The sequence below is a fragment of the Aeromicrobium sp. SORGH_AS_0981 genome (assembly GCF_031453195.1).
Classification (GTDB): domain Bacteria; phylum Actinomycetota; class Actinomycetes; order Propionibacteriales; family Nocardioidaceae; genus Aeromicrobium.
Map to the genome: position 1 here is coordinate 1,849,289 of NZ_JAVIZD010000001.1, position 457,847 is coordinate 2,307,135.

Here is a 457,847-nt window from a genome sequence, read left to right on the forward strand (position 1 = left end):
CCCGTTTCCGTCCCGCAGAGGCTAGAGTCCCGAGAGGCTCTGACCTACCTCAGAGGACCCTGGACGAACCAAGGACGGTCATCACCGTGGATCTGATGGAATACCAGGCGAAGGAGCTCTTCGCCAAGCACGGCGTCGCGACGACGCTCGGCAAGGTCGTCACGACCGCCGACGAGGCCAAGGCTGCTGCCGAGGAGCTCGGCGGCGTCACCGTGATCAAGGCGCAGGTCAAGGCCGGCGGCCGCGGCAAGGCCGGCGGCGTCAAGATCGCCAAGACCGCCGACGAGGCCTACGAGCACGCGTCGAACATCCTCGGCATGGAGATCAAGGGCCTGACGGTCAACCGCGTGCTCGTCACGCCGGCCACGCCCCCGGTCGAGGAGTACTACTTCTCCTTCCTGCTGGACCGCTCGAACCGCAGCTACCTGTGCATCGCGAGCGTCGAGGGTGGTGTGGAGATCGAGGAGGTCGCCAAGACCAACCCCGAGGCCGTCCGCCAGATCCCGATCGACGCCGGTGCCGGCGTCGACGAGGCCAAGGCCCGCGCGATCGTCGAGGAGGCGAAGTTCCCCGCCGAGCTCGCCGACCAGGCCGTCGCCATGGTCCAGTCGCTGTGGAAGGTCTTCGTCGAGGAGGACGCCACCCTCGTCGAGGTCAACCCGCTCGCCCGTCTCGAGGGCGACAAGCTCGAGGCCCTCGACGGCAAGGTGTCGCTCGACGACAACGCCTCCGAGGTGCGCCACGCCGAGCACGAGGAGTTCGTCATCCACGAGGAGGCGGACCCGCTCGAGGCGAAGGCCAAGGAGAAGGGCCTCAACTACGTCAAGCTCGACGGCGAGGTCGGCATCATCGGCAACGGCGCGGGCCTGGTCATGAGCACCCTCGACGTCGTCGCCTACGCCGGCGAGAAGCACGGCTCGGTCAAGCCGGCCAACTTCCTCGACATCGGCGGCGGCGCCTCCGCGCAGGTCATGGCCGACGGTCTCGACGTCATCCTCGGCGACCCGCAGGTCAAGAGCGTGTTCGTCAACGTCTTCGGCGGCATCACGTCGTGCGACGCGGTCGCGAACGGCATCAAGGGCGCGCTCGAGCTGCTGGGCGACAACGCCACCAAGCCGCTCGTGGTCCGTCTCGACGGCAACAACGTCGACGAGGGTCGCGCCATCCTGAACGAGCTGGACCACCCGCTCGTCACCCAGGTGGACACGATGGACGGAGCGGCCGACAAGGCCGCCGAGCTGGCGAACGGCTGAAGGGGCTGACATGTCGATCTTCCTGACCAAGGACTCCAAGGTCATCGTCCAGGGCATCACCGGCGGCGAGGGCTCGAAGCACACCGCCCGCATGCTGGCGGCCGGCACGAACGTCGTCGGCGGCGTCAACGCCCGCAAGGCCGGCACGACCGTCACCCACACCGACGCCTCCGGCGCCGAGGTGGAGCTGCCGGTCTTCGGCTCGGTCTCCGAGGCCATCGAGAAGACGGGCGCCGACGTCTCCGTCGCGTTCGTCCCGCCGGCGTTCACCAAGGACGCCGTCATCGAGGCCATCGACGCCGAGATCGGTCTGCTCGTCATCATCACCGAGGGCGTGCCGGTGCAGGACTCCGCCGAGTTCTGGGCCTACGCCCAGAAGAAGGCGGCAGAGGGCACGAAGACGCGCATCATCGGCCCGAACTGCCCCGGCATCATCACGCCGGGCGAGGCGCTGGCCGGCATCACGCCCGCCAACATCGCCGGCAAGGGTCCGATCGGCCTCGTGTCGAAGTCGGGCACGCTGACCTACCAGATGATGTTCGAGCTGCGCGACTTCGGCTTCTCGACCGCCATCGGCATCGGCGGCGACCCGATCATCGGCACCACGCACATCGACGCGCTCGAGGCCTTCGAGAACGACCCCGAGACGAAGGCGATCGTCATGATCGGCGAGATCGGTGGCGACGCGGAGGAGAAGGCGGCCGCCTACATCCAGGCGAACGTCACCAAGCCGGTCGTCGGCTACGTGGCCGGCTTCACCGCACCCGAGGGCAAGACGATGGGCCACGCCGGCGCCATCGTGTCCGACGGTGCGGGCACGGCGCAGGGCAAGAAGGAGGCCCTCGAGGCCGCCGGCGTCAAGGTCGGCAAGACGCCGTCCGAGACCGCCGCCCTGATGCGCGAGATCCTCAACGGCTGACGTCCGCGTCCGCCCCGCCCGGGCCCCGACCTCCTCGTGAGGTCGGGGCCCGTGCACGTTGCAGGCAGAGCCAGGGCCAGGGCCAGGGCCGCGGTCGCGGTCGCGACGCCGTACCAGCGGGGCGGGAGCGGGTCAGCGGTCCTCGGCGTAGGCGAGGCGCTCGCCCGCGCGGCGCACCAGGGACTCCCACGCCCGCTGGCTGACGTCGTAGTCGCCGACCGGCGTCATCGTCACCTGCGCGACGGCCTTGCCGCGCCGGACGACGCCGGTGCGGATCACCTGGCGCTTGCCGTCGGAGACCTCGAGGCTGATCCGCCAGGAGCGGCCCGAGAACCCGTCGCCCTTGATCGTGCTGCGCTGCCCGACCTTGGCCGAGAGGTTCTCGTCGGGGCAGTCGTCGATGTCCTTCGCGATGTCGTCGGCGAGGCTGCGGGCCTGGCCGTCCTCGTCGTAGGTGCCGACCGTCTCGGTCACGCCGAACTCGGCGGGGACGCCGACGGCGTCGGGGATGACGAACACGCGCGACGCGGTGCTGTCGAGCCCGTCGCGCCGGAAGCTGGCGTCGCCGCACTGCGTGGCCGCCGGGTTGTTGCGGGTCTGCAGCGGCTTGGTGCCCGACCAGACCTTGTCGATGTCGGCGACCGGCGGCAGGTCGACGGTGTCGAGGAAGCCGGGAGCGCCCGACGTCTTCGGTGGCAGGGCGTCGACGACCTCGATGTCGTCGCTGCACCGGCCGCCGCTGTCGCGGCAGACCCGCTGGATCGACGCGTTGAGGGTGGTCGCGAACGCGTCGATGTCGGGGCCCGCGTCGCCGGTCCGCTCGTGCACGAGCGTGCTCGTGACGCGGCCGGAGTGCGCGAGCCCGACGGTGAAGACCTTCTGCGGCGACCGGTGCGAGCGCAGCCGCAGGATCTGGAAGTCGCCGAACGGGCGCTTGACGACGAACGACCCGACGAGCTGGACGCGCGGGTGGCTGCAGCCGGCGTACCAGCCGAGCGTCGTCTCGTACGCCTTCGCGGCGGCCGCGTCGTTGCGGGAGACCTCGATCGACTCCGCGACGCGGTCGTCGTCGCCGCCGCTGGCCGTGAAGGTGCGGACGAAGACGCGCAGCGGGTCGGGGTCGGCGTAGCGCTGCGGCGGGCACGTCGCGTAGGGCGTGGTGTTGGTGGGGTCCTCGTCGGTGCCCTCGGAGGCCCAACGTCGGGTCACGTCGATACCGGCCACCTGACGGGTCGTCAGGAGGTTGTCGGCGGTGATCTCCCGAGCCTCGAGGACGAGGTCGGGCCGCTCGGCGCCGAGCTTCTCGCGGTACGGCAGCCCCGCCTGGGTGGCGAGCGCGTCGCCGTCGGTCGCGACGAGGCCGCCGGCGAGGACCGCGAGCACGGCCGCGGCCACCAGCAGCACCGTGTTGCGCTGGCCGCCGCGACGCGCGGTCGTGCGCACCTCGTCGGCCGCGGGCATGCTGAGCTGGCCGGTCACCGAGCCCAGCGCCTTCAGCCGGGTCTCGAGCTCCTCCAGCGAGAGGCCGAGCCGTCGCTCGAGGCCGTCGAGCGCGGTCGTGACGACCTCGATGCCCTCCTCGGCCCCGACGCCCACCTCGCGCGAGGCCTGGTCGAGGTCGGTGTCGCCGAGGGTCAGCAGCACGATCAGTCGACGGTCGTCGACGGGGAGGTCGTGCAGCGCGTCGAGCAGTGCGGTGTCGGCGTCCTCCTCGTGGCGGCGGCGCAGCGGGTGGGTGCCGCGGCTGACGGCGGTGAGCTTCCACGCCTCCGTCCGCACGTAGGCGAGCGGGTCGCGCTGACGGATCTTCGTCCAGTTCCGCCAGGCCCGCCGGTAGGCGTCGACCGTGGCCTCCTGGGCCACCTGGCGGTCGCCGGACATGGCGTACACGGCACGCAGGCAGGTGGCGGAGGTGGCCTCGTAGAAGCTCGTGAACTCGTCGGCGCGGGTCATCGAGCTGCCTCCTCGGGGATGTCGGCGTGGCTGGTCGGAACGTCACGACCTTACCGGGAGGATGGTCGGGTGAACTCGACCGTCACGACCCCACCCCTGCGTCCGGGTGTGCTCACCGCCGGGGTCTCGGCGATCGTCGCGCTCGTCGTCGGGTCCGGCGTGGCCCTGCTGGCCGGGGTCGGGCTGGTGTCGGCGCTGCGCACCGGCGCCCGGTCCTGGCTCGTGCTGCAGGGTGCGGGCATCGAGCTGCAGGGCACGACCCTCGGCCTCGTGCCGCTCGGCGGCGTGCTGCTCTGCGGTGCCCTCACGGCGCGCGTGGCGCGGGCGATGACCCCGGCGCCCGTCGAGTCGCCGGGTGCCTTCGCGGCCACCGTCGCGGGGACCAGCGGCGTGGTGGCCGCGGTGCTCGCGAGCGTCTCGAGCACGCCCGAGATCGTCGTCAACCCGGCCCGCGCCGCGGCCGCGGTCTTCGTCGTGACCGGGGTGTCGGCGGCGCTGGGTGCGACGATGCACCACGGACGGGCCGGCGACCTCTGGCCCGCGCCGTGGCGGCGGCCCGAGGTGCGTGGCGCGGTCTCCGCCGGCGCGCGGGGTGCGGCCGTCCTGCTCGCCGCGGCAGGCGTCGTCGTGGTGACGTTGCTGGTCCGCCACGTCGAGCGCGCCGGGCAGCTGTGGGCCCTGCTCGACCCAGGGGCCTCCGGCACCCCCGCCCTGGCCGCGATCTGCCTGCTCGCGGTGCCGACGATGGTCGCCTGGACCGCCTCGGTGCTGCTCGGACCCGGCTTCGTGCTGGGGACGCAGACGTCGGTCGACCTCGCGGGCGCCCAGCTCGGTCCTGTCCCGGGTCTGCCGGTCCTGGCCGCGCTGCCGTCTCCCGGCACCTTCGACGACTGGGTCGTCGTGCTCGGTCTCGTCCCGGTGCTCGCCGGTCTCGTGGCCGGCTGGACCGTGCGTGCCGGTGCCGAGGCTCCCTTCGGGCTGTCCGACCGGCCGGTGCTGGGTCGCAGCCTGCTCGGTCTCGCCGCGGGTGCGGCCGGTGGTGTCGTCGTCGGCGTGCTGGTCGGCGCCTCCGGCGGCGCCGTGGGCCCCGGGCGACTCGCCGACGCCGGGCCGCCCGCCCTGACACCGCTGCTGGTCGCCGTGCCCCTGATGGCCGTGGGCGGTGCGCTCGGCGCGCTCGCGGCGCACTATCGTGACGCCCGTGCCCTCCGCCCCGAGCCCGACGCCGACGCGCGCCCGTCTCGTCGTCCTCGTCTCCGGCTCCGGCACCAACCTCCAGGCGCTGATCGACGCGACGGCTGACCCGGCCTACGGCGCCGAGGTCGTCGCCGTCGGTGCCGACCGTGACGGCATCGAGGGCCTGGCGCGGGCGGAGCGCGCCGCGATCCCGACGTTCGTCGAGAAGCTCGGGGACCACCCGGACCGCGAGGCCTGGGACGCCGCCCTCACCGCCCAGGTGGCGGCGCACGAGCCCGACCTGGTCGTCCTCGCCGGCTTCATGAAGCTGGCCGGCCCGCACTTCCTCGGACGCTTCGGCGGGCGGACGCTGAACACCCACCCCGCGCTGTCGCCGTCGTTCCCCGGGATGCACGGCCCCCGCGACGCCCTGGAGTACGGCGTCAAGATCACCGGCGCGACCCTGTTCGTCGTCGACGCGGGTGTCGACACCGGCCCGATCGTCGCGCAGGTGGCGGTGCCGGTGCTGCCCGACGACGACGTCGCCTCGCTCCACGAACGCATCAAGACCAGCGAGCGCCGCATGCTCGTCGACTCCGTCGGCGAGCTGGCCCGGCGCGGCTTCACCCTGACCGACCGCACCCTCACGCTCGGAGACCCCGCATGAGCACTCGACCGATCCAGCGCGCCCTCGTCTCGGTGTACGACAAGACCGGACTGGAGGACCTCGCCCGTGCGCTGCACGCGGCCGGCGTGTCCCTCGTCTCGACGGGCTCGACGGCCCGGACGATCGAGGCGGCCAGCGTGCCGGTGACGCCCGTGGAGGAGGTGACCGGCTTCCCCGAGTGCCTCGACGGCCGGGTGAAGACCCTCCACCCGCGGGTGCACGCGGGCATCCTCGCCGACACGCGGCTCGAGGCCCACGTGGCTCAGCTCGCCGAGCTCGGCGTCGAGCCGTTCGACCTCGTCGTCGTCAACCTCTACCCGTTCCGCGAGACGGTCGCCTCCGGCGCGACGCCCGACGAGTGCGTCGAGCAGATCGACATCGGCGGTCCGTCGATGGTGCGGGCGGCGGCCAAGAACCACCCGAGCGTGGCCATCGTGACGTCGCCCGACGCGTACGACGACGTCGAGGCCGCGCTGGCTGCCGGCGGCTTCACGCTGGAGCAGCGTCGCCGGCTCGCCGCGCAGGCGTTCGCGCACACGGCTGCCTACGACGTCGCCGTCGCCGAGTGGTTCGCCGCCGGGGGAGCGGGCGAGGGGTCGGCCGACGGCGACTGGCCCGCCTTCGCGGGCACGGCGCTGCAGCGTCAGGCGGTCCTGCGCTACGGCGAGAACCCGCACCAGGGCGCGGCGCTGTACAGCGACGGCACCGGCGGCCTGGCTGCGGCCGAGCAGCTGCACGGCAAGGAGATGAGCTACAACAACTACGTCGACACCGACGCGGCGCGACGCGCCGCCTACGACCACGACGCACCCGCGGTCGCGATCATCAAGCACGCCAACCCGTGCGGGATCGCCGTCGGCGCCGACGTGGCCGAGGCCCACGCCCGCGCGCACGCCTGCGACCCGGTCTCGGCGTTCGGCGGCGTGATCGCCACCAACCGGCCCGTCTCGGTCGCGATGGCCGAGCAGGTCGCCGAGGTCTTCACCGAGGTCGTCGTCGCGCCCGACTACGAGCCGGGTGCCGTCGAGGTGCTGCAGGGCAAGAAGAACATCCGCATCCTGCGTGCCGAGGGTGCCGACCGCGCCACGCACGAGGTGCGCGAGATCTCCGGCGGCGCGCTCGCCCAGCAGCGCGACCTCGTCGACGCGCCGGGCGACGACGTGTCGGGCTGGACGCTCGTGGCGGGGGAGCCGGCCGACGAGGCCACGCTCGCCGACCTCGCCTTCGCCTGGACCGCGGTGCGCGCGGTCAAGTCGAACGCCATCCTGCTGGCCCACGACGGAGCCTCCGTCGGCATCGGCATGGGTCAGGTCAACCGGGTCGACTCCTGCCGCCTGGCCGTGGAGCGGGCCGGTGAGGACCGGGCCCGCGGCTCCGTGGCGGCGTCGGACGCCTTCTTCCCGTTCGCCGACGGCCCGCAGATCCTCATCGACGCCGGCGTGCGCGCGATCGTCCAGCCGGGTGGGTCGATGCGTGACGACGAGACCATCGCGGCGGCGCAGGCCGCGGGCGTCACGATGTACGTCACGGGCACCCGGCACTTCTTCCACTGAGCCTCGGCGCCTCGTGCGGGAACGTGCGAGGCTCGCGCCCGAGCGCTGCGCGCGGCTGTGGCAGGGTCGGGGCATGGACGACGTGAGCGTGCGGAACGCCACCGCGGCCGACGTGGACGCCCTCCTCGAGCTCTGGTCGCGAGCAGGTGAGAACGGGTCGCGGCCGGACGACCGCGCCGACCTGGTGCACGCCCTGATCGAGCACGACCCCGAGGCCGTCCTGCTCGCCGAGCTGGACGGCCGTGTCGTCGCCACGATCATCGGCGGCTGGGACGGCTGGCGGGCCAACCTCTACCGCCTCGCCGTCGACCCGGCGTGCCGTGGTCGGGGGCTGGGTCGTCGCATGCTCGAGCTCGCGGAGGAGCGCCTGCGCGGTCTGGGGGCCGAGCGCTTCTGCGCGATGGTCCTCGACGACAACGAGGACGGCCGTGGCCTGTGGCGCGCGTGCGGCTACGCACCGCAGGACGACTGGAGCCGGTGGGTCAAGCAGGCCCGCTGACCCGTCCGGGCCACGGCGGGGCGGCGCCGTGGCCCGCTCGGACGCAGACTCCTCCGTCGAGCGGGCCACGACCCGAGAAGCCGTCCCGGCACAGCCGCAGGACGACCCCGCGAGCGGCTCAGTCCTGCGGCGGCAGCGCGCGCCGGACCAGCTCGACCACGTGGCCGTGCAGGAGCGCGAGGACGCCGTCGAGACCGATCTCACGGTCGGCGGCAGCCACGAGCGCGCCGGAGTAGAGCAGGCTGGCGCCCCGGGTGACCTCGACCGGGTCCGCCACGCCGGTGGCGGCGAGGATCGCGACCTGGCTGCCGAAGCACGAGTCGCGCATGGCGTGGACGGCCTCCAGCAGGTGCGGTCGGCCGAGCGCCGCCAGGTAGACGTTCAGGAAGTGCGACGGTCGGTCGGGGGAGAGCGCGCGCATCGGTGCGGTGAACCGGTCCGCGGCCTCCTCGGCCGAGAGGTCCGTCCCCGCCTCGGGCACGAGCGCGGCCCACTCGTCGGTCCAGTGGGTCAGCGCCTCGCCGAACATCACGTCGACCAGCTGGTCGATCGACGCGAAGTAGTACGAGACCGTCGCGAGCGGCACCTGCGCGGCCTCGCTGACGGAACGGTGGGTGACGGCCTTCGTGCCGCCCTCCTCGAAGAGCTTCGCGGCGGCGGCGACGAGCTGCTCGCGTCGCACTCGGCTCCGCTCCTGGCTCAGACGTGCGCGGCCTCCGGATACTGCCTCAGGCATGATGGTCTGTCTTTCGCGTTCGGGGCCCCCTGGTGAACCCGCCCAGCGTAGTCAAAGGTTCAACTTCTCGCTGACGATCCGGCCAACCTCGTCGGGTCCGGCGAGCTCGGCCGCCACGAGTGCGCGGATCGCCCAGTCGAGCTGCGCCGCCTCCTCGGCCTCCGTGTAGAGCCGCGCCTGGCGTCGCATGGCCGTACCGACGATCAGGGTGAGCACGGTCGGCGCCACCCGCGACGTGTCGGTGAGGCCCAGGATGGAGAGCCAGAGGGCGATCAGGCCCTCCAGGTCGCTCAGCGCCTCGCCGGCCTCCTCGCGCAGGGCGGGGTCGTGCGTGGACGCCAGGTAGATCGACAGCTCGACCGCGACAGCCTCCGGACCACGGGCCGCGAACACGGCCTCGAACGTCGGGGCGACGGAGTCGAGGTCGACGTTCTCGGGCGGTGTCTCGAGGCCTGCGAGGGCGGCCAGCGTGCTGCGCCAGCGCGCGATGTGCTCGCGGAGGGCGTCGCGCAGGAGCTCCTCGATGGAGGCGAAGTAGTAGGTGGTCGTGGCCGGCGGCAGTCCGGCCCGACGAGCCACGGCGCGGTGCGTCACCGCCCGGGCGCCGCCCTCGGCGAAGAGCGAGATGGCTGCGGTCAGCAGCTCCTCCCGCCGCAGTCGACTGCGCTCCTGCGTCAGCTGCGCACGCGTCGTCATGTCCACCTCTCCACGTCGCGTCCCGTGACGCGAGTCCGATCACCGCGACGTCGTCCGTCGTCGGAGCCTCCCGTGGCCGAGTGTAGGGGGACGGCGGGCGTCGGGCCTCCCGCCGACGAGACACGCGCCCAGGCGCCCGCGCGCCGCCCACGGCGTGCCCGCCCGCCCCGGTGACCGGACGCCGCAGGCCTCACAGCAGGGCCACAGGCGACGCACCGGGGCCTGCCGGTCTCCGCCCCCATGATCGAGGACGCCACCACCCGTCACCTTCCTCGAGGAGCGCACCATGACCAACAGTCCAGAGCCCCATCGCGGGCCGGGCCTTCCCACCTACGAGGGCCGCACGCTGGCCCGACCCGACGACGACGTCGTCGACCAGGGAGCCGGGTTCGACGCCGTCACACTGGTGACGCGTCGACGGGTGCTGGCGTTCCTGGGCGCCGGCCTCGGCGCCGCGACCCTGGCCGCGTGCGGAGCCGGCTCCGACCAGTCCGGGTCGGCGTCGGCGGGTTCGGCCTCCACGACGAGCGACGGCGAGATCCCGCAGGAGACCAACGGTCCCTATCCCGCCGACGGCACCGCGGACCTCAACATCCTCGAGGACTCCGGCATCGTCCGCAGCGACATCACCTCCAGCCTGGACGGCGGCGAGACCGTCGCGGGCGTGCCGCTGGCCCTCACGTTCAAGGTCGTCGACATGGCCGACGACGACGCGGCGTTCGAGGGAGCCGCGGTCTACGCCTGGCAGTGCGACGCCCAGGGTCGGTACTCCATGTACACCTCGGGCGTGGAGGACCAGACTTGGCTGCGCGGCGTCCAGGTCGCCGACGCGGACGGCGAGCTCACGTTCACGACCATCGTGCCCGGCTGCTACCAGGGACGATGGACCCACGTGCACTTCGAGGTCTACCCCGACGTGGACTCCGCGACCGACGTCGCCAACGCGATCGCGACCTCGCAGCTGGCCTTCCCGCCGGACATGCTCGCCGACGTCTACGCCCTCGACACCTACGCCGGCTCGGCGGAGAACCTGGCCGGGGTGGGCACCTCGATCTCCGACGACAACATCTTCGCCGACGGCAGCGACCTGCAGGTCCCGACCGTCAGCGGCGACGTCTCGTCGGGCTACACCGCGTCCCTGACCGTCAACGTGGACACCACCACCCAGCCGTCCGCCGGAGGCATGGGTGGTGGCCCTCAGGGAGGCGGCGCCCCGCCGTCGTCCCGGTGACCCGGCAGGGTCCGGGTGGTCGTCGTCGACGCGCGTCCCGAGGCCGTCCAGGAGAGGCCCTGCGTAGACTCGGCGTCGTGACGGCGCAGATCCTGGACGGCAAGGCGGTGGCCGCGGCCATCAAGACGGAGCTCACCGGTCGCGTCGCGGCCCTGCGGGAGCAGGGGCTGGTCCCCGGCCTCGGCACCATCCTCGTCGGTGACGACCCGGGCAGCCGCTGGTACGTCGACGCGAAGCACCGCGACTGCGCGGAGATCGGCATCGAGTCGATCCGGGTCGACCTCCCGGCGACGGCGTCGCAGGCCGAGGTCGAGGCGGCCGTCGACCAGCTCAACGCCGACCCTGCCTGCACCCTCTACATCGTCCAGCTGCCGCTGCCCCGTGGCATCGACGAGAACGCCGTGATCGGGCGCATCGATCCCGCCAAGGACGCCGACGGGCTGCACCCGACCAACCTCGGCTGGCTCGTGCTCGGCGAGCCGGCCCCGTTGCCGTGCACCCCGCGCGGCATCGTCGAGCTGCTGCGCCGCCACGACGTCGAGATCGCGGGCGCGCACGTCGTGGTCGTCGGACGAGGCATCACCGTGGGCCGGCCCATGGGGCTGCTGCTCACCCGCCGCAGCGAGAACGCGACGGTCACCCTCTGCCACACCGGCACGCGCGACCTCGCGGCCGAGGTGCGCCGGGCCGACATCGTCATCGCGGCTGCAGGCGTCCCGGGCATCATCACGCCCGACATGGTCAAGCCCGGTGCGGCGCTGCTCGACGTCGGCGTGAGCCGCGACGACGCCGGCAAGATCGTCGGCGACCTCCACCCGGGCGTGCACGACGTCGCCGGCTGGGTCGCCCCGAACCCCGGTGGTGTCGGTCCGATGACCCGCGCGATGCTGCTCAGCAACGTGGTCGACGAGGCCGAGAAGCGCGTCGCGGACGTCTCGTGAGCCCGGTCGTCCCGCGCAGCCGTGGGTCGCAGATCTACCTCTGCCTGCTGGTCGGCGTCGGCGTCGGGCTGGCTCTGGTGGGCGTCGGGCACTGGCGTGCCGGTCTGCTCGTCGTCGGCGTGACCTTCGGCCTCGGGGGCCTGGCCCGCGTGGTGGTCCCGCAGGACCACGTCGGCATGCTGCGCGTCCGCGGGCGCACGTTCGACATCGTCTGGCTGACGCTGCTCGGCGTGAGCCTGGCGGTGCTGGCCCTCGTCGTCCCGCCGGGTCCGCCGGCCTGACCTGGCCTCGACGCGTCTCCGTGCGTCGACGCGCGTGTCGGTCCGTCGGGGCCTACCGTGGGGCGATGAAGCACGTCGTCGGGCGCGGCCCGGTCCGGTCCCTGGTCCTCGTGACCGTCCTGTCGCTCGGCGGCACCGCACTCGCGACGTCAGCGGCGTCCGCCCTCGGGCGCGACGTGCCGGACCCGTCCGAGCCGGCGGTCGAGGCGACGTCGACGACGAGCCCGACGCCCAGCCCCAGCCCGACAGCCTCGCCGACGCCGACCGCGAGCCCCACCCCAGGCCCGACGGCCTCGCCGACGCCCACCGCGTCGCCCACGCCGAGGCCGACCGCCACGCCCAAGCCGACGCCGAAGCCCAAGCCGACCCCGAAGCTCGTCACGCGCAGCGCCGTCCTCGGGACGACCGTGCAGGGGCGCAGGATCATGGGGTACTACCGCGGCTGGTCGCACACGACGCAGAAGCGCACGCTCGTCGTGCTCGGGCAGATGCACGGCGACGAGAAGGCCGGCCTGCAGACCGCCGACTGGGTCCGGCGCAACGTGAAGCCCACACGGGGCAGCGAGATCTGGGTCATCCCGACCATGAACCCCGACGGCAACGCCCGCGGCACGCGCACGAACGCCCGCGGCGTCGACCTCAACCGCAACTGGGGCACGAGCGGCTACCGGTCGAGCGGCAAGGGCACCCGCACCTGGGGCGGCCCGCGTGCGGCGAGCGAGCGCGAGACGAAGGCCGTCGCGGCGTTCCTGCGCCGCAAGCGCCCCGACTACATCGCCTCGGTCCACCAGCCGTTCGGCGTCGTCGTGCGCACCGACAAGGACCGCGGATGGGAGCGACGCCTCGCCGACGCGCTCGGCCTGCCCATCCGCGAGGTCGGCGTCGGGACGCCGTCGGGCCTGACGAGCCCTACCCTCACCGGCTGGTACAACCGCTACTACGGCCGCCACGGCACCGCGACGACGCTGGAGTATCGCGCGTCGGTCAGCAGCGCCTACGCCGGGCGCCGGGCCGGTCTGGCCATCACCGGCGCCGCCCGGGTCCGGGCCCGGCTGGGCTGACGGGCAGGGTTGACGGGCTGGGCTGACGGGCTGGGCCGAGCGGCGCGCCCGGCCGCGCGGACGCGCGCGGTGAGGATCGCTCAGACGAGCCCGAGCGCGGTCACCGCGTCGCGCTCCTCGACGAGCTCGGCGGCGGTCGCGTCCATCCGGGACCGGCTGAAGTCGTCGATCTCGAGGTCCTGCACGATCGACCAGTCGCCGTCGCGCGTGGTGACCGGGTAGGAGTACACGAGACCCTCGGGGATCCCGTAGGAGCCGTCCGAGCGCACCGCCATCGAGACCCAGTCGCCGTCGGGGGAGCCCTGCAGCCAGTCGCGGGCCGCATCGATCGTCGCCGACGCGGCACTCGCCGCCGACGACGCGCCACGTGCCTCGATGATCGCCGCGCCGCGCTTGGCGACCGTCGGGATGAAGTCGTCCTCGATCCAGGCCTGGTCGTCGACGACCTCGGCCGCGTTGCGTCCGCCGATCTCGGCGTGGAACAGGTCGGGGTACTGGGTGGCGGAGTGGTTGCCCCAGATCGTCATGCGGCGGATGTCGGCCACGGCGCTGCCGGTCCGGGCGGCCAGCTGGCTGATGGCCCGGTTGTGGTCGAGCCGGGTGAGGGCGCTGAACCGCTCCGCCGGGATGTCGGGTGCGTTGCTCAGCGCGATCAGCGCGTTCGTGTTGGCCGGGTTGCCGGTGACCCCGATCCGCACGTCGTCGGCCGCGACGTCGTTGAGGGCCTTGCCCTGCGCCGTGAAGATCGCGCCGTTGGCCTCCAGCAGGTCGCCGCGCTCCATTCCCTTCGTCCGGGGGCGGGCCCCGACGAGCAGGGCCAGGTTCACGCCGTCGAACACCTCACGCGGGTCGTCGCCGATCTCGACCGAGTGCAGCGTCGGGAACGCGCAGTCGTCCAGCTCCATCACCACGCCCTCGAGCGCCTTCAGCGCGGGCGTGATCTCGAGCAGCCGCAGCTGCACGGGGGTGTCGGGGCCGAGCAGGTCGCCCGAGGCGAGACGGAAGAGCAGGCTGTAGCCGATCTGGCCGGCGGCGCCGGTGACGGCGACCTTGACGGGGTGGGTCACGTCGGGGTGCTCCTTGTGGGAGAGGGGTGCGGCGGGGTCTGTGACGAACGTAACGCAGCGGCCCACCCGCGCGCACGCGGGCGGGCCGCTGCCGGCCGACGGTCCTCGCTCAGCCGGCGTGCGTGCGCGTCTCCACGAGCGCGTTGGCCACGAGGTCCTTCGCCTGGTCGTCCTCGCCGCCCGGGTTGTCGCCACCCAGGCCCGCGCGCACGAGCTCCTCGATCTGCTTCGCCGTCGCCTCGTCCACGTGACGCCAGTAGTCGAGCGCCCGCTCCAGCACCTCACCGGTCACGCCGCCCAGCAGGTGGCCGGCGACCGTCTCGACGAAGCGCTCGCGCTGCGCGTCGTCCCAGACCTCGCGCACCAGCGCACCGGCCTGGCTGAAGTCGTCGTCGTCCGGGCGCAGCGTGTACGCCTGACGGATCATCGGGCCGTCGGCCTCCCACCCGTCCTCGACGACGCCCACCTCGTCGCTGTATCCACGACCCTCGCTGTTCGGGGCGTACACCGGCTGGTCGCCGCTGTGGTCGTAGGCCATCGGACCGTCGAACGTGTACGTGTTGTGGTGCTGCACGTTCTTCGGCCGGTTCACCGGCAGCTGGTGGTAGTTCGGGCCGATCCGGTAGCGCTGCGTGTCGGAGTAGGAGAACACCCGGCCGAGCAGCATCTTGTCCGGGCTGAACCCGATGCCCGGCACCACCGCCGACGGCTCGAATGCCGCCTGCTCGATCTCGGCGAAGAAGTTCTGCGGGTTCCGGTCCAGCGTCATCGTGCCCACCTCGACGAGGGGGTAGTCCTCGTGCGGCCACACCTTCGTGAGGTCGAACGGGTTGAGCCGGTAGGTCTTCGCGTCCTCGTACGGCATCAGCTGGACCGACAGCCGCCACGACGGGAAGTCGCCGGCCTCGATCGCCTCGAACAGGTCCCGACGGTGGAAGTCGGCGTCGTGCCCCGCGATGCGGTCGGCGTCCTCACCCGTGAGTCCCTGCACGCCCTGCTGGCTGTGGAAGTGGTACTTCACCCAGTGCTTGTCGCCGGCGGCGTTGATCCACAGGAACGTGTGCGAGCCGTAGCCGTTCATGTGCCGGTACGAGCGCGGGATGCCGCGGTCGCCCATCAGGTACGTCACCTGGTGCGCCGACTCCGGGTTCAGCGACCAGAAGTCCCACTGCATGTGGTTGTCGCGCAGGCCGTTCGCGCCGCGCCGCTTCTGGCTGCGGATGAAGTGCTGGAACTTCATCGTGTCGCGCACGAAGAAGACCGGCGTGTTGTTGCCGACGAGGTTGTAGTTCCCCTCCGTCGTGTAGAACTTCAACGCGAACCCGCGCGGGTCGCGCCACGTGTCCGGCGAGCCGTGCTCGCCCGCGACGGTCGAGAACCGCGCCAGCATCTCCGTCTCGACGCCCGGCTGGAACAGGGCCGCCTTCGTGTAGGCCGACACGTCCTCCGTGGTCACGAACCTGCCGAACGCGCCGGAGCCCTTCGCGTGCACGTTGCGCTCCGGCACCCGCTCACGGTTGAAGTGCGCCATCTGCTCCAGCAGGTGACGGTCGTGCAGCAGGATCGGGCCGTCCGCGCCCAGCGTCAGGCTGTTGCGGTCCGAGACCGCGGGCGCGCCGGTCTCCGTCGTCGAGCCCTGCTGCGCCTCGGGCGTCGGTGCGGTCGCGATGGCGGTGCCGTCGTCGGGCTGGGGGATCTCGTGCGTCATGGTCACTCCTCGGGCGTCGGTGTCACTCCACCGTCCCCCGAGAACGCCGACTCCGCGACCGGAGCGCCGCCTCCCGCCCGCCGTCGGTCCGGCCTCACCCCCGGGCGCTGCGCCGCGCCGTGCCAGGGGTGGGGCCCGGCACCCCCGCCGGGCCGATGTGGTGACGCGGCTCGCACGGGATATCTTGAGGTCGAGAGACTTTCGGTCGACCCTGAGGAGTGGCCCGCGATGGCCAAGATCATCTACACGCACACCGACGAGGCCCCGCTGCTGGCGACCTACTCGTTCCTCCCCGTCATCGAGGCCTTCGCCTCGACGGCCGGCGTCGAGGTCGAGACCCGCGACATCTCGCTGTCCGGTCGCATCCTGGCCGCGTTCGCCGACGTGCTCCCCGCCGACCAGAAGGTCGACGACGCGCTCGCCGAGCTCGGCGCGCTGGCCAAGACCCCCGAGGCCAACATCATCAAGCTGCCCAACATCAGCGCCTCGATCCCGCAGCTCAAGGCCGCGGTCAAGGAGCTGCAGGAGCAGGGCTTCGACCTCCCCGCCTACCCGGACAACCCGACCAGCGACGCCGAGAAGGACACCAAGGCGCGCTACGACAAGGTCAAGGGCAGCGCCGTCAACCCGGTGCTCCGCGAGGGCAACTCCGACCGCCGCGCGCCCGCGTCGGTGAAGGCCTACGCCCGCAAGAACCCGCACTCGATGGGTGCGTGGAGCAGCGACTCCAAGACCGAGGTCGCCACCATGGGCGCCGACGACTTCCGCTCCAACGAGAAGTCCGTCGTTCTCGACGCCGACGACACCCTCACCATCCAGCACGTGGCCGCCGACGGCACCACCACCGTCCTCAAGGACGGTCTGAAGGTCCTCGCCGGCGAGGTCGTCGACGCCACCGTCATGCGGGCCGCCGCGCTCGACACCTTCCTCGCCGAGCAGGTCCAGCGCGCCCAGGACCTCGACGTCCTGTTCTCCGTGCACCTCAAGGCCACCATGATGAAGGTCTCCGACCCGATCATCTTCGGCCACGTTGTGCGCGCCTACTTCGCCGACGTCTTCGCGCAGTACGGCGACGACCTCGCGGCCGCCGGCCTCAGCGCCAACGACGGCCTCGGTGGCATCCTCTCCGGTCTCGACGCCCTCCCCAACGGCGCCGAGATCAAGGCCGCGTTCGAGCAGCGCCTCGCCGAGGGACCGCGTCTGGCCTACGTCGACTCCGACAAGGGCATCACCAACCTGCACGTGCCGAGCGACGTCATCGTCGACGCGTCGATGCCCGCCATGATCCGCACGTCGGGCCACATGTGGGGCGCGGACGGCCAGGAGCACGACACCCTCGCCGTCATCCCCGACTCCAGCTACGCCGGCGTCTACCAGGCCGTCGTCGAGGACTGCAAGGCGCACGGCGGCTACGACCCGACCACGATGGGCTCGGTGCCGAACGTCGGCCTGATGGCGCAGGCGGCCGAGGAGTACGGCAGCCACGACAAGACCTTCGAGATCGAGACGGCCGGCACCGTGCAGGTCGTCGCATCCTCCGGCGACGTGCTCCTCGAGCACGACGTCGAGCCGCACGACATCTGGCGCGCCTGCCAGACCAAGGACGTGCCGATCCGCAACTGGATCGAGCTCGCCGTCACGCGGGCCCGCGCCACCGGCGCCCCCGCGATCTTCTGGCTCGACGAGACCCGCGCCCACGACGCGAACCTCATCGCCAAGGTCGAGGCCTACCTGCCCGAGCTCGACACCGACGGCCTCACGATCGAGATCATGGCGCCGGCCGAGGCGACCACCTACTCGGTGGAGCGCATCCGTCGCGGCGAGGACACGATCAGCGTCACCGGCAACGTGCTGCGCGACTACAACACCGACCTGTTCCCGATCCTGGAGCTGGGCACGAGCGCGAAGATGCTCTCCGTCGTCCCGCTGATCAACGGCGGCGGACTGTTCGAGACCGGTGCAGGCGGCTCCGCGCCGAAGCACGTGCAGCAGCTCGTGAAGGAGAACTACCTGCGCTGGGACAGCCTCGGCGAGTTCTTCGCGCTGGCGGCGAGCTTCGAGCACCTGGCCACCACGGCCGGCAACGCGCGCGCCCAGGTGCTCGCCGACACGCTCGACCGCGCCACCGGCACCTTCCTCGACGAGAACCGTTCGCCGGGACGCAAGCTCGGCACGATCGACAACCGCGGCAGCCACTTCTACCTCGCCCTCTACTGGGCCGAGGAGCTGGCGAAGCAGACCGAGGACGCCGAGCTGGCGTCCGCGTTCGCCGACGTCGCGGGTGCGCTGCGCGGCAACGAGCAGACGATCGTCGACGAGCTGCTCGCCGTCCAGGGCTCGCCCGCCGACATCGGCGGCTACTACCGCCCGTCGGACGAGAAGGCCGAGCGGGTCATGCGTCCCTCGAGCACCCTCAACGAGGTCCTCGGCTCGCTCAGCGTCTGACCAGACTCACCGACGCCCCCGCGACCCCGTGGTCGCGGGGGCGTCGTGCGTCCGGCCCGCGCTGGGCTGGTGCCGGGTGGTCTCGATACGTCGCGGCTACGCCCTTGGTGCGACGGCTCCATCGCAGGGACTTCGCAAGCTCGTCCCTGCTACTCGACCAGCGAAGCGTTCCGCTGGTCGAGTAGGCCGGAGCCGCGACGAAGGAGCGTGCTTCGGGCGTATCGAGACCACTCCAAGCCGACGCTGGGGGTCGGTTCGCGCTGGGCCGTTCCCGGGTGGTCTCGATACGCGTCCACGACGCTCGTTCCTCGCGCGTGGCCGCTACTCGACCAGCGGTACCGCTGGTCGAGTGCCTGCACGAGCGCCAGCGAGGGGAGGTGCTGGAGCCGTCGCAGGAGGGGCGTAGCTGCGACGGAGCGAGACCACTCCAAGCAGACGCTGGGGGTCGGCTCGCGCTGGGCTGTCGCCGTGCAACCTCGCTCCGCCTCCTCGACCAGCAGGACTCTGCGCATGACCTCGCCCACACCGGGAACAACACGCCGAGGGTCGGTGCTTGGCTCTTCACGTGACTTCTTCCGTGGACCTGGCAGCGCCCGAGACGAGCACCCCGCGCGCCGCGCACGTGGGGCTGGCCATCATCTCCCTCGCGCTCGGCGGCTTCGCGATCGGCACGACCGAGTTCGTCACGATGGGTCTGCTCAAGGAGATCGCCGCCGGCATCGACGAGTCGATCCCCACCACCGGCCACGTGATCACCGCGTACGCGTTCGGCGTCGTGGTCGGCGCGCCCGTCATCGTGGCCCTCGGGGCGCGGCTCCCGCGCCGTGAGCTGGCGGTCGGCCTGATCCTCGCGCTGGGCGTCGGCAACGCGGTCACCGCGCTCGCGAGCGGCTACGTGCCCGTGCTCGCCGCGCGCTTCCTCGCCGGTCTGCCGCACGGCGCGTACTTCGGCGTCGCCTCGCTCCTCGCCGCCTCGCTGGTGCCGCCGCACCGTCGCGGTCGGGCGGTCAGCCGCGTCATGCTCGGCCTGTCCGTCGCCACCGTGGCCGGCGTGCCGGCCGCCACCTGGCTGGGCCAGGAGCTCGGCTGGCGGGCCGCCTACTGGGCCGTGGTCGTGCTGGCGGTGCTGGCCGCGGCGATGATGCTGCTCTTCGTGCCGCACCAGACGGCCGACCGCACGGCGAGCATCCGGGGCGAGCTGTCGGCGCTCACGCGCCCTCAGGTGCTGTTCGCCGTGTCCGCCGGCATGGTCGGCTTCGGTGGCCTGTTCGCCATGTACAGCTACGTGGCGCCGATCGTCACCGACGTCACCGGCCTCGCGGACTCCTCGATCCCGTGGTTCCTCCTGGCCTTCGGCATCGGCTCGGTGCTCGGCTCCTGGCTGGCCGGACCGCTCGCCGACTGGGACGTCCCGCGGCTCGTGATCTGGGGCTTCGTGGCGACCATCGCCGTGCTCGTCGTGTTCCACCAGACGGCGGGGCTCGTGGTGCCGGCCGCTCTCGGCGTCTTCGCGATCGGTGCCCTCGGCAGCCTCGTGGCCATCGGCCTGCAGATCCGGCTCATGGACGCCGCGGGCGACGCGCAGATGCTGGGCGCGGCGCTCAACCACTCGGCGCTGAACATCGCCAACGGGCTGGGAGCCTGGCTGGGCGGCGTCGTCATCGCCGCCGGCTACGGGTACCGCGCGCCGAGCCTGGTCGGTGCTGCGCTGGCGGTCGCCGGGCTCCTGATCTTCCTGGTGGGCCTGGCGGCCCAGCGCCGCAGCGCCTGACGGGTGGGCGGGGCCGCCGTCGATCAGGTCGCGCGCACGAGGGTGGTGGCGACCGTACGGGCGACGTCGGTGCTCCGTCCGGGGGTGCGCAGGCGCATCGCGAGGTCGCCGGTGACCACGAGGAGGAGCTGTTCCCCGAGCTGCCTCCCGCGCTTGGGCGCGACCTCCTCGGCGAGCTCGACCAGCCGGTCGCGCAGGTGCTCGGTCTCGAGCCGTAGCGCGGCCGCGAGCTCCGGCGGTGGCGACGCGTGCTCCGCCGCCGTCCCGAGGAAGGCGCACCACCGGGAGCCGAGCGGCCCGTCGCGGAACGCCTCGAGCGCGTCGAAGACGGCGAGGAGCCGGGCCTGCGGCGTGGTCTGTCGCGCGACCGCGTCGTCCCAGGTCCGGGTCCAGGCCCGGTGGCGACGTTCGAGGGCCGCCGCGAGCAGGGCCTCCTTGCTCGCGAAGCCACGGTAGAGCGTGGCGGCGGAGACGCCGGCCCGGGCGAGGACCGCGTCGACCGGCGTCGCCGCCACGCCGCCGGTGAAGAACAGCTCGTCGGCGGCGTCGAGCAGCCGGGTTTCCGTCGAGGTGCGCAGGGCCATGGAGCCAGCCTAGACTCACGAAAGTGAAACGTACGTTTTCGTTATCGGCCCTGCTCGTGCCGGGCGGGCTCGCCCTCGTGGCCGCGACCTACGGCCTCGTCCGGCTCGCGACCGGCCTCTACCTGCCCGACGTCCAGGACGACCTCGGGCTCGGTACAGCGGCGGCAGGGCTGGTGTCGAGCGGTGCCTCGCTGGCCTACTGCCTCGGCGCGCTCCTGGGGCTGGTGCTCGCCACGCGACGGGCGCGCACGCTCGTCGGCGTCGCCGCGCTGACGGCCGGGGGAGGGGCGCTCGGGCTCTCGGTCGCCCCGGACCGCGCGACGTTCGCCGTCCTCGCGGTCCTCGCGTCGGTGGGTGCCGGCGTGGTCTCGCCGGCGCTCGTGGAGATCCTGCGACGCGACCCGGTCGTCGCGGGCGACCCCTCCGCGCAGTCCACGGTCAACGCCGGGACCGGGCCAGGGCTCGTCGTGGCGGGCGCGCTGGCCCTCACGCTGCTCCCGGACTGGCGGGCGGCCTGGGCGTGGTCGGGTCTGCTCACGCTCGCCGTGGCGGCACTCGTGCTCCTGGCCGCGCGGGGCGGCGAGACCGGGAGGCGGGCCCCGGGCGCGACGCTGCCGCGCTCCTGGTGGTCGGCGCACCGGCGCGTGGTGGCCGCCAGCCTGCTCCTCGGCTCCGGTTCCGCCGCGGTGTGGAGCTACGGCCGCGTGGTGGTCCTCCAGTCGGGCGGAGGGACGACGGCGTCGGTCGTCGCCTGGATCGCGCTGGGCCTCGGCGGGACCGCCGTCGTCGCCACGGCGGCCCCACTCGGCCGTCGGGCCCCGCGGACCGCCTGGACGCTCACCGCCGGCGTCACCGCGCTCGCGACGCTCGCGCTCGGGCTGGGGTCCGGCTCGGCGGTCGTCGCCGTCGCCGCGTGCGCGGTGTTCGGGTGGGGCTTCGTCGCCGCGACGGGCGCACTCATCGCGTGGACGCTCGACGTCGACCCCGGTCGCGGGGGGCCGGGGACGGCGCTGCTGTTCGTCGTGCTCGTGCTCGGTCAGGCCCTCGGCTCGGCGCTCTCGGGCGCGCTCATGCACGGCGGCGGGCACGGGGCGGCGTTCGCCGCCTCCGCCTTCCTCACCGCGGTCGGCGCGGTCGTGGCCGCACCGGTGCGGGTCAGGAGGCTCCGGGTCGCAGACGCAGCCACACGCGGTCACCCTCGTGCAGCCCGAGGGCCGTCGCGTCCGTCCGGGTGAGGCTGACGAGCACCGGCCCCGGCTGGCGGGCGTCCTCGGGCGTGACCTCCAGGCGCACCTCGAACCCGATCCGCGTCCAGCGGGTGATCGTGCCGACCGTGACCGCCGCCTGCTCGTAGCGCGAGATCTCGATGTCGTGCGGGCGCACCAGGTGGTCGCCGAGCGTGGTCACGGGACCGAGGAAGGACAGCACGAAGTCGCTCGCCGGCTTGTCGTAGAGGTCGTCGGGCGTGCCGACCTGCTCGATGCGGCCGTCGTTGATCACCACGATCGAGTCGGCCACCTCCAGCGCCTCCTCCTGGTCGTGCGTGACGAACACCGTGGTCACGTGCATCTCGTCGTGCAGGCGGCGCAGCCAGTCCCGCAGCTCCTTGCGGACCTTCGCGTCGAGCGCGCCGAACGGCTCGTCGAGCAGCAGCACCGACGGCTCGATGGCGAGCGCGCGGGCCAGTGCCATGCGCTGACGCTGACCACCGGACAGCTGCGTCGGTCGACGGTCCGCGAACTGCTCGAGGTGCACGAGCCGCAGCAGCTCGTCGACCTTGGCCTCGACCTCGGCCTTCGGGCGCTTGCGGATCTCCAGGCCGAACGACACGTTGCGTCGCACGCTGAGGTGCTTGAACGCCGCGTAGTGCTGGAACACGAACCCGACGTTGCGCTTCTGCACAGGCACGCCGGTCGTGTCGACGCCCTCGATCACGACCGAGCCGGAGTCGGCGGTCTCCAGACCGGCGATGATCCGCAGCAGCGTGGTCTTGCCGCCGCCGCTCGGGCCGAGCAGGGCGGTGAGCTGGCCGGTGGGGATCGACAGGTCGACGTCGTCGAGCGCGACGAAGTCGCCGAACCGCTTGCTGACGCCTGCGACCTCGATGCTCATGGGGCCTTCCCTCTCAGTGGCGGTCCGCGCGGGAGCGCAGGACCTGGACGACGACGATGCAGACGACGGAGACGCTGGCGAGCAGGAACGCGATCGCGTAGGCGCCCTCGACGTCGAAGTTGAGGTACTTCTCCTCCACGGCCAGCGTGGCGGTCCGGGTCTCGCCGAGCACGTTGCCCGACACGACCTTGACGGCGCCGAACTCACCGAGCGAGCGGGCGAGGGTCAGCACGACGCCGTAGACGACCGCCCAGCGGATGCCCGGCAGCGTGATCCGCCAGAAGGTCTGCCAGGCGTTGGCGCCGAGGCTGCGGGCGGCCTGCTCCTGCTCGGTGCCGATCTCGCGCAGCACGGGCACGACCTCACGGATGACGAGCGGCAGGGAGACGAACGCCGTCGCCATGACGATGCCGGGGGTGGAGAAGATGATCTGGAAGCCCCAGCCCTCGAGCGTGGGGCCGAACCATCCGCCGCGCCCGCCGTAGACGAGCACGAGGGCCAGGCCGATGACGATCGGCGAGACCGAGAGCGGCAGGTCGAGCGCGGCGCTGAGCAGACGCTTGCCGGGGAACTCGGTGCGCACCAGCAGGAGCGACATGCTGACGCCGAACACGAGGTTGATGGCCGTCGCGCAGAGGGCGGCGACGGCGGTGAGCTGCAGGGCCGCCACCATGTCGGGGTCCTCGAACAGGCCGCGCAACGACGTCAGGCCGTCGGCGAACGTGTTGGTCACGACGAGGGCGACCGGCCAGACCACGAGCAGCGCGAGGTACACGACCGCGACGACGCGCAGCAGGTAGGTGACCGGGCCACGGGGGTGGCGGGTCGTCCGAGCGTCAGCCACGGTCGCTGATCCTCCTCTGGAGCAGGTCGAGCACGACGATGGTCGCCAGCGAGACGAGCAGCAGCAGGGTCGCGATGGACGCCGCGGCCTCGGGGTTGTCGTTCTCGATCGCGCTCAGGATGCGCACGGACGCCACCTCGGAGGAGAAGGGCAGGTTGCCCGACAGCAGCACGAGCGACCCGTACTCGCCCACGGCCCGCGCGAACGACAGCGCCGCCCCTGCGGTGATGGCCGGCGCGAGGCTGGGCAGGATCACGCGGCGGAACGTCGTGAAGCGGCTCGCGCCGAGCGACGCGGCGGCCTCCTCGACCTCGAGGTCGAGCTCCTCCAGCACGGGCTGGACCATGCGGACGACGAACGGCAGCGTCACGAACAGGAACGCCAGGTACACCGACGCCCCGGAGTTCGCGACGTTGATGCCGAGCGGGCTGTCGTCCTTGCCGTAGAGCGACAGGAGCACGAGCCCGGCCACGATCGTCGGCAGCGCGAACGGGATGTCGATGACCACCTCGAGCACGCCCTTGCCGGGGAACCGGTCGCGCACGAGCACCCAGGCGATGATGGTCCCGACGACCACGTTGACCGCGGTCACGGCGACGGCGGCCTCGAGCGTCAGCACGATCGCCGAGCGGGTCTGCGCGTTGGTGATCGCCCGCCAGAAGTTCGCCCAGCCGCCCTCGGACGCCGTGATCACGACGGCGCAGAGCGGGATGAGGACGAGGAGGCTGAACCAGAGCATCGAGATGCCGAGGCCGAGCCCCGAGGTGCGGGTGAGGGTGCTCGGCAGCGCCGGCCGGAAGCGTGCCGGCCGGCGCTGTGCCGGGGAGGTGGAGGTCATGCCGTCCTGGGGGTCGTCGAAGCGGTCGGGGTGGTGCCCTACTGGGAGGCCTTGCCGGACTTCGCGATGGCCTCGGTGACGATGCCGACGGGGGCGCCGTCCTTGCCGTCGCCGAAGAGCTTGTCCTTCACGCCGCTCCAGTCGTGACCGCCGAAGTCGTCGGCGAGGGTCAGGAGGTTCTTGACCTTCGGGAACGGGTCCGAGGCGTCGGCGGCACCCTTGATGTCGGACGCCTTCAGGCCCACCGCGGACAGGTCGGCGACGCCGGGCTGCTTCTCGTTGAGCGGACGGAAGCCCTTGAGCGCGAACTCGCGCTGACCCGTCGTGCCGAGCACGAAGTCGAGCCACGGCTCGGTCGCCGGCACGTGCTTCTTCAGGACTGCGCCCGGGTTCTCGATGAGCACGGTGGTGTCGGGGATGACGTAGTCGAAGCCCTCGCCGTTCTGGTTCGCCAGGATGGCCTCGTTCTCGTAGGCCAGCAGCACGTCGCCCGTGCCGCCGAGGAAGCTCTGGGTGGCGTCGCGGCCGCTGTTGGTCAGGGAGACCACGTTCTTGAAGAGCTTGTCGACGTAGGCCGTGGCCTCGGCGTCGCTGCCGCCCTGGCTGGTCACGCTGCCCCACGCGGCGAGCGCGTTCCACCGGGCCGCGCCGGAGGAGGCGGGGTTCGCCGTGACGATCTTGACGCCGGGCTTGACCAGGTCGTCCCAGCCCTGGATGTTCTTGGGGTTGCCCTTGCGGACGCCGAGCACGACCACCGACGTCGACACGATGCCCTGGTTCGGGCCGTCGTCCCAGGTCTTGTCGACCAGGCCCGCATCGACCAGACGGTCGACGTCGGTCGCGACGGACAGGTGGACGTAGTCGGCCGGCAGGCCGTCGGCCACCGCGCGGCTCTGGTCGCCGGACGCGCCGTAGGAGGTCTTGAACGAGACGCCCTTGCCCTCGGGCGTCTCCTCGAACTTCTCGGCGATCGCCTTGTTGGCCGCCTCGGGGACCGCGAAGCCGACGATCTTGATCGTGTCGGCGTCGCTGGAGCCGCCCGACCCGCAGGCGCTGAGCACCAGGGCGGAGGCGGCCGCGAGCGCGGCGGCGGTCGTCAGTCGGCGGCGGAGCGTCGTCATGGAGTCGTCCTCGGTGTCGGGCGCACCCTCGGGGGTGGTGCGTCGAGGTACGACGGTAGGCGTCCGGCGACGCGCCGCACGCAGGTCTCACCATGTGGACCTCTGGGTCGCGGAGTGAGACGGGACACCTGACCCGCTGCCGGGCGCCCCTCGACCCCGGCAGCGGGTCAGGCGAAGACGACGGTGCGTGGCCCGTTCATCAGCACGCGCGACTCGGCGTGCAAGCGCACCGCGCGCGAGAGCGTCTGGGCCTCGACGTCGCGGCCCACGCGCGCCAGGTCGGCCGGGGCCATGCGGTGGTCGACGCGCTGGACGCCCTGCTCGATGATCGGGCCCTCGTCGAGGTCGGCGGTGACGTAGTGGGCCGTCGCGCCGATCAGCTTGACGCCCCGGGCGTGCGCCTGGTGGTAGGGGCGCGCGCCCTTGAAGCTGGGCAGGAAGCTGTGGTGGATGTTGATGGCCCGCCCCGCCAGCGAGCGGCAGAGGTCGTCGCTGAGGATCTGCATGTACCGCGCGAGCACCACGAGGTCGACCTCCAGCTCCTCGACGAGGTGGAGCACCTGGGCCTCCACGTCGGCCTTCGTCTCCCGGGTGACCGGCAGGTGGTGGAACGGCACGTCGTAGGCGTCGGCGAGCCGCTCCAGGTCGCGGTGGTTCGACACGATCGCCGGCACCTCGATGTTGAGGGTGCCGGAGCTCTGCCGGTACAGCAGGTCGTTCAGGCAGTGACCCTCCTTGGAGACCATCACGAGGGTGCGCGCGGGCCGCTCGGCCTCGACGAGACGGAACTGCATGTCCAGCTCCGCGGCGACCGGTCCGAAGCCGTCCGCGAGGTCCCCGGTCTGCGCGTCGGCGCCGAAGTCGACGTGCAGACGCAGGAAGAACTCGCCCGACCCGTCGTCGGCCGGCTGCTCCGTGTACTGCTGGGAGTCGAGGATGTTGCCGCCGGCCTCGTGGATCCACCGGGTCACGGCGTACACGAGCCCCGGCCGGTCCGGGCAGGACAGCGTCAGGACGTGGGTGCTGGTCACCCGCCGCAGTCTAGGCAGCGGGTGCGGCCTGCGCGGGGGCGGTGGCCGGGGCGGTGCCCTGGTGGCGCGGGCGTTCGAACAGCAGCACGACGACCAGGCCGACGACGAACGCGGCCGCCGGCAGCCAGAAGGCCTCCGACATGGCCCGGGAGAAGGCCTCGGCCACCGGCGCGGGCATGCTCCCGGAGCTGCCGGTCGCGGACTGGAACGCGCTCGCGTCGCCCTGCAGGCCGTTGGCGGCCAGGCGCGACCCGATGAGTGCGGCGACGGCGGCGCTGCCGAGGGCCGCGGCCACCTGGCGCGTCGTGTTGTAGACGCCGGCGCCGGCGCCGGCCGACGACATCGGCAGGTTCCGCGTGGCCGTGGCGCTCAGCGGGGCCCAGAGGAACGCGTTGGACACGCCGAACAGTGCCATCGGCAGGAGCAGCTGCCACGCGGGCGTGGTCGGGTCGACGAGGCTGCCGAGCCAGCGCATGGCCACGGCGGCGGTGCCGAAGCCCACGAGCGTCAGGAGGCGCGGGTGCACGCGGTCGGACAGCTTGCCCACCACGGGCGAGAGGAGCAGCAGCACCACCGCCATGGGCGTCATGAAGAGGGCCGACTCGGTCGGGCTCCACCCGCGGGCACCCTGCGCGTAGAACATGAACGGCAGGCTCATGGCGGTGATGGCGAGCGAGACCATCGCGATGGCGACGTTGCCGACCGAGAAGTTGCGGTCGCGGAAGAGGCCGAGGGGCACGAGCGGCTCGCGGCGCACGCGCGCCTGCCAGGCGACGAACAGGCCGAGCACGACGACCCCGAGCGCGATGAGCAGCGGGACGCTGATCGGTCCGGTGATGGTGCCCCAGTCGTACCGCTCGCCCTCCTGGATGCCGAAGACGAGCAGGAACATGCCGGCGGCACTGAGCGCGACGCCGAGCCAGTCGATGGTGTGGGCGTGCGTCTCGAGCACGGGCACCAGGCGGACGGCGAGGACGAACCCGATGAGGCCGACCGGGATGTTGACGAAGAAGATCCACTCCCAGCCGGCCGCGTCGACCAGCACGCCACCGAGGATCGGGCCGACCAGCGTCGCGACGCCCGCGGTGGCGCCCCAGAGGGCCATGGCGCTGCCGCGCTTGGCGGCCGGGAACGTGCGGGTGATGACCGCCATCGTCTGCGGCGTGAGGAGCGACGCGCCGATCCCCTGCACCACCCGGGCGGCGATGAGCCCGCCGATCGAGCCCGTCAGCCCGCACCACAGGGAGGCCAGGGTGAAGATCGTCAGGCCGAGCAGGTAGACGTTCTTCGGCCCGAAACGGTCGCCGAGACGTCCCGTGACCAGCAGCGGCACGGCGTAGGCGAGCAGGTAGGCGCTCGTGACCCAGATGCCGCTGTTGTAGTCGGTGCGCAGGTCCTCGATGATCGCCGGCGTCGCCACCGACACGATGGTGTTGTCGACGAGGATCATGAAGAACCCGATGACCATCGCCCAGAGGGCGGGCCAGGGGGACGGCGTCGTCGAGGAGGTGGCGCCGGGCTGCTGCGGCTCGCTCAGTTGGGTCACGCAACCAGTGTGCCGTCGTGGGCCGACAGAAGCAGCGCCAGTGGTCGATGTCTCACCGTCGCCGTCCTCACGGTTCGGGGACGCTCCGGTCGGCCCGGACCCGGCCGGAAGCACGGGCTCCGGCCGCTGCCGGTGGGCTACGGCTCGTCGGTGGCCAGCAGGTCGTAGGAGACGAGGTCGTCGAGCGTGTCGTCGCCCAGCATCTCGGCCTGGCGCTCGACGCCGACCCGGCGGAACCCGGACCGCTCGGCCACGCGGTTGCTGGCGACGTTGCCCGCCGCGGCCAACAGGCTGAGTCGGTGGAGCCCGGGGCCGTCGGGTGAGAACGCCCAGCGCGTCACCGCCCGCACGGCCTCGCCCACGAGTCCGCGACCCCGCGCGTCGGGGTGCGCCCAGTAGCCCACCTCGGCCGTGCCGGGGTTGACGCCGCCGAGGTGCATGAGCGTCACGAGCGCGAGGAGCTCGTCGGAGACCGGGTCGACCACGGACCAGGTGATCTTCTCCCCGGTCGCGGAGCGCCACGTGCAGTCGGCCACGAAGGCGCGGGCCACCTCGGGCGTGTAGGGGTGGGGCAGCGTCCGCAGCCAGTGCCGGGTGGTCGGGTCGGAGCACGCCTGCGCGACGCGGTCCGCGTCGTCCTCCACGAGCGGTCGCAGCTGCACGCGGTCGGTCCTGAGCCTCGGCGCGTCCTGCCACGGCCGACGGGCGTAGGGCGCGTCGCCGAAGCGCAGCACGGCCGTCCAGGCGTCGAGGGTGCGGCCGCGCTCGTGCAGCAGGGCGGGTGCGGCGCCGACCAGCTCGAAGCCGCAGGCGTGCGCGACCCGCAGCGACGCCTCGTTGCCCACGTGGGCCCGCCAGTGCACCGCCTCGATCCCGGCCTCGGTGAAGCCGTGGCCGACGGCGAGCCGCACGGCTGCGGTCATGATGCCCCGACCCCGTGCCCAGGGGTGGAGCGTGAAGCCGATGTCGGCGACGGGGCGACCGCGCAGGTCGACGTTCCCGGCGTAGCGCGGACGACCGTCGTCGTCCTCGGCCTCGACGACCCACATGCAGGCGGTGCCGTCGTCCCAGGCGCGGGCCGCGACCTGCAGGGCGAACTGCTCGCTCATCTCGCGCGTGTTGGGGATCGGCACGGCGGTCCACCGCTGCATGCCGGGGTCCTGCGTCATCTCCCACATGGGCTCGACGTCGGGCCGGGGTCGCTGCGCGCAGGGTGACGACGCCGTCGGTCAGCACCGGGACCGACAGCGGGAACGGCAGGCCGCTCACCGGGCGCGCAGGATGTCGAGGATCGCGTCGAGCTTCACGGTGTGCTCGTCGAGGGTGCGCCCGTGCTCGCCGAGGATGCGGGTGTGCTCGTCGAGGGTGCGCCCGTGCTCGCCGAGGATGCGGGTGTGGTCGGCGAGGGTCCGGGTGTGCTCGGCGAGGGTGCCCGTGTGGCCGTCGACCGTCGAACGGATCTCCGAGACGATCTCGTACAGGTCGTCGACGTCGTTGCGCAGCTGGCTCACACGGTCCGGCGGGGTCATGCGGCCACGCTACTGCGCGTGCGCGCCCGCGACCAAGGGCTGCGTGGTCGACCTGTGGACGGCCGCGACCTCAGCGCTGCTGGGCGCGGAACGGGTCGGCCGGGTACACCCCGAGGACCCGGGTCTCGGTGGTGAAGAACCCGAGCTCCTCCAGGGCCCGTGCCACGTGCGGGTCGTCAGGGTGTCCGTCGACCTCGGCGAGGAACTGGGTGGCGGTGAACTCCCCGCCGACCATGTAGCTCTCGAGCTTCGTCATGTTGACGCCGTTCGTGGCGAACCCGCCGAGCGCCTTGTAGAGGGCGGCGGGGAGGTTGCGGACGTTGAAGATGAAGGTGGTGACGACGGGGCCCGCCCCCTGGGGTGCCCGCACCGGCTCGCGCGAGAGCTCCACGAAGCGCGTGGTGTTGTGGTCCTCGTCCTCGACGTCGGCCGCGAGGATGTCGAGACCGTAGATCTCGGCCGCGAGCGGTGGCGCGATGGCGGCGGACGTGACGTCGGCGGCCTCGGCGATCTCGCGCGCGGCGCCGGCGGTGTCGCCGGAGACGATCGGGGTCCACCTGTGCTGGCCGATGATCTTGCGGCACTGCCCGAGCGCGTGCACGTGGCTGTGCACGGTGCGGACGGTCTCCAGCGTCGTGCCAGGGACGCCCATCACCATGAACTGGATGCGCAGGAAGTGCTCGCCGACGATGTGCAGCCCCGAGGTCGGCAGGAAGTGGTGGATGTCGGCGACCCGGCCGGCGATCGAGTTGTCGATCGGGATCATGGCGAGGTCGGCGTCGCCACCCGTGACCGCCGCGAACACGTCCTCGAACGACGCGCAGGCCACGGCCTCGGCGTCAGGGTGGTGCTGCTGGCAGACGATGTGGGAGTTCGCGCCGGGCTCTCCCTGGTACGCGATGCGGCGGGCGGTCACGCGCCCAGTGTGGCACCGCCGCGTCAGGCGGTGCGGTGGGCTCCCGCCGCGGGCCGGACGGCGAAGACCTCCGGCGCCCTCCACCCGAGCGCGTCGTAGCGCTGCTCGACGAGCTCGCGCAGGGCGCGCGCCTTGGTCTGTGGCACGAGCGCGATGGCCGACCCGCCGAACCCGCCCCCGGTCATGCGGGCCCCGAGGGCCCCGCCCTCGACGGCCGCCTCGACCGCGACGTCGAGCTCGGCGCAGCTGACCTCGAAGTCGTCGCGCAGCGACACGTGCGAGGCGGTGAGGATGGTGCCGAGCTGCTCGAAGTCGCTCTCGCCGAGCGTCCGCAGCGCCGCCTTGACCCGTGCGGTCTCGGTGAACACGTGCTGGGTGCGGCGGCGCAGCACCGGGTCCTGCAGGCGGACGAGGGCGTCGAGCCCGGCCTTCGCGAGGTGCTCCAGGCCGAGCTCGGCCGCGGCGCGCTCGCACTCCGCGCGACGCTCGCCGTACCCGCCGCCGACGTTCGAGTGGTCGACGCCGGTCGCGACGACGAGGAGCGCGAGGTCGGCGGCGGCGAGGTCGAACGGCACACGCGTCGGGTCGTCCTCGGACAGCGGGTCGGTCACCACCGCCTCGCCCGCCCGCCCGAACGTGACGGCGAGCTGGTCCATCAGTCCGGTGGGCGCTCCCACGAAGTCGTTCTCGGCGCGCTGCGCGAGGCGCGCCACCTCCAGCGGTGCGACGTCGAGGCCGGCGACGTCGGCCAGCGCCGAGACGACGCCGACGGTGAGTGCCGCCGACGAGGAGAGTCCGGAGCCCAGCGGGAGCGTCGACTCGAGCACCAGGTCGACGCCCGGCAGCGGGCCCACTGTCCCCACGGCCCAGACAGCGCCGGCCGGGTAGGCGGACCAGTCGTCGGCCGACACCGTCCCGTCGTCGGGTGCGACGCCGGTGCCGAAGGTCGCCCGTTCGCGGGTGCCGTCGGGCAGCGTGCTCCAGACGTTGACCGCGTCGTCGTCGCGGCGACGCACCTTCACCGTGAGGAAGCGGTCGATCGCGAACGGCACCGAGGGGCCGCCGTTGTAGTCGAGGTGCTCCCCGACGAGGTTGACCCGACCCGGAACCTGCCACGTGCGTACGTCGTCCACGGCCCCGAGCCTAGGACCTGTCCCGCGAGGAGCCACTGGCACAATGCACAGCATGTCCAGCAGCACCCGTCCCCGCTCGCTGTCCGGCATCCAGCCGACGGCCGAGTCGTTCCACCTCGGGAACTACCTGGGAGCGGTGCGCCAGTGGGTCGGCCTGCAGGAGGACCACGACGCCTTCTACTTCATCGCCGACCTGCACGCCCTGACGGTCCAGCCCGACCCGGCCCAGCTGCGCACGCGGGTGCACCGCTCGGCCGCCCAGCTGCTGGCCGCCGGCGTCGATCCCGAGCGGTCGGCCCTGTTCTGCCAGAGCCACGTGCCGGAGCACACGCAGCTGGCGTGGGTCTTCAACTGCCTCACGGGCTTCGGCGAGGCCGGCCGCATGACGCAGTTCAAGGACAAGAGCGCGAAGGCGGGCGCCGACAAGGCGAGCGTCGGGCTGTTCACGTACCCGATCCTGCAGGCCGCCGACATCCTGCTCTACAACCCGCACCACGTGCCCGTGGGCGAGGACCAGCGCCAGCACCTCGAGCTGTCGCGCAACCTCGCGCAGCGCTTCAACCACCACTACGGCGAGACGTTCCGCCAGCCCGAGGCCTACATCGTCAAGGGCACCGCCAAGATCGCCGACCTGCAGGACCCGACCGCGAAGATGAGCAAGTCGGCGTCGTCGCCGAACGGCATCGTCGACCTGCTGGACGACCCGAAGAAGGCTGCCAAGAAGATCCGCTCGGCGGTCACCGACTCCGGCGACACGATCCGCTACGACCCGGAGGGCCAGCCGGGGATCGCGAACCTGCTCACGCTGTTCGCGACGGTGGCCGGCACGACGGTCGACGACGTGGTCGCGCAGTTCGAGGGCCAGCAGTACGGCCACCTGAAGGTCGCCCTCGCCGACCTGGTGGCCGACCTGGTGAGTGGCTTCGGCGAGCGCACCCGCGGCTACCTCGACGACCCCGCCGAGCTCGACCGCGTGCTCGCCGCGGGGGCGGCTCGGGCCCGCGAGGTCGCGGCGCCGGTGGTGGTGGACGTGTACGACAAGGTCGGGCTCGTCCGCGGTGTCTGACCCCTGCCTGGAGGGCATGACGTCGCAGGACGGCGCGCTGACCTTCGGCGTCGCGATCGCCGTCCCGGAGCCGTTCGGCGAGCAGCTGCGCGCCCACCGGGCGTCGTTCGGCGACCCCGCGGCCGCACAGATCCCCAGCCACATCACCCTGCTGCCCCCCGACCAGGTCACCGAGGACGGGCTCGACGACCTCGCGGCTCGGCTCGAGCACGTGGCCGCCCGGACGGCCCCGTTCGAGGTGACGCTGAAGGGCACCGGCACCTTCCGGCCCGTGTCGCCCGTGGTCTTCGTGACGGTCAGCCGCGGGATCGCCGAGGCGGGGGTCCTGGCGGCCGACCTGCGGGCCGCGCTCGACGCGCCGGAGCCGCTGTTCCCCTTCCATCCGCACGTGACGGTGGCGCACCACCTCGACGACGCGGCCCTCGACCACGCCTACGCGACGCTCGAGGACTTCGGCTGCGACTTCGACGTCACCGAGGTCGCGCTCTACCTGCACCGTGAGGGCGAGGGGTGGTCGACCCACCGCACGTTCGCGCTCGAGGGAACGCGCCCCGACTGAGCCCGACGGTCCGTCACCTCAGCGCAGGATCCGGTCGACCAGCTCCTCGATCGCGGTCTCGAGCGACACGCCGGTGTCGAGCGGCACGGTCAGCCGGTCCAGCACCAGGCCGTCGACGGCGTGGTGGAGCAGGGCGAGCTCCGTGCGTCCGCCGGGCAGCCCGGCCTCGGCGTTGAAGGCGACGTCGTCCTCGAAGGCGCGCTGTCGCCAGGCGCCGAGGGTCGCGGCGACGTGGGGGCGACGCGTGGCCTTTAGGCGCAGCTCGAAGAGCGCCAGCGCCACGTGCGGGTCGGCGCGGAGTCGTCGTACGACGTCGCGCACGTAGGCGGTGAACAGGGCGCGATCGGCCGGGGCGTCTCCCCGCACGGCCTCGGGGTCGGGCGTGAGGCGCTCGCCGATGCGCTCGACCAAGGCCGCGACGAGGTCGTCACGACGGGGGAAGTAGTTCGACGCCGTCCCGACCGGTGTGCCGGCGGCCTTGTCGACGGCACGGTGCGTGAGGCCTCGCGCACCCTCCTCCGCCAGCACGCGGATCCCTGCGTCGGCGAGGGCGGCGCGGCGGTGGTCGTTGCGAGGCACGGGACCACCCTAGCGTCACCACGACAGATGTCGTAGTCTGACCACGACAGATGTCGTGAAAAGGGGATGCGTGCGCGAGCTCGTCTACTACGTGGCCGTCAGCATCGACGGCTTCATCGTCGACGCCGACGGCGGCTTCGAGGCGTTCATGGCCGAGGGCGACCACGAGTCGGTCGTGCTGCAGGAGTACGCCGACGCCCTCCCTGCCCATGCGCACGCCGCCCTGGGCACCGAGCCGCCGGGGACGCGGTTCGACACCGTCGTCATGGGGTGGAACACCCTGCTGCCCGCACTCGACGCGGGGATCGCGAGCCCCTACCCGCACCTGCGCCAGGTCGTGGCGAGCCGCGGGGGACGGACGGTCGACCCGACGCTCTCGCTCGTGCGCGACCCCCTCGCCGCCGTGCGTGAGCTCAAGGCCGGCGACGGGCTCGACGTCTGGCTGTGCGGTGGGGGTCGGTTGGCGGGCGCGTTGCTCCCCGAGGTCGATCGCCTCGTCCTGAAGCGTCATCCCGTGGTGCTCGGAGCCGGGGTCCCGTTGTTCGGCGGGATCCCCGCCGGCGCCGCGCGCTTCACGCCGACGCGGCTGCGCCCGTTCGAGTCGGGCGTCGTGGTGGAGGAGTACGTACGCCGCCGCGGCCCGTGAGCCCGGTCAGGGCAGCACGCCCTCCTGCAGCGAGAGCAGCAGCTCGTCGTGGAAGGCGAGGGCCGCGAGCTGCAGGGTGTCGCGGCGGTGGGCCAGGGCGATGTGCCGGTCGAGCGATGGGTTGCGCAGGGCCACCGGGCGCAGCGCCGGCCGGTTCGCCAGCACCATCTCCGGCACCACCGCGTACCCGAGCCCGGCCTCGACGAAGCGGAGCACGGACAGCATCTCCCCGCCCTCGACCGACACCTGGGGGGTGAACCCGGCGGCGGCGCAGGCGGCGAGCGTCGTCTCGCGCAGGTCGTAGCCGGTGCGGAACATCACGAGCGGCAGGTCGCGCAGGGCGCCGACGTCGACGGCGTCCGGCAGGGCGTCGTCGACGGGCGCCGCGAGCACGAGCCGGTCGCGCCGCAGCAGCACGGTCTCGAGGTCGGGCCGCTCCTCCGACAGGGGCGTGATGAGCAGGGCGACGTCGAGGCGGCCCTGGGCGAGCTCGTGGGTGAGCACCCGCGACCCGCTCTCGTGCACCTCCAGCTCGATGAGGGGGTGCGACTCGTGGAACCGGGTCAGGACCTCGGGGAGCAGGCCGTCGCAGATCGACGGGGTGGCGCCGAGGCGCACCCGTCCGCGCCGCAGGCCGGCCACCTCGTGGACGGCCCGCTGGGCCGACTCGACGTCGATGAGGATGCGCTCGGCGTGGGGGAGGAGTGCCTCGCCGGCGCTCGTCAGCTCGATGCCCCCGGGCTGCCGCACGAACAGCGGGGTGCCGAGCGAGTTCTCCAGCACGCGGACCTGCTTGGACAGGCTGGGCTGGGCGACGCCGACCTCGGCGGCCGCGCGGGTGAAGTTGCGCGTGCGCGCGACCGCGACGAAGTACGAGAGCTGCTGGAACTGCACGGTTCCCAGCCTACTCTCTCATAGCCACAGGCTATGAAGGTTGGCCTCATGATGACTTAGCGCCTAGGTAAGAATCGCGTTAACGTCGGATCGTGGCCACTACTCTGACTCGCGCGTCGGCGCGCAGGTCGACCGTCGTGCTCAAGTACACGATGGCCGTGTCCGGGCTGATCATGCTCGGCTACCTGCTCGTCCACATGTACGGCAACCTCAAGTTCTTCGAGGGCAAGGAGTTCTTCGACTCCTACCTGGAGGGCCTGGAGGACATCTTCTACCCCTACCTGCCGCACGGCGGGGCGCTGTGGATCCTCCGCGTGGTCCTGCTCGCGTCGCTCGTCGCGCACGTCTACTGCGCGGTCACGCTCTGGCGGCGCAACAAGGTGGCGGCGGGCTACACCGGTGGCAAGCGCTACCACTCCAAGCAGAACCGCACGGGCATCCAGCGCTCCTACGCCTCGTTCACGATGCGCTGGGGCGGCGTCATCCTGCTGCTCTTCATCATCGGCCACCTCGCCCAGATGCTGCCGAACTGGCTCGCCCCCGGCGGAGCGTCGGACAGCAAGTACGAGCGCGTCGTCAACGGGTTCGAGATCTGGTGGGTCGTGCTGCTGTACACGATCGGCCTCGTCGCGGTCGGCTTCCACCTGTGGCACGGCTTCTGGAGCGCCCTCACGACGCTCGGCCAGAACCGCAGCAGCACCCGCAAGGACTCCGCCATCACCATCGCGTCGTGGGTGCTCTCGGTGGTCATCGCCGGTGGCTTCCTGATCGTCCCCTTCGCCGTCTTCTTCTTCGGAGCTGGTTCCTGATGAGTGACACCTACACCCCGACCGGGGCAGCCGAGCAGTTCATCGAGCACGGCGAGGACATCCACGACACCAAGGCGCCCTCGGGCCCGATCGAGCGACGCTGGGAGCAGCGCCAGTTCGACGCCAAGCTGGTCAACGCGGCCAACCGTCGCAAGATCAAGGTCATCGTCGTCGGCACCGGCCTGGCGGGCGCGTCGGCCGCGGCCACCCTCGGCGAGGCCGGCTACCACGTCACCAGCTTCTGCTACCAGGACAGCCCGCGTCGGGCGCACTCGATCGCGGCGCAGGGCGGCATCAACGCGGCCAAGAACTACCGCAACGACGGCGACTCGGTCTACCGGCTCTTCTACGACACGGTCAAGGGCGGCGACTTCCGCTCCCGCGAGTCCAACTCCTACCGCCTCGCGCAGGTCTCGGTGAACATCATCGACCAGTGCGTCGCGCAGGGCGTCCCGTTCGCCCGCGAGTACGGCGGCCTGCTCGACAACCGCTCGTTCGGCGGCGTGCAGGTCTCCCGCACGTTCTACGCGCGCGGCCAGACCGGTCAGCAGCTGCTCATCGGCGCCTACCAGGCGCTCGAGCGCCAGGTCGCCGCCGGCACCGTCGAGGTGCACACCCGGCACGAGATGCTCGACCTGGTCATGGTCGACGGCAAGGCGCGCGGCGTCATCGTCCGCGACATGGTCACCGGCGAGATCGAGTCGCACACCGCCGACGCGGTCGTGCTCGCGAGCGGCGGCTACGGCAACGTCTACTTCCTCTCTACCAACGCCATGGGCTGCAACGTCACGGCCACCTGGCGCGCGCACCGCCGCGGCGCCTACTTCGGCAACCCCTGCTACACGCAGATCCACCCGACCTGCATCCCCGTCTCCGGCGACTACCAGTCGAAGCTGACGCTCATGAGCGAGTCGCTGCGCAACGACGGCCGCATCTGGGTGCCGAAGAAGGCCGGTGACGACCGCCACCCGCGCGACATCCCCGAGGACGAGCGCGACTACTACCTCGAGCGGATCTACCCCTCGTTCGGCAACCTGGTGCCCCGCGACATCGCCTCGCGTGCCGCGAAGTACCAGTGCGACGACGGCAAGGGCGTGGGCCCCGGCGGCCTGGGCGTCTACCTCGACTTCGCCGACGCCATCGAGCGCATGGGTCGCCCCGCGGTCGAGGCGAAGTACGGCAACCTCTTCGACATGTACGCCCGGATCACCGGCGAGGACCCGTACACCGAGCCGATGCGCATCTACCCGGCCGTGCACTACGTCATGGGTGGTCTGTGGGTCGACTACGACCTGCAGAGCAACCTCGAGGGCCTCTTCGTCACGGGCGAGGCGAACTTCTCCGACCAGGGCGCGAACCGCCTCGGCGCCTCGGCGCTGATGCAGGGTCTGGCCGACGGCTACTTCGTGCTGCCGACGACGATCGCGAACTACCTGGCCGCAGGTCCGTTCGAGCCGGTCGCCGAGGACCACCCGGCCGTCCTGGAGGCTCGTCAGTCCGTCGAGGAGCGCATCCAGAAGCTGCTCGCCGTCGACGGCAATCGCACGGTCGACAGCTACCACAAGGAGCTCGGCCACATCATGTGGGAGTACTGCGGCATGGAGCGGACCGAGGAGGGCCTGACCAAGGCCATCGGCCTGATCCGTGAGCTGCGGGACGACTTCTGGAAGAACGTGAAGGTCACCGGTGAGGCCGAGGAGCTGAACCAGACCCTGGAGCGCGCGGGCCGCGTCGTCGACTTCTTCGAGCTGGGCGAGCTGATGTGCATCGACGCGCTCAACCGCGAGGAGTCGTGCGGCGGTCACTTCCGCGCCGAGAGCCAGACCGAGGACGGCGAGGCGCTGCGCCACGACGACCGCTTCGCCTACGTGGCGGCGTGGGAGTTCGGCGGCGAGAAGCCGATCCTCCACAAGGAGCCGCTCGAGTACGAGTACGTCGAGATGAAGGCCCGGTCGTACAAGTGAACAGGAGCTGCAAGTGAAGATCACCGTCAACGTCTGGCGCCAGAAGAACGCCGACGCGAAGGGCGAGATGGTCGGGTACCACCTCGACGACGTCTCCGAGGACATGTCGTTCCTGGAGATGCTCGACGTGCTCAACGAGCAGCTCACGCTCGCCGGCGAGGAGCCGGTCGCGTTCGACCACGACTGCCGTGAGGGCATCTGCGGGTCGTGCGGTGTCGTCATCAACGGCATCGCCCACGGCCCCGAGGTCACGACCACGTGCCAGCTGCACATGCGCTCGTTCAAGGACGGCGACGTCATCGACATCGAGCCGTGGCGCGCGGGTGCGTTCCCGATCGTCAAGGACCTCGTCGTCGACCGCGGCGCGTTCGACCGCATCATCCAGGCCGGCGGCTACATCAGCGTCAACACCGGCTCGGCCCCGGAGGCCAACAACCTCCCGGTGCCGAAGGAGGACGCCGACCACGCGTTCGCGGCGGCCACCTGCATCGGCTGCGGCGCCTGCGTCGCGGCGTGCCCGAACGGCTCGGCGATGCTGTTCACCGCGGCCAAGGTGACCCACCTGGGTCTGCTGCCGCAGGGTCAGCCGGAGCGCGAGTCGCGCGTGGCCAGCATGGTCGCGCAGCACGACGCGGAGGGCTTCGGCTCCTGCACCAACATCGGCGAGTGCACGGCGGCCTGCCCCAAGGGCATCCCGCTCGACGTCATCTCGCGGCTCAACCGCGACCTGCTCGGGGCGCTGGCCGCCGGCCAGGCCTGACGCACCACCCCTCGACCGCCCGTCACCTCCCCGGAGGTGGCGGGCGGTCGTGTCGTCCGGGCCCCGGGTGCGCCGTGCCCCTCGAGCGGTGACTCCTCCACCGATCGCCTGGATGCCGCCATGGGCGGTGGGTTCTCCACCGTCCCAGCGCTGAGACGGTGGAGGACCCACCACTCGGGGGCTCACCGTGGAGAACTCACCGCCCGACGCGCCGACGCGCCCTGCTCGAGCCCTCCATCGGTGGATCCCCAACCGCAGCGCCGGGCGCTGCGTTGATCGGTGGATCCTCAACCGCAGACCGCCTCCTGAGGTTGCTGACCCACCGATAAGGCGCCCCGGCGCGCTCGGCCACCCCAGGCCCGCTGCCCCGTCGAGGCCGCCCGAGACGCACGCCCACGACTCGCCGCGCCGACGCAGCCCCGACCCCTCCATCGGTGGGTCCTCGACCGCAGACCGCCTCCTCAGGTTGCTGACCCAACGACGAGGGGACCGGCGTGCGGCAGCCCGAGCCCGGCGCGGATGGTTGCAGATTTGAATTAGCATTGTTAATGACCTACGCTAAGGACATGCCCACCGACTCCCAGAACCTCGCGCTGGCGGTGGCCCGACTCAACCGCAGGCTCCGGCAGGAGCGGCACTCCGACCTGACCCCGTCGCAGCTGTCCGTGCTGGGCACGCTGCGCCAGCTGGGCCCGACGTCGCCGTCGTCGATCGCCGCCCGTGAGCGCGTGAGCGCCCCCAGCGTGACCCGCACCCTGAACTGCCTCGCCGAGGACGGCCTCGTCGAGCGGTCCCCGCACCCCCAGGACGGCCGCCAGGTCGTCGTCAGCCTCTCCGACCTCGGCGAGAAGACGCTCGCCGAGGAGCGCCGGCGTCGCGACGCCTGGCTGCACCAGCGACTCGCCGAGCTCGACGCCCGCGAGCGGGCCCTGCTGCGGGAGGCGTCGGCGATCCTGACCCGGATCACCGAGTCGTGAGCCCGACGTTCCGCGCGCTGCACGTCCGCAACTACCGCGTCTACGCCGCGGGGGCCCTCGTCTCGAACGTGGGCACCTGGATGCAGCGCGTCGCCCAGGACTGGCTCGTCCTCCAGCTGACCTCGAGCGGCACCGCCCTCGGCATCACGACCGGCCTGCAGTTCCTGCCCGCACTGCTGCTGTCGCCGGTCGCCGGCGTGGTCGCCGACCGCTACCCCAAGCGGACCGTGCTGCGCTGCACCCAGGTCGCCATGGCCGTGCCGGCCGCGATCCTCGGTGTCCTCGCCGTCACAGGAGCCGCCCAGGCGTGGCACGTCTACGTGCTGGCGTTCGTGTTCGGCGTCGGCACGGCCTTCGACGCGCCCGCCCGCCAGTCGTTCGTCGTCGAGATGGTCGGACCCGACGACCTCTCCAACGCCGTGGGCCTCAACTCGGCGTCCTTCAACTCCGCCCGCATGATCGGTCCCGCGCTCGCGGGCCTGCTCATCGCCGCCGGCGGGTCGGGCGTCGAGGCGACGGGCTGGGTCATCCTGGCCAACGCCGTCAGCTACCTGGCCGTCATCGCCTCGCTCCAGCGGCTCGACCCCGCCCGACTCTCGCCGGCGCCCGTCATGGGCAGCAGGAAGGGAGCGGTGCGCGAGGGCGTCCGGTACGTCCGTGCCCGGCCCGACCTCGTGCTGGTGCTGTCCATCGTGTTCGCGGTCGGCACCTTCGGCCTGAACTTCCAGATGACCAGCGCCCTCATGGCGACCGACGTCTTCGACAAGGGCGCGGGGGAGTACGGCATCCTCGGCTCGGTCATGGCGATCGGCTCGCTGGCCGGCGCGCTCCTGGCCGCCCGGCGCGAGCGTCCGCGACTGCGCTTCGTCGTGGGTGCGGCCATCGCGTTCGGCGTCGTCGAGATCGTCGCGGGCCTCATGCCCGACTACCTCACCTACGCGCTCGTGCTCCCGCTGCTGGGCCTCTGCGCACTCACCATGATCACGGCGGCGAACGCCACGATCCAGCTCACGACCGAGCCGGTCATGCGCGGACGCGTCGCGGCGCTGTACCTCATGATCTTCATGGGCGGCACGCCGCTCGGCTCGCCGTTCATCGGGTGGGTGGGGGAGACGTTCGGTGCCCGCTGGACGCTGATCGGCGGCGGGTCGCTGTCGCTGCTCGGGGTGGCCGTCGCCCTGGCGCTCTACGCGCGGGGACGTGAGATCAAGCGCCGCGACGTCGCCGAGATCGTGGCTCGCCTACGCTCGCAGCATGGACGTCGAGCGCACCTTCACCCTGCCCCGGCCGGTCGAGGAGGTCTTCGCCTTCCTCAGCGACTTCGAGAACACCGAGCACTGGGACCCCGGCACGATCGAGACGACGCGCCTGTCGGGTGACGGCGGCATGGGCACCCGCTACGCCAACCGCTCGCGGTTCATGGGGCGCACCGTCACGCTCGAGTACGAGACGGTCGGCTTCGACCCGCCGGCCTTCTTCGCCTGCAAGGGCGTGAACGGCCGCACGACCGCCACCGACGTCATGTCGTTCACGCCCGTCGACGACACCGCCACGCAGGTCCACTACCGGGCGCAGTTCGACTTCCCGTTCCCGCTGCACCAGCTCGCGCCGCTCGTGCTGCGTCGCCGGCTCGACGGGCTCGCCGACGAGACGGTCGAGTCGATCCGCCGCGCCCTGGCCTGACCGAGGCCGGCCCCGGCTCCCGCTGCGCGCCTGCCCGCACGAGGACGCCCCCTCGGCGGACACCTCCCGCGGGACGTGCCGGGCGGGACTATCCTGGCCGAATGTCCGTCGAAGCCATCGCCCGCTCGATCGAGGTCGTCACACCCGACCTGATCGAGCTGCGCCGCGACCTGCACGCCAGCCCCGAGCTGTCGTGGCACGAGGAGCGGACCACCGACGTGGTGGCCGGCTGGATGGACAAGCTGGGTCTCGTCCACGAGCGGTTCGAGGGCACCGGGCTGGTCGCCGAGGTCGGGCCCGAGGAGGGTCCCATCGTGGCGCTGCGCGCCGACCTCGACGCGCTGCCCATCGACGACACGACGTCCGACCCCTGGCGTTCCACCGTGCCGGGCGTCGCCCACGCCTGCGGCCACGACGTCCACGTCTCGGCCCTGGTGGGTGCCGCGGTCGCGCTGCAGGAGCTGCACCAGGCCGGTGGTCTGCCCCGCCGCGTGCGGCTGATCTTCCAGCCGGCGGAGGAGGTCATGCCCGGCGGCGCCCTGCGGCTCCTGTCCGCAGGGGTGCTGCGCGGTGTCTCCCGCATCGTCGCGCTGCACTGCGACCCCTCGCTCGACGTCGGCCAGGTCGGCCTGCGGGAGGGTCCGATCACCGGCGCGTCCGACCGGATCCAGGTGACCCTCTCCGGTCGCGGCGGGCACACGTCGCGACCCCACCTCACCGAGGACCTCACCTACGCGCTCGCGAGCCTGGTCACCCAGCTGCCGGCCGTGCTCTCGCGCCGCTTCGACCCGCGGTCCGGCGCGAGCCTCGTGTGGGGATCCGTACGCGCCGGCAACGCGCCCAACGTCATCCCCTCCACGGGTGAGCTGAGCGGCACGCTGCGCATGCTCGACTCCGCCGCCTGGCACCAGGCGGAGCACCTCGTCCGCGGCCTCATCGCCGACATCATCGAGCCGTTCGGCGTCAGCGCCGACGTCACGTACGTGCGCGGCGTCCCGCCGGTGGTCAACGACTTCGGGGTCACCGAGGTCCTGCGCCGCGCCGTCTCCGACGCCATCGGACCCGCCGCCGTCGCCACGACGAGCCAGAGCCTCGGTGGCGAGGACTTCGCCTGGTACGTCGAGGCGGTGCCGGGAGCCATGGGCCGGCTCGGCACCCGCACGCCGGACGGCCCGACGTACGACCTCCACCAGGGCAACCTGCGCATCGACGAGCGCGCGATCGCCGTCGGCGCGAAGGTCCTGGCCTGCTCGACGCTGCACTAGCGCGCCACCACCGACCCGGCAAGGTGACGATCCGGTTACGGCCCGGAGCAATCGACCCGAGGCCCTCCCGCGGGACCCTGCGCGCGGTTAGGGTGCAGGCGTGCCGGGCTCGCCGGCGAAGTCTGAGGAGGAACATTGCGTCGTCTCACGAAGGTCACCGCCGTCGCCGGTGTGACCGCGCTCGTGCTCGCTGGTGCGGGCTGTGCCAAGAAGAGCACCGACAGCGAGGACAGCAGCGCCAGCGGCAAGGACTGCGTCGCCAAGGTCGACACCAAGGTCGGCATGGCCTTCGACGTGGGCGGTCGCGGTGACCAGTCGTTCAACGACTCCGCCGCCAAGGGCCTCGACAAGGCCGAGTGCGAGCTGGGCTTCGAGGTGCAGACCGCCGAGGCGCAGGACGGCGAGGCCGAGTCGGCGCGCGAGGGCCGCCTCCAGCAGCTGGTCGACGCCGGCTACAACCCCGTCATCGCCGTGGGCTTCGCCTACTCCTCCGCGGTCGGCAAGATCGCCAAGGAGAACCCCGAGGTCAACTTCGCGATCGTCGACGACGCGGTCGAGGGCGACAACATCGCGAACCTGCTGTTCGCCGAGGAGCAGGGCTCCTTCCTCGTCGGTGCCGCCGCGGCGCTGAAGACCGAGTCCGACAACATCGGCTTCGTCGGTGGCGTCGAGACGCCGCTCATCAAGAAGTTCGAGGTCGGCTACGAGGCGGGCGCCAAGGCCGTCAACCCCGACATCGAGATCCAGAGCCGCTACCTGACCCAGCCGCCGGACTTCAGCGGCTTCGGCGACCCGGCGAAGGGCAAGACCGCCGCCGAGGGCATGTTCGACAAGGGCGCCGACATCGTCTACCACGCGGCCGGCGGTTCGGGCGCGGGCGTGTTCGAGGCCGCCAAGGACGCCGACGCCAAGGCGATCGGTGTCGACTCCGACCAGGCCCTCACGGCCGACCCGTCGGTGCGCGACGTCATCCTGACCTCGATGCTCAAGAACATCGACGTCGCCGTCTTCTCCTACCTGCAGGGTGTCGCCGACGGCGAGGCGCCGACCGGCCCGACCGTCTACGACCTCAAGGTCGACGGCGTCGGCTACTCCAAGACCGGTGGCCAGGTCGACGACATCGCCAGCAAGCTGGACGAGTACAAGAAGCAGATCGTGGACGGCTCCATCACCGTCCCCAGCGAGTGACGAGGATCCCTGCGATCCTGACGGCTTGACGCGGTCCGGCCCTGCGCGCGAGCGTGGGGCCGGACCGTGACCCGTTCGTCCGACCTGCTCGACCCCGCTGACACCCGCCCGGCCGACGGTCGGGCCCTCCGCAGAGGAGTGCTGCGTGACCACGTCCGTCCCCGACGGCACCACGAACCCCGACACCGGCGACGTCGTCGTCCGGCTGCGGGGCATCGGCAAGACGTTCCCGGGCGTCATCGCCAACCACGACATCGACATCGACGTCCGCCGCGGCACCGTGCACGCCATCGTCGGCGAGAACGGTGCCGGCAAGTCGACGCTCATGAAGATCCTCTACGGCGTCCAGAAGCCGGACTCCGGGACGATCGAGATCCAGGGCCGCCCCGTCGACCTCGGCTCCCCGTCCGACGCGATCGGCGCCGGCGTCGGCATGGTCTTCCAGCACTTCATGCTGGCCGACAACTTCACGGTCCTCGAGAACGTCGTGCTGGGTGCCGAGAAGCTGCACGGCATCGGCGACGCGGCCCGTGCGGAGATCCGGCGCCTGTCGGAGGCGTACGGCCTCGACATCGACCCCGACGTCCTCGTCGAGGACCTCGGCGTCGGTGCCCGCCAGCGCATCGAGATCCTCAAGGTGCTCTACCGCGGGGCGTCGGTGATCATCCTCGACGAGCCGACGGCCGTGCTCGTCCCCCAGGAGGTCGACGAGCTCTTCGACAACCTGCGCGAGCTGAAGGCCGAGGGCCTCGCGGTCATCTTCATCTCCCACAAGCTCGACGAGGTCCTGTCGGTCGCCGACACCGTCACGGTGGTGCGGCGCGGCACGACCGTCGACACCCGTCCCGCTGCCGGCGTCACCTCGCGCCAGCTGGCCGAGCTCATGGTCGGTTCGGAGCTGCCGAGCCCCAGCACGGAGACGTCCACGGTGACGGACCAGCCGGTGCTCGAGGTCCGCGACCTGACGCTGCCGGCACCCACGGCGGGGCTCGCCGGCACCGGCGGCCGTCCGCTGCTGTCCGACGTCGACCTGACGATCCACCGCGGCGAGATCCTCGGCGTGGCCGGGGTCGAGGGCAACGGCCAGGCCGAGCTCGTCGAGGCGATCATGGGCATGCGCCCCGGGGCCACCGGCTCCGTGCGCCTGTCCGGTACCGACCTCGCCGGGCTGTCGACGCGGCGGCGCCGCGAGGCCGGCATCGGGTACATCCCCGAGGACCGGCACCGTCACGCGCTGCTGCTCGACGCACCGCTGTGGGAGAACCGCGTGCTGGGCCACCAGACCCGCGAGCCCAACGTCTCGGGCCCCTTCATCGACCGCAGGGGCGCCCGCGCCGACACCCAGCGCATCGTCGAGGAGTACGACGTCCGCACGCCGGGCATCGACGTGCTGGCCCGGGCGCTGTCGGGCGGGAACCAGCAGAAGCTCATCATCGGTCGCGAGATGACCGGGGAGCCGAGCCTGCTCGTCGCCGCCCACCCGACGCGCGGCGTCGACGTCGGAGCCCAGGCCGCCATCTGGGACCACATCAAGCGGGCCCGCCGCGACGGCCTGGCGGTGCTGCTCATCTCCGCCGACCTCGACGAGCTCATCGGCCTGTCCGACACGATCCGCGTCATCCTGCGCGGCCGTCTCGTCCCCGACGTGTTCGACCCGGCGACCGTCACCCCCCAGCAGCTCGGCTCGGCCATGACCGGCGCCGGCGACGACGCAGCAGGAGACGTCGCATGACCGACCAGCGACTCAAGCGCATCGGCCTCGCGGTCGCGGCGCCCGCGCTCGCCCTCGTGGCGGCCTTCCTCATCACGAGCCTCGTGCTCGTGGTGGCGGGCGACTCCGTGGGCGGGGTGTGGGGGCAGATCCTCAGCATCCCGGAGGCGCGCGGCCTGACGAACATCGTCAACAGCGCCACCGTCTACTACCTCTCCGGCGTCGCCGTGGCCATCGGCTTCCGGATGAACCTCTTCAACATCGGCGTCGACGGCCAGTACCGCGTCGCGTCGTTCGCCGCCGCGGTCGTGGCCGGCGAGGCATGGCTGCCCGGCTGGCTCAACACCGCCGCCGCCATCCTGGCCGCGATGCTCGTGGGTGCCGCCTGGGCCGGCATCGCAGGCCTGCTGCGGGTGACGAGAGGCGTCTCGGAGGTGATCTCGACGATCATGCTCAACGCCATCGCGACGGCGCTCGTGGCCTTCCTGCTGCGCAAGGCGGCCGTGAACGACCCCGGCTCGAACATCACCGCGACGAAGGAGATCCCCGAGGGCAGCCGCATCCCCGGGTTCACGCTCTTCCCCGGGTCGCCGAACGAGGTGTACGGCTTCGTCCTCATCGCGATCGTCGTCGGCGTCGTGTACTGGCTCGTGATCAACAAGACCCGCTTCGGCTTCGACCTGCGGGCGACGGGACTCTCGGAGACCGCGGCCGTCGCGTCCGGCATCGACGTGAAGAAGATGATCCTCGTCTCGATGCTGCTCTCCGGTGCCGCCGCCGGCCTGGTGGGCCTGCCCATCCTGTTCGGCGAGGCGTTCGCGTACGGCTCGACCTTCCAGTCCGGGCTGGGCTTCGCGGGCATCGCGATCGCGCTGCTCGGTCGCAACCACCCCGTCGGCATCGCCCTCGGCGCGCTGCTCTTCGCCTTCCTCGACGAGCAGTCGAACCCGCTGCAGATCCTGCAGGACGTCTCGCCCGACATCGTCAAGATCACGCAGGGCGTCATCGTCCTGACCGTCGTCATCGCCTACGAGGTGGTGCGCCGCTACGGCGTGCGCCTCGAGCAGCGCCAGGTCGCCGCCGCGCTCGACGCCGAACGACGCACCGGCGCCACCCCGGAGGGAGCAGACCGATGAACGAGCGCCAGCGAGGGAACCACGAACACCTCATCGCGGCACCTCCGTACCGTGCTTTCCTCACGGAGGTGCGGCGATGAGCGTGGCCACCCCTCCCGTCGGCGGCACGCCGACCGCCCCCGCGGGCCGCTCCCGCGTCTCGTTCGCCAAGGTGCTGCTCGGCCTGGCCGGGCTGCTCGTCCTCCTGGCGGTCCTGCGCGTCGTCACCGGCGCCGACGACCTCGCGTCGTCGGGCACCCTACGCGCGACGCTGGTCGCCGCCGTGCCCATCGGCCTGGCCGGTCTGGGCGGCCTCTGGGCCGAGCGCGCGGGCGTCGTCAACATCGGCCTCGAGGGCATGATGATCCTCGGCACGTTCGGTGCCGGCTACTTCGGCTACTTCTACGGACCGTGGCAGGGCGTGCTCGGCGCGATCCTGCTGGGTGCCGCGGGCGGCCTGCTGCACGCGATCGCGACCGTCCTCTTCGGCGTCGACCACATCGTCTCCGGCGTCGCGATCAACATCATCTCCCTCGGCGCCGTCCAGTACCTGGCCGTGCTGGCGTTCACGGGCGTCCCCGGAGGTGGGCAGACGCAGTCGCCGCGGGTCGACGACCTGCCGGCGATCACGATCAGCGCGCTCGCCGACCCGCTCGGCGACCTCGAGGCGAGGAACTGGTTCCTCGTCTCCGACGCGGCCGCGCTCCTGCGTGCGCTCGTCTCGAACCTCAGCGTCCTGACGCTGATCTCGCTGGCCCTGTTCGCGCTCACCTGGTACGTCCTGTGGCGCACCCGGTTCGGCCTGCGCCTGCGGTCGGTCGGTGAGAGCCCGGCGGCCGCCGAGTCGCTCGGCATCGACGTGATCCGCTACAAGTTCGTCGCCGTCGTCACGTCCGGCGCCTTCGCCGGCCTCGCCGGCGGGTTCCTGGCGCTGGTCGCGGCCAACGGGTTCCGCGACGGGCAGACCGGCGGGCGAGGCTACATCGGCCTGGCCGCCATGATCTTCGGCAACTGGCGCCCCGGCGGGCTGCTGGCCGGTGCCGGCCTGTTCGGCTACACCGACACGCTGCGCCTGCGTGGCGGTGGCGACACGATCCACGGCCTGCTGCTGCTCGTGGCCGTCGGGCTCGTCGCCCTCGCGATCTGGCAGTGGCGTCAGCACGGCCGCCGCTCGGCGCTCGTCGCCGCGCTGCTGGGCGTCGTCGTCGCGCTCTGGTACTTCCTCACCAGCTCGGTGCCGGAGGACCTCACCGGCATGACGCCCTACCTGACCACGCTGCTGGTGCTCGCGCTGTTCTCGCAGCGCCTGCGGATGCCGGCCGCGGACGGCAAGCCGTACCGGAAGGGGAGTGCGGGCTAGTGGCCGGCTCGTTCGGACTCGGCATCAGCACCGCCGACGACCCCGTCGACTGGGACGCGCTCACCCGGTACGCCACCGAGGTGATGCAGCGCGCCTACGCGCCGTACTCGCAGTACAAGGTCGGCGTGGCGGGGCTGGTCGACGACGGTCGCGTCGTGCTCGGCTGCAACGTCGAGAACGCGGCGTACGGCGTCGCGCTCTGCGCGGAGTGCGGCATGGTCTCGGCCCTGCACGCCACCGGCGGCGGACGTCTGCGTGCCGTCGCGTGCGTCGACGGCGAGGGCCGTCCGCTCATGCCGTGCGGCCGGTGCCGGCAGCTCCTCTGGGAGAACGGCGGGCCGACCATGGAGCTGCTCACCGCCCGTGGCGTCGTCACGATGGACCAGGTGCTGCCGGACGCCTTCGACAGCAGCGACCTCGACGCCGCCGCCGACACCACCGGTCCCGCCGCACCCGACCAGGAGAACCCCGCGTGAGCGCAGCGCTCGACCTGCCCGCACCCGACCTGACCGACCCGGCGCTCCTCGACGACCCGTACCCGCTGCTGGCGCAGTGGCGGGCCGCCGGGCCGATGCTGCGCAGCGGCGAGGGACGCTGGGTGGCCACCACCCACGCCGCCGTCAGCGCCGTGCTGCGCAACCGCGCCCTCGGTCGGCTGTGGACCGACTGGGAGCCGGCGGAGCAGATGGAGCCGTTCAACACGCTGCACCGCAACCAGCTCATGGAGAACGAGCCGCCGGAGCACACGCGCATGCGACGGCTGCTGGCCGGTGCCTTCGCGCGCGGCCACGTCGAGCGGATGGCGCCGCGCATCGAGACCCTCGCCGACGCCATGCTCGACGACCTCGAGCCCGACCTGCGGGCGGGTCGTCCCGTCGACCTGCTCGCCCGCTACGCCGAGCCGATGCCGGTGTTCGTCATCGCCGACCTGCTCGGCGTGCCGCGCGAGGACCACGTCCGTCTGCGCGACTGGTCGCAGGCCATCGTGCACATGTACGAGCAGGGCGTCGGCGACGACGTCCGCGCGGCAGCGGTGCAGGCGAGCGACGAGTTCGCGGCGTACGTGCGCGACGTGGTCGCGCTGCGGCGGACGGAGCCGGGGGAGGACCTCGTCAGCGACCTGATCGCCGAGCGCGAGGAGGGCTCCGGCGCCGCGGCCCGGGGCTTCAGCGACGACGAGCTCGTGGCCACCGTCGTGCTGCTGCTCAACGCGGGCCACGAGGCGTCGGTGAACGTCTTCGGCAACGGCATGCACGCCCTCCTCACGCACCCGGACCAGCAGGCCCGGGTGACGAGCGGCGAGGTCAGCGCGGCCACCGCGCTCGAGGAGCTCATCCGCTTCGACGCGCCGCTGCAGATGTTCGAGCGCACGGCGACGAAGGACGTCGACGTCGCCGGCGTCACCGTGCGCGCGGGCGAGACCGTCGCCTGCCTGATGGGCTCGGCCAACCGCGACCCCGCAGCGTTCGATGCGGCCGACACCTTCGACGTCGGCCGCGACCCGAACCCGCACGTCGGCTTCGGCATGGGCCTGCACTTCTGCCTGGGCGCACCGCTCGCCCGCGTGGAGCTCGAGATCACCGTGCGCCGGCTGCTCGACCGCTTCCCGACCATCGCGCTGCACGGCGCCGCCCCGCGCCGCCCCACGTGGGTGCTGCGCGGCTACGAGTCCCTCGAGGTGACCCTGTGACCACGCACGAACCCTTCGACGCGCCCGCGGTGATCGCCGCCAAGCGCGACCGCCACCGGCTCACCGACGCCCAGATCGACTGGGTCGTCGACGCCTACACGCGCGGCGTCGTCGCGCCGGAGCAGATGTCGGCGCTCGCCATGGCGATCCTGCTCAACGGGATGGACCGCGACGAGATCTCCCGCTGGACCGGCGCGATGATCGCGAGCGGCGAGCGGATGGACTTCTCCTCCCTCAGCCGCCCCACGGCCGACAAGCACTCGACGGGCGGCGTCGGCGACAAGATCACGCTGCCCCTCGCGCCCCTCGTCGCGGCCTGCGGCGTCGCAGTGCCGCAGCTGTCGGGCCGCGGGCTCGGGCACACGGGCGGGACGCTCGACAAGCTCGAGTCGATCCCCGGCTGGCGCGCGGCCCTCAGCAAAGAGGAGATGCTGGCCCAGCTCGACGACGTCGGCGCCGTCATCTGCGCGGCCGGCTCGGGTCTCGCGCCCGCCGACAAGAAGCTCTACGCCTTGCGCGACGTCACGGGAACCGTGGAGGCGATCCCGCTCATCGCCAGCTCGATCATGAGCAAGAAGATCGCCGAGGGCACGGGTGCGCTCGTGCTCGACGTGAAGGTCGGGTCGGGCGCGTTCATGAAGGACGAGCCGCGCGCCCGCGAGCTGGCCGAGACCATGGTCGCGCTCGGAACCGACGCAGGCGTCACGACCGTCGCGCTGCTGACCGACATGTCGACCCCCCTCGGCCTGACCGCCGGCAACGCCCTCGAGGTGCGCGAGTCGGTCGAGGTGCTGGCCGGTGGCGGACCGTCGGACGTCGTCGAGCTGACGCTGGCGCTCGCCCGCGAGATGCTCTCCGCAGCCGGTCGGGGCGACGTCGACCCCGCCGACGCGCTGGCCGACGGTCGCGCGATGGACGCCTGGCGGCGGATGATCACCGCGCAGGACGGCGACCCGGACGCACCGCTGCCGACCGCCCGCGAGACGCACGTCGTGACGGCGCACGCCGACGGCGTGCTCACGTCGTTGGACGCCTTCGCCGTCGGCATCGCCGCCTGGCGCCTCGGCGCCGGCCGGTCGCGCCCCGGTGAGGACGTGCAGGCGGGCGCAGGCGTCGAGCTGCACGCGAAGCCGGGCGACGAGGTGCGCGCCGGCGCACCGCTGATGACGCTGCACACCGACACGCCGGAGCGTTTCGAGCGCGCGCTGGAGGCCCTCGACGGTGCCGCCGGGATCGGCTCGGGTCCGTTCGTCCCGCGCGACGTCGTGCTGGGTCGTGTCGAGTGACGATGGCCTAGGGTCGAGGGCATGCGTGTGCTGAACGACCGGCAGGAGGTCGCCGAATCGGTGGGGACCGAGCTCGGGGTGAGCGAGTGGGTGCAGGTGTCCCAGGAGCGGATCGACCTCTTCGCCGACGCGACCGGTGACCGCCAGTGGATCCACGTCGACCCCGAGCGCGCGGCGGAGGGACCCTTCGGCGCGACCATCGCCCACGGCTACCTCACCCTGTCGATGCTCCCGTTCCTCGGCGCCCAGGTGTACGCCTTCGCGGGGGACGTGGCACGGGTCAACTACGGGCTCAACAAGGTGCGGTTCATGACCCCGGTGACCGTCGGCTCGAAGATCCGCAACCGCGTGAGCGTCGTCGACGTGCACGACACCGACCGCGGCCAGCAGGTCACCCTCCGCCACCAGATCGAGATCAAGGGCCAGGACAAGCCCGCCTGCGTCGCCGAGACCGTCACCGTCCTCATCGCCGCCGGCGCCTGACGATCTGCGGTTTACCACGGGACCGTGGTGAACGTCGTCCTCCCGAGGAGAACTTCCCGCGGGAGGACGACGTTCTCCTCGGGAGGTGTGGGTCGTGGTTCAGGCGGCACTGCGACTGCCGCCCGGCCGGGGTCTGAGCTCCTCGGTCGCATCGAGGCTGCAGTGCGTCGCGGACGGCAGGAACTTCCCTGTGCAGACGTCGTCCTCCCCAGGCAACCTTGCCTCGGGAGGACGACGTTTACCACGGGACCGTGGTAAACCGCTGGACGGTCAGTAGGCGGAGCCGCTGGCGAGGGAGACGGCGCCGACGGGGTGCCAGACGGTCTTGGTCTCGAGGAAGGCGCGGAGGCGGGCGGTGCCGGGGGCGGCGGTGAAGTCGGGCTCGCGACGAGGCGCGTGGACGCGCTTCACCGTGTCGGCGGCCGCACGCTCCAGGGCGACGCGCTGGTCGGCGGGGACGCCGGTGAGGTCGAGGCCGTTGACGTCGCCGTGGCTGGCGAGCCACGGCATGATCTCGGCCTGGTCGCCGGTGAGCAGGTTGACGACGCCGGCGGGCAGGTCGCTCGTCGCCAGCACCTCCGCGAACGTCACCGCCACCGTCGGGTCGGCCTGCGACGCGACGACGACCGCCGTGTTGCCGCCGGCCAGCACCGGCAGCACGGCGCTCACCAGGGGCAGCAGCGGCGACGCCGACGACGCAGCCACCGCGACGACGCCCGTCGGCTCCGGGGCGGAGTAGCTGAAGTAGGGGCCCGAGACGGCGTTCGCGCCACCGAAGACGGCCGACAGCTTGTCGGTCCAGCCGGCGTAGTGCACGACCCGGTCCACGGCGGCGTCGACCTCGGCGCGCGCCTCGGCGACCTTCACGCCACGGCTCTGCACGACGAGCTCGACGACGTCGGCCCGGCGGGCCTCGAGCATCTCGGCCACGCGGTACAGCACCTGCCCGCGGTTGTAGGGGGTGGCGCCGGCCCACTTCGCCAGGCCCGACCGGGCGGCGACGACGGCGTTGCGAGCGTCCTTGCGGGAGGCGAGCGCGGCGTTGGCCATGAGCGAACCCTTCGTGTCGTGCACCTGGTAGGTGCGACCTGACTCCGAGCGCGGGAAGGCGCCGCCGAGGTAGAGCTTGTAGGTCTTCGCGACCGTCAGACGTGCCATCAGAGCGCTCCCTCGTCGTCGGTGTCGAGGTAGGCGGCCATGCCGGCCGTCCCGCCCTCGCGGCCGAAGCCGGACTCGCCGTAGCCGCCGAAGGAGGCGGTCGGGTCGAACTTGTTGAAGGTGTTGTCCCAGACGACGCCGGCCTTCAGGCCCGCCGCCATGCCCATCGCGCGCGACCCCTTCTCGGTCCACACGCCGGCCGACAGGCCGTAGGGCGTGTTGTTGGCCTTCGCGAGCGCCTCCTCGGGCGTCCGGAAGGTCAGGGTGGTGAGCACGGGGCCGAAGATCTCCTCGCGGGCCACCCGCATCGACGCGGTCGCGTCGGTGAACACCGTGGGCGCGACGAACCAGCCCTTCTCCGGGAGCGTGCAGCTGCTCGTCCAGACGCCGGCGCCCTCCTCGGCCCCGACCTCGACGAGCCCGGTGATCTTGTCGTACTGCATCTGGGAGTTGACGGCGCCGACGTCGGTGTTCTTGTCGAGCGGCTCGCCGACGCGCAGCGTCTCCACGCGTCGCTTCAGCCTCTCGAGGAACTCCTCGGCGACCGACTCCTGCACGAGCAGGCGTGAACCGGCGCAGCAGACCTGGCCCTGGTTGAAGAAGATGCCCGACACGACGCCCTCGACGGCCTGGTCGATCGCCGCGTCGGCGAACACGATGTTCGCGCCCTTGCCGCCGAGCTCGAGGGTCAGCTTCTTGCCGGTGCCCGCGAGCTCGGACTGGATGCGCTTGCCCACCGGCGTGGAGCCGGTGAACGCGACCTTGTCGACGCCGGCGTGGTTGACGATGGCGCTGCCGACGTCGCCGGCTCCCGGGAGGATGTTGACCACACCGGGCGGCAGGTCGGCGTCGGCGAGGATCTCGGCGAGGATCAGCGCGGTGACCGGCGTGGTCTCCGCGGGCTTGAGCACGACGGTGTTTGCCGGCGGCCAGCGCGGGGGCGATCTTCCAGGCGGCCATGAGCAGCGGGAAGTTCCACGGGATGACCTGACCGGCCACGCCGAGCGGGCGCGGTGCGGGACCGAGGCCGAGGTGGCCGAGCTTGTCGGCCCAGCCGGCGTGGTGGAAGAAGTGCTGCGCCGCGGTGGGCACGTCGAAGTCGCGGGTCTCGCGGATCGGCTTGCCGTTGTCGAGGGTCTCGGCGACGGCCAGCTCACGGGAGCGCTCCGCGATCGCGCGGGCGATGCGGAACAGGTACTTGCCGCGCTCGGCGCCGCCCATCCGGGACCAGGGCCCGTCGTAGGCGCGGCGGGCTGCGGCGACCGCCCGGTCGACGTCGGCCGCGGACGCGGTGCTGACGGTGGTGAGGGTCTCGCCGGTGGCCGGGTTGACGGAGGTCAGGTCGTCGCCGCCGCCGTCGACGAACGCACCGTCGAGGAACAGCTGGTACCGGGGCTTGATCGCGGCGATCGCCGCCGACTCCAGGGCCGGCGCGTAGGTGAGGTCCATGGGTGGGTCCTTCGGTGGTGTCGGTCGACGGGGTCAGTCGACGCTGACGTAGCGGGGGCCGCTGTAGTGGCCCTGGGTCTGGGTGCGGCGCTGCAGCAGCAGGTCGTTGACGACGCCCGAGGCGCCGAAGCGGAACCAGTGCGGGTCGAGCCACTGCGGCCCGGCGACCTCGTGCACGGCGACGAGGTAGGCGATGGCGTCCTTCGTGGTGCGGATGCCGCCGGCGGGCTTCACCGCGCGCTGCACGCCGGTGAGGTCGAAGAGGTCGCGCACGGCCTGCAGCATCACGTGGGTGACGGGCAGCGTGGCAGCCGGCGCGATCTTGCCGGTGGAGGTCTTGATGAAGTCGCCTCCGGCCAGCAGCGCGAGCCACGACGCGCGGCGCACGTGGTCGTAGGTGGCGAGCTCGCCGGTCTCCAGGATCACCTTGAGCCGGGCGTCCCCGCAGGCCGCCTTCACGGCCTCGACCTGTCCGAACACGGTGGCGTAGTCGCCGGCGAGGAACGCGCCGCGGTCGATCACCATGTCGACCTCGTCGGCACCGGCGTCGACGGCGAGGCGCGTGTCGGCGAGCTTGACCTCGAGCGACGAGCGACCCGCGGGGAACGCGGTGGCCACCGACGCGACCTTGACGCCGGTGCCGGCCAGGGCCTCGGCGGCGACGGCCACCATGTCGGGGTAGACGCAGACGGCCGCGGTCGACGGCGTGCCCGCCACCTCCCGGTCGGGCTGGACCGCCTTGCGGCAGAGGTTGCGCACCTTGCCGGGGGTGTCGGCGCCCTCGAGCGTCGTCAGGTCGACCATCGAGATCGCCAGGTCGATGAGGGCGCGCTTGCTGTCCTTCTTGATCGAGCGGGTCGCGAGCTGGGCCGCGCGGGCCTCGACGCCGACGGGGTCGACGGCCGGCAGCCCCTCGAGGAAGGCGCGGAGCGCGGTGTTGTCGGTGCCGCCGAGGCCCACGGCGGCGCGGATCGCGGCAGCGTCGACTGCGGCGTCGGCAACGGGGGCGGTGGCGGGGGACGACGGAGTCATGGTTGTCCTTCGGACGGTGGAGCGGGTGGAACGGTGGGTCGTGGTGCTGCCGGAGCAGCAGGGCGGCGGGGCCGCGTCGGTGCCGACGCGGACCCGCCGCCCCGGGTCAGCCGGTCAGCTGATGCCCTTGCAGGTGTCGGTGTCGCCCTCGTCGGTGAGGAACTCACAGAAGTCTGCCACCTGGTCCTTGGTGACGAGTCGGCCCTGCAGGACGGTGTTCTTCTCGACCTTCTCGCCCTCGGCGACCTTGAGGCTGATGCCGAGCACCTCCTTGCCGAGCACGAACGGCGACTCGGCGTGCGTGGAGTACATCGTGCCCGCCTCGATCGCCTTCAGGGCGTCGCCGATGCCGTCGTTGCCGACGACCTTGACCTGGCCCGCGAGGTTGCGTGCCTTGAGCGCCGCGACGACGCCGAGCGCCATCTCGTCGTTCGCGGCGTAGACGCCGTCGATGTCGCTGTTGCCCTGCAGGACGTTGGTCATGACGTCGAGCGCCTTGCCGCGGTCGAAGTCGGCGGCCTGCTGGGCGACGACCTCGATGTCCGGGTAGGCCTTGATGCCCTCGTTGAAGCCCTTGCTGCGGTCCTGCGCGACGTTCGTGCCGAGGATGCCCTGGATCTCGACGACCTTGCCCTTCTCGCCGATCGACTCGGCGAGCGACTTCGCGGCCTCCTTGCCGGCCTGGACGGCGTCGTAGCCGATGAAGCTGTCGAGGTCGCCGCTGTCGGGCGCACGGTCGAAGGCGACGACGGGGACGCCGGCCTTGTTGGCGGCCTTCGTCATCGTGCCGCCGGACTCGCTGCCGACCGGGTCGATGATGAGCACCGACGGCTTCTTGGTCAGGGCGGTCGTCGTCGCGTTCAGCGCCGTCTGGTCGCTGTTGTTGGCGTTCTGCACGTCGAGGTCGACGCCGGAGTCCTTCGCGGCCTCCTTGGCGCCGTCGACGACGGAGACGAAGAACGGGTTGTTGAGCGTGCTGATGACGAGGGTCGCCTTGACGTCCTTCTCGCCGCCGGCGTCGCCGCCGCGTCCGCAGGCGCCGAGCGTCGTGGTCATCGCCAGGGCCGCGGTGAGGGCGGCCGTCTTCTTCCAGGTGTTCACGGGGTTCCTCCAGTGGTGGTGGGTGAGGCGGTGTCCGCGTCGGCGCCCGAGCCAGGCCGTCGAGGACGGACCAGGCGCGTCAGCGCCCGGACACGATCGGAGTTGCGATCCAGGAAGATCGCCACGAGGATCACGAGACCCTTGACGACGCCCTGCAGGAACGGCGAGACATCGAGCAGGTTGAGACCGTTGTCGATGACGCCGAGCAGCAGCGCGCCGATGAGGGTGCCGGCGAGCGCACCGCGGCCGCCCGCGAGGCTGGTGCCGCCGATGATGACGGCGGCGATGGCGGCGAGCTCCAGGCCGGTGCCGGCCGTGGGCTGCGCGGTGCCGAGGCGTGCGGCCAGGATGAACCCGGCCGTCGAGGCCAGGAGGCCGCTGATGACGAACGCGAGGATCTTCACGCGGTGCACCTCGATGCCGGCGAGGCGCGCCGCGTCCTCGTTGTCGCCGACGGCGTACACGTGGCGGCCGTAGCGCGACCTGGCCAGGACGAGGCCGAAGACGACGAACGCCGCGAGCATGATCCACACCGGGTTCGGCACGCCCAGCGGGCTCGCCTGGCCGATCGCGAGGAACGCGTCGTCGTCGATCGAGACCGGGTTGCCCTGGCTCAGCTGCAGCGTGAGGCCCGAGAGCACCGACATCATCGCGAGCGTCGCGATGAACGACGGCATGCGCAGCTTCGTCACCAGCAGGCCGTTGACGAGGCCGGCGAGGGCGCCCACGCCCCAGCCGGCGAGCAGGCCGACGACGAGCGGCTGGTCCTGCAGCGTGAAGGCGGTGACGATGCCCGAGATGCCGAGGATCGCGCCGACCGACAGGTCGATCTCGGCGAGGATGATGACGTACGTCTGCCCGGCTGCCAGCAGCGCCGTGACCGACGCGGCGAGCAGCACGTTCAGCAGGTTGTCCCCGGTGAGGAACAACGGCGTGGCGATGAACAGCACGAGGCCGACGAAGAGCAGCATCCACACCGCCCGCAGCTCGCGGTTCAGGGACGTCAGCCCGGTGATGATCGGCTTCATGCGGCACTCTCCAATGCGTGCTCGAGCAGCTTCTGCTCGGTGAGGTCGTCGTCGGTGAGCTCGGCCACGACGTGGCCCTGACGCATCACCAGGAGCCGGTCGGACATGGCGACCAGCTCGGGGAGGTCGGAGGAGACGAGCACGACGGCGACGCCGGCGGCGGCCTGCTCGTTGATGATCCGGTAGATCTCGGCCTTGGCGCCGACGTCGACGCCGCGGGTCGGCTCCTCCATCATCAGCACCTTCGGGTGGGTCAGGACCCAGCCGCCGAAGAGCGCCTTCTGCTGGTTGCCGCCGGACAGGCTGCCGACCGGCGCCGAGGGCGAGGCCGTGCGGATCGAGAGCTGCTCGATGATCCGGGTCGTCTCGGCGCGCTCGCGACCGCGGTGCACGTACGGCCCGGTGCTGTAGCGCGAGAGGCTGGCCATCGAGATGTTGTCCGACACCGACTGCTGCAGGCACAGGCCCTCGGCCTGGCGGTCCGGCGGCACGTAGCCGATCCCGGCGTCGATGGCCGCCTGCGGCGCCGACGGACGGTACGTCGTGCCGTCGACGGCCACCGAGGCCGTCGTGGTCGGCACCAGCCCGAACAGGGCCCGCAGGACGCTGCCCTTGCCGCAGCCGAACACGCCGCCGATGCCGACCACCTCGCCGGCGCGGACGTCGAACGAGACGTCGGCGAAGTCCGGTCCTGTGAGGCCGCGCACCGAGAGGACGACGTCGTCGCGGGTGTGGGTCTCCTTGGGGTAGAAGTCCTCGATGGTGCGTCCGACCATGGCCGTCACCACCTCGCGCTCGTCGAGCTCGGCGGTCGGTCGCTCGAGCGCGACGGAGCCGTTGCGCAGCACGACCACGCGCTGGGAGAGCCGGAAGACCTCCTCCAGCCGGTGGCTGATGTAGACGATCGCGACGCCGGAGGCCCGCAGCCGCTCGATCTGCTCGAACAGCCGCTCGGACTCCTGCTCGTCGAGCGCCGCCGTGGGCTCGTCGAGGATGAGCAGCCGCGCGTCGTGCCCGGCGGTCTTGGCCATCTCGAGCATCTGCATCTGCGCGACCGAGAGCCGGTGGACCGGGGTGGCGGGGTCGACGTCGAGCCCGATGAGGTCGAGCAGCTCGCGGGCCTTGGCGCGCATGCGGCGCTTGCTGACGAGGACGCGACCGAACTCGGCCTGCTCGTCGAGCGTGAAGAGGTTCTCGGCAACCGTGAGGTTCGGGAAGATGTTCTGCCTGAACTCCTGGTAGATCACCTGGATGCCGTGGCCCATCGCGTCCTGCGGGCCGGTGAAGGCGACGTCCTGGCCGTCGACCACGATGCGGCCGGCGTCGGGGCGGTACGCGCCGGAGACGATGCGGGTCAGCGTCGACTTGCCGGCGCCGTTCTCGCCGACGAGCGCGAGGACCTCGCCGCCCTCGACCGTCAGGTCGATGCCGCGCAGCACCTCGGTCTCGCCGAAGCGCTTGTGGATGTCGTGCAGCTCGATGCGCATGGCGGCCTCAGTACGCCACGCCGGCGTGCAGCACGACGTTGGCGTACGGGGTGAACTCGCCCGAGCGCACCGCCGCCCGCGCGCCGTGGCTGAGCGCCTTCAGCTCGACGTGCGGGACGAGCGTGATCGGCACGTCGAGCGCGGCGAAGCGCTCCTCCAGCGCGGCGAGCATGTCGGGGGAGTGCTCGCGGATCTCCTCGGAGATCGTCGCGCCCTCGACGACCAGCTCGTCGAGCACGGTGTCGAGCACGTCGAGGAACGCGGGCAGCCCCGGGCGGACCGCGAGGTCGACGCGCTCGACGCCGAGCGGGATCGGCAGGCCGGCGTCGGTGACGACGACGAGGTCGGTGTGCCCGGTCTCGGAGACGACCCGCGACAGCTGGCCGTTCAGGGTGGCGGTGTTCTTGCGCATGGGTGGTTCAGCTCCCGGTGGTGGCGGTGGGGGTGGAGGTTCCGGCAGCGCGGACGGCGAGGAAGGCGTCGACGTCCGTGCCCGCGGGCAGGCTCGGCGACGCGCCCCGTCGGGTGACGGCCAGCGCGCCGGCGGCCATGGCCCGGGGGAGGGCGGCGTCGAGGGTGAGCCCTGACGCGAGGCCCGCCCCGAGGTAGCCGGCGAACGCGTCGCCCGCGGCCGTCGTGTCGACGGCCTCGACGGCGGGGGCCGCGAAGTGTCGGGGGCCGTCGGCGTCGACGACCACCACGCCCTTGGCGGCGAGGGTGACGACGGCGTGCGCGACGCCGCGCTCGACGAACCAGCGCCCGGCCTGCTCGGCGGAGGCGACGTCGACCACGGGGATGCCGGTGAGCGTCGTGGCCTCGGTCTCGTTGGGGGTGACGACGTCGAGCTCGGCCCACACGGCGTCGTCGAGGGGAGCGGCGGGTGCCGGGTCGAGGATCGCGACCATGCCGGCGGCACGGGCCGCGCGGGTGGCCCGGACCATGACGTCCACGGGGGTCTCGAGCTGCGTGAGCAGCACGGACGCACGGCCCACCGCGCCGGCCACGCCGGCGTCGACGTCGGCAAGCCCGAGATGGTCGTTGGCGAGCGGGACCATGACGATGTCGTTCTCGCCCGAGGCGTCCACGCGGATGTGGGCCACGCCGGTGGGGCCGTCGACCGTGCGCACGGACGTCACGTCGACGCCGGAGGCGGCGAGCCCGCCGCGCGTGAGCTCGGCGAAGGCGTCGGTGCCGACGCAGCCGACCATCTGGGTGTCCACACCCGCGAGCGCGGCCGCGACGGCCTGGTTCGCGCCCTTGCCGCCGAGGACGAGGGTAAGGTCGTCGCCCAGGATCGTCTCGCCCGGACGGGGCAGACGCTGGGAGAAGGTCGTGACGTCGGCGGTGATGCTGCCGATCACCAGGACGCCGGAGGGGGTGGTCATGCGGGGCTGCCTTTCGGGACGGGCCCCGTCGACCCGCGGACGACCAGCTCGACCGGGAGGGTGACGTGGGCGGTGGGGGCGTGCTCGTCGGCGTGCAGGCGCTCGACGAGCAGGCGGGCCGCCGCGGCGCCCTCCTCGACGTCGGGACGCGACACGACCGTGAGCGGTGGGTCGAGCAGGGTGGCGAGCGGCAGGTCGTCGAAGCCGACGACGGACAGGTCGTCCGGCACCCGCACGCCGAGCGCACCGAGCGTCACGAGGGCGCCGGCCGTCATGAGGTTGTTCGCGACGACGACGGCCGTGGGCCGCTGCGGCAGCCGCCAGAGGTCGGCCATGTGCAGCCGGCCGCTGTCCTCGCGGAAGTCGCCGCGCCGCACGAGCGCCTCGTCGACGTCGATGCCGTGGCCCGCCATGGCGGCGAGGAACGCCTCGTGGCGCATGCGGCCGGGGGTGGAGTCGACGCGACCGCTGATGGTCGCGATCCGGGTGTGCCCGAGCCCGACCAGGTGGTCGACGGCCTGCTGGATGCCCGCGGTGTTGTCGACGAGGACGCGGTCGACGTCGGGGCCCGAGGAGGTCTCGCGGTCGACGAACACGAGCGGGTGGCCGGCCTGCGCCAGCAGGTCGGGGATCTCGTCGTTCTCCGACAGCGGCGCCATGATGAGCCCGTCGGTGCGCTGGGCCAGCTCGCGGACGAGGGCCTCCTCCCGCTCGGCGTCCTCGTCGCTGTTGCCCAGGATCACCTGCAGGCCGTGCGGGCGGACCTCGCGCTCGATGCCCTTCACGAGGGCGGCGAAGAACGGGTTGGAGATGTCGGGGACGATCACGCCGATCGACTGGTGGCGTCCCGACTTCAGGCTGCGGGCGACGAGGCTGGGCCGGTAGCCGAGCTCCTCGATGGCGCGGCGGACGGCCTCCTCGCTGCGGATGCGCTGGCCGGCGAGGTAGCGCGTCACGGACGCCGTGGACACGCCGGCCGCCCTCGCCACGTCCTGGATGTTCGCCATGCCTGCTGCCCTTCGTGCCGCCGTCGGCGGCCTTGTCGAGTGAAGTGTTATCGATAACACTGTTATCGATGACAGTGACCGTAGTCACAGGTGGGGCGGCTGTCAAGCGACATCGTGTGCCCGCCGCCGCCGGGCGCTCCCGGTGGCGTGCCACGATGTGCGCGTGAGCCTGACCGCCGACCAGATCCGCCGCGCCCCGAAGGTGGCGCTCCACGAGCACCTCGACGGCGGCGTCCGCCCGTCGACCGTCGCCGAGATCGCGCAGGAGGTCGGGCACCCGCTGCCCGCCCCGCCGGACCGGCTCGGGATGTGGTTCGCCGACGCCGCCAGCTCCGGCTCGCTGCCGCGCTACCTGGAGACCTTCGAGCACACGGTCGCGGTCATGCAGCGTCCGCAGGACCTCGCCCGCGTGGCCCGCGAGTCGGTGCTCGACCTCGCCGCCGACGGTGTCGTCTACGCGGAGCTGCGCTGGGCGCCCGAGCAGCACCTGCAGGGCGGCCTGCCCCTCGCCGAGACGGTCGAGGCCGTGCAGGCGGGCATCGACGAGGGGCGCGCCGAGGCGGCCGCCGAGGGCACGCCGATCGTCGTCGGCCAGCTGCTCACGGCGATGCGGCACGCGCAGCACGGTCTGGAGATCGCCGAGCTCGTCGTCGAGTACCGGGACCGGGGCGTCTGCGGCTTCGACATCGCGGGTGCCGAGGACGGCTTCCCGCCGATCCTGCACCTCGAGGCGTTCGAGTACCTGCGCCGCGAGAACGCGCACTTCACCATCCACGCAGGCGAGGCATTCGGCCTGCCGTCCATCTGGCAGGCCATCCAGCGCTGCGGCGCCGACCGGCTGGGCCACGGCGTCCGGATCATCGACGACATCGACCTCGCGGCCGAGGGCGGGCCCCGACTGGGCCTGCTCGCCGCCTACGTGCGGGACCGGCGCATCCCCCTGGAGATGTGCCCCTCCTCGAACCTCCAGACCTCGGCGGTCCCCGGCATGCGCTCCATCGCGGACCACCCGATCGGCCTGCTCAAGGAGCTCGGGTTCCGCGTGACCATCAACTGCGACAACCGGCTGATGAGCGGCACGTCGATGAGCCGGGAGATGCAGCTGCTCGTCGACGCCTTCGACTACGGCGCCGACGACCTGCGCTGGTTCACGGTCAACGCCATGAAGAGCGCCTTCCTGCCGTTCGACGAGCGCCTCGCGCTGATCGACGACGTCATCAAGCCGCGCTACGCAGCGCTCTAGTCCCCACGTTTCGGAGCGTCATCGCCCTTTCTTCGCGAGAAAAGGGGTGATGACGTTCCGAAACGTGGGGTGGACGAGCGACGCAGCACCCGCCGCGCCTGGCGCGGGGTCATCGGGGTGCAGCCGGCGGCCACCGCCGCGGCGACGACCCGGTCGTCGTCGTTCTTCAGCCGCCAGCCGCGCCGCACCAGCACCCACGGGCTCTTGCGCCCCTCCCGCAGGTCGCGCGCGAGGCGCAGCCCGAACGTGACGAACCGGTGCCGGCGCAGGCAGATCGCCGCGTCCAGCAGTCCGGCGTCGCGGCACGCGGCCACGACGACCGGCGCGAACAGGCCCTCGGCGATGAACCGGTCGCCGACCTCCAGGTGCTGCGTGCCGGTCCGACGGCTCGCGGCGATGTCGTACACCGGCACGTCGGCCTCGCCGGCGGCGCAGAGCTCCGCGATCGACCCGACCGCGGCCACCGCGTCCCAGGAGCCGGCGTCGTCCCAGTCGGGGATGCCCAGGCTCGAACGAGGCAGGTCGGGGTCGTCGCCGTCGCGGTAGAAGTCGTCGAGGCGCAGCACCGACCACCCCAGGACCTGGGCCAGGTGGGACTTCCCGACGCCCGACGGTCCGGCCACGATGACGACTCCCACGGCGTGCCACCCTACGAGATGCACGCTCTTCCAGGTTCCCGGACTTCACCCATTCGTCACGCGCGGAGCGTTGACGACGCGCACCGGACCGGGGTGGAATCGAGGTCGATCCAGAGCGGTCCGGGCGTCGTCGCGCCACCGGGGGGCCGACTCGACGACCCGAAGGACCGCTCCCACGTGAAGACACGTCTGCGCCGAGCCGCGCTCGCACTTTCCCTCGTCCTGGCCCTCGGGGCCGGCGTCCTCGCCGCGACCCCCGCCCAGGCTGCGGACGACGTCACCATCAGGCTGCTCGACGTCAACGACTTCCACGGCCGCATCGACGCGAACACCGTCAAGGTGGCCGGCACGATCGAGCAGCTGCGGGCCGAGGCGGGGGAGGCCAACACCCTGTTCCTCTCGGCGGGCGACAACATCGGCGCCTCGCTGTTCGCCTCCTCGGTGCAGCAGGACGAGCCGACCATCGACGTGCTGAACGCCCTGGGCCTGCGCGTCTCGACGATCGGCAACCACGAGCTCGACCGCGGCTTCGCCGACCTCGCCGGGCGCGTGAGCGACCGGGCCGACTTCACCTACCTCGGTGCCAACGTCGTGTCCAAGGCGACCGGCGAGCCGGCGCTCCCGGCGTACGAGACCTTCGAGGTCGGCGGCCTCGACGTCGCCGTCGTCGGCGCCGTCACCGAGGAGACGCCGTCGCTGGTCTCGCCCGCGGGCATCGCCGACCTGGAGTTCACGGACCCGGTCGAGGCGGTCAACCGCACGGTCGACGAGCTCGAGGCGTCGCCCACGCCGCCCGACGTCGTCGTCGCCGCCTACCACGAGGGCGCTGGTGCGGGCACGCCCGACGGCGCCACGCTCGAGCAGGAGGTGGCCGCCGGCGGCGCCTTCGCCGACATCGTCACCAAGACCGACCCGCAGGTCGACGCGATCTTCACGGGCCACACCCACAAGCAGTACGCCTGGCAGGCGCCCGTCCCCGGCGAGGCTGGCAGGACCCGACCGGTGCTGCAGACCGGCAGCTACGGCGAGGCCATCGGCAGCATCGACCTGACGGTCGACGGTGACACCGGTGCCGTCACGAGCACCGCCACCAACGTCAAGCGCACCACCACCGACGACGCGACGCTCGTGAGCCGCTTCCCGCGCGTCGCCCAGGTCAAGACCATCGTCGACGCCGCGCTGGCCAAGGCCAAGCAGGTCGGCGAGCAGCCGGTGGCGCAGGTCAGCGCCGACATCACCACCGCCTACGCGGGCGGCAACCGCGACGACCGGGCGAGCGAGTCGACGCTCGGCAACCTCGTCGCCGACGCCCAGCTGGCCGGCGTCGAGGACACGCCCGCCGGTGCCGACCTCGCGGTCGTCAACCCCGGTGGCCTGCGCAACGAGCTGCTCTTCAAGGGCACCGGCGGCACGAACGCCGACGGCGTCGTCACCTTCGCCGAGGCCAACGCCGTGCTGCCCTTCACCAACAACCTCAGCTCGGTGAGCCTCACGGGCGCCCAGCTGAAGAAGGTCTTCGAGCAGCAGTGGCAGCGCGACGCGGCCGGTGCCGTGCCGTCGCGCCCCTACCTGCAGCTCGGCACCTCGAGCAACGTCGCGTACACGTTCGACCCGACCCGCGCCGAGGGCGACCGGATCACGTCGCTGCGCGTGGACGGCAAGGCCGTCGACCCGGCCGCCACCTACAAGGTCGCCGTGCCGTCGTTCCTCGCGTCCGGCGGCGACAACTTCCGGGCCTTCGCGGAGGGCACGTCGGTCGACACCGGCCTGCTCGACTACGAGGTCTGGATCGACCACCTCAAGGCCGAGAGCCCCGTCGCGCCCGACTTCGCGCGGCACGCGGTGCAGGTCGAGGGCCTGCAGCAGGACTACACCGAGGGCGACGCGCTGGCGGTCACGCTGCCGAAGCTCGACCTGACGTCGCTCGGCAGCCCGGCCAACACCTCCGTCGCCGTGACGCTCGTGTCCGGTGGCACGCGTCGCGACCTCGGCGAGGTGCCTGTCAGCGGTGGCGTCGCGCGTCTCACGCAGACCCTGCCGAAGGGCGTGACGGGCACGGCCCACCTCGAGGTGAAGGCCAGCCCGAGCGGCACCACGGCCGTGCTGCCCTCGTTCACGATCGCGAAGGCGCTGGTCGACGCGAGACTCGACGTCGTCACCGTGCCGTTCGTGAAGCAGGGCTCGTTCTCCCTGCTCGTCGCCCGGGTCAGGGGTGCCGAGGGTCGACCCACCGGCACGGTCAGCGTCACGGCGGGCGAGACCCGGCTCGGCTCGGCGCGGCTGTCGCGCGGTGCTGCGGTGCTGCTGCTCGACACCCGTCGCCTCGCGGTCGGCCGCCAGGTGCTCACCACGGCCTACAGCGGCGACGCGACCTACAAGCCGGCGCAGCGCGACACCACCGTGACCGTGCTCGCGAAGCGGGGTCGCTGATGCGCGCCCGACGCAGCACGGCCGCACTCGCGGCCGGCGCCGCGCTCGTCGCGGGCCTGCTCGCCGCGGCTCCCTCGCAGGCCGCGCCCGACGGTGACGACCTCGTCATCGGCGAGGCGTACCTGAACGGCGGGAGCAGTGGCGCGACCTACCTGAACAAGTTCGTCGAGATCCAGAACCCGACGGACCGTCCGATCGACGTGTCCGGCTGGTCCGTGCAGTACCGCTCGTACTCCTCGACCGCCGCGTTCACGGGGGTCGTGCCGCTCGGCGACCACCACGTCGAGCCCGGTGGCACGCTGCTGGTCTCGGGGAACAGCAACGCGGCCAACGGCCAGGCGCTGCCGACTCCCGACGTGACGTCGTCGATCGCGTTCTCGGGCAACGCCAACGGCGGCACGCTCGCACTCGTGCGGTCCACCACCGCGCTCTCGGGCGACCGGGCGACGGTGCTCGCCTCCGACGCGCTCGTCGACCTCGTCGGCTACGGCGCCTCGGCCACCTACGAGGGCACCGGCCCGGCGGCGAGCGGCTACTCGGTGACGTCGTCGCTGCAACGCAGTGCGAGCCGCGACACCGACGACAACGCCGCCGACCTGCGCGGTGGCACGCCCACGCCGCAGGCCTGCGGCACCGCCTGCGACGGGGCGGGCACGCCCGTCGAGCCGCCCGCAGCCGCCACGATCGCCGAGATCCAGGGCACGGGCACCGCCAGCCCGCTCGTGGGACGCTCCGTCACCACGACGGGCGTCGTCACGGCCGCCTACCCGACCGGCGGCTTCGACGGCGTCTACCTGCAGACCGAGGGAACCGGCGGCGACGCCTCCGCGCGCACCGCCTCCGACGGCGTGTTCGTGCACTCCGCCGCCCTCGCGGGCGACGTGCGCGTCGGCGACCACCTGAAGGTCACGGGCACGGTCGAGGAGAGCTTCGGCCTCACCCAGCTCGACGTGGCAGCCGGCGGCTGGACCCGCCTCGACACGGCCGCGCAGGCGGTGAAGCCCACCGAGGTCACGTTCCCGATGGACGACGCCCAGCGCGAGGCGCTCGAGGGCATGCTCGTCGCACCGCAGGGCCGGTTCACCCTGACCGACAACTTCGGGACGAACACGTTCGGCGAGATCGGCCTCGCCTCCGGCGACACCGGTCTGCCGCAGCCCACCGACGTCGCGCGTCCGGGAACCGACGAGTACCGCGCGGTGGTGGCCGAGAACGCCCGTCGTCTGGTCACCGTCGACGACGGCGCGGGCGTGAACTACACGGCCGGTGCGAAGAACACGCCGGTGCCGTGGCTGCGTCCCGACAACGAGGTCCGCACCGGCGCTCCAGTCACCTTCGACGGCGACCCGCTCGTCCTCGACTACCGGTTCAGCAAGTGGCGCCTGCAGCCCACCCAGCAGCTGACGGCGGGCGGCGACGAGCCGATCACGATCGGCAGCACCCGCCAGGCGGCGCCGAAGGACGTGGGCGGCGACGTGAAGATCGCCTCGTTCAACGTGCTCAACTACTTCACGCTGACGGGCGAGGCGTACGAGCGCTCCGGCCTCGGCACGTGCACGTACTACACCGACCGCAACGGCAACCGGGTCACCGTGAACCGCTGCAGCGGCACCGGTCCCCGCGGTGCGGCCGACGACGCGAACCTGCAGCGTCAGCAGGCCAAGATCGTGAACGCGATCGACGGTCTCGGCGCCGACGTCGTGTCGCTCGAGGAGATCGAGAACTCCGCGGCGTTCGGCTTGGACCGCGACACCGCGCTGCGCACGCTCGTCGCCGCCCTCAACGAGAAGGCCGGCCGCGAGGAGTGGGCGGCCGTGGCCTCGCCGACGCGCGTGCCCGCGCAGGAGGACGTGATCCGCACGGCCTTCATCCACAAGGTCGGCGTGGTCGAGCCGGTCGGGGAGTCGGTCATCGACGACGACCCCGCCTTCGACAACGCGCGCGACCCGCTGGCCCAGGAGTTCCGTCCGGTGGGCGGCAAGGCGGCCGACGACTTCGTCGTGGTGGTGAACCACTTCAAGTCCAAGGGCTCGGGCGACGGCGAGGACGCCGACACCGGTGACGGTCAGGGCGCGTCGAACGCCTCGCGCGTCAAGCAGGCGCAGGCGCTGGTGACCTTCGCCGACGAGCAGAAGCAGGCCGCCGGCACCGACACCGTCTTCCTGACCGGCGACTTCAACAGCTACAGCAAGGAGGATCCGGTCACGGTCCTCGAGGACGCCGGCTACGTCAACGTGCCCGCGCGGTACACCGACAAGACGACCTACCAGTTCGGCGGTCTGCTCGGCTCGCTCGACCACGTCTTCGCCTCGCCGGCCGCGGCCGCCAAGGTCACGGGTGCCGACGTGTGGGACATCAACGCCGACGAGTCGCTGGCCCGCGAGTACAGCCGCTACGACAACAACGTCACGCGCCTGTACGACACCAGCCCGTACCGCGCCAGCGACCACGACCCCGCGGTCGTCGGCTTCACCGCCAAGGCCAAGGAGCCGCAGGTCGGGCCGACGCGCATCGCCGTCACGGGGTACACCGCCCCGCCGCGCGTCACCCTGACCGCCACGGTCACGGGTGGCGACGTGAAGGCGGACGGGGGCCTGCTGGTCGTGCTCGACGGCTGGCGACCCGTGGGTGCCGCGACGGTCCGCGACGGCCAGGCCACGGTGCGGCTCGCCGGCGTCGGCAAGGGTCGGCGCGTGCTGACCCTCGCCTACACCGGCGACCGCCGGCTCCGACCTGCGGTCACGCTCTACCGGACCCGCTGAGCCCGGGGCGAGGATGGCCCGAGCGCGTCCGGCAGCCGCCGGTGTCGTGCTCGGGCCATCACGCGTTCCGCGCGGGCGGTGGTCCTCCTCGGGAGCGGCCGACGGCTCGCCGTGCGGCGGTCGCGACGATCGTGTCGGCCAGCTGCTCGGGTGCGTCGACGGGGACGAGGTGGCCGCTGTCCGGGAGCAGGACCTCCACGAGGTCCGGCGCGACGCGTTCGAGCTGGCGTGCGGGAGCGTCCTGGACGGTCGACGCGCCGACCGCCGTGACCGGCATCGTCAGGGTGCCGCTCTCGGACCACGCCCGGTTCGCCGCGGCGTTGCTCGGCATCGCCCGGTAGTGCTCGAAGGCCGCTCGCAGCCGGCCGGGCCCCGTGTACGCGGCCACGAGCGTGTCGGCGAGGTCGTCGGGGACGCCCGTGCGTGACCCGATGCCGAGGAAGAAGCGCACGTAGCGGTCCTCGGCGCCGGCGACGACGTCCTCGGCGAGGCCACCGGGCGCCTGGTGGAAGCCGAACCACCAGGGTCCGCCGCCGGCGACGAACGTCTCGGCGCCGGGCAGACCGCCCACGACCGCCTCGACGACGGTGAGGCTGGAGACGCGGTCGGGACGGCTCGTCGCCAGGGCGAAGGCCACCGCGGCTCCGAGGTCGAGGCCGACGACGTGCGCGGCCGGCAGGCCCAGCGCGTCGAGCAGGGCGGCCTGGTCCGCGGCGAGGGTGGCGGCGTCGTACCCGTCGACGAGGACCTCGCTCGAGCCGAGGCCGCGCAGGTCGGGGGCGACCACCTGGTGGCCCGCTGCGACGAGGAGCGGCGTGACGGTCCTCCAGATGGCGTTCGTGTGGGGGAAGCCGTGGAGCAGCAGGATCGGTGGGCCGCTGCCCGTCGTCGTGACGGCGACCTGGAGGTCGCGCAGCTGCACGACCTCGACCTCGCTGGTCTCGTGAGTGGTGCTGCCCATCGCTCCGCCCTTCGTGGTTACCATCGGTGACCTGATGACGTGAGGAGACCGCTCGCGATGGGACAAGAAGGCACCTCGGGGGAACCTGGTCACCTCCCGGTGACCGTGGACGGCCAGGGGGACCTCTTCGACGCCGGGTGCCCGACCCGGCACCTGCTCGACCGCGTCGGGTCGAAGTGGACCGTGATGGTCGTGCTGCTCCTGGCCGAGGCGGACTCCGTCCGGTTCTCGGCGCTGCGCCGGCAGATGGCGGGGGTCTCGCAGAAGATGCTGTCGCAGACGTTGCGCCAGCTCGGGAGCGACGGCCTGGTGAGCCGACGGGTCGACGGGACCGTGAGCCCGCCGGCGGTGCACTACGCGCTGACGCCGCTGGGCTCGACGCTGGTCCCGGTGCTCGGGGCACTCAAGCAGTGGGCCGAGGACCACATGGGCGAGGTCGACGCGTCGCTCAGGGGACCAGGTAGCGGTACCGGTGGTGCGTGACGAAGCCGTACGGGGCGTAGAGCGCGAGCGCCGCGTGGTTGTCGGGCATGGTCTGCAGGTACACGCGGGTCGCGCCGCGCTCGTGCGCCCACGCGAGGCTGGTCCGCACGACGGCGTCGGCGAGACCGCGTCGGCGGTGCTCCGGGAGCGTCTCGACGGCGGCCACGCCGGCCCACTCGCCGGTCACCACGACCCGTCCGACGGCCGCCGCAGGCACGCCGTCGTCGGCGACCTCGACGAAGCCGACGGTGCGCGGTCCCTCCAGCACCCGTCGCGCGGCCTCCACGTCGTCGACCCGGCCGTAGCGCGACAGCCAGGCGTCCGACGCCCGCGCCGTCACGGTGGCCCGGTCATCGGGCTGCGGGGCGTCGTGCAGGTCGGCCACCTGCACGACGGCACCGCCCAGGTAGTCGGTGCGCGCCGTCCAGCCCGCCGCGAGGAAGCGGCGCTCCCACGCGGAGTCGACGACCACCTGCGCCTGCGGCTCCAGGCCCCGTGACGTGTAGAAGTCGAGCACCGCGGCGAACGCCTCGGCGTCGGGCCGTCCCGGGTCGCCCACGACGGCGACGGAGTTCGCGCGTCCCGTGAACGCCCCGGCGGCGCGCAGCTCCCACTCACCGAGCGACACCGACTCGGGGGCGGGCCACCCGCGCGAGGTGATCCGGACGAGCTCCTCGACGTCGACGTCGAGGGCGCGACGGCTGCGGGCGGGACGGTCCGGGACCACCTTGAGCGCGACGACGCGGTCGGCGGCCACGGACGTCTCGGACCCGTCGCGACGCTGCACGACGAGCCCGGTCGGGTCGGCCGCGACGACGCGACCGACGACGTCGGTCGCGCTCCCGTCGGCGAGCCGGTGCCGCACGGTGACCCGTCGGCCGAGGAGCTCCTGGAGGTCTGCCACGACGCCACCGTCTCATGAGGCATACCTCAGTACGGCGCCCCGTCGAGCAGGCGGGATACTGGGACGGTCCGCCACCGACCAGGGCGGACCAGCGTTGCCGTCGAAGGAGCCGTCGTGACCTACGTGATCGCCCAGCCGTGTGTGGACGTCAAGGACCGCGCGTGCGTGGACGAGTGTCCCGTCGACTGCATCTACGAGGGCAAGCGGATGCTCTACATCCACCCCGACGAGTGCGTCGACTGCGGTGCCTGCGAGCCGGTGTGCCCGGTCGAGGCCATCTTCTACGAGGACGACACCCCGTCGGAGTGGAAGGAGTACTACGACGCGAACGTGAACTTCTTCGACGACCTCGGCTCGCCCGGTGGTGCCGCGAAGATGGGCGTGATCGACAAGGACCACGCCTTCATCGCCGCGCTGCCCCCGCAGAACCAGGAGTGACGACGGGGCCCTCCAGCGGGGCCCGACCCCTGGGCCCTGCCCACCGCGTCACCCCCGAGGCCACCTGCGAAGGAGCGTCCTGATGGACCGACCCCGTCTCTCCTCCCGCTTCCCCGACTTCCCGTGGGACACCCTGGCCGACGCCAAGCAACGCGCGCACGCGCACCCCGACGGCATCGTCGACCTCTCCATCGGGACGCCGGTCGACCCCACGCCGTCGGTCGCGCGTGAGGCGCTCGCCGCAGCCTCGGACGCGCCGGGCTACCCGACGGTCGCGGCGCCCGAGGCCGTGCGCCAGGCGGCCGTCGACTGGCTCGAGCGTCGACTCGGGGTCACCGGGCTCTCGACCGACCAGGTGCTGCTGACGGTCGGCTCGAAGGAGCTCATCGCCAACCTGCCGTCGCAGCTCGCGCTCGGACCGGCCGACACCGTCGTGCTGCCGTCGCTCGCGTACCCCACCTACGAGGTCGGTGCCCGCTTCGCCGGTGCCCGCGTCGTGCTCGGCGACCCGGTCGCGGACGGCCTCACCGACGTGCCGGCGCTCGTGTACGTGAACTCCCCGGCGAACCCGCACGGCGAGGTGCTGTCGGCCGAGCACCTGCGCGCGGTCGTCCGCTGGTGCCGCGAGCGGGGCGCGCTGCTGGTCTCCGACGAGTGCTACGCCGACTTCGGCTGGGAGCGCGAGCCGGTCTCCGTGCTGCACCCCGACGTCTGCGAGGGCAGCCACGACGGCCTGCTCGCCGTGCACTCGACGTCGAAGCGCTCGAACCTCGCGGGCTACCGCGCCGGCTTCGTCGCCGGTGACGCGACGGTCGTCGCCGAGCTGCTGGCCGTCCGCAAGCACCTCGGCTTCATGCTGCCGACCCCGGTGCAGCAGGCCTTCGCCGCCGCGATCGCCGACGACGAGCACGTCGTCCTGCAGCGTCGTCGCTACGCCGAGCGTCGCGACGCGCTCCGCAGGGCGCTGGAGTCGGCCGGCTTCACCATCACCCACTCCGAGGGCTCCCTGTACCTGTGGGCCACGCGGGGGGAGGGCTGCCGCGACACCGTCGCCTGGCTCGCGGAGCGCGGCATCCTCGTCGCCCCCGGCGACTTCTACGGCGAGCGCGGCGCCCAGCACGTGCGCGTGGCCTTCACCGCCACCGACGAGCGCGTCGCCGCCGCCGTCGCCCGCCTCACCGAGTCCTGACGGTTTACCACGGTCCCGTGGTAAACGTCGTCCTCCCTCGGGAAGCTTGCCGCGGGAGGAGGAGGTCTACCACGGGACCGTGGTAAACCGCTGAGAACGGCTGGGCGTCAAGATCGCGTCAAGACGCGTCAGGGGGTCGTCAGGAGCAGCTTTGCGGGGCGGGGACGGGTGTGGGGTGGGGGCATGTCCCTCGTCACCGCACTCCAGCTGCTCGGCGTCGCCGCCCTGCTGGTCTACCTCGTCGTGGCCCTCGTGCGGCCCGACCGGTTCTGAGCCGCCCATGTCCGACACCGTCTCCGGCCTGCTGACCATCGCGGCGCTGCTGACCCTGCTCGCCGTGGTCTACGTCCCGCTCGGCGACTACATGGCGCGCGTGTTCACCTCGACCCGGCACCTGCGCGTCGAGCGCGCGCTCTACCGGGTCGGCGGCATCGACCCCGACGCCGAGCAGAGCGCCCGCGGGTACGTGCTGAGCCTGGTCGCGTTCTCCGTCGTCGGCATCGTCCTCCTCCTGGCGATCCTCCTCGGGCAGGCCGCGCTCCCGTGGGACCGCGGCCTGCCCGGGATGCCCTGGGACATGGCCCTCAACACCGCGGTCTCCTTCGTCACCAACACCAACTGGCAGTCCTACGCCGGCGAGTCGACCCTCGGCTTCGCGGCCCAGGCGCTCGGTCTGACGGTGCAGAACGTCGTCTCGGCCGCCGTCGGCCTCGCCGTCGCGGTCGCGCTGGTCCGCGGCTTCACGCGGGCGGAGTCGAGCACCCTCGGCAGCTTCTGGGTCGACCTCGTCCGGGGCACCGTCCGCGTCCTGCTCCCGCTGGCGCTGGTCGCGGCGGTGCTGCTCCTGCTCGGCGGCGTCGTGCAGAACCTCTCCGACGTCACGGTGCGCGCCCTCGGCGGCGGCACGCAGGTCGTGCCCGGCGGGCTCGTCGCCAGCCAGGAGGCGGTCAAGCAGCTCGGCACGAACGGCGGCGGCTTCTTCAACGCGAACTCCGCGCACCCGTTCGAGAACCCGACGGCGCTGACCAACCTGCTGCAGGTCTTCCTCCTGCTGGTGGTGCCCGTCTGCCTGACCCGCACCTTCGGGACGCTGGTCGGCTCGCGGCGCCAGGGCCTGGTGCTGCTCGGCGCGATGGGCGTGCTGTGGGCCGGCGCTCTCGCCGTGACGACGTGGGCCGAGGTCAGCGGCCAGGGCCAGGCCGCTCAGGCTGCCGGCGCCGCGATGGAGGGCAAGGAGACCCGCTTCGGGGAGTGGGCGTCGGCGCTGTTCGCCGTGTCGACGACCGGCACGTCGACCGGGGCCGTCAACGCGTCCCACGACTCGATGTCGCCGCTCGGCGGCGGCACCGTGATGGCGCACATGATGCTCGGCGAGGTCTCGCCCGGCGGCGTCGGCTCCGGCCTCTACGGCATCCTCGTCGCAGCGATCCTCGCCGTCTTCGTGGCCGGCCTGATGGTCGGGCGGACCCCCGAGCTGCTCGGCAAGAAGATCGGCTCGCGGGAGATGACGTACGTCGCGCTCTACACGCTCGTCGTCCCCGCCCTCGTGCTCGTCGGGATCGGCACCGCCATCGCGCTGCCGTCGACGGCCGACGCCATGGGCAACCCGGGAGGCCACGGCTTCTCCGAGGTCGTCTACGCGTTCACGTCGGCCGCGAACAACAACGGCAGCGCGTTCGGCGGCATCACGGTCACGTCGACGTTCTTCCAGCTGACGCTGGCCGCGGCGATGCTGCTCGGCCGGTTCGTGCCGATCGTGCTCGTCGTCCTGCTCGCCGGCTCGCTGGCCCGCCAGCGCCGGGTGCCGACGACGGCGGGCACCCTGCCCACCGCGACCCTCCTCTTCGGCGGTCTCGTGGTCGGCGTCGTGCTGCTCGTCTCGGCCCTCACGTTCTTCCCGACCCTCGCCCTCGGTCCCGTGGCCGAGGCCCTGACAGGAGCCTCGCGATGACCCGCACCTCGGCTGCCACGCCGTTGTCGCAGCAGCTCGTCCAGCAGCTCCCCGCGGCGCTGCGCAAGCTCGACCCGCGCCACCTGTGGCGCAGCCCGGTGATGTTCGTCGTGTGGATCGGCTCCCTCGTCACGACGGTGTCGGCGGTCGTCGACCCCAGCGTCTTCGCGGTCGCCATCGCGGTCTGGCTCTGGCTCACGGTCGTGTTCGGCAACCTCGCCGAGGCCGTCGCCGAGGGCCGCGGCAAGGCGCAGGCCGACTCGCTGCGCGCGGCACGCACCGACGTCACCGCCCGCCGGGTGGCCGCCGACGGCAGCGAGTCGGTCGTGGCGGGCACGGAGCTGACGGTGGGTGACCTCGTGCGGGTCAGCGCCGGCGAGGTGATCCCGGGCGACGGCGACGTCGTGGAGGGCGTCGCGACCGTGGACGAGTCGGCCATCACCGGGGAGTCCGCGCCGGTCGTCCGCGAGGCCGGCGGGGACCGGTCGGCCGTCACGGGTGGCACGCGGGTCCTGTCCGACGAGATCGTCGTGCGGATCACGGCCGCGCCCGGCGAGACCTTCCTCGACCGGATGATCTCCCTGGTCGAGGGCGCCGAGCGTCGCAAGACGCCCAACGAGATCGCGTTGTCGATCCTGCTCGTGAGCCTCACGATCATCTTCCTGCTCGCCGTCGTCACCATCTCCCCGATGGCCGACTACGCGGGCGCGCCCCAGCCCACGGTGGTGCTGGTCGCGCTGCTCGTGTGCCTGATCCCCACCACCATCGGGGCGCTGCTGTCGGCCATCGGCATCGCCGGCATGGACCGTCTGGTGCGGGTGAACGTGCTCGCGATGTCGGGCCGTGCGGTCGAGGCGGCCGGCGACGTCAGCACGTTGCTGCTCGACAAGACCGGCACGATCACCTACGGCAACCGCCGGGCGTCGCGCTTCGTGCCCGCCGAGGGGGTCACCCTGGCGGAGCTGACGGAGGCCGCGCGCATCGCGTCACTGGCCGACCTGACGCCGGAGGGTCGCTCCATCGTCGACCTCGCCGTCGCCGACACCGGTGCCAGAGGCACGGGCGCCCCGCTGCCCGCCGGCGCCGAGCCGGTCGAGTTCACCGCCCAGACCCGCATGTCGGGCGTCGACCTGCCCGACGGACGCGAGCTGCGCAAGGGTGCCGGGAGCGCCGTCGAGGCATGGACCGGCGTCGGGCTCCCCGCGGAGGTCGGGGCGGCCGGGTACGAGATCTCGATGTCCGGCGGCACGCCCCTGCTCGTGGCCGAGCGTCGCGCCGGGGCCACCCGCGTGCTCGGCGTCGTCCACCTCAAGGACGTCGTCAAGGAGGGCATGGTCGAGCGGTTCACCGAGCTGCGACGCATGGGGATCCGCACGGTGATGGTCACCGGCGACAACGCCCTGACGGCGCGGGCGATCGCCGCCGAGGCCGGCGTCGACGACGTGCTCGCGGAGGCGACCCCCGAGGACAAGATGCGGCTCATCCGCGAGGAGCAGTCCGGCGGCCGCCTCGTGGCCATGACCGGCGACGGCACCAACGACGCGCCCGCGCTCGCGGCGGCCGACGTCGGCGTCGCGATGGCGTCGGGCACGTCGGCGGCGAAGGAGGCCGGCAACATGGTCGACCTCGACTCCGACCCGACGAAGCTCATCGACGTGGTGCGCATCGGCAAGCAGCTGCTCATCACGCGCGGCGCACTCACGACGTTCTCGATCGCCAACGACCTCGCCAAGTACTTCGCGATCGTGCCGGCCATGTTCGTGACGGCGTACCCGTCGCTCGACGCGCTCAACGTCATGCGGCTGGCCACGCCGGAGTCGGCGATCCTCTCGGCCGTCATCTTCAACGCGCTCGTCATCGTGGGGCTCATCCCGGTGGCCCTCAAGGGCGTGCGCAGCCGGGCCGCCGACGCCGCGAGCGTCCTGCGGCGCAACCTGCTCGTGTTCGGCGCGGGCGGCGTCGTCGTCCCGTTCGTCGGCATCAAGCTCATCGACCTGCTCGTCTCCCAGATCCCAGGAATCAGGTGACCGTCGTGATCCGCGACCTCCTGCGCCAGTCCCTCGCCGCCGTCCGCGTGCTGCTCGTGCTCACGGTGCTGCTCGGCGTCCTCTACCCGGCCGCCGTGTGGGCCGTGGGCCGGGCGGTGCCCGACCGGGCCGACGGCAGCCTGCTGCGGGTCGACGGCGTCGCCGTCGGCTCCCGGCTCCTCGGCCAGACCTTCGAGGGCGCGCAGTGGTTCCACCCGCGCCCGTCGGCCAACGACGACGACGGCCTCGCGTCGGCACCGTCGAACCTCGGGCCCTCGAACCCCGACCTTCTCGCGGCGATCCGCGAGCGACGAGCCGCCGTGGCGCGCGAGGACGGCGTGCCGCCGTCGGCCGTGCCCGCCGACGCCCTGACCGCGTCGGGGTCCGGGCTCGACCCCGACATCAGCCCCGCCTACGCGGCGCTGCAGGTGCCGCGGGTCGCCCGGGAGCGCGGACTCGACGAGGAGACCGTGCGTCGCCTCGTGGCCGAGGCCACCTCCGGACGCCAGCTCGGCTTCCTCGGCGAGCCCACGGTGAACGTCCTCGAGCTGAACGCGAGCCTGTCGGGTGCAGACTGAGGCTGTGCAGACGGTCCAGACGCGGGGCGACGCCACGCCCGAGCACGGGCGCGGGTGCCTGCGGGTCTACCTCGGCGCCGCACCCGGCGTCGGCAAGACCTACAGGATGCTCGACGAGGGGTGTCGGCGGGCGGCGCGCGGCACCGACGTCGTCGTCGGGATCGTCGAGACGCACGGCAGGGCGTTGACGCAGGAGCGGATCGGCGGGCTCGAGGTGGTGCCCCGGCGCACCGTCGTCCACGGTGCGACGACCCTGACCGAGCTCGACGTCGACGCGGTGCTGGCCCGGGCGCCTCAGGTGTGCCTCGTCGACGAGCTGGCGCACACCAACGCGCCGGGGTCGGGGCACGTGAAGCGTTGGCAGGACGTCGACCAGCTGCTCGCAGCGGGCATCGACGTCGTCACGACCGTGAACGTGCAGCACCTCGAGTCGCTCAACGACGTCACCGAGGCGATCACCGGCGTCCGCCAGCGCGAGACCGTGCCTGATGCGTTCGTGCGCTCGGCGGAGGCGATCGAGCTGGTCGACATGAGCCCGTCGGCGCTGCGCCGCCGCCTGGCCCACGGGAACGTCTACCCGGCCGAGCGCGTTGACGCGGCGCTGTCGCAGTTCTTCCGCGAGGGCAACCTCGCCGCGCTGCGCGAGCTGGCCCTGCTCTGGCTCGCCGAGCGGGTCGACGAGGGCCTCGAGCGCTACCGGGCGCGCCACGAGATCGAGGCCACGTGGGCGACGCGCGAGCGGATCGTCGTGGGCGTCACGGGTGGTCCGGAGTCGGAGCCGCTGATGCGCCGAGCGGCGCGGATCGCGTCGCGCGGGTCGGGTCCGTCGGGCGACGGCGGGGCGCCCTGGACGGCGCTCTACGTGTCGCGCGGCGACGGCCTGCGCCAGACCGGCCCGGACCGGCTCGAGGAGCTGCGCACGACGGCGCAGGAGCTGGGCGGCGGCTTCCACACGGTGGTCGGCGACGACGCCGCAGGCGCCATCCTCGACTTCGCGCGGGCCCGCAACGCGACCCAGGTGCTCATCGGGGCCAGCCGGCGCGGGCGGCTGTCGACGCTGCTGCGCCCGGGCATCGGCGAGACGATCGTGTCCGAGTCCGGCGACATCGACGTGCACATCGTCACGCACGACGAGGCCCGTCGGCGCCAGGCCCGGGTGCGCGAGGATTCGGCGCTCGGCCGACGCCGGACGTGGGCAGGCTTCGCCGTGGCGCTGCTCGGCCCGTTCGTGCTGGCAGGCCTGCTGCTCGCCACGCGTGACCTCCACGGGCTGCCCACCGAGGCCATGCTGTTCATGGTCCTGGTCATCGGCACCGCCCTCGTGGGTGGTCTGCGACCGGCCGTCGTGGCGGCGTTCGTCAGCGGCGGCGTGCTGAACTACTTCTTCACCCCGCCCGTGCAGACGCTGCGCATCGCCACGGGCGAGAACGCGGTGGCGGTCGTCCTCTTCGTCGTGGTCGGCATGTCGGTCGCGCTCGTCGTCGACCGGGCGGCCCGGCTCGCCGGTCTCGCCGGCAGGGCCCGGGCGGAGGCCGACAGCCTGAGCGTGCTCGCGCACCAGCTCGTGCACGCGGGGAACGACCTGCGCCGCCTCCTGCGCACCACCGTCGAGCTGTTCGGCGTCGACGGCGCCCAGCTGTGCACGACCGACGGCCGCGTGCTGGGGGAGCACGGCGTGACGTCCGGTCCGGAGCGGACGGTGCCGGTGGGCGACGAGCACGTGCTCGTGCTGTGGGGGTCGGCGGGCGACGCCGTGGAGGAGTCGTTGCTGGCCGCCGTCGTCGCCCACGCGACGGTGCTGGTGGAGCGTCGCGCGGCCGTGGCGCTCAAGGCCGAGCGACGGGTGCTGGCCGAGACCGCGCGCACGCGCACCGCCCTCCTCGCCGCCGTGTCCCACGACCTGCGCACGCCGCTGGCGGCGGTCAAGGCGGCGGTGAGCAGCCTGCGCGACCCGGGCGTCGACTGGTCCGACCAGGACCGTGCCGACCTGCTCGAGACCATCGAGGACGGCGCCGACCGGCTCGACGCGCTCGTGGTCGACCTGCTCGACATGAGCCGGCTGCAGACCGGGGCCGTCGTGGCCCGCTCCGAGGCCGTCGACGTGCTGTCGGTGGCCCAGCGGGCCGCCGCAGGGACGCCCACGGTGCTCGAGGTGCCCGACGACCTCCCGGAGGCGCGCGCCGACACCGCGCTGCTCGAGCGGGTGCTCGCCAACGTCGTCGAGAACGCCCACAAGCACGCTGCGGGCTCGACGGTGCGGGTCGACGCGACCGCCACGCGCGAGCACGTCGTGGTGCGCGTGGTCGACGGAGGACCCGGTGTGCCGGAGCACCGCCGGGCGCAGATGTTCGAGCCGTTCCAGCGTCTCGGCGACGTCCCGCGCGGCGCCGGTGTCGGGCTGGGTCTTGCCGTCGCCCGCGGTCTCACGGAGGCGATGGGTGGACGTCTCACCGCCGAGGACACCCCAGGCGGCGGGCTCACGCTCGTGGTCGAGCTGCCCCGGGAGGGCTCCATGACGCTGACGACGGGAGGTGACGACGCATGACGGTGGTGCTGGCGGTCGACGACGACGCGGCGATCCTGCGGACCTTGGGCATCGCGATGCGCGCGCGGGGCTACGAGGTCGAGACGGTGGCGGACGGCCGGTCCGCGCTGCAGTCGCTCACCGAGCGGGTGCCGGACGTCGTCCTGCTCGACCTGGGCCTGCCCGACCTCGACGGCACGGAGGTGCTGCGCAGGATCCGCGAGACCTCGCAGGTGCCCGTGGTCGTCCTGTCGGCGCGTCACGAGTCCGACGACAAGGTGGAGGCACTCGACCTCGGGGCCGACGACTACGTGACGAAGCCGTTCGGCATGGAGGAGCTCCTGGCGCGCGTCCGGGCGGCGCTGCGCCGCGCTGCGCCCTCGCGGGCTCCCGTCGTGACGGTGGGCGACCTGGTCCTCGACGTCGAGGACCGGCGGGCCACCCGGGCCGGCGAGCCGGTGCACCTCACGCCGACGGAGTGGAAGATCGTCGAGGTCCTGGCGCGGGCGGAGGGACGCCTCGTGCGCCAGACGACTCTCCTGACGGAGGTGTGGGGGCCGACCTACGAGCGGGAGACGCACTACCTTCGGGTCTACCTCGCGCAGCTGCGTCGCAAGCTCGAGGACGACCCCGCGCACCCGCGCATGCTGATCACCGACCCTGGCCTCGGCTACCGGCTGCTGTCCGACCTGTCCTGACGCGATCCTGACGCGGCGCCTCCTGGATCCTTGACGTGTCCCGGGCGCAGGCTCTGAGCATGACCACCGCACCCGACCACCGTCCCGTCCCCGCCGCACCCGCCGACGAGCCGCGACCTCCGCACACGCTGCAGGAGAGCCTGGAGCGGTTCGGCGGCGCGTGGCTGGCGGCCGGCGTGACGACCGTGGTCGGGGCGGTGGCCGTGACGGCGCGTGTCGTCGTCGGGTGACGTCTCAGTCGAGGTCGTCGCTGCGCACGAGCCGACGCCGCACCGACAGCAGGTCGACGTCGGGCCGTGAGGCGAGGAGCCGTTCGGCACGGTCGAGCAGCGCGTCGGCGTGGGCGTGGTCGCCCGACGTCAGGGCCACGCCCACGACCGTGCGTCGGTAGAGGTCGGTGTGCCCGACCTCGGCCACCGACACGTCGAGCGCCCGTCGCAGCTCGGCCACGACGGGTCGCACGACCGCGCGCTTCTGCTTCAGTGTGTGCACGTCGCCGAGGAGCAGCTCGGCCTCGAGCCACCCGACCCACATGGCTGCCACGGCGCTCAGGCGCGGGCGGCCCGCAGCTCCTCGAGGAGCGTCGGCCGCGTCGGCTGCCAGCCCAGCGAGCGCGCCTTGGCGCCGCTCGCCTGCTGGTCGAGCAGCAGCGCGTCGCCGAAGGCCTCGCCGAGCCGCTCGTGCACGGTCTCGACCGAGGTGCCCGCGACGGCGTCGGCGAGCGCGAGCCCGAGGTCGCGGACGCTGGGGGAGTGACCGCTGACGCCGAGCAGGCGTCCGTGGCCGGAGCCGCTCGCGACGACCAGCGCATAGAGGTCGGCCAGGTCGTCGACGTGGATCGTGGTCCAGTGCTGCTCGCCCGAGCCGATCAACTCGAGTGCGCCCTCACCGGTGCGGGGCGCAGCCACGAGCTGCTGGGGGATGCCCTGGCCCGGAGCGTGCACGATGCCGGGCTGCACGACGGTGGCCCGGACCGAGGAGTCGAGCAGCCGGTCCTCGCGCGCCTGGCGCCAGGCGGTGATGGCGGGCGCGTCGTACGGCGTCTCCTCGTCGAGGTCGGCGCCGGAGCCGTAGGTCCAGACCCCTCCGGTGTGCACGAACGGCTTGTCGGTGCCGCCGAACGCCTCGACCGCGGCGCCGACGACGGCGTCGTCCATGGTCGCGGACGTCGCGTCGCCCGGGGCGGCGGTGTGCACGCCGGCGTCGTGCTCGCGCAGCTGGGCCGCCAGCCAGGCGCTGTCGAACAGGTCGCCCCGGAGCGGCGTGGCGCCCGCGGCGGCGACGGTCTCCCCGGAGCTCTCGCTCCGGACGACGGCGGTGACGGCGTGGCCGTCGTCGACGAGGCGGCGCAGCACGGCTGCACCCACGAACCCGGTTCCCCCGGTGAGCAGGATCTTCATGGGGTCGTCAACCGTGACGCTCCGCGGGGTGTTCCGGCGTGTCCGCTCCGTGGACGGTCAGCCCAGGATCTCCATGAGCCAGTGCTCCTTCTTCTTCGGCTTGCGGTAGCGGTCGTCGCGGTACCGGTCGTCGGGGCGGTACCGGTCGTCGCGGTCGCGGTCGGGGCGACGCTCGTCGCGCGGCGCGGGGGCTGCGGGGGCGTCGGCCGTGGCGCGGTCGAGGATCTTGTCGAGCTCGCCGCGGTCGAGCCAGACGCCCCGGCACTCGGGGCAGTAGTCGATCTCGACGCCGGCGCGCTCGCTCATGGTCAGGGTGGAACCGTCGGTGGGACACTTCATGGTGGGACCTCCTGCGTCGACAACGTGCCGCGCGTCGCGTCGGTTCCCCTGGCTCGCGGCCGGTCCCGCAGGACGCGAAGAAGGCCCCGACCGTGGTGGTCGAGGCCTTCTGTCTGCTGTCTGGTACACCCCCGCGGACTCGAACCGTGGACCCGCTGATGAGGAGTCGGCTGGTGTGTCGAGGGGGTCTTGGGGCTCTGGGGGCTGGGGGGCGTTCGGTCCTGCTGGACGTGGAGAAGGCCCCGACCGTGGTGGTCGAGGCCTTCTGTCTGCTTCCTGTCTGGTACACCCCCACGGACTCGAACCGTGAACCCGCTGATGAGGAGTCGGCTGGTGTGTCGAGGGGGTCTTGGGGCTCTGGGGGCTGGGGGGCGTTCGGTCCTGCTGGACGTGGAGAAGGCCCCGACCGTGGTGGTCGAGGCCTTCTGTCTGCTTCCTGTCTGGTACACCCCCACGGACTCGAACCGTGAACCCGCTGATTAAGAGTCAGCTGCTCTGCCAATTGAGCTAGGGGTGCTCGCGCTCAGAGAACATTACCAGCAGGGGTCCGGGAGCCGAAATCGGGGTCAGTGGCCGAGCAGCTCGAGGAGAGCGTGGGCGGCGTTGTGGCCGGCGATGCCGCTCACGGCGCCGCCGCGTCGGGCGCCGCTGCCGCACAGCAGGATCCGGTCGTGGGCAGTCGCGACGCCCCACCGCTGCGCGGGGGTCTCGGCGGGCTCGTCGTCCTCGAGCCAGGGCCACGCGAGGTCGCCGTGGAAGATGTGTCCGCCGGGCATGGCGAGGGCCTGCTCGACGTCGGCGGGCGTCTTGACCTCCACGCCGATCACGAGCGGCTCCAGGGGCTCGGCGAGGTGCGCGTCGATCGCGGTGAGGAACCGCCGGTACTCGCGCTCGGCGGCCCCCTCGTCGAGCAGGTTCTCGTAGGGGGTGTGCAGGCCGAACCAGGTGAGGGTCTGGGCGTCGGTCGCCGCCAGCTCGGGTCCGAGGATCGACCGGTCGGTGAGCGTGTGGCAGTACAGCTCGCCGGACGCGAACGGCTGCTCCCCACGCTCGGCCGCGGCGTGCAGGGCCTCGACCTGGCTCATGGCCTCGTCGACGTGGAACGTGCCGGCGAACGCGACCGCCGGGTCGTCGCCCGACCGGAGCCGGGGCAGGCGCGAGACGAGCAGGTTGATCTTGAGCTGGGAGCCGGACGGCCGGGGCACGCCGGCCTGGTCGCCGGGCCACAGCAGCGCGTCGAGGGCGTGCGGCGCGATGCCGCTGAGCGCGTAGGCGGCGCTGGCGTGCAGGTCGCCGTCGCCGTCGACGGCGTCGATGACGACACCGGCCTCCTCGCCAGGGTCGCCGCAGTCGCACGCCGCGCGCTCGTCGAGCTGCTTGACGCGGGTCACCGTGACCCCCGTGAGGACGCGGACCCCCGCCTCCCGCGCCACGCGCTCCAGCTCGCCGGTCACCGCGCCCATCCCGCCGACCGGCACCCGCCACTCGCCCGTCCCGTTGCCCACGAGGTGGTACAGGAAGCAGCGGTTCTGCACCAGGGACGGGTCGTGCAGCGACGCGAAGGTGCCGATGAGCCCGTCGGTGCCGACCACGCCACGCACGACGTCGTCGGCGAAGCGACGCTCCAGCGCCTCGCCCAGGGGTCGCTCGACCACGTCCGTCCAGACGGGCTGGCCGGTGGCGGGCCCGAGGTCGCCGGCCCGGGGGAGCGGCTGCAGCAGCGTGGGCGCGACGGCAGCGGCCAGTCCGCCGACCTCGCCGTAGAACGCCTGCCAGGCCTCGAACGCGTCGTCGTCGCCGGTGAGGGCACGGAAGGACGCCCGCGTGGGGTCGCCCTCGTCGGTCTCGACGAGCAGCCCGCGCGGCTCGCCGTCGCGCTCGTAGGGCGTGTAGGAGGCGGTGGCGCGCGAGCGCAGCTCCAGGTCGAGCCCGAGCTCCTTCACGAGGGCCTCGGGCATGAGGCTGACGAGGTAGGAGTAGCGCGAGAGCCGCGCGTCGTGCTCGGGGAACGTCCGGGCGCTGACGGCCGCGCCACCGACGTGGTCGAGCCGCTCGAGCAGCACGACGTCGAGGCCCGCCCGGGCCAGGTAGGTGGCGGCGACGAGCGCGTTGTGGCCTCCGCCGAGCACCACGACGTCGGCCGTCTCCTCCCGCGACTCCCTGACCTCGCTCGAGGGCGCCGCGTACCAGCCCGAACCCTCGGGCTGCGTGAACCACCTGCTCGTCATGGCGCCACTCTGGCAGAACGGGAGCCGTGCCCGCGCAGGGTCGGTGTCAGCCCTGGCAGAACAGCTGCCCGTACGGCCCGGCCGACGAGCGCCGCTCCGTGACCCTGCCGTCGACCGTGATCGTGCACGTGATCGTCGCGCCGCTCGGGCCGGCCTGCATGAACATCTGCGCGTAGTCGGGCCGGCCGTACACGAGCGTGCTCATCGACCACGACGTCCCGACGCCGGTGGCCGTGCCGCTGGGTCGGTCGCGGCTGGTCGGCACGAGGTAGCCGACGACGCCGATCGGCTCGCTCGACGTCGCACTCAGGGTGATGCGCCGGGCGCGGACGCTGAAGGTGCCGCCACTGCCGGGGAGCCCGGCAGGCTCCTGCAACCCGGTCACCGAGCGGGGAGCGAGCCCCGCGGGTTCCTCCTCGGGGTCGGAGGCCGCGGCCGACATCGACGGCGACGGCGTGGCACGGCTCAGCCCAGGACGCTCGACGCCCTGGTCGTCGGCGGCTGCAGCGTCGCGACCGCTCGCGCCGGACCCGCCCATCGGCACGAGCAGGGCGGCCAGCAGCGCCAGCCCTGCCAGGATCCCCACCGCCACGAAGGGGTGCCGTCGTATCGCCTCCACGGCTGCACAACGAGGGAGGCGGCGCCGGGTTAGGCCGCGCGCACTGGCGCAGCACCTCCCAGGGCGCACCGTGGAGGGGTCTCTGTTTGACTGGAGGCATGCGCCCCGTCCCTCTCTCGCCCCACGCCCGCCAGGCCGCCCTCGACGCGATGGAGGCCGCCCCGCTCGACGTCCTGGTGATCGGGGGAGGTGTGGTCGGCGCCGGCGCCGCCCTGGACGCCGCCACGCGTGGTCTCTCGGTCGGTCTGGTCGAGGCCCGCGACTTCGCGTCGGGCACGTCGAGCCGGTCCAGCAAGCTGATGCACGGTGGCCTGCGCTACCTGGAGATGCTCGACTTCCGGCTCGTCGCCGAGGCGTTGAAGGAGCGGGGACTGAACCTGCAGAAGCTCGCCCCCCACCTCGTGCAGGAGGTGGCGTTCCTCTACCCGCTGCAGCACCGCGGGTGGGAGCGCTTCTACGCCGGGTCCGGCGTCGCGCTCTACGACGCGATGAGCAAGGCGTCCGGCTACGGCAAGGGCGTCCCGCTGCACCGCCACCACACCCGCCGCGGGGCGCGCAAGATCTTCCCCGGTCTGCGCAAGGACGCGCTCGTCGGCGCGCTGCGCTACTACGACGCCCAGGTCGACGACGCCCGTCACACGATGTTCCTCGCCCGCACGTCCGCCGCCTACGGCGCGCACGTCGCCAGCCGGACCCGCGTCGTGGACCTGCTCCGCGAGGGCGGCCGCGTGGTCGGTGCCCGCCTCAAGGACCTCGAGTCCGGTCGCGAGCTCGACGTCCGGGCGTCCGTGGTGCTGAACGCCACCGGCGTCTGGACCGACGAGACGCAGGGGATGGCCGCCGAGCGCGGCCAGTTCCACGTGCGCGCCTCCAAGGGCATCCACCTCGTCGTGCCGCGCGACCGCATCCGGGGCGAGGGAGGGCTCATCCTGCGCACGGAGAAGTCCGTCCTGTTCGTGATCCCGTGGGGACGGCACTGGATCATCGGCACCACCGACACCGACTGGGACCTCTCGAAGGACCACCCGGCGGCCAGCCGTGACGACATCGACTACCTGCTCGAGCACGTCAACCGGGTGCTCGTCGAGCCGCTGACCCACGCCGACGTCGAGGGCGTCTACGCCGGGCTGCGACCGCTCCTGGCGGGCGAGGACGAGGCCACCAGCAAGCTCTCGCGCGAGCACGCCGTCTCCACCAGCGTCAAGGGCCTCGTGGTCATCGCCGGCGGCAAGTACACGACCTACCGCGTGATGGCCAAGGACGCCGTCGACGCGGCCGTCCACAGCATGACCCGCCAGCTCGACCGCGTCGTCCCGGCGTCGTGCACCGAGGACGTGCCGCTGCTCGGTGCCGACGGCTTCGAGGCGCTCTGGAACCAGCGGCACCGCCTGGCCGCCGACAGCGGACTCTCCGTCGCCCGCATCGAGCACCTGCTGCGACGCTACGGGTCCCTCGTCGTCGAGGTGCTCGACCTCGTCACGACCGATCCCTCGCTCGGCGAGCCGCTCGGTGGCGCCGACGACTACTTGCGCGCCGAGGTCGTCTACGGCACGACCCACGAGGGCGCGCGTCACCTCGACGACGTCATCGCCCGCCGCACCCGGATCTCCATCGAGACCTTCGACCGCGGCACCGAGGTGGCCCGCGAGGTCGCCGACCTCATGGGCGACGCGCTGGGGTGGACGGGCGAGCAGCGCGACGTCGAGGTCGAGCACTACCTCAAGCGGGTCGCCGCCGAGCGCGAGTCGCAGACCATGCCCGACGACGAGACCGCCGACGCCGCCCGCATGGGAGCTCCCGACGTCGTGCCGGTCGCCACCGCCGACACGCCGTGATGCACGACCCGCCGCCGGGCGCCCTCGACGACCTGGATGACGACCCGGGACCCTCGCCGCTCGTGCGGACGCTGCGTCCCGTGCTCATCACGGCCGTGCTCGCCGTCCTCGTCCTCGGCGGGTTCGCCCTCGCGTCGCACCTCTTCGGCGACACCCGCACGGAGACCGGCGAGCTCGACCTGGAGGGCTCCGGGCTCCTGAGACTGCAGGCCGGGCCGAGCGACGTGCGGATCGTCCAGGGCGACGTCACGGTCCCTCGCTACGTCGCCCGCGTCAGGAGCGGGCTGTTCGACACCCACTTCGAGGTCGAGCGCGTGGGCGGGGCGACCCGGCTCGAGGCCGCGTGCCGTCCGCTCCTGAGCCCCGGCTGCGGCGTCGACGTGACCATCACCGTCCCCGAGGGCACGGCCGTCGTTCTCCTCACCGGGGCCGGCGACGTCGACCTCTCGGGCCTCCAGGGCGCGGTGGCCGTGCGGACCGGCTCGGGCGACGTGGAGGCCGAGGGCCTGCGTACGCAGGACCTCACCGTCCGCACCGGGTCGGGCGACGTCGAGGCGACGTTCGACCGCGCACCCTTCGCCGTCAAGGCCGCCACCGGCAGCGGCGACGTCGACCTGGGCCTCCCACAGGCCCGCACGCCCTACGCCGTCGACGCGCGCAGCGAGTCCGGCGAGGTCGACGACACCATCCCCGCCACCGACGCGCAGGACGCCCGCGTCGTGCGGGTCAGGACGCAGTCCGGTGACGTCGAGGTCGAGCTCGACGGGTCGTAGGGGGCTGCGGGCTCAGCTCCTCGTCCGACCTGCTGGTGCGCTGCCCGCGGGGGTCTCGTCGTGCTGGTGCGCTGCCTCGGCGCTGGTCTGGGATCTCGGGCTGCGGCTCCTGCTGGGGGCGCAAGGATCGGCGTTCGTGCGTGAGACTCCGAGGCTTCTGCGTTTGCCACGGGATCCCGTCACCAACGCAGACGTGTTCGACCTCAGGCGCGCGAATGAAGAATCTTGGGTGCACTTTGGGGTGGGGTGGGCAGTGCTTCTTCCTTCTCGTGGAACGGTCCACGAGAAGGAAGCATCGTTGCCACGTCTGGCCCGCTCGGCGGTGGATCTGCAACCGCACAAGCGCTCCTGCGGTTGCAGATCCACCGATGGCACGCGCAAACGCAGATTCTTGCCTCCTATGCGAGCCACAGCCCGAGAACCCGAGCCGCCGCCGGTCCCAGCCGCCCGGTCGAGGCCCTTGCGGATCGCAGGACGAGTCGAAGCCGCGCCGACGCAGCCCCACCCGAGCGACAAGCCACACCGACGCAGCCGCAGGTCGAGCGAGAACCGCCCCCGAACGCGACGACGCCCCCACCGCATGCGGTGGGGGCGTCGTGTGACTCGTCAGGGTGACGAGCTGAGATCAGATCGGGCGGATGTTGGCCGCCTGCAGGCCCTTCTGGCCCTGCTCGACGTCGAACTCGACCTTCTGGTTCTCCTCGAGCGAGCGGTAGCCGCTCGCCTGGATGGCGCTGAAGTGGGCGAAGACGTCCTCGCCGCCCTGGTCGGGGGCGATGAAGCCGAAGCCCTTGTCAGCGTTGAACCACTTCACAGTTCCGGTAGCCATGTGTCTCTCCTTCGGTGGTGCGCATGCGCGTGTCGCATGCGACGGGTGTCGCGACGCGCATCAACCGGGAGAAGCTGGAGCGACCGGGGGGACCCGGCGCGCTCGATCTTTCTGGCACAACTAACGCCTACAACTGACACCCACCCTACACGTCCGGACGAGGAGGACGCACCCCGTGCCAGGCGGGTCGGGTCGATCGCTGCGAGGGGGTGCGGAAGGGGCGGGGAGCGGCCGTCGCGCCGCCCCTGACGCGGACGAGGCGCGAGCCGCGCCGAGGTGGACACCTCGGGCGGCTCGCGCCTCGGTCACATGGGGTGGACGACGGGACTTGAACCCGCGGCCACCGGCACCACAAGCCGGTGCTCTACCAACTGAGCTACGCCCACCATGCGTGGCGGCAGGCCGTCACGACGCGGACGATCATAGCCCACGTCGCACGCAGCCCCGCCGGTGCCCCGTCACGACTCCGTGGAGACCTCCAGCCGGCCGAGCGTCGAGCTGGCCGCGACCTCGGCGGCGATCGCACGGGCCGCCTCCGTCTCAGGGCCGGGATCGCCCACGAACACGGCGCGGCGGTAGTAGCGCAGCTCGTCGATGCTCTCGGCGATGTCGGCCAGCGCGCGGTGGTGCCCGGCCTTCGCGGGAGCCGCGAAGTAGGCACGGGGGAACCACTGGCGGGCGAGCTCCTTGATCGACGACACGTCGATGACGCGGTAGTGCAGGAAGCCCTCCAGCTCCTTCATGTCGCGCGCGAGGAACGTCCGGTCGGTGCCGACCGTGTTGCCCGCGAGCGGCGCCTTGCGCGGCTCCTTCACGTGCTCGCGGACGTAGGCGAGCACCTGCTCCTCGGCCTCGCGCAGCGTCGTACCGGCCTCGAGCTCGGTGATGAGCCCGGAGGCGGTGTGCATGCGCGTCACCACCTCGTTCATCTGCTCCAGCGCCTGCGCCGGAGGCTTGATCACGAGGTCGACGCCCTGGCCCAGCACGTTGAGCTCGTAGTCGGTGACGAGCGCCGCCACCTCCACCAACGCGTCGGTCTCGAGGGAGAGCCCGGTCATCTCGCAGTCGATCCACACCAGTCTGTCGTTCACGCGACCGACCCTAGGCCACCGTGACAGCCCCAGCCGCCCAGCCCGGGTAGCCTTCCAGGGAACCGACGGGGCGCGGTCTTCGTTGTGCCCCTCGAACGACGGGCGCATGCCTCCCGTCATGTCCCAGACGCCGCACAGGAGCCAGACCACGTGAGCAACGACCGCAAGCAGCGAGCCGAGCAGATGCGCAAGGAGCGCGAGAAGGCCGACAAGCGCCAGCGCAACGTCATCACGATCGCGATCGTCGCCGTCGTCATCGCCCTCGTCGGCGTCGGCGGCTACGCCGTGAAGTCGACGGCCGACAAGAACGCCAAGAGCACCGACCTCGTCGCGCCGAAGAACACGAAGGACTACGGCATCCTGTACGACCAGGCCGACGCCGAGGCCGCCGACGGCGGGTCCTCCGACGGTGACGCCGCGTCCGGCGACGCGAAGCCGGTCAGCGTCGAGGTGTACGAGGACTTCCAGTGCCCCGTGTGCCAGCAGTTCGAGCAGGTCGCCGGCCCCATGCTGAAGCAGCAGGTGGCGGCGGGCGAGATCGCGCTCACCTACAAGCCGTTCTCCTTCCTCGACGAGAACGGCGGCAGCACCAACGACTACTCCAAGCGCGCCACCAACGCGGCGCTCTGCGCCCTCGACGCCGGCGGCGTCGACGACTACGTCAAGGTCCACGACTTCCTGTACGCCAACCAGCCGCAGGAGGGCACGGCCGGACCCGAGAACGCGAAGCTCGTGGAGGACCTCAAGAGCCTCGGCATCACCGGCGCGGGCATCGACTCGTGCGTGAAGTCCGAGAAGTTCGTCCCGTGGGTCGTCAAGGCCAAGGAGGTCGCGCAGGACAGCGACCGCGAGATCAGCGGCACGCCGACGGTCTTCGTGGACGGCAAGAAGCTCGACGACTTCAGCCCCGCCACGATCCAGAAGGCGGTCGAGGAGGCCAAGGCCTGACCCCGGCTCCTCCCCGCACACGGCCCCCGCACCCTCGGTGCGGGGGCCGTGTCACGTCAGCAGCAGGCCCAGCCACGCCGCCGCGACGCACACGACGGCGGTGCCCGCCGCGTGGGCGACGGCCCTGCCGCCCCGGCCGCGGAGCGCGAGGCGGGCGGAGTCGAGGCTCGCGGTGCTGAACGTCGTGTAGCCGCCGAGGAACCCGGTGGCCACGACCGTCAGGGCGACGCCGTCGTCGAGCAGTCCGACGGCCAGCCCGATGAGGAACGACCCGGTGACGTTCACGGCGACGATGCCCCACGGGAACCGCCCGGAGGAGCGCTGACCCACCCAGGTGTCGACGAGCAGCCGCAGCACCGAGCCTCCCCCGCCCGCGACCGCCACCGCACCCGCCAGCAGCACACCGTTCATCCCGCACCCCGGGTCCGCAGGGCGCGGCCGACGGCGAGCCCGCCGACCGAGGCGGCGAAGCCACCCGCGACGGTCGCGAGGAGGTAGACGAGGGCGTCGGCGGGTCGTGCGTCGGCGAGCAGGCCCTGGGTGTCGAGGGCGAAGGCGCTGTAGGTCGTGAAGCCGCCCATGAGACCGGTGCCGAGCAGCAGGCGGGCACGCGACGACGCGACGGTGGCGGTCAGGACGCCGAGCAGGAACGCGCCGAGGAGGTTGACGCCGAGGATGCCGACGGGCAGCCCGTCGACCGGGTCGACGGACACTGCCACGCCGTAGCGGGCCAGCGTGCCGACCGCGCCGCCGGCGGCCACGAGCGCCACCGCGTCCGGACGCGGCCAGGTCGTCGCCATGGTCGGACTCTACGACCCGCGGATAGGTTCGTCGCATGGACGTCTCACGGCTCGTGCTCGGCACCATGTACCTCGGCACCCGGACGGACGAGGCGACGTCGCGGGCGCTGCTCGACCGGTTCCTCGCCGCCGGCGGACGGACCCTCGACACCGCCAACTGCTACGCCTTCTGGGTCGACCCGAGCGGGCACGGGGGAGCGAGCGAGCGCCTCATCGGCCGCTGGCTGGCGGCGGAGCCGTCGCGTCGCGAGCGGGTCGAGCTGGCCACGAAGGTCGGCGTCGAGCCCCTCGACGAGCCCCGCGCGGACGGCCATCCCGTCGAGGGCCTCTCGGCCGAGGTCGTGCGAGCCGGCTGCGAGGCGAGCCTGCGTCGCCTCGGCGTCGACGTGATCGACCTGTACTGGGCGCACGGGGAGGACCGGGGGACGCCGCTGGAGGAGACGGTGGAGGCGTTCGGTTCTCTCGTCGCCGACGGCGCGGTGCGACGGCTGGGCGTCTCCAACCACCCGACCTGGCGGGTCGAGCGTGGCCGGGCGCTCGCCGAGGCGCGCGGGCTCGAGGCGTGGACCGCCCTGCAGCTCACGACGTCGTACGTGCACCCGCGGCCCGGCGCGGCGGTGGAGGGCAAGGACCACCGGTTCGGCTTCGTCACCGACGAGACCGTCGACTACGTCAGCGAGCACCCCGACCTCGAGCTGTGGGCCTACTCTCCGCTCGTGCAGGGCTCCTACGACCGTCCTGACCGCCCGTTCCCGCAGGCCTACCGCCACCCGGGCACGGAGCGACGTCTGGCGGTGCTGGACGACGTCGCGCAGGCGCACGGCGTGCCGCGGTCGGTGGTCGTGCTGGCCTGGCTGATGGCGTCGCGGCCCGAGGTGCGGCCGATCCTCGGCGTCAGCTCGGTGGAGCAGCTCGAGTCGGCCCTGCGTGTCGCCGACGTGGACCTCGCCCCTGACGAGCTCGCCGCCCTCGACGCCCCGACCTGAGGAGGGGTTCTGCTCCTCGATCTGAGGGCCCCGGAAGGAATCTCGGATGTGAGCGCCCCCGGCAGGAATCGAACCTGCGACCCGAAGATTAGAAGGCTTCTGCTCTATCCATCTGAGCTACGGGGGCCCGCCCCCACCCTAGTCGCACCCGACCGGCCCCGGATCGGAACCTCATGGCCCGTCCGCGGTGCCGAGAAGGGCGATGACGTCCCACATGTGGGGGCGGTCGTCGCGTGCCGTGGGGCGCGGGGCACCGCGTTCCCCTAGGCTCCGGGGGGTGAGCCAGCCACACGCGCAGGAGGCCGCGCCGGAGGTGGCGGGCCGCGGGACGATCCCCCGACGGATGCCCCGCTACGTCGAGCGTCCGCGGCAGCGGGGACGCACCGTGCTGATCGTGCTCACCGGGATCGGCGTGGCGCTGGGCCTGGTCGAGATCGTGGTGGTCGCTGCCGGCGCGGAGGCGCTCGAGGGCGCGCGCCTGGCGATCATCTACGCACTGGTGCCGCTGCCGGTGCTGTGGTTCGTGTACTGGTGGCTCGACCGCTACGAGCCGGAGCCACGTCGCTACAAGGTGGCCGCGTTCGTGTGGGGTGGTGTCGGCGCGGTCGGCATCGCGCTCGCCGTGCAGGTGCTGCTGGGGGAGACGACCGACCTGACGCAGAAGGAGCTGGCGACGTTCGTCGCCCCTGCGAGCGAGGAGCCTGCCAAGGGGCTGTTCCTGCTGCTGACGTTCCTGCGCTGGCGTCGCATCATCGACGGTTTCCTGGACGGCCTGATCGTGGCCGGCCTCGTGGGGCTGGGCTTCGCGTTCGTCGAGAACATCGGCTACTACGCCCTCAGCTACGCCGGCGGGCCCGACGTGCCGATCGCCGGCGCCGAGGGCGCGGCCGGGACGTTCGTCGTCCGCGGGATCGCCAGCCCGTTCGCGCACCCGCTCTTCCTGTCGGCGTTCGGCATCGCGCTGGGGCTGGCCGTCGGCATCCGCTCGAAGGTCCTGAAGGTGCTGGTGGGCACGCTCGGCCTCGCGATCAGCATGGTCCTGCACGGGCTCTGGAACGGGTCCGCGTCGTACTTCGGTGGCGTGGGCTTCGCGCTCACCTACTTCGCGCTGTTCGTCCTGTTCGTCACGCTCGCCGTCGTGGCCATCGTGGCGCGCTCGCGCCAGGTCCGGACCCTCGAGCACTCGTTGTCCTACGTCGCCGAGCGCGGCTGGATCCATCCCGCGGAGATCCCGTACCTCTCGCGCTTCGGCTACCGCAAGCAGGCACGCCGGCACGCCCGCCGTCACCACGGCCGGGTGGCCGGACGGATCGTGCGCCGCTACCAGCGCCTCGCCACGGAGATGGCCTTCCTGCACGACGCGATCATGCGCGGCCAGACGAAGCCGCACGGCGTCGAACGCACCTACGCGCTGCTCGACGCGATGTACGAGCTGCGACCCGCGCTCCGCTTCCCGCCGCCCCTGCCCGTCGCGCACCGACGGTGACGCGACGCGGACGCACCGTGGTCACGCAGAGTCCACTACCGTGTCCCTTGACCCCGCGGAACAGCCGCAACGACACGTCGAGACGGGAGGAGCACCGGTGCCCAGCGAACACGCCTCGGCCGAGCTGCTGGGAGCGCTGAGCAAGCTCCTCACCGACGTCACGGCGGCCCCCCTCGCGCTCGAGGTCCCGGGTGTCGACGAGGTGCGCTCCACCCGCGCCGAGATGGTCGACCAGCTGTCCGACTACGTCATCCCGCGGCTCGTGCAGCTCGAGGCTCCGCTGCTCACGGTCGTGGGCGGGTCCACCGGCGCGGGCAAGTCGACGCTGGTCAACTCGCTCGTGGGGGAGCAGGTCACCCAGTCCGGCGTGCTGCGCCCGACCACGCGCTCGCCGGTGCTGGTGCACCACCCCGACGACGCGGAGTGGTTCCAGCCCGACCGCATCCTGCCCGAGCTGCCCCGCACCAAGGCGGTCACGAACGACGTCTACGCCCTGCGCCTGGCGCCCTCTACGGGTGTCCCGCGCGGCCTGGCGATCCTCGACGCGCCCGACATCGACTCGATCGACGCAGCCAACCGCGAGCTGGCGACGCAGCTGCTCGCGGCCGCCGACCTCTGGCTCTTCGTCACCTCGGCCGCGCGCTACGCCGACCAGGTGCCGTGGGACTACCTCGGACGCGCCGCGGAGCGCAGCACGTCGGTGGCCGTGGTCCTCGACCGCACGCACGCCGACGCGGTCGTGGAGGTGCGAGGCCACCTCGCGCGCATGATGACGTCGCGCGGGCTGTCGGACTCCCCGCTCTTCACGGTGCCGGAGTCGCCGGTCGGCGAGGACGGTCTGCTGCCGCGCGAGGCCGTCGAGCCGATCCGCGGCTGGCTGCGCGACCTCGCGGCCGACCCCGAGGGTCGCTCGGCCGTCGTCTTCGGCACGCTCGACGGCGCCGTGCGCCACAACGTGCTGCGCTCGCACGTCGTCGCCGACGGGCTCGACGAGCAGCTCGCGGCCGCACGTCAGCTGCACGACGACGCCACCCGCACCTACGCCGAGGCGGTCGACCTGCTGCGTCGGGCCACCGCCGACGGCACGGTCATGCGCGGCGAGGTGCTGACCCGCTGGCAGGAGTTCGTCGGCAACGGCGAGCTGCTGCGCTCGGTCGAGGAGCGCGTGAGCCGCATCCGCGACCGGCTCGTCGACCAGGTCACCGGCAAGCGCACCCGCTCCGCGGAGGTCAGCGAGGCGGTGGAGTCCGGGCTGCAGACCCTGCTGGTGGAGCAGCTCGAGGCTGCCGCGGAGGCGGTGTACCGCTCCTGGTCCTCGGTCGGCGCCGGTCGGGCGCTGATCGCCTCCGAGCGCGGCCTCGACCGCGCGTCGCGCGACGTCCGCGTCAAGGCCGAGCGGCTCGTTCGCGACTGGCAGGCCGAGGTGCTCGAGCTCGTCCGCGCCGAGGGCTCCGACAAGCGCCTCACGGCCAAGTTCCTCGCCTTCGGCGTCAACGGCATCGGCGTCGCGCTGATGGTGCTGGTGTTCGTCAGCGGCTCCGCGGGTCTCACCGGCGCCGAGGTCGGCGTCGCCGGCGGCACCGCGGTCGTCGCGCAGAAGCTGCTCGAGGCGATCTTCGGCGACCAGGCGGTCCGCCGGCTCGCCGAGCGCGCCCACACGTCGCTCGTCACCGCGGTCGAGGCGCTCGCGACGGCGGAGAGCCGGCGCTACCTCGACCTCGTCAGCGACCCGGCCGTGATCGAGGCCTCCCAGTCCCGGCTGCGCGACGCCGCGCGCCGGGCCGAGTACGCACGACACATCGACTTCCTGGACGGAGAGACCGCCTCATGAGCGAGCGCCCCGGACCCGTCGCGCGCGCGACCTCGGCGCTGTTCGGCGGCGAGCGCAACGACGTCGCCGCCCGCCTCGACGGCCTCGGCGAGGCGGTCGAGGCCGCCCGCGGGCGCCTCGACGACAGCCTGTTGGACCCTGCCGCAGCACTTGCCGAGCGGGCCTCGGAGCGGCTGCGGCTCTCCGGCGAGCACACGATCGTGGCGCTGGCGGGCGCCACGGGCTCGGGCAAGTCCTCGCTCTTCAACTGCCTGACCGACCTCGAGCTCGCCGGTGTCGGCGTGCGCCGTCCGACCACGTCGTGGGCCCTCGCGTGCTCGTGGGGACCCGACGGCGCCCAGGAGCTGCTCGAGTGGATGGGCATCCCCGCGCGCCACCAGGTGTCGCGCATGAGCATGCTCGACCGCTCGTCGGCCGACACGAAGCTCGACGGGCTCGTCCTGCTCGACCTGCCCGACCACGACTCCACCGAGGTCTCGCACCACCTCGAGATGGACCGGCTCGTCCAGTACGCCGACCTCCTCATCTGGGTCCTCGACCCGCAGAAGTACGCCGACGCCGCCATCCACGACCGCTACATCCGGCCGATGGCGGCCTACCGCGACGTCACGCTCGTGGTGCTCAACCAGATCGACCGCATCCACTTCTCCGAGCGGGAGCGGGCGCTGGGCGACGTGCGCGCCATCCTCGACCGCGAGGGTCTGCCGGGCGTGCCGGTCCTCGGCGTCTCCGCGCACCGCGGCGACGGGGTCGACGACCTCAAGCGCGAGCTCGCGCGGCGCATCCGCGCGAAGGCCTCCGCCAAGGAGCGCCTGGCGCAGGACATCGCGGCGTCGGCAGCGGGCATCGTCACCGTCGGCGGCCGCAGCGACATCCCGGGCATCACCGACATCGACCGCCAGGCGCTCGACCTCGCCCTGCTCGACAGCGTCGGTGCGCCGCAGCTCGTCGAGGCCGTCGAGGCCTCGACGCTGCGCACCGCGCGCCGGCACACCGGCTGGCCGCCGCTGCGCTGGGTCGGTCGCCTGCGCAAGGACCCGCTCCGCGAGCTCGGCATCGACCCCGACGGCTCCCTCGCGTCGCTCTCGCGTGCCGTGCGGCCGTCCGTCGGGCACGTCCAGCGGGCGCAGGCGGAGTCGGCCGTGCGCGAGATCTCCGAGAAGGCGGCCGTCGGCCTCGAGCGACCCTGGCGCGACGCCGTGCGCGAGGCGTCGGTCAGCACCAGCGCCGACGTGGTGCGCGAGCTCGACGAGACGGTCGACCGCATCGACCTCGGCCTGTCCCGCACGCCCTTCTGGTGGCGTGCCGTCGACGTGCTGCAGTGGCTCGCGTTCGCGGCGCTCGTCGTCGGCGTCGGCTGGGGAGCCGTCGAGCTGCTGAGCGGCCTCGTGGGCTGGCAGGTGGGTGACGCGCCGGTCGTGGCGGGCACGTCGCTGCCGCTGCTGCTCCTCCTCGGGGGGCTGGTCGGTGGCGTGGTGCTGGCCGCGTTGTCCCGCGCGGCGGTGCGGGCGAGCGCGCGGCGGCGGGCGCAGCAGGCCGACGCGACGCTGCGTCGCGCCGTCGCCGAGGTGTCCGAGCAGAAGGTCGTCGCGCCGCTGCAGGCCGAGCTCGACCGCTACGAGCGCTACCGCTCGGGCATCCTGCGCGCCCTGGGCTGAGCCCACCGACGCCGCGGACCACCGCGAGGCGCGGCACGTCGGCCGCCGTCGGTAGGCTGGGTGCCCTATGGCTGACTACGTTCTCTCCCTGCGCAACGTCCGCAAGGCCCACGGCGACAAGGTCGTCCTCGACGACGTGACCCTCTCGTTCCTGCACGGCGCCAAGATCGGCGTCGTGGGGCCGAACGGCATGGGCAAGTCCTCGCTCCTCAAGCTCATGGCCGGCCTCGACCAGCCGAACAACGGCGACATCGTCCGTGACCCCGAGGCCACCGTCGGCATGCTCCAGCAGGAGCCGCCCCTCACCGAGGGCAAGACCGTCCTGGAGAACGTCGAGGAGGCGGTTTCGGAGGTCAAGGACAAGATGAAGCGCCTCGAGGAGGCGTACGCCGAGATGGGCGAGCCCGACGCCGACTACGACGCCCTCATGGCCGAGACCGGCGACCTGCAGACGTTCCTCGACAGCGTCAACGCGTGGGACCTCGACTCCCGCCTCGACCAGGCCATGGACGCGCTGCGCTGTCCGCCGCCGGACGAGCTCGTCGACCACCTCTCCGGTGGTGAGCGCCGCCGCGTGGCGCTGTGCAAGCTCCTGCTCCAGCAGCCCGACCTCCTGCTCCTCGACGAGCCCACCAACCACCTCGACGCCGAGTCGGTGCAGTGGCTCGAGGGTCACCTCAAGACCTACCCGGGCGCCGTCCTGGCCGTCACCCACGACCGCTACTTCCTCGACAACGTCGCCGAGTGGATCGCCGAGGTCGACCGCGGCCGCATCCACGGCTACGAGGGCAACTACTCCACCTACCTGGAGACGAAGAAGGAGCGCCTCAAGATCGAGGGCGCGAAGGACGCCAAGCGCGCCAAGATGCTCGAGAAGGAGCTCGACTGGGTCCGCTCCAACGCCAAGGGCCGTCAGGCGAAGAGCAAGGCGCGTCTGGCCCGTTACGAGGAGCTCGCGGCCGAGGCCGAGCGCGCCCGCAAGATCGACACGAGCGAGATCAACATCCCCGCCGGCCCGCGCCTCGGCGACGTCGTGCTCGACGCGAAGAGCCTCAGCAAGGGCTTCGAGGGCCGCACCCTGTGGGACGACATCAGCTTCTCGCTGCCGCGCGCCGGCATCGTCGGCGTCGTGGGCCCGAACGGCGTCGGCAAGACCACCCTCTTCCGCATGATCACCGGCAACGAGGAGCCCGACGCAGGGATCCTCGAGGTCGGCCAGACGGTCAAGATCTCCTACGCCGACCAGAGCCGGGGCAGCATCGCCGCGGACAAGAACGTCTGGGAGGTCGTCTCGGACGGGCTCGACTTCATCAAGGTCGCGAACTTCGAGATGAACAGCCGCGCGTACGTGGCCTCGTTCGGCTTCAAGGGCGCCGACCAGCAGAAGAAGGCCGGCGTGCTGTCCGGCGGTGAGCGCAACCGCCTCAACCTCGCGCTGACGCTCAAGCAGGGCGGCAACCTGCTGCTGCTCGACGAGCCCACCAACGACCTCGACGTCGAGACCCTGTCCTCGCTCGAGGACGCGCTGCTCGACTTCCCGGGCTGCGCCGTGGTCACGTCGCACGACCGCTGGTTCCTCGACCGCATCGCCACGCACATCCTCGCGTGGGAGGGCACCGAGGACGAGCCGGGTCGCTGGTTCTGGTTCGAGGGCAACTTCGCCTCCTACGAGGAGAACAAGATCGAGCGCCTCGGCGAGGAGGCGGCTCGTCCGCACCGCGTCACCCACCGTCGCCTCACCCGCGACTGAGCACGTCGCACGATGCAGAGAACCATCGCCCCTTCCTGGTCCAGGAAGGGGCGATGGTGTGTCGGGGCGGGGGCTCCCCGTCAGAAGCCGCGACCCTCGAGGCCGGTGCGGACGGCCTCCAGGACCCGCCCGACGGCGGCGAGGTCCTCGCGGCTGCAGCGTGCGACGAGGTAGTCGTGGACGCCGCGCACGTGGGTGTGGGCGGCCTGGGCCAGCACGTCGTGGCCGTGGTCGGTGAGCACGGCGCTCACCCCGCGTCCGTCGGTGCAGCTCGCGGCGCGGCGCACGATGCCGTCACGCTCGAGTCGGGCGATGGTGTGGGTGATGCGGCTGCGCGAGTGCGAGACGGCGGCCGCGAGCTCGGCCATGCGGATCGAGCGGTCCTGCGCCTCGGACAGGCGGACGAGGATCTCGTACTCGGCCATGGAGAGGTCGTGCGCCGCGCGCAGGTCGCGGTCGAGCTGGTCGAGGAGCACGGTCGACCCGCCGAGGTAGGAGCGCCACCACCGCTGCTGCTCGGTGTCGAGCCACGGCGTCGTGTCCGAGTTCTCGTCGATGGGGGCGCTGGTCATGGGCACATCCTAGGTTCGTGGCGAGGCAGTCCAGGAGAGGGTGTTGATTGAGGCTTCAACTACATGGTAGCGTCTCTCTCGTTGACGGCTCAACCACGAGCTGCGCCCCGACTTCAGGAGACACCCCATGAGCATCACCACCGGCACCTGGAACCTCGACCCCACGCACACCGAGATCGGCTTCGCCGTGCGTCACATCATGAGCAAGGTCCGCGGCACGTTCGAGACCTTCGAGGGCTCGATCGTCAGCGCCGACCCGATCAGCGACTCCACGGTCAACGTCGAGGTCGACCTGTCCTCGATCAACACCGGCACCGCCGACCGCGACAACCACCTGCGCTCGAGCGACTTCTTCGACACCGAGACGCACCCGAAGATGACCTTCACCAGCACCGGCGTCGTCCAGAAGTCCGACGAGTCCTTCGTCGTCAACGGCGACCTCACGATCAAGGGCGTCACCAAGCCCCTCCAGCTCGACGTCGACTTCCTCGGCGAGGGCAAGGACCCGTGGGGCGGCACGCGCGTCGGCGTCGAGGCCACCGGCGAGATCAGCCGCAAGGAGTTCGGCATCGACTTCAACATCCCGCTCGAGGGTGACAAGGTCATGATCGGCGACAAGATCACCATCACGATCAACGCGGAGGCCGTGCTCGAGGCCTGAGCCCCCAGCACCGCTGCGCAGCACGACTGCGGCAGCACCTCAGACGGCGTCCACCCCTCGCGGGTGGGCGCCGTCAGTCGTCGTGGGCCAGGACCATCCGCAGCGCGAGCCGGGCGTGCAGCTCGGCGACGTCCTCGGGCGTCTGCGGGCCGGTGGGGGAGAACCAGCGCACGAGGTCGATGCTGAGCGACAGGATCGCCCGGGTGGTGCCGACCACGTCGTCGACGGCGAAGTCGCCCGACGTCACGCCCGCCTCGAGCACCCGCTGCATGACGCGCTCGATGGCGCGACGCAGTGCGGCGACCTCGGAGCGGTGCTCCGGGGTCAGCGCGTCGAACTCGTACTGCACGATGCGGCCGACGCGGCTGTGCGACGCGTGCCAGGCGCTGAAGTCGTGCACGAAGCGCCTCAGGCGCTCCGGGGGAGCGGCGGCCGGGTCGTCGGCGGACTCCACGACCTGCAGGGCCGAGCGGTGCCCGTCGATGCTGACCGTGAAGAGCAGCGACTCCTTGGTGTCGTGGTGGACGTAGACCGCTGCCGGGCTCATGCCGGCGCGCGCCGCGATGTCGCGGGTCGTCGTCGCCGTGAAGCCCTTCTCGGCGAACGCCTCCACGGCGGCCTCGAGGAGCCGCTCGCGCGCTGTGGCGGTCATGACATCGTCCCTTTCGTCGGTTGACAGCATGGCCCATGCCGGGCACGCTAAGCAAGCGCTTACCTACTGGCGCGTCACTTCACGTCCGAGCACGAGACACACCAGAGCACGAGGGACCCGATGGACCGCACCGTCTACACCGCCGACCACGAGGACTTCCGCGACACCTGCGCGACGTTCCTGGCCAAGAAGGTCGCCCCGCACATCGAGCAGTACATCGAGGACAAGGCGCTCCCGCGCGACTTCTGGCTCGCCGCCGGCGAGCTCGGCCTCCTCGGCCTGGAGATCCCCGAGGAGTTCGGCGGCGCCGGGGCCGAGGACTTCCGCTTCAACGCCGTCTGGGCCGAGGAGCTCAGCAAGGTCAGCGCCGCCCTCGCCTCCTGCGTCGGCATCCACTCCGACATCACCGCGCCCTACATCGTCGAGCTCGGCACGCAGGAGCAGAAGGAGCGCTGGCTGCCGAAGATCGCGTCGGGCGAGTGCCTGCTGGCCATCGGCATGACCGAGCCCGGCGGCGGCTCCGACCTCGCCGCGCTGAAGACCACCGCCGTCCGCGACGGCGACGAGTGGGTCATCAACGGCTCCAAGACCTTCATCACCAACGGCTACAGCGCCGACCTGGTGGTCACCGCCGTCCGCACCTCGCCGGAGAAGGGCGCCAAGGGCATCACCCTCTTCGCCATCGAGGCCGGCGACGAGGGCTTCAGTCGCGGCCGCAAGCTCGACAAGGTCGGCCAGACCGAGTCCGACACCGCCGAGCTGTTCTTCGAGAACGTCCGCGTCGGCGACGACCGCATCATCGGCGAGCTCGACCGCGGCTTCATCCACATGATGCAGAAGCTCCCGCAGGAGCGGCTGAGCTGTGCGATCTCCAACATCGCCCACGCCAAGCAGATCCTCGTCGAGACCATCCAGTACGCCAAGGACCGCAAGGCGTTCGGCCAGGCCATCGGCAACTTCCAGTGGAACAAGTTCCTCATCGCCGAGCTCGTCACCAAGATCGAGGTCGCCGAGGCCTACCTCGACAACGCCGTCGCCGCCCACGCCGAGAAGAAGTTCAGCGCCGTCGACGCCGCCAAGGCCAAGTGGTACACCTCCGACGTCCAGAACCAGGTGCTCGACCACTGCGGTCCAGATCCACGGCGGCTACGGCTTCATGAACGAGTACCGCGTGGCCCGCGCCTGGCGCGACGCCCGCGTGACCCGCATCTGGGCCGGCTCCAACGAGATCATGAAGGAGCTCATCGGCCGCGACCTCGGCCTCTGAGCGCTGTTCCCCCGCCGTCCAGCGCCCGACACCCCGCGGGGGCACGGGCCCCGCACCTGCACGACGCCGCACGACCCCACCACCGGAAGGCAGCACCATGACCGAAGCCGTCATCGTCTCGACCGCCCGCTCGCCCATCGGCCGCGCCGTCAAGGGCTCGCTGAAGGACATGCGTCCTGACGACCTCACCGTGCAGATGGTGCAGGCCGCCCTCGAGAAGGTCCCCGGGCTCGACCCGAAGGACATCACCGACCTGCACCTCGGTGTCGGCCAGCCGGCCGGCGAGGCGGGTCACAACCTGGCCCGCGCCGTGGCCGTGCTCTCCGGCATGGACCACCTGCCGGGCGTCACCGTGAACCGCTACTGCTCGTCGTCGCTGCAGACGACCCGCATGGCGTTCCACGCCATCAAGGCCGGCGAGGGCGACGCCTACATCTCGGCCGGTGTCGAGACGGTGAGCCGCTTCCAGAACGGCTTCTCCGACCTGCCCGGCTCGGAGAACCCGCTGTTCGCGGACGCGATCGCCCGCACCGCGAAGCGCGCCGAGGGGGGCGCCGACACCTGGACGGACCCGCGCGAGAGCGGCGAGCTGCCCGACCTCTACATCGCGATGGGCCAGACGGCCGAGAACGTCGCCCAGCACCTCGGCATGAGCCGCGAGGAGCAGGACGAGTTCGGCGTCCGCAGCCAGAACCTCGCGGAGGCGGCCATCGAGTCCGGCTTCTGGGCCAAGGACATCACCCCGGTGACGCTGCCCGACGGCACCGTCGTCTCCAAGGACGACGGACCTCGCGCCGGCGTGACGCTGGAGGCTGTGAGCCAGCTCAAGCCGGTGTTCCGTCCCGACGGCACCGTGACGGCCGGCAACGCGTGTCCGCTCAACGACGGCGCCGCCGCCGTGGTCATCATGAGCGACGAGAAGGCCAAGGCGCTCGGCCTGACGCCGCTCGCGCGCATCGTCTCGACGGCCGTCACCGGTCTCTCGCCGGAGATCATGGGCCTCGGCCCCGTCGAGGCCATCCCGGCCGCGCTGCGCAACGCCGGCATGGGCATCGACGACATCGACCTCTACGAGATCAACGAGGCCTTCGCGGTCCAGTCGTGGGGCTCGGCGAAGGTGCTCGGCATCCCGCTGGAGAAGCTCAACGTCAACGGCGGCGCGATCGCCGTCGGGCACCCGTTCGGCATGACCGGCGCGCGCATCACCAGCACGCTCATCAACTCCCTGCAGTGGCACGACAAGCAGTTCGGCGTCGAGTCGATGTGCGTCGGCGGCGGCATGGGCATGGCGATGGTCATCGAGCGGCTGTCCTGATGGCCGCCGGGGAGGGTCGCTTCGCCGGGAAGGTCGCGGTCGTCACCGGCGCGAGCCGGGGGATCGGCCTGGGCATCGCGCAGCGCCTCGTCGACGACGGGGCGCGGGTGCTGGTCACGGCGCGCAAGGCGGACGCGCTCGAGGAGGCCGTGGCGTCGCTCGGGGCCGACCGGGCCGCGTTCGTCGCCGGCTCGGGCGACGACGCCGCGCACCAGGAGGAGGCGGTCCGCACCGCGATCGAGCGGTTCGGTCGGCTCGACTTCCTGGTGAACAACACTGGCATCAACCCGGTGTACGGGCGCATGATCGACATCGACCTCGAGGCTGCGGCGAAGATCTTCGCGGTCAACGTGCTGTCGGCCGTCGCGTGGGCGCAGCAGGCCTACCGGCAGTGGATGGCCGAGCACGGCGGCGCCATCGTCAACGTGTCGTCGGTGGCCGGGCTGAAGCCGGCCCCGAACATCGGCATGTACGGCGCGTCGAAGTCGGCGCTCATCCACGTGACCGAGGAGCTGGCGGTCGAGCTCGGCCCGGACATCCGGGTCAACGGGTGTCGCGCCGGCCGTCGTGAAGACGAAGTTCGCGAAGGCGCTGTACGAGGGCCGCGAGGACGAGGTGTCGGCGCCGTACCCGCTCAAGCGGCTCGGCCTGCCCGAGGACATCGCCGGCGTCGTCGGCTTCCTGCTGTCCGACGACGCGGCCTGGCTCACCGGTCAGACGATCACCGCCGACGGCGGCCTGCTGCTGACCGGCGGCGTCTGACGACGCTGGAGTCCTGGACGACCCCGCGGCCACCTGGTGGCTGCGGGGTCGTCCTGCGTCGTCCTGCGTCGTCCTGCGGCTGCGCTGCTGCGGCTGGGTCCCGGGTCGGTCTCCGAGAGGCCTCGACCGAACGGTGCGTGGGGCCTGGCCGGGTCTGCGGGGCTCCCCGGGTCGTGGGTGGCTGAGCAACCACAGCGGGCGTCCTGTCGTTGCTCACCCACCGATGGGGGCGCCGGGCCGGGCCGTCGGTGGCTCAGCAACCGCAGGGACGCTGCTGATGTTGCCGATCCACCGATGGCGCGCCCGCAGGCTCGGCCGACCGGCGCGCACCGGCGGGTCGAAGCCCTTTCGGAGGGCAGGTCGACGCCGAGCCGAGGCAGCGCAGCCGCAGGTCACGAGCAGCCCGGGCGCGCGCACCCTGATGTGACACGAAGAACATGAGGAAACCCTCGGAATAAACTTGAGGTTCTTCTCACGTTTTGCGACGATGGCATCTCCGCCCATCTGTCGCAGCGAGGTATCACGACGTGACCACCACCCCCACGAGCCCGACGAGCACCACCACCGCCACGGGAGGCCGCCGCGAGGCGCTGGTCGACCGGCTCCGAGGGGGCCAGCGGTACGCCGTGGTCGCCGGCGGGCAGGGGGAGCCGTGGCTCGAGCCGCTCGCCGCGCTCGTGCGCGACTTCGCCCTCGAGTCCGACGTCGCCGGTCTCGTCGCGCGCGCCGAGCAGCGTCTCGCGCCGGTCGCCACCGAGCTGCTGCGCACGGGCGTCGACGTCGCGCCGCTCGCCTGGCTCGACGCGCTCGCCGTCGGCGAGTCGGCCGAGGACGACGACGCGCCGGAGGTCCCCGACGCGGCGGCGCTGCAGGCGCCCGCCGTGTCCGTGCCCGGCATCCTGCTGACCCAGCTGGCCGGCCTCGCCGCGCTCGAGCGCCAGGGCCTCGACGTCGTCGCGACGCCGCCGGTCGCCTCCGCGGGGCACTCCCAGGGCGCCTACGTGGTGGAGGCCCTGGCGGGGGCCGACCCGGCCGACCTCTACGCCCACGCCCGGCTGGCGGGCGCCGCCGCGCAGGTCGTCGGTCGTCGCCGTGACCTGCTCGGCGCGACCATGCTCAGCGTGTCGGGGGAGAGCCCCGAGCGGGTCGCCGCAGCCCTGGCGTCGCTGCCCGCCTCGGCTGGTGTCGTCACCCGCCTGCGCAACGGTCGCCGTGCCGTCGTGCTGTCCGGGCCGCAGGAGGGTCTGCGGCGCGCCGTGGCGCTGCTCGACGAGCTCGCGGCGGCGGAGAAGGACGAGCGGGCCCGCAAGGTGACCGGCGGCGCCCCGTTCGCGCCCGTCGTGGAGCCGGTCGCCGCGCAGCTCGCCTTCCACCACCCCGACCTCGACGCCGCCGCCGACCTCGCCGCGACGTGGGCCGACGCCTGCGGTCTCGACGCCGAGCAGGCCCGCCGGCTCACGCGTCGGGCGATCGTCGACCCGGTCGACTGGGTCGCGGAGGTCGAGCGCGTCCTCGACGCCGGCGCCGAGTGGCTGCTCGACGTCGGTCCCGGCGACCTCGCGGCGCGCCTCAGCGCCGGCGAGGCCAAGGTCCGGGGAGTGGGCGTCGTTTCCGTGGCGACCCGACGCGGGCACCGTGAGCTCACCGTCCCTGGCGCCGCGCCGCGCCGCAGCCGCCCCTGGAGCTCCTACGCCCCCACGGCCGCCACGCTGCCCGACGGCTCGCTGCGCGTCGAGACCGCCTTCACGCGCCTCACCGGCCTCTCACCCGTCCTCCTCGCAGGCATGACGCCCACGACGGTCGACGCGAAGATCGTCGCCGCTGCCGCCAACGCCGGGTTCTGGGCCGAGCTGGCCGGCGGCGGGCAGGTGAGCGAGCCGATCTTCGCCGACCGCATGGTCGAGCTGCGCGAGCTGCTCGACGAGGGCCGCACGTTCCAGTTCAACTCGCTCTTCCTCGACCCGTACCTCTGGAAGCTGCAGCTCGGTGGCCAGCGCCTGGTGCAGAAGGCGCGCGCGGCCGGTGCCCCGGTCGACGGCGTCGTCGTCACCGCGGGCGTCCCCGAGCTCGACGAGGCCGTCGCGCTCGTCGAGGAGCTCTCGGAGGCGGGCGTCCAGCACGTCGCGTTCAAGCCGGGCACCGTCGCGCAGATCCGTCAGGTGCTCGCCATCGCGGAGCAGGTCGCACCGCGTCCGGTGATGATCCAGATCGAGGGCGGGAAGGCCGGCGGTCACCACTCCTGGGAGGACCTCGACGACCTGCTCGTCGCCACCTACGCCCAGCTGCGCGCGCACGACAACGTCGTGGTGTGCGTCGGCGGCGGCATCGGCACGCCCGAGGTCGCCGCGGCCTACCTGACCGGCGAGTGGGCGCGCGCCCACGGCCACCCGGTCATGCCGCTCGACGGCGTGCTCGTCGGCACGGCCGCCATGGCGACGCTCGAGGCCACGACCGCGCCCGACGTCAAGCAGCTGCTCGTCGACACCCCCGGCACCACCGGCTGGGTGGGTGCGGGCCACGCGTCGGGCGGCATGGCGTCGGGTCGCAGCCAGCTCGGCGCCGACATCCACGAGATCGACAACACCGCCTCGCGCACCGGCCGCCTGCTCGACGAGGTGGCCGGCGACGCCGACGCCGTCGCGGCCCGACGCGACGAGATCGTCGAGGCGCTCGACCGCACCGCCAAGCCGTACTTCGGCGACGTCGCGGCCATGACCTACGGCGCCTGGCTCGAGCGTTTCGCCGGGCTGACGACCGACCGTGTCGCGCCGACCGGCGCCGATGCGGGTGGGCGGCTCGACCTGGCTGGACGTGACCCTGCGCGACCGCTTCCACGCGATGCTCCAGCGCGCCGAGGCGCGTCTGGCGCCCGAGGACCACGGCGACGTCGCCACGCTCTTCGCGGCGCCGGCCGACGTCGAGGACGCGGCGGCGGCCCTTGCGGCCCTGCGGGAGACCTACCCGGCCGCCGACGACGTCGTGCTGCACCCGGCCGACGTGCCGTTCTTCGTGCAGGTGTGCCGTCGTCCGGGCAAGCCCGTGCCGTTCGTGCCCGTGGTCGATGCCGACGTGCGCCGCTGGTGGCGCTCGGACTCGCTGTGGCAGGCGCACGACCCGCGCTTCGGCGCCGACCAGGTCTGCGTCATCCCCGGCACCGTCTCGGTCGCCGGCATCACGCGTGTCGACGAGCCGGTGGGCGACCTGCTGCGCCGCTTCGAGGACGCGACGGTCGACGCGGTGCTCGCCGCAGGTGCTGCGCCGCGCGAGGTCGTCGGCCTGCGGCGCGCGGAGGGTGCCGACGGCGCCGTCTCGCTCGTGCTGGCGGCGCCGGACGCCGTCTGGGCCGGCCGCATGGTCCGCAACCCCGTCCACCGACTCGGGTCCCCGTCCTCGACGTCGAGCGGGTGGGTCATCGTGGCGCCCGAGCGCGCGGAGCACCCCGAGACCGGTGCGGTGCTGACCGGCGCGGGCAGCGCGGCCGAGCTGACGGTCCCGCTCGACCGTGCCGGTCGGGTCCTGACCCTGACCTTCGACGTGACCGACGCCGTCGCCACCGGCGCTGCGCCCGTCGTGCCGACCGCGACCGCCGCGTCGGCCATGCTCGACCTCCTGACTGCTGCAGCGGGCGGCTCCCTGCCGACCGTGACGGACGGCGCCGCCGAGCTCGTCGCCCCCTGGAGCGACGAGGTCGTGGCCGACCACGCGGGCGTCACGTCCGGCACCACCACCGACGTCGTCCCCGACGCTCTCGTCGGGCTGGCCTGGCCCGCGGTCTTCGCCGTCATCGGCGCGGCCCGCGCGGCGTCGGGCGAGCCGGTCGTGGAGGGCATGCTCGACCTCGTCCACCTCGACCACGCCGTCGCCCTCGCGACGACGCCTCTCGACGGTGCCGACCTCGTCGTCCGCGCCTCGCTGCGCTCGGTGGAGGCCACCGACCTCGGACGCGTCGTCACGGTCGACGTCGAGGTCCGCCAGGACGACGCCACGGTCGCGACGCTCGTCGAGCGCTTCTGCGTCCGCGGCCGCCCGGGCGACGCCGACGCCGGGGAGCCCGTGCGCGCCGGCGGACGGCTCGAGGACGTCGAGGTGCACCCGACCCCGCGTCGTACGCGCGCCGAGGGCACGGTCACCGCTCCCGCCGACCTGCGGGCGTTCGCCGCGGTCTCGGGCGACCACAACCCCATCCACACCAGCACGGCCGCCGCACGCCTCGCGGGTCTCGGCGAGCCGATCGCCCACGGCATGTGGCTCTCGGCCGCGGCGCAGCGCGTCGTCGTCGAGCAGACCGGGCGCACCCTGCTCGGCTGGACCACCCGCTGGCTCAGCCCACTGGCTCCGGGGGCCGAGGTGTCGGTCAAGGCCGAGCGCACCGCCCTCGTCGAGGGCGACGAGGTCGTCGAGGTCACCTGCCGGGCGGGCGGTGAGCTCGTCATGGCCGCCACCGCGCGGCTGCGTGCACCGCGCACCGCGTACGCGTTCCCGGGCCAGGGCATCCAGCACGCGGGCATGGGCATGGCGGGCTACCAGCGGTCGAAGGCGGCTCGGGCCGTGTGGGACCGCGCCGACGCGCACACCCGCAGCGCCCTCGGGTTCTCGATCCTCACCGTCGTGCGCGACAACCCGACGGTCCTCGTCGCCCACGGCACCACCCACAAGCACCCCGACGGCGTGCTGTTCCTGACCCAGTTCACGCAGGTGGCCATGGCGGTGCTCGGCGCCGCGCAGATGGCCGAGCTGCGCGAGTCGGGCGCGTTCGTCGAGGGCTCCGTGCTGGCGGGCCACTCCGTCGGCGAGTACAACGCGCTCGCCGCGGTCTCCGGCGTGATCCCGCTCGAGGCGGTCGTCGAGGTCGTGTTCCAGCGCGGCTCCGTCATGCACACGCTCGTCCCGCGCGACGAGCAGGGCCGCAGCGACTACCGCCTGGCGGCGATCCGTCCCTCGCAGATCGGGCTCGAGGACGACACGGCGGGGGCGTCGGGCCGTGGGCGACAGATGGAGACGGTGACGGACTACGTCGACGGCGTGGCCGAGCGCAGCGGCGAGTTCCTGCAGATCGTCAACTACAACCTGCGCGGGTCGCAGTACGCGATCGCCGGCACGGTGCGGGGCCTGGAGGTCCTGGAGGCCGACGTCGCGGAGCGTCGCGCGCGGTTCGGCGGCAAGGCCGCGTTCATCCTGGTGCCCGGCATCGACGTGCCCTTCCACTCGCGCGTGCTGCACGGCGGCGTACCGGACTTCCGCGCCCGGCTGGAGGAGCTGCTGCCGGCCGAGATCGATCCGTCGATCCTCGAGGGCCGTTACGTGCCGAACCTCGTGCCGCGGCCGTTCTCCCTCGCGCAGGACTTCATCCAGGAGATCGCCGACCTGGTCGGCCCCTCGCCGCTCGACGCCGTCCTGGCCGACGTCGACGCCTGGAGCGCGCGTCCGCAGGCGCTGTGCCGCACGCTGCTCGTCGAGCTGCTCGCGTGGCAGTTCGCCAGCCCGGTGCGCTGGATCGAGACGCAGGACCTGATGTTCGCGAGCGTCGAGAACGGCGGCCTCGGCGTCGAGCGCTTCGTGGAGATCGGGGTGGGCCAGTCACCGACGGTCGCGAACCTGGCGTCGTCGACGCTCAAGCTCCCGACGGTGCAGGCGACGACCGGTGCCCGTGGCGTCGACGTCGCGAACATCGAGCGCGACGCGGCCGCCGTCTTCGCGACCGACGAGGACCCGGCACCGGTCGAGGACGAGGTGGCCGAGGAGACCGCCGCGTCCGACACGGCAGCCGCTCCCGTGGCCGCGGCGCCCGCCGCGGCTCCCACCTCGTCGGGACCCCGACCCGCCGACCTCACCTTCGACGCCGCCGACGGCACCCGCACGCTCATCGCGTGGTGGACCAAGCTGCGCCCGGAGCAGATCGGCGCCGCCGACTCCATCGAGTCGCTGTGCGACGGTGCGTCGTCGCGCCGCAACCAGCTGCTGGTCGACCTCGGCGGCGAGCTGTCGCTGGGCGCCATCGACGGCGCGGCCGACGCCGACGTGCCCACGCTGTCGGCGCAGGTGAAGGGCCTGGCCCGCGGCTACAAGCCGTTCGGTCCGGTGCTCTCGGCGACGTTCGCCGACCACCTCAAGAAGGTGCTCGGCCCGACGGGTCGCAAGCAGTCGTCCGTCGTCGACCGGGTCACCGACGTCTGGCAGCTCGGCGCCGGGTGGGCCAGCCACGTGCTGGCCGAGCTGGCGCTCTCCACCCGTGACGGTGCGAGCGTGCGCGGGGGCGACCTCGCCACCGTCGCCACGCCGACGAACGGCGCCGAGGTCGACGCGGCCGTCGACGCGGCTGTCCAGTCCGTGGCAGCACGCCACGGCGTGACCGTCGCGCTGCCCGCGGCCGGGGGGTCCGACGCCACCGTCGACGCCGCCGCCCTGGCCGAGATCACCGGGGAGATCACCGGCCCCGACGGCGTGCTCGCCAGCACGGCCCGTCACCTGCTCGCGAGGTTGGACGACCTCGGCGGGGGTGCCGGGCCCTGGGCGGCAGATGGTGCCGAGCCCGACGAGGACGCCCAGCGCGTGCTCGCGCGGGTGGAGGCCGAGCTCGGCTCCGACTGGGTCGAGGCCGTCGCGCCCGCCTTCGACGAGCGGCGCGCCGTGCTGCTCGACGACCGGTGGGCGAGTGCCCGTGAGGACCTGGCGCGGCTCGCGCTGGGCCAGGTCGACGTCGAGCCCAGCCGGTTCAGGGGTGCGGGCGAGGTCGTCGCGGCCCAGGCCCGCTGGTGGGCCGGACGCACCGACGACGCAGGGCTCGTGGGGCGTCTGGAGCAGGTGGCCGACGTCGCGCTCGACACGACCCCCGGGGCCTGGGCCGACGACGTCGCCCTCGTCACCGGTGCCAGCCGCGGCTCCATCGCCGCGTCGGTGGTGGGCGAGCTGCTCGCCGGTGGCGCGACGGTGGTCGCCACCACGTCGGGCCTCGACAGCCGCAAGGTCGGCTTCTTCCGCGAGCTCTACCGCTCGCACGCCCGCGCCGGTGCCCGCCTCTGGGTGGTCCCCGCCAACATGGCCTCGTTCGCCGACGTCGACGCGCTCGCGTCGTGGGTGGTCGCCGAGCAGTCGCGCACGGTCGGCAGCACCAAGCACGTGACCAAGCCGGCCCTCGTGCCGACGATGCTCGTGCCGTTCGCCGCCGGCCGCGTCGTGGGCGACCTGTCGGACGCGGGCAGCCGCACCGAGGTCGAGGCCCGCATCCTGCTGTGGTCGGTGGAGCGCCTCGTCGGCGCCCTCGCCACGACCAGCCGCGACCACGACCTCGCCTCGCGCCTGCACGTGCTGCTCCCGGGCTCGCCCAACCGCGGCATGTTCGGCGGCGACGGCGCGTACGGCGAGGCCAAGGCCGCGCTCGACGCCGTCGTCACGAAGTGGGGTGCGGAGAAGGCGTGGTCGTCGCGCGTCACCCTGACCCACGCCATCATCGGCTGGGTCCGCGGCACAGGCCTGATGGGCGGCAACGACCCGCTCGTGCAGGCCGTCGAGGCTGCGGGCGTCCGCACCTGGAGCCCCGAGGAGATGGCGTCCGCGCTGCTCGAGCAGGGCTGCACCGCGCTCGTGCGCGAGCAGGCCGCCGTCGCCCCGGTCGAGCTCGACCTGACGGGTGGCCTCGGCGAGGCCGACCTCGACCTGCGCGCCCTCGCCGAGGGCGTGGAGCGACCCAGCACCGACGTCGCCGACGAGGTCGCGACGGTCGCGGCCCTCGCACCGTCGCCCGCGCAGCTGCCCGACCCCACCGCCCCCGCGTGGGGCGAGGTGTCGGCGCGTCCCGAGGACCTCGTGGTCGTCGTCGGCACGGGCGAGCTCGGCCCCTACGGCTCGGCGCGCACGCGCTTCGAGATGGAGGTGCACGACGAGCTCTCCGCCGCTGGCGTGCTGGAGCTGGCGTGGAGCACCGGGCTGCTGGCCTGGGACGACGCAAACCAGGGCTGGTACGACGTCGAGACGAACGAGGCGGTCGACGAGGCCGACGTGCACGAGCGCTACCACGACGCCGTCGTCGAGCGCTGCGGCATCCGCACGTACGGCGACGACGGCTCGATGGTCGACAACACCGCGCCGCTGCTGACGTCGGTGTTCCTCGAGCAGGACCTGACGTTCGCCGTCGGCAGCGAGGCCGAGGCGCGCGCCATGCACGCCGCCGACCCCGAGCGCACGACGATCACCGCGTCGCAGGACGGCGAGTGGACCGTGACCCGCAAGGCCGGCACCGAGATCCGCGTGCCGCGTCGGATGGAGCTCACCCGCACCATCGGCGGGCAGGTCCCGACCGGGTTCGACCCGGCCGTCTGGGGCGTGCCGGCCGAGATGCTCGAGAGCATCGACCGTGTGGCGATCTGGAACCTCGTGTGCACCGTCGACGCGTTCCTGTCGAGCGGGTTCACGCCCGCCGAGCTGATGCGCTGGGTGCACCCGGCGTTCGTCGCCAACACGCAGGGCACCGGCATGGGCGGCATGGCCTCCATGCACGCGCTGTACATCAACACGCTGCTCGGGGAGAGCAACCCGAACGACATCCTGCAGGAGGCGCTGCCGAACGTCATCGCCGCGCACGTCGTGCAGTCGTACGTGGGCAGCTACGGCGCGATGATCCACCCGGTCGCCGCGTGCGCCACCACCGCCGTCTCCGTGGAGGAGGGCGTCGACAAGATCACGGTCGGCAAGGCGGAGTTCGTCGTGGCCGGTGGGTTCGACGACCTCAGCACCGAGGGGATCATCGGCTTCGCCGACATGTCGGCCACGGCCGACTCCGGCGCGATGCTCGCGCAGGGGATCGACCCGCGGCGCGTGAGCCGCGCCAACGACCGGCGGCGCGGCGGGTTCGTGGAGTCGCAGGGCGGTGGCACCCTCCTGCTCGCGCGCGGCGACGTCGCCGCCCGGATGGGCCTGCCGGTGCACGCCGTCGTCGCGTACGCCGGCTCCTTCGCGGACGGCGTGCACACGTCGATCCCGGCACCCGGCATCGGGGCGCTGGCGGCAGGCATCGGCGGCCGCGAGTCGCAGCTGGCTCGGTCGCTGCGCGCGCTCGGCCTCGACGCCGACGACGTCGGCGTCGTGAGCAAGCACGACACGTCGACGGCCGCGAACGACCCGAACGAGTCCGAGCTGCACGAGCGGCTCGCGGCGGCGATCGGGCGCAGCGCGGGCAACCCGCTGTTCGTCGTGTCGCAGAAGACGCTGACCGGGCACGCGAAGGGCGGTGCGGCGGCGTTCCAGCTGATCGGTCTCACCCAGGTGCTCGCGAGCGGCGTCCTGCCGCCGAACCGCAGCCTCGACTGCGTCGACGACGTGCTGGCGGAGCACGAGCACCTGGTGTGGCTGCGCGAGCCGCTCGCCGGTGCGCCGCTGAAGGCGGGCCTGGTGACCAGCCTCGGGTTCGGCCACGTGGCCGGTCTCATCGCGCTGGCCCACCCGGAGGCGTTCGTGCAGGCGCTGCCTGACGGCGAGCGCGCGTCGTACCGGGCGCGGGCACGCGAGCGTGCCGTCGCGGGTCGGATGCGCCTCGCGCGGGTGATGGTCGGTGCGGCGTCGGCGTACGAGCGTCCGTCGGGCCGCCGGCTCGGCACGGACGGCGTCCGCGGTCGCGAGGCGTCGGTGCTGCTCGACCCGCAGGCGCGTCTCGGCGACGACGGCGTCTACGTCGGGCCGTCGTGCTCGTGACGCCGGGTGTGGACCGGGGAGCCGTCGAGGTGGCGGCGGTGGGGGCGGCTGCGCCCGTCCCCGCCGGCGTCGGCGTGCTGGGCGTCGGCGTGGACCTCGTGCACGTGCCGTCGTTCGAGCAGCAGCTGGAGCTGGCGGGGTCGCGGTTCGCGGACGTGTTCACGCCGGGGGAGCGGCGTGACGCCGCCGACCGGGCGGCGGGTCACGGTGGCGGCCCGGGGCGCCACCTGGCCGTGCGCTGGGCGGCGAAGGAGGCGCTGGTGAAGGCGTGGTCGGCCTCGCTCTTCGGCGAACCGCCGGTGATGGGGGACGAGGCGCTGCGCCAGGTCGAGGTCGTGTGCGACGCCTGGGGCCGCCCCCGCCTGCGCCTGCTCGGCGCCGTCGCCACCCACCTCCCCGACGTCGAGGCGCACCTGAGCCTCACCCACGACGCCGACCACGCCCTCGCCTACGTCCTCCTCACCCACTAACCCCTCCCCGCCCACCCTCCCGTCGGGTGCGCGTTTACGTGGGGCCCCACGCAAACGCGCAGATGAGGCGCATGTTCGCGTGGGGCGGAGCTCGTTTGCGTGGGGGAGTCAGGCCACCGGGAGGTAGAGACGGCGAGAGCGAGCCCGCGCGGCCTCGATACGGGCGACAGTGGTTGCCTGGTTCGACCAGTGCAGGTCCACCCAGCCCCACCGGGAGACGCCGCGCCACGTGTCACGGACCTCGTCCTCACGCAGCTTCTCCTCAACGATCCCCATGCCGGGCTCTCGCCGGTGCGGGTTCAGACGCCCGTACTTGACGAGTCCGTCGAACTCGCCGACGTGGCGATCAGCCGTCCACTCGAAGTCGACGCGACCGACCTTTCGGCCGTGTCTATCGACGATGACCACCTGGAGGCCGGGCAGGTCTGTTCCATGGCGCCAGAACATCACGAACGAGCGAGCCTCCCCCGCGCTCTCCAGGCGTCCGTCGGCGAGCTGCACGGTCTGGCGCACCGCCTCTGCCCCTGCCCATGACCGGAAGCGCGCGACCTGCTCGCCGAGCTCCTCGTCGGACGTCCCTCGAGCTCGAAGGACCGAGCTCAAGGCGACGACGCCCTGCTCCACCCCGGTGAACGCGGCGATCTGCAGCGCGGCGATCGAAGGCAGGACGGTGGGTACGCCGGCGGCCATGGTGACGTCGTCCGTGCGGAGGTCTGGTTCGTGCCAGACGACCCCGGCTATGTGGCGCCCCGACCTCTTGTCGGTGCGGGCGAGGTGGATGAGTGAGAGGTCGGTGCCCCAGAGGTCGAGACCCAGCAGCGCCGCTGCGGACTGGTGCGTCGCGACGGCACCGTCGTCAGCGCGCTCGAGCACCGAGCGGGTGAGGATCGCGTGCTTCTGCACGGCGTCGGCATGCTCCCACAGGCCGCGTGGCACGTACGTACCGTGGCGGGGTCGTGCGAGTACACCCTCGCGGGCCAGCGAGCTGATGCGCCGTTGGCTGAGGCCCAGCTCGAGCAGGTGGCGGGTCAGAAGGTAGCCGCCGTGATGGTGAGCGAGTGCGGCGAGCTCGTCGTGAGTCATTCTCCCAAGGAAGACCTTCTCTGGCTGTAGGAGGAGCCCACGCGGGCACCCTGTGGACGAGTCGGCCACCTCCGTCGAACGTTCAGTCCGTCTGTGGACGAACACCCCCACGAGAACCGGCTCCGCCCCACGTGAAGATGCGCCTCATCTGCGCGTTTACGTGGGGCACCACTTAAACGCGCAAGGGCGGACTGGGTGGGGGGAGGGGTCAGCGGGGGTCGGGCTCGGAGGCGAGGAGGTAGGAGGCGAGGAGGCGCTTGAGCTCGATGACGGCCTCGGCGTGGCTCTGGCCGTCGCGGACGGAGAAGTTCAGCATCGAGTAGGTGACGTGCACGAGCACCTCGGCCATGATCTGGCGACGTTCGCGTGGCGTGCCCGGGGTGAGGGGGGCGAGGAAGCGGGCGACGGCGGCGGCCAGCTCGCGCTCGGTCACGGCAGCGGTCGCGCGGGTCGCGGGCGTCGACTGCACGGCCAGCCACACCGCGCGTCGCGACGGGTCGGCGGACCACAGGCTCGCCATGTGGTCGATCATCCGGTCGAGGAAGCGCAACCAGTCGAGCGACGGGATCATCTCCGAGAAGCGGGTGAGCTCCTCGTGCACGGCGACGGCGTCCTGACGATCGAGCTCGCAGACGATCACGTACTTGTTGGCGAAGTACTGGTAGAGCGTGCCCGTCGGCAGCCCCGCGCGCTGCGAGACCTCCTCGCACGTGAACGACTCGAACCCGACGTCGAGCAGCAGCTCGCGCGCGGTGCGCAGCAGCAGCTCGAACTTGGCCCGACTGCGCTCCTGCGTGGGGCGACGTCGGGGCTCGAGGATCTCGGCGGTCACGCGGCCCACCCTAGGGGACGCGCGACGCCGAGGAGAGCGTTCGTGACGTGACCTACTCGCGAGTCACCACGGGCTCCGTCACGCCGACGACGTGGGGGAGCGGGGCCTCAGGCCCGCAGGCCGGCCTGGACGAGCGGCTCGATGAGGTCGCCGATGCCGTCGAAGCCGGCGCCCAGCGTCTGGCCGTGGCTGTGCCGGAAGTGGATGCCCTCGAGGATGACCGCGAGCTTGAAGAAGGCGAGCGCCAGGTGGAAGTCGATGTCGGAGACGTCGCGTCCGGACCGCTGTGCGTAGCGCGCCAGCACCTCCTCGCGCGAGAGGTACCCGGGTGCCTGCGCGGCGTCGGTGACCAGCCCGGCCCCGGCGCCCGCGCCCGCCTCCTCGGCCAGCTGCTGGTAGGCGAGCAGCACGGCGACGTCGGTGAGCGGGTCGCCGAGCGTGCTCATCTCCCAGTCGAGCACCGCGGTCACGCGGTCGCCGCCATCGGGGCTCGCGTCGACGAGGAGGTTGTCGAGGCGGTAGTCGCCGTGCACGATCGTGCCCTCGCCGGCCGTCGGGATCGACGCGTCGAGGCGCGCGATCAGCTCGTCCATGCCCGGCAGCTCACGGCTGCGCGACGCGTCGAGCTGCTTCTTCCAGCGCCGCACCTGACGCTCGAGGTACCCGTCGGGCCGGCCGAAGTCGCCGAGGCCGACGTCGTCGGGGTCGACGGCGTGCAGGTCGGCGAGCACGTCGACCATGCGCTCGGTGATGGTCCGCACCCGCTGCTCGCCGAGCGCGGCGAGGTCCGACGCGCGCGCGAACGGCGTGCCGACGACGCGCTCCATCACGTAGAACGGCGCTCCGATGACGGCGTCGTCCTGGCAGAGGCCGTGGGTGACCGGCACCGGGACCGCGGTGTCGGCGAGCGCGGCGATGACGCGGTGCTCACGGCCCATGTCGTGGGCGGTGGCGAGCACGTGCCCGAGGGGCGGTCGGCGGACGATGACGTCGCGACGTCCGTCGGTGACGGCGTAGGTCAGGTTCGACTTGCCGCCGGTGATGAGCGACGCCTCGAGCGGGCCGACGAGCAGGCCGGGAGCCTGCTCGTCGAGCCAGCGCGCGAAGGCGTCGAGGTCGAGTCCCTCGGGCGTGCTCACGGTCGGGTCAGTCCTTCGGTCCGCCGGCGACGTAGATGACCTGGCCCGACACGAACCCGGCGCCCTCGCTCACGAGGAACGACGCGGTGTGTGCGATGTCCTCGGGCTGGCCGACGCGCTGGACGGGGATCTGCTCGGCGCTGAACTTGATGAAGTCGTCGAAGGGGACGCCGATGCGCTCCGCGGTCGCGGCCGTCATGTGGGTCTGGATGAAGCCCGGGGCGATCGCGTTGGCCGTCACGCCGAACTTGCCGAGCTCGATGGCGAGGGTCTTGGTGTAGCCCTGCAGACCGGCCTTGGCGGCGGAGTAGTTCGCCTGGCCGCGGTTGCCGAGCGCGGAGGTGCTCGAGAGGTTCACGATGCGGCCGAACTTCGCCTCGACCATGTGCTTCTGGGTGGCCTTGACGGTGTTGAAGGAGCCACGCAGGTGGACGGCCATGACGGCGTCCCAGTCCTCGACGGTCATCTTGAAGAGCAGGTTGTCGCGGATGATGCCGGCGTTGTTGACGACGACGGTCGGGCCGCCGAGCTCGGCGGTGATCCGCTCGACGGCGGCGTCGACGGCGGCGGGGTCGGAGACGTCGGCGCCGACCGCGAGGGCCGTGCCGCCGGCCGCGGTGATGGCCTCGACGGTGTCGGAGCAGGCGTTCTCGTCGAGGTCGACGACGGCGACGGCCAGGCCGTCGGCGGCCAGGCGCTGGGCCACGGCGGCACCGATGCCCTGGGCGGCGCCGGTGACGAGGGCGGTGCGGCGGTTCTCGCTCATGCAGTTCTCCTGAGGTAAGCGCTTGCTTAGGTCTGGGCTCACGGTAGCGCACGGCGCTCGCCGCGGCCAGGGCCCGACCCGGCCCTCGGGCGTCGCCGGTCGCAGCGCGGCGGCGACGCGCGAGGTGAGTCACAGAAGATGAGGAATCCCTCGGCTTTGGGGTAAGGTTGAGGAAACCCTCATGTTTCAGGAGATCGCATGACGCAGCTCGACGTGCCCGCCCCCGACGTCGCGGTCGACCCCGCGGCGGGTGCGGCGGCGCAGGCAGCCCGGCCCCACCACCGCGACGTCCTCGCGCAGCGCCGGGCGGACCGCACGGCGCGCGTCGAGCCTCGTGGTCGCCGTCAGCACACCGCCCGTGAGCGCGCGCACCTCCTCGTCGACGAGGGCACGTTCGTCGAGATCTCGCCGTTGCGCACGGCAGGTCCGTCGAGCGGCAGCGGCGTCGTCATCGGCTGGGGTCTCGTCGGCGGACGTCCGGTGGTCGTGGCCAGCCACGACGCCGCCGTCGCCTCGGGCGCGATCGGCGCGGTGTTCGCCGAGACCGTCCAGCGCGCGCAGCGCATCGCCATCGACCGGGGACACCCGATCGTCTACATCAACGACTCGGGGGGAGCGCGGATCCACGACGGCATCCACGCCCTCCACGGCTGCGGCGGCATCTTCGCGAACAACGTGGAGGCCAGCCGGAGGATCCCGCAGATCTCGCTCATCCTCGGCCCCTGCGCGGGTGCCGCCGCGTACTCGCCGGCACTGACGGACTGGACGATCATGGTCAAGGAGCAGGGACAGATGTTCCTCACCGGGCCCGAGATCGTCCGCGCAGCGACCGGTGAGGACGCCACCGCCGACGAGATCGGCGGCTCGGGCATGCACACCCGCACGAGCGGCGTCGCCCACCTCGAGGTCGACGACGAGCAGGCCGCGCTCGACGCCGCCCGCGACATCCTCTCCTTCCTGCCCTCGCACGTCGGCGGTGCGCCGGCGCTCGTCGACCCGGTGCCCGCCCGGGCCGAGGCCGTCGCCCGGCTGCCCCACGTCGTGCCCGACAAGTCGAGCATCGTCTTCGACATGCACGAGGTGCTCGACGGCGTCCTCGACGACCGGCCCCGCCTCGAGCTCAGCCCCGGTCACGCCCCGAGCGTGCTCACCGTGCTCGCCCACCTCGACGGCCGTCCCGTCGGGATCGTCGCCAACCAGCCGAAGGCACGCGGCGGCATCCTCGACGCCAAGGCGTCGGTGAAGGCCTCGCGGTTCGTCGACTTCTGCGCCCGCTACGGCCTGCCCGTGCTGACCTTCGTCGACGTGCCCGGCTTCCTGCCCGGCACGGTCGAGGAGGGGCGCGGTGTCATCACGCAGGGCGCGACCATGCTGCGCGCGTACGTCGAGGCGCAGTCGCCCGTGCTCACCGTCGTGGTCCGCAAGGCGTACGGCGGCGCCTACATCGCGATGGGCTCGCGCTCCCTGGGCGCCGACTTCACCTGGGCGTGGTCGGGCTCGGAGATCGCCGTCATGGGCCCGGGCGGCGCTGTCGCCCTGCTGCACCGCCGCGCGCTCAAGGACGCCGAGGACCCCGACGCCCTGCGCGACGAGCTCGCCGCCGAGTACCGCGAGAACGTCGCACGGCCCTACCTCGCCGCCGAGGCGGGCATCCTCGACGACGTGATCGTCCCGGAGGAGACGCGCGACCGCATGGTGCAGGCGCTCGGCGTCCTCGCCCCGCGCGCCGAGGGGAGCCGCGCATGAGCGCCACGACCACCGCGACGGCGAGCGCCGACATCGTCTCGAACGTCTGGAAGCTCGTCACCGAGGTCGGCGCGCAGGTGCGCCAGGGTGACGTCCTCGCCGTGCTCGAGTCGATGAAGATGGAGCTCCCCGTGCACGCGCCGGCCACCGGCACCGTGGCGGAGGTGCTCGTCGCCGAGGGGCAGATCGTCCAGGAGGGCGACCCGCTCGTCGTCATCGCCACCGCGCACGAGGGTCCGGCCCCGGTCTGAGAGCATGCTCGGGTGACCGAGCCGACCACGCCCCTCGTCCACGACCTGCCGATGCGCTGGGCCGACCTCGACCAGCTGGGCCACGTCAACAACGTCACCTACGTCGACTACGCCGCCGAGGCGCGGGCGGTGCACGTGGCCGACGGCGACCTGCAGGACCGGCCGGCGCGGACCGTGTCGGTGGAGTACCTGCGGCCGCTGCTGCTGAGCAGCACCCCCGTGCGCGTGACGTCGGCCGACGACGGTGATCGCCTGGTGCAGGAGATCGCGCCGGCCACGGCGACGACGCCGTTCGCCCGCGCGACGTGGCACGACGAGCCGCTGCCCGACCTCGACCTCGACCTCGCTGCCGCGGGGGAGTTCTACGACCTGCGCGTGCGGCGCAGCGACCTGGGCCCCGACGGCGACGTGACGGTCGAGGCGCTCTTCGAGTTCGCCCAGGAGGCGCGCATCGTCTCCGTCGTCCGCGTGGCCGGCACCGCGGGGAGCGGTCGCTACGTGGTGGCGAGGGTCGACGTCCGGCGCGGCGACCCGTTCACGTGGGGTGCCGCCACCACGCGGGCGCGCAGCGTGGTCACGCGCGTCGGACGCTCGTCGTTCACCGTCACCACGCTCTTCGACGACGGACGCCAGGGTCGCGCCGACGCCGTGCTCGTCGGCTTCGACCTCGAGACCCAGACGTCGCGCGTGCTCGGTCCGGAGGAGCGGGCGGTGCTGGAGGCGCAGCTCAGCTGACGGGCGCGTCGTCGGCGGTGTTCACCATGAACGTGGCGGCGTGCTGCACGTAGGCCCAGAACTGCGCGTCCTGCTCGGGCGTGAGGTCGACGGCGTCGAGACCGGCGCGGAAGTGGTGCAGCCACCGGTCGCGGGCGGCCATCGTGACCGCGAACGGCGCATGGCGCATGCGCAGCCGGGGGTGGCCGCGCGTCTCGCTGTACGTCGTCGGGCCGCCCCAGTACTGCTCGAGGAACAGGGTGAACCGCTCGGCAGCCGGGGCGAGATCCTCCTCCGGGTACATGGGACGCAGCAGGGCGTCGGTCGCCACCCCGGCGTAGAAGACGTCGACGATCCGCTCGATGGTCGCGCGGCCGCCGATCTCCGCGTAGAACGTGGCGCTCACGGTGCGGGCCTCTCGGCGGGGATCGCGCTGGACGGGATGCGGATGCCGGCCTTGTCGAAGCGACGCTTGACGCGCTGGCGCAGCGTGCGTGCCACGAGCCACTGCTGCAGCGGTGCGGTCTTCAGCACCACGCGGACGACCACGCCGTCCTTGTCGAAGCGCTCGACGCCCCACACCTCGGGCTCCTCGATGATGACGCCGGTGAAGCGCTCCTCGCGGTACATCGACTCGGCCTCCTCGGCGAGGATCGACTGCACCTCGTCGAGGTCGGAGTCGTAGTCGACGGTGACGTCGAGGACGGTGCGCGCCCAGTTCTGGCTCTGGTTGCCGACCCGGAGGATCTCGCCGTTGCGGACGTACCAGACGGTGCCGTTGACGTCGCGCAGGCGGGTGACGCGCAGGCCGACGGCCTCGACCGTGCCGCTGGCCTCGCCGAGGTCGACGGAGTCGCCGACGCCGTACTGGTCCTCGAGGATCATCGAGACGCCGGCGAGGTAGTCCTTGACGAGCGTCTGCGCGCCGAAGCCGAGCGCGACGCCGAGGATGCCGGCGCTGGTGAGCAGCGGTGCGATCGGCACGCCGACCACGCCGAGCACCATGACGAACGCGACACCGGCGATGACGAGGCCGACGATCGAGCTCAGCAGGTCGCCCATGGCCTGGGCGCGCTGCTTGCGCCGCTCCCCGGAGCCGGGGCGCAGGTCCGACAGGAGGGCCCCGGCGCGGCTGTTGGCGAGCGCGTCGGGCACCTGCCCCTCGCCGGCTCGTTTGACGACGCGGCGGATCGCGCGGCGGGTGACCCAGCGGACCACCATCGCCACGAGGAGGATCACGAGGATCTGCGTCCCGCTCTCCATCAGCCGGTCGCCGGTCCAGGCCGACGGCAGGTTCACGTCGAGGCTCAGCATGGTCACCAGCCTACGGGCGGGGCCAGGGACGATACGATGGCCCCATGAAGGCTCCCGCGCGCATCCTCGCCGTCGTCGTCTCCACGCTCGTGGTGCTCGGCACGACCTCTGCCACGGCCTGGGCCGACTCGCCGGCCTCCGAGGCCTGGCCCGCCCCGCCGCAGCGCTCCACCCTCGAGTGGATCCTGCTCGTCGGCGGCGGCACGGTGGGTCTCTTCGTCGTCGTCGCCCTCTTCGGCCTGCTCACGGCGCGCAACAACTACGTGCCCCCGCCGCCGTCCACCGACCTCGAGGTCGCGCCCGGCAACGAGGCTGCGCACCACCACTGACCGACCCCCACCTCGGCCGGCCCGTCCAAGACGGGCCGGCCGAGGTGCGTCGAGGGGCGGCAGATTCCCAGGTGGACCTGGGAATCTTCGCTAGGCACGGAAATCTCTGGCCAGGCACGGAAATCTCAGCCGGGCACGGAAAGGTCTCCGTGCTTCCCTGAGATTTCCGTGCTCGGTGGAGATTCCCAGGTCGACCTGGGAATGTCCACCCAGCGGGAGAGCTCAGCTGGCGGCGCGGGCGCGGAGGGCGCGGGCGCGGAGGGCGCGGGCGAGGTCGTCGCGACCCTCGGACACGTACCGCTTCGCAGCGGCCGGCGCCTCGGTGGAGCCGAGCCAGGCGTCGACGGCGTCGAGCGTGGCCTGGGTGGGGTTGGCGAGCGGGAAGAGGTAGACGAGCGCGACCTGGCCGATCCAGACGCCCTTGTCCTCGATGACCGTGTCGGCCATCTCGAGGTAGCGCTGGACGAACGGCTCGAGCACGTCGGCCTGGCCCGACACCTGGAACGCCGACGCGGTCTGGCGGCGGGTCTCGTTGGGCGTCGAGGTGTCGACGACCGCCGCCTGCCACGCGGCCTCCTTGGCCTCCGACGACGGACGGACGGCGCGGGCCGCGGCGGCCCGCTCGCGGCCCGAGATGGTCTGGTCGCGCTCGAGCTCGGCCGCGATCTCGGCCTCGTCGGCCGCACCGAGCCGCGCCAGCGCGGTCACGAGCGTCCACCGCAGGTCGGTGTCGACGTCGAGCCCGGGCAGGCCGTCCTCGAGCAGGCCGCGCAGTGGCTCGGGCGACGTGGCCGCCGACGCGTAGCCGCGCACGAACGCCAGCTGGTGGTCGCTGCCGGGCTCGGCGGCCTCGGCGAGGGCCCGCACCCCGGCCTCCCAGCGCTCCGCGAGCGCCGGACGCTTCTCGTCGGACGTGTACAGGTTCACCGCGGACTGGCCCTGGCGCAGCAGCGACGAGACGGCCGTCAGGTCGCTCTCGGAGCCGATGCCCGCGAGCACCAGCGACACGAAGTCCGTCGACGACAGCTCGGCGTCGCGCGTCATGTCCCAGGCCGAGCCCCAGCAGAGGGCACGCGGCAGCGACTCCTCGAACGCCATGTCGTGCTCGACGAGCGACGCGAACGACTGCTCGTCGAGCCGGATCTTCGCGTACGTGAGGTCGTCGTCGTTGAGCAGCACGAGCGCCGGACGGCGCAGGCCGACCAGCTCCGGAACCTCGGTGCGCTCGCCGCGGACGTCGGTCTCGACCCGCTCGGTGCGCACGAGGCGACCGTCGACGACGTCGTAGAGGCCGATCGCGATCCGGTGGCGGCGCAGCGTCGGGTACGCCTCGATCGCGGTCTGCTCGACGGCGAAGGACGTGAACGTGCCGTCGTCGCCGACCTCGGCGTCGGCGCGCAGGGTGTTGACGCCCGACGTCTGCAGCCACTCCTCGGCCCACGACGCCAGCTCGCGGCCCGAGGCCGCCTCCAGCTCGGTGAGGAGGTCCTGCAGCGTGGTGTTGCCGTACGCGTGCTTGCTGAAGTAGGCCCGCAGCCCGGCGAAGAAGTCCTCGACGCCGACCCAGGCGACGAGCTGCTTGAGGCTCGACGCGCCCTTGGCGTAGGTGATGCCGTCGAAGTTCGCCTCCACCGCGTGCAGGTCGTAGTTGTCGGCCGCGATGGGGTGCGTGGAGGGCAGCTGGTCCTGGCGGTACGCCCAGTTCTTGCGGTTGTTCGTGAAGCCCGTCCACGCGTCGGTGAAGCGCGTGGCCTCCACCGAGGAGTGGTGCGCCGCGAACTCGGCGAACGACTCGTTCAGCCACAGGTCGTCCCACCACTTCATGGTCACGAGGTCGCCGAACCACATGTGCGCCATCTCGTGCAGGATCGTGTTCGCGCGCTGCTCGTAGGCGGCCACCGTCTGGCGGCTGCGGAAGATCATCTCGTCGCGGAAGGTCACGCAGCCGGCGTTCTCCATCGCGCCCATGTTGTACTCCGGCACGAACAGCTGGTCGTACTTCACGAACGGGTACGCCATCTGGAACGCGTCCTCGAAGAACGCGAAGCCCTGCTTGGTGACGAGGAGGATGTCGTCGGCGTCGAGGTGCTCGACGAGCGACTGACGGCACCAGACGCCCAGCGGGATGTCGCCGTACTCGCCCGAGTAGACGTCGGTGACGCCGTGGTACTCGCCGGCGACGAGCGCCGTGATGTACGTCGACATCGTCTTCGTGGTCTCGAAGACGCGCGTGCTGACGCCGCCGTCGCCCTCGACCGTCTCCGCGACCGGGGCGTTGGACACGACGGCCCAGTGGCTCGGCGCGGTCACGCGGAAGTCGAAGGTGGCCTTCAGGTCGGGCTGCTCGAACGTGGTGAACACGCGGCGCGCGTCGGGCACCTCGAATTGCGTGTACAGGTAGACCCGCTCGTCGACGGGGTCGACGAAGCGGTGCAGCCCCTCGCCGGAGTGGGAGTAGGCGCAGGTGGCCTCGACGCGCAGCTCGTTCTCGGCCTGCAGGTCGGGCAGCGGGATGCGGCTGTCGGCGTAGGTGGCGGGGTCGAGCGCCGTGCCGTTGAGGGTGATCGAGGCGATCTCGCCGTCGACGAGGTCGGCGAACGTGGAGGAGCCGGGGACGGCGCCGAACTGCACGGTGGTGACCGACCCGAACCTCTCCGTGCCCTGGGTCAGGTCGAGCTCGACGACGTAGTGGTCGGTCGAGACGACGCTGGCGCGCTCGGTGGCTTCTTCACGGGTCAGGTTCGTTCCGGGCATGGCGCCCACTCTATGCACCGACCGTCCGGCGTGACGCGCCGAATCCCCTCGGGTGCTCAGGCGCGGGTGCCCTCGAAGTACGTGAGCGCGCCGGCGCGGTCGAGGCGCACGTCGACGAGGCCGGCCGCGCCGAGCCAGGCACGCACCTCGGTGCTCCGCACGGGAGGACCGAGCACACCGAGAGCCCGCCCGATCCGGTGCCCCGGCAGGTACAGCAGACCGGCGTCGACGCAGAAGGCGCTCCCGACGAGCCGTCCGCCGGGGCGCAGCACCCGCGCCAGCTCGTGCACCGCGGCCTCGGGGTCGGGGAAGCAGTGCAGGCTCGTGAACGTGAGCACCAGGTCGTACGTCTCGTCGGCGTCGGCGAGCCGCTCCACGTCGGCCACGCGGGTCTCGACGTCGGCCGCGACGCCGAGCCGCTCGGCCTCGCCCCGCGTGCGCTCCAGCATGGCGGGCGAGATGTCGGCGGCGACGTACTGCAGGGCGTGGTTCGTCGGCAGGTCGCGCAGCACGACCCCGCCGCCGCACGGCAGGTCCAGCACCGTGCCGCCTCCAGGCACGGCGGCGAGCTCGCGACGCGCCCGCCGGTGCAGCTCCTCCACGCTCGAGCCCATGGCGACCCGCCACAGCAGCGCCCCGAGGTGCGGGTCGCCGCTGATCCGGTCGTAGACCGCGGCCCACGGGTGGTCGCGCTGCCACGTGCCGCTCGAGTCACGCCTGCCGTCGCTCATGGTGGGACGATACGACCTCGGGCCCGGACCTGCGGCAGGATGGACGCCGTGGACCTTCCCTTCGCGCGCTCCGAGCGCTCGTCCGTCGGGATCGAGTGGGAGCTCGCCCTCGTCGACGCCGACTCCGGCGACCTGCGCCAGGTCGCCCAGACCGTGCTCGACGCCGTCGCCCCCGCCGGCGGAGGGGAGCACCCCCTGATCCGCCAGGAGCTGCTGCTCAACACCGTCGAGGTGGTCTCGCGCGTGCGGCGCACGGTCGCCGAGGCAGGCGCCGACCTGCAGGAGGCGATCGACGAGATCCGCACGGTCACCGACCCGCTGCGTGTCGAGCTGATGAGCGCCGGCACCCACCCGTTCGCACGCTGGGACAACCAGAAGGTCACCGACAAGGAGCGGTACGCGACGCTCATCGACCGCACCCAGTGGTGGGGCCGGCAGATGCTCATCTACGGCGTGCACGTGCACGTCGGCATCGAGGACCGTGCGAAGGTGCTGCCCATCAGCAACGCGATGCTCGCGTACTACGGCCACCTGCAGGTGCTGAGCGCGTCGTCGCCGTTCTGGGGCGGCGAGGCCACGGGGTACGCGTCGAACCGTGCGTTGATGTTCCAGCAGCTGCCGACGGCGGGTCTGCCGTTCCACTTCCAGGAGTGGTCGGAGCTCGAGCGGTACGTCGACGACCTCACCACGACGGGCGTCATCGACGTCTTCGACGAGATCCGCTGGGACCTGCGCCCGTCGCCGAAGTTCGGAACGCTCGAGGTGCGGGTGTGCGACGGCATCCCGACGATGAGCGAGCTGCTGAGCATCTCGGCGCTCACCCACTGCCTCGTGGAGCACTTCTCGAGCGAGCTCGACGCGGGTCGTGACCTGCCCGACCTCCCGCCGTGGTTCGCGCAGGAGAACAAGTGGCGCTCGGCGCGCTACGGCATGGACTCCTGGCTCATCCTCGACCAGCACGCGCGCGAGGACCTCGTGACGGCCGACCTCTCCCGGCTGCTGGTCACCCTGGAGCCGGTCGCGGAGCGGCTCGGCTGCAGCGAGGAGCTCGCCGGCGTCGCCGACATCGTGCGCACCGGGCCGTCGTACCGACGCCAGCGCCGGGTCGCCGAGGCCCACGACGGACGTCTCGACGCCGTCGTCGCCTCCCTCGTCGCGGAGATGCGCGCCGGTCACCCCGTGCCGGTCAGCGCTCCCTGAGCCGCCACCGCGGTGGCGTAGCGGTCGACGACGAGGTCGACGAGCCTGGGGTCGGCCGGGTCCGCGTCGAGCAGGGGGCGGCTCACGACGTCGACGTCGCAGCGCGACACGCGGTCGTGGAAGAACCCCGGGGCCATGAGCAGCGACGAGACCACGACGCGGCGGTCGGCGTTCTGCGCCCTGACGTCGGCGACCACGTCGTCGAGCGGGCGGCCGGTGCCGCCGACGTAGCCGAGCGGCACGACCTGGCCGATGGCGACGCTCAGGTCGCGGGCCACCTGCTCGAAGCAGGCCTGGGCGACCGGGTCGCTCGAGCCCGCCGACGCCATGACGACGACGTCGGCGTCCTGCGCACCGGCCTCGAGCAGCCGGCGCACGAGAGCGCCCACGAGCCGGTCGTCGGGACCCAGGGTCGGCGCGGCCGTGCAGCCGGGTGCGGACGCGGCGCGGGCGACGTCGACCCGCACGTGGAACCCCGGTGCGAGCAGCAGCGGCACCACGACGGCGGGACCGGCGAGCTCCGCGACGACGTCGTCGGGCGTCGGCTCCTGCACGTCGACGTACGCGTCACGGACGTCGACGTCGGGCAGGCGACGACGCACCGCCTCGACGAGGCCGAGCACGGCCCGCCGACCTGCGGGGCTGGAGGTGCCGTGGCTGGTCGCGACGAGCGCGGGACGGGTGGGGCGCGGGTTCATGGGTGCTCCTGCACGGCGAGGCGGTAGCCCCGCTTGACGACGGTGAGGACGGCGGACCGGCCGATCGCCTCGCGCAGGCGTGCGACGGCCATCTCCGCGGTGTGGGGGTCGGTCGACTCCCCGGGCAGGACGGCGAGCAGCTGCTCGCGGCTGCACACGGTCCCGGGGCGCTCGGCGAGCAGCCGCAGCACCGCGAGCCCGCTCGGCGAGACCGGGAGCGGCTGGTGGTCGAGCGTGGCCGTGGTGGCGTGCAGCCGCAGCTGGCCGTCGGGCAGCGCGATCGCGGCGGCGTCCTCTCCGAGGTGCACGATCAGCTCCCGCACCAGCGCGCCGAGGCGGTAGCGCTCCGGCACCAGGGGCTCGAAGCCGCGTGAGACGAGCGGCTCGGCGGTCACCGGGCCGACGGCCGCGAGGGTCAGCCGTCCCGCGCCGACCAGGCCGCGCAGCGCGTCGAGACCGTCGTGCCGTTCCACGACCTCGAGCCACGCCGACGCGCCGGGCGCCGAGGTGAACACGACCGCGTCGTAGCCGCCCGCGGTCGCCGCGACCACGGAGCGCTCGACGGCCTCGGGGTCTCCGGCGGCGGGCCCCAGCGGTAGACGACGAGGGTCGTCGTGACCGCGCCGCCGCCCTGCAGCGCCTTCTCGATGCCGTCGTCGCCCGCGCCGTGGTGCTGCACGGCCACGTGCAGGCCGTCGACGCCCTCCGTCAGGAGCAGCTGCACGATCTCGGCCGACGTCTCGGACTCCGCCACCCAGTCGGGCACGAGGCCCGCCGCCTGGAGCGCACCGCGCGCCTTGGGCCCGCGGGCCACGATGCGGGTCTGCGCGAGGGCCTCCACGAGGTCGTGGCCCAGGCCGGACGCCTCCGCGGTGTCCAGCCAGCCGCGGAACCCGATCCCCGTGGTCACCACGAGGACGTCGGGCGGGTCGGCGACGAGCTCGCGGGTGGCGGCCAGCAGACCGGCCTCGTCGAGGTGGGACTCCACGCCGAGCGCCGACGCGGTCGTCACCTCGGCACCGCGCCGCTGCAGGGCGCCGGACAGCTCGTCGGCTCGCCGTTGGGCGGTCACCAGCACCGTGGTGCCGGACAGGACGGGACGCAGGACGTTCACGATCACCCAGTCTGCGGGACGCCGACGTGCACCACACCGTCGACGACGTCGACGGTGTAGGTGTCGAGGGCCACGTCGGGGTCGTCGAGGCAGCGTCCGGTGCGCAGGTCGAAGGCCTGCTTGTGCAGCGGCGAGACGACGATCGGGACGTCGCCGCGCGAGCCGACCAGGCCGCGCGCGATGACGTTCGCCCCCGTGAACGGGTCGCGGTGGGAGACCGCGCGGACCTCACCGGTGTCGGCGAGCCGGAACAGGGCCACCTGCCGTCCGTCGACGAGTGCGGCGGCACCGCGGTCCGGGTGCAGGTCGTCGAGCCGGCACACGGGCACGAGCGTCGGGGACGCGCCGGGCGCGTCGAGGAACGTGGTCACAGGGGTCCTCCGGCGGTGCGGACGGGCAGGGTGGGTCCACCGATCACGACGCCACGCTCCTCGGCGGTGGCGGGCCGCTTCTGGCCACGCTCCGGCACGTAGGCGAGGTCGGGGTCGGCGACGTCGGGCGCGTTGACGAACGACGCGAACTTGCGCAGCTTCTCGGGGTCCTCGAGGGTGGCCGCCCACTCGTCGCGGTAGCCGCCCACGTGCGCGTCCATCGCGGCGTCGAGGTCGGCGGCGATGCCGAGCGAGTCGTCGAGCACGACGGCGCGGATCGCGTCGATACCGCCCTCGACCGACTCCACCCACGGCGCGGTGCGCTGCAGCCGGTCCGCGGTGCGCACGTAGTACATGAGGAAGCGGTCGATCGCGCGGACGAGCTGCTCGGTCGTGAGGTCCTCGGCGAACAGCTGGGCGTGCCGCGGCGTGAAGCCGCCGTTGCCGCCGACGTACATGTTCCAGCCCTGGTCGGTGGCGATGACGCCGACGTCCTTGCCGCGCGCCTCGGCGCACTCGCGGGCGCAGCCGGAGACGCCGAGCTTGATCTTGTGCGGCGAGCGCAGGCCGCGGTAGCGCAGCTCGAGCGCGATGGCCAGGCCCACCGAGTCCTGCACGCCGAAGCGGCACCACGTCGACCCGACGCACGACTTCACGGTGCGCAGCGACTTGCCGTACGCGTGGCCCGACTCGAACCCGGCGTCGACGAGCCGCGACCAGATGGCGGGCAGCTGCTCGATGCGCGCGCCGAACAGGTCGATGCGCTGGCCGCCGGTGATCTTCGTGTAGAGCCCGAAGTCCTTCGCGACCTCGCCGATGACGATGAGCCCCTCGGGCGTCACCTCCCCGCCGGGGATGCGCGGCACCACCGAGTACGTGCCGTCCTTCTGCATGTTGGCCATGACGTGGTCGTTCGTGTCCTGCAGCGCCGCGCGCTCGCCGTCGAGCACGTGCTCCTGGTAGAGCGACGCGAGGATCGACGCGGCCACCGGGCGGCACACGTCGCAGCCGCGCCCGCGGCCGTGGGTCGCGAGCAGCTCGCTGAACGTGCGGATGCCGCTGACGCGCACGACGTCGAAGAGCTGGGCACGGCTGAGCGAGAAGTGCTCGCACAGGTCGTTCCCGACCTCGATGCCCGCCTCGGCGAGCTGGGCCTGGAGCAGCTGCTTGACCATCGGCACGCACGAGCCGCAGCTCGTGCCGGCCTTCGTGCAGGCCTTCACCCCGGCCACGTCGGTGCAGCCCTGGTCGGTCACGGCGCAGCGCACCGTGCCGGCGGTGACGTTGTTGCACGAGCAGACGGTCGCCGCGTCGGGGAGGGCGCCCGTCGTCGGACCCTCGGCCGACTCCGGCAGCAGCCACGCGGACGGGTCGCCGCCGAGGGGGTGGCCGACGAGCGGACGCAGGCTGCCGTACGCGGACGCGTCGCCCACCAGCACGCCGCCCAGGAGGGTCGAGGCGTCGTCGCTGAGGACGAGCTTCTTGTACATCCCCTGCACGGGGTCGGCGTAGACGACCTCGAGGCTGTCCGGCGTGGTCCCGAAGGCGTCGCCGAAGCTGGCGACGTCGACCCCGAGCAGCTTGAGCTTCGTCGACAGGTCGGCGTCGGCGAACGTGGCCTCGCCGCCGAGCAGGCGGTCGGCCACCACCTCTGCCATCGTGTAGCCCGGTCCGACCAGCCCCCAGACCCGGTCGGACACGCAGGCGACCTCGCCGACCGCGTAGACGGCCGGGTCGCTCGTGCGGCAGCCCTCGTCGGCGAGCACGCCGCCGCGAGGGTGCACGGCCAGGCCGGCCCCACGCGCGAGCTCGTCGCGCGGGCGGACGCCGGTGGCGAAGACCACGACGTCGACGTCGAGCGGGTCGCCGGTGGCGAACTCCATCCGCTGCACACGACCGGCGTCGTCGGGGACCACGCGCGACGTCGCGGTGGACGTCCGGACCGCTACGCCGAGGCCCTCGACCAGCCGACGCAGCGCCTCGCCGCCGCCTGCGTCGACCTGGACCGGCATGAGCCGGTCGGCGAACTCGACCACGGTGGTCTCGGTGCCGAGCGCGGTCAGGGCGCCGGCAGCCTCCAGGCCCAGCAGCCCGCCGCCGACGACCGCGCCGCGCACGGGGCGGCCGAGCGCGGCCTCGCGCTCGGACACCCAGGTGCGCAGGGCGTCGAGGTCGTCGACCGTCCGGTACACGAAGCAGCCGCGCAGGTCGGCCCCCTCCACCGGGGGCACGGCGGCGTACGAGCCGGTGGCCAGGACGAGGGCGTCGTAGGGTCGCTCCCGGCCGCCGACGACGACCGTGCGCGCGGACGCGTCGACCGACTCGACCGGCGTGCCCGTGTGCAGCGTGACCCCGGGGGTGTCCCACAGCGACGCGTCGCCGAGCAGCAGCTCCTCGGGCCCGGAGAGGCCGAAGTAGCTGGTCAGTGCCACCCGGTCGTACGGGGCGTGCACCTCCTCGCCGTACACCTCCACGTCCCACCGCGAGGTCGCGTCGCGCTCCACGAGGGCTTCGACGAGACGACGGGCGACCATGCCGGCTCCGGCCACGACCAGGGTGCTGCGTTCCATGTCGAGGACGCTAGGCAGCCCGTGTGTCGGGTCCCGACGCCGCCGGTTACCGCGCTGCAACACCTCGCTCACGCACCGCAGCGGCCTCCTGTGAGGTCGCCGGCACGGCCGGGTCGACCTCCTGCAGCCAGTCGACGAGGCCGCACACGAGGGTGCGGCAGCCACCGCACCCCGTGGTCGCGCGCGTGCTCGCGACCACGTCCTCGACCGTGCAGCAGCCGCCGTCCCAGGCGGTGACGACGTCGGCCTTCGTGACCCCGTTGCAGCGGCACACCGTGGTGCTCGACGGCATGGTGGTGGGCGAGCCCGGCTGGTCCTCCGGTGCGCCGACGAGGAGCTGGAGCGGGTCGGGCGGGACGATGCCCGGACGGTCGAGCTGCACCGCGAGCCGTGCGGCCAGCTCCGGCGAGCCGACGCACGTCATCCCGACGAGCGTGCCCTGGCGGACCACGACCTCCACGTAGCGACGGGCGCCCGCGTCGTCGAGGGCCAGCACCCGGTCGTCCTCGTGCGCCGTCGAGGCGCGCGTGCCCGCCGTGACCACGTCGAGCCCGACGGCCTTGAGCCGCAGGGTCGCGCCCTGGACCGGCAGCGCCGGGACGGCGCGGTCGCGCACGAGTCGTGCGGCGAGCGCGTCGGCCTGCGCCCAGCCCGGGGCGACCAGGCCGCTCACGCCGTCCGGCGTCTCGGCGCAGTCACCGATCGCGCTGACGCTCGGGTCGCTGGTGCGCAGGTCCGCGTCGACGACGATCCCGTGGCGGACGGTCAGGCCGGCCTCCACGGCCAGCTCGGTGCGCGGGACCGACCCGGTCGCGAGCACGAGGAGGTCGGTCGGCACGCGAGTCCCGTCGCCGAGGACCACCGCGTCGACGTGCCCCTGCGCGACGTCGACCGCCCGGACACCGGCCTGCGGCACGACGTCGACGTCGAGGTCGCGCAGCGTGCGGGTCGCGACGGCCGACACGCGGGGGTCGAGGTCGCGGTCGAGCACGCCGTCGCGGGAGGCGAGGACGGTCACGTCCAGGCCGCGCCGACGCAGCCCGCACGCGACCTCGACGCCGATCGCGCCCGCCCCGACCACGCACGCGCGGCGCGCGTTGAGGGCTCCGGCGACCACGCCGCGCGCGTCGTCGACCGTCCGCAGCACGTGCGCCCCGCCGACGAGCCGGCCGCCACCGGCGTCCAGCCCTGCGAGGGGCAGCACGCGCGCCCGCGCCCCCAGGGCCAGCACGAGGTGGTCCCACGGCTCGTCGGACCCGTCGTCGAGCCGGACCCGTCGGGCGGCGAGGTCGAGCTCGACCGCCCGCACGCCGCGCCGGACCCGGGCGCCGGACGCCTCGGGCAGCGTCAGCGACGCGAGGTCGGTGCGACCGGCGACCAGCTCCGACAGCAGGACGCGGTTGTACGGCTCGTACGACTCCTCGCCCAGCAGCACCACGTCGGCCGCGGGGTCGAGCCGCAGCGCCTCCTCGACGAACCGGTGGCCGACCATCCCGGCACCCACGACGACGATCCTCACGACTCGACCTCCTGCAGCACGCGGGCCGTGGACGGCCCGACGTCGTCGGCGACCCGCTCGACGCGGACCGCGCACACCTTGAACTCGGGCATGCCGGACACCGGGTCGGTCGCGTCGTTCGTGAGTGCGTTGACCAGGCTGTCGCCGGCGAAGTGGAACGGCACGAAGACGGTGTCGGGCCGCACGTCGCGGGTGATGCGGGCGGGCGCGACCATCGAGCCGCGGGCCGACGTGACGCGAACGAGCTCGGCCCCGTCGAGGCCGAGCCGCGCGGCGAGGCTCGGGTGCAGCTCGACGTGCGGTCCGCCGGCGGCGTCGCACAGCGCCGGGACGCGTCGGGTCTGCGCCCCCGACTGGTAGTGCGCGAGGAGCCGGCCGGTCACGAGGTGCAGCGGCGCGTCGGCGTGGACGTCGTCGTCGGGCCCGACCGGTCGCACCGCCACCATCCGGGCCCGGCCTGACGGCGTCGCGAAGCGGTCGGTGAACAGCCGCGGGGTGCCCGGGTGGTCCGGGTCGGGGCACGGCCAGTGCAGCGCCTCGCCCGTGTCGAGCCGGGCGTGGCTGAGTCCTGCGTAGTCCGCACGTCCTCCTGCGCTCGCCCGCGCGAGCTCGTCGAAGACGACCGACGCGTCCGTGGACCACGTGCCGGGCGCGTCCAGGCGCCGGGCCAGCTCGGACCAGATCCAGAGCTCGTCGCGCACGAGCGCCGGCGGGTCGACGTGGCGACGGCGGCGGAGCACCCGACCCTCGAGGCTGGTCATGGTGCCCTCCTCCTCGGCCCACTGCGTGACGGGCAGGACGTAGTCGGCGAGCAGCGCGGTCTCCGACGGCACGACGTCGCAGACGACGAGCAGGTCCAGCGACGCGAGCCGGTCGCGCACGCCACCGGCGCGCGGGGCGCTGACCACGACGTTGCTGCCGTGCACGAACAGGCCGCGGGGCCCGTCCTCGGCGCCCAGCGACGACAGCAGCTGCACCGCGGGGACCCCGGACCGGGGGAGGAGCTCGGGGTCGACGCCCCAGACGGCAGCGACGTGCGCGCGGTCGGCGGGGTCCTCGATCGAGCGGTACCCCGGGAGCTGGTCGGCCTTCTGGCCGTGCTCGCGCCCGCCCTGGCCGTTGCCCTGGCCGGTGAGCGCGCCGTAGCCGCCACGCCGTGCGCCCGGCAGCCCGAGCGCCAGGGCCAGGGAGATCGCCGCGCTGACCGTGTCGGTGCCGTCGACGTGCTGCTCCGCGCCGCGGCCGGTGAGCACGTACGCGCCCCGACCGCCGCGGTGCGGCGACGCGTCGGCGAGCCGGTGCGCCACGCTGCGCAGCTGGCCCGCCGGCACGCCCGTCACCGTCTCGACCCGCTCGGGCCACCACGCCGCGACCGAGCGGCGCACGTCCTCGACGCCGTCGACGCGCTCGTCCAGGTACGTCACGTCGGCGAGCCCCTCGCCGAGCACCACGTGCAGCAGGCCGAGCAGGAGGACGAGGTCGGTGCCCGGCAGGGGCTGCAGGTGCGTGCCCGCGCCGTCGTCGCAGAGCCGTGCGGTCGCCGAACGCCGCGGGTCGACGACGACGAGGCCGCCCCGGGAGCGTGGTCCTGCGAGGTGCTGCACGGACGGTGGCATCGTGTCGGCCAGGTTGCTGCCCAGCAGCAGCACCGCGTCGGCGTCGTCGAGGTCGGTCAGCGGGAACGGCAGGCCGCGGTCGACGCCGAGGCTGCGGTTGGCGGCCGCCGCGGCCGACGCCATGCAGAACCGCCCGTTGTAGTCGACCAGACGCGTGCGCAGCGCCAGCCGCGCGAACTTGCCGAGCTGGTACGCCTTCTCGTTGGTGAGCCCGCCGCCGCCGAACACCGCCACCGCGTCGGGTCCGTGCGCCGCGCGCAGCGCCTGCACCCGTGCCGCGATGTCGTCGAGCGCGTCGTCCCACGTGGTCGGGGCGAGCCCGTCGGCGGTGCGACGCAGCGGCTGCGTGAGCCGGTCGGGGGTGCGCAGCAGGTCGCCCGACGTCCACCCCTTCTGGCAGAGGCCGCCGCGGTTGGTGGGGAAGTCCCGCGGCTCGGCGGCCACCGGGTGGCCGCCGAGCCGTTGCGCGCACTGCAGCGCGCAGTAGGGGCAGTGGGAGTCGGTCGTCGGGACCTGCGCGACCTGGTCGTGGGGCACGGGTACCTCAGACCCGGGCGCGGGACATCGCCGACCCGGGCCGCAGGTACACCGCCCAGGTGACGAGCAGGCACACCACGTAGAACCCGGCGAACACGGCGAACGCGCTGCGCACCGCGGCGACCGGGTCGTCGATCCACGGGGCGCCGAACGTCATGGGGATGAGGAACCCGCCGATGGCACCGATGGCCCCGACGATGCCCAGTACGGCCGACGCCTCGCGGGTGGCCTGGACGAGCGCGGCGCCCCGCTCGGGCGATCCCTCGGGTCCGGCGCCCTCGGCGCGCACCTTCCAGATGATCGGGATCATGCGGTACGTCGAGCCGTTGCCCATGCCCGACGCGGCGAAGACGAACAGGAACGCAGCGAGGAAGAACCAGAAGACCTGCTCGTTCGACTCGACGGCGCTGCGGACGGCGTCGGGGTAGGTGAACGTCGCGGGGTCGACGGTGGTCGGGTCGACCTTCGGCACGGGCGTCAGCCGGGTCAGGGTCGTCAGCACGGCGAGCGTGCCGATCGTCATGAGGGCGAACGACGCCACCGTCACCCGCGCGCCGCCGAAGCGGTCGGCGAGCCAGCCGCCGAACGGCCGCGTGATGGAGCCGACCAGCGCTCCGAGGAACGCGAAGGAGGCGACGTTGATGCCGATGCCGACCACGTCGGGCGTGGGCTGGTTGAAGAAGTTGATCTTGATGAGCAGCGGCATGGCGGCGGAGAAGCCGATGAACGAGCCGAACGTGCCGATGTAGAGGAACGCCATGATCCACGTGTGCCGGTAGCGGACGACGCGCAGCTGCTCGCGCGGCCGCGACGAGGCGACCGCGAGGTTGTTCATGAAGAAGAAGGCGCCCCGCCGCGGCGACCAGCGCGAGCCCGCCCCACACGTACGCTGCGCGCTCGAGGTGGATCGCGCCGCTCGCCGCCACCAGGCCGAAGAGCCCGGCGCCGCCGACGATCACCGGCAGGAACAGCTGCACCAGCGAGACGCCCAGGTTGCCGCCGGCGGCGTTGAGGCCGAGCGCCGTGCCCTTGCGGCTCGCCGGGTAGAAGAAGTTGATGCTCGCCATCGACGACGCGAAGTTGCCGCCGCCGACGCCCGCCGTGGCCGCGATGACGATGAACACCCAGTAGGGGGTGTCCGGTCGCTGCACGAAGAACGCGAAGAGCGCGGTCGGCACGAGGAGCAGCAGCGCGCTGACCACGGTCCAGTTGCGTGCGCCGAAGCGGGGCACGGCGAACGTGTAGGGGAGCCGGATGAGCGAGCCGACGAGGTTCGGTGCCGCGACGAGCCAGAACAGCTGCTGGGGCGTGAAGGCGAAGCCGGCCGAGGCGAGGAAGGTGGCGGTGACGCTCCAGAGCAGCCAGACGGAGAACCCGAGGTGCTCGGCGAAGATCGACCACGCCAGGTTGCGGCGGGCGACGCGCTTGCCGCTCGACTCCCAGAACGCCGTGTCCTCGGGGTCCCAGTGGTCGATCCAGCGGCCGGTGCGCCGCCGGGGCGGGACGGTCGCGTCGGCGGCGGGCGCCGTCGCGGTGGGACGCGGGGTGTCGATCTCGATCGTCATGGACTGCCTCGCTCGGTTCCTGCGCGGGCCGCTGCTCGGCCCGTGGTCGTCGCCGACGTTAGGGACGGCGTGTTTCGCGTCGTGCGCGTCTCGTGTCAGGTCGGGGTAACACCGTCCGCACGGCGCGGTGCGGACGACTGTGAGATCCCGGGGGAGATCGGGGAGGCGATCGCGGGGAATGGTGACGCGTCGCGCGCGGTTGACGCGTGCATGACTGAGTCGCAGACCGTCGAGACCGTCGACTTCTGGTTCGATCCGCTGTGCCCCTGGGCCTGGATGACGTCCCGCTGGATGCTCGAGGTGGAGCAGGTGCGTGACGTGCACACCGTCTTCCACGTCATGAGCCTCTCGGTGCTCAACGAGGACAAGGACGTCCCCGAGGAGTACAAGGAGATGATCCAGCGCGGGTGGGGCCCGGTGCGGCTGGCCATCGCGGTGGAGCAGCAGCACGGGCAGGAGAAGCTGCGCGAGTTCTACACGGCCATCGGCACGGCGCGTCACCCGGGCGGCCGCGACTTCACGCACGACCTCTACGTCGAGGTGCTGGAGCAGATCGGCCTGCCGACCGAGCTGGCCGCCGCGGCCGACGACACGTCGTTGGACGACGCGGTGCGCGCCTCGCACCAGGACGGCATCGAGCGGGTGGGCCAGGAGGTCGGCACGCCGGTCATCTCGGTCGGTGGCACGGCGTTCTTCGGTCCGGTGCTGTCGCCGGCCCCGAAGGGCGAGGACGCCGGTCGCGTGTTCGACGGCGCGCGGCTGCTCGCGGGGTACGACGGCTTCTACGAGCTGAAGCGCACCCGCGACCGCGACCCCATCTTTGACTGAACCCGAGGGCGCCCTGGCGCCCGAGCGGTTCAGGCACGTGGAGCCGTCGCATCGAGGGCGTAGCCGCGACGGACGAGTAGTGCACGCCGAAGGCGTCGGACTGTATCGAGACCTGGTGAGCGTCCAGACCCCCGCACGCCTGCGGCTGTAGCCGCGCGGGCTGCCCAATGCCCCACTTAGGCTGACGCCATGACGCTGCACCCGCAGGCCCGTGCCTACCTCGACGCGCTCGGCGCCGACGACACGCCCCTGGACGTCGAGCTGGTCCGCACGATGCGGGCGGTGTCGCGCGAGGCGGCGCTGGCGGCGCCGGTCGGGACCGAGGTGGACCACGTGGCCGACGTCGACGCCGACGGCGTGCCGTGCCGCCTGTACCGGCCGGCGGCGGGCGCGCCCGTGGCGCTGTACGTGCACGGCGGCGGGTGGGTGCTGCACGACCTCGAGACCCACGACTCGTTCTGCCGGTACCTGGCCGACGCGACGGGCTGGGCCCTGCTGGCGGTCGACTACCGGCTCGCCCCGGAGCATCCCTACCCGGCGCCGCTCGACGACGTGGAGCGGGCGGCGCGGTGGCTGCGCGCGCACGGCGACTCGCTCGACGTCGACACGACCTGGGTCCCCGGCATCGGCGACTCCGCGGGCGCCAACCTGGTGGCGGGGCTGTGCGTGCGCGACCCGCGCCTGCTCGACCACCAGGTGCTGCTGTACCCGGTCACCGACCGGCGTGCCCCGCTCGACCCCGCCCTCGAGAACGCGGCGCTCGACCTCGCGTCGATGACGTGGATGTGGGACGCCTACGCGGCCGACGACGTCGCCGACCGTCCTGACGTCAGCGTGGCCCGGGCGACGAACCTCGCCGACCACCCGCCCGCCGTCGTGGTCACGTGCGAGCACGACGTGCTGCGCGACCAGGGCGAGGCGTACGCGGCGGCGCTCGCCGACGCCGGCGTTCCCGTGGTCGCCCACCGCGCGCTGGGCATGGTCCACTCCTTCTGGCGCCAGCCGGAGGTCTTCGACGCGGCGCGGACCACGGTCGCCGCCGTCGGCGCGTGGCTCGACGCCGCCCGTGCGTCGTCCCGCACGCCCTGACGGGCGGACGACCGCCGCGGCCCCGGTTCTGGGACACTGGCGGCATGCGCGTGCACCTGGGAACCGACCATGCCGGACTCGAGCTGAAGGACCGTCTCGCCGCCTGGCTGACCGACCACGGGTACGAGCCCGTCGACCACGGCGCCTACGAGTACGACGCGGAGGACGACTACCCGCCGTTCTGCGTCGCGGCCGCGCAGGCCGTCGCCGACGAGCCCGGGTCGCTCGGCGTCGTCATCGGCGGCTCCGGCAACGGCGAGCAGATGGCCGCGAACAAGGTGCGCGGCATCCGCGCCGCGCTCGCCTGGAGCGTCGAGACCGCGCGGCTCGCCCGTGAGCACAACGACGCGCAGGTGGTGTCCGTCGGCGGTCGCATGCACACGTTCGAGGAGGCGGTCGAGATCATCGAGACCTTCCTGACGACGCCCTTCAGCGGTGCGGAGCGTCACCAGCGTCGGATCGACCTGCTCGGCACGTACGAGACCACCGGCGGCTTCGGGTGACCCAGGGGTCCGTCCCGACCTCTCGACCCGCAGGGCGCCACGGTGCCTGAGGGTCACACCATCCACCGGCTCGCCCAGCGCGTCGACGACGCGTTCGCCGGCGACCGGGTCACCTCCAGCAGCCCCCAGGGCCGCTTCGAGGAGGGTGCCGCGCGCATCGACGGGCTGACGCTCGTGTCGGCCGACGCGTGGGGCAAGCACCTGCTGGTCCGGTTCGACGGCCTGGCCGAGCAGGTGCACGTGCACCTCGGGCTGTTCGGCAAGTTCCGGGTCCGCAAGCACCCGGAGGGCGAGGTGCCCGAGGTCACCGGCCAGGTGCGGTGGCGGCTCGTCGGACCGGCGGAGTGGCCGACCCGGACGGGCGACCTGAGGGGCCCGACGGCCTGCACGCTGCTGCTGCCCGACGAGGTCGACGCGCTGCTGTCGCGGCTCGGGCCCGACCCCCTGCGCGACGACGCCGACCCGGGCCGCGCGTGGGCGCGCATCCACCGCTCGCGGGCGCCGATCGCCACCCTGCTCATGGACCAGTCGGTGGTCGCGGGCATCGGCAACGTGTACCGGGCGGAGGTGCTGTTCCGCAACGGCATCGACCCGTTCCTGCCGGGCAGGGAGCTGCCCGAGCCGTTCTGGGACGCGATGTGGGCCGACCTGATCGCCTTGATGCGCGAGGGCGTGCGCAAGGGTCGCATCGACACCGTGCACGTCGAGCACGGTCCCGACGTCATGGGTCGAGCGCCACGTCGTGACGACCACGGCGGGGAGGTCTACGTGTACCGGCGCGACGGTCGCGCCTGCTACGTCTGCGGCGACACGGTCCGCAAGCAGGAGCTCGCGGCCCGCAACCTGTTCTGGTGCCCGACGTGCCAGCGCGCGGGTACGCTCGGCCGGTGAGGTCACGTGTGAGCCATGCGCGGATGCGCCTGAGCCGGTACGTGGACGACCGCGTCGTCCGCTGGCAGACGGGCACCCGCGAGGGACAGGTCGCCGTCCTCGCCGTGCTGCTGGTCGCCTGCCTCGGGATCTTCGCGCTGTCGATCACCAACTACGCGGTGTTCCCGGCGCTCACGTTCGTCATCCCGCTGCTGATCGGCAGCATCACCCTGCGGTTCCAGCCGTTGCTGGTGCTCGTCGGCGTCATCGTCGTGCTGGTGACGATCACCGTCTCGCTGGAGTACGTGCGCGAGGGGATCACGGTCAGCCGGGTCAGCTCCCTCGTCATGATGGCGACGGTCGCCGCGATCCAGCTCTGGGAGGCGCGGCGTCGCCGCAGCGGACTCCCCGGACCGCTGGGCGAGGCCATGCTCGTCGACCTGCGCGACCGGCTCCACGCGCAGGGCAAGGTGCCCCCGCTGCCGAGCGGCTGGTACTCGGAGTCGGCCATGCTCACCGCCGGTGGTGTGCACTTCTCCGGCGACTTCATGGTCGCGAACCTGTCGGCCGACGAGGTCGAGCTCGAGATGATCCTCGTCGACGTCTGCGGCAAGGGCGTCGCGGCGGGCACGCAGTCGCTGCAGCTCGCGGGTGCACTGGGCGGACTGATCGGCGCCCTGCCGCCGCAGGCCCTGTTCGCTGCCGCCAACGACTTCCTGCTGCGCCAGCAGTGGGAGGAGGGCTTCGCGACGGCGGTGCACGTCTCCATCGACCTGCGCACCGGCTCCTACGGCATCATCAGCGCCGGACACCCGCCCGTGCTGCACTGGCACCCGTCGACGGGGGAGTGGGCGATCGACGAGGCCCGCGGCACGGCCCTCGGCATCATGCGTCACCCGCTCTTCACGCAGACGCACGGCCGCCTGGAGCCGGGCGAGACACTGCTCTTCTACACCGACGGCGTCGTCGAGTCGCGCGACCAGGGCGTCGAGGAGGGCGTCGCGTGGCTGCGCACGGCGGCGACGCGTGCCCTCCGTGCAGGCGTCGAGGGCGCTGCGGGTCGGATCCTCGGCCGGGTCCGCGCGAAGGACGACGACCGCGCCGTCCTGCTCGTCGCACGCCAGGACTGACCGAGCCCCGCCCCGGCCGCGGGTCGACGCGGTGTGGCATCATGGACCCGCTTCGGCCCCGAGAGCGGACGTAGCTCAATTGGTTAGAGTCTCTGCCTTCCAAGCAGAATGTTGCGAGTTCGAGTCTCGTCGTCCGCTCTCGGGGCCGAATCACGTCTCCACCCGCCCCGCCGTCGACCCCGTCGAGCAGCGGTATCGCTGGTCGAGTAGTCAGGACGAGCTTGCGAGGTCCTGACGCATCGAGACCACTCGGCAACGGATCAGCGTGGGCTGGCTCCCAGCGTCGGCTTGGAGTGGTCTCGATACGTCGCCACACGCCTCGTCCCTCGGCGGAGGCGACTACTCGACCAGCGGATGGTTCCGCTGGTCGAGTAGGCCGACCGGCGACGAAGGAGCCCGGTCGGTCGTATCGAGACCACCCGGCAACGGCCCGGCGCGGGCCGACCCCCAGCGTCGGCTTGGAGTGGTCTCGATACGTCGCCACACGCCTCGTCCCTCGGCGGAGGCGACTACTCGACCAGCGAAACGTTCCGCTGGTCGAGTAGGCCGACTGGCGACGAAGGAGCCCGGTCGGACCATGGAGCCGTCGCAGTGGGGCGTAGCCGCGACGGAGCGAGACCACCCGGCAACAGCCCAGCGCGAACCTGCAGAAACCCCACTGTCCACAGGGGTTTTCCGGGCTGGAGGGGGGTGTCGGAGGGGGTGCCTAGGTTGGAGACATGAGCCCCACCGACACCCTCCTGGCTGACGCGGCGACCGCGTCTGCGCGGGTGTGGGCGGGTGAGGCGGAGCAGGCGCGGGCGGTGCTGCGGTTCGTGGAGACCCGCCGCACCGACGCCCTCACCCAGGGCTTGAGTGCCCGTCAGGTCGAGGACGCGCGTCAGGTCGCGATCCTGGAGGTCGCGGTCGAGCTGCACGTCGCGCAGGGGTTCGTGGCGGACCTGGTCTCGGCCACCCGCACCCTGGTCATGGACCTGCCGACCGTGTGGGCTGGCCACCTGCGGGGTGAGGTCGACCGGGCCAAGGCCCGCGAGATCGCCTCCACCGCCTGGAAGCTGCATGCGCCGGAGAACATCACCCGGCTGGACGAGTCCGTCCTCGCCTACGCCACCAGCCACACGTTGGGTCAGCTGAAGGGGTGGCTGCGTCGGTTCCTCGTCCGGGTCGAGCCGGACCACGCGATCGAGCGCCGCCAGGCCGCACACGCGGACCGCAACGTCACGATCACGGCGTTGGATGACGGGATGAGTCTGCTGCAGGCCCTCATCCCCACGGCTGACGCGGTGTTGATCGACCGGGACCTGACCCTGGCCGCGAAGGCGTCCCGCAGCCAGAGCGCCGACGATGACCGGACGCTGGCGCAGGCTCGTGCTGACGCGCTCGTCGACACCCTCCTGCGCAAGGGCGAGACGGACACGCCTGGCCGCACGCCGGTCGGCACGTCGGGGCGTGGCCGGTTCCACGTCGGGATCACCGTCTCCCTGGCCACCCTGCTCGGCCTCTCGAGTGAGCCGGGCGTCTCTGCCGACGGGCAGCACGTCCTCGACCCTGGCCTGCTCGCCGAGCTCGCCACCGCCGAAGGCACGTTGTTCTCGCGGTTGTTGACCGACGAGCACGGCGGGATCCTCGACGTGACCGAGCTGGGCCGCTTCCCCACCCAGCCCCTACGCAGGGCGTTGAACCTCATCGACGGGACCTGCGACGTGCCCGGCTGCACCCGACCCGCCACCGGATGCGACGTCGACCACCAGATCCCCCACGACCCCGACCCACCACCCGACGGACGACAACCCGGCCAGCAGCGCGGACCCACCGAAGCAGCCAACCTGCACCACCGGTGCCCACCCCACCACGGCCTCAAGACCCGAGGAGCCCTCACCGTCAGCCACGACGAGGACGGCAACGCCCACTGGCACCTGCCCACCCGCACCATCGCCGCCGACACCGCATTCACCCGCGCCTGGACCCGACGACCCCGCACCATCCAGTTCGTCGAGATCCACCACACCCACCCCGACCACATCCAGTACCGACCACGGTGAGACGGCCTAGGATCGATCCATGCTCGAGCCACGGGGGCGGCGCTGGACGCTGCGCGACAAGAAGTCGGACCTCCTCCTGTGCGCGGCGATCCTGGTCGGCGGGGCGTTCCTCGTCACCGTCGTCCTCACCGCCGTCGAGGACGGACTCGCCCCGATGGACGCTCTGCTCGGCTACACGCTGTACGCGTTGGCGCTGACCGTCGGCCTCGCCGTCCTCGTCCTGGCCACCCGGTCGCTCCCGGGAGCCGTGGACGGCCACGTCGACGACGAGCCGGCTCGCGGACTCGTCGCGTGGCCCTGGACCCGTCGCTACGACCTGGCCGTCGACGCCGGCCTCGTGGTGCTCGCCGCCGTCCTGACGATCCTGGGAGTCACCACCGGGGACGGCTGGACGGTCCCGGCGCTGCTCGTCGGCGCCGTGGGACTGTGGCTCCTCGTGCGCACCGGCCTCGCGCTGGTCGGACTGCGTCGCAACGAGGCGATCTGGCTCACGGACGACCACGTCGTCCACGACTGCGTGGCCGGCCGGGTGCAGGTCCCGCGGTCCGCGGTGGTCGACGTGCGCGCAGGCCGGGCCTTCGTGTTCGTGGAGCACGACGGCACCGCCGAGCGTCACCTGCCGCCGAGACCCTGGCGGCGCGACCGCCGACTCGACGACCGTCGGCTGCTCGTCGAGCTGACCCACCTCGGCGCGACCGCCGACGAGCTGGTCTCCTGGCTGCGCGCAGAGCTGCAGCTCGACGCCGAGCCCACGACTGCACCGACACCCTCTCGACGGAACCGACCCTGGAGAAGCCGATGACGACGCCGACCGACGCGACGAGCACCCGACGTCCCATGCCGCCCGTGGTGTACGTGCCGACCACGGGGGAGGACGACCCCGCCCAGCGGCGCGTGCTGATGCACCACCTGGAGGACGGTCGCACGGCGCTCTACACCTACTCCGCGCCCGACCGCCTCGACGACTTCTACCGTCGCGGCAACCCCTGGATCCTGTGCGACGTGCCTGCCCTGCAGAAGGTGCACGACGACACGCCCTACGACGCGCTGTTCGTCGACATCGACCCCGGCTTCGACGACCGCCCCGAGGACGGCGCGCGATGAGCATCGACGTCGACCTGGCGGTCCTCTCGACGATGGCGACCACCCTGGAGGACGCGTCCGACGGACTCGACGGCCTCAGCGGCTCCGTCCCCAAGAACGTCGACGCCGGACCGATGGCTCCGATCATCGCCGCCATGCTGGCCCAGGTGACGGACAGCGCCGGCAACGTCTCCTCCTCCCTCGGCGCCACCGCCGACGCGATCCTGCAGGCGCGGCAGTACTACCAACGTGCCGACGCCGACGCCGAGGCCACGTTCTCCGAGATCGACGACGTGATGCAGCGATGAGCGTCGACACCGAGATCGAGGGCAGCCCGACCAGCATCGAGGGCGCAGCCACCTGGCTGAAGAGCAGCCTCGCGCCGAAGATCGGGGACGCGGCCGACGCCGCGAGCGACGTCCGCCGCGACGCTCAGGGTTCGTGGCGCTGCGAGGCGGGCGACGAGCTCGCCGGGCTGATGAACACGGCCCGCGACAGCACCGACGGGCTCGAGACGGCCGTGACCGACATGGCCACCGACCTCGAGGAGTTCGCCGAGAAGCTGCGCACCTGCCAGTCCGACATGGCGAGCGTGCGCGAGGAGGCTCGGGCGGCGAAGCTCGAGGTCAACGGATTCGTCGTGGTCGACCCCGGACCCGGCCCGGAGCGACCGCCGGACGACTTCACGGGGACCGAGGCCGAGGTGGCCGCCCACGACCAGCGGGTCGAGGCCTACAACGACCACCAGGACCTGATCCGGGCCTACAACGCCGCGGCGTCGGAGGCGGACCGCGTCGACCGTGTCTACAACACCGCCTGCGAGAAGCTGCAGGACGTCTACACGCCGACGCAGCACGCGTCCTGGATCGTCAGCGTCGCCGACATCATCGGCGACGGCGCGGCGGCGTCGCTCGCCGCCCAGCTGGCCGCACGCCAGGGCCCGCTGCTGACCCGTGCGCAGGAGCTGCTCGACGAGGCGCAGACGGCGCTCGACGACATCCGCGCGAATCCCGACCGGTACATGGAGCGCCGGTTCTTCTTCTTCCACCGGCTCAACGAGGCACGGCTGGCCGCCGACGTCGCCGCGGTCGAGGGCCGCATCAGCGACGCCGAGAACCTGCTGCGCCAGTCCGACGACCTCGCGGCCGAGGCGCGCGCGGCCGGCGCGAGTCGGGTCGTGCGCGGTCTCGGACGGGTCCTCGGCCCGCTCGGCGTCGGCCTGGGCGTCTACAACGACTACCAGGAGGGTGAGAGCACCGAGCAGATCATCGTGTCCCAGGGCGGCAGCCTGGTCGCGGGCATCGCGGCCGGTGCCGCCATCGGCACCATGATCCCGGTGCCCGTCGTGGGGACGGTCGTCGGAGGCATCGTCGGTGCCGGCGTCAGCCTCTTCGCCGACGGGGCCATCGACTCGCTCTTCGAGAACGGCCCCGACGTCGGAGCCGCGCTGGAGGAGGGCTGGAACGCGATCGAGGACACCGGCAGCGCCATCGCCGACGGCGTCTCGGGCGCGATGGACACCGTGGGCGGCTGGTTCAGCTGACCGACGCCGAGGGCGGCCCGTCCGTGCGGACCAGGAGGTCGGCGGCGGTGCGGGTGCCCTCGGCGGCGAACAGCCGCCGCTCCTGGTCGGCCCAGACGTCCCACCACGGCGCGTAGGTGTCGCCGTCGCGCGCCAACGCACGTTGCTGACGTGTCGCGACGTCGGCCTCGACCCAGACCAGCACGCTGAGGAACGGGCGCAGCACCCTCGACCCGCTGCCGCACCCGTCGAGGACCAGCAGCGGCACGGGCTCGACGGGCAACGCGCGCACCCACGTGTCCCGCACCCAGCTCCACCGGGGTGGCCAGGCGGTCTCGTCGCGGGCGAGCGGCGCGAGCAGACCGTCGGCCAGCGCGGGCGGCATCCGCGCGAGCCCCGTCCACCCCGGCACGAACTCGTCGGTGCGCACGACCAGGGCGCCGGTGCGGTCGGCGAGCGCGTCGGCGAGCGAGGACTTGCCGGCCCCGCTGGGCCCGTCGACGGCGACCACCCGCACGCGCCCGCACGCCGGCTGGCGGGTCCGCACCAGCTCCAGCAGCGCCTCCACCCCGCCAGACTAGGTTCGCGCGCCGTTCACCGCGGGGACGAGGTCCGTTCCGCGGACGCCGACAGTCTTCGCTCGATCCTCCTCCCCCCGACCAGGAGCACCCGTGAACCTTCGTCGTCCCGTCACCGTGGTCACCGCCCTCGCGGCGTCCGCCGTGGCCCTGGCCGTCCCCGCGGCCACGTCGCCGTCCGTCGCCGCCGAGGCGGACCGTGCCTTCACGCGCACGGCGACCTACCCCGTGTACAAGAACCTGCCCGCCGACCTGCCGTCGTCGTCGGAGACGGTCGCGGAGATCTCCGACGTCTCCGACGACGGCGACACGCTGGTCTACACCGACGCCGTCGGCAAGCGCATCGGCTTCCTCGACATCAGCGACGCCGGTGACCCGCGGGGGGCGGGCTCGCTGTCGCTCGCCCAGCTCGGCGACGCCGAGGACGAGCCGACGTCGGTCGCGGTGCACGGCGGCTACGTGCTCGTGGTCGTCAACACGAGCGAGTCGTTCACGCAGCCGAGCGGCCGGCTCGACGTCGTCCGGCTCGCCGACGCCAGGCGGGTGCGCAGCATCGACCTCGGGGGCCAGCCCGACTCGATCGACGTCTCCGGGAGCCGTGGGATCGTTGCGATCGAGAACGAGCGCGACGAGGAGCTCAAGCCGAGCGGCGGCAGCAAGGGTGACCTCCCGCAGCTGCCCGCCGGCTTCCTGCAGGTGCTCGACCTCTCGGGACCGGTGGGCGACTGGTCGGCCACGAAGGTGCCGCTGACGCAGGCCGACGGGTCCGCCCTGCCGTCGTTCGCCGAGGCGGGCGTGGTCGCGCCGACCGACCCGGAGCCGGAGTACGTCAGCATCAACGGCGCCGGCCAGGCGGCCGTGACGCTGCAGGAGAACAACGCGGTCGCGCTGGTCGACCTCGCGAGCGCCTCGGTCACCAAGGTGTTCAGCGCCGGCCGCTCGACGGTGAACGGCATCGACACGAAGAAGGACGGCCAGATCGACCAGACCGGCTCGATCACCGACGTGCCGCGCGAGCCCGACGCGATCGGGTGGGTCGACGACCAGCACGTCGCGACGGCCAACGAGGGCGACTGGAAGGGCGGGACGCGCGGCTGGACCGTCTTCGACGCCCGCACCGGTGCGGTCGCCTGGGACTCCGGCAACACGCTCGAGCGCGAGGCGGTGCGCCTCGGCCTGCACAACGAGGACCGCGCCGCGAAGAAGGGCATCGAGCTCGAGGGCCTGTCCCTCGCGACGATCGACGGGAGGCGGTACGCGTTCGTCGGCTCGGAGCGGTCGAACGTCGTGGCGGTCTACGACCTGAGCGACCCCACGAAGCCGCGGTACCTGCAGGCGCTGCCGACGACGAACGGGCCGGAGGGCATCCTGCCGATCCCGTCGCGCGGGCTGCTCGCGGTCTCCAGCGAGGTCGACAGCCCGAGCACCGGCGTCCGCTCCTCGGTCGCCCTGTACCGCCTGGGCGACGCTGCTCCCGCGTTCCCCACCATCGAGTCAGCCGACGGACGCGACGGCGCGCCGATCGGCTGGTCCGCGCTCGGCGCGCTCAGCGGCGACCCGACGGACCCCCAGCGCGTCTACGCAGCGTCGGACAGCGTGCTCACGAAGGGCCGGATCTTCGGCGTCGACGTGTCCCGCACGCCGGCCGTGATCACCGACGAGACCGTCGTCACCGAGGGCGGCAGCCCGCTGACGCTCGACGTCGAGGGCCTGTTCGCGCGCCCGCAGGGCGGCTTCTGGCTGGCCTCCGAGGGATCCACCGGGTCGGGCAACCAGCTGGTGCGCACCGACGCCGCCGGGGTCGTGCAGCAGAAGGTCGCCCTGCCGCAGGACGTCGCGGCCCACGTCGGCAAGTGGGGCTTCGAGGGCGTCACGGCCACGACCGACGCCACCGGCGAGCACGTCTGGACGGTCCTGCAGCGTCCGCTCTGGACGGACCCGTCAGCGGCCGACCTGGACCCGTACGAGGGTGCCGACGTCACCCGGATCGGCCGGTACGACGTCGCCGACGGCACCTGGCACTGGTTCGGCTACCGGCTGAACGCGCCCCGTCAGGGCGCCGGTGACTGGATGGGGCTGTCGGAGGTCACGGCGGTCGACGGCGACACGCTCGCCGTCGTGGAGCGCGACAAGCTGAACGGTCCGGCCGCCCGCGTCAAGCGCGTCTACACGGTCGACGTGTCCGCAGGTGCACAGGGACTCACGGGCCTCGACGGCGACCTGCCCGTGCTCGGCAAGAAGCTCGCGATCGACGTGCTCCCCGCGCTCAAGGCCCCGAACGGCTGGGTCCAGGAGAAGCTCGAGGGCTTCACGATCGCCGCCGACGGATCGCTCTACGGCGTCACCGACAACGACGGTCTCAAGGACGCGACGGGGGAGACCGTCTTCCTGCGTCTGGGCCGCGCGACCGACGCGTTCGCCGACGCGCTCGCCACGACCACGACGATCGACGTCGAGCGCGGCTGGGCGTTCGGCACGCGGACGACGGCGCAGGTGACGGTGTCCGGCGCGAGCGCGTCGGGCGAGGTGGAGGTGCTCGACGGCGCGAAGGTCGTCGCGACGGCCACGCTGCAGTCGGGGTCGGCCACGCTCGACCTGTCGGCCCTGCAGCCCGGACGCCGCACGCTGACCGCGCGCTTCGCAGGGTCCGCGCTCGCGGGCGCCAGCACCAGCGAGCCCGTCACCGTCGACGTCGCGCGCGCGTCGTCCACCACCCGCGTGTCGGCGTCGTCGACGTCGGTGCGTCGCGGCCAGACCCTCGTCCTCGCGACGCGCGTCGTCGCGCCGGGCGTGGTGCCGACCGGCCGCGTGCAGGTGCGACGTGCCGGGAAGGTCGTCGCCACCGTCGCGCTCGTGAAGGGCCGTGCGTCGGTGCGGCTCAAGGCCACCGCGAAGGGCACGCATCGCTACGAGGTGCGCTACCTCGGCAGCGAGCTCGTCGCTCCGAGCCGCTCGTCGTCGCTGACGGTGCGCGTGCGGTAGTCCGACGCCGACCGTGTCAGGCCAGGCGCTCCACCAGGGCGAGCCCGAGCGCCCGGCCTGACACGTAGGCCGTCTCCACCGACGACGTCGGACCCCACGCGTCGCCGCACGCGCCGACCCCGTCGTCGCCGAGGTGGAACGTGGCGTCGTGCCCGTGCGCGGGCCTCGAGAAGGTCCACCGCTGCACGTGCATCAGGCTCGGCTCGGTGTCGGGGACCTCGACGACCTCGCGGAGCGCGGCCAGCATCGGTCCGGCGGCCGACGCCGGGTCGTCGAGGTGCTGCTCGGCCCGACCGGCCGTGCTGTGTGCGACGAGGACGGGCGCGCGGTCGCCACGCCGCAGACCGTCGTCGGCGACCCACGCCAGGTCGGCGTGGTCGCCGACGAAGATGCCGTCCTCGTCGGGCCACGTCCGCTCGTCCCACCCGGCCGTCAGCGCGAGCGCCGGCTCGTAGGGGTCGTCGAGAACGTCGTGGGCCGGCGTGCCCGGCTCGAGCAGACGTCGTGCCTGGGGGTCGGGCATGGCGAGCACGACCGCGTCGGCCCGCTCGCCGTCGACGCTCGGACCCTCCGGACCGACCTCGACGCGGCGCACCGGATCGGCGCTGCGCACGTCGAGCCGTCCGGCGAGGTCCTCCACGAGGCTGCGCAGGCCGTCGGGCGCGGCCCATCGCAGCGGGCCGGGCTTGACCTCGCGACCGCTGGGCGTCCAAGCGGTGAACCGATCGGTCCAGGGTCGCGCGAGGCCGCGCAGCTCCCAGTCGTCCACGACGGCGGCGAACGCGTCGTCACGGACGGTGAAGTAGCTCGCGCCGATGTCGACGACGCGCCCGTCGTGGCGGCGCAGGGCCATGCGACCCCCGGGACGACGCCCGGTGTCGCGGACGACGACCTCGTGCCCGTGGGCGACGAGCTCGCGTGCGCACACGACACCGGACAGCCCGGCCCCGACCACCACGACGTGCGCCATCGGTCAGGCCGCGTCGCGGGTCGGGTAGTCGGTGTAGCCCTCGGCGCCGCCGCCGTAGAAGGTGTCCGGGTTCGGCTCGTTCAGCTCCGTGCCGTCGCGCCAGCGCTCGACGAGGTCGGGGTTGGCGAGGAACGGACGGCCGACGGCCACCAGGTCGGCGAGCCCGCCGTCGACGATGTGCTTCACCTCGTCGAGGTCGGTCACCTGCGAGAAGCCCGTGTTCGCGACGACCGTGCCGCCGAAGCGCGTGCGCAGGTCCTGGAACAGCTCGCCCTCGGGGTCGCCGAGGATGCTCAGGTAGGCGATGCCGAGGTCGGCGATGCCGTCGACCAGCGCCTCGTAGGTGGCGCGGGTGTCGTCGGGGTCGGTCTCGAGGACGCCCTGGATGTTGTGCGCGGGGGAGATGCGCAGACCGACCTTCTCGGCCCCGATCGCCTCGGCCACGGCCCGCACGACGTCGATCGTCAGGCGTGCCCGGTTCTCGGGGCTTCCGCCGTACTCGTCGGTGCGCTCGTTCGTCGACGGTGCGAGGAACTGGTGCAGGACGTACCCGTTCGCGCCGTGCACCTCCACGCCGTCGAGGCCGGCCTCGACCGCGTTGCGCGCTGCCTGCACGAACTCCTCGACCAGTCCGGGCACCTCCGACGTCTCCAGGGCGCGCGGCTCGACGTGGGGCTTCTGCCCGTCGGCCGTCACCATCTCCCCGGGGGCCGTGAGGGCGCTCGGGGCGACGGTCTCGAGACCGTCCTTGTTGTCCGGGTGCGCGATGCGACCCACGTGCATCAGCTGCGCGACGATGCGGCCGTCGCGCGCGTGCACGGCGTCGGCGACCTTGCGCCAGCCCGCGACCTGCTCGGACGAGTGCAGACCCGGCGTGTCGAGGTAGCCCTGGCCCACGGCCGAGGGCTGCGTGCCCTCGGTGACGATCAGGCCGGCACCGGCGCGCTGCCCGTAGTACGTGGCGGCGAGGTCGCCGGGCACGCCGCCTGCCTCCGCACGGTTGCGCGTGAGCGGCGCCATGACGAAGCGCTGCGGCAGCGTCCAGGCGCCGACGGTGATCGGGTCGAAGACGGTGGTCATCTCTCTCCTTCGGATCGGGTACGGGCGGCGGCGGTCGGCCGCGCCCATCTCCTTCACTGTTCAACCGAATCGATGCGTCCGCACGTCGAACCCAGGGCCTGTGGCCGGACTCATGCCGACCCACCGGCCGGCGCTCCGTGGACGGATCGGGCCTTTCGTCCCCACGACGGCAGGACCCGACCTACTGTCCTTCCATGAGGACTGGACGGATCGCGGTCGCCGTGGCGACCGCCCTCGTGCTCGCGGCGGTCCCCGCCACGGGCGCGTCGCCGAAGAAGCCCAACGACTGGCTCAAGCCGGGGGTGCCGCTGCAGGGTCAGCAGCACCCCGACCCGAGCGCCGTCTCCCTCGGTCCGTACGTGCTCGCGACGTCGACGAACCACGGTGGCAGCGACCTGCCCTTCGTCTGGTCCGGCGACCTCAGCCTCTGGACGGCCCGCACGCAGTACGCCGACGGCAACCGCACGCGCGACGGCGAGGGTCGCGGGTTCTTCAACGACGGGATCGACGCACCGCGCTGGGGCTCGTACGCGTCGTGCACGGAGACGCCGCGCACCCGGTCGGGCTGCGACCCGCGCGAGATGTGGGCGCCCGGCTTCGACTTCGTGGGGCGGACGGTGGGTGCTGTTCAGCGCCGTGAAGGTGTCCGACCGCTACTCCTCCTACGGCCGGTTCGCCATCTACCGGGCGGCCGCGTCGGTCGCGACGGGGCTCTACTCGTCCGTCTCCTCCTCGCCGATCGTGCGCACCGACACACGCCGCGACCCGGCCGGCGTCATCGACCCGGAGGTGTTCACCGACCCGGCGAACAACCGCTCCTACCTGCTCTACAAGACGGAGGGCAACCTGCAGGGCAACCTGCCGACCCTCTGGTCGCGCCGACTGGACTCCAGCGGCACACGGTTCCTCAAGGGGTCCAAGCCCGTGCGGCTGCTCACGACCCCGCGCGGCTCCTGGGAGGGACGCGTCGTCGAGAACCCGTCCATGGCGAAGGTGAACGGGGTCTACGTCCTCTTCTACTCCGGCAACGAGTACACGAGCACCCGCTACGCGACCGGCTACGCGGTGTGCAAGCGCGGCCCGTCGGCGCCCTGCACCCGTCCTGGGTCGAACCGGCTGCTCACGTCGGCGCGCGGCTCCTACGGCCCGGGCGGTGCGGACGCGCTGACCGACGCCCGCGGTCGCCACCTGCTCGCGTACCACGCCTACCCGACGGCCAGCGGCAGCACCGGCACCGGTGGCCGGACCCTGCGCACCGCCGAGTTCACCGTCGACCCGCGCACCAAGCGCGTCTCGATCCGGCAGCGGGCCGTCGCTGCCGCGCCCGGTCGCGAGGGCGGCACGTGGTTCGGCGGCAACGGCGCGTTCACCCGCGTCAAGCAGGACGCGAGCGGCGCGTTCGTGCCGTTCGTCGCCGACCTGGACCACGACGGCGTCGACGACGTCGGCTACTACGGCGGCTGGGGACGGGCGGACGCCGCACGCCTCGGCGCCAAGGGTGCCCGGACGCTGCGGTCGGGCTCGGCGGCGCTCGTGCGCCAGGCCGGGGCGTTCGTGCCGGTCTCGGGCGACTTCGACGGCGACGGTCACACCGACGTCTACTGGTACCAGCCGGGCGCCGACCCGCACAACGACTTCCTCGACCCGCGCAACAAGCGCCACTACGAGCCGAACGCCCGACGCGACGAGCTGTGGCTCTCCCGGGCGGGTGGCTGGCAGAAGATCCCGCTCGCGCAGGACCGGACCGCCGTCCCGATCGTCGCGGACGTCGACGGACGTCCGGGTGACGAGCTGTGGTGGTACGTGCCTGGCAAGGCGTCGGACGAGCGGTGGACCTGGGACGCGGCGGCCGGCACGATGGCACGCCGGCAGGGCGACATCCCCGGCCCGGGCACCACGGCCCCGGCCGTCGCCGACTTCGACGCCGACGGGTCCGACGACCTGCTCTGGTACGTGCCGGGGCAGGCTCGGGCGACGGTCTGGTGGAAGGGCTCGTCGGCCACCCGCACGTCGTTCGCCGTCGACTCGGCGACCCGGACGGCCGGGCGCGTCCCGGTCGCGGGCGACTTCGACCGCTCGACGCCGGGCGCCGAGGTGCTCTGGTACGGGCCCCGCTCGGTCAGCGAGGTGCAGTGGTCCACGCTGCGTCGCACGGGCACGCCCCAGGTCACGAAGGTGCCCTCGTTCGACGGCGGCGCCGCCTACCAGGCCGTCGTCGGCGACTACGACGGCGACGGGACCGACGACATCAGCTGGTTCGGGTGAGGGGCGCGACACGACAGGGCAGGTGACCCCGGGGGACCGGTGGGTGCCTAGGCTGGCTCGGTGAGCAAGCGCATCGAGTTCCCGTACCTGGACGGCCTCCGCGGCCTGGCCGCCCTGTCGGTGGTGCTCTACCACACGTTCCTCTACACGGGGGAGCGTGGCGACGCGTACCGCGCGATGCCGACGTGGTCGTGGGCGATCAGCTCCGGCTACGTCGGGGTCGCCATCTTCATCGTGCTGTCCGGCTACCTGCTCATGCTCCCCGTGGCGACGAACCCCGAGGGCCTGCGCTTCCGGCGCGGCACCTGGGACTTCGTCAAGCGGCGCAGCCGGCGCATCCTCCCGCCGTACTACTTCTCGCTGCTCATGGCGCTGGTGCTCATCTGGTTCGTCCCGCTGATGGGCGAGCCGCGCAACACCCAGTGGGACACCAAGATCCCCGTGACGACCGACGGGCTGGTCTCGCACCTGCTGATGGTGCACAACCTCGACCGCGACTGGTTCGGCGAGATCAACGGACCGCTGTGGAGCGTCGCGGCCGAGTTCCAGATCTACTTCATCATGGCGCTCGTGCTGCTGCCGCTGTTCCGGCTGGTGCCCCCGTCGCTGGTGGTGCTGGTGACGGCGGTGTGGACCGGCTGGCTGGCGGTCGGCGGCAGCTACGAGTTCATGCACCCCTGGTACATCTGCCTGTTCGCGGCAGGCATGTGGGCCGCGCAGCTGACCCTGCGTCCCGGAGCCGACAAGGTCGCCCGCTGGGTGGGCCTGGCGCTCCTGCTCGCCGCGCCGGTGGCGCTCTTCGTCGCCCGCAGCGCGAAGATCAACCACCGCGACTGGCTGTACAAGACGACCTACTGGCCCGAGATGGCCCTGGGCCTCGCCGTCGCGGCACTGCTCGTGTGGGCCGGCCACGTCTACCTGCGCGGTGACCGTCCCGCGGTGCTGCGGCTCCTCTCGAGCGCTCCGCTGCTGCGGCTCGGCCTGTTCTCCTACACGCTCTACCTGTGCCACAGCCCGCTGATCGGCCTGGCGAACCTCCTGCTGCTGCCCCTCGGCCTCAGCACCGTCACGCAGTACTTCGTGCTGACGTTCCTCGTGGTCCCCGTCGTGATGGTGATCTGCTACGGCTTCTACCTGCTCGTCGAGCGGCACTTCCTCAACACGCGTCAGCGCCACGTCGCGGAGGAGGAGCAGCCCGAGGGACGCCCCGCGGCGACCTGAGCCCCGCCCCCACGGGGCTACACTCGTGCCTCGCCCCACCGCGCCGTCCGCGCCGGGGCATCGGGATGTAGCGCAGCTTGGTAGCGCATCCGCTTTGGGAGCGGAGGGTCGCAGGTTCAAATCCTGTCATCCCGACCACACGTCGCCCGCGCGTGCCCTCCTCGCGGGGGCCAGGCGCTGACGACGGACAGCGAGGACGCTGGCCACCACCGCGGAGGACACCCTCGGGACCGAGACGGCGAACGTGCAGGGCCGTCCCCGTTGCGCGGCTCGATGAGGAGGCGCGGTCAGCGGCCGAGACGCTCCAGCAGCCGGTCGAGGACGGTGAGCCCGCCGACGAGGACCGCGCTGGCCGCCGACCACAGCAGGCTCGGACGCGGCGCAGGCGCCGGGCGCACGAGCGACGTCGGGAGCGAGGTCGTGGTCTGCATGGCAGAAGGGTGCCACACGGCCTGGTCGCGGGGAAGGCCAAGGACCCGGCCGGGACTGCCGAAGGTCCTCGTCGTCGGCGTCGAGGAAGGACAGGGGCGAGGTCAGGGACGACGGTAGCGGCGCTCCGGCCGTCCGGCTCCGCCGTAGCGCAGCCGGACCTGTGCCTCGCCCGTCGTCACGAAGTGCTCGAGGTAGCGACGGGCGGTCACGCGCGAGAGGCCGAGCCGCTCGGCAGCGTCGGAGGAGGAGACCTCCTCGTCCTGCTCCAGCAGGCCCTCCACGAGCTGCGCCGTCTCCCGGCTGAGCCCCTTCGGCAGGGGAGCGACCCGGGACGGGCTGCGCGCCGCGCCGAACGCGCGGTCGATGGTGGCCTGGTCGGCGTCGCCCTCGCCCAGGGCGAGGAGGGCGTTGCGGACGCGGTGCAGGCGCTCGGCGAGGTCGTGCTGCTCGAACGGCTTGACGACGTACTGCATCGCGCCGCCCGCCACCGCGGCCCGCACGGTGTCGGCGTCGCGCTCGGCCGTCACCATGATCACGCCGGCCCGGCTGCCCGCCTCGCGGAGCCGGGCGAGCACCTGCAGCCCGCCGAGGTCGGGCAGGTGCACGTCGAGGAGGACGAGGTCGGGGTCGAGCGCCGCGCACAGCGCGATCGCCTCCTCGCCGTTCGCGGCGACGCCCACGACCTCGAAGCCCTCGGTCCGCTCGACGAACCTGGCGTTGAGCCGCGCGACCATGAAGTCGTCGTCGACGACCAGCACCGACGTCACGTCGACTCCCAGGGCAGCACCACGCGGAACAGGCTAGGCCGCGCGGCGTCGATCGTCACCGACCCACCACGTCGCTCGCACAGGAGCCGCACCAGCGCCAGGCCGACGCCGCGGCCGCCCAGCACGTCGGGCTTGGTGGAGTAGCCGCGCACGAACACCGCCGACCGCAGCTCCGCGGGCACGCCGTCGCCGCTGTCCTCGACCTCCAGGACGAGCGCGTCGTCGTCGGCGCGGCCCGTCACCCGCACCTCCGCGCCCGGCGTGCCCCGGCACGCGTCGACGGCGTTGTCGACGAGGTTGCCGAGGATCGTCGTCACGTCGGCCGCCAGACCGGTGCCGAGCGGAGGGATCTCGCAGTCCGGGTCGAGGCTGAGCAGCACGCCCGCCTCGTCCGCCTGGCTCGACTTCGCGAGCAGCAGCGCAGCCGTGGCCGGGTCCTCCACGTGGTCGGCGAGGTCGTCCTGCCGCGCCGCACGCGATCCCACGATGTGCGTCACGAGGGCGCGCGCCTCCTCCGGCTCGTCGAGCTCCAGCAGACCACCGATGGTGTGCAGCTGGTTGGCGAACTCGTGCGTCTGCGCGCGCAGCGCGTCGGTGATGGTCAGGTTCGAGCCGAGCTGCTGCTGCACCTCGACGAGCTCCGTGCGGTCGCGCATCGTCACGACGGTGCCGACGCCCTCGCCCCGGGTCGCCGCGCGGCGTCGGTTCAGCACCAGCACGCGGTCGCGCGTCACGAGCACCACGTCGCTCGCGTCGCCTTGGTCCTGCAGGAGCGCGGCGACGTCGGGCTCGGCGGCGACGTCGACCACACGGCGGCCCAGCACCGGCCCCTCGAGGCCGAGCAGCTCGAGGGCCGCGTCGTTGACCATGCTGACCCGACCGTCGGGGTCGACGCCCAGGACGCCCTCGCGGATGCCGTGCAGGAGCGCCTCGCGGTGGTCGGCGAGTCGGGCGAAGTCACCGGCGGCGAGCCCGCGCGTGCGCCGGCGCACGATGCGCGAGACGGTCCAGGAGCCGAGGATGCCGAGGCCCGCGCCCACCCCCAGGAAGAGCGCGAGGTCGGGTGCGGCGTTGGTCGCGCGCTGCCAGGCCGTCGGGTACTTCTGCTCCGCCAGGACGGCGCCTGCGAACGACCCGTCGTCGGCCAGCACCGGGGCGTGCCCGGCGAGCGTGCGCCCACGGTCGGTCGGCACCGACCCCGTCCACCCGCGGCCCTCCAGGACGCGGCTGCCCCCGAGCGGCGCCTCCGTGCCCACCAGCGACGGCCTGGACGACGCGACCACCCGCCCGTCCCGGCCGGTCACCGACACGACGTCGGCGCCGGACAGCGACCGCGCCCGGTCGATCGCCGGTGCGAGCACGCGCGACGCGTCGGTCGACCCGAGACGCGAGCGCACGACGGCGACGTTCGCGAGGTACTCCGCGGTCGAGCGCAGTCGGGCCCCGCGGTCGTCCTCGAACCCGCGGGTGGCCTGCTGCAGCGAGAGCACGCCGACGATCACCAGCACGAGCGCGACGACGGCGAGCTGGAGCAGCAGGAACTGACCGGCCAACGTACGTCGGCCCGGTCGCGGCGACCACAACGAACACAACCTCCTTTGCGCACCCAATCGTGACGCAGGCCACGTCCGCCGTCATGCTCGGGTCGACCCACCAGGAGGTGTGATGGCCGACACAGGTCAGCGACGACCCGCACGTCGCCCCCGCAGGACCCGGACGGCGACCGTCGTGGCGCTCGTCCTCGCACTCGCCGCGACGCTCGGCGCGTGCGGCGTGACGCGCGGCGGCGACGACCCCGACAACCGCCGTCTGCGCATGATGATCCCGAACAGCCCGGGCGGCGGCTACGACCTCACCGGTCGCGCCGCGGCGCAGGTCATGGAGGAGGACGACCTCACGGGTCGCTTCGAGATCACGAACGTCATCGGCGCCAGCGGCACGGTCGCCATGCAGCGGCTGCTGAACGAGCGCGGCGCCGACGACCTCGTCATGCTCATGGGCCTCGGCGTCGTCGGCGCGACGTACACGAACGACTCGGCGGCCCGCGTCTCGAAGGCGACGCCCATCGCGCGTCTCGTCGAGGAGCAGGAGGGGCTGCTCGTGCCGGCCGACTCCCCGTTCAAGACGGTCGACGACCTCGTCACCGCCTGGAAGAAGGACCCGCGGTCCGTCACCGTCGGCGGCGGCTCGTCGCCGGGCGGCCCCGACCACCTCTTCCCGATGCAGCTCGCGCAGACCCTCGGCATCGACCCGAAGGACGTCAACTACATCGCCTACGACGGCGGCGGACCGCTCACCACGGCCCTGCTCGGCGAGAAGATCCAGGTCGGCACGTCCGGCCTCGGCGAGTTCCAGGGCCAGATCGACGACGGCTCGCTGCGCGTGCTCGCGGTCTCCGGCGACGAGCGCCTCGACGGGATCGACGCCCCGACCCTCACCGAGTCCGACATCGACCTCGTCTTCACCAACTGGCGCGGCCTGCTCGCCCCGCCCGGCATCGACGACGCGACGCGCGAGTACCTGACCGGGCTGGTCACCGAGATGCACGACACGCCCGAGTGGCGCGAGGCGCTGAAGCGCAACGGATGGATCGACGCCTTCGCCACCGGCGAGGAGTTCGGGACCTTCCTGACCGAGCAGGACGAGCGCGTCGACTCGACGCTGAAGGAGCTGGGACTGTCATGAGCACCACCACCGAGACGACGACGGGTCCCGAGGGACCACGCGTCGTCGACCGTGCCCAGTACGGGCTCGCGGCCTTCCTGGCCGTCGTGGGCGTCGTCGTCGTGGTCGACGCGACCGGTCTGCGGCCCGGCTTCGCCGACCAGCCCGTGCAGCCCTCGTTCCTGCCCTACGTCGTCGGCACCGCGCTGCTGGTGCTGGCCGTGACGCTCGCCGTCGCCACGGCGCGCGGCAACGTCGCGGAGCCGGAGGGCGGCGAGGACGTCGACCTCACCGAGCCCAGCGACTGGTTCACCGTCGCGAAGCTGGCCGGGGTGTTCCTCGCGAACGTGCTCCTCGTCGACACGCTCGGCTGGGCGATCACGGGCGCTCTGCTCTTCGCGGGCTGCGCGTGGGCGCTCGGCAGCCGCACGCTGCTCAAGGACGTCGCGATCGGCGCCGCCCTCTCCCTCATCACCTGGTACGGCTTCTACGTCGGCCTGGGTCTGCCGATCCCCGCGGGGATCCTGGACGGAGTGCTCTGATGGACCTGTTCCTCGACGGGCTGATGAACGCCCTCACGCCCGAGAACCTGCTGTACGCCGTCATCGGCGTCCTGCTCGGCACCGCCGTCGGCGTCCTGCCGGGCATCGGGCCGGCCATGACGCTGGCCCTGCTCTTCCCGATCACCTACACGGTCCCGGTCGACAGCGCCCTCATCATGTTCGCCGGCATCTACTACGGCGGCATGTACGGCGGGTCGACGACGTCGATCCTGCTCAACACGCCGGGGGAGTCCTCGTCGGTCGTCACCGCGATCGAGGGCAACCAGATGGCGAAGCGGGGCCGGGCCGCCCAGGCCCTCGCGACCGCCGCCATCGGGTCCTTCGTCGCCGGCACCATCGCGACCGCGCTCCTGGTGCTGTTCGCGCCCAAGGTCTCCTCGGCCGTCGTGCAGCTGGGCGCACCGTCGTACTTCGCGATCCTGCTGCTCGCGCTGGTCGCCGTCTCGGCCGTCCTCGGCAGCTCGAAGATGCGTGGCTTCATCGCCCTGTTCCTCGGCCTCGCCATCGCGCTGGTCGGCACGTCGACCGGGCAGGCGCGACTCACGTTCGGCAGCCCGCTCCTGGCCGACGGCATCGACGTCGTCGTCGTGGCCGTCGCCATCTTCGCCATCGGCGAGGCCCTGTGGGTCGCGGCGCACCTGCGCCGCCGGCCGCTGCAGGTCATCCCCGTCGGCCGTCCGTGGATGGACCGCAAGGACTGGGGCCGCTCCTGGAAGCCGTGGCTGCGCGGCACCGCGTTCGGCTTCCCCTTCGGCGCGCTGCCCGCCGGTGGCGCCGAGGTGCCGACCTTCCTGTCCTACATCACCGAGCGTCGGCTCACGAAGCACCCCGAGGAGTTCGGCAAGGGCGCCATCGAGGGCGTCGCAGGACCGGAGGCCGCGAACAACGCGTCGGCCGCAGGCACGATGGTGCCGCTGCTGGCGATCGGCCTGCCCACGACGGCCACGGCCGCGATCATGCTCAACGCCATCCAGTCCTACGGCATCCAGCCCGGGCCCCAGCTCTTCGACAACGAGCCCGCGCTCGTGTGGACCCTGCTGGCCAGCCTGTTCGTCGCCAACACGCTGCTGCTGGTGCTGAACCTGCCGCTCGCGCCGATCTGGGCGAAGCTCCTGCGGGTGCCGCGGCCCTACCTCTACGCGGGCATCCTGTTCTTCGCGTCCCTCGGTGCCTACAGCGTCAGCTTCGAGCCGTTCGACCTGGCCCTGCTGCTGGTGCTCGGCTTCCTCGGCGTCGCCATGCGCCGGTTCGGGCTTCCGGTGCTGCCGCTGATCGTCGGGGTGATCCTCGGCCCGTCGCTGGAGAACCAGCTGACCCAGGCCCTGGCGCTGTCCGGCGGCGAGGTCTCCACGCTGTGGAGCGAGCCCGTCGCGAAGGTCGTGTACGCGGTGCTGGTCCTCGCGCTGGTCGCGATGGCCGTCGCCGCCGTGCGCGGCCGTGCCGCCCGTCGCGGCGCGTCGACCGTCGAGAAGGAGGAGGTGTCCGCATGACCGCAGTGGTCGTGGCCTACAGCCCGGACGAGTACGGCGAGGCGGCCCTGGCCGCCGGCGCCGAGGAGGCGAGCCGACGCTCGGTCCCGCTCGTCGTCGTCAACGCGACCCGGGGCGACGCCTACGTCGACCCGCACTTCGCCGACGCGGACACCGTCGCCCGCCTGCGCGAGCGCGTGGGGGAGGTCGAGGTGCTCCAGGAGGTCGTGCCCGACGTCGGCGCCGAGGTGGTGCGGGTCGCGCAGGAGCGCGACGCCGACCTCGTCGTCGTCGGCGTGCGGCACCGCTCGCCGGTCGGCAAGGCGCTGATGGGCAGCGTGTCGCAGCGGGTGCTCCTCGACGCGACCTGCCCGGTGCTGGCGGTCAAGCCTCGCGGCTGACCCCGTCCTCGCGTGGTGAGCCCGGGCCCTGGAGGCCCGGGTCGTCGGCCCCGTCCTGAGCAGACCGCTCGGACGGGGCCGTCGTCGTGGGGACGGCGCACACACCGTCGACGCAGACCGCCGCGGCGTCGTCGCCGAGCATCTCCAACGGGCCGGTCACGCGGGCTGCTCCTCGGCAGCGCGCCGCAGCGCGCCCAGGAAGGTGTCCGGGTCCTGCGCGCCGGAGACGCCCAGACGGTCGTCGAGCACGAAGAACGGGACACCGCGGATGCCGAGCGCCATCGCCTGCTCCTGGTCGGCGCGCACCTGCTCGAGGTACGCGTCGCCGGACAGGGCGGCCACGACGACGTCACGGTCGAGCCCGACCTCCGCGGCGAGGTCGGCGAGGTCGTCCACCCGACCCACGTGCCGGCCCTCGACGAAGTAGGCGGCGAGCAGCCGCTCCTTCATCTCCTCCTGACGCCCCTCGGCGCGCGCGTGGTGGAGCAGGCGGTGCGCCAGCACGGTGTTCGTGTGCTGCAGCGCCGCGAAGTCGTAGTCGAGCCCCTCGTCGGACGCGACCTCGGTCATCTGCGCGAGCATGCCCACCACCTGCTCGCGCGCCATGCCCTTGTGGCGGGCGAGGAAGTCCACCTCGTCGCCCTCGAAGTCGACCGGTGTGTCCGGCGACAGCTCGAAGCTGCGGTAGGTGACCTGCACGTCGCCGCCCTCCTCCCGGAACCGTTCCACGGCCTTCTCGAAGCGCCGCTTCCCGACGTAGCACCAGGGGCACGCCACGTCCGACCAGATCTGCACGTCCACCGTCATGACCGTCCCAACCGCCGGGCCGTCGCCGGTGTTCCCGACGCCGCTGCGCGGACCGTCGCGGTCGCGCGCCAGAATGGGCCCGTCCGCCCCGACCGACCAGGAGCCCCACGTGAGCACAGCCGGAGGATCCGTCCTCGACGACCTGACCGCCCGCGGACTCGTGGCGCACTCGACCGACCTCGAGGCGCTGCGGGCCGAGATGGACGCCGGCCCGATCGTCTACTACGTGGGCTTCGACCCGACCGCTCCCAGCCTGCACGTCGGCAACCTGCTGCAGATCCTCACCGCCAGGCGGCTCCAGCTCGCCGGGCACCGACCGCTCCTGCTCGTCGGCGGCTCCACCGGCCTCATCGGCGACCCCAAGGAGACCGGCGAACGGGTCATGAACACCCGCGAGACCGTCGCGACCTGGGTGGAGCGGATCCGTGACCAGGTCGTCCGCTTCGTCGACCTGGAGGGCGAGAACGGCGCGACGATGGTCAACAACCTCGACTGGACCGAGTCCCTCAGCACGATCGACTTCCTGCGCGACATCGGGAAGCACTTCCCGGTGAACCGCATGCTGGCCCGCGACGTGGTGAGCAGCCGGCTCGAGAGCGGCATCAGCTACACCGAGTTCAGCTACGTCCTGCTCCAGTCGATGGACTACCTGGAGCTGCACCGTCGGCACGGCTGCGTGCTGCAGACCGGCGGCAGCGACCAGTGGGGCAACATCACCGCCGGCGTCGAGCTCGTCCGTCGCTCGGAGGGACGCCGGGTGCACGCCCTCGCGACCCCGCTCATCACGAAGGCCGACGGCACGAAGTTCGGCAAGACGGAGTCGGGGACGGTGTGGCTCGACCGCGAGCTCATGAGCCCCTACGCCTTCTACCAGTCGTGGATCCAGGCCGAGGACACGAAGGTGGGGGAGTACCTCAAGCAGTTCACCTTCGTGCCGGTCGACGAGATCGACGCGCTCATGGCCGAGCACGCTGCCGCACCCGGGCGACGCCTCGCACAGCGACGTCTCGCCGCCGAGGTCACGGCGCTCGTGCACGGGCAGGGCGAGGTCGACGCCGCGGAGCTCGCGTCGACGGCCCTGTTCGGCCGCGGAGAGCTGGCCGAGCTGCCGGAGGACACCCTCGCGGCCGCGCTGGGGGAGGCGGGCGTCGTCGAGCTGGCTGGCGACGCCACGCTCACGGACGCCCTCCTCGAGACCGGCCTCGTCGACTCGCGCTCCGCCGCGCGCCGCGCGGTGTCCGAGGGGGGCGCGTACGTCAACAACGGCCGGGTCGACGACGCCGAGGCACCGCTCGCCTCCCTGGACGCCCTGCACGGCTCCTGGCTCGTCCTGCGCCGTGGAAAGCGCGCCGTTGCAGGGATCCGTCGAGTCCCGTCGTGACTATGGCCGGGGTCACACCGCACGGATTTGACCCTGCTCCGGTCGTCTGAGTAATGTTCTTCTTGTTGCACCGCACGACGGAGCGCAAGGCCGAGAGGCCGGGCACTCGGAGCGAGCAACCACTCGAACCGAAACGGTTAACGCCAGGAACTGAGTTCCGGAGACTGACCGCTGACAACGGAGAGTGATCGTGGCAGGACCCCGGGTTTGACCCGGTGATCACAAGCCGCGTACGATAGACCAGCCCCTGGTGGGTGGGCCCTGATGTGGGTCTGTCTGGTGGGTGTGCGTCTGATGTTTGAGAACTCAACAGTGTGCTAAAAGTCGACGAGAAGTAATCAGTTTTACCCCCGTCGGCAGGCATGGCGCTTCTTTTTGGGGTGTTGTGTGTGTCGCGGTGGCAGTTCCGACAATTTTGACTGTCAGCAGTCAGTTTGCCGGGTCATTTTGATGTTGGCCCCTTGTGGGGTTTTTCAACGGAGAGTTTGATCCTGGCTCAGGACGAACGCTGGCGGCGTGCTTAACACATGCAAGTCGAGCGGTAAGGCCCTTTCGGGGGTACACGAGCGGCGAACGGGTGAGTAACACGTGAGCAACCTGCCCTTCTCTTTGGAATAAGCGTTGGAAACGACGTCTAATGCCGAATATGACCCTTCACTGCATGGTGGGGGGTGGAAAGCTCTGGCGGAGAAGGATGGGCTCGCGGCCTATCAGCTTGTTGGTGTGGGTAATGGCCCACCAAGGCGACGACGGGTAGCCGGCCTGAGAGGGTGACCGGCCACACTGGGACTGAGACACGGCCCAGACTCCTACGGGAGGCAGCAGTGGGGAATATTGGACAATGGGCGAAAGCCTGATCCAGCAACGCCGCGTGAGGGATGACGGCCTTCGGGTTGTAAACCTCTTTCAGCAGGGACGAAGCGAGAGTGACGGTACCTGCAGAAGAAGGACCGGCCAACTACGTGCCAGCAGCCGCGGTAATACGTAGGGTCCGAGCGTTGTCCGGAATTATTGGGCGTAAAGGGCTCGTAGGCGGTTTGTCGCGTCGGGAGTGAAAACTCAGGGCTCAACCCTGAGCGTGCTTCCGATACGGGCAGACTAGAGGTATGCAGGGGAGAACGGAATTCCTGGTGTAGCGGTGGAATGCGCAGATATCAGGAGGAACACCGGTGGCGAAGGCGGTTCTCTGGGCATTACCTGACGCTGAGGAGCGAAAGCATGGGGAGCGAACAGGATTAGATACCCTGGTAGTCCATGCCGTAAACGTTGGGCGCTAGGTGTGGGGACCTTCCACGGTTTCCGTGCCGCAGCTAACGCATTAAGCGCCCCGCCTGGGGAGTACGGCCGCAAGGCTAAAACTCAAAGGAATTGACGGGGGCCCGCACAAGCGGCGGAGCATGCTGATTAATTCGATGCAACGCGAAGAACCTTACCTGGGTTTGACATATGCCGGAAAGCTGCAGAGATGTGGCCCCCCTTGTGGTCGGTATACAGGTGGTGCATGGCTGTCGTCAGCTCGTGTCGTGAGATGTTGGGTTAAGTCCCGCAACGAGCGCAACCCTCGTCCTATGTTGCCAGCACGTGATGGTGGGGACTCATAGGAGACTGCCGGGGTCAACTCGGAGGAAGGTGGGGATGACGTCAAGTCTTCATGCCCCTTATGTCCAGGGCTTCAAGCATGCTACAATGGCCGGTACAAAGGGCTGCGAAACCGTAAGGTGGAGCGAATCCCAAAAAGCCGGTCTCAGTTCGGATTGGGGTCTGCAACTCGACCCCATGAAGTCGGAGTCGCTAGTAATCGCAGATCAGCAACGCTGCGGTGAATACGTTCCCGGGCCTTGTACACACCGCCCGTCACGTCATGAAAGTCGGCAACACCCGAAGCCGGTGGCCCAACCCTTGTGGAGGGAGCCGTCGAAGGTGGGGCTGGCGATTGGGACGAAGTCGTAACAAGGTAGCCGTACCGGAAGGTGCGGCTGGATCACCTCCTTTCTAAGGAGCTTTTGGCTCACCGGCATCGTCTGGTGGGTCCATATGTGCTGGTCGTGGGCGAATGTCCTGCGCAGTGCAGCTCACTAGTGGACGTCGATTAGTTGGCCGGTCGTTGACTGGTGCTTGTCAGTACACCTCTTCCTTCGGGCAGGGGCAGGAACCTCGAGTATCTGGTGGCGGTCGCGCTTAGCACACTGTTGGGTCCTGAAGGATCAGCCGTTGGTTGGGTCTTCTTGGACCGTTCTTCCCGGTGAACCGCCCGCTTGTTGGTGGGTAGGCGTCGGATCGGAGTGCGGGACCGGACGTATCTTGAGAACTTCACAGTGGACGCGAGCATCTTGTAGCAATGTATGTAACAAGCTACTAAGTGCACATGGTGGATGCCTTGGCATCGAGAGCCGATGAAGGACGTTGGAGTCTGCGAAAAGCCCCGGGGAGGTGACAACCGACCTGTGATCCGGGGATGTCCGAATGGGGAAACCCACCTGGAGGAAAGTCCAGGTACCTGCGCCTGAACACATAGGGCGTGTGGAGGGAACGCGGGGAAGTGAAACATCTCAGTACCCGCAGGAAGAGAAAACAACCGTGATTCCGGAAGTAGTGGCGAGCGAAACCGGAAGAGGCTAAACCCTAGTGATGTGATAGCCGGCAGGCGTTGTCACTGGGGGGTCGTGGGGCCGAACTGCTGAGACTGCCGTATCAGCGAAGAGTCATAAACCATGAGTGAAGACGAGACCGACTGGAAAGTCGTGGCATAGAGGGTGATACCCCCGTAGTCGTAAGCTCATGGCTCTTGTTCGTTACCCCGAGTAACACCGAACCCCTGAAATTCGGTGTGAATCTGGCGGGACCACCCGTTAAGCCTAAATACTCCTCGATGACCGATAGCGGACTAGTACCGTGAGGGAAAGGTGAAAAGTACCCCGGGAGGGGAGTGAAAGAGTACCTGAAACCATGTGCATACAATCCGTTGGAGCTCTTCCTTGTGAAGGGTGACAGCGTGCCTTTTGAAGAATGAGCCTGCGAGTTAGCGTGGTGTAGCGAGGTTAAGGCGAGGGCCGTAGCCGTAGCGAAAGCGAGTCCGAAGAGGGCGTTTGAGTTGCACCATCTAGACCCGAAGCGGAGTGATCTATCCATGGGCAGGTTGAAGCGCGGGTAAGACCGCGTGGAGGACCGAACCCACCTAGGTTAAAAACTGGGGGGATGACCTGTGGATAGGGGTGAAAGGCCAATCAAACTCCGTGATAGCTGGTTCTCCCCGAAATGCATTTAGGTGCAGCGTTGCGTGTTTCTTGTCGGAGGTAGAGCACTGGATGGGCTAGGGGGCCTACAAGCTTACTGAACTCAGCCAAACTCCGAATGCCGATAAGTGAGAGCGCAGCAGTGAGACTGCGGGGGATAAGCTCCGTAGTCGAGAGGGAAACAGCCCAGACCATCAGCTAAGGTCCCCAAGAGATTGCTAAGTGGAAAAGGATGTGAAGTCGCAGAGACAACCAGGAGGTTGGCTTAGAAGCAGCCACCCTTGAAAGAGTGCGTAATAGCTCACTGGTCAAGTGATTTCGCGCCGACAATGTAGCGGGGCTCAAGCAATCCACCGAAGCTATGGCATTCGCGCATGAACCAGGCCTTCGTGGTCCAGGTGCGTGGATGGGTAGGGGAGCGTCGTGTCGCGAGTGAAGCGGCGGGGTAACCCAGTCGTGGACGCGACACGAGTGAGAATGCAGGCATGAGTAGCGAATGAGGAGTGAGAAACTCCTCCACCGGATGACCAAGGGTTCCAGGGTCAAGCTAATCTTCCCTGGGTAAGTCGGGACCTAAGGCGAGGCCGACAGGCGTAGTCGATGGACAACGGGCTGATATTCCCGTACCGGCACTGAAGCGACCCTGCTGAATCCAGTGATGCTAAGTGCCCGAAACCGGTCTCCAGCTCCTTCGGGAGCATTGACCGGCAGAGCGCATGACCCGAACTGGTACTAGGCAAGCAATGGTGTGACGCAGGAAGGTAGCTCAACCGCGGCGATGGTAGACCGCGGCCAAGGTCGTAGGGCGAACGGTAGGCAAATCCGCCGTTCACATGCCTGAGAGCTGATGGGGAGACGTTTTAGTCGAAGTGAGTGATCCTATGCTGCCGAGAAAAGCATCTAGCGATGTTTCAGAGCCGCCCGTACCCCAAACCGACTCAGGTGGTCAGGTAGAGAATACTAAGGTGATCGAGTGAATCATGGTTAAGGAACTCGGCAAAATGCCCCCGTAACTTCGGGAGAAGGGGGGCCGGATTCGTCAGTGGACTTGCTCCACGAAGCGTTGAAGGCCGCAGAGACCAGGCCCAAGCGACTGTTTACTAAAAACACAGGTCCGTGCTAAGTCGAAAGACGCCGTATACGGACTGACTCCTGCCCGGTGCTGGAAGGTTAAGGGGACGTGTTAGCGCAAGCGAAGCACAGAACTTAAGCCCCAGTAAACGGCGGTGGTAACTATAACCATCCTAAGGTAGCGAAATTCCTTGTCGGGTAAGTTCCGACCTGCACGAATGGAGTAACGACTTGGGCGCTGTCTCAACCATGAACTCGGCGAAATTGCACTACGAGTAAAGATGCTCGTTACGCGCGGCAGGACGGAAAGACCCCGGGACCTTTACTATAGTTTGGTATTGGTGTTTGGTTCGACTTGTGTAGGATAGGTGGGAGACTGTGAAGCTCGGACGCCAGTTCGAGTGGAGTCATCGTTGAAATACCACTCTGGTCGTACTAGATATCTAACCTAGGTCCGTTATCCGGATCAGGGACAGTGCCTGATGGGTAGTTTAACTGGGGCGGTTGCCTCCTAAAATGTAACGGAGGCGCCCAAAGGTTCCCTCAGCCTGGTTGGCAATCAGGTTTCGAGTGTAAGTGCACAAGGGAGCTTGACTGTGAGAGTGACAGCTCGAGCAGGGACGAAAGTCGGGACTAGTGATCCGGCGCTGGCATGTGGAAGCGGCGTCGCTCAACGGATAAAAGGTACCCCGGGGATAACAGGCTGATCTTCCCCAAGAGTCCATATCGACGGGATGGTTTGGCACCTCGATGTCGGCTCGTCGCATCCTGGGGCCGTAGCAGGTCCCAAGGGTTGGGCTGTTCGCCCATTAAAGCGGCACGCGAGCTGGGTTTAGAACGTCGTGAGACAGTTCGGTCCCTATCCGCCGCGCGCGTAGGAAACTTGAGAAAGGCTGTCCCTAGTACGAGAGGACCGGGATGGACGAACCTCTGGTGTGCCAGTTGTTCTGCCAAGAGCACGGCTGGTTGGCTACGTTCGGAAGTGATAACCGCTGAAAGCATCTAAGCGGGAAGCACGTTTCAAGATGAGGTTTCCCACTGGTTTACCAGGTAAGGCCCCCAGCAGACCACTGGGTTGATAGGCCGGAAGTGGAAGTGCAGCAATGCATGGAGCTGACCGGTACTAATAGGCCGAGGGCTTGTTTCACTACAACAAGAGCATGCGCGTCCACTGTGAGGTTCCCGAGATATGAGTCGGGAACGATTGATATCTCCATAGAGTTTCGGCGGCCATGGCGAAGGGGAAATACCCGGTTACATTCCGAACCCGGAAGTCAAGCCCTTCAGCGCCGATGGTACTGCGCGGGAGACTGCGTGGGAGAGTAGGACGCCGCCGGACAATCATTACGCACAAGGCCGCCCCCACCCGGGGGCGGCCTTGCTGCATTTCACCAGGAGTACAAGGAATGAACCAGTCCTCTGGACGCGGCCCCGACCGCCGAAACCACACCGGCAGACCCGCCAAGCCCGGCGACACGCGTGGAAGCAAGCCCGCCGACCGGCGCGACGGCAAGCCCGCCGACCGGCGTGACGGCAAGCCCGCAGAGTCCCGTGGCGGCAAGCCCGCCGACCGGCGCAGCGGCGGCAAGCCCAGCGACCGTCGTGGCGGCAAGCCCGGCGACACCCGTAAAGGCAAGCCCGGCGACCGGCGTGGCGGCAAGCCCGCAGAGTCCCGCGGTGGCAAGCCCGGCGACCGGCGTGGCGGCCCGACCCGCAGCCGCGACCGCGAGGAACGCACCACCGACCAGCAGACCTACGACGGACCCCCCATCCCCGACGACATCGCCGCCACCGACCTGGACCGCTACGCCCGCGACCAGCTCTCCAACCTCCCCGCCAAGCTCGCCGACCGCGTCGCCCGCCACCTCATCATGGCCGGCCTCCTCCTCGACGAAGACCCCGAAACCGCCTACGCCCACGCCCTCGCAGCCCGCGCCCGCGCACCCCGCAACGCCCTCATCCGCGAAGCCTGCGGCGAAACCGCCTACGCAGCCGGCCACTACGCCCAAGCCCTCGCCGAACTCCGCGCCGCCCGCCGCATCAACGGCCAACACCTCTACGCCCCCATGATGGCCGACTGCGAACGCGCCCTCGGCCGACCCACCCAAGCCCTCACCTACGACACCCCCACCACCCGCAACCACCTCGACCAAACCGGCAACATCGAACTCACCATCGTCATCGCCGGCGCCCGCCGAGACCTCGGCCAACACCAAGCCGCCCTCCAACTCCTCCAAACCGAACCCCTCCACACCACCACCCGCGCCCCCTGGGCCACCCGCCTCAAATACACCTACGCCGACACCCTCCACACCACCGGCAACACCCACGAAGCCCTCCAATGGTTCCACCGCGTCATCGCCACCGACCCCCACCACACCACCGACGCACCCCAACGCATCACCCAACTCGAACAAGAACTGGCGGCGGAAAACGACGAGAAGTGAGCGACGTCGAGGGGTCGTCCACAGGCACCTCGACGCTGCACTGACGCCGTCCACAGCCCGTCAGGACGCCCTCGTCCAGCGGTGGAGGAGCGGCCACGCTGGGGAGATGACGCAGCAGCCATCGCACCAGAACCTCGTCTCCCTCACGGGCCGGGTGTCCGGCACGCCCGAGCAGCGGACCCTGCCGAGCGGCGACGAGATCGTCACGTTCCGTCTGGTGGTCCGCCGGGACCCGCCTCGGGCAGGGGCCCGCGCTCGGTCGCGGCAGACCGTCGACACGATCGAGTGCGTCGCCTGGACCTCACGCCTGAGGCGGACCGTCTCACGCCTGGAGGACGGCGCGACCGTCGCGGTGACGGGGTGCCTGCGGCGTCGCTTCAGTCGAGCAGCCGGTGGCGGGCAGAGCTGGTACGCCGTCGAGCTGGCCTCGTGCAGTGCGGTGGCCGCCGCTCAGTAGTCTCGGAGGCATGCCTCTGCTGACCAGCGACGTCCCGCTCTGCGAGGCTCACGACCTCGTCATGCTCGACCTCGACGGTGTCGTCTACGTAGGGGCCGACGCCGTCCCCGGCGCCTCCGAGGCGCTGGAGACCTGCGTGAGCCACGGCGCACGGATCGCCTACCTGACCAACAACGCCGCACGTCCGGCTGGTGAGGTGGCTCGGCACCTGCGCGACCTCGGGATGCCCGTGCACGACGACGGCGAGGTCGTGACCTCGGCGCAGGCCGTGGCTCGGATGATCGCCGCCGACCTGCCGTCGGGCTCGCGCGTGCTGGTCGTCGGCGGACCGGGGCTGCGCGAGCCGCTCGAGGCGGCCGGACTCGTCTGCGTCGACTCCGCGGACGACGATCCCGCGGCCGTGGTGCAGGGGTTCCACCGCGAGATCGGGTGGCGCCACCTCGCGGAGGCCGCGTACGCGGTCGCCGCCGGACTTCCGTACTACGCCAGCAACCTGGACCTCAGCATCCCGACGCCACGGGGCACGGCGCCCGGCAACGGGACCCTCGTGCGCGCCGTCGTGGCCGCCACCGGACGGGAGCCCCGCGTCGCCGGCAAGCCCGAACGTCCCCTCTTCGACGAGACGCTGCGCCGGACGGGTGCCCGGCACCCCCTCATGGTCGGCGACCGCGTGGACACCGACATCGACGGCGCCACCCGGGCGGGCATCCCGGCGCTCGCCGTGCTGACCGGCGTGAGCGACCTCGCGGAGCTGGCGGCGCTCGCGCCCGACCGCCGCCCGGGCTTCGTCTCCACCGACCTGCGTGGCCTGGTCGAGCAGCACCTCGCCGTCGTCGTCGACGGGGACATCTCCCGGTGCGGCGACGCGACGGCAGAGCGCAGGGCCGGCACCGTCGTGCTGACGAGCGGCGACCCCGCCGCCACGACGTCGGTGCGCGCGGTCCTCGGCCTCGCCTGGTCGGCCGTGGACGCCGGGCACGACGTGCCGGACGTCCGTCTGGGAGGATGACACGGTGACCGAGCACCACGACCCCGCGAGCGAGGCGTCCGCGCAGCCGCCCGTGGACGACGGCGTCGACCCGGTGGCGGCAGTCGTCGCGCGGGCCCAGGAGGCCTGTGCCGACCACCCGGAGCTGCTGGCCCTGGTCGAGCAGCTCGAGCGGCTCGAGGAGGTCGAGCTGGCCCGTCGCCCCGAGGTGCTCGACGCGGTGCACCGCACCCTGCGCGAGGTGCTCACGGGGGCGAGCAGGCCGGGCCGCTCCTCGTGAGCCGGCGGGTCCGGCTCGACGCGGAGCTCGTGCGCCGGGGGCTCGCGCGCTCCCGTGACCACGCCGGTCAGCTCATCGCGGACGGCAAGGTGCTGGTCGCCGGCCAGCGGGCGGCGAAGCCGGCCACGCAGGTCGGCACCGACCAGGCCGTCGTCGTCCGGGAGGACGACGACCCGGGATGGGCCTCCCGCGGCGCGCACAAGCTGCTCGGCGCCCTCGAGGTGTTCGAGCCGCAGGGACTGCGGCTGCAGGGTCGGCGCGTGCTCGACGCCGGCGCCTCCACCGGCGGGTTCACCGACGTGCTGCTCCGCCGCGACGTGCGCGAGGTCGTGGCGGTCGACGTCGGGTACGGCCAGCTCGTCTGGCGGCTGCGCGACGACCCGCGGGTCCAGGTGCACGACCGCACGAACGTGCGCAGCCTGACCCGCGAGGACGTCGGCGGCGCCGTCGACGCGGTCGTCTCCGATCTGTCGTTCATCTCCCTTACCGTGGTGATGCCCGCGTTGACCGCCGTCTGCCAGGAGGAGGGCGACATCGTGCTGATGATCAAGCCCCAGTTCGAGGTGGGCCGCGGCAACCTCGGCAAGAACGGGGTCGTGCGCGACCCCGAGCTGCATGCCGACGCGGTGCTGGGCGTCTGCGCGAGCGGGCTCGAGCAGGGGTGGGGCACCCACGGGCTGGCGGCCAGCCCGCTGCCCGGACCGGCGGGGAACGTCGAGTACTTCTGCTGGCTGCGGCGCGACCCCGAGCCGTCGGTGCCCGACCGCTCGGCCGTCGCCGATGTCGTCGCGCGCGGGCCCCTCGGGACGGCGGACGGGGACGACGCATGAGCGAGCGCCGCGTCCTGCTGATCGTCCACACCGCACGCGAGGAGGCGACGTCGCTCGCGGCGCGCCTGGCCACCGACCTGCGCACTGCCGACATCGGTGTCTGCGTGCTGGAGTCCGACCGCGACGACCTCGTGGCGGCCGGGATCGGCGAGGTCGGCGTGATCCCTGCGCGGGAGGGCGCGGCCCACGGCTGCGAGCTCGCGGTGGTCCTCGGTGGCGACGGCACCATCCTGCGCGCCACCGAGATCTGCCGGGGCACCCAGACGCCGGTGCTCGGCGTGAACCTCGGGCACGTCGGATTCCTCGCCGAGGCCGACGTCGACGACCTGCAGGCCGTCGTGCAGGGCGTCGTCGACCGGACCTACCGGGTCGAGGAGCGGCTGACGATCGAGGTCACGGTCAGCGTCGGCGACGAGGTCGTCGCGACGAACTGGGCGCTCAACGAGGCCACCGTCGAGAAGGCCTCGCGCGAGCGCATGCTCGAGCTGGTCGTCGAGATCGACGACCGGCCCGTCTCGCGCTGGGGGTGCGACGGCGTCGTCTGCGCCACGCCCACCGGCTCCACCGCCTACAACTTCAGCGCCGGCGGACCGATCGTGTGGCCGGAGGTCGAGGCCCTGCTGATGGTCCCGATCAGCGCGCACGCCCTCTTCGCGCGGCCGCTGGTCGTCTCGCCCAACTCGACCCTGGCGATCGAGGTCATGGGGGAGACGACCGCGGGGGTGCTCTGGTGCGACGGGCGCCGTGCCGCGGAGCTGCCGCGGGGCGCCCGTGTGGAGGTCCGACGTGCCACCACCCCGGCCCGCCTCGCCCGGCTCCACGAGGCGCCCTTCGCCGACCGGCTCGTCCGCAAGTTCGACCTGCCCGTCGCCGGCTGGCGCGGCACGGCGGAGCAGCGTCGCCTCGGGCGACGGGTCGAGGACGTCTGATGTGGCAGCACCTGCGGCTCAGCTCGCTCGGTGTCATCGAGTCCGCCGAGCTCGAGCTCGACGCGGGCTTCACCGTCATCACCGGTGAGACGGGGGCGGGCAAGACCATGGTCGTGACGGCGCTCGGTCTGCTGCGCGGCGGGCGTGCCGACGCGGGCCTCGTGCGGCACGGCGAGCGCCAGGCGCGGGTCGAGGCGAGCGTCGAGGTGCCGGGCGGGTCGCCGGTCGTGCGCACGGTCGAGGACGCCGGGGGCACGGTCGACGACGACGTCGTCGTGCTGGGTCGGGTGCTGTCGGCGCAGGGCCGGTCGCGTGCCGTCGCCGGCGGTGCGACCGTGCCGGCCGCGGTGCTGTCCGACGTGACCGACGCCCTGGTGGCGGTGCACGGACAGTCCGACCAGCACCGGCTGCTGCGCGGGTCGGCCCAGCGGTCGGCGCTCGACGCCTTCGCGGGCGACTCGCTCGCGGCGCTCGCGGACGAGTACGCCCCGCGGTACGCCCGGCTGCGCTCCGCGCGGGCGCGCCTGGAGGAGCTGCGCCAGCACGGGCAGGAACGGGCCCGCCAGCTCGACCTCCTGCAGCACGGACTCGCGGAGATCGCCGACGTCGAGCCGCGGGAGGGCGAGGACGAGGAGCTGGTCACCGAGGAGGGCCGGCTCGCCCACGCCGAGGCGCTGGTGCAGGCCGCGCTGACCGCGCACGAGGGTCTCGCCGGCGACCACGGCGCCGCCGCGCGCGACGTCGTCGCCTCCGGGTCGGCGGCGCTGCAGGACGTCGCCGGGCACGATCCCGAGCTCGACGACATGGCACAGCGGCTGCGCGAGGTGGGCATCCTGCTCGACGAGGTCGCGGCCGACCTGAGCGCCTACGCCCACGGTGTCGAGGTCGACCCCGCCCGGCTGGCCGCGGTCCAGGAACGCCGTGCGGCCCTCGCGGCCCTCCAGCGCAAGTACGGCCCCTCCGTCGCCGACGTGCTGGCCTGGCAGGAGAAGGCTGCCGCCGAGGCCGGCGAGCTCGACCACGACGACCAGGCCATCGCCGACCTCGAGGCGGAGGTCGAGGCGCTCGAGCCCCAGGTGCTGGACCTCGCCCACCGCATGAGCGAGGTGCGCCGGGAGGCCGGCACCCGGCTCGCGGCGCTGGTGGGGGAGGAGCTCACCCAGCTGGCCATGCCGTCGGCCCGGCTCGAGGTCGCCGTCAGCGTGCCCGAGGGCGCCGTTCCCGCGGCCCACGGCATCGACGACGTCGAGCTGCTCTTCGCCGCCAACAACGGCTCCGCACCGCGTCCGCTGGCGAAGGGGGCGAGCGGGGGCGAGCTGTCGCGCCTCATGCTGGCGCTCGAGGTGGTCCTCGCCGACCAGGGAACGGTCCCGACGCTGGTGTTCGACGAGGTCGACGCGGGCATCGGCGGGCGCGCGGCGGTCGAGGTGGGCCGCCGGCTCGCCCGGCTGGCCGAGGGCCCCCAGGTGCTGGCGGTGACGCACCTGCCGCAGGTGGCGGCCTTCGCGCACCACCACTTCCACGTCATGAAGGACGACGACGGCAACGTCACGAGCAGCAGCGTCGTGCGGCTCGACGGCCAGGCGCGTGTCGACGAGCTGGCGCGGATGCTCGCCGGCCAGGACGAGTCCGAGGCCGCGCAGGCGCACGCCCGCGAGCTGCTGGAGCTGGCCGGACGGCTCTGAGCCGACCGGCCGACGCGCCGTGACGCGCCGACCCGACCTGCCAGGAGGGCCGGGGTGTGCGTGCCACGATGGACGACGATGTCTCGACGCACCCGATCCACCGACGACACGACCGGCGACATCGTCGGGGTCGTGCGCTTCGCCCGCGCCGGTGACGGTGCCGCCAAGTCGCTCCGCGCGGGCGACATCGCCGTCGTCGACCTGCCCGACCTCGACCGCGCCCAGGCCGACGCCCTGGTGCAGCGCAAGGTCCGGGCGGTGCTGAACGCGGCGGAGTCATCGACCGGTCGCTACCCCAACTCCGGTCCGCAGGTGCTGGCCGACGCCGGCATCGCCCTTGTCGACCACGTCGGTGCGGGCATCTGGACCAGGCTGCGCAGCGGCGACACCGTCCGCATCGCCGACGGCAAGATCTTCAAGAACGAGGTGCTCGTCGCGCAGGGCCAGATGGTCGACGACGCGACCCGCTCCGAGCGGCTCGGTGCCGCGGAGCGCGAGCTCGCCACGAAGCTTGGCTCGCTCACCGCGAACGCCTCCGACCACCTGGAGCGCGAGCGTGCCCTGCTGCTCGAGGGCGCCAGGATCCCGCGCCTCGACGCCAAGCTCCGTGGTCGGCCCGTGGTCGTCGTCTCGCGCGCCTACCAGTGGGAGCACGACCTCAAGGCGATCCGTCGCTGGATCCGCGACTCCGGCGCGGTCGTCGTCGGCGTGGCCGCCGGCGCCGACGCCCTGCTGGAGACCCGCATCAAGCCCGACGTCGTGATCGGGCACCTCCAGGACCTGTCCGACCGCGCCCTGCGCAGCGGCGCCGACGTGGTCGTCGTGAGCCCGTCGGGACGCACCGACGGTGCGGAGCGCTTCGAGCGCGCGCACGTCGACGTGACCGTGTTCCAGGCGACGGGCTCCGCAGCCGACCTCGCGATCCTGCTGGCCGACGCGAACGACGCGCCGGTCGTCGTCGAGGTCGGGGCGCCGCGCGGCCTGGTCGAGTTCCTCGAACGGGGCACGGCCGACGTGGCCAGCTCGTTCGTCACGCGGCTGCGGACGTCGGCGACGCTCGTCGACGCGCACGCCGTGGCCCACTTCACCCGCCGCACCATGCCCGCGTGGCCCGTGCTGCTCATCCTGCTCGCGGGCGTCCTGGCCGTCGTCGCCGCCGTGGGCACCACGCCCACGGGCGCCGACTGGTACGCCGTGCTCGGCGAGCGCCTGGCCGACCTCCGCACCTGGCTCGAAGGACTGCTGTAGATGATCACCTTCCGGTACCACCTCGTCTCGATCGCCGCGGTCCTGCTGGCCCTGGCCGCGGGCGTCGCGCTCGGCGCCGGCGCGCTCGACGGCCGCTTCGCCCCCGACCGCGAGCAGGGCTCGTCGTCGGCCGGCGACTCCGCACTCGTGTCCTTCGAGAACGGGTACGCGGCGCGCACGTCGACCGGCCTCATCGAGGGCACCCTCGACGACCGGTCCGTCGTGCTGCTCACCCTGCCCGGCGCCGACGCGGAGCAGGTCGCCGGCGTCCGTCGCAACCTGGAGAGGGCGGGTGCGACGATCACCGGCACGGTCGCGCTGACCGCCAAGCTCGTCGACCCGGCCAACCGTCAGTTCGCCGAGAGCGTCACCGAGGAGGCGGCCCCCGACTCCTCCGGCGAGGGCTACGCGCGCGTCGGTGCGGCGCTGGGTCGTTCGCTGCTCGGCCGCGCCGGCCGCGAGCTCGACCAGACCGCACGCACGACGGCGTCCGCCTTCGAGGAGGGCGGTCTGACCTCGGCCAGCGCCGCACCCGAGCGGTTCGCCGGCCAGGCCGTCGTGGTCGCGGGCCCGTCGCGACTCGGCGACTCCGCCGAGGTCGTCACCGGTCTGCTGCGCGCGCTCGCCGGCACCGGCGACGGCACGCTGCTGGCCGGTCCGTCGGCGTCCAGCCTCGACGGTGGCGCGGTCGACGTCGTCCGCCGCGAGGCCTCCCAGGTCTCGACCGTCGACGTGACCGACTCGGCCGCCGGCCGGGCCGTCACGGCTCTCGCCCTCGCCCGCGTGGCCGCCGGCGAGACCGGTGCGTGGGGCACCTCGCGCAGCCAGGACGGCTCCGTCCCGCGCTAGTCCGGCGCGTGGTCGCCGCGCCGCCCCGGCTGGTCATGGCCGCCGCGGCGAGGGGCTACACTGGAATCCCGTGGAGCAGTGACGACCACGGCGCCCGCCGTCGGTCCCGCTGAGCCGCATCCAGGCCCACGACCACGGGAGTCACCTTGCAGGGCAGCGCCGTCACCAAGCACGTCTTCGTCACCGGAGGCGTCGCCTCCTCCCTCGGCAAGGGGCTCACCGCCTCCTCGCTCGGCCGGCTGCTGAAGTCCCGGGGACTGCGGGTCACGATGCAGAAGCTCGACCCGTACCTCAACGTCGACCCCGGCACCATGAACCCGTTCCAGCACGGCGAGGTCTTCGTCACCGACGACGGCGCCGAGACCGACCTCGACATCGGCCACTACGAGCGCTTCCTCGACGAGGACCTTGTCGGGCGCGCGAACGTCACCACCGGCCAGGTGTACTCCGACGTGATCGCCCGCGAGCGTCGCGGCGACTACCTCGGCGACACCGTCCAGGTGATCCCGCACATCACCAACGAGATCAAGGACCGGATGCTCGCGATGGGCGGGCCCGACGTCGACGTCGTCATCCACGAGATCGGCGGCACGGTCGGCGACATCGAGAGCCAGCCGTTCCTGGAGTCGGCGCGCCAGGTCCGCCACGAGATCGGCCGGGGGCACGTGTTCTTCCTGCACGTCTCGCTCGTGCCCTACATCGGCCCGTCCGGCGAGCTGAAGACGAAGCCGACGCAGCACTCGGTCGCCGCGCTGCGCTCGATCGGCATCCAGCCCGACGCGATCGTCTGCCGCTCCGACCGCGAGATCCCCGAGTCGGTCAAGCGCAAGATCTCGCTGATGTGCGACGTCGACACCGAGGCCGTCGTCACCGCCAGCGACGCCGCGTCGATCTACGACATCCCGAAGGTCGTGCACCGCGAGGGCCTCGACGCCTACGTCGTGCGCCGTCTCGACCTGCCGTTCCGCGACGTCGACTGGACCGAGTGGGACGCCCTGCTGCGTCGCGTGCACCAGCCGGCCGACGAGGTCACGATCGCGCTCGTCGGCAAGTACGTCGACCTGCCCGACGCCTACCTCTCAGTGGCCGAGGCCCTGCGCGCCGGCGGGTTCGCGAACGACACCAAGGTCCACCTGCGGTGGGTGCCCTCCGACGAGTGCGGCACCGAGTCGGGGGCCGCGCGCCACCTGGCCGACGTCGACGGCATCTGCGTGCCGGGCGGCTTCGGCATCCGCGGCATCGAGGGCAAGGTCGGCGCCCTGCAGCACGCCCGTACGCGCGGCATCCCGACGCTCGGACTCTGCCTCGGCCTGCAGTGCATGGTCATCGAGCACGCTCGCCACGTCGCCGGCATCCCGGGCGCGAGCTCCACGGAGTTCGACCCCGACGCGAGCGACCCCGTGATCGCGACGATGGCCGAGCAGCAAGCCTTCGTCGAGGGCGCTGGCGACCTCGGCGGCACCATGCGTCTCGGTCTCTACGAGGCCGCGCTGGCTCCGGGCAGCGTCGTCGCCGGCGTCTACGGCGCCGACAAGGTCGAGGAGCGGCACCGTCACCGCTACGAGGTGAACAACGGCTACCGCGACCGCCTCGAGGCGGCAGGGCTGGTGTTCAGCGGCACGTCGCCCGACGGGACGCTCGTGGAGTTCGTCGAGCTGCCCGCCGACGTGCACCCGTTCTACGTGGCCACGCAGGCCCACCCGGAGCTGCGCTCGCGGCCGACGCGCCCGCACCCGCTGTTCGCCGGCCTGGTCAAGGCAGCGCTCAAGCGGCAGCGCGAGACGCGGCTGCCGGTCGAGGTCCCGGCGACCGGTGCCGACGTGGTCGAGGGCGCCGACGCGCCGACGTCGTGAGCCCGCACCCCACGCTGCCCGGCGTCCTGGTCGACGAGGTCGCCGACCGGGCCGAGTCCTGGCCCGTCGCGTTCCACGAGCAGGTCTTCACCAGCGGCTACCTCGACGTCGAGGTCGACGCGATCGTCGACCCGAGCGGCGACGAGCACCGACGCGTCGTGGTGCGTCCGCAGGGTGCCGTGGGCGTGCTCGCCCTCGACGAGGACGACCGGCTGCTCCTCGTCGTGCAGTACCGGCACCCGGTCGGGGCACGCCTGGTCGAGCTGCCCGCGGGCACCCTCGACGTCGCGGGGGAGGAGCCGCAGGAGGCCGCCGCCCGCGAGCTGGCCGAGGAGGCCGACGTCGTCGCTGCCGACTGGGCGCCGCTGCTGTCGATCGTCTCGAGCGGCGGGTACTCCAGTGAGGTGTGCCAGGTCTACCGGGCGACCGGCCTGCGCCCGGTCCCCGAGGACGAGCGCACCGAGCGCCACGCCGAGGAGGCCGACATGGAGCAGTGGTGGGTCCCCTTCGAGTCCGTCGTCGACGCGGTGCTCGACGGGCGGGTCCGCGACGCGACGATGTGCGCCGCGGTGCTGGCCGAGGCGGCCCGCCGCGCCCGCGGCTGAGCCGGCGACGATGAGCGACGCCGGCGACCTCGACCGCGCCGTCCAGGACTACCTGGGCCACCTCGGCGTGGAGCGGGGTCTCGCCGCCAACACGCTCGGCAGCTACCGGCGCGACCTGCGCCGCTACCGCGAGCACCTGCACGGTGCCGGCGTGCACGACGTGGCCGACGTGGCGGAGACCGACGTGCTGGCCTTCCTCGCGGCGCTGCGCACGGGCGACGAGGGGCACGCGCCCCTCGGCGCCTCGAGCGCCGCGCGGGCGGTCGTCGCGGTGCGGGGGTTCCACAAGTTCTGCCTGCGCGAGCAGCTCGTCGCGACCGACGTGACGGCGGCCGTGAAGCCGCCCCGTCCCGCCTCGCGGCTGCCGAAGGCGCTGCCGCTCGACCAGGTCGAGGCGATCCTCGAGGCTGCCGGCGCGGCGGGGACGAGCCTGGCCAAGCGCGACCGCGCGCTGCTGGAGGTGCTGTACGGCACGGGGTCGCGGATCTCCGAGGCGGTCGGTCTCGACGTCGACGACCTCGACCTGGAGGAGGGCACGGCCCTGCTGCGCGGCAAGGGCGGCAAGCAGCGCATCGTGCCGGTGGGCTCCTACGCGGCGGCCGCGCTGGGCGACTACCTGACCGTCGCCCGACCGGGGCTCGTGTCGGCCACCGGACGCGGTGGGGGCGGCCCTGTTCCTGAACGCCCGCGGAGGACGGCTGAGCCGCCAGAGCGCGTGGACGGTGCTGTCCCGGGCAGCGCGTGCCGCCGGGGTCGATGCCGACGTCTCGCCGCACACCCTGCGGCACAGCTTCGCGACCCACCTCCTCGACGGCGGTGCCGACGTCCGCGTCGTGCAGGAGCTGCTCGGGCACGCCTCGGTCACCACGACGCAGATCTACACGCTCGTGACGGTCGACCGGTTGCGCGAGGTCTACGCGACGTCGCACCCCCGCGCCGTCGACTGAGCAGGAGCGCCGGGAGAGCGGTCCCGACCGGCGGGGCCAGGCGCGCCGGGACGCCCGTCGAGCGCGGTACAGTGGCCCGACGATCGCCGGGCGGCGACCGGCCGCGGCGTAAGGAGACTGATGAGCGACGAACTCGGACCCACCGGACGCCCCGCGCCCGACTTCCCCGAGCCGTCACCGCGCCAGGGCGGCCGACCCGCGCAGATCATCGCGATGTGCAACCAGAAGGGCGGCGTCGGCAAGACGACGACCACCATCAACCTGGGTGCGGCGCTGGTCGAGGCGGGACGGCGGGTGCTGCTGCTCGACTTCGACCCGCAGGGCTCGCTGACGGTCGGGCTGGGCTTCAACGCCCACGACCTCGAGCAGTCGATCTACCACGTGCTGATGGACCGCGAGCTGACGCTCAAGGACATCGTCCTCGAGACGTCGGTGCCGGGCCTCGACCTCGTGCCCGCCAACATCGACCTCTCCGCTGCCGAGATGCGTCTCGTGACCGAGGTCGGCCGCGAGCAGGTGCTCGCCCGCGCGCTGCACCCCGTGCTGCACGACTACGACGTCGTGCTCATCGACTGCCAGCCGTCGCTGGGCCTGCTCACCGTGAACGCCCTGACGGCTGCCGACGGCGTGATCATCCCGCTGGAGTGCGAGTACTTCGCGCTGCGCGGCGTGGCGCTGCTCAAGGAGACGATCGAGAAGGTCCGCGACCGCACCAACTTCGACCTGCGCATCATCGGCCTGCTCGGCACGATGTACGACGGTCGCACGCTGCACGGCCGTGAGGTGCTGCAGACGCTGGTGCAGGGCTGGGGCGACCTCGTCTTCCACACCGTCATCCGACGCACCGTCAAGTTCTCCGACGCGACGGTCGCCGGCGTGCCGATCACCGAGTACGCCGCCAGCTCGCCGGGAGCCGACGCGTACCGCCAGCTCGCCCGGGAGGTGCTGCACCGATGCCCCGACGCGTGAGCATGCCCGGGGCGGACGAGCTGTTCCGTCCCACGGCGCCCTCCGCCCGCTCGCGCCGCCCCGCACCCGACCCGAGCGTCGAGCCGGACCAGGCCGAGCAGGAGCCCGCCGGGTCCGCTGCTCCCGCGGCACCCCGCGACAGCGGACGCATCAAGCACGACGAGAAGATGACGGTCTACGTCACGAGCGAGGAGCTGCTGGCGATCGAGCAGGCCCGGCTCCAGCTGCGCAGCAGCGTGCGGCGCAACGTCGACCGCGGACGCCTGGTGCGGGCCGCGATCGCCCTGGCGCTGGAGGACCTCGAGACCCGCGGCGACGACAGCGACCTCGCCCGGCGGCTCGGCTCGGCATGAGCCTGTCGGCCGACGACACGCAGGCCACGGAGGCGGACGGCTTCCGCGTCGACGTCGGGGTCTTCGACGGCCCCTTCGACCTCCTGCTGTCGCTCATCTCCAAGCACCAGCTCGACATCACCGAGGTGGCGCTGTCGACCGTGACGACGGAGTTCATCGCCTACGTCCGCGAGCTCGGTGGCGACCTGGAGCAGACGACGCAGTTCCTCGTCGTCGCCGCCACGCTCCTCGACCTCAAGACGGCCCGGCTGCTGCCGCAGGCCGACGTCGAGGACGAGGAGGACCTCGCCCTGCTGGAGGCGCGCGACCTGCTGTTCGCCCGGCTCATGCAGTACCGCGCCTTCAAGCAGGTGGCGAGCTTCCTCGCCGACCGCCTCGCGACGGAGGGGAAGCGCTACCCGCGCCAGGTGGGGCTCGAGCCGCGGTTCGCCGCGCTGCTGCCCGAGGTGGTCTTCTCGATCGGCCCCGACGAGCTGGCGGCGCTCGCCGCCCGGGCGCTGCAGCCGAGGCCCGAGCCCGTGCTGTCGCTCGCGCACCTGCACGCCCCGACCGTGAGCGTGCGGGAGCAGGCGCACCTCGTCGTCGACCGGCTGCGCCGCGAGCGCACCACCACCTTCCGCGCGCTGACCGCCGACGCTGACCTCATGACGACCGTGGCGCGCTTCCTCGCCCTGCTCGAGCTGTTCCGGGAGGGTGTCGTCGGCTTCGACCAGGCCAGCCCGCTCGGCGACCTGCACCTGCGCTGGACCGGCGGTGACGACGACGTCGACATCGACGTCGGCGACGAGTTCGACGGTCACACCGCCGACGACGGGATCACCCCCGCCCTGACCATCCCGGAGGACGACGATGCCTGACGCCACGCCCGACGCGAGCACCACCGAGGCGCCCGTCGACGAGACGGCACCCCCTGAACAGGAGACGGGCGGGCAGGAGACGGGCGACCAGGAAGGGCCCACTGACGGGTCGCTCCGTGGCCCGCACGAGCTGGAGCTCGAGCTGCTCGCGCTGCGGCCGGCGCTGGAGGCGGTGCTGATGGTCGCCGACCAGCCCCTCGACCACCTGACCCTCGCCCAGGCCGTGGGCCACCCGCCCGTGGAGGTGCAGGCCGCCCTCTCCGAGCTGGCGGCGGAGTACGCCGAGCAGGGACGCGGCTTCGAGCTGCGCCACGTCGGTGGCGGCTGGCGCTACTTCACGCGCGAGGCCTTCGCGCCGGCCGTCGAGCGGTTCGTGCTCGACGGGCAGCAGGCCCGGCTCACCCAGGCGGCGCTCGAGACGCTGGCCGTGGTCGCGTACCGCCAGCCCGTGAGCCGTTCGCGGATCTCGGCGATCCGCGGGGTCAACGTCGACGGCGTGGTGCGCACGCTGGTCACGCGCGGACTCCTGGAGGAGGCCGGCACCGACCCCGAGAGCGGGGCGCACCTGTACCGGACCAGCAGCTACTTCCTCGAGCGGATGGGGCTCGCGTCGCTCGCGGAGCTGCCCGACATCGCGCCCATGCTGCCGGACATCGAGGACATGGAGGACGACCTCGTGCCCCCGGGCGTCTCCGACGACGCGACGGCCGAGGTCGCCGACGGACTCGACACCGACGACCCAGGATCGTCCGCTACCGGCTCGTCCACCCCAGACTCGCCCACCCCGGGTCCGACCGAGGGGGAGGGGACCGCGTGAGCGACGCCGAAGGCATCCGCCTGCAGAAGGTGCTCGCCCAGGCCGGGGTCGGCAGCCGTCGCCGCTGCGAGGAGCTGATGGCGACCGGCCGGGTCGAGGTCAACGGCGAGGTCGTCACCCAGATGGGCATCCGGGTCGACCCGCACACCGACCTCGTGCGGGTCGACGGTCGGCGCATCCCGCCACCGTCGGACCACGCCTACCTCGTGCTCAACAAGCCGCGCGGTGTCGTGTCGTCGATGGCCGACGAGCAGGGTCGCCGCGACCTGACGGAGTTCGTGGCCGGACGCGACGAGCGCCTGTTCCACGTGGGCCGTCTCGACACCGACACCTCGGGCCTGCTGCTGCTCACCAACGACGGCGACCTCGCCCACCGGCTCGCGCACCCGTCGTACGAGTTCACCAAGACCTACGTCGCCCTCGTCGACGGTGCGGTCGGCGACGCGGTGGGCCGTCGGCTGCGCGACGGCATCGAGCTCGAGGACGGCCCGGCCGCCGTCGACCGTTTCGTCGTGAAGGACCGTTCCCGCGGTCGCTCGTTGGTCGAGCTCGACCTGCACATGGGGCGCAACCGGATCGTGCGACGCATGCTCGCTGCGGTCGGCCACCCGGTCGTGGAGCTGACACGCACGACCTTCGGCCCGATCCACCTCGGCGGCCTCGGGGTGGGACGCTCGCGCGAGCTGACCCGCGAGGAGCTGGGGGACCTGTTCGATAGCGTGTCCGCATGACGTCGCTGCCCCCGACCCTCGTCGTCGGGTGCGGCCTCATCGGCACCTCGGTGGCGCTCGCGCTGCGCGAGCACGGCATCGACGTCCACCTGAGCGACCGCGACCCCGAGCACGTCGCCGCCGCCGTCGAGCGGGGAGCGGGCAGCGCCGATCCGGTGCACGGCCCGGCGCTCGTCGTCGTCGCGGTGCCCCCACGGGCCACCGCCGCCGCGGTGCGGGAGGCGCTCGAGACCTACCCCGCCGCCGTCGTCACCGACGTCGCGAGCGTCAAGGGCAGCGTCGCGCGCGAGGTCGCCGGGGGAGCCGGCCTCGACCGCTACGTGGGCAGCCACCCGATGGCCGGGAGCGAGCGCTCCGGACCGCTGGCGGCCTCGGCGCGGCTGTTCGAGGGACGACCCTGGGTCATCACGCCCGCGGCCGGCGCCACCGACGCGGCCGTGCGGCTGGTCGAGGAGGTCGCCGTGATGCTGGGCGCCGTGCCCACCGTGATGGACGCCGACACGCACGACCGTGCCGTCGCGCTCGTGTCGCACGTGCCGCAGGTGCTGTCGACGCTGACCGCCGCACGCCTCGTGGACGCACCGCCCGCGCACCTCGCCCTCGCGGGCCAGGGGCTGCGCGACGTCACCAGGGTGGCCGGCAGCGACCCCGCGCTCTGGCGCGACATCATCACCACGAACGCCGCCGAGATCGGCGCCGTCCTCACGGCCGTGCGCGACGACCTCGACACCCTGATCGACGCGCTGCGCGACCGCGACGTGGTCGGCGGCGTGCTCGAGGCCGGTCGCGTCGGCACCCGAGCCATCCCCGGCAAGCACGGCGGCGAGCCCGTCGAGCTGGTCGTCGTCAACGTGCAGGTGCCCGACACCCCCGGGGCGCTGTCCCGGCTGTTCGCTCACGTGGGCGAGTCGGGCGTCAACATCGAGGACCTGCGCATCGACCACGAGCTCGGTCGCCCGGTGGGACTCGTCGAGATCGCGGTCGCCGCCGATCGTGCCGATGAGCTCGTCGCCCGGCTCACCGAACGCGCCTGGTCCGCCTACCGTTGATCCGTCCGTCCATCCCCTCCGAGGAGCCAGCACCTGTGAGCACCCCCTTCGTCGTCGCCGTCGACGGTCCGTCCGGATCGGGCAAGTCCAGCACCGCGCGGGGCGTGGCCACGCGCCTGTCGCTGGCCTACCTCGACACGGGCGCGATGTACCGCGCGGTCACGTGGGCGCTGCTGCAGCGTGGCACCGACCTCGGCGACCCCGCCGCCATCGCGCGTGACGCGGTCGACCTGCGGCTGGAGTCGGGCACCGACCCGCAGGCGCCCACCATCGCCGTCGACGGCACCGACGTCTCCGAGGCCGTCCGGGAGGACGACGTGAACGCGCACGTGAGCCCGGTGGCGGCAGTGCCGGAGGTGCGCAGCATGCTCGTCGACCAGCAGCGCGCGATCATCGCCGAGGCCGCGGACGGCATCGTCGTGGAGGGTCGCGACATCGGGTCGACGGTGGCCCCTGACGCCCCGGTGAAGGTGTTCCTCGTCGCCGACGCGCAGGCGCGTGCCGCACGTCGCGCCGCGGAGCGGGGCGGGGCCGACGAGGCCGCGACCGCCGCGTCGCTGGCCGCCCGCGACGCCATCGACTCCACCCGCGCCACGTCGCCGCTGACCCGCGCCGACGGCGCCGTGCAGATCGACGGCACCCACCTGACCCTCGACGAGGTCGTCGACGCGGTGGTGCAGCTGGTCGAGGAGGCCCGGACGACGTGACCGAGCCCCTGGTCGGCGCCGGAGCCCCGGCGTACGCGCCGCGTGCCCTGCCGGAGGCAGGACTGCGGTCGCTGCGCCCGGCCGTGCGCCGCTACGTCGACCGACAGTGGGACGTGCGTCAGCGCGGCGCGCACCACGTGCCCGTCGCGGGCCCGGTCATCCTCGCCAGCAACCACGTGGGGTGGCTCGACGGCCCGCTGCTCATCCTGTGCGCCCCGCGTCACGCGCACGCGCTCGTCAAGCGGGAGGCCTTCGAGGGTCGCACCGCCCGGGTCCTGCGCCTCGCCGGACAGATCCCGGTGCGGCGGGAGGAGCGCGACGTCGGTGCCCTGCGCACGGCGGCCGGTGCGCTCGCGGCCGGTCAGTGCGTCGTCGTGTACCCGGAGGGCCAGCGCGGCGCGGGTGACGTGCGGCGGACCAAGGACGGCGTCGCCTGGCTCGCGATGGTCTCCGGCGCGCCGGTCGTGCCGGTGGCGCTGTTCGGCACGCGGGCACCGGGCGGGCACCCGGAGAGCAGGCCCGCGCGGGGGGCGCGCATCGACGTCGTCTACGGTGAACCCTTACGGATCGCGCCCGTTCCGTGGCCCCGCACCCGGGCCCACGTGGCCGAGGTCGGGCGCCGGATCACCGATCACCTGCGGCACCACGTCGAGTGGGCCGCGGACACCGGGCACCTGCAGCTGCCCGGCCCCCTGCCCGAAGGAACTGCCGATGTCTGAGTCCACCGCGCCGCGCGGCGACGCGCCCCTGCCCGTCCTGGCGGTCATCGGACGGCCCAACGTCGGCAAGTCGACGCTCGTCAACCGCATCATCGGCCGCCGCGAGGCCGTCGTCGAGGACGTCCCCGGCGTCACCCGCGACCGCGTGCCCTACGACGCGGAGTGGAACGGCAAGGCCTTCACCGTGGTCGACACCGGCGGCTGGGACCCCGAGGCGCGCGGGCTCGCGGAGCGGATCGCCGCGCAGGCGGAGGTGGCCGTGCAGGCTGCCGACGCCGTCCTGTTCGTCGTCGACGCCACGGTCGGCATCACCGACGCCGACGAGGCGGTCGTGCGGATCCTGCGCGCGGCGAAGAAGCCCGTGGTCCTCGCGGCCAACAAGGTGGACGACCAGCGGGGCGAGCTCGAGGCGGCGTCGCTCTGGAACCTGGGGCTCGGCGAGCCGTACCCCGTCTCCGCGCTGCACGGTCGTGGCAGCGGCGACATGCTCGACGCCGTCCTCGCCGCGCTCCCCGACGCGCCCGAGGAGCGGGAGTCCGAGATCGGCGGTCCGCGCCGGGTCGCCATCGTCGGCAAGCCCAACGTGGGCAAGTCGAGCCTGCTGAACCAGCTCGCGGGGGAGTACCGGGTCGTCGTCGACGACGCGTCCGGCACGACCGTCGACCCCGTCGACGAGCTCGTGGAGCTGGGCGGACGCGAGTGGCGGTTCATCGACACCGCCGGCATCCGCCGCCGGGTCCGCGAGGCCTCGGGGCACGAGTACTACGCGAGCCTGCGCACGTCGACGGCCATCGAGAGGGCCGAGGTGGCCGTCGTCATCGTCGACGCGAGCATGCCGTTCACCGAGCAGGACATCCGCATCGTGTCCTCGGTCGCCGAGACGGGCCGCGCCCTCGTCGTCGCGTTCAACAAGTGGGACAAGGTCGACGAGGAGCGCCGCTACTACCTGGAGCGCGAGATCGAGCGCGAGCTCGTGCAGGTGCAGTGGGCGCCGCGCATCAACATCGCCGCCCGCACCGGCTGGCACGTCGACCGGCTCGTGCGCGCGCTCGACGCCGCCCTCGAGGGCTGGGAGACGCGCATCGGCACGGGCGCGCTGAACTCCTTCCTCGGTCGGCTCGTCGCCGAGCACCCGCACCCCGTGCGGGGCGGCAAGCAGGCCAAGATCCTCTTCGGCACGCAGGCCTCGACCGCTCCGCCGACGTTCATCCTCTTCACGTCGGGGAAGCTGGAGGCGGGCTACGTGCGCTTCGTCGAGCGTCGGCTGCGCGAGGAGTTCGGCTTCGTCGGCACGCCGATCCACATCCAGCAGCGTCCGCGCGAGAAGCGCAAGCGCTGACGGGACGGGCTCGTGCCGCCGCGTTCGCCCCTGCCGCCCCGCCACGGGCTCGGCGCCGCCTGGGTGCGCACGCCCGACCACGACCGCACCCGGCCGTCGCCCGCCCCGACCATGGGCGCGTGGCTGCGCCAGAAGCTGCCCGAGCGGGTCGGCGTCGAGGAGCTGCTCGCCGAGGGTCGGTTCGTGCTCGACGACGGGACGCCGCTCACGGGTGAGGAGCCCTACCGTCCGCACACGTTCGTGTGGTTCCACCGCGCGCTGCGTGACGAGCCGGAGGTCCCGGGCACGATCGACGTGCTGCACGAGGACGAGCGGCTGCTGGTGGTCGACAAGCCGCCGTTCCTGGCCACGATCCCGCGCGGACGGCACGTGCGCCAGAGCGTCACCGTGCGGCTGCGCGACAGCCTCGACCTGCCCGAGCTGACGCCCGCGCACCGTCTGGACCGCGTGACGTCGGGCGTGCTGGTGCTGGTGAAGGAACGGCGGTGGCGCGGCGCCTACCAGCAGCTGTTCGCCGAGCGCGCGATGCGCAAGACGTACCTGGCGCTCGCGCCGTTCGACCCGTCCCTGGAGCTGCCGAGGACCGTGCGCGACCACGTGCGCAAGGACCGGGGGACCCTGCGCGCCGAGGTCGTACCGGACGCCCCCGTGAACGCGGTGACGCACGTGGAGCTGCAGGAGGTCCGGGGCGACGAGGCCGTGTACCGGCTGCGCCCCGAGACCGGCCGCACCCACCAGCTGCGCCTGCACCTCTGGGGGCTCGGCGTGCCGATCGTCGGGGACCCGCTGTACCCCGACGTGCTCGACGTCGCGGTCGACGACATGACCACCCCGTTGCAGCTCCTGGCCCACGAGCTCGCCTTCACCGACCCCGTCGACGACGCTCCGCGTCGCTTCACGAGCCGCCGGACCCTGCCCCTCGCGAGCGCCTGAGGCCAGGTGGGGCCGCGGCGAGCGCGTACGGTAGGCTGGCTCAGGTTGTTCGGGCTGTAGCGCAGCTTGGTAGCGCACCTGACTGGGGGTCAGGGGGTCGCAGGTTCAAATCCTGTCAGCCCGACCGTGTGATGTCTCGGGACATCGGGAACCTCCGAACCCTCAGGGGTTCGGAGGTTCCATCGTTCTCTGGGCTGGTCGTCGTGCCCGGCATCGACGCCGAGGTCGTGCAGCGGCCTCCGTGAGGTGGCGAAGCGCGCGGGCGGGTCCACGCCGGTCCACCGCGGTGTCAGGGTCTGGTCGAGCGGCGACGCGGCGAGAAGCGCATCGCGGGATCGATCAGCCGATCAGCGGGACCCAGCCAGGAGTACGCCAGGAGGCAGGGGGACTGACGTCCGGTCGTGATGCGGTGCTCGTGGCCCGCCTCGTTGAGGATCAGGGACCCGGGTGCGTGCACGGCACCGTCGTTCTCCGACCACTCGCCGGCTATCGCCACGTACGACTCCTGGATGCCGCGGTGGTGGTGCTGCGGGTAGACGGCCTCGGGCGCGAACAGCACGAGCCCGAGGACGATGCGGTCGGTCACGACCGGCCCTCGCGGCCCGACGATCTCGCAGTACCCGTACTTCTTCGCCAGGCCGCGCGGCACCTTCTCGTAGCCGTGCTCCCAGGTCAGCCGACCGGAGATCCTGCGGATGGAGTCGCTGAGGGTGCTCAAGTCACCCCGGGACCCCAGGTCCAGCGCCCGCCCGAGGTGGTTCACGACGGGGAGCCACGCGGGTTCGCGGTCGATGACCTCCGGGTTGTCCTCGAAGACGTCGGCGATGGTCTCCCGCACGCGGCGCATGTGGCTGCGGATCGGACGGCTGCCGCCCGCGGACCCGAACCGGTAGAGGGCGTCGAAGTCGCCGATGGTGTAGAGGAGATCGGGATGATCGCGCAGGCGGGGACTGGACATACGTGTTCCTCCGGTCAGCCGAGACGGGGCACGACGGCGGTCCGTCTCGTCCTCATCTGCTGGATCACGATCCTCCGTGTGACCACGACGACTCCTCCGTTCCATCCCCGGGCGGTGCCCACCTGCGCCTGTGCTTCGGCCGGCGCACCGCCTCGGCCAGTCTGCACCGTGCGGGTCGGCCGATCAAACCAGGCCTCGCACGGCTCGCGGTCAGTCGTGCGAGGCCGCGACCTGGCCCCACGGGTCCGTGCTGCGTGGCACTGACGCGGCTCGCGGTCGCGCTCGCGAGCGTCTCGAGGCGGCCCGCTGTCCGATCTCACCGCTGTGCCGTGATGTCCCCGAGGCGCGACGCGGCGACACCTGCATCCTGACCGTGGACACCGGCGCGACGGGATGGCGTTACGGAGTTCCGGGCGCGACGCCACGGAGATCTTCCGGTCTGGAGGGAGCCGCGTCCGTGGCGGCGATGGTGAGACCACGCGGCCCGTCCGGGCCGCGTACCTCCACCTCGTGTACAGGAGTCATCATGACCGTTTCCCGTACGTTTGCGGTCGGCCTGGTCGCCGCCGTCCTCTGCTCGCTCGTCGGGACCGCCTCCGTGGCGAACGCCGCCGAGACGAAGACCGCCCAGGCGACGGCATCCGCAGCGCCGGCGCCCGTCCGGCATCCCGAGATCGTCGTCAGCGCGCAGACCGGCGTCGGCCAGCGCGACTTCGTCGTGCGCAACCAGGGCAACACGACGATCCCGGCCGGCACGCAGTTCACCTTCCACTCCAACCGCGCGGTCGGGATCGGGCTGTTCGGCGACCCGCAGATCCAGGAGGACTGGGCCATCGGTGTCCTCGGCTCGGGCTACGACGGCGATGTGTACCTCAAGGAGCCGCTGCTGCCCGGGCAGAGCAGGACCTTCCTGCTCTCGACGGTCGAGGTCTCGGCCTTCAGCCAGTGGAGCTTCGAGCTGTCCGACCCGCGGACGGCGGTGCTGGACACGAACTACGCCAACAACAAGGCCGGCATCCGCTGCGCCCTCGTCGTCCTGGGGCTGCCCGCCTGCAGCGTCTCCTGACCCCGAGACCCCTGTCGGCTGGCGAGGCTCCCGGACCACAGGGTCCGGGAGCCTCGTCATGTCCGTGGCGGGAAGGGGGCCTCGGCGAGAGCAGGTCAGTGCAGTGCCGCTCCGTGCAGGAACAGGTCGGCGACGCCGTCCGCGTAGGTCGGAGGATCGACGTCGGGGTGGGCCTGGAGGTGGGCGATCATGCCGTCGATCAGTGCCTGGTAGCTGGAGGCGAGCGTGCTGAGGTCGCCGGCGCGGATCGTGCCGTCGCGCTGCCCGCGGGCGAGCAGCGCGGCGTGGTCGGCGTGGACCTCCTCGTAGTCGAGCAGGGTGATGCGACGGCGCCCGTCGGGCGTCCGGAGGTTGTGCACGATCTCGTCGAGCGCCCGGAGCTCCCGCTGGTGCGTCCGGGTGAACAGCGCCGTACGGGCGAAGACCGCGCGGACCACCTCGGGCACCGGCGCGCCGAGGTCGACGTCGCAGACGAGTGCCGCCCGCAGGCGTCCGGCGAGGTGGGTGACCGCGTGCTGCATGACGTCGTCACGGTCGTCGAAGTAGTGCCACAGCAGCCCCTTCGACACGCCTGCCCGTCGCGTGATCTCGGTGAGCGTGGCGTTCGCGTAGCCGAGCTCAGCGACCACGGCCGTGGCAGCCTCGACGATCTCCTCGCGCCGTTCGGCGGGCGTCCGCCGGCGGCTGCGCGTCGGAGAGCTCTCTGAGGTGGGGGGCACGGGTCAAGGGTGGCGCACGGCCCACCGGACGACGTCGAGCGCCACGCCGAGCACGACGACCGCGGTGATGAGCATGTCCACACGCATCCAGAGCGGGAACGCCGGCAGCATGGCCTCGACCACGTTGACCAGGAAGAGCACGGCGGCGACGATCCCGACGGCCCGCACCGCTCCTCGGTCTCCCGCGCGCGCTCTACGCAGGCGCAGCGGCAGGACGACGGCGAACACTGCGACGACGACGGCGTGGCCCCATGCGTGCGCGGTGGCCTGTCCGGGCGCTGTCAGGCTCAGGACCACCAGCGCGGCGAGGGTCAGGACGACGATCCCGACGTACACCCGCACGAGGGCGGCGGCCAGTCTCAGTGCCCCGTGGCCCTGCGGCGTGGGGCGCGACAAGTTCTTGACCATGTGGTCAACATAAGCATTGTTGACCGCACGGTCAAGAGTGGTTGGCGGGTCACATGTCGCGGTAGCGCTGCGCCGCGTCGAGCTTCTCCTGCAGCAGCTCGGGCGTGACCTGGCGGCCCGACTCGGGCGTGAAGTCGGCGTCCGGCGTCTGGTAGAGGCCGGCGTACGCGGCGGTGTCGCGCTGGTAGCGCCAGCCCTCGGCGAGCGGGCCGACGTCGTGGGCGTCGTAGCCGATCGCGTCGAGGAACTCGGCGACGACCTGCTTGGCGTCGGCGTCGTCACCGGCGATCGCGAGCACCGACCGCTCGGGGTCGCCGTGGGGGCGAGCGAGGCGGGCGAGGTGCTCGAAGTAGATGTTGTTGAACGTCTTGACGACCTTCGACTCCGGCAGGTGCTCCTGCGTGAGCTCGCTGGTGGTCGTCGACTCGTCGTCGAGGCGTGCCACCTGCCCGTCGCGCTCGGGGTAGTAGTTGTTGGTGTCGATGACGACCTTGCCGCGCAGCGGGTCGACGGGGACGTCGGGGAGTGCCTTGAGCGGCACCGTCACGACCGCGAGGTCCGCTGCCTCCGCCGCCTCGGCCGGGGTCGCCGCGCGCGCCCGCGGACCGAGCTGCTCGACGAGGTCGCGCAAGGTGTCCGGTCCGCGCCGGTTGCTGAGCACGACGTCGTAGCCCGCGTCGACGGCCAGACGCGCGACCGTGCTGCCGATGTTTCCGCTGCCGATGAGTCCGATGGTGGTCATGGAGTCCTCAACGCAGCCACCGCGCTGGACCTTCCCGGCACGACCTCAGACCATCCCGACCTCAGACCAGCCCGACCTCAGACCAGCCCGACCTCAGACCAGCGCGCGCAGGGCGGCGTCGGCGGCGCGCAGGGCGTCGCGGTCCCACGTCGACGTCGACGCCAGCAGCTCGTCGGCGCCGGTGCGCTCCGCGAGCTCCTCGAGTGTCCGGCGGACCGTGCCGGCGTCCCCGGCGACGGCCTGCTCGAGCGACGCCTCGACCCTGCGGCGCACCTGCTCGGGCCACTCCTGCGCGCGGATGCCCGCGGGGGACTCCAAGGGCTCGAAGACGCCGGTGCGCCGGGACTGCGCCATCGCCCACGCCTCCGGGAGCGCGAGCTCGCGGGCGGTCGCGACGTCGTCGGCGACGAGCACGTCGAGCGAGACCAGCACCTGCGGCGCGGCGGCGTCGGGCGAGGGTCGGAAGTCGCGGCGGTACGCGGCCAGCGCCGACGGCAGGGCGTCGGACCACAGCGCCGGCCCGCCGACGACGACCGGCAGACCCAGCTCGGCCGCCAGGGTCACGCCGCGTCCCGTGGCCAGCAGGTACACCGGCACCAGGCCACCCGCGGGACGCACGGTCACCGCCCCGCGACCAGCCAGCAGGTCGCGCAGCTCGCGGACGTCGTCGGCGAACCGGTCGGTGGCGTCGGAGGTCTCCCGCAGCGCCTCGCGCACGGGCGCGGTGAACCCCGACGACCGGCCGAGCCCGACGTCGACGCGGCCCGGATGCAGCGCCTCGAGCATGCGTACCTGCTCCGCGACGACGATCGGCTGGTGGTGGGGGAGCATGATGCCGCCGGAGCCGATCCGGATGCGCGACGTCGCCGCACCCACGGCGGCCATCAGCACCGGGGGCGCGCCGCTGGCGATGCCGGGCACGGCGTGGTGCTCCGCCACCCAGAACCGGTCGTAGCCGAGCTCCTCCGCCCAGACGGCACGCGCGACGCTCCCCGTGAGCCCCTCGGCGTCGGGGTGTCCGGCGCGGGTGCGGGAACGGTCGAGCAGGGAGAGCCTCACCTCCGGCTCAACGCCGAGGACCGGTCGCGTCATCCCGCCGGACCGTCGGCGCAGGCCTGACCCCGAGGGTGAACCGTCGGTGAACGCTCCGGCGTTCGCGTGCCCGACGGACCGGGCTCGTCCTAGCGTGACCGGCACGTCGGACCCAGGCCGGCGCTCGACGACAGGAGCACCATGCGGAACCCCGTCGGCGTGCTGCTGCTCGCCGTCCTGCTCGTGCCGGCCGCCTGCGCAGCACCACCGGTCGGGAACGCCGGCCCGGGCGTCCAGGCCGGTGCGGACGGCACGGTGGACGAGGCGGCCTCCGCCTCCGCCTCCGCCCCTGCCCCCGCCCCTGCCGACCAGGGCACGGCAGGGTCGTCGCAGGCCGCCCCGTCCGCCCTCCCGACGACGCAGGCCCCCGCCGCGGCGGCGCGTTGTCGTGCGAGCCAGCTCGGGCAGGTCCGGCGGGCCAAAGGGCAGGACGTTCGGGGGCCCGGTCGTCTCGGCCGACGTCGTCCTGACGAACGTCTCCGACTCCGCATGCTTCGTCTCCGGGTGGGTCGGTCTCGTGTTCGTCGGCAGCACGACCCGCACGGCGTGCGTGGCAGGGCAGCCCCAGGACGGGTGCGGCGAGCTGGTCGACACGACGTCGACTGTGCGGGGGCCCCGCGTGCAGCACCTCGCCGGGTCGAGCGACGCGGTCGTCGTCGAGCCAGGGGCCGACGTCGCCTTCAGCATGGTCTTCGGCACCGACGACTGCTTCGAGCAGCCCTACCGCGTGCGCATCCGGATCCCGCAGAGCGACGGCGACCTCACGCTGGAGGATCCCGCGATCTGCCTCAGCCGGGACTTCTCCGTCACGCCCCTCGGCAGCACGGCCGGGTAGCCGCGGCGCAGCGCGTCAGGAAGCCGGTGCGACCCGTCGGCAGCCGTTCCCCGACCGACTCCTGACGTTCACCCCGACCTCGCCGTCCCGTACCCCGACCCTGTCTGACTGGCCGGGTGAGGACCGGGACGCCCCGAGCACCCCTGACCCGCCGCGACGTGGTCGTGAGCGGCGTCGGCTTCACCGTCGGCGCCGGCGCCGTCGTCGCGACCCTGCGTCCGTCACCTGCCCCCGCCAGCCGCCACCGTCACTTCCAGCACGGTGCGGCGTCGGGCGACCCGGTCGCCGACGGCGTGGTGCTCTGGACGCGGGTGACGCCGACGCCCGACGCCCGTCCGGGATCGGGACGCGGAGCCCCGACCGAGGTCGACTGGGAGGTCGCCGCCGACGAGGACTTCGCCGACGTCGTCGCCGCCGGCGTGGCGCGCACCGACGCCCGCCGCGACCACACCGTCAAGCTCGACGTCCGCGCCCTGCAGCCCGCGACGACCTACTGGTACCGCTTCCGGCACGGACCCGACACCGTCGGCGGCCGCACGCGCACGGCGCCGGCCGAGGACGACGACGTGCAGCGGCTGCGGCTCGGCGTCGTCTGCTGCGCCAACTGGCAGGCCGGCTACTTCGCCGCCTACCGGCACCTGCTCGACCACGACCTCGACGCCGTCGTCCACCTCGGCGACTACCTGTACGAGTACCAGCCGGGCAAGTACTCCCACGGACCCGACTGGACCGACGTGCGACGTCACGACCCGCCGCACGAGACCGTGTCGCTCGAGGACTACCGACGTCGGCACGCGCAGTACAAGACCGACCCCGACCTGCAGCGTCTGCATGCCGCGCTGCCGATGGTCGCCACGTGGGACGACCACGAGATCGCCGACGGCTGGTACCCCGGCGGGGCCTTCGAGCACCAGCGCTTCACCGAGGGGCCCTGGGACCGCCGCAAGCGCGCCGCGATGCGGGCGTACGACGAGTGGATGCCGGTCCGCCTCGGCGGCACCGCCCGCGTGGGTGACGGCACCCGCATCTACCGGCGGTTCCGGTTCGGCCGGCTGGCGGACCTCTCGATGCTCGACCTGCGCGGCTACCGCGACGAGCGCGTCGAGGCCGACGACCCGCGTCTGGACGACGCCGCCCGCTCCCTCACCGGAGCCGACCAGGAGGCGTGGCTGGTGGAGGGACTCGCCACGCCCGGTGCCCGGTGGCGGCTCGTCGGGAACCCCGTGATGGTCGCGCCGATGCTGATGCCGCCGCGTCCGCGCGGCCAGGAGCTCGCCCTGCGTCGCACCACCGACCCGATGACCTGGGGGCCCGCGGAACCGAACACCGACACGTGGGACGGCTACCCCGTGGAGCGCCGACGGGTGCTCGAGCGGATCAAAGAGGCGGGCGTCGACGACGTCGTCTTCCTCAGCGGCGACGTGCACACCGCCTGGGCCAACGAGGTCGAGCTCGACGGTGTGTCCGTCGCGACCGAGCTCGTGTGCAGCTCCGTCACCAGCAACAACGTCGACGACTTCATGGGCACCCGGCCGCGCACCGTCTCGCTGGCGATGGAGGAGGCGATCGTGCGCCTCAACCCGCACGTGCGCTTCGTCAACCTCGACGACCACGGCTACAGCGTGCTCGAGCTGACGCCCGGCGAGGCGCGGATGGAGTGGCACGCGGTCAGCGACCGCACCGACCCCGAGGCGTCCTCGCGGCTCCTCGCGACCCGCCGCGTCCCGGCCGGCACGAACCGCGTCCTGCCCACCTGACCGTGCTGGTTCGCCTGCACCAGGGGCAGCGTGAGAGACTGCACGGAGGTCCTGCCGCGGGCTGCTGAGCCCGCGCGACCTCCCGCGTCCGCGCCACGTCCCGAGCGGTTGCGGCACGCACCCCGACCACCACCACCGCAGGAGCAGCACGACGTGAAGAGCACCACCGAGACCCTGAGCCCCACGCGGGTCAAGCTCACCATCGAGGTGCCGTTCGAGGAGTTCAAGCCGAGCCTCGACAAGGCGTACAAGACGATCGGTTCGCAGATCACCATCCCCGGCTTCCGCAAGGGGAAGGTGCCGGCCGCCATCGTCGACCAGCGCATCGGCCGCAGCGCCGTGCTGGACGAGGCCATCAACGGCGCCCTGCCCGGCTGGTACAACGAGGCCCTGCAGCAGGCGGAGATCCAGCCGCTGAGCCAGCCCGACATCGACCTCACCAAGTTCGTCGACGGCGAGGACATCGAGATCACCGCCGAGCTCGACGTGCGTCCCACGATCGAGCTGCCCGACCTCGCCAGCGTCGAGGTGCAGGTCGCCGACGCCGAGGTCACCGACGCCGACGTCGACGAGCAGATCGACGCCCTGCGCGACCGCTTCGCCGTCACCACCGACGTCGACCGCGCGGCCGCCGACGGCGACGCCGTCACCATCGACCTCGTCGCGCGCGACAAGGACGGCGCCGACATCGAGGGTGCCGACGCCAAGGGCCTGCCCTACACGATCGGGTCCGGCACCCTGCTCGACGGCCTCGACGAGGCGCTCATCGGCCTCGAGAAGGGCGCGACGACCACGTTCGCGACCGAGCTGGTCGGCGGCGAGCTCAAGGGCACGCCCGTCGACGTCACCGTGACCCTCAACGAGGTCAAGGAGCGCCAGGTCGCCGAGCTCGACGAGGAGTTCGTCCAGACCGCCTCGGAGTTCGACACCGTCGAGGAGCTCAAGGCCGACGTGCGCGAGCGGCTCGTCCGCGGCAAGCGCATGGAGCAGGCCGCCGAGGCCCGCGACCTCGTCCTCGACGAGATCGTCGGCAAGGTCGAGGCGCCGCTGCCCGACGCCGTCGTCGCCGAGGAGCTGCAGGGTCGCCGCGAGCAGATCCAGCAGCAGCTGTCCTACGCCGGCATCCCGTTCGAGACCTACCTCGAGGACGAGGGCCAGACCGAGGAGGAGTTCGAGGCCGAGCTCGAGCGCCGCGTGCGCGACTCCATCGTCGCCCAGTTCGTGCTCGACCAGGTGGTCGCCGACAACGAGATCGGCATCCAGGACGACGAGCTGAGCCAGCACATCTTCCGCCGGGCGCAGGAGTCGGGCCAGGACCCGAACTCCTACATCCAGCACATCATGGAGCACAACCACGTGCCCGAGATGGTGAGCGAGGTGCTGCGCGGCAAGGCGCTCGCCGAGCTGATGCAGCAGGCCACCGTCAAGGACGCGTCGGGCACGGTGCTCGAGCTCGGCAAGCTGCGCGCCGACGGCTCGCTCGCCGACGACGAGGAGTCCGACGAGGCTGGCGCCGCCCAGGCCTGACCCGACCCGTCACCGACGGCCCGACACCCGCACGGGTGTCGGGCCGTCGTGCGTCGCGGCGCGCCGGGAGTCGTGCGAGGCGTGAGGCTGTGCGAACGCTGAGAACCTCGCCACGTGCGGTTCACATCGCGCTCGGATACCGGCAGTATGTAGGCATGCCCGGCTCACCCGCACGCACCACCGACGTGGCCGCGCTCGCGCTCGACCACCTCGACCGGCTGGTGGTCGGCACGGTGCGCGAGGTGCACGAGGCCGTGGCAGCGCGGGCCTTCCGCGCCACCCGTCTGGTCGGCGGTCGTGTGCCCGAGTCGCTGCACGACGCCGTCGTCACCTCGGTCTACGGCGCGGTCTCCGGCGTCCTGCGGGTCGGGAGCGGCTCGGTCCGCGCCCTGTCGGCCCGGGGGATCGGCGCACCGGTCGAGTCGACGCGCCTCGGCCGCAGCGTCGTGGCCGCCGTCAACGGCCTGATCGGCGACGAGCTGCGCCTGCTGGACGACCCGCAGGCGATCGTCATGTCGGTGCGGGTCGACGGCGAGGACCTCCCGCCCACCGGCTGGCAGGTGGCCGAGGCCTTCCGCGACGCCGGCAGCCACCTGGTCGTCTTCCTGCACGGCCTCTGCGAGGACGACGAGTCGTGGACGCTCGGCTCCAAGGTGTCGGGCACCTCCTACGCGACGCGGATCGCGAGCGAGACCGACGCGACACCCGTGATGATCCGCTACAACACGGGGCTGCACATCTCCGAGAACGGCAAGCACCTCGACGCGCTCCTCACCCAGCTCGTCGACGTGTGGCCGACCCCCGTCTCCCGCATCACCCTCGTCGGTCACTCGATGGGCGGTCTCGTCGTGCGCGCCGCCACCAACCACGCGACCGCCGGCGGCAAGACGTGGCAGCACCTCGTGCGCGACGTCGTGTGCCTGGGGACGCCGCACGCCGGAGCGAACCTGGAGAAGGTCGCGCACCTCGGCTCCTCCGTGCTGCGCTTCCTGCCCGAGTCGCGGCCCTTCAGCACCATCCTCGACACCCGCTCTGCCGGCATCGTCGACCTGCGGCACGGCTACATCTCGGCCGACGAGTGGGAGGGCCAGGACCTCACCCGTGCGTGGGGCCTCGACCGGATCGCCGCCGCGCCGCTCCCGCACGCCGAGTACCACTTCGTCGCCGGCACGCTCGGCGCGTCGCAGCGCCACCCGCTCAGCACCGTCCTCGGCGACCTGCTCGTGCACTTCTCGTCCGCGACCGGCGTCGGGCGTACCGGCCCGGTGGTCGAGGGTGCCCGCTTCGAGTACGTGCCGAGCGCCCACCACTTCGCCCTGCTCAACCACCCGACGGTCGCCGACTGGCTCGTCGAGTGGGTGCGCGCGGCGCACCGTCCCGTCCGGGCGCTGAGCGCGTCCGGCCAGGACTGAGCCCGTCCCACCCCGCCCCGTACCGTCCCCGACACCCTGGGAGTCAGCACCGTGCCGAACCGTAGCCTGATCGAGAGCTCCGTCGAGATCGACGCCCCGCCGTCCGTCGTCTGGAGCATCGTGTCCGACCTCAAGCGGATGGGGGAGTGGAGCCCCCAGTGCCGCCGCATGATCATCCGCGGCGGTGTGGTCCGCCAGGGCGCGCGCACGATCAACGTCAACCGGCAGGGCTGGAAGGTCTGGCCCACCCGCTCGTACGTCAAGGTCTTCGAGCCGGAGCACGAGCTGGCGCTCAAGGTCGCCGAGAACGGCACCGTGTGGACCTACCGGCTCGAGGCCCTCGACGGCGACCGGACCCGGCTCACCGAGTCGCGCACCGCGCCGAACGGTGTCTCGAGCCTGTCGAACCTGCTCACGAAGCACGTGCTCGGCGGGACCGAGGCGTTCGAGGACGAGCTCGAGCAGGGCATCCAGCAGACCCTGCAGCGGATCAAGGCCGAGGCCGAGGCCGGGGTCCGTGCCGCCTGAGTTCCCCGCCGGGGGCCTGCCGGCCCTCGAGGCGGAGACGTCGATCGACGCGTCCGTCGACGTCGTGTGGAGCCTGCTGTCGGACCTGCGCTCGATGAGCGAGCGCAGCCCCGAGACCGTGCGCATGGTGATCGCCGACGCGCCCCGCGTCGGGTCGCGCGGCGTCAACCTCAACCGCAAGGGTGCGGTGCTGTGGCCGACGACCACCCGCATCACCCGCTGGAAGCCACCCACCCACGACGGCTCCGCCGCCCTCGCGTTCCGCATCTGGCCCGTCGACGTCGAGTGGTCCTACGAGCTGACCCCCGAGGACGGCGGCACCCACGTCGTCGAACGTCGCAGCGCTCTCCCGTCCGCGGGCCTCTCCACCCGTCTCGTCGGGAAGTGGCTCATGGGCGGCGCCGAGAACCACGACGTCGAGCTCCTCGACGGCATGCGTCGCACCCTCGCCGCCCTGAAGGCGGAGGCGGAGGGGCGCTGAGGGGCAGGCCTGTTGGGTGGCTGCGGGGGTCGTGGCCTGCTGGTGCGCGGCCTGCGGGTGTCGTGACCTTGGCGGTGCGCTGCCGCAGGGGGTCAGGGGGTCCGGGCTTGCTGGTGCGCTGCCTCGGCGTTCGCTGGGGGCGGGCTCCGAAAGGGGCCTCGACCGGCAGCGGGCCCGGGCTGGCTTCGGGTCTCGGGGTCTGGTCTGGGCTCTCGGGTGACGCACGATTCTTCGTTTCTGCGTTCTTGACCCACCGTTCTGCGTTGGCGCGTCCTATCGGTGGACCTGCAACCTCAGAAGCCGTTCTGCGGTTGCAGATCCACCGATAGTGGGCTGTCGGCGCGAAAGTCTCTGCGTTCATGACGGGATCCCGGAGGAAACGCAGAACCGTTGGACCCTCAGCGCATCACCGCAGATTCTTGTGTCCATCCTCAGCACCAACCCGCAGCCGGAGACCCCGAACCAGCGCCGTCGCCAGCCGCCCGGTCGAGGCCTTTTCGGAGGTCAGGCCCAGCGCCAGCGGAGGCAGCGCAGCAGCACGACGAGACCCCTGCGGAAGCGCAGCAGCCAGCCGAGACCCCTGCAGGCAGCGCACCAGCACGCCCGGACCTCCGCAAGCAGCGCACCGCGAGGCCCCGGCGACCGCGACCAGCCCACCGGCGCGGTCGCGGCGCGACGTCAGCGGTCGACGAGGGTGACGTCGAAGCTGTACAGGCCGGGGCGGTAGGCGTGGCGGCCGAACTCGACGGCGCGGCCGAGGTTGTCGTAGGCGGTGCGCTGCATGGTGAGCAGGGGCGCGTCGACCTCCTCGCGGAGCAGGCGCGCCTCGACGGGGCGGACGCCGCGGGCGCCGATGCTCTGGCGGGCGACGCGGATGACGAACCCGGCGTCACGCAGGTAGGAGTACAGGCCCTGCGCCTCGAGGTCGACGTCGCCGAGGTCGACGATGGAGGAGGGCAGGTAGTTGTGCATGACGGCGAGCGGCTCGCCGCCGGCGATGAAGCGTAGACGTCGCAGTGACCAGACGGGCTCGCCGAGGTCGACCTGCAGCTGTTCGGCCACCTGCTCGTCCGCGGGGACGAGCAGCTGCTCGAGGACCGTGGTGCGGGGGTGCTGGCCGGCGGCGGCGAGGTCGTCGAACAGGCTGGTCAGCTCGACCTGGCGCCGCACCTGCCCGTGCACGACCTGGGTGCCGACGCCGCGGCGCCGCACGAGCATGCCTTTGTCGACGAGCACCTGGATGGCCTGGCGCATGGTCGGCCGCGACAGGCCGAGGTCCTGAGCCATCGTGATCTCGTTCTCGAGCCGTTCCCCGGCGCCGATCTCGCCGGACACGATGGCGCGCTCGAGCTGCTCGGCGACCTGGAAGTACAGGGGCACGGGGCTCGAGCGGTCCAGGGTGATCCGTGGGCTCGACATGCACGCAACCTAGCAGTCGAGGTTCAGACGTCAAGATGTCCTGACAAATGCTTGACAGTGACCCAGGACACGGTCCAGAGTCTTCCACGGACGTCATGTCCTGACATTCGAAACCGCCGCTCTTCCCACTCGAGGACCCCCATGTCGCAGATCGCCTCCCGTTCCCGCATCGCCGGTGCCCCCATCTCCTGGGGCGTGTGCGAGGTGCCGGGCTGGGGTTACCAGCTGCCCGCCGACCGCGTCCTCCCCGAGATGCGCGAGCTGGGCCTTGCCGCCACCGAGTTCGGCCCGGAGGGCTTCCTGCCCGACGCGCCGCAGGCGAAGGCGGAGCTGCTCGAGTCCTACGGTCTCTCCGCGGTCGGCGGCTTCCTGCCGCTCGTGCTGCACACCGACCACGACCCGATGCCCGAGGTCGACGCGTTCATCGACGACTGCCTCGCCGCCGGCGCCGGTGTCGTCGTCATCGCGGTCGCCACCGGCCAGGACGGCTACGACGAGCGTCCCGAGCTCAGCGACGTCGAGTGGAAGACGCTCCTCGGCCACCTCGACCGCATCGCCGACCGCGCCACCGAGCGTGGCGTGGTCGCGGCCGTCCACCCCCACGTCGGCACGCTCGTCGAGAACGCCGAGGAGACCCAGCGGGTCCTCGACGGCTCGCACGTCGGCCTCTGCGTCGACACCGGCCACCTGGTCGCCGCGGGCGCCGACCCGGTCGCGATCACCCTCGCCAACCTCGAGCGGGTCGTGCACGTCCACCTCAAGGACGTCGACGCCGACCTCGCCGCGCGCGTCCAGTCCGGCGACCTCGCCTTCTCCGACGCCGTCTCGCAGGGCCTGTGGACGGTGCTCGGACGCGGCAGCGTCGACGTCGCCGCGATGATCTCCGCGCTCGAGGGCCACGGCTACACCGGCTGGTACGTCCTCGAGCAGGACCTCAAGCTCACGGGCGAGCCGGAGGGCGAGGGCCCGAAGGTCGACGTCGCCGCCTGCCTCGCGTACGTCGAGGGCGCGCTCGCCACGGAGACCGTGGCATGACGTACGAGGTCATCACGCTCGGCCGCTGCGGCGTCGACGTCTACCCCGAGCAGGTGGGCGTGGGCCTGGAGGACGTCGCGACGTTCGCGAAGTTCCTCGGCGGCTCGCCCACCAACGTCGCCGTCGCCGCCTCGCGGCTCGGCCACCGCAGCGCCGTCATCACCAAGACCGGCGACGACCCGTTCGGCCGCTTCGTGCGCCGCGCGCTCGAGGGCTTCGGCGTCGACACCGCGTTCGTCGGCACCGACCCCGACCTGCCCACGCCGGTCACGTTCTGCGAGATCTTCCCGCCGGACGACTTCCCGCTCTACTTCTACCGCCGGCCCTCCGCGCCGGACCTGCAGCTGCGCGCCGAGGAGCTCGCCCCCTCCACCGACCTGTACCGCAGCGTCCAGGAGGCCGACATCCTCTGGTTCACGGTGACGGGCCTCAGCGAGGAGCCGAGCCGCGAGGCCCACCTCGCCGCGCTCGAGGCGCGTGGCAAGGACCGGCTGACGGTCATCGACCTCGACTACCGGCCCATGTTCTGGTCCGACCCCGCCGACGCCACCGCCGCGATCGCCGAGGTGCTGCCCTACGTCTCGGTCGCCGTCGGCAACCGCGAGGAGTGCGAGGTCGCGATCGGCGAGACCGAGCCGCAGGCGGCCGCCAAGGCCCTGCGCGCCGCCGGCGTGGAGACCGCGATCGTCAAGCAGGGCCCGGCCGGCGTGCTGGGCGTGCGTGGCGACGAGTCCGTCGTGGTGCCGCCGGTGCCGGTCGACGTCGTCAACGGTCTCGGTGCGGGCGACGCGTTCGGCGGGTCGCTCGTCCACGGACTGCTCTCGGGGTGGAACCTGGAGCGGACGCTCCGCTTCGCGAACGCGGCCGGCGCCTACGTGGCGGGCCAGCTCTCGTGCGCGGACGCCATGCCCACGCCCGACGTGGTCGAACAGGTCCTGAGCAACGGGAAGGTCGTCGCATGAGCATCGCCGAGCAGGACCGGAAGGGTCGCGCCACGGTCGACCAGGCCGCGATCGGCCGCATCATCGAGCAGCGCGTCAGCGACCCTGCCTCCATCGCCCGGGCGTGGGCCGAGCGCCGCCGCCCGACGTCGCTCGTCGGCAGCACGGGACGCCTCATGCTCGTGGCCGCCGACCACCCTGCCCGCGGTGCGCTGCGCGCCGGCGACGACGCCTTCGCCATGGGCGACCGCGCGCGTCTGCTGGACCGCATGGTCCGTGCGCTCGCCCGACCGGGCGTCGACGGTGTCCTCGGCACGGCCGACGTGCTCGACGACCTGCTGCTCCTCGGTGCTCTGGAGGGCAAGGTCGTCATCGGATCGATGAACCGCGGTGGTCTCGCGGGCACGGCCTTCGAGATCGACGACCGCTTCACCGGCCACGACGCCGCGACGATCCAGCGCGACGGCATGCAGGGCGGCAAGATGCTGTTCCGCATCGAGCCCGACGACGCCGGCACCGTCGCCACGATGCAGGCGTGCGCCGAGGCGGTGCGCGACCTCGCCGAGGCGCAGGTCATGGCCATGGTCGAGCCGTTCATCTCCCACCGCCGCGACGGACGGGTCGTCAACGACCTGTCGACCGCCGCGGTCGTGCGCTCCGCCACCGTCGCCGCCGGCCTCGCGCCGACGTCGGCCTACACGTGGCTGAAGCTGCCCGTCGTCGACGACATGGACGCCGTCCTCTCGGCCACCGGCCTGCCGGTGCTGCTGCTCGGCGGCGAGGTCTCCAGCGACCAGGAGGCGCAGTTCGCGGCCTGGTCGAAGGGGCCCTCGCGCACCCGGCCGTCCGCGGCATGGTCGTGGGTCGCAGCCTGCTCTTCCCGCCCGACGGCGACGTCGAGGCCGCGGTCGACGCCACGGTGGCGATGCTCTGATGTCCCACGTCGTGCGCAAGGGCGAGGGTGCGGTCGCACCCTTCGTCCTCGACGTCACCCCGAAGAGCGCGGGCTGGGACCACACCGGCCTCAAGGTGCTCGAGCTGGCGCCCGGTGCCTCGCAGACCGTCACCGAGGACGGCCACGAGCTGCTCGTGCTCGCCCTGTCGGGCTCGGCCACCGTGGTGGTCGACGTCGACGGCACGCCGACCTCCTTCGACCTGGCCGGACGTCCCGACGTCTGGTCCGGGCCGAGCGACGTGGTGTACGCACCGCTGGGCTCGGCCGTCACCGTCACGTCGGCCGCCGGTGGCCGGTTCGCGATCCCGACCGCCGCTGCCACGGCGCGCCTGGAGCCTGCGTACCTGCCCGCGGCCGACGTGCCGGTCGAGATGCGCGGAGCGGGCCAGGCGAGCCGTCAGGTCAACAACTTCGGCGTCCCCGGCGTGCTCGAGGCCGACCGCATCATCGCGTGCGAGGTGCTGACGCCCGGCGGCAACTGGTCGTCCTACCCGCCCCACAAGCACGACGAGGAGCGCGAGGGCGAGACCCGGCTGGAGGAGATCTACTACTACGAGGTCGCTGCCGGACCGGCCCCGGCGGGGGTGCGGGGCGACGGGCCGCAGACGGAGCGCCCTGGCATCGGGTACCAGCGCGTCTACGGGCACGAGAAGGCCGAGATCGACGTGCTCGCGGAGGTGCGCGACGGCGACGTCGTCCTCATCCCGCACGGCTGGCACGGACCGTCGATGGCCGCCCCGGGCTACGACCTCTACTACCTCAACGTGATGGCCGGCCCCGGCGACGAGCGGGCGTGGCTGATCTGCGACGACCCCGCCCACACCTGGGTCCGCGACACCTGGGCCGACCAGCCGGTCGACCCCCGACTTCCGTTCGGAGGACACCGATGAGCAGCACCCCCGCCGCCCGCACCGTGCGACTGACCGTCGCCCAGGCGACGGTCCGCTTCCTCGAGGCGCAGCACGTCGAGCGCGACGGCCACACGCACGCCTTCTTCGCCGGGTGCTGGGGCATCTTCGGCCACGGCAACGTCGCCGGCGTGGGTCAGGCGCTGCTGGAGCGCTCGCAGTCCGACGACCCGTCGCGCCTGGAGTTCTTCCACGGCCGCAACGAGCAGGCCATGGTGCACGCCGCCGTCGCCTACGCCCGCCAGTACGACCGCCTGCGGGCGATGGCGGTCACCGCCTCGGTCGGCCCGGGCTCCACGAACATGGTCACGGGCGCCGCGCTCGCGACCATCAACCGTCTGCCGGTGCTCCTGCTGCCCGGCGACGTCTTCGCCACGCGTCCGGCCAACCCCGTGCTCCAGGAGCTCGAGGACCCGTCGAGCATGGACACGACGGTCAACGACTCCTTCCGCTCCGTCTCGCGCTACTGGGACCGCGTGGCCCGCCCGGAGCAGCTGCCGTCGGCGCTGCTGCAGGCCATGCGCGTGCTCACGGACCCCGCCGACACCGGCGCCGTCACCCTCTGCCTCCCGCAGGACGTGCAGGCCGAGGCGCACGACTGGCCGGTCGAGCTGTTCGAGACCCGCGTCTGGCACGTCGGCCGCCCGGTGCCGCAGCCGGCCGAGCTCGAGCGCGCGGTCGCGGCCATCAAGGCCAGCCGACGTCCGCTCGTCGTCGCCGGCGGCGGCGTGATCTACGCCGGCGCCGACGCCGCGCTCGCCGCCTTCGCGGAGGCCACCGGGATCCCGGTGGGGGAGACGCAGGCCGGCAAGGGCTCGCTCCCGTACGACCACCCGCAGGCGCTCGGCGCGATCGGGGCCACCGGCACCACCGCCGCCGACGCGGTGGCCGCGGAGGCCGACCTCGTCATCGGCGTCGGCACCCGGTACAGCGACTTCACGACCGCCTCGCGCACCGTGTTCGCCGCCGAGGGCGTCCGCTTCGTGAACGTCAACGTCGCCCGCATCGACGCGCTCAAGCTGTCGGCCGCCACGCTCGTGGCCGACGCCCGCGAGGCGCTCGAGGCGCTCACCGAGGCCCTCGACGGCTGGCGCGTCGACGACGCCTACGTCGAGCGCAACACCGCCCTGGCGCAGGAGTGGGACGCGGTCGTCGAGGCGTCGCACCAGGCCGAGACGGGCGACACGCGACTCGTCCAGTCCGCCGTCCTCGGCGTCGTCAACGAGACGTCCGACCCACGCGACGTCGTGCTCTGCGCGGCGGGCTCGATGCCGGGCGACCTGCACAAGCTGTGGCGCACGCGCGACCGCAAGGGCTACCACGTCGAGTACGGCTTCTCCTGCATGGGCTACGAGATCGCCGGCGGTCTCGGCGTCAAGATGGCCGCACTCGACCAGGCCCGCGAGGGCACCGACGACGACCGCGACGTGTTCGTCATGGTCGGCGACGGGTCGTACCTGATGATGAACACCGAGCTGGTCACCGCGGTGGCCGAGGGCGTGAAGATCATCGTCGTGCTGGTGCAGAACCACGGCTACGCCTCGATCGGTGCGCTGTCGCAGAGCCTCGGCTCGCAGCGCTTCGGCACCCGCTACCGCTACCGCACCGACACCGGCCTCGACGGCGACGTCCTGCCGGTCGACCTCGCGGCGAACGCGGCGAGCCTCGGTGCCGACGTGGTCGTCGCGAGCAGCATCGACGACCTGCGCTCGGCGGTGGTGAAGGCCAAGGAGTCCACGCGGACGACCGTGATCCACGTCGAGACCGACCCGCTCGTGCCCGCCCCGTCCAGCCCGGCCTGGTGGGACGTGCCGGTCGCCGAGGTCTCCGCCCTCGACTCCACCCGCGAGGCCCGCACCACCTACGAGCAGCACAAGGCCGACCAGCGCCACCACCTGGCGCCCACCGACACCCCTTCCACCGCACAGCAGAGCGAGGACACCCCCCGATGACGTACGAGACCACCTACGACCACTGGATCGGCGGACAGAGCGTCGCCGGCACCTCCGAGCGCGTCGGCGACGTGTTCGACCCGGCCCTCGGCACGCCGCAGAAGGGCGTCCGTCTGGCCTCCGTCGAGGACGTCGACGCCGCCGTCCAGGCCGCGCGCACCGCGTTCACGACCTGGAGCGAGACGTCCGTGACGGCGCGCTCGCGCGTCATGTTCGCCTTCCGCCAGCTGCTCGTGGAGCGCGAGGAGGAGCTCGCGCAGGTCATCAGCGCCGAGCACGGCAAGACCCTCGACGACGCACGCGGCGAGGTCGTCCGCGGTCGCGAGGTCGTCGAGTTCGCCTGCGGCATCCCGCAGCTGCTCAAGGGCGAGTACAACGACCAGGTCTCCGGCTCGGTCGACTCCTACTCCTTCCGCCAGCCGCTCGGCGTGGTCGCCGGCATCACGCCGTTCAACTTCCCGATCATGGTGCCGCTGTGGATGCACCCGATCGCCATCGCCACGGGCAACACGTTCGTGCTCAAGCCGTCCGAGCGGGTGCCCGGCGCGTCGGCCCTGGTCGCGCGCCTGTACCAGGAGGCCGGTCTGCCCGACGGCGTCTTCAACGTCGTGCACGGCGACAAGGTGGCCGTCGACGCGCTCCTCGACCACGCCGACGTCGACGGCGTCTCCTTCGTCGGCTCCACGCCGATCGCGAAGTACGTGCACGAGCGTGCCTCCGCCTCCGGCAAGCGCGTCCAGGCCCTCGGCGGTGCCAAGAACCACGCGGTGGTCATGCCCGACGCCGACCTCGACTTCGCCGCCGACCACATCGTCGCCGCCGGCTACGGCTCGGCCGGCCAGCGGTGCATGGCCATCTCGGCCGTCGTCGCCGTCGGGCCGGCCGCCGACACCCTCGTCGACAAGATCCGCGAGCGCACGCACGAGATCAAGGTGGGCGTCGGCACCGACCCCGACGCCGGCATGGGTCCTGTCGTCACCAAGGCCTCGCGCGACCGCATCGTCGACTACATCGGGCAGGGCGAGTCCGCCGGCGCGAAGGTCGTCGTCGACGGCCGCGACCTCGTCGTCGAGGACCACGAGGAGGGCTTCTTCGTCGGCCCGACGCTCATCGACCACGTCACGACCGACATGAGCGTCTACACCGACGAGATCTTCGGACCCGTCCTCGCGGTCCTGCGGGTCGACAGCCTCGACGAGGCGCTCGACCTCATCAACAGCAACCCCTACGGCAACGGGACGGCGGTGTTCACCTCCTCGGGAGAGGTGGCCCGCACGTTCCAGCGTCGGGTGCAGGTGGGCATGATCGGGATCAACGTCCCCGTCCCCGTGCCCATGGCCTTCCACTCCTTCGGAGGCTGGAAGGACTCGCTCTTCGGTGACCACCACGTCCACGGTCCCGAGGGCATCCGCTTCTACACCCGCGCGAAGGTGGTCACCGCCAGGTGGCCGCACGTGAGCGAGGAGTCCCTCGCCGCCCTCCATTTCCCGACGGCTCACTGACGCCGGGCCCAGAAAGAGAAGGAAACCCCCACCATGAAGAAGCTCAAGGTCATCGGCGCGGTGATCCTCGCCGGATCGCTGCTCGCCGCCTGCTCGGGCACCGGCAAGGAGGACACCGGAGCGTCCAGCGACACGAAGGACCTCACCTACGCGGTCATCACGCACTCCGGCCCCGGCGACGCGTTCTGGGACCGCGTCAAGTCCGGTGCCGAGCGCGCCGGTGACGACTACGGCGTCAAGGTCGACTACAACGCCGACCCCGACCCGGCCAAGCAGTCGCAGCTCATCGACAACGCCGTCGCGCAGAAGGTCAACGGCATCGTCGTCTCGATGGCCAACCCCGACGGCCTCGAGTCGAGCATCAAGAAGGCCGTCGCCGCGGGCATCCCCGTCGTGACGATCAACTCCGGTGTCGACCGCTTCAAGGAGTTCGGCGCGATCACGCACATCGGCCAGTCCGAGACGATCGCCGGCGAGGCCGTCGGCGAGAAGCTCAAGGAGGCCGGTCTGAAGAACGGCATCTGCGTCATCCAGGAGGCCGGCAACGTCGGTCTGGAGGAGCGCTGCAAGGCCGCCGCCTCGACCTTCGGTGGGAAGATGAGCAACATCCAGGTCGACGGCACGAACGACGCCGAGGTCAAGGCCACCATCAAGTCCAAGCTGCAGTCCGACGACAGCATCGACGCCGTGCTCACGCTCGGTGGCCAGTACGCGATCGACGCCGTCGGCGCCGTGGACGAGTCCGGCTCGAAGGCCAAGGTCGCCACGTTCGACCTCTCCGAGGACGTCGTCAAGGACATCGAGGCCGGCAGCATCCTGTTCGCGGTCGACCAGCAGCCCTACGTCCAGGGCTTCCTGGGTGTCACGACGCTGTACCTGAAGTCGATCAACGGCAACGACGTGGGCGGTGGCCAGCCGATCAACTCCGGCCCCGCGTTCGTCACGAAGGACAACGCGGCCGACGTGGCGAAGTTCGCCTCGCAGGGCACGCGCTGACCCCGCGGGACGGGGACGATCCGGGGGATCGTCCCCGTCCCACCCCGGCGGCCCCGCCCGCCGACCAGCACCCCGCGCACCGCCCCACCCGTACGATCCCGCTCGGCCCCCGCCGGGCCCCACGAAAGGAGCTGTCATGACGACAGCCACGGCAGCACCAGACGAGAGACTGGCGACCACGTCGACGGTGTCGCGTCTCCTGACCCGCCCGGAGATGGGCGCCGCCGTCGCGGCCATCGCCGTCATGATCTTCTTCTCGCTCAACAGCGACCGCTTCCTCACCACGGCCGGTGCCGGCGTGTGGCTGGAGTCCGCCTCGACCTTCGGCATCATGGCCGTCGCGGTGGCCCTGCTCATGATCGGCGGCGAGTTCGACCTCTCCGCCGGCGTCATGACCGGCTTCACCGCCCTCGTGGTCGGCATCCTGACCACGAACTACGGACTCAACATCTGGGCCGCGGTGCTCATCGCGCTCCTCCTCGCGCTCGCCGTGGGCGCCTTCAACGGCTACATGGTCATGCGCACCGGCCTGCCGAGCTTCATCATCACGCTCGGCACGTTCTTCATCCTGCAGGGCATCGACCTCGCGGTGACGAAGCTGATCATCGGCCAGGTGACCATCCAGGGCATGACCGACGTGCCCTTCTACGACAGCATCCAGCCGGTCTTCGGCGCGTCGTTCACGATCGCGGGCGGCACGTTCTACGTCTCGGTGCTGTGGTGGCTCGCGGTCACCGCGATCGCCACCTGGGTCCTGCTGCGCACCAAGGCCGGCAACTGGATCTTCGCGGTCGGCGGCGCCCAGCAGTCCGCGCGCCAGGTCGGCGTGCCGGTGCTCAAGACCAAGATCGGGCTCTTCATGACGACGGCCGCGGCCGGCTGGCTCGTCGGCATGATCTCGCTGTTCCGCACCTCCACGGTGCAGGCGAACACCGGCGTCGGCCAGGAGTTCATCTACATCATCTGCGCCGTCGTCGGCGGCTGCCTCCTCACCGGTGGCTACGGCTCGGCGATCGGGGCGGCCCTCGGCGCGCTGATCTACGGCATGACCTTCCAGGGCATCACCTTCGCGCAGTGGGACACCAACTGGCTGCGCACCTTCCTCGGCGCCATGCTGCTGGCCGCCGTGCTCCTCAACAACTGGGTCCGGACCCGAGCGGAGACCTCACGATGACGAACGACACCCCGAAGCACACCACGACCGCCCCGGAGGGCGCCGCTCCCGGCACCCCGCTCATCGAGGTCGTCGACATCGGCAAGCGGTACGGCAGCATCATCGCGCTGTCCGACGTCACCACGTCGGTGAAGGCCGGCGAGGTCACCTGCGTCCTCGGCGACAACGGCGCCGGCAAGTCGACCTTCATCAAGATCCTCGCCGGTGCGCACGAGCACACCGACGGCGAGCTGCGGGTCGACGGGAAGGCGACGACGTTCTCCAACCCCCGCGAGGCGCTCGACGCGGGCATCGCGACCGTGTACCAGGACCTCGCGGTCGTCCCGCTCATGCCGGTCTGGCGCAACTTCTTCCTCGGCTCGGAGCCGAGCAAGGGGTTCGGCCCGTTCAAGCACATGGACGTCGACTTCATGAAGCGCACGACGAAGTCCGAGCTGGCCGCCATGGGGATCGACCTGCGTGACGTCGACCAGCCGATCGGCACGCTGTCCGGTGGTGAGCGTCAGTGCGTCGCCATCGCCCGCGCCGTCTACTTCGGTGCTCGGGTGCTGATCCTCGACGAGCCGACCGCGGCGCTCGGCGTCAAGCAGTCCGGCGTCGTGCTCAAGTACATCGCGAAGGCCCGCGAGCGCGGCCTCGGCGTCGTGTTCATCACGCACAACCCCCACCACGCCTACCCGGTCGGCGACCGCTTCATGCTGCTGCGTCGCGGCAAGAGCATGGGCGACTTCCCGAAGAGCGAGATGACGCTCGACGACCTGACGTCGATGATGGCCGGCGGCGCCGAGCTGGAGTCGCTGGCGCACGAGCTGGAGCGCACCATGGGCACCGACTCGGCCGTGGCGCAGCAGCTGAAGGACGAGGTGGGGGCGTGACGCAGGAGACCACGCGGCGCCCGGAGCTGCGCGTCGGCGTCGTCGGGCTGGGCTGGATGGGGCAGGTGCACGCCCGGGCGATGACCCGGCTGCTGCACCACTACCCGGACGCACCGCTGCGGCCGCGGCTCGTCGCCGTGGCCGAGCCCGTCGACGACGAGCGGACGCGGCGGGCGGTGGACGCGCTCGGCTTCGAGCACGTCCACACCGACTGGCAGTCGCTCGTCGAGCGTGACGACCTCGACGTCGTGTGCGTGACCGGTCCGAACTTCATCCACCGCGACGTCGCGGTGGCCGCGGCGCAGGCGGGCAAGCACCTGTGGGTCGAGAAGCCCGCCGGACGCGACGCGTCCGAGACGGCCGAGATCGTCGCCGCCGTCGAGGCGGCCGGCGTGCAGGCCGCGGCCGGGTTCAACTACCGCAACGTGCCTGCGGTCGAGCTCGCGAAGGAGCTCGTCGCGTCGGGCCGCATCGGTCGCGTGGAGCACTCCACCGTGCGCTTCCTCGCCGACTACTCCGCCGACCCGGACGCGGCGCTGTCGTGGCGCTTCCGCACGGCGACGTCGGGCACGGGCGTGCTCGGTGACCTCGTGAGCCACGCCGCCGACCTGCTGCGCCACGTCGTGGCCGACGTCGAGGAGCTCGTCGTCGACCGCGCCACGTTCATCGCGCAGCGTCGCGAGGCCGTCGCCGGTGCGATGCACTACGAGAAGGGTGCCGGGGCGCTCGGCGACGTCGAGAACGAGGACTACGTGAGCGCGCTGCTGCGCCTCGCGGACGGCTCGCGCGCCGTGCTCGAGTCGAGCCGCGTGGCCGTGGGGGAGCAGAACCGGTACGGCCTGGAGGTGCACGGCACCGAGGGGTCGCTGTCGTGGGACTTCCGTCGCATGAACGAGCTCCAGGTGAGCATGCGGGGCGCCGACGGTGCCTACCTCAACGCGTTCTCCACGACGCGCTACGCCACCCCCGGCGACGGCGAGCTGGGCGTCTTCCAGCCCGGCGCCAACAACCCCATGGGCTTCGACGACCTCAAGGTCGTGGAGGCCCGCCGGCTTGTGGAGTCGATCGCGACCGGCAAGCCCGTCGGCGCGACCGTCCACGACGCCCTGTCGGCGGCGCGGGTCGTCGACGCCATGATCACGTCCAGCGACGAGAAGAAGTGGGTACGACTGTGAGCACGAACCGTCTGCGCGTCGGCGTGATCGGGACCGGAGCGATGGGCCTGGCGCACGCGCGCACCCTCGCGGAGAGCGTCCCGGCGGCCGAGGTCGTCCGCGTCTTCGACATGGACACCGAGCGCGCCAAGGAGGTCGCGCACGGCGTCGGCGCCGAGGCCGCCGACAGCGCCGAGGCGCTGGTGGCCGACGTCGACGCGTTCGTCGTCGCCTCGCCCGACTTCACGCACGCCGACCTCGCGGTCGCCGGCATCGAGGCCGGCAAGCACGTGCTCTGCGAGAAGCCGCTGGCCGTCACCGCCGACGACGCGCGTCGCGTGGTCGACGCCGAGGTCGCCGCGGGCCGACGGTTCGTGCAGGTGGGCTTCAACCGCCGCTTCGACCCCGGCTTCGTCGACCTCAAGGCCGCGATCACCGACGGCTCGCTGGGCGACGTGCGCGTGCTGCACGGCATCCACCGCAACGCCTCCAACAGCACCAGCACCGACGACGCCACGCTCGTGACCGGCTCGATGATCCACGAGCTCGACACCTTCCGCTGGCTGCTCGACGGCGAGATCGTCGCGATCCGCGTCGAGTCGCCCGTCGTCGAGGGCTTCCGCGACCCGCAGGTCGCCACGCTGTGGACCGACGGCGGCCAGATGGCCACCGCTGAGGTCTTCGTGAACGCGGCGTACGGCTACGACGTGCGCGTCGAGGTCGTCGGCACGGGCGGGTCCGCGTCGCTCGAGCCCCGTCACCCCGTGCTGCGTCGCGTCTCGGGCCTGGGTGGCTCGGCGATCGGCAGCGACTTCGTGGAGCACTTCGCCGACTCCTACCGGATCGAGCTCGCCGCCTGGGCCGACGCGTCGCTGCGCGGCGAGGTCGTCGGCGCGAGCGCGTGGGACGGCTACCTGGCCAACGTCGTGGCCGCGGCCGGCGTCGACGCGCTGCGGTCGGGGCAGAAGCGCGACGTCGTGGTGCCCGAGCGTCCGTCGCTCTACGCCTGAGCCTCAGGCGGGTGCCGGACCGGTGGTGCTGCGCACCACGAGCTCCGGCGTGAGCACCACGTCGCGGGCGGGCTCACCGGCGAGGAGGCCGAGCGCACCGGCCACGGCGCGCTCGGCCATCTCCCGTGCGCTCTGCGAGACGGTGGTCATGAGGTCCTGTCGCGCGACCGCCAGGCGCGAGTCGTCGTACCCCGTGACCGAGACCTGACGAGGCACGTCACGACGAGCGCGCAGCAGCGCGTCGAGGACGCCCGACGCGCAGTGGTCGTTGAAGGCGACCACGCCCGTCGGGGGCGCGGCCGCCTCGAGCAGGGTGGCCGTGGCCCGGACGCCGTCGCGCTCGGTCGCGCCGCCGGCGAGCACCCACGGGTCGAGGCCGTGGCGCCGGGCGGCCTCGACGAAGCCGCGACGACGCTCCTCGGCACCGGGCGCCGAGCCGCCGTCGACGTGCACCAGCCGGACGTGCCCCAGCGACACGAGGTGGTCGACCGCCAGGCCCACGCCCAGCTCGTCGTCGCCCCGGACGGCGGCGACGCCCGGGGTGCCGCTGCGGCGCGCGACGACGAGGGTCGGCAGGTCGGCGCCGAGCGCCGCGAGCTCGTCGGGGGAGAGGTCGGGCCCGAGCAGGACGAGCGCGTCGCAGCGCTCGCGGCGCAACGCCTGCACCGCCGACCGCTCGTCGCGCGAGGGCGCGACCGCGCTGATCGCGACGGCGTACCCGTGGTCGGCGGCTGCGCCGTACAGGTGCTCGACGAGGTCGCCGTGGAACGGCTGGTGCAGGTCGAACGTGACGCCGAGCAGGCGGGTGTCCGTGCTGCGCAGGAGTCGGGCGCGCTGGTCGGGCACGTACCCGAGCCGGTCCGCGACGTCGCGCACGCGGGCGCGGGTCGCGTCGCTGGCGCCGGGGGCGTCACGCATGACGATCGAGACGAGCGCCACCGAGACACCGGCCTCGCGCGCGACGTCGGCGAGGGTCGTGCGCGCCATCGGTGCTCCTGTCGTCCGGACGTCGAGCGTGCGGGACGGGCGACCCGTTGACGCTGGACGTGGTCACACCCTACCCTTCCCTAGAACGTTCTACTAGAACGTTCTAGCCCCCCCTCGCGGTGTCGTGCGCCGTTCCGGCACTCCCATCCCCTCCGAAGGACCACCATGACCTCCACCCCCGTCCGCATCGCGCTCGTCGGCGCCGGCCGCATCGGTGCGGCCCACGCCGAGACCCTCGCGCGCCGCGTGCCCGACGCGCACCTGGTCGCCGTCGTCGACCCCCGTCCGGGAGCCGCGGCCTCCGTCGCCACACCGCTGGGGGCGCGCGGCGAGACCGAGGTCGACGCCGTGCTCGGCGCCGCCGACGTCGACGCGGTCGTCGTGGCCGCCTCGTCGGTCGCCCACCGCGACCTCGTCGTGGCCGCCGCCGACGCAGGCAAGCACGTCTTCTGCGAGAAGCCGGCCGGCATGTCGCTCACCGAGATCGACGAGGCGCGTCGGGCCACCGCCGCGGCCGGCGTCGTGTTCCAGGTCGGCTTCAACCGTCGCTTCGCCCGCGAGTTCGCGCAGGCGCGGGACCTCGTCGCGAGCGGGGGGCTGGGCGAGGTCCGTCAGCTGCGCTCGCTCACCCGCGATCCCGGACGGGGTCCGTCCGACCCGGACGGCGTCCCTCCCTGGACGATCTTCACGCAGACGCTCATCCACGACTTCGACACGCTCAACTTCCTGAACCCCGGGGCGCGCGCCGTCGACGTCGTGGCCACGGCCGACTCGCTGCTGTCCCCCGGCCACGCGACGCTGCTCGACCACGCCACCGTGGTCGTGCGGTACTCGAACGGCGCCATCGGCACGGCGGAGGCGAGCTTCGCCGCCGTGTACGGCTACGACGTCCGCGGGGAGGTGCTGGGCAGCGAGGGCATGGTCACGATGGGCGAGGGTGCGTCGTCGTCGTTGCGCGTGCACGGGGAGAGCGGTCGGACCGCGAGCACGGCGCACAGCGACACGGAGCTGCTGCGCGACGCCTACACGGACGAGCTGGCCGAGCTGTGCGCGGCCGTCCGCGAAGGACGCCCGCCGGCCGTCGGGGGCGACGAGGCGTTCGCCGCCTTCGCCGTCGCGCAGGCGTGCATCGACTCCGTCACCACCGGCGGCCGCGCGGCCGTCGCCACCAGCGTCCCCCAGGAGGACTGACATGGGCTTCACCCTCGCCATCTGCTCCGAGATGGTCCTGACCGAGCTGCCCCACCTCGCACGGGTCCAGCACATCCACGACGCCGGCTTCGCGGTCGAGATCTGGGACTGGACGCAGAAGGACGCCGAGGCGCTGCGTGCGACCGGCGCGTCGTTTACGTCGATGACCGGCTACGTCACGGGCGACCTCACGACGCAGGACGGCGCCGACGACCTGCTGCGGACCGCCGAGGAGTCGATCCCGTTCGCGCAGGCGATCGGCTGCCCGTCCCTCAACATCCACGGCACGGGCCTGGGGGAGGGCGGCCTGCCGGTGCGGCCCGTCGCGGTCACGACCGGTGAGGACTGGGTCGCGGCGGTGCGCACGCTCGAGCGGGTGGCCGAGCTGGCCGAGCGGCACGACGTCACCTACGTGCTGGAGAACCTCAACACGGCGGTCGACCACCCCGGCACGCCGTTCGCGAGGGCCGCCGACACGCTCGCCCTCGTGCGCGCGGTCGGCAGCCCGCACCTGCGGATGAACCTCGACCTGTACCACGCGCAGATCGGCGAGGGGAACCTCGTGGAGCTCGTGCGCGCGGCCGTCCCGTACACCGGCGAGGTGCAGGTGGCCGACGTGCCCGGACGCTGCGAGCCGGGCACGGGCGAGGTGCGCTGGTCGTTCGTGGCGCAGGCCCTCGCCGACGCCGGCTACACCGGCGTCGTGGCGATGGAGGCGTGGGCGAGCGACCCCTCCGTCGACGGGAGCCGGCGTGCCATGGACGCCTTCCGCGAGGCCTTCACCGTCTGACCCTCACCCCGCGCGACACTCGCCCCTCCCCACCTCCGCGCCCCCACCCCCGCTGAGCGTGACGTCTGCGGGGCGAGTCGACGGGATCTGCCCCCCAGACGTCACGCTCAACGGGGGCTGGTCACGCTGAGCGGGGTGCGGGGCGGGCTCACGGGGTGGTGAAGGCGCGGGGGAGGTTGAACGGCGTCACGACCTGGACCTGCGACGGCACCGACGTCGGCGCGCCGGGGAGGGCGCCGTGGTGCTGCAGGAGGAGGCGGCAGGCCCGACGGGTGTCGGCGCGCAGGTCGTGGTGCAGGGCGTAGTGGACGCGGCGGGTCCGCAGCAGCTCGGTGTTGTCGGCGTCGAGGTCGTGGGCGACGAAGACCTGCGGCGTGCGTCCCACGGCGGCGAACGCGTCGAGCGTCGCGCGGTTGCCGCCGCCCACCGAGTAGACGGCGTCCACGTCGGGGTGGGCGGCCAACGCCTCCCGCACCCCCGCACCCGTGGTCGGGTCGAGGCCGTCGGTGTCCGTCAGGTCGACGACGCGACGGTCCGGCGCCAGGTCGGCCAGCGCGTCGACGAACGCCTCCACCCGCTGCTCCTCGCCGCGGAAGTCGCTGCGGCTCAGGGTCACGAGGACCGCACCCGACTCGGGGGCGGCCTGCGCCACCAGGTACGCGGCGGTGCGGCCCGCGGCCGCGTTGTCGATGCCGACGTACGCCAGACGGCGGCTGCGTGGCACGTCGGTGACCAGCGTGACCACGGGGACGCCTGCGTCGGACAGGGCCGCCACCTCGGCCGCGACGTCGGGGTGGTCAGGCGCCTTCAGCACGACGCCGTGGGAGCGTCGACGTCGGACGTCGCGCAGGGTCGCGACCATGGCACCGACGTCGGCCTCCTCGCGCAGGTGGAACCGCGAGCGCACGACCGCGGGGCGCAGCGACGGCAGCTCGGCCTCCAGCGCCGCGCGCACCGCCGTGCTGAACCGGACGGGCGCCTGCATGACGAGGTCGAGCAGGAACGTGCGCCCGACCAGCCGCAGCTGGGACGCCTGCCGGTCGAGCTCCTCGACGGCGCGCTCCACCTCGGCCACGGTGGCCGCGCGCACGCCAGGGCGTCGGTGCAGCACGCGATCGACCGTGGCCTCGCTCAGTCCGCTCTGCTGCGCGATCTCGCGGACCTTGTGACGGTGGGGCACCCGCGCAGCCTAGTGCGCGCGACCTCTTTCTGAGGTGTTCTTGAGGGGTTTTCGACCCTCCGCGCACGCGTGGACGGACCTAGCGTGGTGCCGTACCCACCCGCCCCGCCCGACCCGAGGAGCCGAGCATGAGTCTCGTCCACCACACCGCCCCTGCCGATCGAGCCGCCGCGCGCCGTGCGCGGTTCACCCCCGACGACGTGCGCCTCGCCGACCTCGTCGAGGTGGTGTCGGAGTCCACGCGTGCCGACGACTACCCCCACGCCGCCGGCGTCGAGCAGGGCGTCGTCGTCTACGCCTCGGCGACGCTGCGCGCTGCCGTCGCGTCGCCCGGGGGCGAGGACGCCGTGCGCGCCGAGCTCGTCCACGCGCTCACCGACGGACCGGGGATCGTCGTGCTCAAGGGCGCCTGGGACGACCACGACGTCGTCGACCGCGCCACGGCCGCCTTCGAGGAGGTCATCGCGCAGGAGAAGGCCGCGGGAGGAGCAGCGGGCGACCACTTCGCCAAGCCCGGTGCCAACGACCGCATCTGGAACGCGCTGGAGAAGCTGGCCGTCACCGACCCCGCCACGTTCGTCGACTACTACGCGAACGACGTGCTGGCCCTCGTGTCGACCGCGTGGCTCGGCCCCGCCTACCAGGTGACGTCGCAGGTCAACGTCGTCCGACCCGGCGGCGTGGCCCAGGACCCGCACCGCGACTACCACCTCGGCTTCCTGTCCGACGAGGTCGCAGCGCGCTACCCGGCGCACGTGCACCTCCTCTCGCCCGTCCTCACGCTCCAGGGCGCGGTCGCGCACGTCGACATGCCGGTCGAGAGCGGCCCGACGCTGTACCTGCCGCACTCGCAGAAGTACGGACCCGGCTACCTCGCCTACCGTCGCGACGACGTGCGCGACTACTTCGCCGAGCACCACGTGCAGCTGCCGCTGGAGAAGGGCGACGCCGTGTTCTTCAACCCGGCCCTGCTGCACGGCGCGGGCAGCAACGTCTCGGCCGACGTGCAGCGCGTCGCGAACCTGCTGCAGGTCTCGTCGGCGTTCGGGCGTGCCATGGAGGCCGTCGACCGGGCCCGCGCGACGACGGCGGTCTACCCGACGCTTCTGGAGCGCAAGGCCGCCGGCTGGTCCGACGCCGCCCTGCGTCGTGTGGTCGCCTCGGTCGCGGAGGGCTACCCGTTCCCGACGAACCTCGACCTCGACCAGCCCGTCGACGGCATGACCCCGCTGTCGCAGGCGGAGATCGTCGAGCAGGCGCTCGCCGCCGGCCGCGACGCCGACCAGGTCGGCCAGGCGCTCGGCGCGTACGCCGCGCGGCGTCGCACGGACGGAGCCGGGTGATGGGCTCCCTCGACGACCGCGTCGTCCTCGTGTCCGGAGGCACCCAGGGCGTCGGTCTCGCCATCGCCCGCGCCGCGCTCCGCGAGGGCGCCCGGGTGGTCGTCACCGGACGTCGCGCCGACGTCGGCGAGGCGGCGGTCGCCGACCTGTCCGCCCTCGGTGACGCCCGGTTCGTGCGCTGCGACGTGGCCGACATCGACGAGTGCCGCGCTGCCGTAAAGGCCACCGTGGCCGCCCACGGCCGGGTCGACGGACTGGTCAACGCGGCCGGGTTCACCGAGCGCGGCAGCGTGCTCGACACGACGCCGGAGATGTTCGAGCAGCACGTCGCGGTGAACCTGCGCGGACCGTTCTTCCTCATGCAGGCCGCGATCGGCGACATGGTCCGCCGCGGCGAGCCGGGCTCGGTCGTCAACGTGCTCACCATGAGCGCGCACGGCGGGCAGCCCCACCTCGCGCCGTACTCCGCCACCAAGGCCGGGCTCGCCGGGCTGACGAGGAACGCCGCCTACGCCCACCGGTTCGACCGCGTGCGCGTGAACGGCGTGAACATCGGCTGGACCGACTCCGACGGCGAGGACGTCATCCAGCGTCGCTTCCACGACGCCGGCGACGACTGGCGTGGGCGGGCCGCCGAACGACTCCCGGCCGGCCGGCTCGCGACGCCCGAGGACGCGGCGGGCATCGTCGTGCTGCTGCTGAGCGACGCGAGCGGGGTCGTCACGGGCTCGGTCATGGACTGGGACCAGACCGTCGTGGGCACGTCGGACTGACCGGGTCGGGGCGCGAGCCGTGTCACGCTGTCAGCGAACAGGGCGTGTTCGCGCGTGTCTCGCGCCCCTTCGCCCTCTAGGGTCGAGAACGTGAACACACCAGACGTCAGCACCCAGCACGGTCCGGGTCCGGACGCGTCGGGCCTGCGCATGATGGCCGGCACCGACGTCGGGCCCTCCGACCTCGACGGCCACATCTACCAGCGCCTGCTGCGCGAGCGGATCATCTTCCTCGGGTCGGAGGTGCGCGACTCCAACTCCAACGCGATCTGCGCACAGATGCTCCTGCTCAACGCGGAGGACCCGAACGCCGACATCTTCCTGTACATCAACAGCCCCGGCGGCTCGGTCGACTCCGGCATGGCCATCTACGACACCATGCAGTTCATCTCCAACGACGTCGCCACCGTGGCCATGGGCCTCGCCGCGTCGATGGGGCAGTTCCTGCTGGCCGCCGGCGCGCCGGGCAAGCGCTACGCCCTGCCGCACGCGCGCATCATGATGCACCAGCCCTCGGGCGGCATCGGCGGCTCCGCGTCGGACATCAAGATCCAGGCGCAGCAGTCCATCCTGCTCAAGAAGCAGCTCAACGAGCTCCAGGCGCAGCACACCGGCCAGAGCATCGAGCAGATCGAGGCCGACGCCGACCGCGACCGCTGGTTCACGCCCGACCAGGCGAAGGACTACGGCTTCATCGACCAGGTCATCAAGAACGCAGGAGAGGTGGGCAAGGGCGCATGAGCTACTACATCCCGCAGTGGGAGGAGCGCACGTCCTACGGGTTCCGGCGCATCGACCCCTACGCGAAGCTGTTCGAGGACCGCATCATCTTCGTCGGCACGCCGATCAGCGACGACGTGGCCAACGCGGTCATGGCGCAGCTGCTCTGCCTGCAGCAGATGGACGCCGACCGCGACATCCAGCTGTACATCAACAGCCCGGGCGGCTCGTTCACCGCGATGACGGCCATCTACGACACGATGCGCTACCTCAAGTCCGACGTGCAGACCGTCTGCCTGGGCCAGGCGGCCTCCGCCGCCGCGGTCCTGCTGGCCGCCGGCACGCCCGGCAAGCGCTACGCGCTGCCGAACAGCCGCATCCTCATCCACCAGCCGTACACCGAGGGCACCGGCGGCCAGATCTCCGACCTGGAGATCCAGGCCAACGAGATCCTGCGCATGCGCTCGCTGATGGAGCAGATGATCGCCGACGCGACCGGCAAGACGCCCGAGGACGTCAGCAAGGACGTCGAGCGCGACAAGATCCTGACGGCCGAGCAGGCCAAGGAGTACGGGATCATCGACCAGGTCTTCGACTCGCTGAAGACCCCCGCCGTCTGATCGACCCGGCGACGCCACGACACGCGCGTGGCGTCGCCGGTTCGCAGGTGGTGGTCCGAGCCGGCCGGTAGTGTGAGGCTGGCGACACGACGTCCGCGTCGTGAGTGTTCGTTCGACGGAAGGGAGCGCGCCCGTGGCACGCATCGGTGAGACCGCCGACCTCTTGAAGTGCTCGTTCTGCGGCAAGAGCCAGAAGCAGGTCAAGAAGCTCATCGCCGGCCCCGGCGTGTACATCTGCGACGAGTGCATCGACCTCTGCAACGAGATCATCGAGGAGGAGCTGGCCGAGGGTGCCGAGCTGAGCCTCGGCGAGCTGCCGAAGCCGCATGAGATCTTCGAGTTCCTCAACAGCTACGTGGTGGGTCAGGACAGCGCGAAGAAGAACCTCGCGGTGGCCGTCTACAACCACTACAAGCGTGTGCAGGCCCAGGCCACGACCGGACGCGCCAAGGACGACGGCGTCGAGCTGGCGAAGTCCAACATCCTCATGGTCGGCCCCACGGGCTGCGGCAAGACCTACCTCGCCCAGACGCTGGCGCGCATGCTGAACGTCCCGTTCGCGATCGCCGACGCCACCGCGCTCACCGAGGCCGGCTACGTCGGCGAGGACGTCGAGAACATCCTCCTCAAGCTCATCCAGGCCGCCGACTACGACGTCAAGAAGGCCGAGACGGGCATCATCTACATCGACGAGGTCGACAAGATCTCGCGCAAGGCCGAGAACCCCTCGATCACGCGCGACGTGTCGGGCGAGGGCGTGCAGCAGGCACTGCTGAAGATCCTCGAGGGCACGACCGCGTCGGTGCCGCCCCAGGGCGGGCGCAAGCACCCGCACCAGGAGTTCATCCAGATCGACACCACCAACGTGCTGTTCATCGTCGGCGGCGCGTTCGCGGGGCTCGAGGAGATCATCGAGCAGCGCAGCGGCAAGGTCGGCCTGGGGTTCAACACCGGCGGCGTCGCGGAGAAGAAGCCCGAGACGGCCCCGGAGAAGCTGTTCTCCCAGGTGCTGCCGGAGGACCTGCTGAAGTTCGGCCTCATCCCCGAGTTCATCGGCCGTCTTCCGGTCATCGCCGCGGTCGACAAGCTCGACAAGCCGGCGCTGGTCTCCATCCTCACCGAGCCGCGCAACGCGCTCACCAAGCAGTTCGTGCGGCTCTTCGAGCTCGACGACGTCGAGCTGGAGTTCACCGACGACGCCTGCGAGGCCATGGCCGACCTCGCGCTCGCCCGCGACACCGGCGCCCGTGGTCTGCGCTCGATCATCGAGCACGTGCTGCAGCCCGTCATGTACGACATCCCCTCGCGCGACGACGTCGCCAAGGTCGTCGTCACCGGCGCCACCGTCCGCGGCGACGAGGGCCCGACCGTCCTCACCCGCGACGAAGTGGCCAAGAAGGCCTCCTGACGGTTCGTCCGTCCGAACGGTTTACCACGGTCCCGTGGTAAACGTCGTCCTCCCGAGGCAAGGATGCCGGGGGAGGACGACGTCTGCCTCGGGAGGAGCGTCCCGCGGCCCGCTAGGGTCGACGTCATGACCGTCGATATCACCCTGTTCGGGGCTACCGGGTTCACCGGCACGCTCACCGCCGTCTACCTCGGCACCCACCTGCCCGAGGGCGGCACCTGGGCCGTCGCCGGGCGCAGCGCCGCCAAGCTGCAGAACGTGGTCGACGAGGTCGAGGCCGCCGGCGGCACGGCGCCCGAGATCGTGCTGGCCGACGTGTCCGACGCCGCCTCGATGCGGGCGATGGCTGAGGGCACACGCGTGCTCATCTCGACCGTCGGTCCGTACGTCCAGCACGGCGACTCCGCCGTCAGGGCGGCCGCGGAGGCGGGCATCGCCTACGTCGACCTGACCGGCGAGCCCGAGTTCGTCGATCGCACCTGGTTGGAGCACCAGGAGACCGCGCTGCGCACCGGCGCGACGCTCGTGCACGCGTGCGGCTTCGACTCGATCCCCTACGACCTCGGCGTGCTGTACACCGTCGAGCAGCTGCCGGAGGGCGTCCCGATCGACGTGAAGGGCTACATCCGCGCCGGGGGCACCGCGTCGGGCGGCACCTACCACTCGGCGATCGGCGCGTTCTCGCGGCTGCGCCAGTCGGCCGCCACCGCCAAGGAGCGCAAGCAGCGTGAGCAGCGTCCGCAGGGCCGCTCGGTCCGCGGCGGCGGCTCGATCGGGCGAGGCGCTGGCGGGAAGGGCTGGGCGCTCCCGCTGCCGACCATCGACCCGCAGGTCGTGCTGCGCTCGGCGCGCGCCCTCGAGCGCTACGGCCCGCAGTTCACCTACTCCCACTTCGCCCAGTTCAAGAAGCTCCCTGTCCTGGCCGGGACCGTGGTCGGGGCGGGCGTCCTGCTCGCGGGCTCGCAGCTCGCGCCGACCCGCAAGGCCCTGTTGAAGCTGCGCGCCCAGGGCGACGGCCCGAGCCCCGAGAAGCGGGCGTCGTCGTGGTTCTCGCTCCGCCTGGTCGGTGAGGGCGGCGGCAAGCGCGTCGTCACGCAGGTGAGCGGCGGCGACCCGGGCTACGACGAGACGGCGAAGATGCTCAGCGAGTCGGCGCTGTGCCTCGCCTTCGACGACGTGCCGAAGGTCGCTGGCCAGACCACCACCGCCGTCGCGATGGGCCGCCCGCTGATCGAGCGCCTCCAGGCCGCCGGCATCCGCTTCGAGACCCTCGAGACCGCCTGACCGCTCGCGCTGACGCCGCGCGTTTCCGTGGGGCCCCACGGAAGCCGGCTCGCCCCCACGCGAACATCCGCCGCGGGAGCGCGTTTGGGTGGGGCCCCACGGAAACCTGCTCGCCCCCACGCAAACATGCGCCGGAAGTGCGCGTTTGGGTGGGGCCCCACCCAAACGAGCACCGGGGAGGGGACTAGTCGGTGGGGGCGAGGGTGGCGTCGGTGACGAGCTCGGTGGTCGAGTCGTCGGCCGACGTCGTCAGCTCACCGGTCACGCGACCCGCGGCCCTGACGTCGTCGACGGCCAGCAGGAGGCGGTCGAGCGACGCCTGCGGTCCGCGGACGGTCACCGCCGTCACCTCGGTGCGCTGGCTCACCTTGGCCACCGACTTCGCGCCGCGGATGCCCGCGAGCGCCTCGGCGGCGGTCGGCAGCAGGGTGACGTCACCGTCGACGGCCACGTCCGCGGCGGTCGGCCACGACGCGCGGTGCACCGAGCCCTCCTGCCACCAGCTCCAGACCTCCTCGGTCACGTAGGGCAGGAACGGGGCGAGCAGACGCAGCTGGGTCGACAGCGCGATCACGAACGTGGCCTTCGCCGACGTCCCGCCCTCGTCGTCGCGGCGAGCACGTTCCTTGACGAGCTCGAGGTAGTCGTCGCAGAAGTCCCAGAAGAACTTCTCGGTGACCTCGAGCGCCGACGAGTAGTCGTACGCCTCGAAGTGGGCGGTGGCCTGCTCGACGACGCGTCCGAGCGCCGCGAGCACCGACCGGTCCAGCGGCTCGGTCACACGCGCGAGGTCGAGGTCGGCGGCGGTCGCGCCGAGACCGTAGTCCTCCGGCGCGGCGAGCACGAACTTGCTCGCGTTGAGCACCTTCATCGCCAGCCGTCGCCCGACCTTCATCTGCGTCTCGTCGAACGGGGAGTCCGAGCCCGGACGTGCGAGGGCAGCGCGCCAGCGGACGGCGTCGGCGCCGTACTTGTCGAGGATCTCGTCGGGCACCACCACGTTGCCCTTGGACTTGCTCATCTTCTTGCGGTCGGGGTCGACCACGAAGCCCGAGAGCGCCGTGTGGCTCCACGGCACCTGCCCGAACTCCTGGTGCGAGCGCACGACGGTCGAGAACAGCCAGGTGCGGATGATGTCGTGACCCTGCGGGCGCAGGTCCATCGGGAACGTGCGCGCGAAGAGGTCGGCGTCGCGCTCCCACCCGCACACGATCTGGGGGGTCAGCGACGACGTGGCCCAGGTGTCGAGCACGTCGGGGTCGGCGACGAAGCCGCCGGCCTGGCCGCGCTGGGCCTCCTCGAAGCCGGGCGGGGCCTGCGACGCGGGGTCGACGGGCAGGGTGTCCTCCGCGGCGAAGATCGGGTCGTCGTAGTCGGGCTGGCCCTCCGCGTCGAGGCGGTACCAGACCGGGAACGGGATGCCGAAGAAGCGCTGGCGGCTGATCAGCCAGTCGCCGTTGAGGCCCTCGATCCAGTTGGTGTAGCGGCTCTGCATGTAGCCCGGCGTCCAGTCGATCTCGTCACCCCGAGCGACCAGCGCGGAGCGCAGGTCGGCGTCTCGCCCGCCGTTCTTGACGTACCACTGCCGGGTGGAGACGATCTCGAGCGGCTTGTCGCCGCGCTCGTAGAAGTTCGCGACGCGCTGCGTCGGCTCGGGCTCGCCGTCGAGGTCGCCGCTGTCGCGCAGGGCCTGCACGATCGCCTCGCGCGCGCTGAACGTGGTCTTGCCGGCCAGCTCGGCCCACAGCTCCTCGCCCGGGCCGCCCGCGACCCACTCCGGCACCTCGCGCAGCACCCGGCCGTCGCGACCGATCACGGTGCGGTTGGGCAGCTGCAGCTCGCGCCACCACTGCACGTCGGTCAGGTCGCCGAACGTGCAGCAGTGCACGATGCCGGAGCCCTTCTCGGGGTCGGCGAGCGTGCTCGGGTGGATCGGCACCTCGACGCCGAACAGCGGCGACGTGGCGGTCCCGCCGAACAGGTGGGAGTAGCGCTCGTCGTCGGGGTGCGCGATGAGCGCGACGGCGGCGGGCGTCAGCTCCGGCCGCGTCGTCTCGACGTGCACGCGGCTGCCGTCGGGCAGGTGGTACGCCACCCGGTGGTAGGCGCCCGGGTAGTCGCGCGCCTCGAGCTCGGCCTGCGCCACCGCGGTCTGGAAGGTGACGTCCCACAGCGTGGGCGCGTCCTGCATGTACGCCTCGCCCCGGCCGACGTTGCGCAGGAAGGCGCGCTGGCTCGTGGCCTGCGCGTCGGCGCCGATGGTCGTGTACGTCTGGCTCCAGTCGACCGACAGGCCGAGGGTGCGCCACAGCTTCTCGAAGACCTTCTCGTCCTCGACGACCAGCTCGTTGCACAGCTCGATGAAGTTGCGCCGGCTGATCGGCACCTGCTTCTTCGGATCCGGCTTGGCGGGCGGGGTGAAGTCGGCGTCGTAGGGCAGCGACGGGTCGCAGCGCACGCCGTAGTAGTTCTGCACCCGACGCTCGGTGGGCAGGCCGTTGTCGTCCCAGCCCATCGGGTAGAACACCTCCTTGCCGCTCATCCGCTGGTAGCGGGCGACGAGGTCGGTGTGGGTGTAGCTGAACACGTGGCCGACGTGCAGCGAGCCCGAGACGGTGGGCGGAGGGGTGTCGATGGAGTACACCTCGTCGCGGCTCTTCGTCCGGTCGAACGCGTAGGTGCCCTGCTCGGCCCATACCCCGCTCCACCGCTCCTCGAGACCTTCGAGGGCGGGCTTGGCCGGGACGCGGTTCTGTGCGGTGTTCACGGGAGGACAGTCTAGGAGGTCGCCCGGCGGGGGTGCCGGGCCGTGGGCGGCGGAGGGGTGCAACGGGGGTGCCGGGCCGTGGGCGGGATGGCGGTGGCGCTCAGTCCAGGTCGAGGGAGAGCGGCTTGGGCTCGCGGAGGTCGACCTTCTCCTTCGTGGAGAGCGTGGAGGCCTTGATCTCCGCTCCGGAGGACTGCGACGTCACGGTGAGTGTGGTCCGCGCGGCGTCGAGGTCCACGGACACGACGTGGTCCTCGGCGCCGGCGGTGATGCTGAGTCCCCCTTCGAGCCCGTCCAGCACCTTCGATGTGTCGAGATCGAGGTCGACGAGAGCGGTGCGGACGTCGTCGACGTCGGTCGGCTGCCGCGTCCGGAACGTCGCCTGTGCCTCGTAGGTGTAGAGGAGGGTGGCGCCGGAGTACCCCGCCTGGACGTAGGCGCCTCGCGCGTCGCGCGGCTCGGCGCCGATCTCGGTTCGCACCGCAGCGGTGGCCTCGGCGAGTCCACGGTCGGCGCGAGTCTTGATGACGGTCAGTCCCTCACGGCCCTCGGGAACGTCGTCGCCGCCCCGCAGCCGGTCAGCAGGAGGCTCACGAGACCCACGACGATCATTCCTCTCCTAGCACGGTTCACTGCTCGAACCCCGTGTCTCGGCGCACAGGCTGTCGATCTTCCTCGGGGTCCTGCATCGGCCCGTACCACGGGTCGTGGCGGTGCTCGGCTGACAGCACGCCGTCGTCGTTGCCCGCGACGATCTGGCCCGCCGGTCGGCGACGCGGTGCGCCTCCTCGGCCGTGACCGGCTCGCCGCCGACGGGCGGTGGCGGTGTCGTCCCTGCGGGTGGCAGCAGCACGATGTCGACGTCGGGATCGCGTCGTCGCACCACGTCCCAGAACGGCTCGCGTCCCCCCGGTTCGCTCATGCGCAGGAGCGTAGTCGGGTTCCGGATCCGAGTGAAGCGTCCAGGTCGCGTGCGGTCAGGCGAGCCAGTGCAGCGTGCGGCCGTGCCCGTGGGTCCACGCGACGGCCCGGCCGTCGACCCCGAGCACGAACGCGTGGTGCTCGGGAGCGGGGGAGGAGGCGTTGGCGGTGATCGACGGGAGCACGCCCGGTGACTCGTTGCTCACCCAGTGGCAGGCGCCGTCGGCGACGAGGCCGCGGGCCAGCTCGTCGAACGTGACCCGCTGGGCGTCGTCGAGGTAGGCGATCACGGCGCTGTGGAGCACGACGACCGGTCCGTCGGCCGCGGCCTCCTCGAACAGCCGCGGCAGCTCGGTGAGCAGGTCGCCCGCGACGACGTGCGGCGGGTCGGCACGCGCGACCTCGAGCGCGGCGCGGAGCCGGGCGCGGCGGTCGTCGTGCTCGGGCCAGACGAGCGTCTCAAGCCAGGCCACGTCCTCTGGCGAGGTGACGTCGAGCGGGTTCAGGTCGATCCCGCGACGTGCGCCGACGAGGGGGACGCGCCGGGGGAGGGGCGCTGGCCCCGTGACGTCGCAGGCGAGCCCAGGACCGGTGCCGACGACGACGTCGCCGTCGTCCGTGCGCCAGCGGTAGGTGTAGCGGTCGGGGTAGAGGCACAGGCCGGCGCTCGCCCCGACCTCCAGCAGCGACAGCGGTGCGCCGCCGTGCCGTGCCGCCAGGAGCGCGAACGCAGGGACGAGGGTCGCGAGCCGGCCGACCTCGTTGGTCTGCGTCGAGCGGGACAGGATCGTGGCGCGGACGGGGCCGTCGATGCCGTCGCCCAGGAGGGCGTCACGGAGGGCGGCGTACGGCCCGGGCGCCGGCACGCCGTGCAGCCTCGCGGCGGCGAGGACGAGGTTCGGCTGCTGCTTCAGCCGGGGCAGGCTGCCCAGCCACGCCAGCACCTCGGCGTCCTCGGCGACGGCCGCCGACCATGCGGCGAAGGTGGGGGAGTCCGCCGCGTCCCGGGCGAACGCGCGGTACTGGTCGGCGAGGTCGTGCCAGAGGTCCACGTCCCGAGTGTGCCCCGAGCGCCGCGCCCACGGCGCTACCAGGGGCGGCCCCGCAGGTCGACGTCACCGTCCGGCCAGTCGGCGACTGGACGTCCGGCGGGATGCAGCAGGACCGGCGGCCCCGGCTCCTGCACGACGGGCGCGCCGTCGACCGTGCTGAGGCTGCGCTCGCGGACCCTGGTGCGCGTCCATCCGCAGGACCGGTAGAACGGCACCACCTCCTCACGGCAGCCGAGGTACGCGAAGTCAGCCGCAGCCACCTCGCGCGCCGCGCGGGCCGTCTCCCGCAGGACCGTTCGTCCCAGGCCCGAGCCTCGAGCCGCGTGAGCCACCAGCACACCCCCGACCCCGGCGACGACCACGTCGACGTCACCGACGCCGATCGTCCGTCGCTGCAGGCCGACGTGGGCGACCACCCGTCGGTCGAGACTCCCCACCACGTGCAGGTCGGCCGGGGCGTAGCCGTAGGGCTGCTCCGGGTCCCAGGCCCCGTGCTCGGCGAGGTACTCGGCGTCGAACAGTCGACGCAGCCCTCCCAGCCATGGCACCAGGGCCCCGTGCTCGACCACCACGACCTGCACGTCGGTCCCCTCAGGCGCGGTGCTCGGGGGAGTCGTGGCCGGTCACGGGCTCCGCCGGGTGCGCGGCGTCGGCGACGTGGTGGGTCACGGCGTGCCCGGTCGACGTCGCATGACCGCCGTCGGTGCGGAACAGCGCGCTCGGCCACCACATCCAGCGACCGAGGTCGAGGGTGAGGGCGGTGACCAGCACCGACCGGACCACCAGCGTGTCGAGGAGCACGCCGAGCGCCACGGCGAAGCCGAGCTCGGCGAGGAACACGATGGGCAGCGACCCGAGTGCGGCGAACGTGCCGGCCAGCACCAGTCCTGCCGACGTGATCACGCCGCCCGTCGCCGCGAGGCCGACGAGAGCACCACGGCGGGTGCCGTGCACGAGCGACTCCTCGCGCACGCGGGTCATGAGGAAGATGTTGTAGTCGATGCCGAGCGCCACCAGGAACACGAAGGCGTAGAGCGGGAACGAGGAGTCGGTGCCGCCGAACCCGAACAGGTGCCGGAACACCAGCGCGCTGATGCCGAGCGCCGCCCCGAACGAGAGCACGACCGTGACGAGCAGGACGATCGGTGCCATCACGGAGCGCAGCAGCACGCCGAGGATCAGCAGCACCGCGAGCAGGACGACGGGGATGATCAGGCGCGTGTCGGCTGCAGAGGCCTCCTGGACGTCGTGGTTGATCGCCGTCGTGCCACCCACGAGCGGGTCGCCCGGGACGTCGGCCATGGCGTCGCGGGCCCGGTCGATGGTGTCGAAGGCGGCTCGTGAGTCCGGCGCAGCCTCCAGCGTGCCCTCGACGTAGCCGACGTCGCCTCGCACGACGGGACGGGAGACGGAGTCCGGTGCGATGCCCCGGACGTCCTGCAGGGCGGCCGCCGCGTCGTCGACGTGCGCAGCGTCGACGACCACCTGCACCGGCGAGCCCGCACCCCCGGGGAAGTGCTCGGCGAGCTTGCCCTCGGCGACGATCGACGGCTGCTCGGTGGTGAACTGCTCGGCGTCGGAGAGACCATTGGCGTCGAGCTGCACGAGTCCGACCGTGAAGACCGCCAGGAGGAGGGTCGTCACTGCCCACACAGCACGAGGACGATGGGCGATGCGGCGTCCGACGCGGCCCCACACGCCGTCCTCGGCGGGCTGCGGGTCGCCGTGGTGCGGCACGAAGGGCCAGAACACCCAGCGTCCGGACACGACCAGCAGCACCGGCAGCAGCCCCAGCATCGTCACGAGCGCGACGACGATGCCTGCGGCGGCGACGGGACCCAGGCCGGCCGTGGCCTGCATCTGCGCGAGCAGCAGGCAGAGCAGGCCCACCACGACCGTCGAGCCGCTCGCCAGCACGGCCGGCGCGGCCCGGTGGAGGGCGTGCGCCATCGCCTCGTGACGGTCAGCGGTGTTGCGCAGCTCCTCGCGGTAGCGCGCGACGATCAACAGCGCGTAGTCGATGCCCGCGCCGAGCACGAGGACCGACAGGATGCCGGCACTCTGCCCGTTGACGGTGAGGCCGGCGTGCTTCGCGAGGAGGTAGACCACCCCCTGCGCCGCGAACACGCTCAGCACCCCGCAGAACAGCGGGATGACCCACAGCACGGGACTGCGGTAGGTCAGCAGCAGCATGACGACGACGACCGAGACCGCCGCGAGCAGCAGGATGCCGTCGATCCCCGCGAACGCCTGCGCCTGGTCGGCACCGAGCGCGGCGGGACCCGCGACGTACACCTCGGCGCCGTCGGCGTCCTTCTCCGCGAGGTCGCGCAGCTCCTGCACCGCGTCGGGGAGCCGCTCCAGCCCGGCGTCGGCGTCGACGCGCAGGTTCACGACCAGCTCGGCAGCCTCGCCGTCCCGCGACGGGATCGGCCCGACGACGTCCCCGGTGACCTCGGGCACGGTGGCTAGCTCGGACTTCAGCGCGACGAGGCGCTGCAGGTCCTGCGGTCGGGCCCCGCCGTCGCGCACGAGGAGCACGATCGCCGGCAGCACGTCAGGGTCGGCGAAGCGCGACGCCCGCTCGATCACCCGGGTCGACTGCGCGTCGGCCGGCAGGAACGACGACGCCTCGTTGCGCTGCACGTCGCTGAGCTTGGTGCCGAAGGCCAGCCCGAGGCCGAGGAGCAGGCCGACGAGGACGACGAGCACCGGCCACTTGCCCCAGCGGTGCGTGATCCAGCTGCTGACCTGCCGGCCCATCGGAACCTCCTCGACCCTCCGCGCGACGCTCGCCGCCGCGGGACCAGCATGGCGGACCCGGGGTGCCCGAGGGAATGGGTGGGAACCCTGGTCCGGTCCCGGGGACGGGCCTGTGCGCCGACCGACGCGGGTGCGGCGCCGCCTGGGATACTGGCGGTGATGAACCCCACCTACGCCGAGGTCGAGGCCGCCCTGCTGGGCCGCTGGCCCGAGACCAGGCTCGAGCCGTCGCTCGAGCGCATCACCGCACTCTGCCGCCTGCTCGGCGACCCGCAGGACGCCTACCCCGTCGTGCACCTCACCGGGACCAACGGCAAGTCGTCGACCGCGCGCATGGTCGACGCGCTGCTGCGGGCGCTCGACCTGCGCACGGGGCGGTTCACCAGCCCGCACCTGCAGAGCATGACCGAGCGGATCAGCCTCGACGGCGAGCCGCTCACCGAGGAGCAGTTCGTCGAGGCGTTCGCCGACGTCGCCGCGTACGCGCAGGTCGTCGACGACAGCCAGCCGCACCCGGTCTCGTTCTTCGAGCTGACCGTCGCGATGGCGTTCGCCGCGTTCGCCGACGCGCCCGTCGACGCCGCCGTCGTCGAGGTCGGCATGGGCGGCTCGTGGGACGCGACCAACGTCGCGCACGGCAAGGTCGCCGTGGTCACCCCGGTGGCCGTCGACCACGCCCGCTACCTCGGCGACACCGCCGCCGAGGTCGCCGTCGAGAAGTCGGGGATCATCAAGGCCGGCTCGCACGCGGTGCTCGCCGCGCAGGAGCCCGACGTGCTCGACGTGCTCGTGCGCCGCAGCCTCGAGGTCGGCGCCACGGTGCTGCGCGAGGGCGTCGACTTCGGCGTCGTCGAGCGGCTCAACGCCGTCGGCGGGCAGCAGGTCGCGCTGCAGGGGCTCAACGCGCGCTACGACGACGTGCTCCTGCGGCTGCACGGCGCCCACCAGGCGCAGAACGCCGCCGTGGCGCTCGCGACCGTGGAGGCCTTCGTCGACGCCGAGCTCGACGCCGACCTCGTGCGCGCCGCGTTCGGCGAGGTCACGTCGCCCGGTCGCCTCGAGGTCCTGCGCCGCAGCCCCACCGTGCTCGTCGACTCCGCCCACAACCCGCACGGCGTGCGGGCGGCGGTCGAGACGGTGCAGGACGCGTTCACGTTCAGCCCGCTGGTCGGCGTCGTCGGCGCCATGGCCGACAAGGACGTCGAGGAGATGCTGCGCGAGCTGGAGCCCGTCCTGGCGCACGTCGTGTGCACGCAGAACAGCCTCGACCGCTCGATGCGCGCCGAGGAGCTCGGCGAGCTGGCCGAGGAGGTGTTCGGCGAGGACCGCGTGACCGTCGTGCGCAGCCTCGACGACGCCCTCGTGCGGGCGATCTCCATGGCCGAGACCGGCGAGGGCATGGAGGAGGCGATCGGCAGCGGTGGCGTGCTGGTGATCGGGTCGGTCGTCACGGCCGGCGAGGCGCGCATCCTGCTCGGCGGCGGACCGGCCGGCGGTGCCGCATGAGGGGCATGTGCGCCGCGATGCTCACGTTCGAGGCGATCCTCCTCGGTCTCAGCACCCCGGTCATGATCACCGTCGAGGACGTGCCCGCCTCGACCGCGCTCCCGCTCGGGCTGGGGCTGGCGGTGCTGTGCATCCTCACCGCGGGCATGCTGCGCCGCCCCTGGGGCTACACCGTCGGGCACGTCATCCAGGTGGCGTCGGTCGCGCTCGGCTTCCTCGTGCCGGCGATGTTCTTCGTGGGCGGCATGTTCGCGCTCCTCTGGGTCAGCGCGTTCGTGCTCGGCCGACGGATCGAGGAGGACAAGCGACGTTGGGCCGAGGAGGGCCCCGACCCGGCCTGACGCCCTCGCGCCACGGGCCTGTGGTGCCTACGGTGGGGTCATGGTGCGCGTGCTGGCGGTGTCCGACGAGGTGGTGGACTCGATCCACCACCCGCAGGTGCGCCGGCTCGCGCCCGACCTCGTCGTCGGCACGGGGGACCTGCCCTGGGACTACCTCGAGTTCCTGGCCTCGGCCCTGGACGTCCCGGTCGTCTTCGTCCCGGGCAACCACGACCCCGAGGTCGTCACGCGCGCGACCGGCTGGCGGGCGGTGCTGACCGGCGACGGCATGCCGCACGCCGACCCGCGGCCGCTCGGCTGCAGGAGCGCCGACGGACGGGTCGTCGAGGCGGCGGGCCTGCGGATCGCGGGTCTGGGCGGCAGCATCCGCTACAGCCACGGCGCCAACCAGTACACGCAGCGCCAGCTCGCGCGACGCGCCCGGCGGCTCCTGCGCCGCGCCGGCGGCGAGCCCGTCGACCTGCTGCTCACGCACTCCCCGCCGAGCGGCCTCGGCGACGAGGACGACCCGCCTCATCGGGGCTTCGACGCGCTGCACCAGGTGCTCGACGTCCTGCGCCCGACGTGGCACCTGCACGGGCACGTCCACCCCTACGGCATGGCCAAGCCCGACCGGCAGGTCGGACCGACCACGCTGCGCAACGTCATCCCCTACCAGCTCATCGACGTCGAGCCGATCCGTCGGCCGGTCGGCGTCGCCGCCGAAGGAGGCTCCGATGGTCAGTGACTCCGGCTCGCCCCGCGTGGACGCCGAGAGCGACTTCCTGCGCGCCCGCCGTGCGCAGGTGCTCGCGTCGCTGGCGGCGCGGCTGCGCAACGACCGCGACGACGTCGTGCGGTCGCTGTCCTTCGACGAGGTCGTGGAGGCCCTCGGTCGCCGTGGCGAGCACTACGTCGGCACGAAGGTCATCCCGCTCGACGCGATCGTGGGGTCCGTCGACAAGGAGCGCGACTTCGACCGTCGCTTCCGCCCGACGTCGACGCGCAGCCGCGAGCGCTGGGAGCGGCTGGCGCTGGCCACCCGCCGGGGCGAGGTCATCCCGCCGATCGAGGTGTACCAGGTCGGCGACTACTACTTCGTGCGCGACGGGCACCACCGCGTCTCCGTGGCCCGGAGCATGGGGGACTCGGTGATCGAGGCGCGGGTGACCGCCGTCGACACGCTGCTCACCCCCACGGGCGTCGACGTCCGGTCCGACCTGGAGCTCAAGCACTGGCGACGGCTCATGCTGGAGCGCGTCCCGTTCACGGGGGAGGCGCGCGCGGCGATCGCGTTCGACCACCCGGAGCAGTACGGCGAGATCGCCGAGACCGTCGAGGCCTGGGGGGCGCGGACGATGCATGCCGAGCGCGCCTACATGGACAAGCCGACGATGGCGGCGCGCTGGTACGCCGAGGAGTTCGAGCCCGTCGCGCGCCTCATCGAGGACGCCGGCGTCCGCGGGCCGAAGGAGCGTCTGGCCGCCGCGTACCTGCGGGTGGCCTGCGAGCGGTACCGCCTCATCCGCGAGCACGACTGGAACGCCGAGGTCATGGGGCAGGTGCGGGTCCGGTCCCGGCCGCCGCGACGCTGACGCGCCCCGACGGCCGGGTCCTCGTCCGGCCTCCGACGGTCAGAGGCCGACCGTCAGGTTCTCGCCGCTCTGCGGGTCGAAGAAGTGCAGCCGGTCGGAGTCGATGAACAGGGTCACGTCGTCGTCGCCCTGCGCGCCGCTGGCCGCGTCGAGCGAGACGACGAGCTGCGTGCGCAGCGACTCGCTGTCGGCCTCGCGCGCGAGGTCGCGCAGCTGGTCCTGCACCTGCGCCTCGGCGTCGTAGGGCACGTACGCGTACTGCTGGTCGCCGAGCCACTCGCGCACGTCCACGTGCGCCTCGAACGTGCGCGTGCCGTCGACGGCGTCGTCGGCCATCACCGACACGTCCTCGAAGTGCTCGGGGCGGATGCCCGCGAGCAGCAGCCCCTTGCCCGCGGTGCGCTCGGCCTTGTCGGCGGGCAGCGGGAAGGTGCCGAACGGGAGCGTGACCTGGCCGTCCTCGACGGTGGCGGGCAGGAAGTTCATCGGCGGGGAGCCGATGAAGCCGGCGACGAACAGGTTGACCGGCTGCTCGTACAGCTCGCGGGGCGACGCCAGCTGCTGCAGCACGCCACGCTTCATGACGGCCACCCGGTCACCGAGCGTCATGGCCTCGGTCTGGTCGTGCGTGACGTAGACGGTGGTGATGCCGAGCTGCTTCTGCAGCCGGGCGATCTCGGTGCGCATCTGGCCGCGCAGCTTGGCGTCGAGGTTCGACAGCGGCTCGTCGAACAGGAACGCCTTCGCGTCGCGCACGATCGCGCGACCCATGGCGACCCGCTGGCGCTGGCCGCCGGAGAGGTTGCCGGGCTTGCGCTCGAGGTGCTCGTCGAGGTCGAGCGTCCTGCTCGCCTGGCGGACCTTCTCGTCGATCTCCTTCTCGGGGCGCTTCTTCAGGCGCAGGGGGAAGGCGATGTTCTCGTACACGGTGAGGTGCGGGTAGAGCGCGTAGTTCTGGAAGACCATCGCCAGGTTGCGGTCGCGCGGGGCGAGGTCGTTCACCCGCTCGCCGCCGATGACCATGTCGCCGGAGGTGATGTCCTCCAGGCCGACGATCATCCGCAGCAGCGTCGACTTCCCGCAGCCCGAGGGCCCGACGAGGATCAGGAACTCGCCGTCGGCGACGTCGATGCTGACGTCGTTGACCGCGGGGAAGCCGTCACCGTACTTCTTGACGATGTTCTTCATCTCGATGGTGGCCATGGATCAACCCTTCACTGCGCCGGCGGTGAGGCCCGCGACGATCTTTCGCTGGAAGAACAGGACGAGGAGGATGACCGGCACCGTGGCGACGACGGCTCCTGCGGCCAGCAGCGAGGCCGGCCGGTTGAACGGGTCGGCGCCGACGAAGAACGACAGCGCCGCGGGGATGGGACGGGCCCGCTCGGTCGAGGTGAGCGAGATGCCGAAGACGAAGTCGTTCCACGCGAAGAAGAACGTCAGGATCGCGGCGGTGAACACGCCGGGCGCCGCCAGCGGGACGATCACCTTGCGGAACGCCTGCCACGACGTCGCGCCGTCGACCTGCGCGGCCTGCTCCATCTCCCACGGGATCTCGCGGAAGAACGCCGACAGCGTCCAGATCGCGAGGGGGAGCGTGAAGCTCATGTAGGGGATGATCAGGCCGATCCACGTGTCGTAGATGCCGAACGTGCGCCACATGTCGAACAGCGGGCCCACGAGGGAGACCACCGGGAACATGGCGATGACGAGCGCCGTGGTCAGCACGAAACGTTTGCCCTGGAACTCCAGGCGCGCCACCGCGTAGGCGGTCAGCGTGGCGAGCGCGACGGAGAGGATCGTGGCCGTCAGCGAGATGCCGATCGAGTTGAGGATGGCGCGGCGGAACTGCTCGTCCTGGATGACGTCGACGTAGTTCTGCCAGCCCGCGCCACCGCCGCTCTGCGGGAGGAACCCGGGGCTGCCGTTCGTGACCGCCTCCTGGCTCTTGAACGACAGCGAGATGATCCAGGCCACCGGCAGCAGGCACCAGAGGAGGATGAGCACGAAGCCGACGAGCGTGCCGACCCGGTTGAGGGCGTTCTTGTTCATGTCACGCCTCCTGCCGCGCGTCCGCGAGGTTGACGCGGAAGATCTTGACGATGAGGAAGGCGACCACCAGCACCGAGAGGAACAGCAGCACCGAGAGGGCCGAGCCGATGCCCAGCTGGAACTGCTCGATCACCTGCCGGTAGGTCAGGAAGGAGATCGACTCGGTGCCGTTGGCGCCTGCGGTCATCACGAAGATGTTGTCGAAGATGCGGTAGGCGTCGAGCGCGCGGAACAGCACCGCGACCATGATCGCGGCGCGCATGTTCGGCAGGATCACCTTCCACAGCCGCTGCCACCACGTCGCGCCGTCGACCTTGGCCGCCTCGAGCATGTCCTCAGGCACCTGGGCCAGGCCGGCGAGCAGGAGCAGTGCCATGAACGGCGTCGTCTTCCAGATCTCCGAGACCATGATCGCGACCATCGAGCTCTCGTAGCTCGCGAACCAGTTGAAGTCGGAGCCGACGAACGGCAGCACGTCGTTGACGAAGCCGTTGGTGTTGGAGAACGCGAACTGCCAGGCGAAGCCGGAGACGACGGTGATGATGCCGTAGGGGATCAGGATCGAGGTGCGCACGAGCCCGCGGGCGAAGACCAGCCGGTGCATCACCATCGCGAAGACGAACCCGATCACGAGCTCGACGGCCACGGTCACGACCATGATGAAGACCGTGTTGCCGGTGTCCCGCCAGAACAGGCCGTCGGTGAGAGCCGTCGCGTAGTTGTCGAGCCCGACGAACTCCCGCTCGTCCGGTGCCGTCAGCGAGTAGCTGAAGAACGACAGGTAGAGCGCGCGCAGCATCGGGAACGCGGTGACGAGCAGCATCAGCGCGACGGCCGGTGCCACCAGCTTGAGCGCGAGCCGGTTCTCGGCGCGGGTGCGGTCGGAGGCGCGGTTGACGGTGGAGGTGCTCACAGCAGGGCCTCCCCTCGGAGGACGGCGCTCAAGAAGTCGGCCGACTTCCGGGGCGTGGTGTCGGGGTCGACCTGGCGCGGCGAGTGCCAGACGGACTGGATCGCGCTCGAGATCTGGCTGTAGAACGCGCTCTTCGGGCGCGGGCCGCCGGTGTCGATGCTGTCGGCCCACAGGGCGAGCAGGTCGGCGGGGTAGGCGTCCTTGAGCGCCGCGGAGTCGTACACCGACTGGCGCGCCGGCATGAGGCCCTCGTTGACCGCGAGGTCGCGCTGCGCCTCGGCGTTCGTGACGCACACCGCTGCCTCCTGGGCGAAGTCGGGGTGCTTCGAGAAGGCGCCGACGCCGATGTCGATGCCGCCGATCGGGGGCCGGGACTCCTCGCCCTCGACGGTCTGCGGGTAGCGGGCCCAGCCGAGGTCCTTCAGCTCGTCCTCGTCCTTCGGTCCACCGGGCTTGCCGACGAGTCCCTCGTAGTTCTTGTAGACGAAGGTCCAGTTGGTCATGAACTCACCGGGCCCCTCGGCCGGGAACATCTGGCCGAGGCTGGTGCCCTCGTTCGACGTCGTGAGGTCGGGCTGCGCGGCCTTGGACCGCGCGAGCTTCTGGATGACGGCGGCGGCCTCCTTGCCGGCCGCGCTGTCGATCGTGACCTTGGCGTCGCGACCGTCCTCGACCGTGGACGGGTCGAGGATGTTGCCGCCCGCGCCCTGGACGAGGCTGTTGATCCACACGACGTACGCCTCGTACTTGTTGGCCTGCACGCCGACGGTGCCGCCCTCCTGCGAGGCGGCGTCGATCACCTGGTCCCAGGTGACCGGCTTGCTCATGTCGAGGCCGGCCGCCTGCGCGAGGGACTTGCGGTACCAGACCACCTGGGTGTTGGCCCACTGCGGCGCGGCGACGACCTGGTCGTTCCAGGTGACCGTCTCGGCAGCGCCCTTGAGGACGTCGTCGTCGAGCACGGCGTCGGCCTGCTCGCCCTCGAACGGCTCGAGCCACTTCGCGTTCGCGAACTCCGGCACGAACACCGGGTCGAGGCTCATCAGGTCGGTCGAGCTGTCGCCGGCCGCGAGACGGCGCGCGAGCTGGGTGCGCTGGTCGGTGGCGCTGGCGGGGAGCAGCTGGATGGCGATGTCGTAGTCGTCGGTGCTGCACTTCTCGGCCAGCGCGTTGAGCGTGTCCTGGCCGTCGGGGTTGATGTACCAGGTCAGCGTCGGCTTCCCGCTCGACCCGCCGCACGCGGCGAGCAGCGAGGAGCCGAGCGCGACGCTCGCGACCACCGCTGCGGTCCGTCGTCGTCTGCCCGTCATGAGCTGCCTCCCGTTCGCTCGTCCCGTCGTGATCGGCGCCACACGGGGACTCCTCAACGTAGGGGTGCGCCGACGACGACGCAAGCCAGGACCGGGACGATCGGTCAGGACCCGGCGTGCCGCGTCCACACGGTCGTGTCCGACGGGAGCCGGCCGTCGTCGAGGTCGCCGCTGGCCACGAGGACCTCGCCGGCAGGCAGAGGGACGGGGGCGTCGGACAGGTTCGTGCGCACCTCCGCGACGGGCACGCCGTCGGCGTCCACGAGTCGCAGGGCAAGCACATCGGGCGGGGCGTCCGGCAGCCACGCGAGGGTGGTGGTGCCGAGCCCGAGCTCGCGACGGACGCGCAGGAGCCGGCGGTAGAGCTCGAGCGTCGAGCCCTCGACGCCACGCTGACGGCCGGGCGCCAGGTCGGCGTACTCGGGCGGCTGCGGCAGCCACGGCTCGCCGGGACCGAACCCCAGCGACGGGCCGTCGGACGCCCACGGCACGGGCACGCGGCACCCGTCGCGGCCGTGGCGGGTGCCGCCCGAGCGCGCGAACGTCGGGTCCTGCAGCACCTCGTCGGGCAGCCGCGTGTGGTCGGGCAGGCCCAGCTCCTCGCCTTGGTAGAGGTAGGCCGAGCCGGGGAGCGCGAGCATGAGCGCGGTGGCCGCGCGGGCACGGCGCAGACCGAGCACGGGGTCGGGCTGCTCGTCGTGCGGTCCGATCCCCTCGACCTCGGCCACCTGCGTCGCGTCGGAGCGGCCCAGACGCGTCGCGTGGCGCACGACGTCGTGGTTGGAGAGCACCCACGTCTGCGGTGCGCCGACGGCGCCGGCGCTGGCCAGGGCGTCGTCGACCGACGCGCGCAGGGCGTCGGCCCGCCACGGCGTCATGAGGAAGGAGAAGTTGAAGGTCTGGTGCAGCTCGTCGGGCCTGACGTAGGCGGCGAGGGCCTCGGCGGGCTGCACCCACGCCTCGCCGCACAGCATCCGGTCGTCGTCCTCACCCCACAGCGCGGTCTGCGTGCCGCGGTACTCCTCGACGAGCGCGCGCCACCGGCGGTACACGTCGTGGACGCCGGGCTGGTCCCACATGGGCAGGAGGCTGCTGCGGTCGCGCGTCTCGTCGAGGGCGAGGTCGGCGTCGGGCAGCCCGTCGGCCTTCACCAGGCCGTGCGCGACGTCGATGCGGAACCCGTCGACGCCCCGGTCGAGCCAGAAGCGCAGCACCGACTCCAGCTCGGCGTGCACCTCGGGGTTCGTCCAGTCGAGGTCGGGCTGCGAGCTGTCGAAGAGGTGGAGGTACCACTCGCCGGGGGAGCCGTCGGGGTCGGTCGTGCGGGTCCAGGCCGGGCCGTCGAACTTCGACTGCCAGTTGTTCGGCGGCTCGGAGCCGTCGTCGCCACGGCCCGGACGGAAAACGTAGCGGGCCCGCTCGGGACTGCCGGGGCCGGCGGCGAGCGCAGCCTGGAACCACGGGTGCTCGCTCGACGTGTGGTTCGGGACGACGTCGACGACGACCCGCAGGCCGAGGTCGTGGGCGCGCTCGACGAGGGCATCGAAGTCGGCCAGCGTGCCGAACAGCGGGTCGACGTCGCGGAAGTCGGCCACGTCGTATCCGCCGTCGTTCTGCGGGGAGACGTAGAAGGGCGAGAGCCAGAGCGCGTCGACGCCGAGGTCGGCGAGGTGCTCCAGGCGCGACGTGATGCCGGGCAGGTCGCCGAGCCCGTCGCCGTCCGCGTCGGCCCACGAGCGCGGGTAGACCTGGTAGATGACGGCGTGGCGCCACCACGGCTGGTTGCTCACGGTTCCTCCGGGGCTCGCGGGTCGACGGTCGAGGACGCGTCCTGCCGCCGCCAGGTGGTGGGTGAGGGCCCGCGCCCCCGCCGCCGGAGGTCGTGTCCCACGCTACCGACGCAGCCACCACGGTCGGTCGGGGAGCCCTGCCCCCGCTAGGTTGAGGGCATGTCCCAGCGCACGCTCGTCCTGCTCAAGCCCGACACCGTCCGCCGCGGCCTCGTCGGCGAGGTCCTCCGCCGCTACGAGGCGAAGGGCCTCACGATCGTCGCGATGGAGCACCGCGCCATCGACGCCGAGCAGGCCGACGCCCACTACGCGGAGCACGTCGAGCAGCCCTGGTACCCGCCGCTGCGCGACTTCGCGACCTCGGGCCCGCTCGTCTCCCTCGTGCTGGAGGGCGACGAGGCGATCGCCGTCGTCCGCGCGCTCAACGGCGCCACCGACGGCCGCGCCGCCGCCCCCGGCACCATCCGCGGTGACCTCTCGCTGTCGAACCGCGAGAACCTCGTCCACGCGTCGGACTCCGAGGAGTCCGCCGCCCGCGAGATCGCCCTCTGGTTCCCGTCCCTCGCCTGACCCCACCCGGACGCAAGACTCTGCGTTCGCGAGCGGTCGACCTCACGATGCTGCGTTGGTGACGGGATCCGGACACGAACGCAGCCTCGTCGAGCATCATTCACGCGAACGCCGAATCGTGCGCCGGTTCGGCGAGCGCCGCAGAAGCTCGGGTGCCGGGGCACCTTCCCAGCCGTGCGCGCGAGCCATGCGGTCGAGCTGGTCCAGGACGCTCCCTGGGTGGTGCCGCACCGCGTAGGAGGAGAAGGTCAGGCAGTGCCGACCGGTGATGACCACCTCGTTGGCGCGCACCAGGTCGTCGTCCCACTGCTCGACCGCGAGGTGCGGTACCCCGTGGACCTCCACGCCAAAGCCCAGCTGCTCGCACCAGACGTCGAGGTATAAGCGCCCGCTCGGTCCGCGGACCGCCGCCTGCCTGCTGGCTCGGGGCAACCCGCTCGCGCACCAGATCGCGGCGAAGTCGCGCTCGGGGACTGACTGGATGCCGCCCGACGCGTCGAGGATCGAGGAGACGATGACGCTGCGGTGTCGGCACCGTCCGCGGCGGGTGAGGGCCTCGCGCAGGTGCCGGGTCGTGACGAGACCGGATTGCAGTGCGCTGATGACGATCCAGCGGGCGTACCGCTCGTTGCCGTGCCACGAGGCGGCGTCGAGCACCGACCGAGCGGGCCGTGTGCGTCGTGGACGGCGCTCGGGGTGGACGTCGTCGTCATCGAGCGCGCCGGACCAGTGGGGGGTCGCGCCCTGCCACGACGGCGCTCGTGCCCCCGACGGGAGCACGACGAGGTGCCGCGCGTCGCGGGCGTCGAACCCGTCGTGGCGCAGGGCCGCGGCCCCGGCGAGGGCCGAGCGTGGTGGTGACGACGCGAGCGCCAGCAGGTCGCGCTCGTGCTGGCTCAGTGGTCCGTTGTGGGTGACGACGACACCACGGCACGGGCGGGTCCAGATGCCGTCGCGGATGCGCCGCCGTACGGGCCACACGCCGAAGAGGTCCTGCGCCTCGCGGATGGTCAACACCGTGTCCATGCGTCCACGTTGCCCGGCTGCACGCGACGAGGGGGACGAGCACCAGCCGGCTGTGGACGACTGTGTCCTCGGCGTCGGCCCGTCCACAACCGCACGCACGATGCTGCCTTCGCCTGCCGGAGCTCGGACGCTTCTGCGTTCGTGGCGGGATCCGGACGTGAACGCAGCATCTTCAGGCGCGGCGCGCCGGATCGCTCAGGACGCAGAATGTTGCGTCTCTGCGGGCCGGGTCAGGCGGGGTCGAGCGGGGGAGGGTCGGCGGGGCCGGCCCAGGGGACGACGACGTGGGCGAGGACGCCGTGGAAGCGTCCACGGACCTCCTCCGGCAGCCAGACGACCTCGTGCGACTGCGAGGCGATGTCGACGGTGCCCTGGAGGGTCACCGCGTCGACCGCCTGGCGCGGCGCGTCGCCGACCCGGTCCTCGTACTCGACGAGGGTGACGCCGACGCTGATCGGCACCTCGTTGCGGTTGACGAGGCCGACGCCCCAGAACTCCGCCGGCTCGAGGGTCGCGCGCTCCTCGAGGTCGACCATGACGGCCTCGACCGGGGCGACGACGCCGTCGAGGTCGACCTGCTCCATGGACTCGACGTGCACCTCGACACCGCGCACGTTGCGCGCGCCCTGCCCGTGGAAGTGCAGCACGTCGACGGCGTTCGCGCCGGGCGGCGCGACGACCTCGCCGCGGTCGATGCCGAGCACGGTGCCGACCTCGACGTTCGGCAGCTCACGGCCGTACACGTCGCGTGGGACGAAGCGCAGGACCGGACGCAGCCCGACCTCGGAGCCGTTGCGCAGCGTGACCGTCTGGTCGGGCGCGTCGGGATCGGTCGACTTCGGGACGTAGGAGAGCGTGATCGGCGGCTTGCGCCGGTTGAACAGACCCATGGCAGGAGAGCCTACGGACGTCGGCTCAGTACCAGCCGGCACCCTGCTTGAACGACCACGCCTCGCAGGGGGAGCCGTAGCGGTCCTGGATGTATCCGAGGCCCCACCGGATCTGCGTGGCGGGGTTGGTCTGCCAGTCGGAGCCGGCCGACGCCATCTTCGAGCCGGGCAGGGACTGGGGGATGCCGTAGGCACCGGAGCCGGGGTTCTCGGCGTCGACCTGCCAGCCGCTCTCCTGCGTCCAGATGTTGTCGAGGCACTGGAACTGGCTGGCGTCCCACCCGAAGTCGGAGAGCATGGCCTGCGCGACGGCGCGCGGGTCGGCGTCCTCGAGCGCCTTCTGACGAGCGGCCTCCGCCTTCGCCTCGGCGGCGGCCTTGCGGCGGGCCTCGGCACGGGCTGCGGCCTCGCGGGCCTCGTCGGCGGCGCGCTCGCTGGCGGCACGCTGGCCCTCGGCCTTCGCCTTCAGCTCGTCGACCTTGGAGTCGGCCTCCTGCTGGACGAGCACGGCGTCGGACACGCGCTGCGCGGCGGCGAGCGGCGTCGCGATCGCGGCGACGGGACGCAGCCCGGCCTCCTCGGTCGCCGCAGCGGCGGGGCTGGAGCCCACGGCCTGGGCGCCGGCGGTCAGGCCGCTGACCACCACCACGCCGCCCACGGCGCACGCCGAGAGGGCGCGCTTGCTGGGCAGCGCATCGGTGACGTCGGCCAGGGTGTCGAGGGCGCGATCACGTCGGCGCTCGAACGCCGACGGTGCGCGGTGACGTGCCATACGGTGCCGACCGCCCGACCGGTCGACGGGTTCGTCGTGACGCACACACTCTCCTGCAGGCTCGGGGACGGGGCGGGGAAGGGCCCGGGACGAAGCCTCCACTGTAGACGCCGAGACTGAGAGCCGGGGCGGGTTCTCTCAGGTCGGACGCAGGACCGGAGCCCGCGGGGTCTCGACCACGCCCGTTCGCCCCGTACCCTGGAGGGCATGTCCGTCGAGTCCGTCTTCCCTCGTCTCGAGCCCCTCCTGCCCACCGTCGGCAAGCCGATCCAGTACGTCGGCGGCGAGCTCAACGCGACGGTGAAGGAGTGGGACGACGTCAGCGTCCGCTGGGCGCTGATGTACCCCGACGCCTACGAGGTGGGCCTGCCCAACCAGGGCGTCCAGATCCTCTACGAGGTGCTCAACGAGCGCGACTGGCTGCTCGCCGAGCGCACCTACGCCGTGCAGGCCGACATGGAGGCGGTGATGCGCGAGCACGAGATCCCGCAGTTCACGGTCGACGCGCACCGTCCCGTGCGGGCCTTCGACGTGCTCGGCATCTCCTTCGCCACCGAGCTCGGCTACACGAACATGCTGACCGCGCTCGACCTCGCGGGCATCCCGCTGCACGCCGCCGACCGCACCGACGACGACCCGATCGTCCTCGCCGGCGGGCACAGCGCCTTCAACCCCGAGCCGGTGGCCGACTTCCTCGACGCCGCCGTGCTCGGCGACGGCGAGGAGATCGCGCTGGCGATCAGCGAGGTGGTGCGCGAGTGGAAGGACGAGGGACGTCCGGGCGGACGCGACGAGCTGCTGATGCGCCTCGCGGCGTCCGGGGGCGTGTACGTGCCCCGCTTCTACGACGTCGACTACCACGACGACGGCCGCATCGCGTCGGTCCGGCCGAACCGCGACGGCGTGCCCTGGCGCGTGCGCAAGCACACCGTCATGGACCTCGACCAGTGGCCGTACCCGCGCAACCCGCTCGTGCCGCTCGCCGAGACCGTCCACGAGCGCTACTCCGTCGAGATCTTCCGCGGCTGCACGCGCGGCTGCCGGTTCTGCCAGGCCGGCATGATCACGCGCCCGGTGCGCGAGCGGTCGCTGCAGACCATCGGCGAGATGATCGACACCGGGCTGCAGCGGTCGGGCTACCAGGAGGTCGGCCTGCTGAGCCTCTCGAGCGCCGATCACACCGAGATCGGCGACCTCGCCAAGCAGCTGGGCGACCGGTACGAGGGCACGAACACGTCGCTGTCGCTCCCGTCGACGCGGGTGGACGCCTTCAACATCACGCTCGCCAACGAGTTCAGCCGCAACGGCCGACGTTCCGGGCTGACGTTCGCGCCCGAGGGCGGCAGCGAGCGGCTGCGCAAGGTGATCAACAAGGCCGTCACCGAGGACGACCTCATCCGCACCGTCACCGCCGCCTACTCGCACGGCTGGCGGCAGGTGAAGCTCTACTTCATGTGCGGCCTGCCGACGGAGACCGACGAGGACGTGCTCCAGATCGGCGTGCTCGCCAAGAAGGTCATCGAGGCCGGACGCGAGGCGTCGGGACGGCGCGACATCCGCTGCACGGTGAGCATCGGTGGCTTCGTGCCGAAGCCGCAGACCCCGTTCCAGTGGGCCGCTCAGCTCGACCACGAGACGACCGACGAGCGGCTGCGCAAGCTGCGCGAGTCGGTGCAGTCGGACAAGCGCTTCGGTCGCGCCATCGGCTTCCGCTACCACGACGGCCGCCCCGGCATCGTCGAGGGACTGCTGTCGCGCGGCGACCGTCGCGTGGGTCGCGTCATCGAGGAGGTGTGGCGCGACGGCGGCCGCTTCGACGGCTGGAGCGAGCACTTCTCCTTCGAGCGCTGGGAGTCGAAGGCGGCCGACGTCTTCGCCGACCAGCCCGTCGACCTCGACTGGTACACCACCCGCGAGCGCGGCCACGACGAGGTCCTCCCGTGGGACCACCTCGACGCCGGCCTCGACAAGGAGTGGCTGTGGGAGGACTGGGAGGACGCCCTCGACCCCGACGCCCTCGAGATCGAGGACTGCCGCTGGACGCCCTGCTACGACTGCGGCGTCTGCCCCCAGATGGGCACCGACATCCAGATCGGCCCGACCGGGCAGAAGCTGCTGCCGCTCACCGTGGTGTGAGGTCGCGCGTCGTCTGCGTCATCGTCGCGCTGCGGGGCGTGGTCCGGCCGGTGCGCTGCCTGCGGTGGTCGTGACCTTGGTGGTGCGCTGCCTGCGGTCTTCTTGAGTTCGCTGGTGCGCTGCCTCGGCTGGCGCTGGGGGTGGCCTCCGAAAGGCCTCGACCGGCAGCGGGCCCGGACGTGGTTCCGGGTCTCGGGGTCTGGCCTGGGTCCGCCCTCGACGCAAGATTCTTCGTTCCTGCGTTCTTGATCCACCGTTCCGCGTCGGCGCGTCCTATCGGTGGACCTGCAACCGCAGGACCGCTCCTGCGGTTGCAGATCCACCGATAGCGGGCTGTCGGCGCAGATGTCTCTGCATTCGCGCGCTCGAGTCCGGAGGCTTCTGCGTTCACGACGGGATCCCGTAGCAAACGCAGAGTCTTGCGCCCACTCCGTGCCCGAGCCACAGCCCGAGACCCCAGACCAGCGCCGTCGCCAGCCGCCCGGTCGAGGCCCTTTCGGCGACCAGCCTCAGCGCCAGCCGAGGCAGCGCAGCAGCAACCCCAGACATCCTGCTGCAGCGCACCAGCAGGACGAGACCCCCGCAGGCAGCGCACCAGCAGGACAAGGCCCCGCACGCAGCCGCCCGACCCTCACCCCACCCGCGACGCGGACGCGAGGTCGTCCTCGACGGTGCCGCCGCGGTCGACGAGGGTGCCGAGGAAGCCGATGAGGACGGCGGCGGCCATGAGGACGACGACGGGGACGGTCCAGGAGCCGGTGAGGTCGTGGAGCAGGCCGGTGCCGAACGGGCCGAGGCCGGCGAGGAGGTAGCCGACGGACTGGCCGAAGGCGGAGAGGGCGGCGGTGCCCTCGGTGGTGCGGGTGCGACGGCCGAACATGATCAGCACCCACGTGAAGGTGCACCCGCCCAGGCCGAGCAGCACGGCCCACAGCCAGGGCGCGGCCGTCGGGGCGGCCAGCACGCCGCCCCAGCCGGCGACGGTGAGAGCCGCGAACGACCACGGGAGCACGCCGGTCCCGCCGAGCCGGGCGACGAGCGGCGGAAGCAGCAGCGTCATCGGGATGCCGACGGCGGCGAGCAGTCCCTGCATCGCGCCGGCCGTGCCGCTGGCGAGACCCGCGTCGGCGAGGATCGTCGGGAACCAGCCGAACTGTGCGTAGGCCTGCGCGGCCTGCACCGCGAAGCAGAGCGTGCACACCCACGCCAGCCGGCTGCGGGCCACGTGCGACAGCGGGATGCCCGACGGTCGGTCGAGGCCGGTGGTCCGGCCCGACCTCAGGGCCACCGGGAGCCACGGGAGCAGGGCGGCCACGGCGAGCACCGCCCACACGGCCACACCGGCACGCCAGTCGCCGAGGACGTCGGAGACGGGGACGGTGACCACCGAGCTGACCGCCCCGCCGGCCATGAGCGCCGCGCCGTACAGCGCGCCGACGAGCGCCAGGCGGTCCGGAAAGTGTTCCTTCGCGAGGGCCGGCAGGATCACGTTGCCGACCGCGCAGGCGGCGAGCGTCACCACGGAGAGGACGAGGAACGGGACGGTCGAGCCGACCGTCGCGCGGGTCGCCAGGCCGAGCGCCAGCACCACGAGCAACGTCGCCGCGGTGCGGTCGAGGCCCAGGACGCGGACCACCCGTGACGTCGTCGCGCCGAACACGGCGAAGCACAGCACCGGCAGCGTCGTCAGCACGCCGGCGACGGTCGCGCTCATCCCGAGGTCGTCACGCAGGGGGTCGACCACGACGCCGACGCTGCCGACGGCCACCCGCAGGTTCAGGGCCAGCAGCACGATCGCGGCGCCGACCAACCAGGCCGGACCGCTGCGCGTCGACGAGGGGGCGGCGGACGAGACGGGGTCGGCGGGGGAGGTCACCGACCCATCCAACGCCAGGGTCCTGACCGCCGCGCGGGCGACCCGACCCGACCCGTGGCGCGACGCCGCTCGGTACCCTCGACGACATGTCCGACGGCAGCACGACCCTGCGCGGCACCCCCAACCCCGAGGCGCCCAACCCGCAGCTGCCGATCGTGCAGCGACTGCGGATCCGCTTCGCCAAGCGTGGCCGGCTGCGGTTCACGAGCCACCGCGACTTCGGTCGAGCGTTCGAGCGCGCAGTGCGCCGCGCGCGGGTACCGATCGCCTTCTCGTCCGGCTACACGCCGCACCCGAAGATCTCGTTCGCCGGAGCGGCCCCCACGGGCGCCGCCAGCGAGGCCGAGTTCCTCGAGATCGGCCTCACCGAGACGCGCGACCCCGACGCCGTGCGCGCCGCGTTGGACGACGCCCTCCCGCCGGGGATCGACATCCTCGAGGTCGTCGCGGCACGGCAGGGCGCAGGCTCGCTCGCCGACCGCCTGGAGGCCAGCGAGTGGGTCATCGAGCTGCGCGACACGCCGGTCGAGCGGGCCCAGGAGGCGGCCGACGCGTTCCTCGCGGCGGAGCAGGTCGACGTCGAGCGCATGACCAAGCGCGGCATGCGCACCTTCGACGCGCGGGCCGCCGTCCAGTCGCTCTCGGTCGGTTCGTCCGACGGTCCGGGTGTGGCGTATGCGATACTGACCGTGGTCGTCCGGCACCAGAACCCGTCGGTACGACCGGACGACGTACTCTCCGGACTCCGCATCTGCGGGGACTTGACGCTCGAGCAGACGCCGCTGGCGACCCGCTCGGCCCAAGGTCCTCTGGACGCAGGGACCGGGACGGTCGGCGATCCGCTCGCCCTCGACCGCGACGCACCCTGATCGGGTGCTGACCGCGGCGGGCCGGGCGAGGAGCCAGTGACAGGCCGCACGTCGACCACCCCGGGACGCGCCAGCGCCCCGGGCCCGACAGAAGACTTTCGGCACCGGCCCCTCGGGGCAGGAGCCGCAGACGCAGAACCCCGACCGCCCTGCGGCGTACCCGGGGACTGAGGAGAGCACATGCTCGACGACGACACGAACACCCCGACCACCGAGTCCACCCCCGCGGTGCGCACCAGGCGCCGAGCCGCCGGCCGGCCCGCCGGGCCACCTGCCGCAGTGAGCACCGACATCTTCGCCGCGCCCGCGTCGGACGCCCCCGCTGCGCCGACCCCGCCGGCGGCCGAGAAGGCACCGACCGCCACGGTCGTCACCAAGACGCCCGCGCGACGCTCCACCCGCAAGGCCGCCCCGCCGGCCCCCGTGTCCGACGCCGTCGCCGACGAGGCTGCCGGTCAGCCGTCGACCGACGAGGTCGCCGCGGCTGGCGACACCGCTGCCGACACCGCCGAGGCACCGGCCGCCAAGCCGGCACGCAAGCGTCCGCCGCGCAAGAAGGCCGCCCCGAAGCCCGCGGCCGACCCCGTCGAGGAGGGCGCGCCGACCGACTCCGCGGCCGACGAGACCGTCGCCGACGAGGCGGCGGCCGACGAGGCCGGCACGGGCGAGGAGCCCGCCAAGGCCCCCGTCAAGCGTCCGGCGCGCAAGCGCGCCCCCCGGGCGGCTCGCCCGAACGACGAGGTCTCGCCCGTCGCCGTCGCCTTCCAGGCCCCCGAGCCGGTCGCCGCGCCCGCGGCGCAGGACGAGGACGAGGACGACGAGCAGACGCCCACCGTCGACGCGACCACCGCCGAGGCGACCGCGGCGTCCGAGCAGGACCAGGACGAGTCCGGCGAGGGCGGCGGAGGCGGCTCGAAGCGCCGTCGCCGCAGCCGTGGCGGGCGCCGCCGGAACAAGAGCGACGAGCCGCGCGACAGCCAGGGCCAGGACGCCGCCGCCGAGTCCCAGACCGACGACGCCGACGGCGAGCAGTCCGCCACCGACTCCGACGACCACGAGGGCGAGGGCCAGGGCGGCACCACGCGCCGTCGTCGTCGTCGTGCACGCGCCGGTGACAAGCCGGCCGCGTCGCCCGACGACCCGGAGAACACCGTCGTGCGCGTCCGTGAGGGCCGCAACCCCGAGGACGAGATCGCCGGTGTCTCCGGCTCGACCCGTCTGGAGGCGAAGAAGCAGCGCCGCCGCGAGGGTCGCGAGGCCGGGCGTCGTCGTGCGCCGATCGTCTCCGAGGCCGAGTTCCTGGCCCGCCGCGAGGCCGTCGACCGCCAGATGGTGGTGCGTCAGCACCGCGCGACCAGCCACGGCTCCACCGACAACTACACCCAGATCGCCGTCCTCGAGGACTCCGTGCTCGTCGAGCACTACGTGGCCCGCGAGAGCCAGACGTCGCTCATCGGCAACGTCTACCTCGGCAAGGTCCAGAACGTGCTGCCGAGCATGGAGGCCGCGTTCGTCGACATCGGTGCCGGTCGCAACGCCGTCATCTACGCCGGCGAGGTCGACTGGAGCGGCGTGCAGAACGGCAAGGCGCGCAAGATCGAGGAGGCGCTGAGCCCGGGCCAGCAGATCCTCGTGCAGGTCACGAAGGACCCCGTCGGACAGAAGGGCGCCCGGCTCACCAGCCAGATCAGCCTGCCCGGCCGCTTCCTCGTCTACGTGCCCGGCGGACAGTCCAACGGCATCTCCCGCAAGCTGCCCGACACCGAGCGCTCGCGGCTCAAGGCCCTCCTCAAGGAGGTGCTGCCCGAGGACGCCGGCGTCATCGTGCGCACGGCCGCCGAGGGGGCCACGGAGGATCAGCTCACCCGCGACGTCACGGCGCTGACCGCCCGCTGGGAGGACATCAAGGTCAAGGCCGGGCTCGACGACGACGCGTCGCCGAAGGCGAAGGCCCCGCAGCTGCTGTACGCCGAGCCCGACCTCGTCATCAAGGTCGTGCGCGACCTCTTCAACGAGGACTTCGCATCGCTCGTGGTCGAGGGCTCCGACGCCTGGGACAACATCTCCGGCTACATCCGCCACGTCGCGCCCGACCTGGCGGAGCGGCTGCAGGAGTGGTCGCCCGCCGACCACGACGGCCGCGACTCCTTCGACGTGCTGCGCATCGACGAGCAGATCCAGAAGGCGCTGCAGCGCAAGGTCTGGCTGCCGTCCGGCGGCTCGCTCGTGATCGACCGCACGGAGGCGATGACCGTCGTCGACGTCAACACCGGCAAGTTCACCGGCTCCGGGGGCAACCTCGAGGAGACGGTGACCAAGAACAACCTCGAGGCCGCCGAGGAGATCGTGCGCCAGCTGAGGCTGCGCGACATCGGCGGCATCATCGTCGTCGACTTCATCGACATGGTGCTCGAGAGCAACCGCGACCTGGTGCTGCGACGCCTCGTGGAGTGCCTCGGTCGCGACCGCACCCGCCACCAGGTGGCCGAGGTGACGTCGCTCGGCCTGGTGCAGATGACCCGCAAGCGGATCGGCACCGGCCTGCTCGAGTCGTTCAGCACCGACTGCGAGCACTGCGACGGTCGCGGCGTGGTCGTGACCGCCGAGCCGGTCGAGCCCAAGAAGGAGGAGCCGCGTGGCCGCTCCCGTCGGGGGCGCGGCAACGGTGGCAACGGCAACGGCAACGGCAACGGCAACGGCAACGGGAACGGGAACGGCAACGGGAACCGCCGCGGTCGGGACGACGAGGCTGTCGACACCCCCGCCGCCGACACCGCCGCCGACACGGCCACCGACGAGGCGGCGGACGAGACGTCCGGTCCTGGCACGAGCACCTCGAACGGCACCTCCGGCGGCTCGACCTCCGGGTCGTCGCGCGGTGGTCGCTCGCGTCGCGGCTCGTCGCGCGCGAGGACCGATGCCGCCGCGAGCGAGTCCGCGACGAGCGACGACACGCCCACCGGCACGTCGGAGGAGGCGCTGACGGAGTCGCCCGCCCCCGCGGTCGACGCCGTCCTCGAGCCGACGCCGACCGACGAGGCACCGGCCGAGAGCCCGGCGGACGAGACCGAGAGCCCCGCGGAGGAGGCCGCTGCCGACGCGTCGGAGGCCGCCGAGCCCGTCCCGTCCGACGTCCCCGAGCCGATCGTCGGCTCGGCCCCGCAGCCGGTGCAGGACGCCCTGCCCACGCCCGAGGCCGAGCAGGTCCCCGCGACCGTCGAGCCGGAGTCGGAGCTCGAGTCGGGGCCGGACGCCGGTGACGAGGGTGACGAGCCGACCGCCGAGACCCCCGCTTTGACCGAGCCGGGGGAGGGTCCGTAGTATGGACCCTCGGCGCGCCGTGCGCGCCAATCGTCCTGTCCGGGTGTGAGCCCGGCACCGGCCCGGGCCAGCGCAGCCGCTGAGCCCAGGCCCCCGTCGGACCCGGACGCCCCCGGCCCCCGGCACACACAGCTTCCAGCAAGAACCGAGTGAGGAATCCCGTGGTCTACGCAATCGTGCGCAGTGGCGGCACGCAGCAGAAGGTCGCCGTCGGCGACGTCATCGAGATCGACCAGCTCGGCCTGGCCGAGGGCGAGTCCGTCTCGCTGCCGGCCGTCCTGTACGTCGACGGCGACGCCGTCACGGCCGACGCCGACAGCCTCTCGACGGTCTCCGTGACCGCCGAGGCGATCGGCGCGACCAAGGGTCCGAAGATCATCATCCAGAAGTACAAGAACAAGACCGGCTACAAGAAGCGCCAGGGTCACCGTCAGAAGTACACCCAGGTCAAGATCACCGGCATCGCGAAGTAGAGGACTGAACTCATGGCACACAAGAAGGGCGCAGCCTCCACCAAGAACGGCCGCGACTCCAACGCACAGCGCCTCGGCGTCAAGCGCTTCGGCGGCCAGCTCGTCAACGCCGGCGAGATCATCGTCCGCCAGCGCGGCACCCACTTCCACCCCGGCACCAACGTCGGCCGTGGCGGCGACGACACGCTCTTCGCGCTGTCGGCCGGCTCGGTCGAGTTCGGGACGCGTCGCGGCCGCAAGGTCGTGAACATCGTTCCGGGCGAGTAACCGGCAGAACATCCGTCGAAGGGGTGGTCCGCGCATGCGGGCCACCCCTTCGACGTCCCCACACCACCCCCAGGAGCACCTGACATGGCCGTCCCCACCTTCGTCGACCGCGTGACCCTCCAGGTCGTCGCCGGCAACGGCGGGCACGGCGTCGCGTCGGTCCACCGCGAGAAGTTCAAGCCGCTCGGCGGCCCCGACGGCGGCAACGGCGGGCACGGCGGCGACGTCGTGCTGCGCGTGGCGGCCGACGTCACCACGCTCGTCGACTACCACCACGAGCCGCGCCGCAAGGCCGGCAACGGTGCGCCCGGCGGGGGCAGCAACAAGAGCGGCGCCCACGGCGAGGACCTCGTCCTCAAGGTGCCCGACGGCACCGTCGTGCGCTCGGGCGGGCCGCACGGCACCGGCGAGGTCCTGGCCGACCTCGTGGGCGTCGGCACGGAGGTCGTGATCGCCGCAGGCGGCCGAGGCGGCCTCGGCAACGCCGCGCTCGCGTCGAGCAAGCGCAAGGCCCCCGGCTTCGCGCTCAAGGGCGAGCCCGGCCAGGAGCGCACCATCGTGCTCGAGCTGAAGGTCGTGGCCGACATCGGTCTGGTCGGGTTCCCGAGCGCCGGCAAGTCGAGCCTCATCGCGGCGCTCTCGCGTGCCCGCCCGAAGATCGCCGACTACCCGTTCACCACCCTCGTGCCCAACCTCGGCGTCGTCACCGCCGGCTCCACGACCTTCACGGTCGCCGACGTGCCCGGTCTCATCGAGGGCGCGAGCGAGGGGCGCGGCCTCGGCCACGACTTCCTGCGGCACGTCGAGCGGTGTGCCGCGCTCGTGCACGTCGTCGACTGCGCGACGGTCGAGCCCGGCCGCGACCCGCTGACCGACCTCGACGTCATCGAGGCCGAGCTGCGCGCGTACGCCGAGGCGCTGCCCGAGGGCGCGACCGGCAAGGACCTGCTCGAGCGGCCGCGGCTGGTGGCCCTGAACAAGACCGACGTGCCGGACGCCGCACAGATCGCCGAGTTCGTGCGAGGCGACCTCGAGGAGCGCGGCTACGACGTGTACGACGTGTCGGCAGCGAGTCACCAGGGACTGCGCGAGCTGTCCTTCGCGATGGCGCAGATCGTCGCCCGGCGGCGCGCCGAGACGCCCACGCAGGAGATCACCCGCATCGTGCTGCGCCCGCAGGCCGCAGCCGGTGTCGGAGCGGAGTTCACGGTCGACCAGCGTCGGGGCCCCGACGGCCAGCGGCAGTGGATCGTGCGCGGTGCGAAGCTCACCCGCTGGGTCGGGCAGACCGACTTCAGCAACGACGAGGCCGTCGGCTTCCTCGCCGACCGGCTCGCCCGGTTGGGCGTCGAGGAGGCGCTCGCCAAGCAGGGTGCCGAGCCGGGCGACGACGTCGTCATCGGTGGCACCGCCGACCAGGGCTGGGAGGACGCCGTCGTCTTCGACTTCGACCCGACCATCCAGGCCGGCGCCGAGATGCTCGGCCGCCGTGGCGAGGACCAGCGTCTCGACCGCGACGACCGACGCACCAACGTCGAGCGACGCGAGCAGCTCGCGGCCAAGCGGGCCTACGAGGCCGAGGCGCGGGAGGCGCGTGCGCGCGGCGAGGAGCCCAGCGCGGCGCCCGACTGGACGTTCGAGGACGACGACGACCTGCTCGACCTCGACGACGACGTCGAGCCCGGGTCGGGCGACGACAGCCCCGCCGACGACAGCCCCGCCCACGACAGCCCCGCCCACGACAGCCCTGCCGACGTCACGGCGGACGACCGGTCGTGAGCGCGCGGCGCGTCGTCGTCAAGGTCGGCTCGTCGTCGCTGACCTCGGCGGCCGGGCACCTCGACCCGGAGAAGGTGGGTCACGTCGTCGACGCGCTCGCCGCGGCCCGCCGCCGGGGCGACGAGGTGGTGCTGGTGAGCTCGGGTGCGATCGCCGCGGGCCTCGGCCCGCTCGGGCTCACGACGCGCCCGCGCGACCTGCCGACCCAGCAGGCGGCCGCCAGCGTCGGCCAGGGCGCGCTCGTGGCGCACTACTCCGAGCGGTTCGCCGCGCACGGGATCACCGTCGGGCAGGTGCTGCTGACCGTCGAGGACGTCACGCGGCGCAGCCACTACCGCAACGCGCACCAGACGTTCGCGCGCCTGCACGAGCTCGGCGTGCTGCCGGTCGTCAACGAGAACGACACCGTGGCCACGAGCGAGATCCGCTTCGGCGACAACGACCGGCTGGCCGCGCTCGTCGCCCATCTGGTGCACGCCGACCTGCTGGTGCTGCTGTCCGACGTCGACGGGCTCTACACGGGGCACCCCTCGCTGCCGGAGTCGCGACCGATCACCGACGTGCACGGCCCTGACGACCTCGACGACGTCGACGTCGCGCGCGTGGGCTCGAAGGTGGGCACCGGTGGCATGGTGACGAAGGTCGAGGCGGCACGGATCGCGACGGGCGCCGGGATCCCCGTGGTCCTCGCCCGCGCCGACCACGCGCGCGCCGCCGTGCTGGGTGAGCCGACGGGCACGCGGTTCCACCCGACCGGCCGACGTCGTCCGACCCGGCTGCTGTGGCTCGAGCACGCCAGCGAGACCAAGGGTCGGCTGCTCGTCGACGACGGCGCGGTCCGGGCGCTCACCGTGCGCAAGGCGTCGCTCCTCGCGGCGGGCATCGTCGGCGTGGAGGGCGAGTTCGGTGCGGGGGAGCCGGTCGACGTCGTGGCGCCCGACGGCACCGTGGTCGCGCGCGGCCTCGTCACCTACGACAGCGCCGAGCTCCCGACGCTGCTCGGGCGCAGCACCCCTGACCTGGCGGCCGACCTCGGCGCCGACTACGAGCGCGAGGTGGTCCACCGCGACGACCTCGTCGTCCTCCACCCCCACTGACCGTCCCCCACACCGCTGAGTGTGACGTTCGCGGGGTTCGGCGCGCTGTTCCGGCCCGCAAACGTCACACTCAGCGGGGAGGGCGGCGCAGGTCGACCCAGACCAGCCGGTGGTCGGACGCGGGGAACGGGTAGGTGCCGGTGAGGCGCGAGAGCGGATCGGCCTGCACCGGCCAGAAGACCTGCGCGTCGCGGACGTCGAGGTCGGCGCTCGGGAGCACGTAGTCGGCGCGGATGTTGCCCGGCGGCTCGGAGAAGTCGGCGGTGTCGAACTGCGGGTCGCCCCGGTGGGAGAGGTTGGCGCCGCCCTGCAGGCGAGCGGCCTCCACCGCGCCGGCGCTCGACGGCGTCAGCGAGGTGTTCACCCGGCGCAGGTCGAGGAGCTGGTTCGTGGCACCCGGCAGCGAGTCGCCGTCGACGGGGTCGGAGTTCAGGTCGCCCGCGATCACGAACGACGCACCGCGCTGCAGTCCGCCGGGACGGCCGCGGTCGTCCCTGATCCACCGAGCCTCCCAGGCGGGGCCGGTGTAGTCGGCCCAGAAGCGGATCTCGTCGGCGTTGCGACGACCGTTGCGGTCCTCGGGCCCGTCGAAGACCGGCGGGGTCGGGTGGCTGACGAGCAGGTGGACGGAGCGTCGCCCGACCTTCACCGGCACGTCCCAGTGCGACTTGCTCGAGAGGCGCAGGACGTCGACCGCCTCGGGGGAGTAGTAGCCCTGCGGCATGCGGTTGCCGGGCATGTCCTTCCACAGCAGCTTCTGGAAGGTGCGGACGTGCTTCGCGTCGATCGGGTAGCGGCTGAGCACCGCCATGCCGTACTGGCCGGGGAAAGCGCCGAAGCCGTAGGCGTCGTCGGGGCCGTCGGTGCGTCCGTCGCCGTTGAGGTCGAGGCCGGTGGGCACGCCCGTGTTGACCGGTGCCGTGAACGTGTACCGGTAGTGGACGGGGTCGGCTCCCTGCTGCCCGCGCTCGAGGTAGTTCCGCTGGAACAGGCGCAGCGCCTCCGGGTCGTGGTCGAGCTCCTGGAGCACGAGCACGTCGGGACGGGCGCGCTGGACGATCTCCGCGACGGCGCGTGCCTGCGCGTTCGACGGCGTCGACAGGTCGCGGCGCAGGTCGCCCGCTGCGGGGCGGTTCAACGAGGCGTTGAACGTGGCGATCCGGACGGTGGGCTCCGGGCGACCGCGCTCGTCGCGCGCGTCGGCGGGCGAGGAGGTGGTGGGCACGGCCAGGACCGTACCGACCAGGACGAGTGCAAGCGCGGCGACGAGCCGATTCCCCCGAATCATGGGTCCAGTCTCGCGGTCGGCGTCGGCGCGGGTCGAGCCCGGGTCGGTGAACATCCGGTGACGCTCCTAGCCTGGGCCCGTGAGGTCTCCCGCGCCGCAGGAGTCGGTCGTCGTCGGCGGCACCGGCATGCTGCGGGGCGTCGTCGAGCACCTGAGGGACGCGGGCTCGCGCACCGTGGTGGTCTCCCGTCGGGCGGGTCGCACGGTCGAGGGCGCGACGGCGGTGGCCGCCGACTGGACCGACCCACGGTCGCTGGCGGAGCGGTTCACAGGAGGGCACTTCGACGTCGCGGTGCTCTGGGTGCACCACCCGTACCGTCAGGGCGTGGTCGAGGCCCTGGAGCCTGCGCTCGCCGACGGAGCCCTGGTCGTGCACGTGTGGGGGTCGAGCGCCGCGAGGCCGCGCGCGCGGACGCTGGTGTCGTCGCGACCGGACCTGAGCGTCCGGCACGTCGTCCTCGGCTTCGTGCGCGAGGAGGGTGCGTCGCGGTGGCTGTCCGACGACGAGATCGTCGCCGGGGTCGTGAGGGCGCTCCACGACCCGGCGCCGGAGCAGGTGGTCGGCGTCGTCGAGCCGTGGGACGCCCGTCCGTGACCCCGACTAGGCTTCAGCCGTGAAGGATCAGGTGCACGAGCTCGCCCGGCGCGCCCGCACGGCGGCACGGTCGCTGGCGCTGGCCTCCCGGGCGCAGAAGGATGCGGCCCTGCTGGCCACGGCCGACGCGCTGGTGGCGGCCACCGACCGCATCGTCGCGGCCAACGCGCTCGACGTCGAGGCCGCGCGCGCCGCAGGCACCCCCGAGAACGTCGTCGACCGGCTGCTGCTCGACCACGACCGCGTGGCCGCGTTCGCCCAGGGCGTGCGCGACGTCGCCGCGCTGCCGGACCCGGTCGGCGAGGTCGTCCGCGGTTCCACGCTGCCCAACGGCCTGCGGCTGGAGCAGGTCCGTGTGCCCATGGGCGTCATCGGCATGATCTACGAGGGACGGCCCAACGTCACCGCCGACGCCGCCGCCATCTGCCTGAAGGCCGGGAGTGCGTCGCTGCTGCGCGGGTCGCGCTCGGCGGCGCGGTCCAACGCGGCCATCGTCGACGTCATGCGCGAGGCCATCGCGGGCACCGGGCTCCCTGCCGACGTCGTGCAGGCCGTGCCCGCCGACGACCGCAGCAGCGCGACGCACCTGATGCAGGCCCGCGGTCTCGTCGACCTCGTGATCCCGCGCGGCGGCGAGGGCCTCATCCGCACCGTCGTGGAGCAGTCGACCGTGCCCGTCATCGAGACCGGCACCGGCAACGTGCACGTCTACGTCGACGCGGACGCCGACCTCGACATGGCGCTCGACGTCGTCCTCAACGCCAAGACGCACCGCACGAGCGTGTGCAACGCCGCGGAGTCGCTGCTCGTGCACCGCGACGTCGCCGAGGAGTTCCTGCCCCGGGTGACGAAGGCGCTGCAGGCGGCCGGGGTGACGATCCACGGCGACCCCGCCTTCCGGTCCGTGGCACCCGGGGTGCTCGACGCGACCGACGAGGACTGGGCCACCGAGTACCTGTCGCTCGACATCGCCGCGAAGGTGGTCGACTCACTCGAGGACGCCGTCGAGCACATCCGCACCTGGTCCTCGGGTCACACCGAGGCGATCGTCACCCGGTCGATCGACGCGGCGCGACGGTTCACGCTCGGCGTCGACTCGGCGGCCGTGATGGTGAACGCGTCGACGCGCTTCACCGACGGCGGCGAGTTCGGGTTCGGTGCGGAGATCGGCATCTCCACGCAGAAGCTGCACGCGCGCGGACCGATGGGCCTGCCGGAGATGACCACGACGACGTACGTGGTCACGGGCGACGGGCACGTGCGCTGACGCACGCCGGATCGTCGGGCTCGCGGGCACGCTGGTAGATTGCGGCCATGCTCGAGATCCTGGCCGCCATGGAGGAGTCCGGAGAAGAAGGAAGCTTCCTCTTCACGGCGATGCTCATCGGAGGTACCGCCCTGGGCATCCTCCTGGTCCTGCTCATCGCGCTGCTGGCCTTCGGCAAGGGCCGCGAGCACTCCTGAGCACGACCCACGGGCCCCAGGTCGTCGACGTGGCCCCCGAGCACGCACCGATCCGCCGACGTCGCGTCGGCGTCATGGGTGGCACGTTCGACCCCATCCACCACGGGCACCTCGTCGCCGCGAGCGAGGTGCAGTCGTGGTTCGACCTCGACGAGGTCGTCTTCGTCCCCACCGGGCGCCCGTGGCAGAAGGCCGACCGTGAGGTCTCGCCGGCCGAGCACCGCTACCTGATGACGGTGATCGCGACGGCGGCGAACCCGCGCTTCGAGGTGAGCCGGGTCGACATCGACCGCGACGGACTCACCTACACGATCGACACGCTGCGCGAGCTGGCCGCGGCCATGCCCGACGCCGACCTGTACTTCATCACCGGTGCCGACGCGATGGCCGCGATCCTGACGTGGCGCGACCACGACGAGCTGTTCGAGCTCGCCCACTTCGTCGGTTGTACCCGTCCCGGGCACGAGATGGACGAGCAGACGCTCGCCGGCCTGCCGGCCGAGCGGATCACGCTCGTCGAGATCCCGGCCCTCGCGATCTCCTCGACCGACTGCCGTGGACGCGTCGCGTCGGGCGAGCCGGTCTGGTACCTCGTTCCCGACGGTGTCGTGCAGTACATCGCGAAGCACCGTCTCTACTCCGCCTCCGACTCCGAGGACCCCTCATGACCGCAACCGACCGTGCCGTCGAGCTGACCCGGGTGGCTGCGGCCGCCGCGGACGAGAAGCTGGCGACCGAGATCATCGCCTTCGACGTCTCCGAGCAGCTGTTCATCACCGACGTGTTCCTGCTGTGCAGCGCCGCGAACCAGCCGCAGGCCCGCGCCATCAAGGACGCGGTCGAGGAGAAGCTGCTGGAGCAGGGCGCGAAGCCGGTGCGCCGCGAGGGCGACCGCGAGGGTCGCTGGATCCTGCTCGACTTCTCCGACGTCGTGGTGCACGTCCAGCACACCGAGGAGCGCGCGTTCTACGCCCTCGAGCGGCTGTGGAGCGACTGCCCGACGATCGACCTCGGGCTCGCGTGACCCGCCGGGTCGTCCTGTGGCGCCACGGGCGCACGGAGTGGAACGTCGCCGGTCGGGTGCAGGGCCAGACGGACACGGCGCTCGACGAGGTCGGTGTCCGGCAGGCCGCTGCGGCGGCGGCGCGCCTGGCGTCGTTGCGGCCGGTGCGGATCGTCAGCTCGGACCTGCAGCGGGCCCGTCACACGGCCGAGGAGCTGTCGAGGCTGACCGGGGTGTCGGTGGAGCTCGACGAGCGGTTGCGCGAGATGAACTTCGGTGAGCGCGAGGGCCTCACCTGGAAGGAGTCGTGGGAGCGCTTCCCCGACCTGATGAAGGCCATGCTGGAGGACCGCGAGGAGCGGTTCCCGGGCGCGGAGCTCCACGCGGAGGCGGGTGCCCGTCTGTCGGCCGCGGTGACGGAGGCCCTGGAGACGCTCGAGGACGAGCAGACGCTCGTGGTCGTCGCGCACGGTGCCGTGCTCCGCGTGGGCGTGTGCACGTTCCTCGGCTTCCCGGAGGCCACCTGGCGCACGTTCGCGGGGCTGTCGAACTGCTCGTGGATCGCGTTGGAGCAGATCTCGCCCGAGCACGACACCCGGTGGCGGCTCACCGAGTGGAACGCGGGCACGCTGCCCGAGCCGGTGATGTCGGACGACGGGTGACCCCCGGTGTTTACCCGCCCGGGGGGAGGGTCTAGAGTTCTTACTCGGTGATCGACGAGTGCGAGAACCACCCGCGAGGGGCATTGGCGCAGTTGGTAGCGCGCTTCCATGGCATGGAAGAGGTCAGGAGTTCGAATCTCCTATGCTCCACTCGGACGAAGAAGAGCCCCCCAGCAATCGTGCTGGGGGGCTCTTCGCTGTCTGTGGGGGCTCTTCTTCGTCCGAATCGGGACTGGCGATTCGGGGAGGAGCGAGCGTCAGCGAGCGACGGAGTCTCCTATGCTCCACTCGAACGGCAGAAGGCCCCCAGTCGAAGAGACTGGGGGCCTTCATCGCTGTCCCGGGCCTTCCCCCGGCAGCGGTAGGTGAGACGCGTGACCGCGTCCCGATGAGGCGGCTGACCTACCGCTGACCCGGGTTCCGCGCCGCACCTACCGCTTGCTCAGCGCACGCGGAACCGCACCGGGCGGCTCGTCGCCGTCGTGAACGAGGCGGGGTCGCGCGGGGTGAAGGTGGCGCGGACCGCGTAGCCGCGGCGGGCGAGGCCCGCCGGGAGGCGGACCGTGGCGCGGCCGCCGCTGGTGCGTGCGGTCGCGACCTTGCGGCTGCCGAGCCGGACGGTGACGGTGCCGACGGGTGTCGTGCCGTTCGACGCGGTGAGCCGCACGCGGACCAAGGCCCGCCTCGAGGCGGGGGCCCTGGACGTCTGCGACGCGCGGGAGAGCGACACGTGCGCCGCGGTGCGTGCGGCAGCGACGTCGAGCCGGACGGCCCGCGAGACGACCGTGCCGCTCGCGTTGCTGACCCGCACCCGGAAGGTCGCACGCCGGTCGGCCGTGACCACGCGCTCGAGCGTCAGCGTCGGGCCGTCCGCGTCGGCGACGGTCAGCCAGCTCGAGCCGACCCTGCGCTGCCACTGGTACGACAGGTCCTCTCCCGACGCCATGACCGAGAACCGTGCCCGACGGCCGACCGTGGCGGTCATGGGGCTCGGCTGGGTCAGGATCGTCGGCGGTTCCGCCACCGGGTCGGTCCCGTCGACCTCGAACGGGCCGACGGTGATCGGCGCCGGGGGCTTGTCCGGGTCGGCCGCGCCGCCCGAGCTGTACCAGTACGACGTGAGCCCGGTGCGTGCGTGGAAGTCGACGAACGGCTGGGGCCAGGAGCCCCACGCGTCGCCCGTCCGCAGCTGCGCACTCGCACCCTCGGGGACGTCCACCTCGACGCCCGCGTAGTCGGGCTCGACCACGAAGCCGTCGGGGTCGACCTCGACGTCGCGGTAGGTGGCGACGACGACGTCCTTGACGGGGGCGATCGGGGTCTTCTCGCCCGGGTTCTCCTGCGAGGACCCGTAGCCCGAGAGGTCTGCGGTCAGCCGGCCGACGCCCTCCGGGTCGACGGTGAGGACCGGGTCGCTCAGCGTGAACGGCACGAGCCCGCCGTAGAAGTTCACGGTCCAGGCGCCCGACCACGTGATCGTCGCCGACCCGTCCTGGTCGATGCGTCCCCGTCCGTCGTCCAGCGTCACGACCTGACGGGTGCCGGGGTCGGAGTCGACGTGCGCCGCACGCGTGGCCCAGGAGGCGGGGGTGCGCTCCTCGCCGTCGAGCTGCAGCACCGACACGCTGCCGGCCTCGGCCCGGTAGGTGCCCTCGCTGCCGTCGGAGACGCCGGCCGAGAAGTAGGACGACCCGCCGAACGGCGGCGCCTTCTGCAGCTCCTGCGAGCCCGACCACTCCAGCGTCGCCCCGCTCACCCTGCCTGCCTGGGGCGCCGGTGCCTCGACCGTCAGCGTCGCCGTCCGGGAGTAGGTCGTGCCGAGGTCGCTGGTGACCTTGAGCCGGAACTGCGAGCCGGTCTGGTCGGTGCTGGTCTCGCGGACCGTGAGCGACGTGTCGCCGACGACGAGGTCCTCGTCGTCCGTGCCGACCGTCGTCCAGAACCCGCCCACCCGACGCTGCCAGCTGCTCGACGTGACCTCGGGGGACGCGAGCACCTCGGCGTTGAGGTTCGCGACGGTGCCCGGACGGGTGCGGACGTCGCGGGGCTGCACGGCGAAGCGCGGCGGGTAGGTGACGCTCAGCCGCGCCTCGTCGGAGACCACCGTGCCGGCGTCGTTGACGACCCTGAGGCGGTAGGTGGTCCCGGCGGTGGTGGGTGAGGCGGCCACCGTCAGCGAGGAGCCCGTGGCGCCCTCGACGTCGGTGAAGCGGGAGGCGCCGACGGCTCGTCGCTGCCACTGCACGCTCGAGGCGCCGGAGACCTCGGCGCGCAGGCTGACGTCGCGCGCGGTCTCGTCGGCGCCGAGCCGGACCGACACGTCCTGCGGCTGCGCGTCGACCGTCGGGGTGATTCCGCCGAACGCGAGTCGTGCGTAGCCGAAGCCGTCCTTCTTCAGCGGGACGTAGAGCGAGCCGTCGGGACCCACCTTGAGCAGGGCGCGTCCGAAGGAGTAGGTCGCGTAGTCGGGCACGCGGTAGCCCACCGTCGACCCGTCGCGGCGCACGAGCTGGACGGCCTCGCCGTCGGTGTTGGCGTTGTCGGTCGCCCACAGCAGGTCGCGGCCGGCGTCGTAGACCATCGACGCCGCGAACACCGAGTAGCCGTAGTCGGGGTAGACGTCCGGGCCGCGGAAGGGCTCGCGGGCCGTGGCGACACCGTCGACCAGGTCGACGCGCACGTAGTCCTCGATCGACTGACCCGACCCGTGCAGCAGCACCGAGCCGTCCGGCCCGGGTGTCGCCGAGGTGTAGCCGTAGTAGGTGCCGAACACCGTGCTGGTGTGCCGCGTCCCCGCGATGGGCGTGACCTCGACCGTGTCGCCCGACGGCCGCAGGTGCAGGGCGGGCAGGTAGCGGACCTCATCGTCGACGTAGCCGTACCCGGTCCCGGTGGCCAGCACGTAGGAGCCGTCGCCCAGCGCCGCGAGGTCGGGGTCGGTGTCCATCTCACCGCTCGTGAACGGACCCGCGTACTCGACGGCACCCGCGTACTCGCCGGTCGTGGGCAGCGTCATCGTGCCCGCGGACCGGGTCCAGCCGTCGCCCGCGCGGCTGAAGCGGAAGAGGGTGACCTTGCCGGCCAGGTCGGTCGCCTCCGGGTCGTCGGAGAGGACGGCGAGCTCGTGGGCCACCGGGTTCCACGCCAGCGAGCCGACGCCGGGGACCTGGGTGTTCCCGTCCTCGTCCGTCCGGCCGTCGTGCAGACGGCCGACGACGGAGGACGTGAACGTGCCGGTCCCGCGGTCGAACGTCAGGGACCGCACGGTCGTCCGGACGGCAGGGTCGCCGTCGCGGCTCGTCACGTAGAAGAGCGTGTCGGTGGCGGGGTCGATCGTGGTGCGCAGGTAGCGACCCGTGTAGACCTCCTCCGGGGCGACGGGCTGCTCGAAGGGCTGGCCCACCGGCTCCATCGTGCGGGCGTCGAGCGCACGGACGACGAGCGTGTCGCCGATCTCCGGCGCGATCTCGGCGACGTAGACGACGTCGCCGCGCGGGGAGACCTCCAGGGCCCGGCTCGCCGTGCCGAGGCCCGACGTCGTGCTCACCGACATCCAGCGGCCGTCCTCGCGCAGCGCCGGGACGCCGGGACGGTCGAAGCGCTCGGTCAGGTCGGGCTTGCCGCCGTCGCCCGCGTACTCGATCGAGACGGGGTCGAGGGTCGTGCCCTGGCCGTAGATGGAGAAGCCCGGGCCCGCGACGGCAGGGACGTCGGTCCACGTGGTGGTGCCGGAGGCGGTGGTCGGCTCGACGTCGGTCACGTCGAGCTGGGCCAGGACGACGTCGACGTCGTGGTGCAGCTCGCCCCCGGGATCGTCGCGCGTGTAGCCGGTGTGGGTGCCGCGGATCTCCTGCACCGTGGGACTGATCGTCAGGGTGAGGTCGGAGTACTTCGTGTCGAGGGCCCACTTGTCGGGCTGGACCTGGCCGTACCAGCTGCGGAAGTGGACCGACCCGGCGAGGTCGAGGGTCGTGGTGCGGGACTCGGGGTCGTAGCTGCCGGACTCGACCGGGAACCGGAAGGCGACGGGCGTGGTGCCCTTCCACGCGGTGACGGTCGCGCCGTCGCCGGCCTCGGAGCCGTCGCCGATGTAGGAGCGCCAGGAGTCCTTCAGGCCCCAGACCACGGAGCCGGAGGTGATCGTGCTCGACGACCCGGCCGCGGTCGCGGGGGCCGTGGTCGGCAGTGCGACGAGCAGCCCCGCGAGGAGCGCCGTCAGGACGACGTGGGGGAGGAGGCGGACGGGAGCCATGGCGGTCCTTCGGGGGGAGGGTGACGGGGGAGGAGGGGAGGACGCGACGGGGGCGCGGACTCCGGTCCGCGCCCCCGTCCGGGGCTCACTGGAAGGTGATGTTGGCCTGTGCCTCGACGGTCGAGGACGTGCCGTTGTGCGAGGTGATCGTCACGGCGCACTGGTCGTTGGCCGCGCTGCCCTTGCAGGTGAACGTCGCGGGCTGTCCCGCGCCGGCCACCGGGATGCCGTAGTGGGCGTTGGAGTTGACCTTCTTCGCGGTGTAGCTGACGGAGATGTTCCCGTTCGCGTCGGCCGTCGTCTCCACACCGGACGAGCACGCGGGCACGCCGAGGATCCCGTAGGACTTCGTCGAGCAGGTGCCGACCTTGTAGGTCCCGTTGGCCGTGTAGCCGGAGCCGGTGACGGTGACGACGGAGCCGCTGGCGCTGGACGACAGGCCCATGCTCGGCGTGACGGAGATGGTGCCGGCCGCGTGCGCCACGGTCGGCGCGGCGAGGGTCACCGCCGCAGCGGCGAGACCCAGGGCGAGGGGGAGGCGGCGGGGGAGGGAGGTGCTCATCGTGCTCCTTCGGTAAGGTTAGGCTGTCCTAACGGCTCGTACCGTAGAGGCGGTGGGACCGAGAGCGCAAGACCCGGTCCCACGGCACCGTGAGGCGGTGTGGGTCGTGCGGGACGGCGGTGCACGGCAGGGGGTCGGCACGTGTCCCACGTCGCACGACTGAGTGTTTCATAAAATTTGAACATCAACTAAGGTCCACCTGAGTGATCAGTGGCACGTCGTGCCACCCGTCGACCAGGAGGCCCCATGTCGTCCGTCCGTCCCGTGCTCACCGGCGTCGTGGGAGCGCTGTGCGCCGCCCTGCTGCTGTCCGCCTGCGGAGGGTCGTCCACGGCCGAGGACCCCGCGTCGAGCGACTTCGACACCGTGCGGATCGAGCACGCGCTGGGCACCGCCGAGATCACCGAGAAGCCCGAGCGCGTGGTCACCCTGGGTCAGGGGTCGGCCGAGACGGCCATCGCGCTGGGCGTCACGCCGGTCGGCATCGAGTCCTACCCCTGGGGCGCCGACGACACCGGCTACCTGCCGTGGATCCACGAGGCCGTCACCGAGCGCGGCGACGAGCTGCCGCAGCAGTTCACGGGCGGCACCGAGCTCGACGTCGAGGCGATCCTCGAGCTCGAGCCCGACCTCATCCTGGCTCCGTGGTCGGGCGTGACGCAGGAGCAGTACGACCTGCTCAGCGACATCGCCCCCACCGTCGCCTACGAGAAGGAGCCGTGGGTCATCACCTGGGAGGACCAGATCGCGACGATCGGCCGCTCGCTGGGCGAGGAGGAGGCCGCCGCCGGGCTCGTCGACGACATCGAGCAGCAGTTCGCCTCCGCCGCGAACCCGGAGTACGAGGGACGGACGTTCTCCTTCGTCTACACGAACGGTCCCGGCACGCTCGGCGTGTTCTACCCGGGCGAGCAGCGGGTGACGTTCGTGTCGGCCCTCGGGCTGGAGCCCGCACTGAGCGAGAAGGAGCTGAAGGACTGGGAGGAGCCGGGCACCGACTCCGCGCTCATCGGCCTCGAGAACGCCGACATGCTCGACGACTCCGACCTGGTCTTCACCTTCTACGCCGACGAGAAGAGTCGCCGGGAGACCGAGTCCCAGCCGCTGTACGCCGGGATCCCCGCGGTGCAGAAGGGTGCGCTCGTCGCGCCCACGGACCAGTCCTTCGTGACGGCGTCCTCGATCATCACGCCGTTGACCGTGCCCTGGGCGCTCGAGCGCTACCAGCCGATCATCGACCGAGCCCTGGCGCGGGCCGACGCGTGATGCGTCGAGGGGCTCTGCTCCTCGGCCTGGTCGTCGTCCTCGCGTGCACCGCGGCGCTGAGCGTCGTGCTCGGGGTGCGCGCCAACGAGGTGTCGGACGTCTGGGACGTGCTGACCGGTCGCGGCGACGAGTACCTGGGTCGGATCGTCGAGGCCCGGGTGCCGCGCACCGTGGTCGGCGCGGTGGTGGGAGCCGCGCTGGCCGTGGCCGGGCTGCTGATCCAGGCGGTGACCCGCAACCCGCTCGCCGAGCCGGGACTGCTCGGCGTGAGCATGGGCGCCTCCGCCGCCATCGTGACCGCCACGGCGTTCCTCGAGCTCGGGGCGGGCACGGCGACGGTGTGGGTGGCCATCCCGGGCGCCCTCGTCGCCGTGGCGGTCGTCTACGCCCTGGGGCGGCGTGCTGGCGGCGAGTCGGTCGTCCCGTTGATCCTCGCCGGAGCGGTCGTCAGCGCGGTGCTGGGCGCCTACGTCCAGGCGATGATCCTGACCCGGCCCGACGCGTTCGACTCCTACCGCTTCTGGGTGGTCGGGTCCCTCGCCGGGGTGCGCTGGGAGACGCTGGCCATGGTGGCCCCGGTCATGCTCGTCGGTCTGCTGCTGACGGTGCTGGTCGCGCCCGGCCTGAACACCGTGCAGCTCGGTGACGCCGTCGCGACGTCGCTCGGCGTGCGGGTCGTGTGGGTGCGGTTCGGGGCCCTCGCCGCTGCCACGCTGCTCGCGGCAGCGGCCACGGCGGCGGCCGGGCCCATCGTCTTCGTCGGCCTGGCGGTGCCGCACGTCGCGCGGGCGCTCGTCGCCTCCGACCTGCGCTGGCAGGTGCCCGTGGCCCTGCTGCTCGGGGCCGCCCTGCTCGTGGGGTCCGACGTGCTGGCCAGGGTGGTGGCGCGGCCCACCGAGCTCATGGTCGGCGTCGTGACCGCGTTCCTCGGCGCGCCCTTCCTGCTCGCGGCGGTGCGACGGACGAGGCTCGCCGCATGAGCGCGGCCGTGCGGCGGGTGGTCCTGCCCGTCCGTCGCCGCACCGTGACCGTCTGCCTGGTCGTCGTGGCGGTGAGCGTGGTGCTCTCGCTGCTGACGCTGTCGCTCGGCCGGCTCGGTCTGTCCGCGGTGGACCTGCGCGACGCCGTCACCGGCGACCTCGACGCGAGGTCGCGGTTCGTGCTCGAACGGCTGCGGGGACCGCGCCTGCTCGTCGCGGTCGGGGTGGGCGTCGCCCTCGGTGTCGCGGGTGCCCTGTTCCAGACCGTGACCCGCAACCCCCTGGGCAGCCCTGACGTCATCGGCCTGGCTGCCGGAGCGGGGGCCGGCGTGGCCGTGACGGTGGTGCTCGGCTCCACCGTGCCGGCCCCCGTCGGAGCGGTGCTGGGCGCCGGCGCGGCGATCGGCGTCGTGTACCTGGCGAACGGCTCGGGCTTCGCGTCGCCTGCCCGGGTCATCGTCACCGGCATCGGCGTGGCGGCCATGTGCACGGCGGTGACCCAGTACGTCGTGGCCGTCGAGATGCGCGACAGTGCGCACGCGCTGGCCGCCTACACGGTCGGCTCGCTCTCGGCCCGCGACCTCGGGCACGCCGCGACCATCGCGGGGGGCCTGCTCCTGCTGCTGCCCTGCGTCGCGGCCCTGCACCACCGGCTGCTCGTCATGGACATGGGTGACGAGCTCTGCGACGCGCTCGGTGCCCGCGCCTCGGCGACCCGGACCTGGGCCATCGTGCTGTCGGTGCTCCTGGCTGCCGTGGCCGTCTCGGTCTCCGGGCCCATCTCGTTCGTCGCCCTGACCGCGCCGCACGTCGCCCGTCGTCTCACCTGCGCCGTGGGCCCCAACCTCGTGGCCTCGGCGCTCGTCGGCGTGCTGATCGTGCTCTCCGCCGACGTGGTCGCCCAGCACGTCCCCGCCGCGGAGGGGCTGCCCGTCGGGGTCGTCACGATCGGGGTCGGCGGCGCCTACCTCGGCTACCTGCTGCTCGTCCACTGGAGGAACGTCACGCCATGAACGCCTCGTCCCTGCGTGCCGACGGGATCACCGTGGGCTACGGCGGCGCCCCGGTGCTGCGCGACCTCGACTTCACGGTGAGCCGCGGTCACTTCACGGCCGTGATCGGGCCCAACGGCTGCGGCAAGTCGACCCTGGTCAAGACCCTCGCCCGGACGCTGCGGCCGACGGCGGGCCGGGTCGTGCTCGACGGCGTGCCCGTCGAGCGGCACCGCTCCAAGCACGTCGCCCGACGGATCGGCCTGCTGCCGCAGGAGCCCGTGGTGCCCGACGGCATCACCGTCGAGGAGCTGGTCGCCCGGGGCCGGCACCCGTACCACGCGCCGCTGCGGCAGTGGAGCGAGGGCGACGACGAGGCGATCGCCTCGGCGCTGACGGCCACGGGCGTCGACGCGCTGGCGGGTCGACGGGTGGCGGACCTCTCGGGAGGGCAGCGGCAGCGTGCGTGGATCGCCATGGTCCTCGCGCAGCAGACCGAGTTCGTCCTGCTCGACGAGCCGACGTCGTTCCTCGACCTCGCGCACCAGCTCGACGTGCTGCGCCTGTGCCAGGAGATCCGGGCCGCCGGACGCACCGTCGTGGCGGTGCTGCACGACCTGAACCAGGCGGCCCGCTACGCCGACCGCGTCGTGCTCATGCGTGACGGCGGCGTCGTGGCCGAGGGCACGCCGCGCGAGGTCGTGACGAGCGCCCAGGTCGAGGAGGTCTTCGGCGTGCGCTGCCGGCTGATCGAGGACCCGGAGTCGGCTACTCCGCTGATGGTCCCGCTGCAGGATCAGCGCGCTCGGCCTTGACCTCCTGCCAGCGCTCGTCGAGGCGGACGTCGTCGAGCAGCCACGCCATGTAGTGGTGCATGTGGGTGAGTCGCTCGTGGGCCGGGCTGCCCTCCGGGACGTCGGGCAGCGCGCGGGCGGCGAGGTCGCGCTGGGCCTGCAGGTAGGGCCGCTCGTGCTGGAGGAAGCGACCCCACACGTCGCGCGCCATGAAGTGGCGTGTGGCCCGCTCGCCGGGACGTCGCTCGTGGTGGACGAAGCCGGCGTCGGCGAGGCTGCGGGTGGCGTTGGAGACCGACCCCGTGCTCACGTCGAGGTCGGCGGCGATCTGCGCGGCCGTGACGCCGTCGGACTCGTCGAGGAGGAGGTACGCGGCGATCCGACCCTCGGTGCGCGACGCGCCCCGCGACGTCCACGCCCGCGCGAAGGACTCGATGAACTCGGCTCGACGAGCGCCGCTGATCGTCATCGGACCAGGGTACGAGCCGGCGGGGGCGCCGGCTCGTCAGCGCGCTCGAGGAACCGGCACGCGGGCAGCAGGTGAACACCGCGTGTCCTTTCTTGACTCGTTCAAGAAACGCCGGTAGAGTCGACGCCATGCCGCCCCTCGACGTCGCCGATCTCCTCCGCGGGGTCGGTCTGCGTGTCACCCGCCCGCGGGTGGCCGTGCTCGAGGCGCTGGAGCGGCTGCCGCACGCCGACACCGGCGACGTGATCGACGCCGCGCGGCGCGACGTCCCCGACGTCTCGCACCAGGCGGTCTACGACTCGCTCGCGGCGCTCACCGAGGCCGGTCTCGTGCGTCGCATCCAGCCGCACGGCCACACGGCCCGGTACGAGCGGCGCGTGGGCGACAACCACCACCACGTCGTGTGCCGTACCTGCGGCACCATCGCCGACGTCGACTGCGCGACGGGGGAGGCGCCCTGCCTCGTCCCGTCGCAGGACCACGGCTTCGTCATCGACGAGGCCGAGGTGATCTTCTGGGGCACCTGCCCCGCCTGTGCGCGCGCCGGGTCGACAGCGACCCCGCGCGACCCCCAGACTCCCGCGCCCGCCTGAGGGCAGCGGTCCGCACCGTCCACCCACCTGAGAGGAACATCGTGAGCGAGCACGACAAGCCGAACGCCGAAGTCGGCGAGATGAACGACCCGCTGGAGGCCAAGGGTGCGCCGGAGGGCCAGTGCCCCGTCGCGCACGACAGCCTGCCCTACCCGACGCGCCAGGACGCCAACAAGGTGTGGTGGCCCGAGGGCCTGAACCTCAAGATCCTGGCGAAGAACCCCTCGGTCGCCAACCCGCTCGGCGACGACTTCGACTACGCCGCGGCGTTCGAGTCGCTCGACCTCGCCGAGGTCAAGCGCGACATCGAGCAGGTCCTCACCACCTCGCAGGACTGGTGGCCCGCCGACTTCGGCCACTACGGCGGTCTCATGATCCGCATGGCGTGGCACAGCGCCGGCACCTACCGCGTGCACGACGGCCGTGGCGGCGCGGGCGCCGGCCAGCAGCGCTTCGCCCCGCTGAACAGCTGGCCCGACAACGGCAACCTCGACAAGGCCCGCCGCCTGCTCTGGCCGGTCAAGAAGAAGTACGGCAAGAACCTCTCGTGGGCCGACCTCATCGTGCTCACCGGCAACGTGGCGCTGGAGTCCATGGGCTTCGAGACCTTCGGCTTCGCCGGCGGCCGCGAGGACGTGTGGGAGCCGGACGCCGACGTGTACTGGGGCCCGGAGACCGAGTGGCTCGGCGACGAGCGCTACACCGGCGACCGGGAGCTCGAGCGCCCCCTCGCCGCCGTCCAGATGGGCCTCATCTACGTCAACCCCGAGGGCCCCAACGGCGAGCCCGACCCGCTGGCCGCGGCCCGCGACATCCGCGAGACGTTCGGCCGCATGGCCATGAACGACGAGGAGACCGTCGCCCTGATCGCCGGCGGCCACACGCTCGGCAAGACGCACGGTGCGGCCGACCCGGAGAAGTACGTCGGCGCCGAGCCCGAGGGCGCGTCGCTGGAGGAGCAGGGCCTGGGCTGGAAGAACTCCTTCGGCGCCGGCCACGGCAACGACACGATCACGTCGGGTCTCGAGGTCACCTGGACGCGCACGCCCGTCCAGTGGTCCAACGACTACTTCGAGCTGCTCTTCGGGTACGAGTGGGAGCTGACCAAGAGCCCCGCCGGCGCCTGGCAGTTCGAGGCGAAGGACGCCGAGGCGATCATCCCCGACGCCCACGGCGGCCCGAACCGCAAGCCGCGCATGCTCGTGACCGACGTGGCGCTGCGCGTCGACCCCGCCTACGAGCAGATCTCGCGTCGCTACAAGGACGACCCGGCCGCGTTCGCCGATGCGTTCGCGCGCGCCTGGTTCAAGCTCACCCACCGCGACATGGGCCCGAAGGACCGCTACCTCGGCCCCGAGGTCCCGGCGGAGACGCTGATCTGGCAGGACCCGCTGCCCGAGGCGACGGGCGCCCCGCTCGACGCCGCAGCCATCGCGGACCTCAAGCAGCGCGTCGCCGACTCCGGCCTGAGCGTGACCGACCTGGTCGGCACCGCGTGGGCGTCGGCGTCGACGTTCCGCAGCAGCGACAAGCGCGGTGGCGCCAACGGTGCGCGCATCCGGCTCGAGCCGCAGATCGGCTGGGAGGTCAACAACCCGGGCGAGCTGCGTCGTGTCCTCGGCGTGCTCGAGGGCATCCAGGCGGAGTCGGGGACCGGCGTCTCCCTCGCCGACCTCATCGTCCTCGCGGGCGGTGTCGGCATCGAGCTGGCCGCGAAGGCGGCCGGTCGCGAGCTGGAGGTGCCGTTCACGCCGGGCCGCGTCGACGCGACCCTCGAGCACACCGACGTCCCGTCGTTCGAGTGGCTCGAGCCGCGGGCCGACGGGTTCCGCAACTACCTCGGCAAGGGCAACCGGCTGCCGGCGGAGCACCTGCTCCTCGACCGCGCGAACCTGCTCGGCGTCAGCGCCCCGCAGCTGACCGCCCTGGTCGGCGGTCTGCGGGTGTTGGGCGCCACCTACGACCGGTCCACGCTCGGTGTCCTCACCGACGCCCCGGGCACCCTCACGAACGACTTCTTCGTGAACCTGCTCGACATGGACGTCACGTGGACCTCCGTCGACCCCGAGGCCGGGATCTACGAGGGCCGCGACGCCGCCGGTGCCGTCCGCTGGACGGGCAGCCGGGCCGACCTGGTCTTCGGCTCGAACTCCGAGCTGCGGGCGGTGGCCGAGGTGTACGCGAGCGACGACGGCGCGGACGCGTTCGTCGAGGAGTTCGTCGGCGCCTGGGTCCAGGTCATGGAGGCAGACCGCTTCGACCTGCACCGCTGACGCACCCCGTACGCACAGGAGGGCCCGGACCGCGACGGTCCGGGCCCTCCTGCGTCGTCCTGGACGGCGGGGGAGCGGGGCTCAGAGCAGGCCGACGGCCAGCGCGAGGACACCGAGCAGCGGCAGCGTGCCCTGCGAGACGGCGGCGCGCGCCTTGTCGGGGCTCGACACGAGGAGCACGAGGGCGGCCGCGACCATCGAGCCCGCACCCGTGAACGCGAGGGTGGCGCCGACGGTGGTGACGTCGAGTGCCAGGAGCACGGCTCCTGCTCCGGCCGTCACGGCCAGGAAGAGGTTGTAGAAGCCCTGGTTGTAGGCGAGCTCGCGCGTGGCCTCGGCCTCCTCCGGGCCGAGGCCGAAGGTGCGGCGTCCCCGCGGGCTCGTCCAGGCGAAGGACTCGAGCCAGAAGATGTACACGTGCAGCGCTGCTGCGAGGGCGACGAGGACGACTCCGAGCGCGGTCATGCGCCCCATCATGGCCGATGCCGCGACGGGGTGGCCGAGGTCACGTCGTGCTTGGTTGCAGACGACAACTATCGGAGTATGGTTGTGGATGTCAACCAGTCCGTCCGAGCAGAAAGAGGAGCCGTGCCAGAACCCACCACCGCCGCCGCACCACCGTCGTCCGAGGACAGCGGGGAGATGACCCATCGCCAGGTGCTCGAGGCGCTGAGCGGCCTCCTCCTCGCGATGTTCGTCGCCATGGTGTCCAGCACCGTCGTCACGAACGCGCTGCCGCGGATCGTCACCGACCTGAAGGGCAGCCAGACCGGCTACACCTGGGTCGTCGTCGCGACGCTGCTCACCATGACCGCCACCACGCCCATCTGGGGCAAGCTGGCCGACCTGTTCAGCAAGAAGCTGCTCGTGCAGGTGGCGCTCGTCATCTTCACGATCGGGTCGCTCATCGCCGCCTCCGCGCAGAGCATGGGCGTGCTCATCGGCGCCCGCGCCGTGCAGGGCCTCGGCGTCGGCGGCCTCACCGCCCTCGTGCAGGTCGTCATCGCCTCGATGGTCAGCCCCCGTGAGCGTGGTCGCTACTCCGGCTACATCGGTGCCGTCTTCGCCCTCGCGACCGTCAGCGGACCGCTCATCGGTGGCGTGATCGTCGACAGCCCGCTCGGCTGGCGCGGCTGCTTCTTCGTCGGCCTGCCGTTCGCCGTCGCCGCCTTCGTCCTGCTGCAGCGCACGCTGCACCTGCCCGTCGTGCGCCGCGAGGTCTCGATCGACTACCTCGGCGCCACGCTGATCATGGGCGGCGTCAGCCTCCTGCTCGTCTGGATCTCCCTCGCCGGTGCGCACTTCGCCTGGGTCTCCGCCACGTCCGCCCTGCTCGTCGTCGGCGGTGTGCTGCTCATCGCGCTCGCCCTCGTCGTCGAGGCCCGGTACGCCCGCGAGCCGATCATCCCGCTGCGACTCTTCCGCGACCGCACCACGTCGCTGGCCACCCTCGCCTCCGTCATGATCGGCGTCGCGATGTTCGGCGCGACGGTCTACCTGAGCCAGTACTTCCAGTACTCGCGCGGCATGACGCCGACCGAGGCCGGCCTGATGTCGATCGCGATGGTCGGCGGCCTGCTCGTCTCGAGCATCACCTCCGGGCGGATCATCAGCCGCACCGGCGTCTGGAAGCGCTGGCTGGTCGGCGGCATGCTGCTCGTCGTGCTCGGCTTCGGCCTGCTCGGCACGATCGACGCCAGCACCCCGCTGTACGTCGTCGGGCTCTACATGGCACTCGTCGGCCTCGGTCTCGGCGCCACGATGCAGAACCTGGTGCTCGCCGTGCAGAACAACACGCGGCTCGAGGACATGGGCGCCGCCAGCTCCGTCGTCGCGTTCTTCCGCTCGCTGGGCGGGTCGGCCGGCGTGGCCGTGCTCGGCACGATCCTGAGCCACGACGTGAAGGGCAACGTCTCCGACGGCGTGCGCGACCTCGCCGCCTCCGGCCAGCTCGACCGGGCCGACCTCGAGCGGCTGAGCCACTCGACGGGCCAGATCCCCGACCTGTCCACGCTGCCTGGGCCGTTCCGGACGCTGTACGAGACCGCCTTCGGCGACGCGTTCGGCCACATCTTCCTCGTGGCCACGCCGTTCGCGGTCGCCGCGCTCGTGTGCATCCTGTTCATCAAGGAGGTGCCGCTGCGCACCACGATCCAGAAGGACGTGGAGGTGCTCGAGACCGAGGGCCAGCCGGCCGACACGGTGGCGAGCCTGCGATGACCGCCGGCACGGTGCCCCCCGCCGCCTCGTCGCTCGACGCGCTCCGGCTCGTCGAGCACGAGGTGGGGGTGCTGATGCGCCGGGCCCGCCGGGCGCTCACCGAGCGCGCGCGGCTCGTGCACCCGGACCTGCAGGCCATCGGGTACCTCGTCCTCGTGCAGGTCGAGGCCGACGGCCCGGTCCGGGGGAGCGGTCTGTGCGACGTCCTCCACCTCGACAAGGGCGCGGTGAGCCGCTCCGTGCAGCACCTGCTCGACCTCGGCCTCGTCGACCGGACGCCCGACCCCGACGACGGACGGGCGACGCTCCTCTCGGTCAGCGACGAGGGGCGTCGTCGGGTCCGGGCCGTCGACGCCGCCCGGCGGGAGCTGCTCGGCGAGCGGTTCGCGGACTGGAGCCGTGAGGACCTCTGCGACGTCGCCGCGACGTTGCGCCGCTACAACGCGAGCTTCGGCCCCGAGGCCTGAGCGCCTGCGTCCGCCGCGAGGTCGAGCGTCATGAAGACGCTGAGCGGGTCCGGTCCGTAGTCGGCGAACGGCCCGCACTCGACGAAGCCGCGCCGCGCGTAGAGCCGCCGGGCGGGGGCGAAGTGCTCCTCCGCGCCGGTCTCGAGGGAGACCCGCTGGAGACCGTCGGCCCTGGCGACGTCGACGAGGTGCTCCAGGACGGCGGCCGCGACACCGCGACCTCGGGCTGCCTGCGGGGTCCGCATGGCCTTGAGCTCCCCGAGCAGTCCGGGATGCGTCCTCAGCGCGCCGACCCCGAGCAGCACGGGCGGCTCCTCGTCGGTCCAGGCGGCGACCATGCGCACGTCCGGACGGGCCAGCGCGTCGTGGGGGAGGGCGTGGACGCTCTCCGGCGGTGACGTCGCCCGCATCTCGGCGAGGTGCTCGTCGAGCAGCGCCGCGACGTCGGGGTCGTGGGGCGAGACGGTCCGTACGTGCATGTGGCCATCCTCGCGCGGGTCCGGCGAGTACCGTGACCGGGTGCAGCACGAGTCGGTCGACGCGCGTCCGCGTCCCTCCCGGTGGCGTGTCGCGGTCGTCGGCGTGGTCGTCGCGCTCGGCGCCGCGCACCTGCTCGGCGTCACCGCAGCCGCCCTGCCGCCGAACGCGTACTCCGACGCCGCGCGTCCCGCGACGTCGTACCTCGGCGCCTACTTCTCGCAGAACTGGCGGCTGTTCGCCCCGAACCCGATCGCGTCCGACCGGGTCGTGCGCTTCCAGGGGGCCTACGAGGAGGACGGCCGCACCGAGGTCACGCCGTGGCTGGACTGGACCGACGTCGAGCTCGACCTCGTGCGCCACCGCCTCGTCGGCGGTCGCGCCGGCTACGTCACCAACAAGCTCTACGGTCCGCTGGCGAACCGCTACGCGGCGCTCGACGAGCCCCAGCGCGCGGTCGCCGACGTCGTCGACCCCGCCAAGGTCCTGACGTGGCGGCGGCTCGACCGTGAGCTGCGCGCGGGCTCGAACGACCGCTTCGACGACGCGCAGGTGGCCCTCTACCTCGCCTACGACCGCGCGACGACGGAGCTGGCCACCGACGCGCTGGAGGCCGCCCACCCCGGACGCCGCCTGGTCGCCGTCCGGTACGCGACGCGCGGCCAGGACGTCACGCCCTGGGTGGCGCGGCACGGCTCGGCGGCGGAGCGGCAGACCGCGCGTCCCACGCCGGTCCAGCGGATCAACGGCTGGCGGACCCCGCTGCGCGGCGACGCCGCCGAGCGCGCCGTGGTCGCCGACTTCCTGCGGAGGCACCGATGAGCGGCGTCGGTGACCGGGTCTGGACCTGGCTGACCGCGCGCAAGCACGCGACGCGCGGCCTCGCCATCACGCGGATCGTGCTCGGTCTCATCGTCTGGACGCAGCTGCTCGCCAACTGGTCCGACCGCCACTACACGTGGGGCGACGGCGCGACGTGGACGCAGGGCGTGCGCGACGTGAAGTCCTGGCCGGGCTTCCTGGGCATCTTCCAGCAGGCCCACGGTGCGAGCTTCGACGCGCTGTACCTGCTCACGGTGCTGGCGGGCGTGCTGCTCATGGTGGGCCTCTGGACCCGCGCGTCGGCGCTGCTGACCCTGTTCCTCTGGATGTCGCTGTACGTCTGCAACCCGTTCGTCGGCTCCGGCGGCGACGCGGTGCTGCGCATGGTGCTGCTGTACGCCTGCTTCACCGACTCCGGCCGGCACCTCTCCGTCGACGCCTGGCTGCGTGCCCGCCGCGGGGAGCTGCGTCCGGTGCTGCCCGGCTGGCTGTCGACCACGCTCCACAACGTGGCCGTGGTCCTGATCATCCACCAGGTGGTCATGGTCTACGTGGGCTCGGCGCTCTGGAAGGTGCAGAGCGACCTCTGGCTCGACGGCACGGCCGTCTACTACCCGCTGCAGACCGAGGCCTACTCGCCGTGGCGCGACCTCCTGCACCCGCTGTCGAGCGCGTCGCCCGTCGTCATGGCCGCGACCTGGACCGCCATCGTCGTCCAGCTGCTGTTCCCCGTGCTGCTGCTCTACCGCAGCACCCGGGCCGTGTCCCTCGTGGTGATCACCGGCATGCACCTCGGCATCGGGGTGTTCATGGGGATCATGTACTTCTCGCTCGTGATGATCGCGGTCGACATGATGCTCGTCAGCGACGCCTCGTGGCAGCGTGGCGGACGGTGGTGCCGGGCCTGGTGGGCGCGACGGCGGGGGACGCCGGACCACGCCGGCCTGGTTGACCTGCGCAACTCTGTGTGATGTGTCTCAGGTGACAGTCGGAGCGCACGGTGACCTGAGATCTGCGTAAGATGTCCCGCAACGACCGCTGAGGCGGGCGTTGCACCGGCCCGCGGTCCGCAGCTCTTCCCCCAAGAAGCGCACCGCAAGACACAGCGACATGGGAGTCACTCCACGATGAACAAGCTCGGCAGGAACACCCTCGCCCTCGGGTTGAGCACCCTGCTCATCACCTCAGCGGCGGCCTTCTCCGCCAACGCGGCCGACGAGACGGAGTCGCACGCGACCAGCCGTTTCCTCAGCGGCACGATCGGCGGCACGAACCTCGACGCCATCGCGGAGCTGGAGGGCACCTCGGCCGACAACCCGGGCGACCCGGGGCCGAACACCAACCCGCTGTCGCTGACGGTGCTGCAGGCCATCCCGATCGACATCCCCGGCGGGATCGACCTCAACCTGGCCGACTTCCTGAGCCCGGGCAACGGCTCGGCCGGCGTCGCGAACCACTACGCCGCGGCCCCCCAGACCAACTCCGCCGCCGCGGCCAGCGGTGCCGTGAACAACACCGGCGCGATCCTGGCCCCCGGCAACGGCGAGTTCCCCTCGAACGCGAAGATCTCGCTCGACGGCGGTGTCCTGAACGGCATCAACGACGAGCTCGCGGGTGTCGACCTGTCGCTCGGCGCGCTGTCCGGCTCCGCCGTCATCGACAAGGGCGACCTGACGCGTGACTACCAGATCGGCAGCGCCACGCTGGACGTCAAGGTCCCGCTGCTCGCCGACCTGACCGGTGACCTCTCCACGGCGCTCAACGGCCTGGACGCGGCGAACGACATCACCATCAGCCCGGCCTCGCTGTGCCCGGTGATCGGCAACACGCTGAACGTCGCCACCAGCACCCTGCTGGCACAGCTCGACAGCCTCGGCCTCGGTGCCGTCGGCGACGCGCTCGAGCCGGTCCTGACGCTCCTCGGCGTCTCGAACGTCAATCTCTGCAACCTGCCGCCCCAGATCGGCGCCATCCTGACGAACGAGACGCTCGCGCAGCTGGTCACCGTCCAGGTCAAGGGCCTCGGTGACGTCACGAGCGGCATCGCCAACTTCTCCAGCGACGGCGTGGCCGTCGACCTGGCGACCGGCACGATCTCGCTCGACCTCGCGAAGATCCTGCAGGCGGCCGGCGTCGACATCAACAACCTGCCGCCGAACACGGACCTCGTGCAGTACATCACCAGCGACCTGATCGCCGGCAAGATCACGAACGTCCTCAACAACGCGATCGACGACATCGTCACCAACATCGGCAAGGTCAGCCTGCAGGTCACCGTGGCCGGCACGACGGTCATCCCGGAGTCCGACCTCGGTGCGCTCACCGACCCGCTGACGGCGATCCTCAAGCAGGTCACCGACGCGGTGCAGCAGATCGGCGCCCCGATCGACGACCTGCTCGGCGACCTCGCTCCCGACCTGGCCCGCATCGTCAAGCTGACGGCCAACACGCAGTCGACGTCCACGACGCCCACGCTGTCCGCGGGCGGCGAGAGCGCCGGCGTCCTGGCGGCCGCCGCGACCGGTACCTACTACCGTCAGGGCGCGCTCCGCGTCGACCTGCTCGGTGGTCAGCTCGCCAGCGTCGACCTCGCCAACGCCGAGGTCGCGCTGACCGCGGCGGACGACACCGACGCGCAGGCCGACACGCAGGCCGACGCCGACGCGCAGGCTGACGCCCAGGCCGATGCCCAGGCTGACGCCCAGGCCGACGCCGACGCCATCGCGGACGCTGCGTCCGACGCCCAGGCCGACGCGGTCGCGGACGCCGACGCGCAGGCCGACGCCGACGTGACCACCACGCTGCCCAGCACGGGCGCCCCGAACCTGCTGCCCTTCTGGCTGCTGGGTCTGGGCCTGGTGCTCTTCGGCGCCGCGGTGCTCATCAACGAGCGTCGTCGCATGTCGCTCTGACGCTGCACACCACGACGCCTGCCCGGTGACCGCTCGCGGTCGCCGGGCAGGCGTCTGTCCGGACCTACGATGGAGGCATGGCGGTGGCGGGAGGTGACGGCGACGGTGCACGCCAGGGCGACGAGGACCGGCACGACTGGCGCACGACGCTGATCGTGGCCCTCGCGGTGCTGGCCCTGGTGCACTCGCTGCTCGTCGCACTCTGGCTCGCGCCGCGTGGACCCGTGCGCGACGTCGCCGGGGGCTCGTTGCTCACCACCTACGTCGACCCCTACTTCCGCCAGTCCTGGGACCTGCTCGAGCCGAGCGCCCAGCGGGTCGACGAGGCGCTCTGGGTGCGTGCGCGGGTGCGCACCGGACCCGAGACGCTGGCGCTCACGCCGTGGCTCGACGTCACGAAGGCCGACCTGACCCGGACCCGCGACGACGTCGCGCCGGCCCGGGTCCACCTCGCCGGCCGCCGCCTGGCCACCAACCTCAACAACGCGATGTTCGCGCTCGGCCGGTCGGGCCGCCAGGTCGTGCTGGAGTCGACGGTCGGACGTCCGCCGGAGACGCTGCGCGGCGCACTCGCCTCGGCCGGCGTACGCCCCGCCGACGTCGCCGCGTACGCCGACCTCGACACGATGACCACGCGCTTCGCGTCGCTCTACACGCAGGCCTACACCGACCGCCGGGTCGTGCAGGTCCAGTACCGCGTCGCCCGCCGGACCGTCCCGCCGCACGCCGACCGCGACGAGCGGCGCGTGTCGTCGGTGCCGTTCGAGTGGTTCGACGCCGGATGGCGCGCCGCGGTGCGCGGCTCGGCGGAGGCGCAGTCCGCGTTCGACGGATACCTGGGGGTCGACCGATGAGCACGCTCTGGCGTCTGAAGGACGCGCTGGCCCGGACCCGCGGCTCCGCGGAGAGGTGGCTGACGGGGGAGCGGCACGCGCTCCACGCGGTCGCGCTCGCGCGCATCCTCGTGGGCCTGTCGGTGCTGGGCCTGCTCGTCACCAACTACTCGACGCGCCAGGTCTGGGTCGGCGACGCCTCGGCGTGGGCCGAGCCGGCGCGGGCCGTCAGCCGCTTCCCCGAGGTGTCGCTCCTCGACGGGGTCAGCGGCGACCTCCTCACCGTCGTGTACGTGGTCGTGATGCTCGCGGCCGTGGGCCTCGTCCTGGGCTGGCGGGCCAAGGCCATGACCATCGTCGTGCTGCTCGGCTTCATCGCGGTGACGGCGCAGAACCCGGTGCTCGGGTCGATCGGCGACAACCTCGTGCGCCTCACGCTGCTGTGGATGCTGCTCATGCGGACCGCCGACGTCTGGTCGCTCGACGCCAACCGGCTCGAGCCGCGCGACAGCGACGACGTCGCGCCGGACTGGCTGCGCACGGGGCTGCACAACGTCGGGCTCGTCGGCCTCGGTGCGCAGACGGTGCTGGCCTACCTGGCGGGCGGTCTCGACAAGGCCTCCCAGCCGGTCTGGCAGCAGGGCACCGCCCTCTACACGACCCTGCAGCTGCCCGAGTTCCGTCCGTTCCCGTGGCTCTCGGACCTGCTGTCGAACGCGACCGTGCTGCTCGCGCTGCTCACCTGGACGGTGCTGGCGGTGCAGCTGTTCTTCGCCCCGATGCTGCTGCGTCGCGAGACGCGCAACCTCGTCGCCGGGGTCGCGATCGGCGTGAACATCCTCTTCGCCGTCGTCCTCGCGACCCCGTGGTCGTCGTTGGCCGTGATCGCCGTGACCGGCCTGTTCGTCAGCGACGACCGCTGGGCGGCGCTCGGCGAGCGGGTGGCCGACCTCGCGTGGCCCGTGCTCGACCGCACCGCCGACCTGCGCTACGCGGTGGCCGACCGCGTCGCGGACTGGTGGTACGACCGCGTGCTCGGCCTGTGGGACCGCGTGCGGTTCAGCGTGTTCCGACGCTGACCTGCGTCGCCGCACGGCGACCGGCCACGACGAGCAGCACGACGGGCACGACCAGGGTGCCGGCGACGGCGTTCAGCGTCCCGAAGCCCTGCCACGCGACGAGGACGCCGGCGAGCAGGCCACCGGCGGCCCCCGACAGGTTCATCGTCAGGTCGCCCAGCCCCTGGACCAGCGGGCGCACGTCGGGCGGCGTCGAGGCGGTGAGCAGCGCGGCACCGGCGATCACGGCGGCCGACCAGCCGAGGCCGAGCAGGACCAGCCCGACGGTGATCTGCAGCTGGGAGTCGCCCGACGTGCCCGAGACGACCACGGCGAGCAGCAGGACGAGCTGACCGGCGAGGATCGTGCGGGCCGGTCCCCAGCGGTCGGCGAGCCAGCCCATGACCGGCGACAGCGCGTACATGCCTGCGACGTGCAGGCTGATGGTCAGGCCGATCACCTCGACGGCAGCGCCGTGGTCCTGCATGTGCACGGGCGTCAGCGCCATGACCGAGACCATCACCGCGTGCGCCAGCGCGATCGTGACGACGGCCGTGCGGGTCCCGCCGCGGACGTGCGGCAGCGCTGTCCGCACCCGCGGCACCGCGACCTCCATGCCGTCGCGTCGGGCGGGCGGCAGCGGGTCGGGTCGCAGGAGCAGGAGGTTCATCAGGCCGGCGACGAGGAACGCCACGCAGGCGAAGACCATGGTCCCGGCCAGGTCGGGCACGCCGAGAGCACGGGCGGTCGAGGTGCCCGGGCCGGTGAGGTTCGGGCCGAGGACCGCGCCGACCGTCGTCGCCCAGGTGACGAGCGAGAGCGAGCGGCCGACCTGGTGGCTCGCTGCGAGGTCGGTGGCGGCGAAGCGCGACTGCAGCGTCGCGGCGGTGCTGACGCCGCACAGCAACAGGCCGATGAGCACGAGCACGAGGCTGTCGGCGGTCGCCCCCAGCACCACGATCGCCGCGCCGGCGGCACCGAGGAACCAACCCACCGTCAGGGCGGGCCGGCGGCCGGCTCGCACGGCGAGGGTCGCCAGGGGCACGGTCGCGATCGCCGCGCCGAGGGTCAGCATCACGGTGGCCATCCCGGCCCAGCCGGACGACCCCGACACCTCGCGCAGCAGCAGCACGCCCACCGCGAGGCCTGCGCCGCTGCCGATGCCGCCGACGACCTGCACGACCACCAGCACCCGCAGGACGCGGCGCTGCGCCGCCTCCGTGGCGGTCACGAGGCCCAGATGGTGACGCGGTCCTCCGGGTCGAGCCACAGGGCGTCGGCCGAGGTGGTGCCGAACGCCTCGTGGAAGGCGTCGATGTTGCGCACCACCTGGTTGCACCGGAACTCCGGCGGGGAGTGCGGGTCGACGGTGAGCCGGCGGACCGTCTCGGCCGGACGGACCTTCGACTGCCAGGCCTGCGCCCAGGAGATGAAGAAGCGCTGGTCGCCGGTGAGGCCGTCGATCGTCGGCGCCTCGCCACCCGTGGCGATCCGGTACGCCTGGTAGGCGATGCCGAGTCCGCCGAGGTCGCCGATGTTCTCGCCGATCGTCAGCTCGCCGTTGACCCTCTGTCCGTCGGCGCCGTCGGGCGAGAGCGCGCCGTACTGCTCCACGAGCGCGGCGGTGAGGCCCTCGAACGCGGAGCGGTCGTCGTCGCTCCACCAGTTCCGCAGGGCGCCCGTGCCGTCGTAGTGGCTGCCCTGGTCGTCGAAGCCGTGACCGATCTCGTGACCGATCACCGCGCCGATCGCCCCGTAGTTGACGGCGTCGTCGGCGTCGGGGTGGAAGAACGGGGGCTGCAGGATGGCTGCCGGGAACACGATCTCGTTCATCGTCGGGTTGTAGTAGGCGTTGACCGTCTGCGGCGTCATGTACCACTCGTCGCGGTCGATGGGCCGGCCGATCTTCGCCAGCTCCCGGTCCATCGAGACCGTCAGCGACCGACGGGCGTTGCCCAGGAGGTCGGTCGGGTCGGTCTCGAGCGCGGTGTAGTCCTTGAAGCGCTCGGGGTGGCCCACCTTGGGCGTGAACGCGTCGAGCTTCGCCAGCGCCTCGGTGCGCGTCGCCTCGCTCATCCAGGGCAGGGCGGTGATGCTGCGACGGTAGGCCTCGACGAGGTGCGCGATGAGGTCGTCCATGCGCTCCTTCGCGCTCGGCGGGTACTCGGTGCGCACGTAGATGCGGCCGATCGCCTCACCCATCGCCGACTCCACGAAGCCCACGCCGCGCTTCCACCGCGGACGCAGCTCGTCGGTGCCGCTCAGCGTGCGGCCGTAGAAGGCGAAGTTCTCCTCCACGAACGCGCTCGGCAGGTAGGGCGCGGCGGCGTGCAGCACCTGCCAGCGCAGCCAGTCGCGCCACGCAGGAAGGTGCTCGACGGTCAGCAGGCCGGCGAGGCCCTCGAGGTAGGACGGCTGCGACACGACCGCCTCGTCGAGCACCGACGCCGGGATGTCGGCGGCCGTGCTCCACGTGGTCAGGTCCAGCGGACCGAGCAGGGCCTGCAGGCCGTCACGGTCGACGAGGTTGTAGGTGCGCTGCGCGTCGCGGCACGCGACCCGGTCCCAGTGGTGCGCCGCGACCTGCGTCTCGAGGTCGAGGACGCGGGCCGCGCGGTCGGCGGGCGACTCGAAGCCGCCGAGGGTGAACATCCGCTCGAGGTGGTCGCGGTAGGCGGCCCGGACCTCGGCGGTCTCGTCGGTCCGGTAGTACGACTCGTCGGGCAGGCCCAGGCCGCTCTGCACGACGTGGGTCACGTACCGCTCGGGGTTCCCGCGGTCGGGCGCGACGTACAGGCCGACGACGCTCGCCACGCCGGAGCGCTCGAGGTGGCCGAGCACCTCGACGAAGGTCGGCACGTCGGCCACGCCGTCGATGCGGTGCAGGTCGTCCTGCAGCGGCTCGGTGCCGAGCGCGTCGATGCGGTCGGTGTCCATGAAGCTGGCGTAGAGCTCGCCGATCTTGCGCTCGTCGGCGTCGAGGTCGGCAGCCGGGTCGTCGAGCGCGTCGCGGCAGGACTCGACGATGCCGCGCACGACCCGCTCGGCCTCGTCGACCAGCGTCACGAACGCCCCGGCCGTGGCGCGGTCGGGCTGGATGGGCGCGTCGCGCAGCCAGGGCCCGTTCACGTGCCGGAAGAGGTCGTCCTGGGGGCGGGTCTCGGGGTCGAACGCGGAGGTGTCGATCGCCGGACCAGCCGGCGCGGAGAGGGACTCGGTGGACGGGGCGCTGGCATCGGTCACCTGGATAGGCTACCTGCGTGTCCGTGTCGCACCCCGCCCATCTGACCGTCCTCGACGTGCAGGACGTGGGTCCGCACCTGCGCCGCCTCGTCCTCGGCGACGGCGACGTCGCGCGCGGCTTCGACGCGCTCGCCGCCCGGTGGTCCGGATGGGCCGACTCCTACGTCAAGCTCGTGTTCCTGGCCGACGGCGTCACCTACCCCGACCCGCTCGACCTCGACGAGGTGCGGGCGAGCCTGCCGAGCGACGTCTGGCCGGTGCTGCGCACCTACACCGTCCGTCGGCTCGACCTCGAGGCACGGGAGCTCTGGGTCGACGTGGTGCTGCACGGCGACGAGGGCGTGGCCGGCCCGTGGGCCGCCCAGGTGCGGCCCGGCGCGACCATCCACGTCCGTGGTCCCGGCGGCGCCTACGCGCCCGACCCGGCCGCCGACCACCACCTCCTCGTCGGCGACGAGTCGGCCCTGCCCGCCATCGCCGCGACCCTGGAGACGCTGCCCGCCGGAGCCCGCGCCACCGTGTTCTGCGAGGTCGACGGCCCCGACGATGAGCTCGACGTGCACACCGTCGCCGACGTCGACCTGCGCTGGCTGCACCGCGGCGAGGCGGCGGCCGGCACGACGACCCTGCTCGACGACGCCGTCCGCGCCTGGTCGTGGCCCGAGGGACGCGTCCAGGCCTTCGTGCACGGGGAGTCGCGGCTGCTCAAGACCGTCCGCCCCTACGTCCGCGAACGCGTCGCCCGAGGCGACCTGTCGGTGTCCGCCTACTGGCGGCTCGGCGCGACGGAGGAGGGCTTCCGGCGCTGGAAGGCGGAGCAGCGCGCCGTCGAGCCCGGCTGAGCCGTCCGCCTCAGCCCAGAGGGCGGTGCCTGCCTCAGCCCAGGGGGCGGTGCTCCCGCCACCAGCGCCGCACCGGCTTCTGCACCGCAGGCGGCACCCACTCGAACCCGACGTGGACCGCCGCCCCCTTGGCCAGGCCGTGCGTGCGCGTGCGGCGCTCCCAGGCCGTGGGAGGCGCGGGTCGTCCCCCCTCGCGCTGCTCGCGGTGCAGCTCCAGGGCGCTGCGCAGGTAGGCGGAGCGCAGCGCGTCGCGCGAGGGCCGCTCGCCCGTGGCCAGCAGCTCCTCCACCCGGTCGACCACGGCCACGGCGGGGGCGACGTCGCGCCCGCCGAACCAGCTGTCGACCCAGTCGGGGTCGGGAGTGCCGAGGTCGTCGGCGTCGACCTGGTCGAACGTGCGCAGCAGGCCGGAGTCGAGGAGCACGTGGTTGCCCAGCCGCTCGTGCACGCCGAGGTCGAGCACCAGCGCGACGCGACGTCCGCGGTCCACCGCCTCGAGGCAGGCCGTCGACGACACCGTCACGAGCAGGTCGGCCTCCTCCAGCAGCTCCGGCACCGGCCGGTACGTGACGGCGAAGTTCGACGGCAGGTCCTCGTGGGCGAGCAGGTCCTCCGGGTGGTGGTGCATCCGGTGGAAGGTGCCCTCGCCGTGGCGGTGGCGAGGCTTGAGCAGGACCTGGCGGTCCGGGTGCCGGCGGGCGTGCTCGACGAGGCGTCGGTACAGGTGCAGCCGGTCGACGGGGCTGGCCGGGACGGTGGGCTGGTCGGCGAACAGCACGGTGCGCACCGGACCGGTCCGCTGCGGTGCGGGCGAGGTGCTGAGGATGGGCAGACCGGTGAGCAGCAGGTTGCCGGGCGCGATGTCGAGCCGTGACGCCACGTGCAGGAAATGCTCGAGCTCGTGGCGCGCGTTGACCGCCACGACGTCGGCCGCGCACCGGTCGAGGTAGCCGGCGGTGATCTTCTCGATGATCACGCCCACCCAGCCCGCGACGACGACCGGGCGCGGTCCGTCGCCCGTCGCCTCGGCGAGGTCGAGCGTGAAGCGGTGCACGGAGGGGCCGGAGAGCGCGAAGACCACCACGTCGTGCGCCTGCGCCAGCGCGACCAGGTCGTCGTCGGGGACGACGTCGACGGTGTCGACCCCCGTCGCCGCGATCTGCGCGGACGACAGCGTGGCCATGCTGCGCGGGGCCACGACCCGGACCTGGAAGCCTCGGTCGCGCAGCTGCGTCCAGAGCGCCGCGGCCCACTTGAGCTGGGAGTCGAACGCCGCGACGACGAGCGCGGTGGGAGAGTCTGTGGTCTCGTGCACGTAGGCACGCTAGCCCCGGCGGCGGCTCCGCTCCGAGGCCGAGCAGCCGCCTGCGGGCACTGTTGTCCGGGGGTTCGTCGGTGCTTCACCGGATGTCCACCGCTCGGTCCCGCAACCCTCTTGACGGGGTCGGGACGCCACGCGACGTTCGCCGAACCTGCCCTGTTCGTTCACCTGCGCGTCGGGCCGGCTCCCTACCGTCTCGTCCTATGACCCTCCACCACCCCCTGCCCGTGCGCCGTCGTGCGGACCCGGGCGACGCCAGCGTGTGCGCCATCGTCCCGGCGCGCGGTGGGTCCCGGGGCGTCCCGCGCAAGAACCTGCGCCCGGTCGGCGGCGAGCCGCTCGTCGTGCGGACCGTCCGCACCCTGCGCGCGGTCGACGGCATCGACCACGTCGTCGTCACGACCGACGACGCCGAGATCGCCTACGCGTCGCGCTCGGCGGGCGCCCGCACGGTCGACCGGCCGCAGCAGATCGCCGGTGACACCGCCAGCTCGGAGTCGGCGGTCGCCCACGCGCTCGACCACCTCGAGTCGATCGGCCGGCTGCCCGACGTCGTCGTGTTCGCCCAGGCCACGAGCCCGTTCGTCGACCCGGCGCGCGTGGCGGAGGCCGTGGCGCTGGTCCGCGACGGCGACCACGACGTCGCGTTCAGCGTGGTCCGCACCCACGCGCACCTGTGGCGCCACGGCGAGCACGGCCCCGAGGGCGTCAACCACGACATGTACCGACGTCAGCGCCGCCAGGACATGGAGCCGCAGTTCCAGGAGACCGGCGCCTTCTACGTCATGCGCACCGAGGGCTTCCGCCGTCACGGCCACCGCTTCTTCGGACGGGTCGCGATGGTCGAGGTCGACCAGGCCGACGCGCTCGAGATCGACACCGAGCAGGACCTGCGACTCGCCGAGGAGCTGCTGCAGCACCGGCGCGCGGTCGGCTCGGACCCGTCGGCGTCGCCCGTCGCGGCGCACGTCGTCGTCACGGCCTTCGACGGCGTGCACACCGACGGCCGGGTGGCGCTCGACGCCCACGGTCGCGAGACGGCCCTCGTGCACCGCGCCGACGGCGAGGGCGTCGAGCGGCTCCTGCGCTCGGACCGACCCGTCGTGGTGCTGACCGACGGACCCGACGCGGTCGCGGCACGCCGCGCCCAGGCCCTCGGTGCCGTGCACCTCGAGGGCACCCCCGACAAGCTCACGGCCCTGCGCACGTGGGCGCGCGAGCACGACGTCGCGCTGCAGGACATCGCCTACCTGGGCCACGACGTCACCGACGTCGAGGTCCTGGCAGCCGTGGGCTGGCCGGTCGCACCGGCCGACGCCCACCCGGCCTGCCGGGTCGCCGCACGGCACGTGCTGCGCCGACCCGGGGGGCAGGGCGCGGTGCGCGAGCTCGCGGACCGCGTGCTCGCGGCGAAGGACTCGTCCGTCACGGACACGACACAGGAGGGACCGGATCATGGCTGAATGGGTGAAGATCGGCGACGCGATCGTCGGACGGAGGCGTCCCACGTACGTCATCGGCGAGATCGGCATCAACCACAACGGTGACGTCGAGGTGGCGAAGGAGCTCATCGACGTCGCCGCCCGCGCGGGTGCGCAGGCCGTCAAGTTCCAGAAGCGGACCCCGCACATCTCCACGCCCGAGGACATGCGTCACGTCGTGCGGCAGACGCCGTGGGGCGAGATGACCTACCTCGACTACCGCTACCGCGTGGAGTTCGAGGCCGAGCAGTACGCGGAGATCGCGGCGCACGCCGCCGACCGGGGCGTCGACTGGTTCGCCTCGCCGTGGGACGTGCCGGCCGTGGAGTTCCTGGAGGAGCTCGGCGTCTCGTGCCACAAGGTCGCCTCGGCGTCGGTGACCGACCTGGAGATGCTCGCCGCCCTGCACGAGACGGGCAAGCCGATCATCCTCTCGACCGGCATGAGCACGCTCGAGCAGATCGACCGTGCGGTCGAGGTGCTCGACACCGACCAGCTGGTCATCCTGCACGCCACGTCGACGTACCCGCTGCCGGCCGAGGAGGCCAACCTGCGGACCATCCACACGCTGCAGGAGCGCTACGGCGTCCCGGTCGGGTACTCGGGCCACGAGACCGGCCTCGAGATCTCCCTCGCGGCCGTCGCCCTCGGCGCCGTCGCGGTCGAGCGGCACATCACGCTCGACAACGCGATGTGGGGATCGGACCAGGCGGCCAGCCTGGAGCCGCAGCCGTTCGTCGACCTCGTGCGCGACATCCGCACCGTCGAGCTCGCGCTCGGCGACGGCGTCAAGCGCGTCATGCCGGGCGAGCACAAGCCGATGGCCCGCCTGCGCCGCCACACGGACGCGGTCATCGCCGCCTCGTGAACCAGGCCGACGTCGTCCGGGTCCTGGTCCTCTGCGACACCGACTCCTACGTCAAGTGGGGGGCGGCGCTGGGGGACCGGTTCCCGGACGACTGGCGCGTGGACCTGGTGGTCGCCCGCAGCACGGCGGCGCCGAGCGCCTCGCAGCTGGCCGATGCGCTCGCCGGTACCGCGACGGCGGGCAGCACGCCCGACGTGGTCGGTCTCGCCGACCTGCGGCGACGCCTGCTGTCCGAGCGCCCCGACGTGCTCGTGCTGTCGGCGCGGGGCTGGACCGTGCAGGCGGCCACGTCGGTCGTCGACAACGTGCCCGACCGCCCGGTGATCGTCACGGGGCTGCCGGGCGTGGGCGTGCCCGTGCTGCCCTACGGGCTCGGCTTCCGGCGGGCCGCCGACGTGTTCGTCGTGCACAGCCGCCGTGAGCTGCGCGAGTTCCGCCACGCCAGCCGGCGCCTCGAGCTGCCCGACCGCTTCGAGCTCGGCCACCTGCCCTACCTCGGGCGGTCGACGCTGGACGAGCCCGTGCCGCCGCGCGCCAAGGGACCGGTGGTCTTCGCCGCGCAGGCGCTCGTGCCCGCCTCGGCGGCGGAGCGCACGCACCTCGTCTCCCGGCTCGCCGACGCCGCCCGCGCCCATCCGGACCGCGAGGTGGTGGTCAAGGTGCGCGCCCGGCGCGGCGAGGCGCAGACGCACCACGAGCAGGTGCCGTTGGAGGACCTCGTCGAGGCGCTCGACGACCGACCTGCGAACCTCGTCGTCCGCACCGGACCCATGCACGAGCACCTGGAGCGCGCCGGGGCGTTCGTCACCGTCAGCTCCACCGCGCTGCTCGAGGCCGTCGCGTGCGGGGTGCCCGCGGTGGCCCTCGACGACTTCGGCGTCGGGGTCGAGCAGATCAACCTGGCCCTGCAGGGCAGCGGGCTGCTGGGCTCGCTCGACGACGTGGTGGCGGGCCGCTTCGCCCACGCCGACCCCGCCTGGTGCGTCGACAACTACTTCCACGACCCGTCCGAGGACACCTGGGTCGACCGGGTCCGCGTCCTCGTCGACCAGCGACGGTCCGCCGGGCTGCCGGCCTACCCCGAGCTCCCCGGGTCGTGGCGCGACGGGTTCCGGCGGATCCTCTACCGGCACTTCGCGTTCACGGACGGCACCGAGCGCACCACGCTGCTCGCGACCGTCGAGCACCGGGTCGCCGGCGCCGCGCTGTGGCTCACGCAGCGCCGCGGCCGGCTCCTGCGCCTCGTGCGCCCCGACGTGCGCGGGGGAGCGGCGCAGACGTTCGCCGCCGAGAACAGCGCCACCGCGCCGCGGGCCGAGGAGGTGCGCACGCCCACCCCGTGACGGTCGGGTCAGACGTGGCCGAGCTCGCGGTAGCGGGCCTCGGTGGCCTCCTTCTGCGGCCGCCACCACGCCTCGTTCTCGCGGTACCAGTCGATCGTCGCGGCCAGCCCCTGCTCGAAGTCGGTGTACCGCGGCGTCCAGCCGAGCTCGGTGCGCAGCTTCGTGGAGTCGATCGCGTAGCGCAGGTCGTGCCCCGCGCGGTCGGTCACGTGGTCGTAGGCGTCCGACGGCAGACCCATCAGCGTGAGGATGAGCTCGACGACCTCGCGGTTGCTGCGCTCGCCGTCGGCCCCCACCAGGTAGGTCTCGCCGATCCGGCCGTGCTGCACGATCTCGAGGACGGCGCTGCTGTGGTCGTCGGCATGGATCCAGTCGCGCACGTTCAGGCCGCGGCCGTACAGCTTGGCCCGGCCGCCGTCGAGCAGGTTCGTCACCTGCCGCGGGATGAACTTCTCGACGTGCTGGCGCGGCCCGTAGTTGTTGGAGCAGTTGCTCAGCGTCGCCCGGACGCCGAACGAGCGCACCCACGCCCGCACCAGCAGGTCGGAGCCCGCCTTGGTGGCCGAGTAGGGGCTCGAGGGGTTGTACGGGGTGGACTCGGTGAACCGCTCGGGGTCGTCGAGCTCGAGGTCGCCGTACACCTCGTCGGTGGAGATGTGGTGCAACCGGACGTCGTGGCGCCGCGCGGCCTCGAGCAGCGTGAACGTGCCGACGAGGTTCGTCGTGACGAACGGGCTCGGGTCGGACAGCGAGTTGTCGTTGTGCGACTCGGCCGCGAAGTGCACCACCGCGTCGGCCTCGCCGACGAGCCGGTCGACCAGCTCGGCGTCGGCGACGTCGCCCACGACGAGCCCGACGCGCGCCTCGGGGAGCCCGGCGAGGGACTCCCGGTGACCGGCGTAGCCGAGGTGGTCGAGCACCGTCACCGAGAGGTCGGTGTGGGCCACCACATGGTGGACGAAGTTGGAGCCGATGAAACCCGCACCGCCGGTGACGAGGAGCTGCCGCATGGGCCGAGCGTACCGACACAGGACCTCGAGGAGGGCCCGGTCGGGGCGGCCGGTCGAGCCACGGCGTCGGGACCCGCACGCTACGATGCCGAGGGCGGAGGCTCCGCCCGTTCCCGAGTCGAAGGACCGCCCACCCCCGTGACCACGCTTGACCTGAGCGAGTTCCGCACCCCCGGCCGGGGCCGCGGGATCCTCGACGTCTTCACCTGGCGCTACCTGCTCCGTCTCCTCGTCCGCAAGGGCACGCAGACCCGGTACCGCAACTCCGTCCTCGGGTGGACCTGGTCCTACGTCAAGCCCGCGTTCCAGTTCGGCGTCTTCTTCGTGGTCATGGGCCTGTTCCTCGGCCTGAACCGCGGCGTCGACAACTTCGCCGTCTACCTCTTCAGCGGCATCGTCGTCATCAACTTCTTCAACGAGGGCTTCGGCAACGCCACGCGCTCGATCCTGGAGAACGGCGCCCTGGTACAGAAGATCTACCTGCCACGCGAGCTGTTCCCGATCGCGGCGATCATCGTGGCCTTCGTGCACTTCGTGCCCCAGGCCGTGATCCTGCTCATCGCCTGCCTCTTCCTCGGCTGGACGCCGTCGGTCAGCGGCGTGCTGGCCATTGCGCTCGGGCTGGTCATCATCGCCGCGCTGTCGCTCGGGCTCGGGATGCTCTTCGGCGCCGTCAACGTGTCGTTCCGCGACGCGCAGAACGTGGTCGAGCTGATCCAGATGCTCTCCACCTGGGCCGCCCCGGTGCTCTACACGTGGCAGTTCGTGCGCGACGCCGTGCCGCGCTGGCTCTTCGACCTCTACATGGCCAACCCGCTCACGGCCGCCGTCGAGCTGTTCCACGCCGGCATGTGGTTCCCGACCTCCGACGGGAGGATCCCGCACCCCGAGCACCTCTGGACCAACGCGTTCATCGCGCTCGGCATCTGCGTCGTCTTCCTCGTCATCGGCCAGATGGTCTTCCGCCGCTTCGAGCGCCGATTCGCCCAGGAGCTGTGATGTCCCAGGAGACGACGTCGTCCATGCCCGGCGACACGGCCGTGCAGGCCCGCCCCAGCATCATCGTCGACCACGTCAGCAAGCAGTTCCTGCTGCGTCGTGCGCACGCCTTCAAGGAGGCGTTCGTCGGCTGGGTGCGGGGCAAGGACGTCTCGAGCGAGAAGTTCCTCGCCCTCGACGACGTCTCGTTCACCATCCACGAGGGCGAGTCCGTCGCGCTGCTCGGCTTCAACGGCTCGGGCAAGTCGACCATGCTCAAGCTCATCTCCGGCGTCATGGAGCCCGACGACGGGTCGGTGCTCGTGCGCGGACGCCTCGCCGGGCTCATCGAGGTCGGCGCGGGCTTCCACCCCGACCTCACCGGGCGCGAGAACGTGTACCTGAACGCCGCGATCCTCGGCATGCAGAAGGACGAGATCGACGCGCGCTACGACGACATCATCGCGTTCAGCGAGGTGGAGCGGTTCATCGACCAGGAGGTCAAGCACTACTCCTCGGGCATGTTCATGCGTCTGGCGTTCTCGGTGGCCATCCACTGCGAGCTCGACATCCTGCTCGTCGACGAGGTGCTGTCGGTCGGTGACGCACCGTTCCAGGCCAAGTGCCGCGCCAAGATCGAGGAGCTCTCGCGCGAGGGCAAGACGATGGTCATCGTCAGCCACGACCAGGAGATGGTGCGCCAGGTGTGCGACCGCGGCATCGTCATCCGCCAGGGCAAGCAGGTCTACGACGGGCCGATCGAGCCCGCCATCGACGCCATGATGGCCTGACCTGCCACTCGGCCGCCGTGCTCAGGCGCGGCCCGAGCGGTGCTCAGTCGTGGTGGAGGCCGCGCGGGCTGACGTGCACCTCGTCGGGACGGTGCGGGTCGAGCAGCCGCTCGTCGGCGTACTGCACCAGCTTGATGCGCTCCATGGCGTCCTCGAGCAGTACCCGGTTCGTCCGCAGCATGTCGGAGATCACCAGCAGCGCCACGCAGAGCAGGGCCGCGACGAGCATGCCGACGCCGAACACCAGCGACTGGATGTTGCCGGAGCCGGCGCCCTGGAGGTACAGGACCAGGAACCGCACGAACGGGATGGCCGCGGCGAGGGAGAACACGAGCGCGAGCGTCGTGAACACCGCGTACGGCTTGAACATGATGTAGCTGCGGATGATGGCCTGGCCGGAGCGGGCCATGTGCTGGAAGATGTTGGAGAACAGCCGCGACTCGCGAGTCTTGGGGTTCGTGCGGATCGGCACGCTCGCGATGCGCAGCCGCTTGTTGCCGGCCTGGATGATCGTCTCCATGCAGTAGCTGAACTGCGTGACGACGTTCAGCCGGATCAGCGACTCGCGCGAGTACGCGCGGAAGCCGCTGGCGGCGTCGGGCAGGTCGGTCTCGGCCGCGTAGTTGACCACCTTGCTGCCGAAGGACTGCATGACCTTCTTGAACGGCGAGAAGTGCTCGATGGTCTTGGTCTGCCGGTCGCCGATCGCGATGTCGGCCTCGCCGCGCAGCAGCGGCTGCACCAGCTCGGCGATGCTCTGCTGCGGGTACTGGTTGTCGCCGTCGGTGTTCACGACGATGTCCGCACCGTGCTGCAGCGCGTAGTCGACGCCGTCGCGGAAGGAGCGGGCCAGTCCCATGTTGCGGGTGTGGAACACGAAGTGCTGGACACCGTGCTCGCGGGCGACCTCGACCGTGCGGTCGCTGGAGCCATCGTCGATGACGAGGACGAAGATCTCGTCGATGCCGTCGATCTGCTGCGGGATCGACGAGAGGACGAGGGGGAGGGTCGCCTCCTCGTTGAGGCAGGGGACCTGCACGAACAGTCGCATGAGTTCCTTCCAGGAGGCCGTGGGACGGCCCGGACGATCCTACCGGCCGGAGCACGCCGGTCCAGCCTGCGGGGCGCTGGCGCGGCGCGTCACGCGGGTCGGGCGGCGTCGGGCGCCGGGTAGACTGCAGCGTCCCTCGCCACCAACGCAAGGAGTGCACATGGACGCCGACCTCGTGGTCGTCGGATCGGGATTCTTCGGACTGACCATCGCCGAGCGGGTCGCCCGTGAGCTGGGTCGCAAGGTCGTCGTCATCGACCGACGGGACCACGTCGGCGGCAACGCCTACTCCGAGGACGACCCGGAGACCGGGATCGAGGTGCACCGCTACGGCGCCCACCTCTTCCACACCTCCAACGAGACCGTGTGGGAGTACGTCAACCGGTTCACGACCTTCACCGGGTACCAGCACCGCGTGTACACGAACCACGCCGGCGTCGTGTACCCGCTGCCCATCAACCTGGGCACCATCAACCAGTTCTTCTCGGCCGCCTACTCGCCCGACGAGGCGCGCGCCGTGATCGCCGAGCAGGCCGGGGAGTTCGACACCGCGTCGGCGGCCAACCTCGAGGAGAAGGCCATCTCGCTGATCGGCCGCCCGCTGTACGAGGCGTTCATCCGCGACTACACGGCCAAGCAGTGGCAGACCGACCCCACGCAGCTGCCCGCGGAGATCATCACCCGCCTGCCCGTGCGGTACACGTACGACAACCGCTACTTCAACGACACCCACGAGGGCCTGCCGACGCAGGGGTACACGCGCTGGCTCGAGAACATGGCCGACCACCCGAACATCGAGGTGCGGCTCGGCGTCGACTTCTTCGACGCCGACCAGCCGGTCAGCAAGGCCTCGACCGTCGGACAGGTGCCGGTCGTCTACACCGGCGCCGTCGACCGCTACTTCGACTACGCCGAGGGCGAGCTGTCGTGGCGCACGCTCGACTTCGAGCGCGAGGTGCTGCCCACGGGCGACTTCCAGGGCACGTCGGTGATGAACTACCCGGACTCGCAGTACCCGTACACGCGTATCCACGAGTTCCGCCACTTCCACCCCGAGCGCACGTCCTACCCCGACGACAAGACCGTGATCATGCGGGAGTTCTCGCGGTTCGCCGAGCGCACGGACGAGCCGTACTACCCGGTCAACACCGACGCCGACCGCGAGCGCCTCCTGGCCTACCGCACCCTCACCGAGGGGGAGCAGGACGTCTTCTTCGGCGGCCGGCTCGGCACCTACCAGTACCTCGACATGCACATGGCCATCGGCTCCGCGCTGTCGATGTTCCGCAACCAGGTCGGACCGCTGCTCGGCGCCTGAGGCCGCGCGCAGCACCGACGACGACGCCCTCGTCGCGACCACGGTCGCGACGAGGGCGTCGTCGTACGGTCGGCCGGGGACTAGGGCTGGGAGGTCAGCTCGACGCCGCGCTCGCGCAGCCGCTCCGCGACCGTCGGGTCGAGGACGTACAGCGAGTAGCCGTAGTTGTCCGAGCCGGCGACGCGCGGTGCGTCGGTCGGGTTGGTCCAGCCGTTGCACGCCACGACGGCCGGCTCGTCGCCGGTGAGCTCGTCGGTCGCGTCGACCAGGTCGACGTCGCGATCGGCGAACCAGAAGCCGACCCAGTTGGTGGCGACGTTGCGCTGGCTGGAGACCGGGCAGTCGATCAGCATCGAGACGGGGGTGTCGCCGCCGTCGACGGTGTCGATCTTCTCGAGGGCCTGCTCGATCCGGTAGGGCGCGTCACGCGTCTGGTAGGGGTTGCCGTACCAGGACAGCGCCACGGCGCCGACGGCGAGCACGACGAACAGCACGCGGGGTCGCGACGCCAGCAGCAGGATCACGACGAGCGAGACCACGACCAGCAGGGAGCCCCAGGCCCAGATCTGGTTGTCGTTCGTGAACGTCGGGAAGAGCGGAAGCCGGAACGGCTCGAGGTCGCGGAACCGCAGGAGCGGGTAGATGCCGGCGTTGTTCGCCGGGCCGTAGTTCGAGCCCCACGTCGGGACGATGCGGATCGCCCAGGCGACGGTGCCCGCCACCACGACGAGCGCGAGCCCGAGGCCGACGGCGGCGGTGCGCCGGTCGAGGCGTCGGATCACGGCGGCCAGGCCGACCAGCACGACGCCGGTGATGAACGGGTCGATGTAGCGCGTGTACGTCCACGAGTCGAAGCGCGGGCCGTCGGGGTAGACGTGCGACGTGGTCGACGACCACGCCACGAACGACAGCAGCGCGGCGGCCACGCCGAGTCCCCACACGAAGCCGTCGGGCCCGACCGCGCGGCGCACCCGCAGGTCCGACCAGGTGTGCCGCGTGAGGACGAGACCGCCGATGACGACCAGGCCGAGCGTCGCGCACAGCTGGGCCCACGTCTGGACCAGGCTGACGCGGGCGAAGATGCCCCCGAGCGACGTCAGCTTGCCGAGCAGCGACGTGCCCTGCCCGAAGCCGTCGACCGTGACCTCGCTGACGACGAGACCGGCGAGCCAGGCGACGAGGCGCTGGCCGACGCCGAGCAGCACCAGGGCCGACCAGCGCGGTCTGCCAGCGGCGTCGCACGAGCAGCAGCAGCCAGATGCCGGCGACCAGCACGAGCACCAGGGCCCGCGCGTGCGTGAAGTAGGCGAGCAGCGTCGCGAGGACGAACCAGCCGACGTTGGGGACCGTCGGTCGGTCCCACAGCCGGTACGCCGCGACCATCGCCCATGCCGCGAACAGCGCGAGGGACTGCTCGGCGAGCACGTAGTCGGAGACGGCGGTGCGCGCGGGCAGCAGCATCACGACGCTGGCGGCCGCGATCGCCTGCGGCGTCGTGAGGCCCACGCGACGGCCGAGGAAGGTCAGCGGGACGACGGTGAGCAGCCCGACCAGGATGTTGACGTGGATCGCCGCGGCGTAGACCGTGGCGCCGTCCTGCGTGAACCACCAGATCGGCGCGAGGAACAGGCCCGCGCCCGGGTAGTAGCCGAGCGACAGGGTCTTCGTCACCGTCCCCTCGCCGGACAGCAGCCGCGACGCCTGCAGCACGCCGATCTCGTCGTAGGGGGTGCGGGGTGCGGCGGCGGACAGGGCCACGTAGAGGTTCAGCAGGACCAGGCCGACGAGCAGGCCCACCGACACGACCCACCAGAAGCGGGCGTGGGCGGGCGTGGCGCCGGCGGGGTCGATCAGCTCGCGGTCGACGCTGCCGCGTCCGCTCTGCTGCTGCGGCGTGGTCTCGCGCAAGGAGGCTCCCTCGTCAGGTCGTGAAGATCATCGACGATGCTATCCGGCGGCCCTGTGGGGGCGCGGCGAGCCCTTCGGCGTCCCCGGGGCCGTGGGCCCGCGCTGCTAGGGTGGGGTGGCTCCGATCGTCGGTCGGGCAGCCAGCAGACCGCCCGTTCAGCGGGAGTGACAGCGAGACGAGACGGGCGTGCCGCAGCACGCCCGGGGACGGGGACGAAGCACCGTGCACCTCCTCGTGGTCGCCTCCACCTTCCCGGCGCACGACGCCGACCCCGTGCCCGCCTTCGTCCGCGACCAGGTGCTCGCCCTCCGGGCGGAGGATCCGTCGCTGCGGGTCACGGTGCTGGCGCCGCACGACCGCCGGTCGGGCACGCGGACGTCGACCCGGCACGCCGACTACGACGAGCACCGTTTCCACTACGCGTGGCCGCGCGGTGCCGAGCAGCTCGCCGGCCGGGGCATCATGCCCACGCTGCAGGCCAAGCCGTGGCTCCTGCCCACCGTCCTCACCCTCTTCGTCGGCGAGTTCCTCGCCCTGTGGTCGCTGGTGCGCCGCGAGCGCCCCGACGTCGTCTATGCCCACTGGTTCACCCCGCAGGCCGTCGTCGCGCGCTGGGTCGGGCGGCTGACCGGCACGCCGTTCGTGTTCACCACCCACGCCTCCGACGTCAGCGTCTGGTGGAAGATCCCGTGGCTCGGGCCCCGCGTGGTCCGCTCCCACGCCGTGCGTGCCCGGCGCATCACGGCGGTGAGCCGACGCTCCATGGACAAGCTCCGGGCCTTCTTCGACGACGACGCCTGGGCGGCGCTCGAGCCCCGCACCCGCATCATCCCGATGGGGGTCGACCTGCCCGACGCCGAGGAGCCGTCCGTCGGCCCGGGCGAGCGCGTGCTCTTCGTCGGCCGGCTGGCCGAGAAGAAGGGCGTCGCATACCTGCTCGAGGCGCTCGCCGAGGTGCGTCGCACCCGGCCGCAGGTCACGCTCACCGTCACCGGCGACGGACCGCTGCGCGGCGACCTCGAGCAGCGGGCCGCCGAGCTCGGTCTCGGCGCCGACGCCGTGCGGTTCACCGGCTACCTCACGGGCGCCGACAAGGCAGCCCTCTTCGCGGACCACGGCACCTACGTGGTCCCCTCGATCATCACCGACAGCGGCGACGCCGAGGGCCTGCCCGTGGCCCTCATGGAGGGCCTCGCCGTCGGTCAGGTGTGCATCGCCACCGCAGAGAGCGGTGCCGACGACTTCCTCGTCGACGGCGAGAACGGCTACCTGGTCGGTGAGCGCGACAGCGCCGCCCTGGCCCGGGCGCTCACCGCCGCCGTCGACCTGGACGACGCACGACGCGCACGCATGGGACACGAGGCGATGCGGACCGCCCGACAGTTCCACTGGCCCACCGTGGCCCGTGCCCATCTCGATTTCCTGTTCGCGGACGAAGGAGTGTGACCGTGGCTCGCCGCATCCTGCTGATGAACAGCGACCTCGCAGCCAACCGAGGGGACCGGGCGATCGCCGAGGGCATCGTGGCCCTGGTGCGCTCGCGCGACCCCGAGGCCCGCATCACCGGCATCTCGCAGTACCCCGAGCGCGACGGCCGGTGGTACGACATCGACGTCCTCGACATGGACTTCCAGTCGCTGTCGCCGCTCGCCTGGCTGCGGCTGCTCCGCGAGGCGCGGCGTCACGATGTCGTGCTCTGGGGCGGCGGGGAGATCCTCAAGGACTACACGAACAAGGCCGCCCTCTGGTACTGGGTGGTCAAGATGACGGTGCTCTCCTTCGTCAACCGCAAGGTCGTGGGTGCGTTCCAGGGCATCGGCCCCACGCGGTCCGCGTCGAGCCGGCGCCTGATCGCCCTCGTCGTCGGCCGCTGCCGCCGCTTCATCGTCCGCGACGACGAGTCGCGCGACAAGCTGCTCGGCTGGGGCGTCGACCCCGACCGGGTGCTCGCGGCGTCGGACCCGGCCGTGCTGCCCCGTCCCGAGCCGATGTCGGAGGAGCTGCGCGCCTCGCTCGTGGCCACCTACGGCCTCGCCGACGACTTCTTCGACGACGTCGTCTGCATCGGCCCGCGCGACTGGTTCCACTACAAGCAGAGCGGACTGCTGCCGTTCAAGTACCGCCAGGCGCTGCTGCGGCGCCTCGGCCGCGACGTCACGGTCGGCGACGAGCGGCACGAGGCCTACCTCGCCTCGTTGCGCAGCACGGTCCGTGAGGTCGCCCAGGCGTCCGGCTCGCGGCTGCTGTTCCTGCCGATGCACATGGGGGAGGCCGACACCGCGCTCTGCCACGACCTCGCGGCCGCGGTCGGCGACCTGACCCAGACCTGCGTGCTCGACCAGGACGACCTGGGGCCGGCCGAGCTGCGCTCGGTCATCTCCTCGGCACGTGCCATGGTCGGCTTCCGCCTGCACTCGAACATCATCGCGATCAGCTCCGGCGTACCGTCGATCAACGTGTACTACGTCGACAAGGGCCGGGTCTTCTTCGACCAGGTGGGCATGAGCCGGTACGCGCTCCCGATCGAGGACGCGCTCGAGGACGGCTTCGGCGCGCGGGTCGGCGGTCTGCTGACCACGCTGCTGGCGGAGTCCGACGAGGTGCGGGCCTCCCTGGAGGAGGCGACCGCGGCCCAGCGCGCGTCGGTCGCCGCGGCCTACGACGAGGCACTCCGTGTCCTCTAGGGTCCGCCTCGCGCTCGTCACGACGTTCGTCGTCCTGGTCGTCGTCTTCTTCGCGCTCTACCTGCACGACCTCGACTGGTCCGTGCTCGGCGACCTGACGTTCACGTGGTGGCTCGTCGTCCTCGCCTCGCTCGTCTCGCTCGCGTTCCGGTTCTGGGGCGTGATGATCTGGGCGCTCATCCTGCGCGACCTCGGCGCCCCGCGGCTGCCACGGTTCCCCGTGCTCGCCGACATCTACGCGAAGGCGTGGATGGGGCGCTACATCCCGGGCACGGTCGCGTGGATCGGCGGCAAGATCTACCTCGCCAGCCAGCAGGGCATCGCCAAGAGCCGGCTCGCCGTCTCGTCGCTGCTCGAGGCGGGCATGCAGATCGTGGCGTCCATGTTCGTCGCGCTGCTCATCCTCGGCCTCGACCCCCGGCTCGACGTCATCTCCACGACGATGAAGGCGTTCATGGTGGGCCTGGCGCTCGCCATGCTCCTCATCCTCGTGCCGCCGGTCTTCAACCGGGCGACGCGGTTCGCGTTCCGCCTGATCAAGCGTGAGTCGGCGCTCGCGGAGGTCCGCACGAACGCGACCGCCACGATCCGCTCGTTCGTGCTCTACAGCATCGGCACGGTGCTGGCGGGCAGCAGCTACTTCTTCCTCACCAAGGCGATGTACCCGCAGATCAACGCGGCCGACGACTTCTGGTTCATCGTGGGCGCGTTCACGCTCGCCGGTGCGCTCGGGATGGCGACGCCGCTGCTGCCCAGCGGCATCGGCGTGCGCGACGGCGTCCAGCTCGTGCTGCTCTCGCTCATCATGCCGAGCGAGTTCGCCCTCGCGATCACGGTGGCGAGCCGGCTGTGGTCGGCGCTGGTCGACCTGCTGTTCCTCGGGACGGCCGTCCTCGGCCGCAAGCTCTTCGCCCGGCACGACACCGTGCCGGGCCCGGTCGCCCCGCCGCCCGCGGGCTGACCCGCGGGCCGGTGGACCCGCAGCGACCGGGACCGCAGCGGGCGAACCGGGTCAGCCGCGGTCGCGGCTGGTGCCGAAGGTGTCCTTCCAGGCCTCGGCCGAGGTGACCTCCGGCAGCGCCTCGCGGTACTCGCGCGCCAGCCGGTCCCAGTTCTTGCGCAGCTCGGCGTGCAGGCGGCGGCTCTCGCGCCACAGGCGGCGGAACGTCGCCCGGTCGCGGCGGTACAGCGACTGACCGCGTCCGTCGGCGCTGGAGATCAGGGCCGAGTCGTAGGCCGGCACGCGCCACCACGTGGCGTCGCCCTTGGCCAGCTCGACCTGCGGACGCTCGACGTTGCCCTGGGGCACCTCGGTGCGCCAGTGCCGCGACGCGGCCTTCGCCGTGAACAGCGCCAGGCGGGGGCCCCGCGGCTCGCGGTCGAACTTCGGCGGGAACACCCGCTTGCCCTCCCACGTGTCGGGGAGCTTCTCGGGGTCGCTGATGACCTGCGTCTCGACGAAGTCGCGCGTCGCTGCGCGCAGCTCCGGCATCGTGCCGGCCATGGTCGGGTGCAGGTGGCTCGGACCCTTGAGCAGGTCGCGGATCGCGCGGTGGCGCAGCGTCGCCGCGTAGTACTGCATGGTCAGCAGGTGCTTGAGGTCGATGCGGCCGGAGTTGCTCAGCAGCTTGCCGCCGCCCGGGTGCGGGGAGTGCAGCAGACCGGTGAGGAGGCGGTTGCGGGCGTGGTAGTACGCCTGCCAGTCCTGCGAGTCGTCCTTGTCGACCCACGACACGTGCCACAGCGCGCTGCCCGGCAGGGAGACGGTGCGGTAGCCGTGCTCGCGGGCGCGCAGGGCGTACTCGGCGTCGTCCCACTTGATGAAGACCGGCAGGGACAGCCCGATCTCGCGGATCACCTCGGTGGGGATCATGCACATCCACCAGCCGTTGTAGTCCGGGTCGAGGCGCTGGTGCATCCAGGGCGTCTGCCGCAGGTTCGCGCGCCGGAAGTCGTGGCGCATCTGCTCGGGCAGCGCCGAGCGCCACATGAAGTAGTAGGTGTCGACCGTCTCCGACAGCGCGTGCAGGATCGGCTTGTCGAGCAGGTCGAACATGTGGCTGCCGACGATGGTGGGCGTGCGGCAGAAGCGCGAGAACTGCACCGAGCGGCGGATGCTCTCCGGCTCCACCTCGACGTCGTCGTCGAGCAGCAGGAGGAAGTCGCTGCGCCCGGCGTCGACGGTCTCGAGCATCGCGCGGGAGAAGCCGCCCGACCCACCGAGGTTCGGCTGGTCGACGATCTGCAGCTGGTCGCCCAGCGCGGCGGCCACGTCGGGGAAGCCGGGCTGGTCGGCGACCTTCTGGTCGCCCTGGTCGACGACGTAGACGACGTCGACCTCGCGCAGCACCTCGGGCTGGTCGGCGAGCGTGCGCAGCGTCGTGACGCAGTAGTCGGGCTTGTTGAAGGTCGTGATGCCGAGCGACGTGTTGCCGGTCCGCATCGGCTCGTCGTCCGTGCTCCAGTCGCCGCCCTCGAGCACCACCGGCTCGTCGCCCGCGACGATGTCGAACCAGTACCAGCCGCCGTCGCCGAAGTTGCGGATCGGCAGGTCGAAGACGCTCTCGGTGACGCCGCTCAGGTCGTTGGTGGCGACCCGCTGCTGCACGCCCTGCGCGTTCGAGCGGTAGACGATGATGCTGCCCTCGCCCTGGGTGCGCACCGTCAGGCGCACCGAGCCGACGACCGTCCAGCGCTGCCAGTACGCCGCCGGGAACGCGTTGAAGTAGCTGGCGAAGGACACCCGGCGCGACGTGCGGACCCGGAAGCGGTCGCGGCCCAGGATGTCGTTCGCGTGCGCGTCGTCGCTCACCCGCAGCGGCTTGCCCCGGACGGCCGTCCAGACCTCGGGGTCGGCGTAGAGCGGCAGGATGTCGGGGTCCCGCTCGAGGGGGAAGAGGACGCGCTGCAGCAGGTGGGGCATAGGTCAGGAGTCTCCGAGGTCGACGGTCCGCGGCCGGGCGACGGGCGGCGGCATGCGCGTCCGAGCCTAGTACGCCGGTTGCTGCGCTACGCTCACCGGCGTGGCAGAGCGTCGGACGTGGGCGATCGTGCTCGCCGGCGGGCTCGGGCTGCGGGTCGGCGCCGACCGGCCCAAGCAGCTGCTCGACCTCGCCGGGCCGCAGCGTGCTGCAGCGCAGCGTGGCCGCCCTGCGCGACCACCCCGCGGTCGACGACGTCGTCCTGGTCGCGCCCGTCGCGTGGCGCGCGGTCGTCGAGGAGCACGTGGGGCCCGGGCTGCGGGTCGTCGACGGCGGACGCGAGCGGCACGACAGCACCCGGGCGGGGCTCGCGGCCCTGCTCGAGGCCGGCGCGAGCGCGGGGGACAGGGTCCTGGTGCACGACGCCGCCCGGCCGCTCGTGAGCGCCCGCATCGTCGGCGACGTGGTGCGCGCGCTCGAGGAGCACGACGTCGTCGCCGTGCTGGTCCCGACGCCCGACACGATCGTGCAGGTCGACCCGACGACGGGACTGCCGACCGCGCCGCTCCCGCGCGCGACCCTGCGTCGCCACCAGACGCCCCAGGGCTTCACCGTGGGGGTGCTGGACGAGGCGCACCGCCGTGCGTCCTCCGACCCGGCCGTGCAGGTGACCGACGACTGCACGCTGGCGATCGCGCTCGTGCCCGACGTCCGCGTGGGCGTCGTCGAGGGAGACCCCGAGAACCTCAAGATCACCGACGCGACCGACCTCGTCGTGGCCCGCGCGCTGCTCGCGGCGCGCCCGTAGCCGGGCGCCGACGCCGACCGGTCAGTGCGGCGGAGGCGGCACCTCGGCGGGATCCATGGGGCGCCAGGTGCGGTCGCGCCAGATGCGGCGCGACGCCCGCGCCCCGCGCACGAGGTCGCCGACGCCGTGCAGCGTGTGCTGCACGACCACGAGCCGGAAGACCTCCTTGGCGAAGGTCAGCAGCGTGCCGAGCGCGAAGCCGACCCGGTGCAGCTGCCCGTGCTCGGCGAAGTAGCGGCCCACGTACGCGCGGTTGCGCATGACGTGGAAGCGGAAGAGCGGGCTGCCGTCGTTCAGGTGTCGCACGCCGAGGTTCACCTGCTGCTGCTCGCGCTTGCGCTGCAGCACGAACGCGTCCATGTAGACGACGTCGGTGTGCTGGGCCGCGAGCCACGCGTACGCGGCGTCGTCCCACGTGATGAAGAAGCGCGGGTCCGGCAGGCCGATCGTGCGCACGACGTCGGCGTGGATCAGCATGCCCTCGAACGTGCCCGAGTTCGTGATCGCGTAGCCCTCGGCGTCGAAGGTGCGTCGGAAGCCGTACGGCAGCGGCACGCCGAGGAACTGGTTGAACTTGGCCTGCCAGTAGAACGGAGAGCCGTCGAAGTCGTAGCGCCGGCCGTGGATGACGCGGAACCGCTCCATGGCTGGCGCGAACCGCTCCAGCGCCTCGGGCAGGATCTCGACGTCGTCGTCCATGAGCCACACCCACTCCGCGCCCAGCTCGAGCGCGGTGCGCGTGCCCTCGCAGAACCCGCCCGAGCCGCCCGTGTTGGTGTCGAGGCGACGGTCGACGAGGACGCCCTCGGGGAACCAGCCGGCGGCCTCGGCGACGACGTCGGGCGTGTCGTCGGTGCTGGCGTTGTCGACGACCACGATGCGCCACGGCGGCACGGTGAGCGCGGTGGCGCTGCGCAGCAGGTCGGCCAGGTACGTCGACCTGTTGTAGGTGACGATGACGATGGCCAGCCGGGCGGCAGGCGAGGCGGGGACGTCGGACATCCGCGTCAGACTATCGGCCGATCCAGGCCAGGTGGCCGGGTGGGGCGGGTACCGTCGTCCCGTGCCCCGACCGAGGATCCCGGCTGCCATCGCGCACCCCGTGCGTCTGCTGCCCCTCACCTTCTTCGCCCTCATCGTGCTCGGCACCCTCCTGCTGCTCCTGCCCGTCGCGCGCAGCGCCGAGGGTCGGGCCGACCTCGTCGACGCGTTCTTCACGTCCGCGTCGGCCGTGACGGTGACCGGTCTGGCCAGCGTCGACACCTCGACCTACTGGAGCCCCACCGGGCAGGCGATCATCCTCGTCCTCGTCGAGATCGGCGGGCTCGGCATCGTCGCCCTCGCGACCGTGCTCGGCCTGTTCATCGGCGGGCGTCTCGGCCTGCGCACGCGCCTCGTCGCCCAGGCCGACATGCACGTCGTCAACATCGGCGAGGTGCGGCCCCTGTTCCGCCGCGTGGCCGTGACCATGTTCGGGTTCCAGGCCGTCATCGCGGCGATCCTCACCACGCGGTACCGGCTCGCGTACTTCGACGACCTGCCGACCGCCCTCTGGCACGGCGTGTTCGACTCCGTGATGGCGTTCAACAACGCCGGCTTCTCGCTCAACAGCGACAGCCTGGTCGGCTACGCCGGCGACGGGCTCATCATCATCCCCGTCTGCGTCGCGGTGTTCATCGGCGCGATGGGCTTCCCGGTGCTCGCCGAGCTGTTCAAGGAGTGGCGGACGCCCGACCGCTGGACGATCCACACCCGACTGACGGTGTGGGGCTCCCTGGGCCTGCTCGTCTTCGGCGCGCTCACCTTCCTCGCGCTGGAGTGGGCGAACCCCGAGACCCTCGCGCCGATGTCGGTGCACGACAAGCTGGTCACCGGGATCGAGGGCGGCATCATGCCGCGCTCCGGCGGGCTCAACAGCTTCGACTGGGGTGCCGTGTCGGGGGAGACCCTCGCCATCGGCACCATCCTGATGTTCATCGGTGGCGGCAGCGCCAGCACCGCGGGCGGCATCAAGGTGACGACCTTCCTGCTGCTCGCGTTCGTCATCCTGGCCGAGCTGCGCGGCGACCCCGAGGTGACGGTCGGCAACCGGTCGGTCGGCCCCGCGGTCGTGCGGACGGCGCTCAGCATCGCGCTGCTGTCGGTGATGCTCGTGACGTCGATGACGCTGTTCATCATGATCCTGACCGACTTCCCGTTCGACGAGGTCCTGTTCGAGACGACGTCGGCGTTCGCGACCGTCGGGCTGAGCACCGGCCTGACCCCGCAGCTGCCCGACAGCGCGAAGCTGGTGCTCGCCGTCTTGATGTTCATCGGCCGAGTGGGCACGATTGCGGCGGCGTCGGCGTTCGTCCTGAGACGGCGTGCACCGCGCTACCACCTTCCCGAGGAGCAACCGATCATTGGCTAAGAAGAAGGACACCGCACCCAACGCGCCCGTCATCGTCCTCGGGCTCGGCCGCTTCGGCACCGCCGTGGCGCGCTCCCTCGTGCACCTGGGGCACGACGTCCTGGCCGTCGACGAGCGCCCGGAGATCGTGCAGCGCTACGCCAGCGACTTCACGCACGTCGTCGCTGCCGACACCACCGACACGGAGGCGCTGCGCCAGATCGGCGCCGAGCAGTTCGAGGTGGCCGTCGTCGGGATCGGCACCGACATCGAGGCGAGCGTGCTGACCGTGCTCGGCCTGCTCGACCTCGGCGTCAAGGAGGTGTGGGCCAAGGCCATCAGCGGCAAGCACGCCGCCATCCTCGAGCGCGTCGGCGCCACCCACGTGATCCGACCCGAGTCGCAGATGGGCAAGCGCGTCGCCCACCTCGTCACCGGCACCATGACCGACTTCATCGAGTTCGACGACGGCTTCGCCATCGCCCGCACCCGCGCCCCCGAGTGCACCGTCGACCGCACCCTCACCGACTCCGACGTGCGCCGCAAGTACGGCGTCACCATCGTCGGCGTGAAGACCCGCGGCCAGGACTTCACCTACGCCCAGGCCGACACCTTCGTCACCACCGGCGACGAGCTGATCGTCTCCGGCCCCACCTCCAAGGTCGAGGAGTACTGCGCGCTGGGGTGAGGGGTCCTTGGCTGCGTCGTCCTGCGGCTGAGCTGGCAGGGCTCTTCGCTCGGGTGGGGCTGCGCTGGCGCGGCTTCTCCCTGGGGTGGGGCTGCGCCGGCGCGGCTTCGACTCGTCCTGCGCTCCGCAAGGGCCTCGACCGGGCGGCTGGCAGCGGCGGCGGCGCCGGTTCTCGGGCTGCGGGTTGGTGCTGGGTTGACGCAAGAGTCTGCGTCTGCGCGTGCCGTCGGTGGATCTGCAACCTTCTGAGCGCTCTACAGGTGGCAGATCCACCGCCGACGGGGCCAGACGTGGCAACGATGCTCCCTTCTCGTGGACCGTGCCACGAGAAGGGAGAAGCGCTGCCCACCCCACCCCCAAGTGCACCCAAGCTTCTTCCTTCGTGCGCTTGAGGCTGGACGCTTCTGCGTTGGTGACGGGATCCCGTAGCAGACGCAGAATCCTTGGCCTTCCGCACACGAACGCAGACTCGTGCGTCGACCCCGAGCGCAACCCGCGGCCCGAGAGCCCGACCCAGCGCGGTCGCCAGCCGCCCGGTCGAGGCCCTTTCGGAGATCGCCCCCAGCACCAGCCGAGGCAGCGCGCCAGCAAGACGAGACCCCCTGCGGCAGCGCACCAGCAAGCCCAGACCCCTGCGGCAGCGCACCAGCAGGACGAACGGAAGCCGCACCAGGACGCAACACCGCCCCCGCCCGACCCGGCGCGCGGGGAGGGCGGGGGAGGCGTACGGTGCGGGAGGACCATCCGGTTGTGCACGGGAACCACTTGAGGGGAAGAGGATGCAGGCCATCACCACGACGCTCGCGTCCGCCGACGGGTCGTTCCGGCTCGACGCGGACGTCTTCGACTACACGATCGTCGCGATCTACTTCGCCGTCGTGCTGGGCATCGGCTTCCTGGCCCGACGCCAGGTGTCGACGAGCATCGACTTCTTCCTGTCGGGGCGGTCGCTGCCGGCGTGGGTGACGGGCCTGGCGTTCATCGCCGCGAACCTCGGCGCGGTCGAGATCATGGGCATGAGCGCGAACGGCGCGCAGTACGGCATGGCGACCGTGCACTACTTCTGGATCGGCGCCGTCCCCGCGATGCTCTTCCTCGGCGTCGTGATGATGCCGTTCTACTACGGCTCCGGCGTGCGCAGCGTCCCCGAGTTCATGCGTCGACGCTTCGGCACCGGCGCACACCTGGTCAACGCGCTCAGCTTCTCCGTCGCGCAGCTGCTCATCGCCGGCATCAACCTGTTCCTGCTCGCGACGATCGTCAACCGGCTGCTGGGCTGGCCGCTGTGGGTGTCGCTGGTCGTGGCCGCCGCCGTCGTGCTCAGCTACACGGCGCTCGGCGGGCTGTCGGCGGCGATCTACAACGAGGTCCTGCAGTTCTTCGTCATCGTCGCCGCGCTCGTGCCGCTGACGATCATCGCGCTGCACAAGGTGGGCGGCTGGCAGGGCGTCGTCGACAAGGTCCAGCCCGGGCCCGAGCAGCTGTCGTCGTGGCCGGGCACCGACCTCACCGGCATCGACGACCCGTTCTGGTCCGTGGTCGGGCTGGTCCTCGGGCTCGGCTTCGTCCTGTCGTTCGGGTACTGGACCACCAACTTCGTCGAGGTGCAGCGCGCCATGGCGTCGTCGTCGATGTCGGCCGCCCGGCGCGCCCCGATCATCGGCGCGTTCCCGAAGATGTTCATCCCGTTCGTCGTCATCATCCCGGGCATCATCGCCGCGATCGTCGTCCCCGAGCTCGCGGCGCTCAAGTCCGGCGGCGACGCCCAGGGCGTCACCTACAACGACGCCATCCTGCTACTCATGCGCGACCTGCTGCCCAACGGCATGCTCGGCGTCGCGCTCGCCGGGCTGCTCGCGTCGTTCATGGCCGGCATGGCCGCCAACATCTCCGCGTTCAACACCGTCTTCAGCTACGACCTCTGGCAGCAGTACGTCGTGAAGGACAAGGGGGACGGCTACTACCTGAAGGTCGGACGCGTCGCGACCGTCGGCGCCACCGTCGTCGCCATCGGCACCGCGCTCATCGCGTCGAACTACGACAACCTCATGGACTACCTGCAGACGCTCTTCGGGTTCTTCAACGCGCCGCTGTTCGCCACCTTCATCCTCGGCATGTTCTGGAAGCGCATGACCGCGACCGCCGGCTGGTCCGGCCTCGTCGCCGGCACCGGCGCCGCCGTGCTCGTGGCCGTCCTCAGCGAGGACGCGCTCGGACCTGCCAGCATCGGCGTGATCGGTCTCTCCGGGCAGGGCGCGTCGTTCGTCGCCGCCGGGGCCGCCTTCGCCGTCGACATCCTCGTGAGCGTCGCCGTCACCCTCGTGACCGCACCGAAGCCCGAGAAGGAGCTCGTCGGGCTGGTCTACTCCCTGACGCCCAAGGAGGACCTCGTCGACCCCGACGAAGGTGCGCTGCCCTGGTACCAGTCGCCGGTCAAGCTCGCCGGCATCGGCCTGGTCCTCGTCGTCGTCCTCAACGTGATCTTCCGGTAGGAGCACAGCATGAGAGAGAAGCACACCGCGGGCGCGTTCGACGTCCGCACCCTCATCGGCGGCCTGCTCGGCGTCTACGGCCTGATCCTCACCGGCCTCGGCCTGTTCCGCGCCACCGAGGCCGAGCTGGCCCGCGGCGACGGGCTCAACATCAACCTCTGGGCCGGCATCGGCATGCTCGTGGTGGCCGCCGCGTTCCTGACCTGGGTGCGCGTGCGTCCGCTCGTCGTCCCCGCCGAGCCGACGTCGTCACCCGCCGACGGCACGTCCGACGGCGGCTGAGCCGGGCGCCGCTGTACCTTTCGCCGCCCACGGCCCGGCACCCCCGCCGGGCGGGCCTACTCCTCGCGCAGGCGCGGGACGGTCGCGTTGGCGGGCTTGATGCCGAGCTTGTCGGCGTAGAAGGCGCGGACGACGTCCATGTCGGCGCCGACGTCGTCGGAGGCGACGAACGTCGGGCCGTAGCCCATCGTGCGCGTCGGCGGGTCGAAGAACGCCAGCGTGATCGGCAGGCCGGTCTCGCGGGACAGCCGGTGGAAGCCGGACTTCCAGTACTCGCCCCGCGAGCGCGTTCCCTCGGCGGCGATGACGAGCCGGAAGTCCTCGCCGTCCCGGGCCTCCGCGGCCAGTTCGCCGACCACGCCACCCGCGTCGCGACGGTCCAGCGGCACACCGCCGAGCGCACGCAGGACCCACCCGAGCGGTCCCTTGAACAGCTCCTTCTTCACCAGCACGCGCGGGTGCGCCCCGTCGTGCCACATGACGAGCAGCATCGTCACGAAGTCCCAGTTCGAGGTGTGGGGCGCCCCGACGAGGATCCCGCGCGACGGCGTCTCCCCGACCATCGTGTAGCCCATGCGGCGGATGACGAACCGAGCGAGACGTTGGCGCATGCGGCGAGCGTAGCCGCGTCGGGTGCTCCGCTCGTCGGACCGTCCGTGCCTCGTCGGTAGCATCGTCCGGTGAGCACTGCCGACCGCACCGACGCCGACGACCGTCCCGACACGTCCCACCGCTACACCGCCGCCCTCGCCGCCGAGATCGAGGCGCGCTGGCAGGAGCGCTGGGAGCGCGAGGGCACCTTCGAGGCCCCGAACCCGACCGGCGAGCTCGCGGGCGACGGCGAGCTGCCGGCGTCGACGTACTACCTGATGGACATGTTCCCGTACCCGTCGGGCGCCGGCCTGCACGTCGGCCACCCGCTCGGCTACATCGGCACCGACGTCGTCGGTCGGCACCAGCGGATGCTCGGCAAGAACGTGCTGCACACGCTGGGGTACGACGCGTTCGGCCTGCCGGCGGAGCTGCACGCCATCCAGACCGGCGAGCACCCGCGCGCCAACACCCTCGCGAACATCGCGAACATGCGCCGACAGCTGCGCCGCCTGGGCCTCGGCCACGACCAGCGCCGCTCGTTCGCCACGATCGACCCCGACTTCGTGCGCTGGACGCAGTGGATCTTCCTGCAGATCTTCGACGCCTGGTACGACGAGGAGACCGGTCGCGCGCGACCCATCGCCGAGCTGCGCGAGAAGCTGGGCACCGACGACCCGGCGGTCATCGACCCGCACCGCCTGGCGTACGTCAGCGAGTCGCCGGTGAACTGGTGCCCGGCGCTGGGCACGGTGCTCTCCAACGAGGAGGTCACCGCGGAGGGCCGCAGCGAACGCGGCAACTTCCCGGTGTTCCAGCGCAACCTGCGCCAGTGGCAGATGCGCATCACCGCGTACGCCGACCGCCTGCTCGACGACCTCGAGACCGTCGACTGGCCCGAGCCGGTCAAGCTGATGCAGCGCAACTGGATCGGCCGCTCCCACGGCGCCGAGGTCGAGTTCGACGTGCCGGCGGTCGAGAACGCCGCGATCCGGGTCTTCACGACGCGTCCCGACACGCTGTTCGGCGCCACGTACATGGTCCTGGCCCCCGAGCACGAGCTGGTCGACGCGATCGTCACCGACACCTGGCCCGAGGGCACCGACGAGCGCTGGACCGGCGGAGCCGCCTCGCCCACCGAGGCGGTCGCGGCCTACCGGCACGCGGCGTCGCGCAAGACCGACGTCGAGCGCCAGGAGAGCAAGGAGAAGACGGGAGTCTTCACGGGCGCCTACGCGGTGAACCCGGTCAACGGCGAGCAGGTGCCGGTGTTCGTCGCCGACTACGTGCTCGTCGGCTACGGCACCGGCGCGATCATGGCCGTGCCCGCGCACGACGAGCGCGACTTCGCGTTCGCCACGGCCTTCGGCCTGCCGACGCCGCGGGTCGTCACGGGCGGGGACGAGCTGCCGTGGACGGGGGAGGGCGTGGCCACCGCGTCGTCGAACGACGAGCTCAGCCTCGACGGCCTGTCCGTCGCGGAGGCGAAGGCCCGCATCATCGCGTGGCTGGAGGACAAGGGCCTCGGCACGGGCACCACCACCTACCGCCTGCGCGACTGGCTGTTCTCCCGCCAGCGGTACTGGGGCGAGCCGTTCCCCATCGTCTTCGACGACGAGGGACACCCGCACGCGGTGCCCGACCACCTGCTCCCGGTCGAGCTGCCCGACGTGCCGGACTACTCGCCCCGCACGTTCGAGCCCGACGACGTCACGAGCGAGCCGGAGCCGCCGCTCGGTCGCGCGCACGACTGGCTGGAGGTCGAGCTCGACCTCGGCGACGGCCCACGTCGCTACCGTCGCGACACCAACACGATGCCGAACTGGGCCGGCTCCAGCTGGTACCAGCTGCGCTACCTCGACCCGCACAACGCCGACGCGCTCGTCGACCCGGCCAACGAGGCGTACTGGATGGGTCCCACGGACGCCAAGACGACCGGCGGCGTCGACCTGTACGTCGGCGGTGTCGAGCACGCGGTGCTGCACCTGCTGTACGCGCGCTTCTGGCACAAGGTGCTGTTCGACCTGGGCCACGTGAGCAGCGCCGAGCCGTTCCACCGGTTGGTCAACCAGGGCTACATCCAGGCGTACGCCTTCACCGACGCGCGCGGCACCTACGTGCCGGCCGACGAGGTGGAGGAGCACGTCGCCGACGACGGCAGCACCACCTGGACGTACGAGGGCGCCCCGGTCACCCGCGAGTACGGGAAGATGGGCAAGAGCCTGAAGAACGTCGTGACGCCCGACGAGATGTACGACGAGTACGGCGCCGACACGTTCCGCGTGTACGAGATGAGCATGGGCCCGCTCGACCAGTCGCGACCGTGGGAGACGCGCGCCGTCGTCGGCGCGCAGCGCTTCCTGCAGCGTGTGTGGCGTCTCGTCGTCGACGAGGAGGCCGGCGAGAGCCGTGCCGCCGACGTCGCGCCCGACCGCCCGACGCTGCAGGTCCTGCACCGCACGATCGACGGCGTCGCGGCCGACCTCGACGGCCTGCGGTTCAACACCGCGATCGCGAAGCTGATCGAGCTGACCAACCACTGCACGAAGGCCTCGGTGACCAGCCGCGAGGTGCTCGAGCCGCTCGTGCTGATGCTGGCACCGTTCGCCCCGCACGTGGCGGAGGAGCTGTGGTCGCGGCTCGGGCACGACGCCTCGCTCGCCCACGCGCCGTTCCCGCAGGCCGACCCGAGCCTGCTGGTGGCCGACACCGTCACCTGCGTCGTGCAGGTCCAGGGCAAGGTCCGCGCGAAGCTCGACGTCGCGCCCGACGTGTCCGAGGAGGAGCTGACCTCCCTCGCGCTGGCCGAGGAGAACGTGCAGCGAGCCATCGACGGCCGCGAGGTCCGCAAGACGATCGTGCGCGCCCCCAAGCTCGTCAACGTCGTGGTCTGAGGGGACGGGACCGACATGGCGGCGCGACGCATCGCGGTGGTGACCGACTCCACCGCCTCCCTCGACCCGGCCGACGCCGAGCGCGAGGGCATCACCGTCGTGCCCCTCAAGCTCGTCATCGGGGCGGCGACCTTCACGGAGGGCGTCGACGCGACGCCGGACGACGTGGCGCAGGCGCTCAAGGACTTCGTGCCGGTGAGCACGTCGCGCCCGACGCCCGAGGAGTTCGCCGCGGTCTACGCCCGCCTCGCGCAGGAGGGGCACGACGCGATCGTCTCCGTGCACCTGAGCACCGAGATCTCCGGCACCTTCGAGTCGGCGCAGGTGGCTGCGCGGGAGGCCCCGGTGCCCGTCATGTGCGTCGACACCCGACAGGTCGGGATCGCGACCGGGTTCGCCGCAGGGCGGGCGGCCGCGGTCGCGCGGTCGGGTGGCGACGAGGCCGCCGCCGTCGGGGCGGCCCTGGCCGCGGGCGAGTCGTCGAGCGTGCTCATGTACGTGGACACCCTCGAGTACCTGCGCCGCGGTGGACGCGTCGGCGCTGCCACGGCCCTGATCGGCTCGGCCCTCGCCGTGAAGCCGTTGCTCACGCTGCGCGACGGCGTGGTGGTGCCGCTGGAGCGCGTCCGCACGTCGGCCAAGGCGGTGGCGCGGCTCGAGGCCCTGGTCGCGGAGGCGGCCGAGGCCGCGACCGAGGGCTACGACATCGGGGTGCAGCACCTCGCGAACCCCGACCTCGCCGACCAGGTCGCGGAGCGGCTGGCTGGTGCGCTGGGCCGTGACCGTGTGCCGGTCAACGAGGTCGGCGCGGTCATCGGCGCGCACGTGGGCCCCGGCATGCTCGCGGTGACGGTCACGCCCCGTCTGGGGTAGGCGCAGGCGCCAGCGGCGTCCAGAAGGTGACCTCGAGGTCGCCGGTCAGGAGCTCGTGGCGCCGGTCGAGGAACTCCTGCATCGTGGGTGTCGCGAGGTGCGCCGCCAGGGCGGCGCCGTCGGCCCACTGCTCGTAGAACCTGAGGTCGCCGTCGGGGCCGCGGTGCAGCTCGTAGACGCGGCAGCCGGCCTCGGCGCGCGTGGGGGCGAGGAAGGAGCGCAGGGTGCGCTCGAGCTCGTCGGCCCGTCCCGGTCGCGCGCGTGCGGTGCCGACGAGGGCGACAGGCGTGGGGGAGTGCAGCACGGCCTCAGGTACGATCTCGCTCATACCTGCGACCCTAGGACGGGACGCAGGTACGATGCAAGACGTACCTCAGGAGACCGACGGAGGGAGCGCAGGTGACGGACCGGGAACCCGGGGTGCCGGCAGACCTCCAGGCCGTGCTCGCGGCCCTGGCCGACCCGCACCGGCGGCGGGTCGTCAGCAGCCTCGCGCGCGAGGACGCCGACGTCGAGCGACCCTGCGGCTCCTTCGACCTGCCGGTCTCCAAGGCGACGCGGACGCACCACTTCCGCGTGCTGCGCGAGGCCGGCCTGGTCGAGCAGCGCTTCCACGGCAACGGCAGCAGCGTCAGGCTCCCGCGTGACGACATCGAGCGCACCTACCCGGGGCTGCTCGCGCTCCTCGTCGCCGAGGACTGACGACCGCTCCGTCTGCAGGTCCTGTCCACAGGGGTCGACGGCGACGGCGTTCGTCGTCCACAGGCGCCACGACGACCCGCTCCAGGACGTCGCGAGGTGCCTAGCGTCGAGGGGTGAGCACCCCACGGCACGGACCTCGTCCGGCACCACCCCAGGAGACCCGCGCCGAGGTCGCGCGGCGCCGGCTCGCGCAGCTCGCCGCGTCGTTCGAGGCCACCCACGACGAGGACCCGTTCGACCGGCTGGTGGGTCCCGTGCAGCACCCGGCGGACCCGACCCCCGACGTCGCCGAGCGCGGGTCGCCCGCGCCCGGTCGACGTCGTGCGGACCCCAGGCCGCGCGGGGGACTGTCCGGCGTGCACCTGCGGGTCGTGGCCACGGCCGCGGTCGCGGCGGGCGTGCTCCTCACCTGGTGGCTCCTGGCGGAGCGCCCGCGCACGTCCGACGTCGACCGACCGCTCGAGGTCTCGGCCCGGGCCGACCCGACGGGTGCTTCGGCGGCCGAAGGCGGCGCGGAGGACGACGGGCGCGTCGTCGTCGACGTGGCCGGTCAGGTCAGGCGGCCCGGCATCGTCACGCTGCCCGCGGGGTCGCGGGTCCATGAGGCCATCGAGCGGGCCGGCGGGATCAAGGGCGCGCTCGACCAGCCGACGCTCAACCTTGCACGCGTCCTCGTGGACGGCGAGCAGATCCTCGTCGGCGTCGACCCTCCCGCAGCCGCCGTGGCCGGCCCGGGTGCGGGCGGCACGGGCGGGCCGGGCGTCGCCGTCAACCTCAACACGGCCACGCTCGAGGAGCTCGACGCGCTGCCCGGGGTCGGTCCGGTCACCGCGCAGGCGATCCTCGACTGGCGCACCGAGAACGGGCGCTTCACGTCGGTCGACGACCTGCTCGACGTCGCCGGCATCGGCGAGAAGACCCTCGAGGACCTCCGCGACCGCGTGAGCGTGTGAGGCGCCCGGTCCTGGCCCTCGCCGGCGTCGACGTCCGGCTGGTGCCGGCGGCGCTCGGGGCGTGGGCCGTCACCGCCTGGGGCGTGACCGCCGGGCAGGGCGCCACCGTGGCGGTGGCTCTCGGGGCGGTCGTGGTCGCGGGCGCCGGGGCCCGGCGCTGGCCCCGCGTCGCGCTGGTGGCGGTGGCGGTGGCCGCCGTCGCGACGTCGGTGACCTGGCGGCTCGGCGACGTCCGCGCGACCCCGACGTCGGCGCTCGCCGAGCAGCGGGCGCGGGTGACGCTCGAGGTGCAAGTGAGTCGCGACGCGCGCACCTTCGAGGGCGTCGGTGGTCCTGGCACGGTCGTGGGCCTCGTGGTGCTGCGGCTGCGCGACCAGCGCGGTCGGGTGCACGGCGTCCGCGACCCCGTGACGGCCTTCCTGGTCGGCGAGCACCGCGACCTCGTCGTCGGTCGCCGGCTCACGGTCGACGGTCGACTGTCGCCGCCCGACGACGACCAGGACACCGCGACGCTGCGGGTCGAGCGACGCTCCGCCGTGCAGGGCAGCTCCTGGTGGTGGTCGGCCTCCGAGCGCGTCCGAGCCGGTGTGCGCCACGCCGTCGACCACGTGCCCGGCGCACCCGCCGCCCTCGTTCCTGCCCTCGTGGTCGGTGACGACGCCGACCTCTCGCCGCGCGTCGAGGAGGAGTTCCGACGCACCGGCCTGACGCACCTGCTGGCCGTCTCGGGGACGAACCTGACCATCGTGCTCGCCCTGGTGCTGGCGGTGGCGCGAGCGGGCCGGGCCCCGCCCCGCGTGCTCCTGGCGGTGGGTCTGCTCGGCGTCGTCGGGTTCGTGCTGCTGGCGCGGCCCGAGCCGAGCGTGCTCCGTGCCGCCGGCATGGGGGTCGTCGGCCTCGCGGCCCTGGGGCTGGGGTCGCGCGGTGGTGTCCGCACGCTCTGCGTCGCGGTCGTGGCGCTGCTGTTCTGCGACCCCTGGCTCTCGCGCGCGGCGGGGTTCGTGCTGTCCGTCAGCGCGACCGCCGGCATCCTGCTGCTCGCGCCGCCCTTCGTGCGGGCACTGGAGCGGTGGACACCGCGGTGGGTGGCCGTCGCGGTCGCCGTGCCACTCGCCGCACAGGCGGCCTGCACGCCGGTGATCGCGGCGCTCTCGTCCGAGGTGTCGGTCGTCGCCGTCGTCGCCAACCTCCTTGCGGCGCCGGCGGTCGCGCCCGCGACGGTACTGGGGCTGGTGGCCGGGCTCCTCGACCTCGTCGTCCCGTCGGTCGCCTCGGTCCTCGGCACCGTGGCCGCGGCCTGCGCCGGCTGGATCGTGCTCGTGGCGCACCACGCCGCGGCCCTTCCCGGGGCGAGCCTGGTGTGGCCCTACCCGTGGTGGTGGCTGCTGGGCGTCGTGCCGGTCGCGCTCTGGCTCGGCCGCCGTGCGGCCTCGCGTCCGGCCGTCGCGACCGGTCTGGTGCTGGGGCTGGCCCTGGCGATGCTGCGACCGCCCAGCCCCGGGTGGCCACCGCGCGGGTGGGTGATGGTGCAGTGCGACGTCGGCCAGGGCGACGCCACCGTGCTGCGCTCCGGCCCGGAGGAGGCGGTGGTCGTCGACGCCGGTCTCGAGCCCGTCGACGTCGACCGCTGCCTGCGCGGCCTCGGCGTGCGGCGCGTCCCGGCTCTCGTGCTGACGCACGGCGACGCCGACCACGTGGGCGGTAGGTCGGGGGTGGCGGCCGGTCGTGCGGTCGGCGCGGTGCTCGTCGGACGTCCGGGGCCCACCGTGCCAGGGGTCCCCACCCGCACCGTGTCGCGGGGCGACCGCGTCGTGGTGGGCGACCTGACGGCCGACGTGCTCTGGCCGCGGGCCCGGCCCGGCGCGGGGACGGGTCGGAGGGTCGAGGTCGACCGCAACGCCGACAGCGTGGTGCTGCGGGTGGTGGTGCGGGGCGTGACGCTGCTGCTGACCGGCGACGTGGGGGAGGAGGCGCAGGAGCACGTGCTCCGCGCCGGCAGCGTCGTGCGGGCCGACGTGCTGAAGGTGGCGCACCACGGCAGCGCCGACACGTCGTGGCGGTTCACGCGTGCGGTCGCGCCACGCCTGGCCACCGTGTCCGTCGGGGCCGACAACGACTACGGGCACCCCAGCGGCACCGCCCTGCGGATGCTGCGCCAGGTCGGCGCGGTGGTGCACCGCACCGACCACGAGGGCGACGTCGCTGTCGTCGTGCGCGACGGTCGGCTGTCGGTCGTGTCGCGGGGGAGCGGTCAGCGGTCGAGGTAGCGCGCCCGCGCGAGGCACCAGACGCCGTACAGGCCGATCCCCACCGCGATGAGCGCCAGCAACCACGGTCCGAAGGGCTGCTGCAGGACCGTGCGCAGGGCCTCGTCGAGGCCGCCCGAGCGGTCGGCGTCGTGGGTCAGCGCGGCGAAGCAGAACAGGGTCCCGACCAGCCCGATGGCGACCCCCTTCGCCACGTGCCCGACCGCGCCGAGACGCAGGAGCCAGTCACCCGAGGTGCCGCTCAGACCCTCCGGCGCGAGGTGCTCGCGGTGCCGGTCGCTGAGTCCGCGCCATGCCGTCCACGCGCCGTAGCCCACGACGGCGAGCCCGGCCACGCCCACGACCACCGCGCCGGCGGGCAGGGCCAGGGCCCGCGCCGTCCAGGTCTCGCTGCCCGAACCTCCGGAGTCGCTGCTGCGGGTGACGACCTGCACCCCGCTCGAGCCCACGACGCCGTAGACCACCGCCTTGACCAGGTCGGCCCCGCGAGCCGCCCACAGCGTCGCGCCCTCGTCGTCGCGGTGCCCGACGGCCGCCTCGAGCACGCGCCACAGGACGAGCACCGCCATCCCCGCGACCACGAGCCAGAGCACGGTCCGGCCGAACGGCTGCTGCGCCAGCTCGGCCAGCGCGCCGCGGGTGTCGGCCGAGCCGCTGCGGTGCCCGAACGCGAGCTGCAGCGCGAGGAACGCCAGCACGAGGTGCACGAGGCCGTAGGCCACGAAGCCGAAGCGGACAAGGTGGTCCACCCACGCGTCGTCGGCGTGGGCGACGACGTCGTCGGCGTCGAGCGGCATGGCGAGAGCGTACGCCCGCGTCGTCCGACGGGCGCGTCGGAGCGGACGACTACGCTGGGCGCGTGGCGTCGCCGTTCGGGAAGATCCTGCTCATCACCGGGAGCTCGGAGTACCTGTCCGACCGCACCCGGGCGCGCGCCGTGGCCGGCATCAAGGCCGCCGACGCCGAGTGCGAGGTCGCCACCGCCACGTCGGGCGGCCTCGGGGCGGGCGAGATCGCGGGACTCACCAGTCCGTCGCTGTTCAGCTCCGCCAGCGCCCTCGTCCTGACCGAGCTGCAGGACCTGCCCGACGTCGCCCAGGGCGAGCTGCTCGCCTACGCGAAGGACCCCAGCCCCGACGTCGCCGTCGTGCTCGTGCACGGGGGAGGGCAGAAGGGCAAGGGTCTGCTCGACAAGCTGCGCGCCCAGGCGGCCGTCCACGAGGTCAAGAACGAGGCGCCGAAGTACGAGCGCGACCACGCGCGATGGGTGGCCGGTGAGCTGCGCGACCTCGGCACCCGCATCGACGAGGAGGCCGCGACGCTGCTGGTCGCCGCCGTCGGCCAGGACCTGCGCGCCCTCGCCGGTGCCGCCGACCAGCTCGCCGCGACCCTCGACTCCGGCAGCGAGGTGACGGTCGAGGTCGTGCGCCGCTACTTCGGCGGCCGGGCCGACGTGCGCGGCTACGAGATCGCCGACGCCGCCATCGAGGGCCGCATCAACGTCGCGCTCGAGCAGGCGCGCTGGGCCGAGACCGCCAAGGTCGCGCCGGTGCTGATCACGAGCGCCCTTGCCGCGGGCCTGCGACAGCTCGCCCGCCTCGCCGACGCGCCACCGCGGCTGGGCGAGGGCGAGCTGGCCCGCCACGTCGGCGCGCCGCCGTTCAAGGTGCGCGTGCTGCGGCGTCAGCTGCAGGGCTGGGAGCCGTCGGGCCTGGCCCGCGCGCTCGACGCGGTCGCGCAGGCCGACATCGACGTCAAGGGCGGCGCGGCCGATCCCGCCTACGCCGTCGAGCGCATGGTGCTGCAGGTGGCGGCTGCGCGTCGGCGTTGACGTCGCGCACGTGTGGGACGGACTTGCGGCGCTCGACCGTGCCCGAGCACGACGAAGGCCCCCGGCACTGCCGGGGGCCTTCGTCGATGCTGTGGGGCTGCGGTCAGAGCGACGCGGCCTTCTTGGCGATGGCCGACTTGCGGTTGGCCGCCTGGTTCTTGTGGATGACGCCCTTGCTGGCAGCCTTGTCGAGCTTCTTGCCCGCCTCGGCGGCGTACGCCTTGGCCTGGTCGGTCTCGCCGGCCTCGACCGCAGCGTGGAAGCGACGGACGGCCGTCTTCAGCGCCGAACGCACCGACTTGTTGCGCTCGCGAGCGGCCTCGTTCTGACGGTTCCGCTTGATCTGCGACTTGATGTTCGCCACGTGGCTGACCTGTTCTCTCGTGCGTGAAGGAAATGTGCTGCAAGTGTGAGGGCGTGCGTGCGGGCACGCGACCACCCACAGTACCAGCGAGCACCGTGCGCCCCCAAATCAACCCCGAAGGCCCCCTCCACCCACCCGCCCTGCCCTCGCCCGCGTTCTGTGGACCTGATGACGAAAGGCGGCGCGAAAACCGTCGCCAGGTCCACAGAACGCGGGGAGGGGGTCCTACGATCCGAGGCATGCAGACGCTCTACGACGTCCTGGTCTGGCTCCACGTCCTCAGCTGGGTGGTGGCCCTCGTCGGCTACGTGACGACGATCCGCCGGCCCCAGCTCAACCTCGCGATGGTGGTCGGCGTGACCGCCGCCTTCGTGCTCGGTGTCGTGCTGACCGGCGTCGCGCCCGCGGCCGACGTCGACCTGAACTACGCCAAGATCGGGCTCAAGCTGGCCATCGCCTTCGTCGCGGTGGGCCTCGCCCACGGCACCCGACGTCGCCCGACGCCGAACCCGTTCGCACACGTCGTGGCGGGCCTGGTCGTGGTCAACGTCGCCATCGCCTACCTCTGGACGTGAGCCCGGGCGGGCACGCCCCGGTGGGCGTGCTCACGGGCCTCGCCCCGGATGGGAGGATGGGTGCACCATGACGAGCACCACGACGCCGGGCGCGGCGCCCCAGCCGGGTTCGACCGACCCGTCCCTCCTGCGCAACTTCTGCATCATCGCGCACATCGACCACGGCAAGTCGACGCTGGCCGACCGCATGCTGCAGCTCACCGGCGTCGTCGACGAGCGTGCTGCGCGGGCCCAGTACCTCGACCGCATGGACATCGAGCGCGAGCGTGGCATCACGATCAAGAGCCAGGCCGTCCGCATGCCGTTCACCAAGAGCGCGGGCGACGACGCCGGGACGCACTACGTGCTCAACATGATCGACACCCCCGGCCACGTCGACTTCACCTACGAGGTGAGCCGCTCGCTGGAGGCGTGCGAGGGCGCCATCCTGCTCGTCGACGCCGCCCAGGGGATCGAGGCGCAGACGCTGGCGAACCTGTACCTGGCCATGGACGCCGACCTGCACATCATCCCCGTGCTGAACAAGATCGACCTGCCCGGCGCGCAGCCGGAGAAGTACGCCGAGGAGATCGCCGGCATCATCGGCGGCGACCCCGACGACGTGCTGCGCGTGTCGGCCAAGACCGGCCAGGGTGTCGAGGCGCTGCTCAACCTCATCGTCGACGAGGTGCCGCCGCCGGAGGGGGACGCCGACGGTCCGCCGCGGGCGCTGATCTTCGACTCCGTCTACGACACGTACCGCGGCGTCATCACCTACGTCCGCGTCGTCGACGGTCGGCTCAGCCACCGCGACAAGATCAAGATGATGTCGACGAACGCCGTGCACGAGATGCTCGAGGTCGGCGTCATCAGCCCCGAGCCGGTCAAGGCCGACCACCTCGGCGTCGGCGAGGTCGGCTACCTCATCACGGGGGTGAAGGAGGTGCGCCAGTCGCGCGTCGGTGACACCGTCACGTCGAACGCGCGCCCGGCCGACGAGCCGCTCGGTGGCTACGCGCACCCCAACCCGATGGTCTTCTCGGGCCTCTACCCGATCGACGGCGACGACTTCTCGACCCTGCGCGAGGCCCTCGAGAAGCTGCAGCTCAACGACGCCGCCCTGGTGTACGAGCCGGAGTCGTCGGGCGCGCTGGGCTTCGGCTTCCGCATCGGCTTCCTCGGCCTGCTCCACCTGGAGATCGTGCGCGAGCGGCTCGAGCGCGAGTTCGACCTCGACCTCATCTCCACGGCGCCGAACGTCGTCTACAAGGTGGTCATGGAGGACGGTCGCGAGATCGTCGTCACCAACCCGAGCGAGTACCCGTCGGACGGCAAGATCGCCTCGGTGCACGAGCCGATCGTCTCCGCGACGATCCTCGCGCCGTCGGACTACATCGGCGTCATCATGGAGCTCTGCCAGGCCCGCCGCGGCCAGCTGAACGGCATGGACTACCTGTCCGAGGACCGCGTCGAGATCCGCTACACGCTGCCCATGGGCGAGATCATGTTCGACTTCTTCGACGCGCTGAAGAGCCGCACGAAGGGCTACGCGTCGCTGAACTACGAGCTCGCCGGCGAGCAGCAGGCCGACCTCGTGAAGGTCGACATCATGCTGCAGGGCGAGGTGGTCGACGCGTTCAGCGCCATCGTCCACCGCGACTCCGCCTACGCGTACGGCGTGATGCTCGCGGGCAAGCTCAAGGAGCTCATCCCGCGCCAGCAGTTCGAGGTGCCCATCCAGGCCGCCATCGGCGCGCGCATCATCGCCCGCGAGAACATCCGCGCGATGCGCAAGGACGTCCTCGCCAAGTGCTACGGCGGCGACATCAGCCGCAAGCGCAAGCTGCTGGAGAAGCAGAAGGAGGGCAAGAAGCGGATGAAGAACATCGGCCGCGTCGAGGTCCCCCAGGAGGCGTTCATCGCCGCCCTCTCCACCGGAGACGCGTCCCCCAAGTGACCGACGCGGCGTCGTGACGACCTCGCGACGTTTTGTCGGCAGCTTTCCGTCGCCAAGTCCCCAAAGCGCGGGGGAGGGGTCCGGAGCCGAACCGCGCGCTGACCTGGATCGATGCCCTGTGCAACCGTCCAGGAGGGGGTCCGGGGGTGACCGGCGGGTAGGTTAGGGTGAGCGGCACCACATTCCCCTGGAACGTCGTGTGAGGACGGACACCATGCCGCTGACCGTTACCCCCGAACAGCTCAAGATCGTCGAGGACCGCGCGCCGAACGTCGCCGCGATGTTCTACGACCGCGTCGCCGCGACGCCGAACCGCGAGGGCTACCGCTACCCGGACGAGAACGAGGTGTGGCACTCGCTCACCTGGGCCCAGACCGGTGAGCAGGTCGACCGGATCGCGGCCGGCCTGATCGCGCTGGGCGTCGAGCCCGAGCAGCGCGTCGCCATCGTCTCCGGCACCCGCTACGAGTGGATCTTCGCCGACCTGGCCGTCAACGCCGCCGGCGCGGCCACCACCACGGTCTACCCGACCACGACCGTCGACGACGAGAAGTACATCCTCTCCGACTCCACGAGCCGTGTCGTCTTCGCCGAGGACGACGAGCAGGTCAAGAAGCTGCTCGAGATCCGCTCCGAGCTGCCCGACGTGGTCAAGGTCGTCACGTTCGCCAGCACCCTCACCGACGGCGACTGGGTCATCTCCCTCGCCGACCTCGAGCAGCTCGGCACCGAGCACCTGGTGTCGAACCCGACCGCCGTCACGGACCGCGTCGCCGCCATCAAGCCCGACGACCTCGCGACCCTCATCTACACCTCCGGCACCACCGGCCGCCCCAAGGGCGTGCGCCTCAGCCACGACGGGTGGACCTACGAGGGCGCGGCCGTCGCGGCGGGCGGCTTCCTCACGCCCGACGACCTGGAGTTCCGCTGGCTGCCGATGGCGCACTCCTTCGGCAAGGTGCTCCTCACGACGCAGCTGCAGATCGGCTTCGCCGCCGCCATCGACGGCCGCGTGCCGAAGATCGTCGAGAACCTCGCGATCGTGAAGCCGACGTTCATGGGCGCCGCGCCGCGCATCTTCGAGAAGGCGTACGGCCGCATCATCGGCATGACCGAGGAGGAGGGCGGCGCCAAGCTCAAGATCTTCCGCTGGGCCGAGCAGGTCGGGCTGGAGTACTCGCGCGCCGTCCGCGCCGGCAAGCCGGTCTCGCCCGCGCTGAAGGCCAAGCACGCGGTGGCCGACAAGCTCGTCTTCTCCAAGGTGCGGGCCCGCTTCGGCGGCCGGGTGCGGTTCTTCATCTCCGGTGCGGCGGCGCTGTCGTCCGACATCGCCGAGTGGTTCCACGCCGCGGGCGTGCTGATCCTCGAGGGCTACGGCCTCACCGAGACGTCGGCCGGGTCCTTCGTCAACCACCCCGACGCGTTCAAGATCGGGTCGGTCGGTCTCCCGATGCCCGGCACGGACGTCAAGATCGCCGACGACCGCGAGATCCTCATCAAGGGTCCGGGCGTCATGCAGGGCTACCACAACCTCGAGTCCGAGAGCGCCGCGACGGTCACCGACGACGGCTGGCTGCACACCGGCGACGAGGGTCGGGTCGACGAGGACGGCTTCCTCTTCATCACCGGCCGCAAGAAGGAGCTCTTCAAGACGTCCGGCGGCAAGTACGTCGCGCCGCCGCACATCGAGGGCATGTTCAAGGGCATCAGCTCGATGACGTCGCAGATCATCGTGCACGGCAACGAGCGCAACTTCTGCTCCGCGCTCATCACGCTCGACCCCGACGCGGTGGCCGAGTGGGCCGAGAACCACGGCATGCAGGGCAGGTCGTACGCCGAGGTCGTGAAGTCGCCGGAGATCCACGCGATCGTCTCCGAGCAGGTCGAGGAGCTCAACCAGCGCCTCAACCGCTGGGAGACCATCAAGAAGTGGGAGATCCTCGACCACGACCTCTCGGTCGAGTCCGGCGAGCTGACGCCGAGCATGAAGGTCAAGCGCGCGGTCGTGGAGGCCAACCACAAGGACCTGCTGGACTCCTTCTACGCTTGAGCGGTGCAGTCGTACGCCGAGGGGCCGGTCACCGAGGGTGACCGGCCCCTCGGCGTGTACGTGCACGTGCCGTTCTGCTCCGTGCGGTGCGGCTACTGCGACTTCAACACCTACACGGCCGACGAGCTCGGCGAGGGTGCCACCCGGGCCACCTACGCGTCGTCGGCGATCGCCGAGGTGCGTCGCGCCGCCGAGACGCTCGGACGCCGACCGGTCGAGACCGTCTTCTTCGGCGGCGGGACGCCGACGCAGCTGCCCGCCGACGACCTCGTCCGGGTGCTCCGCGCGCTCGACGAGCACCTCGGACTGGCCCGCGACGCCGAGGTGACGACGGAGGCCAACCCCGACAGCGTCACGCCCGCGTCGCTCGCCCGGCTCCGCGAGGGCGGGTTCACACGGATCTCCTTCGGCATGCAGTCGGCGGTCCCGCACGTGCTGGCCACGCTCGACCGCACCCACGACCCCGCGCGGGTGCCGCAGGCGGTCCGCTGGGCGCGGGAGGCCGGCTTCGAGCAGGTGAGCGTCGACCTGATCTACGGCACCCCCGGGGAGTCCGTCGACGACTGGCGCGCCACGCTGGACGCCACGGTCGCGCTCGAGCCCGACCACGTGTCCGCGTACGCCCTCATCGTCGAGGACGGGACCGCCTTCGCGCGCAAGGTCCGCCGCGGCGAGGTGGTGATGCCCGACGACGACGAGACGGCCGACAAGTACCTGCTCGCCGACGCGGTCCTGTCCGACGCCGGGCTCGGGTGGTACGAGCTGTCGAACTGGGCCCGTGACGCCGCTGCCCGCTGCCGGCACAACCTGCTGTACTGGCACGGGGCGGACTGGTGGGGCGTGGGCCCCGGTGCGCACTCGCACCTGGCGGGCCGACGCTGGTGGAACGTCAAGCACCCGGCTGCCTACGCGCAGCGTCTGGAGCGCGGCGAGTCGGTCGAGGCGGGCAGCGAGGTCGTCGACGCAGCCGGTCGCCGACTGGAGCAGGTGATGCTCGAGCTGCGCCTGCGCGAGGGGCTGCCCCTCGCCGCCCTCGACGCCGGCGGACGTGCCGAAGTGCCCGACCTGGTCGACCGCGGCCTCGTGCTCGGCGACGAGCGGCTGGTGCTCACCCTGGAGGGCCGGCTGCTCGCCGACGCCGTCGTCCGACAGCTCACCCCGTAGCGGAGGTTACTCTCACTTTTTGGGACTTTAGTCATTCGCGATGCAGGACCTTCGTCGAGGACTTACGGTTCACGTGGGAGAAACAGCAAACTCGGGGGAGTTGGCGAGGGAGCAATGCGCGTCGCGCATTGGCCAACGGTGATCAGCATGCTCATCGGGTTGGCCATTTTTGGTATACCGACATCGGCGGACGCCGCACGGACGGTGCTCTGCACGAGCTACACGCAGTGCAAGGCGAAGGGCTACACGGACGGCGGCTACGGCTCCGTCCGGTCGACGTCCTTCTGGAACCAGACGCCGGGCCGCAACTGCACGAACTACGTCGCCTACCGGTTGACGAAGAACCGTCTGGTGGCACGCCCGCCGGGCACCGACGCGGCCCGCACCTGGGGCCGGGCGGCCCGCGCGGCCGGCGTGCCGGTGCGGAGCTACGCCCCGCGTCGCGGTGACGTCGCCTGGTGGGACGCCTACAAGGGCTACTCCGGGGAGAAGGGCCACGTCGCGATCGTCGAGCGGGTCCGCGCCGACGGGTCGATCGTGGTCTCGGAGGACAACATGAACGGCACGTTCATGTGGCGCGTCGTGCGGCGGGGCTCGGCCTGGCCGTCGGGCTTCGTCCGCTACCCGACGTCGGACGGGTCCCCGGCGGGGCTGCTCGAGTCGATGAGGTCCGAGGACGGCAAGGTCACCGTCAGTGGCATGGCCAGCGAGCCCGACCGGTGGGGCAAGGACGTCGACTACACCGTGGCGCTCGGCGCACCGCTCGACGCGGCGAACGGCGTGCGACCCGTCGAGACGTTCTCGTTCAGCACGGCCTACTACCGGTTCACCTGGAAGCGGACGGTGCAGACGAGAGGTCCGGTCCGGGCCTACCTGTACGCGCACAACACCGAGCGCACGCGCGGCAAGGACACGCTGCTGGGCGTCGCGACCCTCGACCTCGTCGAGGACGGGAGCGTGCTCGGGCGCGTGCTGCCGCGGACGGAGTGGCTCACGCCGCCCACTCCGGCACCGACGCCAACGGTGCAGTCGGTGCTGCAGGACTGAGGGAGCCGCGACGGCCCGGGACCGCCTGGTCCCGGGCCGTCGCGCTGTCCGGGCGCAGCCGTGGCCGCGGGGAGCAGGCCGCTAGGGAGCGGTGACGAAGTCGATGAGCTCCTCGACGCGACCGAGGAACTCCGGCTCCAGGTCGGTCCAGGAGTCGACCCGCGAGAGGATGTGCTGCCAGGCGCGGGCCACGTCGGCCTGCTCGGCGTGCGGCCAGCCGAAGGCCGCGCACACGCCGCGCTTCCACTCCAGGTGGCGGGGGACGACCGGCCACGCCGCGACGCCGAGCCGCGCGGGCTTCACGGCCTGCCAGACGTCGACGTAGGGGTGGCCGACGACGAGCACGTGCGGACGGCCGGAGAGCCTGGCCGCGATGCGCGACTCCTTCGAGCCGGGCACGAGGTGGTCCACGAGGATCCCGAGCCGGCGGTCCGGGCCCGGGTCGAAGTCGTCGACCACGCCCACGAGGTCGTCGACGCCGTGCAGCATCTCCACGGCGACGCCCTCGACGCGCAGGTCGTCGCCCCAGACCTTCTCGACCAGCTCGGCGTCGTGCTTGCCCTCCACGAGGATCCGGCTCGGCAGCGCCACCCTGGCCCGCTGCCCGGCCACCGCGCGCGATCCCGACGCCGTGCGCGCGGGCTGCTGCGGCGCGGCACCGGACGGGGCGACCAGCACCACCGGCCTGCCCTCGAGCAGGAACCCTGGTCCGAGGGGGAAGACCTTGACCTTGAGGCGCCGGTCCTCGAGGGCGACGGTGCCGAGGTCGCGCTCGACGCGCACGACCTCGCCGCACCAGCCCGTCGTGACCTCCTCGACGACCATGCCGAGCTCGGCGGGCACCTCGGTCGAGCGGCCGCGCGGAGGCGCCTTCCAGTCGCCGGCGAGCACGTCGTCGCCGTAGCGACCCCACCCTCGGGTCTCAGCCATGGAGCACGCCCAGCAACGTCTGGTGGAACGCCTCGAGGTCGTCGCGGCCGATCTCGCCGCTGCTCGTGAGGATCCGCGTGGACGAGCGGGTCAGCCCGACGGCGAGGTCGACGGCCTGCGCCCAGCTGGGCCGCGCGGTGGTCGGGACGACGTCGAGGGGCGGGACGAGGTCGCCGAGGGCCACGGTGTCGCCGTCGGGGACGACGAGCACCAGCTCGCCGCCGACGGGGCCGTGCCCCAGGTGCACGACCTCGACGAAGAGGTCGCCGAGGTCGGCGGCCCAGACGGAGCTCAGCGTGCCGCCGCGGGACTCGTGCAGGAGGAACGTGCCGTCGGAGAGCGTCACCCGGCGCGGCCGGTAGGTCAGGGTGCGCGAGCGACCCGTGACCGAGACGACCTCACCCTCGCTCCCGATTGCTCCCACGGCGCTAGACTGGCACTTGCGCCTGGTGAGTGCCAAAGCGCCACGCCGCGCCGACGGACCCCGTCTGCGCCGTGCGCGCCCGAGGCCGTCCGGCGTCGTCGCACCCGAGCCACGCACCGTCCAGCCGAGACCGTCCCAGAGGAGGAGAGCGCCGTGCCGGAGGACCGTCGTCTCCCGTCCGAGGACCGTCGCCTGGAGGTCCTGCGCGCCATCGTCGAGGACTACGTCGAGACCCAGGAGCCGGTCGGCTCCCGCGCCCTCGTCGAACGTCACCAGCTCGGCGTCTCGCCGGCCACGATCCGCAACGACATGGCCGTGCTCGAGGAGGAGGGGCTCATCGCCCAGCCCCACACGAGCGCCGGTCGCGTGCCCACCGACAAGGGGTACCGGCTGTTCGTCGACCGGCTCTCGCAGGTCAAGGCGCTCACGTCGCCCGAGCGTCGCGCGATCGAGACGTTCCTGGGCGGCGCCGTCGACGTCGACGACGTGGTGCAGCGCAGCGTCAAGGTGCTCGCCCAGCTCACCAACCAGGTCGCGATCGTGCAGTACCCGTCGCTGACCCGCTCCACGGTGCGTCACGTCGAGGTGGTGGCGCTCGAGGGCGCGCGGGTGCTCGTGGTCGTGATCACGAGCAGCGGCCGCGTCGAGCAGCGCATCGTCGAGCTCGAGGCGACACCGGGCGACGGGCTGCTGTCCGACGTCCGCTCGCGGATCATGACGGCGGCGGTGGGCCAGCGCCTGCCCGAGGCGTCGCTGCGCCTCGCCGACGTGATCGGCACGTTCGCGCCCGCCGACCGCCCGCTCGTGACCTCCGTGGTCACCACGCTCACCCACGTGTTCTCCGACGAGCGCAGCGACGAGCGCGTCGCCGTCGGTGGCACCGCGAACCTCGCGCGCTTCGGCCGCGACTTCGACACCTCCATCCGCCCCGTGCTGGAGGCGCTGGAGGAGCAGGTCGTGCTGCTGAAGCTGCTCGGCGAGGCCACCACCGACCCCACCGTGCGCATCGGTCTGGAGACCGGCACCGAGGGACTGCCCGGCACGGCGGTCGTCTCGTCGGCGTACGGCACCTCCGAGCAGGCGCTGGCGATGCTCGGCACGCTCGGCCCCACCCGCATGGACTACCCCGGAACCATGGCCGCCGTCGGCGCGGTCGCCCGTTACGTCGGGCGACAGCTCGCGGACGGCTGAACAGGACGAAGGACGTATGGCACAGGACTACTACGCGCTGCTCGGCGTCTCCCGGTCGGCGACGCCCGAGGAGATGAAGAAGGCGTACCGCAAGCTGGCGCGTCAGCTGCACCCGGACGTGAACGACGCCCCCGACGCCGCCGACCGCTTCAAGGAGGTCACCACCGCGTACGAGGTGCTGTCGGACCCCCAGAAGCGTGCCGTGTACGACCGCGGCGGCAACCCGCTCGGCGGCGGGGGCGGAGCGGGCGGCTTCGGCGGAGGCGCCGGGTTCAGCTTCGACGACATCATGGACGCCTTCTTCGGCGGTGGCGGCAGCAGCAGCCGTGGTCCGCGCTCGCGCGTGCAGCGTGGGCAGGACGCGCTGCTGCGCCTGCAGGTCGACCTCGCCGAGGCCGCGTTCGGCGTCACGCGCGAGATCAAGGTCGACACCGCCGTGGTCTGCGAGCGGTGCTCGGGCAGCGGCGCCGAGGACGACTCCGCGACGGTCACCTGCGGCACGTGCCACGGCCACGGCGAGGTGCAGCAGGTCCAGCGCACCCCGCTCGGCAGCGTCCGCACGGCCCGCCCGTGCCCGACGTGCCACGGGTTCGGCACCGTCATCCAGGACCCCTGCCACGAGTGCCACGGCGACGGCCGGGTGCGCTCGCGCCGCTCGATCACGGTCTCGATCCCGGCCGGTGTCGACCAGGGCACGCGCATCCAGCTCGCCGGCGAGGGCGAGGTCGGCCCGGGCGGGGGCCCGGCAGGCGACCTCTACATCGAGGTCGAGGTGGCTCGCCACCCCGTCTTCACCCGCAAGGGCGACCAGCTGCGCTGCCAGGTGACGCTGCCCATGACGGCCGCCGCCCTCGGCACGCACGTCGACCTGCCGACCCTCGAGGCCGACCTGGCCGACGAGGACGGGCCGGAGGTCGTCGGGCTGGAGGTGCCCGCCGGCATCCAGTCGGGCGAGACGCTCACGCTGCGCGGCCAGGGCGTCCCGCGCCTGCGGGGACCGGGTCGCGGCGACCTCGTCGTCGAGATCGTCGTGCAGACCCCGGACGACCTCGACGACGCGCAGCGCGACCTGCTGAAGCAGCTCGCCGCCCTGCGCGACGAGGAGCGTCCCGAGGCACAGCTCGGCAGCACCCACCGCGGCAGCGTGTTCGGCCGCATCAAGGACGCCTTCCGCTGAGCGGAGGTCTCGTCGCAGGCCGCCGGGTGCGGTAGGAAGGGACCATGAGCCCCAGCGCCGACTGCCTGTTCTGCAAGATCGTCGAGGGCGAGGTGCCCGCCGACGTCGTCGCGCAGGACGAGCACGCCGTGGCGTTCCGCGACATCAGCCCGCAGGCGCCCACGCACGTGCTCGTCATCCCGCGCGTGCACCAGCCCGACGTCGGCAGCCTCGCCGAGGCCGAGCCGGAGGCGGCCGTCGGGCTGCTGCGCCTGGCCCGCCGCGTCGCCGACGAGGCGGGCGGCTCCTACCGGCTCGTCTTCAACACCGGTGCCGACGCGCACCAGACGGTCTTCCACTGCCACGGGCACGTGCTCGCCGGGCGCTCGCTCGGCTGGCCCCCGGGCTGAGCGCACGGCGCCGCGGTCCGGCGCTGTCGACGTGTCGGCGCATCCCCGTACCATGGAGGCACACATGACTCCTGATTCTCCCGGGGACCAGCGTCCCCACACGTTCACCGTCCCGACCAGCATCGACACCGTCTCCCTCTACGGGCCGGGCGACGAGTACCTCCGCATCGTCGAGGACGCGTTCGACGCGGCGGTCCACGCGCGGGGCAACCAGCTGACCGTCACCGGCGCTCCGGCCGAGGTCGCGCTCGTCGAGCGGCTGCTCGACGAGCTCGTCGCCATCGTGCGCACGGGCCAGGGACTCACCGCCGAGACCGTCGAGCGCTCCATCGGCATGCTGCGCACCGAGACGCAGGAGCGCCCGGCCGAGGTGCTCAGCCTCAACATCCTCAGCAACCGGGGCCGCACCATCCGGCCGAAGACGCTGAACCAGAAGAAGTACGTCGACGCGATCGACCAGAACACGATCGTCTTCGGCATCGGCCCGGCCGGCACGGGCAAGACCTACCTCGCGATGGCCAAGGCCGTCCAGGCGCTGCAGGCCAAGGAGATCACCCGCATCATCCTCACCCGACCGGCCGTCGAGGCGGGGGAGCGGCTGGGCTACCTGCCCGGCACCCTGAGCGAGAAGATCGACCCGTACCTGCGGCCGCTGTACGACGCGCTGCACGACATGCTCGATCCCGAGACGATCCCCAAGCTGCTCACGAGCGGCACGATCGAGATCGCCCCGCTCGCCTACATGCGCGGCCGCACGCTCCAGGACGCGTTCATCATCCTCGACGAGGCGCAGAACACCACGCCCGAGCAGATGAAGATGTTCCTGACCCGGCTCGGCTTCGGCTCGCAGATCGTGGTCACCGGCGACGTCAGCCAGGTCGACCTCCCGTCGGGCCAGAAGAGCGGCCTGCGGGTCGTGCGCGACATCCTCGCGGACGTCAAGGACATCCACTTCGCGACGCTGACGTCGAGCGACGTCGTGCGGCACAAGCTCGTCGGGCGCATCGTCGCCGCGTACGACGCGTTCGAGAACGAGTCGGCCCCGGCCGCGGGACAGGTGGAGCATGAACGTCGACGTCCTCGATGAGTCCGGCCAGGGCGTCGACGTCGTCGCCCTCACCCGGCTGTGCCGCTTCGTCATGCGGCGCATGCGGCTGCACCCGGCCACCGAGCTGACGGTCCGCCTCGTCGACACCGACACCATCGCGGTGCTCAACGAGCAGTGGATGGACAAGAAGGGCCCCACCGACGTGCTGTCCTTCCCCATGGACGAGCTGTCGCCCGGGCGGCGCGACCGCGAGCCGGAGGACGAGCCCGAGGGCTACCTCGGCGACATCGCCCTCTGCCCGCAGGTGGCGGCGCAGCAGGCGCCGGCCGCCGGTCACGACGTGTCCGACGAGATCGACCTGCTCACCACGCACGGCATCCTGCACCTGCTCGGCTTCGACCACGCCACGCCCGAGGAGCACGCCGAGATGTTCGGCATCCAGGGTCGGCTGCTGCTGGAGTGGCAGCAGGTCGCGGCGGGCGGCGACGTCGAGGACGGCGTCGTCGAACCTCGACCGGACGCCGACGGAGGCAGCCTGCGATGACGGTCGCGATCGTCGCGTCGGTCGTCCTGGCGGTCGCGGCGGGCACGTTGGCGAGCGTCGACGCCGCGCTGTCGTCGTTCTCGCGTGCCCGGGCCGCGGAGCTGCGCGAGGAGGGTCGCGGCGGGGCCGTGCCCCTCGGCCGGATCCTCGAGGACCCCGCGCCTGCCCTCAACACGGTGCTGCTGCTGCGGGTGGTGTGCGAGACGGCGGCGGTCGTGCTCGTGGCGCTCGTGGTCGACGACCGGGTCGACGGGCTGTGGTGGCAGATCGTCGTCGCCGTGGCGATCATGGTCGTCGTCTCCTACGTCCTCATCGGCGTGGGGCCGCGCACGCTCGGTCGCCAGCACTCCGAGGCCGTGGCGCTCGCGTCGGCCGGTCCGGTGCGGCTGCTCACCGCCCTGCTCGGACCGGTGCCCCGGCTGCTCATCGTGCTCGGCAACGCGCTCACCCCGGGTCGGGGCTTCCGCGAGGGGCCGTTCGCGTCGGAGGTCGAGGTGCGCGAGCTGGTCGACCTCGCCGCGGCCAGCAGCGTCATCGAGTCCGACGAGTCGCGCATGATCCAGTCGGTCTTCGAGCTCGGCGACACGATCGTCCGCGAGGTCATGGTGCCGCGCCCGGACCTCGTGTTCATCGAGCAGTCCAAGACCCTGCGCCAGGCGATGTCGCTGTGCCTGCGCAGCGGCTACTCACGCGTGCCGGTCATCGGCGAGAACCTCGACGACGTGCTGGGCATGGCGTACCTGAAGGACGTCACGAAGCGGGTCTTCGACAACCACGTCGCGGAGTCGACCGAGCGCATCGACTCCATCATGCGTCCGTGCCTGTTCGTGCCCGACACGAAGCCGGCCGACGACCTCCTCAAGGAGATGCAGGCGCAGCGCACGCACGTCGCGATCGTCGTCGACGAGTTCGGCGGCACGTCGGGCATGGTCACGATCGAGGACATCCTCGAGGAGATCGTCGGCGAGATCACCGACGAGTACGACACCGAGCCCGACGAGCTCGAGAGCCTCTCCGACGGGTCGTACCGGGTGAGCGCCCGGTACGACGTCGACGACCTCGGCGAGCTGTTCGACGTCGACCTCGACGACGAGGACGTCGACTCCGTCGGCGGCCTGCTCGCCAAGCACCTCGGCAAGGTCCCCATCCCCGGCAGCACGGTGGAGGTGGAGGGCCTGCGGCTCGTCGCCGAGGCCCCGAGCGGCCGCCGCAACCGCATCGGACGCGTGCACGTCTCGCGCGTCGACGTCCCGTCCGACCCCGACCCCGTCCCCGGAGGATCCCGTGGCTGACCCCACCCCCGCCCACGCTCTCGACCCGGCTCCCGGACCGGAGGACGCGAAGCTCGCCACCCTGGCCCGCGCCACCCGCGCACGCACCCAGGCGCCGGCGGGTGCCGCCGTGCGCGACCTCGACGGTCGCACCTACGCGGCGGCCGACGTCGCGCTGACGTCGCTGCACGTCGGTGCGCTCGACCTCGCCGTCGCCATGGCCGTCTCCTCCGGCGCGCGCGGTCTCGAGGCTGCGCTCGTCGTCGCCGACGCGCTGCCCGACGTCGGCGCGGTGCGCGACCTCGCCGGGACGGGCGTCCCGGTGTTCCGCGCGGACACGGCCGGCACGGTCGTCGAGGGGACCACGACGTGACGTTCCGCTCCGGCTTCGCCTGCTTCGTCGGCCGCCCCAACGCGGGCAAGTCGACGCTCACCAACGCCCTCGTCGGCGAGAAGGTGGCCATCACCTCCTCCAAGCCGCAGACCACGCGGCACGCGATCCGCGGCCTGGTGCACCGCGACGACGCGCAGCTCGTCCTCGTCGACACGCCGGGTCTGCACCGACCCCGCAACACCCTCGGCCAGCGTCTGAACGACATCGTCCGCACCACGTGGGCCGAGGTCGACACCATCGCCATGTGCTTCCCCGCGGACCAGAAGGTCGGGCCCGGCGACCGGTTCCTCGTCGAGGAGCTCGCGAAGATCCGCCGCACGCCCGTGCTCGCCGTGGTCACCAAGACCGACCTCGTCGCCCCCGAGCGGGTGGGGGAGCAGCTGCTCGCGGTCCAGTCGGCCGGTGAGGCGGCCGGTCTCGTGTGGCGCGACATCGTGCCGGTCTCCGCGGTCGCCGGCGACCAGGTCGACCTGCTCGCCGACCTGCTCGTCGCCACGCTGCCCGAGGGTCCGCCGATGTACCCGGAGGGCCAGCTCACCGACGAGCCGGAGGAGACCCTCGTCGCGGAGATCGTCCGCGAGGCCGCTCTGGAGGGCGTGCACGACGAGCTGCCGCACTCGATCGCGGTCGTCGTCGAGGAGATGGTGCCGCGCGAGGACCGCCCGGCCGACCGTCCGCTGCTCGACGTCCGCGTCAACGTCTACGTCGAGCGCGACAGCCAGAAGGGCATCGTCATCGGCCGCAAGGGTGCGCGCCTCAAGGAGATCGGCACCGTCTCGCGCACCCAGGTCGAGCGGCTGCTCGGCACTCCCGTGCACCTCGACCTGCACGTCAAGGTGGCGAAGGACTGGCAGCGCGACCCCAAGCAGCTGCGCAAGCTCGGGTTCTAGCCGCGGGTCGTGAAGCCGGTCTCTCCGACCGGCTCCTCGTCCTCGACCACGACGTCGGCGACCTCCGCGCGCGCAGGTCCCTGTCGGCACCACGCGAGCACGCGCTCGACGGCGGCACGCTCGCCCTCGAGCGCCGCCTCGACCGTGCCGTCGACGCGGTCGCGCACCCAGCCGGCCACGCCCGCTGCGTGCGCCTCCTGCTCCAGGGAGGCGCGGTAGAAGACACCCTGGACACGACCGGACACGACGACGTGGCGACGGATCATGCGCCCACCGTAGGCCCGGGGCACGATGGACGCATGGACCCGGTGACCGCGCTCGAGGAGGTCGCGTTCTGGCTGGAGCGCTCTCGCGCCTCGAGCTATCGCGTCGAGGCGTTCCGGCGGGCCGCCGGCGTGCTGCGCGAGCGCGACGACGTCGAGCAGCTCGCCCGGGAGGGGCGGCTTCGGTCGCTCGACGGGATCGGCGAGCGCACGGCCGGGGTGGTGCGCGAGGTGGTCGAGGGTCGGGTGCCCGGCTACCTCGCCACCCTGCGGGAGGAGGGCGAGGGTCCGCTCGTCGCAGGCGGTGAACGGGTCCGTGCCGCCGTCCGCGGCGACCTGCACACCCACACGGACTGGTCCGACGGCGGCTCGCCGCTCGAGGTCATGGCCCGGACGGCGGCGCACCTCGGGCACGAGTACGTCGCGATCACCGACCACTCGCCACGCCTGACGGTGGCCAACGGCCTGACCGCGGACCGGCTGGAGGCCCAGCTGGAGCTGGTCGCCGACGTCGACGCGCAGGTGGAGGGCACCCAGGTGCTGTCGGGCATCGAGGTCGACATCCTGAAGGACGGCTCGCTGGACCAGGACCCGGCGCTGCTCGACCGGCTCGACGTCGTGGTGGCGAGCGTGCACTCCGACCTGCGCGCCGACAGCATCGCGATGACGCGACGCATGCTCGCCGCCGTCAGGAACCCGGCGACCGACGTGCTCGGCCACTGCACGGGTCGGCTGGTCGAGGGTGGACGAGGTACTCGTCCGCCGAGCCGGTTCGACGCGCGGCGGGTGTTCGAGGCGTGCGCGGAGCACGCCGTGGCGGTCGAGATCAACGCCCGTCCTGAGCGGGCCGACCCGCCGGACGACCTCGTGCGCCTCGCGCTCGAGGCAGGCTGCCTGTTCAGCATCGACTCCGACGCGCACGCCCCCGGCCAGCTCGACTTCCTCGACCACGGGTGCGCCCGTGCCGAAGCGCTCGGCGTGCCGCTGGAGCGGGTCGTCACCACCTGGCCGGTCGACGAGCTGCTCGCGTGGACGTCGCGGCGCAGGTGAGTCCGCCGCGGGACGGATCACCGACGCGCTAGCGACCGGCGGTCCGGGCCGCCGCGCAGACGTCCGACGTGGCCTCGAGCACCGCCCGGTACTCGGCGCGCGCCTGCTCCCGCCCGTCCCCGGGGGGTGCCTGGGCGAGGGTCGCCGCCGCACGCGCCAGCGGCCGCAGCTCAGCGGCGTCCGACGTCGACAGGGCGTCGGCCTGCGCGTCGAGGCTGGTGGAGAACGACCGGAGCTCGGCGGCGTCGACCTGGGCCACGTCGAGGCGCGCCTGCGCCGCGACGAGCCGACAGCCCGCGGCCAGGGGGTCCGCCGGGTCGCTCGCGGGGTCGGGGGAGGAGCAGCCCCCGATCAGCGTGACCGCGAGGACGACCCACGTGGGCGACCTCGGCATCGCCGGTCAGCCGTCCTGGCGCGTCAGAGGCGCGCGGCGAGCGCGGCGGCGTCGCAAGGGGCGACGGTGTCGGCCACGCGGCCGGTCACCTCGTCGTAGACGTCGATCAGCTCGCCGAGCTCGCGCACCATGCGCCGGGCACGGGCCTCGCCGTCGCCGCAGTCGGCGCGGCACTCGCCGGCGGCCACGCGGTGCGCGGAGGCGAGGGTCGCCAGCGACCACGCCTCGGGCGCGGTGAGGTCGGGCGCGGCCGCGAAGGCCATGACGCGCGACGCGGTGCGGTGGTGCTCGGCGTGGGCCGGGTCGAGGTCGCCCCCGTGCAGCGGTGCGCTGCGGGCGACGTCCCAGGCGGCCGCGACCTCGCGCGCCTGCGCGGCGGCGTCGAGCGCGTCGACGTCGTACGACGCGAGCAGCACCTGCGCGTGGTCGGCGTAGCCCTGCACGCTGACGCGTGCCGTCGGGTCCACGAGGCGGAGCACCTGCGCGGCCTGGGCGAGACGCAGCCGGGTGCGCAGCTCGACGGAGTCGTCGCCCGTGCCGAAGAGACGACCGACGAGCGGCACCAGACGGTGCCGGTCGGCGTCGCTCGCGAGGTCGTTGGCGGTGCGCGCCTCGTGGGCGAGCACCGGGTGGGTGCACTCGGGCCGGTCGCTCCACGGCTCGCCGGCCAGGACCGAGACGTACTCCATGACGCAGGCCTCGCCCGCGTCGGCGTCGTGCGCCCCGGCCGTCAGCGTGGGCAGTCCCTCGGGGAGTTTCATGACTCCATGGTCCCAGGACGGCACAGCCCCGTCCTGTCGACGGCGTGGCGGCGCCGGTGCGCCGCGACGAGCACGACGCCGAGGGCGACGGTCGTCAGGGTCCAGACGACCGCGCCACCCTGCAGCGCGGGATCGACCCACGACGGTTCCTCGCCCAGGCCGTCGGCGGCGTCGAAGCCTGTGCCCCAGGCCCTCCACACGACGACGGCGGACGCCAGGGAGGCTACGGCGAGGAGGACGACCGCGACGCGCCACCCGGCAGAGCGGGCCTGCGCGACCACGACCGGCCCGACGCCGACGGTGGCCAGCGCGCACGGCAGGCCGGCCATCAGGGCCGCGGCGACGAGCAGGTCCATCCTGTCAGCCTAGGACGTCACCGGTCGGTCGACGGGACCGTCAGCCGACGTCGAGCAGGGCGGCCACCGTGGCGCCGAGCTCGTAGGCGGCCGCGCGCTCGTCGTCGCCGACGTCGCCGAGCAGCTGCAGCGGGGCCGCGACGCGGCGCCAGGGGAGGGCCTGGGCGATCGACTCGACCGAGCGCACGGCGCCCTCGGTGTCGTAGCGGCCGTGCACGCACAGCGCCCACGGCAGGCGACCGCCGTCGGACGTCCCGCCCCCGGCGTCGGGGCGAGTCCCGCCACCGTCGTCGCCCAGCGCCCCGCCGACGGCCAGGAAGGTGCGGTCGAAGAGGTCCTTCAGCAGACCCGACATGTACCCGAAGTTGGCCGGGCAGAGCAGCACGAGACCGTCCGCCGCGAGGACGTCGTCGGCCGTGGTCGCGTCGGGGGAGAGGACGCGGACGTCGACGCCCTCGATCGCGTCGTCCTGGGCGCCGGCCGCGAGCTGATCGCCCAGGACGCGGGTGGCCGCCGTGGGCGTGTGCAGCACGAGCAGGAGCGTGCTCACCGCGGCGTCCTGGTGTCGAGGGGCATGCGCCCCAGTATCGACGGACGTGCGTCGCCAGGCTCCGGCGCCGCCCGTGCCACGCCGGAAGTGACCTGAGTCACACGTCGGCGGACGTGACGATCGGCGCGCTCCGAGACTCTCACCGTCGTCCCCCACCCCCGTCTCCCCGAGGAGTCCCCCATGGCTCGACCCAAGCGCAACCTGTTCGCCCTGCTCGGCTGGCTCGTCTGGAAGCTGCTGTCGCTCGTCGGCCTCCCGATCGCCAAGCGGAAGCTCGAGGAGCGTCGTCACGACCGCGGCTCGCGCCGGTCGCGTCGGCGCTGATGGCGCCGCACCCCGTCCCCACCGACACGAGAGAGGTCCCCATGTCCACCACCACGCCCGTCTTCACCACGTCGCAGCGCCTGACGGCGGAGGCGCTCGGCACCTTCTGGCTCGTCCTCGGCGGCTGCGGCACCGCCGTGCTCGCCGGCGACCAGGTCGGCTTCGCCGGCGTCGCGCTGGCGTTCGGCCTGACCGTCCTCACCGGCGCCTACGCGTTCGGGCCCGTCTCCGGCGGGCACTTCAACCCTGCGGTGTCCGTCGGACTCGCGACCGCCCGCCGCTTCCCCTGGAAGGACGTGCCGGCGTACGCAGCGGCGCAGGTGGTCGGCGCGACCCGTGGCCGGCGCGCTCCTGCTCGCCATCGCCTCGGGCAAGCCAGGCTTCGACGCCGTCGCCTCCGGGTTCGCCACGAACGGCTACGGCGACCGCTCCCCGGGCGGGTACGGGTTCTGGGCGGTCGTCGTCACCGAGGTCGTGCTCACGGCGTTCTTCCTCTTCGTGATCCTCGGCGCCTCGTCCAAGCGTGCCGCGGTCGGCTTCTCGGGCCTGGCCATCGGCCTGGCCCTCACGCTGATCCACCTCGTGAGCATCCCCGTGAGCAACACGTCGGTGAACCCGGCGCGATCGCTCGGCGTGGCCTGGTTCGCGGGCGGCGACGCCCTCTCGCAGGTCTGGGTGTTCATCCTGGCGCCGGTCCTCGGTGCCGCGATCGCGGGCCTCGCGCACGCCGCCCTCCTCGGCGACGACGAGGACTGAGACGCCTCGCGCCTCCGACGCGTTGTGTGGACCTGGTGACGGTTTTTTGCCCCGGAACCGTCATCAGGTCCACACATCGCGGGGAGGGGGAGAGGCCCGGCGGAAACTCCTGGTCGTCCTGCGACGTTGGGGGGAGCAGGGGATGATGGACCGACCCCCCGCCACCGACCGAGGGAGTCCCATGGACGACGCCCGAGCCGCCGCCCGCCGTGTCCTCACGAACATCGAGTCCGTCGTCGACGGCAAGCCCGAGGCGGTCCAGACCGCCGTCGTGGTGCTCCTCGCCGAGGGTCATCTGCTGATCGAGGACGTCCCCGGCGTCGGCAAGACGGTGCTCGCCCGCGCACTCGCGCGCAGCGTCGACGGCTCCGTGCGTCGCATCCAGTTCACGCCCGACCTGCTGCCCTCCGACGTCACCGGCGTCTCGGCCTTCAACCAGCAGAAGGGCGAGTTCGAGTTCAAGCCCGGTGCGGTGTTCGCGAACATCGTCATCGGCGACGAGATCAACCGCGCCTCGCCGAAGACCCAGTCCGCGCTCCTGGAGGCGATGGAGGAGCGGCAGGTCACGGTCGACGGACGCACCCACCGGCTCGCGACGCCGTTCAGCGTGATCGCCACGCAGAACCCGTACGAGATGGAGGGCACGTACGCGCTGCCCGAGGCCCAGCGCGACCGGTTCACCGCCCGGATCTCGATGGGCTACCCCGACGTCGACGCCGAGCTGGAGATGCTGCGCGACCGCGACGTCGACAACCCCCTCGACCGGCTGCAGCCGGTCGTGACCATCGACGACGTCCGCGTGATGATCGCCCAGGCGCGTGCGGTGTTCGCATCGGAGTCGGTGGAGCGGTACTGCGTCGCGATCGCCCGGGCCACGCGCGAGGACGCCGCCCTGCGCCTCGGTGCCAGCCCCCGCGCGACCCTGCAGCTGGTGCGTGTCGCGAAGGCCCGCGCCTACCTCGACGACCGCGACTACGTGCTGCCCGACGACGTCGACGCCCTCGCCCCGCTCGTGCTCCCGCACCGGCTGGTCCCGGCCCGCGGCTCGGCGCCCGTGGAGGAGACGGTGCGCCGCATCGTCGCGGAGACGCCCGTGCCGCAGGGTGCGGTGGAGCCCCGATGACGCACCGGTCGGTGACCCGGGCGTGATGCTCCTGCGACGGCTGCCTCGTCCTGGTCCGCCCCGTGCTGGTCTCGTGTGGCCTGGTCTGCGACTGACGCGTCGTGGTGCCGGCTTCCTCGTCACGTCGGTGGTCCTGCTCGCCGCGGCGCCGCTGTTGTCGCTCCCTGCTCTGCTGAGCGTCTCGGCGATGCTGCTCGGCGTCGTCGTGCTGGCGGCCGTCTTCGTGCTCCTCGGGCAGGCGCGGGTCGTCGTCGAGCGGCGCTTCGCGCCCGAGGTGCTCTCGCCGGGCGACACCACGACCGCCACCGTCGAGGTGACCAACCTGTCGGTGCTGCCCGCCCTCGAGGCCCGTTGGAGCGACCTCGTGCCGCACGGGCTGAGCGCCGATGCCAGCGGCGTGCTCCCGCCGCTCGGCGGCAGTCGCACCCGCCGGTCGCGGGCGCGGTTCCGCTACCCCGTGCAGGGCCTGCGGCGAGGTCGGCACGCGCTCGGGCCGCTGCGGGTCGAGGTCGTCGACCCGTTCGGCCTCGTGCTGCGCCGCCACACCTTCGGCGACGCCCAGGACCTCGTGGTGCTCCCGCGGCGGCACGCGCTCGACGCGGGATCGACCCGGGGGCTCGACGAGGGGGTCGCCGCCCAGGGCGCGGCGCACCGCGCCGGCATCGGCGAGGACGACCTCGTCGCCCGCACGTACCTGCCCGGCGACGCGCTGAAGCGGATGCACTGGAAGGCCACCGCGCACCGCGGCGAGCTCATGGTGCGCCAGGAGGAGCAGCAGGACGACCCGAGGATCGGCGTCGTCGTCGACCCCGACGCGGCGTCCTTCGGCACCGCCCGGGAGCGGGACGGCTGGTCGTACTCGCCCGAGCTGGAGTGGGCGGTCAGCGCCGCGGCGTCGATGGTCGACCACCTCGTGCACGCCGGCTTCGCCGTCACCCTCCGCTCGCCGCTCGACGTGGTCGACCGCCAGCTCGACCACGTCGAGGCCGTCGAGGAGGCCCTCGTCGACCTCGCGGTGCTCGAGCCGCTGCCGGGCGCCGACCCTGCCGACGCCGATCCCGGGGAGCGGACCGTGGTGGCCGTGCTCGGGCGTCCCGACGTCGCGCGTGCCCAGGCCTGGACCGAGACGCTCGCGGGCGCCAGCAGCGTGCTCGCGCTCGTCTCCGCCGGGACGCGCGGACCGGCGCTCGAGGTGCTCGAGCGTGCCGGCTGGCGGCACGTCCCCTACACCGCCCACGACGACGTCTCCGAGGTCTGGTCGCGCCTGGGGGTGAGTCGCACCCGTGCTGCGTCCTGAGACCTCCACCCGACGTCGCGCCGCCGCCGTGCCGCGGCGTCCCTGGCTCGACCAGCTCCTCGTCGTCGGCGCGCTCGCCGTCCTCCTGCTGGGCTACGACACGGTCGTCGAGGGCCGTGACTGGTGGGTGACCACGACGCTCGTGGCCGGCCTCGTCGCCCTCGTCTGCGCGGTGCTCGGCAGCCTCGCACCGCGGTTCGCCGTCCCGGTCGGGCTCCTCGTGCTGGTGGTGGTGCTCGGGTGGGTGTTCGTCCCCGAGACGTTCGCCGGACCCCTGCCGACCACCGCGACCTTCCAGGGCCTCGGCGAGGCGCTGTCGCGGGCCCAGGTGATCGTCATGGAGGAGGCCGCCCCGGCGGCGGCCGCGCGGCCGCTCGTGCTGCTCCTCGCCGGTGCCTTCGGCCTGCTCGTCCTGGTGCTCGACCTCGTGCTCCGCCTTCGCGTCGGCGTGCTCCTCACCGGAGCCGTGCTGCTGGTGGTCTACGCCGCGCCGGCCCTGGTCTCGGGCGAGACGTCGTCGCTCTGGGTCTTCGCCGGCGCCGCGGCCTGCTGGCTCGCGCTCCTGCGCACCCGCACGGCGGCGACGTCCGCAGGCTGGGCGTCGCTGGTGCCGGCCCTCGGTCTCGGTGGCTCGGCCCTGCTCGTCGGGGTCCTGCTGCCTCCCGTCCTGCCCGACGTCACCGCCGTCGCCAAGCCCTGGGGCGAGCCGCCGCCCCAGGTGTTCGGTCGCGGGATCAATCCGATGCTGCAGCTGGGGCAGAACCTGCGCCGCAACAGCACCACCGTCTCCGCGCGCTACACGACCACGCTGCAGGACCCGCCGTACCTCAAGGTCGCGACGCTGCGCGACTTCCGGGGCCGCACGTGGCGTCCGGCCACGGCCAGCGACGGCGACCCGTTCGAGAGCCGCATCGGCATCGAGCCCGAGGTCGAGACGAGCCAGGAGACCACGACGATCCGGATCGCCGACCTGCGCAGCAGCATGCTGCCGGTGCCGTACCCGGTGCTCGACGTCGACGGTCTGCGCGGCGCATGGTCGCTGCGCCGCACCGGCCTGACCATCAGCTCCGACAGCTCCACCACGCGCGACCAGCAGTACACGGTCACGAGCCTCGAGCGGCTCCCGACGGCCGAGCAGATGCGGGCGCTCGTCACCTCGCCGACCGCGGTGCCCCTCGACTACACCGCGCTGCCCGACGACGTGCCGCCGGTCGTCGCCGCGACGGCCCGCGAGGTCACCGCCGACGCCACCAACGACTACGACCGCGCCCTCGCGTTGCAGGACTACTTCCGCCAGAACTTCGTCTACTCCGAGACCGCCCCGGTCGCCGAGGACTACGACGGCAACGGCGTCGGCGTGCTCGGCACCTTCCTGGAGGAGAAGGCCGGCTACTGCGTGCACTTCTCCTCCGCGATGGCGGTCATGGCCCGCGAGCTGGGGATGCCGTCGCGGATCGCGGTCGGGTACGCGCCCGGCCAGGCCGCGGGCGTCGACGACGACGGGAACACCGAGTACGAGGTCACGTCCAACGACCTCCACGCGTGGCCCGAGATCTACTTCGACGGTGTCGGCTGGGTCGGCTTCGAGCCGACGCCCGGCGTGGGCTCGCGCACCGGCTTCGAGGAGCCCGAGGGCACCCCGGAGAGCACCGAGCAGGCAGCACCGCAGGACCAGCCGTCGCAGCGACCGAGCGACGCCGCCGCGGAGGAGGGCTCGGTCACGACCGAGGCGTCGGCCGCCGACTCAGAGGCCCCGACGGCACCGCGCACCGCCCTCACCGTCGCCGTCGTCCTGCTGCTCGCGGCGCTGCTGCCCGGTCTGGTGCGCAGCCTGCTGCGACGTCGCCGGCTGGCCGCCTCCGACCCCGAGCCGTGGTGGCGCGAGGTGGAGGCGTCGGCGGTCGACGTCGGGCTGGTGGTCCCGCGGACCGGGACGCCGAGGGGGCTCGTCGAGGTGGTCGGTCCTCGTGCCGACCCCGACGACCTGCGCCGGGTGCTCACCGCCGTCGAGCGCTCGCGCTACGCCCGGCCGGGCACCGACGTCGCCGACGAGCGCGACGCCGCGCGCCGGGTGGTCGAGCGGGTCCGTGCGGCCGGGTCGCGAGGGGAGCGGCTCCGGGCGCTGCTGCTGCCGCGGTCGCTGCTGCGCCGGCGCTGACGCGCGGCTCAGCCCGGCCTGTCGAGGATGAGCTTCTTCTGCACCTTGCCCATCGCGTTGCGCGGCAGCGACGGCACGAACCGGACCTCGCGCGGCCGCTTGTGCCACGACAGGTCCGTCGCGACGTGCTCGACCATGCGTGCGGCGAGGGCGTCGTCGGCGTCGTCGGGTGCGACCACCGCATAGGCGACGATGCGCTGGCCGAGGTCCTCGTCGGGCAGACCCAGCACCGCCACCTCCAGCACCTCCGGCAGCGCGAGCAAAGACGTCTCGATCTCCCCGGCGCCGATGCGGTAGCCCCCGGACTTGATGAGGTCGACCGACTCGCGGCCGACGATCCGGTGGAAGCCGTCGGCGTCCACGACGGCCAGGTCGCCCGTGGCGAACCACCCGTCGGCCCCGAGCACCTCGGCGGTCGTCCCCGGCAGGTTCAGGTAGCCGTCGAACAGCATCGGACCGCTCACCTCGAGCCGACCGACGGTCTCGCCGTCCGCGGGCACCTCGCCGCCGTCCTCGGCCCGCAGGCGCGTGCGCGCCTCGCCCACCGGGAGGCCCACCCACCCCGGGCGCCGCTCGCCGTCGGCGCGCGTGCTGAGGGTGATCATGGTCTCCGTCATGCCGTAGCGCTCCACCAGCGCGTGGCCGGTGAGCTCGCGCAGCCGCTCGAAGACCGGCACGGGCAGCGGGGCGCTGCCCGACACGAGCAGCCGGGCACCGGACAGGGCCCGTGCGGCCTCGGGGTCGCGCGCCACGCGCGTCCAGACGGTCGGCACGCCGAAGTAGACGGTGGCGGGCGTCGCCGCGTACGCCTGCGGCGTCGGGCGGCCGGTGTGCACGACACGCGAGCCCAGGTGCAGCGACCCGAGCACGCCCAGCACGAGTCCGTGCGTGTGGAACAGCGGGAGGCCGTGCGCGACGACGTCGTCACCCGTCCAGCCCCACGCGTCGGCCAGGCCCTCGATCCCGGTCCGCAGGGCGCGGTGGCTGAGCACCACGCCCTTGGGCGCCCCGGTGGTGCCCGACGTGTAGAGCACGATCGCCGTCTCGGTCTCCGCCACCGGGTCGGGCAGGTCGACGCGTCGGTCCCCGGCGGTCGGGGTGGTCGGCACCTCGACGAGCGGCAGGTCCACGCCCTCGCGCGGCGGCCCGGCCCAGCACGTCGCACCGGAGTCGCTCACCACGTGCGTGGTCTCGGCCGGGCCCGCGTCGGGCGGCACCGGCACCACGGGCACGCCCGCCAGCAGGCAGCCGCTCACGGCCACGACGGTCTCCAGCGTCGGCTCGGCGCACACGGCCACCGGTCCGGCGTCCGGCAGCCGCGAGGCGAACGCCACGGCGACCTCGCGCAGACCTGCGCGCGACAGCGCCCGTCCGTCGACCACGACGGCCTCCGGGTGGTCCGGCAGGTCGAGGTCGCGCAGCGCACGGAGCAGGGTCGTGGGGGAGGAGGACGTCATGAGAGCACCATGCCAGGGAGGATGAGGGTCAGGGTCAGGGCGACGGGACCGACGACCACCATCGACAGCCCCCACCGCGTGAGCAGGCTGGTCATGCGGGGACGGGCGTCCGGGTCGACGGTCGTGGCCACGTACGTGGCTCCCACGGTCGAGAACGGCGACACGTCGACGATCGACGCGCAGACGCCGATGGCGCAGATCATCGCCCAGCCGGGGATGCCGCCGTCGGCGATGAGCGGCAGGGCGAGGGGCACGAGCGCGGCGAGCATCCCGGTGGTCGACGCGAAGGCCGAGATGAGGCCTGCCGCCGCGCACAGCAGGAGCGCCGCCACGACCGGGGCGCCGACGTGCGCGGCGCGCTCGCCGATGAGGTCGATGACGCCCATCTGCGTCAGGACGCCGACGTAGGTGATGATGCCGCCGACCAGGAGCACCGAGCCCCAGTCGATCCGGCTCATGGCCGCCTTCCCCGCGGCCGGGTCGACCAGCGCCAGAAGCGCACCCAGGCCGAAGCCGATGACGCCGATGTCGGGCTCCAGACCGCCGAGCGCCATCACCACGACCGCCACGACGAGCCCGACCATCAGCACGAGCGTGAGCACCTGGTGCGGCGTCGCCCGACCGGGCGAGCGGACCTCGGCCGGGGCGTCGTCGTCGAGGGAGAGCGAGGACTGGCCGTACTCCGGCAGTGCGGCACCGCGCGCGACCATGGCGCGCTCCAGGCGCGGGGCCTCCGCGCGACGTCGTCCGCGACCGAACAGCACGTGCGCCACGGCCAGCAGGACCAGGTTGATCACCACGGCCACCGCGAAGAGCAGCAGCGGGCTGAGCGCGATGCCCGCGGCGTCGGCGGTGCCCCAGGTGATGATGCCGAACAGGCTGGTGGGGGCGAACGCGCCGGCGCTCAGCCCGCAGCCCATCGACAACGCCATGAGCATCGGGTCGATGCCGCGGCGGTGCGCGACGCTCATGCCCATCGGGGCCATGACGAGCCCGCCGAGCGGAGCGCCCATGGCCGACACGAGGGCGGTCAGCGCGAAGAACGTGGTGGGCAGCGCGGCGTCCCGGTCGCCGACCCGTGCCAGCGACGTCTCGATCAGCCAGTCGATGGTGCCGTTGCTGTGGGCGATGCCGAAGAAGTAGGTGACGCCCACGAGCAGCACGAGGATCGACAGCGGGAAGCCCGCGACCACCTCCTCGAGGCTGAGGTCGGCGACCCACAGGCCGACGAGCGCGGCCACGGGGAACAGGACGATGCCAATGTTGACGTTGCGGGCTGCGGCGATCGCGAACACGGCGACGAAGATGCCGAGGGCGACGAGCTGGGCGGTCATGGCGCCTCCAGGTGGGGGACGGCTCCCGGTCGGTCCACCTGATGGAACAGTGGGCCGTCAGCCGGAACGGGCGTGTAACGTAGAGCACACCGACGTCCCGGGGCAAGCACCACCGCGGGACGGACGGGCCGAGCCCGAGGAGGAGCCTGTGACGACCGCCAGCGTGGTGACCGCGTTCTCGGTGCTGGAGCGTGTCGCCGAGCTCCAGCCGGTCGGGCTGTCCGACCTCGCCCGCGCCGCGGACCTGCCGAAGAGCACCGTGCACCGCTGCCTGCAGACGCTGCAGGAGGTCGGCTGGGTCGAGTCGTCCGGCGGCACGAGCGCGCGCTGGTCGATGAGTCTGCGCGCGCTCTCCGTGTGCGGCGGGGCCGGCGGCCGCCAGAGCCTGCGCGACCTCGCGCTGCCGCTCATGAGCGACCTGCAGCTGGTCACGACCGAGACGGTGCACCTCTGCGCCCCCGACGGCGACGTGCTGGTGCTCCTCGAGCGGCTCGACACCTCCCACGCCCTCCGCGCGTTCCTGCCGCTGGGGGAGCGGATCCCGCTGCACGCCTCCGCCACCGGCCTGGCCTACCTGTCGGCGTGCCCCGACGACGTGGTCGAGCGCTACCTGGCCGGCCCGCTGGAGCGGCGGACCCCGGCGTCGCTCGTCGACCCCGACGTGATCCGCGCCGAGCTCGTCGCCGTCCGCGCCCGCGGCTACTCGATCAACGAGAACGGCCTCTCGACCGGCATCAGCTCGCTCGGCGCGCCGATCGTCTCGCGCACCGGCGTCGTGGGAGCCCTGTCGGTGTCAGGACCCTCGATCCGCATCGTGCCCGCGCGCTTCGAGGAGCTCGGGACGCAGGTCGTCGAGTCGGCCCGCAGGCTGGGCCGACTCCTCTGACCCGCGCTCGCACCTCGCTCAGCTGGGTGGCGTGCCGTCGCCGAACGGCGACCCGCCGAGCTCCTCGCGGTGGTGCGCCGTCGTCCAGCCGGAGAGGTCGGGACCCTTCGGGACGACGCTCGTGGGATTGATGTCGGTCTGCACGACGTAGTAGTGCTGCTTGATCTGCTCGAAGTCGGTCGCGTCGCCGAAGCCGGGCGTCTGGTAGAGGTCGCGCGCGTACCCCCACAGCGCCGGCATCGTCGCCAGCGTCTGGCGGTTGGCCTTGAAGTGCCCGTGGTAGACCGGGTCGAACCGCGCCAGCGTCGTGAAGAGCCGCACGTCGGCCTCGGTGATGCTGTCGCCCATGAGGTAGCGCCGCGTCGTCAGCCGCTCCTCGAGCCAGTCGAGCGCGGTCCACAGCCGGTCGTACGCGGAGTCGTAGGCCTCCTGCGAGCCGGCGAAGCCGCAGCGGTACACCCCGTTGTTCACCTCGGTGAACACCCGGTGCATGACCTCCTCCATCTCATCGCGCGTGGCGTCGGGCCAGAGGTCGGGCGCACCCTCGCGGTGGTGGTCGGTCCACTCGAAGAAGAAGTCGTGCGTGATCCACGGGAAGTCGTTCGTGACGACCTTGCCGCTCTCGACCTCGACGACGGCGGGCACGGTGATGCCGCGTGGGTAGTCGGGGTAGCGCGCGAAGTACGCGTCCTGCAGGCGCGGGATCCCGAGCACCGGGTCGACCCCGTCGGGGTCGAGGTCGAACGTCCAGCTGCGCTTGTCGTGCGTGGGTCCGGCGAGCCCGAGCGACAGCGCGTCCTCCAGCCCGAGGAGGCGGCGCACGATGACCGTGCGCGTCGCCCAGGGGCACGCGAGCGCGGCGACCAGGCGGTAGCGGCCGGCCTCGACGGGCCAGGTCGGCGCGTCCTCCACGGGCGGCTTGCCGGTGCCCGCACGGTCGTCGACCGGGGCGCCTCCCTGCCGCGTGATGCGGTCGGGGATGTAGTTCATGTCGCGGTCGAACTCCTGGCCGCTCGTGACGTAGGAGCCCGCCGTGGACTGGTCCTCGCTGCTGGTGTCGCTGCTCATGACCCCAGTCTGTCCGAGCCCGCCCACCGCTGCAGCGTGGTGGTCCCCGAGGACCGTGGGGTAGGCTGGCCGCGATGTACGCGAGCCGACTCCTTCTCTGCCGCGTCGAGGTCCACTAGGTCGGGCCCCTCGGCGCGGAGTTCGTCATGCACCGACCGCAACGACCTGACGAGCACCCCGAGGAAGACACCGACATGACCACGCACCGCACCGGACTGCCCAGCAACGTCGTCTCGCCGCAGAAGGCGTCGCCGATGCCGTTCGGCCGCTACCGCCCGTTCGCGCCCATCGACCTGCCCGACCGCACCTGGCCGTCCCAGACCATCACGAAGGCCCCGCGCTGGTTGTCCACCGACCTGCGCGACGGCAACCAGGCCCTCATCGACCCCATGACCCCGGTGCGCAAGCGCCGCATGTTCGAGCTGCTCGTGCGCATGGGCTACCAGGAGATCGAGGTCGGGTTCCCGTCGGCCAGCGAGACCGACTTCGCGTTCGTGCGCTCGCTGATCGAGGAGGACGTCATCCCCGACGACGTCACGATCTCGGTCCTGACCCAGGCCCGCGAGGACCTCATCGAGCGGACCACGCAGGCGCTGACCGGCGCCCGGCGCGCCAACATCCACCTCTACAACGCCGTCGCGCCGCTGTTCCGTCGCGTCGTCTTCCACGCCTCGAAGGACGAGGTGCGCGCCATCGCCACCCGCGGCACCGAGCTGGTCATGAAGCACGCCGAGCAGAACATGCCCGGCACCGCGTTCGGCTACCAGTACAGCCCCGAGATCTTCACGGGCGCCGAGCTGGAGTTCAGCGTCGAGGTCTGCAACGCGGTCATGGACGTCTGGCAGCCCGAGGACGGCCGCGAGATCATCCTCAACCTGCCCGCCACGGTCGAGATGGCCACGCCGAACACCTACGCCGACCAGATCGAGTGGTTCGGTCGCCACGTCGAGCACCGCGAGAACGTCGCGATCAGCCTGCACCCGCACAACGACCGCGGCACGGCCGTCGCCGCCACCGAGCTGGCCCTGATGGCCGGCGCGGACCGGGTCGAGGGCTGCCTGTTCGGGCACGGCGAGCGCACCGGCAACGTCGACCTCGTCACCGTCGGCATGAACCTGTTCAGCCAGGGCATCGACCCGCAGGTCGACTTCACCGCCGGCGGCGTCGGCATCGACGAGGTGCGCCGCACGGTCGAGTACTGCACGAGCCTGCCGGTGCACCCGCGCCACCCGTACGCGGGCGACCTCGTCTACACCGCGTTCTCCGGCTCCCACCAGGACGCCATCAAGAAGGGCCTGGAGGACCTCGACCGGATCGCCGCCGAGCAGGGCGTCGACGTGTCCGAGGTGCCGTGGGAGGCGCCCTACCTGCCCATCGACCCGCACGACGTGGGCCGCACCTACGAGGCGGTCATCCGCGTCAACAGCCAGTCCGGCAAGGGCGGCGTCTCCTACCTGCTGAAGACCGAGCACCAGCTCGACCTGCCGCGTCGCCTGCAGATCGAGTTCAGCCGGGTCGTGCAGGGCCTCACCGAGGGCGAGGCGGGCGAGATCTCCGCCGACGGCATCTGGACGGCGTTCAGCCAGGAGTACCTGGAGCGCGAGGAGCCCTACTCCCTCGTGACCTTCACCTCCACGACGTCGTCCGACGGCCACGACCAGCAGGTCGTCGACCTCGTCGTCCGCGGCGAGGAGCGCTCCTTCAAGGGCGAGGGCAACGGTCCCGTCGACGCCTTCGTCGACGGGATGCGCCAGGCCGGCGCCGACATCCGGGTGCTCGACTACACCGAGCACGCGCTCTCGGCCGGCGGCGACGCGCTCGCCGCGGCGTACGTCGAGGCGGAGATCGCCGGCGAGATCGTGTGGGGCGTGGGCATCCACGCCAACATCGTCACCGCCTCGCTGCGGGCCGTCGTCTCCGCCGCCAACCGCGCCGCGGCCCAGACCATCCCCGCCGTCTAGACGGATCTGGTCCGCCGCCCACGGCCCGGCACCCCCGCCGGGCGCTGCCCCTTCGCCGCCCACGGCCCGGCACCCCCGCCAGGCCCTGCCCCCTCCCCGCTGAGTGTGACGTTTCGGTGTCGTCGCGACCCGAGCCGGCCCGCGAACGTCACGCTCGGCGGGGGAGGATGGTCGGTCCGAGGAACTTCACCGGATCGTCATCGCTGGACCGTCCAGCCGGTACAGACATGGGGCCTCCTGCTGGCTAGCATCGTGTGACGTCGAGCACCCCTCGACGTCGCACCCACGCGACGTGATCCGTCGCCGGCCACAGGAGGTCCCGTGTCCCGTTCGCTCAACACCGTGGCGGTGTTCGGTCTGGGGAAGGTCGGCGAGCTGGTGGCCGACCTGCTCGTCCGCGCACAGTTCGACGTCGTCGGCTACGACGCCACCCCCCGCGACGACCTCCACTTCGCCGCGCACGTGGTCGACGTCGCCGACGCGACCGCGGTCCGCAAGGCGCTCACCGACGTCGACGCCGTCGTGTCGTGCCTGCCCTACCACCTGAACATCGCCGTCGCCGAGGCCGCGTACGACACCGGCACGCACTACTTCGACCTCACCGAGGACGTCCCGACGACGAACCGCGTCGTGGAGCTGAGCCGGCAGCGGCCGGAGTCGGCGTTCGTGCCGCAGTGCGGCCTGGCGCCCGGGCTCATCGGCATCGTCGGGGCGTCGCTCGCCCAGGGCTTCGAGCAGATCCGCAACATCGAGCTCAAGGTCGGCGCGCTCCCGCAGAACCCGACCGGCCTGCTCGGCTACGCGTTCAACTGGTCGGCCGAGGGCGTCGTCAACGAGTACCTCAACGACTGCGAGGTCCTGCGCTCCGGCCGTCGCCAGATGGTGCCGGCCATGACCGAGAAGGAGCGGGTCTTCATCGGCGGCATCGAGCTCGAGGCCGCCCTGACCTCCGGCGGTCTCGGCACGATGTGCCAGACGTACGAGGGTCGCGTGAGCCGGCTCGACTACAAGACCCTGCGGTACCCGGGCCACTTCGAGCAGATGCACTTCCTGTTCGACGAGCTCAACCTGCGCGAGCGTCGCGAGGAGGTCGGCCGGATCCTCGTCGACGCCAAGCCGCCCGTGAACGACGACATCGTCTACCTGCACGCCGCCGTCGAGGGCACGAAGGCCGGCCAGCCGTTCCGCGAGAACTACGTGCGCGGCTACCTGCCGATCGAGATCGAGGGCCGCACCTGGCGCGCCATCAGCTGGACCACCGCCGCCTCGGCCGTGTCCGTGGTCGAGCTCGTCGCCGACGGCGGGCTGCCGCACGCGGGCTTCGTCGCGCAGGAGGACATCCGCCTCGACGACCTCTTCGCCACCACCTCCGGACAGCTGTTCGCCTCCCACGGAAAGGTCTCTCCCGCATGAGCGACGTCACGACCCGCGCCCTCGACATCCTGCAGCGCCTCGGCGCCGGCAACCCCTTCGACACCCTGCCCGACGGGGCGCAGCGCGACCTGCCCGCGACGTCGCCGATCGACGGCCACGAGATCGGCCGGCTCGCGTCGCACTCTGCCGCCGACGTCAGCGACGCGGTGGGCCGCGCGCACGAGGCCTTCCTGCAGTGGCGGAGCGTCCCGGCGCCGGTGCGCGGCCAGTTCGTGCGCGAGCTCGGCGAGCTGCTCCGCGAGCACAAGGACGACCTCGGCGCGCTCGTCAGCATCGAGGCCGGGAAGATCCTCAGCGAGGGCCTCGGCGAGGTGCAGGAGATGATCGACATCTGCGACCTCGCGGTCGGCCTCTCCCGCCAGCTGCACGGGCTGACGATCGCCACCGAGCGCCCCGGCCACCGGATGATGGAGCAGTGGCACCCGCTGGGCGTCGTCGGCGTCATCAGCGCCTTCAACTTCCCGGTCGCGGTGTGGTCGTGGAACGCGGCGCTCGCGTTCGTCTGCGGCGACGCCGTCGTCTGGAAGCCGTCGGAGAAGACGATGCTGACCGCCCTCGCGTGCCAGGCGCTGGCCACCGAGGCGGCCCGTCGCACGGGCGCGCCAGAGCACCTGTCGCAGGTCGTGCTCGGCGCCCGTGAGGTCGGCGAGGCGCTCGTCGACGACCCGCGGGTCCCGCTCGTCTCGGCCACCGGCTCCACCCGCATGGGCAAGGAGGTCGCGCCGCGCGTGGCCGCCCGTCTCGGCCGGTCGCTGCTCGAGCTCGGCGGCAACAACGCCGCCGTCGTCGCGCCCAGCGCCGACCTCGACCTCGCCGTGAGAGGCATCGTCTTCTCCGCCGTCGGCACGGCCGGCCAGCGCTGCACGTCGCTGCGCCGGATCATCGTGCACGAGAGCATCAAGGACGAGCTCGTCGAGCGCCTCGCCAAGGCGTACGCGACGCTGCCCGTCGGCTCGCCGCTGGAGCCGACCACGCTCGTCGGCCCGCTGGTCGACGAGGCGTCGTTCCGCGCGTTCGGCGACGCGATCAGCCGTGCCCAGGCCGACGGCGGCACCCTCGTCACGGGCGGCGCGCAGGACGTCGCCGCCAGCGACGCGACCGGCGGCGGCTACTACGTGCAGCCCGCGATCGTCGACATGCCCGGCCAGACCGACGTCGTGAAGGAGGAGACGTTCGCGCCCATCCTCTACGTGCTCACCTACTCCTCGTTCGAGGAGGCGCTCACGCTGCACAACGACGTCGCCCAGGGTCTGTCGTCCTCGATCTTCACGCTCGACGTGCGCGAGGCCGAGACGTTCGTGTCGGCGGTCGGCTCCGACTGTGGCATCGCCAACGTCAACATCGGGCCCTCGGGCGCCGAGATCGGCGGCGCGTTCGGCGGCGAGAAGGACACCGGCGGCGGCCGCGAGTCGGGCTCCGACGCGTGGCGCGCCTACATGCGCCGTGCGACGAACACGGTCAACTACTCCACCGAGCTGCCGCTGGCCCAGGGCGTGGAGTTCGTGTGAGCCGCTTCCGCTACCTGCGGCTGTCGGAGCGCGTCGAGGCCGAGGGCGGCCACCGCTGGCCGGTCTCGCCCACGCACCTGCGTGCCGACCTGGCGACGAACCTCTCCGAGCTCTACGGCTCCGAGGTGCCGGCGTACACGACGCTCGTCGAGGCGTGCGAGCGCGTCAACGCCGACGTGCTCGCCCGCCGCGGCGGCGACGCCGAACGGCTCGGCTCGATCCGTCGCGTCACGGCCGAGCGGCACGGTGCCATCCGGGTCGGCACCGAGGCGGAGCTCGCGCAGGTCGCGCGGATCTTCGGCGCCTGCGGCATGCACCCCGTCGGGTTCTACGACCTGCGTGAGGCGACCCCGCCCATCCCCGTGGTCAGCACCGCGTTCCGCCCCCTCGCGGGCGGCGAGCTGGCCGAGAACCCGTTCCGCGTCTTCACGTCGGTGCTCGTCGTCGACGACCGGCGCTTCTTCGACGAGCGCACCGAGGCGCGGCTGCGCGAGTTCCTCGACGCCCGCACGCTCTTCCCGGCGGAGCTGCTGCAGCTCGCCGACCTCATGGGGTCCGAGGGCGAGCTGACGCACGAGCAGGCCGACCGGTTCCTGGAGCTCGCGACCGCGTCGTTCGCGCTGTCCGACGAGCCCGTCGACCGGGTGTGGTACGAGCACCTCGAGGCGATCTCGAGCGTGGCCGCCGACATCGGCGGCGTCGGCTCCACGCACATCAACCACCTCACGCCCCGCGTGCTCGACATCGACGCGCTCTACGCCCGGATGGGCGAGCTGGGCATCGAGATGATCGACCGCATCCAGGGTCCGCCGCGGGTCGAGCCGGGGGAGGGCGTCGACGTGCTGCTGCGTCAGACGTCGTTCCGTGCGCTGGCCGAGCCGCGTCGCTTCCGCGAGCCCGACGGCTCGGTCGTCGACGCGCACCTGCGGGTGCGGTTCGGGGAGGTGGAGGCGCGGGGCGTCGCGCTGACGCCCGCGGGCCGCGACCTCTACGACGGTCGGGGCTTGCGCGCCTTCCCCCGCACCGAGGAGGAGCTGCACGCGCAGGGACTCGCCTATTACCGACGCGACGACCAGGGTCGGCTGCAGCCGATCGTCTACGAGGACTTCCTGCCGAAGTCGGCGGCGGGCATCTTCGCCTCGAACCTCACCAGTGACGGCACGGCCGACGCCCGGCAGCGCGCGTCGTCGCGCGACGCCGCCTGGATGCAGGAGGCGCTCGGTCGCACCCTCCACGACCCCTACGCCCTCTACGAGGCCGAGCGCGCGGGCGAGGTGTACCGCTTCCCCCCGCGCTGACTCGACCGTTGCCGCCTCCGGCCGCTCGTCCCTAGGATGCGAGCGAGCCGATCGGAGGACCCGTGCACCGACCCACCGCGCCCCTGGCGCTCCTGGCCTTCACCCTGCTCGCCGCGTCGGCCTGCGGCGGCGGCGTCCGACCGAGCGTCGAGGACGTCGCGGACGCGATCCGGGACGGGCGGATCTCGAGCATCGAGGCCGAGAACGCCGACTGCTCCGCCCGGGTGTTCGTGGAGTCCGACCTCTCCGACACCGCGCTCCTCGGCCTGGTCGACCGCGCCGACCGCCCGGTGACGACGCAGGACGACCGTGACGCCCTCGTCGCCGTCGAGGAGCGACTGATGGCCGAGTGCGACCTCCAGCAGGCCGCCGGCTGACCTCGACCCGCAGCCCGACCATCGGAGGGTGTTGCTGGTCGAGTAGTCGGGTCCGGCGAGGCACGAGCCTGGGGCCGACGTATCGAGACCACTCTGAGCCGTCGCTGGGAGCCAGCCGACGCTGGGCTGTTGCCTGGTGGTCTCGCTCCGTCGCGGCTACGCCCCACTGCGACGGTTCCACCGCGGGCACTACGCTCCTTCGTCGCGCGTGCTGCTACTCGACCAGCGGTGGGTGTCGCTGGTCGAGTAGTCGACGCTGCGACGAAGGAGCTGGCGGAGACGTATCGAGACCACTCTGGGCTTCCGCTGGGGAGCTGGTCCGCGCTGGGCCGTTGCCGGGTGGTCTCGGTACGCAGGGACTTCGCAAGCTCGTCCCTGCTACTCGACCAGGGGAAGGGTTCGCTGGTCGAGTAGCGCGGGCGCGCGAGGGACGAGCGTTGCCGGTGCGTATCGAGACCACTCTGGGCTTCCGCTGGGGAGCTGGTCCGCGCTGGGCCGTTGCCGGGTGGTCTCGATACGCGCCGACGTGCTCGCTGGCGCTCGCCGTCGCCGCTACTCGACCAGCGGAAGGGTTCGCTGGTCGAGTAGCGCGGGCGCGCGAGGGACGAGCGTCGCCGGTGCGTATCGAGACCACTCTGGGCTTCCGCTGGGGAGCTGGTCCGTTGCCGGGTGGTCTCGATACGCAGGGACTTCGCAAGCTCGTCCCTGCTACTCGACCAGCGGAAGGGTTCGCTGGTCGAGTAGCGCGGGCGCGCGAGGGACGAGCGTCGTCGGTGCGTATCGAGACCACTCTGGGTTGTCGCTGGGAGCCAGCCGACGCTGGTCCGTTGCCGGGTGGTCTCGCTCCGTCGCGGCTACGCCCCTCGTGCGACGGCTCCACCGCGGGCACGGCGCTCGGCAGGGGCACGGAGTGTTCACCCGGCAGGCCTGGACGGTGTCGGACCCCCGGCCTAGGTTGAGCGTGTCATCCACGTCACATGATTCGGGGGGATCATGCACCGCACTCCACGTCCACGACTCGTCCGGCTGGCCGCCGTGTGCGCCGGCCCCGTGCTGGCCCTGGGTCTCGTCGTCGCGCCCACCACGGCGCAGGCCGTCACGTACGTCGCGCTCGGCGACTCCTACTCCTCCGGGCTCGGCACCCGCTCCTACCTCGACGACGGCACCGAGTGCCGACGCTCGGCGCAGTCCTACCCGGCGCTCGTCGCCGCGGCCCGCGGCTGGTCGCTCGACCTGCGTGCCTGCTCGGGGGCCACGATCCCCGACGTCCGCGCCGCCCAGCTCGGCGCGCTGTCGACGTCGACGCAGAAGGTCACCCTCTCCGTCGGCGGCAACGACGCCGGGTTCGCCGACGTCCTCACCGAGTGCGCCCTGCCGGCGTGGGCCAGCGACTGCGACGCCGCGATCGACCAGGCGCAGGCCACCATCAGCGGCACGCTGCCGTCGGCCCTGTCGTCGCTCTACGCCCAGATCGGGTCGCGTGCGCCGTCCGCCGACGTGGTCGTGGTCGGCTACCCGCGGGTGTTCATGGGGGAGGACTGCAACGCGCTCACCTGGTTCTCGCCCGAGGAGCAGACCCGACTCAACGCCACCGCCGACCGGCTCAACAGCCTCCTGGCCGCGCGTGCCTCCGTCGCGGGGTTCCGGTTCGCGAACCCGACGTCGGCGTTCACGGGGCACGCGGTCTGCGACGACCCCGAGTGGCTCAACGGCCTGTCGAACCCGGTCGAGGAGTCCTACCACCCGAACGTCGCCGGCCACCGCGACGGCTACGCGCCGCTCGTCGGTGCCCGGGTCGCCTCGACGTCGGTGCGCATCACCGCGGCCACCGAGGAGCAGGCCGAGCAGGACGCCGACGTGCTCGCCGACCGCGCTCGGCGGCACACCGCGGCCGACCGGCGCATCGAGCCGCAGGAGTTCCAGGCACCCGACCTCGACAGCCCCCAGGTCCAGCGTGCTGCGCGCCGGCTCGGCATCGACACGTCCGACCGGGCCGAGGTGGACCGCTTCGACCGACGCTTCGCCGCACGCTGAGCGACGCAGCGCTCACACCCAGATCGGGGCGCCGTCGGCCGGGTCCTCCGGGAGCCGGACGGCGGTGCCCCGCGCGACCCGCCGCGCCGACCATGCGGCTGCGCCGGCGTCGAGCAGGTCGTCGAGACCTGCACCGCGGGGTGCGACGCGCGGCAGCGTGAGCCCGACCTCGGCGAGCAGCGCCCGCCGTCGCGCGGCACCGTCGGCGGTCTTCTTGCGCTCCAGCAGCGGCTCGCCCGCGAGCTCGGCGAAGCTCGACTCCGGGTGCACCTCCTCGACGCGCACCTCCGGGCGTCCGGCGAGCCACGCACGCGCGTCGCGGATGGCCGGGAACAGGCCGAAGGCCTGACGGCTGAGCCCCAGCCCCATCGCCTCCCGGTTGAGCCGGTTCGCCGCCGCGTAGTCGGGCGCGTCGATCGCGGCCGAGGACGGGGACCCGAACACCGTCGACGCACGTCCCGGCAGTCGCCGACGCGCCTCCCGCTCGGCCGCTCGGGGTGCGTCGGTCGGCAGGTGCAGAGGGATGTCGACGCCCACCACGTCGACCGGCCCGTGGGCGGCGACGAGGCCCCCGACGAGCTCGAGCATCGTGCCGGCGACGAGCACGGCAGCCGTGCCGTCGACGGACCAGTGCACGCCCACCCCACCCGGCGCGGCAGCCGTCGACGCCGATCACGGCCGCAGCGGCGGGCAGGGGTGCGGGCGACGTCACGGCTGCATCGTGGCACGGACGGCTCGTGGCGGCCCGGTTCCGTGGGCGCCGGACGGCAGAATGGGGGAGTGAGCCTCTTCCGCGACCAAGGTGTGGTGCTCCGCACCCACAAGCTGGGCGAGGCCGACCGGATCATCACGCTGCTCACGCGTCAGCGCGGGCTGGTCCGCGCCGCCGCCAAGGGGGTGCGCAAGACGTCGTCGCGGTTCGGCGGCCGCCTCGAGCCGTTCATGCACGTCGACCTGCAGCTCGCCGAGGGCCGCACGCTCGACGTCATCACCCAGGTGGTCACCCTCTCCGCGTTCGCCCGCGACCTCGGTCTCGACTACCCGGCCTACACCGCCGGCACCGCCATCCTCGAGACCGCCGAGCGTCTCACCCCCCACGACGGCGAGCCGGCGGTGCAGCAGTACCAGCTGCTCGTGGGCGCCCTCGCCGCGCTGTCAGTACGTCGGCAGCCGCCCAGCACGTTGCTCGACTCCTACCAGCTGCGTGCGCTGGCGGTCGCCGGCTACGCGCCGAGCTTCTCGGCGTGCGCCCGGTGCGGGCTGGAGGGTCCGCACCGCAACCTGCACGTCCCGTCCGGTGGCGTGCTGTGCGACGGCTGCCGGCTTCCGGGCTCGTCGGCACCCCCGGCCGTCACCCTCACGCTGCTCGCGGCGCTGCTCGCGGGCGACTGGCCGGTCGTCGAGCAGGCCGACGACCGCACCCGACGGGAGGCCGCCGGTATCGTCAGCGCGTACCTGTCGTGGCACCTGGAGCACGGACTGCGCTCCATGGGGCACGTCGACCGCTGAGAAACGCCCTGGAGCCATGACCCCCGCACCCCGCCGTCCCCCGAGCGCCCGCCCGGCGCCGCGCGCACCCGAGCCGCACCCGTCGGGCGCGCGCCGGCCCCAGCTCGAGCCGCACCAGGTGCCTCGGCACGTCGCGGTCGTCATGGACGGCAACGGCCGCTGGGCCAAGGAGCGCGGCCTGCCCCGCACGGAGGGCCACAAGCGCGGCGAGTTCGCTCTGCTCGACGTCGTCAAGGGCGCCATCGAGCTCGGCATCGAGGCGGTGAGCGTGTACGCGTTCTCCACCGAGAACTGGAAGCGCTCGCCCGAGGAGGTGCGCTTCCTCATGGGCTTCAACCGCGACGTGGTGCACCGTCGGCGCGACGAGATGCACGAGCTCGGCGTCCGGGTGCGCTGGGCCGGGCGTCCGCGGCGGCTGTGGCGCAGCGTGATCAACGAGCTCGAGACGGCCGAGCGGCTGACCCGCCACAACGACACGCTCAGCCTGACCATGTGCGTCAACTACGGCGGACGCGCCGAGATCGCCGACGCTGCCGCGGCGCTGGCGCGCGACGTCAAGGCCGGCAAGGTCGACCCCGACCGCGTCACCGAGCGCACCTTCGCGCGCTACCTCGACGAGCCCGACCTGCCCGACGTCGACCTCTTCTGGCGCACCTCGGGCGAGCAGCGCACGAGCAACTTCCTGCCGTGGCAGTCGGCGTACGCCGAGCTGGTGTTCTCCGACATCGCCTGGCCCGACGTCGACCGGCTCGCCCTGTGGGCCGCGGTCGAGGAGTACGCCCGACGTCAACGACGGTTCGGATCGGCATGACCGGACCAGGAGGAGCCCCTGTGCGAGGACCGAAGGCGTCACCGCGACGTCTGCTGACCGACTGGACCACCACGGCCGGTGTGGCCGGGGACGGCCTGACCGCGCTCGTCGCCGCGGCGGACTCGGTGGCCGACGCGATCCACCTGGCCACGCTCGGCTACGAGGTGTTCGTGCTCGACACGGTCACCCCCGACGACGCCGCCCCGCCGCGCGTGCACGTCGTCGACGTCGCTGCGGCCGACGTCCCCGACGCGTGGCACGGACGGTTCGCCCTGGTCGTGGCCGACGCGTCGACGTCGGCCCAGGTCGTCCCCTGCGTCGCCGAGGCGGGCCTGCTGGTCGTCGTCGACGACGCGCCGGCACCGCCCGACCTCGCGCCCGGGCTGGTGGAGGTCGCGGTCGAGGTCGGGCCCGACCCGGACGCCCCGTCCGTCGAGCGCTTCCGCGCGGTGCACGCCCGACTCTGAGCCGCGTCTTCTACGATCCCGTCATGCGCCTGCGTCGAACTGCCGCCCTGCTCGCCCTGACCGCCTCCGTCGCCCTCAGCGGCTGCGGTGGCGACGACTCGTCGGGTTCGAAGGACGACGCCGACGGATCGGCGTCGACGGGCGGGTGCGACTGGGTGCGTGGGGGAGAGGCGGCCAAGAAGGTCGACCCGCCCGCGGCCGACGCGAAGCCCGCGACGTCGGTGGTGCTCACGATCAACGGCGCCGAGGTGCCGGTCGAGCTGAACACGAAGGCACCCTGCGCGGCGACGTCGTTCACCTCGCTCGCCGAGCAGGGCTACTACGACGACGCACCCTGCAGCCGCGTGAGCGACCCCGCGCAGGTGCCGTACGGCATCCTCCAGTGCGGCGACCCGACCGGCACGGGGAGCGGTGGCCCGGGCTACTCCTTCGCCGACGAGCTCACCGGCGACGAGAGCTACCCGGCAGGCAGCGTCGCGATGGCCAACGCCGGCCCCGACACGAACGGGTCGCAGTTCTTCCTGAACTTCGCCGACTCGCAGTTCCCGCCGGACTACACCCTGCTCGGCACCATCTCGCCCGAGGGGATGACGGCGTTGAAGAAGGTCGTCTCCGTGGGCGCCGAGGGCGGCGTGGGGGACGGCGCCCCCGCTAAGCCGGTCACCATCGAGTCGGCCCGTCCGGTCGAGTAGCCGCCGTCCCCGCTCGGTAGGGTCGGGGCATGCGTGTTGCGAGGTTCGCGGGGGACGACGACCCCCGATTCGGTCTGGTCGGCGACGAGGACGGGACGCCCACGATCGCCGTCCTGAAGGGTGATCCGCTGTACGCGGGCTACGAGCTCACGGGGCAGAAGATCCGCCGTCGACGACGTGCGGCTGCTCGCGCCCGTCATCCCGCGCAGCAAGGTCGTGTGCGTGGGCAAGAACTACGTCGCGCACGCCGCCGAGATGGGTGGGGAGGTGCCCGCCGAGCCGCTCGTCTTCCTGAAGCCGAACACGAGCGTCGTCGGCCCCGGCGACCCGATCGTGTACCCGGCGCAGAGCTCGGAGGTGCACCACGAGGCCGAGCTGGCCGTGGTGATCGGGCGCATCTGCAAGGACGTGCCCGTCGAGGACGTCGAGAAGGTCGTGTTCGGCTACACCGCCGCGAACGACGTGACCGCCCGCGACCTCCAGCGCACGGACGGCCAGTGGGCCCGCGCGAAGGGCTTCGACACCTTCTGCCCGCTGGGCCCGTGGATCGAGACCAACCTCGACCCGTCCGACCTGCGCGTCACGTGCGAGGTGGGCGGCGAGCTGCGCCAGGACGGTCGCACGAGCGACATGGTCTTCTCGGTGGCCGACATCGTCGCGTACGTCTCCTCCTTCATGACGCTGCTGCCCGGCGACGTCATCCTCACCGGCACGCCCGAGGGCGTCGGACCCGTCCAGGTGGGCGACACGGTGAGCGTGACCGTCGAGGGCATCGGCACCCTCTCCAACCAGGTGGTCTCCCATGACTGACAGCCCCGACGTCAGCCCCGACGTCAGCACAGCATCGATCCCGACGGTCGGCGACGACGTGCCCGTCGTGGCCCGGTTCTGTCCCTCGCCCACCGGGAACCCGCACGTCGGCATGGCCCGCACGGCGCTGTTCAGCTGGGCCTACGCGCGGCACCGCGGCGGTCGCTTCGTGTTCCGCATCGAGGACACCGACGCGAGCCGTGACAGCGAGGAGTCCTACGACCTGCTCGTCGACGTCATGCGCTGGCTGGGTCTCGACTGGGACGAGGGCGTCGAGGTCGGGGGCCCGAACGGGCCGTACCGCCAGAGCCAGCGGATGGACGTGTACGCCGACGTCGCGCAGCGTCTGCTCGACGCCGGCCTGGCGTACAGGGCGTACGACACCGCCGAGGAGCTGGAGCAGCGTCGCGATGCGGCCCGCGCGGCGGGTCGTCCCAGCGGCTACGACGGCCTGCACCGCGACCTGACCCCCGAGCAGCAGGCGGCCTACGAGGCCGAGGGCCGGCAGCCGGTGATCCGGTTCAAGATGCCGGCCAAGGACTGGACGTTCGACGACCTCGTGCGCGGGCCGATCACCTTCGGCGCCGACAACGTGCAGGACTTCGTGATCGTCCGTGCGAACGGCCAGCCGTTGTACACGCTGACGAACCCGACGGACGACGCGCTCATGGGCATCACGCACGTCCTGCGCGGCGAGGACATCCTCAGCTCGACGCCGCGCCAGATCGCGATGTACGAGGCGTTCGCGCAGATCGGGCTCGGTCACGGCATGGTCCCGCGCTTCGGGCACCTGCCGTACGTGACGGGTGCAGGCAACAAGAAGCTGTCGAAGCGCGACCCGGAGTCGAACCTGCTGGGCTACCGCGACCAGGGCTTCCTCGCGGAGGGCCTGCTGAACTACCTGGCGCTGCTCGGCTGGTCGCTCCCGGCGGTCGACGGCGTCGAGAAGGACGTCTTCACGCTCGAGGAGATGGTGCAGGCGTTCGAGATCTCGCGCGTCAACCCGAACCCGGCGCGGTTCGACCTCAAGAAGTGCGAGGCCATCAACGGCGACCACGTCCGGCTGCTGTCGGACGAGGAGCTGCGCGCCCGCCTGGTGCCGTTCTTCGTGGCGGAGGGCCTCGTGCAGGACCCGCCGACGGAGTCGGAGGCGGCGATGCTCGCGGCGGCCGTGCCGCTCGTGCACGAGCGGATGGCGCTGCTGACCGAGGCGGTGGCGATGCTGCGCTTCCTGTTCGTCGACGACGCCACCTTCACGATCGACGAGGCCGACGCTGCGAAGCAGCTCGACGAGAAGGGCCTCGACGTGGTCCGGGCCGCGCTCGCGGCGCTGGAGTCGATCGGCTCGACGGTGGAGTGGTCGACGCCGACGATCGAGGGTGCGCTGCGCGCGGCGCTGATCGACGACCTCGGGCTGAAGCCGCGGGTCGCGTTCGGTCCGGTGCGCGTGGCGGCCACGGGGAGCCGGATCTCCCCGCCGCTGTTCGAGTCGCTCGAGCTGCTGGGCCGCAAGCGCACCCTGGAGCGGCTGCGCGCCGTCGTCTGAGACCGGCCGACGTCGTCGAGGGACCCGGTTTGAGAGTCCGAGACGACGTCGGGTAAGGTTTCTCCCTGGTTCGGACACCGGTCGAGAGAGCGGGATCCGATACCCCCATGGGGTATGGTGTAATTGGCAACACAGCGGTTTCTGGTACCGCCATTCTAGGTTCGAGTCCTAGTACCCCAGCGAAGATCGGGCTCGCGCCCGGTCCGCGCCCCGTTGGTCTAGCGGTTATGACGCCGCCCTCTCAAGGCGGAGATCGCCGGTTCGAATCCGGTACGGGGTACGAGACAGTCCTTCCACGCCCGGCGTGGGAGGTCTGCTCACATGGTCCCTCGTGGACCGTGGCCCCGTTGTGTAGCGGCCTAGCACGCCGCCCTCTCAAGGCGGTAGCGCGGGTTCGAATCCCGTCGGGGCTACCAGCACCACCCCAGACCCCCTGGCCCTCGGCCGGGGGGTCTGGTGCTTCCGCTCGTCCTTCGGCTGCGTCGGCGCGGCTTGTCTCTCGAGAGGGGCAGCGCCGGCGCGGTTCCGCGTGGGTGTGGTCTCCGCAAGGGCCTCGACCGGGCGGCTGGGAGCGGCGGCGGCTCGGGTTCTCGGGCTGTGGGCCGCATGGGGCGCAATGTTCTGCGTTCCTGCCCCCTGAGCGGTAGTTCTGCCACCGAATCGATGTCGGCGGTGGATCTGCCACCCTTCCCAGGGCTCGAAGGGTGGTGGATCAACCGCTGAGGGGGGCGGGGGTGGCAGTGCTTCTTCCTTCTCGTGGACCGTGCCACGAGAAGGGAGAAGCGCTGCCCACCCCACCCCCAAGGGCGCCCACGATTCTTCCTTCGTGAGCTGGAGCCCGAACGCTTCTGCGTTGGTCACGGGATCCCGTAGCGAACGCAGAAGCCCTGGCTCCCGACGCACGAACGCAGAATCGTGCGTCCCACGAGGGTCACAGCCCGAGGACCCAGACCAGCGCGCCCGCCAGCCGCCCGGTCGAGGCCCTTTCGGAGCGCAGGACGAGTCGAAGCCGCGCCGACGCAGCCGCAAGCCGACGGAGAAGCCGCACGGACGCACCCGCACCGACGCACCCGCAGGACGCGCCCCCGACGGGTGGTCGAGCGCCTCACCCGCCGCCCCTAGGGTGGACCCATGCCTCCTGCTCGCATCGCCGTGCTCATCGACGCCGACAACGCGCCCGCCTCGAAGATCGGCGCGATCCTGTCGCAGGTCGCGAAGTCGGGGAACGCGCACGTCCGGCGGGCTTACGGTGACTGGAAGAACTCGCACCTGAAGGGGTGGGAGAGTCGACTGCAGGAGTTCGCGATCGCGCCGGTGCAGCAGTTCGCGTACACGAAGGGCAAGAACGCGTCCGACATCGCGATGGTGATCGACGCGATGGACCTCCTGCACGCCGGGGTGGCCGACGGCTTCGCGATCGTCTCGAGCGACGCCGACTTCACGCCCCTCGTCATGCGGTTGCGCCAGTCGGGTGCCGAGGTGCTCGGGTTCGGCGGGGAGAAGGCGCCCAAGGCGTTCCAGAACGCGTGCTCGACGTTCTACAAGCTCGAGACGCTGCGCGAGGACGACGACACCGACGACGACGTCGAGGACGTCGAGGACGCCGTCGAGACCGGTGAGACCGGCAGCGCCACGGTCGACACCGCGAAGGCCTCGGCCGGTCGCACCACGCGGCCCGGTCAGCGGGTCGACGCCGCCACCCTCAAGAGCGACCGTCAGCTCGTGCGCATGCTGCGCACCGCGGTCGACGAGGCCGCGGACGACGACGGGTGGGCGCAGCTGTCGCAGGTGAGCGACCAGATCCGCAACCAGTCGTCCATCCAGCCCGGCAACTACGGCTACGCCAAGTTCAGCGGCCTGATCGAGGCGATCGACCTGTTCGAGGTCAAGCGCGACGGCAAGGCCGTCATGGTGCGCCGGAGGAAGCGCGGACGCTGACCCTGCACGGCCACGTCCGAATCCCGCCAGAGACCTCAGGTCCGCCCAGGCAGGATGGGGGTGTGGACGACGTCGAGGCGCAGTACCGGGCGGTGAGCTCGCGCGACGAACGGTTCGACGGGGTGTTCTTCACCGCGGTCCGCACGACCGGCATCTACTGCCGTCCGTCGTGCCCCGCGCGGACGCCACGGCGCGAGAACGTCGAGTTCCACCGCAGCGCCGCGTCGGCGGAGGCGGCCGGCTTCCGCGCCTGTCGACGCTGCCGCCCCGACTGCACGCCCGGGTCGCCGGAGTGGGACGTCCGCGCCGACGTCGTGGGCCGCGCGGTCCGGCTGGTGCGCGACGGCGTGGTCGAGCGCGAGGGCGTGCCCGGTCTCGCGAGCCGGCTCGGCTACAGCGAGCGGCACGTGACCCGCATGCTCACCCAGGAGCTCGGCGCCGGCCCGCTCGCGCTCGCGACGTCGCAGCGCACGCGGACGGCGCGGGTGCTCGTCGAGACGACGGACCTGTCGATGGCCGACGTCGCGTTCGCGTCCGGGTTCTCGTCGGTGCGTCAGTTCAACGACGCGTTCCGGCGGGCCTTCGCACGGACGCCGACCGAGCTGCGTGCCCACGGCGCGGCGGGCACGTCCGGAGGCGGTGCGCTGCACCTGCGGCTCGCCGTCCGCCAGCCGTTCCACGCCGACGCGCTGGCCGGCTTCCTGGCCGATCACGCCGTGCCCGGCCTCGAGCGGGGCGAGGGGCGACTGTTCGCGCGCGTGCTGACCCTGCCCCACGGCAACGGTGCTGCCGAGATGGTCCTGCACGACGACCACGTCGCCGTCCGGCTCGAGCTCGCCGACCAGCGCGACCTGACCGCGGCGGTCGCCCGGCTGCGTCACCTCCTCGACCTCGACGCCGACCCCGCGGCCGTCGACACCGCGCTGGCCGAGCCGGGCCCACACGCGGTCGACCTGGCCGACCTCGTCGCGTCCCGCCCCGGTCTGCGGGTGCCGGGGACGGTCGACGCCGTCGAGACCGCCGTGCGCACCGTGGTCGGGCAGCAGGTCTCCGTCAGCGGAGCCCGCACGGTCCTCGGCCGCGTCGTGGCGACGGCGGGGGAGCCCGTGACCTTCGGCCTCGCGCACGAGCACGGCCTCACCCACGCGTTCCCGATGGCCGACGCGCTCGCCGCGCTCGACCCCGAGACGCTCCCGATGCCGCGGTCACGCGGACGCACCGTGGTCGGGCTCGCGCACGCGGTCGCGGCAGGCGACCTCTCGCTCGACGTCGGCGTCGACCGGGACGAGGCGAGCCGGACGCTGCTCGCCCTCCCGGGCATCGGACCCTGGACGGTCGGCTACGTCCGGATGCGCGGGCTCGGCGACCCCGACGTCCTCCTCGACACCGACCTGGTCCTGCGCCGCATCCTCGACGCCCGCGGCGCGACGGACGACGACGTCCGGCGCTGGAGCCCCTGGCGCTCCTACGCCGGCATGCACCTGTGGACCGAGCACCTCGCCCGCCAGGCCGAGCAGCGCACGAGAGGATCGAGAGCATGAGCACCCGATGGATCGACTCACCGATCGGAGGCCTGCGGCTGCACGTGTCGGCCGGGCTCCTCACGAGGATCGAGTTCGACGCGGAGCCCGTCGGCCGGCGGGTCGCCGACCCCGTCCTCGACCTCGCGGAGGAGCAGCTGGCCGGCTACTTCGCGGGGGAGCGGCACGACTTCGACCTGCCGCTCGCCAACGACGGCACCGAGTTCCAGAAGAAGGTGTGGGGCGAGCTGCGCCGGATCCCCTACGGCGAGACCGCGAGCTACGCCGACGTGGCGCGACGTCTCGGCTACGAGCCGGTGGTCTCGCGCGCGGTCGGCGCGGCCAACGGCGCCAACCCGCTCCCCGTCGTCGTGCCCTGCCACCGGGTGGTCGGCGCCGACGGCTCGCTCACCGGCTACGCGGGCGGTGTCGAGCGCAAGCGCACCCTGCTCGCGCTGGAGCGCCCCGGCCTGTTCTGACCGGGGCGCTCCCCGTCCGAGGCTCAGACCTCCTCGGCGAACACCACGCGGTTCTCGGTGTAGCGGCCGATGCCGCGGTCGTACGGACCGGTGCAGGTGATGAGCCGCAGCTGGGAGTCGCCCGTCTCGCCGTACACGTCGTCGGTCGGGAACCGCCCGTCCTGCGGCACGTCGCGCACCTCGGTGATCTCGTAGGTGCGGCGCTGGTTGCGGGTGTCGACGACGCTGACCTGCTGGCCCACCTGCAGCTCGGTGAGCCGCGCGAAGACGGCCGGTCCCGTGCGTGAGTCCTTGTGGCCGGCGATGACCACCGGCCACGACTCGCCCGGCTTGCCGCCGCCGGTGAACCAGCCCACGCGGGCAGGGTCCTCGGGCACCTCCAGCTCGCCGCTCGCGTCGTCGATGCCGAGACCGACGAGCTCCTCGTCGAGACCCAACGAGGGGATCGTCACGCGCCGCGGGGGAGCCGCGACGCGCTCCGTCGCCGGGCTCGTCGGAGCCGCGGCGGTCGCCGAGGCACTCGGCGTGCTGCGTGGCGGCTCCTCCGGCGCCGCGTCCTGCCCGCCGCACCCCGAGAGCAGTGCGACGAGCAGGACGGCCGCGGCGAGGCGGGTGCGCTCAGGCACCCTGGCGACGCCGTGCGACGGTGGCACCGGCGACGCCGAGGCCGAGCAGCGTCAGGGCCGCGACCGGCAGCAGGCTCGGGGACCCGGCGGTGCCGCCCTGGCCCGTGTCGACGCCGTTCACGGGCAGCTGTCGCTCGTCGTCCGCGTCGGCGACGCCCTCGCCCGGTGCGGGCTCGTCGTCCGCCGGGGGCGTCGGCTCCTCGTCGACCGCGTTGGCCGCGTCGAGCAGCTCCTGACTGAAGACCAGCTGGCCTCGCACCGCGCCCGCGGTGAAGCCGGCGGTGTGGGTGTCGGCCGAGAACCCCGCCGGGTTCGCCTCGAGCTGCGCGAGGGAGAAGCCGGTGCCGGTGTCGGTGCCGTTGGGCGCGAGACCGGTGGTGAACGGACCCTCCGAGCAGCCGGTGCTGGTACGCACGGTCGCCGTCGGGTCGTCGGCGGGCGTGGGGTTCGGGAAGGCGATCCGCGGCGGGCCGTTCACGCCGGCGGCGGTCTCGTGGATGTGCGTCGCGGTCTTGGCGGGGCTCTGGTACGGCGTCACCACGTTGTTCAGGGTGATGTTCCAGCAGATGACCTGCTCGTCGGAGTTCACGAGGAACTCGAAGCGACCCGTCGCGCCCGGCTGGCCGACGCCCACGGTGCCGTCGGTGCCGACGACCTGCTGCGGCGTCGCGTCGACGACGAAGGCGCTGGTGAAGCTCTCCGGCGGGTCGACGGGGTCGGGGGTGTCGGCCGAGGCGGTGGACCCGAGGGCGCCCAGGGTCAGGGTCGCGGTGGTCGCGAGGGCTCCCGCTCCGGTCCATCGGGTGGCGCGCTTCACGGTCATGGTGGTCCCTTCGTCGTGAGGCGCCGGACGACGCCCGCTCGCGGGGTGTACGTGCGTCGACGACGTCGCGTTCACGGTGTGCACCGAGTTTCTTCTCGCCGCGTCTCGGTGAACGGCGACGAGGGGTCGTGCGTAGACCTCTGCGTGAGTGCGACGTCGGTGATCGATCTGCCGAGTCGTCCTCCCGTGGCTACGGTGGTGCGGACCCGAGCGCGAGAGGACGGCCGGATGGATCCTCGCGGGTTCGACGTACGGGCTGCGTACGCCGCTCACGGCCACGACCTCCTGGGCTTCATGGTCAACGCCCTGCGCGACCGCGGCCTCGCCGAGGAGTGCGTGCAGGAGACCTTCACGCGGGCGTGGCAGGCGCGCGAGCGCTACGACCCGGCGCGCGCCTCGCAGCGCACCTGGCTGTTCGCCATCGCCCGCAACGTCGTCGTCGACGCCGTGCGTGCGCGGGCCCGTCGGCCCGCCCCGGCGTCGGGGGAGCAGACCGAGGATTCCGCGACCCGTGACGCCGACCTCGCACGCATCCTCGACCACGTGACGCTGGTCTGGGCCCTGGCCCAGCTGAGCGAGGTCCACCGTCGGGTCGTCGTGGCCGTGCGGCTGGAGGGATTCGGCTACGAGGAGCTCGCGGAACGTGACGGCGTGCCGGTGGCGACCCTGCGCACCCGCATGTTCCACGCGCTGCGGGCCTTGCGTGCGATCCTCGACGAGGGAGAGGAGAGTCCATGACCACGCCGCACCGCCGTGAGCAGCTGCTGGCCGCTGCCGCCACGGGCACCCTCGACGCCGTCGAGCAGGCCGAGCTCGACGCCCTGCTGCGCGAGGACCCGCAGGCGCGGGAGGAGCTCGAGGCGCTGCGCGACGACGCCCGACGTCTCGACGCCTGGCACGCACCCGCGGGAGAGGGCTGGCTGGAGGCCGAGCCGTCCGCCGCGCTCGACGCGCGCGTGGCGTCCGTCGCAGGCCCGGGGCCGTCCGGGTCCGACCAGGTCGGGGGACGGCCGACGAGAGGTGGGAGGCGAGGGCGCCTGGTGCTCGCCGCGGCCCTGCTGGTCCTGGCCGGTTCCGGCGCGACGCTCGCCGTCCAGTCCCTCACGAGCGACCGTCCGGTGCAGGGCCCGCCCGGCACGCTCGGTGCCGTCGAGACGCTCGCGCCGGTGCGCGGCGACAGTCGGGAGCCCGCCGACGTGCAGGCGGCGTTCGTGGCGCACACGTGGGGGACCGAGGCCGTGCTCGACGTGCGCAGCACGCGACCGGGCGCGGCCTACGCGGTCTACGTCGTCGACGAGTCCGGCCGTGAGGTCGAGGCCGGCGGGTTCCTGGGCTCGCAGGTCGAGGTGCACTGTCGCGTCAACGCCGCGGTCGCGCGGCAGGACGTCTCGGGCCTGAGGATCGTCGACGCGCGGGGTGCGACGGTCGCCCTGGCGCGGGCCCCCCGCGTCTGACGGTTGCGAGGTTCATCGACGTGTCATCTTCGTCTGTCATCATCCGGCCGGAGCCCTGACGAGAGCAAGGAGTGAGATGGCCAAGGTCACGTCGTCCGACGACACCACGTCCGCCGTGCGCAAGGCTGGTGTCGAGAAGTCGGGCAAGAACGCCGGTAAGAAGACGAAGAAGGCGAAGAAGACGAAGCAGGCCCTCTCCGAGGCCGAGGAGCAGCTCGCGAAGGCGCTCAAGCAGGTCGAGAAGCTGCGGTCGACGGTCGAGCTGCTCGAGGGCAAGCTGGAGAAGTCCAAGGCGAAGTCCCAGCAGTGGAAGGCCGAGGCGCGTCAGGAGCGCACCAAGGTGGCCAAGCTCGAGGCGAAGCTGCGGCGCGCCAAGCGTGACGCGCCCGTCGACCGACAGCCGCCGGCCGAGCGCGGCGACCTGCCGGTGGACGACCCGTCCGTGCCGGACGCGTCCTGGACCGTCGTCCGCCTGCGGGCCGCGGCCCGCGAGAAGCGGCTCCCGGGCGTCTCGCGCATGACCAAGGCGGCCCTGCTCGACGCCCTGCGGTCCTGAGCCGGCCCGTCGAGGCGGGCTGGCGACCGGGCGACGTCAGCCCGCGCGGCGCAGGCTCTGGCTGAGCCGCTCCGCCGCAGCGGCGACCGCCGGCGCGTGCATGCGTCCGGGCTGCCGGGTGAGGCGCTCGAGCGGACCCGACACCGACACGGCCGCCACGACCTTGCCGGAGGGGGAGCGCACCGGGGCCGAGACCGAGCCGACGCCGGGCTCGCGCTCGCCGACGCTCTGGGCCCAGCCGCGTCGGCGCACGGCCGACAGCTCCGCGGCGGAGAACGTCGCCTTGAGCAGGCCCTTGTTCATCCGCTCGGGGTCCTCCCACGCGAGCAGGATCTGGGCGGCGGACCCGGCGGCCATGGTGAGCTGACCGCCGACCGGGATCGAGTCGCGCAGGCCGGTCGGTCGGTCGGCCGCGGCGACGCAGACGCGGAAGTCGCCTTGACGGCGGTACAGCTGGGCCGACTCACCGGTGATGTCGCGCAGGCGGGCGAGCACCGGGCCGGCGGCGGCCAGCAGGCGGTCCTCACCGGCTGCGGCGGCGAGCTCGCCGAGGCGCGGGCCGAGCACGAAGCGACCCTGCATGTCGCGGGAGACCAGGCGGTGGTGCTCCAGCGCCACGGCGAGCCGGTGCGCGGTCGGGCGGGCGAGCCCGGTCGCGGCGACGAGACCGGCCAGGGTGGCGGGACCCGGCTCGAGGGCGGAGAGCACGAGGGCTGCCTTGTCGAGCACTCCCACACCGCTGGCGTTGTCCATGCCTTGATACTGCCGTATCGCATGGTGAGACGCAAGTGTTATGCTCTTCACGCGCCGCAGGACATGCGCACCACGGACCTGGACGACACGTCAGAGGAGAGATGATCGCGATGGGCAGGACGCTCGCGGAGAAGATCTGGGACGACCACGTCGTCCGCACGGCAGACGGTGAGCCCGACCTTCTCTACATCGACCTCCACCTCATCCACGAGGTGACGAGCCCCCAGGCGTTCGACGGCCTGCGGCTCTCCGGTCGGCCCGTGCGTCGTCCCGACCTGACGCTCGCGACCGAGGACCACAACATCCCGACCACGGACCTCGACAAGCCGATCGCCGACCCGGTGTCGCGCACCCAGGTCGAGACGCTGCGTCGCAACGCCGAGGAGTTCGGCGTGCGGCTGCACCCGATGGGCGACATCGACCAGGGCATCGTCCACGTCGTCGGCCCGCAGCTGGGTCTCACCCAGCCAGGCATGACGATCGTCTGCGGCGACTCGCACACGTCGACGCACGGTGCGTTCGGCTCCATCGCCTTCGGCATCGGCACGAGCGAGGTCGAGCACGTGCTGGCCACGCAGTCGCTGTCGCAGGACAAGCCGAAGATGATGGCCGTCGAGGTCGAGGGCACGCTGCCCGAGGGCTCGACCGCCAAGGACCTCATCCTCGCGCTCATCACGCAGGAGACCACCGGTGGTGGTCAGGGCTACATCGTCGAGTACCGCGGCGAGGCCATCCGCGCGCTCTCCATGGAGGAGCGCATGACGATCTGCAACATGAGCATCGAGTGGGGTGCCAAGGCCGGTTTGATCGCCCCCGACGAGACGACCTTCGAGTACATCCAGGGCCGTCCGCACGCCCCGCAGGGCGAGGCGTGGGACGAGGCCGTGGCCTACTGGCGCGACCTGGTCACCGACGACGACGCCCACTTCGACAAGGTGGTGCACCTCGACGCCTCGCAGGTCACCCCGTTCGTCACGTGGGGCACGAACCCCGGGCAGGGCGCCCCGCTGTCGGCGACGGTCCCCGACCCCGAGAGCTTCGAGGACCCGATCGAGCGTGAGGCCGCCGCCAACGCGCTCGCCTACATGGGTCTGGAGGCTGGCACGCCGCTGCGCGACATCGCCGTCGACACCGTGTTCGTCGGCTCGTGCACCAACGGTCGCATCTCCGACCTGCGCCGCGCGGCCGAGCTGATCAAGGGCCACAAGGTCGCCGACGGCACCCGCATGCTCGTCGTGCCCGGCTCGGTGCGGGTCCGGCTGCAGGCGCAGGAGGAGGGCCTCGACCAGGTGTTCACCGAGGCCGGCGCCGAGTGGCGGGGCGCGGGCTGCTCCATGTGCCTCGGCATGAACCCCGACCAGCTCACGCCGGGCGAGCGCAGCGCCTCGACGTCGAACCGCAACTTCGAGGGTCGCCAGGGCAAGGGTGGCCGCACGCACCTCGTCTCGCCCGACGTCGCGGTCGCCACGGCCGTCCTCGGCCACCTGGCCAGCCCCGCCGACCTCGAGCCCGTCCGCGCGACCGCAGGAGTCTGACCATGGAGAAGTTCACCTCGCACACCGGCGTCGGCGCGCCGCTGCGTCGCAGCAACGTCGACACCGACCAGATCATCCCCGCCGTCTACCTGAAGCGGGTCACCCGCACGGGCTTCGAGGACGGCCTGTTCGCGGCCTGGCGCAACGACCCCGACTTCGTGCTCAACCGCGAGCCGTACGAGCACGCGACGATCCTCGTCGCGGGTCCCGACTTCGGCACCGGCTCGTCGCGCGAGCACGCCGTGTGGGCACTGCAGAACTACGGCTTCAAGGCCGTCATCAGCTCGCGGTTCGGCGACATCTTCCGCGGCAACTCGGGCAAGGCCGGTCTGCTGGCCGCGCAGGTCGACGAGAAGGTCGTGCAGCGGCTCTGGGACCTCCTCGAGGAGGAGCCGGGCGCCCAGATCACGGTCGACCTCGAGTCGCGCACGGTGCGGGCCGGCGAGGGTCCTGACGCGATCGTCGACTCGTTCACGATCGACGACTACACCCGCTGGCGCCTGCTCGAGGGTCTCGACGACATCGCCATCACGCTGTCGCACGACGACGACATCGCGGCCTACGAGCAGCGTCGACCGGCCTTCAAGCCGGCCACGCTCTGACCCTCGCCCGGACGTCCGTCCAGCGAGGTGCCGAGAGGCGCCATGCGCTCTTGACCGCACCCGCGGTGCCGGTGCGAGAGTGAGGCCGGAGTGGGTCCGCAGGGCCCGGGAGTGACGGGAGCCAGCGATGGTCGTGGTCGTGGAGGTCGCGTCGACCGTGCCGCTGCCGCGTGAGGCGGTGTGGGAGCGGGTGGCGTCGGTGGCGGGCATCCAGCACGAGATGCTCCCGTGGCTGCTCATGTCGATGCCGCGCGGCACCGAGCACCTCGACGTCGACACCCTCCCCGTCGGGCAGCCGCTCGGCAAGGCCTGGCTCCGGCTCCTCGGCGTCCTGCCGGTGGAGTACGACGACCTCACCGTGGTCGAGCTCGAGCCCGGCCGGCGGTTCCGGGAGGTCTCGCGGATGCTGTCCGCGCGTCGGTGGGAGCACGAGCGCACGCTGTCGTCGGTCGACGACGGTGCCACGCAGGTGCACGACAGGCTCACGATCGAGCCCCGCCTGCGCCATGGCGCCGGTGCCACCCGCGCGGTCGTGACGGCGATCTTCCGGCACCGTCACCGCCGGCTGGCCCGGTGGTGCGCGGAGCACCCGACGAGCCCCTGAGGACCCGACACGTGCCGCCCGTCACGCCGCAGGGTGGCCGCACGTCATAGGGTCGGCCCCATGGATCGTCCCCGGGCAGAGCTGCCGCGAGCGACCCGGTGGATCGTGCGGATCCTGCGGCCGTTCCTCATGGTCGTGACCCGGCGCGACTGGCGGGGTGTGGACAAGCTGCCGCGTGACGGCGGCTACGTGATCGCGCCGAACCACATCTCGCACCTCGACCCCATCCTCATCAGCCACTTCATGGTCGACCAGGGCGTGGCGCCGCGCTTCCTCGCGAAGGACACGCTGTTCTCCGTCACGGGTCTCGGGCCGCTGCTCGCCGGCGCGGAGCAGATCCCCGTGCACCGCAGCACCGAGGGTGCCGCGGAGTCGCTGCGCTCGGCCGTCGCCGCGGTCGAGGAGGGCAAGGTCATCTCGATCTACCCCGAGGGCACCATCACCCGCGACCCCGACCTGTGGCCGATGAGCGGGCGCACCGGAGCGGTCCGGGTCGCGCTCGCCACCGGACGTCCGCTCGTGCCGCTCGCGCAGTGGGGCGCGCAGCGCATCCTCTGGCCGTACACGAAGCTCCCGCGGTTCCTGCCGCGCAAGACCATCCACGTCGTGGTCGGCGACCCGGTCGACCTGTCCGACCTCGTCGGCCTGCCGATCACCGAGGACGTCCTGCGCACGGCCACCGACCGCCTGATGGACACGCTGACCGCCATGGTCGGCGAGATCCGCGGCGAGCTCCCCAGCGGCCCCCGGATCGACGTGCACACGCTCGCCGCCCCCCGGACCGCGTACCGTGCACCGACCGACGCGACCGACCACGTCGCCCCTCCAGCCGACCCCGCCCCGTCGGGCGCGGACGACACCCCGAAGGAGCCGTGATGGCCAGGACCGCCGTGATGGGAGCAGGATCGTGGGGCACCGCGTTCGCGCTGGTGCTGGCCGACGCGGGCAACGACGTGCGTCTGTGGGGCCGCCGCGCCGAGCTCTGCGACGGGATCAACGCGACGCACGAGAACGCCGACTACCTGCCCGGCATCGCGCTCCCGGAGACCATCCGGGCCACCCACGACCCGCGCGAGGCGCTCGCCGACGCGGAGGTCGTGGTGCTCGCCGTGCCGTCGCAGCAGCTGCGCGCCAACCTCGGCGACTGGGGCGACGCGATCGACGACGCCGCGGTCATGGTCAGCCTCATGAAGGGCGTCGAGCTCGGCACGCACCTGCGGATGAGCGAGGTGGTGGCCGAGCTGACCGGTGCCGGTCCCGAGCGCATCGCCGTGGTCACCGGCCCGAACCTCGCGAAGGAGATCGCCCGGCGCGAGCCGGCGGCCAGCGTGGTGGCGTGCGCCGACCAGGCCGTCGCCGAGCGGCTGCAGAAGCTGTGCCACACCGCTGCCTTCCGCCCGTACACGAACACCGACGTCATCGGGTGCGAGCTCGGCGGCACCACCAAGAACGTGATCGGCCTGGCCGTCGGCGTGTGCATCGGACTCGGCTTCGGCGACAACACCAAGGCGTCGGTGATCACGCGCGGCCTCGCCGAGACCGCACGGCTCGGCGTCGCGATCGGCGCCGACCCGCTGACCTTCTCGGGGCTCGCCGGCATGGGCGACCTGGTGGCCACCTGCTCGTCGCCGTTGTCGCGCAACCGCACCTTCGGCGAGAAGCTCGGTCAGGGCCTGAGCGTCGAGGAGGTGACGGCGCAGACCCGGCAGGTCGCCGAGGGCGTCAAGTCGTGCCGCTCCGTCGCGGAGCTCGCCGCCGCCCACGACGTGGACATGCCGATCGTCACCCACGTCGCCGCGCTCATCGCGGGCGAGATGGACCCCGAGGCGCTCGTGAAGGCACTCATCTCGCGCGAGGCCAAGCCCGAGGTCCGCTGACCCTCCCGCCGCCCTGCGCGGGCGTCAGATCGCCGCGAGGGACCGCTCGACGTCGTACCAGATGTCCTCGACGTCCTCGATGCCCACCGACAGACGCACGAGCGCCTCGGGCACCACGGCGGGCTCCGCCGCGTGCCGGCGACGTCGCTCCCAGGTCGACTCCACGCCGCCGAGGCTCGTGGCGTGGGTGATCACGTCGGACTGCTCGGTGACCTTCTGCGCCATCTCCGGTCCGCCCTGCACCTCGAAGGACAGGATCGTGCCCCAGCCGGGGTAGCGGATGCCGGAGACCACCGACGACGACTGCAGACGTCGGGCGATCTCGCGCGCGTTGGCCTCGGCGCGGTCGAGGCGGACGTGCAAGGTGCGGATGCCGCGGGTGGCGAGCCAGCACTCCATCGCGCCGGGGATGGCGCCGAGGTTCGCGCGGCGGGCCTCGATGGCGCGGTGCGCCCGCGGGTTGCCGGTGACCACGGCGCCGAGGATGACGTCGCTGTGCCCGGAGATGAGCTTGGAGGCCGAGTGCACGACGAAGTCGGCGCCCAGCTCGAGCGGCTTCTGCCGCAGCGGCGTCGCGAACGTGTTGTCGACGGCCACGGCCGTGCCGGCGCGCGCCGCCTCGGCCGCGATGTGCTCGACGTCGGCCACCTCCAGCAGCGGGTTGGTGGGCGACTCGAGCCAGACGAGCGCGGCGTCGTCGGCGGCGTCGACGACGGCCTGGGTGTCGGTGACGTCGACGAGCCGCAGGTCGATGAGTCCGCGCCGGGCGCGCTCGCGCAGCTGCACGAGCGTGCCGGAGTAGGCGCCCGCGGGGGCCACCACGGCCGCGCGGGCGGGCACGAGGTCGAACACGGCCGCGCAGGCCGCCTGGCCCGACGCGAACGCCAGGGCGCGACCGCCCTCCAGGGCTCCCAGCACCTCCTCGAACGCGGTCCACGCCGGGTTGCCGTGACGTCCGTACTCGGACTCGCCGCCGGGGACGAGGGCGCTGGCCAGCGTGATCGGCGCATTGAGCGCGGCCCCCGGGGTGCGAGCAGGACGCCCGGCTCCGACGGCGATGGTCGACGACGAGAGCTCGGGTCCGTGCATGACCTCCATTGTGCAGGCCGCCGCCGACACAGCCCAGGGGCCGAGGGCCTCTTCCGCCGTGACATGTTCCATAGGCTCCCGCGGCACGTCGTCGGCGCGGGCTAGGCTGACGGGCGATGAACGAGACCTCCAGCACCGTGCCCGCCCGTCCTCGGGTCGTCGTCCTCTTCGGCGGGCGTTCCAGCGAGCACGGAGTCTCCTGCCTCACCGCGCGCAACGTCGTGGCGGTCGTGGACCGCGAGCGCTACGACGTCCTCACCGTGGGCATCACGCCCGACGGCCGCTGGGTGCGCGACGACCTCTCCGCCCCGGTGCCTGCGAGCGGGCTGCCGGAGGTGGCCGTCGACGGGGAGCCGTTCGCGTGGGAGGAGCTGCGCGACGTCGACGTCGTACTGCCGCTGCTGCACGGACCCTGGGGTGAGGACGGCACCGTGCAGGGTCTGCTCGAGGTCGCGGGCGTGCGCTACGTGGGGGCCGGGGTGCTGGCCAGTGCGGTCGGCATGGACAAGCCGTTCACCAAGACGGTGTTCGCGGCTGCCGGCCTGCCGCAGATCCCGTACGTGACGATCCTGCCGGCCCAGTGGGACACCGAGCGCGACAAGGTGCTCGCGCGGGTCGGTGCGCTCGGACTGCCCGTGTTCGTCAAGCCGGCCCGGGCCGGGTCGAGCTCGGGCGTCACCAAGGTCGACGACGTCGGGTTCCTCGTCGAGGCGGTCGAGGCTGCCCGCAAGCACGACCCCAAGGTGATCGTCGAGGCCGCCGCCGTGAACAAGCGCGAGCTCGAGGTCGGCGTCATCCAGCAGCCCGACGGCACCCCGCTCGCGAGCGTGGTCGGCGAGGTCCGCAACGACGACACCACGCACGACTTCTACGACTTCGAGGCCAAGTACCTCGACGGCACGAGCGCCAACCTGGTGCCCGCCGACATCTCCGACGTCTTCGCCGCGCGCATCCGCGACTACGCCGTGAAGGCCTTCACCGCCATCGGCGGCGAGGGTCTGGCCCGCGTCGACTTCTTCGCCACCGACTCCGCCCCCGACGGCCTCGTCATCAACGAGATCAACACGATGCCCGGCTTCACGTCGACGTCGATGTTCCCCGTCCTCTGGGAGGCCACCGGCATCGGCTACGCCGAGCTCGTCGACCGGCTCCTCCAGCTCGCCCTCCACCGCTCGCCCGGGCTGCGCTGACGGGGTTCGTCCTCGTCCTCGTCGTGCGGCTGCGCTGCCTGCGGGGGTCTCGTCGTGGTGGTGCGCTGCCTCGGCTGGCGCTGGGGGTGGTCTCCGCAAGGGCCTCGACCGGGCGGTTGGCAGCGGCGGCGGCTCAGGTTCTCGGGCTGTGGCCCGCGGTGGACGCAAGATTCTGCGTTCGTGCATTGGAGAACCGAGGCTTCTGCGCATACTACGGGATCGCGTCACCAACGCAGGAGCGTTCGGGCTCCAGCGCACGAAGGAAGAATCGTGGGCGCTCTTGGGGGTGGGGTGGGCAGCGCTTCTCCCTTCTCGTGGCACGGTCCACGAGAAGGAAGAAGCACTGCCACCCCCGCCCCCCTCAGCGGTTGATCCACCACCTGTAGAGCGCTGGGAAGGGTGGCAGATCCACCTCCGACGGCGATGCGGTGGCAGGACTACCGCTCAGCGGGCGGGAACGCAGAATCTTGCGCCCAACGCGGGCCACAGCCCGAGAACCCAGACCAGCGCGGTCGCCAGCCGCCCGGTCGAGGCCCTTGCGGAGCGCAGGACGAGTCGTAGCCGCGCCAGCGCAGCCGCAGGTCGAGGTGAAGCCGCACCGACGCAGCCCCACCCGAAAGAGAAGCCACGACCCTGCACCCTGCAGGACAGGCCGCCGCGACGTCAGCCCTGGCAGCGCCGCTCGGCGGGGACGTGCTTCTCGATGCTGGCGGCGAGGTCGATGAGGACGTCTGAGGCGGGGTCGTGCACGGCGGGGACGTCGACCTCGACGTTGACGCGCCGGTAGACGGTCGTGAAGCGGAAGCCGTCGGCGGTCTGCTCGCCGAACCAGTCGACGTCGTCGAAGGTGGCGCACTGCGACGTCGGCTCGAACGCGTCGGGCGTGGGGACGCCGCAGCGCAGCACGACGGGCGGGTCGCCCCAGGCGGCGGCCGGCACGTCCTGCTCCAGGCCGCGCTTGTCGAGACCGCCGACGGAGGCGGGGAGGTCGGCGAGGAGCGCCTGGCAGTCGACGTCGGTGCCCGGCTCGGTCGGGTAGGCGTCGACGAGCACGCCGCTCCCGCAGGCGCTCAGCGGGACGACGACGAGGGCGGCGGCCAGCAGGCCGGCGCGACGAGTCAGATCTTGACGACGGGGCACGTCAGCGTGCGGGTGATGCCGGCGACCTTCTGCACGCTCTGCACGACGAGCGTGCCGAGCTGGTCCATCGACGGACCTTCGGCACGGACGATCACGTCGTACGGGCCGGTGACGTCCTCGGACACGGTGACGCCGGGGATCGCGGAGATCTCCTGCGCGACCTGGGCGGCCTTGCCGACCTCGGTCTGGACGAGGATGTAGGCGTGGACCGTCATGAGGACCTCCTGCTCGGGAACCTCGACACCATAGCCGACCACGCCGGTGTCCCGGCGTCCGGCTGGTCCACAATGGACGAGTGCCAGCGCAGCAGCAGGGTCCGGGGCCCGGGACGGTGTCCGACGTCGGCGAGTTCGGCCTGATCGACCGGGTCACGGAGGCTGGTGGCACGTCCGAGCGGGTGCTCATCGGGCCCGGCGACGACGCTGCTCACGTCCGCACCGCCGACGGCACCTTCGTCGTCTCCACCGACCTGCTCGTGGAGGGTCGACACTTCCGACGTGACTGGTCGACGGCCCTGGAGATCGGGCGGAAGGCGGCCGCGGCGAACCTGTCCGACGTGAACGCGATGGGCGGGGTGGCGACCGCGCTCACCGTGGGGCTCGGCGTCCCCGCCGACACGCCGTCGGCGTGGGTCGTGGAGCTCGCGAAGGGCTTCGAGCAGGAGGCCGCGGTGGTCGGCGCGCACGTCGTCGGCGGCGACATGACGGCGAGCGACGTGGTCGTCGTGGCCGTGACCGTCATGGGCGACGCGCCGCGTCCGGTCCGGCGCTCGGGCGCGCTCCCGGGCGACGTGGTGGCGGTGGCCGGACGCCTCGGCTGGTCGGCGGCCGGTCTCGCGACGCTGGGTCGGGGTTTCCGCTCGCCGAAGGCGGTGGTCGACGCCCACCGCGTGCCGACGCCTCCGTACTGGGCCGGCCGTGCAGCAGCCGACGCGGGCGCGACGGCCATGATCGACGTGAGCGACGGCCTGCTGGCCGACCTCGGCCACGTGGCACGCGCCAGCGGCGTCGTCGTCGACCTCCGGACGTCGGAGCTGACGATCGACGCCCCTCTGCTGACGGTCGGCGAGGCGCTCGGCCTCGACCCGCTCTCGCTCGTGCTGACCGGTGGCGAGGACTACGCGCTCGCGGCGACGTTCAGCGCGCCCACGGTGCTGCCCGACGGCTGGACGGTCGTCGGCGAGGTGCGCCACGTGCCCGAGGGCGCTGCGCCGTCGGTGCTGGTCGACGGCGCGGCGTGGGAGGGTGAGCCCGGCTGGCGTCACTGGCGCTGACCAGGCCCTCTCAGGCCCCTCGTCGCGCGGCTACGTGAGCGGCGCGACGCCGTCCTGGATGCGCGGGAACGGTCGCGCAGCCTCGAGCTCGTAGGAGAGCTCCAGCAGCAGGCGCTCCTGACCGTGCAGGGCCTGCAGCTGCACGCCGATCGGCAGTCCGTCGCCGGTGCGGCCGAGCGGCAGCGACACGGCGGGCGTCCCGGTGGCGTTGTTCAACGGCGTGAACGCGGCGTAGCGGACGAGCCGCTCGAACATCTCCGGGAAGGGCTGGTTCGGCGACAGGTGACCGAGGCGCGGCGTGGTGTGCGCGACGGTGGGGGAGAGGGCCGCGTCGAGCCGGTGCTGGGCGAAGTGTGCGCGCACCACGTGCTCGGAGCGCCTCAAGGTGCGGACGGTGCGCGGCAGGCGCCAGAACGAGCGGGCGAACCGAGCGGCGAGGAACCGGGTGAGCGGGTCGGTCGCGGTCTTGTCGAACTGGGGGTGCATCACACGACGCCCGAAGTGCTGGGTCGAGAACGCGAGCATGGCCCAGTAGTGCGTGAACGCGTCGACGAACGTGTCGTCGGCGGGCAGCGGCACCTCGACCACGTCGTGGCCGAGCGACGTGAGCAGCTCGGCGGTGGCGAGCACCGCGGCGCGCGTCTCGGCGTCGGTGGGGGTGTCGGTGAGCGAGTCGAGGACCAGCCCGACGCGCAGCCGCCGCGTCGACGGTCCCTCCACGAGACCTACCGCGGGCAGGCCGGGGGCCGTGCGGTGCGCCTCGGCGGCGGCGAGGAAGTGGGCGGTGTCGCGGACGGTCCGGGTCAGGACGCCGTTGCAGACGACGTCGACCGGCAGCTGCGCCGCGTGCACGTCGGGCGCGAGCCGACCTCGCGTGGGCTTCAGCCCGACGAGTCCGCAGGCTGCGGCGGGGATGCGGATCGACCCGCCGCCGTCGTTGGCGTGCGCGATCGGCACGACGCCCGACGCGACGAGCGCGGCGGCGCCGCCCGACGACGCACCGCTGGAGAACGCGGTGTCCCAGGGGTTGCGCGTGGGGTCCCACTGGTCGAACTCGGTGCTGGCGCTCCAGCCGAACTCCGGCAACGAGGACTTGCCCAGCGGCACCAGCCCGGTCGCGCGCAGCTGGGTCGTGAACGGGGCGTCGGCCGCGGCGGGGACGTCGGGCAGGGCCCGGGAGCCCTGACGGGTCGCCAGACCGGCGACGTCGGTGTTGTCCTTGACGTACGTCGGCACGCCGGCGAGGCGGCCGGTGAGCGGACCCGCGGCCAGCCTCAGCCCTCGCTCGACGTCGTCGACGACGATCGCGTCGAGGTGCGGCTCCACGCACGCAGCGCGGTCGACGGCTGCCTGAGCAGCGTCGACCGCGCTGATGTCGCCGCGACGGATCGCGGCTGCCAGGGCGACGGCGTCGAGCTCACCGAGCGCGTCGTCGCCGAAGGCGTGGACCTGCCTCAGCGGCTGACCTTGCCGGCCTTGAGGCACGACGTGCAGACGTTGAGGCGCTTGGGCGTGCCGTCGACGACGGCACGCACGCGCTGGATGTTGGGGTCGAAACGACGCTTCGTGCGTCGGTGCGAGTGGGACACGTTGTGGCCGAAGCCGGGTCCCTTGGTGCACACGTCACAGACCGCTGCCACAGCGACCACTCCTGCAAGCTCGAGAACGGGTTCGTCGGACGACGAACGTACGAAAGGTGTGCCCGGTGAACGGGCAACCACGTAAGGATAGCCGATGCCCCGGCGGCGGGGCCAATCGCCCTCGCGGTACCCGGCGGCACGTCGGTGCACCACGCTAACCTGCCCCCATGGTCCTGCGCCTGCGAGCCGACGCCTTCCGCGCGTGGACGCAGCTCTGCGTGCAGGCGCTGTCCACGGCGCGCGCCGAGATCGACGCCCTCAACGTCTTCCCCGTGCCCGACGGCGACACCGGCACGAACGCGTACCTGACCTTCGTGGCCGGTGCCGACGCCGTCGCGGCGCTGCCCGACGACGTCGCGCTGCCCGACCTGGTGCGGGCGCACACCGACGGCCTGCTCATGGGCGCCAAGGGCAACAGCGGCGTCATCCTGTCCCAGCTCGTCCGAGCGGTGTTCGGCGACCTCGACCTCGACGCCGAGGTGCGCGCCGACGACGTCGCGCATGCGTTCCGCGCCGCGTCCGACGCCGCGCACGCGGCGGTGGGCCGCCCCGTGGAGGGCACGATCCTCTCGGTCGCGCAGGCGGCTGCCGACGGAGCGCAGGACGCCGTCGAGTCCGGCGCCGAGGCGCGCGACGTGTTCGCCCTGGCGGCCGCGTCGGCGAGGGTGGCCCTGGAACGCACGCCGGAGCAGCTCGCGCGGCTCGCCGAGGCGGGTGTCGTCGACGCGGGCGGTCGCGCGCTCGTGGTCGTCCTCGACGCCACCGAGCGGGCGCTCACGGGTCGTGCGCCCACCCCGTCCGCGCAGCACGTCCCCACGCCGCTGGCCGCGTCGGGCGACGACTTCGTCGAGGGCGGTCCGGCGTACGAGGTCATGTACCTCCTCGACGCCGACGAGAGCGAGATCGCGCCGCTGCGGCACACGCTCGACGCGCTGGGCGACTCGCTGGTGGTCGTCGGCGGCGACCGGCTCTGGAACGTCCACGTCCACGTCGACGACGTCGGGGCCGCCATCGAGGCGGGCCTGCAGGCGGGTCGGCCCTACCGCATCGCCGTCACGCACTTCGCCGACCAGGTCGCCCGTCAGCAGGGTCGGCAGCGGTCGGGCCGGGCCGTGGTCGTGGCCGCCACGGGTGCGGGGCTGGCCGACCTCTGCCGCGAGGCCGGTGCCCACGTGCTCGAGTTCACGCGCGAGCGACCGGTCGACGTCGCCACGATGCTCGAGACCCTGCGCGGCCTCGACGCCGAGGAGGTCGTGGTGCTGCCGAACAACCAGCGCTACGTCGGTCTGTTCGATGCCGCCGCCAAGCAGGTGAGGGCCGACGGCGTCCGCGTCGCGGTCATCCCGACCCACGCGCAGGTGCAGGGCCTGGCGGCGCTGGCCGTCCACGACCCCGGGCGCGACTTCGACGAGGACGTCGTCGCCATGTCGAGCGCGGCGGCGCACACCCAGCACGGCGCCGTCACGGTCGCGGTCGAGCCGGGCATCACCATGGCCGGTCCGTGCGAGGCCGGCGACGTGCTCGGCGTCGTCTCGGGCGACTTCGCGGTCGTCGGCTCCGACGTCGCCGAAGTGGCCGACGCGGTGCTCGACCGGCTGCTCTCGCCCACCGCGGAGCTCGTCACCCTCGTCGTCGGCGACGGTGCCGACCACACGGTCGCGCAGACGCTGTCGCGCCGGCTGCGCGACGAGCGCGTCGACGTCGACGTCGTCGTGTACGAGGGCGGCCAGGAGAACTACCCGCTGTTCGTGGCGGTCGAGTAGGGGTGCGGTCGTGACCACCAGTCCTGCGGCGACGCCGGGTCCCACCAACCCGCCGGAGCGCCGGCTGCGCTCCGTCGTGGGCGACGCGACGGCCAAGAAGCTCGCGACCCTCGGCCTGGAGACCATCGACGACCTGCTGAGGCACTACCCGCGGCGCTACGTGTCGCTGGGGGAGATGACCGACCTCGCGTCGCTGCAGGTCGGTCAGTACGCCACCGTCATGGCACGCGTCGTCGAGGCGGTGAACAAGCGGTTCGGCCCGGGCGGGCGCAAGACGCGCACCGAGGTGACGCTCACCGACGGCAACGCCCGGCTGACGCTCACCTTCTTCTCCCAGCCGTGGCGCCAGGCGCAGCTGACCCCCGGCACGGTCGGCCTGTTCGCCGGCGAGGTGGGGCAGTTCAACGGGCGACTCCAGCTGACGCACCCGCTCTACGAGCCGCTCGAGGGCCCCGACGCGCTCGAGGGACGGATCGCGCGCGGCATCATCCCGATCTACCGGGCGAGCGCGAAGATCCCGTCGCTCGCCATCGAGCGCTCCGTCGAGACGGTGCTGCCCGTCGCCGACGTCGAGGACCCTCTCCCCGAGGACGTGCGCGCCGACCGGGGGCTCCCGTCCGCCGACGTCGCGTTCGAGATGATCCACCGCCCCCGCTCGGACCAGCAGTGGCGCACCGCTCGCGACCGCTTCCGGTTCGAGGAGGCCTTCGTCCTGCAGACGGTCTTCGCGCAGCGCCGCCACGCTGCGCTCGGCCAGACCGCGGTGCCGCGTCCTCGGCGCTCGGGCGGTCTGCGCGACGCGTTCGAGCATCAGCTGCCGTTCACGCTCACCGACGGGCAGCGTGCGGTGGTGGCGGAGATCGAGGCCGACCTCGCGCGCGAGCACCCCATGCACCGGCTGCTGCAGGGCGAGGTCGGCTCGGGCAAGACCGTCGTCGCGCTGCTCGCGATGCTCCAGGTCGTCGACGACGGCGCGCAGGCCGTGCTGCTGGCGCCCACCGAGGTGCTGGCCGCCCAGCACCACCGCGGCATCACGGCCATGCTGGGGGCGCTCGCCGAGGGCGGCATGCTCGGGGGAGCCGCGGAGGGCACGCGGGTCCGGTTGCTGACCGGCTCGATGGGCGCCAAGGCCCGCAAGGAGGCACTGCTCGACGCCGCCTCGGGTGCCGCCGGCATCGTCGTCGGCACCCATGCGGTGCTGCAGGAGACCGTCCAGCTCGCCGAGCTCGGCCTGCTCGTCGTCGACGAGCAGCACCGCTTCGGCGTCGAGCAGCGTGCCGTGCTCGTCGACCGCTACGACACCAAGCCGCACGTGCTGGTCATGACCGCGACCCCGATCCCGCGCACGATCGCCATGACCGTGTTCGGCGACCTCGAGACGTCCACCCTCAGCGAGCTGCCGGGCGGTCGCCAGCCCATCCAGACCACCGTCGTCCCGGCGGCCGAACGTCCCGACTGGCTCGCCCGGGCGTGGGACCGGGTGCGCGAGGAGGTCGCCGACGGTCGTCAGGCGTACGTCGTGGTCTCGCGCATCGGCGGCAGCGAGACGGAGACGGGGGAGAAGGGGGCGGGGGAGAAGGCGGACCCCGACGGCCCGCCGACCCGGTCGCTGGTGGACCTGCGGGAGGAGCTCGCGGCGGGTCCGCTGGCGGGGCTGCGGCTCGGGATCCTGCACGGACGCCAGCACCCGGAGGAGAAGGACGCCACGATGACGGCCTTCGCGCGGGGCGAGATCGACGTGCTCGTCGCGACGACCGTCGTCGAGGTCGGCGTCGACGTCCCCAACGCCACGGTCATGGTCGTCGTCGACGCCGAGCGGTTCGGCGTCTCCCAGCTGCACCAGCTGCGCGGGCGCGTCGGCCGAGGCGGGCACGCGGGGCTCTGCCTGCTGGTCACCTCCGCCGAGGACGGCTCGCCGTCGCGGGAGCGTCTCGACGCCGTCGCGTCCACGTCCGACGGGTTCGCGCTGTCACGGCTCGACGCCGAGCAGCGTCGCGAGGGCGACGTGCTGGGCGCGGCGCAGTCGGGGGTGCGCAGCAGCCTGCGCCTGCTCTCGGTCGTCAAGGACGAGCAGGTCATCGCCGACGCCCGCGAGGCGGCCACGGCGTTCGTCGAGGGCGACCCGCAGCTGGCGAGCGCGCCCGACCTGCGGGCCGCGGTCGAGCGCCTCGAGCAGTCGCAGCAGGCCGACTACCTGGAGCGCACGTGACCCGGGTGATCGCCGGGCGCTGGGGCGGTCGACGTCTGCGCACGCCACCGGGCGACGGCACGCGCCCGACGTCGGACCGGGTCAGGGAGTCGCTCTTCTCCTCGCTGCAGTCGCTGTTCGGTGGCCTCGACGGGGTCCGCGTGCTCGACGTGTACGCCGGGTCCGGCGCCCTGGCGCTGGAGGCGCTCTCGCGCGGGGCGGCGTCGGCCGACCTCGTCGAGTCCGACCGGCGCGCCGCCCAGGTGGCGCAGCAGAACGCGCGGGAGCTGGGCGCCGAGGCCGTCGTTCACCGCACGAGCGCCGCCTCCTTCGCCGCCTCCGCCACCGGCCCCTACGACCTGGTGATGCTCGACCCGCCCTACGCGGTGGCCACCGACGACGTCGCCGCCGTGGTCGCGGCCCTCGCCCCGTCGCTCGCCGACGACGCCGTGGTCGTCGTCGAGCGGTCCACGCGCACGCCGTTCACGTGGCCCGCAGGGTTCGAGGGGTTCCGCGACCGCGCCCACGGCGAGACCACCGTGTGGTTCGGTGCCCGCTCCGACGAGTCCTGATAGCGTCGCCGCCGTGACGCGCGTCGTGTGCCCCGGCTCCTTCGACCCGGTGACCAACGGTCACCTCGACATCGTGCGCCGGGCCTCCCGGCTGTTCGACGAGGTGGTCGTGGCGGTCCTCGTGAACGAGAGCAAGAAGAGCCTCTTCTCGCTCGAGGAGCGGATGGACCTGCTCGCCCGGGCCACCGAGGACCTGCCCAACGTCTCGGTGGCGTCGTTCCGCGGTCTGCTTGTGAACTTCTGCACCGAGCAGGGGATCAGCGCGATCGTGAAGGGTCTGCGAGCGGTCTCCGACTTCGACTACGAGCTGCAGATGGCGCAGATGAACGGCAGCCTCACCGACGTCGACACCGTCTTCATCCCGACCAGCCCCGAGTACTCCTTCCTGGCCTCCAGCCTGGTCAAGGAGGTCGCACGCGGCGGTGGCGACGTGAGCGGTCTCGTGCCCGACTTCGTGCTCCAGCGCCTCGACCGGGAGTTCGGCCGCGCCTGACCCGGCGTCGCCGCCTACGCGTCGTCCTCCTGGTCGGGGAGGATCGGCATGGGGGCGCGCTCCCCGCGCCCGAGCTGCACGCCCCGCCGCACGGCTCGCGCGCCGAATCGGTCGCGGACGGCGTCGAGCGCGGTGTCGAGGCCGGGGTCGGAGGCCGACGTGAGGGGCAGCAGCAGCTGCTCGCCCTGGTCGTCGAGCCCGGACGCCTGGAAGCCGACGAGGGTGACGCCGCGTCGGGCGATCTCGCCGTGGCGTCCGCGCAGCAGCTGCAGCGTGGCGTCGAGGAGGACCTGCGTGTGGGCGGTCGGTCGCGGGAGCGTGTGCGAGGCGGTGGAGCTGGTGAAGTCGCCGAAGCGGACGCGCAGGGTGACGGTCGCGGCGGTGCGCCCGGCCGCGCGCAGACGCCGCGCGACGCGGTCGACCAGGCCCAGGAGCACGATCTCGACGCCCTCGGGCGTGCGCTCGTCGCGGCCGAGGGCGTGCTGCGCCCCCATCGAGCGACGCGACGGTCGCGCCCGCACCGGTCGGGGGTCGTGGCCGGAGGCGAGGGCGTGCAGGTGGCCGGCCGCACCGCTGCCGACCAGCGTGGCGAGCTCGCCGGGCTGCATGCGGGCGACGTCGGCGACGGTGCGCACCCGGGCAGCGTGCAGCTTCTCGGTGGTGCGGGGGCCGACGCCCCAGAGCGCCTGGACGGGCAGCGAGAGCAGGAAGCGTCGTTCGTCGTCGAGCGGGACGACGAGGAGGCCGTCGGGCTTGGCCATCGCGCTGGCCACCTTGGCGAGGTACTTCGTGCGCGCGACGCCCACCGAGATCGGCAGGCCCACCCGTTCGCGCACCTGCTCGCGGAGCGTCGTCGCGATCTGCGACGGTGCCCCGCGGATACGTCGGAGCCCGCCGACCTCCAGGAACGCCTCGTCGATCGAAACGCCCTCCACGAGAGGCGTGGTGTCGGCGAAGACGGCGAACACCGCGCGACTCGCCTCGCTGTACGCGTGCGGCCTGGGCGGCACCACGAGTAGGTCGGGGCAGAGCCGCAGCGCCTGCCGCAGCCCCATCGCGCCCTTGACGCCGTGCGCCCGCGCCTCGTAGCTGGCGGCCATGACCACCCCGCCGCCGACGGCCACCGGCCGCCCCCGCAGGCTCGGGTCGTCGCGGACCTCGACGGAGGCGAAGAAGCTGTCGAGGTCGGCGTGCAGCACCGTCCCCTCCCGCTCCGCCGACGTCTGCACCTGCGCATCCTCCCAGCCCCCACCGACAGTCCGGCGGACGGAGATTCCCAGGTCGACCTGGGAATCTCCGTCCAGGCATGGTTTCCTCAGCCGGGCACGGAATGCTCTCCGTGCTTGGCTGAGATTCCCGTGCTTGGCAGTCCGGTGCGCGGAGATTCCCAGGTCGACCTGGGAATCTCCGTCCAGGCATGGTTTCCTCAGCCGGGCACGGAAAGCTCTCCGGGCCTCGCTGAGATTCCCATGCCTTGTCTGGTCGCGCCCGCCGGCCGCTGCCGACCGGTGGGGGAGCGATTGGTGTCGCGTGACCTGCACCGGTTATGATGGACGGCGGCCTGGAAACAGGCCGTGATCTGTTGTGCACCTCGACGGACGGACGTGACCGTGCAATCGGGCCCCTTGGTCTTCGACACCCAGGTTCTGGGTCGTCGACCTGGGACCGAACGTACCTTCACCCGCACCGTGGCGGCGCCGGCGGATCTGGGCCACGACGTCTACGGCGTGCCCGAGGACTCGCCCATCGACCTGGAGCTGCGGCTCGAGGCCGTCATGGACGGGGTGCTGGCCACCGGCACCGCCTCGGCGCGCGTGGTGGGGGAGTGCGTCCGCTGCCTGGACGTCCTCGACGACACCGTCGTGGTGGACCTGCAGGAGCTGTACCTGTACGACCCGATCGGCGCCGGCGACGGTGCCGAGGAGGACGGGGAGGAAGACGAGCTTCCGGCCCTCGAGGACGACCTGCTCGACCTCGAACCCGTCCTGCGGGACGCGGTGGTGCTCGCACTGCCGCTCAACCCCGTGTGTGATCCGGAGTGTCCGGGACTGTGCCCCGAGTGCGGGGCGCGACTCGCGGACGATCCAGACCACACACACGGCGATCCGATCGACCCCCGGTGGGCGTCGTTGAGCCAGCTGACCCAGAACCTCCCGGGCGACGTCCCGGGGCCGAACAAGGAGTAGATCGTGGCCGTTCCGAAGCGGAAGATGTCGCGCAGCAACACGCGCCACCGCCGGTCGCAGTGGAAGACCACGGCGACCACCCTCGTCGACTGCGCCAACCCCGCCTGCGACTCCAAGGTCGTCCCGCACCGTGCGTGCGGCGAGTGCGGACAGTACGGCGCGCGTGGCGAGCGTCGCCAGGTCCTCTGATCCTCAGGGCCACGAGGCCCTGAAGGAGGTGCTCGGCGTCCCCGACCTGGACGCCGAGCTGCTGGAGCACGCCCTCACGCACCGTTCGTACGCGTACGAGAACGGGGGCCTGCCCAACAACGAGCGCCTGGAGTTCCTGGGCGACTCGGTGCTGGGGCTCGTCGTCACAGACGCGCTCTTCACCAACCACCCCGACCTCGCCGAGGGCCGGCTCGCGAAGCTGCGTGCTGCCGTCGTGAGCGCGAAGGCGCTCGCGGAGGTGGCGCACACGCTCGACCTGGGTGCGCACCTGCGCCTCGGACGCGGCGAGGAGGCCACCGGCGGTCGCAACAAGGCGTCGATCCTGTCCGACACCGTCGAGGCCGTGATCGGTGCCGTGTACGTGCAGTTCGGCATCGAGCGCGCGTCGCAGGTCGTGCACGCCGTGTTCGACCCGTTCATCGCCCGCGCGGCCGACCTCGGCGCCGGGCTGGACTGGAAGACCTCGCTGCAGGAGATCGCCGCCAACCACGACCTCGGCGTCCCCCGCTACGTCCTCGAGAGCGAGGGCCCCGACCACGACAAGACGTTCACGGCGTCCGTGGTGGTGGGCGAGCAGCGATACGACGGGGGCACTGGCCGGTCGAAGAAGGAGGCCGAGCAGCAGGTGGCCGAGATCGCGTGGCGTGCCATCACCGCCGAGGTGACCCCGGCCGACGCCGTCGAGGTCTGACCCGTCCGTGCCTGAGCTCCCCGAGGTCGAGGTGGTCCGCCGCGGCCTCGACACGCACGTCGTCGGCCGCACCGTCGTGGCGGTCACGGTGCACGACGTCCGGTCCCTCAAGCGGCACCTGCCAGGCGCCGCCGACTTCGTCCCGCGTCTCGTCGGTCGACGGGTCGACGCGGCGCGACGTCGCGGCAAGTACCTCTGGCTCGTGCTCGACGGTCACGAGGCGCTGCTCTGCCACCTCGGCATGAGCGGGCAGATGCTCATCAGCGACGCCGACGCGCCGCTGCCGCGGCACCTGCGCATCGTGCTCGACCTCGACGACGGCCGTCAGCTGCGGTTCGTCGACCAGCGGATCTTCGGCGGCATGATGCTGGCCGACGTCGACGAGGAGCAGGTGCCCGTCACGATCGGGCACATCGCGCGCGACCCGCTCGACCCGCGGTTCGACCGCGACCTCTTCGCGGCTCGGCTGCGCCGTCGGCGCACGGGCGTCAAGCGCGCCCTGCTCGACCAGACGTTGATCTCCGGCGTCGGCAACATCTACGCCGACGAGTCGCTGTGGCGCGTGCCGCTGCACTACGCGCGCGCGACGGAGAACCTGCGCGCCAAGGAGGTCGACGCGCTGCTCGGCCACGTCGTCGACGTGATGGGCGAGGCGCTCGAGCAGGGCGGCACGTCCTTCGACGCGTTGTACGTCAACGTCAACGGCCAGAGCGGTTACTTCGACCGGTCCCTCGCCGCGTACGGGCAGGAGGGTGAGCCGTGCCCGCGGTGCGGGACGCCGATCCGCCGCGACGCGTTCATGAACCGCAGCTCCTTCACCTGCCCCCGCTGCCAGCCCCGCCCCCGCAACGGCCGCTTCTGAGCCCGTGCGCCGCTGCTGATTCCCAGGTCGACATGGGAATCTGCAGCTCACCGAGGTGGAGGCAGGGTGAGTCAGCGTCCGTCGCGCGGAGCGAAGGCCGCGAGCGCCTCGACGTCGCCGGCCGGGCGGCGGAACGTCTCGTCGGCCCAGGCCTCGACGTCCGGCCAGCCCGACCCGTCGACGACGTCGCGCACCAGGCGGTCGACGTCGAGCGTCGTGCGCCCGAAGGTGACCTGTCCGTCGGAGAGCACCGCCCAGCTCGCGCCTGGGTGGCCATAGGGCAGACCCACGCTGCCGGGGTTGACCACGAGCCTGCGGTCGACGAGGCGAAGGAACGGCATGTGCGTGTGGCCGCACACCATGGTCCCGACCTCGGCGGGCAGGTCGGCGAGCACCTCGTGCCAGCGCCCGAGCCGGCTGTCGACGAGCACGACCTCGGCGTCGTCGCGAGGGGTGGCGTGGCAGAAGCGGACGAGCCCGAAGCCGGGCAGGTCGAGCGTCAGCTGCTCCGGCATCGCCTCCAGCAGGGCCAGATGGTCCGATGTGAGCTGCGCGGCGCCCCAGACCGACAGCGGGTCGTCGTCGAGCCCGACGTCGAGTCCGCGCGCGATGTGCAGCAGCTCGCGGTCGGCGTTGCCGCGCACCAGCACGGCACGGTCACCGAGGGCCACGAGACGGTCGAGGACCTCGCACGGCTGCGGGCCCCAGGTGTGGTCACCGGTGACGACCACGAGGTCCGCCGCCCTCACCGCGGGCTCGGCCAGGACCGCGTCGAGTGCGGGCAGCACGCCGTGCACGTCGGAGAGCACCGCGACCGAACGGGTCATGGCGTCACTGTGCCACGACCCACGACCCCACCACCCACGACGCAGGGTCGGTGCGACGTGGTGCGCCTTCGGTAGCCTGCGTCCCGTGGAGAGTCCCTACGGCATCGAGGCGCGCGCCCGGGTCGTGGCGGAGCCGACGAAGCGGGCCGGGCGCACGCCGTTCGAGCGCGACCGCGGTCGCGTGGTGCACTCCGCGGCACTGCGCCGCCTGTCGGCGAAGACGCAGGTCATGGGCGCCGGGTTCGACGACTTCGTGCGCAACCGGCTCACCCACACCCTCGAGGTGGCGCAGGTGGCGCGCGAGCTGGGCGCCTCGCTCGGCTGCGACCCCGACGTCGTCGACTGCGCCGCCCTCTCCCACGACCTCGGGCACCCGCCGTTCGGGCACAACGGCGAGGTCGCGCTCGACGAGGCGGCTGCGGACGTCGGCGGGTTCGAGGGCAACGCGCAGACCCTGCGCATCCTCACCCGGCTCGAGGCGAAGACCGTCGACGCCGCGGGCCGCAGCGTCGGGCTGAACCTCACGCGCGCGACGTTGGCCGCCTGCGTCAAGTACCCGTGGGCGCGCGGCGAGGCACCCGGCGGCGGCCCGAAGTTCGGCGTCTACGCCGACGACCGACCGGTCTTCGACTGGCTGAGGGCCGGGGCGCCCGTGTGGCGACGTCCGATCGAGGCGCAGGTGATGGACCTCGCCGACGACATCGCCTACTCCGTGCACGACGTCGAGGACGCGGTCGTGGGCGGCTGGTTCAGCCTGCTGCCCGGACGGCTCGACCTCGACGGGGTGCACGCCGTCGCCCGCGACTGGTACGACGCGAGCGCCGACGACGACAGGCTCGGGGGCGCGCTGGAACGGCTGCGGGCGTTGCCGGAGTGGCCGCGCGCCGAGTTCGACGGCAGCCGCGAGGCCCTCGCCGTGCTGAAGAGCCTGACGAGCGCGCTCATCGGCCGGTTCGCCGTGAGCGCGCAACGGGCCACCGTCGAGCGGTGGGGGCCGGGGCCGCTCACCCGCTACACCGCCGACCTGGAGGTGCCGCAGGCGACGCGAGACGAGATCACCGTCCTCAAGGCCGTCGCCGCGCACTACGTGATGCTCGCCGACGACCGGGCACGCCAGCTCGCGACGCAGCGCGAGGCGCTCGGCGCGCTCGTGGCGCGGCTCCTCGCGACGGGGGAGGAGCACCTCGAGCCGGAGTTCCGGGCCGACCTGCGTCGCGCCACCGACGACGCCGCTCGCACCCGCGTCGTCATCGACCAGGTGGCGAGCCTGACCGACGGGTCGGCAAGGCTGTGGGCCGACCGGCTCCTCGGTTGACGCGCACCGCCTAGGATCGACCCGTGGCGGGACTGATCAACGACGAGGACATCCAGCTCGTCCGCGAACGCGCCCGCATCGACGAGGTGGTCGAGCAGTACGTCACGCTGCGGCGCTCGGGCGGCACCATGAAGGGTCTGTGCCCGTTCCACGACGAGAAGACGCCGTCGTTCCACGCCAACCCGGCGCGCGGCACCTTCCACTGCTTCGGCTGCGGCGAGGGCGGCGACGCGATCGCCTTCATCCAGAAGATCGAGGGCCTCAGCTTCGTGGAGGCCATGGAGCGGCTCGCGGCGAAGTACGGCATCCAGCTCCGGTACGAGGAGGGTGAGTCCCGCGGGCCTCGGCGCGACCCGCAACAGCGTCAGCGGCTGCTCGAGGCGCACCGCCTGGCCGGCGAGTTCTACGCCCAGACGCTGGCGTCGTCGCCCGAGGCGTCGATCGGTCGCCAGTTCGTCACCGACCGCGGCTTCGACCAGCGGGCCGCCGAGACCTTCGCCATGGGATGGGCGCCGAAGTCGGGCACCGCGCTGCTCGGGCACCTCAAGGGCAAGGGCTTCACCGACGACGAGCTCGTCGCGGGCGGCCTGGCGCGCCGCTCGACGCGGGGCCTGTTCGACGTCTTCCAAGGACGTCTGCTCTGGCCGATCCGCGAGATGACCAGCGAGATCATCGGCTTCGGCGCCCGACGGATGTTCGACGACGACTTCATGCAGGGCAAGTACGTGAACACCGCCGAGACGCCGATCTACAAGAAGAGCCAGGTGCTCTACGGCATCGACCTCGCGCGCCGTCAGATCTCCTCGGAGAGCCGGGCGGTGGTCGTCGAGGGATACACCGACGTGATGGCGTGCCACGAGGCCGGCGTGCGCACCGCGGTCGCCACCTGCGGCACGGCGTTCGGCGAGGGCCACGCGAAGGTGCTGCGACGGATCCTGCTCGACGACGGTGCCATGCACGGCGAGGTCGTGTTCACGTTCGACGGTGACGAGGCGGGGCAGCGGGCCGCCATGAAGGCGTTCGAGGGCGACCAGCAGTTCGCCGCGCAGACCTACGTCGCGGTCGAGCCGCGCGGCATGGACCCGTGCGACCTGCGGATCGCCGACGGCGACGTCGGCGTCCGGGCGCTCGTGGACGCCCGGATCCCGCTGTACCGGTTCGTGCTCGAGAACGTGCTGCTGCGCTACGACCTCGACCGTGCCGACCAGCGGGTCGACGCGGTGCGCGAGGCGGTCGGTCTCGCGACGTCGATCCGCGACAAGAGCAAGGTCGAGGAGTTCCTGCGCGAGATCTCCACGCGCGTGGGGGTCGACGTCGACCAGGTGCGGGCCGAGCACCGTCGGTACCGGCCCCCGACGAAGCCGGACCGCCGGGCCCCGGCGCAGCAGTCGGCCGAGCCGGCACCCGCGCCACCGCCGCAGCCGTTCGTCAGCTTCGGCGCGCCCCAGTTCGCCGACGAGCGTGAGGCGTTGAAGGCGCTGGCGCAGCACCCGCACCTGGCGCGTCCGCACGCCGAGGAGCTCGACGACGGCGACTTCACGCACCCCGTCGCGCAGGAGCTGTGGCGCACGATGACCACGGTCGGGCTCCCGGCGCAGCCCGACCCGACCTTCGTGCCGCGGGTGTCCGACGCGCTCGTCTCCGACGACCTGCGGCGCGTGCTCTCCGTCGCCGCGATGGAGCCGCTCAGCTCGACCGAGGGGGCGACGGGGCGCGTCGTCGCGGCGATCATGACGCGGCTGCGACTGCTGACGGTCGGCCGCACGGTCGAGGACCTGCGCTCCAAGCTGCAGCGCACCGACCCCGCCGAGCAGCCGGACGAGTACCGCGCGGTCTTCACCGACCTGCTCGCGCGGGAGGCGGAGTTCCGCCAGCTGCGCAACCGCACCCTGGGTGGCGAGTAGTCCCCAGGATCGCCCCCACGGCGAGGTCCGCCGGGCACGCGTCCACAGGCGGCGCGGTCGTCCTGGAGCCGGGGCGGACCGGCGGCCAGGCTGGAGCCATGGACCTGGTGCGTCGTCTGCTGGGGGAGCCGTCGATCACCGCGGAGGAGGAGCGCCGGCTCGCCGTCCTCGCCCGTGCGGGTGACGACGACGCGCGGGCGGTGCTGCTGCGCCGGTCGTTGCGCCTGGCGGCCCTGCGGGTGTGGGCGCTCGGCTTCCGGGGCGACGACGTGGACGACGCGCTGCAGGTGGCCGTGCTGGCCCTGATGTCGGCCGTGGCGCGGTTCGACCCCGACCGAGGTGTCCGGCTCGCGACGTACGCGTGGCCGTGGATCACCCGGGCTCTGCACGCCCACCGCGAGGCGCGTCCGGAGGTGCCGCACGACATCGTCCCGGAACCGCGGCGCCGGCGCGCCGACCCGTCCGACGGCGTCGTCGCCGGGCACCTGGCCGGCCTGCCGCACCGCGAGCGTGCCGTGCTCGAGGCCCGCTTCAGCCGCACGCCGGAGGGCGCCTGCCCGACCCCGTGGACGGACGTCGCGACCCGTCTCGGCCTTCCCGTGTCCACGGCGCGGCGTGTCGGTGACCAGGCCCTGTCGAGACTGCGCGAGGGGGTTGGTAGAGTTACCGACCGTGCTCCCCGAGTGGGAGACATTCCCCCGTAGCTCAATTGGCAGAGCATTCGACTGTTAATCGAAGGGTTATTGGTTCGAGTCCAATCGGGGGAGCACAGGGCCCGCCAGGGCGACGAGAAGGGGACCGACGCGGCAGCGTCGGTCCCCTTCTCACGTCAGCGGCGCCTCTCGCGTCAGCGGCCGAGGAGCGCGTCCATGCCCACGGCGAACGCGGCGGCGAGGCGGACGTCGACCCGGGGGTCGGGCACCGAGACCTCGTAGCGGTCGCGCACCGACGTCGCGCGCTCGACCGAGAGCAGCGGCTGGCCGGTCGCGTCGTCGACGACGTCGAAGTGCATCTTCAGGAAGGGCAGGTCGGTGAAGCGGCGCAGCACCGCGACGAGCTGGCTGCGCTCCTGGCCGGTGCCGACGAAGCCGTCGCCCTCGAGCGTGAAGGTGGTGCGCATCAGCGACGCGCCGAACTGCTTGCGGAAGCTGCCGATCGGCGAGCCGTCGGACGCGACCACGTCGTAGGCGCCGCGCAGGTCCATCACGTTGCGGGCGCCGAACGTGAACGCCTCCTGCCGCCGGGACTCGTCGGTGTAGAAAGTCACCTTCTCCTTGAGCGCGAGCCGCTTCTGCTGCGCGACGGCGAGGACGGCGCCGTCGGGGCCGACCACCTCGTAACGGTTGGTGGTCATCGCCAGCTTCTGGTTGACGGTGAACGACGGGACGTGCTGCACGGTGGTCACGCCGAGAGCCTAGGTGCTCCAAGGGCCGTTCAGTGGTCGATCATGCCGAGAAGCCCCACGACGAAGGCGGCCGCCAGACGCACGTCGACGCGCGGGTCGGGCACGTCGACGGCGTACGTGGTGCGCTCGCCGGGGGCCCGGCCGACCGACAGCAGCGGCGCCCCGGTGTCGTCGTCGAGCACGTCGACCGCGATCCGGCGGGTCGGGGTGTCGCTGCTGAGCCGCCGCTCGAGCGCGAGGAAGCCGCTGCGCTCCTGCGCCGCGCCCGCCAGTCCCTCGGCCTCGAGCACGAACGTGGTGCGGACGAGGCTGCGGGCGGCCTGCTTGCGGAAGGACCCGACCGGACGACCGTCGGCGGCGACGACCACGTGACGTGCCCCGAGGTTCGGGCGACCGCGGACCTCGCTGCGGAACGCCTCGCGCGTGCGTGCCTCGTCGGCGTGGAACACGGTGGTCGCTCCCGCACCCCACGAGCGACGACGTTCAGCGAAGGCCAAGGTCGCACCGGTGGGATCGAGGACCTCGTGCCGCTCGGCGCGCAGCGCCGGACGCTCCCGCACGAGGAAGGCGGGCACGTGCTGGACGCCGAGGGTCGTGTCGGGCTGGTCGGGCACGTCAGTCGCCCCACGTCATCGACACGACCTCGAACGCGGCCGCGTGGGTGACGCCCATGCGGGTCCCGAGGGGCCGCGACATCCCCTCGAGGAACTCGGCGGCGTCGAAGTGCTCCCAGCCGAGACCGTCGATGTAGGCGCGGTGGGCCTCCAACGACGCGACCCCGCGGTCGAAGGTGGCGGAGGTGTCGACACCGTGCGTCGCGGCGGGGGAGCCGGACACCCACACCTGCCGGACGCCGCCCCAGGGCTCGAGACCGTCGAGCAGCTGCTCCCGATGGATCCACCGGTTGCCGGCGTCCTGCACGGCGTGGATGGTCGAGCGGCCGACGGCGACGTGGTCGGCCTGGTTCGGCGCGCTGCCACCCCACGTGTCGTGGTGGTTCACGGTGACGACGACGTCGGGCCGGTGCTGTCGGACCTGCTGGGCGATCGCGGCCCGCAGGGCCACCGTCTGCTCGACGACGCCGTCGGGGAAGCCGAGGAACTCGACGACGTCGACGCCGACGATGCGCGCGGACTCGACCTGCTCGGCCTCGCGCACCGTCCGGCACTCCTGGGGCGCGAGCGCGTCGATGCCGGCCTCGCCGCTCGTGACCATGCAGTAGACGACGGTCTTGCCCTGCTCGGTCCAGCGGGCCACGGCGGCAGCGGCGCCGAACTCCACGTCGTCGGGATGGGCGACGACGACGAGCGCCCGCTCCCAGTCCTCGTCGAGCGGGTTCAGCGGGACGGGCGCCTCGTCGGTCATGGCGTCAGGCTACGGGGCGCGGTTGGGTCGGGCCATGGCTGAGCAGCAGCGGCCGACGCCGGGCCCCGCGTCGTGCTCCCGAGGGGCGAGATGGTTCAGGCCTCGGTGCGGGGTCGGCTGATGCGGCCGACGAGGCGCTCGAGCGGCCCCCGCCCGACGAACGCCACCCACAGCGTCGCCAGCACGAGCAGACCGACGCTGGTGCGCGCCCAGACGGTGTTGCTGATGCCGACGTACCCGCCGAACGGACCTCCGGCCAGCGCGGTGAGCAGGAGCAGGTGAGCGGTGTAGGCCGTCAGCGGCATCGAGCCCAGCGCCGCGAAGGGAAGCAGCACGGCCCGCAGTCGGCGGGCGAGCAGCAGGCACAGTCCGATGACGGCGACCGCGAGCCCGCCGGACCCGACGATCTCCGGAGCGCCGGCGGTGTGCGGCTTGTACTGCATCGCGGTGCTCCACACGTGCTGGATCTCGTCGGACTGCTCGAGCCGGGTGAGGTAGCCGGGCTCGCTCGTGGGGTTGCCGAGGTCGTCGGTGTAGTCCGGCGCCGCATAGCCGAGGTAGGCGACGAGGTCCTCGCGGTCGGAGCCGATGAGGTGACCCGCTCCGTACCCGAGCGTCGCGACCACGACGCCGCCGAGCAGCAGTCCTGCCGCCACGCGTGCGCGGGTGAGGGGGAGCCGCCCGACGGCCATGCCGGCCAGGAGCACCGCCAGCCACGCGGTGACCGGGTAGAGGCCGAACAGGGTGAGGTCGAGGCCGGGGCCCGACGCGGCGAGGCTGAGCGCGTGGGCCAGCGCGACCCCGAACGGCGCGACCACGGCGAGCAGGACCGCGACGGTCCAGAGCCGTCGGGTGCTCCAGTGCAGGACGAGGGTCGAGGCCACGAACAGCAGCCCGTAGAGCGGCAGGATCACGCCGACGCCGGTGTTGAGCAGCTCGATGGCGAGGCCGATGAGGAGGATCAGCAGACCGCGTCGCACGAGCGTCATCTGCAGACGGGTGTCCCCGGGGCGTGCCCGGCCCTTGCAGATGAGGCTGATGGAGACGCCGGCCAGCATCGCGAACAGCAGCGACGACCGTCCGTTCACGATGCCGTCCCAGGTGGACGGGTCGGACCAGGTGATGTCGTCGTGGGTGTCGCCCAGGTGGGCTCCGACCATCCCGAGGACTGCGAGCCCGCGGGCGACGTCGATGCCGACGATGCGGGGCGGTCGGCCGAACCGACGCAGCCGCTCGACGGGTCCGACACGGCGGCGCGACGGGGCGCCCTCCTCGACGACGGTCATCGCCACCTCGCTGCCTCGTCCCCGACCTGTCGGGCCGAGCATGCCCTGCCCGGCTGAGAGCGTCGTGAGGGCGCGCCGCGGGCGTGTTCGTTCGCGGCGGTGGTGATGGTCGTGGTGGGGCGGGTGGGGCTCGAACCCACGACCCAAGGATGATGACTCCTCTGGTGGGGCGGGTGGGGCTCGAACCCACGACCCAAGGATGATGAGCCTCGCGAGGGACGTGCTGGTCGTCGGACCATCTCGGTGTGTGGTGGGGCGGGTGGGGCTCGAACCCACGACCCAAGGATGATGAGCCTCGCGAGGGACGTGCTGGTCGTCGGACCATCTCGGTGTGTGGTGGGGCGGGTGGGGCTCGAACCCACGACCCAAGGATTATGAGTCCTCTGCTCTGACCGGCTGAGCTACCGCCCCAAGGGTGCACAGCCTAGCGAGCGGGCAGACTGGGCCCATGACCGACGCCGTGATCGCCGACCTGGACGGGACGTTGGTCGACGTGTCGTCGATCCTGCACCACGTGACGGGGGAGGAGCGCGACTTCGCGGCCTTCCACGCGTCGTCGCGCGACTGCCCGCCCCGACCGGAGGTGGTCGAGGCGGTGCGTGCGGCGCACGAGCAGGGGCGTGCGGTGCTGGTGGTGACGTCGCGGGAGTTCGTGTGGCGCGACCTGACGCTGGACTGGCTGCAGGAGCATGACGTGCCATACGACCAGCTGGTCATGCGGATCGTGGGCGACTACCGCCCCGACCACGTCGTGAAGGCGGAGATGCTCGATGAGCTCGAGAAGGACGGCTACCGCGTGCTCGAGGCCTGGGAGGACGCGCCGGACATCGCCGACCTGTGGCGCTCGCGGGACATCGACGTGCACGTGGTCGGCTGAGCCGGCCGCGACGTCGCGCTCAGAGGCCGAACATGCCGCGCTGGTCGGCTGGCACGAGGTCGAGGAACTCGGGGTGGTCGCGGATCACCTTGGGCACGAACGGGCAGAACGGCAGCACCTGCGCGTCACGTTCGGCCAGCTCGCGCAGGGTCCCGACGATGAGCTCGGAGCCGATGCCGCGACCCTCGAAGGCGGGGAGCACGCGGGTGTGGGGCAGGGCGTACACGTCGCCGTCGGCGCGGTAGTCGACCCAGCCGGCGAGCTCGTCGTCGACGGTGATCTCGAAGCGGGAGGCGCTTGGGTTGTCCTGCACGACGGAGGTCATGACCACATCGTCACATGCACCGCCGACGGTCGCGACCGACCGCGCGCGAGCGTCGCGCGGGCTCGGGGCTGGTGCCGAGGACGCTGCTGTGGCTACCATGGGCGCAACGCGGACTGATGACGCGTGGCTCCGTGAGGTCGCTGGGGAAGGCGGATCTCGAGCTAGGAGGCACGATGAGCATCCCCACCCGTGGAGTCCTGTATGTCCACTCCGCGCCGTCCGCGCTGTGCCCGCACGTCGAGTGGGCGGCCGCGGGCGTCCTCGGCGACAGCGTCGACCTCGACTGGCAGTCGCAGCCTGCGGAGGCCGGTACGTACCGCGCCGAGCTGTCGTGGCAGGCCCCGGCGGGCTCCGCCGCGGCCCTCGCGTCGGCGATGCGCGGCTGGGACCGGCTCCGGTTCGAGGTCACGGAGGAGCCGACGGCCTCGAGCGAGGGGGCACGGTTCTCCTTCACCCCGACCCTGGGCATCTTCCACGCGATGACCGGCCTGCACGGCGACGTCCTCATCCCCGAGGACCGCATCAAGGCGTTCCGCGTCAAGGCAGCGCTCGGCGAGATCACCATGGACGAGGCGCTCGACGGCCTCCTCGGGGTGGCCTGGGACGCCGAGCTCGAGCCGTTCCGGCACGCCGGCGAGGGCGCCCCGGTCCGCTGGCTGCACCAGGTCGTCTGACCCGGGGCGTTCAGCCGATCGTGACCTTCGCGGACGGCGATGCGGTGTTGCTGTCCTCGTGGAACACGCGGAACTCGCGCTCGCCCGGACGTGACGTGTAGATCTGGGTCTGGAACCGGCCGCCCTCGCGGGTCTGCAGCGAGACGGGGAAGTCCTCCCAGTCGGCACCCGGGTCGCGGGACTGCACCTGCAGCAGCTGGCCCTCGCCGAGGGAGGGGAACCGGCCGGAGATGGTGAACCGCTGACCGGCGGCGATCCGGTCGCTCTCGACCGAGAAGGTCGGCTTCTCCTCCGGCTCCTGCGTCGCGGACGGCGTCGGCGACGGGCTCGCCGACGGGCTGCTCGACGGCGTCGCGGGGGCGGTGGGGCCCGAGATCGGCGGGAGCTCCACGCCGCCCAGGCCGGTCGCGCGCACCACGGTGGCGCCGGCGAAGCCGAGTCCACCGCCGATCACGAGGCCGGCCACGACGAACCACATCGCGAGCCGCCAGAGCGCGTCGGCGCGGCCCGCGAGGCTGCGCTCGCCCGGCGCCCGCTCGCGGCCCTCGGCGCCGAGGGTCACCGCCACGGCGGGACCACGGCGACCACGCCGGCCTGCCGGTCGGTGCTCGACGACGGCACGTACGGCGTCGTCGACGGTCACGAGCTCGTCGACCGTGGCGTCCTCGAGGTGGACGCCGAACCGACGGCCCAGCTCGTCGGCGACCTCGACGGCGGCGAGCGAGTCGACGCCGAGGTCCTCGAGGCGGGCGTCGTCGCGCACCTGGTCAGGGGTGCACTCGACGACGGTCACGAGGATGTCGGTCAGCTGTGCGCGGACCTCGGCTGGGGTGGGCACGGCGTCAGTCTAACGAGCCACCCGACGTCGTCGGTTCCGGCGCGGCCGAACCCGCCACCTCCTACGATGGGCCGATGACCAGCGGCGACGATCTGCAGTTCGTGGTGGTGCACGGCTACCGTCGCGCCTACCGACGCAAGGGCAAGGGTCCGGCCCTGCTCCTGCTGCACGGCCTGGGCTGCGAGTCCGGCACGTGGGAGCCCGTCATGGACGCGCTCGCCGAGCACTACACCGTGATCGCGCCCGACCTGCTCGGCCACGGCGAGTCCGACAAGCCCGACGCCGACTACTCGCTCGGTGGCTACGCCAACGGCATGCGCGACCTGCTGACGGTCCTCGGCATCAACAAGGTGACCGTCGTGGGCCACAGCTTCGGCGGCGGGGTGGCGATGCAGTTCGCCTACCAGTACCCCGACCGCACCGAACGCATCGCGCTCGTGTCCTCCGGCGGCCTCGGCAAGGACGTCACGCCGCTCATCCGCTTCCTCACCCTGCCCGGCAGCGGCGCCGCGCTCGGCCTCGCGACCCTGCGTCCCTGGCGCCGGGCGGTCGCGGCGAGCATGCGCGGACTCTCGCGCACGGGCGTCCGGCAGCTACGCGACCTCGGCGAGGTGGCGGCGATCTACGAGTCCTTCGCCGACCCGCGCGCACGGCACGCGGTGCAGCGCGTCACGAGCCACGTGCTCGACTGGCGCGGCCAGTTCGTCACGATGATCGACCGGACCTACCTGGCCCGGATCATCCCCGTGCTCGTCGTCTGGGGCGCCGACGACCTCGTGATCCCCGCCTCGCACGCCGAGATCGCGCGCAACCAGGCATGGTCGCACGTGCACGTGCTGCCCGACGCGGGCCACTTCCCGCACCGTGACCACCCGGAGCAGTTCGCCCAGATCCTCCACGACTTCGTGGCCGCGACCGACCCGGCCACGTACCACCGCAGCACCTGGCGCGCGATGCTGCGCCAGGGTCAGCCCGTGATGGACCCGGAGCCGCCGCCGGGACCGGGCGCCGTGACCGTCGCCGGCTGAGCCGGCTGCTCGTCGACCGGCGCCAGGCCTCGTCGCTTGCGCCGCCCTCGGTTCCCGGACGCCCAGGCGCCCAGCGACACCGACGCCCAGCCGATGACGATGCCGGCGATGTCGTCGGCGAGGTAGTGCCAGCCGAAGTAGATGGTGGCCAGGACGGTGACCACGAAGAACGCCCAGGTGATCGCGCGGATCGCGAGCTTCTGACCGGTGCGCTGCATGAACAGGGCCGCGGTGAACGTCACGGAGACGTGCAACGAGGCGAAGCCCGCCACACCGTGGATCTTCTCGCTCGCCCACGGGTCGGTGAGCACGTCGACCCTGTTGCGGAACAACGAGCGTTGCAGCTCGGTGACGTCGGTCGTCGCAAGGTCCCAGTACATCGACGGCTGCGCGAACGCCGGGCCGAGGGTCGGGAGCGCGTAGTAGCTGAGGACGCCGAGGATCCAGTTGAGGCACAGCGCCGTGGCGTACCAGGCGCCGATCGAGAAGTCGCGGTTGAGCACCAGGAAGGCGCCCAGCGTGATGGGGATGAGCGGCAGGTAGGCGATGTACGCGAACGACAGCACGTGCGCCATCACGTCGGTGCCGAGCAGGTTGTGCAGGACCGTGGCCGGGTTGTGGCCGAACATGAGCCAGTGGTCGAGCTCGAGGAGCTGGCGGTCGAACAGCACGCCCTCGCGGTACGTGGGCAGGTAGCTCTTGAGGTTGCGGTAGCTGACGTAGCTCGCGTAGAAGGTGATCAGTCCGGTCGCGATGTAGCCGACCCGCTTGAGCGACCACTCCTCCCGCACCACCTCGCGCGCGCCCTCGCCGATCTGCTTCCAGCCGCGACGACGCACGGCGGCGGGCACGATGCCGGCGGCGAAGAACAGCAGCGCCAGCAGCGGGAGGCGCACGTACGCCGGTCCGAGGAACCCCTCGGGGTCCTTCATGGGCAGTCCGAGGTACAGCGAGGAGAACACCGCGGCGCCCGTGACCGCCACGGACAGCGCGACGGCAAAGGTGTACGGCCAACGACGCATGGGCAACATCCTAGGGTGCGTCGGCTAGGAGTTCCCTGAGACGCCGACCGTCGAGGTCGGCGCCCCAGGGCACCGCTTCAGGCGTCGCCACCCTCCTGGGCGACGCCGCGGGTGGCGGTCGGGTCGTCGATGCGCAGCGACGTGAAGGCGTCGCGCACGACCGACTGCTCGACGAGCTCCTGCTGCGCGAGGCTCTGCAGCACCGAGACGACGATCGACTCCGCGTCGATCTGGAACACGCGACGTGCCGCGGCACGCGTGTCGGCGAAGCCGAAGCCGTCGGCGCCGAGCGACTGCCACGGTCCGGGGACCCAGCGGGCGATCTGGTCGGGGACGGCCCGCATGTAGTCGCTGACCGCGAGCGTGACGTTCGCGTGGTCCATGAGCTGCGTCGTGATCCACGGGACCCGCTGGTACTCGCCCGGGTTGTTGAGGTTCCACTTCTCGGCGGCGACCGCGTCGCGCGCGAGCTCGTTCCACGACGTGACGGACCAGACGTCGGCCTTCACGTCGTACTGCTCGGCGAGCATCTCCTGCGCCTTCAGCGCCCACGGGAGCGCGACGCCCGAGGCCATGATGCGGGCCGTGTGACGGCCCCGCTCGCCGCGGCGGTACAGGTAGGCGCCCTTGAGCAGCGCGTCGACGTCGAGGTCCTCGGGCTCGGCCGGCTGGTTGATCGGCTCGTTGTAGACGGTCAGGTAGTACAGGACGTCCTCGCCGTGCGGGCGGTCGTCGGACGTGCCGTACATGCGACGCATGCCGTCCTTCACGATGTGCGCGATCTCGTAGCCGTACGCGGGGTCGTAGTGCACGACCGCCGGGTTCGTCTGCGCGATGAGGGGGGAGTGGCCGTCGGCGTGCTGCAGCCCCTCGCCGGTCAGCGTCGTGCGACCCGCGGTGGCACCGATGAGGAACCCGCGCGCCAGCTGGTCGGCCATCGCCCAGATCGAGTCGGCGGTCCGCTGGAAGCCGAACATCGAGTAGAAGAGGTAGACGGGGATCATCGGCTCGCCGTGCGTCGAGTACGCGCTGCCGGCCGCGATCGCCGACGCCATGGCGCCGGCCTCGCTGATGCCCTCGTGCAGCAGCTGGCCCTTCTGGGACTCCTTGTAGGCCAGGAGCAGCTTGCGGTCGACCGACTCGTACGTCTGGCCGGCCGGGTTGTAGATCTTCGCCGACGGAAACATCGAGTCCATGCCGAACGTGCGGTACTCGTCCGGCGCGATCGGCACGATGCGGCGGCCGATCTCGGGGTCCTTCATGAGGTCGCGCAGCAGGCGGACGAACGCCATCGTCGTCGCGATCTGCTGCTTGCCCGAGCCCTTGGAGAGCGCCGAGTAGGTGTCGGGCTCGGGGAGCTTGACCGACACGGGGTCGACCCGGCGCTGCGGGAGACCGCCGCCCAGCGCGTCGCGGCGGGCGCGCATGTACTGGATCTCCTCGCTGTCCTCGCCCGGGTGGTAGAACGGCGCGAGGTCGTCGCCCTCGATCTGTGCGTCGCTGACCGGGATGTTGAGCCGGTCGCGGAAGCGCTTGAGGTCGTCCTTGGTCAGCTTCTTCATCTGGTGCGTGGCGTTGCGGCCCTGGAAGGACTCGAGCAGCCAGCCCTTGATGGTGTGCGCCAGGATCACGGTCGGCTGGCCGGTGTGCTTCTGCGCGGCGTCGAACGCGGCGTAGACCTTGCGGTAGTCGTGGCCACCGCGCGGCAGGCGCTCGATGTCCTCGTCGCTGAGGTGCTCGACCATGGCGCGCAGGCGCGGGTCGGGGCCGAAGAAGTTCTCACGGTTGTACGCACCGGACTCCACCGACAGCGTCTGGAACTCGCCGTCGGGCGTGCGGTTCATCTGGTTGACGAGCACGCCGTCGACGTCGCGGGCGAGGAGGTCGTCCCACTCGCGGCCCCACACGACCTTGATGACGTTCCAGCCGGCGCCGCGGAAGTACGACTCCAGCTCCTGGATGATCTTGCCGTTGCCGCGCACCGGGCCGTCGAGCTGCTGCAGGTTGCAGTTGATGACGAACGTGAGGTTGTCGAGCTCCTCGCGGGCGGCCAGGCCGATGGCGCCGAGCGACTCGGGCTCGCCCATCTCGCCGTCGCCGAGGAACGTCCACACGTGCTGCTGGCTGGTGTCCTTGATGCCGCGGTCGTGCAGGTAGCGGTTGAACCGCGCCTGGTAGATGGAGTTGATGGCCGCCAGACCCATGGAGACGGTCGGGAACTCCCAGTAGTCGGGCATGAGGCGGGGGTGCGGGTACGACGACAGGCCCTGGCCGAAGCCATGGGAGTGCTCCTGGCGGAAGCGGTCGAGCTGCTCCTCGCTCAGGCGGCCCTCGAGGAAGGAGCGCGCGTAGATGCCGGGCGCGGCGTGGCCCTGGATGTAGATGTGGTCGCCGCCGCCCGGGTGGTCCTTGCCGCGGAAGAAGTGGTTGAAGCCGACCTCGTAGAGGCTGGCCGCCGACTGGTAGGTCGCGATGTGGCCACCGACGCCCAGGCCAGGACGGTTCGCGCGGGAGACCATGACGGCCGCGTTCCAGCGGATGTAGGAGCGGATCCGGCGCTCGATCGCCTCGTTGCCGGGGAACCACGGCTCGTGCTCGGGCGGGATCGAGTTGATGAAGTCGGTGCTGCGCAGGGCCGGCACGCCGATGTTCTGCTCGCGGGCGCGCTCGAGGAGCTTGAGCATGACGTACCGGGCACGGGAGCGGCCTCGCTCGTCGACCATCTGGTCGAGCGACGCCAGCCACTCGGAGGTCTCGTCGGGATCGATGTCGGGCAGCTGCGTCGGCAGCCCCTCGTGGATGACAGCGGGGCGCTCGGTGGGGGACTGGCCGGTGGGCATGTGCGACTCCTGGGACGTCTTGTGGACCTCTCCATCTTTCCACGCCGGATTCGCTAGGGTGACACCGGCGGACGTTGTGAACATCTACCGATCAGTAGGAAAATCCCCTACTTTGCAGTAGGTTCTCGACCACCGTCGCACCCGACCCGGTCCCGGGCGGCACTGCCCCTCCAGGCGTGCCAGAGTGGGACCACACCACCGGACGAACTGAGGAGAACCGTTGGACGCCGCGAGGCTGGGCTTCAGCCCCGACACCGTCATCCAGGAGCTGGGCTGGGACGAGGACGTCGACAACGAGCTCCGGTCCGCGATCGAGGAGATCGTCGGGCACGCACTCGTCGACGGTGAGTCCGACGAGGTGGTCGACGGCGTCATCCTCTGGTGGCGCGACGACGACGGCGACCTCGTGGACGCGTTGTTCGACGCGCTCTCCGACCTCGCCGAGGGCGGGTCGATCTGGGTGCTCACGCCCAAGGTCGGCCGACCGGGCTACGTGACCGGCGCCGACATCGCCGAGGCGGCTCCCGTCGCCGGCCTGTCGACGACCACGACCTCCTCGGCGTCGGCCGAGTGGGCCGCCACCAAGCTCTCCACCCACAAGCGCTGAGTCCCAGCGTTTCGAGGCCGGCGCAGCGGCGCCGGGGGCTCGTCGCGTCCTAGGCTGGGGCCATGACGATCGACGTAGGCCAGCCCGCCCCCGACTTCACGCTCAAGAGCCAGCACGGCGAGGACGTCTCCCTGTCGTCCTTCCGCGGACGTCCCGTGGCGCTCGTGTTCTTCCCGTTCGCGTTCAGCGGCATCTGCACCGGTGAGCTCTGCGAGATCCGCGACAACATCGGCGCCTTCGCCGACAGCGACGTCGAGGTGCTCGCGATCTCCTGCGACCACTTCTTCTCCAACCGCGCCTTCGCCGACGCGGAGGGCCTGACGTTCCCCGTGCTGAGCGACTTCTGGCCGCACGGCGAGGTCAGCCGCGCCTACGGCATCTTCAACGAGGGCGCGGGCGCGCCCGAGCGCGGCACCTACCTCGCCGACGCCGAGGGCGTCCTGCGCTGGAAGGTGGAGCACCCCATCGGCCAGGCGCGCGACTTCGACGCCTACCGCGCCGCGCTGGCCGAGCTCTGATGCTCGCCGCGTTCAGCATCAGCCCGGTCAGCGCCGACGAGTCGGGGTCGGTCGCGGCTGCGGTCGCCGAGGCCGTGCGGGCCGTCCGTGCGTCGGGCCTGCCGTGCGAGACGACGTCGATGTTCACCACGGTCGAGGGGGAGTGGGACGAGGTGATGGCGGTCGTGAAGGCTGCCGTCGACGCCGTCGCGGCGGTGTCGTCGCGGGTCTCGCTCGTGCTGAAGGCGGACATCCGACCGGGCTTCACGGGCCAGCTGACGGCCAAGGTCGAGCGGCTCGAGGCGCACCTGCGCGACGACGGCTGAAGTCGCCGGAGTTTCCCGCCCAAACGGCTGCGCGTGACACCCCTGCTGCGCCATGATGGGAGTGCTGCGGCCGCCCGGGACCCGAGACCCCGGCGGCCGCAGCCTCTGTCTGTCGGGGACCCGGTCGTCGCGCTGGCGTGCGGTAGGGTTCCCAGGCGTCCGACGGCACTCGTCGGACCCACCCGGGGCGAATAGCTCAGCTGGTCAGAGCACTCGGCTTACACCCGAGCGGTCGGGGGTTCGAGTCCCTCTTCGCCCACCCGAGGACCCCGTCCGCCGGGTCGTCTCAGCCCGTCGGGCAGGACGAGCGGACGAGGCGCTCGATCTGCGCCAGACCGTCCGCGACGCCGTCGCCCTCGGCCCGGGCGACGATGGCCACGCCGTAGCGGTCGTGCAGCAGGCGGTAGGCGCGCTCCACGTCACCGTCGACCAGCGCCACGATCCCTGCGGGGGTGCTGCGAGCGAGGCGCACGACGACGTCGTCGGTGCGCAGGCCGCCGACCTTCTCCACCACGTCCTTCGCCGCGTCCGACGTCTGGTCCTGGCCGCACCGCAGGTCGGGAGCGGTCACCGTGGTGGGCGCGCCCGAGCAGCCGAGGAGCAGGGCGAGGATGCCGACGGCGAGGGCGCGACGCATGCGCCCACTGTCGTCCACAGGGCGCGACGCGGCAAGGAGCCGGTGTCGGCAGCGCCTGACACGATGACCGGGTGACCACCTCCACCGCCACCGCCACGGACGCGCTCGACGCCCTGCGTCGCCTCACCGGCCGACCCGACGCCCAGTTCCACGACGGGCAGCTCGAGGCGATCACGGCCCTCGTCGACGACCACCGGCGCGCGCTCGTCGTCCAGCGCACCGGCTGGGGCAAGTCGGCGGTCTACTTCGTCGCCACCTCGCTGCTGCGCGCGCGGGGCACCGGTCCCACGCTCCTGGTGTCCCCGCTCATCGCCCTCATGCGCGACCAGGTCGCCGCCGCCGCGCGCGCCGGGGTGCGGGCCGTCTCGATCAGCTCGGCCAACGCGCACGAGTGGGACGACGTGCGGGCCCGGCTCGACGCCGACGACGTCGACGTGCTGCTCGTGTCGCCCGAGCGCCTCACCAACCCCCGGTTCCGCGACGAGCAGCTGCCCGAGCTGCGCCGCCGCATCGGCCTGCTCGTCGTCGACGAGGCGCACTGCATCTCCGACTGGGGCCACGACTTCCGGCCCGACTACCGACGCCTCGCCGACCTCATCGACTCCATGCCCGACGGCGTGCCGGTGCTCGCCACGACCGCCACCGCCAACCAGCGGGTGGTCACCGACGTCGAGGAGCAGCTGGGTGCCTCCGGGTCCGGCGCTCCGGGCGACTCGGACGTCCTCACGCTGCGCGGCTCCCTGGCACGCACGAGCCTGCGTCTGGGCTCGCTGAGGCTGCCCAGCTCGAAGGAGCGGCTCGGCTGGCTCGTCTCGCACCTGGCCGAGCTGCCCGGAAGCGGCATCGTCTACACGCTCACGGTGTCGGCGGCGGAGGACCTCGCGCGGCTGCTCACCGAGGCGGGCCACGAGGTGGCGGCCTACACGGGCCGCACCGACCCCGACGAGCGGGTGCGGCTGGAGCAGGCGCTCAAGGACGACCAGCTGAAGGCCCTCGTCGCCACCAGCGCGCTCGGCATGGGCTTCGACAAGCCCAACCTCGGCTTCGTCGTGCACCTCGGGGCGCCCTCCTCGCCCGTCGCCTACTACCAGCAGGTCGGCCGCGCGGGCCGCGCCACGGAGTCCGCCGACGTCCTGCTGCTGCCCGGACCGGAGGACGCCGACATCTGGCGCTACTTCGCGACGGCGTCGATGCCGACGCAGGCCAAGGTCGACGCGGTGCTCGGTGCCCTGGGCAGCACCCCGACGTCGGTCGCGGCGCTGGAGGCGCAGGTCGACATCCGTCGCACGCCGCTCGAGTTGCTGCTCAAGGTGCTCGACGTCGACGGTGCCGTGCGCCGCGTGCAGGGCGGCTGGGTCAGCACGGGGGAGCCCTGGGTCTACGACGCGGACCGCTACGAGCGCATCGCGCAGGCACGCGAGGCGGAGCAGGAGGCGATGCTCGAGTACCAGGCGGGCCGCACCTGCCGGATGGAGCTGCTGCAGCGTCAGCTCGACGACCCGACCGCCGCGCCGTGCGGCCGCTGCGACGTGTGCGCGGGCCCCTGGTACCCGACCAGCACCGACGGCGAGGCCGTCGCGCGGGCCACCCAGTCGCTCGACCGTGTGGGGGTGCCCGTCGACCCGCGGGCGCAGTGGCCGTCCGGCGTCGGCCGGCTCGGGGTGGACGTCTCGGGTCGCATCCCTCCGGCGGAGCGCCCGGAGACCGGCCGCGTCGTCGCGAGGCTCACCGACCTCGGGTGGGGCGGCACGTTGCGCGAGCTGTTCGCCACGGGCGCGCCGGACGTCGCCGTGTCGGAGGCCCTGCTGGGTGCCTGTGCGCGTGCCCTGCGCGACTGGCCCTGGGCGGAGCGCCCGGTCGCCGTGGTCGCGGTGCCGTCGGCCGCGCGACCGACGCTGGTGGCCTCGGTGGCCGAGGGGCTCGCGCGGCTCGGCCGCCTCCCGCTGCTGCCGCCCCTGCAGCTCGCGCCGGGCGCACCGCAGGCCACACAGGGGGGCAACAGTGCGTTCCGGCTCGCAGGCGTGTGGGGACGGTTCGTCGTGTCCGACGACCTACGGCAGGCCCTGGCCGGGCTCTCCGGTCCGGTCCTGCTCGTCGACGACCTCGTCGACAGCCGCTGGACCATGGCCGTGGCGTCGCGCGAGCTGCGCCTCGCCGGGGCCGACGCGGTGCTGCCGTTCGCGCTCGGCTCGGTGGGGTAGGGCCGCGCTCGGGTCGTAGGGTGGCCGCCATGCCGACCTTGCGTGACGTCGTCCGCGTGCTCGACGAGCTCTACGACCCACGGTGGGCCGACGACTGGGACGCCGTGGGCACCGTCGTCGGCGACCCGGACGCCGAGGTCGCGCGCATCCTCCTCGCCGTCGACCCCGTCCAGGCGGTCGCCGACGAGGCCGTCGCGCGCGGAGCCGACCTGCTCCTCACGCACCACCCCCTGTACCTCAAGGGCGTCACGTCGGTGGCCGCCACGACGCCGAAGGGCCGGGTCGTGCACACCCTCGCGTCGCACGGCGTGGCCCTGCACACCTGCCACACCAACGCCGACTCGCCGCCGCTCGGCGTCTCGGAGTCGATGGCCCTGGCGCTCGGGCTCACCGACGTCCGTCCGCTCGACGTCGACACCGATCCCGGGCTCGACGCCTGGGTCGTCCACGTGCCGCGCGCGGACGCCGACGCGGTGGCCGCCGCCATGCACGGGGCGGGCGCGGGGAGCATCGGCGACTACGACTCGGCCGTCTTCCGTTCCGACGGCACGGGCTCGTTCCGTCCGTTGGCGGGCGCGAACCCCACGATCGGCGAGGTCGGGGCGCTCGAGCACGTCGAGGAGACGCGGCTCGAGCTCGTGGCGCCGGCCGCGGCGCGGGAGTCCGTGCGCTCAGCCCTGCTGCAGGCCCACCCCTACGAGGAGGTGTCCTACCTCCTCCTGCCCACGGCAGCGCGACCGAGCGAGCGCGGCAGCGGACGGATCGGTGTGCTCGCCCAGCCGACGACACTGGGGGAGTTCGTCGAGCACGTCCACCGCACCCTCCCCGCGCACGGCAGCGCCACCCGCGTGGCCGGCGACCTCGACCGCACCGTGCGCACGGTCGCGCTGTGCGGTGGATCGGGCGACTTCCTGCTCCCGACGGCCGACGCGGCCGGCGCGGACGTCTACGTCACCTCCGACCTGAAGCACCACCCGGTGAGCGAGCACCTCGAGCGTCCGGGAGCCTGCGCCGTCGTCGACGTGCCGCACTGGGCCGCGGAGTGGACGTGGCTGCCGGTGGCGGCGTCCGCACTGCAGGACCGGCTGGGCGATACGGTTGACGTCCACGTGTCGACGCTGGTGACCGATCCTTGGTCGCACGCGCTGGCTCCCGCACCCAGGAGGACCCCCTGAAAGCCGAACCGTCCGCCCAGCAGACCCTGCTGGAGCTGCAGACCCAGGACTCCGCGCTCGCCCGTCTGCAGCACCGACGCGGCACCCTGCCCGAGATCGCGCGCATCGAGGAGCTGACGCAGGAGGTCGCGCAGCTGCGTGGGCGCCAGATCGAGGTCGAGACGAAGGTCAGCGACCTCGCCCGCGTACAGGCGAAGGCCGAGGCGGAGGTCGAGCAGGTCAAGGCGCGGCGCACGCGCGACGAGGAGCGCCTCTCCTCCGGGGCGATCACCAACCCCAAGGACCTCGAGAACCTCCAGCACGAGCTGGGTGCGCTCGAACGCCGCATCGCGACGCTCGAGGACGAGGAGCTCACCGTCATGGAGGACCTCGAGATCGCTGAGGCGGAGCTGCGTGCCGTCACGGCCGACCACGACGCCCTCGTCGCGGAGCTCGAGCACGTCACCGCGGCGCGCGATGCCGCCGTCGCCGCCATCGACGACGAGATCGTCTCGGTGCAGAGCGAGCGCGAGTCGACCGCGCCGGCCGTCCCGAAGGACCTCCTGGCGCTCTACGACAAGGTGCGGGCGCAGTACGGCGGGCTCGGCGCCGCCGCGCTGCGGGCGCGTCGCTGCGAGGGCTGCCGCCTGGAGCTCAACGGCGCCGACCTGCGCGAGCTGGCGGCACGTCCGGAGGACGACGTCCTGCGTTGCCCCGAGTGCAGTCGCATCCTCGTCCGGACGGCCGAGTCGGGACTGTGAGCACCACCCGCGTCGTCGTCGAGGCCGACGGCGGGTCACGGGGCAACCCGGGACCCGCCTCCTACGGGGCTCTCGTGCGCGACGCGGACACCGGCGAGGTGATCGCCACGCGCGGTGAGACGATCGGCACCGCCACCAACAACGTCGCCGAGTACCGCGGCCTCATCGCCGGACTCGAGCTCGCCGCCGAGCACGCACCGGGCGCCGACGTCGAGGTCCGGATGGACTCCAAGCTGGTCGTCGAGCAGATGGCGGGCCGGTGGAAGGTCAAGCACCCGTCGATGCAGCCGCTCGCGGCGCAGGCCCGGGAGCTCGCGGGAGCGGTCACGGACTGGACGTGGGTGCCGCGGGAGCGCAAACGCCGCCGCCGATGCGCTCGCGAACGAGGCGCTCGACGCTCAGGCGCGCACGGGCGAGCCCGCCGTCGTCGGCACCGGTGTCCGGCAGGAGGCCAGCGCCTCACGACCCGCCGACGACGTGACGGCCGCGGTCGACGCACCTGCCGCGGGCGGCGCCAAGGACACCAACCCCCTGCTCGGCTGGCGTGGCGACGTGCACGGACGCCCGACCACCCTGGTGCTCCTGCGGCACGGTGTCACGGCCAACACCCAGCGCAAGCTGTTCTGCGGGCGAGGTGGCTCCGACCCCGGTCTCGTCGCCGAGGGGGAGGCCCAGGCCGCCCGGGCCGCAGCGTGGATCGCGCGGCACCACGACGTCGACGCCATCGTCGCGTCCCCGCTGCGGCGGACGCGGGAGACGGCCGGCTTCGTCGCCCGCGAGACCGGGCTGGAGGTTGCGGTCGACGACGGCGTCGAGGAGGCCGCCTTCGGCGACTGGGACGGTCACGGTTTCGGCGACATCATGGAGCGCTGGCCCGAGGAGATGTCGGCCTGGCTCGCCTCGACGTCGGTCGCCCCTCCCGGTGGCGAGTCCTTCGACCAGGTCCAGGAGCGGGTCCGTGAGGCGCGCGACCGGATCCTCGCCGACCACGCGGGGGAGACGGTCGTCGTGGTCAGCCACGTCACCCCCATCAAGCTGATGACGCGCCTGGCGCTCGACGGACCGATGTCGATCATCCACCGCATGGAGCTCGCCCCCGCCAGCATCACCACGATCGCCTGGTGGCCCGACGGCACGCCGTCGCTGCGCGGGTTCTCGATCGTCCCGGAGTAGAGGGGCCGGACGCGTCCGGTCAGTGCGTGCCGGCGGTGACCACGTCGAGACGGGTGCCGTCCTGCTCGACCGTCCAGCCGAGGTCGCGCCAGGCGACCACGAGCTCGTCGACCGAGGTCGGCTGCGCGCCCTCGACGAGGAGCGCGCGGACCAGCCGACCCTTGGTCGCCTTGTTGAAGTGGCTGACGACCGTGCGGCGGCCGTCCTGCTCGTGCAGCACGCGCACCGTCGCGGTGCGCGGCGCCAGGTCGGCGGACGGCTTGCCCAGGTTCACGTACGCGCCGGACCGCAGGTCGACCAGCAGACCGCCGTCGGCGGCCTCGTCGAGCACGTCGGGCAGCACGGGACGCCAGCGTCCCGCGACCGGCCCGAGGCGCGGGAGCGTGACCGTGCCCGACAGCCGGTACGCCGGGATCGGGTCGCCGACGCGGACGAGCCCGAAGAGCGCGCTCGCGACGGCGACCGAAGCGTCCGCACGCGCCGTCGCGTCGGCGTCGAGGGAGGCGAGGTCGAGCTCGCCGAACAGCACCCCGGTGTAGACCGATCCGGCAGGGGCGCACGGCACCTCGAACAGGCGGGCGTCGGTCTCGATCGCGTCAGCCTGCGTCGGGCCGAGGCCGAGCACCTCGGCCGCCCGGCGCGTGGCGGCCAGTCGCACGAGCGCGCGGGACACCTGGTCGCGCACGCGGTGCAGCCGCGGGAACGACAGCGCCTCGAGGTCGAGCGTGGGGCCGTCGGCCGGTGCGGTCTTGCCCTCGGAGGGCGGGAGCAGGATCAGCACCTGGCGAGCCTATCGAGGTCGCATCGGCCCGCGGCGCCGCCCGTCCCCGCAGGGACGCGACGGCGCCGCGCACGCACGCTCCGGCCGGTCAGCGCAGGCCCTCGACGATCAGCAGCACGCCGAAGATCGCGAACGCGGCCGCAGCACCGATCTTGATGACCTTCTCGGGGAGGTGCTTGCCGAGGACGGCGCCCACGACGATCGCGAGGGCGTCGGCGGCGACCATGCCGACGGTGCTGCCGATCCAGGTGCCGAGCCAGTCCTCGCGGACGGCCAGCGTGATGGTCGCCAGCATCGTCTTGTCACCCAGCTCGGCCAGGAAGAACGCCAGGCCCACGGCCAGGAGCGCCGACCCGGTGGCCTTCTTCGCCTTCTCGGCCTCGTCGTCGGTCAGCTCGTCGCCGCGCAGCGTCCAGGCCGCGAAGCCGAGGAAGGCGATACCCGCCGCGATCGCGATCGGTCCCTGGTACTGCTCGAAGCTCGAGCCGATCGCGTAGCCGATGCCGACCGACGCGAGGTGGACGATCGCCGTCGCCAGGGTGATGCCGAGCAGCACGTCGCGTGCGCGGTACCGGGTGGCGAACGTCATCGCCATCAGCTGGCTCTTGTCGCCGAGCTCGGCGACGAAGATGACGGCGGTGCTGAGCCACAGGGCCTCGAACATGGGATTCTCCTCGTCCGACCCAGGACGAGGAGCGACGATCGACGAGCCTCGACCCGGATCGTCGTGTGTGTACGACAGTCGGGTCGAAAGTCTCGTCCGCCGGACCGTTCGCACGGCCCTGGCCCGCTGCACCGGAGGCGGGGCCCGAGGACCCGGCATCAGTATGTCGACGCAGCGATTGGGGACTACTCCCTTTCGCGCCCCTCACCCTAGGGCATCGAGGATGCGCAGCGCATCGTGACGTCGGTCCCACGGGACGACGAGGTGGTCGTGGTGGAAGCCGGCCACGACGTTGCAGGCGATCTGCTCGGCCGCGAGGGCGGTGGAGATGGAGCTGGTGAGCCCGACCGCGTCCAGCGCCGAGACCACGGCGAGCGTGATCCACGCGCCCACGAACTCGTACACGAGCCCGTCCTCCTCGGCCTCCACCTGCTCGACCACGACCGTGAGGCCCTCGCGCTCGCGCACGGTGGCGAGGGCCGTCGAGGTGTCGAAGCCGGGCGCGACGATCGCGTACACGACCGGCTCCGGGTGCAGGCGCGGGCGCAGCTCGCCGACCGTCGACGTCGTCCGGGCTTCGTCCTCGAGCTCCACACGTCCAGCGTAGACGTGTCCGGGGTCCCGGGCGGAGTCACCTGCGGCCTAGACTGGGCGACGAACGAGGCGGCCGGGCGGCCGCGGCGGGCTCCGGCCCGTCGAGGAAAGTCCGGACTCCGCAGAGCACGGTGGTGGCCAACAGCCACCCACGGCGACGTGCGGGACAGTGCCACAGAGAACAGACCGCCAGCGGCCCCGCGACCTTCGGGTCACGGGGTGCGGGTAAGGGTGAAACGGTGAGGTAAGAGCTCACCAGCGACGTCGGCGACGGCGTCGGCTCGGTAAACCCCACCGGGAGCAAGACCAAGAGGGCGCTCCGGCGCCTGCGCTGACGGGCTGCTCGTCCGATGTCAGCGGGTAGGTCGCTCGAGGCGCGCAGCAATGCGTGACCCAGATGGATGGTCGCCCCCCGGCCCTCGGGCCGGGGACAGAATCCGGCTTACAGGCCGCCTCGTTCCCTCTCGGTGTCCATCGCCGCCCAGGGCCCGGCACCCCCGCCGGCCGTCGGCCGCCCAGGGCCCGGCACCCCTGCCGGGGCGCGAACCTCCCCTCGAACCCGGGTCAGGGGAGGGTGAGGATCTCCGCGCCGTCGGGCGTGACGAGCAGGGTGTGCTCGAACTGCGCGGTGCGCGAGCCGTCGCGCGTGACGGCCGTCCAGCCGTCGTCCCACTGGTCCCACTCGATGGTGCCGAGGGTGAGCATGGGCTCGATCGTGAACGTCATCCCCACCTCGATGACCGTGTCCGCGGCCGGGTCGTCGTAGTGCGGCACGATCAGGCCGTCGTGGAACGCGGGCCCCACGCCGTGACCCGTGAAGTCGCGCACGACGCCGTACCCGAACCGCTTGGCGTAGGCCTCGATGACCGCACCGATCACGTTGATGCGCCGACCCGGCTTCACGGCCCGGATCGCCCGGTGGGTGGCCTCGCGGGTGCGCTCGACGAGCAGCCGCGACTCCTCGTCGACGTCACCCACGAGGTAGGTCTTGTTGGTGTCGCCGTGGACGCCGTCGACGTAGGCGGTGATGTCGATGTTGACGATGTCGCCGTCGTCGAGCGGACGGTCGTCGGGGATGCCGTGGCAGATCACCTCGTTCACGCTGCTGCACAGCGACTTCGGGTAGCCGCGGTAGCCGAGCGTGGACGGGTAGGCGCCGTGGTCGAGGAGGAACTCGTGACCGACGCGGTCTAGCTCGTCCGTCGTGACGCCCGGCGCGATGGCCGCCTCGACGGCGTCGAGAGCCTGGGCGGCGATTTGGCCCGCCACCCGCATCCGCTCGATGGTGTCGGCGTCGCGCCCCAGCGGGCCACGGTAGGGCAGCGGTGCCGGCTGGCCGACGTATTCGGGACGATCGATCGTCGACGGGACGTGACGCAGCGGGGAGACGTGGCCGGGGCTGAGGAGAGTCACCCCGGCATGCTACGAGGACCGCCGGAGCCGGCCCGGGTGAGGGGCGGTGGTGCTCGTGGTGCGGCAGGATGGCGTCATGAGTGCCGAAGCCCCCGCCTTCTACTTCTGCCTGAAGCACCACACCGTCGAGGGGGAGGACGGCTGCAAGGCCTCCGACCGTCTCGGCCCGTACCCGACGCAGAGTGCCGCCGAGCACGCCCTGGAGACCGTCCAGGAGCGCAACGAGTCGTGGGACAACGACCCGGACTGGAACGACGACGCCCCTCGCCCGTGAGGCGCACACGACGCGAGCGGGAGCGGTCGGGCCCGTGGATCGGGGTCGGCGGACTCGTCGTCATGCTGTGGCTCGTCGTCTCGACCGTGCTCTACGCACCGTGGTGGGGCATCCTCCTGCACCTGCTCGTGCTGGCGTGCTTCGTCCCGTTGCTGCGCCGCCGCATCGCCACCCGTCCCGCCGACGCGGTTTGGGTGCCGGTGTACGCCCTCGCGGCCTGGGTCGCCCTCAACGCGGTGGGCGTGCTCGCCTGGGGCTGGCAGGTCTGACCGTTTGCGTGGGGCCCCACGCAAACGCGCAGATCGGGCGCACGCCAACTGCGTGGGGGAGAGCCTGTTCACGTGGGGCCCCACGTCAACAGGCCCGGCCGGCGAGCCTGCGTCAGGCGTCGAAGGAGTGCTCCGGCGCGGGGAAGGTGCCGGACGCGACGTCGGCCGCGAACTCCTGCGCGGCGCCGAGGATGATGCCGTGCAGGTCGGCGTAGCGCTTGACGAAGCGCGGCGCCTTGCCCGTGCGCAGGCCGAGCATGTCCTGCCAGACGAGGACCTGGGCGTCGCAGCTCGGGCCGGCGCCGATCCCGATGGTCGGGATGTGCAGCCGCTCGGTGATCTCGGCCGCGATGGGCGCCGGCACCATCTCCATGACGACCGAGGAGGCGCCGGCCTCCTGCACCGCGAGGGCGTCCTCCATGAGACGTGACGCCGCGTCGCCGCGACCCTGCACCCGGTAGCCGCCGAGGGCGTGCTCGGCCTGCGGCGTGAAGCCGATGTGGGCCATCACGGGCACCGCGCCCTTCGTCAGCAGCTCGATCTGCGGCGCCATCTCCGCACCACCCTCGAGCTTGACCACGTGCGCCTCGCCCTCCTTCATGAAGCGCACGGCCGTGTCGTACGCCTGCTCGGGGGAGCGCTGGTATGAGCCGAACGGCAGGTCAGCCACGACGAGCGCGCGACGAGCCGTGCGGGTGACGGCCTTGACCAGCGGCAGCAGCTCGTCGACCGTCACCGGCAGCGACGACGCGTAGCCGAAGACGTTGTTCGCGGCGGAGTCGCCGATGAAGAGCACGGGCACGCCTGCCTCGTCGAACGTCGCGGCCGTGTACTGGTCGTAGGTGGTGAGCATGACCCACTTGTGGCCCTGCTCCTTCCACTGCTGCAGGTGGTGCGTCCGGACACGTCGGATGGCGGGGTCGGTCGTCGGGCCGGCCGCCGGGCCGGCAGCGGGTGCCGGGGCGGGGGAGGTGCCGCCGCCGTAGGGCGCGGGCTCCTCGGCGCCGACGGGGGTGCCGGCCTGCGTCGGGGCAGGGGTGGGTTCGGTCATGGTCTTCCCTCTCTTCTCGCAGCCCCTCGGTGGGGGTCCACGGACGTGACCCATCCTGCCGCATCGACGACGTTTGTCACGTCGCTGTGCCCCAGGTCATGCGCCGGAGCCACGGTCGCGCTCAGTCGAGCGACTCGCGCCACCCGTTCGTCATCGGCACGCGCCGGTCGCGGCCGAAGTTGCGTCGGCTGACCTTCGGGCCCGGCGGGTACTGACGGCGCTTGTACTCGGCCTTGTCGACGAGGGTGACGACCCGCTCCACGAGCGCAGGGTCGAAGCCCTCCGCGATCACCGCCGCGACGCCGAGGTCGCGCTCCACGTAGGCGTCGAGCACGGCGTCGAGCAGCTCGTACGGCGGCAGCGAGTCGGAGTCGAGCTGGCCGGGGCGCAGCTCCGCCGACGGCGGCTTGCTGATCGCGTTCTCGGGGATCGGGGGCGTCTCGCCGCGCTCCTCGGCCCACCGGTTGCGCCACCGCGAGACCTCCCACACGAGCGTCTTGGGCAGGTCCTTGATCGGTGCGTAGGCGCCCACGGCGTCGCCGTAGATCGTGGAGTAGCCCGTGGCCAGCTCCGACTTGTTGCCGCAGGCCAGCACCAGGTGGCCGTGCTGGTTCGACAGCCCCATCCAGATCACCGCGCGGATGCGGGCCTGCAGGTTCTCCTCGGCGATGCCGTCCAGGTGCAACGCGGACTGGTAGGCCTCGAAGATCGGGGCGATCGGGACGGTGTCGAGCTGCAGTCCCGTGCGTCGGGCGAGCTCGTCGGCGTCGGTGCGGCTGTGGTCGGTCGACCACGCGCTCGGGTTGGAGACGCCGAAGACGTTCTCGGCACCGAGCGCGTCGACGGCGATCGCACCGACGAGCGTCGAGTCGATGCCGCCGGAGAGGCCCATCAGGACCGTCGAGCCGCCGTTCTTGCGCACGTAGTCGCGCAGGCCGAGCACGATCGCCCAGTACCGCTCGCCGAGGTCGTCCCACCGCTCGGCGACCGTCGGGGCCACCGGCTCGTAGGCCGGGAGCGGGTCGGCGGAGATGACGGTGCGCTCGACGCGCAGGCCGTGGAAGCGCGTGTCGCGATCGGGCATGGGGGCCGTCGCGGCGGGAAGGTCGAGGTCGACCACGAGCAGCTCGGGCTCGAACTGCGCCGCACGGGCGACGAGCTCGCCGGCGGCGTCGACGACGAGGGAGTCGCCGTCGAAGACCAGCTCGTCCTGGCCGCCGACGAGGTTCACGTACGCGAGGGCGCAGCTGCCCTCGCGGGCGCGTCGGGCGCAGAGCTCGAGCCGCGTGTCGTCCTTCGCGGCCTCGTACGGGGAGCCGTTGAGCACCACCAGCAGACCGGCTTCCGCGGCGTCGGCTGCGGCGGACGGACCGTCCTGCCAGATGTCCTCGCAGATGGCGATGGCGACGTCGACGCCGTGCACCTGCACGACCTGCGTCTCGTCGCCGGGCACGAAGTGACGGAACTCGTCGAACACACCGTAGTTCGGCAGGTGGTGCTTGTCGTAGCGGGTGACGACGCGGCCGCCCGTGAGCACCGACGCGGAGTTCGTGGGCGCGTTCTTCGGCACCCCGAGCCGCTCGGTGTCGATGTGGTCCTTCGCGGTGTCGAGGTGCCCGACGACGACCACGAGGTCGCCGAGGCCCTCGTCGGCCAGGCGTGTCGCGAGGTCGGGCACCAGGGCGCGGCTGGCCTCGATGAAGGACAGCCGGTAGGCGAGGTCCTCGACCGGGTAGCCGTTCAGCACCATCTCCGGCAGCACCAGCAGGTGGGCGCCCGCCTGCGCCGCCTCGTGCGCGGCGGCGACGACGAGCTCGACGTTGCCGTCGAGGTCGCCGAGACGTGGGTTGACCTGAGCGAGGGCGAGTCGGAGCTGAGGCACGTGGTCAGCCTAGGCCGTCGAGCGTGCCGCATCATGTCGTCATGGCGAGGACCTGCCCGTGCGGCACCGGTGCACCCTTCGACGGCTGCTGCCGGCCGTACCTCGACGGCGAGCCCGTCCCGACGGCGGAGCGACTCATGCGGTCCCGCTACACCGCCTACGTCCGCGGCGACGGCGGTCACCTCCTGCGCACCTGGCACCCGACCACCCGTCCGGCGCGCGTCGACCACGACCCGGGCCTCGAGTGGCTCGGGCTCGAGGTGCTGCGCACCGAGGCCGGCGACGTCGACGACACGTTCGGCGTGGTGGAGTTCCGGGCTGCCTACCTCGCCGACGAACCAGGTGTCCTGCACGAGGTGAGCCGCTTCGCGCGCACCGACGACGGGTGGCAGTACGTCCGCGGACGGATGGTCGACGACGGCCCGCGCACGCTCCGCTGAGCCGCCCCGACCACGAAACATCGCCGTAACACGACCCGTGCGAGACTCTGGCCATGGGTAAGCAGGAAGACTTCGTCCTCCGGGCGCTCGAGGAGCGTGACGTCCGGTTCGTGCGGCTCTGGTTCACCGACGTGCTCGGCTCGCTGAAGTCGGTCGCCATCGCCCCGGCGGAGCTGGAGGGAGCCTTCAGCGAGGGCATCGGCTTCGACGGGTCGGCGATCCAGGGCTTCGCCCGCGTGCACGAGGCCGACATGCTGCTCAAGCCCGATCCGTCGACCTTCCAGATCCTGCCGTGGCGGGGCGAGGCGCCCGCGACGGCCCGCATGTTCTGCGACATCGCGATGCCCGACGGCTCGCCGTCGTTCGCCGACCCGCGGCACGTGCTGAAGCGGTCGCTGCAGAAGGCCGCCGAGGCCGGCTTCACCTTCTACACCCACCCGGAGATCGAGTTCTACGTCTTCCGGGGCAAGCCTGACGTCGGCGGCCGGCCGGTGCCCGTCGACGACTCCGGCTACTTCGACCACACCGCGCAGGGCGGCGGCCAGGACTTCCGTCGCGAGGTCATCACGATGCTCGAGAACATGGGCATCAGCGTCGAGTTCAGCCACCACGAGGGCGGGCCGGGACAGCAGGAGATCGACCTGCGCTACGCCGACGCCCTCTCCACCGCCGACAACGTGATGACCTTCCGCACGGTGGTGCGCGAGGTCGCGCTCAGCCAGGGCAAGTGGGCCTCGTTCATGCCCAAGCCGTTCACCGAGCACCCCGGCTCCGCGATGCACACGCACCTGTCGCTGTTCGAGGGCGACGAGAACGCCTTCTACGAGGCGGGCGCCGAGTACCAGCTGAGCGCCACCGGCCGCTCCTTCATCGCGGGCGTCCTCGAGCACACGCCGGAGATCACCGCCGTGACGAACCAGTGGGTCAACTCCTACAAGCGGCTGGCGAGCGGCTACGAGGCCCCCAACTACCTCAGCTGGGGCCACAACAACCGCTCCGCCCTCGTGCGGGTGCCGATGTACAAGCCGCACAAGAGCGGCTCCGCGCGCGTCGAGCACCGCGGCATCGACGCCGGCTGCAACCCCTACCTCACCTACGCGCTCGTCCTCGCCGCCGGGCTGAAGGGCATCGAGAACGGCTCGACCCTGCCGCCCGAGACCGAGGACAACGTCTGGTCGCTCACCGACCGGGAGCGCAAGACGATGGGTCTGACGCCCATGCCGCGCAACCTCGACGAGGCGATCCGCGAGATGGAGAGCAGCGAGCTCGTCGCCGAGACGCTGGGCGAGCACGTCTTCGACTTCTTCCTGCGCAACAAGCGTCAGGAGTGGGACGCCTACCGCTCCCAGGTGACCCAGTTCGAGATCGACCGCCTCCTGCCCGTCCTCTGACGGGCGGGGCGGTCGGCTGTGCGCCGGCCGTGACCGTGCAGGTGCGCTGACTTCGTCAGTCTTGACGTTGCTGGTGCGCTGTCTGCGGTCCTCGTGACCTTGCTGGTGCGCTGGCGCAGGGGGTCTTCGGTTGCTGGTGCGCTGCCTCGGCTGACGCTGGGTGTGGTCTCCGAAAGGGCCTCGACCGGGCGGCTGGCGGCGGCGCTGGTCTGGGTTCTCGGGCTGCGGGTTGGTGCTGGGGGTGGACGCAAGATTCTGCGTTCGTGCGTCGGAGGTCGAAGGCTTCTGCGTTTGCTACGGGATCCCGTCGTGAACGCAGAAGCGTTCGTGCTTCAGCGCACGAAGGGAGGATCCCTGCGACCCTTGCCCCGCTCAGCGGTAGGCCTGCCACCCTTGCCCCGCTCAGCGGTAGGCCTGCCACCTGTCGAGCGCTGGGAAGGGTGGCAGATCCACCGCCGACGGCGATTCGGTGGCACACCTACCGCTCAGGGGGCGAGAACGCAGAGTGTCCTGCCTCCACCCCGTGCGCGACCCGCGGCCCGAGACTCCGGACCAGCGCGCTCGCCGGCCGCCCGGTCGAGGCCCTTCGGAGCGCACGACGACTCGAAGCCGCACCAGCGCAGCCCCATCCGAGAGAGAAGTCGCGCGAGCGCAGCCGCAGGTCGCAGCCACCGCCGCCGGTGATCACCGACCTTCCACGCGCCCCCGGTAGCCTGCGAGCGTGCCCACCGAGTCTCCCGAGCTGGCCCTGGCGCGTCGCGGGTTCCGCGACGGGGCGGCTGCCGCGGCCCACCTCGCCCGCCTCGACGGCATCGACGACGCACTCGTGGAGCAGGTGGCGTCCGTCGCCAGCCCCGACACCGCGCTCGCGTCGCTGGTGGCGATCGCGGAGACGTGGGGGGTCGAGCGGCTGCTCGCGACCCTGCGGGGAGATGCGGAGCTGCGGCAGCGACTGCTCATCGTCCTCGGCACCAGCGAGGCGCTCGGCGACTTCCTCGCCCGGCACCCGCAGCACGTCGAGGACCTCGCCGCCGACCGGCTGTCGCCCGTCCCGCTCGACCTCGACGTCATGCGCCAGCAGCTGGGTGACGCCGACGACGCCGACGCCCTGCGCGTCGCCTACCGCCGCAAGCTGCTGCACGTCGCCGCCCGCGACCTGACCGCGCTGACCAGCTTCGAGGAGTCGTCGGCCGAGCTCGCCGACCTCGCCATGGCGACCCTGGGCGCCGCGCTCGACCTGGCGCGCCGCGACGAGCCCGACGCCGACTGCGTGCGGCTGGCGGTGATGGCGATGGGCAAGACCGGCGGCCGCGAGCTGAACTACGTCAGCGACGTCGACGTGATCTTCGTGCACGAGCCCGTCGACGGCGCCGACGAGCAGGCCGCAGGACGGATCGCCGCCCGTCTCGCGTCGGCCATGATGCGCCTCTGCTCCGACCACACTCGCGAGGGCACCATCTGGGAGGTCGACGCGAACCTGAGACCCGAGGGGACCCAGGGCCCGCTCAGCCGGACGCTGCGCAGCCACGTCGCCTACTACGACCGGTGGGCGTCGACGTGGGAGTTCCAGGCGCTGCTGAAGGCACGGTTCGCGGCAGGCGACGCCGAGCTCGGCCAGGCCTACCTCGACGCGCTGTCGCCGAAGGTCTGGGACGCCAGCACCCGGGAGAACTTCGTGCGCGACGTCCGCGCGATGCGCACGCGCGTCATCGAGAACATCCCGTCGCAGCAGCGCGACCGGCAGCTGAAGCTCGGCTCGGGCGGTCTGCGCGACGTCGAGTTCTCGGTGCAGCTGCTGCAGCTCGTGCACGGTCGCGGCGACGCGTCGCTGCGCAGCCCGACGACCCTGGAGGCGCTGCGCGAGCTCACCGAGGGTGGCTACGTCGGCCGGCGCGACGGCGCCGCCCTGGAGGACGCCTACGAGTTCCTGCGCACCCTGGAGCACCGCATCCAGCTCTACCGGCTGCGCCGCAACCACGTCGTGCCCGACGACGAGGAGGACCTGCGACGTCTCGGCCGCTCCATGGGCTACCGGGCGAACCCGGCCGAGGGTCTGGTCAAGGACTGGCAGGCCCACAAGCGCCTCGTGCGACGCCTGCACGAGAAGCTCTTCTACCAACCGCTCCTGGAGGCGGTCACCTCCCTGCCCGACGAGGGTCTGCGGCTCACGCCCGAGGCGGCGCAGGCCCGGCTCATGGCACTCGGCTTCAAGGACCCGAAGGGCGCCCTCGCGCACATCCAGGCCCTCACGTCGGGCGTGTCCCGACGCGCCGCGATCCAGCGCTCGCTGCTGCCGGCCATGCTGCAGTGGTTCGCGGAGTCGCCCGCGCCCGACGCCGGCCTGCTCGCGTTCCGGCGGATCAGCGAGTCGCTGGGGGAGTCGCACTGGTACCTGCGCAAGCTCCGCGACGAGGGCGAGGGTGCGGAGCAGCTCGCGGCGGTCGTCGGCTCGAGCCGCTACGTGTCGGACCTGGTCCAGCGTGCCCCCGACGCCGTCGCGCTGCTGGGCGACGACGCCGAGCTGGTGCCGCGCGACGCGGAACGTCTGCAGGGGGAGATGCAGCTCGCCGCGCGGCGACACACCCGCCCCGACCAGGCGATCAAGGCCGTCCGCCGCGTGCGACGTCGGGAGCTGTCGCGCATCGGCATCGCCGACGTCCTGGGCCGGCTCGACATCGACGAGGTCGGCACCGCGCTGTCCGACCTCACGGAGGCGACGCTCGGCGCCGCGCTCACCGCCTCGATCGGAGCCGTCGCCCGCCAGCGGGAGGAGGCCGGCAAGGAGCCCTTCCCGACGCGGATGGCCGTGGTCCTCATGGGCCGTCTCGGCGGCCGCGAGTCGGGCTACGGGTCCGACGCCGACGTCATGTTCGTGCACGAGCCACTGCCCGGCGCCGACGACGGGGAGGCGGCGGCTGCCGCGACGGCCGTCGCGACGTCGCTGCGCACCACCCTCGGCGCGCCCGGCGACGACCCGGCCCTCGAGGTCGACGCCGAGCTGCGGCCCGACGGCCGCAACGGGCCGTTGGTCCGCTCCTTCGCCGCCTACGCGTCCTACTACGAGAAGTACTCGGCGGTGTGGGAGTCCCAGGCCCTGCTGCGTGCTCGCGCCAGCGTCGGGGACCCCGACCTGTGCGCCCGGTTCGAGGCACTCGTCGACCCGCTGCGCTGGCCCGACGGCGGCGTCTCGGACGCGCAGGTCCGCGAGATCCGGCGCATCAAGGCCCGCGTCGAGGCCGAGCGCCTCCCGCGGGGCGCCAACCCGAAGACGCACCTCAAGCTCGGTCGCGGCGGCATCGCCGACGTCGAGTGGACCGTGCAGCTCCTGCAGCTGCAGCACGCCCACGCGGTTCCCGGACTGCGCACGACGTCGACCTGCGGCGCCCTCGCAGCCGCTGCCGAAGCCGGGCTGGTGACCGCGGACGACGCCGAGGTGCTGCTGCACGCGTGGCGGCTGGTGAGCCGCATCCGCAACGCCGTCGTGCTCATGCGCGGCAAGCCGGCGGAGTCGATGGTGGAGCAGAGCGAGGAACGCGCTGGCGTCGCGCACCTGCTGGGGTACGGTCAGCAGCACAGCGAACGCATGGTCGACGACTACCTGCGCGCCACCCGGCACGCCAGACAGGTCGTCGAACGCATCTTCTGGGAGTGAGCGCGATGACGTCGACCGGACCGATCCTCCGCCGCGGTCGACGCGCCTCGTCCCTCGTGACGAGCACGGTCCTGGCCGTCGGGCTGCTCGTCGCCGCCGGCCCCGCGTCGGCCGACGAGCCGACCCCGACCGAGCCGACCCCGACCGAGCCGACCCCCGCCGCAGTGCAGGTCGTCGAGGCACCCGCGGTCACGGGCACCGCACGCTACGGGTCCACGCTGACCTCGACGAACGGACGCTACGAGCCCGGGACCGCGCAGGTCAGCCGTCAGTGGCTGCGTGACGGTGCCCCCATCCGGGGTGCGACGGCTGCCACGTACCGGCTCGTGGGGGCCGACGTGGGCCGACGCGTCGCGGTTCGCGTGGTCGCCAGCGCCGACGGCCTCGAGCCCGCCAGCACGACCACCGGTCCTACGGCCGCAGTCGCCCCGGCGCCGCTCACGGTGCGGACCGCCCCTCGGATCTCCGGCACCCGACGCTACGGCCAGGTGCTCCAGGCGTCGGCCGGACGCTGGAGCAGCAGCGGCCTGACGAAGCGCTACCAGTGGTACCGCGACCGCACCGTCATCCGGGGCGCCACGCAGCGTCGGTACGCCATCGCACCGGCCGACGTGGGCCACCGGCTCCGCGTGCGCGTGACGGTCTCGAAGGCCTACCACCGCACGTCCTCGGCCACCGCCGTGACCGCACCGGTGCGTCACCGCCGCGACGCGCGCCGCACCCTCACCTACTCCGTCCGCTCCGACGGTGCGCGGGGCGGCCTCGCCACCTTCCGTCGCCAGGCGGCGGAGACGCTCGCCGACGCGCGCGGCTGGCCGGGAGCCGGCGTCCGGTTCCGCGAGGTGCGCTCGGGCGGCGACTTCACGCTCGTGCTCGCGCGGGCCTCGCGCCTCACGTCGTACTCCACGGAGTGCAGCGTGCTCTACAGCTGCCGGGTCGGCCGGAACGTGATCATCAACGAGGACCGGTGGGTGCACACCACGCGCGTGTGGCGGTCGGCCAGGGGATCGGTGCGCGACTACCGGCACATGGTCGTCAACCACGAGGTCGGCCACTTCCTCGGACGCGGGCACCTCGGCTGCCCGGGTCGGGGTCAGGCGGCGCCGATCATGCAGCAGCAGTCGAAGGGGCTGCACGGTTGCCGAGTCAACCCGTGGCCGCGCCGCGACGAGCTCTGAGCGGGTCGGCCCAGCTCAACCGGCATCGCGCAGCAGGTGCTCGCGCTCGGTCTGGTTGAGCCCGCCCCACACGCCGAACGGCTCACGCACCGTGAGGGCGTGGTCGAGGCACTCGGCCACCACGGGGCAGCGCGCGCAGAGCGCCTTCGCCACCGCCTCGCGGCTGCGTCGACGCGGACCACGCTCTGTCTCGGGGGAGAAGAACGTCTCCGGATCCACACCGCGACACGCTCCGCGGTGCTGCCACTCGTAGGACTCCTGGATCGGGTCCGGGAGTCGGCTGGTGCTCGCCATGGCCCCTCCTGTTCGACGTGACGGACGATCCCGTCACCAGGAGTTCGACGCCGCGTCGTCTACGGATGGGTCGCATCCGTCACACCGGCCCCAGGGGGCACGGGTCGGGTCCACCGGTCAGGCAGGGCGCTCCATGCGCAGCTGGAACACGTCGATGTAGCCCACGCCGAAGCCGGCCTCGCAGTACGCGAGGTAGAACTCCCAGAGCCGACGGAAGGTCTCGTCGAACCCGAAGGTCGCGATCTCCTCCCAGCTCGCCTCGAACCGCTCGCGCCACAGACGCAGCGTCTGCGCGTAGTCCTGCCCGAGGCTGCGCCGGTCGGTCACCACGAGCCCGTGGGTGTGCGCGGCGAGGGTCTCGTCGATCGCCTCGAGCGACGGGATCAGGCCGCCCGGGAAGATGTACTTCTGGATCCAGCCGTAGGAGTTGCGCGTCGCGAGGTAGCGGTGGTGCGCCATCGTGATGGCCTGGATCGAGACGCGGCCCCCGGGGGCGAGCACCTCGTCGATCTTGGCGAAGTACGTCGGCCAGTACTCCTCGCCGACGGCCTCGATCATCTCGCAGCTCACGACGGCGTCGAACTCGCCGGTGACGTCACGGTAGTCCTGCAGGCGCAGCTCGATGCGGTCGGCGACGCCGGCCGCCTCGAACCGCTCCTGGGCCAGGGCGGCCTGCTCCGAGGAGATGGTGATCGTGACGACCTGCGCGCCGCGCTGCGCGGCGCGGATCGCGAGCGAGCCCCAGCCGCTGCCGATCTCGAGGACCCGCGTGCCCTCGGTGACGCCCGCCTGGTCGAGGATGCCGTCGAGCTTGCGGTACTGCGCCTGCTCCAGCGACTCCTCCGGGGACGCGAACCAGGCAGAGGAGTACGTCATCGTGGGGTCGAGGAAGCGTTCGAAGAGGTCGTTGGAGAGGTCGTAGTGTCGCTCGATGTTCGAGCGCGACCCCTCCTTGGTGTTGCGCTCGTGCTGCGGCAGCTGCCGGTCGACGAGGCCGCGCAGCTTCTGCAGCGACGGGGGCACGATGGTCGTCAGCCGCTCCGCAAAGGGCGTGAGCAGGTCGGCGAGGTCGGTGCCGGGACCGGTGGTCCAGTCGCCGGCCATGTAGGCCTCGCCGAAGCCGATCTTGGTGTCGTGGCCGAGCCGGCTGAAGAAGGCGGCCGGACGGCGCACCTCCATCTCGGGTGCGCCGGGCTCGCCGGCTCCCCACACGGTGCCGTCGGGGAACGTCAGGCGCACGGGCGTGCGCGACACGGCCGGGCGGAGGATCGCCTTGGCGACGCGCGCCTTGAACGGGGTGCGCGGGGTCTGCGCGATGCCGGGCCAGCGGGTGGCGAGTACGTCGGTCATCGGGTCGTGCCTTCCTGGGGTTCGTGATGCGGTCGCGGGACGACCGGGAGTCGGCGCAGCCAGAGCCACACACCGTGGATTCGGATCAGCAGGCTGGTCCGATGGGTCATGAGGGGCATCGTCACGAGGAGCCGCACCAGCCGACGTCGTGTGGCGGGCAGCGGCCGGCCGCGGAACGTCGCCGTGAACACGGCCTCGTCGGGACGCGAGGCGGGGGAGCCCTCGTCGGAGGGCGACTGGCGCAGGACGACGGTGCTCGCGACGACGTCGGGCTGCAGCCGGAACTGCAGGTCGTACCGTCCGGCCACGGTGAAGAACGGCGAGACGTAGAACGCCTTCTCCGAGGCGGTGCGGCCCTTCTCGTCGGGCTGCAGCAGGTACGCGTGCCGCTCGCCGTAGGTGTTGTGCACCTCCGCGACGATCGTCTCGGTGCGCTCGCCGTCGAGGATCCAGAAGACCGAGAGCGGGTCGAACACGTGACCCAGCGTGCGGGCGTTCGCGAGCATGACGATCCGGCGGCCGGTGACGTCGAGGCCCTGCGCCCGGCAGAACGTCTCGATGTTCTCGCGCAGCGAGCGGTCGGGGTCGCCGATGTGGTCGGCGGCGCGGAACGTCGAGAACGGGCGCAGCCAGCGCGGCATCCGCGGGAGGTCGTCGACGTCGACCAGCCACTGGTAGACGCGGTAGCGGAAGCGGTGCCGCAGCGGCACGCGTCGGGTATGGGCGACGTCGCCGACCACGAGCGCGGGCAGCACCGGCAGACGACGCTGCTCCGTCCCGCCCGTCGTGGTGCGCTCGACGTCGGCGGCCGTCACCAGGTCGCTCCGAGCGACCGGGCGGCCTCGACGCCCGAGCGACAGCCGTCCTCGTGGAACCCCCAGCCGTGGTAGGCGCCGGCGAAGGCGGTGCGACCGTCGGAGAGCGTGGGCAGCTCGCGCTGGGCCGCGACGGAGGCCGGCGTGTAGACCGGGTGCGTGTACTGCATCGTGGCGATCACCGTCGTCGGGTCGACGCGGTCACTGGAGTTCAGGCTCACGAGGTACGGGCGGCTGCTCTCGATGCCCTGCAGGAGGTTCATCCAGTAGGTCACGTCGGTCGCCTCGCCGCGGCCCTCGCAGGAGTCCATGCGGTAGTTCCACGACGCGCGGGCGCCCTCGGCCTCCGGGAGCACGCTGGCGTCCTGGTGCAGGACCGTCTCGTTGCGGGAGTACTCGAACGCGCCCAGGACGCGGCGCTCGTCGTCGGTGGCATCGGTGAGCAGCGCGAGGGCGTCGTCGGCGTGCGTGGCGATCACGACCGAGTCGACGACGTGCTCCTGACCGGACGCGTCGAGCACGACCACGCCGTCGGGCTTGCGGGAGACGGCGCGGACCGCGGTGGAGGCGCGCACGTCGCCGATCGCCTCGACCACCTTGCGGGTGTAGGCGTTCGAGCCGCCCTGCACCGTGAACCACTGGGGCGAGCCCGTGACGGACAGGAAGCCGTGGTGGCGCAGGAAGGCGAACAGGTAGCGCGCGGGGTACTGCAGCGCGGTGTCCTGGCCGGACGACCAGACGCAGGCCACGACCGGGATCGCGTAGTGCGCCACGAAGTGGCCGGAGAAGCCGTGCAGGCGCAGGAAGTCGCCGTACGTCTGCGGCTCGGCGTCGTCGGGCTCGCTCTCCAGCAGCGCCAGGGCGGCGCGCTGGAAGCGCTTCACCGACGTGAGCAGGCGCAGGTAGGTGGGGTCGACGATGCGGCGGCGCTGCGCGAACAGGCCGGGCAGCTTGCGGCCGCCCGCGTACTCCAGGCCGCAGCCGTCGCAGTGGATGCTCATCGACATCTCGGTGGGGTGCACGGCGACGTCGAGCTCGGCGAACAGCCGACGCAGCAGCGGGTACGTCCGGTCGTTGTGCACGATGAAGCCGCTGTCGACGTGGTGCGTCGTCCCGTCAGCCTCGACGTCGTGCGTGTGGGCGTGGCCGCCGATGCGGTCGTCGGCCTCGAAGAGCGTGACGTCGTGGGTCGTGCGCAGCACGTAGGCGGCGGTCAGGCCGGAGACGCCGGACCCGATGACGGCGACCCGGGGGCGGTCGCTGCCGGTCGCGGACGTCGAAGAGGTGGTCATGTGAGGGATTCGCCCTCACCGGTCCTGCGGATGGGTGGGTGTGACGCGATCGGTGGGATCGGGGTCCTCACCGGCCCGCTTGCTGGCCTCGGTGATCTCGAACAGCTCCGTCCCGAAGGCGCCGAGCTCGGTCGTGACCCGGCGCGCGGTGTCGAAGAGGATCGCGCTGATCCGACCGCCGGTCGTGATCGCGGCCTCCACGCCCTGCTGGACGGCGTCCTTGGCGATCTCTCGGCGGCTCAGCGCCATGGCCGTCTCCTCGGGGTCGTGCGGTCGGTCGGCAGGCACCATTGTGGCGCACCGCGCGGTGCGTGCACACCGACGCCCCGGGGCTGGACCGGGGCGTCGGCGGGGTCGTGCTGGGGCAGCGACGTGTCAGGCGGCGATGTTCTCGCGCTCGGCCTGGGCCGCGGCAGCAGCCTCGCGCTTGGCGCGACGCAGCGCCTTCGACTCCGGGCTCTTGCCCTGCTTGTACGGGTCGTCGGGCTTGCGGGCGTACGACGCCAGCTGACGGGCGACGCTCGCGAGCTGCTTGCTCAGCCGACCGCTGTTGTACTGCAGGCCGTGGCGCTCGCAGATCGCGCGGATCTCCTGCGCGACCTCGGGGTAGCGGCGGGCCGGGATGTCCGGGAACAGGTGGTGCTCGATCTGGTGGCTCAGGTTGCCGCTGAGCACGTGGAACGTCCGGCTGCCGCTGATGTTCGCCGACCCGAGCAGCTGGCGCAGGTACCACTGGCCGCGCGACTCGTTCTCGGCGTCCTCCTCGGCGAACGTCTGCACCTCGGCCGGGAAGTGGCCGCAGAAGATGATGAGGAAGGTCCAGATGTTGCGGATCAGGTTGGCGGCGAAGTTCGCGCCCATGACGGCCAGCGGGGCCCACCAGCCGACGAACGGCACGAGCGCGAGCGCGATGGCGGGGTAGGCGACGTAGTCCTTCACGACCTGGCGGCGGGCCTTGCGGGCCGCGCGGCTCTTGCGGTCGCGGAACTCCTTCTTGGTCATCTTGCCGCCGAGGTACTCGTCGAGCTCGAGGCCGTGGTACATCACGCCCCACTCGAAGAACAGCATCAGGGCGAACGCGAGCGGCAGGTTGAACCGGTGGTTCGGGTACCAGGGCTGGTCGTCGTCGATCCGCAGCAGGCCGTAGCCGATGTCGCGGTCCTTGCCGTGGATGTTCGTGTACGTGTGGTGGATGTAGTTGTGGCCGTGCTTCCAGTCCTGGGCGGGGGCCACGTTGTCCCACTCGTAGCGCTTGCCGTCGACCAGCGGGTCGTTCATCCAGTCGTACTGGCCGTGCATGACGTTGTGGCCGATCTCCATGTTCTCGAGGATCTTGGAGAGGCCGAGGAACACGATGCCGGCGACGAACGTCGGCCAGAAGAACGGCGTGAGGATGCCGATGCGGCCCAGCACCTCGCACACCTGCTGCACGCGGATGACGCGGCGGATGTAGTCGGCGTCGGCCTGGCCGAGCGAGTCGAGCGTCTTCTGGCGGATGCCGTCGAGCTCCTCGCCGAAGCGCTCGAGCTCCTCGTAGCTCATGTACTCGAGCCCGATGGTCGACTGCTTGGTGCGGTCGGTGCCCACGAGAGGTGCGGGCGCCTCGTTGTGGTCCGACGCGCTGTAGGGCGCGATGGGGGTGCGCTTGCGAGACATGGAACTCCCTTTCCTAGAGTGCGACGCTGACGTCGCCGACAGGGACCTGGACGCAGACCTTGATGGTCTCGTCGGTGTTGGCGCCGACCTCGCCGGTGACGACGTGGCGGACGGCGCCGCTGAGCTTCTTGACGGCACAGGTGTTGCAGACGCCCATCCGGCAGCCGTACTCGGGCGCCAGGCCCGCGGCCTCGGCCTGCTCGAGGATGGTGGCGCCGGAGTTCTCGGCGGTCGTGCCCGAGGCGTCGAAGCTGAGGGTGCCCGTGGCGTCGGCGGCCGTGAGGTCGACGGAGGGCACCTTGAAGTACTCGGTGTGGAGCTGCTCGGCCGCGCCACGCTCGGCGTAGACGTCGCGGACCGCGGCGATCAGGCCGGCCGGGCCGCAGCACCAGGTGGGCGACGTCGTGGGGTCGACGTCGAGGTGGTCGAGGTGGTCGGCCGTGAACCGTCCCTCGAGGGCGGCGCCCGCCTCGGGCTCGCGCGTGTAGACGCGGTGGACGACGGCGCCCGGAAGCTCCTCGGCGAGCCGGTCGAGCTCGGGCGTGAACATCTCGTCCTCGCGCGAGCGGGCGTAGTGCAGGAACGTGACGCGTCCGCGGTGGCCGCGGTCGCGCAGCGTGCGTGCCATCGACATGACCGGCGTGATGCCGGAGCCTCCGCTCAGCAGCACGAGGTCGTCGGGCACGTCGTCCGGGAGCACGAACTCGCCCTCGGCCTGGGAGAGGTAGACGATGGTGCGCGGCTGGAGCTCGCGGTGCAGGAACTGGGAGACGTAGCCGTCGGGGTGGGCCTTCACCGAGACGCTGAAGGTGCCGTCGCGCCGGGCGCGGGAGCTGGACACCGAGAACACGCGCACCTTGCGGGTGCCGTCGACCTCGATGCCGAACTGCACGTGCTGGCCGGGGACGAATCCCTTCCACGCGCCGTTGGGCCGCAGGACGACCGTGCTGGCGGCGCCGGTCTCGCGTCGTACCTCGACGACCCGGGCGCGGACGGCGTCGACCGTGAGCATCGGGTGCAGCTGGTCGAGGTAGTGGTCGACCGAGTGCGGCGAGGTCAGGGACGCGACGGCTCGCGACGAGAGTGCGGTGCGGACGAGGCCCATCGCGTGTCTCCTTCGGTCGGCGAGTAGTTCAGTGCACGAGCGTACACTCAAAGTGTGGCGCGATGAAGCAGGCCGCGGCAAGACGCGCCGGTCGTGACGTCCGGCACGCGAACACGTGTTCACCGAGTGGGGTGGGGTCGCGGGCCACTAGACTCCCCACGTGTCCGGAAGTCCGTCGCCGTCCGCTGCGCGCGCCGACACGTCGCGTCAGGCTCAGAAGGAGCGGACGCGCGAGGCGATCCTCGCGGCCGCCCTCGAGCTCAGCCAGACCCAGGGCTTCGCCCAGACCAGCCTGCGCCAGGTCGCACGGCAGGCGGGCGTCGTGCCCACCGCCTTCTACCGCCACTTCGCCGCGATGGACGAGCTCGGCCTGGCCCTCGTCGAGCAGTCGTTCGGCACCCTGCGCGCCATGATCCGCGACGCGCAGCGCGACCCCGAGACCTTCGCCGACATCATCGACGCCTCCGCCGAGATCCTCGTCCGCGTCGTCAAGCAGAACAAGGCCCACTTCGGCTTCGTCGCCCGCGAGCGCAACAGCGGCTCCGAGGCCGTCCGCCAGGCCATCCAGCGCGAGCTCGAGCTGTTCATCTCCGAGCTCGCCGTCGTGCTCGCCCGCCTCCCGCACCTCGACACGTGGTCGGCCGAGGACGTCAAGCTCGCGTCGGGCCTCTTCGTCCGCAACATGGTCTACCGCGCGGAGCAGGTCGTGCAGATGCCCGACGGCCGCCCCGACCTGGAGGAGGAGATCAAGCGCAAGGCTCGCCGCGAGATGCGCCTCATCGTCCTTGGCTTCGAGAAGTGGGACAGCCACTCGGGGTGACGTGCTGACGGTGGTGGTGCGCTGACTGCGGTCGGTCTCGTCGTGCTGGTGCGCTGTCTGCGGGGGTCGTGACCTTGCTGGTGCGCCGTCTCGGCCTTCGCTGGGTCTGGTCTCCGAAAGGGCCTCGACCGGTTGGCTGGCGGGCGCGCTGGTCCGGGGTCTCGGGCTGTGGGTTGGTGCTGGGGGACGCACGATGCTGCGTTCATGCGCTGGAGGCCAAGGCTTCTGCGTTGGCGACGGGATCCCGTCGCCAACGCAGAAGCGATCGAGCTCGAACGCTCGAATGAAGCATCGTGGGTGCCCTTTGCGTTGGGGTGACGCGAGATTCTCCCTTCTCGTGGACCGTTCCACACGAAGGGAGAATCCCTACCGCGCCCCGCCCCCTATCGGTGGATCTGCAACCGCAGAAACGCTCCTGCGGTTGCAGATCCACCGATGAGGACGCGCCGACCAAGAACGGTGGCGCGAAAACGCAGAAACGAAGAATCGTGCCTCACCCACGAGCCCGAGCCAGACCCCGAGACCCGGAAGCAGCCCCAGACCCGCCGCCGGTCGAGGCCCTCTCGGAGGCCAACCCCAGCGGAAGCCGAGGCAGCGCACCAGCAAGCACAGACCCCCTGCGGCAGCGCACCAACAGGACGAGATCCCCCTGCGGCAGCGCACCAGCAGGTCGAGGTTCCCCTGCGGCAGCGGACCAGCAGGTCGAGACCCCCGCAGGCGCCGCACCAACAAGGTCCCGACCCCGCAGCCGGCGCAGCAGCAGATGGCTTCCCGCCAGTGCTAGCGTGGACGCACTACCACGCAATCCGATGGAGGGGTCCCGATGGACGAGCTCGGTGCGCTGCTGGACGAGGTCACGCGCGACCACGCGGTGGGTGTCACGGACGACGGTGAGCGTCTCGTGGCGATGCGGGTGGCGGAGGAGTGGTCGGTGGGGGTGCGGCTGCACCGCGAGGGGAATCACCGACAGTGGGCGATGCGCGAGCTCGTCGTCCGGCGCGGCGCGGGAGACCGGTCGTTCCAGGGCGCCGACGTGCGCGACCTGCCGCTCGGGGCGGTCGTCTCCGAGGCCCGACGGCTCGCGACCCGCAGTGTCGACCCGGGCAGCGAGCCGCGGACCACCGTGGGTCGGCTGCTGGAGGAGCGGTCGGGCCGGCTCGGCCGCGACGACCTCGCGATAGCCGCCGTGGCGCTCGAGTACACACGGCTCGTCGAGCAGGGCGAGCGGGCACCGGCCAAGCGCATGGCGGAGCGGCACGGCGGCAGCGCCGGGACCTGGACGAACCGGGTCGCCGAGGCCCGACGACGCGGCTACCTCACCGCGGTAGGGCGTGGCGAGGCCGGCGGGGCGCTGACGTCGACCGCCCGCGTCCTGCTCGACCTCGACGTCGGCTGACGGTCAGGCCGACGCGCTCGACACTGCGGCGACCTCGGCCGCCTGGCGCTCGTGGGCGGCGGTGGCGAGCCGGTCGAGGGCGAGCTTGAAGACGTCGTCGCCCAGCTGGTCCTCGAGCAGGTGGATGATGCCGGGGTCGGACTCGAACTCCGCCGACCACTCGACGTGGCAGGTGGTGTCGGAGAACGCCTGCACCTGCACGCTCGCGCGGTCGTTCGTGATGGGGAACGGCGGCTCGGGCATCGTGTAGGTGAGGGTGCGGGTCTCGTCGTCCTGGCTCTGCACGCTGACGACGATGTCGGCGTCCGCCTCGGGGCCCCCGGAGTAGATGCTCAGCCGCGGATGCCACTGGGCGAAGTCCTGGAGGAGCTCCCACACGAGGTCGGCGGGGGCGGCGACGAAGGTCCTGCGGATGATGCGGCTCATACGTGCTTTCCGGTCGTCGGTCGAGGGGGTGGACCCATCCAACAGGTCGCGCCAGGGTCTGGGCCCACCGGGGTAGCAGGATTCTGCCAGCCCAGGGCGCACGGCGTCGCGGGGCGGGGCGGTCGATCACCGTCGCGGTCGGTGTCCAGGAGGCAGGCCGCGCGGGTGCCCTAGGCTCGACGTGCCTCGAAGGGAGAAGCCGATGTCCGACCGCCCGACGCCCACCGTGTCGCGGCAGCGTCTGACGAGCGTGGCGCTGTCGGTCGCCGGTCTCGTCGTCCTCGTCGCCGGGCTGCTCCTGCCGTGGTCACGTCTCGAGGTGCTCCTCGTCCCCATGGCGCTGGGCCTGGTGGCGCTCGCGCTCGCGCTCCGGGAACCAGCAGCAGCCGCTCGACCGGGCCGCGTCGCCGCCGTCGTGCTCTCCGCGTTGTCGATCCTCGGCCCGGTCGCCACCGTCGCCGTCGTGCTGGCCGTCGACGCCCTGGGCACCTCCTCGTCGTACACGCTCACGGTCGACTCGCCCGAACCTGTCGACGTGATCGTCAGGAAGGACGCCGAGCAGGAGCGTGCGCGGTGGGACAGGGGGGACTCGATCACGTTCTCCTCGAGGGCGTCGGTCGTCGGAATCGACGCGCGGGCGGCGACCCCCACCACGGTGGTCTCGTGCGAGATCCGGCGCGACGGCAGGATCGTCGCGTCCGCGCAGCGCGCCGGGTCGGTCGACTGCAGCGTCCGCTAGACGCGACGCCTCTCGGCAGCCGTCGCAGTCCGATCGGGATGCGGATCGGCCGGTCTTGCGTAGCGTCACCGTCATGACTGATCTGACTCCCGAGAAGCTGGAAGCGATCCAGAACGTCGTCGACCGCGTCGGCGCCTACCAGGACGGTGCGCCCGAGGGGACCGTCGAGACCGAGCTGCGCAAGGGCCTCGACGAGGCTGACGTGAGCCTCGAGGACGCGCACGTGACCGCCCTGGCCGAGGCCATCGAGTCGGCCGACGGCGACGTCGACGCCTCCTCGGTGCTCGGCTGACGGACCGACCCACGATGGTCGTCGTCCTGCGGGCGCCGCTGCGCTCGCGGGACGACGACGTCGACCACGCCGCAGCCGTCGCGCACGCGCTGCGGCGTGGTCTCGTCGGCGTCGGCGGCCGGTTGCCGGAGCCGCCGGCGGACCTCGACGACGCGGTCGCGCAGGTCGCGAGACGTCACGGCGACCGCACGGCCGCACGGCTCGGTCGCTTCGCGGCGGTCGACCGAGGCGCGTTCGCCTGGACCCGCGACGTCTCGGGGGAGCTGTGGCTCGGTCGGGTGACCGGGAGCTGGCGCTTCGACCCGTCGGCCGACGCGGCGACGTTCGACCTCCAGCACGTCCGCGAGTGCCGCTGGCTCGACGACCCGGTGCCGTGGCCGGAGGTGCCGGCCGCGGTGCACGCGACCTTCGAGCGGGGCGGGCGCAACCTGCAGCGCGTCCACGACGTCGGGGCGGAGGCCGGCTCGCAGCTCCTGTGGGAGCGCTACGGACGCTGAGTCAGCGCCAAGGGTCGATGATCGTGAGGCCGGCGACGGTCGCCGTGTCGAAGGTCGGCAGCAGGCCCGCGGCGGTGTCGAGGTCGACGGTGCGCTCCAGCAGCAGGTCCGGACGCAGACGCCCGTCGGCGACGAGCGTCATCATCTCCGGGTAGTCGCTGGCGGCCATGCCGTGGCTGCCGAGCAGGTCGAGCTCCCACGCGATCGCGCGCTCCATCGGCACCCGAGGGTGTCCCTCGACGCCGGGCAGCAGACCGACCTGCACCAGACGACCGCGCCGGCGCAGGCTCAGCAGGGCCGTCGCGCTGGTCGCCTCGCTGCCGACGGCGTCGACCGAGACGTGGGCCCCTCCGCCGGTGAGCTCGGCCACCGCAGCCTCGACGTCGTCGTCGCCGGCGAGCAGCGTGTGGTCGGCGCCGAGTCGGCGCGCCACCTCGAGCGCGCCGTCGTTGCGGTCGACGGCCACCACCCGAGCCCCGAGTGCGCGGGCGATCATCACGGCGCTCAGCCCGACTCCGCCGGCGCCCACGACCACGACCCACTCGTCGGCGACGACCCGCGCCCGAGCCACCAGGGCCCGGTACGCGGTCGCGAACCGGCAGCCGAGCGCGGCAGCGGTGGACAGCTCGACGTCGTCGGGCACCGCGACCAGGTTCGTGTCGGCCGCGTGGAGGGCGACGTGCTGCGCGAAGGAGCCCCAGTGCGTGAAGCCGGGCTGCTGCTGGTCGGGGCACACCTGCGCGTCGCCGGCACGGCACCACGAGCACCGACCGCAGCCGCACACGAACGGGGTGGTCACGCGGTCGCCCACGGACCACCGGGTGACGCCGGCGCCGACCTCGGCGACGACGCCCGCGAGCTCGTGGCCGGGGACGTGCGGGAAGGCGAGGTCCTCGTGCCCCGCCCACGCGTGCCAGTCGCTCCGGCACAGGCCGGTCGCACGGACCTCCACGACGACGCCCCCGGCCGGCGCTGCGGGGGCGGGGACGTCGCGGACCTGGGGGTCCGCGCGGACGGCGTCGAGGACGATGGCGCGCATCCGCCCATCCTCCCACCGGCGCCGGTCGGACGACCGGTCGCTCCAGGTGCGGCCCCGGCGGCGCGGTCCTACGGTGGCGAGACGTTCGGCCCACCCGGGGCCGGCGGGAGGGAGCACCATCATGTGGGACACCATCTTGTGGATCGCCGCTGTCGTCATCGGCATCTTCGGCGTGCTGCGCATCATCCGCGGCGACATCCTCTGGGGCGTCGTGCTGATCGTCGTCGCGCTGCTCGTCGGACCGGGAGGCGTGAGCATCCTGAGCTGATCGGCGTCCCGTGCGCCGTTTCGGCGGCGCACGGGACGGGTAGGTGTGAGGGGTACAGCCTTCTGCGAGAGGACAGCCCATGAGCACGATCACCGAGTCCGTGGACGTCGACGTCGACGTCCGCACCGCCTACGACCAGTGGACCCAGTTCGAGGACTTTCCCGCCTTCATGGAGGGCGTCGAGCGCATCGACCAGATCGACGACACGCACCTGCACTGGGTGGTCCAGGTCGGGCCGGTCAAGCGTGAGTTCGACGCGACGGTCACCGAGCAGCACCCCGACGAGCGCGTCGCGTGGAAGTCCGACAGCGGGCCCGAGCACGCTGGCGTCGTCACGTTCCACCGGCTCTCGGACCACGCCACGCGCGTGACGGTGCAGATGGACGTCGACCCTGACGGCTTCGTCGAGGAGATCGCCGACAAGGCGGGCCTGCTCGACCGACGGACGCGCGGTGACCTCCAGCGCTTCAAGGAGTTCATCGAGCGCCGCGGCGGCGAGCCGACCGGCGCGTGGCGCGGCGAGGTCGAGCGACCCTGAACCCGGCGTCGCGTCCCTGACGTGACTGCCTGATCGGGGGACGGCCCAGCGGGGCGACGGTCGGCGCGGTCTCGGATCCGCGCCGACCGCGCGCTGTCTCGACCCCTGGCGCGAGACACCGCCCACCCGGCCTCGTGTCGTGCACCAGGCTACGGACGGGCAGTCCCGCTCCCCAGGGACCAAGGTCCTCGGAACCTCGCGGTGCGCCCGGGACCGACGGCCCGGGCCTGTCGAGAGATCCGGTGGTGGGCAGACCCTCAGGACAGGGGCGCGCGGTCGTCGACGTCGGCCGACAGCGACTCGAACGTGATGTCGGGGTGCTGGCGTGAGACGAACTGCAGGCGCCAGCGGTCGCTGAACACCGCGAGGGCCGTGCCGTCGCTGCGCTCGAACGTCTCGACGCCGTTGATGCCGGCCAGCGTCTCGCGGTCGGCGGGCTGGATGCGTCGGGCCAGCGTGTAGGGCAGGAAGTCGAGGCGGGTCTCGGCGTTGAACTCGCGCTGCAGACGGTCGGTGACCACCTCGAACTGCATCGGACCGACGGCCGCGAGCACGGGCGACTGGTCGCCGCGCAGCGTCGAGCGCAGCACCTGCACGACGCCCTCGCGGTCGAGCTGCTCGATGCCGCGCCGGAACTGCTTGAACCGCGACGTGTCGCGGGCGCTGATCGTCGCGAAGTGCTCCGGCGCGAACTGCGGGATCGGCGGGTACTCGACCTTCGGCCCGAGGTAGAGGGTGTCGCCGATGCCGAGCTGGGAGGCGTTGACCAGGCCGATGACGTCGCCCGGGTACGCGAGGTCGGTGGTCTCGCGGTCGCGGCCGAAGAGGTTCTGCGCGTACTTGGTGGCGAACGGTCGCCCGCCCTGCGTGTGCTGCACGACCTCGCCGCGCTCGAAGACGCCCGAGCAGATCCGCGCGAAGGCCACGTGGTCGCGGTGGGCCGTGTTCATGCCCGCCTGGATCTTGAACACGAAGGCGCTGAAGGGGGAGTCGACCGCCCGCGGCTCGCCCTGGGCGTCGAGGCGTGGGCGCGGTGCGGGCGCCAGCTCGAGCATCACGTCGAGCAGCTGGGTGACGCCGAAGTTCAGCGCCGCCGCCGCGAAGAGCACCGGCGTGGTGCGTCCGGCGAGGAACTCCTCGGGGTCGTGGTCGGCGCCGTCGGCGGCGAGCAGCTCGTGCCCGCCGACCGCCTCCTCCCACGCGTCGCCGAACACGGCCGTCGCGTCGTCGGGGGAGTGCACCGTCTCACCGGCGATGGTGGCGCCGCCCGACGTGCGCTCGTACTCGACCGCGTGCCCGAGCCGACGGTCGAGGACGCCGCGGAAGTCGCCGGCGATGCCGATCGGCCAGGTGAGCGGCGTAGGGCGGATGTCGATGCGCTGCTGGATCTGATCCAGCAGCTCGAGCGGGTCGAGGCCCGGGCGGTCCCACTTGTTGACGACGGTGATCACCGGGATGCCGCTGCGGTGGCAGACATCGAACAGCTTCAGCGTCTGCGGCTCCAGTCCCTTCGCGCCGTCGAGCAGCATGACGGCGAAGTCGACGGCGCTGAGCACGCGGTAGGTGTCCTCGGAGAAGTCGGCGTGGCCGGGGGTGTCGACCAGGTTGACCACGTGCCCGCGGTGCTCGAACTGCAGCGCGGTGGACGAGATCGAGATGCCGCGCTCCTTCTCCATCTCCATCCAGTCCGAGACGGTGGCGCGGCGGCCCGCCTTGCCGTGCGTGGCGCCGGCCTCGGAGATCACGCGCGCGTGCAGGGCCAGCGCCTCGGTGAGCGTCGACTTGCCGGCGTCGGGGTGGGAGATGACGGCGAAGGTGCGACGGCGGGCGGCCTCGGCGAGCACGGTGGGGGAGGACATCGACCCGACCTTACCGGCGGCTACCGTCGGCCCGGGAACGAGCCGAGACGAAAGGGTCACCATGGCGAGGTTCGAGGAGCTCGACTGGGCCGAGACGCCGTGGGGCCTGGTGGTGCTGCGTCGCCGGTTCGACCTGGTGACGCAGCGCGACGTGCACGAGGTGAAGCTCGGCGACGACTACCTGATGTCGAGCCAGTTCACGGTGAGCGAGCGGGCCCTGGCCGAGCTCGGTCTCCGGGCGGCCCGCGGCACCTCGCTGCGGGTGATGGTGGGCGGGCTCGGCCTCGGCTACACCGCGTTCGAGGCGCTCCGCGACGACAGGGTCGCCGAGCTCGTGGTCGTCGACGCGCTCGACGCGGTGATCCGCTGGCACCGTGACGAGCTGTTCGACGACACGCGCGGGCTCGCGTCGGACCCGCGCACCACGCTGGTGCGCGACGACTTCTTCGACCTCGTGCGCACGGGCCGTCTCGAACGACCGGTCGACGTGCTGCTCGTCGACATCGACCACGCGCCCGACTGGCTGCTGCGCACCGACCACGGCGACTTCTACACCGTCGAGGGGCAGCGGGCCGCGGCACGGATGCTGGTCGACGACGGCGTGTTCGGGCTCTGGTCCGACGAGCCGCCGGACGAGGCCTTCGTCGACGTGATGCGTCAGGCGTTCGCGACGGCCGAGGCGCACGTGGTGACGTTCGACAACCCGCTCACCGGGGGCACGTCGACCGCGACGATCTACGTCGGCACGCGCGCCTGAGCCGACCTGCTCAGTCCGGCGTGGCCTCGTGGTGGCGTCGGCCCTGGGTGCGCCGGTCCTCCTTCATCTCCGCCTCGAACAGGTGCGGACGGCCGTCGACCAGGCTGTCGCGCGCGGTGCGCTCGAGGTCCTTGAAGGTCGCGTAGTAGCCCTCGTCGTACTCCTCGACGAGCTGGAAGGTCCAGCGCCCCTCGATGACGTTGCGTCCGACCAGCTCGGTCTCGATGCGGTCGGCGAGGTCGCCGTGACCGGCCTCGCGCAGGAGGTCGGCGGCCTCGCCGGCCTGCAGGTCGGCGTGCCCGGACAGCCGGTGGAAGGCGTAGAGCGATCCGCGCGCCTCCTCGACGGCCTCCAGCGCCTCGCTGAGCTTGCCGAGGGCCTCGACGGTGTCGTCGGAGACGCCGTCGGGTCGGCGGTGACGGGTGGCGGGACGGTCCTGTCGGTCGCTGCTCATGTCTCCACCGTGGCACTGGTCGCTGGTCGCGGCATCCGCGCGCACCGTGCTCTCGCGCTGCGCCCCTTGGCGCGCTCGGTGACACTCGACGTATGAGGCTTCTCGGACTCGGACTCGCGGCCGTCCTCGTGGCGGGCTGCTCCACGGACCCCGATCCCCGCTCCGACGACGACGCGTCGGGCGCGTCGACGCCGGTCGCCAGCGCGAGCGGCAACCCGCCGTTCGAGGTGGAGGAGGTCGACCGCTTCGAGACCCCGTGGGCGATGGCCTTCGTGCCCGGGACGGGCGACCTGCTCGTCACCGAGCGCACGGGCACCCTCACCCTGCGCGACGCCGAGACCGGCGAGCGGACCGAGGTGTCGGGCGTGCCCGACGTCGTCGCCGCCGGGCAGGGCGGCCTCGGAGACGTGGTCGTCGCGCCGAGCTTCGAGGACGACCAGAGGGTCTACCTCAGCTGGGCCGAGGCGGGCGACGGCGGCACCGGTGCCGTGGTCGGCCCGCGCACGGTTGGCCACCGGCGACGGGTCGGCGGCCCTCGAGGACCTCGAGGTGGTCTGGCGCCAGACGCCCAAGGTGTCCGGCAACGGCCACTTCTCGCACCGCATCGCGTTCGACCCCGACGGCGAGCACCTCTTCATCAGCTCCGGCGACCGTCAGCAGAAGACGCCGGCCCAGGACACGTCGAACACGCTCGGCACGATCGTCCGGCTCACCCTCGACGGCGAACCGGCTCCCGGCAACCCGCTGGCCGACGAGGGCGGCGCGTCGGCGGAGATCTGGAGCTGGGGCCACCGCAACCCGCTCGGCCTGGAGTTCGCCGACGACGGCACGCTCTGGTCGAGCGAGATGGGCCCGGAGGGCGGCGACGAGCTCAACATCATCGAGAAGGGCGGCAACTACGGCTGGCCCGAGGCATCCAACGGCAGCGACTACGGCGGCGGCGAGATCCCCGACCACACGGACGGCGACGGCTTCGTCGCGCCGCGGACCGGCTGGACCCCGTCGATCTCGCCCGGCAGCCTGCTGATCTACACCGGCGACCTGTTCCCTGAGTGGAAGGGCGACGCGTTCCTCGGCGCGCTGTCGGGCGAGTCGCTCGTGCGCGTCGACCTCGACGGCACGACCGCCGGCGACGACGAGAGGATCGTCGAGGGCCAGCGCGTCCGCGCCGTCGAGCAGGCGCCCGACGGCTCCATCTGGCTGCTCGAGGACGCCGGCTCCGGCCGCCTCCTCCGCCTCGCCCCCGCCTGAGCGGAGATTCCCAGGTCGACCTGGGAATCTCCGGCGAGGCACGGTTCCCTCAGCCGCGCACGGCTTGCTTTCCGTGCTTGCGTGAGATTTCCATGCCTCGTCCCGGCGCGCCTTGTGCCTCGTCGTTGACGGTCAGCGACGCACGCCCTTGCGCCAGGCGCTGTACGACGTGAGGCGCTGCGACGTCGGCCGCTCCAGCCACTGCCACGGGTGCAGGGCGGCGACGTCGACGTCGGCCGAGCGCCGCGTGAACCACGGCACGGGCGCGAAGGTGACGGCGACGGACCGACCGGCGAGCTCGTCACCAACGACGCCCCGACGCACCTCGACGTCGCGCCGGGTCGCGAGGTCGGCGAGGGTCTCGGCGAGGAACACGAGCCGCTTGCCCGACCACCGCAGCTCGGCCAGCTTCGGCTCGTCGAAGACGTAGACGACGGGGAGGTCGGGGTGTGCCTCCAGGGCGGGGTCGGCGTCGCCCATCGACTCCGGCGTCAGCCACACGGCGGACGGGTCGCGCTCGAGGACGGGCGCGTCGGGGCCCGGCCCGGGAGCACCGGCGGCGTGCCCGATGCGGACAGGGGCGTGCTCGACCGTGGGTCCGGGGTCGGCGTCGGGCCAGTCCTGAATCGGGCACGCCTCGCTGAGCGCGCACGACCGGCACAGCTGCGGGGCACGCTTCTCCACCTGCCACCGGCTGAACCCGTAGGGCTTCCCGGTGCCGGCGCCGATCGTCCACTGCCAGCCGAGCCGGTCCGCGGCCCGTGAGCCGTCGAGCAGGTGGCGGTAGAAGTGGTCCTCGCCGTCGCGCCAGTCGCGCCCGTGCCGCACGGTCCAGTGGGACGCCCACCACATGCGCACCTGGTTGACGAGCCAACCGTCCTGCTCGAGCCGTTCCTGCACCCAGTCGATGCACGCCATGCGCCCGTCCCCGTCGGGGTCGACGTCGGGGTGGGGCGGCTCACGACGCAGCGGCTCGCGCATCGCCGGGCCGATCCTGGCGTACACGTGACGCGCGTACTCCTGCCACAGCAGCTCGTCGCGGTACGTGCGCCGGTCGCCCGAGGGGGCGTCGCCCACCGCGTCCCAGACGGTCGGCAGGTCGAGCAGCCCGTGCGTCAGGTACGGCGACACGCGACTCGCCCCCTGCCGCTCGACGGGCAGCACGTTCGAGCGCGTGCGGGCGTAGCCGCTGACGTCGAGCCCGGCGAGCGCGACGTCGGCCGCCGTCTGCCCGCCCCGGTGCCCGCCGGGACGGACGTCGTCGGGACCCTCCCAGGTCAGGTCGCCCAGGTGCTGCGCGACCCACGCGACGACGGCGTCGGTGTCCGCGGGTGCCGGCAGGGCGGGGAGGGCGGGCATGGACCCAGCGTGCCAGCGGTCGGTCGGGCCCACGACTCGAGCGAGGACGGCGTGTGGGGGCCGCCACGACGCGCGCGCCCCGTGCCGATGGGCTCTAGCCTGGTCGAATGGCCGAACGCTTGAACGACCGCTACGAGCTCGGTGACCTGCTGGGCGCCGGGGGGATGGGTCGGGTGCACCGAGCCCGCGACCTGCGCCTCAACCGTGACGTCGCCGTGAAGATCCTCAAGGGCGACCAGGTGGGAGACGACGCCGCCGCGCGCGCCCGGTTCGAGGAGGAGGGCCGCACGGCCGGACGTCTGCACCACCCGGGCATCGCGACCATCTACGACGTCGGCGAGGACGCGTCGAGCGAGGACGGCGACCCGTTCATCGTCATGCAGCTGGTCGAGGGGACGGCGGTCTCGGAGGTGCTCAAGCAGCGGGGCACGCTCGCGCCGGACGCGGTGGAGCGGCTGCTCGGCGGCGTCGCCGACGCGCTGGCTGCGGCCCACGCCGCCGACATCGTGCACCGCGACGTGAAGCCTGCCAACATCGTGCTGGCGGAGGGGTCGCGGCCGGTGCTCGTCGACTTCGGCATCGCCATCGGCGTGTCGCGCGAGCCGCTGACCCAGACGGGCAACGTGCTGGGCACCGTCGACTACATCAGCCCCGAGCAGGCGCGTGGCGTGACGGCTACGGGTGCGTCCGACGTGTACTCGCTGGGCCTCGTGGCCTACCAGTGCCTCACCGGCACGTCGCCGTTCCGGCGGGAGACGTCCGTGGCCACGGCGCTCGCCCAGGTGGGCGAGGAGCTGCCGCCCCTTCCCGACGGCGTGCCGGAGCCGCTGCGCCGGCTCGTCGTGGCCATGACCGACAAGGACCCGTTGAAGCGTCCGACGGCGGCCCAGGTGCGCGACGCGGTGCAGGGTCGCACCGACGGCGTCACCGAGGTGCTGCCCGCCTACGCGGGCGCGACCACCGCGCCGATGGGCGCTCTCGGTGCCACGGGCGCGACGGCGTCGACCTCGGTGCTCGCGCCGGTCGCCGCCACCGCTGCGATGCAGACTGCGCCGGAGGACCCGCGCCGGCGTCGGCGCGGGATGGCGATCTTCGCGGGTGTCGCGGCGCTGGCCGTCCTCGCCCTGCTGCTGAGCATGTCCGGCGGTCTGTTCGGCAGCAGCGACCACGAGGTGCCCGACGTCGTCGGCCAGTCGGTCGCCAGCGCGACGGACAAGATCGAGGCGGTGGACGCGACCGTCAAGACCGAGACCGTCGACGAGCCGAACGCGAAGGAGGGCGAGGTCGTCGGCCAGAGCCCGAAGGCCGGCGCTGCCGTGCCGACGTCGGGCCCGGTGACCCTGCAGGTGGCGTCGGGTCGTGTGATGGTGCCGGCCGACCTGGTGGGGCAGCCCGCCGACGAGGTCGCGGCCACCCTCGGCGACCTCGGCCTCACCGTGAAGCGCACCGACGTGGAGTCGTCGCAGACCGCGGGGACGGTCGTCTTCGTCGACCCGACGGGCCGGGTGACGGTCGGCTCGACCGTGACCATCGCGGTCGCCGTCGCGCCGGTGGTGCAGCAGACGCAGCCGACCCAGCAGCAGCCGCAGCAGCCTCAGCAGCAGGACCAGGGCAACGACAAGAAGGACGAGAAGAACCAGGACAAGAACGACAAGGGTCCTGGCAACGGCGGCCCGGGCGGCAAGGACGACAAGAAGCCCTGACGTCGGTCGTCAGCGCCCGTGTCGCCGGGCCTGCAGGTCGCGCACCGTCTCGCTGACCTGCACGAGGTAGTCCTCGAGCGTCGACTGGTTCTCGCCGGACCACCGCTTCGCCACGGCGTTGGTCGGGTAGAGCACGAGCGACGGTTCGCCCACGACGCCGAGCTCGCTGCCGCGCGTGTCGGTGACGAGGGCCCAGCGCAGCCCGAGGTCGTCGACGAACAGCTGCCCGATGCCGGCGCCGAACGCGTTGATGGTCGGGTTCGGGTCGGGACGCTCCGCGGCGGGCAGGTCCCACCAGGCCTCGCGCGCCTCGAGGAACACGGCGCAGAGCGTGGCGGCGTCCTTGACGCCCATCTGCAGGAGCCCGCCCTGCAGCGCCTGGAGCCACTGGTGCTCGGCCTCGGTGAGGTCCTCGATCGTCACGTCGTCCATGGGGTCCTCCGTCGCTGCCGGCGCTCGTCGGCCAGCCTAGGCGCTTGACACGACAGGTCCCGCCGGGCGTGGATGAGGGATGTCGTCGCTGCCCCGCCTGGACCACGTGAACCTCACCGTGGCCGACCTGCCCCGCACGGTCACCTTCTTCACGAGCCTCGGACTCGAGCTCACCGAACGCATGACGATCGAGGGCGAGTTCCTCGACACTGTCGTCGGTCTCCACGACGCCCGCACCGAGACCGTCTGGCTGCGCCCGCCCGGCGGTGGGGGAGCGCTGGAGGTGTCGCGGTACGACCGTCCAGGCCACGTGCTCACGGTCCCCGCGCCACCGCACGCGGTGGGCCTGCGCGCGGTGTGCCTGGAGATCACCGACCTGCGCGCGACCGTCGCGCGCCTCGACGACGAGGGCTACGCGCTCGTGGGCGACGTCGGTGAGCACGAGGGGACGTGGCTGATGGCCTACGTCCGCGGTCCGGAGGGGATCATCGTCTCCCTGACCGAGCGGATCGGCTGACGGGCGTCCAGCGGGTCGCTCAGCCTGTCGTCGCCGTCGGGTCCTGGAGGAGGCGGGGGAACACGCCGTCGACGCGGAACTCGGCGTCGAAGGGTGCCGTGAGGGTGCGGCCGTCGGTGTACTCGACGTGGGCCTCGCAGCGCAGCGAGTCGCCCGTGTCGGTGAGGACGCCGACCTCCTCGCAGGTGACGTCGACGTCGCGGACGTCGGCGTGCATGCCGTAGCGGGAGAGCAACCAGGCCGCGCCCTCCGTCCCGTAGCGGAGCTGGTCGGCCATGGACTCCTCGAGCTCGGCCGTGGTGGTGCCGCTGCAGCCGGCCAGCACGACGGACCCGAGGGCGACGGCGACGAGGCGGGCGAGGCGCATGAGCGCAGCGTAGGGCCGCTGGGGTGGAGCGGTCGTCGTCCTGCGGAACGCGTTCCGGCGGTGCTGCCGCACGACAGCGGCCCCCGAGCGAGATGTTCGGGGGCCGCTGCGTCGTGGTGCTGCGTCAGCGACGGACGGCGTCGAGCGCGTCGACCATGCCGTGCCCCGCGTAGCTGTTGTTCGACGGCGTCCCGGTGCAGAGCGCGCCCGGGGACGAGCTGGTCTGCTGGGGTGCGCAGGGTCGCTCGTCGGCCTGGGCCTTCAGCTGCTGGATGACACGCGCCGGCCGCCAGCCGGGGTGCTTGGACTTCATGAGGGCGGCGACGCCGGCCACGTGCGGCGACGCCATCGACGTGCCGCTCTTGAGGCCGTAGCCGTTGTCCTTGACGATCGTCGACAGGATGCGCGAACCGGGCGCGGCCACGTCGATGACGTTCTTGCCCCGGTTGGAGAACGACGACAGCTGCGTCTCGTTCGACGTGCCGATCTGCGCGTACGAGGAGACGGTGACGACCTCGGGCAGCTCGGTGGGGATGTCGAGGCAGCCGTTGTTGATGGTGCGCTCGATCGGGGTGCTGTCGTTCGGGCTGCTGGCGCTGGTCGTCTTGTTGGCGAGGTCGTAGGCGGCGTTGCCGGCCGCCGCGACGTGCACGGTGCCCTTCTTCGTCGACCAGGTGACGGCGCGGCCGACGGCCTCGACGACGGCGGCCTGGTTGGCCTGGTCCTGGCACCAGAACTCGAACGGGTCGATGTAGTAGCTGTTGTTGGTGACGTCCATGCCGCGCAGGCCGGACCACATGAAGCCGCAGATGGCGTACTCGGGGTAGATGAATCCGTCGTCGTTGACGACCTTGACCGACGCCATGCGCACGTTCGGCGCGACGCCGGTGATGCCGATGCCGTTGCGGGCTGCGCCGATGGTGCCGGCCACGTGGGTGCCGTGGTCGCTGGTGGTGGGCTGCCAGCCGGTGGGGGAGCGGTCGACGGCGCCGCCGTCGGTGCAGTTGACGGAGTTGTTCACGTCGATGTTGGCCGCGAGGTCGGGGTGGTCGGCGTCGATGCCGCTGTCGAGGACGCCGACGAGCACCTTGCGGGAGCCGTCGGTGATCTCGTGGGCGTGGTCGGCCTTGATGTGCGCCATGTCCCACTGCTCGCCCTCGCGCGGGTCGGGCTTGACGTACTTCTGGGGCGTGTTCGCGAACTCGCCCTTGAGCTCGGCGCGCTCGGTGGAGCGGCTCCGCGCGGACTGGCGCAGGGTGGACGCCTGCTCGGCGCGCTCGCTGACGGCGACGGTGCGGGTGGTGCCGACGGAGGTGACGCTGGTGCGGCCGAGGCGGTAGACGTCGGCGCGGAAGTCGGCGTGCGTCGACTGCGCGATCACGACGCCGATCTGCGGCCACGCCTGCACGACGGTGCCGCCGGCCTTCTGCACGACCTTGCGCGCGTCGGCGGTGCCCTTCGCGTTGGCCTTCTTGGCGTTGACGACGTAGGCACTCACCTGCCCCTCGGGCGTCGCGACCGGTACGGGCGTGGACTTCTCCGTGGTCGCCGCGCCGGCGCTGGTGAGCGTGGTCGCGACGACGCCGAGCGTCAGGGCGGCGGCCCCGACGGCGAGCCCGCGTCGGGCTCGAGACATACCTGTGTTCACGTGCTGTCCCCCCTAGGAACTGCCGGCGGCCACGTGAACGTGGCGCTGAGACCGACCGTCCCACCCCACCACAGCCTTCGGGCAGACGTCCAGGGCCGGCGGGTCGCAGGTCGGTGACGGAGCCTGATCCCGCCCTAGGTGTGAGCGCGCAGCCGCAGGGGTAATCGCGTCGAGCGACGCGACGTCTCGCGAAACTGCTCGACTACGACGTCCAGAGTCGGTCGAGCGTCGGCCGGAAGTCACCGACGAACCGGAACCAGAAGCAGAGCCCCAAGGTCTCAGTTGCAGCCTCGGGTGCAGGTTGAGCGCAAACCGCAGCGTCCTGATCAACCTTCGACAGAGTCAGCTTCGTCCTCGTTCGCGACACTTCGAGCATGCTCGCGCATCTGCCGTTCCCTGAAGCGCTCACGTCGACCTGCTTCGATATCGGCAGCGTGGTCCATGGCGGCCGACATCTCTCGGCGAAGGAAAAAAAATACCCAATCGTTCTGAGGGCTCAAGCGCGTTTCAGACAGGGCGCGGTCGAGCACCTCGAGATTTCGCTCAGTCGTCCGCGCGCTTCGTGACACGGAATCGAAAGCTTCGTGAGCGAGCATTCCGATGAGCGGTGAAATCAGGATGGTCGATGCTTCGGTAAGAATCCTCCGGCGCAAGGGAGTAGCAATTGTCTCTTCTTCTAGTAGCCCGATCGCTGCTCGCCAAGCGTCGCGATCCGACCGAGACGCACTCCGAGGCTCGTGGAGGTGGCGCTGCTCCCGCACGAGGAATTTCAGGTCATCAATCGCTTGGAAAAGTGCTGCAGATTTCGGGTCCTCGACGACGGACTCGTCGTGCGGAACGATCCCCTCAACAGTCGCGATGAACCGGTCGACCATGTCACCGACGACCTCTGGTCGTGGTCGCAGATTGGCCTGGGTGGCAAGCTGCTCGCATAACTTTACGAGAGACTTCCTGTCCGCGCTTGAGTTCTGGAAAACTCCAAATGGGCCGACAGAGGCGTCAGCAACACTCATTCCAACTGCGACGCCGAACATCGAGGAGGTCTGAGCCTTGCCCAAACCTGCCTCGAAAAGGATCCAGGGTTTGTCGACACTGCGTGGAGTGAGGAGTGCGACTACGTGATCTGCGTTCTCGACTCGGCTCTTGATCCACTGGAACCATTCGTCGCCATATTTGATGCCAGCATCGCTGCTAGTCGAACTCGACGCAAACGTCTGCACCATGCCCGCGGTCACGTCACGTACGAGGGTGGAGAAAGCTTCCGCGATCTCGCGGTCTTCATGGATGTGGCTGATGAATACACCGCCACTGGACGTGCTAGCGGTTTGAGTCTCTTGATCCGGTTCAGCCACGTGCGTGCTCCAACTCGTCAGGGTTCGGGAGCACGATGTCAGTACCACGCCGATATGGCAACGAGATCTCCGAACTTCGAGTGGCATCTCGGGCGTCGATACGGCCCGTGGTCCACCAGCTTCCTTTGGACCTGCAAGAACGACGGTTCTTCGTCGGCGGCTTGCTGTACTTCGGCGGTCTCTTGGTCGTCGACGGGGTCGAGGTGACGTATCCCCGCGAGCTCTACGCCCGGCTCGACAAGGACGGTTTGCTCGACGCGGCTGCCATCGACCGTCTCCACCGGTCACTGGCCTCGGCGTTCCCGTCAGCCTGAGCAGACGCGCGACTGAGGACGCAGAACGCCCCCGAACGACCGTGGGTCGTCAGGGGGGCGTCTGGCCGATGGTCAGAGTCCGCGGCGGGCGGGTCGCACGCGACCGGCCGCCGCGCACTGGCGATCAGATGTCGTAGTACAGCTCGAACTCGTGCGGGTGCGGACGGAGCTGGACCGGGAGGATCTCCTCGGTGCGCTTGTAGTCGATCCACGTCTCGATGAGGTCGGGGGTGAACACGTCGCCCTGGGTGAGGAACTCGTGGTCAGCCTCGAGGTTGTCGAGGACCGCGTTCAGCGACGTCGGGACCATGTCGATCTCGGCGTACTCCTCCGGCGGGAGCTCGTAGATGTTCTTGTCGATCGGGGCCGGCGGCTCGATCTTGTTCTTGATGCCGTCGATGCCGGCGAGCAGCAGGGCCGAGAAGGCCAGGTACGGGTTGCTCGACGGGTCGGGGCAGCGGAACTCGATGCGCTTGGCCTTCGGGTTCGAGCCGGTGATCGGGATGCGGACGCAGGCCGAACGGTTGCGGGCCGAGTAGACCAGCGCGATCGGGGCCTCGAAGCCCGGCACCAGACGGTGGTAGGAGTTCACGGACGGGTTCGTGAACGCCAGCAGCGACGGCGCGTGCTTCAGGATGCCGCCGATGTAGTGACGGGCGGTGTCGGACAGTCCGCCGTAGCCGGCCTCGTCGTAGAACAGCGGCGAGCCGTCCTTCCAGACCGACTGGTGCACGTGCATGCCCGAGCCGTTGTCGCCGAAGATCGGCTTCGGCATGAAGGTCACCGTCTTGTCCGCGGCCCACGCCGTGTTCCGGACGATGTACTTGAACTTCATGATGTCGTCCGCCGCCTTGAGCAGCGTGTCGAACTTGTAGTTGATCTCCGCCTGGCCGGCCGTGCCGACCTCGTGGTGACCGCGCTCGAGCACGAGGCCCGCGTTCGCGAGGTTCGTCATCATGTCGTTGCGCAGGTCGGCCGTCTGGTCCGTCGGCGCGACGGGGAAGTAGCCGCCCTTGTAACGGACCTTGTAGCCGCGGTTGTCGGTGATGTCCTCACCGGTCGACCAGGCCGACTCCAGCGACGTGATCTCGTAGAACGACTTGTTGGCGCTGGTGCCGTAGTTGACGCGGTCGAAGATGTAGAACTCGGCCTCGGGCGCGAAGAACGCGGTGTCGCCGATGCCGGTGGTGGCCAGGTACGCCTCCGCCTTGCGGGCGATGTTGCGGGGGTCGCGCGAGTAGGCCTCGCCCGTGATCGGGTCGTGGACGAAGAAGTCCATCGCGATCGTCTTGCGACGCTTGAACGGGTCGACGTAGGCCGTGCCGAAGTCGGGGTAGAGCACCATGTCGGACTGGTCGATGCTCTGGAAGCCGCGGATCGACGAGCCGTCGAAGGCCACACCGTTCTCGGCGGCGTCGGCGTCGAACGTCCACGCCGGCAGCGTCACCTGCTGCTGGATGCCGGGCAGGTCGGTGAAGCGGACGTCGAGGTACTCGACGCCCTCGTCCTTGACGTACTTGAAGAACTCGTCGGCATTGCCGAACATGGGGCCTCCTCAGCCACGCGATGGTGGCCTGGTCGTCGATGTGGCGGGAGCGGACGCCTCGGCGGCCGCGTCACCGACGCTAGGCAGAGGCAGTTTCCCTACCGTCACTCCATTGTTTCGGGCATGTTACAAGTCTCGCCCGAGGATGAACGCCACGTGTCGGCGGTGAGCCGCCCGCTAGGCTCACGACGTGTACGACGTCTCGCTCGGTCGCCGCCTGCTGGCCCTCTTCATCGACTGGGCGGTGGCGATGCTCAGCGTCGTCGCGGTCACCCGGACGCCGCTGGCGGGGGAGGGGGCTGTCAGCTCCTTCGTCACCCTCGGGGTGTTCTTCGTCGAGGTCACGCTCCTGACCGGCGTGCTCGGCTACTCGATCGGCAAGCGTGTGCTGGGCCTGCAGGTCGTCTCGCCCGAGGGACAGCCGATCGGCCTCCCGCGCGCGGCGCTCCGCACGGCGCTGCTGTGCCTCGTGATCCCCGCCGTCATCCAGAACGAGGACCACCGCGGGCTGCACGACATCCTGTCCGGGTCGCGCGTCGCCCGCCTCGGGATCTGACGTCGCTCAGCGGTCGAGGTCGGCGCGGTTGCGCTCCACCGACACGACCGTCGCACCGTCGAAGCAGAAGCGCGCCACCCCTCGGTAGGAGTCGCGGTACGTCGTCCGCGCGTACAGGCACGACGCTCCCGACGGCTCCGCCGAACCGCCCTCGCGGACGAACGTGCGCGCCAGGTCGGGGTCGTCCGTGCCACCGGCCTCGCGCACGTCGTCGGCCGTGAGCGCGTCGCCGCGCGCGTCGAGCGAGCGGTACGTCTGGCTCGTCATCTCGCCGGACGTCGCCGCCTGGCACGCGCCGACGCCGAGCATCACCGAGAGCGCCAGGACCGGCCACGTGCGGGGCATCAGCCCCGCATCTGGCGCCGAGCGCCCTTCATGCTCGTCGGCACGGGGCCGCGCGGCATGGGCGCCGCCGGACGCATCGCGTCGAGCGCCTTCAGCTTGTTGAGGATGGCGGTCTGCTCCGCCGGCTTGATCGCGTTCGGCAGCTTGCGCACGTGCTTGATCAGCTTCGGCAGCGGCACCTCGCCCTCGCCGCGACCGACGACGACCTCGAGCACCGGCACCTCGTCGCCGACGATGCGTGCGTGCTTCTTGCGCTCGGAGGCGATCAGGCTGCGCACGCGGGTGGAGTTGCCCTCGCCGACGAGGATGATGCCCGGACGCCCGACCACGCGGTGCACGACGTCCTGGTTCTTGTTGAACGCCGCCGCCTGCTTGACGTGGTACCCGCGACGCAGCATCTGCAGCGCGCCCGCGGCGGCGCCCGTCTGGCCCTCGACCTGCGAGTAGGCCGCCTTCTCCGCGCGACGTCCGAGCACGAACAGCGCGCCGAGGATGCCGAAGAGCACCGAGATGATCACGGTGAGGACGATCGCCAGCACGCCGGTGCCGACGAACGTCAGCAGCAGGACGGCCGGGATGCCGGCACCCAGCACGAAGGCCAGCAGCATGAACAGGCCGACGTTGCGGTCGGACTGCTTGGTGATCTTGTACGCCTGGCGCAGCTGGCGCAGACGTCCCTCGGGCGGGGCGGCAGGGGTGGACATGCCGTCCATCCTACGGGTGCCTCAGGCGGCGCCGTCC

The 457,847-nt window shown here is 72.3% G+C and carries 424 protein-coding genes, 13 tRNA genes, 3 rRNA genes, 1 other RNA gene and 12 pseudogenes (1 of these 453 cut by a window edge); 286 read left to right on the forward strand and 167 right to left on the reverse strand.

What is annotated here, in order from left to right; genetic code table 11:
• Positions 1–86 precede the first annotated feature (86 nt).
• Positions 87–1,253 (forward strand): ADP-forming succinate--CoA ligase subunit beta, encoded by a 1,167-nt coding sequence (sucC, locus tag QE370_RS09435; RefSeq protein WP_067854868.1) that lies wholly within the window; start codon positions 87–89, stop codon positions 1,251–1,253.
• A 10-nt stretch (positions 1,254–1,263) separates the two neighbouring features.
• Positions 1,264–2,172, forward strand: a complete 909-nt coding sequence (sucD, locus tag QE370_RS09440) for a succinate--CoA ligase subunit alpha (protein WP_309634200.1) — start codon at positions 1,264–1,266, stop codon at positions 2,170–2,172.
• A gap of 132 nt (positions 2,173–2,304) precedes the next feature.
• Here the strand turns inward: sucD and QE370_RS09445 are convergent, their stop codons facing one another.
• Positions 2,305–4,125 carry a hypothetical protein gene (locus QE370_RS09445; protein WP_253025201.1) on the reverse strand — a complete coding sequence of 607 codons (1,821 nt, stop codon included), beginning with the start codon at positions 4,123–4,125 and terminating at the stop codon, positions 2,305–2,307.
• A gap of 69 nt (positions 4,126–4,194) precedes the next feature.
• Between QE370_RS09445 and QE370_RS09450 the strand changes: the two genes are divergently transcribed.
• The 4 genes from QE370_RS09450 to QE370_RS09465 all read left to right on the forward strand — a co-directional run bounded on the left by QE370_RS09450 (position 4,195) and on the right by QE370_RS09465 (position 8,020).
• Positions 4,195–5,427 (forward strand): DUF6350 family protein, encoded by a 1,233-nt coding sequence (locus QE370_RS09450; protein WP_309634201.1) that lies wholly within the window; start codon positions 4,195–4,197, stop codon positions 5,425–5,427.
• Positions 5,318–5,968, forward strand: a complete 651-nt coding sequence (purN, locus tag QE370_RS09455) for a phosphoribosylglycinamide formyltransferase (RefSeq protein WP_396127817.1) — start codon at positions 5,318–5,320, stop codon at positions 5,966–5,968. Before QE370_RS09450 ends, purN begins: the two co-directional genes overlap by 110 nt.
• A complete protein-coding gene (gene purH, locus QE370_RS09460) occupies positions 5,965–7,521 on the forward strand; it encodes a bifunctional phosphoribosylaminoimidazolecarboxamide formyltransferase/IMP cyclohydrolase (RefSeq protein WP_309634203.1) in 1,557 nt (518 codons plus the stop codon). Before purN ends, purH begins: the two co-directional genes overlap by 4 nt.
• A 73-nt stretch (positions 7,522–7,594) precedes the next feature.
• Positions 7,595–8,020 carry a GNAT family N-acetyltransferase gene (locus QE370_RS09465; RefSeq protein WP_309634204.1) on the forward strand — a complete coding sequence of 142 codons (426 nt, stop codon included), beginning with the start codon at positions 7,595–7,597 and terminating at the stop codon, positions 8,018–8,020.
• Positions 8,021–8,138: 118 nt separating this feature from the next.
• On the opposite strand, the gene QE370_RS09470 is transcribed toward QE370_RS09465, so the two are convergent.
• Together QE370_RS09470 and QE370_RS09475 are read right to left on the reverse strand one after the other, a co-directional pair.
• Positions 8,139–8,702, reverse strand: a complete 564-nt coding sequence (locus tag QE370_RS09470) for a TetR/AcrR family transcriptional regulator (protein ID WP_253026794.1) — start codon at positions 8,700–8,702, stop codon at positions 8,139–8,141.
• Between the two features lie 105 nt (positions 8,703–8,807).
• The gene (locus tag QE370_RS09475; protein WP_253026792.1) at positions 8,808–9,452 is read right to left on the reverse strand and encodes a TetR/AcrR family transcriptional regulator; all 645 of its coding nucleotides are present in this window, start codon (positions 9,450–9,452) and stop codon (positions 8,808–8,810) included.
• A 286-nt stretch (positions 9,453–9,738) separates the two neighbouring features.
• Between QE370_RS09475 and QE370_RS09480 the strand changes: the two genes are divergently transcribed.
• The 4 genes from QE370_RS09480 (at position 9,739) to QE370_RS09495 (ending at position 12,966) form a co-directional block, all read left to right on the forward strand.
• Positions 9,739–10,683, forward strand: a complete 945-nt coding sequence (locus tag QE370_RS09480) for a 3,4-dioxygenase subunit beta (protein WP_309634205.1) — start codon at positions 9,739–9,741, stop codon at positions 10,681–10,683.
• Positions 10,684–10,760: 77 nt separating this feature from the next.
• On the forward strand, positions 10,761–11,624 hold the full coding sequence (locus QE370_RS09485) for a bifunctional methylenetetrahydrofolate dehydrogenase/methenyltetrahydrofolate cyclohydrolase (RefSeq protein WP_253026789.1): 864 nt from the start codon (positions 10,761–10,763) through the stop codon (positions 11,622–11,624).
• Positions 11,621–11,905 (forward strand): DUF3017 domain-containing protein, encoded by a 285-nt coding sequence (locus QE370_RS09490; RefSeq protein WP_253026787.1) that lies wholly within the window; start codon positions 11,621–11,623, stop codon positions 11,903–11,905. The genes QE370_RS09485 and QE370_RS09490 overlap by 4 nt, the downstream gene beginning before the upstream one ends.
• Before the next feature lie 65 nt (positions 11,906–11,970).
• The gene (locus QE370_RS09495; protein ID WP_309634206.1) at positions 11,971–12,966 is read left to right on the forward strand and encodes a M14 family zinc carboxypeptidase; all 996 of its coding nucleotides are present in this window, start codon (positions 11,971–11,973) and stop codon (positions 12,964–12,966) included.
• A gap of 80 nt (positions 12,967–13,046) precedes the next feature.
• Here QE370_RS09495 and QE370_RS09500 read toward each other — a convergent pair whose 3' ends face one another.
• Positions 13,047–14,033: a malate dehydrogenase gene (locus QE370_RS09500; protein WP_253026783.1), complete on the reverse strand. Its 987-nt coding sequence runs from the start codon at positions 14,031–14,033 to the stop codon at positions 13,047–13,049.
• A gap of 109 nt (positions 14,034–14,142) precedes the next feature.
• A complete protein-coding gene (locus QE370_RS09505; protein WP_253026781.1) occupies positions 14,143–15,741 on the reverse strand; it encodes a catalase in 1,599 nt (532 codons plus the stop codon).
• A 228-nt stretch (positions 15,742–15,969) separates the two neighbouring features.
• Between QE370_RS09505 and QE370_RS09510 the strand changes: the two genes are divergently transcribed.
• Entirely contained in the window at positions 15,970–18,186 is a 2,217-nt protein-coding gene (locus QE370_RS09510; protein ID WP_309634207.1) for an NADP-dependent isocitrate dehydrogenase, read from the forward strand.
• Between the two features lie 565 nt (positions 18,187–18,751).
• Positions 18,752–19,957 carry an MFS transporter gene (locus QE370_RS09515; RefSeq protein WP_309634208.1) on the forward strand — a complete coding sequence of 402 codons (1,206 nt, stop codon included), beginning with the start codon at positions 18,752–18,754 and terminating at the stop codon, positions 19,955–19,957.
• A 23-nt stretch (positions 19,958–19,980) separates the two neighbouring features.
• On the opposite strand, the gene QE370_RS09520 is transcribed toward QE370_RS09515, so the two are convergent.
• Positions 19,981–20,541, reverse strand: coding sequence for a helix-turn-helix domain-containing protein (locus QE370_RS09520; RefSeq protein WP_309634209.1), 561 nt, complete (start codon positions 20,539–20,541; stop codon positions 19,981–19,983).
• A gap of 23 nt (positions 20,542–20,564) precedes the next feature.
• On the opposite strand from QE370_RS09520, the gene QE370_RS09525 reads away from it, so the two are divergent.
• Positions 20,565–21,776: an MFS transporter gene (locus QE370_RS09525; protein WP_309634210.1), complete on the forward strand. Its 1,212-nt coding sequence runs from the start codon at positions 20,565–20,567 to the stop codon at positions 21,774–21,776.
• On the opposite strand, the gene QE370_RS09530 is transcribed toward QE370_RS09525, so the two are convergent.
• The 10 genes from QE370_RS09530 to galK all read right to left on the reverse strand — a co-directional run bounded on the left by QE370_RS09530 (position 21,697) and on the right by galK (position 31,611).
• The gene (locus QE370_RS09530; RefSeq protein WP_253021993.1) at positions 21,697–22,653 is read right to left on the reverse strand and encodes a sulfate/molybdate ABC transporter ATP-binding protein; all 957 of its coding nucleotides are present in this window, start codon (positions 22,651–22,653) and stop codon (positions 21,697–21,699) included. The two genes, QE370_RS09525 and QE370_RS09530, sit on opposite strands and share 80 nt — an antisense overlap.
• A gap of 13 nt (positions 22,654–22,666) precedes the next feature.
• Positions 22,667–23,497 carry a sulfate ABC transporter permease subunit gene (locus tag QE370_RS09535; protein ID WP_309634211.1) on the reverse strand — a complete coding sequence of 277 codons (831 nt, stop codon included), beginning with the start codon at positions 23,495–23,497 and terminating at the stop codon, positions 22,667–22,669.
• Positions 23,490–24,335, reverse strand: coding sequence for a sulfate ABC transporter permease subunit CysT (gene cysT, locus QE370_RS09540; RefSeq protein WP_309634212.1), 846 nt, complete (start codon positions 24,333–24,335; stop codon positions 23,490–23,492). The genes QE370_RS09535 and cysT overlap by 8 nt, the downstream gene beginning before the upstream one ends.
• Before the next feature lie 38 nt (positions 24,336–24,373).
• Entirely contained in the window at positions 24,374–25,456 is a 1,083-nt protein-coding gene (locus QE370_RS09545; protein WP_309634213.1) for a sulfate ABC transporter substrate-binding protein, read from the reverse strand.
• Between the two features lie 167 nt (positions 25,457–25,623).
• Complete coding sequence (purU, locus tag QE370_RS09550; RefSeq protein WP_253021985.1) at positions 25,624–26,487, reverse strand: formyltetrahydrofolate deformylase; 864 nt, start codon at positions 26,485–26,487, stop codon at positions 25,624–25,626.
• Positions 26,488–26,497: 10 nt separating this feature from the next.
• Positions 26,498–28,033 (reverse strand): DHA2 family efflux MFS transporter permease subunit, encoded by a 1,536-nt coding sequence (locus QE370_RS09555; RefSeq protein ID WP_309634214.1) that lies wholly within the window; start codon positions 28,031–28,033, stop codon positions 26,498–26,500.
• Between the two features lie 137 nt (positions 28,034–28,170).
• On the reverse strand, positions 28,171–29,211 hold the full coding sequence (locus QE370_RS09560) for a GNAT family N-acetyltransferase (RefSeq protein WP_309634215.1): 1,041 nt from the start codon (positions 29,209–29,211) through the stop codon (positions 28,171–28,173).
• An 87-nt stretch (positions 29,212–29,298) separates the two neighbouring features.
• Entirely contained in the window at positions 29,299–29,562 is a 264-nt protein-coding gene (locus QE370_RS09565) for a hypothetical protein (protein ID WP_253021981.1), read from the reverse strand.
• 70 nt (positions 29,563–29,632) lie between these two features.
• On the reverse strand, positions 29,633–30,478 hold the full coding sequence (locus QE370_RS09570; RefSeq protein WP_309634216.1) for a prephenate dehydratase: 846 nt from the start codon (positions 30,476–30,478) through the stop codon (positions 29,633–29,635).
• A 23-nt stretch (positions 30,479–30,501) separates the two neighbouring features.
• Positions 30,502–31,611 (reverse strand): galactokinase, encoded by a 1,110-nt coding sequence (gene galK / locus QE370_RS09575; RefSeq protein WP_309634217.1) that lies wholly within the window; start codon positions 31,609–31,611, stop codon positions 30,502–30,504.
• Positions 31,612–31,654: 43 nt separating this feature from the next.
• Here galK and trpS point away from each other — a divergent pair, with 43 nt between their 5' ends.
• Positions 31,655–32,677 (forward strand): tryptophan--tRNA ligase, encoded by a 1,023-nt coding sequence (trpS, locus tag QE370_RS09580; RefSeq protein WP_253021975.1) that lies wholly within the window; start codon positions 31,655–31,657, stop codon positions 32,675–32,677.
• Positions 32,678–32,693: 16 nt separating this feature from the next.
• A complete protein-coding gene (locus tag QE370_RS09585) occupies positions 32,694–33,236 on the forward strand; it encodes a 2'-5' RNA ligase family protein (RefSeq protein ID WP_309634218.1) in 543 nt (180 codons plus the stop codon).
• An 18-nt stretch (positions 33,237–33,254) separates the two neighbouring features.
• Here QE370_RS09585 and QE370_RS09590 read toward each other — a convergent pair whose 3' ends face one another.
• On the reverse strand, positions 33,255–33,815 hold the full coding sequence (locus QE370_RS09590) for a TetR family transcriptional regulator (protein ID WP_309634219.1): 561 nt from the start codon (positions 33,813–33,815) through the stop codon (positions 33,255–33,257).
• Between the two features lie 70 nt (positions 33,816–33,885).
• Here QE370_RS09590 and QE370_RS09595 point away from each other — a divergent pair, with 70 nt between their 5' ends.
• Positions 33,886–34,461, forward strand: coding sequence for a dihydrofolate reductase family protein (locus QE370_RS09595; RefSeq protein WP_309634220.1), 576 nt, complete (start codon positions 33,886–33,888; stop codon positions 34,459–34,461).
• Positions 34,462–34,467: 6 nt separating this feature from the next.
• On the opposite strand, the gene QE370_RS09600 is transcribed toward QE370_RS09595, so the two are convergent.
• Positions 34,468–35,355 carry a LysR family transcriptional regulator gene (locus QE370_RS09600; protein WP_309634221.1) on the reverse strand — a complete coding sequence of 296 codons (888 nt, stop codon included), beginning with the start codon at positions 35,353–35,355 and terminating at the stop codon, positions 34,468–34,470.
• A gap of 92 nt (positions 35,356–35,447) precedes the next feature.
• On the opposite strand from QE370_RS09600, the gene QE370_RS09605 reads away from it, so the two are divergent.
• From QE370_RS09605 to QE370_RS09675, 15 genes are all read left to right on the forward strand, one after another.
• Positions 35,448–36,164, forward strand: coding sequence for a succinate dehydrogenase cytochrome b subunit (locus QE370_RS09605; protein ID WP_253021964.1), 717 nt, complete (start codon positions 35,448–35,450; stop codon positions 36,162–36,164).
• Positions 36,164–38,128, forward strand: coding sequence for a fumarate reductase/succinate dehydrogenase flavoprotein subunit (locus QE370_RS09610; protein WP_253021962.1), 1,965 nt, complete (start codon positions 36,164–36,166; stop codon positions 38,126–38,128). The genes QE370_RS09605 and QE370_RS09610 overlap by 1 nt, the downstream gene beginning before the upstream one ends.
• A 13-nt stretch (positions 38,129–38,141) precedes the next feature.
• Positions 38,142–38,888 carry a succinate dehydrogenase/fumarate reductase iron-sulfur subunit gene (locus tag QE370_RS09615; RefSeq protein ID WP_253021960.1) on the forward strand — a complete coding sequence of 249 codons (747 nt, stop codon included), beginning with the start codon at positions 38,142–38,144 and terminating at the stop codon, positions 38,886–38,888.
• A 566-nt stretch (positions 38,889–39,454) separates the two neighbouring features.
• A complete protein-coding gene (locus QE370_RS09620; protein ID WP_253021958.1) occupies positions 39,455–39,865 on the forward strand; it encodes a MarR family transcriptional regulator in 411 nt (136 codons plus the stop codon).
• Complete coding sequence (locus tag QE370_RS09625; protein WP_253021956.1) at positions 39,862–41,244, forward strand: MFS transporter; 1,383 nt, start codon at positions 39,862–39,864, stop codon at positions 41,242–41,244. Before QE370_RS09620 ends, QE370_RS09625 begins: the two co-directional genes overlap by 4 nt.
• A complete protein-coding gene (locus tag QE370_RS09630; protein WP_253022003.1) occupies positions 41,144–41,548 on the forward strand; it encodes an SRPBCC family protein in 405 nt (134 codons plus the stop codon). The genes QE370_RS09625 and QE370_RS09630 overlap by 101 nt, the downstream gene beginning before the upstream one ends.
• A 101-nt stretch (positions 41,549–41,649) precedes the next feature.
• Positions 41,650–42,813 carry an amidohydrolase gene (locus QE370_RS09635; protein WP_253021954.1) on the forward strand — a complete coding sequence of 388 codons (1,164 nt, stop codon included), beginning with the start codon at positions 41,650–41,652 and terminating at the stop codon, positions 42,811–42,813.
• A gap of 135 nt (positions 42,814–42,948) precedes the next feature.
• Positions 42,949–44,001, forward strand: a complete 1,053-nt coding sequence (locus tag QE370_RS09640) for a BMP family protein (protein ID WP_253021952.1) — start codon at positions 42,949–42,951, stop codon at positions 43,999–44,001.
• A 145-nt stretch (positions 44,002–44,146) separates the two neighbouring features.
• Positions 44,147–45,733, forward strand: a complete 1,587-nt coding sequence (locus tag QE370_RS09645) for an ABC transporter ATP-binding protein (RefSeq protein WP_309634222.1) — start codon at positions 44,147–44,149, stop codon at positions 45,731–45,733.
• On the forward strand, positions 45,730–46,848 hold the full coding sequence (locus tag QE370_RS09650) for an ABC transporter permease (protein WP_253021948.1): 1,119 nt from the start codon (positions 45,730–45,732) through the stop codon (positions 46,846–46,848). The genes QE370_RS09645 and QE370_RS09650 overlap by 4 nt, the downstream gene beginning before the upstream one ends.
• Before the next feature lie 76 nt (positions 46,849–46,924).
• On the forward strand, positions 46,925–48,187 hold the full coding sequence (locus tag QE370_RS09655; protein WP_253021945.1) for an ABC transporter permease: 1,263 nt from the start codon (positions 46,925–46,927) through the stop codon (positions 48,185–48,187).
• Positions 48,187–48,663 carry a cytidine deaminase gene (locus QE370_RS09660; RefSeq protein WP_308207017.1) on the forward strand — a complete coding sequence of 159 codons (477 nt, stop codon included), beginning with the start codon at positions 48,187–48,189 and terminating at the stop codon, positions 48,661–48,663. The genes QE370_RS09655 and QE370_RS09660 overlap by 1 nt, the downstream gene beginning before the upstream one ends.
• Positions 48,660–49,877 carry a cytochrome P450 gene (locus tag QE370_RS09665; RefSeq protein ID WP_253021943.1) on the forward strand — a complete coding sequence of 406 codons (1,218 nt, stop codon included), beginning with the start codon at positions 48,660–48,662 and terminating at the stop codon, positions 49,875–49,877. The genes QE370_RS09660 and QE370_RS09665 overlap by 4 nt, the downstream gene beginning before the upstream one ends.
• A complete protein-coding gene (locus QE370_RS09670) occupies positions 49,874–51,163 on the forward strand; it encodes a thymidine phosphorylase (RefSeq protein WP_309634223.1) in 1,290 nt (429 codons plus the stop codon). Before QE370_RS09665 ends, QE370_RS09670 begins: the two co-directional genes overlap by 4 nt.
• 21 nt (positions 51,164–51,184) lie before the next feature.
• Entirely contained in the window at positions 51,185–51,646 is a 462-nt protein-coding gene (locus QE370_RS09675) for a MaoC family dehydratase (RefSeq protein WP_253021938.1), read from the forward strand.
• Positions 51,647–51,916: 270 nt separating this feature from the next.
• On the opposite strand, the gene QE370_RS09680 is transcribed toward QE370_RS09675, so the two are convergent.
• The 10 genes and pseudogenes from QE370_RS09680 to QE370_RS09725 form a co-directional block, all read right to left on the reverse strand.
• Positions 51,917–52,804, reverse strand: coding sequence for an aldehyde dehydrogenase family protein (locus QE370_RS09680; protein WP_309635252.1), 888 nt, complete (start codon positions 52,802–52,804; stop codon positions 51,917–51,919).
• Complete coding sequence (locus QE370_RS09685; protein WP_309634224.1) at positions 52,804–53,715, reverse strand: aldehyde dehydrogenase family protein; 912 nt, start codon at positions 53,713–53,715, stop codon at positions 52,804–52,806. Before QE370_RS09685 ends, QE370_RS09680 begins: the two co-directional genes overlap by 1 nt.
• A gap of 70 nt (positions 53,716–53,785) precedes the next feature.
• Positions 53,786–54,253 (reverse strand): annotated as a pseudogene (locus tag QE370_RS09690) (aldehyde dehydrogenase family protein); the annotation flags it as partial.
• A gap of 33 nt (positions 54,254–54,286) precedes the next feature.
• Positions 54,287–55,285, reverse strand: coding sequence for a deoxyribose-phosphate aldolase (gene deoC / locus QE370_RS09695; RefSeq protein WP_309634225.1), 999 nt, complete (start codon positions 55,283–55,285; stop codon positions 54,287–54,289).
• A gap of 114 nt (positions 55,286–55,399) precedes the next feature.
• Complete coding sequence (locus QE370_RS09700) at positions 55,400–56,386, reverse strand: substrate-binding domain-containing protein (protein ID WP_309634226.1); 987 nt, start codon at positions 56,384–56,386, stop codon at positions 55,400–55,402.
• Complete coding sequence (locus tag QE370_RS09705; RefSeq protein WP_309634227.1) at positions 56,383–57,414, reverse strand: ABC transporter permease; 1,032 nt, start codon at positions 57,412–57,414, stop codon at positions 56,383–56,385. Before QE370_RS09705 ends, QE370_RS09700 begins: the two co-directional genes overlap by 4 nt.
• Positions 57,411–58,901: a sugar ABC transporter ATP-binding protein gene (locus QE370_RS09710; RefSeq protein ID WP_309634228.1), complete on the reverse strand. Its 1,491-nt coding sequence runs from the start codon at positions 58,899–58,901 to the stop codon at positions 57,411–57,413. The genes QE370_RS09705 and QE370_RS09710 overlap by 4 nt, the downstream gene beginning before the upstream one ends.
• Before the next feature lie 7 nt (positions 58,902–58,908).
• Positions 58,909–59,313 carry a D-ribose pyranase gene (gene rbsD, locus QE370_RS09715; RefSeq protein ID WP_289016765.1) on the reverse strand — a complete coding sequence of 135 codons (405 nt, stop codon included), beginning with the start codon at positions 59,311–59,313 and terminating at the stop codon, positions 58,909–58,911.
• 7 nt (positions 59,314–59,320) lie between these two features.
• Positions 59,321–60,286: a ribokinase gene (locus tag QE370_RS09720; protein WP_309634229.1), complete on the reverse strand. Its 966-nt coding sequence runs from the start codon at positions 60,284–60,286 to the stop codon at positions 59,321–59,323.
• Positions 60,283–61,293 carry a LacI family DNA-binding transcriptional regulator gene (locus QE370_RS09725; RefSeq protein WP_309634230.1) on the reverse strand — a complete coding sequence of 337 codons (1,011 nt, stop codon included), beginning with the start codon at positions 61,291–61,293 and terminating at the stop codon, positions 60,283–60,285. The genes QE370_RS09720 and QE370_RS09725 overlap by 4 nt, the downstream gene beginning before the upstream one ends.
• A gap of 163 nt (positions 61,294–61,456) precedes the next feature.
• Here QE370_RS09725 and QE370_RS09730 point away from each other — a divergent pair, with 163 nt between their 5' ends.
• Positions 61,457–62,536 (forward strand): adenosine deaminase, encoded by a 1,080-nt coding sequence (locus tag QE370_RS09730; protein ID WP_309634231.1) that lies wholly within the window; start codon positions 61,457–61,459, stop codon positions 62,534–62,536.
• Here the strand turns inward: QE370_RS09730 and QE370_RS09735 are convergent.
• Positions 62,533–63,174 (reverse strand): ATP-binding protein, encoded by a 642-nt coding sequence (locus tag QE370_RS09735; protein WP_309634232.1) that lies wholly within the window; start codon positions 63,172–63,174, stop codon positions 62,533–62,535. The genes QE370_RS09730 and QE370_RS09735 overlap by 4 nt on opposite strands.
• 177 nt (positions 63,175–63,351) lie before the next feature.
• Between QE370_RS09735 and QE370_RS09740 the strand changes: the two genes are divergently transcribed.
• Both QE370_RS09740 and QE370_RS09745 read left to right on the forward strand, forming a co-directional pair.
• Positions 63,352–65,604, forward strand: coding sequence for a 5'-nucleotidase C-terminal domain-containing protein (locus tag QE370_RS09740; protein ID WP_309634233.1), 2,253 nt, complete (start codon positions 63,352–63,354; stop codon positions 65,602–65,604).
• A complete protein-coding gene (locus tag QE370_RS09745) occupies positions 65,604–68,366 on the forward strand; it encodes an ExeM/NucH family extracellular endonuclease (protein WP_309634234.1) in 2,763 nt (920 codons plus the stop codon). The genes QE370_RS09740 and QE370_RS09745 overlap by 1 nt, the downstream gene beginning before the upstream one ends.
• 58 nt (positions 68,367–68,424) lie before the next feature.
• Here QE370_RS09745 and QE370_RS09750 read toward each other — a convergent pair whose 3' ends face one another.
• Positions 68,425–69,327 carry an alpha/beta hydrolase gene (locus QE370_RS09750; RefSeq protein WP_309634235.1) on the reverse strand — a complete coding sequence of 301 codons (903 nt, stop codon included), beginning with the start codon at positions 69,325–69,327 and terminating at the stop codon, positions 68,425–68,427.
• 99 nt (positions 69,328–69,426) lie between these two features.
• Between QE370_RS09750 and QE370_RS09755 the strand changes: the two genes are divergently transcribed.
• Positions 69,427–69,810 (forward strand): helix-turn-helix domain-containing protein, encoded by a 384-nt coding sequence (locus QE370_RS09755; RefSeq protein WP_309634236.1) that lies wholly within the window; start codon positions 69,427–69,429, stop codon positions 69,808–69,810.
• Here QE370_RS09755 and QE370_RS09760 read toward each other — a convergent pair.
• The gene (locus tag QE370_RS09760) at positions 69,776–70,714 is read right to left on the reverse strand and encodes a GNAT family N-acetyltransferase (protein ID WP_309634237.1); all 939 of its coding nucleotides are present in this window, start codon (positions 70,712–70,714) and stop codon (positions 69,776–69,778) included. The genes QE370_RS09755 and QE370_RS09760 overlap by 35 nt on opposite strands.
• 114 nt (positions 70,715–70,828) lie before the next feature.
• Here QE370_RS09760 and fdxA point away from each other — a divergent pair, with 114 nt between their 5' ends.
• The 9 genes from fdxA to QE370_RS09805 all read left to right on the forward strand — a co-directional run bounded on the left by fdxA (position 70,829) and on the right by QE370_RS09805 (position 80,349).
• On the forward strand, positions 70,829–71,152 hold the full coding sequence (gene fdxA / locus QE370_RS09765) for a ferredoxin (RefSeq protein ID WP_067855044.1): 324 nt from the start codon (positions 70,829–70,831) through the stop codon (positions 71,150–71,152).
• 82 nt (positions 71,153–71,234) lie between these two features.
• Positions 71,235–72,341 (forward strand): succinyldiaminopimelate transaminase, encoded by a 1,107-nt coding sequence (gene dapC, locus QE370_RS09770; RefSeq protein ID WP_309634238.1) that lies wholly within the window; start codon positions 71,235–71,237, stop codon positions 72,339–72,341.
• A 183-nt stretch (positions 72,342–72,524) separates the two neighbouring features.
• On the forward strand, positions 72,525–72,614 hold the full coding sequence (locus tag QE370_RS09775) for a potassium-transporting ATPase subunit F (protein WP_083516245.1): 90 nt from the start codon (positions 72,525–72,527) through the stop codon (positions 72,612–72,614).
• 7 nt (positions 72,615–72,621) lie between these two features.
• Positions 72,622–74,292, forward strand: coding sequence for a potassium-transporting ATPase subunit KdpA (gene kdpA, locus QE370_RS09780; protein WP_309634239.1), 1,671 nt, complete (start codon positions 72,622–72,624; stop codon positions 74,290–74,292).
• Positions 74,289–76,319, forward strand: a complete 2,031-nt coding sequence (gene kdpB, locus QE370_RS09785) for a potassium-transporting ATPase subunit KdpB (protein WP_309634240.1) — start codon at positions 74,289–74,291, stop codon at positions 76,317–76,319. The genes kdpA and kdpB overlap by 4 nt, the downstream gene beginning before the upstream one ends.
• Positions 76,316–76,897, forward strand: a complete 582-nt coding sequence (kdpC, locus tag QE370_RS09790; protein WP_396127819.1) for a potassium-transporting ATPase subunit KdpC — start codon at positions 76,316–76,318, stop codon at positions 76,895–76,897. The genes kdpB and kdpC overlap by 4 nt, the downstream gene beginning before the upstream one ends.
• 4 nt (positions 76,898–76,901) lie before the next feature.
• Positions 76,902–79,442, forward strand: coding sequence for an ATP-binding protein (locus QE370_RS09795; RefSeq protein WP_309634241.1), 2,541 nt, complete (start codon positions 76,902–76,904; stop codon positions 79,440–79,442).
• Entirely contained in the window at positions 79,439–80,119 is a 681-nt protein-coding gene (locus tag QE370_RS09800; RefSeq protein ID WP_309634242.1) for a response regulator, read from the forward strand. The genes QE370_RS09795 and QE370_RS09800 overlap by 4 nt, the downstream gene beginning before the upstream one ends.
• 59 nt (positions 80,120–80,178) lie before the next feature.
• Positions 80,179–80,349 (forward strand): hypothetical protein, encoded by a 171-nt coding sequence (locus QE370_RS09805; RefSeq protein WP_253021892.1) that lies wholly within the window; start codon positions 80,179–80,181, stop codon positions 80,347–80,349.
• A gap of 4 nt (positions 80,350–80,353) precedes the next feature.
• Here QE370_RS09805 and QE370_RS09810 read toward each other — a convergent pair whose 3' ends face one another.
• The 6 genes from QE370_RS09810 to QE370_RS09835 form a co-directional block, all read right to left on the reverse strand.
• A complete protein-coding gene (locus tag QE370_RS09810) occupies positions 80,354–80,653 on the reverse strand; it encodes a DUF503 domain-containing protein (RefSeq protein ID WP_067861323.1) in 300 nt (99 codons plus the stop codon).
• Between the two features lie 14 nt (positions 80,654–80,667).
• A complete protein-coding gene (locus QE370_RS09815) occupies positions 80,668–81,519 on the reverse strand; it encodes an NAD-dependent epimerase/dehydratase family protein (protein ID WP_309634243.1) in 852 nt (283 codons plus the stop codon).
• 57 nt (positions 81,520–81,576) lie between these two features.
• Positions 81,577–81,858, reverse strand: coding sequence for a zf-TFIIB domain-containing protein (locus QE370_RS09820; protein WP_253021888.1), 282 nt, complete (start codon positions 81,856–81,858; stop codon positions 81,577–81,579).
• Positions 81,859–82,299: 441 nt separating this feature from the next.
• Positions 82,300–82,375: transfer RNA gene (locus QE370_RS09825), tRNA-Lys, on the reverse strand.
• Positions 82,376–82,424: 49 nt separating this feature from the next.
• Positions 82,425–84,086 carry an NAD(P)/FAD-dependent oxidoreductase gene (locus tag QE370_RS09830; protein WP_309634244.1) on the reverse strand — a complete coding sequence of 554 codons (1,662 nt, stop codon included), beginning with the start codon at positions 84,084–84,086 and terminating at the stop codon, positions 82,425–82,427.
• 46 nt (positions 84,087–84,132) lie between these two features.
• Positions 84,133–84,678: a hypothetical protein gene (locus QE370_RS09835; RefSeq protein ID WP_253021884.1), complete on the reverse strand. Its 546-nt coding sequence runs from the start codon at positions 84,676–84,678 to the stop codon at positions 84,133–84,135.
• A gap of 125 nt (positions 84,679–84,803) precedes the next feature.
• Here QE370_RS09835 and QE370_RS09840 point away from each other — a divergent pair, with 125 nt between their 5' ends.
• Together QE370_RS09840 and QE370_RS09845 are read left to right on the forward strand one after the other, a co-directional pair.
• Positions 84,804–86,540, forward strand: a complete 1,737-nt coding sequence (locus QE370_RS09840) for a glycerol-3-phosphate dehydrogenase/oxidase (RefSeq protein ID WP_253021882.1) — start codon at positions 84,804–84,806, stop codon at positions 86,538–86,540.
• Positions 86,540–87,313 carry a DUF4097 family beta strand repeat-containing protein gene (locus QE370_RS09845; protein ID WP_309634245.1) on the forward strand — a complete coding sequence of 258 codons (774 nt, stop codon included), beginning with the start codon at positions 86,540–86,542 and terminating at the stop codon, positions 87,311–87,313. The genes QE370_RS09840 and QE370_RS09845 overlap by 1 nt, the downstream gene beginning before the upstream one ends.
• A gap of 625 nt (positions 87,314–87,938) precedes the next feature.
• Here the strand turns inward: QE370_RS09845 and QE370_RS09850 are convergent.
• From QE370_RS09850 to orn, 3 genes are all read right to left on the reverse strand, one after another.
• Positions 87,939–88,142: a cold-shock protein gene (locus tag QE370_RS09850; RefSeq protein ID WP_253021878.1), complete on the reverse strand. Its 204-nt coding sequence runs from the start codon at positions 88,140–88,142 to the stop codon at positions 87,939–87,941.
• Positions 88,143–88,452: 310 nt separating this feature from the next.
• Positions 88,453–88,528: transfer RNA gene (locus QE370_RS09855), tRNA-His, on the reverse strand.
• A 72-nt stretch (positions 88,529–88,600) separates the two neighbouring features.
• The gene (orn, locus tag QE370_RS09860) at positions 88,601–89,233 is read right to left on the reverse strand and encodes an oligoribonuclease (RefSeq protein WP_253021876.1); all 633 of its coding nucleotides are present in this window, start codon (positions 89,231–89,233) and stop codon (positions 88,601–88,603) included.
• A gap of 150 nt (positions 89,234–89,383) precedes the next feature.
• Here orn and QE370_RS09865 point away from each other — a divergent pair, with 150 nt between their 5' ends.
• Positions 89,384–90,181 carry a thioredoxin domain-containing protein gene (locus QE370_RS09865; RefSeq protein ID WP_309634246.1) on the forward strand — a complete coding sequence of 266 codons (798 nt, stop codon included), beginning with the start codon at positions 89,384–89,386 and terminating at the stop codon, positions 90,179–90,181.
• 51 nt (positions 90,182–90,232) lie between these two features.
• Here the strand turns inward: QE370_RS09865 and QE370_RS09870 are convergent, their stop codons facing one another.
• Entirely contained in the window at positions 90,233–90,592 is a 360-nt protein-coding gene (locus QE370_RS09870) for a CrcB family protein (RefSeq protein ID WP_309634247.1), read from the reverse strand.
• Positions 90,589–90,981, reverse strand: a complete 393-nt coding sequence (locus QE370_RS09875; protein WP_309634248.1) for a CrcB family protein — start codon at positions 90,979–90,981, stop codon at positions 90,589–90,591. Before QE370_RS09875 ends, QE370_RS09870 begins: the two co-directional genes overlap by 4 nt.
• Positions 90,982–91,016: 35 nt before the next feature.
• On the opposite strand from QE370_RS09875, the gene QE370_RS09880 reads away from it, so the two are divergent.
• Positions 91,017–91,967 carry an aldo/keto reductase gene (locus QE370_RS09880; protein WP_253021868.1) on the forward strand — a complete coding sequence of 317 codons (951 nt, stop codon included), beginning with the start codon at positions 91,017–91,019 and terminating at the stop codon, positions 91,965–91,967.
• Positions 91,968–92,020: 53 nt separating this feature from the next.
• Here the strand turns inward: QE370_RS09880 and QE370_RS09885 are convergent.
• Positions 92,021–92,094: transfer RNA gene (locus tag QE370_RS09885), tRNA-Arg, on the reverse strand.
• Between the two features lie 150 nt (positions 92,095–92,244).
• On the opposite strand from QE370_RS09885, the gene QE370_RS09890 reads away from it, so the two are divergent.
• From QE370_RS09890 to ettA, 4 genes are all read left to right on the forward strand, one after another.
• Positions 92,245–93,453: a PrsW family intramembrane metalloprotease gene (locus QE370_RS09890; RefSeq protein ID WP_309634249.1), complete on the forward strand. Its 1,209-nt coding sequence runs from the start codon at positions 92,245–92,247 to the stop codon at positions 93,451–93,453.
• A 97-nt stretch (positions 93,454–93,550) separates the two neighbouring features.
• Positions 93,551–95,284 (forward strand): dynamin family protein, encoded by a 1,734-nt coding sequence (locus QE370_RS09895; RefSeq protein WP_309634250.1) that lies wholly within the window; start codon positions 93,551–93,553, stop codon positions 95,282–95,284.
• On the forward strand, positions 95,281–96,942 hold the full coding sequence (locus tag QE370_RS09900) for a GTPase (protein WP_309634251.1): 1,662 nt from the start codon (positions 95,281–95,283) through the stop codon (positions 96,940–96,942). Before QE370_RS09895 ends, QE370_RS09900 begins: the two co-directional genes overlap by 4 nt.
• A 67-nt stretch (positions 96,943–97,009) precedes the next feature.
• Positions 97,010–98,692 carry an energy-dependent translational throttle protein EttA gene (ettA, locus tag QE370_RS09905; protein WP_309634252.1) on the forward strand — a complete coding sequence of 561 codons (1,683 nt, stop codon included), beginning with the start codon at positions 97,010–97,012 and terminating at the stop codon, positions 98,690–98,692.
• 80 nt (positions 98,693–98,772) lie between these two features.
• On the opposite strand, the gene QE370_RS09910 is transcribed toward ettA, so the two are convergent.
• A complete protein-coding gene (locus QE370_RS09910) occupies positions 98,773–99,264 on the reverse strand; it encodes a MarR family winged helix-turn-helix transcriptional regulator (protein ID WP_253025687.1) in 492 nt (163 codons plus the stop codon).
• A gap of 127 nt (positions 99,265–99,391) precedes the next feature.
• Here QE370_RS09910 and QE370_RS09915 point away from each other — a divergent pair, with 127 nt between their 5' ends.
• Positions 99,392–99,925 carry a YceI family protein gene (locus QE370_RS09915; RefSeq protein ID WP_309634253.1) on the forward strand — a complete coding sequence of 178 codons (534 nt, stop codon included), beginning with the start codon at positions 99,392–99,394 and terminating at the stop codon, positions 99,923–99,925.
• Positions 99,926–99,998: 73 nt separating this feature from the next.
• On the opposite strand, the gene QE370_RS09920 is transcribed toward QE370_RS09915, so the two are convergent.
• The gene (locus QE370_RS09920) at positions 99,999–100,577 is read right to left on the reverse strand and encodes a TetR/AcrR family transcriptional regulator (protein ID WP_309634254.1); all 579 of its coding nucleotides are present in this window, start codon (positions 100,575–100,577) and stop codon (positions 99,999–100,001) included.
• A gap of 120 nt (positions 100,578–100,697) precedes the next feature.
• Between QE370_RS09920 and QE370_RS09925 the strand changes: the two are divergent.
• The 7 genes and pseudogenes from QE370_RS09925 (at position 100,698) to QE370_RS09960 (ending at position 114,075) form a co-directional block, all read left to right on the forward strand.
• A pseudogene (locus QE370_RS09925) lies at positions 100,698–101,844 on the forward strand (acyl-CoA dehydrogenase family protein).
• Positions 101,845–101,941: 97 nt separating this feature from the next.
• A complete protein-coding gene (locus QE370_RS09930; RefSeq protein ID WP_067855120.1) occupies positions 101,942–103,159 on the forward strand; it encodes an acetyl-CoA C-acetyltransferase in 1,218 nt (405 codons plus the stop codon).
• Positions 103,159–103,668, forward strand: a pseudogene (locus tag QE370_RS09935) (SDR family NAD(P)-dependent oxidoreductase); the annotation flags it as partial. The gene QE370_RS09930 and the pseudogene QE370_RS09935, both read left to right, overlap by 1 nt.
• A 58-nt stretch (positions 103,669–103,726) precedes the next feature.
• Positions 103,727–103,921, forward strand: coding sequence for an SDR family oxidoreductase (locus tag QE370_RS09940; protein WP_309634255.1), 195 nt, complete (start codon positions 103,727–103,729; stop codon positions 103,919–103,921).
• 1,112 nt (positions 103,922–105,033) lie between these two features.
• Positions 105,034–106,614, forward strand: a pseudogene (locus QE370_RS18200) (fatty acid synthase subunit beta domain-containing protein); the annotation flags it as partial.
• A gap of 118 nt (positions 106,615–106,732) precedes the next feature.
• Entirely contained in the window at positions 106,733–113,605 is a 6,873-nt protein-coding gene (locus tag QE370_RS09955) for a polyketide synthase (RefSeq protein ID WP_309634257.1), read from the forward strand.
• Positions 113,602–114,075 carry a holo-ACP synthase gene (locus QE370_RS09960; protein ID WP_309634258.1) on the forward strand — a complete coding sequence of 158 codons (474 nt, stop codon included), beginning with the start codon at positions 113,602–113,604 and terminating at the stop codon, positions 114,073–114,075. Before QE370_RS09955 ends, QE370_RS09960 begins: the two co-directional genes overlap by 4 nt.
• A 108-nt stretch (positions 114,076–114,183) precedes the next feature.
• On the opposite strand, the gene QE370_RS09965 is transcribed toward QE370_RS09960, so the two are convergent.
• The 4 genes from QE370_RS09965 to fabG form a co-directional block, all read right to left on the reverse strand.
• A complete protein-coding gene (locus QE370_RS09965) occupies positions 114,184–115,227 on the reverse strand; it encodes a type IV toxin-antitoxin system AbiEi family antitoxin domain-containing protein (RefSeq protein ID WP_309634259.1) in 1,044 nt (347 codons plus the stop codon).
• Positions 115,228–115,366: 139 nt separating this feature from the next.
• Positions 115,367–115,990 (reverse strand): TetR/AcrR family transcriptional regulator, encoded by a 624-nt coding sequence (locus tag QE370_RS09970; protein WP_253026874.1) that lies wholly within the window; start codon positions 115,988–115,990, stop codon positions 115,367–115,369.
• A 107-nt stretch (positions 115,991–116,097) separates the two neighbouring features.
• Positions 116,098–117,129 carry a phosphotransferase family protein gene (locus QE370_RS09975; RefSeq protein WP_309634260.1) on the reverse strand — a complete coding sequence of 344 codons (1,032 nt, stop codon included), beginning with the start codon at positions 117,127–117,129 and terminating at the stop codon, positions 116,098–116,100.
• Between the two features lie 7 nt (positions 117,130–117,136).
• A complete protein-coding gene (fabG, locus tag QE370_RS09980; protein WP_253026878.1) occupies positions 117,137–117,895 on the reverse strand; it encodes a 3-oxoacyl-ACP reductase FabG in 759 nt (252 codons plus the stop codon).
• Between the two features lie 198 nt (positions 117,896–118,093).
• On the opposite strand from fabG, the gene QE370_RS09985 reads away from it, so the two are divergent.
• From QE370_RS09985 to QE370_RS09995, 3 genes are read left to right on the forward strand one after another with little or no spacing between them, the layout of a single operon-like run.
• The gene (locus QE370_RS09985) at positions 118,094–119,641 is read left to right on the forward strand and encodes an acyl-CoA carboxylase subunit beta (protein ID WP_309634261.1); all 1,548 of its coding nucleotides are present in this window, start codon (positions 118,094–118,096) and stop codon (positions 119,639–119,641) included.
• Positions 119,638–119,892, forward strand: coding sequence for a biotin/lipoyl-binding carrier protein (locus tag QE370_RS09990; protein WP_309634262.1), 255 nt, complete (start codon positions 119,638–119,640; stop codon positions 119,890–119,892). Before QE370_RS09985 ends, QE370_RS09990 begins: the two co-directional genes overlap by 4 nt.
• Positions 119,893–119,904: 12 nt before the next feature.
• On the forward strand, positions 119,905–120,627 hold the full coding sequence (locus QE370_RS09995) for an acyl-ACP thioesterase domain-containing protein (RefSeq protein ID WP_253026380.1): 723 nt from the start codon (positions 119,905–119,907) through the stop codon (positions 120,625–120,627).
• Here the strand turns inward: QE370_RS09995 and QE370_RS10000 are convergent.
• Positions 120,620–121,012, reverse strand: a complete 393-nt coding sequence (locus QE370_RS10000; RefSeq protein ID WP_309634263.1) for a globin — start codon at positions 121,010–121,012, stop codon at positions 120,620–120,622. The two genes, QE370_RS09995 and QE370_RS10000, sit on opposite strands and share 8 nt — an antisense overlap.
• Positions 121,009–121,920, reverse strand: a complete 912-nt coding sequence (locus QE370_RS10005) for a mechanosensitive ion channel family protein (RefSeq protein ID WP_253026384.1) — start codon at positions 121,918–121,920, stop codon at positions 121,009–121,011. The genes QE370_RS10000 and QE370_RS10005 overlap by 4 nt, the downstream gene beginning before the upstream one ends.
• A 44-nt stretch (positions 121,921–121,964) precedes the next feature.
• Here QE370_RS10005 and QE370_RS10010 point away from each other — a divergent pair, with 44 nt between their 5' ends.
• Complete coding sequence (locus tag QE370_RS10010) at positions 121,965–122,249, forward strand: hypothetical protein (RefSeq protein WP_253026386.1); 285 nt, start codon at positions 121,965–121,967, stop codon at positions 122,247–122,249.
• 222 nt (positions 122,250–122,471) lie between these two features.
• On the opposite strand, the gene pepN is transcribed toward QE370_RS10010, so the two are convergent.
• Both pepN and QE370_RS10020 read right to left on the reverse strand, forming a co-directional pair.
• Positions 122,472–125,003: an aminopeptidase N gene (pepN, locus tag QE370_RS10015; protein ID WP_309634264.1), complete on the reverse strand. Its 2,532-nt coding sequence runs from the start codon at positions 125,001–125,003 to the stop codon at positions 122,472–122,474.
• Positions 125,004–125,059: 56 nt separating this feature from the next.
• Positions 125,060–125,734 carry a methyltransferase domain-containing protein gene (locus QE370_RS10020; RefSeq protein ID WP_309634265.1) on the reverse strand — a complete coding sequence of 225 codons (675 nt, stop codon included), beginning with the start codon at positions 125,732–125,734 and terminating at the stop codon, positions 125,060–125,062.
• Positions 125,735–125,782: 48 nt separating this feature from the next.
• Here QE370_RS10020 and QE370_RS10025 point away from each other — a divergent pair, with 48 nt between their 5' ends.
• A complete protein-coding gene (locus QE370_RS10025; RefSeq protein WP_370185869.1) occupies positions 125,783–126,934 on the forward strand; it encodes a glutamate--cysteine ligase in 1,152 nt (383 codons plus the stop codon).
• Here the strand turns inward: QE370_RS10025 and QE370_RS10030 are convergent.
• From QE370_RS10030 to QE370_RS10070, 9 genes and pseudogenes are all read right to left on the reverse strand, one after another.
• On the reverse strand, positions 126,907–127,632 hold the full coding sequence (locus QE370_RS10030) for a sirohydrochlorin chelatase (RefSeq protein WP_309634266.1): 726 nt from the start codon (positions 127,630–127,632) through the stop codon (positions 126,907–126,909). The two genes, QE370_RS10025 and QE370_RS10030, sit on opposite strands and share 28 nt — an antisense overlap.
• A complete protein-coding gene (locus QE370_RS10035; RefSeq protein WP_309634267.1) occupies positions 127,629–128,147 on the reverse strand; it encodes a winged helix-turn-helix domain-containing protein in 519 nt (172 codons plus the stop codon). The genes QE370_RS10030 and QE370_RS10035 overlap by 4 nt, the downstream gene beginning before the upstream one ends.
• Positions 128,048–128,746 (reverse strand): uroporphyrinogen-III synthase, encoded by a 699-nt coding sequence (locus tag QE370_RS10040; RefSeq protein ID WP_309634268.1) that lies wholly within the window; start codon positions 128,744–128,746, stop codon positions 128,048–128,050. Before QE370_RS10040 ends, QE370_RS10035 begins: the two co-directional genes overlap by 100 nt.
• A gap of 2 nt (positions 128,747–128,748) precedes the next feature.
• The gene (nirD, locus tag QE370_RS10045) at positions 128,749–129,117 is read right to left on the reverse strand and encodes a nitrite reductase small subunit NirD (RefSeq protein WP_253026398.1); all 369 of its coding nucleotides are present in this window, start codon (positions 129,115–129,117) and stop codon (positions 128,749–128,751) included.
• The gene (gene nirB / locus QE370_RS10050) at positions 129,114–131,687 is read right to left on the reverse strand and encodes a nitrite reductase large subunit NirB (RefSeq protein ID WP_309634269.1); all 2,574 of its coding nucleotides are present in this window, start codon (positions 131,685–131,687) and stop codon (positions 129,114–129,116) included. Before nirB ends, nirD begins: the two co-directional genes overlap by 4 nt.
• A gap of 46 nt (positions 131,688–131,733) precedes the next feature.
• Complete coding sequence (locus QE370_RS10055) at positions 131,734–133,206, reverse strand: FAD-dependent oxidoreductase (protein WP_309634270.1); 1,473 nt, start codon at positions 133,204–133,206, stop codon at positions 131,734–131,736.
• Positions 133,203–135,359 carry a molybdopterin-dependent oxidoreductase gene (locus QE370_RS10060; RefSeq protein WP_309634271.1) on the reverse strand — a complete coding sequence of 719 codons (2,157 nt, stop codon included), beginning with the start codon at positions 135,357–135,359 and terminating at the stop codon, positions 133,203–133,205. The genes QE370_RS10055 and QE370_RS10060 overlap by 4 nt, the downstream gene beginning before the upstream one ends.
• A gap of 7 nt (positions 135,360–135,366) precedes the next feature.
• Positions 135,367–136,194, reverse strand: a complete 828-nt coding sequence (locus QE370_RS10065) for a hypothetical protein (protein ID WP_309634272.1) — start codon at positions 136,192–136,194, stop codon at positions 135,367–135,369.
• Positions 136,193–136,720 (reverse strand): annotated as a pseudogene (locus tag QE370_RS10070) (MFS transporter); the annotation flags it as partial. The pseudogene QE370_RS10070 and the gene QE370_RS10065, both read right to left, overlap by 2 nt.
• Here QE370_RS10070 and QE370_RS10075 point away from each other — a divergent pair.
• The 12 genes from QE370_RS10075 (at position 136,614) to QE370_RS10130 (ending at position 146,012) form a co-directional block, all read left to right on the forward strand.
• A complete protein-coding gene (locus QE370_RS10075) occupies positions 136,614–137,033 on the forward strand; it encodes a hypothetical protein (protein WP_309634273.1) in 420 nt (139 codons plus the stop codon). The pseudogene QE370_RS10070 and the gene QE370_RS10075 sit on opposite strands and share 107 nt — an antisense overlap.
• A gap of 101 nt (positions 137,034–137,134) precedes the next feature.
• The gene (locus QE370_RS10080; RefSeq protein WP_253024388.1) at positions 137,135–137,752 is read left to right on the forward strand and encodes a DsbA family protein; all 618 of its coding nucleotides are present in this window, start codon (positions 137,135–137,137) and stop codon (positions 137,750–137,752) included.
• Between the two features lie 189 nt (positions 137,753–137,941).
• Positions 137,942–138,841 carry an alpha/beta hydrolase gene (locus QE370_RS10085; protein ID WP_309634274.1) on the forward strand — a complete coding sequence of 300 codons (900 nt, stop codon included), beginning with the start codon at positions 137,942–137,944 and terminating at the stop codon, positions 138,839–138,841.
• 44 nt (positions 138,842–138,885) lie between these two features.
• On the forward strand, positions 138,886–139,344 hold the full coding sequence (locus QE370_RS10090) for a ribose-5-phosphate isomerase (protein ID WP_253024392.1): 459 nt from the start codon (positions 138,886–138,888) through the stop codon (positions 139,342–139,344).
• Positions 139,345–139,386: 42 nt separating this feature from the next.
• Positions 139,387–140,235, forward strand: a complete 849-nt coding sequence (locus QE370_RS10095; RefSeq protein WP_309634275.1) for a DNA-formamidopyrimidine glycosylase family protein — start codon at positions 139,387–139,389, stop codon at positions 140,233–140,235.
• Positions 140,232–141,344, forward strand: coding sequence for a PP2C family protein-serine/threonine phosphatase (locus QE370_RS10100; protein WP_309634276.1), 1,113 nt, complete (start codon positions 140,232–140,234; stop codon positions 141,342–141,344). Before QE370_RS10095 ends, QE370_RS10100 begins: the two co-directional genes overlap by 4 nt.
• Positions 141,345–141,408: 64 nt before the next feature.
• Positions 141,409–141,482: transfer RNA gene (locus QE370_RS10105), tRNA-Gly, on the forward strand.
• A gap of 581 nt (positions 141,483–142,063) precedes the next feature.
• The gene (locus QE370_RS10110) at positions 142,064–143,386 is read left to right on the forward strand and encodes a DUF222 domain-containing protein (RefSeq protein ID WP_309634277.1); all 1,323 of its coding nucleotides are present in this window, start codon (positions 142,064–142,066) and stop codon (positions 143,384–143,386) included.
• 19 nt (positions 143,387–143,405) lie between these two features.
• Positions 143,406–144,188: a hypothetical protein gene (locus QE370_RS10115; protein ID WP_309634278.1), complete on the forward strand. Its 783-nt coding sequence runs from the start codon at positions 143,406–143,408 to the stop codon at positions 144,186–144,188.
• Positions 144,185–144,490, forward strand: coding sequence for an SAV_915 family protein (locus tag QE370_RS10120; protein ID WP_253024402.1), 306 nt, complete (start codon positions 144,185–144,187; stop codon positions 144,488–144,490). The genes QE370_RS10115 and QE370_RS10120 overlap by 4 nt, the downstream gene beginning before the upstream one ends.
• Positions 144,487–144,777, forward strand: a complete 291-nt coding sequence (locus QE370_RS10125; RefSeq protein ID WP_309634279.1) for a hypothetical protein — start codon at positions 144,487–144,489, stop codon at positions 144,775–144,777. The genes QE370_RS10120 and QE370_RS10125 overlap by 4 nt, the downstream gene beginning before the upstream one ends.
• On the forward strand, positions 144,774–146,012 hold the full coding sequence (locus QE370_RS10130; RefSeq protein ID WP_309634280.1) for a hypothetical protein: 1,239 nt from the start codon (positions 144,774–144,776) through the stop codon (positions 146,010–146,012). The genes QE370_RS10125 and QE370_RS10130 overlap by 4 nt, the downstream gene beginning before the upstream one ends.
• Here the strand turns inward: QE370_RS10130 and QE370_RS10135 are convergent.
• Positions 146,005–146,559, reverse strand: a complete 555-nt coding sequence (locus QE370_RS10135; RefSeq protein ID WP_253024408.1) for a (d)CMP kinase — start codon at positions 146,557–146,559, stop codon at positions 146,005–146,007. The genes QE370_RS10130 and QE370_RS10135 overlap by 8 nt on opposite strands.
• Positions 146,560–146,662: 103 nt before the next feature.
• On the opposite strand from QE370_RS10135, the gene QE370_RS10140 reads away from it, so the two are divergent.
• Complete coding sequence (locus QE370_RS10140; RefSeq protein ID WP_309634281.1) at positions 146,663–149,551, forward strand: esterase-like activity of phytase family protein; 2,889 nt, start codon at positions 146,663–146,665, stop codon at positions 149,549–149,551.
• A 16-nt stretch (positions 149,552–149,567) separates the two neighbouring features.
• Here the strand turns inward: QE370_RS10140 and QE370_RS10145 are convergent, their stop codons facing one another.
• Together QE370_RS10145 and QE370_RS10150 are read right to left on the reverse strand one after the other, a co-directional pair.
• Positions 149,568–150,521, reverse strand: a complete 954-nt coding sequence (locus tag QE370_RS10145) for an FAD-dependent oxidoreductase (protein WP_309634282.1) — start codon at positions 150,519–150,521, stop codon at positions 149,568–149,570.
• Between the two features lie 3 nt (positions 150,522–150,524).
• Positions 150,525–151,601: an alkene reductase gene (locus QE370_RS10150; protein ID WP_286690534.1), complete on the reverse strand. Its 1,077-nt coding sequence runs from the start codon at positions 151,599–151,601 to the stop codon at positions 150,525–150,527.
• Positions 151,602–151,985: 384 nt separating this feature from the next.
• Between QE370_RS10150 and QE370_RS10155 the strand changes: the two genes are divergently transcribed.
• From QE370_RS10155 to QE370_RS10165, 3 genes are all read left to right on the forward strand, one after another.
• Entirely contained in the window at positions 151,986–153,866 is a 1,881-nt protein-coding gene (locus tag QE370_RS10155) for a family 43 glycosylhydrolase (RefSeq protein WP_309634283.1), read from the forward strand.
• 60 nt (positions 153,867–153,926) lie between these two features.
• The gene (locus QE370_RS10160; RefSeq protein WP_309634284.1) at positions 153,927–155,087 is read left to right on the forward strand and encodes an acyltransferase; all 1,161 of its coding nucleotides are present in this window, start codon (positions 153,927–153,929) and stop codon (positions 155,085–155,087) included.
• A gap of 61 nt (positions 155,088–155,148) precedes the next feature.
• Positions 155,149–155,225, forward strand: a tRNA-Pro gene (locus tag QE370_RS10165).
• Between the two features lie 149 nt (positions 155,226–155,374).
• On the opposite strand, the gene QE370_RS10170 is transcribed toward QE370_RS10165, so the two are convergent.
• From QE370_RS10170 to QE370_RS10180, 3 genes are all read right to left on the reverse strand, one after another.
• Positions 155,375–155,518, reverse strand: coding sequence for a hypothetical protein (locus QE370_RS10170; protein WP_309634285.1), 144 nt, complete (start codon positions 155,516–155,518; stop codon positions 155,375–155,377).
• 102 nt (positions 155,519–155,620) lie between these two features.
• Positions 155,621–156,286 (reverse strand): response regulator, encoded by a 666-nt coding sequence (locus tag QE370_RS10175; protein WP_083516254.1) that lies wholly within the window; start codon positions 156,284–156,286, stop codon positions 155,621–155,623.
• A complete protein-coding gene (locus QE370_RS10180; protein WP_309634286.1) occupies positions 156,283–157,869 on the reverse strand; it encodes an ATP-binding protein in 1,587 nt (528 codons plus the stop codon). The genes QE370_RS10175 and QE370_RS10180 overlap by 4 nt, the downstream gene beginning before the upstream one ends.
• 82 nt (positions 157,870–157,951) lie before the next feature.
• Here QE370_RS10180 and QE370_RS10185 point away from each other — a divergent pair, with 82 nt between their 5' ends.
• Genes QE370_RS10185 through QE370_RS10200 form a run of 4 tightly spaced genes read left to right on the forward strand, consistent with a single transcriptional unit; the run spans position 157,952 to position 161,383 of the window.
• Entirely contained in the window at positions 157,952–158,971 is a 1,020-nt protein-coding gene (locus QE370_RS10185) for a tripartite tricarboxylate transporter substrate-binding protein (RefSeq protein ID WP_309634287.1), read from the forward strand.
• Complete coding sequence (locus tag QE370_RS10190; RefSeq protein WP_309634288.1) at positions 158,968–159,492, forward strand: tripartite tricarboxylate transporter TctB family protein; 525 nt, start codon at positions 158,968–158,970, stop codon at positions 159,490–159,492. The genes QE370_RS10185 and QE370_RS10190 overlap by 4 nt, the downstream gene beginning before the upstream one ends.
• Positions 159,492–161,003, forward strand: a complete 1,512-nt coding sequence (locus tag QE370_RS10195) for a tripartite tricarboxylate transporter permease (protein ID WP_253024428.1) — start codon at positions 159,492–159,494, stop codon at positions 161,001–161,003. The genes QE370_RS10190 and QE370_RS10195 overlap by 1 nt, the downstream gene beginning before the upstream one ends.
• Positions 161,000–161,383, forward strand: a complete 384-nt coding sequence (locus tag QE370_RS10200) for a universal stress protein (RefSeq protein WP_253024430.1) — start codon at positions 161,000–161,002, stop codon at positions 161,381–161,383. Before QE370_RS10195 ends, QE370_RS10200 begins: the two co-directional genes overlap by 4 nt.
• Here the strand turns inward: QE370_RS10200 and QE370_RS10205 are convergent.
• Positions 161,367–161,543 (reverse strand): hypothetical protein, encoded by a 177-nt coding sequence (locus QE370_RS10205; RefSeq protein ID WP_309634289.1) that lies wholly within the window; start codon positions 161,541–161,543, stop codon positions 161,367–161,369. The genes QE370_RS10200 and QE370_RS10205 overlap by 17 nt on opposite strands.
• Positions 161,540–162,184 carry a DsbA family oxidoreductase gene (locus QE370_RS10210; protein ID WP_309634290.1) on the reverse strand — a complete coding sequence of 215 codons (645 nt, stop codon included), beginning with the start codon at positions 162,182–162,184 and terminating at the stop codon, positions 161,540–161,542. The genes QE370_RS10205 and QE370_RS10210 overlap by 4 nt, the downstream gene beginning before the upstream one ends.
• A 115-nt stretch (positions 162,185–162,299) precedes the next feature.
• Here QE370_RS10210 and tyrS point away from each other — a divergent pair, with 115 nt between their 5' ends.
• From tyrS to QE370_RS10345, 27 genes and pseudogenes are all read left to right on the forward strand, one after another.
• The gene (gene tyrS / locus QE370_RS10215) at positions 162,300–163,571 is read left to right on the forward strand and encodes a tyrosine--tRNA ligase (RefSeq protein ID WP_309634291.1); all 1,272 of its coding nucleotides are present in this window, start codon (positions 162,300–162,302) and stop codon (positions 163,569–163,571) included.
• A gap of 473 nt (positions 163,572–164,044) precedes the next feature.
• Positions 164,045–165,563 (forward strand): 16S ribosomal RNA (locus QE370_RS10220).
• Positions 165,564–165,916: 353 nt separating this feature from the next.
• A 23S ribosomal RNA gene (locus QE370_RS10225) occupies positions 165,917–169,022 on the forward strand.
• Between the two features lie 75 nt (positions 169,023–169,097).
• A 5S ribosomal RNA gene (gene rrf, locus QE370_RS10230) occupies positions 169,098–169,214 on the forward strand.
• The 16S, 23S and 5S rRNA genes sit together here, the layout of an rRNA operon.
• A 67-nt stretch (positions 169,215–169,281) precedes the next feature.
• Positions 169,282–170,322, forward strand: coding sequence for a tetratricopeptide repeat protein (locus tag QE370_RS10235; protein WP_309634292.1), 1,041 nt, complete (start codon positions 169,282–169,284; stop codon positions 170,320–170,322).
• Between the two features lie 106 nt (positions 170,323–170,428).
• Positions 170,429–170,779, forward strand: coding sequence for a single-stranded DNA-binding protein (locus QE370_RS10240; protein ID WP_309634293.1), 351 nt, complete (start codon positions 170,429–170,431; stop codon positions 170,777–170,779).
• 10 nt (positions 170,780–170,789) lie between these two features.
• A complete protein-coding gene (locus QE370_RS10245; RefSeq protein ID WP_309634294.1) occupies positions 170,790–171,788 on the forward strand; it encodes an HAD-IIA family hydrolase in 999 nt (332 codons plus the stop codon).
• 4 nt (positions 171,789–171,792) lie between these two features.
• A complete protein-coding gene (locus QE370_RS10250) occupies positions 171,793–172,047 on the forward strand; it encodes a hypothetical protein (RefSeq protein ID WP_309634295.1) in 255 nt (84 codons plus the stop codon).
• Positions 172,044–172,877 carry a TlyA family RNA methyltransferase gene (locus QE370_RS10255; protein WP_309634296.1) on the forward strand — a complete coding sequence of 278 codons (834 nt, stop codon included), beginning with the start codon at positions 172,044–172,046 and terminating at the stop codon, positions 172,875–172,877. The genes QE370_RS10250 and QE370_RS10255 overlap by 4 nt, the downstream gene beginning before the upstream one ends.
• Entirely contained in the window at positions 172,874–173,806 is a 933-nt protein-coding gene (locus QE370_RS10260; RefSeq protein ID WP_309634297.1) for an NAD kinase, read from the forward strand. The genes QE370_RS10255 and QE370_RS10260 overlap by 4 nt, the downstream gene beginning before the upstream one ends.
• Positions 173,806–175,491 carry a DNA repair protein RecN gene (gene recN / locus QE370_RS10265; RefSeq protein ID WP_309634298.1) on the forward strand — a complete coding sequence of 562 codons (1,686 nt, stop codon included), beginning with the start codon at positions 173,806–173,808 and terminating at the stop codon, positions 175,489–175,491. Before QE370_RS10260 ends, recN begins: the two co-directional genes overlap by 1 nt.
• A gap of 78 nt (positions 175,492–175,569) precedes the next feature.
• Positions 175,570–176,739, forward strand: coding sequence for a putative cytokinetic ring protein SteA (gene steA, locus QE370_RS10270; protein ID WP_309634299.1), 1,170 nt, complete (start codon positions 175,570–175,572; stop codon positions 176,737–176,739).
• Entirely contained in the window at positions 176,740–177,588 is an 849-nt protein-coding gene (locus tag QE370_RS10275) for a copper transporter (RefSeq protein ID WP_253022845.1), read from the forward strand.
• 146 nt (positions 177,589–177,734) lie between these two features.
• The gene (locus QE370_RS10280) at positions 177,735–179,441 is read left to right on the forward strand and encodes a CTP synthase (protein WP_309634300.1); all 1,707 of its coding nucleotides are present in this window, start codon (positions 177,735–177,737) and stop codon (positions 179,439–179,441) included.
• Entirely contained in the window at positions 179,438–180,046 is a 609-nt protein-coding gene (locus QE370_RS10285; RefSeq protein WP_309634301.1) for an NUDIX hydrolase, read from the forward strand. The genes QE370_RS10280 and QE370_RS10285 overlap by 4 nt, the downstream gene beginning before the upstream one ends.
• Positions 180,047–180,056: 10 nt before the next feature.
• Positions 180,057–180,993: pseudogene (gene xerD, locus QE370_RS10290) on the forward strand (site-specific tyrosine recombinase XerD).
• Positions 180,994–181,113: 120 nt separating this feature from the next.
• Entirely contained in the window at positions 181,114–181,962 is an 849-nt protein-coding gene (locus tag QE370_RS10295; protein ID WP_067859124.1) for a ParA family protein, read from the forward strand.
• On the forward strand, positions 181,947–182,315 hold the full coding sequence (locus tag QE370_RS10300) for a hypothetical protein (protein ID WP_253022837.1): 369 nt from the start codon (positions 181,947–181,949) through the stop codon (positions 182,313–182,315). The genes QE370_RS10295 and QE370_RS10300 overlap by 16 nt, the downstream gene beginning before the upstream one ends.
• Complete coding sequence (locus QE370_RS10305) at positions 182,312–183,172, forward strand: ScpA family protein (RefSeq protein ID WP_253022835.1); 861 nt, start codon at positions 182,312–182,314, stop codon at positions 183,170–183,172. The genes QE370_RS10300 and QE370_RS10305 overlap by 4 nt, the downstream gene beginning before the upstream one ends.
• A complete protein-coding gene (scpB, locus tag QE370_RS10310; RefSeq protein WP_309634302.1) occupies positions 183,165–183,989 on the forward strand; it encodes an SMC-Scp complex subunit ScpB in 825 nt (274 codons plus the stop codon). Before QE370_RS10305 ends, scpB begins: the two co-directional genes overlap by 8 nt.
• The gene (locus tag QE370_RS10315) at positions 183,986–184,720 is read left to right on the forward strand and encodes a pseudouridine synthase (protein WP_253022832.1); all 735 of its coding nucleotides are present in this window, start codon (positions 183,986–183,988) and stop codon (positions 184,718–184,720) included. Before scpB ends, QE370_RS10315 begins: the two co-directional genes overlap by 4 nt.
• A complete protein-coding gene (locus QE370_RS10320) occupies positions 184,717–185,769 on the forward strand; it encodes a prephenate dehydrogenase (protein ID WP_309634303.1) in 1,053 nt (350 codons plus the stop codon). Before QE370_RS10315 ends, QE370_RS10320 begins: the two co-directional genes overlap by 4 nt.
• Before the next feature lie 35 nt (positions 185,770–185,804).
• The gene (gene cmk, locus QE370_RS10325) at positions 185,805–186,476 is read left to right on the forward strand and encodes a (d)CMP kinase (RefSeq protein ID WP_309634304.1); all 672 of its coding nucleotides are present in this window, start codon (positions 185,805–185,807) and stop codon (positions 186,474–186,476) included.
• Positions 186,473–187,195, forward strand: a complete 723-nt coding sequence (locus tag QE370_RS10330; RefSeq protein WP_253022826.1) for a 1-acyl-sn-glycerol-3-phosphate acyltransferase — start codon at positions 186,473–186,475, stop codon at positions 187,193–187,195. Before cmk ends, QE370_RS10330 begins: the two co-directional genes overlap by 4 nt.
• Complete coding sequence (gene der, locus QE370_RS10335; protein WP_309634305.1) at positions 187,188–188,534, forward strand: ribosome biogenesis GTPase Der; 1,347 nt, start codon at positions 187,188–187,190, stop codon at positions 188,532–188,534. Before QE370_RS10330 ends, der begins: the two co-directional genes overlap by 8 nt.
• 111 nt (positions 188,535–188,645) lie before the next feature.
• Positions 188,646–189,467: a pseudouridine synthase gene (locus tag QE370_RS10340; protein WP_309635254.1), complete on the forward strand. Its 822-nt coding sequence runs from the start codon at positions 188,646–188,648 to the stop codon at positions 189,465–189,467.
• A gap of 50 nt (positions 189,468–189,517) precedes the next feature.
• A tRNA-Pro gene (locus tag QE370_RS10345) sits at positions 189,518–189,591 on the forward strand.
• A gap of 165 nt (positions 189,592–189,756) precedes the next feature.
• On the opposite strand, the gene QE370_RS10350 is transcribed toward QE370_RS10345, so the two are convergent.
• The gene (locus QE370_RS10350; protein ID WP_309634306.1) at positions 189,757–190,425 is read right to left on the reverse strand and encodes a dimethylsulfonioproprionate lyase family protein; all 669 of its coding nucleotides are present in this window, start codon (positions 190,423–190,425) and stop codon (positions 189,757–189,759) included.
• A gap of 526 nt (positions 190,426–190,951) precedes the next feature.
• On the opposite strand from QE370_RS10350, the gene QE370_RS10355 reads away from it, so the two are divergent.
• A complete protein-coding gene (locus QE370_RS10355; protein ID WP_309634307.1) occupies positions 190,952–191,491 on the forward strand; it encodes a hypothetical protein in 540 nt (179 codons plus the stop codon).
• 95 nt (positions 191,492–191,586) lie between these two features.
• Here the strand turns inward: QE370_RS10355 and QE370_RS10360 are convergent, their stop codons facing one another.
• The 4 genes from QE370_RS10360 to QE370_RS10375 form a co-directional block, all read right to left on the reverse strand.
• A complete protein-coding gene (locus QE370_RS10360; protein ID WP_309634308.1) occupies positions 191,587–192,210 on the reverse strand; it encodes a TetR/AcrR family transcriptional regulator in 624 nt (207 codons plus the stop codon).
• 3 nt (positions 192,211–192,213) lie between these two features.
• Entirely contained in the window at positions 192,214–192,618 is a 405-nt protein-coding gene (locus tag QE370_RS10365; protein WP_309634309.1) for a hypothetical protein, read from the reverse strand.
• 49 nt (positions 192,619–192,667) lie between these two features.
• The gene (locus QE370_RS10370; protein WP_253022768.1) at positions 192,668–193,360 is read right to left on the reverse strand and encodes an NADPH-dependent F420 reductase; all 693 of its coding nucleotides are present in this window, start codon (positions 193,358–193,360) and stop codon (positions 192,668–192,670) included.
• 93 nt (positions 193,361–193,453) lie between these two features.
• Complete coding sequence (locus tag QE370_RS10375) at positions 193,454–194,452, reverse strand: MsnO8 family LLM class oxidoreductase (protein WP_309634310.1); 999 nt, start codon at positions 194,450–194,452, stop codon at positions 193,454–193,456.
• 619 nt (positions 194,453–195,071) lie between these two features.
• On the opposite strand from QE370_RS10375, the gene QE370_RS10380 reads away from it, so the two are divergent.
• The 6 genes from QE370_RS10380 to QE370_RS10405 all read left to right on the forward strand — a co-directional run bounded on the left by QE370_RS10380 (position 195,072) and on the right by QE370_RS10405 (position 200,992).
• Positions 195,072–195,287, forward strand: a complete 216-nt coding sequence (locus QE370_RS10380; protein WP_309634311.1) for a hypothetical protein — start codon at positions 195,072–195,074, stop codon at positions 195,285–195,287.
• A gap of 116 nt (positions 195,288–195,403) precedes the next feature.
• Complete coding sequence (locus tag QE370_RS10385; RefSeq protein WP_309634312.1) at positions 195,404–197,044, forward strand: alkaline phosphatase D family protein; 1,641 nt, start codon at positions 195,404–195,406, stop codon at positions 197,042–197,044.
• A 153-nt stretch (positions 197,045–197,197) separates the two neighbouring features.
• Positions 197,198–198,571, forward strand: coding sequence for a trigger factor (gene tig, locus QE370_RS10390; protein WP_253022759.1), 1,374 nt, complete (start codon positions 197,198–197,200; stop codon positions 198,569–198,571).
• 155 nt (positions 198,572–198,726) lie between these two features.
• Positions 198,727–199,983 carry an alpha/beta hydrolase gene (locus tag QE370_RS10395; RefSeq protein WP_253022757.1) on the forward strand — a complete coding sequence of 419 codons (1,257 nt, stop codon included), beginning with the start codon at positions 198,727–198,729 and terminating at the stop codon, positions 199,981–199,983.
• Positions 199,984–200,034: 51 nt separating this feature from the next.
• Positions 200,035–200,511 (forward strand): SRPBCC family protein, encoded by a 477-nt coding sequence (locus tag QE370_RS10400; protein WP_253022755.1) that lies wholly within the window; start codon positions 200,035–200,037, stop codon positions 200,509–200,511.
• On the forward strand, positions 200,501–200,992 hold the full coding sequence (locus QE370_RS10405; RefSeq protein ID WP_067859075.1) for an SRPBCC family protein: 492 nt from the start codon (positions 200,501–200,503) through the stop codon (positions 200,990–200,992). Before QE370_RS10400 ends, QE370_RS10405 begins: the two co-directional genes overlap by 11 nt.
• 678 nt (positions 200,993–201,670) lie before the next feature.
• On the opposite strand, the gene QE370_RS10410 is transcribed toward QE370_RS10405, so the two are convergent.
• A complete protein-coding gene (locus QE370_RS10410) occupies positions 201,671–202,411 on the reverse strand; it encodes a GntR family transcriptional regulator (protein WP_067859072.1) in 741 nt (246 codons plus the stop codon).
• 141 nt (positions 202,412–202,552) lie between these two features.
• On the opposite strand from QE370_RS10410, the gene QE370_RS10415 reads away from it, so the two are divergent.
• From QE370_RS10415 to QE370_RS10465, 11 genes and pseudogenes are all read left to right on the forward strand, one after another.
• The gene (locus tag QE370_RS10415) at positions 202,553–203,446 is read left to right on the forward strand and encodes a TIM barrel protein (RefSeq protein ID WP_309634313.1); all 894 of its coding nucleotides are present in this window, start codon (positions 202,553–202,555) and stop codon (positions 203,444–203,446) included.
• Positions 203,443–204,408 (forward strand): 5-dehydro-2-deoxygluconokinase, encoded by a 966-nt coding sequence (gene iolC, locus QE370_RS10420; protein WP_309634314.1) that lies wholly within the window; start codon positions 203,443–203,445, stop codon positions 204,406–204,408. Before QE370_RS10415 ends, iolC begins: the two co-directional genes overlap by 4 nt.
• Positions 204,405–205,321, forward strand: a pseudogene (locus QE370_RS10425) (aldolase). The gene iolC and the pseudogene QE370_RS10425 overlap by 4 nt, the downstream one beginning before the upstream one ends.
• On the forward strand, positions 205,318–206,232 hold the full coding sequence (gene iolB / locus QE370_RS10430) for a 5-deoxy-glucuronate isomerase (protein WP_374208195.1): 915 nt from the start codon (positions 205,318–205,320) through the stop codon (positions 206,230–206,232). The pseudogene QE370_RS10425 and the gene iolB overlap by 4 nt, the downstream one beginning before the upstream one ends.
• Entirely contained in the window at positions 206,229–208,202 is a 1,974-nt protein-coding gene (gene iolD, locus QE370_RS10435) for a 3D-(3,5/4)-trihydroxycyclohexane-1,2-dione acylhydrolase (decyclizing) (RefSeq protein WP_309634315.1), read from the forward strand. Before iolB ends, iolD begins: the two co-directional genes overlap by 4 nt.
• Positions 208,199–209,704 carry a CoA-acylating methylmalonate-semialdehyde dehydrogenase gene (locus QE370_RS10440; RefSeq protein WP_309634316.1) on the forward strand — a complete coding sequence of 502 codons (1,506 nt, stop codon included), beginning with the start codon at positions 208,199–208,201 and terminating at the stop codon, positions 209,702–209,704. Before iolD ends, QE370_RS10440 begins: the two co-directional genes overlap by 4 nt.
• A 33-nt stretch (positions 209,705–209,737) precedes the next feature.
• Complete coding sequence (locus tag QE370_RS10445; RefSeq protein WP_309634317.1) at positions 209,738–210,700, forward strand: sugar ABC transporter substrate-binding protein; 963 nt, start codon at positions 209,738–209,740, stop codon at positions 210,698–210,700.
• A 136-nt stretch (positions 210,701–210,836) separates the two neighbouring features.
• The gene (locus tag QE370_RS10450) at positions 210,837–211,874 is read left to right on the forward strand and encodes an ABC transporter permease (RefSeq protein WP_253022740.1); all 1,038 of its coding nucleotides are present in this window, start codon (positions 210,837–210,839) and stop codon (positions 211,872–211,874) included.
• The gene (locus QE370_RS10455) at positions 211,871–212,749 is read left to right on the forward strand and encodes an ATP-binding cassette domain-containing protein (protein ID WP_309634318.1); all 879 of its coding nucleotides are present in this window, start codon (positions 211,871–211,873) and stop codon (positions 212,747–212,749) included. Before QE370_RS10450 ends, QE370_RS10455 begins: the two co-directional genes overlap by 4 nt.
• On the forward strand, positions 212,746–213,924 hold the full coding sequence (locus QE370_RS10460; RefSeq protein ID WP_253022736.1) for a Gfo/Idh/MocA family protein: 1,179 nt from the start codon (positions 212,746–212,748) through the stop codon (positions 213,922–213,924). Before QE370_RS10455 ends, QE370_RS10460 begins: the two co-directional genes overlap by 4 nt.
• On the forward strand, positions 213,921–214,913 hold the full coding sequence (locus QE370_RS10465) for a Gfo/Idh/MocA family oxidoreductase (protein WP_253022734.1): 993 nt from the start codon (positions 213,921–213,923) through the stop codon (positions 214,911–214,913). The genes QE370_RS10460 and QE370_RS10465 overlap by 4 nt, the downstream gene beginning before the upstream one ends.
• Before the next feature lie 3 nt (positions 214,914–214,916).
• Here QE370_RS10465 and QE370_RS10470 read toward each other — a convergent pair whose 3' ends face one another.
• A complete protein-coding gene (locus QE370_RS10470; protein ID WP_309634319.1) occupies positions 214,917–215,900 on the reverse strand; it encodes a LacI family DNA-binding transcriptional regulator in 984 nt (327 codons plus the stop codon).
• A gap of 165 nt (positions 215,901–216,065) precedes the next feature.
• On the opposite strand from QE370_RS10470, the gene QE370_RS10475 reads away from it, so the two are divergent.
• On the forward strand, positions 216,066–217,091 hold the full coding sequence (locus QE370_RS10475; RefSeq protein ID WP_309634320.1) for a Gfo/Idh/MocA family oxidoreductase: 1,026 nt from the start codon (positions 216,066–216,068) through the stop codon (positions 217,089–217,091).
• 1 nt (position 217,092) lies between these two features.
• Entirely contained in the window at positions 217,093–217,881 is a 789-nt protein-coding gene (locus QE370_RS10480) for a TIM barrel protein (protein ID WP_253024346.1), read from the forward strand.
• A gap of 148 nt (positions 217,882–218,029) precedes the next feature.
• On the opposite strand, the gene QE370_RS10485 is transcribed toward QE370_RS10480, so the two are convergent.
• A complete protein-coding gene (locus QE370_RS10485) occupies positions 218,030–219,061 on the reverse strand; it encodes a LacI family DNA-binding transcriptional regulator (RefSeq protein WP_309634321.1) in 1,032 nt (343 codons plus the stop codon).
• Between the two features lie 128 nt (positions 219,062–219,189).
• Here QE370_RS10485 and QE370_RS10490 point away from each other — a divergent pair, with 128 nt between their 5' ends.
• The 6 genes from QE370_RS10490 to QE370_RS10515 all read left to right on the forward strand — a co-directional run bounded on the left by QE370_RS10490 (position 219,190) and on the right by QE370_RS10515 (position 225,209).
• Positions 219,190–220,404: a phytanoyl-CoA dioxygenase family protein gene (locus QE370_RS10490; protein WP_309634322.1), complete on the forward strand. Its 1,215-nt coding sequence runs from the start codon at positions 219,190–219,192 to the stop codon at positions 220,402–220,404.
• Complete coding sequence (locus QE370_RS10495) at positions 220,404–221,177, forward strand: SDR family oxidoreductase (protein WP_309634323.1); 774 nt, start codon at positions 220,404–220,406, stop codon at positions 221,175–221,177. The genes QE370_RS10490 and QE370_RS10495 overlap by 1 nt, the downstream gene beginning before the upstream one ends.
• A gap of 153 nt (positions 221,178–221,330) precedes the next feature.
• Positions 221,331–221,918: an ATP-dependent Clp protease proteolytic subunit gene (locus QE370_RS10500; protein WP_309635255.1), complete on the forward strand. Its 588-nt coding sequence runs from the start codon at positions 221,331–221,333 to the stop codon at positions 221,916–221,918.
• Positions 221,915–222,517, forward strand: a complete 603-nt coding sequence (locus tag QE370_RS10505; protein ID WP_067859031.1) for an ATP-dependent Clp protease proteolytic subunit — start codon at positions 221,915–221,917, stop codon at positions 222,515–222,517. Before QE370_RS10500 ends, QE370_RS10505 begins: the two co-directional genes overlap by 4 nt.
• Positions 222,518–222,650: 133 nt before the next feature.
• Entirely contained in the window at positions 222,651–223,925 is a 1,275-nt protein-coding gene (gene clpX, locus QE370_RS10510; RefSeq protein WP_309634324.1) for an ATP-dependent Clp protease ATP-binding subunit ClpX, read from the forward strand.
• A 126-nt stretch (positions 223,926–224,051) separates the two neighbouring features.
• A complete protein-coding gene (locus QE370_RS10515; protein ID WP_309634325.1) occupies positions 224,052–225,209 on the forward strand; it encodes a saccharopine dehydrogenase NADP-binding domain-containing protein in 1,158 nt (385 codons plus the stop codon).
• Positions 225,210–225,393: 184 nt separating this feature from the next.
• Here QE370_RS10515 and valS read toward each other — a convergent pair whose 3' ends face one another.
• The 5 genes from valS to QE370_RS10540 form a co-directional block, all read right to left on the reverse strand.
• On the reverse strand, positions 225,394–227,976 hold the full coding sequence (valS, locus tag QE370_RS10520; protein WP_309634326.1) for a valine--tRNA ligase: 2,583 nt from the start codon (positions 227,974–227,976) through the stop codon (positions 225,394–225,396).
• Between the two features lie 100 nt (positions 227,977–228,076).
• A complete protein-coding gene (locus QE370_RS10525) occupies positions 228,077–228,457 on the reverse strand; it encodes a hypothetical protein (protein ID WP_309634327.1) in 381 nt (126 codons plus the stop codon).
• Positions 228,458–228,953: 496 nt separating this feature from the next.
• Positions 228,954–229,949: a DUF2332 domain-containing protein gene (locus tag QE370_RS10530; RefSeq protein WP_309634328.1), complete on the reverse strand. Its 996-nt coding sequence runs from the start codon at positions 229,947–229,949 to the stop codon at positions 228,954–228,956.
• 35 nt (positions 229,950–229,984) lie between these two features.
• Positions 229,985–230,530 carry a GNAT family N-acetyltransferase gene (locus tag QE370_RS10535; RefSeq protein WP_309634329.1) on the reverse strand — a complete coding sequence of 182 codons (546 nt, stop codon included), beginning with the start codon at positions 230,528–230,530 and terminating at the stop codon, positions 229,985–229,987.
• A 10-nt stretch (positions 230,531–230,540) separates the two neighbouring features.
• The gene (locus QE370_RS10540) at positions 230,541–232,712 is read right to left on the reverse strand and encodes an MMPL family transporter (protein ID WP_309634330.1); all 2,172 of its coding nucleotides are present in this window, start codon (positions 232,710–232,712) and stop codon (positions 230,541–230,543) included.
• A 159-nt stretch (positions 232,713–232,871) separates the two neighbouring features.
• Between QE370_RS10540 and QE370_RS10545 the strand changes: the two genes are divergently transcribed.
• The 4 genes from QE370_RS10545 to QE370_RS10560 are packed head-to-tail and all read left to right on the forward strand — an operon-like array spanning position 232,872 to position 236,133.
• Positions 232,872–234,218, forward strand: a complete 1,347-nt coding sequence (locus QE370_RS10545; protein WP_309634331.1) for a folylpolyglutamate synthase/dihydrofolate synthase family protein — start codon at positions 232,872–232,874, stop codon at positions 234,216–234,218.
• Positions 234,215–234,559, forward strand: coding sequence for a DUF4233 domain-containing protein (locus QE370_RS10550; RefSeq protein WP_309634332.1), 345 nt, complete (start codon positions 234,215–234,217; stop codon positions 234,557–234,559). The genes QE370_RS10545 and QE370_RS10550 overlap by 4 nt, the downstream gene beginning before the upstream one ends.
• Positions 234,560–234,599: 40 nt before the next feature.
• A complete protein-coding gene (locus QE370_RS10555) occupies positions 234,600–235,286 on the forward strand; it encodes a metallophosphoesterase (RefSeq protein ID WP_253024364.1) in 687 nt (228 codons plus the stop codon).
• A complete protein-coding gene (locus QE370_RS10560) occupies positions 235,276–236,133 on the forward strand; it encodes a hypothetical protein (RefSeq protein WP_253024366.1) in 858 nt (285 codons plus the stop codon). The genes QE370_RS10555 and QE370_RS10560 overlap by 11 nt, the downstream gene beginning before the upstream one ends.
• 39 nt (positions 236,134–236,172) lie before the next feature.
• Here the strand turns inward: QE370_RS10560 and QE370_RS10565 are convergent, their stop codons facing one another.
• The 5 genes from QE370_RS10565 to QE370_RS10585 form a co-directional block, all read right to left on the reverse strand.
• Positions 236,173–237,336, reverse strand: a complete 1,164-nt coding sequence (locus QE370_RS10565; RefSeq protein WP_253024368.1) for an ABC transporter ATP-binding protein — start codon at positions 237,334–237,336, stop codon at positions 236,173–236,175.
• A 3-nt stretch (positions 237,337–237,339) separates the two neighbouring features.
• Positions 237,340–238,185 carry a carbohydrate ABC transporter permease gene (locus QE370_RS10570; RefSeq protein WP_253024370.1) on the reverse strand — a complete coding sequence of 282 codons (846 nt, stop codon included), beginning with the start codon at positions 238,183–238,185 and terminating at the stop codon, positions 237,340–237,342.
• A gap of 1 nt (position 238,186) precedes the next feature.
• Complete coding sequence (locus QE370_RS10575; RefSeq protein WP_253024372.1) at positions 238,187–239,098, reverse strand: carbohydrate ABC transporter permease; 912 nt, start codon at positions 239,096–239,098, stop codon at positions 238,187–238,189.
• A complete protein-coding gene (locus QE370_RS10580; protein ID WP_309634333.1) occupies positions 239,095–240,408 on the reverse strand; it encodes an extracellular solute-binding protein in 1,314 nt (437 codons plus the stop codon). The genes QE370_RS10575 and QE370_RS10580 overlap by 4 nt, the downstream gene beginning before the upstream one ends.
• Before the next feature lie 104 nt (positions 240,409–240,512).
• On the reverse strand, positions 240,513–242,198 hold the full coding sequence (locus QE370_RS10585) for a glycoside hydrolase family 13 protein (protein ID WP_309634334.1): 1,686 nt from the start codon (positions 242,196–242,198) through the stop codon (positions 240,513–240,515).
• A gap of 159 nt (positions 242,199–242,357) precedes the next feature.
• Between QE370_RS10585 and ndk the strand changes: the two genes are divergently transcribed.
• Entirely contained in the window at positions 242,358–242,768 is a 411-nt protein-coding gene (gene ndk, locus QE370_RS10590) for a nucleoside-diphosphate kinase (protein WP_253024378.1), read from the forward strand.
• A 96-nt stretch (positions 242,769–242,864) separates the two neighbouring features.
• Here ndk and QE370_RS10595 read toward each other — a convergent pair whose 3' ends face one another.
• The 3 genes from QE370_RS10595 to QE370_RS10605 all read right to left on the reverse strand — a co-directional run bounded on the left by QE370_RS10595 (position 242,865) and on the right by QE370_RS10605 (position 245,456).
• Positions 242,865–243,794 (reverse strand): hypothetical protein, encoded by a 930-nt coding sequence (locus QE370_RS10595; protein WP_309634335.1) that lies wholly within the window; start codon positions 243,792–243,794, stop codon positions 242,865–242,867.
• A gap of 230 nt (positions 243,795–244,024) precedes the next feature.
• Positions 244,025–244,684 (reverse strand): hypothetical protein, encoded by a 660-nt coding sequence (locus QE370_RS10600; RefSeq protein ID WP_253024382.1) that lies wholly within the window; start codon positions 244,682–244,684, stop codon positions 244,025–244,027.
• 25 nt (positions 244,685–244,709) lie between these two features.
• Positions 244,710–245,456 (reverse strand): lytic transglycosylase domain-containing protein, encoded by a 747-nt coding sequence (locus QE370_RS10605; protein WP_309634336.1) that lies wholly within the window; start codon positions 245,454–245,456, stop codon positions 244,710–244,712.
• A gap of 207 nt (positions 245,457–245,663) precedes the next feature.
• Here QE370_RS10605 and QE370_RS10610 point away from each other — a divergent pair, with 207 nt between their 5' ends.
• Positions 245,664–247,592 (forward strand): TIGR03960 family B12-binding radical SAM protein, encoded by a 1,929-nt coding sequence (locus tag QE370_RS10610; RefSeq protein ID WP_253027224.1) that lies wholly within the window; start codon positions 245,664–245,666, stop codon positions 247,590–247,592.
• A 631-nt stretch (positions 247,593–248,223) separates the two neighbouring features.
• On the opposite strand, the gene QE370_RS10615 is transcribed toward QE370_RS10610, so the two are convergent.
• Positions 248,224–249,468, reverse strand: a complete 1,245-nt coding sequence (locus QE370_RS10615) for an MFS transporter (protein ID WP_309634337.1) — start codon at positions 249,466–249,468, stop codon at positions 248,224–248,226.
• An 86-nt stretch (positions 249,469–249,554) separates the two neighbouring features.
• On the opposite strand from QE370_RS10615, the gene QE370_RS10620 reads away from it, so the two are divergent.
• The 6 genes from QE370_RS10620 to proB all read left to right on the forward strand — a co-directional run bounded on the left by QE370_RS10620 (position 249,555) and on the right by proB (position 257,274).
• On the forward strand, positions 249,555–250,337 hold the full coding sequence (locus QE370_RS10620) for a TIGR03936 family radical SAM-associated protein (protein WP_253027226.1): 783 nt from the start codon (positions 249,555–249,557) through the stop codon (positions 250,335–250,337).
• 180 nt (positions 250,338–250,517) lie between these two features.
• Complete coding sequence (locus QE370_RS10625; protein WP_309634338.1) at positions 250,518–253,658, forward strand: Rne/Rng family ribonuclease; 3,141 nt, start codon at positions 250,518–250,520, stop codon at positions 253,656–253,658.
• 161 nt (positions 253,659–253,819) lie between these two features.
• The gene (gene rplU / locus QE370_RS10630) at positions 253,820–254,131 is read left to right on the forward strand and encodes a 50S ribosomal protein L21 (RefSeq protein WP_067858960.1); all 312 of its coding nucleotides are present in this window, start codon (positions 253,820–253,822) and stop codon (positions 254,129–254,131) included.
• Positions 254,132–254,143: 12 nt separating this feature from the next.
• Entirely contained in the window at positions 254,144–254,398 is a 255-nt protein-coding gene (rpmA, locus tag QE370_RS10635) for a 50S ribosomal protein L27 (RefSeq protein ID WP_067858958.1), read from the forward strand.
• Between the two features lie 84 nt (positions 254,399–254,482).
• A complete protein-coding gene (obgE, locus tag QE370_RS10640; RefSeq protein ID WP_309634339.1) occupies positions 254,483–256,177 on the forward strand; it encodes a GTPase ObgE in 1,695 nt (564 codons plus the stop codon).
• Positions 256,174–257,274: a glutamate 5-kinase gene (gene proB / locus QE370_RS10645; protein ID WP_253022887.1), complete on the forward strand. Its 1,101-nt coding sequence runs from the start codon at positions 256,174–256,176 to the stop codon at positions 257,272–257,274. Before obgE ends, proB begins: the two co-directional genes overlap by 4 nt.
• Positions 257,275–257,344: 70 nt before the next feature.
• Here the strand turns inward: proB and QE370_RS10650 are convergent, their stop codons facing one another.
• Entirely contained in the window at positions 257,345–258,499 is a 1,155-nt protein-coding gene (locus QE370_RS10650; RefSeq protein WP_309634340.1) for an endonuclease/exonuclease/phosphatase family protein, read from the reverse strand.
• 142 nt (positions 258,500–258,641) lie between these two features.
• Between QE370_RS10650 and QE370_RS10655 the strand changes: the two genes are divergently transcribed.
• The 7 genes from QE370_RS10655 to QE370_RS10685 all read left to right on the forward strand — a co-directional run bounded on the left by QE370_RS10655 (position 258,642) and on the right by QE370_RS10685 (position 262,436).
• Positions 258,642–259,157, forward strand: a complete 516-nt coding sequence (locus tag QE370_RS10655; RefSeq protein ID WP_309634341.1) for a hypothetical protein — start codon at positions 258,642–258,644, stop codon at positions 259,155–259,157.
• A 19-nt stretch (positions 259,158–259,176) separates the two neighbouring features.
• Positions 259,177–260,424 (forward strand): glutamate-5-semialdehyde dehydrogenase, encoded by a 1,248-nt coding sequence (locus tag QE370_RS10660; protein ID WP_309634342.1) that lies wholly within the window; start codon positions 259,177–259,179, stop codon positions 260,422–260,424.
• Between the two features lie 47 nt (positions 260,425–260,471).
• Positions 260,472–260,621: a hypothetical protein gene (locus QE370_RS10665; protein ID WP_236749731.1), complete on the forward strand. Its 150-nt coding sequence runs from the start codon at positions 260,472–260,474 to the stop codon at positions 260,619–260,621.
• Positions 260,622–260,650: 29 nt separating this feature from the next.
• Positions 260,651–261,289: a nicotinate-nucleotide adenylyltransferase gene (gene nadD / locus QE370_RS10670; RefSeq protein WP_257721377.1), complete on the forward strand. Its 639-nt coding sequence runs from the start codon at positions 260,651–260,653 to the stop codon at positions 261,287–261,289.
• Positions 261,286–261,645 carry a ribosome silencing factor gene (rsfS, locus tag QE370_RS10675; RefSeq protein WP_253022895.1) on the forward strand — a complete coding sequence of 120 codons (360 nt, stop codon included), beginning with the start codon at positions 261,286–261,288 and terminating at the stop codon, positions 261,643–261,645. Before nadD ends, rsfS begins: the two co-directional genes overlap by 4 nt.
• Positions 261,642–262,286 carry a histidine phosphatase family protein gene (locus tag QE370_RS10680; protein WP_309634343.1) on the forward strand — a complete coding sequence of 215 codons (645 nt, stop codon included), beginning with the start codon at positions 261,642–261,644 and terminating at the stop codon, positions 262,284–262,286. Before rsfS ends, QE370_RS10680 begins: the two co-directional genes overlap by 4 nt.
• 77 nt (positions 262,287–262,363) lie before the next feature.
• Positions 262,364–262,436, forward strand: a tRNA-Ala gene (locus tag QE370_RS10685).
• Positions 262,437–262,728: 292 nt separating this feature from the next.
• Here the strand turns inward: QE370_RS10685 and QE370_RS10690 are convergent.
• On the reverse strand, positions 262,729–266,538 hold the full coding sequence (locus tag QE370_RS10690; protein ID WP_309634344.1) for an HtaA domain-containing protein: 3,810 nt from the start codon (positions 266,536–266,538) through the stop codon (positions 262,729–262,731).
• An 85-nt stretch (positions 266,539–266,623) separates the two neighbouring features.
• Positions 266,624–267,100, reverse strand: a complete 477-nt coding sequence (locus tag QE370_RS10695) for a neocarzinostatin apoprotein domain-containing protein (protein ID WP_253022902.1) — start codon at positions 267,098–267,100, stop codon at positions 266,624–266,626.
• A gap of 246 nt (positions 267,101–267,346) precedes the next feature.
• Between QE370_RS10695 and QE370_RS10700 the strand changes: the two genes are divergently transcribed.
• The 4 genes from QE370_RS10700 to QE370_RS10715 are packed head-to-tail and all read left to right on the forward strand — an operon-like array spanning position 267,347 to position 271,153.
• On the forward strand, positions 267,347–268,366 hold the full coding sequence (locus QE370_RS10700; RefSeq protein ID WP_253022904.1) for an iron-siderophore ABC transporter substrate-binding protein: 1,020 nt from the start codon (positions 267,347–267,349) through the stop codon (positions 268,364–268,366).
• Entirely contained in the window at positions 268,366–269,346 is a 981-nt protein-coding gene (locus QE370_RS10705; RefSeq protein WP_309634345.1) for an iron ABC transporter permease, read from the forward strand. The genes QE370_RS10700 and QE370_RS10705 overlap by 1 nt, the downstream gene beginning before the upstream one ends.
• The gene (locus QE370_RS10710) at positions 269,343–270,359 is read left to right on the forward strand and encodes an iron chelate uptake ABC transporter family permease subunit (protein ID WP_253022906.1); all 1,017 of its coding nucleotides are present in this window, start codon (positions 269,343–269,345) and stop codon (positions 270,357–270,359) included. Before QE370_RS10705 ends, QE370_RS10710 begins: the two co-directional genes overlap by 4 nt.
• Positions 270,356–271,153: an ABC transporter ATP-binding protein gene (locus QE370_RS10715; RefSeq protein ID WP_253022907.1), complete on the forward strand. Its 798-nt coding sequence runs from the start codon at positions 270,356–270,358 to the stop codon at positions 271,151–271,153. Before QE370_RS10710 ends, QE370_RS10715 begins: the two co-directional genes overlap by 4 nt.
• On the opposite strand, the gene QE370_RS10720 is transcribed toward QE370_RS10715, so the two are convergent.
• Complete coding sequence (locus QE370_RS10720) at positions 271,107–271,601, reverse strand: MarR family transcriptional regulator (protein WP_309634346.1); 495 nt, start codon at positions 271,599–271,601, stop codon at positions 271,107–271,109. The two genes, QE370_RS10715 and QE370_RS10720, sit on opposite strands and share 47 nt — an antisense overlap.
• A gap of 128 nt (positions 271,602–271,729) precedes the next feature.
• On the opposite strand from QE370_RS10720, the gene QE370_RS10725 reads away from it, so the two are divergent.
• Both QE370_RS10725 and katG read left to right on the forward strand, forming a co-directional pair.
• Positions 271,730–272,194, forward strand: a complete 465-nt coding sequence (locus tag QE370_RS10725) for a Fur family transcriptional regulator (RefSeq protein WP_253022909.1) — start codon at positions 271,730–271,732, stop codon at positions 272,192–272,194.
• A gap of 80 nt (positions 272,195–272,274) precedes the next feature.
• Entirely contained in the window at positions 272,275–274,467 is a 2,193-nt protein-coding gene (gene katG, locus QE370_RS10730) for a catalase/peroxidase HPI (protein ID WP_253022953.1), read from the forward strand.
• A gap of 81 nt (positions 274,468–274,548) precedes the next feature.
• Here the strand turns inward: katG and QE370_RS10735 are convergent, their stop codons facing one another.
• Positions 274,549–274,932 carry a DUF1304 domain-containing protein gene (locus QE370_RS10735; RefSeq protein ID WP_253022910.1) on the reverse strand — a complete coding sequence of 128 codons (384 nt, stop codon included), beginning with the start codon at positions 274,930–274,932 and terminating at the stop codon, positions 274,549–274,551.
• Positions 274,933–275,055: 123 nt separating this feature from the next.
• Between QE370_RS10735 and QE370_RS10740 the strand changes: the two genes are divergently transcribed.
• A complete protein-coding gene (locus tag QE370_RS10740; protein WP_308207028.1) occupies positions 275,056–276,687 on the forward strand; it encodes an MDR family MFS transporter in 1,632 nt (543 codons plus the stop codon).
• Positions 276,684–277,154, forward strand: coding sequence for a MarR family winged helix-turn-helix transcriptional regulator (locus QE370_RS10745; RefSeq protein WP_253022911.1), 471 nt, complete (start codon positions 276,684–276,686; stop codon positions 277,152–277,154). The genes QE370_RS10740 and QE370_RS10745 overlap by 4 nt, the downstream gene beginning before the upstream one ends.
• Here QE370_RS10745 and QE370_RS10750 read toward each other — a convergent pair.
• Positions 277,124–277,633, reverse strand: a complete 510-nt coding sequence (locus tag QE370_RS10750; protein ID WP_253022913.1) for a GNAT family N-acetyltransferase — start codon at positions 277,631–277,633, stop codon at positions 277,124–277,126. The genes QE370_RS10745 and QE370_RS10750 overlap by 31 nt on opposite strands.
• 40 nt (positions 277,634–277,673) lie before the next feature.
• Between QE370_RS10750 and QE370_RS10755 the strand changes: the two genes are divergently transcribed.
• From QE370_RS10755 to QE370_RS10775, 5 genes are all read left to right on the forward strand, one after another.
• The gene (locus QE370_RS10755; RefSeq protein ID WP_309634347.1) at positions 277,674–278,453 is read left to right on the forward strand and encodes a DUF5819 family protein; all 780 of its coding nucleotides are present in this window, start codon (positions 277,674–277,676) and stop codon (positions 278,451–278,453) included.
• Positions 278,450–279,424 (forward strand): HTTM domain-containing protein, encoded by a 975-nt coding sequence (locus QE370_RS10760; protein ID WP_253022917.1) that lies wholly within the window; start codon positions 278,450–278,452, stop codon positions 279,422–279,424. The genes QE370_RS10755 and QE370_RS10760 overlap by 4 nt, the downstream gene beginning before the upstream one ends.
• A gap of 156 nt (positions 279,425–279,580) precedes the next feature.
• On the forward strand, positions 279,581–281,365 hold the full coding sequence (locus QE370_RS10765; RefSeq protein WP_309634348.1) for a choice-of-anchor G family protein: 1,785 nt from the start codon (positions 279,581–279,583) through the stop codon (positions 281,363–281,365).
• A gap of 77 nt (positions 281,366–281,442) precedes the next feature.
• The gene (locus QE370_RS10770; protein WP_309634349.1) at positions 281,443–282,219 is read left to right on the forward strand and encodes a DUF5819 family protein; all 777 of its coding nucleotides are present in this window, start codon (positions 281,443–281,445) and stop codon (positions 282,217–282,219) included.
• On the forward strand, positions 282,216–283,277 hold the full coding sequence (locus tag QE370_RS10775) for an HTTM domain-containing protein (RefSeq protein ID WP_253022923.1): 1,062 nt from the start codon (positions 282,216–282,218) through the stop codon (positions 283,275–283,277). Before QE370_RS10770 ends, QE370_RS10775 begins: the two co-directional genes overlap by 4 nt.
• Here the strand turns inward: QE370_RS10775 and QE370_RS10780 are convergent.
• Positions 283,258–284,487 (reverse strand): MFS transporter, encoded by a 1,230-nt coding sequence (locus QE370_RS10780; protein WP_309634350.1) that lies wholly within the window; start codon positions 284,485–284,487, stop codon positions 283,258–283,260. The genes QE370_RS10775 and QE370_RS10780 overlap by 20 nt on opposite strands.
• Positions 284,484–286,442 (reverse strand): M13-type metalloendopeptidase, encoded by a 1,959-nt coding sequence (locus tag QE370_RS10785; protein ID WP_309635256.1) that lies wholly within the window; start codon positions 286,440–286,442, stop codon positions 284,484–284,486. Before QE370_RS10785 ends, QE370_RS10780 begins: the two co-directional genes overlap by 4 nt.
• A 74-nt stretch (positions 286,443–286,516) precedes the next feature.
• Between QE370_RS10785 and QE370_RS10790 the strand changes: the two genes are divergently transcribed.
• Complete coding sequence (locus QE370_RS10790; protein ID WP_309634351.1) at positions 286,517–287,341, forward strand: siderophore-interacting protein; 825 nt, start codon at positions 286,517–286,519, stop codon at positions 287,339–287,341.
• 34 nt (positions 287,342–287,375) lie between these two features.
• Here QE370_RS10790 and QE370_RS10795 read toward each other — a convergent pair whose 3' ends face one another.
• A complete protein-coding gene (locus QE370_RS10795; RefSeq protein WP_253022937.1) occupies positions 287,376–288,656 on the reverse strand; it encodes a DUF6716 putative glycosyltransferase in 1,281 nt (426 codons plus the stop codon).
• A gap of 209 nt (positions 288,657–288,865) precedes the next feature.
• Between QE370_RS10795 and QE370_RS10800 the strand changes: the two genes are divergently transcribed.
• Genes QE370_RS10800 through QE370_RS10810 form a run of 3 tightly spaced genes read left to right on the forward strand, consistent with a single transcriptional unit; the run spans position 288,866 to position 292,354 of the window.
• Positions 288,866–290,125 carry an acylneuraminate cytidylyltransferase gene (locus QE370_RS10800; RefSeq protein ID WP_253022938.1) on the forward strand — a complete coding sequence of 420 codons (1,260 nt, stop codon included), beginning with the start codon at positions 288,866–288,868 and terminating at the stop codon, positions 290,123–290,125.
• A complete protein-coding gene (locus tag QE370_RS10805) occupies positions 290,118–291,011 on the forward strand; it encodes an N-acetylneuraminate synthase family protein (protein ID WP_253022939.1) in 894 nt (297 codons plus the stop codon). The genes QE370_RS10800 and QE370_RS10805 overlap by 8 nt, the downstream gene beginning before the upstream one ends.
• Positions 291,008–292,354 carry a DUF6716 putative glycosyltransferase gene (locus QE370_RS10810; protein ID WP_309634352.1) on the forward strand — a complete coding sequence of 449 codons (1,347 nt, stop codon included), beginning with the start codon at positions 291,008–291,010 and terminating at the stop codon, positions 292,352–292,354. Before QE370_RS10805 ends, QE370_RS10810 begins: the two co-directional genes overlap by 4 nt.
• 8 nt (positions 292,355–292,362) lie before the next feature.
• On the opposite strand, the gene rfbB is transcribed toward QE370_RS10810, so the two are convergent.
• The gene (rfbB, locus tag QE370_RS10815; protein WP_309634353.1) at positions 292,363–293,364 is read right to left on the reverse strand and encodes a dTDP-glucose 4,6-dehydratase; all 1,002 of its coding nucleotides are present in this window, start codon (positions 293,362–293,364) and stop codon (positions 292,363–292,365) included.
• 138 nt (positions 293,365–293,502) lie between these two features.
• On the opposite strand from rfbB, the gene QE370_RS10820 reads away from it, so the two are divergent.
• Together QE370_RS10820 and QE370_RS10825 are read left to right on the forward strand one after the other, a co-directional pair.
• The gene (locus QE370_RS10820) at positions 293,503–294,363 is read left to right on the forward strand and encodes an ABC transporter permease (RefSeq protein WP_253022942.1); all 861 of its coding nucleotides are present in this window, start codon (positions 293,503–293,505) and stop codon (positions 294,361–294,363) included.
• Positions 294,363–295,133 (forward strand): ABC transporter ATP-binding protein, encoded by a 771-nt coding sequence (locus tag QE370_RS10825; protein WP_236749730.1) that lies wholly within the window; start codon positions 294,363–294,365, stop codon positions 295,131–295,133. The genes QE370_RS10820 and QE370_RS10825 overlap by 1 nt, the downstream gene beginning before the upstream one ends.
• Positions 295,134–295,176: 43 nt before the next feature.
• Here QE370_RS10825 and QE370_RS10830 read toward each other — a convergent pair whose 3' ends face one another.
• A complete protein-coding gene (locus tag QE370_RS10830) occupies positions 295,177–296,184 on the reverse strand; it encodes a glycosyltransferase family 2 protein (RefSeq protein WP_083516415.1) in 1,008 nt (335 codons plus the stop codon).
• 160 nt (positions 296,185–296,344) lie between these two features.
• On the opposite strand from QE370_RS10830, the gene glf reads away from it, so the two are divergent.
• Entirely contained in the window at positions 296,345–297,502 is a 1,158-nt protein-coding gene (gene glf, locus QE370_RS10835) for a UDP-galactopyranose mutase (RefSeq protein ID WP_067858856.1), read from the forward strand.
• An 80-nt stretch (positions 297,503–297,582) separates the two neighbouring features.
• On the opposite strand, the gene QE370_RS10840 is transcribed toward glf, so the two are convergent.
• Positions 297,583–298,707 carry a hypothetical protein gene (locus QE370_RS10840; protein WP_309634354.1) on the reverse strand — a complete coding sequence of 375 codons (1,125 nt, stop codon included), beginning with the start codon at positions 298,705–298,707 and terminating at the stop codon, positions 297,583–297,585.
• Between the two features lie 926 nt (positions 298,708–299,633).
• Between QE370_RS10840 and QE370_RS10845 the strand changes: the two genes are divergently transcribed.
• The 3 genes from QE370_RS10845 to QE370_RS10855 are packed head-to-tail and all read left to right on the forward strand — an operon-like array spanning position 299,634 to position 303,056.
• Positions 299,634–300,857 carry a glycosyltransferase gene (locus QE370_RS10845; protein WP_309634355.1) on the forward strand — a complete coding sequence of 408 codons (1,224 nt, stop codon included), beginning with the start codon at positions 299,634–299,636 and terminating at the stop codon, positions 300,855–300,857.
• Positions 300,858–300,859: 2 nt separating this feature from the next.
• Positions 300,860–302,095, forward strand: coding sequence for a polysaccharide pyruvyl transferase family protein (locus tag QE370_RS10850; protein ID WP_309634356.1), 1,236 nt, complete (start codon positions 300,860–300,862; stop codon positions 302,093–302,095).
• Complete coding sequence (locus QE370_RS10855) at positions 302,085–303,056, forward strand: lysylphosphatidylglycerol synthase domain-containing protein (protein WP_253022948.1); 972 nt, start codon at positions 302,085–302,087, stop codon at positions 303,054–303,056. Before QE370_RS10850 ends, QE370_RS10855 begins: the two co-directional genes overlap by 11 nt.
• 51 nt (positions 303,057–303,107) lie before the next feature.
• On the opposite strand, the gene QE370_RS10860 is transcribed toward QE370_RS10855, so the two are convergent.
• On the reverse strand, positions 303,108–305,018 hold the full coding sequence (locus QE370_RS10860) for a glycosyltransferase (protein ID WP_253022950.1): 1,911 nt from the start codon (positions 305,016–305,018) through the stop codon (positions 303,108–303,110).
• Between the two features lie 158 nt (positions 305,019–305,176).
• On the opposite strand from QE370_RS10860, the pseudogene QE370_RS10865 reads away from it, so the two are divergent.
• Positions 305,177–305,824: pseudogene (locus tag QE370_RS10865) on the forward strand (2-C-methyl-D-erythritol 4-phosphate cytidylyltransferase); the annotation flags it as partial.
• Positions 305,825–305,845: 21 nt separating this feature from the next.
• Here QE370_RS10865 and QE370_RS10870 read toward each other — a convergent pair.
• Positions 305,846–306,826 (reverse strand): glycosyltransferase, encoded by a 981-nt coding sequence (locus QE370_RS10870; protein ID WP_309634357.1) that lies wholly within the window; start codon positions 306,824–306,826, stop codon positions 305,846–305,848.
• A 61-nt stretch (positions 306,827–306,887) separates the two neighbouring features.
• Between QE370_RS10870 and QE370_RS10875 the strand changes: the two genes are divergently transcribed.
• The 4 genes from QE370_RS10875 to QE370_RS10890 all read left to right on the forward strand — a co-directional run bounded on the left by QE370_RS10875 (position 306,888) and on the right by QE370_RS10890 (position 311,675).
• The gene (locus QE370_RS10875) at positions 306,888–308,234 is read left to right on the forward strand and encodes a potassium transporter TrkG (protein WP_309634358.1); all 1,347 of its coding nucleotides are present in this window, start codon (positions 306,888–306,890) and stop codon (positions 308,232–308,234) included.
• Entirely contained in the window at positions 308,227–308,901 is a 675-nt protein-coding gene (locus QE370_RS10880) for a TrkA family potassium uptake protein (protein WP_067858832.1), read from the forward strand. The genes QE370_RS10875 and QE370_RS10880 overlap by 8 nt, the downstream gene beginning before the upstream one ends.
• Before the next feature lie 779 nt (positions 308,902–309,680).
• The gene (locus tag QE370_RS10885; RefSeq protein WP_309634359.1) at positions 309,681–311,393 is read left to right on the forward strand and encodes a sodium:solute symporter family protein; all 1,713 of its coding nucleotides are present in this window, start codon (positions 309,681–309,683) and stop codon (positions 311,391–311,393) included.
• A 9-nt stretch (positions 311,394–311,402) separates the two neighbouring features.
• Entirely contained in the window at positions 311,403–311,675 is a 273-nt protein-coding gene (locus QE370_RS10890; protein WP_309634360.1) for a hypothetical protein, read from the forward strand.
• 56 nt (positions 311,676–311,731) lie between these two features.
• Here the strand turns inward: QE370_RS10890 and QE370_RS10895 are convergent, their stop codons facing one another.
• A complete protein-coding gene (locus QE370_RS10895; protein ID WP_253026720.1) occupies positions 311,732–312,286 on the reverse strand; it encodes a 1-acyl-sn-glycerol-3-phosphate acyltransferase in 555 nt (184 codons plus the stop codon).
• Positions 312,287–312,355: 69 nt separating this feature from the next.
• On the opposite strand from QE370_RS10895, the gene leuS reads away from it, so the two are divergent.
• Both leuS and QE370_RS10905 read left to right on the forward strand, forming a co-directional pair.
• Positions 312,356–315,160 carry a leucine--tRNA ligase gene (gene leuS, locus QE370_RS10900; RefSeq protein ID WP_309634361.1) on the forward strand — a complete coding sequence of 935 codons (2,805 nt, stop codon included), beginning with the start codon at positions 312,356–312,358 and terminating at the stop codon, positions 315,158–315,160.
• A gap of 15 nt (positions 315,161–315,175) precedes the next feature.
• Positions 315,176–316,033: a DegV family protein gene (locus QE370_RS10905; protein WP_309634362.1), complete on the forward strand. Its 858-nt coding sequence runs from the start codon at positions 315,176–315,178 to the stop codon at positions 316,031–316,033.
• Here QE370_RS10905 and QE370_RS10910 read toward each other — a convergent pair.
• Positions 316,014–316,361 carry a putative quinol monooxygenase gene (locus QE370_RS10910; RefSeq protein ID WP_309634363.1) on the reverse strand — a complete coding sequence of 116 codons (348 nt, stop codon included), beginning with the start codon at positions 316,359–316,361 and terminating at the stop codon, positions 316,014–316,016. The two genes, QE370_RS10905 and QE370_RS10910, sit on opposite strands and share 20 nt — an antisense overlap.
• A 71-nt stretch (positions 316,362–316,432) precedes the next feature.
• Between QE370_RS10910 and QE370_RS10915 the strand changes: the two genes are divergently transcribed.
• The 3 genes from QE370_RS10915 to QE370_RS10925 all read left to right on the forward strand — a co-directional run bounded on the left by QE370_RS10915 (position 316,433) and on the right by QE370_RS10925 (position 319,955).
• Positions 316,433–316,735 carry a helix-turn-helix domain-containing protein gene (locus QE370_RS10915; RefSeq protein WP_309634364.1) on the forward strand — a complete coding sequence of 101 codons (303 nt, stop codon included), beginning with the start codon at positions 316,433–316,435 and terminating at the stop codon, positions 316,733–316,735.
• 113 nt (positions 316,736–316,848) lie between these two features.
• The gene (locus QE370_RS10920) at positions 316,849–317,688 is read left to right on the forward strand and encodes a helix-hairpin-helix domain-containing protein (RefSeq protein WP_309634365.1); all 840 of its coding nucleotides are present in this window, start codon (positions 316,849–316,851) and stop codon (positions 317,686–317,688) included.
• Positions 317,685–319,955 carry a ComEC/Rec2 family competence protein gene (locus tag QE370_RS10925; RefSeq protein ID WP_309634366.1) on the forward strand — a complete coding sequence of 757 codons (2,271 nt, stop codon included), beginning with the start codon at positions 317,685–317,687 and terminating at the stop codon, positions 319,953–319,955. Before QE370_RS10920 ends, QE370_RS10925 begins: the two co-directional genes overlap by 4 nt.
• Here the strand turns inward: QE370_RS10925 and QE370_RS10930 are convergent.
• Positions 319,940–320,752 (reverse strand): DUF1206 domain-containing protein, encoded by an 813-nt coding sequence (locus QE370_RS10930; protein ID WP_309634367.1) that lies wholly within the window; start codon positions 320,750–320,752, stop codon positions 319,940–319,942. The genes QE370_RS10925 and QE370_RS10930 overlap by 16 nt on opposite strands.
• A gap of 62 nt (positions 320,753–320,814) precedes the next feature.
• Here QE370_RS10930 and holA point away from each other — a divergent pair, with 62 nt between their 5' ends.
• Complete coding sequence (holA, locus tag QE370_RS10935; RefSeq protein WP_309634368.1) at positions 320,815–321,786, forward strand: DNA polymerase III subunit delta; 972 nt, start codon at positions 320,815–320,817, stop codon at positions 321,784–321,786.
• A gap of 103 nt (positions 321,787–321,889) precedes the next feature.
• Here holA and rpsT read toward each other — a convergent pair whose 3' ends face one another.
• Positions 321,890–322,150, reverse strand: coding sequence for a 30S ribosomal protein S20 (gene rpsT, locus QE370_RS10940; protein ID WP_067858795.1), 261 nt, complete (start codon positions 322,148–322,150; stop codon positions 321,890–321,892).
• A 239-nt stretch (positions 322,151–322,389) separates the two neighbouring features.
• On the opposite strand from rpsT, the gene QE370_RS10945 reads away from it, so the two are divergent.
• The 5 genes from QE370_RS10945 to QE370_RS10965 all read left to right on the forward strand — a co-directional run bounded on the left by QE370_RS10945 (position 322,390) and on the right by QE370_RS10965 (position 328,922).
• Positions 322,390–322,725, forward strand: coding sequence for a hypothetical protein (locus QE370_RS10945; RefSeq protein ID WP_067858791.1), 336 nt, complete (start codon positions 322,390–322,392; stop codon positions 322,723–322,725).
• A 67-nt stretch (positions 322,726–322,792) separates the two neighbouring features.
• Positions 322,793–324,661 carry a translation elongation factor 4 gene (lepA, locus tag QE370_RS10950; protein WP_309634369.1) on the forward strand — a complete coding sequence of 623 codons (1,869 nt, stop codon included), beginning with the start codon at positions 322,793–322,795 and terminating at the stop codon, positions 324,659–324,661.
• A 214-nt stretch (positions 324,662–324,875) separates the two neighbouring features.
• A complete protein-coding gene (locus QE370_RS10955) occupies positions 324,876–326,711 on the forward strand; it encodes a long-chain fatty acid--CoA ligase (RefSeq protein WP_253025444.1) in 1,836 nt (611 codons plus the stop codon).
• A 3-nt stretch (positions 326,712–326,714) separates the two neighbouring features.
• Positions 326,715–327,875, forward strand: a complete 1,161-nt coding sequence (hemW, locus tag QE370_RS10960) for a radical SAM family heme chaperone HemW (protein WP_309634370.1) — start codon at positions 326,715–326,717, stop codon at positions 327,873–327,875.
• A 147-nt stretch (positions 327,876–328,022) separates the two neighbouring features.
• Positions 328,023–328,922, forward strand: coding sequence for a CHAP domain-containing protein (locus QE370_RS10965; protein ID WP_309634371.1), 900 nt, complete (start codon positions 328,023–328,025; stop codon positions 328,920–328,922).
• 81 nt (positions 328,923–329,003) lie between these two features.
• Here the strand turns inward: QE370_RS10965 and QE370_RS10970 are convergent, their stop codons facing one another.
• Both QE370_RS10970 and QE370_RS10975 read right to left on the reverse strand, forming a co-directional pair.
• Entirely contained in the window at positions 329,004–329,852 is an 849-nt protein-coding gene (locus tag QE370_RS10970) for a DUF3097 domain-containing protein (protein WP_253025448.1), read from the reverse strand.
• Positions 329,845–330,276 (reverse strand): hypothetical protein, encoded by a 432-nt coding sequence (locus tag QE370_RS10975; RefSeq protein WP_309634372.1) that lies wholly within the window; start codon positions 330,274–330,276, stop codon positions 329,845–329,847. Before QE370_RS10975 ends, QE370_RS10970 begins: the two co-directional genes overlap by 8 nt.
• 153 nt (positions 330,277–330,429) lie before the next feature.
• On the opposite strand from QE370_RS10975, the gene hrcA reads away from it, so the two are divergent.
• The 8 genes from hrcA to era all read left to right on the forward strand — a co-directional run bounded on the left by hrcA (position 330,430) and on the right by era (position 337,180).
• On the forward strand, positions 330,430–331,467 hold the full coding sequence (gene hrcA / locus QE370_RS10980; RefSeq protein ID WP_067858767.1) for a heat-inducible transcriptional repressor HrcA: 1,038 nt from the start codon (positions 330,430–330,432) through the stop codon (positions 331,465–331,467).
• 16 nt (positions 331,468–331,483) lie between these two features.
• On the forward strand, positions 331,484–332,644 hold the full coding sequence (dnaJ, locus tag QE370_RS10985; RefSeq protein WP_253025452.1) for a molecular chaperone DnaJ: 1,161 nt from the start codon (positions 331,484–331,486) through the stop codon (positions 332,642–332,644).
• Positions 332,645–332,688: 44 nt separating this feature from the next.
• Positions 332,689–333,033, forward strand: coding sequence for a histidine triad nucleotide-binding protein (locus QE370_RS10990; RefSeq protein WP_067858762.1), 345 nt, complete (start codon positions 332,689–332,691; stop codon positions 333,031–333,033).
• Positions 333,034–333,097: 64 nt separating this feature from the next.
• Positions 333,098–334,120, forward strand: a complete 1,023-nt coding sequence (locus QE370_RS10995; protein ID WP_067858760.1) for a PhoH family protein — start codon at positions 333,098–333,100, stop codon at positions 334,118–334,120.
• Positions 334,098–334,625, forward strand: a complete 528-nt coding sequence (gene ybeY, locus QE370_RS11000; RefSeq protein ID WP_309634373.1) for an rRNA maturation RNase YbeY — start codon at positions 334,098–334,100, stop codon at positions 334,623–334,625. Before QE370_RS10995 ends, ybeY begins: the two co-directional genes overlap by 23 nt.
• Complete coding sequence (locus tag QE370_RS11005; RefSeq protein ID WP_309634374.1) at positions 334,622–335,917, forward strand: hemolysin family protein; 1,296 nt, start codon at positions 334,622–334,624, stop codon at positions 335,915–335,917. The genes ybeY and QE370_RS11005 overlap by 4 nt, the downstream gene beginning before the upstream one ends.
• Entirely contained in the window at positions 335,910–336,269 is a 360-nt protein-coding gene (locus tag QE370_RS11010; RefSeq protein ID WP_067858751.1) for a cytidine deaminase, read from the forward strand. The genes QE370_RS11005 and QE370_RS11010 overlap by 8 nt, the downstream gene beginning before the upstream one ends.
• Complete coding sequence (era, locus tag QE370_RS11015) at positions 336,266–337,180, forward strand: GTPase Era (protein WP_253025458.1); 915 nt, start codon at positions 336,266–336,268, stop codon at positions 337,178–337,180. Before QE370_RS11010 ends, era begins: the two co-directional genes overlap by 4 nt.
• Here the strand turns inward: era and QE370_RS11020 are convergent.
• On the reverse strand, positions 337,177–337,446 hold the full coding sequence (locus QE370_RS11020) for an acylphosphatase (RefSeq protein WP_309634375.1): 270 nt from the start codon (positions 337,444–337,446) through the stop codon (positions 337,177–337,179). The two genes, era and QE370_RS11020, sit on opposite strands and share 4 nt — an antisense overlap.
• 33 nt (positions 337,447–337,479) lie before the next feature.
• Between QE370_RS11020 and QE370_RS11025 the strand changes: the two genes are divergently transcribed.
• Entirely contained in the window at positions 337,480–338,493 is a 1,014-nt protein-coding gene (locus QE370_RS11025) for a PHP domain-containing protein (RefSeq protein ID WP_309634376.1), read from the forward strand.
• Between the two features lie 28 nt (positions 338,494–338,521).
• Here QE370_RS11025 and QE370_RS11030 read toward each other — a convergent pair whose 3' ends face one another.
• From QE370_RS11030 to QE370_RS11045, 4 genes are read right to left on the reverse strand one after another with little or no spacing between them, the layout of a single operon-like run.
• On the reverse strand, positions 338,522–338,887 hold the full coding sequence (locus tag QE370_RS11030) for a hypothetical protein (protein WP_309634377.1): 366 nt from the start codon (positions 338,885–338,887) through the stop codon (positions 338,522–338,524).
• 23 nt (positions 338,888–338,910) lie between these two features.
• Positions 338,911–339,648, reverse strand: a complete 738-nt coding sequence (locus tag QE370_RS11035; protein ID WP_309634378.1) for a hypothetical protein — start codon at positions 339,646–339,648, stop codon at positions 338,911–338,913.
• Positions 339,645–340,004 (reverse strand): hypothetical protein, encoded by a 360-nt coding sequence (locus tag QE370_RS11040; RefSeq protein ID WP_309634379.1) that lies wholly within the window; start codon positions 340,002–340,004, stop codon positions 339,645–339,647. Before QE370_RS11040 ends, QE370_RS11035 begins: the two co-directional genes overlap by 4 nt.
• Before the next feature lie 40 nt (positions 340,005–340,044).
• Positions 340,045–340,554: a flavodoxin family protein gene (locus QE370_RS11045; RefSeq protein WP_309634380.1), complete on the reverse strand. Its 510-nt coding sequence runs from the start codon at positions 340,552–340,554 to the stop codon at positions 340,045–340,047.
• Between the two features lie 180 nt (positions 340,555–340,734).
• Here QE370_RS11045 and QE370_RS11050 point away from each other — a divergent pair, with 180 nt between their 5' ends.
• The 6 genes and pseudogenes from QE370_RS11050 (at position 340,735) to QE370_RS11070 (ending at position 346,212) form a co-directional block, all read left to right on the forward strand.
• Positions 340,735–340,878 carry a hypothetical protein gene (locus QE370_RS11050; protein WP_253024280.1) on the forward strand — a complete coding sequence of 48 codons (144 nt, stop codon included), beginning with the start codon at positions 340,735–340,737 and terminating at the stop codon, positions 340,876–340,878.
• Positions 340,879–340,919: 41 nt separating this feature from the next.
• Positions 340,920–341,159 (forward strand): annotated as a pseudogene (locus QE370_RS18205) (aquaporin); the annotation flags it as partial.
• Positions 341,160–341,214: 55 nt separating this feature from the next.
• The gene (locus QE370_RS11055) at positions 341,215–341,634 is read left to right on the forward strand and encodes an aquaporin (protein WP_309634381.1); all 420 of its coding nucleotides are present in this window, start codon (positions 341,215–341,217) and stop codon (positions 341,632–341,634) included.
• A gap of 181 nt (positions 341,635–341,815) precedes the next feature.
• On the forward strand, positions 341,816–342,757 hold the full coding sequence (locus QE370_RS11060; protein WP_144433761.1) for a MoxR family ATPase: 942 nt from the start codon (positions 341,816–341,818) through the stop codon (positions 342,755–342,757).
• Positions 342,758–342,830: 73 nt separating this feature from the next.
• Positions 342,831–344,054, forward strand: coding sequence for a DUF58 domain-containing protein (locus tag QE370_RS11065; protein ID WP_309634382.1), 1,224 nt, complete (start codon positions 342,831–342,833; stop codon positions 344,052–344,054).
• On the forward strand, positions 344,041–346,212 hold the full coding sequence (locus QE370_RS11070; protein ID WP_309634383.1) for a DUF3488 and transglutaminase-like domain-containing protein: 2,172 nt from the start codon (positions 344,041–344,043) through the stop codon (positions 346,210–346,212). The genes QE370_RS11065 and QE370_RS11070 overlap by 14 nt, the downstream gene beginning before the upstream one ends.
• An 8-nt stretch (positions 346,213–346,220) precedes the next feature.
• Here the strand turns inward: QE370_RS11070 and QE370_RS11075 are convergent, their stop codons facing one another.
• Together QE370_RS11075 and QE370_RS11080 are read right to left on the reverse strand one after the other, a co-directional pair.
• A complete protein-coding gene (locus QE370_RS11075) occupies positions 346,221–347,669 on the reverse strand; it encodes an acyl-CoA synthetase (protein WP_309634384.1) in 1,449 nt (482 codons plus the stop codon).
• Entirely contained in the window at positions 347,666–349,003 is a 1,338-nt protein-coding gene (locus QE370_RS11080) for an SLC13 family permease (protein ID WP_309634385.1), read from the reverse strand. The genes QE370_RS11075 and QE370_RS11080 overlap by 4 nt, the downstream gene beginning before the upstream one ends.
• A gap of 148 nt (positions 349,004–349,151) precedes the next feature.
• Here QE370_RS11080 and QE370_RS11085 point away from each other — a divergent pair, with 148 nt between their 5' ends.
• Positions 349,152–349,889 (forward strand): IclR family transcriptional regulator, encoded by a 738-nt coding sequence (locus tag QE370_RS11085; protein ID WP_309634386.1) that lies wholly within the window; start codon positions 349,152–349,154, stop codon positions 349,887–349,889.
• An 18-nt stretch (positions 349,890–349,907) separates the two neighbouring features.
• Here QE370_RS11085 and QE370_RS11090 read toward each other — a convergent pair whose 3' ends face one another.
• Positions 349,908–350,957 (reverse strand): glutathione S-transferase C-terminal domain-containing protein, encoded by a 1,050-nt coding sequence (locus QE370_RS11090; protein ID WP_309634387.1) that lies wholly within the window; start codon positions 350,955–350,957, stop codon positions 349,908–349,910.
• Positions 350,958–351,151: 194 nt separating this feature from the next.
• Between QE370_RS11090 and leuA the strand changes: the two genes are divergently transcribed.
• From leuA to QE370_RS11120, 6 genes are all read left to right on the forward strand, one after another.
• On the forward strand, positions 351,152–352,918 hold the full coding sequence (gene leuA, locus QE370_RS11095; protein WP_253024266.1) for a 2-isopropylmalate synthase: 1,767 nt from the start codon (positions 351,152–351,154) through the stop codon (positions 352,916–352,918).
• A gap of 321 nt (positions 352,919–353,239) precedes the next feature.
• A complete protein-coding gene (locus QE370_RS11100; RefSeq protein ID WP_253024264.1) occupies positions 353,240–354,331 on the forward strand; it encodes a saccharopine dehydrogenase C-terminal domain-containing protein in 1,092 nt (363 codons plus the stop codon).
• Positions 354,328–355,860: an aldehyde dehydrogenase family protein gene (locus tag QE370_RS11105; RefSeq protein WP_309634388.1), complete on the forward strand. Its 1,533-nt coding sequence runs from the start codon at positions 354,328–354,330 to the stop codon at positions 355,858–355,860. Before QE370_RS11100 ends, QE370_RS11105 begins: the two co-directional genes overlap by 4 nt.
• The gene (locus tag QE370_RS11110; RefSeq protein ID WP_309634389.1) at positions 355,857–357,158 is read left to right on the forward strand and encodes a VOC family protein; all 1,302 of its coding nucleotides are present in this window, start codon (positions 355,857–355,859) and stop codon (positions 357,156–357,158) included. The genes QE370_RS11105 and QE370_RS11110 overlap by 4 nt, the downstream gene beginning before the upstream one ends.
• 62 nt (positions 357,159–357,220) lie before the next feature.
• Positions 357,221–357,535 carry a hypothetical protein gene (locus QE370_RS11115; protein WP_309634390.1) on the forward strand — a complete coding sequence of 105 codons (315 nt, stop codon included), beginning with the start codon at positions 357,221–357,223 and terminating at the stop codon, positions 357,533–357,535.
• Between the two features lie 993 nt (positions 357,536–358,528).
• Complete coding sequence (locus QE370_RS11120) at positions 358,529–359,569, forward strand: SGNH/GDSL hydrolase family protein (RefSeq protein WP_309634391.1); 1,041 nt, start codon at positions 358,529–358,531, stop codon at positions 359,567–359,569.
• A 12-nt stretch (positions 359,570–359,581) separates the two neighbouring features.
• Here the strand turns inward: QE370_RS11120 and QE370_RS11125 are convergent, their stop codons facing one another.
• The gene (locus QE370_RS11125; RefSeq protein ID WP_396127820.1) at positions 359,582–360,211 is read right to left on the reverse strand and encodes a DUF429 domain-containing protein; all 630 of its coding nucleotides are present in this window, start codon (positions 360,209–360,211) and stop codon (positions 359,582–359,584) included.
• 138 nt (positions 360,212–360,349) lie between these two features.
• Between QE370_RS11125 and recO the strand changes: the two genes are divergently transcribed.
• The 13 genes and pseudogenes from recO to QE370_RS11190 all read left to right on the forward strand — a co-directional run bounded on the left by recO (position 360,350) and on the right by QE370_RS11190 (position 369,341).
• Entirely contained in the window at positions 360,350–361,078 is a 729-nt protein-coding gene (gene recO, locus QE370_RS11130) for a DNA repair protein RecO (protein ID WP_309634392.1), read from the forward strand.
• A 16-nt stretch (positions 361,079–361,094) separates the two neighbouring features.
• On the forward strand, positions 361,095–361,889 hold the full coding sequence (locus QE370_RS11135; RefSeq protein ID WP_309634393.1) for an isoprenyl transferase: 795 nt from the start codon (positions 361,095–361,097) through the stop codon (positions 361,887–361,889).
• 20 nt (positions 361,890–361,909) lie between these two features.
• Positions 361,910–362,356 (forward strand): hypothetical protein, encoded by a 447-nt coding sequence (locus tag QE370_RS11140; RefSeq protein ID WP_309634394.1) that lies wholly within the window; start codon positions 361,910–361,912, stop codon positions 362,354–362,356.
• A gap of 23 nt (positions 362,357–362,379) precedes the next feature.
• A complete protein-coding gene (locus QE370_RS11145; protein WP_253024254.1) occupies positions 362,380–363,048 on the forward strand; it encodes a peptidylprolyl isomerase in 669 nt (222 codons plus the stop codon).
• A 29-nt stretch (positions 363,049–363,077) separates the two neighbouring features.
• Positions 363,078–363,155 (forward strand): annotated as a pseudogene (locus QE370_RS11150) (Rv2993c-like domain-containing protein); the annotation flags it as partial.
• A 70-nt stretch (positions 363,156–363,225) separates the two neighbouring features.
• Complete coding sequence (locus QE370_RS11155) at positions 363,226–363,858, forward strand: fumarylacetoacetate hydrolase family protein (RefSeq protein ID WP_309634395.1); 633 nt, start codon at positions 363,226–363,228, stop codon at positions 363,856–363,858.
• The gene (gene gltX / locus QE370_RS11160; protein WP_309634396.1) at positions 363,851–365,404 is read left to right on the forward strand and encodes a glutamate--tRNA ligase; all 1,554 of its coding nucleotides are present in this window, start codon (positions 363,851–363,853) and stop codon (positions 365,402–365,404) included. Before QE370_RS11155 ends, gltX begins: the two co-directional genes overlap by 8 nt.
• A gap of 108 nt (positions 365,405–365,512) precedes the next feature.
• Positions 365,513–365,584, forward strand: a tRNA-Gln gene (locus QE370_RS11165).
• 27 nt (positions 365,585–365,611) lie between these two features.
• Positions 365,612–365,684 (forward strand) — tRNA-Glu (locus QE370_RS11170).
• Positions 365,685–365,744: 60 nt separating this feature from the next.
• Positions 365,745–365,820, forward strand: a tRNA-Glu gene (locus QE370_RS11175).
• Between the two features lie 715 nt (positions 365,821–366,535).
• Positions 366,536–367,342: an NYN domain-containing protein gene (locus tag QE370_RS11180; protein WP_309634397.1), complete on the forward strand. Its 807-nt coding sequence runs from the start codon at positions 366,536–366,538 to the stop codon at positions 367,340–367,342.
• Positions 367,343–367,404: 62 nt separating this feature from the next.
• Positions 367,405–368,883: an Ada metal-binding domain-containing protein gene (locus QE370_RS11185; RefSeq protein WP_309634398.1), complete on the forward strand. Its 1,479-nt coding sequence runs from the start codon at positions 367,405–367,407 to the stop codon at positions 368,881–368,883.
• The gene (locus QE370_RS11190; RefSeq protein WP_253024246.1) at positions 368,880–369,341 is read left to right on the forward strand and encodes a methylated-DNA--[protein]-cysteine S-methyltransferase; all 462 of its coding nucleotides are present in this window, start codon (positions 368,880–368,882) and stop codon (positions 369,339–369,341) included. The genes QE370_RS11185 and QE370_RS11190 overlap by 4 nt, the downstream gene beginning before the upstream one ends.
• A gap of 23 nt (positions 369,342–369,364) precedes the next feature.
• Here QE370_RS11190 and QE370_RS11195 read toward each other — a convergent pair whose 3' ends face one another.
• Together QE370_RS11195 and QE370_RS11200 are read right to left on the reverse strand one after the other, a co-directional pair.
• Entirely contained in the window at positions 369,365–369,967 is a 603-nt protein-coding gene (locus QE370_RS11195; protein ID WP_309634399.1) for a class F sortase, read from the reverse strand.
• Complete coding sequence (locus tag QE370_RS11200) at positions 369,960–370,790, reverse strand: CHRD domain-containing protein (RefSeq protein WP_309634400.1); 831 nt, start codon at positions 370,788–370,790, stop codon at positions 369,960–369,962. Before QE370_RS11200 ends, QE370_RS11195 begins: the two co-directional genes overlap by 8 nt.
• 228 nt (positions 370,791–371,018) lie before the next feature.
• Between QE370_RS11200 and QE370_RS11205 the strand changes: the two genes are divergently transcribed.
• The 3 genes from QE370_RS11205 (at position 371,019) to QE370_RS11215 (ending at position 372,800) form a co-directional block, all read left to right on the forward strand.
• Complete coding sequence (locus QE370_RS11205) at positions 371,019–371,528, forward strand: RNA polymerase sigma factor (RefSeq protein WP_309634401.1); 510 nt, start codon at positions 371,019–371,021, stop codon at positions 371,526–371,528.
• A complete protein-coding gene (locus tag QE370_RS11210) occupies positions 371,525–372,244 on the forward strand; it encodes a hypothetical protein (protein ID WP_253027336.1) in 720 nt (239 codons plus the stop codon). The genes QE370_RS11205 and QE370_RS11210 overlap by 4 nt, the downstream gene beginning before the upstream one ends.
• 76 nt (positions 372,245–372,320) lie before the next feature.
• The gene (locus QE370_RS11215) at positions 372,321–372,800 is read left to right on the forward strand and encodes a hypothetical protein (protein WP_309634402.1); all 480 of its coding nucleotides are present in this window, start codon (positions 372,321–372,323) and stop codon (positions 372,798–372,800) included.
• Between the two features lie 36 nt (positions 372,801–372,836).
• On the opposite strand, the gene QE370_RS11220 is transcribed toward QE370_RS11215, so the two are convergent.
• A complete protein-coding gene (locus QE370_RS11220; RefSeq protein WP_055965411.1) occupies positions 372,837–373,553 on the reverse strand; it encodes an IclR family transcriptional regulator in 717 nt (238 codons plus the stop codon).
• Positions 373,554–373,663: 110 nt separating this feature from the next.
• On the opposite strand from QE370_RS11220, the gene leuC reads away from it, so the two are divergent.
• From leuC to QE370_RS11245, 5 genes are all read left to right on the forward strand, one after another.
• Positions 373,664–375,088 carry a 3-isopropylmalate dehydratase large subunit gene (gene leuC, locus QE370_RS11225; protein ID WP_309634403.1) on the forward strand — a complete coding sequence of 475 codons (1,425 nt, stop codon included), beginning with the start codon at positions 373,664–373,666 and terminating at the stop codon, positions 375,086–375,088.
• Positions 375,089–375,090: 2 nt separating this feature from the next.
• The gene (gene leuD, locus QE370_RS11230) at positions 375,091–375,690 is read left to right on the forward strand and encodes a 3-isopropylmalate dehydratase small subunit (protein ID WP_309634404.1); all 600 of its coding nucleotides are present in this window, start codon (positions 375,091–375,093) and stop codon (positions 375,688–375,690) included.
• 127 nt (positions 375,691–375,817) lie between these two features.
• Positions 375,818–376,294 (forward strand): hypothetical protein, encoded by a 477-nt coding sequence (locus QE370_RS11235; RefSeq protein ID WP_253026600.1) that lies wholly within the window; start codon positions 375,818–375,820, stop codon positions 376,292–376,294.
• A gap of 60 nt (positions 376,295–376,354) precedes the next feature.
• Positions 376,355–377,170: a 1-acyl-sn-glycerol-3-phosphate acyltransferase gene (locus QE370_RS11240; RefSeq protein WP_253026602.1), complete on the forward strand. Its 816-nt coding sequence runs from the start codon at positions 376,355–376,357 to the stop codon at positions 377,168–377,170.
• Positions 377,170–378,171 (forward strand): NAD(P)H-dependent glycerol-3-phosphate dehydrogenase, encoded by a 1,002-nt coding sequence (locus QE370_RS11245; RefSeq protein ID WP_309634405.1) that lies wholly within the window; start codon positions 377,170–377,172, stop codon positions 378,169–378,171. The genes QE370_RS11240 and QE370_RS11245 overlap by 1 nt, the downstream gene beginning before the upstream one ends.
• Positions 378,172–378,195: 24 nt before the next feature.
• Here QE370_RS11245 and QE370_RS11250 read toward each other — a convergent pair whose 3' ends face one another.
• A complete protein-coding gene (locus tag QE370_RS11250; RefSeq protein WP_309634406.1) occupies positions 378,196–379,260 on the reverse strand; it encodes a PLP-dependent transferase in 1,065 nt (354 codons plus the stop codon).
• Between the two features lie 116 nt (positions 379,261–379,376).
• Here QE370_RS11250 and QE370_RS11255 point away from each other — a divergent pair, with 116 nt between their 5' ends.
• Complete coding sequence (locus QE370_RS11255; RefSeq protein WP_253026606.1) at positions 379,377–380,450, forward strand: D-alanine--D-alanine ligase family protein; 1,074 nt, start codon at positions 379,377–379,379, stop codon at positions 380,448–380,450.
• A 663-nt stretch (positions 380,451–381,113) separates the two neighbouring features.
• On the opposite strand, the gene QE370_RS11260 is transcribed toward QE370_RS11255, so the two are convergent.
• Both QE370_RS11260 and QE370_RS11265 read right to left on the reverse strand, forming a co-directional pair.
• Positions 381,114–381,590: a DUF3515 domain-containing protein gene (locus QE370_RS11260; RefSeq protein WP_253026608.1), complete on the reverse strand. Its 477-nt coding sequence runs from the start codon at positions 381,588–381,590 to the stop codon at positions 381,114–381,116.
• Entirely contained in the window at positions 381,569–381,805 is a 237-nt protein-coding gene (locus QE370_RS11265; protein ID WP_253026610.1) for an Lrp/AsnC family transcriptional regulator, read from the reverse strand. Before QE370_RS11265 ends, QE370_RS11260 begins: the two co-directional genes overlap by 22 nt.
• Before the next feature lie 80 nt (positions 381,806–381,885).
• Here QE370_RS11265 and QE370_RS11270 point away from each other — a divergent pair, with 80 nt between their 5' ends.
• Positions 381,886–382,863, forward strand: a complete 978-nt coding sequence (locus QE370_RS11270; protein ID WP_253026612.1) for a thiamine-phosphate kinase — start codon at positions 381,886–381,888, stop codon at positions 382,861–382,863.
• Between the two features lie 30 nt (positions 382,864–382,893).
• Here the strand turns inward: QE370_RS11270 and QE370_RS11275 are convergent, their stop codons facing one another.
• On the reverse strand, positions 382,894–384,348 hold the full coding sequence (locus tag QE370_RS11275; protein ID WP_309634407.1) for an amidase: 1,455 nt from the start codon (positions 384,346–384,348) through the stop codon (positions 382,894–382,896).
• Positions 384,318–384,503 carry a 50S ribosomal protein L28 gene (rpmB, locus tag QE370_RS11280; protein ID WP_055965440.1) on the reverse strand — a complete coding sequence of 62 codons (186 nt, stop codon included), beginning with the start codon at positions 384,501–384,503 and terminating at the stop codon, positions 384,318–384,320. Before rpmB ends, QE370_RS11275 begins: the two co-directional genes overlap by 31 nt.
• A gap of 167 nt (positions 384,504–384,670) precedes the next feature.
• Here rpmB and QE370_RS11285 point away from each other — a divergent pair, with 167 nt between their 5' ends.
• The 4 genes from QE370_RS11285 to coaD are packed head-to-tail and all read left to right on the forward strand — an operon-like array spanning position 384,671 to position 389,519.
• Positions 384,671–386,266, forward strand: coding sequence for a DAK2 domain-containing protein (locus QE370_RS11285; RefSeq protein ID WP_309634408.1), 1,596 nt, complete (start codon positions 384,671–384,673; stop codon positions 386,264–386,266).
• A 10-nt stretch (positions 386,267–386,276) separates the two neighbouring features.
• Positions 386,277–388,475: an ATP-dependent DNA helicase RecG gene (gene recG, locus QE370_RS11290; RefSeq protein ID WP_309634409.1), complete on the forward strand. Its 2,199-nt coding sequence runs from the start codon at positions 386,277–386,279 to the stop codon at positions 388,473–388,475.
• Positions 388,472–389,026, forward strand: coding sequence for a 16S rRNA (guanine(966)-N(2))-methyltransferase RsmD (gene rsmD, locus QE370_RS11295; RefSeq protein WP_309634410.1), 555 nt, complete (start codon positions 388,472–388,474; stop codon positions 389,024–389,026). The genes recG and rsmD overlap by 4 nt, the downstream gene beginning before the upstream one ends.
• A 13-nt stretch (positions 389,027–389,039) precedes the next feature.
• Positions 389,040–389,519 (forward strand): pantetheine-phosphate adenylyltransferase, encoded by a 480-nt coding sequence (coaD, locus tag QE370_RS11300; protein ID WP_253023389.1) that lies wholly within the window; start codon positions 389,040–389,042, stop codon positions 389,517–389,519.
• Positions 389,520–389,533: 14 nt separating this feature from the next.
• Here the strand turns inward: coaD and dinB are convergent, their stop codons facing one another.
• Positions 389,534–390,748: a DNA polymerase IV gene (gene dinB / locus QE370_RS11305; RefSeq protein WP_309634411.1), complete on the reverse strand. Its 1,215-nt coding sequence runs from the start codon at positions 390,746–390,748 to the stop codon at positions 389,534–389,536.
• Positions 390,749–391,207: 459 nt separating this feature from the next.
• Here dinB and QE370_RS11310 point away from each other — a divergent pair, with 459 nt between their 5' ends.
• Genes QE370_RS11310 through mutM form a run of 4 tightly spaced genes read left to right on the forward strand, consistent with a single transcriptional unit; the run spans position 391,208 to position 393,468 of the window.
• Complete coding sequence (locus QE370_RS11310) at positions 391,208–391,705, forward strand: DUF177 domain-containing protein (protein WP_309634412.1); 498 nt, start codon at positions 391,208–391,210, stop codon at positions 391,703–391,705.
• Between the two features lie 3 nt (positions 391,706–391,708).
• Complete coding sequence (gene rpmF, locus QE370_RS11315; RefSeq protein ID WP_055965465.1) at positions 391,709–391,894, forward strand: 50S ribosomal protein L32; 186 nt, start codon at positions 391,709–391,711, stop codon at positions 391,892–391,894.
• A 19-nt stretch (positions 391,895–391,913) separates the two neighbouring features.
• Positions 391,914–392,606: a ribonuclease III gene (gene rnc, locus QE370_RS11320; protein ID WP_396127833.1), complete on the forward strand. Its 693-nt coding sequence runs from the start codon at positions 391,914–391,916 to the stop codon at positions 392,604–392,606.
• A gap of 7 nt (positions 392,607–392,613) precedes the next feature.
• Positions 392,614–393,468 (forward strand): bifunctional DNA-formamidopyrimidine glycosylase/DNA-(apurinic or apyrimidinic site) lyase, encoded by an 855-nt coding sequence (mutM, locus tag QE370_RS11325; RefSeq protein WP_309634414.1) that lies wholly within the window; start codon positions 392,614–392,616, stop codon positions 393,466–393,468.
• 71 nt (positions 393,469–393,539) lie between these two features.
• Here the strand turns inward: mutM and QE370_RS11330 are convergent, their stop codons facing one another.
• On the reverse strand, positions 393,540–394,295 hold the full coding sequence (locus QE370_RS11330; protein WP_309634415.1) for a metallophosphoesterase family protein: 756 nt from the start codon (positions 394,293–394,295) through the stop codon (positions 393,540–393,542).
• Positions 394,296–394,380: 85 nt separating this feature from the next.
• Here QE370_RS11330 and QE370_RS11335 point away from each other — a divergent pair, with 85 nt between their 5' ends.
• The 4 genes from QE370_RS11335 to QE370_RS11350 all read left to right on the forward strand — a co-directional run bounded on the left by QE370_RS11335 (position 394,381) and on the right by QE370_RS11350 (position 398,281).
• Positions 394,381–395,610 (forward strand): deoxyguanosinetriphosphate triphosphohydrolase, encoded by a 1,230-nt coding sequence (locus tag QE370_RS11335; RefSeq protein WP_309634416.1) that lies wholly within the window; start codon positions 394,381–394,383, stop codon positions 395,608–395,610.
• 23 nt (positions 395,611–395,633) lie between these two features.
• On the forward strand, positions 395,634–397,514 hold the full coding sequence (gene dnaG / locus QE370_RS11340) for a DNA primase (RefSeq protein WP_309634417.1): 1,881 nt from the start codon (positions 395,634–395,636) through the stop codon (positions 397,512–397,514).
• 98 nt (positions 397,515–397,612) lie between these two features.
• Positions 397,613–398,218, forward strand: coding sequence for a sigma factor (locus QE370_RS11345; RefSeq protein ID WP_309634418.1), 606 nt, complete (start codon positions 397,613–397,615; stop codon positions 398,216–398,218).
• A tRNA-Asn gene (locus tag QE370_RS11350) sits at positions 398,209–398,281 on the forward strand. The genes QE370_RS11345 and QE370_RS11350 overlap by 10 nt, the downstream gene beginning before the upstream one ends.
• Positions 398,282–398,361: 80 nt before the next feature.
• Here the strand turns inward: QE370_RS11350 and QE370_RS11355 are convergent.
• The 5 genes from QE370_RS11355 to QE370_RS11375 all read right to left on the reverse strand — a co-directional run bounded on the left by QE370_RS11355 (position 398,362) and on the right by QE370_RS11375 (position 401,981).
• Positions 398,362–398,919, reverse strand: a complete 558-nt coding sequence (locus tag QE370_RS11355; protein ID WP_309634419.1) for a hypothetical protein — start codon at positions 398,917–398,919, stop codon at positions 398,362–398,364.
• Between the two features lie 29 nt (positions 398,920–398,948).
• On the reverse strand, positions 398,949–399,533 hold the full coding sequence (locus tag QE370_RS11360; protein ID WP_309634420.1) for a hypothetical protein: 585 nt from the start codon (positions 399,531–399,533) through the stop codon (positions 398,949–398,951).
• 1 nt (position 399,534) lies between these two features.
• Positions 399,535–400,284, reverse strand: a complete 750-nt coding sequence (locus QE370_RS11365) for a PIG-L deacetylase family protein (protein WP_309634421.1) — start codon at positions 400,282–400,284, stop codon at positions 399,535–399,537.
• Positions 400,285–400,379: 95 nt separating this feature from the next.
• Entirely contained in the window at positions 400,380–401,570 is a 1,191-nt protein-coding gene (locus QE370_RS11370) for a heparan-alpha-glucosaminide N-acetyltransferase domain-containing protein (RefSeq protein WP_309634422.1), read from the reverse strand.
• Between the two features lie 334 nt (positions 401,571–401,904).
• A tRNA-Ile gene (locus QE370_RS11375) sits at positions 401,905–401,981 on the reverse strand.
• 37 nt (positions 401,982–402,018) lie between these two features.
• Here QE370_RS11375 and QE370_RS11380 point away from each other — a divergent pair.
• Entirely contained in the window at positions 402,019–402,447 is a 429-nt protein-coding gene (locus QE370_RS11380; RefSeq protein ID WP_309634423.1) for an HAD family acid phosphatase, read from the forward strand.
• A gap of 19 nt (positions 402,448–402,466) precedes the next feature.
• On the opposite strand, the gene QE370_RS11385 is transcribed toward QE370_RS11380, so the two are convergent.
• On the reverse strand, positions 402,467–402,772 hold the full coding sequence (locus QE370_RS11385) for a GNAT family N-acetyltransferase (protein WP_253023328.1): 306 nt from the start codon (positions 402,770–402,772) through the stop codon (positions 402,467–402,469).
• Positions 402,773–402,951: 179 nt separating this feature from the next.
• On the opposite strand from QE370_RS11385, the gene QE370_RS11390 reads away from it, so the two are divergent.
• Positions 402,952–403,446, forward strand: a complete 495-nt coding sequence (locus QE370_RS11390; protein WP_309635257.1) for a DUF3145 domain-containing protein — start codon at positions 402,952–402,954, stop codon at positions 403,444–403,446.
• A 10-nt stretch (positions 403,447–403,456) separates the two neighbouring features.
• On the opposite strand, the gene QE370_RS11395 is transcribed toward QE370_RS11390, so the two are convergent.
• Positions 403,457–404,284, reverse strand: coding sequence for an acyl carrier protein (locus tag QE370_RS11395; protein ID WP_309634424.1), 828 nt, complete (start codon positions 404,282–404,284; stop codon positions 403,457–403,459).
• 74 nt (positions 404,285–404,358) lie between these two features.
• On the opposite strand from QE370_RS11395, the gene QE370_RS11400 reads away from it, so the two are divergent.
• Complete coding sequence (locus tag QE370_RS11400) at positions 404,359–405,312, forward strand: alpha/beta fold hydrolase (RefSeq protein WP_253023322.1); 954 nt, start codon at positions 404,359–404,361, stop codon at positions 405,310–405,312.
• Here QE370_RS11400 and QE370_RS11405 read toward each other — a convergent pair.
• Together QE370_RS11405 and aceE are read right to left on the reverse strand one after the other, a co-directional pair.
• On the reverse strand, positions 405,252–406,334 hold the full coding sequence (locus QE370_RS11405; protein WP_253023320.1) for a phosphatase PAP2 family protein: 1,083 nt from the start codon (positions 406,332–406,334) through the stop codon (positions 405,252–405,254). The genes QE370_RS11400 and QE370_RS11405 overlap by 61 nt on opposite strands.
• A 77-nt stretch (positions 406,335–406,411) precedes the next feature.
• Complete coding sequence (gene aceE, locus QE370_RS11410) at positions 406,412–409,174, reverse strand: pyruvate dehydrogenase (acetyl-transferring), homodimeric type (RefSeq protein WP_309634425.1); 2,763 nt, start codon at positions 409,172–409,174, stop codon at positions 406,412–406,414.
• Positions 409,175–409,394: 220 nt separating this feature from the next.
• On the opposite strand from aceE, the gene QE370_RS11415 reads away from it, so the two are divergent.
• From QE370_RS11415 to QE370_RS11430, 4 genes are all read left to right on the forward strand, one after another.
• On the forward strand, positions 409,395–409,781 hold the full coding sequence (locus QE370_RS11415) for a DUF3052 domain-containing protein (protein WP_067858566.1): 387 nt from the start codon (positions 409,395–409,397) through the stop codon (positions 409,779–409,781).
• A gap of 62 nt (positions 409,782–409,843) precedes the next feature.
• A complete protein-coding gene (locus QE370_RS11420; protein WP_309634426.1) occupies positions 409,844–410,299 on the forward strand; it encodes a peroxiredoxin in 456 nt (151 codons plus the stop codon).
• The gene (locus QE370_RS11425) at positions 410,299–410,604 is read left to right on the forward strand and encodes a thiamine-binding protein (protein ID WP_309634427.1); all 306 of its coding nucleotides are present in this window, start codon (positions 410,299–410,301) and stop codon (positions 410,602–410,604) included. The genes QE370_RS11420 and QE370_RS11425 overlap by 1 nt, the downstream gene beginning before the upstream one ends.
• A gap of 185 nt (positions 410,605–410,789) precedes the next feature.
• Positions 410,790–410,863, forward strand: a tRNA-Val gene (locus QE370_RS11430).
• 27 nt (positions 410,864–410,890) lie between these two features.
• Here QE370_RS11430 and QE370_RS11435 read toward each other — a convergent pair.
• Entirely contained in the window at positions 410,891–411,241 is a 351-nt protein-coding gene (locus tag QE370_RS11435; RefSeq protein ID WP_309634428.1) for a hypothetical protein, read from the reverse strand.
• A 71-nt stretch (positions 411,242–411,312) separates the two neighbouring features.
• On the opposite strand from QE370_RS11435, the gene QE370_RS11440 reads away from it, so the two are divergent.
• The 5 genes and pseudogenes from QE370_RS11440 to QE370_RS11460 all read left to right on the forward strand — a co-directional run bounded on the left by QE370_RS11440 (position 411,313) and on the right by QE370_RS11460 (position 416,530).
• Positions 411,313–413,442 carry a DEAD/DEAH box helicase gene (locus QE370_RS11440; RefSeq protein WP_309634429.1) on the forward strand — a complete coding sequence of 710 codons (2,130 nt, stop codon included), beginning with the start codon at positions 411,313–411,315 and terminating at the stop codon, positions 413,440–413,442.
• A gap of 29 nt (positions 413,443–413,471) precedes the next feature.
• Entirely contained in the window at positions 413,472–414,617 is a 1,146-nt protein-coding gene (locus QE370_RS11445; RefSeq protein ID WP_309634430.1) for a Nif3-like dinuclear metal center hexameric protein, read from the forward strand.
• The gene (locus QE370_RS11450; protein ID WP_309634431.1) at positions 414,575–415,357 is read left to right on the forward strand and encodes a C4-type zinc ribbon domain-containing protein; all 783 of its coding nucleotides are present in this window, start codon (positions 414,575–414,577) and stop codon (positions 415,355–415,357) included. Before QE370_RS11445 ends, QE370_RS11450 begins: the two co-directional genes overlap by 43 nt.
• Positions 415,354–415,656: pseudogene (locus QE370_RS11455) on the forward strand (reverse transcriptase-like protein); the annotation flags it as partial. The gene QE370_RS11450 and the pseudogene QE370_RS11455, both read left to right, overlap by 4 nt.
• Positions 415,657–415,834: 178 nt before the next feature.
• Positions 415,835–416,530: a histidine phosphatase family protein gene (locus QE370_RS11460; protein WP_309634432.1), complete on the forward strand. Its 696-nt coding sequence runs from the start codon at positions 415,835–415,837 to the stop codon at positions 416,528–416,530.
• A gap of 19 nt (positions 416,531–416,549) precedes the next feature.
• Here the strand turns inward: QE370_RS11460 and QE370_RS11465 are convergent, their stop codons facing one another.
• From QE370_RS11465 to QE370_RS11475, 3 genes are all read right to left on the reverse strand, one after another.
• Positions 416,550–417,311, reverse strand: coding sequence for a peroxide stress protein YaaA (locus QE370_RS11465; RefSeq protein ID WP_309634433.1), 762 nt, complete (start codon positions 417,309–417,311; stop codon positions 416,550–416,552).
• Positions 417,312–417,399: 88 nt separating this feature from the next.
• Positions 417,400–417,975, reverse strand: a complete 576-nt coding sequence (locus QE370_RS11470; RefSeq protein ID WP_253023151.1) for a TMEM165/GDT1 family protein — start codon at positions 417,973–417,975, stop codon at positions 417,400–417,402.
• Positions 417,976–418,179: 204 nt separating this feature from the next.
• A complete protein-coding gene (locus QE370_RS11475; RefSeq protein ID WP_253023153.1) occupies positions 418,180–418,569 on the reverse strand; it encodes an ACT domain-containing protein in 390 nt (129 codons plus the stop codon).
• A 65-nt stretch (positions 418,570–418,634) separates the two neighbouring features.
• On the opposite strand from QE370_RS11475, the gene rnpB reads away from it, so the two are divergent.
• Positions 418,635–419,030: RNase P RNA component class A (rnpB, locus tag QE370_RS11480), an RNA gene on the forward strand.
• Between the two features lie 103 nt (positions 419,031–419,133).
• Here the strand turns inward: rnpB and map are convergent.
• Positions 419,134–419,982 carry a type I methionyl aminopeptidase gene (map, locus tag QE370_RS11485; protein ID WP_309634434.1) on the reverse strand — a complete coding sequence of 283 codons (849 nt, stop codon included), beginning with the start codon at positions 419,980–419,982 and terminating at the stop codon, positions 419,134–419,136.
• A 76-nt stretch (positions 419,983–420,058) separates the two neighbouring features.
• Between map and QE370_RS11490 the strand changes: the two genes are divergently transcribed.
• The gene (locus tag QE370_RS11490) at positions 420,059–420,256 is read left to right on the forward strand and encodes a hypothetical protein (RefSeq protein ID WP_253023155.1); all 198 of its coding nucleotides are present in this window, start codon (positions 420,059–420,061) and stop codon (positions 420,254–420,256) included.
• Positions 420,253–420,525, forward strand: coding sequence for a hypothetical protein (locus tag QE370_RS11495; RefSeq protein WP_309634435.1), 273 nt, complete (start codon positions 420,253–420,255; stop codon positions 420,523–420,525). Before QE370_RS11490 ends, QE370_RS11495 begins: the two co-directional genes overlap by 4 nt.
• A 112-nt stretch (positions 420,526–420,637) precedes the next feature.
• On the opposite strand, the gene panB is transcribed toward QE370_RS11495, so the two are convergent.
• Complete coding sequence (gene panB / locus QE370_RS11500) at positions 420,638–421,576, reverse strand: 3-methyl-2-oxobutanoate hydroxymethyltransferase (protein ID WP_309634436.1); 939 nt, start codon at positions 421,574–421,576, stop codon at positions 420,638–420,640.
• A gap of 121 nt (positions 421,577–421,697) precedes the next feature.
• Positions 421,698–423,458: an NAD+ synthase gene (locus QE370_RS11505; RefSeq protein ID WP_309634437.1), complete on the reverse strand. Its 1,761-nt coding sequence runs from the start codon at positions 423,456–423,458 to the stop codon at positions 421,698–421,700.
• A gap of 41 nt (positions 423,459–423,499) precedes the next feature.
• Here QE370_RS11505 and QE370_RS11510 point away from each other — a divergent pair, with 41 nt between their 5' ends.
• The 4 genes from QE370_RS11510 (at position 423,500) to QE370_RS11525 (ending at position 430,119) form a co-directional block, all read left to right on the forward strand.
• Complete coding sequence (locus tag QE370_RS11510; RefSeq protein WP_309634438.1) at positions 423,500–423,898, forward strand: YchJ family metal-binding protein; 399 nt, start codon at positions 423,500–423,502, stop codon at positions 423,896–423,898.
• A 53-nt stretch (positions 423,899–423,951) separates the two neighbouring features.
• Positions 423,952–425,289 (forward strand): glutamine synthetase family protein, encoded by a 1,338-nt coding sequence (locus QE370_RS11515; protein WP_253023160.1) that lies wholly within the window; start codon positions 423,952–423,954, stop codon positions 425,287–425,289.
• 721 nt (positions 425,290–426,010) lie between these two features.
• Complete coding sequence (locus QE370_RS11520; RefSeq protein WP_309634439.1) at positions 426,011–428,941, forward strand: bifunctional [glutamine synthetase] adenylyltransferase/[glutamine synthetase]-adenylyl-L-tyrosine phosphorylase; 2,931 nt, start codon at positions 426,011–426,013, stop codon at positions 428,939–428,941.
• Positions 428,942–428,946: 5 nt separating this feature from the next.
• On the forward strand, positions 428,947–430,119 hold the full coding sequence (locus QE370_RS11525; RefSeq protein ID WP_309634440.1) for a DUF3152 domain-containing protein: 1,173 nt from the start codon (positions 428,947–428,949) through the stop codon (positions 430,117–430,119).
• A gap of 15 nt (positions 430,120–430,134) precedes the next feature.
• On the opposite strand, the gene QE370_RS11530 is transcribed toward QE370_RS11525, so the two are convergent.
• The 7 genes from QE370_RS11530 to QE370_RS11560 form a co-directional block, all read right to left on the reverse strand.
• A complete protein-coding gene (locus tag QE370_RS11530; RefSeq protein WP_067858509.1) occupies positions 430,135–430,413 on the reverse strand; it encodes a WhiB family transcriptional regulator in 279 nt (92 codons plus the stop codon).
• A gap of 117 nt (positions 430,414–430,530) precedes the next feature.
• Entirely contained in the window at positions 430,531–431,763 is a 1,233-nt protein-coding gene (locus QE370_RS11535; RefSeq protein WP_309634441.1) for a cyclopropane-fatty-acyl-phospholipid synthase family protein, read from the reverse strand.
• Entirely contained in the window at positions 431,760–432,578 is an 819-nt protein-coding gene (locus QE370_RS11540) for a DUF1365 domain-containing protein (protein WP_309634442.1), read from the reverse strand. The genes QE370_RS11535 and QE370_RS11540 overlap by 4 nt, the downstream gene beginning before the upstream one ends.
• Complete coding sequence (locus QE370_RS11545; RefSeq protein WP_309634443.1) at positions 432,575–433,870, reverse strand: FAD-dependent oxidoreductase; 1,296 nt, start codon at positions 433,868–433,870, stop codon at positions 432,575–432,577. Before QE370_RS11545 ends, QE370_RS11540 begins: the two co-directional genes overlap by 4 nt.
• A 15-nt stretch (positions 433,871–433,885) precedes the next feature.
• Positions 433,886–434,119, reverse strand: a complete 234-nt coding sequence (locus QE370_RS11550) for a hypothetical protein (RefSeq protein WP_253023168.1) — start codon at positions 434,117–434,119, stop codon at positions 433,886–433,888.
• 126 nt (positions 434,120–434,245) lie between these two features.
• A complete protein-coding gene (locus tag QE370_RS11555; protein ID WP_309634444.1) occupies positions 434,246–435,526 on the reverse strand; it encodes an acyl-CoA desaturase in 1,281 nt (426 codons plus the stop codon).
• Between the two features lie 13 nt (positions 435,527–435,539).
• Positions 435,540–436,631 carry a ferredoxin reductase gene (locus tag QE370_RS11560; protein ID WP_309634445.1) on the reverse strand — a complete coding sequence of 364 codons (1,092 nt, stop codon included), beginning with the start codon at positions 436,629–436,631 and terminating at the stop codon, positions 435,540–435,542.
• Between the two features lie 160 nt (positions 436,632–436,791).
• Between QE370_RS11560 and QE370_RS11565 the strand changes: the two genes are divergently transcribed.
• Together QE370_RS11565 and QE370_RS11570 are read left to right on the forward strand one after the other, a co-directional pair.
• Positions 436,792–437,451: a TetR family transcriptional regulator gene (locus tag QE370_RS11565; RefSeq protein ID WP_067858495.1), complete on the forward strand. Its 660-nt coding sequence runs from the start codon at positions 436,792–436,794 to the stop codon at positions 437,449–437,451.
• A gap of 823 nt (positions 437,452–438,274) precedes the next feature.
• Positions 438,275–438,847 (forward strand): hypothetical protein, encoded by a 573-nt coding sequence (locus QE370_RS11570; RefSeq protein ID WP_309634446.1) that lies wholly within the window; start codon positions 438,275–438,277, stop codon positions 438,845–438,847.
• 3 nt (positions 438,848–438,850) lie between these two features.
• Here the strand turns inward: QE370_RS11570 and QE370_RS11575 are convergent, their stop codons facing one another.
• Positions 438,851–439,273, reverse strand: a complete 423-nt coding sequence (locus QE370_RS11575; protein ID WP_253023175.1) for an SRPBCC family protein — start codon at positions 439,271–439,273, stop codon at positions 438,851–438,853.
• 202 nt (positions 439,274–439,475) lie between these two features.
• Here QE370_RS11575 and QE370_RS11580 point away from each other — a divergent pair, with 202 nt between their 5' ends.
• The 3 genes from QE370_RS11580 (at position 439,476) to QE370_RS11590 (ending at position 440,801) form a co-directional block, all read left to right on the forward strand.
• A complete protein-coding gene (locus QE370_RS11580; protein WP_309634447.1) occupies positions 439,476–440,012 on the forward strand; it encodes a hypothetical protein in 537 nt (178 codons plus the stop codon).
• Between the two features lie 73 nt (positions 440,013–440,085).
• The gene (locus tag QE370_RS11585; RefSeq protein ID WP_067858483.1) at positions 440,086–440,304 is read left to right on the forward strand and encodes a hypothetical protein; all 219 of its coding nucleotides are present in this window, start codon (positions 440,086–440,088) and stop codon (positions 440,302–440,304) included.
• A 14-nt stretch (positions 440,305–440,318) separates the two neighbouring features.
• On the forward strand, positions 440,319–440,801 hold the full coding sequence (locus tag QE370_RS11590; RefSeq protein WP_309634448.1) for a GAF domain-containing protein: 483 nt from the start codon (positions 440,319–440,321) through the stop codon (positions 440,799–440,801).
• A gap of 1 nt (position 440,802) precedes the next feature.
• Here QE370_RS11590 and QE370_RS11595 read toward each other — a convergent pair whose 3' ends face one another.
• Positions 440,803–441,840, reverse strand: coding sequence for a zinc-binding dehydrogenase (locus tag QE370_RS11595; protein WP_309634449.1), 1,038 nt, complete (start codon positions 441,838–441,840; stop codon positions 440,803–440,805).
• A gap of 121 nt (positions 441,841–441,961) precedes the next feature.
• On the opposite strand from QE370_RS11595, the gene QE370_RS11600 reads away from it, so the two are divergent.
• Both QE370_RS11600 and QE370_RS11605 read left to right on the forward strand, forming a co-directional pair.
• Positions 441,962–442,108 (forward strand): GPGG-motif small membrane protein, encoded by a 147-nt coding sequence (locus QE370_RS11600; protein ID WP_253023184.1) that lies wholly within the window; start codon positions 441,962–441,964, stop codon positions 442,106–442,108.
• 79 nt (positions 442,109–442,187) lie between these two features.
• Positions 442,188–442,646: an SRPBCC family protein gene (locus QE370_RS11605; protein WP_253023186.1), complete on the forward strand. Its 459-nt coding sequence runs from the start codon at positions 442,188–442,190 to the stop codon at positions 442,644–442,646.
• A 257-nt stretch (positions 442,647–442,903) separates the two neighbouring features.
• On the opposite strand, the gene QE370_RS11610 is transcribed toward QE370_RS11605, so the two are convergent.
• Positions 442,904–444,505 carry a peptide chain release factor 3 gene (locus QE370_RS11610; RefSeq protein ID WP_253023188.1) on the reverse strand — a complete coding sequence of 534 codons (1,602 nt, stop codon included), beginning with the start codon at positions 444,503–444,505 and terminating at the stop codon, positions 442,904–442,906.
• A 61-nt stretch (positions 444,506–444,566) separates the two neighbouring features.
• Between QE370_RS11610 and QE370_RS11615 the strand changes: the two genes are divergently transcribed.
• On the forward strand, positions 444,567–445,262 hold the full coding sequence (locus tag QE370_RS11615; protein ID WP_309634450.1) for a spermidine synthase: 696 nt from the start codon (positions 444,567–444,569) through the stop codon (positions 445,260–445,262).
• A gap of 10 nt (positions 445,263–445,272) precedes the next feature.
• Here the strand turns inward: QE370_RS11615 and QE370_RS11620 are convergent, their stop codons facing one another.
• Positions 445,273–445,716 carry a hypothetical protein gene (locus tag QE370_RS11620; RefSeq protein WP_253023192.1) on the reverse strand — a complete coding sequence of 148 codons (444 nt, stop codon included), beginning with the start codon at positions 445,714–445,716 and terminating at the stop codon, positions 445,273–445,275.
• A gap of 263 nt (positions 445,717–445,979) precedes the next feature.
• Here QE370_RS11620 and QE370_RS18210 point away from each other — a divergent pair.
• Positions 445,980–446,153 (forward strand): annotated as a pseudogene (locus QE370_RS18210) (PQQ-dependent sugar dehydrogenase); the annotation flags it as partial.
• Positions 446,154–446,199: 46 nt separating this feature from the next.
• Positions 446,200–446,967 (forward strand): PQQ-dependent sugar dehydrogenase, encoded by a 768-nt coding sequence (locus tag QE370_RS11625; RefSeq protein ID WP_309634451.1) that lies wholly within the window; start codon positions 446,200–446,202, stop codon positions 446,965–446,967.
• A gap of 132 nt (positions 446,968–447,099) precedes the next feature.
• Here the strand turns inward: QE370_RS11625 and QE370_RS11630 are convergent, their stop codons facing one another.
• Positions 447,100–448,326: an FAD-binding domain-containing protein gene (locus QE370_RS11630; RefSeq protein ID WP_309634452.1), complete on the reverse strand. Its 1,227-nt coding sequence runs from the start codon at positions 448,324–448,326 to the stop codon at positions 447,100–447,102.
• A gap of 107 nt (positions 448,327–448,433) precedes the next feature.
• On the opposite strand from QE370_RS11630, the gene QE370_RS11635 reads away from it, so the two are divergent.
• Entirely contained in the window at positions 448,434–450,029 is a 1,596-nt protein-coding gene (locus tag QE370_RS11635; protein WP_309634453.1) for a protein kinase domain-containing protein, read from the forward strand.
• Positions 450,030–450,038: 9 nt separating this feature from the next.
• Here the strand turns inward: QE370_RS11635 and QE370_RS11640 are convergent, their stop codons facing one another.
• Positions 450,039–450,461 (reverse strand): DUF3806 domain-containing protein, encoded by a 423-nt coding sequence (locus tag QE370_RS11640; protein WP_309634454.1) that lies wholly within the window; start codon positions 450,459–450,461, stop codon positions 450,039–450,041.
• A 79-nt stretch (positions 450,462–450,540) separates the two neighbouring features.
• Between QE370_RS11640 and QE370_RS11645 the strand changes: the two genes are divergently transcribed.
• Entirely contained in the window at positions 450,541–450,978 is a 438-nt protein-coding gene (locus QE370_RS11645; RefSeq protein ID WP_309634455.1) for a VOC family protein, read from the forward strand.
• Positions 450,979–450,997: 19 nt separating this feature from the next.
• On the opposite strand, the gene QE370_RS11650 is transcribed toward QE370_RS11645, so the two are convergent.
• From QE370_RS11650 to QE370_RS11660, 3 genes are all read right to left on the reverse strand, one after another.
• The gene (locus tag QE370_RS11650; RefSeq protein WP_309634456.1) at positions 450,998–451,345 is read right to left on the reverse strand and encodes a hypothetical protein; all 348 of its coding nucleotides are present in this window, start codon (positions 451,343–451,345) and stop codon (positions 450,998–451,000) included.
• A gap of 124 nt (positions 451,346–451,469) precedes the next feature.
• Positions 451,470–452,981 (reverse strand): S8 family serine peptidase, encoded by a 1,512-nt coding sequence (locus tag QE370_RS11655; RefSeq protein ID WP_309634457.1) that lies wholly within the window; start codon positions 452,979–452,981, stop codon positions 451,470–451,472.
• A 338-nt stretch (positions 452,982–453,319) separates the two neighbouring features.
• On the reverse strand, positions 453,320–454,345 hold the full coding sequence (locus QE370_RS11660) for a toll/interleukin-1 receptor domain-containing protein (RefSeq protein ID WP_309634458.1): 1,026 nt from the start codon (positions 454,343–454,345) through the stop codon (positions 453,320–453,322).
• 107 nt (positions 454,346–454,452) lie between these two features.
• Here QE370_RS11660 and QE370_RS11665 point away from each other — a divergent pair, with 107 nt between their 5' ends.
• Positions 454,453–454,659, forward strand: coding sequence for a hypothetical protein (locus QE370_RS11665; RefSeq protein WP_309634459.1), 207 nt, complete (start codon positions 454,453–454,455; stop codon positions 454,657–454,659).
• A 124-nt stretch (positions 454,660–454,783) separates the two neighbouring features.
• Here the strand turns inward: QE370_RS11665 and glnA are convergent, their stop codons facing one another.
• Positions 454,784–456,205, reverse strand: coding sequence for a type I glutamate--ammonia ligase (glnA, locus tag QE370_RS11670; protein ID WP_067858441.1), 1,422 nt, complete (start codon positions 456,203–456,205; stop codon positions 454,784–454,786).
• A 190-nt stretch (positions 456,206–456,395) separates the two neighbouring features.
• Between glnA and QE370_RS11675 the strand changes: the two genes are divergently transcribed.
• Positions 456,396–456,761 carry an RDD family protein gene (locus tag QE370_RS11675; protein ID WP_253023211.1) on the forward strand — a complete coding sequence of 122 codons (366 nt, stop codon included), beginning with the start codon at positions 456,396–456,398 and terminating at the stop codon, positions 456,759–456,761.
• Positions 456,762–456,767: 6 nt separating this feature from the next.
• On the opposite strand, the gene QE370_RS11680 is transcribed toward QE370_RS11675, so the two are convergent.
• The 3 genes in view from QE370_RS11680 to lipA are tightly spaced (at most 21 nt apart) and all read right to left on the reverse strand, a layout consistent with a single transcriptional unit that may run on beyond the window.
• On the reverse strand, positions 456,768–457,106 hold the full coding sequence (locus tag QE370_RS11680; RefSeq protein WP_309634460.1) for a hypothetical protein: 339 nt from the start codon (positions 457,104–457,106) through the stop codon (positions 456,768–456,770).
• Entirely contained in the window at positions 457,106–457,810 is a 705-nt protein-coding gene (locus QE370_RS11685) for a DUF4191 domain-containing protein (protein ID WP_309634461.1), read from the reverse strand. The genes QE370_RS11680 and QE370_RS11685 overlap by 1 nt, the downstream gene beginning before the upstream one ends.
• 21 nt (positions 457,811–457,831) lie before the next feature.
• Positions 457,832–457,847: the 3' end of a lipoyl synthase gene (gene lipA / locus QE370_RS11690; protein ID WP_253023217.1), read on the reverse strand. Its footprint extends 950 nt past the window's final position; only the last 16 of its 966 coding nucleotides appear in the window; the start codon falls outside the window, past its right edge; it ends in the stop codon at positions 457,832–457,834.

Bases quoted from the DNA above. Each gene is read 5' to 3' on its own strand.
- QE370_RS10825 (WP_236749730.1), top strand. From the start codon at position 294,363: ATGTCCCAGGAGACGACGTCGTCCATGCCCGGCGACACGGCCGTGCAG.
- QE370_RS09705 (WP_309634227.1), bottom strand. From the start codon at position 57,414: ATGAAGCCGATCATCACCGGGCTGACGTCCCTGAACCGCGAGCTGCGG.
- QE370_RS11330 (WP_309634415.1), bottom strand. From the start codon at position 394,295: ATGACCCGTTCGGTCGCGGTGCTCTCCGACGTGCACGGCGTGCTGCCC.
- der (WP_309634305.1), top strand. From the start codon at position 187,188: ATGTCTGAGTCCACCGCGCCGCGCGGCGACGCGCCCCTGCCCGTCCTG.
- QE370_RS09545 (WP_309634213.1), bottom strand. From the start codon at position 25,456: ATGACGACGCTCCGCCGCCGACTGACGACCGCCGCCGCGCTCGCGGCC.
- QE370_RS11365 (WP_309634421.1), bottom strand. From the start codon at position 400,284: ATGACCGACGAGGCGCCCGTCCCGCTGAACCCGCTCGACGAGGACTGG.
- leuC (WP_309634403.1), top strand. From the start codon at position 373,664: ATGGGCAGGACGCTCGCGGAGAAGATCTGGGACGACCACGTCGTCCGC.
- QE370_RS11400 (WP_253023322.1), top strand. From the start codon at position 404,359: ATGACCAGCGGCGACGATCTGCAGTTCGTGGTGGTGCACGGCTACCGT.
- steA (WP_309634299.1), top strand. From the start codon at position 175,570: ATGTCTCGACGCACCCGATCCACCGACGACACGACCGGCGACATCGTC.
- QE370_RS10560 (WP_253024366.1), top strand. From the start codon at position 235,276: ATGGTCAGTGACTCCGGCTCGCCCCGCGTGGACGCCGAGAGCGACTTC.
- QE370_RS10945 (WP_067858791.1), top strand. From the start codon at position 322,390: ATGCAGACGCTCTACGACGTCCTGGTCTGGCTCCACGTCCTCAGCTGG.
- QE370_RS11535 (WP_309634441.1), bottom strand. From the start codon at position 431,763: ATGACCGACGTACTCGCCACCCGCTGGCCCGGCATCGCGCAGACCCCG.
- QE370_RS10625 (WP_309634338.1), top strand. From the start codon at position 250,518: ATGCTCGACGACGACACGAACACCCCGACCACCGAGTCCACCCCCGCG.
- QE370_RS10725 (WP_253022909.1), top strand. From the start codon at position 271,730: ATGCCGCCCCTCGACGTCGCCGATCTCCTCCGCGGGGTCGGTCTGCGT.
- rfbB (WP_309634353.1), bottom strand. From the start codon at position 293,364: ATGCGGCAGCTCCTCGTCACCGGCGGTGCGGGTTTCATCGGCTCCAAC.
- QE370_RS09870 (WP_309634247.1), bottom strand. From the start codon at position 90,592: ATGAACGGTGTGCTGCTGGCGGGTGCGGTGGCGGTCGCGGGCGGGGGA.
- QE370_RS10245 (WP_309634294.1), top strand. From the start codon at position 170,790: ATGCCTCTGCTGACCAGCGACGTCCCGCTCTGCGAGGCTCACGACCTC.
- QE370_RS09990 (WP_309634262.1), top strand. From the start codon at position 119,638: ATGAGCGCCACGACCACCGCGACGGCGAGCGCCGACATCGTCTCGAAC.
- QE370_RS11650 (WP_309634456.1), bottom strand. From the start codon at position 451,345: ATGCGCCTCGCCCGCCTCGTCGCCGTCGCCCTCGGGTCCGTCGTGCTG.
- QE370_RS10910 (WP_309634363.1), bottom strand. From the start codon at position 316,361: ATGAGCGAGATCGTACCTGAGGCCGTGCTGCACTCCCCCACGCCTGTC.
- fabG (WP_253026878.1), bottom strand. From the start codon at position 117,895: ATGAGCGAGAACCGCCGCACCGCCCTCGTCACCGGCGCCGCCCAGGGC.
- QE370_RS10395 (WP_253022757.1), top strand. From the start codon at position 198,727: ATGCCCGGCTCACCCGCACGCACCACCGACGTGGCCGCGCTCGCGCTC.
- QE370_RS10020 (WP_309634265.1), bottom strand. From the start codon at position 125,734: ATGAGCGACGGCAGGCGTGACTCGAGCGGCACGTGGCAGCGCGACCAC.
- QE370_RS11490 (WP_253023155.1), top strand. From the start codon at position 420,059: ATGAGTGCCGAAGCCCCCGCCTTCTACTTCTGCCTGAAGCACCACACC.
- QE370_RS11005 (WP_309634374.1), top strand. From the start codon at position 334,622: ATGACGGTCGCGATCGTCGCGTCGGTCGTCCTGGCGGTCGCGGCGGGC.
- QE370_RS10470 (WP_309634319.1), bottom strand. From the start codon at position 215,900: ATGGCGCGCACGACCCTCGCCGACGTCGCGCGCGAGGCCGGTGTCTCG.
- glnA (WP_067858441.1), bottom strand. From the start codon at position 456,205: ATGTTCGGCAATGCCGACGAGTTCTTCAAGTACGTCAAGGACGAGGGC.
- QE370_RS10455 (WP_309634318.1), top strand. From the start codon at position 211,871: ATGACGAACGACACCCCGAAGCACACCACGACCGCCCCGGAGGGCGCC.
- QE370_RS10995 (WP_067858760.1), top strand. From the start codon at position 333,098: ATGACTCCTGATTCTCCCGGGGACCAGCGTCCCCACACGTTCACCGTC.
- QE370_RS10550 (WP_309634332.1), top strand. From the start codon at position 234,215: ATGAGGGGCATGTGCGCCGCGATGCTCACGTTCGAGGCGATCCTCCTC.
- QE370_RS10445 (WP_309634317.1), top strand. From the start codon at position 209,738: ATGAAGAAGCTCAAGGTCATCGGCGCGGTGATCCTCGCCGGATCGCTG.
- QE370_RS10495 (WP_309634323.1), top strand. From the start codon at position 220,404: ATGGGCTCCCTCGACGACCGCGTCGTCCTCGTGTCCGGAGGCACCCAG.
- glf (WP_067858856.1), top strand. From the start codon at position 296,345: ATGGACGCCGACCTCGTGGTCGTCGGATCGGGATTCTTCGGACTGACC.
- QE370_RS09915 (WP_309634253.1), top strand. From the start codon at position 99,392: ATGAGCATCACCACCGGCACCTGGAACCTCGACCCCACGCACACCGAG.
- QE370_RS11570 (WP_309634446.1), top strand. From the start codon at position 438,275: ATGGACGAGCTCGGTGCGCTGCTGGACGAGGTCACGCGCGACCACGCG.
- QE370_RS09650 (WP_253021948.1), top strand. From the start codon at position 45,730: ATGACCGACCAGCGACTCAAGCGCATCGGCCTCGCGGTCGCGGCGCCC.
- QE370_RS11445 (WP_309634430.1), top strand. From the start codon at position 413,472: ATGCCGACCTTGCGTGACGTCGTCCGCGTGCTCGACGAGCTCTACGAC.
- leuA (WP_253024266.1), top strand. From the start codon at position 351,152: ATGACCACGCACCGCACCGGACTGCCCAGCAACGTCGTCTCGCCGCAG.
- QE370_RS10005 (WP_253026384.1), bottom strand. From the start codon at position 121,920: ATGCTGAGCCTCGACGTGAACCTGCCGTCGGCCTGGACCGGCGACCGG.
- QE370_RS09805 (WP_253021892.1), top strand. From the start codon at position 80,179: ATGACCACCGCACCCGACCACCGTCCCGTCCCCGCCGCACCCGCCGAC.
- QE370_RS11580 (WP_309634447.1), top strand. From the start codon at position 439,476: ATGTCCGACCGCCCGACGCCCACCGTGTCGCGGCAGCGTCTGACGAGC.
- QE370_RS10545 (WP_309634331.1), top strand. From the start codon at position 232,872: ATGAACCCCACCTACGCCGAGGTCGAGGCCGCCCTGCTGGGCCGCTGG.
- QE370_RS11235 (WP_253026600.1), top strand. From the start codon at position 375,818: ATGGTCGTGGTCGTGGAGGTCGCGTCGACCGTGCCGCTGCCGCGTGAG.
- QE370_RS09725 (WP_309634230.1), bottom strand. From the start codon at position 61,293: ATGGCGAACATCCAGGACGTGGCGAGGGCGGCCGGCGTGTCCACGGCG.
- QE370_RS11585 (WP_067858483.1), top strand. From the start codon at position 440,086: ATGACTGATCTGACTCCCGAGAAGCTGGAAGCGATCCAGAACGTCGTC.
- QE370_RS10965 (WP_309634371.1), top strand. From the start codon at position 328,023: ATGCTCATCGGGTTGGCCATTTTTGGTATACCGACATCGGCGGACGCC.
- QE370_RS10775 (WP_253022923.1), top strand. From the start codon at position 282,216: ATGAGCACGCTCTGGCGTCTGAAGGACGCGCTGGCCCGGACCCGCGGC.
- sucD (WP_309634200.1), top strand. From the start codon at position 1,264: ATGTCGATCTTCCTGACCAAGGACTCCAAGGTCATCGTCCAGGGCATC.
- QE370_RS11555 (WP_309634444.1), bottom strand. From the start codon at position 435,526: ATGTCTCGCAAGCGCACCCCCATCGCGCCCTACAGCGCGTCGGACCAC.
- QE370_RS10185 (WP_309634287.1), top strand. From the start codon at position 157,952: ATGGCCGACACAGGTCAGCGACGACCCGCACGTCGCCCCCGCAGGACC.
- QE370_RS11635 (WP_309634453.1), top strand. From the start codon at position 448,434: ATGGCCGAACGCTTGAACGACCGCTACGAGCTCGGTGACCTGCTGGGC.
- QE370_RS11210 (WP_253027336.1), top strand. From the start codon at position 371,525: ATGACCACGCCGCACCGCCGTGAGCAGCTGCTGGCCGCTGCCGCCACG.
- QE370_RS09465 (WP_309634204.1), top strand. From the start codon at position 7,595: ATGGACGACGTGAGCGTGCGGAACGCCACCGCGGCCGACGTGGACGCC.
- QE370_RS11515 (WP_253023160.1), top strand. From the start codon at position 423,952: ATGGGTAAGCAGGAAGACTTCGTCCTCCGGGCGCTCGAGGAGCGTGAC.
- QE370_RS10500 (WP_309635255.1), top strand. From the start codon at position 221,331: ATGGCCGGCACCGACGTCGGGCCCTCCGACCTCGACGGCCACATCTAC.
- QE370_RS10190 (WP_309634288.1), top strand. From the start codon at position 158,968: ATGAGCACCACCACCGAGACGACGACGGGTCCCGAGGGACCACGCGTC.
- QE370_RS11605 (WP_253023186.1), top strand. From the start codon at position 442,188: ATGAGCACGATCACCGAGTCCGTGGACGTCGACGTCGACGTCCGCACC.
- QE370_RS09830 (WP_309634244.1), bottom strand. From the start codon at position 84,086: ATGACGAGCAGGTGGTTCACGCAGCCCGAGGGTTCGGGCTGGTACGCG.
- QE370_RS09530 (WP_253021993.1), bottom strand. From the start codon at position 22,653: ATGAGCATCGAGGTCGCAGGCGTCAGCAAGCGGTTCGGCGACTTCGTC.
- iolD (WP_309634315.1), top strand. From the start codon at position 206,229: ATGAGCAGCACCCCCGCCGCCCGCACCGTGCGACTGACCGTCGCCCAG.
- QE370_RS09475 (WP_253026792.1), bottom strand. From the start codon at position 9,452: ATGACGACGCGTGCGCAGCTGACGCAGGAGCGCAGTCGACTGCGGCGG.
- QE370_RS10145 (WP_309634282.1), bottom strand. From the start codon at position 150,521: ATGGCGCACGTCGTGGTGGTCGGGGCCGGGCTGTCCGGTGTCGTGTGC.
- QE370_RS11120 (WP_309634391.1), top strand. From the start codon at position 358,529: ATGCACCGCACTCCACGTCCACGACTCGTCCGGCTGGCCGCCGTGTGC.
- QE370_RS11040 (WP_309634379.1), bottom strand. From the start codon at position 340,004: ATGGACCTGCTCGTCGCCGCGGCCCTGATGGCCGGCCTGCCGTGCGCG.
- QE370_RS10605 (WP_309634336.1), bottom strand. From the start codon at position 245,456: ATGGCACGTCACCGCGCACCGTCGGCGTTCGAGCGCCGACGTGATCGC.
- QE370_RS11685 (WP_309634461.1), bottom strand. From the start codon at position 457,810: ATGTCCACCCCTGCCGCCCCGCCCGAGGGACGTCTGCGCCAGCTGCGC.
- QE370_RS11200 (WP_309634400.1), bottom strand. From the start codon at position 370,790: ATGACCGTGAAGCGCGCCACCCGATGGACCGGAGCGGGAGCCCTCGCG.
- QE370_RS11610 (WP_253023188.1), bottom strand. From the start codon at position 444,505: ATGTCCTCCCCCACCGTGCTCGCCGAGGCCGCCCGCCGTCGCACCTTC.
- ettA (WP_309634252.1), top strand. From the start codon at position 97,010: ATGGCTGACTACGTTCTCTCCCTGCGCAACGTCCGCAAGGCCCACGGC.
- QE370_RS11265 (WP_253026610.1), bottom strand. From the start codon at position 381,805: ATGACGGTCCACGCCTACATCCTCGTCCAGACCGAGGTCGGCAAGGCC.
- QE370_RS10580 (WP_309634333.1), bottom strand. From the start codon at position 240,408: ATGACGGGCAGACGACGACGGACCGCAGCGGTGGTCGCGAGCGTCGCG.
- QE370_RS10450 (WP_253022740.1), top strand. From the start codon at position 210,837: ATGACGACAGCCACGGCAGCACCAGACGAGAGACTGGCGACCACGTCG.
- QE370_RS11180 (WP_309634397.1), top strand. From the start codon at position 366,536: ATGCCTCCTGCTCGCATCGCCGTGCTCATCGACGCCGACAACGCGCCC.
- QE370_RS09920 (WP_309634254.1), bottom strand. From the start codon at position 100,577: ATGACCGCCACAGCGCGCGAGCGGCTCCTCGAGGCCGCCGTGGAGGCG.
- QE370_RS10515 (WP_309634325.1), top strand. From the start codon at position 224,052: ATGACCGTCGATATCACCCTGTTCGGGGCTACCGGGTTCACCGGCACG.
- QE370_RS09910 (WP_253025687.1), bottom strand. From the start codon at position 99,264: ATGACCAGCGCCCCCATCGACGAGAACTCGGACACGACGCCGTGGCTC.
- QE370_RS11285 (WP_309634408.1), top strand. From the start codon at position 384,671: ATGGTCCTGCGCCTGCGAGCCGACGCCTTCCGCGCGTGGACGCAGCTC.
- iolC (WP_309634314.1), top strand. From the start codon at position 203,443: ATGACGTACGAGGTCATCACGCTCGGCCGCTGCGGCGTCGACGTCTAC.
- QE370_RS10075 (WP_309634273.1), top strand. From the start codon at position 136,614: ATGAGCGAGCCGACGAGGTTCGGTGCCGCGACGAGCCAGAACAGCTGC.
- QE370_RS11545 (WP_309634443.1), bottom strand. From the start codon at position 433,870: ATGACCACCTCTTCGACGTCCGCGACCGGCAGCGACCGCCCCCGGGTC.
- recN (WP_309634298.1), top strand. From the start codon at position 173,806: ATGTGGCAGCACCTGCGGCTCAGCTCGCTCGGTGTCATCGAGTCCGCC.
- QE370_RS10800 (WP_253022938.1), top strand. From the start codon at position 288,866: ATGACCCTCCACCACCCCCTGCCCGTGCGCCGTCGTGCGGACCCGGGC.
- QE370_RS10030 (WP_309634266.1), bottom strand. From the start codon at position 127,632: ATGAACCCGCGCCCCACCCGTCCCGCGCTCGTCGCGACCAGCCACGGC.
- QE370_RS11620 (WP_253023192.1), bottom strand. From the start codon at position 445,716: ATGAGCAGCGACCGACAGGACCGTCCCGCCACCCGTCACCGCCGACCC.
- ybeY (WP_309634373.1), top strand. From the start codon at position 334,098: ATGAACGTCGACGTCCTCGATGAGTCCGGCCAGGGCGTCGACGTCGTC.
- QE370_RS09720 (WP_309634229.1), bottom strand. From the start codon at position 60,286: ATGACCACCCCCTCCGGCGTCCTGGTGATCGGCAGCATCACCGCCGAC.
- QE370_RS11030 (WP_309634377.1), bottom strand. From the start codon at position 338,887: ATGCCGAGGTCGCCCACGTGGGTCGTCCTCGCGGTCACGCTGATCGGG.
- QE370_RS10760 (WP_253022917.1), top strand. From the start codon at position 278,450: ATGAGCGGCGTCGGTGACCGGGTCTGGACCTGGCTGACCGCGCGCAAG.
- QE370_RS10110 (WP_309634277.1), top strand. From the start codon at position 142,064: ATGAGCCCCACCGACACCCTCCTGGCTGACGCGGCGACCGCGTCTGCG.
- ndk (WP_253024378.1), top strand. From the start codon at position 242,358: ATGTCCCAGCGCACGCTCGTCCTGCTCAAGCCCGACACCGTCCGCCGC.
- kdpA (WP_309634239.1), top strand. From the start codon at position 72,622: ATGTCCGACACCGTCTCCGGCCTGCTGACCATCGCGGCGCTGCTGACC.
- QE370_RS11615 (WP_309634450.1), top strand. From the start codon at position 444,567: ATGGCGAGGTTCGAGGAGCTCGACTGGGCCGAGACGCCGTGGGGCCTG.
- QE370_RS10340 (WP_309635254.1), top strand. From the start codon at position 188,646: ATGGGCGCGTGGCTGCGCCAGAAGCTGCCCGAGCGGGTCGGCGTCGAG.
- QE370_RS10275 (WP_253022845.1), top strand. From the start codon at position 176,740: ATGATCACCTTCCGGTACCACCTCGTCTCGATCGCCGCGGTCCTGCTG.
- QE370_RS10080 (WP_253024388.1), top strand. From the start codon at position 137,135: ATGACTGAGTCGCAGACCGTCGAGACCGTCGACTTCTGGTTCGATCCG.
- rpmA (WP_067858958.1), top strand. From the start codon at position 254,144: ATGGCACACAAGAAGGGCGCAGCCTCCACCAAGAACGGCCGCGACTCC.
- QE370_RS11250 (WP_309634406.1), bottom strand. From the start codon at position 379,260: ATGCACGGACCCGAGCTCTCGTCGTCGACCATCGCCGTCGGAGCCGGG.
- QE370_RS10860 (WP_253022950.1), bottom strand. From the start codon at position 305,018: ATGCCCCACCTGCTGCAGCGCGTCCTCTTCCCCCTCGAGCGGGACCCC.
- QE370_RS09810 (WP_067861323.1), bottom strand. From the start codon at position 80,653: ATGTGGGTCGGGTGGCTCGAGGCCGAGCTGCTCCTCGGCGACGTGCAC.
- QE370_RS10120 (WP_253024402.1), top strand. From the start codon at position 144,185: ATGACGACGCCGACCGACGCGACGAGCACCCGACGTCCCATGCCGCCC.
- QE370_RS10410 (WP_067859072.1), bottom strand. From the start codon at position 202,411: ATGTCGAGCCCACGGATCACCCTGGACCGCTCGAGCCCCGTGCCCCTG.
- QE370_RS09710 (WP_309634228.1), bottom strand. From the start codon at position 58,901: ATGCGCATCGAGCTGCACGACATCCACAAGCGCTTCGGCGAGACCGAG.
- QE370_RS09880 (WP_253021868.1), top strand. From the start codon at position 91,017: ATGGACGTCTCACGGCTCGTGCTCGGCACCATGTACCTCGGCACCCGG.
- QE370_RS09675 (WP_253021938.1), top strand. From the start codon at position 51,185: ATGCGTGTGCTGAACGACCGGCAGGAGGTCGCCGAATCGGTGGGGACC.
- QE370_RS10195 (WP_253024428.1), top strand. From the start codon at position 159,492: ATGGACCTGTTCCTCGACGGGCTGATGAACGCCCTCACGCCCGAGAAC.
- QE370_RS11020 (WP_309634375.1), bottom strand. From the start codon at position 337,446: ATGATCCGTCGCCACGTCGTCGTGTCCGGTCGTGTCCAGGGTGTCTTC.
- QE370_RS11090 (WP_309634387.1), bottom strand. From the start codon at position 350,957: ATGAGCAGCGACACCAGCAGCGAGGACCAGTCCACGGCGGGCTCCTAC.
- QE370_RS11190 (WP_253024246.1), top strand. From the start codon at position 368,880: ATGAGCACCCGATGGATCGACTCACCGATCGGAGGCCTGCGGCTGCAC.
- QE370_RS10150 (WP_286690534.1), bottom strand. From the start codon at position 151,601: ATGACCACCGTCTTCGACCCGATCACCGTCGGCGCCTGGACGCTGCCG.
- QE370_RS09585 (WP_309634218.1), top strand. From the start codon at position 32,694: ATGACGTCGCAGGACGGCGCGCTGACCTTCGGCGTCGCGATCGCCGTC.
- gltX (WP_309634396.1), top strand. From the start codon at position 363,851: ATGACTGACAGCCCCGACGTCAGCCCCGACGTCAGCACAGCATCGATC.
- nirB (WP_309634269.1), bottom strand. From the start codon at position 131,687: ATGGAACGCAGCACCCTGGTCGTGGCCGGAGCCGGCATGGTCGCCCGT.
- QE370_RS10065 (WP_309634272.1), bottom strand. From the start codon at position 136,194: ATGAACAACCTCGCGGTCGCCTCGTCGCGGCCGCGCGAGCAGCTGCGC.
- QE370_RS11145 (WP_253024254.1), top strand. From the start codon at position 362,380: ATGCGCCTGCGTCGAACTGCCGCCCTGCTCGCCCTGACCGCCTCCGTC.
- QE370_RS10295 (WP_067859124.1), top strand. From the start codon at position 181,114: ATGAGCGACGAACTCGGACCCACCGGACGCCCCGCGCCCGACTTCCCC.
- QE370_RS10440 (WP_309634316.1), top strand. From the start codon at position 208,199: ATGACGTACGAGACCACCTACGACCACTGGATCGGCGGACAGAGCGTC.
- QE370_RS10365 (WP_309634309.1), bottom strand. From the start codon at position 192,618: ATGGTCAAGAACTTGTCGCGCCCCACGCCGCAGGGCCACGGGGCACTG.
- QE370_RS09900 (WP_309634251.1), top strand. From the start codon at position 95,281: ATGAGCGAGCGCCCCGGACCCGTCGCGCGCGCGACCTCGGCGCTGTTC.
- QE370_RS10125 (WP_309634279.1), top strand. From the start codon at position 144,487: ATGAGCATCGACGTCGACCTGGCGGTCCTCTCGACGATGGCGACCACC.
- QE370_RS10130 (WP_309634280.1), top strand. From the start codon at position 144,774: ATGAGCGTCGACACCGAGATCGAGGGCAGCCCGACCAGCATCGAGGGC.
- QE370_RS10870 (WP_309634357.1), bottom strand. From the start codon at position 306,826: ATGTCCGACGTCCCCGCCTCGCCTGCCGCCCGGCTGGCCATCGTCATC.
- dapC (WP_309634238.1), top strand. From the start codon at position 71,235: ATGGACCGACCCCGTCTCTCCTCCCGCTTCCCCGACTTCCCGTGGGAC.
- QE370_RS11240 (WP_253026602.1), top strand. From the start codon at position 376,355: ATGGATCGTCCCCGGGCAGAGCTGCCGCGAGCGACCCGGTGGATCGTG.
- QE370_RS10715 (WP_253022907.1), top strand. From the start codon at position 270,356: ATGAACGCCTCGTCCCTGCGTGCCGACGGGATCACCGTGGGCTACGGC.
- QE370_RS11435 (WP_309634428.1), bottom strand. From the start codon at position 411,241: ATGCGTCGCGCCCTCGCCGTCGGCATCCTCGCCCTGCTCCTCGGCTGC.
- scpB (WP_309634302.1), top strand. From the start codon at position 183,165: ATGCCTGACGCCACGCCCGACGCGAGCACCACCGAGGCGCCCGTCGAC.
- purH (WP_309634203.1), top strand. From the start codon at position 5,965: ATGAGCACTCGACCGATCCAGCGCGCCCTCGTCTCGGTGTACGACAAG.
- QE370_RS11530 (WP_067858509.1), bottom strand. From the start codon at position 430,413: ATGGCGAGCACCAGCCGACTCCCGGACCCGATCCAGGAGTCCTACGAG.
- QE370_RS10085 (WP_309634274.1), top strand. From the start codon at position 137,942: ATGACGCTGCACCCGCAGGCCCGTGCCTACCTCGACGCGCTCGGCGCC.
- QE370_RS10240 (WP_309634293.1), top strand. From the start codon at position 170,429: ATGACGCAGCAGCCATCGCACCAGAACCTCGTCTCCCTCACGGGCCGG.
- QE370_RS10200 (WP_253024430.1), top strand. From the start codon at position 161,000: ATGACCGCAGTGGTCGTGGCCTACAGCCCGGACGAGTACGGCGAGGCG.
- QE370_RS10320 (WP_309634303.1), top strand. From the start codon at position 184,717: ATGACGTCGCTGCCCCCGACCCTCGTCGTCGGGTGCGGCCTCATCGGC.
- QE370_RS11035 (WP_309634378.1), bottom strand. From the start codon at position 339,648: ATGAAACTCCCCGAGGGACTGCCCACGCTGACGGCCGGGGCGCACGAC.
- leuD (WP_309634404.1), top strand. From the start codon at position 375,091: ATGGAGAAGTTCACCTCGCACACCGGCGTCGGCGCGCCGCTGCGTCGC.
- QE370_RS10260 (WP_309634297.1), top strand. From the start codon at position 172,874: ATGAGCGAGCGCCGCGTCCTGCTGATCGTCCACACCGCACGCGAGGAG.
- rbsD (WP_289016765.1), bottom strand. From the start codon at position 59,313: ATGCGCAAGAACACCGCCACCCTGAACGGCCAGCTGTCGCGGGTCGTC.
- QE370_RS11245 (WP_309634405.1), top strand. From the start codon at position 377,170: ATGGCCAGGACCGCCGTGATGGGAGCAGGATCGTGGGGCACCGCGTTC.
- QE370_RS11560 (WP_309634445.1), bottom strand. From the start codon at position 436,631: ATGGGCCTCGTCCGCACCGCACTCTCGTCGCGAGCCGTCGCGTCCCTG.
- QE370_RS11640 (WP_309634454.1), bottom strand. From the start codon at position 450,461: ATGGACGACGTGACGATCGAGGACCTCACCGAGGCCGAGCACCAGTGG.
- QE370_RS10970 (WP_253025448.1), bottom strand. From the start codon at position 329,852: ATGGCTGAGACCCGAGGGTGGGGTCGCTACGGCGACGACGTGCTCGCC.
- QE370_RS10415 (WP_309634313.1), top strand. From the start codon at position 202,553: ATGTCGCAGATCGCCTCCCGTTCCCGCATCGCCGGTGCCCCCATCTCC.
- QE370_RS11655 (WP_309634457.1), bottom strand. From the start codon at position 452,981: ATGTCTCGAGCCCGACGCGGGCTCGCCGTCGGGGCCGCCGCCCTGACG.
- QE370_RS11525 (WP_309634440.1), top strand. From the start codon at position 428,947: ATGACGTCGACCGGACCGATCCTCCGCCGCGGTCGACGCGCCTCGTCC.
- QE370_RS09845 (WP_309634245.1), top strand. From the start codon at position 86,540: ATGCACGACCCGCCGCCGGGCGCCCTCGACGACCTGGATGACGACCCG.
- QE370_RS10300 (WP_253022837.1), top strand. From the start codon at position 181,947: ATGCCCCGACGCGTGAGCATGCCCGGGGCGGACGAGCTGTTCCGTCCC.
- QE370_RS09750 (WP_309634235.1), bottom strand. From the start codon at position 69,327: ATGGGCAGCACCACTCACGAGACCAGCGAGGTCGAGGTCGTGCAGCTG.
- QE370_RS09565 (WP_253021981.1), bottom strand. From the start codon at position 29,562: ATGACCCCGCCGGACCGTGTGAGCCAGCTGCGCAACGACGTCGACGAC.
- QE370_RS10805 (WP_253022939.1), top strand. From the start codon at position 290,118: ATGGCTGAATGGGTGAAGATCGGCGACGCGATCGTCGGACGGAGGCGT.
- obgE (WP_309634339.1), top strand. From the start codon at position 254,483: ATGGCCGTCCCCACCTTCGTCGACCGCGTGACCCTCCAGGTCGTCGCC.
- QE370_RS11215 (WP_309634402.1), top strand. From the start codon at position 372,321: ATGGCCAAGGTCACGTCGTCCGACGACACCACGTCCGCCGTGCGCAAG.
- QE370_RS09445 (WP_253025201.1), bottom strand. From the start codon at position 4,125: ATGACCCGCGCCGACGAGTTCACGAGCTTCTACGAGGCCACCTCCGCC.
- QE370_RS10565 (WP_253024368.1), bottom strand. From the start codon at position 237,336: ATGGCCACCATCGAGATGAAGAACATCGTCAAGAAGTACGGTGACGGC.
- QE370_RS11575 (WP_253023175.1), bottom strand. From the start codon at position 439,273: ATGAGCCGCATCATCCGCAGGACCTTCGTCGCCGCCCCCGCCGACCTC.
- QE370_RS11255 (WP_253026606.1), top strand. From the start codon at position 379,377: ATGAACGAGACCTCCAGCACCGTGCCCGCCCGTCCTCGGGTCGTCGTC.
- QE370_RS09680 (WP_309635252.1), bottom strand. From the start codon at position 52,804: ATGGCACGTCTGACGGTCGCGAAGACCTACAAGCTCTACCTCGGCGGC.
- QE370_RS10885 (WP_309634359.1), top strand. From the start codon at position 309,681: ATGCAGGCCATCACCACGACGCTCGCGTCCGCCGACGGGTCGTTCCGG.
- QE370_RS10930 (WP_309634367.1), bottom strand. From the start codon at position 320,752: ATGCCGCTCGACGCCGACGACGTCGTCGCCCACGCCGACGACGCGTGG.
- aceE (WP_309634425.1), bottom strand. From the start codon at position 409,174: ATGCCCACCGGCCAGTCCCCCACCGAGCGCCCCGCTGTCATCCACGAG.
- QE370_RS10905 (WP_309634362.1), top strand. From the start codon at position 315,176: ATGGCGGCGCGACGCATCGCGGTGGTGACCGACTCCACCGCCTCCCTC.
- QE370_RS11405 (WP_253023320.1), bottom strand. From the start codon at position 406,334: ATGCGTCGTTGGCCGTACACCTTTGCCGTCGCGCTGTCCGTGGCGGTC.
- trpS (WP_253021975.1), top strand. From the start codon at position 31,655: ATGCACAGCATGTCCAGCAGCACCCGTCCCCGCTCGCTGTCCGGCATC.
- QE370_RS10370 (WP_253022768.1), bottom strand. From the start codon at position 193,360: ATGACCACCATCGGACTCATCGGCAGCGGAAACATCGGCAGCACGGTC.
- deoC (WP_309634225.1), bottom strand. From the start codon at position 55,285: ATGACTCCGTCGTCCCCCGCCACCGCCCCCGTTGCCGACGCCGCAGTC.
- QE370_RS11470 (WP_253023151.1), bottom strand. From the start codon at position 417,975: ATGTTCGAGGCCCTGTGGCTCAGCACCGCCGTCATCTTCGTCGCCGAG.
- QE370_RS11135 (WP_309634393.1), top strand. From the start codon at position 361,095: ATGACCCCCGCACCCCGCCGTCCCCCGAGCGCCCGCCCGGCGCCGCGC.
- QE370_RS09875 (WP_309634248.1), bottom strand. From the start codon at position 90,981: ATGGCGACGACCTGGCCGCGTCCGGACGCGGTGGCGCTCGTGGCCGCC.
- QE370_RS10890 (WP_309634360.1), top strand. From the start codon at position 311,403: ATGAGAGAGAAGCACACCGCGGGCGCGTTCGACGTCCGCACCCTCATC.
- QE370_RS10955 (WP_253025444.1), top strand. From the start codon at position 324,876: ATGCCGCTGACCGTTACCCCCGAACAGCTCAAGATCGTCGAGGACCGC.
- rsfS (WP_253022895.1), top strand. From the start codon at position 261,286: ATGACCGCAACCGACCGTGCCGTCGAGCTGACCCGGGTGGCTGCGGCC.
- QE370_RS10305 (WP_253022835.1), top strand. From the start codon at position 182,312: ATGAGCCTGTCGGCCGACGACACGCAGGCCACGGAGGCGGACGGCTTC.
- QE370_RS10765 (WP_309634348.1), top strand. From the start codon at position 279,581: ATGAACAAGCTCGGCAGGAACACCCTCGCCCTCGGGTTGAGCACCCTG.
- QE370_RS11345 (WP_309634418.1), top strand. From the start codon at position 397,613: ATGGACCTGGTGCGTCGTCTGCTGGGGGAGCCGTCGATCACCGCGGAG.
- panB (WP_309634436.1), bottom strand. From the start codon at position 421,576: ATGACCGAACCCACCCCTGCCCCGACGCAGGCCGGCACCCCCGTCGGC.
- QE370_RS11380 (WP_309634423.1), top strand. From the start codon at position 402,019: ATGACCGACGCCGTGATCGCCGACCTGGACGGGACGTTGGTCGACGTG.
- QE370_RS10490 (WP_309634322.1), top strand. From the start codon at position 219,190: ATGAGTCTCGTCCACCACACCGCCCCTGCCGATCGAGCCGCCGCGCGC.
- QE370_RS10610 (WP_253027224.1), top strand. From the start codon at position 245,664: ATGTCCGTCGAGTCCGTCTTCCCTCGTCTCGAGCCCCTCCTGCCCACC.
- QE370_RS09655 (WP_253021945.1), top strand. From the start codon at position 46,925: ATGAGCGTGGCCACCCCTCCCGTCGGCGGCACGCCGACCGCCCCCGCG.
- QE370_RS10115 (WP_309634278.1), top strand. From the start codon at position 143,406: ATGCTCGAGCCACGGGGGCGGCGCTGGACGCTGCGCGACAAGAAGTCG.
- QE370_RS09745 (WP_309634234.1), top strand. From the start codon at position 65,604: ATGCGCGCCCGACGCAGCACGGCCGCACTCGCGGCCGGCGCCGCGCTC.
- QE370_RS10595 (WP_309634335.1), bottom strand. From the start codon at position 243,794: ATGGACACGGTGTTGACCATCCGCGAGGCGCAGGACCTCTTCGGCGTG.
- QE370_RS09850 (WP_253021878.1), bottom strand. From the start codon at position 88,142: ATGGCTACCGGAACTGTGAAGTGGTTCAACGCTGACAAGGGCTTCGGC.
- QE370_RS09775 (WP_083516245.1), top strand. From the start codon at position 72,525: ATGTCCCTCGTCACCGCACTCCAGCTGCTCGGCGTCGCCGCCCTGCTG.
- katG (WP_253022953.1), top strand. From the start codon at position 272,275: ATGAACGACCCGCTGGAGGCCAAGGGTGCGCCGGAGGGCCAGTGCCCC.
- QE370_RS09635 (WP_253021954.1), top strand. From the start codon at position 41,650: ATGTCCGTCGAAGCCATCGCCCGCTCGATCGAGGTCGTCACACCCGAC.
- QE370_RS10375 (WP_309634310.1), bottom strand. From the start codon at position 194,452: ATGACGCGACCGGTCCTCGGCGTTGAGCCGGAGGTGAGGCTCTCCCTG.
- QE370_RS09840 (WP_253021882.1), top strand. From the start codon at position 84,804: ATGCGCCCCGTCCCTCTCTCGCCCCACGCCCGCCAGGCCGCCCTCGAC.
- QE370_RS09510 (WP_309634207.1), top strand. From the start codon at position 15,970: ATGGCCAAGATCATCTACACGCACACCGACGAGGCCCCGCTGCTGGCG.
- QE370_RS11590 (WP_309634448.1), top strand. From the start codon at position 440,319: ATGGTCGTCGTCCTGCGGGCGCCGCTGCGCTCGCGGGACGACGACGTC.
- QE370_RS09820 (WP_253021888.1), bottom strand. From the start codon at position 81,858: ATGAAGTGTCCCACCGACGGTTCCACCCTGACCATGAGCGAGCGCGCC.
- dnaJ (WP_253025452.1), top strand. From the start codon at position 331,484: ATGGCACAGGACTACTACGCGCTGCTCGGCGTCTCCCGGTCGGCGACG.
- QE370_RS10895 (WP_253026720.1), bottom strand. From the start codon at position 312,286: ATGCGCCAACGTCTCGCTCGGTTCGTCATCCGCCGCATGGGCTACACG.
- QE370_RS11105 (WP_309634388.1), top strand. From the start codon at position 354,328: ATGAGCGACGTCACGACCCGCGCCCTCGACATCCTGCAGCGCCTCGGC.
- QE370_RS10355 (WP_309634307.1), top strand. From the start codon at position 190,952: ATGACCGTTTCCCGTACGTTTGCGGTCGGCCTGGTCGCCGCCGTCCTC.
- QE370_RS10745 (WP_253022911.1), top strand. From the start codon at position 276,684: ATGACCGCCGGCACGGTGCCCCCCGCCGCCTCGTCGCTCGACGCGCTC.
- QE370_RS11060 (WP_144433761.1), top strand. From the start codon at position 341,816: ATGGACGACGCCCGAGCCGCCGCCCGCCGTGTCCTCACGAACATCGAG.
- QE370_RS10350 (WP_309634306.1), bottom strand. From the start codon at position 190,425: ATGTCCAGTCCCCGCCTGCGCGATCATCCCGATCTCCTCTACACCATC.
- QE370_RS11600 (WP_253023184.1), top strand. From the start codon at position 441,962: ATGTGGGACACCATCTTGTGGATCGCCGCTGTCGTCATCGGCATCTTC.
- QE370_RS09505 (WP_253026781.1), bottom strand. From the start codon at position 15,741: ATGACGCACGAGATCCCCCAGCCCGACGACGGCACCGCCATCGCGACC.
- QE370_RS11075 (WP_309634384.1), bottom strand. From the start codon at position 347,669: ATGACGTCCTCCTCCCCCACGACCCTGCTCCGTGCGCTGCGCGACCTC.
- QE370_RS10990 (WP_067858762.1), top strand. From the start codon at position 332,689: ATGAGCCCCAGCGCCGACTGCCTGTTCTGCAAGATCGTCGAGGGCGAG.
- QE370_RS11370 (WP_309634422.1), bottom strand. From the start codon at position 401,570: ATGACCGTCGTCGAGGAGGGCGCCCCGTCGCGCCGCCGTGTCGGACCC.
- QE370_RS10505 (WP_067859031.1), top strand. From the start codon at position 221,915: ATGAGCTACTACATCCCGCAGTGGGAGGAGCGCACGTCCTACGGGTTC.
- lepA (WP_309634369.1), top strand. From the start codon at position 322,793: ATGACGAGCACCACGACGCCGGGCGCGGCGCCCCAGCCGGGTTCGACC.
- QE370_RS10690 (WP_309634344.1), bottom strand. From the start codon at position 266,538: ATGGCTCCCGTCCGCCTCCTCCCCCACGTCGTCCTGACGGCGCTCCTC.
- QE370_RS10570 (WP_253024370.1), bottom strand. From the start codon at position 238,185: ATGAACAAGAACGCCCTCAACCGGGTCGGCACGCTCGTCGGCTTCGTG.
- QE370_RS11385 (WP_253023328.1), bottom strand. From the start codon at position 402,772: ATGACCTCCGTCGTGCAGGACAACCCAAGCGCCTCCCGCTTCGAGATC.
- QE370_RS09495 (WP_309634206.1), top strand. From the start codon at position 11,971: ATGAAGCACGTCGTCGGGCGCGGCCCGGTCCGGTCCCTGGTCCTCGTG.
- QE370_RS11420 (WP_309634426.1), top strand. From the start codon at position 409,844: ATGACGATCGACGTAGGCCAGCCCGCCCCCGACTTCACGCTCAAGAGC.
- QE370_RS10695 (WP_253022902.1), bottom strand. From the start codon at position 267,100: ATGAGCACCTCCCTCCCCCGCCGCCTCCCCCTCGCCCTGGGTCTCGCC.
- QE370_RS10720 (WP_309634346.1), bottom strand. From the start codon at position 271,601: ATGACGATCAGCGGCGCTCGTCGAGCCGAGTTCATCGAGTCCTTCGCG.
- QE370_RS10750 (WP_253022913.1), bottom strand. From the start codon at position 277,633: ATGCACGTACGGACCGTCTCGCCCCACGACCCCGACGTCGCGGCGCTG.
- QE370_RS09800 (WP_309634242.1), top strand. From the start codon at position 79,439: ATGACGGTGGTGCTGGCGGTCGACGACGACGCGGCGATCCTGCGGACC.
- QE370_RS10555 (WP_253024364.1), top strand. From the start codon at position 234,600: ATGGTGCGCGTGCTGGCGGTGTCCGACGAGGTGGTGGACTCGATCCAC.
- QE370_RS10735 (WP_253022910.1), bottom strand. From the start codon at position 274,932: ATGACCGCGCTCGGAGTCGTCCTCGTCGCCCTCGCAGCAGCGCTGCAC.
- QE370_RS10540 (WP_309634330.1), bottom strand. From the start codon at position 232,712: ATGGGCCGGCAGGTCAGCAGCTGGATCACGCACCGCTGGGGCAAGTGG.
- QE370_RS10620 (WP_253027226.1), top strand. From the start codon at position 249,555: ATGTCCGACGGCAGCACGACCCTGCGCGGCACCCCCAACCCCGAGGCG.
- QE370_RS09620 (WP_253021958.1), top strand. From the start codon at position 39,455: ATGCCCACCGACTCCCAGAACCTCGCGCTGGCGGTGGCCCGACTCAAC.
- QE370_RS11205 (WP_309634401.1), top strand. From the start codon at position 371,019: ATGGATCCTCGCGGGTTCGACGTACGGGCTGCGTACGCCGCTCACGGC.
- QE370_RS10700 (WP_253022904.1), top strand. From the start codon at position 267,347: ATGTCGTCCGTCCGTCCCGTGCTCACCGGCGTCGTGGGAGCGCTGTGC.
- QE370_RS11550 (WP_253023168.1), bottom strand. From the start codon at position 434,119: ATGGCGCTGAGCCGCCGAGAGATCGCCAAGGACGCCGTCCAGCAGGGC.
- QE370_RS10170 (WP_309634285.1), bottom strand. From the start codon at position 155,518: ATGCAGACCACGACCTCGCTCCCGACGTCGCTCGTGCGCCCGGCGCCT.
- QE370_RS11645 (WP_309634455.1), top strand. From the start codon at position 450,541: ATGTCGTCGCTGCCCCGCCTGGACCACGTGAACCTCACCGTGGCCGAC.
- QE370_RS11630 (WP_309634452.1), bottom strand. From the start codon at position 448,326: ATGCCCGCCCTCCCCGCCCTGCCGGCACCCGCGGACACCGACGCCGTC.
- QE370_RS10475 (WP_309634320.1), top strand. From the start codon at position 216,066: ATGACCTCCACCCCCGTCCGCATCGCGCTCGTCGGCGCCGGCCGCATC.
- QE370_RS09560 (WP_309634215.1), bottom strand. From the start codon at position 29,211: ATGTGGGAGATGACGCAGGACCCCGGCATGCAGCGGTGGACCGCCGTG.
- pepN (WP_309634264.1), bottom strand. From the start codon at position 125,003: ATGCCCGGAACGAACCTGACCCGTGAAGAAGCCACCGAGCGCGCCAGC.
- QE370_RS10830 (WP_083516415.1), bottom strand. From the start codon at position 296,184: ATGCGACTGTTCGTGCAGGTCCCCTGCCTCAACGAGGAGGCGACCCTC.
- QE370_RS10710 (WP_253022906.1), top strand. From the start codon at position 269,343: ATGAGCGCGGCCGTGCGGCGGGTGGTCCTGCCCGTCCGTCGCCGCACC.
- QE370_RS09985 (WP_309634261.1), top strand. From the start codon at position 118,094: ATGACGCAGCTCGACGTGCCCGCCCCCGACGTCGCGGTCGACCCCGCG.
- QE370_RS10235 (WP_309634292.1), top strand. From the start codon at position 169,282: ATGAACCAGTCCTCTGGACGCGGCCCCGACCGCCGAAACCACACCGGC.
- QE370_RS09930 (WP_067855120.1), top strand. From the start codon at position 101,942: ATGACCGAAGCCGTCATCGTCTCGACCGCCCGCTCGCCCATCGGCCGC.
- QE370_RS09815 (WP_309634243.1), bottom strand. From the start codon at position 81,519: ATGAAGATCCTGCTCACCGGGGGAACCGGGTTCGTGGGTGCAGCCGTG.
- QE370_RS11595 (WP_309634449.1), bottom strand. From the start codon at position 441,840: ATGCGCGCCATCGTCCTCGACGCCGTCCGCGCGGACCCCCAGGTCCGC.
- cysT (WP_309634212.1), bottom strand. From the start codon at position 24,335: ATGACCTCCACCTCCCCGGCACAGCGCCGGCCGGCACGCTTCCGGCCG.
- QE370_RS09610 (WP_253021962.1), top strand. From the start codon at position 36,164: ATGAGTGACACCTACACCCCGACCGGGGCAGCCGAGCAGTTCATCGAG.
- QE370_RS11680 (WP_309634460.1), bottom strand. From the start codon at position 457,106: ATGCCCCGCACGTGGCCGGTCCTGGCGCTCTCGGTGATGCTCGGCGTC.
- QE370_RS10480 (WP_253024346.1), top strand. From the start codon at position 217,093: ATGGGCTTCACCCTCGCCATCTGCTCCGAGATGGTCCTGACCGAGCTG.
- QE370_RS10090 (WP_253024392.1), top strand. From the start codon at position 138,886: ATGCGCGTGCACCTGGGAACCGACCATGCCGGACTCGAGCTGAAGGAC.
- QE370_RS10665 (WP_236749731.1), top strand. From the start codon at position 260,472: ATGCTCGAGATCCTGGCCGCCATGGAGGAGTCCGGAGAAGAAGGAAGC.
- QE370_RS11080 (WP_309634385.1), bottom strand. From the start codon at position 349,003: ATGACCGCCCAGCTCGTCGCCCTCGGCATCTTCGTCGCCGTGTTCGCG.
- QE370_RS11025 (WP_309634376.1), top strand. From the start codon at position 337,480: ATGGACCCGGTGACCGCGCTCGAGGAGGTCGCGTTCTGGCTGGAGCGC.
- kdpB (WP_309634240.1), top strand. From the start codon at position 74,289: ATGACCCGCACCTCGGCTGCCACGCCGTTGTCGCAGCAGCTCGTCCAG.
- QE370_RS10010 (WP_253026386.1), top strand. From the start codon at position 121,965: ATGAAGGCTCCCGCGCGCATCCTCGCCGTCGTCGTCTCCACGCTCGTG.
- QE370_RS10705 (WP_309634345.1), top strand. From the start codon at position 268,366: ATGCGTCGAGGGGCTCTGCTCCTCGGCCTGGTCGTCGTCCTCGCGTGC.
- QE370_RS11425 (WP_309634427.1), top strand. From the start codon at position 410,299: ATGCTCGCCGCGTTCAGCATCAGCCCGGTCAGCGCCGACGAGTCGGGG.
- QE370_RS09520 (WP_309634209.1), bottom strand. From the start codon at position 20,541: ATGGCCCTGCGCACCTCGACGGAAACCCGGCTGCTCGACGCCGCCGAC.
- QE370_RS10770 (WP_309634349.1), top strand. From the start codon at position 281,443: ATGGCGGTGGCGGGAGGTGACGGCGACGGTGCACGCCAGGGCGACGAG.
- QE370_RS11050 (WP_253024280.1), top strand. From the start codon at position 340,735: ATGGCTCGACCCAAGCGCAACCTGTTCGCCCTGCTCGGCTGGCTCGTC.
- QE370_RS09480 (WP_309634205.1), top strand. From the start codon at position 9,739: ATGACCAACAGTCCAGAGCCCCATCGCGGGCCGGGCCTTCCCACCTAC.
- QE370_RS11510 (WP_309634438.1), top strand. From the start codon at position 423,500: ATGGCGAGGACCTGCCCGTGCGGCACCGGTGCACCCTTCGACGGCTGC.
- QE370_RS10600 (WP_253024382.1), bottom strand. From the start codon at position 244,684: ATGGGTCTGTTCAACCGGCGCAAGCCGCCGATCACGCTCTCCTACGTC.
- QE370_RS11220 (WP_055965411.1), bottom strand. From the start codon at position 373,553: ATGGACAACGCCAGCGGTGTGGGAGTGCTCGACAAGGCAGCCCTCGTG.